The 369,846-nt window shown below is 43.1% G+C and carries 302 protein-coding genes, 7 tRNA genes, 1 other RNA gene, 1 pseudogene and 2 riboswitches; of the genes and pseudogenes, 150 read left to right on the forward strand and 161 right to left on the reverse strand.

Annotated elements, in window-relative coordinates; translation table 11 throughout:
- Positions 1 to 43: 43 nt before the first annotated feature.
- Positions 44 to 135: transfer RNA gene (locus FHS86_RS06200), tRNA-Ser, on the reverse strand.
- A gap of 113 nt (positions 136 to 248) precedes the next feature.
- Here FHS86_RS06200 and FHS86_RS06205 point away from each other — a divergent pair.
- Positions 249 to 959, forward strand: coding sequence for a hypothetical protein (locus FHS86_RS06205; protein WP_429412110.1), 711 nt, complete (start codon positions 249 to 251; stop codon positions 957 to 959).
- Between the two features lie 104 nt (positions 960 to 1,063).
- Here FHS86_RS06205 and FHS86_RS06210 read toward each other — a convergent pair whose 3' ends face one another.
- A complete protein-coding gene (locus FHS86_RS06210) occupies positions 1,064 to 1,594 on the reverse strand; it encodes a DUF7935 family protein (RefSeq protein ID WP_429412111.1) in 531 nt (176 codons plus the stop codon).
- A 170-nt stretch (positions 1,595 to 1,764) separates the two neighbouring features.
- Between FHS86_RS06210 and FHS86_RS06215 the strand changes: the two genes are divergently transcribed.
- Positions 1,765 to 3,057 carry an aminotransferase class I/II-fold pyridoxal phosphate-dependent enzyme gene (locus FHS86_RS06215; protein ID WP_429412112.1) on the forward strand — a complete coding sequence of 431 codons (1,293 nt, stop codon included), beginning with the start codon at positions 1,765 to 1,767 and terminating at the stop codon, positions 3,055 to 3,057.
- Positions 3,058 to 3,172: 115 nt separating this feature from the next.
- Here FHS86_RS06215 and FHS86_RS06220 read toward each other — a convergent pair whose 3' ends face one another.
- The 3 genes from FHS86_RS06220 to udk all read right to left on the reverse strand — a co-directional run bounded on the left by FHS86_RS06220 (position 3,173) and on the right by udk (position 6,141).
- On the reverse strand, positions 3,173 to 4,579 hold the full coding sequence (locus FHS86_RS06220) for a type III PLP-dependent enzyme domain-containing protein (protein ID WP_429412113.1): 1,407 nt from the start codon (positions 4,577 to 4,579) through the stop codon (positions 3,173 to 3,175).
- A gap of 189 nt (positions 4,580 to 4,768) precedes the next feature.
- Positions 4,769 to 5,491 carry a 3'-5' exonuclease gene (locus tag FHS86_RS06225; protein WP_429412114.1) on the reverse strand — a complete coding sequence of 241 codons (723 nt, stop codon included), beginning with the start codon at positions 5,489 to 5,491 and terminating at the stop codon, positions 4,769 to 4,771.
- A 35-nt stretch (positions 5,492 to 5,526) separates the two neighbouring features.
- The gene (gene udk / locus FHS86_RS06230) at positions 5,527 to 6,141 is read right to left on the reverse strand and encodes a uridine kinase (protein WP_429412115.1); all 615 of its coding nucleotides are present in this window, start codon (positions 6,139 to 6,141) and stop codon (positions 5,527 to 5,529) included.
- Positions 6,142 to 6,422: 281 nt separating this feature from the next.
- Between udk and FHS86_RS06235 the strand changes: the two genes are divergently transcribed.
- From FHS86_RS06235 to FHS86_RS06250, 4 genes are read left to right on the forward strand one after another with little or no spacing between them, the layout of a single operon-like run.
- A complete protein-coding gene (locus FHS86_RS06235; protein WP_429412116.1) occupies positions 6,423 to 7,352 on the forward strand; it encodes an ATP-binding cassette domain-containing protein in 930 nt (309 codons plus the stop codon).
- A 25-nt stretch (positions 7,353 to 7,377) separates the two neighbouring features.
- The gene (locus FHS86_RS06240) at positions 7,378 to 8,094 is read left to right on the forward strand and encodes an ABC transporter permease (protein WP_429412117.1); all 717 of its coding nucleotides are present in this window, start codon (positions 7,378 to 7,380) and stop codon (positions 8,092 to 8,094) included.
- Positions 8,095 to 8,111: 17 nt separating this feature from the next.
- Positions 8,112 to 9,626, forward strand: coding sequence for a GldG family protein (locus FHS86_RS06245; protein ID WP_429412118.1), 1,515 nt, complete (start codon positions 8,112 to 8,114; stop codon positions 9,624 to 9,626).
- A 14-nt stretch (positions 9,627 to 9,640) separates the two neighbouring features.
- Positions 9,641 to 10,564 (forward strand): DUF4340 domain-containing protein, encoded by a 924-nt coding sequence (locus FHS86_RS06250; RefSeq protein WP_429412119.1) that lies wholly within the window; start codon positions 9,641 to 9,643, stop codon positions 10,562 to 10,564.
- A 108-nt stretch (positions 10,565 to 10,672) separates the two neighbouring features.
- Here the strand turns inward: FHS86_RS06250 and FHS86_RS06255 are convergent, their stop codons facing one another.
- Genes FHS86_RS06255 through FHS86_RS06275 form a run of 5 tightly spaced genes read right to left on the reverse strand, consistent with a single transcriptional unit; the run spans position 10,673 to position 13,577 of the window.
- The gene (locus FHS86_RS06255; RefSeq protein WP_429412120.1) at positions 10,673 to 11,548 is read right to left on the reverse strand and encodes an ATP-binding protein; all 876 of its coding nucleotides are present in this window, start codon (positions 11,546 to 11,548) and stop codon (positions 10,673 to 10,675) included.
- A 10-nt stretch (positions 11,549 to 11,558) separates the two neighbouring features.
- On the reverse strand, positions 11,559 to 12,455 hold the full coding sequence (locus FHS86_RS06260) for a nucleotide-binding protein (protein WP_429412121.1): 897 nt from the start codon (positions 12,453 to 12,455) through the stop codon (positions 11,559 to 11,561).
- 2 nt (positions 12,456 to 12,457) lie between these two features.
- A complete protein-coding gene (locus FHS86_RS06265; RefSeq protein ID WP_429412122.1) occupies positions 12,458 to 12,796 on the reverse strand; it encodes a NifB/NifX family molybdenum-iron cluster-binding protein in 339 nt (112 codons plus the stop codon).
- A gap of 36 nt (positions 12,797 to 12,832) precedes the next feature.
- Complete coding sequence (locus tag FHS86_RS06270) at positions 12,833 to 13,150, reverse strand: NifB/NifX family molybdenum-iron cluster-binding protein (RefSeq protein ID WP_429412123.1); 318 nt, start codon at positions 13,148 to 13,150, stop codon at positions 12,833 to 12,835.
- 22 nt (positions 13,151 to 13,172) lie between these two features.
- The gene (locus FHS86_RS06275; RefSeq protein WP_429412124.1) at positions 13,173 to 13,577 is read right to left on the reverse strand and encodes a DUF134 domain-containing protein; all 405 of its coding nucleotides are present in this window, start codon (positions 13,575 to 13,577) and stop codon (positions 13,173 to 13,175) included.
- A 266-nt stretch (positions 13,578 to 13,843) separates the two neighbouring features.
- Between FHS86_RS06275 and FHS86_RS06280 the strand changes: the two genes are divergently transcribed.
- From FHS86_RS06280 to FHS86_RS06325, 10 genes are all read left to right on the forward strand, one after another.
- Positions 13,844 to 14,248: a DUF134 domain-containing protein gene (locus FHS86_RS06280; RefSeq protein ID WP_429412125.1), complete on the forward strand. Its 405-nt coding sequence runs from the start codon at positions 13,844 to 13,846 to the stop codon at positions 14,246 to 14,248.
- A 51-nt stretch (positions 14,249 to 14,299) separates the two neighbouring features.
- Positions 14,300 to 14,623 (forward strand): NifB/NifX family molybdenum-iron cluster-binding protein, encoded by a 324-nt coding sequence (locus FHS86_RS06285; RefSeq protein WP_429412126.1) that lies wholly within the window; start codon positions 14,300 to 14,302, stop codon positions 14,621 to 14,623.
- A gap of 55 nt (positions 14,624 to 14,678) precedes the next feature.
- On the forward strand, positions 14,679 to 16,373 hold the full coding sequence (locus tag FHS86_RS06290; RefSeq protein WP_429412127.1) for an FAD-dependent oxidoreductase: 1,695 nt from the start codon (positions 14,679 to 14,681) through the stop codon (positions 16,371 to 16,373).
- Between the two features lie 68 nt (positions 16,374 to 16,441).
- On the forward strand, positions 16,442 to 16,846 hold the full coding sequence (locus tag FHS86_RS06295) for an acyl-CoA thioesterase (protein ID WP_429412128.1): 405 nt from the start codon (positions 16,442 to 16,444) through the stop codon (positions 16,844 to 16,846).
- An 11-nt stretch (positions 16,847 to 16,857) separates the two neighbouring features.
- Entirely contained in the window at positions 16,858 to 17,580 is a 723-nt protein-coding gene (locus tag FHS86_RS06300) for a peroxiredoxin (protein ID WP_429412129.1), read from the forward strand.
- Between the two features lie 128 nt (positions 17,581 to 17,708).
- Positions 17,709 to 19,229 carry a sensor histidine kinase gene (locus tag FHS86_RS06305; RefSeq protein ID WP_429412130.1) on the forward strand — a complete coding sequence of 507 codons (1,521 nt, stop codon included), beginning with the start codon at positions 17,709 to 17,711 and terminating at the stop codon, positions 19,227 to 19,229.
- Between the two features lie 6 nt (positions 19,230 to 19,235).
- Positions 19,236 to 19,913, forward strand: coding sequence for a response regulator transcription factor (locus FHS86_RS06310; RefSeq protein WP_429412131.1), 678 nt, complete (start codon positions 19,236 to 19,238; stop codon positions 19,911 to 19,913).
- Positions 19,914 to 20,044: 131 nt separating this feature from the next.
- Positions 20,045 to 20,428, forward strand: a complete 384-nt coding sequence (locus FHS86_RS06315) for a hypothetical protein (RefSeq protein ID WP_429412132.1) — start codon at positions 20,045 to 20,047, stop codon at positions 20,426 to 20,428.
- Between the two features lie 83 nt (positions 20,429 to 20,511).
- Positions 20,512 to 21,558 (forward strand): beta galactosidase jelly roll domain-containing protein, encoded by a 1,047-nt coding sequence (locus tag FHS86_RS06320; RefSeq protein ID WP_429412133.1) that lies wholly within the window; start codon positions 20,512 to 20,514, stop codon positions 21,556 to 21,558.
- Positions 21,559 to 21,594: 36 nt separating this feature from the next.
- Entirely contained in the window at positions 21,595 to 22,539 is a 945-nt protein-coding gene (locus FHS86_RS06325) for a glycoside hydrolase (protein WP_429412134.1), read from the forward strand.
- A gap of 91 nt (positions 22,540 to 22,630) precedes the next feature.
- On the opposite strand, the gene FHS86_RS06330 is transcribed toward FHS86_RS06325, so the two are convergent.
- Entirely contained in the window at positions 22,631 to 23,203 is a 573-nt protein-coding gene (locus tag FHS86_RS06330; protein ID WP_429412135.1) for a thioredoxin family protein, read from the reverse strand.
- 203 nt (positions 23,204 to 23,406) lie between these two features.
- Here FHS86_RS06330 and FHS86_RS06335 point away from each other — a divergent pair, with 203 nt between their 5' ends.
- Entirely contained in the window at positions 23,407 to 24,027 is a 621-nt protein-coding gene (locus FHS86_RS06335; protein WP_429412136.1) for a hypothetical protein, read from the forward strand.
- A 55-nt stretch (positions 24,028 to 24,082) separates the two neighbouring features.
- On the opposite strand, the gene typA is transcribed toward FHS86_RS06335, so the two are convergent.
- The 3 genes from typA to FHS86_RS06350 all read right to left on the reverse strand — a co-directional run bounded on the left by typA (position 24,083) and on the right by FHS86_RS06350 (position 27,264).
- Positions 24,083 to 25,876 (reverse strand): translational GTPase TypA, encoded by a 1,794-nt coding sequence (gene typA, locus FHS86_RS06340; protein ID WP_429412137.1) that lies wholly within the window; start codon positions 25,874 to 25,876, stop codon positions 24,083 to 24,085.
- A gap of 126 nt (positions 25,877 to 26,002) precedes the next feature.
- Positions 26,003 to 26,620 (reverse strand): outer membrane beta-barrel protein, encoded by a 618-nt coding sequence (locus FHS86_RS06345; protein ID WP_429412138.1) that lies wholly within the window; start codon positions 26,618 to 26,620, stop codon positions 26,003 to 26,005.
- A 137-nt stretch (positions 26,621 to 26,757) separates the two neighbouring features.
- Positions 26,758 to 27,264 carry an RNA polymerase sigma factor gene (locus FHS86_RS06350; RefSeq protein WP_429412139.1) on the reverse strand — a complete coding sequence of 169 codons (507 nt, stop codon included), beginning with the start codon at positions 27,262 to 27,264 and terminating at the stop codon, positions 26,758 to 26,760.
- Between the two features lie 361 nt (positions 27,265 to 27,625).
- On the opposite strand from FHS86_RS06350, the gene FHS86_RS06355 reads away from it, so the two are divergent.
- Entirely contained in the window at positions 27,626 to 29,695 is a 2,070-nt protein-coding gene (locus FHS86_RS06355) for a TonB-dependent receptor plug domain-containing protein (protein WP_429412140.1), read from the forward strand.
- Between the two features lie 42 nt (positions 29,696 to 29,737).
- A complete protein-coding gene (locus FHS86_RS06360; protein ID WP_429412141.1) occupies positions 29,738 to 30,169 on the forward strand; it encodes a DUF5606 family protein in 432 nt (143 codons plus the stop codon).
- Between the two features lie 222 nt (positions 30,170 to 30,391).
- Here the strand turns inward: FHS86_RS06360 and FHS86_RS06365 are convergent.
- From FHS86_RS06365 to FHS86_RS06385, 5 genes are all read right to left on the reverse strand, one after another.
- Positions 30,392 to 30,468: transfer RNA gene (locus tag FHS86_RS06365), tRNA-Arg, on the reverse strand.
- A gap of 92 nt (positions 30,469 to 30,560) precedes the next feature.
- Positions 30,561 to 30,854: an MTH1187 family thiamine-binding protein gene (locus tag FHS86_RS06370; RefSeq protein ID WP_429412142.1), complete on the reverse strand. Its 294-nt coding sequence runs from the start codon at positions 30,852 to 30,854 to the stop codon at positions 30,561 to 30,563.
- Complete coding sequence (locus tag FHS86_RS06375) at positions 30,838 to 31,566, reverse strand: hypothetical protein (RefSeq protein WP_429412143.1); 729 nt, start codon at positions 31,564 to 31,566, stop codon at positions 30,838 to 30,840. Before FHS86_RS06375 ends, FHS86_RS06370 begins: the two co-directional genes overlap by 17 nt.
- 68 nt (positions 31,567 to 31,634) lie before the next feature.
- Entirely contained in the window at positions 31,635 to 32,285 is a 651-nt protein-coding gene (gene rpe, locus FHS86_RS06380) for a ribulose-phosphate 3-epimerase (protein ID WP_429412144.1), read from the reverse strand.
- Between the two features lie 95 nt (positions 32,286 to 32,380).
- On the reverse strand, positions 32,381 to 33,247 hold the full coding sequence (locus tag FHS86_RS06385) for a sigma-70 family RNA polymerase sigma factor (protein WP_429412145.1): 867 nt from the start codon (positions 33,245 to 33,247) through the stop codon (positions 32,381 to 32,383).
- A gap of 385 nt (positions 33,248 to 33,632) precedes the next feature.
- On the opposite strand from FHS86_RS06385, the gene FHS86_RS06390 reads away from it, so the two are divergent.
- Positions 33,633 to 34,886, forward strand: coding sequence for a dicarboxylate/amino acid:cation symporter (locus FHS86_RS06390; protein WP_429412146.1), 1,254 nt, complete (start codon positions 33,633 to 33,635; stop codon positions 34,884 to 34,886).
- Positions 34,887 to 34,941: 55 nt separating this feature from the next.
- On the opposite strand, the gene aroC is transcribed toward FHS86_RS06390, so the two are convergent.
- Together aroC and FHS86_RS06400 are read right to left on the reverse strand one after the other, a co-directional pair.
- Positions 34,942 to 36,015 (reverse strand): chorismate synthase, encoded by a 1,074-nt coding sequence (gene aroC, locus FHS86_RS06395; RefSeq protein WP_429412147.1) that lies wholly within the window; start codon positions 36,013 to 36,015, stop codon positions 34,942 to 34,944.
- A 22-nt stretch (positions 36,016 to 36,037) separates the two neighbouring features.
- Positions 36,038 to 36,622 carry an FKBP-type peptidyl-prolyl cis-trans isomerase gene (locus FHS86_RS06400; protein WP_429412148.1) on the reverse strand — a complete coding sequence of 195 codons (585 nt, stop codon included), beginning with the start codon at positions 36,620 to 36,622 and terminating at the stop codon, positions 36,038 to 36,040.
- 294 nt (positions 36,623 to 36,916) lie between these two features.
- Here FHS86_RS06400 and rho point away from each other — a divergent pair, with 294 nt between their 5' ends.
- The gene (gene rho / locus FHS86_RS06405) at positions 36,917 to 38,842 is read left to right on the forward strand and encodes a transcription termination factor Rho (RefSeq protein ID WP_429412149.1); all 1,926 of its coding nucleotides are present in this window, start codon (positions 36,917 to 36,919) and stop codon (positions 38,840 to 38,842) included.
- Positions 38,843 to 38,923: 81 nt separating this feature from the next.
- Here rho and FHS86_RS06410 read toward each other — a convergent pair whose 3' ends face one another.
- The 6 genes from FHS86_RS06410 to guaB form a co-directional block, all read right to left on the reverse strand.
- Entirely contained in the window at positions 38,924 to 40,495 is a 1,572-nt protein-coding gene (locus FHS86_RS06410) for an OstA-like protein (RefSeq protein ID WP_429412150.1), read from the reverse strand.
- 109 nt (positions 40,496 to 40,604) lie between these two features.
- A complete protein-coding gene (locus FHS86_RS06415) occupies positions 40,605 to 41,567 on the reverse strand; it encodes an AAA family ATPase (protein ID WP_429412151.1) in 963 nt (320 codons plus the stop codon).
- A gap of 33 nt (positions 41,568 to 41,600) precedes the next feature.
- A complete protein-coding gene (locus FHS86_RS06420; protein ID WP_429412152.1) occupies positions 41,601 to 42,950 on the reverse strand; it encodes a peptidylprolyl isomerase in 1,350 nt (449 codons plus the stop codon).
- Between the two features lie 10 nt (positions 42,951 to 42,960).
- Complete coding sequence (locus FHS86_RS06425; protein ID WP_429412153.1) at positions 42,961 to 43,818, reverse strand: hypothetical protein; 858 nt, start codon at positions 43,816 to 43,818, stop codon at positions 42,961 to 42,963.
- A gap of 59 nt (positions 43,819 to 43,877) precedes the next feature.
- Positions 43,878 to 45,818, reverse strand: coding sequence for a peptidylprolyl isomerase (locus FHS86_RS06430; RefSeq protein ID WP_429412154.1), 1,941 nt, complete (start codon positions 45,816 to 45,818; stop codon positions 43,878 to 43,880).
- Positions 45,819 to 45,931: 113 nt separating this feature from the next.
- A complete protein-coding gene (gene guaB, locus FHS86_RS06435; RefSeq protein WP_429412155.1) occupies positions 45,932 to 47,404 on the reverse strand; it encodes an IMP dehydrogenase in 1,473 nt (490 codons plus the stop codon).
- A gap of 152 nt (positions 47,405 to 47,556) precedes the next feature.
- Here guaB and FHS86_RS06440 point away from each other — a divergent pair, with 152 nt between their 5' ends.
- From FHS86_RS06440 to yaaA, 3 genes are read left to right on the forward strand one after another with little or no spacing between them, the layout of a single operon-like run.
- Complete coding sequence (locus FHS86_RS06440) at positions 47,557 to 49,470, forward strand: RecQ family ATP-dependent DNA helicase (RefSeq protein ID WP_429412156.1); 1,914 nt, start codon at positions 47,557 to 47,559, stop codon at positions 49,468 to 49,470.
- A 38-nt stretch (positions 49,471 to 49,508) separates the two neighbouring features.
- Positions 49,509 to 50,924, forward strand: a complete 1,416-nt coding sequence (gene rlmD / locus FHS86_RS06445; RefSeq protein WP_429412157.1) for a 23S rRNA (uracil(1939)-C(5))-methyltransferase RlmD — start codon at positions 49,509 to 49,511, stop codon at positions 50,922 to 50,924.
- A 21-nt stretch (positions 50,925 to 50,945) separates the two neighbouring features.
- Complete coding sequence (gene yaaA, locus FHS86_RS06450) at positions 50,946 to 51,719, forward strand: peroxide stress protein YaaA (RefSeq protein WP_429412158.1); 774 nt, start codon at positions 50,946 to 50,948, stop codon at positions 51,717 to 51,719.
- Between the two features lie 2 nt (positions 51,720 to 51,721).
- On the opposite strand, the gene FHS86_RS06455 is transcribed toward yaaA, so the two are convergent.
- Both FHS86_RS06455 and FHS86_RS06460 read right to left on the reverse strand, forming a co-directional pair.
- Complete coding sequence (locus FHS86_RS06455) at positions 51,722 to 52,786, reverse strand: MBL fold metallo-hydrolase (protein WP_429412159.1); 1,065 nt, start codon at positions 52,784 to 52,786, stop codon at positions 51,722 to 51,724.
- Positions 52,787 to 52,886: 100 nt separating this feature from the next.
- Complete coding sequence (locus FHS86_RS06460; protein ID WP_429412160.1) at positions 52,887 to 54,158, reverse strand: mechanosensitive ion channel family protein; 1,272 nt, start codon at positions 54,156 to 54,158, stop codon at positions 52,887 to 52,889.
- 126 nt (positions 54,159 to 54,284) lie between these two features.
- Here FHS86_RS06460 and FHS86_RS06465 point away from each other — a divergent pair, with 126 nt between their 5' ends.
- Positions 54,285 to 55,568 (forward strand): M64 family metallopeptidase, encoded by a 1,284-nt coding sequence (locus tag FHS86_RS06465; protein WP_429412161.1) that lies wholly within the window; start codon positions 54,285 to 54,287, stop codon positions 55,566 to 55,568.
- Here the strand turns inward: FHS86_RS06465 and FHS86_RS06470 are convergent.
- The 11 genes from FHS86_RS06470 to FHS86_RS06520 form a co-directional block, all read right to left on the reverse strand.
- The gene (locus FHS86_RS06470; protein WP_429412162.1) at positions 55,554 to 56,567 is read right to left on the reverse strand and encodes a ketopantoate reductase family protein; all 1,014 of its coding nucleotides are present in this window, start codon (positions 56,565 to 56,567) and stop codon (positions 55,554 to 55,556) included. The two genes, FHS86_RS06465 and FHS86_RS06470, sit on opposite strands and share 15 nt — an antisense overlap.
- An 18-nt stretch (positions 56,568 to 56,585) precedes the next feature.
- Positions 56,586 to 57,392, reverse strand: coding sequence for an exonuclease domain-containing protein (locus FHS86_RS06475; RefSeq protein WP_429412163.1), 807 nt, complete (start codon positions 57,390 to 57,392; stop codon positions 56,586 to 56,588).
- A gap of 74 nt (positions 57,393 to 57,466) precedes the next feature.
- A complete protein-coding gene (gene dnaN / locus FHS86_RS06480; RefSeq protein WP_429412164.1) occupies positions 57,467 to 58,597 on the reverse strand; it encodes a DNA polymerase III subunit beta in 1,131 nt (376 codons plus the stop codon).
- A 395-nt stretch (positions 58,598 to 58,992) separates the two neighbouring features.
- On the reverse strand, positions 58,993 to 61,422 hold the full coding sequence (gldG, locus tag FHS86_RS06485) for a gliding motility-associated ABC transporter substrate-binding protein GldG (RefSeq protein WP_429412165.1): 2,430 nt from the start codon (positions 61,420 to 61,422) through the stop codon (positions 58,993 to 58,995).
- Between the two features lie 9 nt (positions 61,423 to 61,431).
- Positions 61,432 to 62,556: a lipid-A-disaccharide synthase gene (gene lpxB, locus FHS86_RS06490; RefSeq protein WP_429412166.1), complete on the reverse strand. Its 1,125-nt coding sequence runs from the start codon at positions 62,554 to 62,556 to the stop codon at positions 61,432 to 61,434.
- Between the two features lie 5 nt (positions 62,557 to 62,561).
- Positions 62,562 to 62,864 carry a hypothetical protein gene (locus FHS86_RS06495; protein WP_429412167.1) on the reverse strand — a complete coding sequence of 101 codons (303 nt, stop codon included), beginning with the start codon at positions 62,862 to 62,864 and terminating at the stop codon, positions 62,562 to 62,564.
- Positions 62,861 to 63,616 carry a 5'/3'-nucleotidase SurE gene (gene surE, locus FHS86_RS06500; RefSeq protein ID WP_429412168.1) on the reverse strand — a complete coding sequence of 252 codons (756 nt, stop codon included), beginning with the start codon at positions 63,614 to 63,616 and terminating at the stop codon, positions 62,861 to 62,863. Before surE ends, FHS86_RS06495 begins: the two co-directional genes overlap by 4 nt.
- Before the next feature lie 188 nt (positions 63,617 to 63,804).
- Complete coding sequence (locus FHS86_RS06505; RefSeq protein ID WP_429412169.1) at positions 63,805 to 64,008, reverse strand: (2Fe-2S)-binding protein; 204 nt, start codon at positions 64,006 to 64,008, stop codon at positions 63,805 to 63,807.
- A 5-nt stretch (positions 64,009 to 64,013) separates the two neighbouring features.
- Positions 64,014 to 64,862, reverse strand: a complete 849-nt coding sequence (locus FHS86_RS06510; RefSeq protein WP_429412170.1) for an HD domain-containing protein — start codon at positions 64,860 to 64,862, stop codon at positions 64,014 to 64,016.
- A gap of 80 nt (positions 64,863 to 64,942) precedes the next feature.
- Positions 64,943 to 65,545, reverse strand: a complete 603-nt coding sequence (locus FHS86_RS06515) for an aminotransferase class IV (RefSeq protein ID WP_429412171.1) — start codon at positions 65,543 to 65,545, stop codon at positions 64,943 to 64,945.
- A complete protein-coding gene (locus FHS86_RS06520; RefSeq protein WP_429412172.1) occupies positions 65,529 to 66,500 on the reverse strand; it encodes an aminodeoxychorismate synthase component I in 972 nt (323 codons plus the stop codon). The genes FHS86_RS06515 and FHS86_RS06520 overlap by 17 nt, the downstream gene beginning before the upstream one ends.
- Before the next feature lie 114 nt (positions 66,501 to 66,614).
- On the opposite strand from FHS86_RS06520, the gene FHS86_RS06525 reads away from it, so the two are divergent.
- Positions 66,615 to 66,686: transfer RNA gene (locus tag FHS86_RS06525), tRNA-Arg, on the forward strand.
- A 247-nt stretch (positions 66,687 to 66,933) separates the two neighbouring features.
- Here the strand turns inward: FHS86_RS06525 and FHS86_RS06530 are convergent.
- The 5 genes from FHS86_RS06530 to FHS86_RS06550 all read right to left on the reverse strand — a co-directional run bounded on the left by FHS86_RS06530 (position 66,934) and on the right by FHS86_RS06550 (position 72,740).
- Entirely contained in the window at positions 66,934 to 67,584 is a 651-nt protein-coding gene (locus tag FHS86_RS06530) for a response regulator (protein ID WP_429412173.1), read from the reverse strand.
- Positions 67,585 to 67,594: 10 nt separating this feature from the next.
- Positions 67,595 to 69,427 carry a sensor histidine kinase gene (locus FHS86_RS06535; RefSeq protein ID WP_429412174.1) on the reverse strand — a complete coding sequence of 611 codons (1,833 nt, stop codon included), beginning with the start codon at positions 69,425 to 69,427 and terminating at the stop codon, positions 67,595 to 67,597.
- An 87-nt stretch (positions 69,428 to 69,514) separates the two neighbouring features.
- Positions 69,515 to 69,877 (reverse strand): hypothetical protein, encoded by a 363-nt coding sequence (locus FHS86_RS06540; RefSeq protein ID WP_429412175.1) that lies wholly within the window; start codon positions 69,875 to 69,877, stop codon positions 69,515 to 69,517.
- Positions 69,878 to 70,012: 135 nt separating this feature from the next.
- The gene (locus tag FHS86_RS06545) at positions 70,013 to 71,581 is read right to left on the reverse strand and encodes a T9SS type A sorting domain-containing protein (RefSeq protein WP_429412176.1); all 1,569 of its coding nucleotides are present in this window, start codon (positions 71,579 to 71,581) and stop codon (positions 70,013 to 70,015) included.
- A 43-nt stretch (positions 71,582 to 71,624) separates the two neighbouring features.
- Entirely contained in the window at positions 71,625 to 72,740 is a 1,116-nt protein-coding gene (locus tag FHS86_RS06550) for a hypothetical protein (protein ID WP_429412177.1), read from the reverse strand.
- A 359-nt stretch (positions 72,741 to 73,099) separates the two neighbouring features.
- Between FHS86_RS06550 and FHS86_RS06555 the strand changes: the two are divergent.
- Positions 73,100 to 73,231: pseudogene (locus FHS86_RS06555) on the forward strand (group II intron maturase-specific domain-containing protein); the annotation flags it as partial.
- Between the two features lie 254 nt (positions 73,232 to 73,485).
- On the opposite strand, the gene FHS86_RS06560 reads toward FHS86_RS06555, so the two are convergent.
- The 3 genes from FHS86_RS06560 to FHS86_RS06570 all read right to left on the reverse strand — a co-directional run bounded on the left by FHS86_RS06560 (position 73,486) and on the right by FHS86_RS06570 (position 76,719).
- On the reverse strand, positions 73,486 to 74,091 hold the full coding sequence (locus FHS86_RS06560) for a MarC family protein (protein ID WP_429412178.1): 606 nt from the start codon (positions 74,089 to 74,091) through the stop codon (positions 73,486 to 73,488).
- Between the two features lie 141 nt (positions 74,092 to 74,232).
- On the reverse strand, positions 74,233 to 75,915 hold the full coding sequence (gene ggt, locus FHS86_RS06565) for a gamma-glutamyltransferase (RefSeq protein WP_429412179.1): 1,683 nt from the start codon (positions 75,913 to 75,915) through the stop codon (positions 74,233 to 74,235).
- 75 nt (positions 75,916 to 75,990) lie between these two features.
- On the reverse strand, positions 75,991 to 76,719 hold the full coding sequence (locus tag FHS86_RS06570) for a transporter (protein WP_429412180.1): 729 nt from the start codon (positions 76,717 to 76,719) through the stop codon (positions 75,991 to 75,993).
- 108 nt (positions 76,720 to 76,827) lie between these two features.
- On the opposite strand from FHS86_RS06570, the gene ligA reads away from it, so the two are divergent.
- On the forward strand, positions 76,828 to 78,843 hold the full coding sequence (gene ligA / locus FHS86_RS06575; protein WP_429412181.1) for an NAD-dependent DNA ligase LigA: 2,016 nt from the start codon (positions 76,828 to 76,830) through the stop codon (positions 78,841 to 78,843).
- A 127-nt stretch (positions 78,844 to 78,970) separates the two neighbouring features.
- Positions 78,971 to 79,858 carry an alpha/beta hydrolase gene (locus tag FHS86_RS06580; protein WP_429412182.1) on the forward strand — a complete coding sequence of 296 codons (888 nt, stop codon included), beginning with the start codon at positions 78,971 to 78,973 and terminating at the stop codon, positions 79,856 to 79,858.
- 10 nt (positions 79,859 to 79,868) lie between these two features.
- On the opposite strand, the gene FHS86_RS06585 is transcribed toward FHS86_RS06580, so the two are convergent.
- The 3 genes from FHS86_RS06585 to FHS86_RS06595 form a co-directional block, all read right to left on the reverse strand.
- The gene (locus FHS86_RS06585; RefSeq protein WP_429412183.1) at positions 79,869 to 81,860 is read right to left on the reverse strand and encodes a peptidase U32 family protein; all 1,992 of its coding nucleotides are present in this window, start codon (positions 81,858 to 81,860) and stop codon (positions 79,869 to 79,871) included.
- Positions 81,861 to 81,888: 28 nt separating this feature from the next.
- Complete coding sequence (feoB, locus tag FHS86_RS06590; RefSeq protein ID WP_429412184.1) at positions 81,889 to 84,426, reverse strand: ferrous iron transport protein B; 2,538 nt, start codon at positions 84,424 to 84,426, stop codon at positions 81,889 to 81,891.
- A 107-nt stretch (positions 84,427 to 84,533) separates the two neighbouring features.
- On the reverse strand, positions 84,534 to 85,016 hold the full coding sequence (locus FHS86_RS06595) for a DUF456 domain-containing protein (protein WP_429412185.1): 483 nt from the start codon (positions 85,014 to 85,016) through the stop codon (positions 84,534 to 84,536).
- Positions 85,017 to 85,172: 156 nt separating this feature from the next.
- On the opposite strand from FHS86_RS06595, the gene FHS86_RS06600 reads away from it, so the two are divergent.
- The 5 genes from FHS86_RS06600 to FHS86_RS06620 are packed head-to-tail and all read left to right on the forward strand — an operon-like array spanning position 85,173 to position 95,092.
- Positions 85,173 to 86,879, forward strand: coding sequence for an alanine/glycine:cation symporter family protein (locus FHS86_RS06600; protein ID WP_429412186.1), 1,707 nt, complete (start codon positions 85,173 to 85,175; stop codon positions 86,877 to 86,879).
- 52 nt (positions 86,880 to 86,931) lie between these two features.
- Positions 86,932 to 89,226 carry a PAS domain-containing protein gene (locus FHS86_RS06605; protein WP_429412187.1) on the forward strand — a complete coding sequence of 765 codons (2,295 nt, stop codon included), beginning with the start codon at positions 86,932 to 86,934 and terminating at the stop codon, positions 89,224 to 89,226.
- A gap of 11 nt (positions 89,227 to 89,237) precedes the next feature.
- On the forward strand, positions 89,238 to 89,609 hold the full coding sequence (locus FHS86_RS06610; protein ID WP_429412188.1) for a response regulator: 372 nt from the start codon (positions 89,238 to 89,240) through the stop codon (positions 89,607 to 89,609).
- Positions 89,610 to 89,657: 48 nt separating this feature from the next.
- Complete coding sequence (locus FHS86_RS06615; RefSeq protein ID WP_429412189.1) at positions 89,658 to 92,159, forward strand: endonuclease MutS2; 2,502 nt, start codon at positions 89,658 to 89,660, stop codon at positions 92,157 to 92,159.
- A 2-nt stretch (positions 92,160 to 92,161) separates the two neighbouring features.
- Entirely contained in the window at positions 92,162 to 95,092 is a 2,931-nt protein-coding gene (locus tag FHS86_RS06620) for an FAD-binding and (Fe-S)-binding domain-containing protein (protein WP_429412190.1), read from the forward strand.
- A gap of 33 nt (positions 95,093 to 95,125) precedes the next feature.
- Here the strand turns inward: FHS86_RS06620 and pyk are convergent, their stop codons facing one another.
- Entirely contained in the window at positions 95,126 to 96,568 is a 1,443-nt protein-coding gene (gene pyk, locus FHS86_RS06625) for a pyruvate kinase (protein WP_429412191.1), read from the reverse strand.
- Positions 96,569 to 96,869: 301 nt separating this feature from the next.
- Between pyk and FHS86_RS06630 the strand changes: the two genes are divergently transcribed.
- Complete coding sequence (locus FHS86_RS06630) at positions 96,870 to 98,357, forward strand: CotH kinase family protein (protein WP_429412192.1); 1,488 nt, start codon at positions 96,870 to 96,872, stop codon at positions 98,355 to 98,357.
- Here FHS86_RS06630 and FHS86_RS06635 read toward each other — a convergent pair.
- The 5 genes from FHS86_RS06635 to FHS86_RS06655 are packed head-to-tail and all read right to left on the reverse strand — an operon-like array spanning position 98,347 to position 103,485.
- On the reverse strand, positions 98,347 to 98,922 hold the full coding sequence (locus FHS86_RS06635; protein WP_429412193.1) for a DJ-1 family glyoxalase III: 576 nt from the start codon (positions 98,920 to 98,922) through the stop codon (positions 98,347 to 98,349). The genes FHS86_RS06630 and FHS86_RS06635 overlap by 11 nt on opposite strands.
- 41 nt (positions 98,923 to 98,963) lie before the next feature.
- Positions 98,964 to 100,106: a lactonase family protein gene (locus FHS86_RS06640; protein ID WP_429412194.1), complete on the reverse strand. Its 1,143-nt coding sequence runs from the start codon at positions 100,104 to 100,106 to the stop codon at positions 98,964 to 98,966.
- Positions 100,107 to 100,128: 22 nt separating this feature from the next.
- Positions 100,129 to 101,337: an NAD(P)-dependent oxidoreductase gene (locus tag FHS86_RS06645; protein WP_429412195.1), complete on the reverse strand. Its 1,209-nt coding sequence runs from the start codon at positions 101,335 to 101,337 to the stop codon at positions 100,129 to 100,131.
- A gap of 27 nt (positions 101,338 to 101,364) precedes the next feature.
- Positions 101,365 to 102,552 (reverse strand): SpoIIE family protein phosphatase, encoded by a 1,188-nt coding sequence (locus tag FHS86_RS06650; RefSeq protein ID WP_429412196.1) that lies wholly within the window; start codon positions 102,550 to 102,552, stop codon positions 101,365 to 101,367.
- Positions 102,553 to 102,558: 6 nt separating this feature from the next.
- A complete protein-coding gene (locus FHS86_RS06655; RefSeq protein WP_429412197.1) occupies positions 102,559 to 103,485 on the reverse strand; it encodes a PAS domain-containing protein in 927 nt (308 codons plus the stop codon).
- A 319-nt stretch (positions 103,486 to 103,804) separates the two neighbouring features.
- Here FHS86_RS06655 and FHS86_RS06660 point away from each other — a divergent pair, with 319 nt between their 5' ends.
- The 10 genes from FHS86_RS06660 to nuoE are packed head-to-tail and all read left to right on the forward strand — an operon-like array spanning position 103,805 to position 112,173.
- Complete coding sequence (locus tag FHS86_RS06660) at positions 103,805 to 104,146, forward strand: DRTGG domain-containing protein (protein ID WP_429412198.1); 342 nt, start codon at positions 103,805 to 103,807, stop codon at positions 104,144 to 104,146.
- Between the two features lie 8 nt (positions 104,147 to 104,154).
- Positions 104,155 to 104,583, forward strand: coding sequence for an ATP-binding protein (locus tag FHS86_RS06665; RefSeq protein ID WP_429412199.1), 429 nt, complete (start codon positions 104,155 to 104,157; stop codon positions 104,581 to 104,583).
- A complete protein-coding gene (locus FHS86_RS06670) occupies positions 104,573 to 105,952 on the forward strand; it encodes a [Fe-Fe] hydrogenase large subunit C-terminal domain-containing protein (RefSeq protein WP_429412200.1) in 1,380 nt (459 codons plus the stop codon). Before FHS86_RS06665 ends, FHS86_RS06670 begins: the two co-directional genes overlap by 11 nt.
- Positions 105,939 to 106,277 (forward strand): DRTGG domain-containing protein, encoded by a 339-nt coding sequence (locus FHS86_RS06675; protein WP_429412201.1) that lies wholly within the window; start codon positions 105,939 to 105,941, stop codon positions 106,275 to 106,277. Before FHS86_RS06670 ends, FHS86_RS06675 begins: the two co-directional genes overlap by 14 nt.
- Positions 106,278 to 106,284: 7 nt before the next feature.
- A complete protein-coding gene (locus FHS86_RS06680; RefSeq protein WP_429412202.1) occupies positions 106,285 to 107,037 on the forward strand; it encodes a PHP domain-containing protein in 753 nt (250 codons plus the stop codon).
- A gap of 17 nt (positions 107,038 to 107,054) precedes the next feature.
- Positions 107,055 to 107,606: an ATP-binding protein gene (locus FHS86_RS06685; RefSeq protein ID WP_429412203.1), complete on the forward strand. Its 552-nt coding sequence runs from the start codon at positions 107,055 to 107,057 to the stop codon at positions 107,604 to 107,606.
- 47 nt (positions 107,607 to 107,653) lie between these two features.
- Positions 107,654 to 108,046 carry a (2Fe-2S) ferredoxin domain-containing protein gene (locus tag FHS86_RS06690; RefSeq protein ID WP_429412204.1) on the forward strand — a complete coding sequence of 131 codons (393 nt, stop codon included), beginning with the start codon at positions 107,654 to 107,656 and terminating at the stop codon, positions 108,044 to 108,046.
- A 23-nt stretch (positions 108,047 to 108,069) separates the two neighbouring features.
- The gene (locus FHS86_RS06695) at positions 108,070 to 109,863 is read left to right on the forward strand and encodes an NADH-ubiquinone oxidoreductase-F iron-sulfur binding region domain-containing protein (RefSeq protein ID WP_429412205.1); all 1,794 of its coding nucleotides are present in this window, start codon (positions 108,070 to 108,072) and stop codon (positions 109,861 to 109,863) included.
- Positions 109,864 to 109,887: 24 nt separating this feature from the next.
- A complete protein-coding gene (locus tag FHS86_RS06700; RefSeq protein WP_429412206.1) occupies positions 109,888 to 111,660 on the forward strand; it encodes an NADH-dependent [FeFe] hydrogenase, group A6 in 1,773 nt (590 codons plus the stop codon).
- Between the two features lie 18 nt (positions 111,661 to 111,678).
- On the forward strand, positions 111,679 to 112,173 hold the full coding sequence (gene nuoE / locus FHS86_RS06705) for an NADH-quinone oxidoreductase subunit NuoE (RefSeq protein ID WP_429412207.1): 495 nt from the start codon (positions 111,679 to 111,681) through the stop codon (positions 112,171 to 112,173).
- Between the two features lie 116 nt (positions 112,174 to 112,289).
- Here the strand turns inward: nuoE and FHS86_RS06710 are convergent, their stop codons facing one another.
- Both FHS86_RS06710 and FHS86_RS06715 read right to left on the reverse strand, forming a co-directional pair.
- Positions 112,290 to 112,568, reverse strand: coding sequence for a type II toxin-antitoxin system RelE/ParE family toxin (locus FHS86_RS06710; protein WP_429412208.1), 279 nt, complete (start codon positions 112,566 to 112,568; stop codon positions 112,290 to 112,292).
- Positions 112,568 to 112,786 carry an addiction module protein gene (locus FHS86_RS06715; RefSeq protein ID WP_429412209.1) on the reverse strand — a complete coding sequence of 73 codons (219 nt, stop codon included), beginning with the start codon at positions 112,784 to 112,786 and terminating at the stop codon, positions 112,568 to 112,570. The genes FHS86_RS06710 and FHS86_RS06715 overlap by 1 nt, the downstream gene beginning before the upstream one ends.
- Before the next feature lie 144 nt (positions 112,787 to 112,930).
- On the opposite strand from FHS86_RS06715, the gene FHS86_RS06720 reads away from it, so the two are divergent.
- Entirely contained in the window at positions 112,931 to 113,575 is a 645-nt protein-coding gene (locus FHS86_RS06720; RefSeq protein WP_429412210.1) for an SDR family oxidoreductase, read from the forward strand.
- 74 nt (positions 113,576 to 113,649) lie between these two features.
- Here FHS86_RS06720 and FHS86_RS06725 read toward each other — a convergent pair whose 3' ends face one another.
- Both FHS86_RS06725 and FHS86_RS06730 read right to left on the reverse strand, forming a co-directional pair.
- Positions 113,650 to 114,087 (reverse strand): DUF2147 domain-containing protein, encoded by a 438-nt coding sequence (locus FHS86_RS06725; RefSeq protein ID WP_429412211.1) that lies wholly within the window; start codon positions 114,085 to 114,087, stop codon positions 113,650 to 113,652.
- An 89-nt stretch (positions 114,088 to 114,176) separates the two neighbouring features.
- Positions 114,177 to 114,686 carry a TlpA family protein disulfide reductase gene (locus FHS86_RS06730; protein ID WP_429412212.1) on the reverse strand — a complete coding sequence of 170 codons (510 nt, stop codon included), beginning with the start codon at positions 114,684 to 114,686 and terminating at the stop codon, positions 114,177 to 114,179.
- An 82-nt stretch (positions 114,687 to 114,768) separates the two neighbouring features.
- On the opposite strand from FHS86_RS06730, the gene FHS86_RS06735 reads away from it, so the two are divergent.
- The 5 genes from FHS86_RS06735 (at position 114,769) to FHS86_RS06755 (ending at position 119,220) form a co-directional block, all read left to right on the forward strand.
- Complete coding sequence (locus FHS86_RS06735) at positions 114,769 to 116,226, forward strand: aminoacyl-histidine dipeptidase (RefSeq protein ID WP_429412213.1); 1,458 nt, start codon at positions 114,769 to 114,771, stop codon at positions 116,224 to 116,226.
- Positions 116,227 to 116,262: 36 nt separating this feature from the next.
- Positions 116,263 to 116,676, forward strand: coding sequence for a threonyl-tRNA synthetase editing domain-containing protein (locus tag FHS86_RS06740; RefSeq protein WP_429412214.1), 414 nt, complete (start codon positions 116,263 to 116,265; stop codon positions 116,674 to 116,676).
- Between the two features lie 129 nt (positions 116,677 to 116,805).
- Positions 116,806 to 117,444, forward strand: a complete 639-nt coding sequence (locus tag FHS86_RS06745; RefSeq protein WP_429412215.1) for a DUF5063 domain-containing protein — start codon at positions 116,806 to 116,808, stop codon at positions 117,442 to 117,444.
- Between the two features lie 11 nt (positions 117,445 to 117,455).
- Positions 117,456 to 118,037, forward strand: coding sequence for a 3'-5' exonuclease (locus FHS86_RS06750; protein WP_429412216.1), 582 nt, complete (start codon positions 117,456 to 117,458; stop codon positions 118,035 to 118,037).
- A complete protein-coding gene (locus FHS86_RS06755) occupies positions 118,030 to 119,220 on the forward strand; it encodes a class I SAM-dependent rRNA methyltransferase (protein ID WP_429412218.1) in 1,191 nt (396 codons plus the stop codon). The genes FHS86_RS06750 and FHS86_RS06755 overlap by 8 nt, the downstream gene beginning before the upstream one ends.
- Before the next feature lie 79 nt (positions 119,221 to 119,299).
- On the opposite strand, the gene FHS86_RS06760 is transcribed toward FHS86_RS06755, so the two are convergent.
- Both FHS86_RS06760 and FHS86_RS06765 read right to left on the reverse strand, forming a co-directional pair.
- Positions 119,300 to 121,075 (reverse strand): methyl-accepting chemotaxis protein, encoded by a 1,776-nt coding sequence (locus FHS86_RS06760; protein WP_429412219.1) that lies wholly within the window; start codon positions 121,073 to 121,075, stop codon positions 119,300 to 119,302.
- A 244-nt stretch (positions 121,076 to 121,319) separates the two neighbouring features.
- On the reverse strand, positions 121,320 to 123,143 hold the full coding sequence (locus FHS86_RS06765) for a methyl-accepting chemotaxis protein (RefSeq protein WP_429412220.1): 1,824 nt from the start codon (positions 123,141 to 123,143) through the stop codon (positions 121,320 to 121,322).
- Between the two features lie 285 nt (positions 123,144 to 123,428).
- On the opposite strand from FHS86_RS06765, the gene FHS86_RS06770 reads away from it, so the two are divergent.
- The 4 genes from FHS86_RS06770 to FHS86_RS06785 all read left to right on the forward strand — a co-directional run bounded on the left by FHS86_RS06770 (position 123,429) and on the right by FHS86_RS06785 (position 127,507).
- A complete protein-coding gene (locus FHS86_RS06770) occupies positions 123,429 to 124,433 on the forward strand; it encodes a sugar ABC transporter substrate-binding protein (protein ID WP_429412221.1) in 1,005 nt (334 codons plus the stop codon).
- A gap of 133 nt (positions 124,434 to 124,566) precedes the next feature.
- On the forward strand, positions 124,567 to 126,096 hold the full coding sequence (guaA, locus tag FHS86_RS06775; protein WP_429412222.1) for a glutamine-hydrolyzing GMP synthase: 1,530 nt from the start codon (positions 124,567 to 124,569) through the stop codon (positions 126,094 to 126,096).
- A 701-nt stretch (positions 126,097 to 126,797) separates the two neighbouring features.
- On the forward strand, positions 126,798 to 127,118 hold the full coding sequence (locus tag FHS86_RS06780) for a nucleotidyltransferase domain-containing protein (RefSeq protein WP_429412223.1): 321 nt from the start codon (positions 126,798 to 126,800) through the stop codon (positions 127,116 to 127,118).
- A complete protein-coding gene (locus FHS86_RS06785) occupies positions 127,115 to 127,507 on the forward strand; it encodes a HEPN domain-containing protein (RefSeq protein ID WP_429412224.1) in 393 nt (130 codons plus the stop codon). Before FHS86_RS06780 ends, FHS86_RS06785 begins: the two co-directional genes overlap by 4 nt.
- A 354-nt stretch (positions 127,508 to 127,861) precedes the next feature.
- On the opposite strand, the gene FHS86_RS06790 is transcribed toward FHS86_RS06785, so the two are convergent.
- From FHS86_RS06790 to FHS86_RS06835, 10 genes are all read right to left on the reverse strand, one after another.
- Positions 127,862 to 128,203, reverse strand: a complete 342-nt coding sequence (locus FHS86_RS06790) for a hypothetical protein (protein WP_429412225.1) — start codon at positions 128,201 to 128,203, stop codon at positions 127,862 to 127,864.
- 104 nt (positions 128,204 to 128,307) lie between these two features.
- The gene (locus FHS86_RS06795; RefSeq protein ID WP_429412226.1) at positions 128,308 to 128,919 is read right to left on the reverse strand and encodes a YbjQ family protein; all 612 of its coding nucleotides are present in this window, start codon (positions 128,917 to 128,919) and stop codon (positions 128,308 to 128,310) included.
- A gap of 155 nt (positions 128,920 to 129,074) precedes the next feature.
- Positions 129,075 to 129,410, reverse strand: a complete 336-nt coding sequence (locus FHS86_RS06800; RefSeq protein ID WP_429412227.1) for a helix-turn-helix domain-containing protein — start codon at positions 129,408 to 129,410, stop codon at positions 129,075 to 129,077.
- 123 nt (positions 129,411 to 129,533) lie between these two features.
- Positions 129,534 to 129,755 (reverse strand): hypothetical protein, encoded by a 222-nt coding sequence (locus FHS86_RS06805; protein WP_429412228.1) that lies wholly within the window; start codon positions 129,753 to 129,755, stop codon positions 129,534 to 129,536.
- A gap of 564 nt (positions 129,756 to 130,319) precedes the next feature.
- Positions 130,320 to 131,720 carry a DUF1593 domain-containing protein gene (locus FHS86_RS06810; RefSeq protein WP_429412229.1) on the reverse strand — a complete coding sequence of 467 codons (1,401 nt, stop codon included), beginning with the start codon at positions 131,718 to 131,720 and terminating at the stop codon, positions 130,320 to 130,322.
- A gap of 239 nt (positions 131,721 to 131,959) precedes the next feature.
- Positions 131,960 to 132,892, reverse strand: coding sequence for an NAD(P)-dependent alcohol dehydrogenase (locus FHS86_RS06815; RefSeq protein ID WP_429412230.1), 933 nt, complete (start codon positions 132,890 to 132,892; stop codon positions 131,960 to 131,962).
- A gap of 19 nt (positions 132,893 to 132,911) precedes the next feature.
- Positions 132,912 to 133,883, reverse strand: a complete 972-nt coding sequence (locus FHS86_RS06820; RefSeq protein ID WP_429412231.1) for an NAD(P)-dependent alcohol dehydrogenase — start codon at positions 133,881 to 133,883, stop codon at positions 132,912 to 132,914.
- Between the two features lies 1 nt (position 133,884).
- Positions 133,885 to 134,133, reverse strand: coding sequence for a helix-turn-helix transcriptional regulator (locus FHS86_RS06825; RefSeq protein ID WP_429412232.1), 249 nt, complete (start codon positions 134,131 to 134,133; stop codon positions 133,885 to 133,887).
- 1 nt (position 134,134) lies between these two features.
- Positions 134,135 to 135,292 carry a hypothetical protein gene (locus FHS86_RS06830; protein ID WP_429412233.1) on the reverse strand — a complete coding sequence of 386 codons (1,158 nt, stop codon included), beginning with the start codon at positions 135,290 to 135,292 and terminating at the stop codon, positions 134,135 to 134,137.
- Between the two features lie 101 nt (positions 135,293 to 135,393).
- Complete coding sequence (locus FHS86_RS06835) at positions 135,394 to 137,997, reverse strand: TonB-dependent receptor (protein ID WP_429412234.1); 2,604 nt, start codon at positions 137,995 to 137,997, stop codon at positions 135,394 to 135,396.
- A gap of 393 nt (positions 137,998 to 138,390) precedes the next feature.
- On the opposite strand from FHS86_RS06835, the gene FHS86_RS06840 reads away from it, so the two are divergent.
- Genes FHS86_RS06840 through pdxB form a run of 4 tightly spaced genes read left to right on the forward strand, consistent with a single transcriptional unit; the run spans position 138,391 to position 142,244 of the window.
- Positions 138,391 to 139,998, forward strand: a complete 1,608-nt coding sequence (locus tag FHS86_RS06840; protein ID WP_429412235.1) for a S41 family peptidase — start codon at positions 138,391 to 138,393, stop codon at positions 139,996 to 139,998.
- Positions 139,991 to 140,596: a nicotinamide riboside transporter PnuC gene (pnuC, locus tag FHS86_RS06845; RefSeq protein ID WP_429412236.1), complete on the forward strand. Its 606-nt coding sequence runs from the start codon at positions 139,991 to 139,993 to the stop codon at positions 140,594 to 140,596. Before FHS86_RS06840 ends, pnuC begins: the two co-directional genes overlap by 8 nt.
- Positions 140,593 to 141,123: an AAA family ATPase gene (locus FHS86_RS06850; RefSeq protein WP_429412237.1), complete on the forward strand. Its 531-nt coding sequence runs from the start codon at positions 140,593 to 140,595 to the stop codon at positions 141,121 to 141,123. Before pnuC ends, FHS86_RS06850 begins: the two co-directional genes overlap by 4 nt.
- Positions 141,120 to 142,244: a 4-phosphoerythronate dehydrogenase PdxB gene (gene pdxB, locus FHS86_RS06855; RefSeq protein ID WP_429412238.1), complete on the forward strand. Its 1,125-nt coding sequence runs from the start codon at positions 141,120 to 141,122 to the stop codon at positions 142,242 to 142,244. The genes FHS86_RS06850 and pdxB overlap by 4 nt, the downstream gene beginning before the upstream one ends.
- A gap of 82 nt (positions 142,245 to 142,326) precedes the next feature.
- Here pdxB and FHS86_RS06860 read toward each other — a convergent pair whose 3' ends face one another.
- The gene (locus tag FHS86_RS06860; protein WP_429412239.1) at positions 142,327 to 143,358 is read right to left on the reverse strand and encodes a uroporphyrinogen decarboxylase family protein; all 1,032 of its coding nucleotides are present in this window, start codon (positions 143,356 to 143,358) and stop codon (positions 142,327 to 142,329) included.
- Between the two features lie 244 nt (positions 143,359 to 143,602).
- Between FHS86_RS06860 and FHS86_RS06865 the strand changes: the two genes are divergently transcribed.
- The 8 genes from FHS86_RS06865 to FHS86_RS06900 all read left to right on the forward strand — a co-directional run bounded on the left by FHS86_RS06865 (position 143,603) and on the right by FHS86_RS06900 (position 152,076).
- Complete coding sequence (locus FHS86_RS06865; protein ID WP_429412240.1) at positions 143,603 to 144,508, forward strand: homocysteine S-methyltransferase family protein; 906 nt, start codon at positions 143,603 to 143,605, stop codon at positions 144,506 to 144,508.
- A gap of 11 nt (positions 144,509 to 144,519) precedes the next feature.
- Entirely contained in the window at positions 144,520 to 145,194 is a 675-nt protein-coding gene (locus tag FHS86_RS06870; protein ID WP_429412241.1) for a cobalamin B12-binding domain-containing protein, read from the forward strand.
- Positions 145,195 to 145,207: 13 nt separating this feature from the next.
- A complete protein-coding gene (locus FHS86_RS06875; RefSeq protein WP_429412242.1) occupies positions 145,208 to 145,915 on the forward strand; it encodes a vitamin B12 dependent-methionine synthase activation domain-containing protein in 708 nt (235 codons plus the stop codon).
- A gap of 288 nt (positions 145,916 to 146,203) precedes the next feature.
- The gene (locus FHS86_RS06880; protein ID WP_429412243.1) at positions 146,204 to 147,151 is read left to right on the forward strand and encodes an NAD(P)H-dependent flavin oxidoreductase; all 948 of its coding nucleotides are present in this window, start codon (positions 146,204 to 146,206) and stop codon (positions 147,149 to 147,151) included.
- A gap of 455 nt (positions 147,152 to 147,606) precedes the next feature.
- Positions 147,607 to 148,542: a cysteine synthase A gene (gene cysK, locus FHS86_RS06885; protein WP_429412244.1), complete on the forward strand. Its 936-nt coding sequence runs from the start codon at positions 147,607 to 147,609 to the stop codon at positions 148,540 to 148,542.
- On the forward strand, positions 148,529 to 149,470 hold the full coding sequence (epsC, locus tag FHS86_RS06890) for a serine O-acetyltransferase EpsC (protein ID WP_429412245.1): 942 nt from the start codon (positions 148,529 to 148,531) through the stop codon (positions 149,468 to 149,470). The genes cysK and epsC overlap by 14 nt, the downstream gene beginning before the upstream one ends.
- A 246-nt stretch (positions 149,471 to 149,716) precedes the next feature.
- A complete protein-coding gene (locus FHS86_RS06895) occupies positions 149,717 to 151,369 on the forward strand; it encodes a THUMP domain-containing class I SAM-dependent RNA methyltransferase (RefSeq protein ID WP_429412246.1) in 1,653 nt (550 codons plus the stop codon).
- 236 nt (positions 151,370 to 151,605) lie between these two features.
- Positions 151,606 to 152,076, forward strand: coding sequence for a hypothetical protein (locus tag FHS86_RS06900; protein WP_429412247.1), 471 nt, complete (start codon positions 151,606 to 151,608; stop codon positions 152,074 to 152,076).
- A gap of 84 nt (positions 152,077 to 152,160) precedes the next feature.
- Here FHS86_RS06900 and FHS86_RS06905 read toward each other — a convergent pair whose 3' ends face one another.
- From FHS86_RS06905 to FHS86_RS06920, 4 genes are all read right to left on the reverse strand, one after another.
- Positions 152,161 to 153,006, reverse strand: a complete 846-nt coding sequence (locus FHS86_RS06905; protein ID WP_429412248.1) for an enoyl-ACP reductase FabI — start codon at positions 153,004 to 153,006, stop codon at positions 152,161 to 152,163.
- Between the two features lie 293 nt (positions 153,007 to 153,299).
- Entirely contained in the window at positions 153,300 to 154,118 is an 819-nt protein-coding gene (kdsA, locus tag FHS86_RS06910; protein ID WP_429412249.1) for a 3-deoxy-8-phosphooctulonate synthase, read from the reverse strand.
- Positions 154,119 to 154,135: 17 nt separating this feature from the next.
- Positions 154,136 to 154,513, reverse strand: a complete 378-nt coding sequence (locus FHS86_RS06915) for a YccF domain-containing protein (protein ID WP_429412250.1) — start codon at positions 154,511 to 154,513, stop codon at positions 154,136 to 154,138.
- A 32-nt stretch (positions 154,514 to 154,545) separates the two neighbouring features.
- Positions 154,546 to 155,820 (reverse strand): replication-associated recombination protein A, encoded by a 1,275-nt coding sequence (locus FHS86_RS06920; protein ID WP_429412251.1) that lies wholly within the window; start codon positions 155,818 to 155,820, stop codon positions 154,546 to 154,548.
- A 199-nt stretch (positions 155,821 to 156,019) separates the two neighbouring features.
- On the opposite strand from FHS86_RS06920, the gene FHS86_RS06925 reads away from it, so the two are divergent.
- On the forward strand, positions 156,020 to 156,451 hold the full coding sequence (locus FHS86_RS06925; protein ID WP_429412252.1) for a DUF4395 domain-containing protein: 432 nt from the start codon (positions 156,020 to 156,022) through the stop codon (positions 156,449 to 156,451).
- Between the two features lie 75 nt (positions 156,452 to 156,526).
- On the opposite strand, the gene FHS86_RS06930 is transcribed toward FHS86_RS06925, so the two are convergent.
- Positions 156,527 to 158,443 carry a tetratricopeptide repeat protein gene (locus FHS86_RS06930; protein WP_429412253.1) on the reverse strand — a complete coding sequence of 639 codons (1,917 nt, stop codon included), beginning with the start codon at positions 158,441 to 158,443 and terminating at the stop codon, positions 156,527 to 156,529.
- Positions 158,444 to 158,776: 333 nt separating this feature from the next.
- On the opposite strand from FHS86_RS06930, the gene pta reads away from it, so the two are divergent.
- From pta to FHS86_RS06950, 4 genes are all read left to right on the forward strand, one after another.
- Positions 158,777 to 159,775, forward strand: coding sequence for a phosphate acetyltransferase (pta, locus tag FHS86_RS06935; protein ID WP_429412254.1), 999 nt, complete (start codon positions 158,777 to 158,779; stop codon positions 159,773 to 159,775).
- Positions 159,776 to 159,787: 12 nt separating this feature from the next.
- Complete coding sequence (locus tag FHS86_RS06940) at positions 159,788 to 160,765, forward strand: 3-hydroxyacyl-CoA dehydrogenase family protein (RefSeq protein WP_429412255.1); 978 nt, start codon at positions 159,788 to 159,790, stop codon at positions 160,763 to 160,765.
- 74 nt (positions 160,766 to 160,839) lie between these two features.
- Entirely contained in the window at positions 160,840 to 162,039 is a 1,200-nt protein-coding gene (locus tag FHS86_RS06945; protein ID WP_429412256.1) for an acetate/propionate family kinase, read from the forward strand.
- Between the two features lie 75 nt (positions 162,040 to 162,114).
- On the forward strand, positions 162,115 to 163,338 hold the full coding sequence (locus FHS86_RS06950) for an acetate/propionate family kinase (RefSeq protein WP_429412257.1): 1,224 nt from the start codon (positions 162,115 to 162,117) through the stop codon (positions 163,336 to 163,338).
- A 16-nt stretch (positions 163,339 to 163,354) separates the two neighbouring features.
- On the opposite strand, the gene FHS86_RS06955 is transcribed toward FHS86_RS06950, so the two are convergent.
- The 3 genes from FHS86_RS06955 to hydG are packed head-to-tail and all read right to left on the reverse strand — an operon-like array spanning position 163,355 to position 165,948.
- On the reverse strand, positions 163,355 to 164,029 hold the full coding sequence (locus FHS86_RS06955) for a GOLPH3/VPS74 family protein (RefSeq protein ID WP_429412258.1): 675 nt from the start codon (positions 164,027 to 164,029) through the stop codon (positions 163,355 to 163,357).
- A gap of 35 nt (positions 164,030 to 164,064) precedes the next feature.
- A complete protein-coding gene (locus tag FHS86_RS06960) occupies positions 164,065 to 164,412 on the reverse strand; it encodes a translation initiation factor (RefSeq protein WP_429412259.1) in 348 nt (115 codons plus the stop codon).
- 33 nt (positions 164,413 to 164,445) lie between these two features.
- On the reverse strand, positions 164,446 to 165,948 hold the full coding sequence (gene hydG / locus FHS86_RS06965) for a [FeFe] hydrogenase H-cluster radical SAM maturase HydG (RefSeq protein ID WP_429412260.1): 1,503 nt from the start codon (positions 165,946 to 165,948) through the stop codon (positions 164,446 to 164,448).
- Between the two features lie 511 nt (positions 165,949 to 166,459).
- On the opposite strand from hydG, the gene malQ reads away from it, so the two are divergent.
- Together malQ and FHS86_RS06975 are read left to right on the forward strand one after the other, a co-directional pair.
- Positions 166,460 to 167,977, forward strand: a complete 1,518-nt coding sequence (malQ, locus tag FHS86_RS06970) for a 4-alpha-glucanotransferase (RefSeq protein ID WP_429412261.1) — start codon at positions 166,460 to 166,462, stop codon at positions 167,975 to 167,977.
- On the forward strand, positions 167,952 to 168,878 hold the full coding sequence (locus tag FHS86_RS06975) for a PfkB family carbohydrate kinase (protein ID WP_429412262.1): 927 nt from the start codon (positions 167,952 to 167,954) through the stop codon (positions 168,876 to 168,878). Before malQ ends, FHS86_RS06975 begins: the two co-directional genes overlap by 26 nt.
- Here the strand turns inward: FHS86_RS06975 and FHS86_RS06980 are convergent.
- Positions 168,873 to 169,688, reverse strand: a complete 816-nt coding sequence (locus FHS86_RS06980) for an alpha/beta fold hydrolase (RefSeq protein ID WP_429412263.1) — start codon at positions 169,686 to 169,688, stop codon at positions 168,873 to 168,875. The two genes, FHS86_RS06975 and FHS86_RS06980, sit on opposite strands and share 6 nt — an antisense overlap.
- Position 169,689: 1 nt before the next feature.
- Positions 169,690 to 170,409 carry a pyridoxine 5'-phosphate synthase gene (locus FHS86_RS06985; RefSeq protein ID WP_429412264.1) on the reverse strand — a complete coding sequence of 240 codons (720 nt, stop codon included), beginning with the start codon at positions 170,407 to 170,409 and terminating at the stop codon, positions 169,690 to 169,692.
- A gap of 223 nt (positions 170,410 to 170,632) precedes the next feature.
- On the opposite strand from FHS86_RS06985, the gene FHS86_RS06990 reads away from it, so the two are divergent.
- The 8 genes from FHS86_RS06990 to murI all read left to right on the forward strand — a co-directional run bounded on the left by FHS86_RS06990 (position 170,633) and on the right by murI (position 178,557).
- Positions 170,633 to 171,298: a CBS domain-containing protein gene (locus tag FHS86_RS06990; protein ID WP_429412265.1), complete on the forward strand. Its 666-nt coding sequence runs from the start codon at positions 170,633 to 170,635 to the stop codon at positions 171,296 to 171,298.
- 13 nt (positions 171,299 to 171,311) lie between these two features.
- On the forward strand, positions 171,312 to 172,193 hold the full coding sequence (locus FHS86_RS06995; RefSeq protein WP_429412266.1) for an NAD kinase: 882 nt from the start codon (positions 171,312 to 171,314) through the stop codon (positions 172,191 to 172,193).
- Between the two features lie 173 nt (positions 172,194 to 172,366).
- A complete protein-coding gene (gene porG, locus FHS86_RS07000) occupies positions 172,367 to 173,044 on the forward strand; it encodes a type IX secretion system protein PorG (protein WP_429412267.1) in 678 nt (225 codons plus the stop codon).
- Between the two features lie 2 nt (positions 173,045 to 173,046).
- On the forward strand, positions 173,047 to 173,802 hold the full coding sequence (locus FHS86_RS07005) for an isoprenyl transferase (RefSeq protein ID WP_429412268.1): 756 nt from the start codon (positions 173,047 to 173,049) through the stop codon (positions 173,800 to 173,802).
- Positions 173,802 to 176,420, forward strand: a complete 2,619-nt coding sequence (gene bamA, locus FHS86_RS07010) for an outer membrane protein assembly factor BamA (RefSeq protein ID WP_429412269.1) — start codon at positions 173,802 to 173,804, stop codon at positions 176,418 to 176,420. The genes FHS86_RS07005 and bamA overlap by 1 nt, the downstream gene beginning before the upstream one ends.
- Before the next feature lie 53 nt (positions 176,421 to 176,473).
- The gene (locus FHS86_RS07015; RefSeq protein ID WP_429412270.1) at positions 176,474 to 176,989 is read left to right on the forward strand and encodes an OmpH/Skp family outer membrane protein; all 516 of its coding nucleotides are present in this window, start codon (positions 176,474 to 176,476) and stop codon (positions 176,987 to 176,989) included.
- 123 nt (positions 176,990 to 177,112) lie between these two features.
- Positions 177,113 to 177,625 (forward strand): OmpH/Skp family outer membrane protein, encoded by a 513-nt coding sequence (locus tag FHS86_RS07020; RefSeq protein ID WP_429412271.1) that lies wholly within the window; start codon positions 177,113 to 177,115, stop codon positions 177,623 to 177,625.
- A gap of 104 nt (positions 177,626 to 177,729) precedes the next feature.
- Entirely contained in the window at positions 177,730 to 178,557 is an 828-nt protein-coding gene (gene murI / locus FHS86_RS07025) for a glutamate racemase (protein ID WP_429412272.1), read from the forward strand.
- On the opposite strand, the gene FHS86_RS07030 is transcribed toward murI, so the two are convergent.
- Positions 178,552 to 179,103, reverse strand: coding sequence for an HD domain-containing protein (locus FHS86_RS07030; protein WP_429412273.1), 552 nt, complete (start codon positions 179,101 to 179,103; stop codon positions 178,552 to 178,554). The genes murI and FHS86_RS07030 overlap by 6 nt on opposite strands.
- Before the next feature lie 124 nt (positions 179,104 to 179,227).
- Positions 179,228 to 179,986 carry a triose-phosphate isomerase gene (gene tpiA / locus FHS86_RS07035; protein WP_429412274.1) on the reverse strand — a complete coding sequence of 253 codons (759 nt, stop codon included), beginning with the start codon at positions 179,984 to 179,986 and terminating at the stop codon, positions 179,228 to 179,230.
- Positions 179,987 to 180,114: 128 nt separating this feature from the next.
- Between tpiA and FHS86_RS07040 the strand changes: the two genes are divergently transcribed.
- The gene (locus FHS86_RS07040) at positions 180,115 to 180,282 is read left to right on the forward strand and encodes a hypothetical protein (RefSeq protein ID WP_429412275.1); all 168 of its coding nucleotides are present in this window, start codon (positions 180,115 to 180,117) and stop codon (positions 180,280 to 180,282) included.
- Between the two features lie 11 nt (positions 180,283 to 180,293).
- Positions 180,294 to 182,255: a glycoside hydrolase family 97 protein gene (locus tag FHS86_RS07045; RefSeq protein ID WP_429412276.1), complete on the forward strand. Its 1,962-nt coding sequence runs from the start codon at positions 180,294 to 180,296 to the stop codon at positions 182,253 to 182,255.
- Between the two features lie 113 nt (positions 182,256 to 182,368).
- Here the strand turns inward: FHS86_RS07045 and FHS86_RS07050 are convergent, their stop codons facing one another.
- The 7 genes from FHS86_RS07050 to FHS86_RS07080 all read right to left on the reverse strand — a co-directional run bounded on the left by FHS86_RS07050 (position 182,369) and on the right by FHS86_RS07080 (position 189,721).
- Positions 182,369 to 182,932 carry a DUF2179 domain-containing protein gene (locus FHS86_RS07050; protein ID WP_429412278.1) on the reverse strand — a complete coding sequence of 188 codons (564 nt, stop codon included), beginning with the start codon at positions 182,930 to 182,932 and terminating at the stop codon, positions 182,369 to 182,371.
- A gap of 79 nt (positions 182,933 to 183,011) precedes the next feature.
- A complete protein-coding gene (locus tag FHS86_RS07055; protein WP_429412280.1) occupies positions 183,012 to 183,248 on the reverse strand; it encodes a hypothetical protein in 237 nt (78 codons plus the stop codon).
- 13 nt (positions 183,249 to 183,261) lie between these two features.
- Positions 183,262 to 184,542, reverse strand: a complete 1,281-nt coding sequence (locus FHS86_RS07060; protein WP_429412281.1) for a Gfo/Idh/MocA family protein — start codon at positions 184,540 to 184,542, stop codon at positions 183,262 to 183,264.
- Between the two features lie 4 nt (positions 184,543 to 184,546).
- Positions 184,547 to 185,401: an FAD:protein FMN transferase gene (locus tag FHS86_RS07065; protein WP_429412282.1), complete on the reverse strand. Its 855-nt coding sequence runs from the start codon at positions 185,399 to 185,401 to the stop codon at positions 184,547 to 184,549.
- Positions 185,402 to 185,408: 7 nt separating this feature from the next.
- Entirely contained in the window at positions 185,409 to 186,758 is a 1,350-nt protein-coding gene (locus tag FHS86_RS07070; RefSeq protein WP_429412283.1) for a Gfo/Idh/MocA family protein, read from the reverse strand.
- 11 nt (positions 186,759 to 186,769) lie between these two features.
- Positions 186,770 to 188,143, reverse strand: a complete 1,374-nt coding sequence (locus FHS86_RS07075; protein ID WP_429412284.1) for a 3-keto-disaccharide hydrolase — start codon at positions 188,141 to 188,143, stop codon at positions 186,770 to 186,772.
- Between the two features lie 318 nt (positions 188,144 to 188,461).
- Positions 188,462 to 189,721, reverse strand: coding sequence for an aminotransferase class I/II-fold pyridoxal phosphate-dependent enzyme (locus tag FHS86_RS07080; protein ID WP_429412285.1), 1,260 nt, complete (start codon positions 189,719 to 189,721; stop codon positions 188,462 to 188,464).
- A 170-nt stretch (positions 189,722 to 189,891) separates the two neighbouring features.
- On the opposite strand from FHS86_RS07080, the gene FHS86_RS07085 reads away from it, so the two are divergent.
- The 9 genes from FHS86_RS07085 (at position 189,892) to FHS86_RS07125 (ending at position 197,203) form a co-directional block, all read left to right on the forward strand.
- Positions 189,892 to 190,707, forward strand: coding sequence for an outer membrane protein assembly factor BamD (locus FHS86_RS07085; RefSeq protein ID WP_429412286.1), 816 nt, complete (start codon positions 189,892 to 189,894; stop codon positions 190,705 to 190,707).
- Positions 190,708 to 190,777: 70 nt separating this feature from the next.
- Positions 190,778 to 191,116, forward strand: coding sequence for a DNA-directed RNA polymerase subunit omega (locus tag FHS86_RS07090; protein ID WP_429412287.1), 339 nt, complete (start codon positions 190,778 to 190,780; stop codon positions 191,114 to 191,116).
- Between the two features lie 9 nt (positions 191,117 to 191,125).
- A complete protein-coding gene (locus FHS86_RS07095) occupies positions 191,126 to 191,683 on the forward strand; it encodes a flavoprotein (RefSeq protein ID WP_429412288.1) in 558 nt (185 codons plus the stop codon).
- 44 nt (positions 191,684 to 191,727) lie between these two features.
- Positions 191,728 to 192,330 (forward strand): phosphopantothenoylcysteine decarboxylase domain-containing protein, encoded by a 603-nt coding sequence (locus tag FHS86_RS07100; RefSeq protein ID WP_429412421.1) that lies wholly within the window; start codon positions 191,728 to 191,730, stop codon positions 192,328 to 192,330.
- A gap of 44 nt (positions 192,331 to 192,374) precedes the next feature.
- Positions 192,375 to 193,292, forward strand: coding sequence for a type IX secretion system protein PorD (porD, locus tag FHS86_RS07105; protein WP_429412289.1), 918 nt, complete (start codon positions 192,375 to 192,377; stop codon positions 193,290 to 193,292).
- Between the two features lie 3 nt (positions 193,293 to 193,295).
- On the forward strand, positions 193,296 to 194,954 hold the full coding sequence (gene recN, locus FHS86_RS07110; RefSeq protein ID WP_429412290.1) for a DNA repair protein RecN: 1,659 nt from the start codon (positions 193,296 to 193,298) through the stop codon (positions 194,952 to 194,954).
- A gap of 143 nt (positions 194,955 to 195,097) precedes the next feature.
- Entirely contained in the window at positions 195,098 to 195,541 is a 444-nt protein-coding gene (locus FHS86_RS07115; RefSeq protein WP_429412291.1) for a hypothetical protein, read from the forward strand.
- Positions 195,542 to 195,633: 92 nt separating this feature from the next.
- Positions 195,634 to 196,494, forward strand: coding sequence for a hypothetical protein (locus tag FHS86_RS07120; RefSeq protein WP_429412292.1), 861 nt, complete (start codon positions 195,634 to 195,636; stop codon positions 196,492 to 196,494).
- 1 nt (position 196,495) lies between these two features.
- Positions 196,496 to 197,203 carry an SDR family NAD(P)-dependent oxidoreductase gene (locus FHS86_RS07125; protein ID WP_429412293.1) on the forward strand — a complete coding sequence of 236 codons (708 nt, stop codon included), beginning with the start codon at positions 196,496 to 196,498 and terminating at the stop codon, positions 197,201 to 197,203.
- An 18-nt stretch (positions 197,204 to 197,221) separates the two neighbouring features.
- Here the strand turns inward: FHS86_RS07125 and FHS86_RS07130 are convergent, their stop codons facing one another.
- The gene (locus FHS86_RS07130) at positions 197,222 to 198,112 is read right to left on the reverse strand and encodes a diacylglycerol/lipid kinase family protein (protein ID WP_429412294.1); all 891 of its coding nucleotides are present in this window, start codon (positions 198,110 to 198,112) and stop codon (positions 197,222 to 197,224) included.
- A 75-nt stretch (positions 198,113 to 198,187) separates the two neighbouring features.
- Between FHS86_RS07130 and FHS86_RS07135 the strand changes: the two genes are divergently transcribed.
- On the forward strand, positions 198,188 to 199,318 hold the full coding sequence (locus FHS86_RS07135; protein ID WP_429412295.1) for an App1 family protein: 1,131 nt from the start codon (positions 198,188 to 198,190) through the stop codon (positions 199,316 to 199,318).
- Between the two features lie 44 nt (positions 199,319 to 199,362).
- On the opposite strand, the gene FHS86_RS07140 is transcribed toward FHS86_RS07135, so the two are convergent.
- The 8 genes from FHS86_RS07140 to FHS86_RS07175 form a co-directional block, all read right to left on the reverse strand.
- Complete coding sequence (locus FHS86_RS07140) at positions 199,363 to 200,145, reverse strand: glycosyltransferase family 2 protein (protein WP_429412296.1); 783 nt, start codon at positions 200,143 to 200,145, stop codon at positions 199,363 to 199,365.
- A gap of 44 nt (positions 200,146 to 200,189) precedes the next feature.
- Positions 200,190 to 200,822 (reverse strand): superoxide dismutase, encoded by a 633-nt coding sequence (locus FHS86_RS07145; RefSeq protein ID WP_429412297.1) that lies wholly within the window; start codon positions 200,820 to 200,822, stop codon positions 200,190 to 200,192.
- Between the two features lie 253 nt (positions 200,823 to 201,075).
- Positions 201,076 to 203,433 carry an ATP-binding protein gene (locus FHS86_RS07150; RefSeq protein WP_429412299.1) on the reverse strand — a complete coding sequence of 786 codons (2,358 nt, stop codon included), beginning with the start codon at positions 203,431 to 203,433 and terminating at the stop codon, positions 201,076 to 201,078.
- A 21-nt stretch (positions 203,434 to 203,454) separates the two neighbouring features.
- Positions 203,455 to 204,333, reverse strand: coding sequence for an energy transducer TonB (locus tag FHS86_RS07155; protein ID WP_429412300.1), 879 nt, complete (start codon positions 204,331 to 204,333; stop codon positions 203,455 to 203,457).
- A 4-nt stretch (positions 204,334 to 204,337) separates the two neighbouring features.
- Positions 204,338 to 207,337, reverse strand: coding sequence for a hybrid sensor histidine kinase/response regulator (locus tag FHS86_RS07160; protein WP_429412301.1), 3,000 nt, complete (start codon positions 207,335 to 207,337; stop codon positions 204,338 to 204,340).
- A 33-nt stretch (positions 207,338 to 207,370) separates the two neighbouring features.
- On the reverse strand, positions 207,371 to 207,814 hold the full coding sequence (locus tag FHS86_RS07165; RefSeq protein ID WP_429412302.1) for a response regulator: 444 nt from the start codon (positions 207,812 to 207,814) through the stop codon (positions 207,371 to 207,373).
- An 88-nt stretch (positions 207,815 to 207,902) separates the two neighbouring features.
- A complete protein-coding gene (locus FHS86_RS07170) occupies positions 207,903 to 210,107 on the reverse strand; it encodes a transporter substrate-binding domain-containing protein (protein ID WP_429412303.1) in 2,205 nt (734 codons plus the stop codon).
- Positions 210,104 to 214,546: a PAS domain S-box protein gene (locus FHS86_RS07175; protein ID WP_429412305.1), complete on the reverse strand. Its 4,443-nt coding sequence runs from the start codon at positions 214,544 to 214,546 to the stop codon at positions 210,104 to 210,106. The genes FHS86_RS07170 and FHS86_RS07175 overlap by 4 nt, the downstream gene beginning before the upstream one ends.
- Before the next feature lie 180 nt (positions 214,547 to 214,726).
- Here FHS86_RS07175 and FHS86_RS07180 point away from each other — a divergent pair, with 180 nt between their 5' ends.
- Genes FHS86_RS07180 through FHS86_RS07190 form a run of 3 tightly spaced genes read left to right on the forward strand, consistent with a single transcriptional unit; the run spans position 214,727 to position 217,073 of the window.
- Positions 214,727 to 215,200, forward strand: a complete 474-nt coding sequence (locus tag FHS86_RS07180) for a LexA family protein (RefSeq protein WP_429412306.1) — start codon at positions 214,727 to 214,729, stop codon at positions 215,198 to 215,200.
- A complete protein-coding gene (locus FHS86_RS07185) occupies positions 215,200 to 216,537 on the forward strand; it encodes a Y-family DNA polymerase (protein WP_429412307.1) in 1,338 nt (445 codons plus the stop codon). Before FHS86_RS07180 ends, FHS86_RS07185 begins: the two co-directional genes overlap by 1 nt.
- Positions 216,492 to 217,073: an SOS response-associated peptidase gene (locus tag FHS86_RS07190; protein WP_429412308.1), complete on the forward strand. Its 582-nt coding sequence runs from the start codon at positions 216,492 to 216,494 to the stop codon at positions 217,071 to 217,073. Before FHS86_RS07185 ends, FHS86_RS07190 begins: the two co-directional genes overlap by 46 nt.
- Here the strand turns inward: FHS86_RS07190 and FHS86_RS07195 are convergent.
- The 5 genes from FHS86_RS07195 to FHS86_RS07215 form a co-directional block, all read right to left on the reverse strand.
- Positions 217,070 to 217,528, reverse strand: coding sequence for a DUF1801 domain-containing protein (locus tag FHS86_RS07195; RefSeq protein WP_429412309.1), 459 nt, complete (start codon positions 217,526 to 217,528; stop codon positions 217,070 to 217,072). The genes FHS86_RS07190 and FHS86_RS07195 overlap by 4 nt on opposite strands.
- A gap of 126 nt (positions 217,529 to 217,654) precedes the next feature.
- Positions 217,655 to 220,096, reverse strand: coding sequence for a GH36-type glycosyl hydrolase domain-containing protein (locus FHS86_RS07200; protein WP_429412310.1), 2,442 nt, complete (start codon positions 220,094 to 220,096; stop codon positions 217,655 to 217,657).
- 31 nt (positions 220,097 to 220,127) lie between these two features.
- Positions 220,128 to 221,741, reverse strand: coding sequence for an MFS transporter (locus tag FHS86_RS07205; RefSeq protein ID WP_429412311.1), 1,614 nt, complete (start codon positions 221,739 to 221,741; stop codon positions 220,128 to 220,130).
- 38 nt (positions 221,742 to 221,779) lie between these two features.
- Positions 221,780 to 222,514, reverse strand: a complete 735-nt coding sequence (locus tag FHS86_RS07210; protein ID WP_429412312.1) for an NUDIX hydrolase — start codon at positions 222,512 to 222,514, stop codon at positions 221,780 to 221,782.
- Positions 222,515 to 222,691: 177 nt separating this feature from the next.
- Positions 222,692 to 224,269: a peptide chain release factor 3 gene (locus FHS86_RS07215; protein ID WP_429412313.1), complete on the reverse strand. Its 1,578-nt coding sequence runs from the start codon at positions 224,267 to 224,269 to the stop codon at positions 222,692 to 222,694.
- Between the two features lie 201 nt (positions 224,270 to 224,470).
- On the opposite strand from FHS86_RS07215, the gene FHS86_RS07220 reads away from it, so the two are divergent.
- From FHS86_RS07220 to FHS86_RS07235, 4 genes are all read left to right on the forward strand, one after another.
- Positions 224,471 to 226,759, forward strand: coding sequence for a PAS domain-containing sensor histidine kinase (locus FHS86_RS07220; protein WP_429412314.1), 2,289 nt, complete (start codon positions 224,471 to 224,473; stop codon positions 226,757 to 226,759).
- A gap of 1 nt (position 226,760) precedes the next feature.
- Entirely contained in the window at positions 226,761 to 227,405 is a 645-nt protein-coding gene (locus FHS86_RS07225; RefSeq protein WP_429412315.1) for a response regulator transcription factor, read from the forward strand.
- A gap of 127 nt (positions 227,406 to 227,532) precedes the next feature.
- On the forward strand, positions 227,533 to 227,934 hold the full coding sequence (locus tag FHS86_RS07230; protein WP_429412316.1) for a response regulator: 402 nt from the start codon (positions 227,533 to 227,535) through the stop codon (positions 227,932 to 227,934).
- Between the two features lie 80 nt (positions 227,935 to 228,014).
- Positions 228,015 to 228,707 (forward strand): pseudouridine synthase, encoded by a 693-nt coding sequence (locus tag FHS86_RS07235; RefSeq protein ID WP_429412317.1) that lies wholly within the window; start codon positions 228,015 to 228,017, stop codon positions 228,705 to 228,707.
- 5 nt (positions 228,708 to 228,712) lie between these two features.
- On the opposite strand, the gene trmD is transcribed toward FHS86_RS07235, so the two are convergent.
- Positions 228,713 to 229,399: a tRNA (guanosine(37)-N1)-methyltransferase TrmD gene (gene trmD, locus FHS86_RS07240; protein ID WP_429412318.1), complete on the reverse strand. Its 687-nt coding sequence runs from the start codon at positions 229,397 to 229,399 to the stop codon at positions 228,713 to 228,715.
- Between the two features lie 234 nt (positions 229,400 to 229,633).
- Here trmD and FHS86_RS07245 point away from each other — a divergent pair, with 234 nt between their 5' ends.
- The 4 genes from FHS86_RS07245 (at position 229,634) to yidC (ending at position 236,161) form a co-directional block, all read left to right on the forward strand.
- Positions 229,634 to 230,065 carry an Hsp20/alpha crystallin family protein gene (locus tag FHS86_RS07245; protein WP_429412319.1) on the forward strand — a complete coding sequence of 144 codons (432 nt, stop codon included), beginning with the start codon at positions 229,634 to 229,636 and terminating at the stop codon, positions 230,063 to 230,065.
- 175 nt (positions 230,066 to 230,240) lie between these two features.
- A complete protein-coding gene (locus FHS86_RS07250) occupies positions 230,241 to 232,487 on the forward strand; it encodes a DUF349 domain-containing protein (RefSeq protein WP_429412320.1) in 2,247 nt (748 codons plus the stop codon).
- A 110-nt stretch (positions 232,488 to 232,597) separates the two neighbouring features.
- The gene (locus FHS86_RS07255) at positions 232,598 to 234,199 is read left to right on the forward strand and encodes a CTP synthase (protein WP_429412321.1); all 1,602 of its coding nucleotides are present in this window, start codon (positions 232,598 to 232,600) and stop codon (positions 234,197 to 234,199) included.
- A 33-nt stretch (positions 234,200 to 234,232) separates the two neighbouring features.
- Positions 234,233 to 236,161, forward strand: a complete 1,929-nt coding sequence (gene yidC / locus FHS86_RS07260; RefSeq protein ID WP_429412322.1) for a membrane protein insertase YidC — start codon at positions 234,233 to 234,235, stop codon at positions 236,159 to 236,161.
- A 70-nt stretch (positions 236,162 to 236,231) separates the two neighbouring features.
- On the opposite strand, the gene FHS86_RS07265 is transcribed toward yidC, so the two are convergent.
- Positions 236,232 to 236,621 carry a hypothetical protein gene (locus FHS86_RS07265; RefSeq protein WP_429412323.1) on the reverse strand — a complete coding sequence of 130 codons (390 nt, stop codon included), beginning with the start codon at positions 236,619 to 236,621 and terminating at the stop codon, positions 236,232 to 236,234.
- Positions 236,622 to 236,696: 75 nt separating this feature from the next.
- Positions 236,697 to 237,605: a DUF6807 family protein gene (locus FHS86_RS07270; RefSeq protein WP_429412324.1), complete on the reverse strand. Its 909-nt coding sequence runs from the start codon at positions 237,603 to 237,605 to the stop codon at positions 236,697 to 236,699.
- 229 nt (positions 237,606 to 237,834) lie between these two features.
- On the opposite strand from FHS86_RS07270, the gene trhO reads away from it, so the two are divergent.
- Together trhO and FHS86_RS07280 are read left to right on the forward strand one after the other, a co-directional pair.
- Positions 237,835 to 238,878: an oxygen-dependent tRNA uridine(34) hydroxylase TrhO gene (trhO, locus tag FHS86_RS07275; RefSeq protein ID WP_459112893.1), complete on the forward strand. Its 1,044-nt coding sequence runs from the start codon at positions 237,835 to 237,837 to the stop codon at positions 238,876 to 238,878.
- A gap of 15 nt (positions 238,879 to 238,893) precedes the next feature.
- On the forward strand, positions 238,894 to 239,895 hold the full coding sequence (locus tag FHS86_RS07280; protein ID WP_429412327.1) for a tRNA dihydrouridine synthase: 1,002 nt from the start codon (positions 238,894 to 238,896) through the stop codon (positions 239,893 to 239,895).
- Positions 239,896 to 240,081: 186 nt separating this feature from the next.
- On the opposite strand, the gene FHS86_RS07285 is transcribed toward FHS86_RS07280, so the two are convergent.
- Positions 240,082 to 243,567: a discoidin domain-containing protein gene (locus FHS86_RS07285; RefSeq protein WP_429412328.1), complete on the reverse strand. Its 3,486-nt coding sequence runs from the start codon at positions 243,565 to 243,567 to the stop codon at positions 240,082 to 240,084.
- Between the two features lie 17 nt (positions 243,568 to 243,584).
- Between FHS86_RS07285 and FHS86_RS07290 the strand changes: the two genes are divergently transcribed.
- Complete coding sequence (locus tag FHS86_RS07290; RefSeq protein WP_429412329.1) at positions 243,585 to 243,782, forward strand: hypothetical protein; 198 nt, start codon at positions 243,585 to 243,587, stop codon at positions 243,780 to 243,782.
- A 171-nt stretch (positions 243,783 to 243,953) separates the two neighbouring features.
- Here the strand turns inward: FHS86_RS07290 and FHS86_RS07295 are convergent, their stop codons facing one another.
- The 11 genes from FHS86_RS07295 to ruvX all read right to left on the reverse strand — a co-directional run bounded on the left by FHS86_RS07295 (position 243,954) and on the right by ruvX (position 257,169).
- Positions 243,954 to 245,027: a DUF5074 domain-containing protein gene (locus FHS86_RS07295; RefSeq protein WP_429412330.1), complete on the reverse strand. Its 1,074-nt coding sequence runs from the start codon at positions 245,025 to 245,027 to the stop codon at positions 243,954 to 243,956.
- A 13-nt stretch (positions 245,028 to 245,040) separates the two neighbouring features.
- Positions 245,041 to 246,975: a TonB-dependent receptor gene (locus FHS86_RS07300; protein ID WP_429412331.1), complete on the reverse strand. Its 1,935-nt coding sequence runs from the start codon at positions 246,973 to 246,975 to the stop codon at positions 245,041 to 245,043.
- 76 nt (positions 246,976 to 247,051) lie between these two features.
- Positions 247,052 to 247,281, reverse strand: a riboswitch (cobalamin riboswitch).
- A 105-nt stretch (positions 247,282 to 247,386) separates the two neighbouring features.
- Positions 247,387 to 248,202: an ABC transporter ATP-binding protein gene (locus tag FHS86_RS07305; RefSeq protein ID WP_429412332.1), complete on the reverse strand. Its 816-nt coding sequence runs from the start codon at positions 248,200 to 248,202 to the stop codon at positions 247,387 to 247,389.
- Positions 248,199 to 249,224, reverse strand: a complete 1,026-nt coding sequence (locus FHS86_RS07310) for a FecCD family ABC transporter permease (RefSeq protein WP_429412333.1) — start codon at positions 249,222 to 249,224, stop codon at positions 248,199 to 248,201. The genes FHS86_RS07305 and FHS86_RS07310 overlap by 4 nt, the downstream gene beginning before the upstream one ends.
- Positions 249,221 to 250,033 carry an ABC transporter substrate-binding protein gene (locus FHS86_RS07315; RefSeq protein ID WP_429412334.1) on the reverse strand — a complete coding sequence of 271 codons (813 nt, stop codon included), beginning with the start codon at positions 250,031 to 250,033 and terminating at the stop codon, positions 249,221 to 249,223. Before FHS86_RS07315 ends, FHS86_RS07310 begins: the two co-directional genes overlap by 4 nt.
- Positions 250,034 to 250,110: 77 nt before the next feature.
- Positions 250,111 to 250,372, reverse strand: a riboswitch (cobalamin riboswitch).
- Positions 250,373 to 250,443: 71 nt separating this feature from the next.
- Entirely contained in the window at positions 250,444 to 251,058 is a 615-nt protein-coding gene (locus FHS86_RS07320; RefSeq protein WP_429412335.1) for an L-threonylcarbamoyladenylate synthase, read from the reverse strand.
- Between the two features lie 41 nt (positions 251,059 to 251,099).
- A complete protein-coding gene (locus tag FHS86_RS07325; RefSeq protein ID WP_429412336.1) occupies positions 251,100 to 252,548 on the reverse strand; it encodes a TrkH family potassium uptake protein in 1,449 nt (482 codons plus the stop codon).
- Between the two features lie 3 nt (positions 252,549 to 252,551).
- On the reverse strand, positions 252,552 to 253,886 hold the full coding sequence (gene trkA, locus FHS86_RS07330) for a Trk system potassium transporter TrkA (RefSeq protein ID WP_429412337.1): 1,335 nt from the start codon (positions 253,884 to 253,886) through the stop codon (positions 252,552 to 252,554).
- A gap of 131 nt (positions 253,887 to 254,017) precedes the next feature.
- The gene (locus FHS86_RS07335; protein WP_429412338.1) at positions 254,018 to 256,072 is read right to left on the reverse strand and encodes a ComEC/Rec2 family competence protein; all 2,055 of its coding nucleotides are present in this window, start codon (positions 256,070 to 256,072) and stop codon (positions 254,018 to 254,020) included.
- A 115-nt stretch (positions 256,073 to 256,187) separates the two neighbouring features.
- Positions 256,188 to 256,742 carry a peptide deformylase gene (gene def, locus FHS86_RS07340; RefSeq protein ID WP_429412339.1) on the reverse strand — a complete coding sequence of 185 codons (555 nt, stop codon included), beginning with the start codon at positions 256,740 to 256,742 and terminating at the stop codon, positions 256,188 to 256,190.
- Position 256,743: 1 nt separating this feature from the next.
- Positions 256,744 to 257,169 (reverse strand): Holliday junction resolvase RuvX, encoded by a 426-nt coding sequence (ruvX, locus tag FHS86_RS07345; RefSeq protein WP_429412340.1) that lies wholly within the window; start codon positions 257,167 to 257,169, stop codon positions 256,744 to 256,746.
- 301 nt (positions 257,170 to 257,470) lie between these two features.
- On the opposite strand from ruvX, the gene FHS86_RS07350 reads away from it, so the two are divergent.
- From FHS86_RS07350 to FHS86_RS07360, 3 genes are all read left to right on the forward strand, one after another.
- Positions 257,471 to 259,387: a tetratricopeptide repeat-containing sensor histidine kinase gene (locus tag FHS86_RS07350; RefSeq protein ID WP_429412341.1), complete on the forward strand. Its 1,917-nt coding sequence runs from the start codon at positions 257,471 to 257,473 to the stop codon at positions 259,385 to 259,387.
- A gap of 11 nt (positions 259,388 to 259,398) precedes the next feature.
- On the forward strand, positions 259,399 to 260,148 hold the full coding sequence (locus tag FHS86_RS07355; protein ID WP_429412342.1) for a LytR/AlgR family response regulator transcription factor: 750 nt from the start codon (positions 259,399 to 259,401) through the stop codon (positions 260,146 to 260,148).
- 122 nt (positions 260,149 to 260,270) lie between these two features.
- Positions 260,271 to 260,624, forward strand: coding sequence for a LytTR family transcriptional regulator DNA-binding domain-containing protein (locus tag FHS86_RS07360; RefSeq protein WP_429412422.1), 354 nt, complete (start codon positions 260,271 to 260,273; stop codon positions 260,622 to 260,624).
- A 365-nt stretch (positions 260,625 to 260,989) separates the two neighbouring features.
- On the opposite strand, the gene FHS86_RS07365 is transcribed toward FHS86_RS07360, so the two are convergent.
- From FHS86_RS07365 to FHS86_RS07415, 11 genes are all read right to left on the reverse strand, one after another.
- A complete protein-coding gene (locus FHS86_RS07365) occupies positions 260,990 to 267,349 on the reverse strand; it encodes a PKD domain-containing protein (protein ID WP_429412343.1) in 6,360 nt (2,119 codons plus the stop codon).
- Between the two features lie 107 nt (positions 267,350 to 267,456).
- Positions 267,457 to 276,654 carry a leucine-rich repeat protein gene (locus tag FHS86_RS07370; RefSeq protein ID WP_429412344.1) on the reverse strand — a complete coding sequence of 3,066 codons (9,198 nt, stop codon included), beginning with the start codon at positions 276,652 to 276,654 and terminating at the stop codon, positions 267,457 to 267,459.
- A gap of 751 nt (positions 276,655 to 277,405) precedes the next feature.
- Positions 277,406 to 277,777, reverse strand: a complete 372-nt coding sequence (locus FHS86_RS07375) for a GxxExxY protein (RefSeq protein ID WP_429412345.1) — start codon at positions 277,775 to 277,777, stop codon at positions 277,406 to 277,408.
- A 168-nt stretch (positions 277,778 to 277,945) separates the two neighbouring features.
- Complete coding sequence (locus FHS86_RS07380) at positions 277,946 to 282,466, reverse strand: cohesin domain-containing protein (RefSeq protein ID WP_429412346.1); 4,521 nt, start codon at positions 282,464 to 282,466, stop codon at positions 277,946 to 277,948.
- 11 nt (positions 282,467 to 282,477) lie between these two features.
- On the reverse strand, positions 282,478 to 288,273 hold the full coding sequence (locus FHS86_RS07385) for a right-handed parallel beta-helix repeat-containing protein (RefSeq protein ID WP_429412347.1): 5,796 nt from the start codon (positions 288,271 to 288,273) through the stop codon (positions 282,478 to 282,480).
- Positions 288,274 to 288,793: 520 nt separating this feature from the next.
- Positions 288,794 to 289,666 carry a hypothetical protein gene (locus tag FHS86_RS07390; RefSeq protein WP_429412348.1) on the reverse strand — a complete coding sequence of 291 codons (873 nt, stop codon included), beginning with the start codon at positions 289,664 to 289,666 and terminating at the stop codon, positions 288,794 to 288,796.
- A 161-nt stretch (positions 289,667 to 289,827) separates the two neighbouring features.
- A complete protein-coding gene (locus FHS86_RS07395; protein ID WP_429412350.1) occupies positions 289,828 to 291,042 on the reverse strand; it encodes a metallophosphoesterase in 1,215 nt (404 codons plus the stop codon).
- Positions 291,043 to 291,106: 64 nt separating this feature from the next.
- On the reverse strand, positions 291,107 to 291,559 hold the full coding sequence (locus FHS86_RS07400) for a PaaI family thioesterase (protein ID WP_429412351.1): 453 nt from the start codon (positions 291,557 to 291,559) through the stop codon (positions 291,107 to 291,109).
- A 12-nt stretch (positions 291,560 to 291,571) separates the two neighbouring features.
- On the reverse strand, positions 291,572 to 292,606 hold the full coding sequence (selD, locus tag FHS86_RS07405) for a selenide, water dikinase SelD (RefSeq protein WP_429412352.1): 1,035 nt from the start codon (positions 292,604 to 292,606) through the stop codon (positions 291,572 to 291,574).
- 10 nt (positions 292,607 to 292,616) lie between these two features.
- Positions 292,617 to 293,681, reverse strand: coding sequence for a tRNA 2-selenouridine(34) synthase MnmH (gene mnmH, locus FHS86_RS07410; protein ID WP_429412354.1), 1,065 nt, complete (start codon positions 293,679 to 293,681; stop codon positions 292,617 to 292,619).
- Positions 293,682 to 293,748: 67 nt separating this feature from the next.
- Complete coding sequence (locus tag FHS86_RS07415) at positions 293,749 to 294,267, reverse strand: 3'-5' exonuclease (RefSeq protein ID WP_429412355.1); 519 nt, start codon at positions 294,265 to 294,267, stop codon at positions 293,749 to 293,751.
- A gap of 101 nt (positions 294,268 to 294,368) precedes the next feature.
- Here FHS86_RS07415 and FHS86_RS07420 point away from each other — a divergent pair, with 101 nt between their 5' ends.
- The 5 genes from FHS86_RS07420 to FHS86_RS07440 all read left to right on the forward strand — a co-directional run bounded on the left by FHS86_RS07420 (position 294,369) and on the right by FHS86_RS07440 (position 300,933).
- On the forward strand, positions 294,369 to 295,835 hold the full coding sequence (locus FHS86_RS07420; RefSeq protein ID WP_429412356.1) for an OmpA family protein: 1,467 nt from the start codon (positions 294,369 to 294,371) through the stop codon (positions 295,833 to 295,835).
- 99 nt (positions 295,836 to 295,934) lie between these two features.
- Positions 295,935 to 297,725, forward strand: a complete 1,791-nt coding sequence (argS, locus tag FHS86_RS07425) for an arginine--tRNA ligase (protein WP_429412357.1) — start codon at positions 295,935 to 295,937, stop codon at positions 297,723 to 297,725.
- 404 nt (positions 297,726 to 298,129) lie between these two features.
- Complete coding sequence (gene ffh, locus FHS86_RS07430) at positions 298,130 to 299,455, forward strand: signal recognition particle protein (RefSeq protein WP_429412358.1); 1,326 nt, start codon at positions 298,130 to 298,132, stop codon at positions 299,453 to 299,455.
- 20 nt (positions 299,456 to 299,475) lie between these two features.
- A complete protein-coding gene (gene folD, locus FHS86_RS07435) occupies positions 299,476 to 300,351 on the forward strand; it encodes a bifunctional methylenetetrahydrofolate dehydrogenase/methenyltetrahydrofolate cyclohydrolase FolD (RefSeq protein WP_429412359.1) in 876 nt (291 codons plus the stop codon).
- A 213-nt stretch (positions 300,352 to 300,564) separates the two neighbouring features.
- Positions 300,565 to 300,933, forward strand: coding sequence for a DUF3276 family protein (locus tag FHS86_RS07440; protein WP_429412360.1), 369 nt, complete (start codon positions 300,565 to 300,567; stop codon positions 300,931 to 300,933).
- Positions 300,934 to 300,961: 28 nt separating this feature from the next.
- Here the strand turns inward: FHS86_RS07440 and FHS86_RS07445 are convergent, their stop codons facing one another.
- The 9 genes from FHS86_RS07445 to FHS86_RS07485 form a co-directional block, all read right to left on the reverse strand.
- A complete protein-coding gene (locus FHS86_RS07445; protein ID WP_429412361.1) occupies positions 300,962 to 301,720 on the reverse strand; it encodes a TerB family tellurite resistance protein in 759 nt (252 codons plus the stop codon).
- A gap of 2 nt (positions 301,721 to 301,722) precedes the next feature.
- Positions 301,723 to 302,301: a dephospho-CoA kinase gene (gene coaE, locus FHS86_RS07450; protein ID WP_429412362.1), complete on the reverse strand. Its 579-nt coding sequence runs from the start codon at positions 302,299 to 302,301 to the stop codon at positions 301,723 to 301,725.
- Positions 302,294 to 303,295: a YbbR-like domain-containing protein gene (locus FHS86_RS07455; RefSeq protein ID WP_429412363.1), complete on the reverse strand. Its 1,002-nt coding sequence runs from the start codon at positions 303,293 to 303,295 to the stop codon at positions 302,294 to 302,296. Before FHS86_RS07455 ends, coaE begins: the two co-directional genes overlap by 8 nt.
- Before the next feature lie 95 nt (positions 303,296 to 303,390).
- Positions 303,391 to 303,711, reverse strand: coding sequence for a preprotein translocase subunit YajC (gene yajC, locus FHS86_RS07460; RefSeq protein WP_429412364.1), 321 nt, complete (start codon positions 303,709 to 303,711; stop codon positions 303,391 to 303,393).
- Between the two features lie 19 nt (positions 303,712 to 303,730).
- Complete coding sequence (locus FHS86_RS07465) at positions 303,731 to 304,153, reverse strand: DUF1573 domain-containing protein (protein ID WP_429412365.1); 423 nt, start codon at positions 304,151 to 304,153, stop codon at positions 303,731 to 303,733.
- Positions 304,146 to 305,099: a transcription antitermination factor NusB gene (gene nusB / locus FHS86_RS07470; RefSeq protein ID WP_429412366.1), complete on the reverse strand. Its 954-nt coding sequence runs from the start codon at positions 305,097 to 305,099 to the stop codon at positions 304,146 to 304,148. The genes FHS86_RS07465 and nusB overlap by 8 nt, the downstream gene beginning before the upstream one ends.
- 118 nt (positions 305,100 to 305,217) lie before the next feature.
- Positions 305,218 to 305,940, reverse strand: a complete 723-nt coding sequence (locus tag FHS86_RS07475) for a rhomboid family intramembrane serine protease (protein WP_429412367.1) — start codon at positions 305,938 to 305,940, stop codon at positions 305,218 to 305,220.
- Positions 305,937 to 306,962 (reverse strand): threonine aldolase family protein, encoded by a 1,026-nt coding sequence (locus tag FHS86_RS07480; protein ID WP_429412368.1) that lies wholly within the window; start codon positions 306,960 to 306,962, stop codon positions 305,937 to 305,939. Before FHS86_RS07480 ends, FHS86_RS07475 begins: the two co-directional genes overlap by 4 nt.
- Positions 306,963 to 307,143: 181 nt before the next feature.
- Positions 307,144 to 307,668: a glutathione peroxidase gene (locus FHS86_RS07485; protein WP_429412369.1), complete on the reverse strand. Its 525-nt coding sequence runs from the start codon at positions 307,666 to 307,668 to the stop codon at positions 307,144 to 307,146.
- Positions 307,669 to 307,837: 169 nt separating this feature from the next.
- Between FHS86_RS07485 and FHS86_RS07490 the strand changes: the two genes are divergently transcribed.
- The 16 genes from FHS86_RS07490 to FHS86_RS07565 all read left to right on the forward strand — a co-directional run bounded on the left by FHS86_RS07490 (position 307,838) and on the right by FHS86_RS07565 (position 326,224).
- Positions 307,838 to 308,941, forward strand: coding sequence for a DNA polymerase III subunit gamma/tau (locus FHS86_RS07490; RefSeq protein WP_429412370.1), 1,104 nt, complete (start codon positions 307,838 to 307,840; stop codon positions 308,939 to 308,941).
- A 158-nt stretch (positions 308,942 to 309,099) separates the two neighbouring features.
- Entirely contained in the window at positions 309,100 to 309,570 is a 471-nt protein-coding gene (locus FHS86_RS07495) for a hypothetical protein (protein WP_429412371.1), read from the forward strand.
- A 76-nt stretch (positions 309,571 to 309,646) separates the two neighbouring features.
- Positions 309,647 to 310,159, forward strand: a complete 513-nt coding sequence (locus FHS86_RS07500) for a ferritin (RefSeq protein WP_429412372.1) — start codon at positions 309,647 to 309,649, stop codon at positions 310,157 to 310,159.
- A 107-nt stretch (positions 310,160 to 310,266) separates the two neighbouring features.
- Positions 310,267 to 313,137: a TolB family protein gene (locus FHS86_RS07505; protein WP_429412373.1), complete on the forward strand. Its 2,871-nt coding sequence runs from the start codon at positions 310,267 to 310,269 to the stop codon at positions 313,135 to 313,137.
- Between the two features lie 58 nt (positions 313,138 to 313,195).
- The gene (locus tag FHS86_RS07510; protein WP_429412374.1) at positions 313,196 to 313,771 is read left to right on the forward strand and encodes a nitroreductase family protein; all 576 of its coding nucleotides are present in this window, start codon (positions 313,196 to 313,198) and stop codon (positions 313,769 to 313,771) included.
- 833 nt (positions 313,772 to 314,604) lie between these two features.
- Positions 314,605 to 315,057: a helix-turn-helix domain-containing protein gene (locus FHS86_RS07515; protein WP_429412375.1), complete on the forward strand. Its 453-nt coding sequence runs from the start codon at positions 314,605 to 314,607 to the stop codon at positions 315,055 to 315,057.
- Positions 315,058 to 315,163: 106 nt separating this feature from the next.
- Positions 315,164 to 315,940: a dihydroorotate dehydrogenase electron transfer subunit gene (locus FHS86_RS07520; RefSeq protein ID WP_429412376.1), complete on the forward strand. Its 777-nt coding sequence runs from the start codon at positions 315,164 to 315,166 to the stop codon at positions 315,938 to 315,940.
- Entirely contained in the window at positions 315,928 to 316,839 is a 912-nt protein-coding gene (locus tag FHS86_RS07525; RefSeq protein ID WP_429412377.1) for a dihydroorotate dehydrogenase, read from the forward strand. Before FHS86_RS07520 ends, FHS86_RS07525 begins: the two co-directional genes overlap by 13 nt.
- 72 nt (positions 316,840 to 316,911) lie before the next feature.
- Positions 316,912 to 318,189 carry a serine hydrolase domain-containing protein gene (locus FHS86_RS07530; RefSeq protein ID WP_429412378.1) on the forward strand — a complete coding sequence of 426 codons (1,278 nt, stop codon included), beginning with the start codon at positions 316,912 to 316,914 and terminating at the stop codon, positions 318,187 to 318,189.
- A 315-nt stretch (positions 318,190 to 318,504) separates the two neighbouring features.
- Positions 318,505 to 319,824, forward strand: coding sequence for a dihydrolipoamide acetyltransferase family protein (locus FHS86_RS07535; protein ID WP_429412379.1), 1,320 nt, complete (start codon positions 318,505 to 318,507; stop codon positions 319,822 to 319,824).
- A gap of 8 nt (positions 319,825 to 319,832) precedes the next feature.
- The gene (locus FHS86_RS07540) at positions 319,833 to 321,878 is read left to right on the forward strand and encodes an alpha-ketoacid dehydrogenase subunit alpha/beta (RefSeq protein WP_429412380.1); all 2,046 of its coding nucleotides are present in this window, start codon (positions 319,833 to 319,835) and stop codon (positions 321,876 to 321,878) included.
- 49 nt (positions 321,879 to 321,927) lie between these two features.
- Positions 321,928 to 322,434, forward strand: a complete 507-nt coding sequence (locus FHS86_RS07545; RefSeq protein ID WP_429412381.1) for a flavodoxin — start codon at positions 321,928 to 321,930, stop codon at positions 322,432 to 322,434.
- A gap of 161 nt (positions 322,435 to 322,595) precedes the next feature.
- A complete protein-coding gene (locus FHS86_RS07550) occupies positions 322,596 to 323,522 on the forward strand; it encodes a glucosaminidase domain-containing protein (protein WP_429412382.1) in 927 nt (308 codons plus the stop codon).
- 71 nt (positions 323,523 to 323,593) lie between these two features.
- Complete coding sequence (locus tag FHS86_RS07555; protein WP_429412383.1) at positions 323,594 to 324,085, forward strand: methylglyoxal synthase; 492 nt, start codon at positions 323,594 to 323,596, stop codon at positions 324,083 to 324,085.
- Positions 324,086 to 324,096: 11 nt separating this feature from the next.
- The gene (locus FHS86_RS07560) at positions 324,097 to 325,512 is read left to right on the forward strand and encodes a leucine-rich repeat domain-containing protein (RefSeq protein WP_429412384.1); all 1,416 of its coding nucleotides are present in this window, start codon (positions 324,097 to 324,099) and stop codon (positions 325,510 to 325,512) included.
- A gap of 238 nt (positions 325,513 to 325,750) precedes the next feature.
- Complete coding sequence (locus FHS86_RS07565; RefSeq protein ID WP_429412385.1) at positions 325,751 to 326,224, forward strand: superoxide dismutase [Ni]; 474 nt, start codon at positions 325,751 to 325,753, stop codon at positions 326,222 to 326,224.
- Positions 326,225 to 326,343: 119 nt separating this feature from the next.
- Here the strand turns inward: FHS86_RS07565 and FHS86_RS07570 are convergent, their stop codons facing one another.
- Together FHS86_RS07570 and gyrA are read right to left on the reverse strand one after the other, a co-directional pair.
- Positions 326,344 to 327,522: a tetratricopeptide repeat protein gene (locus tag FHS86_RS07570; protein ID WP_429412386.1), complete on the reverse strand. Its 1,179-nt coding sequence runs from the start codon at positions 327,520 to 327,522 to the stop codon at positions 326,344 to 326,346.
- Positions 327,523 to 327,588: 66 nt separating this feature from the next.
- Positions 327,589 to 330,102, reverse strand: a complete 2,514-nt coding sequence (gyrA, locus tag FHS86_RS07575) for a DNA gyrase subunit A (RefSeq protein ID WP_429412387.1) — start codon at positions 330,100 to 330,102, stop codon at positions 327,589 to 327,591.
- 207 nt (positions 330,103 to 330,309) lie between these two features.
- Between gyrA and FHS86_RS07580 the strand changes: the two genes are divergently transcribed.
- Positions 330,310 to 332,832, forward strand: a complete 2,523-nt coding sequence (locus FHS86_RS07580; protein WP_429412388.1) for an ATP-dependent Clp protease ATP-binding subunit — start codon at positions 330,310 to 330,312, stop codon at positions 332,830 to 332,832.
- 16 nt (positions 332,833 to 332,848) lie between these two features.
- On the opposite strand, the gene FHS86_RS07585 is transcribed toward FHS86_RS07580, so the two are convergent.
- From FHS86_RS07585 to FHS86_RS07600, 4 genes are all read right to left on the reverse strand, one after another.
- The gene (locus tag FHS86_RS07585) at positions 332,849 to 334,588 is read right to left on the reverse strand and encodes a PP2C family protein-serine/threonine phosphatase (RefSeq protein ID WP_429412389.1); all 1,740 of its coding nucleotides are present in this window, start codon (positions 334,586 to 334,588) and stop codon (positions 332,849 to 332,851) included.
- A 122-nt stretch (positions 334,589 to 334,710) separates the two neighbouring features.
- A complete protein-coding gene (locus tag FHS86_RS07590; RefSeq protein ID WP_429412390.1) occupies positions 334,711 to 335,574 on the reverse strand; it encodes a PfkB family carbohydrate kinase in 864 nt (287 codons plus the stop codon).
- Between the two features lie 75 nt (positions 335,575 to 335,649).
- On the reverse strand, positions 335,650 to 336,396 hold the full coding sequence (fabG, locus tag FHS86_RS07595; protein WP_429412391.1) for a 3-oxoacyl-[acyl-carrier-protein] reductase: 747 nt from the start codon (positions 336,394 to 336,396) through the stop codon (positions 335,650 to 335,652).
- A 131-nt stretch (positions 336,397 to 336,527) separates the two neighbouring features.
- On the reverse strand, positions 336,528 to 337,667 hold the full coding sequence (locus tag FHS86_RS07600; RefSeq protein WP_429412392.1) for a glycosyltransferase family 4 protein: 1,140 nt from the start codon (positions 337,665 to 337,667) through the stop codon (positions 336,528 to 336,530).
- A 133-nt stretch (positions 337,668 to 337,800) separates the two neighbouring features.
- On the opposite strand from FHS86_RS07600, the gene mnmE reads away from it, so the two are divergent.
- Complete coding sequence (mnmE, locus tag FHS86_RS07605; protein WP_429412393.1) at positions 337,801 to 339,195, forward strand: tRNA uridine-5-carboxymethylaminomethyl(34) synthesis GTPase MnmE; 1,395 nt, start codon at positions 337,801 to 337,803, stop codon at positions 339,193 to 339,195.
- 388 nt (positions 339,196 to 339,583) lie between these two features.
- Here mnmE and FHS86_RS07610 read toward each other — a convergent pair whose 3' ends face one another.
- Positions 339,584 to 340,423, reverse strand: coding sequence for a hypothetical protein (locus FHS86_RS07610; protein ID WP_429412394.1), 840 nt, complete (start codon positions 340,421 to 340,423; stop codon positions 339,584 to 339,586).
- 470 nt (positions 340,424 to 340,893) lie between these two features.
- Between FHS86_RS07610 and FHS86_RS07615 the strand changes: the two genes are divergently transcribed.
- The gene (locus FHS86_RS07615) at positions 340,894 to 341,748 is read left to right on the forward strand and encodes an ATP cone domain-containing protein (protein ID WP_429412395.1); all 855 of its coding nucleotides are present in this window, start codon (positions 340,894 to 340,896) and stop codon (positions 341,746 to 341,748) included.
- Positions 341,749 to 341,768: 20 nt separating this feature from the next.
- On the opposite strand, the gene FHS86_RS07620 is transcribed toward FHS86_RS07615, so the two are convergent.
- Together FHS86_RS07620 and FHS86_RS07625 are read right to left on the reverse strand one after the other, a co-directional pair.
- A complete protein-coding gene (locus tag FHS86_RS07620) occupies positions 341,769 to 343,058 on the reverse strand; it encodes a hypothetical protein (RefSeq protein ID WP_429412396.1) in 1,290 nt (429 codons plus the stop codon).
- Positions 343,059 to 343,123: 65 nt separating this feature from the next.
- Positions 343,124 to 343,714, reverse strand: coding sequence for an HAD family hydrolase (locus FHS86_RS07625; RefSeq protein WP_429412397.1), 591 nt, complete (start codon positions 343,712 to 343,714; stop codon positions 343,124 to 343,126).
- A gap of 216 nt (positions 343,715 to 343,930) precedes the next feature.
- Here FHS86_RS07625 and FHS86_RS07630 point away from each other — a divergent pair, with 216 nt between their 5' ends.
- The 4 genes from FHS86_RS07630 to FHS86_RS07645 all read left to right on the forward strand — a co-directional run bounded on the left by FHS86_RS07630 (position 343,931) and on the right by FHS86_RS07645 (position 351,683).
- Positions 343,931 to 347,389 (forward strand): T9SS type A sorting domain-containing protein, encoded by a 3,459-nt coding sequence (locus FHS86_RS07630; protein ID WP_429412398.1) that lies wholly within the window; start codon positions 343,931 to 343,933, stop codon positions 347,387 to 347,389.
- A 197-nt stretch (positions 347,390 to 347,586) separates the two neighbouring features.
- Positions 347,587 to 349,356, forward strand: a complete 1,770-nt coding sequence (locus FHS86_RS07635; RefSeq protein WP_429412399.1) for a M14 family zinc carboxypeptidase — start codon at positions 347,587 to 347,589, stop codon at positions 349,354 to 349,356.
- A 1-nt stretch (position 349,357) separates the two neighbouring features.
- Positions 349,358 to 351,061: a M14 family metallopeptidase gene (locus FHS86_RS07640; RefSeq protein WP_429412400.1), complete on the forward strand. Its 1,704-nt coding sequence runs from the start codon at positions 349,358 to 349,360 to the stop codon at positions 351,059 to 351,061.
- 40 nt (positions 351,062 to 351,101) lie between these two features.
- A complete protein-coding gene (locus tag FHS86_RS07645) occupies positions 351,102 to 351,683 on the forward strand; it encodes a hypothetical protein (RefSeq protein WP_429412401.1) in 582 nt (193 codons plus the stop codon).
- Positions 351,684 to 351,991: 308 nt separating this feature from the next.
- Here the strand turns inward: FHS86_RS07645 and acs are convergent, their stop codons facing one another.
- Positions 351,992 to 353,950 carry an acetate--CoA ligase gene (gene acs / locus FHS86_RS07650; RefSeq protein ID WP_429412402.1) on the reverse strand — a complete coding sequence of 653 codons (1,959 nt, stop codon included), beginning with the start codon at positions 353,948 to 353,950 and terminating at the stop codon, positions 351,992 to 351,994.
- A 261-nt stretch (positions 353,951 to 354,211) separates the two neighbouring features.
- Here acs and FHS86_RS07655 point away from each other — a divergent pair, with 261 nt between their 5' ends.
- The 9 genes from FHS86_RS07655 (at position 354,212) to FHS86_RS07695 (ending at position 363,363) form a co-directional block, all read left to right on the forward strand.
- Entirely contained in the window at positions 354,212 to 354,814 is a 603-nt protein-coding gene (locus tag FHS86_RS07655; protein ID WP_429412403.1) for a short chain dehydrogenase, read from the forward strand.
- 68 nt (positions 354,815 to 354,882) lie between these two features.
- The gene (locus tag FHS86_RS07660) at positions 354,883 to 357,261 is read left to right on the forward strand and encodes a heavy metal translocating P-type ATPase (protein WP_429412404.1); all 2,379 of its coding nucleotides are present in this window, start codon (positions 354,883 to 354,885) and stop codon (positions 357,259 to 357,261) included.
- A 260-nt stretch (positions 357,262 to 357,521) separates the two neighbouring features.
- On the forward strand, positions 357,522 to 357,713 hold the full coding sequence (gene ccoS / locus FHS86_RS07665) for a cbb3-type cytochrome oxidase assembly protein CcoS (RefSeq protein WP_429412405.1): 192 nt from the start codon (positions 357,522 to 357,524) through the stop codon (positions 357,711 to 357,713).
- Positions 357,714 to 357,725: 12 nt separating this feature from the next.
- On the forward strand, positions 357,726 to 359,891 hold the full coding sequence (gene ccoN / locus FHS86_RS07670; RefSeq protein WP_429412406.1) for a cytochrome-c oxidase, cbb3-type subunit I: 2,166 nt from the start codon (positions 357,726 to 357,728) through the stop codon (positions 359,889 to 359,891).
- A gap of 50 nt (positions 359,892 to 359,941) precedes the next feature.
- On the forward strand, positions 359,942 to 360,139 hold the full coding sequence (locus FHS86_RS07675) for a cbb3-type cytochrome c oxidase subunit 3 (protein WP_429412407.1): 198 nt from the start codon (positions 359,942 to 359,944) through the stop codon (positions 360,137 to 360,139).
- Between the two features lie 23 nt (positions 360,140 to 360,162).
- Complete coding sequence (locus tag FHS86_RS07680; RefSeq protein ID WP_429412408.1) at positions 360,163 to 360,792, forward strand: cytochrome c; 630 nt, start codon at positions 360,163 to 360,165, stop codon at positions 360,790 to 360,792.
- An 11-nt stretch (positions 360,793 to 360,803) separates the two neighbouring features.
- A complete protein-coding gene (gene ccoG / locus FHS86_RS07685; RefSeq protein ID WP_429412409.1) occupies positions 360,804 to 362,180 on the forward strand; it encodes a cytochrome c oxidase accessory protein CcoG in 1,377 nt (458 codons plus the stop codon).
- A 23-nt stretch (positions 362,181 to 362,203) separates the two neighbouring features.
- Positions 362,204 to 362,659, forward strand: a complete 456-nt coding sequence (locus tag FHS86_RS07690; RefSeq protein WP_429412410.1) for a FixH family protein — start codon at positions 362,204 to 362,206, stop codon at positions 362,657 to 362,659.
- Between the two features lie 2 nt (positions 362,660 to 362,661).
- Positions 362,662 to 363,363 carry a sulfite exporter TauE/SafE family protein gene (locus FHS86_RS07695; RefSeq protein WP_429412411.1) on the forward strand — a complete coding sequence of 234 codons (702 nt, stop codon included), beginning with the start codon at positions 362,662 to 362,664 and terminating at the stop codon, positions 363,361 to 363,363.
- A 5-nt stretch (positions 363,364 to 363,368) separates the two neighbouring features.
- Here FHS86_RS07695 and FHS86_RS07700 read toward each other — a convergent pair whose 3' ends face one another.
- The 7 genes from FHS86_RS07700 to ffs all read right to left on the reverse strand — a co-directional run bounded on the left by FHS86_RS07700 (position 363,369) and on the right by ffs (position 365,100).
- A complete protein-coding gene (locus FHS86_RS07700; RefSeq protein WP_429412412.1) occupies positions 363,369 to 363,737 on the reverse strand; it encodes a DMT family protein in 369 nt (122 codons plus the stop codon).
- Positions 363,738 to 363,842: 105 nt separating this feature from the next.
- The gene (locus tag FHS86_RS07705; RefSeq protein WP_429412413.1) at positions 363,843 to 364,373 is read right to left on the reverse strand and encodes a hypothetical protein; all 531 of its coding nucleotides are present in this window, start codon (positions 364,371 to 364,373) and stop codon (positions 363,843 to 363,845) included.
- Between the two features lie 132 nt (positions 364,374 to 364,505).
- Positions 364,506 to 364,579 (reverse strand) — tRNA-Thr (locus FHS86_RS07710).
- A gap of 16 nt (positions 364,580 to 364,595) precedes the next feature.
- Positions 364,596 to 364,668, reverse strand: a tRNA-Gly gene (locus FHS86_RS07715).
- A gap of 34 nt (positions 364,669 to 364,702) precedes the next feature.
- Positions 364,703 to 364,784, reverse strand: a tRNA-Tyr gene (locus tag FHS86_RS07720).
- Between the two features lie 141 nt (positions 364,785 to 364,925).
- A tRNA-Thr gene (locus tag FHS86_RS07725) sits at positions 364,926 to 364,999 on the reverse strand.
- Position 365,000: 1 nt separating this feature from the next.
- Positions 365,001 to 365,100: signal recognition particle sRNA small type (ffs, locus tag FHS86_RS07730), an RNA gene on the reverse strand.
- Between the two features lie 154 nt (positions 365,101 to 365,254).
- Between ffs and FHS86_RS07735 the strand changes: the two genes are divergently transcribed.
- Both FHS86_RS07735 and FHS86_RS07740 read left to right on the forward strand, forming a co-directional pair.
- Positions 365,255 to 365,812: a DUF4199 domain-containing protein gene (locus FHS86_RS07735; protein WP_429412414.1), complete on the forward strand. Its 558-nt coding sequence runs from the start codon at positions 365,255 to 365,257 to the stop codon at positions 365,810 to 365,812.
- 12 nt (positions 365,813 to 365,824) lie between these two features.
- Positions 365,825 to 366,781 (forward strand): glycosyltransferase family 2 protein, encoded by a 957-nt coding sequence (locus FHS86_RS07740; RefSeq protein ID WP_429412415.1) that lies wholly within the window; start codon positions 365,825 to 365,827, stop codon positions 366,779 to 366,781.
- A gap of 72 nt (positions 366,782 to 366,853) precedes the next feature.
- On the opposite strand, the gene FHS86_RS07745 is transcribed toward FHS86_RS07740, so the two are convergent.
- On the reverse strand, positions 366,854 to 368,134 hold the full coding sequence (locus tag FHS86_RS07745; RefSeq protein WP_429412416.1) for a M16 family metallopeptidase: 1,281 nt from the start codon (positions 368,132 to 368,134) through the stop codon (positions 366,854 to 366,856).
- The gene (locus FHS86_RS07750) at positions 368,131 to 369,372 is read right to left on the reverse strand and encodes a M16 family metallopeptidase (RefSeq protein WP_429412417.1); all 1,242 of its coding nucleotides are present in this window, start codon (positions 369,370 to 369,372) and stop codon (positions 368,131 to 368,133) included. The genes FHS86_RS07745 and FHS86_RS07750 overlap by 4 nt, the downstream gene beginning before the upstream one ends.
- Positions 369,373 to 369,846: the final 474 nt, after the last annotated feature.

Genomic DNA, 369,846 nt, shown 5'->3' on the forward strand with positions numbered 1-369,846 from the left:
TGATAACAAAAAAGCCCCGCAACAAGTTGCAAGGCTTTGGTTTTGGCGGAGAGCGAGGGATTCGAACCCCCGGACCCACATAAGCAGGTCAACAGATTTCGAGTCTGCCCCGTTCGACCACTCCGGCAGCTCTCCTTTGCGGCTGCAAATATAAAAAGTTTTTGCTTTTTTAATCATGTTGTACAATAGAAAAACTTTGAAGCCCCAAACTTTGTTATTATTTAAACCTGATTAAAATAACAATCATTATGGAACATTTAGACTACTATGAGTATTTTGGAACGCTTGAAAAACTGGAAGAATTTACCACTTTAACACAAAACATTATTCCTGGTTCACTGGTTTTTGAATCTCCGTCTCCTTTCTGGGGTTATTACAATGAATATCCCAGCGAATACCAGCCCATGTATATCTACCTCATTATCAATCGTACTTATGCCGTTTTTGATGTAACCCGCGCCTTTTACAAGGTATGCGATGAATTGGGCTACCAGCTCGATGCAGCCAAAGCCTTTGTTAAGTTCAACGATCGCTTTTATAATGCCCTGCGTATAAGGCATGTCGATGATTACAGTCAACTGAGAGCTATTCAGGAAGCCTTTGCACGTCATGGAATTGCTCCCTTAATGATCAACGATAAGCAGTCGAAAGTGAGTGTACAGGTTAGTTTGAAAAAGGTGTTTTGTTTGCATCCGCTTGGTGATGGACTTTATATCGATGCCAAAGAAAAAAATCATGCCTACATCGAAATTCCAGAGCGATTATCTTTCGACGATTTTGCCAACCTGACGCAGAAAGTGCGGAATAATTGGCTCGAAACCCGCTTCGATGCAGCTTTGGGATATTTTATGAAACACGACCGGGTGGTGGAGATTGTAAGGATTTATTCTGAAAAAATTGAACCACACGTTTTGAAGGGCATTCAAAAACTGTATCACGAAAAACTGATCAGGCCATAAGCATACACTTGTTTTAAAATAATGCAGCAGTTAGGAAAGTATTTTCTTTTCAAACTGCTGCTTTTTTTGTGACAAAAAATCAGTTAATCAGCGATGGTGAAATTTTACATGATTTCCCTGACTTCTTTTTGTAAAAAATTAAGCGCCAAAGTTAAAGGGTCGTCACTGGCCGAAGCATACGATTCGAGCAGGTCGGTGGCATATTCCATGTAAGGTGAATCGGGAGGATATTCGTCGGCTGTTGAGCTGATTAACTGCATGATGCTTTGTCGTGCTGCTCCAATCATCGACCAGCACTCAGCCGAAATGTAGATCTGTTGTGAGAGATTGTGTTCGTATTCTTCGCGAATATTTTCAAGCAGGGCCTGTTGTAGATCGCGGGTACTCATTCCACTTTTCGCTTTTCGCATGATCATCGACTCGGGTTTTATCCGCTCCATGAACAAGCTCAGCCGTTCGTAAGCCTGAAGTCGTATCGGAAGTGTTTCTTCGGAAAACTTAAGCAGTCGTTCCTGTTTTCGTTGTTTTTCAAACTGATCGAAGAAGGATTTGAGCATGTAATAAACAAAAAGAAAGACAATGATTAAGGGAAACAGCAGGGCGATCGATTGTTCTATAATTTTCGGCCAGTTCATATTATGGAGTGTTTTGGTTACAAATGTTAAAAAATCGATGAAAAATACTAGCAAAGTGTTACGCGGGAAACGGATTATTCTTTAATATTTAATATCTTGCACGCGTTCTGCAATATTAAACATTTTTTAGCTTTACTATAAACGATTAACGTACAAAAACCGAATTTGAAATGAATCCGCAAGCAGAAGAATTGAACAAAATTATCCAGGAAAAAAATCCGGTAGTATACGAACTCCTATCTGAAAGAGGTAAAAACATATTTTTCCCTAAAAAGGGAATTTTAGGTCAAACTGCCGATGCAAAAGGAACAAGAATCAATGCAACCATAGGAGCTGCCATCGAAGATGACAACAGCCCGATGCGCTTGCCAGCCATCGCCGACAAAATAGGTATTGATCCATCGCTGGCATTTCCTTATGCACCGAGCTATGGAAGGCCCGATATTCGTGCTAAGTGGAGAAGCATGATGTATGAAAAGAATCCCTCGATGAAGGACAAAGTAATTAGTCTGCCCGTGGTGACCAACGCGCTGACGCATGGTGTAAGCATGGCCGGCTACCTCTTCCTCGACGAAGGCGAAGAAGTAATTGTTCCCAGTCTTTTCTGGGGAAATTATAATCTCATCCTGAACCATGCTTATGGAGCCCGGTTAGGAACTTTTTCCATTTTTAATGAAGGAGCTTTCGATCTGGATGCTTTTAAAGCCAAATTGAACGAAGGAAGCATCGGTAAGAAAGTGGTGATTCTCAATTTCCCCAATAACCCTTCGGGCTATTCACCAACTTTTGAAGAGTACACCGGTATTATCGACATTATCAGAGAAGCCGCTGAAAAGGGAAATAAAATTGTGGCCATTACCGACGATGCCTATTTTGGTCTGGTGTACGAAGAAGGAATTGCCGGTGAAAGCATTTTTGCAGCCCTGAGCGACGTGCACGAAAATGTGCTGGCTGTAAAAGTGGACGGACCTACCAAAGAAGATTATGTGTGGGGTTTCAGGGTTGGCTTTGTAACCTTTGGTATCAAAAACGGCGATGCCGTACTTTATACTGCCCTCGAAGCCAAAACAGCGGGTGCTGTTCGCGGTAACATCTCCAATGCATCCAACTTATCACAATCGCTGTTACTTCAGGCCTTTGAAGATGAGGGGTATGCACAGCAGAAAAAGGACAAGCATCAAATTATGCAAACCCGTTACAATGCGGTTAAGGAGGCTTTGAAAGAAGACAAATACAAGGAATATTTTTCAGCCCTGCCATACAACTCGGGTTATTTTATGTGTGTGCAGCTGGCGGACGGAATTGATGGTGAGGCGGTTCGTCAGGTCTTGATCGAAAAGTTCAGCATCGGAATCATTAATCTGAACAATGTAATTCGGATTGCCTATTCGGCAGTTGCTGCATCGGATGTTAACGAACTCTTTGAAGGCATTTATGAGGCCTGTAAAATTGTAAAAGCGTAGTCTTTTTAGAATTCAGAATATTGAAGGCTGTCCGTTCAGGGCGGCCTTTTTAATGCATAAAAAACCCGCTTGCAATTCGAAAATCGCAAGCGGGTAAAAAAAATAAAAAAAAAGGCTACTTGTTGTAGCCAAGTATTTTGAACATTTCTTCAGCCGATTGTTCATTACGGTAAACATAGTCGAAGAAATTGCCTTTTTCATCCCTGTCGATGATGACATGCTTGGGCGACGGAATCAGACAATGCTTAATTCCACCGTAGCCGCTGATTGCATCCTGATAAGCTCCCGTGTGGAAGAAACCCAGGTAAAGCGGATCTTTTTCTTCGTCGGAGTACGAAGGAAGCAATACTTCCTGGTTAAAGTCCTCAGAGTTGTAATAGTCGGAATGATCGCAACTGATCCCTCCAATGTTTACCCGCTTGTATTCGTTGTCCCACTTGTTAATGGGCAACAGAATAAATTTCTCGTGAATCGACCAGGCATCGGGGATGGTGTTCATCAAACTGTTGTCGATAATGTACCAGCTCTCGGTGTCGTTTTGCTGCTTTTGTTCGAGCACCTTAAAAACGATGGCTCCACTTTCGCCCACCGTGTACTTACCAAATTCGGTGTAAATGTTGGGCTCCGGAATGTCTTCCTTGTCGCACGATTCCTTGATGTTTTTTACGATCTCGTCGATCATGTACTCATAGCTGTATTCGAAGCCAAGGTGGTTGCGAATGGGAAATCCGCCTCCCAGGTTGAAGTCAACCAATGTTTCGCATTGCTTCTTCAGTTCGATGTACAGGTTTAATGCGCGCTGGAATTCACCCCAGTAATAGAGGCTGTCCTTAATGCCTGAATCAACAAAAAAGTGCAGCATGCGCAATTCGACCTTCTTGTTGTCTTTGATGTTTTCATTGAAGAAATCGAGCATTTCGGTATGCCTGATTCCCAGTCGCGAAGTATAGTAGGCCGATTGTGGCTCTTCGTTAATGGCCATTCGCAGGCCAATTTTTATGGTTTGCCCGTTGGCCAGTTTTTCGATGCGTCGCAGCTCGTTGGTGCTGTCGAGTATGGTGATGGTGTGCTTAAAACCAATTTCCTGTAGATGAATGATCTTCCTGAGATAGTCATCGGTTTTATAGCCATTGTGAACAATGATTCTGTTTTTGTCAATCTTCTTTTCCTTGTAAAGACGCAGAATCAGGTCAATATCGAAGGAAGAAGAGGTTTCAAGATTTACATTGTTGTTTAATGCTTCGCTGATTACATGATAAAAGTGATTACACTTGGTGCAATAGCAATAATGGTACTTTCCCTGATAACCATATTTTTTCATTGAGCGTTTAAACAGGTTGCGCGCCTTTTTAATTTGATCACCTATCCTGGGCAGATAGATAAAACGAAAAGGTGTTCCGTATTTGTCGATCAGGTATTTGAGTGAGATCCCCTGGAAGGATAGGTAACCATCCCTTAAGTCAAAGCCTTCCTGAGGAAAATAATAGCTCTGTTCAATCAAATCAAAGTACGTATTCTTCATCTAAATCAGTGTTCTGTATATGTTTTTGTTTACCAATTATGTTTTTGCAAATAAACCATTTTTTTTAACAAAATAGAAAATGATTGGCACAATTCACAGCTTGCGTCCCTATTCGTTGTCCTAAATCGATGGCTTAAAGTATGTTTTCTGTATTATGGTGTTGGTTGATAGCTTGTTGTTGATTATATTTTAAGCGCTTTCAAAAGCTTCGGGTGGCAGTATTTGCCTGCCCTGGTAGCGAAGAAAAAGCTGTGCCAGGGCAAATACATCCTTTTCGCAATAACGGATGATGCGGTCGAGGTCGTTTTCCTTGTAAAATACATCGGCAACCTGACTTCCATCAATGTCATCCTTCGGTGTTGGAATTTCGAAGATGGCACAAAGTAAATCAAGCGAAGTGAAATGTTTGTAATCGCCAAATTTCCAAAGCTGAAGGGTATCTAATAGTATATCTTTTACTTCCCAGGGTTTGGCTCCGGCAATGTCAAGGATTTTTGGAATAGCAACTCCGTTAATGAGGCAACGGCGGGCAATGTATGGGTAATCAAATTCCTGCCCATTGTGGGCACAAAGTTTAACTCCGCCATGTTTCGAAAAATTATCGAGCATGTTGACGAAATCGTATAGCAATTTTTTTTCGTCGCTGCCTGCATACGATTTCACCCTGAAACGCGGTTCACCCTGCTTTTGATAAAGGGTTCCCACTGAGATACAGATAATTTTGCCAAACTCAGCATAAATTCCGGCTCTTTGATAAACATCCGATGCGTCCTGGCTTTCATCTCTGAAATGCAATGACTTTTTATCCCACAGCTTTTGCAGCTTTTCAGGTTGATCATCAAACGAAGGGAAAAGAGGTACTGTTTCTATATCGAGAAAAAGGATGCTTTCGATGTTAATGTGATTGAGCATGATGTTGGGTCGCTTTGTTTTCTGTCGAACCAAAGTTATAATTCGTTGAGTTGTTTTTCAATGAATTGCGTTAAAATATTAATAGCTACCTTGTTTTTTCCTCCCTGGGGTACAATAATATCGGCATAACGCTTACTGGGTTCAATGAACTGCAGGTGCATGGGGCGTACTGTTTCTTCATAACGGGTAAGGGTTTGATCAACTCCGCGCCCACGCTCAATAATGTCGCGTTTGATGACCCTCGAAAGGCGCAAGTCGGCTTCACAGTCAACAAACACTTTGATGTCCATCAGGGCCCGCAAATTGGCGGGGGAGAGGCAGAGTATTCCTTCAATAATTACCACATGACTGGGATGAACGGTAATGGTTTCTTCCGAGCGGGTGCATGTAAGATAGGAATATATCGGTTGCTGAACGGTCAGGCCCTTTTTGAGTTGTTTGATATGTTCGATCAGCAATTCAAATTCAATGGAATCGGGATGGTCAAAATTTATTTTCTGCCGTTCTTCAAGCGGCATGTTTTCATTGTCACGGTAGTAGGCATCCTGTGGAATGATGACTACATTTTTTTGATCTATTTTTCGGGTAATTTCCTTTACAACGGTTGTTTTACCCGATCCTGTTCCTCCTGCGATACCAATTACAATCATTATTTAAGCTTTTGTTCAAAAATAAAATATAATTCAATTGAGCCATTCATAATTCGTAATTTTTGTTCTGCTTCGCTTTTTTCAATTCTCAATGCCAAAGGTATTTCTTTGCTTTGATTGAATTCACTTCATCCTTATTCGTCATTATAATGTACAAGTTTAAATTGTTTAAGCCGACACATCTTTGTACTGTTAAATTTCTTTAAAAGTTGAATTTTCATTTTACAAAGAAAAGACTGATTTTATAAATTCGGCACTCGAAAATTTTAAGCTATTTGAAAATGGATATCAGAATAGAAAACTTGACCAAAAGTTATGGTTTACAAAAAGCTGTTGATTCATTATCATTTGAAGTAAAAACCGGTGAAATTCTTGGTTTTCTTGGACCCAACGGGGCCGGAAAAACCACGACCATGAAAATAATCACCTGTTATCTTACCCAGGACAGCGGCGATGTAAAAGTGGGAGGAAAGTCGGTTAGTGAATCACCCGAAGCAGTAAAAAACCACATTGGCTATTTACCCGAAAGCAACCCTTTGTATTATGAAATGCCGGTAATTGATTACCTGCGCTTTGTAGCCCGCTTGCAGGGAGTTCCCCGATCGATGGAAAAGCAGCGGATCATCGAAATGATCAATACCTGCGGACTGAAAGGCGAACAACACAAAAAAATCAGGGAATTATCGAAAGGGTATAAGCAAAGGGTTGGACTGGCTCAGGCCCTAATTCACGATCCCGAAGTGCTGATTCTGGATGAACCCACAACAGGACTCGATCCGAACCAGATTATTGAAATCAGGGAGCTGATTAAAAAAATCGGGAAGGAGAAAACAGTGATTCTCAGCTCACACATCCTGGCCGAGGTAGAAGCAACCTGCGACCGGATCATCATTATCAACAAGGGTAAAATCGTAGCCGACGGTACTTCGGAGCAACTTCGAAAACAGGCTCAGGGCGACGAATTGCTGAGGATTCGTATTGAAGGAGGCAGTCGCGACGAAACTTTTACTGCCCTTCAGGAGCTGCCTTCGGTGGCCATGCTCGATTTTGCCGCAGAGCATGGAAACCTGTTTGAGCTGCAAAGTAAACCCGGCAACCAGAGTGCCAAAGCGGTTTTTGACCTGTGTGCCGCACGCGGATGGTACATCGCTGAATTGACCCCGGTTGAAACCAAGCTGGAAGATGTATTCCGTGAAGTAACTGCAAATTAATGTAAAACTTAAAGATAGCTTTCATATGAATTCAATCTGGACTGTTACCAAAAGAGAATTGGCATCGTTCTTCGATTCGTTGCTGGCCTACATTATGATTGTTGCCTTTTTGGGCTTCAGCGGATTCTTTACCTGGATCAAGGGAGCCGATGTTTTCTATGTGAATCAGGCCAGTTTGCAAGCTTTTTTTGGCATTGCTTACTGGACCCTCTTTTTTTTCATCCCGGCACTTACCATGCGCATGATTGCCGAAGAGCGAAAAACCGGAACCATTGAAATGTTACTGACCAAGCCCATATCGGAATGGAACATTGTGAGCGGAAAGTTTCTGGCCACCTTGCTGCTGATTGTTGTGGCCCTCATCCTTACCCTCCCTTATTATTTCACAGTTGCAAGTTTGGGCGACATCGACCATGGAGCCGTTTGGCTGGGCTACCTTGGCCTGATACTGATGAGCGGAGCATACATCAGTATTGGCTTATTTACCAGCAGTGTCACCAACAATCAAATCGTTGCCTTTTTGCTCGCCCTTTTAATCGGCATCCTTTTCCATGTAATTTTTGATGTGCTGGCCGGAAGCCTGCCTGCTTTTTCAGGAGGCATTTTCCACTATCTGAGCATGAATACCCATTTTGAATCGATCAGCAGGGGAGTGCTCGACTCGAAAGATCTGGTGTATTTCTTTTCCATCATTTTCCTGGGACTGATGGGAGCCGAATCGGTATTGGTTAATCGTAAATAAGTTAAAGTTAAGCGACTATGAATAAAAGTAAACTTTTAATATATGTACTACTCACCACCGGAATCGTGGTGTTGGTCAATATACTTTCAGCGCGCTATTTCATTCGGGCCGACTTTACTTCGGATAAGCGCTATACCCTGAGTAAGGCCAGCCGTGAAATCGTTCGCGAACTGGACGATCCGGTAACGGTAACTGCTTATTTTACAAAAGATTTACCGCCCGCCATCGTGCAGGTGAAAAATGAGTTCAAAGACCTGCTTGTCGAATATGCGAACTTATCGAAAGGAAATGTGGTGTACGAATTTGTAAGCCCCAACGACGATCAGGAACTGGAGCAGGAACTGGCACAGAAAGGAATCGCCCCGCGCATTCTGAATGTAAGGGAAAAGGACCAGGCGGTACAAAAAACGGTCTACCTCTCGGCGGTGGTACAATATGGTGAAAAGGAGGAAGTGTTACCGCTGATTTTGCCGGGAACCGCCATGGAATATGACTTGTCGACTGCCATCAAAAAACTGGTGCTTGAAGACAAACCACTTATTGGCTTTATTCAGGGACATGGAGAGCCGGAACTCAATGAGATGGTTCAGGCACTTCAGTCCTTGCAGGTTTTAAACAATGTTGAAGCAGTTGAGCTGGCCGATACGGTTGAGCTGGCCCAATACAAAACCCTTGCTTTGATGGCTCCGTCGGACTCAATTTCGGAGGAAGAACTGAGAATGATTGATGCATATCTCGACAAGGGGGGAAACCTGTTTGTAGCCATGAACAGGGTCGATGGTGATTTATCCACTTCGATGGGAAGTGAGGTCAATACAGGGCTTGAAAGCTGGCTGGCCCAAAAAGGCATAGTGGTCGAGAATCAGTTTCTGATCGATAATTCGAGCAGCAATGTTACGGTGGTTCAACAGCAGGGACCATTCAAATTTCAAACACAGGTAAAATTTCCCTATTTGCCTATCCTTACGCACTTTGCCGATCATCCGGTGAGCAAAGGGCTTGAGACCGTCATCTTGCGCTTTGCCAGTCCTGTAAATTTTACCGGCGATTCGGCCATTATGGCCACTCCGCTGGCTTTTACCTCAAGTGTATCGGGGAAAGTCAGGCCACCCCTGTATTTCGATATTCAAAAACAATGGAGCCGTAACGACTTTTCTGAGTCTGAAATCCCAGTGGCCTATGCCTTTGAGGGTACTTTTTCGGAATATGCAAAGAACAGAATGGTAGTTATTGGTGATGGAGATTTTGCTATCAACGGTAGTGGACAACAGGCCCAACAGGTCAATCCCGACAATGTGAATCTGATGGTGAATGCCATTGACTGGCTCTCGGACGATACGGGGCTGATTGAATTGCGCACCAAAGGGGTTACGAGTCGTCCGCTCGATCAGATTGAAGACGGAAGGAAAACCTTCCTGAAATACCTTAATTTTCTCTTGCCTGTGCTTTTGATAATTCTTTACGGAATTCTAAGAGGCCAGCGAAACCGTAGTTTACGGATTAAACGGATGCAGGATAATTATGTGAACTAAAACATTGGAAAACGATGCGAAAGAAAATAAAAAATACAAGGCTGTTCGTTGTTTTTATGGTCTTACTCGTTTTGGTTGTTGTTCTTTTCAGCCGAAAAGAGGGATATCGTGAACGTTCGTTCGACCGGCAACTGATACAGGTCGAGACAGAAAATATCAGCAAAATAAGGCTTTATCCCAAAGTAATGAACGGTGAAAGCTTTGATATAGAAAATGAGAATGCTGGATGGAAACTGGTGAAGAACAAGCAAAGCTTCAAGGCAAATAACAGTCAGATTGAAGGCATGCTCAGTACCTTGAAGAACCTCGAAGCCAAAAGCATTGTGGCCAATAGCAAAGAACGATGGGAGCATTATGAAGTGAGTGATTCTCTGGCCAGCAGGGTTCAGCTTTTTGACGATAACAAAGTGGTAGCCGATTTGTACATTGGCAAGTTTCAGTTTGTCCAGCCCCGAGGCATGTTTTCCTATGTGAGGCCCGAAGGTAGCAAAGAAACCTACAAAGTGGAAGGTTTTTTAGGGAGTACCTTTAATAGAAAGCTGAATGATCTTCGAGACAAAACACTGATTGACGACCGTATTGCCAACTGGAAGCAATTGAGTTTTGATTATCCGGGTGATTCGTCGTTTGTATTGTCAAAAAGCAATGATATTTGGATGCTTGGTAATGTTCCGGCCGATTCGGCAGCAGTGGCCGCTTATATCAACAAATTAAAGGTGCAGAATGCTAACAGCATTTATGATGAAGCAGTGGAAGTGGCGGCTAATACCTATCGTCTTACCATTGAGAGAGAGAATTTGGAAGCTATTCAGTTGACAGTTAAAAGTGTGAATGGTGAAAAAGTGCTTTCAAGTTCAGAAAATGCAGGAGTTTGGTTCAATGATGATACTAAAATCGGAACTATTTTCGTTTCACAATCAACGTTTCGATCTAAATAGAGCGAACGCAATCAATCAATTCAGTAAAATGGGCCTCCGGGATGGAGGCCTTTTTTATGATGGGGCTACATATACCCAGGCCTTATGAATCATTTCTTGTCCTATTAATCAATTTTCAAGGATTGTTTGCAGTTGAGTCCAGATTAAGTTTAGTTCCCTGCTGATTGGTGCTTTGGGAGCAAATTCGATGATCGTCTGACGCTGCATCATGGCCTTGACCACTTCGCCTGCAAAAGGTAGTTTGCCCAGGTAGTTGATTCCTTCTTTTTGAAGAAAGTGTTCTATTTCGGAACTAATACTTTCGTTGATGTCGTATTTGTTGATAATGGCCGACAAGGGAATGTTAAAACCTTTCACCAGTTCAATTACCCTTTTGGCATCGTGAACACCCGAAAGCGATGGTTCAATTACCAGCAGCACATGGTCGCTCCCGGTAACCGACGAAATAGCCGTACAGCCGGTACCCGGAGGGCCATCGTTGATCAGGAGTTGAAAGCCCTCCTTTTGGGCCTGTTCTTTTGCTTTTTCACGCAACAAGGCGACCAGTTTTCCCGAGTTTTCCTCGCCCGGGGCCATCGTGGCATGAAACAAGGGGCCAAAACGCGTTGATGAAAGGTACCAGTTGTTTTTGGTACTCTGTTCGGTGGTGGCAGCACCTGTCGGACATACCTTTTCACAAAGGCGGCAACCTTCGCAGTGATAGGGATTTGCTTGATACTGATCACCATTGAATGCAATGGCATCGAAACGGCAATGTTCAGCGCAAATGCCACAACCATTACATAACTCAGGGTTGATTGAGGCGACCCATGCACCCTTAAATTGGTTTTTGTGTTGGATCACCGGATTGAAAATAAGATGCAAATCAGGCGCATCTACATCGTTGTCGCAATACACCACCTTGCCAGCAAGTGATGCCAGGGCTGCAGTGACTGAAGTTTTTCCTGTTCCTCCTTTACCGCTCAATATGGTAAGTTCTTTCATCGCTCCGCTTTTACTGGTGAAGTGTATTGCTGTTTTGTTGCTGGTAAACGTCAACTATTTTTTGGGTCAGCATGCTAAAAGTATTTTTTATTGAATCACTGCTCCCCGAGGTAAGCTGTCCTTTTGAGTATGCGTTGGCATAAGCACGGTCGAATGGGATCTTAGCCAGTAAATCAAGCTGGTTTTCGTTGATGAAATCAAGCGTTTCGTCCGAACCGTAACCGTACTTGTTGACGACAATGCCAAAAGGAAGATGAAGGTCGTTCAGCAAGCTTACCATCAGCTTCATGTCGTGAAGTCCAAAGGGCGTAGGTTCTGCAACCAGAACAACGTAGTCGGCATCGGCAACCGTTTCAACAACAGGACAACTGGTTCCGGGAGGGGCATCCATGATGGTAATGGCTTTTCCCTTTGGAGCCTGTTGCTTTGTTGCTTTGATCATAAAGGTTTGCATCGATGAGCCAATGTTGAGCCTGCCTTCGCTTAATCCGGCACCAAAAGGAGTTGAATAGTAATTGACGATACCAACCTCCTTGGGATGCTCGCTAATGGCATCGTATTGACAAGCAAGCAAGCATGCACCACACGAATGACACAGATCGGAGCTGATGCTTGCGTGATGAAGCGATTTTATCAGTGAAATAGCATTGAAGCTGCAGTATTCGACACAGCTTCCGCAGAAGGTACATTTCTCCTGATTAATGTGCGGAATCAACTGTTCCACCTTTTGAGTAGCGTTAAGCTGGGCATCCCTGAAGAACAGCACATCATTTGGGACCTCAACATCGCAGTCGACCAGCGTCACCTCCTGTTCCATCAATCTGCTTAAATAGTAATAGAGATTGATGGCGATGGTCGTTTTTCCTGTACCTCCTTTACCACTTGCTATTGCCAGTTTAAAGCTCATTGTTAATGATCGCAATAATTGGCAGTGAACGAAATGGTTTGATTAAAAAAACTTTCAACCAGCCTTCGTGCTTCAAGTTGGGGAGCGCCTACAAATACATTCACTCCATTTTGCTGAAAAAGGCTAATGGCCTTGTTGCCCATTCCGCCGGCAATGATGTCGGTCACTCCTTTTTCAGATAACCAGCGTGGCAGTAATCCTGGTTCATGAGGTGGCGCATCAAGCATGGTGGTTTCGACGATGGTTTTGTTTTCGGTGGTAAAGATCATAAAGTGCTGGCAGTGTCCAAAGTGGGCGTCCAGAACACCGTTACTTACCGGGATGGCAATTTTTTGTTTCATTGTAGTTGTTTTTTGAATTTGTTACATTGAATAATTTTAATTGTTTCGAAGCTTTTCAATCAAGGCCTCAATGCTTGGAGTCGCTTCACTTTCAATTAGCTGGATGTCGAATTGTTCAAGAATGGCCTTTGCTTTGGGGCCAAAATGACCCGAAATAACTTGTTGTACACCGAGTTCAACCACAAAAGTGGCGGTTTGATTGCCGGCACCACCCTGACTGTCGGCATAGTGGTTTTCGATGAATTCAGTGCTTTGCTTTTCGTGGTCGTATATGCAAAACCATTTTGCTCTGCCAAAGCGCTTATCCATAGGGAGATTGAGCTGATTTCCCGTTGAGCTGATTAATGTTTTCATTCTTGTATCCTTTTGTACTTGTTTAATTAATAATTGCTTCAATATGCTCACTTTTACATAGGGGGCAATTGTGATTTAGCTGTTTACCCGAAAGAGTGAAACGCGCATGACAGGAATTGCAGCTATACCAGCTTTTGTCAGTGAAACTATTCCCTGTTACACTCACTATTTCGCGTGTTTCGACCAGTGCCATGGCTATTTTGCGACGGGCTGCTTCGTATATTCTTGCAAAAGTAGGTCTTGAAATTCCCATTAATAAAGCAGCTTCCTGGTGATTCATCAGTTTGTAGTCGGCCAGTTTTATGGCTTCGTATTCCTCAAAGAGCAGTTCTACCGCAAGCTCGTTGTGTTTTCGACATCCGTAGGGACGGAAGCCCTTAAAACGGGGCGGAGCTGCAATTTTTCTCGGATTTTGATTTCGTGGCATTTTTTCTGCAAATATAATGAGAATATTCTCACTTGATTTAATGCTGCCTGAATATTTTTAAATGAGACTTGTTGTTAAGGCTGGTATTTTTCACAATTGAGTTGATATTGTTCACGAATTTACCACTATAATATGCTAATAATGAGTATATGTTATTGTCTTGTTTGCTGCTCACTCCGAATTTTTATATTTTATTCAATAAAAAAAGAGTGATATTTTTTGTTAGTGAACATATGTTCTATAAATTTGTAACTAATTGATCAAAGATGCCGCGACCACGACAAGTAAGCAAGGTGCAGATTCCACCTCGCGTAAGAGGTTTTATTCCGATAGGTTATTATAAAGATCAGTCGGATCCTGTTCAGTTAAATATTGAAGAATATGAGGTGATCAGGTTACTCGATTATGAAGGGCTTTCGCAGCTCGATGCATCGGTGTTGATGCAGGTTTCGAGACCAACTTTAACCCGTATTTATGAAAGAGCACGAAAGAAAATTGCAACAGCAATTACCGAGGCCCGTCAAATAACCCTTGAAGGAGGAAGTGCTGTTTTTAATGGCAACTGGTACGAATGTGAACGATGCAATTGCAAGTTCAATCAGGTAAAGGAAGAAGTTGTTTCTGCCTGTCCTTTATGCAACTCGCAAAGCATTCAGCACATTGTAGAATAAAAGTAGGGTGTACTCACCCATCAATTATTTGTAAACGTAAAATCAGTTGTTATGAAATTAGCCATTCCTGTAACGGGTACTCAGCTTGAAAATGGGCTTTCGTTGAAGTTTGCCCGTAGTAAATATTTCGCACTTATTGAAAAAGAAACGCATCAAATTGAATGGGTCGAAAACCCCTATTTTGATGAAGATAAAAAGGTTGGTGAGCATGTGTTCAGTTGGTTAACATCAGGCCTTGGGGTTGATACCCTGCTGGCTTTTGAGCTGGGACTGAAAGTACAGCAACTGGCATCAGCATCCAATTTACAGTTGATCATTATCAGTGAAAAGAAGCGAACCCTGAAACAACTACTCAGGTTAATGCAGCTTGAGTAAAAAACAAGTCTGTTTTGGGGTGTTGAATGTAGCAATTCCATAAAACCGAAAAAGCATGGACAAACCAAACAGAATTGTAGTCATTGGCGGTTCGGCAGCCGGCCCCAAGGCGGCATCCAAAGCCCGTCGTTTAGATGAATTTGCCGAAATAACCATTATTCAGAAAGATCCCGATCTTTCGATGGCATCGTGTGGTTACCCTTATTATGTGGGCGGTTTTTTCGATAATCGAAATCAGTTGTTAAGTACTCCCACCGGAGTCGTTCGCGACCAGAAGTTCTATCTCAAAGCCAAGGGTATAAAAGCCATGGTTAGCACGGAAGCTACGCGGATCAATAAAGCAAGTAAAGTGGTTGAAACCACCAATCTGCTTACCGGTGAGAAGCATCAGCTTCCTTACGATAAGCTGATTATTGCCACCGGTGCAAGTCCTAATATTCCACCAATCGAAGGGGTAAACTTAGAAGGTATTACCACCCTTCAGTCGATGCGTGATGCTGATTATCTGCGAAAAATACGCGATGAAAAAGAAATCCAAAAGGCCGTGGTGATTGGTGGCGGATTAATTGGTATCGAAACAGCCGAAGCGCTCAACCTTGCGGGTATTGAAATTACCATTGTTGAACTACTACCACAGCTGTTGACCTTCCTCGATTTTAATATGGCCAAACTGGTCGAAAACTATGTTCGCTCGAAAACCAACGTGATTACAGGAAACGGCGTTGCAAAATTTATTGGTGAAAACGGAAAGCTGAAGGCTGTTAAGCTGCAGAACGGAACTGAAATTCCATGTGAACTTGCAGTCATCGCAATTGGCGTAAAACCCAATGTAAAACTGGCAGCTGATGCCGGCATTGTAGTTGGCGAAACCGGTGGTATCAGGGTAAATGAATACATGCAGACTTCAGAAAAGGACATTTATGCAGTGGGCGACTGTATTGAAATTCCAAACCTGGTTACAGGGCAAAAAGTGTTGGCACCCTATGGTGACCTGGCTAACCTCGAAGGCCGTGTAGCAGGCGAAAATGCAGTTTTAGGAAATGTAGTGACCTTTAAAGGAACCATCCAGACTGGCATATGCAAGGTTTTTGATTACAATGTTGGCGCCACGGGCTTATCGGAAGACAGGGCTGAGAAACTCGGAATCAGGGTCGACAGTGTGATCAATGCAAGTCCTGATAAGCCAGGTTTTATGGAAGGAAAATTAATGGTAAGCAAACTGATTGTTAACGCCGACACTTGTCAGATTCTTGGTGCCCAGTGTATAGGGCCCGGAGATGTGAGCAAACAAATCGCCATTTGGGCCATGGCCATTCAGGCTAAAATGTGTATCGACGACATGATCAATGCCGATTTCCCGTATGCCCCGCCATTTTCACTGGCCATCGATCACAGCATTGCCACAGCCCATATCATGCAAAACAAACGAAAAGGTCGCTTTACTGGTATCAAGGCCAAAGAGCTGAAGGAAAAGATTGATCGCAAAGATAATTTTTTCCTGCTCGATTGTCGTGGTTACGATGAATTTGAGCTAATGCGCCTGGGTAAAGGTGAAACACTCATCCCGCTGGGGCAGCTTCGTGAACGCATGAACGAACTGCCACAAGACAAAAGTACCGAGATCATCGCTTTTTGCAAGATATCACTACGTGGATACGAAGCTGCTGTCGTGTTGCAAGCTTATGGTTATACCAATGTAAAAGTGCTTGAAGGTGGTTTGGCTGCCTGGCATTATAAAAGGGAAAAATAAAACAAATAAAGAGATTTCCTGTTCTTTTTTTAGCAAATAAAGCAGTTGATAATTAACAGCTAACAGCAATGTTAAAACATCGGTATACCGCGAAGGTAAATTATAGTGAAACCGATCAAATGGGCTTTGTGCATCATTCAAATTATGCCCGTTACTATGAGAATGCCCGTTGGGAAATGTTTCGGTCGATGGGAATTGATTATGCACAAATTGAAGAAGATGGCGTATTAATGCCTGTTGTGAAAATGGAAGCCCATTTTATTCAATCCTTGCATTACGACGAAGAATATGTGGTAGAAACACAGATCAAGCAACTTCCCCGTTCGGTACTTGAATTGGTTTACATTATCACTGCAGGTGAGCGGGGAATTGTACACAGGGCAAAAGTGACACTGGCTTTTATTAGTAAAACAACGAAAAAAGCCTGTCGACCGCCTGACCTTATCATACAAAAACTTAGTACTAACCTTTAAAATAACTCATCATGGAAGAAATGAATGAACAAAAAGTAGTTGCGATGCCTCGTATCGGCGAAGCTGCACCTGAATTTAAAGCTGTTACCACGCAGGGAGATATTCATTTTCCCAACGATTACAAAGGGCACTGGGTCATTCTGTTTAGCCATCCGGCCGACTTTACCCCGGTATGTACCTCCGAATTTATGACCTTTGCTACCATGGAGCAACAGTTTGCCGAAGCCAACTGTAAACTGGTGGGCTTATCGGTCGATGGTTTGTATAGTCACATTGCCTGGTTGCGTACCATTAAGGACAAAATCGAATACAAAGGAATGAAAGATGTTGAGGTGAAATTCCCGCTCATCGAAGACATTACCATGGAGGTTGCCACCAAATATGGAATGATTCAACCGGGTGAAAGCAATACCAAGGCAGTGAGAGCCGTATTCTTTATCGATCCCAAAGGAATTATCAGGGCGATTATCTATTATCCACTTAGTTTGGGCCGTAATTTCGACGAACTCTATCGTGCCCTGATTGCCATGAAGGCAGCCGATGAATTCAATGTAGCAACTCCTGCCGACTGGCGTCCGGGTGACGATGTAATTATTTCACCTGCCGGATCGTGCAATGCCGCTCAAAGCAGAATGGACGGCAAAGAAGAAGGATTGGAATGCAAAGACTGGTTCTTCTGCACTAAAAAGCTCGATAAGGAGAAAGTGTTAAAAGCTGTATTGAAGAAAAAATAGTTTCTTTTGTTTATAGATGTTACGGAGCCGCTCTTCTTTTATCCAGGAAGGGCGGTTCTTTTTGTGTTAGGCAGAATTTGGTTTTTATTTTACAAAATAGTCATAACTTTAAAGCCATATCTGAAACTATGAAACGCTTCATTCTTCAAATTACGGTGATACTGATGCTGGTTGCAGCATTGCCCATTACTTTTTTCTATATTAAGCAACTCTCTAACCTAAGTGAGAATGAAGAAATAGTGCAACGGATATTCGATCAGCAACTTGAAACGATACTTTTTACCATCAACCAAAACTCCGAAAATATTTTTGTTTCATGGCTCAATCAGGTCGATTTACCGCTTGACTACAAAAGTGAAATGATGCAACAGGTGGTTGCCCGTTTAATGCAAAACAACCTGGCCATCCAACAAATTTCGTTCTATGATAACGATGGTGAATCAGTACTCGAAGTTTACAGTCGTGAGCAGCAAATTGAACTTCCCAACCCGGGTTGGCAATTGTCAAATCAACTTCAGGAGTATATAAAACAGGATTATCAGCGAATTGAAAGTGTTGAACATGGTGAATTCATCACACTGTTTTTTATGATGAAATCGCTGACAAAGCCACTGCTGGGAGCAATCACCATTCAAACCAATACCTTTATTGACCGGCACCTGAGTCCTGAAATACAACAAATTTCGCAGGGGCGATTCAACATTGGAATCGCCAAAGGCCTTAGTGAGCAAAACAGCTTGAAAGCTGATTCATCGAAGTTAGAAAACGAAAATGTGCATGTAAGCCCCATGTGGTATTTACCCGGTTACCAAATCAGCATCAGTTTACAGAATGCTACCATCGACGACCTGGTAAGTTCGCGATCGAAACGCGACAATTACATTTTTGCTGCCATGGTAGCAGCCATATTATTTGCCATTACATTTGTAATTATGGCAATCAGAAGGGAAGTGAAGCTCGCTGAGCTGAAATCGGAGTTTGTCAGCAATGTATCGCATGAAATACGAACACCACTGGCACTCATCAGTATGTATGCCGAAACACTTCTACTCAATCGGGTGCGTAACGAGGACAAAAAAATTGAATATCTTAAGGTCATTCATCAGGAAACCGGCCGTTTAACGGCACTTGTCAATCGTATTTTGAATTTCTCCAAAATGCAAAACAACAAAAGGCTGTATCAAATGGATGAAGTGGAGATCAATCAGCTGATACGGGAAGTGTCGGAAAACTTTCAGGCCCATTTTCATGCTTCTCAGGTTTGTTGTGAACTGGAACTTGCCAGCAATGAGTTAAGTATTTCAGCCGACAGGGAAGCTGTTTCCGAATCGCTTATTAACTTAATCGACAATGCAATAAAATACAGCAAAGAGGATGAGCGGAAAATTATTGTCAGAACAAAAACAGATAAGGAATTCCTGAAAATTGAAGTGGAAGATAATGGCGTTGGAATAGCTCCATCGCACCAGAAGCAAATTTTTGATAAGTTTTACCGGGTAACCCAGGGTAATCTGGCACATAAAGCAAAAGGTTCAGGACTGGGACTCAATATTGTAAAACAGATTATGGAACATCATCAGGGAAAAATTACAGTGAAAAGCACAGTAGGACAGGGAAGTTGTTTTACTTTATGGTTCCCTCTAAAATAGACTAACATGACCCGAATTTTAATTGTAGAAGATGAGCCTGCCATGCTTGCCGGTTTGTGCGACAATCTCGAATTTGAAGGCTATCAGGTTGCAAGCGCCGAACGTGGCGATAAGGCCCTGGGCATGATTACATCAGAATCGTATGATCTCATACTACTCGATGTGATGTTACCACAGCTTTCGGGCTTTGATATTCTTAAGCAAATGCGCGCCAAAGCAATAGCGACACCCGTTATATTGCTTACTGCCAAAGGGGAAGAACTCGATAAGGTAAGAGGACTTGAACTGGGGGCTGACGATTACATCACCAAACCCTTCAGTCTGAGAGAACTTCTGGCCCGTATTAAAGCCATTCTGCGTCGTACATCAAGCGGAAAGGGGAATACGCACGAGGCCGTTGAGATCGGTCGCCTGTCGGTCGACTTTGCAGCCATGGAAGCCAGTGAGGCGGGCCAGCCGGTAAAGCTGTCGCACAAGGAGTTTGAAATCCTTCTCTTTCTTTATCAACATGCCAACCAGATTGTTACCCGCGAAAAGCTGCTCGATAGTATATGGGGCTACGATTATCAGCCTACCAGTCGTACAATCGATAATTTTATTTTGCGACTAAGGCAAAAAGTCGATACCGCTCAATCGAATCATATCGTAACGGTTCATGGTTTTGGCTATAAACTAGTTTTGTAAATGATGAAAGCTTTTTTACTTGTGACATTTTGTGACAACTTATGATACCATGTTACCGAAAACAAATTTTTGTGTGATAAGCAGGTAATAGTTTTGTATCGTATAAGTTGAACAATTAAAGTATTAAAGCCATGAAAACATTGAACACAATTTTATTAACAGCACTTTTCACCATCGCAAGCATGGTGGCTATGTCGAAAAACAATGAAGAACAAGTAAGTGAAGCAAAGAATGTAAAAGATCTGTCGTCAACCATTCAGCAGATGATCTGGGACGATTTTCACAGTGGTAACAATTTCTTTTATAAAAATGGAATCAATCGATTGAAAGAAAATGTTGAAATTAAATTTTTGGTAAGCGAAAACGGTGAACTGATTATTACTCACGTTAAATGTGATAACTGCGATGCCGGAACGTATGTTAAAAAAGTACTGAATCATGCTCAAATCAAAGCTCATGCTGATTTGAAGAATAAAAATTACAAATTACGTCTTAATCTCGACTATCGGACTTAGACTGATGAAAAGCAATTCCGGGTAGTTTGATCTCACTACCCGGTTTTTAAAAGTTCATTCAAGAATAAGAAAATAACAAAAGCATGAAAGCTCGTTTTACAATATTGATTTTGATTATGCTGGCAGCAACAACGGCCCGCCCGGCCGACTGGACGCGCATTGCCGACCTGAAAGGACTCTGGTCATTTAGTGTTGGCGATGACATGCAATGGGCCGATCCAGCTTACGATCACAGCAGTTGGGATCGTTTGTATGTACCGGCCTATTGGGAGGATTACTACGAAGGTTACAACGGCTACGGGTGGTACAGGCGTTCGTTCGACGTCCGTTCTTTGCCGGCCAATGGTCCTCTGGTAGTGATGCTGGGACAGATCGATGATGTGGACGAGGTTTATATCAACGGGGTTAAGGTTGGGCAAACGGGAGAATTTTTTCCTGCTTACACAACAGCTTACGATTTGAATCGGGTTTATTATTTACCCGAAGGCCTTTTAAAAGCCGAAAACAACCTCATCGCCGTAAGGGTTTTTGATGAAGGTGGTCCGGGTGGACTTATCAGGGGAAATAATATTGGAATTTTTTACGATAATGATTTTTCACTTTTGGAGTACGATTTGAGTGGTGAATGGAAGTTTACTACCTTACGTGAAAGAGGAATATTGAATGCCGGTTACGACGACAGTCACTGGGATCAAATTGCAGTGCCTGCCAACTGGGACAATCAGGGCTATGCCAATCACGATGGTTACGGCTGGTACCGGCATCGCTTTCAGTTGCCGGCTTCTTTAATCAACGAGGAATTGTACCTTGTATTGGGAAAAGTTGACGATTTTGACAAGGTGTATCTGAATGGTGATTTGATAGGACGTACAGAATATCTCGACGAATACAGCCGCTATTCAAAAGGTGCCGCCTGGCGCTTGTACCGGGTTTATCGCATCCCGCGCAATCAGTTAAAACGAGAGAATGTACTGGTGGTTGAGGTACGTGATGAACAATTGGGCGGAGGCATCTATGAGGGACCGGTTGGATTAATAAATACCCGTAATGCAAATATTATTCTTGAGCGCAATGTTGGTGATTTTTGGGATGATCCGGTTCGTGCCATTTTGCGCTATTTTGAATTCTAAAGAGAGGAAATGAAAATGCGTTTAAGCCATATCATAATGATTTTGTTTGTCATTTGCACCCAACCGACGCTGGCTGCTGAACATGAAATCAGCTTAAGGGGAAGCTGGAAGTTCTCAATTGGAGACAATGAAGCATGGGCCTTGCCGGGCTTCGATGATGCTTCATGGGATCTGATTGCAGTTCCTTCGCGATGGGAGGAACAAGGCTATCAAGGCTACAACGGTTTTGCCTGGTACCGCAAAACACTGATAATACCAGCATCTTTTTCAGGTCGTGAATTGTTCCTCGAGCTTGGTTTTATCGACGATGTCGATGAAGTATATTTCAATGGAATTAAGATAGGACAAACAGGTGCCTTTCCACCTCAATACGCCACGGCCTACAATGCCTTCAGAAAATATCAGATTCCTGTAACCCTGGTAAATCATGGAAAGACAAATGTAATTGCAGTACGTACCTACGATGCTCAGCTCGAAGGAGGAATTGTAAGTGGAACAATCAGGTTGCTGGCCGGTGAAGTAGCCGTAATTCCTGATATCGATCTGAGTGGAAACTGGAATTTCAACTTAGGCAGGGAAGTGCTTGCAAAAACCACAAGCATTGTGGTACCGGGTGCCTGGGAAGATCAGGGTTTCTATAACTATGACGGTTATGCCGTGTATTCACGAACAGTCAATGTTCCGGCGCACTTAGCTTCTCAAAAGCTGATCTTTTTGGCAGGCCGCATCGACGATGATGATCAGTTTTTTGTAAATGGAAAGTTGGTTGGTCAAACGGGTAATTTTGGTAGTGCTTTAAATTCCGACATGCACCGCGAATTCAGGAATTATTTCATACCCGACGACTTAATTCAACCCGGGAAAAACGTGCTGGTAATTAAAGTTCACGACCGTGGTCATGAAGGTGGAATTCTGGAAGGAAATATCGGTTTAATTACTCAGGAAAATTTTATCACTTATTGGAAAAAAAGGCGGCAATAGCAGTTGGAATGCCATTGCCCGCTTTCATACTCATCTTCTTAAATTAAAAGCATATTGCAATGCTTTCTTTCTTCATTAGTTTACAGTGTGTTTAAAAAGGGCTGACTCCTGCTTTCCATTTGATGTTACAACCCGATGCAGGAAATTGTTCCGAAGCAGTAGGTTGGCCCTTTAAAATGGCATCGAGCGCCTGACGCAGATCTTTACCGCTTACCGGCAGTTCGTTTTTCGGCCTCGAGTCGTCCAATTGTCCACGGTATACCAGTTTCAGTTCCTTATCGAAAACGAAAAAATCAGGTGTACAGGCAGCCTTAAAGGCTTTTGCAACCTGCTGTGTTTCATCGTATAGGTAGGGAAAATCGAAGCCAAAACTTTGTGCCTGTTCTTTCAGTTTCTCAGGTGCATCGTCAGGAAAGGCAGCTGCATCGTTGGCACTTATTCCGGCAAATACAATTCCTTTCTGTTGATATTCATGGCTGAGCGCGGCAATTTCTTCGTTGTAATGCTTTACATACGGACAGTGATTGCACATAAAGATAAATACTGTGGCTTTATCGGATTGCAGATCGTTCAGCGAAAACCATGCACCACTAACAACATCTCTGAGTTTGAATTCCGGCGCTTTTGTTCCGAGGGGCAGCATTGTTGAGAAGGTATGTACCATTTTTTTTAGTTTTCAGTTAATAGGTTGTTTTACTTACATTATAACGAAATTGACTGGTATCGGTTCATCAATTTTCTGATCATTACGGACTGCACTTTGCAACCCTTTCACTTCTAGTCTGTCTTTTTTTTGTAAATATTAAAGTGAAGTGAGTCCAAAATTGATAAGGTCAGGCACTATCACCAATAATTAAAAGAATCGCTATGAAAATGAAAAAACTTTGTTTAATTGTCACAATGCTAATGGTTTCAAGTCTCACATTCAGTCAGCAAACAGTAAGTATTGATGAGTTTTATGAAAACGATCAGGATGAGCAGATAGAAACTGTTTTCAGTACCATTAAGATCAAACGCATCAGTGGTTTTGGTGGTCCAAGCATGAGTTATTCGTCGCTGGGTGGCGAGTTTGCCATGATGATGGGAGGCGGAGGAGGAATTCTTATCAATAACTTCTTTGTTGGTGGTTATGGCGAGGGACTTTCGACTCACATTAATACCGCGACTGTGCGCAATCTGCAGTTTGGTCACGGTGGAATATGGATGGGGTATGAAATGGCTCCTGAAAGGATGATCCACCCTGTATTCAGTGTCCGAAGCGGGTGGGGAACAGCCAGCGGAGTTACTGAAAACTACTTACGTGTGAGCGATGCTGTGTTTGTTGTGGTTCCTGCAGTATCGGCCGAAGTGAATTTTACCCGTTTCTTTAAAATGAACATTGGGGCCGAGTACCGGCGTACTTTTGATGTAAACAGAATCGAAGGCATGTCGAACAATGACTTCTCGAATGTGGGAGTTTATATGAATTTCATTTTTGGATGGTTCTGATCGTTCAAGCAATACAAAAAAAAACTCCCGACAGAAAGCGGGAGTTTTTTTTGTATTATTTGCTTAAACGTTTTCGATCATGCTCTTTCAGGTAAATTTTTCTTAACCTGATTTTCTTTGGCGTAATCTCCACGTACTCATCGTTTTGAATGTATTCGAGTGCTTCTTCAAGACTAAAAACAATTGGTGGGGCCAGTTTGGTTTTATCGTCAGAACCCGAAGCACGCATGTTGGTGAGTTTCTTTGTTTTGGTAATGTTGATGGTCAGGTCATCTTCGCGGGTACTTTCGCCAATCACCTGTCCTTCATACACCTCGTCACCCGGTTTAACGAAGAATTTACCACGGTCCTGCAGCTTGTCTAAAGCATAGGCAATGGCTGTTCCGGTTTCGAGGCAAACCAGCGAGCCCTGGTTGCGTTTTTCGATTTCTCCCTTAAAAGGCTGGAATTCGATAAAACGGTGAGCCATGATGGCTTCGCCTGCTGTTGCGGTAAGCACATTGTTTCTTAAACCAATGATTCCTCTCGATGGAATATGAAAATCAAGTACTGTCCGTTCACCTTTGCGTTCCATGCTTAGCAATTCGCCTTTGCGACGGGTAACCAGCTCAATCACTTTTCCCGAGTAATCTTCGAGTACATCAACGGTTAATTCTTCAACCGGTTCATGCTTAACACCATCGATTACCTTGATAATAACCTGTGGTTGACCCACCTGCAATTCAAAGCCTTCGCGCCGCATGGTCTCGATTAAAACCGAAAGGTGAAGTACACCACGACCAAACACATTCCATGAGTCGGCACTGTTTGTTTCCTCAAGCCGAAGCGCTAAATTCCGTTCAAGTTCCTTTTGAAGTCGGTCGTAAATGTGTCGTGAAGTGACAAATTTTCCATCTTTCCCAAAGAAAGGAGAGTTGTTAATGGTGAACAACATGCTCATGGTGGGTTCATCGATGGCGATTGGAGGAAGCGGCTCGGGATTGTCAATGTCGGCAATGGTGTCACCAATGTCAAAATTATCGATTCCGACCAGCGCGCAGATATCACCGGCCTCGACTCTGTTTACCTTGGTACGGCCCAAACCGGTAAATACGTTCAGTTCTTTTATTTTGGTCCGAACAATTGACCCGTCGCGATGGCAAAGGCTTACCTGCTGATTTTCCTGCAAACTTCCGCGCTGCAAACGACCAACGGCAATCCGTCCGAGGTAAGGCGAGAAATCGATGGAAGTAATTAGTAACTGAGTATTTCCTTTTTCTACTTTGGGTTCAGGAATGTATTTGATAATGGCATCGAGTAATACGGTAATATTGTCGGTTCGCTCACTCCAGTTTTCAGCCATCCATCCCTCTTTAGCCGAACCATATACCGTTGGAAAGTTGAGCTGATCTTCGGAGGCATCGAGGTTAAACATCAGATCGAATACCATTTCGTGTACTTCTTCGGGCCTGCAATTGGGTTTATCCACTTTGTTGATAACAATGATGGGCTTCAAACCCAACTGGATTGCTTTTTGCAAAACAAAGCGGGTTTGAGGCATGGGGCCTTCAAAAGCATCGACCAGTAACAATACGCCATCGGCCATGTTGAGTACACGTTCTACTTCGCCTCCAAAATCGGCGTGTCCGGGTGTATCGATGATGTTTATTTTGGTGTCCTTATAATTAACCGAAACGTTTTTTGAAAGGATGGTGATGCCCCTTTCCTTTTCAAGGTCGTTACTGTCCATGATTAAGTCTCCGGGGCGTTCATGGTCCTTGAATAGTTTTCCGGCCAGTAACATCTTGTCTACCAGGGTTGTTTTGCCATGGTCGACGTGTGCAATAATTGCAACATTTCTGATTTGCATTTTCTTCCTTTTTAAGTCGCGCAAAAGTAATCGAATTAAACGATAAACGTGCAGAAAATCGACTTATGCGTTGTAGTCAAAGTTGAAACAACAATTTATTAACAAAGTTTGAAGTAGTCGTGCTTTTTAGAACAGTTTAATTCCGGCAGAGAGCAGATAAACGCGGTTTCTGGCTTCAAATGAACTTTCGGAAGAAAGGATGTTGGCGCTGTTTTCAATTCGAGCATCAAAAGTTATAAACCACACATCAATGCCGGCTCCCAGCTGCCAGCCCATGTAGGTGTCGTTGAGATGCTGAGGATCAAAATCTGAGATCTCCGATGCCAGTGAATTGGCGGTAACATACGAAAACACGGGTCCACCGTGCAGGCGGACATTGATCAGTTCACCATCGATTAGTTTGATACCAAGCAATAGCGGGACATCGATGGTTTCGTAATTAAATGTAGTGGAGGTCGGAATTTGGAATTCATTGTTGCTAACAGGAGTAATTAAGCCCCCCTTGGTATTGAAATAGGCTTCGGGTTGCACGTACAATCGGCCGGCATTCACTCTGACAAAAGCTCCAACCAGGTAATTGTTAATTTCTTCTTCATTGATATTTTCATTGAGTACATCATCTATGTCGGTAAGCATGCGTGAGCTGTTGGTACCAAACTTAATACCAATATTAACAGGGCCCTGACTCAATGCCATGGTCTGTATCATCAGAAATACTACCGAAATAATGAGAAACTTATTCATTGTGAACAGGTTTGTTAAAATCTGAATGAAATTGATGCATGTAAAATAAATAAAAATCGAGCTGTAAATCTACTTTTTGATCAATAAAAAAAGGCCATTGTAGATACAACAGCCTTTATAACGGTTTAATTGAATAATTATTTTACAAACTCTTTGAGTGTAGCAGTCAGTTTCTTACGGGTGAAGAAAATTCTGCTTTTAACAGTTCCCAGTGGCAGCCCCAGCTTCTCTGCTATTTCTTTGTACTTATAACCGTCGAGAAACATTTGAAAAGGAATCCGGTACTCATCGTCGAGCGATGAAATACTTTTTTCAATCTCGTTCGACGAATAAAACGAATCGGGCGAAGGATAAATCCTGTCCTTTGCAATTTTAAGATGAAATTCGCTGTTTGAACCATTCAAACTATTTCTCGATTTCGAAGCCTTGCGGTAATCATTGATGAAGGTATTCTTCATAATGGTGTACACCCAGGCTTTGAAATTGGTGTTCTCGGTAAACTTGTCCTGATAGGTCAGTGCCTTCAGGAAAGTTTCCTGCAACAAATCGTTCGCCTTATCAATATCCGATGTAAGGCTCAACGCGTAGTACTTAAGACTATCCTCTAAACTGAGTAATTTGTGATTAAATTGTAATTCTGACATAGTGACAAGGTTTTTGGGTAAAACTTCTGTTCAAATATAAAACAATTTAAGACAAAAAAGTCTTTAATAGATGAAAATTTTGTTAACAAGCACTAATTTTGATCCTTCATTATCGTTAAATATAGTCTAGTTAATATAGGCATTTATTTCGATGAAGTCAATCCCTCAATTGAATTGCTATTGAATATCAGTTAATTATTTGATGAAATTACCGAATGAATTGATCGATCCTGCTTGATAATGAGTGGATGCAGATTTTAGAATAAAAAAGTATTTATTTTGCAGAAGTTGTGAACAAATTCAGAAAAAGTTCAAATCTTGAATATATTTACGGCTCATTTTTTAATTAAAAAGCACAGAAATGAAACAAAAAGTGAATTTGAAAATCCCGCAGGTGGTTTTCCGACGGTGGGATAACAAGCGTTATGCTGTATTTAACAGTTTGCGCAAGGTCATTAAGATTGCATCATTGTCGGTTGCCTATCTTTTATTTGCCAATCAGGGAGTCGTTCAGGCCCAGGAAACTGACAGCTCTGAAGTAGCCCGTAATTACGATCTTGAATCGATCGATGTCACGGTTGATGCCTTGCCGGAAAGCTATTCGGCACTAAGCAGGGTAGTGGTTACCATCGATCGAAAGGAAATTGAGCGGGCGGCTGCGTCTTCCATCGACGAGTTACTGGAATATGCTTCAAACATCGACCTTCGCCAACGTGGCATCAATGGCATGCAATCCGACATCTCCATCCGCGGAGGTTCCTTCGACCAGGTGCTGATCCTTCTTAATGGCACCAACATTACCGACCCTCAAACAGGTCATCACAATCTCAATCTTCCTTTCAGTCTTTCTTCCATCGAGCGTATTGAAATCCTAAAAGGGCCCGGAGCCTGGAAATTCGGACCGGGAGCATTTAGTGGAGCAATCAACATTATTACCAAAACGCCCGAAGCGCCCTTTATAAAACTAGCACTTGAAGGGGGGCAGTACCGCTACCATGACGAACAACTGAGTGCTGCACTGCCAATAGGCAAAACCAGTCATTTGCTTACTGCCCAAAATTCAGCCAGTGATGGCTATACACAAAACACCGATTACCGTTCAAAAAACATTTATTATCGCGGAATGCTTGAATCAGGTGTGCATACAGCCGGGATACAGGCTGCTGTTACCGATAAAAAGTTTGGTGCCAACAGCTTTTATACTGCCCGTTTTCCCGATCAGTATGAAGAAACCCGGACCTGGTTTGCTTCAGCTGATTACCAAACGAAGTGGCAGCATCTTCAGCTCAACCCGGGTGTTTATTTCCGAAGAAACAACGATCGTTTTTTATTATTTCGCGAAAATCCTGAATTGTATGGCAACTATCATACTACCGATGTATGGGGTGGCAATGTGCTGGCCAATTATTTGCATGGAAGCAATGCCATTACAACCGTAGGACTTGCAATTCGTAATGAAAGCATATTTAGTAATAACCTGGGTGAAGAAAGTAAGGATCCACGGTTTAGTCCGGTTAACGATACCATTTTACTCGATAAGTCGCATCAGCGAAGTAACTATTCTGTTTTCGCAGGTCATAAGCAATATTTCAATCAGCTAATGATCAATGTAGGTATCAATCTAAGTTACAACAGCGACCTTAAAGGTCGTTGGTTTGTTTATCCTGGAATTGATGCAGCTTATCAGTTAAGTGAATCTTCAACCCTAACAGCTTCTGTAAATCGAACGATGCGAATGCCCACTTATACCGATCTTTATTATCATGGTCCCAATAATCAGGGGAATCCTGATTTGTTGCCCGAAGAGGCCAGTGGCTTTGATTTGGGCTACCGTTTTCAGCTGCCGGGATTGAAAGTGGCAGTGAGCGGTTTTCACACCAGGGGAAATAACATGATCGACTGGGTGCGCGAAGATGTCGATGCAATTTGGCGAACCGTTAATTATACCAGGCTGCTTACTTCGGGTATCGAGACTTCCCTAAATGCCAATTTTGAAAAACTGATTCATCCCGATCATTTTCTTCAGCAGTTGAATATCAGCTATACCTTTATTGAACAGTCAAAACCTGAAACAACACTGCTTTCGAATTATGCATTGAATTATTTGAGACATCGGGTCGATATCAATTTTAGTCATCGAATTTTTTCAAAACTGAGTGCCAAATGGCTATTGGTGTTTCAGGACCGCAATGGTCAGTTTGAACGAATAGAGGACGGAGTTTCGCTTGGCATGAGCAATTATGACCCATTTTTTACAAGCACGTTAAAAATTGAATGGAGACAGCCCGATTGGCATATTTATGCAATGCTGAATAATCTTTTTGATGTTCAGTACTTTGATTATGGAAATGTGCCACAGCCTGGTCGCTGGATAAAATTTGGATTTGCCAAAAAAATCGATTTTGACCAGAATCGTTTTCGCGGCAAATAAACATTTAATATCTTCGGCAAAAATTAAAAAAAAGCATCGGTTATGTTGAAAGATATTCTGGCCATTTCAGGTCAATCAGGATTGTACAAGGTGGTTTCAAAAGGGAGTAAGAACCTGATTGTAGAATCGCTGGATAACGGACGTCGTTTTCCTGCTCATTCTACCAATAAAATTATTTCGCTCGAGGATATTGCAATTTTTACGCAAAATGGTGAAGTGCCTTTGAGAGAAGTGTTTAAAAAAATTGCAGAGAAAGAAGATTTCAAAGCAGCTATTGATCCTAAATCATCGGGAGCAGTACTTAAAAAGTATTTTGAAACGATACTGCCCGACTATGATCAGGACAGGGTCTATGTTTCCGATATCAAAAAGGTACTGCAATGGTACAATGTGTTACAGCAAAGTGATATGCTTCAATTTGACGATGAAGAGCAAGAAAATGAAGCTTCGGACGAGCAACAGACCGAAAGCTAGCTGAAGGTATTATTGTAAGGGATGGAAACATCCAAATGAAGAGACAATGGGCTAGCTTATTGTCTCTTTTTTTATATTGAAAAATGAGCGAACGACTCCAATGAGTTTAGTAATTAATACTCCTGATCCATCCGTACCTTTGGGTCAACATTTTTTAGACGAAGAATTCTGAAGAAATGATGGTAAAAAAAAAGAACTACCATTGGTAGTTCTTTTCTCGAGTGGTGAACCTGAAGGGACTCGAACCCCTAACCTCCTGATCCGTAGTCAGGTGCTCTATCCAATTAAGCTACAGGTCCATTGCTTTAACGCGGTGCAAATATAATGAATCGGGTATTACCTGCAAATAAAAAAGTAAATAAATTTCAGGAAAAAATGCCTGAAAGCCGCACTATTGGTATTTTTCCATCTTGTCGTTGATGGTAACATCTTCATTTTTTTGACTTTGTATTTTTATGTAAGTCATCATTTTTTCTGTCCCATTTTCATAACAAATTTCGTGAACTTCCTGAACGACGCTCATTACTTCATCCCATGAACCTTCAATTACTGTTTCGAAAGGGCATACCTGGTATTTCAGGCCCGAGCGCTGAATGGCTTCGATTGCTTTATCAACGATGGAGTAGGGATGCGTACTTTGCGATTGGGGAAGTACCTGCAAGGCCAAATTAATCTTGTGTTTCATATTTCTTCAAAATGTTAAGTATTTCTTCGCTCGAAAACTTTTTGATATTGGTAATGATGGCATCATCTGATAAGAAATCGCCAAACTGATTGCATTCAAGCAATAAATCGTTAATCATGCTGCTTACATCGGCTTTTAACGGAATGAGCGCAATAGCGCTGGCAAATTTTTCATCAAAGCTGATTTCTTCCAATTCACCATTTATTTTATCCAGAAAAAAGTTAAGTTCCTTTTCAAGTACGGATTGTTGAATGTTTCCCACCTCATCGGATGTTTTGTAGGGAAATATAAGCATGTAGCGCAACTTGTCGACCTTGCCGCCCAACCCGGTTGAAATAAACACCTGTTGTTCGTCGAGCAGGGAACTTTGAATAATCATCCGGCTTTGCTGCAATGCCAGTGTTGCCCAGTCGCGCAGTTCGGGCAGGGGATTTTCCAGGTAGCTTTCGATGGCTCTGAATGCTTTAACGGAATCGACCATGGCCAGTTTCTGAAGCACTGTTTTACTTTCATCGATGTGCTGGTCATTTGATGATAAATAGGCAATAAGAAGATCGATTTCGTCGCCGGTGATATCGAACTGCAGGCTTTTCGACGACTCATAAAAGCTTTTCTGCACCTCCAGATCGACCGTTTCTTCCAGAATTTTATAATCTCCAGTGATGTTCTTTAGTACATCCTGTATGTTGTTATAGTTTAATTCGTTTGTCATAATTTATCCTTCCTGTTCAACTTAGCTGAATCGTAATAATGATTACTGATAGCAACAGAACAGTTGGTTTAAATGTTTTTAAGCGCGCTGATGCTTGCCATCGGATCTTCTGATTTGAAGATAAAATTACCGGCAACCAAAACGTTGGCACCTGCCTCAAAAAGCTTTTTGCCTGTTTCAAGGTTAACACCTCCGTCGACTTCAATCAGCGTGTTCAGTTGCTGTTCATCAATCATCTCCTTCAATTTTCGTACCTTTTTGTAAGTTGCTTCAATGAAGGTCTGACCACCAAAGCCCGGGTTAACCGACATCAGCAGCACCATGTCGAGTTCGGGAAGTATTTCTTCCAGTACAGCTACCGGTGTGTGCGGATTTAGGCAAACACTGGCCATGATACCAAGTTGCCTGATGGCTCCAATGGTTCGGTGCAAATGCTGACAGGTTTCATAATGAACTGTAATATTGTCAGCTCCTGCTTCTTTAAAGGGAAGCAGATAGGGGTCAGGATTGTTGATCATTAAATGCACATCAATTGGTTTCTTCGCCAATTGGTTAACTTGCTCCAGTATGGGGAGTCCAAAGGATATGTTGGGTACAAACACCCCGTCCATTACATCGTAATGAATCCATTCAGCTTCGCTTTGGTTAAGCATTTCAATGTCGTTGCCCAGTTGGAGGAAATTGGCTGATAATATCGATGGTGCTATGATGCGCTTCATTTGCTTCTTATTAATATTATTGGGTAACATTAAACAAAAATAATCTTTTTTGCCTGGATGAATAAAAAAAAGCTCCGTAAATGGAGCTTAATGTTTTATTCACCCAGATAGCTTTTTAATAGCTTGTTCCGGTAGTTATTTTTAAGCTTTTTAATGGCTTTTTCCTTTATTTGTCTTACTCTTTCGCGTGTAAGACCAAAAACTTCGCCAATTTCTTCGAGGGTGTGCGGTCGGGTACCGTTTAACCCGAAATAATAGCGAATGATTTCTCCCTCACGTTCACCCAATGTGGCCAGCGAGCGTTCAATTTCCTGTTGTAGCGAGTTGTTGAGCAATCCACGGTCAGGGCTCGGTGTTTCCATGTTGAGCAAAACATCGTACATATTATTTCCATCGTCATCTTTGAGTGGCGCATCCATTGACAGATGATGCCCCGATGCTTTCATCGCTTCTTCAATTACCTCGGGAGTTAATTCAAGAATTTCAGAAATTTCCTTGGTGGTAGGTTCACGCTGGAATTCCTGCTCCAATTGATTGAAGGTTTTATTGATTTTATTGATTGAACCAATTTTATTTAACGGAAGCCTTACAATACGCGCCTGCTCTGCCAGGGCCTGCAGGATGGATTGACGAATCCACCATACGGCGTAGGAAATGAATTTAAAGCCCCGGGTTTCATCAAAGCGTTGTGCTGCTTTAATCAAGCCCAGATTGCCTTCGTTGATCAGATCGGGAAGACTTAATCCCTGATTTTGGTATTGTTTGGCAACTGAAACAACAAAACGAAGGTTCGAATTGATTAATTGTTCGAATGCTGATCGGTCGCCTTTCTTGATTCGTTTGGCAAGTTCAACTTCTTTGTCAGGCGTGAGAAGATCAACCTTGCCAATTTCGTGCAGGTATTTATCCAATGATAAAGTTTCCCTGTTGGTAACCTGTTTTGTTATTTTAAGTTGCCTCATACTCCCTTGTTTTGCTTCCGAAAATAAATAAAAAATTATATTTAAAAGATTATTCCCTTAGATTTTTCACCCAGGCAGTGTTAGCCCTTATTTAATTGAACATATTGTTAGTTAAAAAGTTTCAATTATTTTCCGTATAATAGCACTGCCAATTAGTCGGTGATTCAATTTGTTGCGTTATATCATTCTGTAAATTAAGATGATAATGTTTTGACCTACATGGCTTGCTTTAACGGCAAATTATTTAGCACCGATTCATTTCGGATATGAAATCGATCATTTTTTTGCTGCAAATAATGTTTAAACAAATTGTTAATCACGATCAACTACCGAAGGCATATTGACGCAAGGCAGACTTTGTATTGAAAAATAAACAAAAAAGGGAATGAAGAAGATTGCATTACACTGGCAGATATTGATTGCTTTGGTTTTATCGGTTCCTTTGGGCCTTTATTTTGGCGAAGGCGGTATACTTGACTTGACAGGGATATTTGAGTTTAGCGGGACTTTGTTTTTAAATGCCCTGAAAATGATTGTTGTACCTCTCATTATCTCGGCAATTATTACCGGTGTGTCCAATATTTCATCTGAAAAGGGATTTGCCCGAATGGGGGCAAAAACTATGGTTTATTATCTAACAACCAGTACGATAGCTATTTTGACCGGGCTAATACTGGTCAATATTTTCACACCAGGCATCATTGATGGAAAGCCGGCGAAAGAGTTACTCGCATTGGCTCCCTTGTCGGCCGAACAGCTTACTTCGATTAGCGGTAAAGACCAGGGAGAAATTTACAAGGTATTTCTTCGCATGGTACCACCCAATATTTTTAAAGCTGCGAGTGAGGGACAAATGCTGGGACTCATTACCTTTAGTCTGATTTTTGGTTTTTTTATTCGTCGCCTGCTTGTTCAATACAGGGAAGTTCAACTCAATTTTTGGAATGGTGTGTACGATGTAATGCTCGACATTACCAATCTGATTATGAAAATTGCACCGCTTGGAGTGCTGGGGCTGGTAGCCAAAACAGTAAGTGAAACGGGTTTTGATGCCGTACTTCCTTTGTTGAAATTTGGAGGAATTGTGCTGATTGCTCTGTTATTTCATGTTGTGGTTTCTACGTCGGCAATCTTGTATGCAATCGGGAAGGTGAATCCGGCTGCTTACTTTAAGGTCATGTCGAAGGCTTTGTTAACAGCATTTTCAACCAGTTCATCGTCAGCTACCCTGCCCGAAACCATCGAAGGGGTGAGCCAGGCTGGTGTTTCTAAAAAAGTTTCAAGTTTTGTTTTACCCCTGGGGGCAACCATCAATATGGATGGAACAGCACTTTATGAGTGTGTTGCTGCTATATTTATTGCACAGGCCTATGGACTGGATATCAGTTTTGGAATGCAGTTAACCATTGTGATTGTGGCTTTGCTTACATCGATTGGAGTGGCCGGAATTCCATCAGCAAGCCTGGTTGCTATAGTAATCATACTGAAAGCCATTGGTTTGCCTGAAACAGCCATTGGGCTAATCCTGGTAGTAGATCGTCCGCTTGATATGATTCGCACAGCAGTAAATGTTTGGAGCGACAGCTGTGGTGCTGCTGTAATTGCAGCCAGTGAAGGAGAAAAACTAATGAGCCGCTAACATTACAAATAGCTATAAACAAAAAATCCCGGCTTTAATTGCCGGGATTTTTTATTTATAGTTTCGATAATTTACTCATTAAATAGTGGTCGGCCAACACCAGTGCTGCCATGCTTTCAACAATGGGAACGGCCCGGGGCAGTACACAGGGATCGTGTCGTCCTTTGGGGTTGATGGTGGTCGACTTTAATTCCTTGTCGATGGTTTGTTGTTCTTTCAGAAGGGTTGCTATGGGCTTGAAAGCTACTTTAAAGTAGATATCCTGTCCATTGGATATTCCACCCTGTATTCCACCTGAATTATTGGTGGCGGTTCTTACCACACCCTCTTCATTGATGAAAATATCGTTGTGTTCGCTTCCGCTAAGTTTTGTACCTTCGAAGCCCGATCCGTATTCAAAGCCTTTTACGGCGTTGATACCGAGCATGGCAAACCCCAGATCGGCATGCAGTTTATTAAAGACCGGTGCACCCCATCCTGTAGGTACACCTTTAATAACACAGGAAATGGTTCCGCCAACCGTGTCGTGATTTCTTCCGGCTTCTTCAATCCGTTCGATCATTTTTTCGGCTGTTGCTAAATCGGGACAACGAACAATGTTGCTCTCGGTGAGCGACAAATCAAGTTCGCTGTATTGTTTCTTCACTTCAATTTCGCCCACACTATGTACATAGGCATGGATAGAAATATTGAGTTGTTTCAGCAATTGCCTGGCAATGGCTCCAGCCGCTACTCTGGCAATGGTTTCGCGTGCCGAAGAACGACCTCCGCCTCTGTGATCGCGTACACCATATTTCTGCGCATAGGTATAATCGGCATGCGAAGGTCGGTATACATCTTTCAGATTATTGTAATCGTTCGAATGCTGATCCTTATTTTTAATGAAAAAACCAATGGGAGTTCCAGTGGTTTGTCCTTCGAAAATACCCGAATAAAACTCAACGGTATCGCTTTCCTTTCGCTGGGTGGTAATTTTTGACTGACCTGGTTTTCGGCGGTCTAGTTCATCCTGTACCAGTTTCGGATCGATGGTCAGACCCGCAGGGCAGCCATCGATGATTCCGCCAATGCCGGCACCGTGTGATTCACCGAAAGTTGTTAGTCTGAATATTTGTCCAAGAGTGTTCATAGCAGTTTAGATTCAAACCGGTTTAGCATCCACATCCTGAGCCGGAACCTGAACTGCAACCACAATCTGAACCTTCGGTAGAACAACTTTCCTCGCCCGAGCCACAACCTCCTGAACCACAGCCACAGCCCATCGATGGTGCCAGCTCTTCTTCAGTCGCTTCACGTACTTCGATGATGTTTCCGCTAAAGTAAAGATCCATTCCGGCAAGCGGGTGATTAAAGTCCATGGTTAAAGTATCAGCATCAACACTTTTAACGATACCATTCAGCCTTTGACCGTTTGATGTTTGCATTGGAACTTGTGCTCCAACAGCAAAGCGCTCTTCGTCAAATGATCCTTCTACTTCAAAAATATTTTTATCGAGTTCAACGATGGCGTTTTCATCAATTTCACCATAGGCATCACTGGCTTTGAGTTGCATTTCAAAATCTTCGCCTTGTTTTAGTCCGGCAAGGTTTGACTCAAACATTGGCAGCATGGTTCCAAGGCCAAATACAAATTTTAATGGTGCTGTTTCGGGGGTTTGTTCAATTACATCTCCGCTTTTACTTTCCTGCCTCAGTGTGTAACTGAGTGTTACCATTTTATTAATCGAAATAGTCATGTTTTTTATTTTACGTTAATGTCTGCAAAACTAAGCAATTTGATTGGTGTAACAATTATGCGTATCGAAGGTTTATGAAAATTAAATCTAAATTAATGTGATTTATTAGGAAATATTGGAACAAGAAGCAAAAATGAAGCATCTTTTTTGCTTATTAATTGTTATTAGTGTATTATTGCAATGGAATTTACAGAAAAGTTTGTTTAACACACACGACTACATTTCCTTAATTTTATCATTCAATCAAAACATTTTACACAATTCGCCGGCTCGACCGGCTGAAAATAATTTAATATGTACGATATTTTAGAACTCAACAAGAAGTTAGTTTCTGAACTTCGGGATATTGCCAAGGAACTTCAAATTAAACGTGTTGAGAAATTTAAAAAGCAAGATTTGATTTACAAAATTCTTGACACGCAGGCAATTCTTTCCTCAGAGGGAAAACTCAAAAGTGAGAAACCTGTCGCCAATAAGCCCAAAAAAGAACATCCTGCTCAAGAAAATAAAAAACCGGTAGTCTTTGAAAACAAGAAGACCGATGACGAGAGCAAAGCAAGACGCAAACGTACCCGCCTTACCAAGCTTCGCGATGAAAAGGTGAAGTACAATAAGGATGAGCGCAAAGCTGATTCGAAGGATGTCAAATCCGAGTCGAAGGTACAGGATCCTTTTAAAAAGGTGGAGAAACCTGCAGAACAGGCAAAACCAACAACAAGCGACAACAATGTTCGTCAGAGAGAAAATGCTCCTGTACACAAGCGTCCCGAAACCAATGAACAACAGGGACCGCGCAAACAACAAGTGATGGGCAATGCCAATTATCATTCTACCAGTGCGGCCAATCAAAATGGTAATGCAGAACAGAGTGCTTCGAAAGAAAACCGCAGCACTGAGCCCAAAGAAAACCGTAACGTAGAACAGAAGGAAAATCGCAACGGCGATCAGAAAGAAAATCGTAACTTCGAAGCAAAGGAGAAGCAATTTGATAATCGTCGTAACTTTCAGGACCGTAACGAGCGTCAAAACGATGTTGGTCTAAAGCGCAATTTCCGTCAGAATCAGCAAAATCAGGAAAAAACAATTTTCGATTTTGAAGGATTAATTACGAACTCCGGAGTACTTGAAATCATGCAGGATGGATACGGATTCCTGCGTTCGTCTGACTATAACTACCTCAATTCTCCTGACGATATTTATGTTTCACAATCACAAATTAAGCTTTTCGGTTTAAAAACCGGTGATACAGTAAATGGAACCATCAGACCTCCCAAGGAAGGAGAGAAGTATTTTCCGCTGATTAAAGTATTGGAAATTAACGGAAGAGCTCCTGAGTTTGTCCGTGACCGTGTTCCATTCGATCATCTGACACCGCTTTTCCCCGAAGAAAAATTCAATATTACCAAAGGGGACGGACGTGATTCACTTTCGACCCGTATTGTTGATTTGTTTGCACCAATTGGTAAGGGACAAAGGGGATTGATTGTTGCACAGCCAAAAACCGGTAAAACAGTATTGCTGAAAGAGATTGCGAATGCTATTGCTGCCAATCATCCCGAAGTGTACATGATTGTTTTACTGATTGACGAACGACCTGAAGAGGTTACCGACATGGCTCGCAGTGTGAATGCCGAAGTGGTTTCGTCGACCTTTGATGAGCCGGCCGAACGGCACGTTAAAGTGGCCAATATTGTACTTGAAAAGGCCAAGCGCCTTACCGAATGCGGACATGATGTAGTGATTCTGCTCGATTCGATTACCCGTCTGGCCCGTGCCTACAACACCGTACAGCCGGCCTCGGGTAAGGTATTATCGGGTGGAGTTGATGCCAACGCACTGCACAAACCCAAGCGTTTCTTTGGAGCCGCCCGTAACATTGAGGAAGGTGGATCGCTTACCATTCTGGCAACTGCTTTGACCGAAACAGGCTCCAAGATGGATGAGGTAATTTTTGAAGAATTTAAAGGTACCGGTAACATGGAACTTCAGCTCGACCGACGCTTATCCAACAAGCGTATTTTCCCTGCTGTCGATGTCACCCTTTCAAGTACCCGTCGCGAAGATTTGTTGCTGCATAAAAGTATGCTCGACAAAATCTGGATTCTGCGCAATTATCTGGCTGACATGAATGCCATCGAAGCAATGGACTTTTTACGTGACCGACTGGTGAAGACTGCTTCAAATGAAGAATTTATTATCTCAATGAACAGTGAAAGATAAGCTACAATTGTTTTACTACAGTTTACATAAAAGAAAATCCGCTCAATGGGCGGATTTTTTATTTTAAACGATCAATTTTTTCTATTTAAGATCTCTTTCATTCCATTGCTCATCGAGTTCCTTTTTTGTTTGTTGTATGTCGGGCAGTACCGTTTTGATTTCGGAGTCAGGTAATTCCTTAACTGCTGCCGAGTCGCTTCTAACCCCAAAAATATCGTAACGGCTTAGGGGGCGTTCAGCGGCACGCCAGTCAAATCCATCCAACCTGGTTTCCGAAGAAACAACTTCCATCAATGGATTCATTACTCCCACCGGAGAGCCAACAAAGGTAATCCGCCTGATTTGATTGTCGTTCAGATATAGAATGATGTTGCTGCTTTCTGCCTTGTTCAATCCAATGTAGTCTTTTTTATCGGCCGGATAATAAATTGATTGCCCGTTTCCATTAACATCAATTCGGAACAGCGATTGTCCCTTTATCAGCCCAAGCATATTCTTTCCCTTGATCTGATTGAATTTACTCGAATCAAGTTGTTGAATAATGAAAGAATTGTTTTTCATGTACACTTCGTTTGGAGGCGGAGTGTTGTTGATGAATTCAATGTAATCGGCAGTCATTTGGTTTTCGCCCGACCATAATACCGGATCGTTGTAGAGCTGAATAGTTGAATCGTTGGTATAGTAGGCCAGTGAGTCGGCTACACCCTGCATGTCGGAACGAAAAAAGCGTACATCGTGATAGCAAAGTAGAATTTTTGCATCAACAGCCGAGGTGTCGGGCATGGTATAGAGTGTATCGGCATGCAGGAAAAGCGAATCTTCTTCGTAATACTGTATCCATATTGCCGAATCGGTTACCATGGCATATTGTTCAAAATCATCGTATTCGGCCTTGTTTCCTGCAACGATCATGTTGTTGGCAAAATCGTTGATTACAACGCTGCCCAGCGCATCGCCTTCACCATTGTTGTCGTTGTAAAAAATATAATCGGCCTGTATTTGTGTGTCTCCTCTCCTGATGGTTGAATTGCGTTCGAGTTGGCTCTCGTTGGTACGGGTATTAAACCAGCCCAGGGTGGAATAAACAAAGGTACTGTCGCCAACAATGCGTGTAGGGCCTTCAAAATTTACAATTTCAGTTTCGGTATTGTAAATCATGGTGTCGGCGGTCATGGTATAGTTTTCGTTTTTTAACACCACATCGCGTGTAAAAAACAGCTCATTAATTTGTGTGTAATATCTTCCAATCTCGCTGGTAAGTGTGTTGGTGCTGTCGACAATGGTACCGCCGTAATTGTAGTAACCAATTTCTTCCTTCATGTCGAAATCGAGCGAATCGGTGGTTAGTGTGAGTGTTGGGTCTTCAAGAACAACATTATAGCGTGCTTTGGCCAATTCGGTATTGCCATCGTAGCGAATGTACCGGGCCCAAAGATTGAGTGTGTCGTTACTCAGGATGTGAACATTTCCAAAGGCATCCACCTGGTTGGTATTCGAATAAACCCAGGCACTGTCGCATTTCATTACAATATTTTTATGGGTCAGTCGTACATCACCAATCAGCCTGCGCGCATCCTTTACAATTTTTACATCGCTGAGCATGATATTGGCATTTTCGATTTGGATGGTTTTTTTTGATTTCTGTTGGGCCATCCCCTGAATTGTTATCAACAACAGGAGCCATGATAAAATAAGCCTGACCAGTAATGTCAGGCTTTTATGTGTGCGAATGTAAATTGTACCGTACAACATGCCGATTTTATTAAAGCAATTGTTCGATGATGCTTTCAACAGTCAGGTTTTCGGCTTCGGCCTTGTAATTTTTGATAATGCGATGTCGGAGCACCGATATAGCCACTGCTTTTACATCTTCAATATCGGGGGAGTACTTGCCATGCAGTGCTGCGTGGGTTTTTGCACCAATAACAAGGTATTGCGAAGCACGTGGTCCGGCACCCCATTTTAGATATTGTTTGCTTATAGCAGGGGCCAGTGGTGATTCGGCCCTGGTTTTAGAAGCCAGGGTAACTGCATATTTCAGTACGCTGTCGTTGATGGGTATTTTCCGTATCAGGTCCTGAAATTCAATTATTTCTGTTTTTGATAAAACCGTACTTAGTTCGGCTTTGTACGACGAGGTTGTATTTTTTACGATGGTTAACTCATCTTCGAATTGAGGATAGTCGAGCCAAAGTGAAAACATAAAACGGTCGAGCTGGGCTTCGGGAAGGGGATAGGTTCCTTCCTGTTCGATCGGGTTCTGGGTTGCCAGTACAAAAAATGGCTTGTCGAGCTTGAAATGATGCCCGGCCGAGGTTACTGAGCGCTCCTGCATGGCTTCGAGCAATGCCGACTGTGTTTTTGGAGGGGTACGGTTAATTTCGTCGGCCAGAATGATATTGGCAAACACCGGTCCTTTGATAAACTTAAACTCCTTGTTATGATCGAGAATTTCGGTTCCAATAATGTCGGATGGCATCAGGTCGGGAGTAAACTGAATACGATTGTAATCGAGACCCAATACTTTTGCAATGGTATTAACGAGCAGGGTTTTTGCCAGCCCGGGCACCCCAACAAGTAAACAGTGCCCCTGACTCAGAATGGAAATGAGCACCTGTCTGATAATTTCATCCTGGCCATAAACAGCCTTGCCTATCTCGCTGAGCAAGATGTCATGCTTTTTATTTAGCGCATCGATGGCTTCTTTATCTCCTGCGTATTTCATGTTTTAGCGGTTTTAATTTACCTTCAAAATTAATCATTTTATCCAGTTTTTAAACCTGAAATCACAATTGGCATAGGTGTCGTCGAGACGAATGTAGGTTTTAGCCTGTCTTTCAGAAATCCATTGCTGTATGGTTTCCTCCTGTTTTTTCTGCAGGTAGATTTCGCTTAACATGGGATAATCTTCTGAAACGCTTGCGGTATGGGCGTCAATTTTGTCGATCAGTTTTACCATCTGGATTACTTCGCGTTGTTTATCGTTGATGGTGATAAACGGATCGGAAATTTCACCAATCTTCATCTGAGTCAGTTTTTTTGAAGCATCGGGCGGGAGTGCCGATAGTTCAAATTTCGACGACATGGTCATTGGGTGTACTACAATTCCACCATTATTGCGAGAGGTTTTATCGTGCGAATAGCGCATGGCGGCCTGTTCGAAAGTGATTTCGTCTTTCCGGATGGCATTGGCCAGACTGTCCATGGTGGCAATGGCCTTTTCCTTGGTCTCAATGTCGATTTTGGGTTTCATAATGATGTGCCGGGCCCTGATTTTTTCCCCCCGTCGATCGATTAACTGAATGATGTGAAAGCCAAATTCACTTTCAACGACATTGGAAACCTGGCCTGCTTTAAGGTTGAAAGCAGCTGCAGAGAAGGCGGGATCCATGGTGGCTCTTCCGAAATATCCCAAATCGCCACCATTACTGGCACTTGGGCCTTCGGAATAAAGCACCGCAAACATGGCAAAGTTTTCTCCGTCTTCGACCCGTTTCTTAATTTTACGCAGTTCATCCTTTATTCTGATTTCTTCCTTCTCGCTGATCGAAGGAATTAAGCTAATCTGAGCATACTGATACTGTGTATTTACCCGGGGCTTTTCATCTTCAGGAAGATTACGGAAATGGTACCTCACTTCCGAAGGGGTTACCTTAACGTCCTGAATGATGGTGTTGCGCATCTGATTACTCAGAATTTCATTTCTTATTACGTCTTTCAGATCGGATTTTAGTTGGGCAATGGGCTTCTTAAAATAGTTTTCCACTTCTTTTTCGGAACCCAGGTGCTGAAGAAAATAATCAACCCGGAGATCGAGCTGCTGATTGATCTGATTATCGGTAACCACGATGTTGGTATCCAGTTCGGCCTCGGCAACCAGTAGTTTTTCAACCATCAAATCTTCGAGTATTTCACATTTCATATCACCTTCGGAGGTAATTCCCTGTGCCTGATTTTGCAAGTTAATGGCTTCAATTTCTGATTTCAGAATGATATTACTTCCAATAATAGCAACTATCTGGTCGATGTTTTTATCCTGCGAAAAAATGGGAAATGAAATAATGTTGAAAATGATCAATAAAGCAACAATTATTTTGCGGTTTTGCATGGTGGTTCTGTTATTTATTAAAGACCGTAAATTTATTGTATTTTAGGCCATTGTTGTACAAACTATCCTTAATTTCTCTTAAAAAATCTAATTTTTTGTTGTTAACGAGCAAGCTTTTAATTTGTGGACTTACAAATTCGATGGGTGCTGTTTCGCCACTGAGGTAATACGACTTGATAACAATAATGTGTTGTTCATTGTCCTTTTCAAATTCAATAGAAACATTCTTTTTGAGAAAAGCCTCAGGCTGCTCAATCGGATAGGCTATCTGATTAAGTAACTGGTGAAAATATATCCAGTTATTGTTGAAATTATCATACTTGCGTGCATGACGAAAAATGAAATCATCACGATCAGGGTCTGCATCTTCCGATATATCAAGCAATTTCCTTTTGTTGTTATTTGATATTTCTACTCCTTCGGGAAAAATAATATAATCTACCGTTACAATCGGATAGTTGAGCGTGAAAGTTTTCAAATGCTTGTTGTAATATTCTTCAATTTCGCTAAAAGCCAGATCGGCATCGACCAGCGCGCTTACCCGCTTGTTTTTATACTTGTGTATAATTAATTCCTGGCGGTACAATTCAAGTTCTTTTTGAATGTTCAGCTCATCAGGCTTAAGCACTCTTTCAGCCTCGGCAACCAAAAGTTGCTGTTTAATCCATTTATTAATGTAATCGTTAATGTAAGCCAGTGAGTCGTTTTTATCTACATTTTGCAAAGGATAATCTTTCACAAGCTCTGATTTTAACAGTACTTTACCTGCAGCCTGAGCTACGATTACATCGTTGGGCTTTTCTGTTTTTTGCATACACGCCGAAAGCACAGTAAGCAAGAGGAATACTATTGTAATCGCTTTGTTCATTTTTCTTTGCAGCCACTTTAATTTATAGATGGTCGGCTTGCTATTGTTATTTCCTTAAACTAGAGTGCCTTCACTTTTTTCAGCAGTCTTTTGTTTACTTTAACTGGATGCTGTTCTCTCAATTGCGCGATCCATGCTTCTTCGAGTAATTGTTGATAGTCAGAAATGTATAAACCGCGGGCTTCATCAAGTGTTTTCGCTTTACCCGCTTCAACAAGCATTCCATGGGTAAAAACCTTCTCCGCATCAGCCCTATCGGGTTGGGGAACATTGAAATGCAAAAAGTCGATCATTTCATTGTCTCCTTTTTCCCATTTGCCTGTTTCTATTTTAACACCCTCGGTACCGGCATTCTGTATTTCGTTTTTCAGGCTTTCCGCGGTGTTAAAGCCCTGATCGATAAGTTGCCTGCACTGGCTGGCTGCTTCAGCTGTTTCACATTCGATAAGCAAGCCATCGAAGTGCTTTTCCCAGAGATACGTTCCTTTGTTGTTCTGATAGTAGCTTTCAAGTCCGAGTGTGTCTTCAACAGCGCGGTCCCATACCTCATCCTGCATAATGGCAAAGAGTAGCATTCCATCGTGGTATTCTTCCATGATTTGTGCAAATTCAGGGTATTTAGCTTCTAGTTTGCTGTCTTCGTACTGTATCAGCACGTCATCGTTGTATTTCTTCAACTGGTCTTTAATTCGAAGTGCAGCGTAGGGTGCTTTGACTTTTTTTCCTGTCAGATAATCGATAAACGATTGCGTGGTAAAAACTGAGTCGCCTACCTTGTAAAGGGGAAGCCCGACCAGCACTTCGGGAAAGTAGTTGAGTGTCTGACCTGCTGTATCGAGGCTTTCGTTTAATTTGGCAAGGTTTTCAGCGTAGCTTTCATAGCCATAGTTTTCCTTCAGCTTGTTAATGAATAAAAGCTGGCTGTGTTTACTGCGCGCAGGGTCGGCTTTCACTTTTTGGGTGAGCTCCTCTTTGATATCTTCAAATTTTGGAGGCGGACGGCGGTCAATCATTTTAATGATGTGCCATCCGTAAGGAGTGCGAACAGGTGGTGCAATGCTTCCTGAATCTTCAAGAGCAAAAGCAGCTTCGACAAAGGGTTTAACACTGAAGGTTTCAGAAATCCACTGCATCTCGCCTCCATTATTTTTTGAGCCGCGGTCGTCGGAGTGCTTTGCTGCCAGTTCGGCAAAATCGGCACCATCGAGCAAGAGCTGATAAAGGCTGTCGGCTTCTTTTTTGTACTGTTGATCAATGGCCTCATTCACTTCATTGCGGTTGTTGAACATTTTCATGATGTGTGCAACCTTTACCTCTCCTTCATTTCTTTTGAGGTCATTCACCTGAATAATATGATACCCATACTGGGTGCGAACCGGCATGCTTATTTCACCAACGGGGGTATTGTAGGCTGTATTTTCAAATTCAGTAATCATGTTGAAGGCCTTGAAATAACCCAGATCGCCCATGTTGGTTTGGGCCGAAGGATCTTCAGAGAAGGCAACAGCCAGTTCGGCGAAGGTTTTCTCACCGCTAAGCGCCTGATTGCGAATATCGATGATTCGCTGGTAAATTTGCAGGGTGTCTTCAGGGCTGGCATTGGGAGCTACATTCAGGAGAATATGACTTGCTTTGACATGGTTGATGGTTCTGAAATAAGCCGTTTTAACCATTGAGTCGGTAAATGAAACATCGGTAAGATAAGGTTTGGCGAGTTCTTTACGGTAACCTTCCAGTTCATCGATGAAAGCCTGAATGGTATCGTATCCCTTGTTCTCGGCTTCAATTACCTTTAGTTTGTAGTTAACAAATAAATCGAGGTATTCTTTTGGCGATTTAACATCCCGTTCGTCGTTGAGTTGCGTATTGTTTTTTCGGTAAATGCGCTCATATTCATCGAGTGTAAATTGATGATCACTAATGGTTACAATTACATTTTTTCCGGCCAGCAGGGTAGTGGCCAATAACATAAACAGAAGAAATGATAAATAGCGTTTCATAATTTATATCGTTTGTTTGCCAGTGTAATTTAATATTAGAAGCAGGTTTATACGCTTAAAAAAAGGATCCGGAACTACCGGAACCTTTTTTAAACGAATAATATAGTTGATTATTATCGGCTACTGTAATTAGGAGCTTCACGGGTGATGGCCACATCATGCGGGTGGCTTTCGAGAACTCCGGCGGCAGTAATGCGTGTAAATTTAGCATGGTGCAGGGCATTGATGTCTTTAGCACCACAATAACCCATTCCTGCTCTTAAACCTCCAATAAGCTGGTAAAGTACTTCGTACAAGGTGCCTTTGTAAGGAACCCGGGCAGCAATGCCTTCGGGAACCAGTTTTTTAATGTCTTCTTCAACATCCTGAAAATAACGGTCCTTCGATCCGGCCTGCATGGCTTCGACCGATCCCATACCACGGTAGGCTTTGAATTTACGCCCCTGGAAGAGGATGGTTTCACCTGGTGATTCTTCAACACCTGCAAACAGGCTTCCGGCCATCACGGAACTGGCACCGGCAGCCAGTGCTTTAACAATGTCGCCCGAATAACGCAAGCCGCCATCGGCAATTACGGGTACACCTGAATCTTTAATGGCTTTCGAAACATTGTAAATGGCCGATAATTGCGGCATTCCCACACCGGCTATCACCCGGGTGGTGCAAATTGATCCCGGACCAATTCCTACTTTTACTGCATCGGCACCAGCGAGTACCAGGTCGGTAGCAGCTTCGGCCGTCGCAATATTTCCTACTACGAACTCTTTCTCGGGATATTTGGCTTTGGCTCTTTTCAACGTTTCGAGTACGTATTTCGAATGCCCGTGTGCCGTATCCATTACAATGGCATCAACATCGGCTTTAACCAGGGCATCGATGCGTTCCATGCTGTCGCCACTAATTCCTACAGCGGCTGCCACTCTCAGTCGTCCTTTCTTGTCCTTGCAGGCATTGGGCTTGTCTTTGGCCTTGGTGATGTCCTTGTAAGTGACCAGCCCGATCAGCTTATTGTTTTTATCCACTACGGGCAGCTTCTCAATTTTGTAATTCTGAAGGATGTCGGCAGCTTTTTCGAGGTCGGTCGATTCATTGGTGGTTACCAAATTTTCTTTGGTCATCACTTCTTCGATTTTTTTATCGAAATGTCGTTCGAATCGCAAATCTCTGTTGGTTACGATGCCTACCAGGTAGCCATCCTTATCGACAACCGGAATGCCTCCGATTTTATAGGTACTCATCATCCCGAGTACATCAGCCACGGTTTTATCTTTTTCAACAGTAATCGGATCGTAAATCATGCCGTTTTCTGCACGTTTTACAGTGGTTACCTGCTTTACCTGTTCATCGATACTCATGTTTTTGTGAATGACCCCGATACCGCCTTCACGGGCAATGGCTATTGCCAGTTTCGACTCAGTAACAGTATCCATGGCCGCTGAAACAATGGGGGTGTTCAGAACGATGTTACGGGTGAAAGTAGAAGTGAGCATCACATCGCGTGGAAGTACATCAGAGTAAGCTGGTACTAACAATACATCATCGAAGGTAAGTCCTTCGGTGATCACTTTGTCGGATAAGAATGACATATTATCGTTTTTTGTTAGAAATTTGTCTGCAAAGCTAAAAAAAATCAGTTAATATCGGGCGCAGAACAATTGATAAATGGCACTTACAGCTATTCCAAATTTTAAAAATTTAAAGTTTATTTTTGATGCAGTAATCTAAGTTGAATTAAACATTGAGCCAATACACCAAAATATTACAGCAGTACTGGGGCTATTCGACGTTCAGACCCCTTCAGGAAGAGATCATTGAATCGCTCGCCGAAGGAAAAGATACACTCGGATTAATGCCTACCGGAGGTGGAAAATCGATTACCTTTCAGGTGTACGCGCTCTCAACACCCGGTATGTGCCTGGTGATAACTCCGTTGATTGCCCTGATGAAAGATCAGGTGGAAAATCTTCGTCGGCGTGGTATTAAAGCACAGGCCATTTATTCGGGAATGAGCGCCGAAGAAATGAAGGTTGCTTTCGATAATGCCAGCTGGGGCGATTATAAGTTTCTTTACCTTTCGCCCGAACGCATCGCAACAGAGCGTTTCCGTGAGCGGCTCCGGAACATGAACATTAACCTGATCGCAGTGGATGAAGCTCATTGTATTTCGCAGTGGGGCTACGATTTCAGACCTTCGTACCTGAAAATTGCTGAACTAAGGGAGTTATTGCCCGATGTATGCTTGCTCGCACTTACGGCCACTGCCACCACCAGGGTGGTAAACGATATTCAGGAGAAGTTGCAGTTCAGGGAAAAGAACGTTCTTAAGAAAAGCTTCAAGCGCGATAATCTGATTTACAAAGTCCGGCACGAGGAAAATAAGTTGGGTTTTGTAGTTAAAACCCTGAAACAAGCCAAAGGAAGCGGCATTGTATATACCCGAAGCCGGAAAAAGACCAAAGAAATTGCTGAGATGCTGCAGCGCGAAGGGCTTCGCGTTACCTATTACCATGCTGGCTTGTCGGGCGATAGCCGAAGTGTGCGACAGGAAAAATGGCTGACAGGTGAAGCGCAGGTAATGGTGGCAACCAATGCTTTCGGAATGGGAATTGATAAACCCGATGTACGTTTTGTTTTGCATCTCGATGTACCCGACTCAGTTGAAGCTTATTTTCAGGAAGCGGGAAGAGCCGGGAGGGATGGAAAAAAGGCGGTGGCCATGCTGCTTTTTAACAATGCAGATAAGGTCAGGCTAAAAAAGGGAATTGGTGAGAAATTTCCACCAGCAGAACAAATCAAACGTATTTACGAGGCATTGTGCAATTATCTGCAATTGGCCGTTGGTTTTGGAAAACACATGAGCTACGATTTCAACCTGGTTGATTTTGCAAAAAAGTACAGATTTTCGCTGGTACACACTTTTAGTTCCCTAAAGATTCTTGAGCGGGATGGATACATGCAGCTAACCGATCAGTTAACGCGTCCATCAATGGTACATTTCAGGGTTAACCGCGATGATTTGTACCGTTTTCAGGTCTCCAACTCAAAATTCGATGCCTTCATTAAGTTGTTGCTCCGCTCGTATACCGGCATGTTTACCGAATATCGTCCCATCAATGAACAAGTACTTGCCAAACGATCGCTTACAAGTACTGAACTGGTTTATAAATATTTGAATGCGCTCGACTCACAAAAGATTATTCACTATGTTCCACAAAAGGATACGCCTTTTATTGTGTTTTTACGTGAGCGAATTGAAGCTTCAAAACTGGTGGTGTCAAAAGAAAATTACATGGAGCGAAAGCAGCAGTATGAGAAGCAGGTGGAGGCTGTTTTGAATTATGCCGAATCGACTTCGGTTTGCCGCAGCCAGCTTTTATTGCATTATTTTGATGAGAAAAACCCTGCACGCTGCGGTGAGTGCGATGTTTGCAATGCCATGAATAACCTGGGTTTGAGCAATACTGAATTTAGCCGTATTCAATCAGATATTGAAAACCTGCTGAAGAAGGATGCTCTTTTTCAACATGAATTATTTTTCCGTTTAAAAGGAAATGAAGAACATGTTCAGATGGTAATGCGCTGGCTTATGGATAATCAGGCAATTAAGCTGCGTATTGATGAAAAACTCGAATGGAAGGGACTGCTTAATTAACAAGAGAATTCATTACTTTTGCGCCTCAAAACAGAATTATGGGAAGAAGTAAGCGAAATAAAAAGCCAATTTACGAAGGTGTTGAAATTAGCGATATCGGTGCCGAAGGAAAAGCCATCGGAAAGGTCGACGATGTGGTATTGTTTGTAGCCCAGGCCATCCCCGGCGATGTGGTAGATGTGCAGGTAACGCGAAAACGTAAGCGCTACCGCGAGGGAAGGGTGATTTCGTACCGAAGCCTCTCACCCCAGCGGGTAGATGCTTTTTGTGAGCATTTTGGTGTTTGCGGAGGATGCAAATGGCAGAGTCTGCCGTATGATAAACAGTTGTATTACAAGCAAAAGCAGGTTGTTGATCAGCTGACAAGAATTGGCAAGGTGGAACTTCCTGAAATCACACCGATTTTAGGTTCAGAAAAGACCGTTTTTTATCGCAATAAACTTGAATTTACTTTTTCGAACAAGCGCTGGCTGACCTTCGAGGAAGTTGAAACAGAAGCTGAAATTGAAAACAACAATGCATTGGGATTTCATATTCCCGGCTTATTCGATAAGGTAATCGATATTAACAAGTGCTGGCTGCAGGGAGGCTTGTCGAACGAAATCAGAAATGCCGTCCGCAAACATGCACTCGAAAATTCACTTACCTTTTTTGACATCAAAGCACAAAGCGGTTTCCTGCGTAACCTGATTATCCGTACTTCAACTACCGGCGAGCTGATGGTGATCGTTTCGTTTTTTCACGAAAATACCGAACAGCGCGAAAAGTTGCTTCAGTCGCTGGCCGATCAGTTTCCGCAAATCACTTCACTGATGTACGTTATCAATCAGAAAGGCAACGATACCATACTCGATCAGGACATCCTTGTTTTCAAAGGGAATGATCATATTTTTGAAGAAATGGAAGGGCTGAAATTTAAGATAGGCCCCAAATCATTTTATCAGACCAATTCGGAGCAGGCCCATGAGTTGTACCGCCTGGCACGCGAATTCGCCGGATTAACCGGTAATGAGGTGGTTTACGACCTGTACACCGGCACCGGAACCATCGCTAACTTTGTTGCCCGTACTGCCCAAAAGGTGATTGGAATAGAGTATGTTCCCGAAGCCATTGAAGATGCAAAAGTTAATTCGTCCATTAACGGGATTGAAAATACTCACTTCTTTGCGGGCGACATGAAAGAGGTGCTTTCCGATCGCTTGCTTTCGGAACATGGCCAGCCCGATGTGATCATTACCGATCCTCCCAGAGCAGGGATGGATGCACGCGTAATAGAAACCATTCTGGCAGCTGCGCCCCAAAAAATTGTTTATGTGAGCTGCAATCCGGCCACTCAGGCACGCGACCTCGCCCTGCTCGATACTGCTTATAAGGTTAGCAGGGTACAGCCGGTTGATATGTTTCCTCATACCCATCATGTTGAAAATGTTGTTTTGCTGGAAAAGCGTCATTGAAAATCTTATAAAAAAGCAGAAATGTTAGCCATTTTATCACCGGCAAAAGATATGAAAGTACAAACTGGGATCGTTCATAACGATGTTGCTTTCACTATTCCTGAGTTTTTGCCCAAATCAGCGGCCCTGATCGCAGAGCTGAAAAAGTTGAACAAGGAAGCGCTTTCTGAACTGATGAAAATCAGTGAAAAACTGGCCAGCTTGAATTACGACCGCTACCGCAACTGGACCAGAGAGCACAGCACCGAAAATGCAAGCCGGGCCATTATGTCGTTTAAGGGCGAAGCTTATCGGGGTTTGAATGCTGTCGATTTCGACACTGATGATCTGCAGTATGCTCAATATGTTTTGCGTATCTTATCGGGCTTGTACGGAGTGATCAGACCACTCGACCTGATTCAGCCTTACCGCCTTGAAATGGGTACAAGGCATTCTTTTAAAGGTAAAAAGAATTTGTATGAGCTTTGGAAAACAACAATTTCCAAAGCCATCGACCAGGCGGTGGAAGCCTCACCGGGCGACAAGGTGCTGGTGAATGTGGCATCGAATGAATATGCTTCGGCCATTGATTTTAAAAGGCTGAAAAGCAGGGTGCTTACGCTTTCTTTTAACGAGGAAAAAAACGGTAAGGCCCAAACAGTGACGGTTTATGCCAAGAAAGCCCGGGGGATGCTCTGCCATTTTATGATAAAAAACAGATTGGAAAGCGTGGACGATCTGAAAGCTTTTGATTATGAAGGTTATTTTTTTGATCAGCAGCGTTCAAGCAATGATCACTTTGCTTTTATTCGCTAAGTTTATTCAATGTATTTCCAGATAATTGCAATGTTGCGTGCATGCATTTCTTCCACCTTCTTGTTTAAGCTCAGCACATTGCGGTATTGCTCGAAGAGCTCTTCAAATTGATCTTTTTGTTTGATTGCTTCAATAGGGACATTGGTGGCTTTGGCCTCGCTAACCACCTTTCTCACCAACTTGCAATAATCATTTACAAATTCAAGTGTTTCGCGCTGTAGCGGTCGCTTTCCGTGTGTTGTTAATATATGATCAATTTTATTTTGCTTTACAAGTAGTTTGTCCAGTGAGCGAATCCAATGGTCAATATCATTGGTTCTGTTTTGATAAAAACTGGGCATGTTCTCTTCACTGTAGGCTCCCAGGTGAAACAGGTTGCCTGTGCACAGCACCGCTTCATTGGGCAGGTAAACTGCAATGTCGGCGTCGCCGTGTCCCTTTCCCATGTAGGTGAGTTCAATCTTTTGATTACCGGCTGTGAGTGTGAGGCTGTCTTCAAAGGTTAAATCGGGGTAGCGGGCCTTGTAATTATTGATCAGGTCGCTTTCGTAAAAGCGGTACAGGTCAATGGCTTCGTTGATAGAGTCGGAAATAGCTCCCGAAATTTTGATGGTATCAAGCACATTGGTTTTGTGGTAAATTTTTTTGCGCAGAAACTCAACGGTTTGTCCCAAAAACAGATCATCGTAATCCTTAATTTCTCCGATGCTGTTGGTATGAGCTACGATGTTGTTCTGATCAAAAATGCAGTTCCCTCCCGAATGACATGAATGTCCGTGTGTGTTGATCACGTATACGAATGTTGAATCGTTGAAACGCCTGTGCACAGCCGATTTAATCAGTTGGGCATTGGCCGGTGAATTTTGGGTGTCGATCAACACGATTCCCTCGTCGGTTCGAAGTGCAACCGAATTGATGATGTCGTTGGGCCAGCCAAGGGTGTGCAGCTGCTTTTTATCCGGACTAATGGTGACCACGTTGGAGGTAATCTGCTTGAGCACTGTGTTTCGTGCCAGCAGTGCAGGTTGTATCAAAACCAATACAAAAAATACAATCAGGTATCTCATTCTCAATTTTCTCTCCTCTGCTTAATGAAATTGGCTTTGTAAATCTATAAAAAAAACTCAAGCGGCAAGCCCGTGCATTCACTTTGAGGTAAATTTCAGCTTATTCATGATTGAAATGTGCCGACAACTGGTTGATATCATTTCCCGATGGTGCCTGAAAAACCCTTAGCTCAAACTCAGGGAGTACAGCAAGAATATGGTCGAAAATATCGGCTTGTACTGCTTCGTAATTGGCCCAGCGTTTATCCTTACAGAAAACATAAATTTCAACAGGTAGTCCTTTGTCGGTGGGTTGAAGGTGACGAACCAGAAAAGTCATCTCGTTATTCACCATGGGGTGCTTGTGCAAATAAGCTTCAAGGTATTTACGGAAAACGCCAAGATTGGTTTGCCGTCGGCCATTGTAATGCTGCTCTGGCCTTACATTGAGTTGTTTGTTGAAGGCTTCAATTTCATCCTGTTTGCTGCTTACATAGTCCTTAATCAATACAAATTTTTTAAATTTTTCGAGCATCTCCTGCGAACAAAACTGAACACTGGTCATGTCGATGCTGATGGAGCGTTTGATACGCCGGCCTCCCGACTGTTCCATGCCTTTCCAGTTGACAAAGGACTCACTAATCAGTGAATAGGTTGGCAGATTGGAGATGGTTTTATCCCAATTTTCAACCTTTACCGTGGCAAGGTTAATTTCAATTACCGTTCCATCGGCACCGCGCGAAGGCATGTCGATCCAGTCGCCAATTTTTACCATATCGTTCATGCTGATCTGGATACTGGCAACAAAACCTAAAATGGAATCTTTGAAAACCAGTATCAGGATGGCAGCCATGGCTCCCAGGCCTGTAAACAGTTTACCAAGATCTTTGTCGAATACTATGGAAATAAAGGCAAGAAAGGAAACGAAGAAGATGAATATCTTTAAGAGCTGCACAAAACCGGCAATGGGGCGCTCTTTCGAAAAGGAAAAGCTCGAATTGTAAATTTCGTTCAGGGCACTCAGAAAAGCATTGATTGTATAAACCGCAGCAAACATATAGTACAGTTGTCCAATTTTTTCCAGTATGGTGGTGACTTCCTGGAAATAGGGAGAAGCAAAGGAAGCGGTTGAAAAAATGATAGTTGCCGGCACAAAATGAGCCACCCCATAAAAAAACTTGTGTTTGAGCAGTATGTCATCCCAGTCGGAGTTGGTGCGCCTGGCAATGCGATGTGCCACGCTTAACAGTATTTTTCGGGTAATGAATAACAATATAAGGGCACTGAGAAAAATAAGCAATCCAACAAGGGTGGTCGATACAATTTGTGAAAGCTTGATATTTTCTGTTATTTGAACCAGCCAGTTGTAAATTAGTTTGTTAAGTGCTTCCATGTTGTTTGTTTATCCCGATAAGCGTGTATAAAGGCCAAAATTGAAAATTTATTTACTATATGCCTCCTAAATATTCAATAATTTTTCTGATTTTTAAAGCTAAGTTCATTCAATCAGCAATATTTCATGAGATTTCCATTATTATTATTGTTCTTTTCACTTTGCTGCTCATCGGTACTTTTGTACGGGCAAAATAATTTCAGTAGCTATTTTACCGATGGTGCTATCCGCTATGATTTTGAGCTGGCAGGAAATGCCGACACTGTATTTGCTTATAAAGTGCAAAGTAAGAAACTTCCTTCGTGGGGTGGAAATCCGGCTGTTTTAATTGAAAGCCTCGATTATGGAACCTGTCGTTATTCGGTTTTTTCAGCTTTCAACAGTGAGCTTATTTTTCGAAAAGGATTTTCACCTTTATTTTGGGAATGGCAAAGTACAGCCGAGGCAAGGCATCGTATGCGTTCGTTTTACCATGCACTTTATTTTCCGGTACCTCTCAATGATGTGATTATCCGCATTGACACCCGTAAGGCTGATAATCAGTGGATGGAAATTTTTTCGGATACACTTAAACAGGACGACTATTTTATAATTGATGAGGAAATGAGGTCGGCTGCTATAGATACCCTTTTACATAGTGGAACTGCAGCTCAGAAAATCGACCTGATGATTTTAGCTGAAGGCTATCGTGCTGATGAAATGGAAAAATTCAGGACTGACGCACAGCGAATGACTGAATATCTGTTTAATTCAGAACCCTTCGGAAAACACCGTCAGCGTTTTAATGTGTATGCGATGAATACAGTTTCCCTCGAATCGGGAACCGATATCCCGGGCGAAAGGATTTACAGGAATACCGCGTTCAATTCACATTTTTATACTTTCGATTCTCCCCGATATTTAACCACCACCGATATGAAGCCGGTTTACGATGCACTCGACGGTGTTGGCTGGGATCATATTTATATTTTGGTGAATCACGAACGTTATGGGGGAGGTGGATTTTATAACTTTTTCAGTTTATGTTCATCCGACAATGAGCGTTCACCTTTTGTTTTTTGTCATGAATTTGGTCATTCGTTTGCCGGCCTTGGTGATGAATATTATACTTCGGCAACTTCCTACGAATCGTTTTATCAACTCACTGCTGAGCCCTGGGAACCCAATCTGACTACCCTGATTGATTTTGAAAGCAAGTGGAAAGAAATGCTTAGTAATGATACTCCTGTTCCTACACCACGCGAGGAAAGGTATAAGCAAGGGGTCGGTGTTTTTGAAGGAGGAGGTTATGTGGCCAGGGGGATTTACAGTCCGGTGATGAGTTGCTGGATGAAGGAACACACTGCAGGAGCTTTTTGCCCGGTTTGTCAGAAAGCCATTGAGAGGGTAATTCTGTTACAATCGGAATAGCGGATCATTCAGGTTATCGGGCGTTATGGGGCGATCGTGATTTTCGATTTCATGCACCAGTTGAACCAGGCGTTCGTTAACTGGCAGATTAAGCCCAATTTCCTTGCCTTTTTGAATAATGTAGCCGTTCAGATAGTCAATTTCAGTTTTTTCTCCCCGTTCAAGCGCCTGAAGCCCCGACGATTTAACTCTTCGGTACCTGATGCCAAAAAGCCGGATGAAAAGATGTTTGCGTACCCGATGGTACAGTGAGTTTCCCCTGATGAGACGACGGTAATCGAGCCGTCCGGCATATTCAGGTATTTCAATTTTCAAAGCATCGGCCGTTTGCAAAGCTTCATCGATAATTTTAATGAACAAATTCCGCATGTTTTTATCGGTAATCAGCGCCCCGATGCGAAGGCCCGATATGGCACCAATGGTGGTAACGCACGAGTTGATGATCAACTTGGAATACACATGGGCATTGATGTTGTCGACCACTCCGGTTGGTGTGATCATATTCAACATGTATTGCAGGTCGTCGAGCCTGGGATCGTCTTTTCCGTCGAGTTTGCCGATCACCATGGTTCCCCTCGATGTCATTTCGACAAGTCCCTCTGGTGTAAGTGTCACGCCAATACCCACCATGGCACCAACAATGCGATTGCTTCCGGCGATTCGTGCCAGCCGTTCCTGACAGTAGCCGTCCTGCAACGAAACAATGAGGCCATTAGGGCTCAGTTTACTGATAACATCGCGGGTTGGGGCTTCAATGTCAAAAGTTTTTGTGGCCAAAAAAACATATTGATAATTGCCCGGAGTGGCTTCTACACTTTCATAGGCAGGAAGAAACTGAATGTAACGTTTCTTCCTGATCTTGAAAATAATTCCATCCATGTTGATCTTCTCGGCCAGAAAACTGTTTTTACAGGCAAGGTCGACATCAAAGCCCTTTTGGGTAAGGATGCCTGCCATTAAACTGCCTACAGCTCCCGATCCGATTACCAGAATCTTCATGTGTTTTTCTATTTTCTCTTATTGGTTAAATGCCCTTAGTTTGATGGCAGTCAATACTTTTTTTGTGTAAAGTGGAAAGTCTCCGTTCATGATCCAGCCATAATAACCTGGCTGTTCTTTAAGAACAGTTTCAACCGGAATGCCTTTGTTTTTTCCAAAGTTAAACACTTCAACCCCTTTGTCGTTGAAAACAATACGACCCAGAAAGTCAACATTGCGGTCGTAGCTCGAGAATTCAGAAAGTTGCTGGATGTCGTTAACCACCGGAATCGATTTCTTTCCGTTGTTATCTTCATATTCTACTCCCTGATAAGCTTCCAATTGTGCCTTTAATACTTCGTAGGTGGCTTTGGTGTCGACCATGGCACTGTGAGCATCTTCAAGCGTTCTATTGCAATACAGCTTGTAGGCAGCGGTAAGGGTTCGTTTCTCCATTTTGTGGAAAATGGCCTGTACATCGACAAACTTGCGTTTTTTAAGATCAATGTCGATGCCCGAACGTAAAAATTCTTCGGCGAGCAAGGGAATGTCAAAACGGTTTGAGTTAAATCCGGCAAGGTCACAACCTTCGATGAAGTTGGCAATGTTTTTTGCTTCGCTTTTGAAGGTCGGTGCATCTTTCACATCATCGTCGTAAATGCCGTGAATTAATGATGACTTTTCGGGTATGGGCATTTCGGGGTTGATGCGCAGCAATTTTTCTTCTTCTGAACCATCGGGGTGTATTTTCAGCAAGGCTATTTCAACAATGCGGTCTGAGGCTATATTGATACCAGTAGTTTCGAGATCGAGAAAAACAATCGGATTCTTTAAATTCAGTTTCATTCTGTTTTATTTAATGCAAAAAGCGCTGAATCCACTTATGTTACAGCGCTTTTCGAATATTTTAAGGAAATGTGTTATGCGTTAATCATCATCGGCATCAGCAGCATGAGAATGTCTTCTTCTTCAAATTCATTCTCGGCTGGTAATAGGATGCCTGCACGGGTAGGATCGGATAACTCAACCTTTACTTCAGCTGATGATAAATTTGAGAGGATTTCAATTAAGAAAGACGATTTAAAACCAATTTCCATTTCATCACCTTCGTACACGCAATTGAGCCTTTCAACGGCCGAGATGGAGAAATCGACATCCTGTGCCGAAACGACCAGTTGATTGCCGGCTATTTTTAAGCGAACCAGATTACTCGCCTGATTTGAGAACACCGATACCCTGCGGAGGGTATTGTACAACTCAAGCCGGTCGATCTGCATTTTATTGGGGTTGTTGGTAGGTATCACCGAATTGTAACTGGGATACTTTCCTTCGACCAAACGACAAATAATGATGTAGTTGGTCAGTTTGAAGTAGGCATTTTTTTCGTCAAATTCGAGCTTCACATCAAAATCTTCCTTAGGAAGCAAATTCTTCAGCAAAGCCGCCGGTTTTTTAGGCAGAATGAACGACGATTCCATTTCGGCCTTTACATCGCTGCGTTTGTAACGTACCAGTTTGTGTGCATCCGATGCCACAAAGGTTACATCTTCGGGGGCAATTTCAACCAGAATGCCATTCATTACCGGACGTAATTCGTCGTCGGCTGTGGCAAATAGGGTTTTATGAATTCCGTTGAGCAAAATATCGTGGCTAATATCAACCGTGGTGGCATTGGCCGCATTAATTTGTGGCAACTCCGGATATTCTTCTCCATTTTGACCTACAATACTGAACTTACCATTTTCTGAAAAAATGTCGATGGCGCTGTTCTCATTGTTGATCTGAAAGGTGAGGGGTTGTTCGGGAAATTCTTTCAAAGTGTCGATCAACAGTTTTGCAGGTATGGCTATTTGGCCGTTTCCTTCAGTATTCTCGAGTTCTACCCAGGTAACCAGCGTTGATTCAAGATCGGAAGCTGTGATGGTCAATTTCTGCTCCTGTAGATTAAACAGAAAATTATCAAGAATGGGTAAGGTGCTTTTTGAACTGATCACCCTGCTGATTGCAGTCAAATGATTTAGTAATTCAGTACTTGAAACTACAAATTTCATAGGTATTATCTTTATTTAAAGGTCGTTTTCTACTTATTTTGTATTGTAACACAGCTTGTACGCAAAACATTTTTTTTGCTTTATCGAAACAATGTGCATCGTATCCTTAAAACTTTGTTTTACTGTCTTTAATGCAATAAATCAGTATTTTATGTTCTGTGCTCTGCTTGCAAAATTATATCAAATATACATGAAATTCATCTACTTCGTGAAGTAAGTGCCAAAGAATTATGATATTTTTTATCAAATGTTGTGTATAACTATTGTTTTACTTGCTGTCCGAAATTTTTAATCATTAAAAAATGAAGCTTTTACCATGACCATTTTTCTTCGGGCTCAGGCATCAAACTTTTTTATATACCGTGTCTGCAAGCCGTATTGAGAAGGAGTTTACATCATTTTGAATCAGCTGATCTTTGATTTCGTACTGTCTTTCCGTAACGATGTTTGCGATACATAGCGAACAAAACAGAGAAAAGTAAAATAAACAACTGAGGAAGCAAGGTATTAATGAGTTGCCATTTGATTTGTTCGTCGCGTAATTTTACTTTATCGAGCATGCGTAGTTTAACTACTTTCGACCTGATCTGCATCATACCGCTATCGTCGTTCAAATAATCAACACAGTTAACCAGAAAATCGCGGTTACCAAAGGTTTGACCAGAATACTGATCATAACCCAGCGGCAGAATCTGACGCTGGCCATTGCGTTCCCTAACTTTATTTTTGATCAGGTCGCCATCGCTGATAACAATCATTTTTGACGGCTTACTTTGGTCGATGGTGCTTTTAATGCCATATTCCGATGTCATCCGGTTTTTAAAGGCCGAGGTAAAGCTTCCTTCGAGCAGAATGCCTGTTGTAATATAGGCTTGATTAAAAAGTGCCTGGTCGGGCGGGTTGGTGGCACTCAGCAGGCTTACTTCCACGGGTGTTTGCACGCTTCGTGCATAGGCCGAAGTGGTGAGTATGGGCGTACCTTTAATTTCATTCCCAACAGGTTCAAGCGAGCTGGTAAATTCGAGCAGCACATTGTTGATGTTCCTGCTCAAGGGATGTGAAGCCACCGCTTGGGCGAGCGGGGCATAGTAAAACGGAGCCGGGGTAAAACTGCTTGCCTGACCCGGAGGAGCTGTGTTAATTGGATATTCAAGACAAAATGCGTCTTGTACCAGATCGGAATTGATACGTACACCGTAACGAAACAGCTGATCCCTGATGTTGAGGCCCTGTTCGAACGCAAGGGTTGACAAACCTACTGAAAGCGAATCGATGCTCACCGATACCGGATCGATGCACCACAACGTTTTGCCACCCCGCATAATGAATTGGTCGATGTGCAGTTTTTCTTCTTCGCTAAAAGGAAGTTCGGGTGCAGCAATGATCAGTGTTTTTACCGAATCGTCGGTGCTTAGCTCCCGGGCTGTGCGATCGACCAGCTCATAGTTTTCGCTGAGACTGTAACGGAGGTCTCCGGTTTCATAGCGACTGGCTCCAGCTTCCTTGTCGAGAAAGGCAATTCGTGGTTTTTCTTCGCGCTGAAGAATACGGATGGCACGGGCAAATTCATATTCGAGCAATTCAGTCGACTGGCGCAAATTCTCATCAGGACCCAGCATCGGATTATTTTTGAGCAGGTTCACAGCCAGTGCCCGCTTGCGGTTGGAAATGATTACGCCGGGAAAAATCTGTCGGGTTGACATCCCTTCGGTGGTTTTGTGTCCGAAGTTAACCGGCTGAATTCCTGCATTAATAAGTTCACCAATAATTTTGTTTCTTTCGTCATTCGATGAAATGCTGTAAACATCGGTAATCTGGTGAACAATGCGTACCGGTGCATAAGCGTTTAAGTCTTCAATTTTTTCAATAATGGCTTCCTGAAATCCTTTCATGGCTGCCGGCAGGTTTCCGCTAAGATACACTTCAATACCCAGTGGCTGATCCTGGTTTTGAAGTAATTGGCGTGTAGTTGAACTTAATGAATAACGTTTTTCCTGCGTCAGATCGATACGGAATATCCGGTATGACGCACCGCCAAGTACCATCAACAAGATGAGCGAATAAAGTATGAAAGCGTTTTTTTTAAGAAGTTTAGTAAGCGAATAGGTACTGATTTTAATCAAAGTGAAAAAGAGGAAAATTGTTGTAATCAGCACGAAATAAAACAGGTCGCGTGAATCGATTACTCCCCGGCTGATAGAAAGATAGTGCTGCTGAATACCTGAATTATACAGAAAATTCTGAACAGGAAGGAAGGGAATGGATGAAGCAGCAAAATCGAAACCCAGAAAAAACACAAAAGAACTTGCTGTTGCAAGCAGAAAAGAAATGACCTGATTGGCTGTGAGCGCCGAGGCAAAAAGTCCGATTCCAATGTATACCGAGGCCAGAAACAACAAGCCGATGAAAGAGCCCCAGGTTGCGCCGGTATCGATGTTACCCACCGGATTGCCCAGTTGATGTACCGAGAAGAAGTAGAGGAGTGTAGGGAGCAGCGATAAAACTACCAGCAGAAGGGCTGCAAGGAATTTACCTCCCACCAGTTGTCGCTGCGAAATAGGGCGGGTTAGAAGCAGCTCGATGGTTCCCATACGTTGTTCTTCGGCAAACATGCGCATGGTAATGGCAGGTATGAGGAAAAGATAAAGCCAGGGTGCCAGATCGAAAAAGGCTTTCAGTGAGGCACGCTGACCGTCGATCAGGTTGTAGTTTCCCGGAAACACCCAAAGGAATAAACTGGTTATCAGTAAAAAAAGTGCCACCACCAGGTAGCCCGTAATTGAGCCAAAAAAGGTGGAGAATTCTTTTCGGATGATGGTAAACATAGTTCTGCTTTATTTTTTCAACGATGCAACAATCTTCTTTGCTGCTTTAAGGGCTGCACCTTCCGATTGCAACTTTGCAATGAGCTGGTCATAGCCATCGATCATTTTTTGCCGATAGCTCTGCTTGTTTAATATTTTGCTCAACTCGGCCGAAATTTGCTCTTTATTAACCTGGCTTTGAAACAGTTCTTTAACCACTTCTTTTTCAGCCACCAGGTTAACCAGCGAAAAGAAGTCGGTTTTAAGAATCACGCTCCTGAAACGCTCCAATAACCAGCCCATGCCCATTTTGTAAATAACCACCTGAGGGATTTTTAAAAGGCCGGTTTCGAGGGTTGCTGTGCCCGATGTCACAATGGCCGCTTCGCTACAACGTAATAGTGAATAGGTTTGGTTAAATAAAACAGGGATTTCAGTTTTTAAAAGCTTACTGTAAAACTCAGCATCACGTCCAGGAGCTCCTGCAATAATGAATTGATATTCTTTAAATTGTTTGCTAACTTCCTCCATTACCGGGAGCAGCGCATTGATTTCGTCAGTGCGGCTGCCGGCCAGCAGGGCAATGGTTGCTTGATCAGGCAATTTATTCCTGGTAAAGAAAGCTTCTCTTTTCAATGTTTGCTGAAGTTCCTTATGGATCAGGTCCCAAACCGGATTTCCAACATAGGTAACAGGGTAATCGTATTTTTGATAAAAGGCTGTTTCAAAAGGGAATATGGTATACATCTGATCGACCCAGGCTTTGATTTTTTTTACCCTTTTGGTTTTCCAGGCCCACACCTTAGGTGAAATATACCAGGCTGTTTTTATGCCGTGTACTTTTGCAAAGCGGGCCATCCGCAGGTTAAATCCGGGATAGTCGATGAGTATCAGTACATCGGGTTTAAAATGAAGCAAATACTTTTCACAGCTTTTAAAATTTTTCTGAATGGCACGCAGGTTAAGCAATACCGGCAGTAAGCCCATGAAGGCCATTTCGCGATAGTGCTTTCGAAGTTTTCCTCCTTGCTCCTGCATCAGATCGCCCCCAAAGTATTCAAACTGAGCCTCGGGGTCTTGTGCTTTGAGTTGTTCCATCAAGGTGGCAGCATGCATGTCGCCCGAAGGTTCGCCGGCTATCAGAAAGTATTTCATTCGTTTTAATTAAAAATTCGGTATCCCATTACAGCAAAGGCAAAGAAAAAACATGCCATTACCACTCCGCGGGCTGTTTTCAGTTTTTTCCATTGAAGCAGGATGTAAAAAACCGGCAAGTCGGTTAAAACACACAAACTTAATATTTTAAACAGCAAGCGATAGTGATGCAGCGATGCAAGGTATTCGAAAAACGGTATTTCGCTGAATTTGAGCTGGTAATAAATATAAAAAGTAATAATTGGTACCAGCAATCCGAGTACGATACCAAGGTAAAGCCGATCGAATCCTGTTTTCTTCTTTTTCAAAACTTCCACTTTTTAAGATCGCTTAAGAACTCATGATTGGTCATGTCGATTTTTATGGGCACAATTGAGATCTTGTTGGTTTCGAGATAATGGTTGTCGGTGTCGGTCGATCCGTTATCCATGTTTTTATAAAAACCTGTAATCCAATAGTATGCTCTTTTCTGGGGATCCTGGCGTTTGTCGAATTCTTCAACCCAGCGACCATGTCCCTGGCGGCAAACCTCCACTCCGAGGGGCTGTCCCTTGGGAGCATTCACATTCAAACAGGTTCCTTTTGGCAATCCGTTGTTGAGCACATTCTGGATAATGCTGCGTACGAAGGGCAGCATGGGGCCAAAATCGGCATCGGGATGGTGATTGCTTAGCGAAAACCCAATGGATGGGATTTCGTGAATGCAACCTTCGATGGTGGCTCCCATGGTTCCCGAATAATGAACACTAACCGATGAATTGGCTCCGTGGTTAATGCCCGAAAGTATGAGGTCGGGCTTCTCGTCGAGCAACTGATCGAAGGCCAGCTTTACACAGTCGACCGGGGTTCCGGTACAACTATAGGCTTCGTAGCTGCTTTCCTTTGTGTAGGCTTTCAGGCGCAGGGGGACTTCTACAGTAATGGCATTCGACATTCCCGAACGTGCGGTGTGTGGCGCCACTACCACTACATCGCCAAATTCACGTGCTACTTTAATCAACTCGGCCAAACCTTTGGCATGTATGCCATCGTCGTTGCTTATTAAAATTTTTCTTCTCATTGATTCCGATATTTTGGCGGAGTACTGCCAGCAATAAATGCAATGGGAACTCCGCGTTGATTAGCCCGAAGGGTTCTGAAGACAGGTGAACTGTTTTCTTCTGACCTACGCCAAAACAAGCGCAAGCACATCGGGCTGTTTTAAGCAGCTAATGTAAGAAAAACTGCTTCAAAGTGAAACGTTGCCAGTTAAAACGGAAGCGTTAACTGGTCGTCGTTTTTTGTTGCTGCTTTGATCCTCTCCACCGTTCTTTCAAGAAGCGGAGCACATCTTCCACAGCGTGTTGCAGCCGAGGTATGCTGTTTTACTTCTTCGGGTGTTGCGTGAGGATGTTTTTTCAGAAAATCGACAATTTCCTGTTTGCTAACTTCGTTACATCTGCAAATGATCATCAAAACTAAATCAACTGGTTTTCGACATGGATTTTTGCCTTCCTGTAAATTTCAAATACCTGATCATTCTTTGGAAGTGTGTCGAATAACTGTTTAAGCAACTGTTTCTTATTGATAATGGAAAAGGTCTTTTTATAGTTCACGTCGAAAACGAAAGCCATTTGCAGCAATTTAAAATCGGTTATGGTTTTCATTGCTTTTTTATCGGGCAAACGACCTGTGAGTATCGCTTTTGCAATGGGTTTTGACACCTGTGTTGAATCGGCCAGTTCAAGTGAAAAAAAAGGATTACGCTTGCTGTTTTGCGACGAATACTCTTTTACGGCCAGTTTGAGAATGTCGATTTTGTCGGCATCGCGAATGATTTGACACAGTTGTAAAGCTGTTTCGCCCATGTTTTTGGGCATAGACAGCTTGTTATGATGCAAAACAGCCGTAGCAATAGCTGTCTGAAAATTTTCGGGCAAATCGCTTAACCATTGGTGTTTTTCGATCAATTCAACGGCCAGTTGGGCATGATCGACCGAAAGGTGATCATTAAAGGTCTGAAATTGCTTGAATTGTTCAAAGCGCCCAATGTCGTGCAGCAGCGCACTAAGCTGAGCCGCCTGCACCATGTCGCTGTCGAGTTCCAGGCTGCGGGTTAAAACTTCGGTGTACCCGATTACACTGTTGATATGCTCCCGCTTGAGTTGGTAATTCATTTGAATTACTTCATCATTGCTGCTAAAGCTCAACATGTAATCGAGAATGTTGTTGCAGATTTTGTTATAAATTTCGGTTGAAATGACTGCAAGCTGTTTGTCGTTTTCCATCATCTCTTTTATCATCTCTTGGTAGAATAGTTGCTTCAAAAATAGTGATTAATCCCGTTGTTTCAGCAGAAATTTATCAACAGGAAAGCGGTATGGCCTTTCAAAGCAAGCTTAAGCTATTAAAACAGAATTCCATCGGGAATCATAATTTCGGGTGCTCGTTCAAAGTCGATCATCGCATTAATCAGTTTAACCGATTTGAATCGGATAAGTTCTGAAAGTTCTATTTTTTGTTCTTCAATAAACCCTTCAGAAAGCAAAAATTCCCGCTGAGTTCCTTTCAGCAAGGGCGTATCGGGTGTGTACCATTTTTTACCATCGAAAAATAAAAGATTTGCGGCAAAGCTGTCAGTAACAACGCCGTTTTTGATAATGATCACATCATCGGCCGTTTCGCGCGCTGCAAAGGCCCAATCGAGCTGTGACCGCTCGACGGTTTTGTAGGTATAGCTGATTTGCTTCATGCTGACAATTTTCAGTTTTTCGACCGGGCGTTGCCGGTAGGGTGCTATTTCAAACGAAATTTCATTTCCCTTGCTAATAACGCGGCATTTGTACCTTTCATTGTTGATGCCGAAAGGAATTTGTATGACTTTTTCGAGCCGGATATAGTCAACAGCTCCAAAAAGCATTGCGCGCGCATGGTTGAAACGTTGGTTGTGCAGTTCGATGTGCTGCAGCTGCCGGTTCTCAATTCTGATCGATTCAAGCAGTTGGGACATAAATCTTATCGGTTAATTCTCGAAATTCATCATTAGCAATGCTTTGCGATGTAATTCCTCCACCACTACGGTAGTAGAGTGCTCCATTTTTCTTTTCAATATAGCGAATTAGTACACAACTGTCGAGTGTTTGCCCGTCAAAAACTCCTGCAATTCCTGTATAAAAGCCTCTGTCGGAGCCTTCGGCTTCCTTAATTATTTTTAAAGTCATGTCCTTGGGAGCACCCGAAACAGAGCCAGCCGGGAGCAAGTCACAAAGCAAGGTTCCCAAATGTTGATGAAAGTCGGGTGGCAATTGTCCACTGATTTCTGAACTTACCTGCAACAAATTCTTTCCGCTTGAAAAAATAGGGTCGATGTACCTGAAGCGTTCAACTTTAACCTGGCTGGCCACGCGACTCAGATCGTTTCGCAACAGATCGACGATGGTGGCATGCTCGGCCTGTTCTTTTTGATTGTTTAAAAGTTGTTGGGCTGCATTGGGCAGCGAGGCATCGATGGTGCCCTTCATGGGAAAAGTGGCTATGCGTTCCCCTTTAATTTGCACAAAACTTTCGGGTGAAAAAACGACGAAGTGCTCATCGAAAAGCAAACGATATTTTGCACGGGCGGCACTGAAAATGCTTTCCAAACCGGCATTGATCTCCAGCCGGCTCGGAAAAGTGAGATTGACCAGATAACTGTTGCCCCTTTGCAGGTGGTGCATGACCTTGCCAAAAGCGCTAAGGTAATGCTCATAAGCGGGTGGATTGCTGCGAATGCTGAATACAGTGTTTGAAAGCCGGTCTTCGGAAAAATTTTTAACTCCGTTAAAATCATAACGAATTCCTTTTTGAAACGCTGATTCGGGAGTTTCAACAATCCACGTTTTCATTTCAAAATCGATCATGAAGAAGAAAGGAGATCTTTTTGCTCCCAAAAGGTTCATGGTATTGATGGCTTCGTCGCGCTTCATGGTGCAAAATTAATGCTACAGCAGGAACACACGGCACAATTTTGAATAAAATAAGCCGAAGTACTTTTAAAACATTCGAAGTTTTATAAATTTGCAGGCCGAACAATCAGGCAGGGTCCCATAGTTCAATGGATAGAATTTAAGATTCCGGTTCTTAAGATCTGGGTTCGAATCCCGGTGGGATCACTAAAAGCCTTATAATAATTTTATTGTAAGGCTTTTTTATTTCTCGAAAATAGAAAGTCGACATTTAGTAAATCATAAGGCATTGTATTTCAATCGATCAACAATAATAAAGCTATATAGACTATTTAGAATCATAGAATTAGCACTCAGTTAAAAGCAGTTATAAAAACCAACACTAACTCTGTAAAATGGATTGCAAAAACAGCATAGTTAAATCATTTGATGACATTGTCTTAAAATTTTTATGCTATATAATCCTTTTCTTTTTTGCCAGTTCAATGGCTTCAATTTTGGAATGAACCTGTAATTTTTGATAGATGTTTTCGATGTGCCGACGCACCGTAGAAGGAGAAATGTGCAGGTTTTCGGCGATGGAAGTGTAGGGAAGCCCGGTTGACAATTGTTCCAACACCTCGACTTCACGGACTGAAAGCTGCACTGTTTCTTTACACTCATTCGTCTCAGAAGAGAAAGGAGAACGTAAAAGATTTAGGGTTTTTAGTGCGATGGATGGTGTCATTGCAGCGCCTCCATCCAGGGTTTGCACAATTGCCTTGTACAGCTCCGGCGATGAGGTGTCTTTCAGCAAATAGCCATCGGCTCCTGCCTGTATTGCTTTAAAAATATTTTCATCGTCGTCGAAAACCGTGAGCATAATAATTTTTATCTGTGGGTATTTTTGTTTAACCCGGGCAGTGACTTCAATGCCGTTTAGCGTTGGCATTTCAATGTCCATCAATATGAGTTTTATCCGCGCATCTAACGCCAGTTTCTCCATGCATTGCTGCCCGTCGTTGGCACTAAACGAAATGGAAAGGTCGTCGAAAAACGAAAGCTTTTCCTTTACACTATTTATCAAGAAGTTGTTGTCGTCTACAATCGCAATCCTTGTCTTCATTTCTCTTTTTTTAAGCAACGTTGAATGTAACACTTGTTCCATTACCGGGTTCTGAATTCAACGCCAGTTCGCTACTCAGTTCCAAAGCACGCTTTCGCATATTCAACAGTCCGTTGCCGGATTCCACATTTTTCTCCTGAAAACCTTTTCCATCATCTTCAATCCTGAAATGAACGGAATTTTCGTTCTTACTGATTTGAATGCGAATTTGCCCTGCTTCGGCGTATTTTAATGCATTATTGGTAGCTTCCTGAATGATACGAAAGATATTCAAACCCTGCAACGATGTAAATTTAGTGGCATCCGAAATGGCTTTGCCGGTTTCGAGCGAAATAGCAGCATTCGGGTAAGATTGTCTGGCTTTTTCAATAAAGTTTACAATTCGCGATTGCAAGTCGTTGATGGTAACGTCCGATTTGTTCATGGCCCAAACGGTATCGCGCAACTCCTGAATGGTGTCTTTGGCAAAGACTCCAATATTGTCCAGCCGCTTTGTCAGTTGTTCATTTTTATCCGACATGTAATATTTTATCGTGTCAATTGCCGAAACAATAAACGACAGTTGTGCCCCAATGTTATCGTGCAGGTCGCGCGATATGGCCAGTCGTTGTTCCTGCAACCTGTTCTGATTTTCAATTTTCTCCAAAGCCAGACTAAGTTCGTTGTCTTTTTGTTGTTTGATGTTTTTAAGCAACTGCTGTTTGTACAGCAAAAAGCCAATAAGCCCGATAATTATTGTCAGCGAAGCCAGACCGAAAATCCATTGGTTACGACTTTTCAGGCGAAGCTCGCTTTCTGCGATTTTCGTCCGTTGCAACAGGATAAGGTTTTCTTTTTCAGCGGCTTCGTATTTAGCGGTAATTTCTTCTACATCTTTTAGTTTCTGCGTATTGTACAAAATGTCGTTCAACACATTAAATGCTTTAAGGTTTTGATACGCTTTTTCATAATTTCCCAGCAATTCGTAGTTGCTCATTATTTGCTCGTAGTTGTACTTTTGAATGTCGGGGAAATTTATTTTTTGAGCTAGAGTGTTGCTTTTTTCAAAATATTCATTGGATTTATGCGGCTGACGGGTTTGTTTGTAATACTCCCCCAATGCTGTGTAATTCAGCATAATGGCAAAATCGTCGCCCAATTTTTCCCGAATATCAAGCGCTTGCTTCAGGTAATCTTCTGCTTTTTTATAGTCTTCAATCAGCAATTGGTTGTACCCCAGAAACTCCAGTGCATAGCCGATACCAACCGAGTCGTTTCGCTGTTGCTGGATGCGCAGGGATTTTTCAAAACGTTCGTTTGCTGTTTTATAATCTCCCTCGTCGCGGAAAACCACACCACTTTCATTGTTGATACGCGCAATTCCTTCGAGATTATTTTCTGCTTCATATAGTTTCAGCGCTTTATCATAAAACTCTAAAGCTCGTTCGGGTTGCCTTAATTTACGGTACAAGCGAGCAATGTCATCGTAAAGCAAACCTAGTTTCTCCCTGTTTTCGGTTGGTTCAAGCTCTTCCATCGCTTTGTAATAATAAACCGAAGCGCTGTCGATATTTCCTTTTTTACCATAAGCGCCTCCAATTGTGCGCAAAAAATCGCCTTTGTTTACTTTGTCGTTTTGCTGGTCGGCTAAGTTGTAGCCAAAGCGGGCCAGTTCAAGCGCTTCATCAAATTGGGTCATGTAAATTTCACGGATATTTTTCTGAAGCATTTCAATTTTCTCGGAATAATCATTCTGTTTTTGAACAGATTGCAGCACACTATCTACTCGTAAAGCCTTTTGAGCGAATGCATTCAATGAAAGCATTCCGACAACAATAAGCCATAAAATTCTTCTAAACTCCATTCTATTCATGCTTAGCAAACCACCGCTATTTACCAAATGGGAATAACGAGGTTGAAAAAGATTTCTGTAATTGTTTTATCGGCTTATTTAACGCCCGGAGGTGTTATTATGTTCAGTTTTCAGGAGGTTCAGCGTAGAATAAAACATCCGCTTAAAACGAATGATTAGCACTTCGGGAGCCTGCTCCGTTAATCCTTCCTGGATTTCAGCATCAGGAAACTGCTGTTCCATTTCCTGCAATCGCCTGTCGATGATGGCATTGATTTGCTTTTCAGCTTCGGTAATTTCGCTTGTCTTTTTTTGTAAAGCCAAACGGTTCTGCAATTCGGACTGCTGCTTGCTGTCGGGTTTATGAAGGTTGCCATACAAATTCAAAAACTTTCGCAACAAATAGGCCATTATCAACAGCAAGCCATTAATCAATGCAAATAATAAGATTAAAGCTATCATGCTAAATGGTTTTGTTCATCATTCAATCGCATTTGTTTGATGGTTGTAACAAATGCACAGCACCGAAGTACTGTACATTTGAGCATTAGTGTTTCCGTTTAAGGAGCAATTCTTAAAGTGTGCAATAAACTAAACCTATTGCTTCATAATTTTTTGGGTGAGGATTTTTCCATCCACTGTTTCGGCTTTCAGTAAATAAGTACCTGAGCTTAGAGAATTGACTTTGATTTGGCTGCTTTCGGAGCTTTGAATTAGTTTTTGGCCACTTAATGAATAGATTTGGATAGTTTTAAGTTGTTCTGAAAAAAAGACTACATCCGTTACCGGATTGGGATAAAAAGAAATTTGCAAATTTAAATGGCTCTCTATTCCGGTAGAAATTCCATCTAACTTAAACACCCATACATCGTCACCTTGCGGGGCGTCAACAATGTCTCCGTCTGTTGAATGAGCTTGTCCTGCAATTACAATCTGATTATCTGCTGATTGAATGATAGAAAACCCTTTCTCGCTTGATGTTCCCCCGAAGCATTTATTCAAAATAATATTACCGGAATAATCGAGTTTTACGAGCCAAATATCCTTCCCTCCGTGATTATCGGTTACATCATTATCGGCCGACTCAGTTGTTCCCACGATAAAAAATCCACTTCCATCTGAAGACGCCACTATCGAACGAACTTCATCTGTTTGGGAGCCACCCAGTGATTTCTCCCATTCCATGACTCCTTCGGCATTTAGTTTCACCACCCACCAGTCGCGTTTGCCAAAACTTTCGCTGATATCGCCATTGGCCGATTCTGTTTCGCCAGCAACAACATAACCGCCATCGTTGGTTTGAATAATACATTTGGCCTCATCCTTACCCGACCCGCCAATCACCGATTGCCATTCGATGTCTGCATTGCTGTTTATTTTGGCAATCCAAAAATCGGCATAGCCCATAAATCCATCGGGGTTCAGGGAGCCAATATCCCCATCGTTTGATAAGGTATAACCGGCAGTTATATAGCCGCCATCGCTGGTGGGGCTGATTGAAAATAGTGCATCGGTCCAGGAACCACCCATTGTTTTCTGCCATACCAAACCTCCTGAAGCACTCAGCTTTATCAGCCAGCCATCGCTCATTCCCTTATTGACCGCTATATCTCCGTCGGTTGAAGAAGTATAGCCAGCAAGAATAAATCCGCCATCGGTTTCCTGCAAAATTGAATGAGCTCCCTCGTGCATCGCACCGCCAAGCGATTTTTGCCACTGGATTTCACCATTCGCATCTATTTTAAAAACCCATAAATCCAGGTTTCCGCGATTCTCGGTTAAGTCTCCGTTATTCGATGTACTTTCTCCGGTAACTAAATATCCTCCATCTGAAGTTTGAATAATCTTTGAATTTGCCTCGGTAAAGGGTTCGCCCCCCGTTCCGCCATAGGCCTTCTGCCATTCAAGTGTTCCTGAATTATCCAATTTCAGCACCCAAATATCGCCGCCGCCATGATTGCCAGAAACATCGCCGTTGTTATTTGTGTCGGTATATCCGCTAACAACATAGCCACCATCAGATGTTTGCTGAATACAGTGCCCCCTATCAGATCCGTTTCCCCCATACGTTTTCGACCAATTTATTGTTGTTTGTGCCCCAAGGGCATTTCCGAAAAAGATTAGAGCGGATAAAATTACTGCCTTATGTATAATTCTTCGATTCATAGTTTTGTGTTATAATGTTGTTATTTGCTGAATTTTGCAGTTATTAAAAAAACTTGGATTTAAACTCACTCACGTGGTGTTTCAAAAATGTTGTTATAGCTTTTTCTACGCCATTTTCGTACTTGCCAGCGTCGGCCTTAATTAACGCGGTATTTTCTGCTGAAATATTTTCGGTGCGGTACAGTTTCCCGAAAGCGGTTTCGGTGCCAATGTAGTCTTGCCTGGTTTTTGCGTAAGATTCAACTTTCTCCCGGGCAACTACACCGGTAATTGCCAAATCTTTTTTAAGTACGCCGGTATAAGTTCCGAGCGGTGAACCACCGATTTTGTTTCTTCCGCCAACAAAATCGATAACAGTCCGAGCTGTTGCCGTTACTTCTTTCTTCTCCGATGCAGTAATACCCAGTTTGTCGGTGAACCTGTTTTGTCCGCTGGCCATTCTGCTGGTTAAAGCATCATAAGCACTCAGGCGCAAGTTGGTGTTGGCCGTAAGTTTTGCCCCGTTTCCCTGATAGGGTTTCTTAACATCTAAAAACAACACGTACATGTCGGCATTTACAATGGTAGCATCGTTCAAGTCGGCCGAAAGTTTCGAATAGCTTGCTACTTCATCAAGCCGGTCAGCCAGTCCAATAACACTTAACATACCAGCACGCTTAATTTTACCCGAGTTGCTAAAACCTTTTACAAAAAATGTGGTGTTCGATGGATACACCGTAATCACTCCCGGCGCTTCCGAGAGGCTCATTTCCATATTGTCGATACGCTCATAACCTTCGTAATAAGAAGTATTTGCCGCAGCATTGCCATTGAGTACGTTAAAGCCACTGGCTTCCAAATCGGCCACAAATTCCTTGTAAGCTTCGTCGGTAATTTGTTGCAAGGTTGCCGCCGAAATATCTAGCCCGACAGCTAATGAAGCTTTGGTATCGCCAGATAAAGCTCTGCCCTCAAAGCTACCTTTCGTGGAGGCGGTTCTTAAATTATACAGCTGAAAATTGACCGAAAAGCCGGCAATATAAACGTCTTTGGAAGGGAATTTTCTTGGCCCGTAAGCTCCCCGGTCTTCTTTTGGACTGAAATCACCTAAAGTTTGGGCGTTTACAAGTGTTGATAAGCCAGCAATAAACGCCATTGCAATAATAAACTTTGTTCTCATAATTTTCTTTTTTATTGATGATATGCAATTTACCGCGAAGTGCAGCGCAAGTGAATAGGGCAAATGCCCCATTTTTCAGAGAATTTTGGGTAAGGAAAATGAATTGTAAACGATTGGAAGATCACTTGGCTAATCTTGAGAGCATCGTCTCTTTTATAGAGGAAAAGCTCTTCTTGAGAGTCAATCGGGACAAGAGCCAGGTCGAACATGTGAGGGATGTTAAGTTCCTTGGCTACACTTTTTACTGCATTAAAGGAAAAGGGAGACTAAGGATATACCCCAAAAGTATAGAAAAGATGAAAGCTAAAATAAAAAGGCTGACATCGAGAAGCAACTGATGGGGCAACGAGCGCAGGAAGGAAGCATTAAGTCAATACATTAAGGGCTGGGTGCAATACTCCAAACTGGCCGATATGCAAAGTCTGCTAAAAGAGACCGATAAATGGTATCGCCGACGGCTACGAATGGTAATCTGGAAACAATGGAAACGGATTAAAACCAAAGTGGCCAACCTTATAAAGCTGGGTATAAATAAAAACAAAGCTTATGAGTGGGCGAACACAAGGAAAGGTTGCTGGCACATAGCAAAGATCTTTATCCTATCCAGAACTGTCACAAACCAGCGTTTGCGTAAGGCCGGATACGTTTTCTTACTGGATTATTACATAGCTGTAAGAGTTGAATATTATGGAACCGCCGTATTCGAGAACCGTACGTACGGTGGTGTGAGAGGTCGGAAAACAGCTTATTTTAATCCAAACAAATTAATGATTCCGTCGAGGATCATGTTGATGCCGATGGCTCCAATGAAGAAGCCATTGAGTCGCAGCAAAACTTCCATGTTTTTGTCGAAAGCAGTTTTGAACTTTCGGCCTTCAATTGAATCGCGCATTTTCTTCAGAAAAAAGATGGTCAGAAAATTGACAACAAAGATGATGACCAGGGATACCGATCCGATCAACATGCTGTGTTTTTGTGAGAGCAGAATGCTGAGCGACAGGGTACCTGCGCCTACCATAAAGGGCAAGGCGATTTCGGATGCCAGATCGTCGAGGTTTTCCTTGATCATAATCAGCGCCTTTTGGCCCTTCACAATGAAAAAATAGGCGTAGGAAAAAATGATGATGCCACCAAAAATGCGAAAAGCTTCAAAATCGATACGAAAAACCTGTTCGAAAATAACATCTCCAAAGAAAAAGAAAGTAAGACAGATGGTGAACGATATGGCCGAAGCTTTCAGTATGACGATCATAAAATCGCGATGCGACAAGTCTTTTCTGATGGGTTCAAGATACAGAAACAAGGCAAAGGGATTAAGCATGACCAGAATCTCGATTATCGATGATAACATGACAGAAGGAGCTTTAATGGTTTATTCTAAAACATTGCAGCCCCAAAATGAAGCTGAAAGGCAGTCAAATTTCGAAAAATAAATCAGCAATCAAAAGGAATTTTAGTCAATGTTGCTTCCAAAGCCTTATCGTACTAATGCTCAGTACCCCGCAGCCATACCATCTTTCCGTGATTCACTGGCTCCATAGTATACCTTTTCTTTTTCATCATACAGAATGGCCTGGTAACCTCCGTAGCCTCCCCGCGAGAAACTGATCTTGTGTCCACGGCCCATTAGCCCCCGAATGTTTTCGTAAGAGAAGCCGCTTTCGAGGTGCACTGTTCCGCCATCGCTCATTTTTTCACCCGTGGGCTGACTGCTTCCTTCATGCCTGATACGCGGAGCATCGCCTGCTTCCTGCAGGTTCATTCCAAAATCGATGAGGTTAACCACAATTTGTACGTGCCCCTGGGGTTGCATGGCACCTCCCATTAGTCCGAAGCTAATGTATGGCTTGCCTGCTTTGGTAATAAAGGCAGGTATAATGGTATGAAAGGGGCGTTTGTGGGGTTCATATACATTCATGTGGCCTTCGTCGAGGCTGAATAGTTCGCCTCTATCCTGCAAAATAAAACCCAGTTTTTCGGGTGTCATGCCCGAGCCCATGCCCCGGTAGTTGCTTTGTATCAACGAAACCATGTTGCCTTCACTGTCGGCCACCGTGAGATAAATGGTGTTGCCCTGTTCCAGTTCACCGGCGGGGTAGGAACGGGCTGCCTGTTTCGGATCGATCAGTTGATTTCGCTCGCGGGCATATTCTTTCGAAATGAGTTGTTCAACAGGTATTTCGTTGAAATCCATATCGGAATAGTATTTGGCGCGATCTTCAAAAGCCAGTTTTTTGGCTTCAATAAAAAGGTGCATGTATTCGTACGAACCAAAACCCATCGAAGCAAGGTCGTATTGCTCCAGTATATTAAGCATTTGCAGAACAGCCGTTCCCTGTCCGTTGGGCGGAAGTTCCCAAACATCGTAGCCCCGGTAGTTGGTCGAAACGGGTTCGACCCATTCCGAGCGATGATCTTCCATATCTTTCATTGTCAGGAAACCACCCTGTTGCTGCATGTAATCAACTATTTTATTGGCGATTTCACCCTTATAAAAAACATCGCGACCCTGTTGTGCGATCGTTTCCAGCGTGTTGGCCAGATAAGGATTTCTGAAAACTTCTCCTTTCCTGGGCGCCTTGCCATCGGGAAGAAAAATTTCTTCAAAACCGTCGTAGCGTTTTAAAAATTCACTGCGTTGCCAGTAATAGGCAATGAGCTCAGAAACGGGAAAACCTTCGCGGGCATAATCGATGGTGGGTTGAAGAATGGAAGTCATCGACAATTTTCCAAACCGTTTATGCAGTTCAAACCATCCGTCGACACAGCCGGGTACCGAAACAGGCAGAGGCCCGAGTGCAGGAATCTTTTCAAAACCATTCGTTTTAAAATAATCGAGCGTCAGCTCATAGGGCGATCGGCCACTGGCGTTTAATCCATAGAGCTTTTCGCTGCGGGCATCCCAGACGATGGCAAACAGGTCGCCACCAATTCCGTTCCCGGTGGGTTCCATCAGCCCCAGACAGGCATTGGCCGCAATGGCGGCATCGATGGCGTTTCCCCCATTTTTGAGAATGTCGATGGCCACCTGGGTTGCCAGTGGCTGACTGGTGCATGCCATACCATGGGAGGCAATTACTTCGGAACGGGTGGCAAAAGGCAAACCGCTTATGCGGTCCTGTGCATAGCTTGTTGTGGAGAGCACTGTTAGTACAATCAGAAAGTAAAATCTCATTTTTGTTTTAATAGGTTCACTGTAAATGTAGTGAAAGCATTTATTTTTTGCCAGCAAGGCACGAAGATGCTGATTTTAAAACAACAAAATAATTCCTGCTCCTGTAACAAAGGCAGGACTGTCTTCAAGCAGCCCGACACCCCCATAAAAATCGGCCTGGATTTTCGGAGTGAATAAATAGGTAATTCCAGCATTTAACCGGGCATCGCGCACTTCGCGGGCCGGCAGCAAAACGCCTTCGGTGAAGAAACCGGTGCGTTCATTAAGCGAAAAACCTGCCGACGCGGAGAGAATGCCCGATAAAAGCTGGTTTTGCCCATCGTATTCGGCTCCTGCATTCATTCCCAAAGCAACTTGTTCGGAAAGATCAAATTCGAGGGCTACAATCACACCCGGAACAAGGCTTATTTGTTGGTCGGTAAAGTCGCCGCTGGCCGAAAGCAGCACTGCCATTTCTACTCCGCTGCTTTCTTTCGACAACACATGTATCTTGCTTCCCAAATAAAAAGGCAAATGAAGATAGGTTTCATAAACACTGGTGCGCCCATCGAGACCAAAGCCCAGGCGCAATTCGGCCTGATCGATGATTCCCAGTCGGATGAGTGTGCTGTTCAGGCTGGTTTCGGCATAGCGTTGGTGGTAGGCGGTATGTTCAAATCCGGTTTCTATTTGAAGATGTCCTTTGGCTATTGTGTAAGCCGATTCGGTCATGTCGGGCCGGTCACCAATTAATTCTGCAGTTTGGGCTTTCAGTTGCAATTGAAGGATGGAAAATAAAAGAGTTAATATAAGGTAGCTTCTCATTTCAAATTTTGTTTTAGGTTTTAAAGTGTTAAAAATAGAATTTCTTTTATTTTTAACGGAAATAAGAACCCCGAATTGGGAAACTTGTTGAATAGAAAACAAAGAATAATGGAATTAGCCAATATTGAAAAAAAAATAAAAGCTCTTCGGGCTGAACTCGATCAGCACAATTATTTGTACTACGTTAAAGCACAGCCTGTAATCAGTGACTTTGAATTCGATCAACTGCTGAAACAGCTTGAAGCACTGGAAAAGGCTTATCCTCAGTTCGACGATCCCATGTCGCCTACAAAACGAGTTGGGAGCGACCTTACCGAAGCTTTTCAGCAGGTAAAACACCGCTATCCGGTATTGTCGCTAACGAATACCTACAACGAAGGTGAGTTGCGTGATTTTGACAGGCGCATTCGAAAGGAGAGCAATCTTGAGCCCGAATACGTATGTGAACTTAAGTTCGACGGGGTTTCGATCAGCCTTACTTATGAAAAGGGAGTATTGAAACATGCAGTAACCCGCGGCGACGGGGTGCAGGGCGACGACGTGACCAATAATGTAAAAACCATTCGGAGTATTCCCCTGCACCTGCGGGGTGAAGGATGGCCCGATGAATTGGAAATCAGGGGTGAAGTGTTGATGCCCTTCGAAGTTTTCAGACAGATTAACGAGGAGCGGGAGGCCAATGGCGAAGTACCGCTGGCTAATCCGCGAAACAGTACTTCGGGAACCATCAAAATGCAGGATTCATCGGTAGTGGCCAGGCGTCGGCTCGATGCATATTTTTACTATGTACCCGGCGAAATTAAATTGTCGGAAAGCCATTATAAAAACCTTGAACTGGCCGCTTCGTGGGGATTTAAAATATCGGAACAGACAAAGAAATGTGCCAACATCGATGAAGTGCTCGATTTTATTCATTTTTGGGATCAGGAGCGATCAAGATTGCCGGTGGCTACCGACGGGGTAGTGATTAAAGTCAATTCAATTGCGGTTCAGAATGATCTGGGTACAACCGCTAAATCGCCGCGATGGGCGGTGGCTTATAAGTTCAAGGCCGAGCAGGCTGAAACTACCTTGCTGTCAGTCGACTATCAGGTGGGACGTACCGGAGCGGTAACTCCGGTAGCCAACCTTGAAGCTGTTTTGCTGGCGGGAACCACCGTCAAAAGGGCTTCGTTGCACAATGCCGACATCATCGAAAAACTCGATCTGCACCTGAACGATGTAGTACTGGTGGAAAAAGGGGGAGAAATTATTCCCAAAATCGTGGGGGTGCGAAGTGAGCTCCGACATCCGCTTAATACAAAGGTTCAATTCATTAGCCATTGTCCTGAATGTGGTACCGAACTGAGACGCATTGAGGGCGAAGCAGCGCATTATTGTCCCAACGAAGCAGCCTGTCCGCCACAAATCAAAGGGAAAATTATTCATTTTATCAGCCGCAGGGCAATGGACATCGATGGTATGGGCGAAGAGACTGTTGAATTGTTTTATTCAAAGGGAATGATACATAAGCTGTCGGATCTGTATCAGTTGAATACCAACGAAATTGCACAGCTCGAAAGGCTGGGAGAGAAGTCGGCTCAAAGAATCATCGACGGACTTGAGGCATCAAAAAAAGTACCTTTCGAAAGGGTATTGTTTGCTCTGGGAATACGCTATGTTGGCGAAACCGTTGCCAAAATACTGGTGAGAGCATTCAAAAATATTGATAAATTAATGGCAGCAAGCTACGAGCAACTGATCGATGTGAACGAAATTGGCGGACGCATTGCCGAAAGTATACTCAATTTCTTCAAGGTAGAGGAAAACCGACTTTTAATAAATAACTTGCGTGCCATCGGTTTAAAGTTTGAACTTTCTGATGAAGAACTCGAAGGCACAAGTGATCAGCTGGCCGGTTTATCCATCATCATTTCGGGAACTTTTGAAAAGCATTCTCGCGATGAATTAAAAAAGATGATCGAAAAGCATGGAGGAAAAAATGTTGGATCGATTTCGAAGAAAACCAGTTACCTGCTGGCAGGTGCTAACATTGGACCGGCTAAACTTGAAAAGGCTGAAAAACTGGGCATTCCCATTATTTCGGAGGATGAGTTTATTGAGATGATTGCAGGTATAGGCTGAGGCTGAGGTTGAGAAAGTCATTGGTCATTAAGTTAAAAAATGGAAAGTTTAACAGAAGCATGGACAAGCCAGCAACCAGCAACAACCCTATAAGTAATAACATCTAAAAAAAACCAACCATACCATTATGAGAAAACTACTATTACTCAGTATCGCATTGCTCATTTCTTCCCTGTGTGCCACAGCTCAATTTAGTAGGGGAACTGTAAAGGAAAGTCTGACCATCGATAGTAAGATCCTTGGAAAGCAGGTTAATTACACCATTTATCTGCCCTTCGATTATGAAACATCGAACCGTAAGTATCCGGTTTGCTATTTATTGCATGGATACACCGATAACGACATGGGCTGGATGCAGTTTGGTGAGGCGCATCTGATTGCCGACGAACTGATTGCTCAGCGTGAGATTCCACCCATGATTATTGCCATGCCCGACGGTGGCGTTTCCTTCTACATCAATAATTTTGACAATTCTGTTCGTTATGAAGATTTTTTTATTCAGGAGTTCATTCCTTCTATTGAGCGTACTTATCGCATACGCTCAGAGCGACGTTTTCGAGCAATTGCCGGCTTGTCGATGGGAGGCTACGGAACATTGAATTACGCACTGAAATATCCCGAAATGTTTTCAGCTGCCGTGGCTTTTAGTGCAGCCATATTTTCGGAAGAAAGCATGATGAATACCGACGAACAAGGTTGGGAACGCATTAACAAACAAATCTTCGGACCTTATCGCGAGGGGCGTGAACGACTTAGCGAACATTACCGAAACAACAATGCTTTCGATATTACCCAAGCGAAAGGGAGAGATGCCTATCGTGGCTTGCGACTGATGCTCGATTGTGGTGACGATGACTTTTTAACCAACGATAATGCGCGTTTGCACATTCATTTGAATGAAATGGAAATTGCTCATGAATTTCGTATGCGCGACGGAGCCCACAACTGGACTTACTGGCGAACCGGGCTGCCCGATGCACTGCAATTTATAGGAGCAGGCTTTCACCAGTTTTAAGCCGCTTTGCCTATTTCAATTCTCTCTTAAAGTTGAAATTCGATGCAGACTGCAGTGATTGGGCCTGCAGCAAGTGCTTTTTAATCTGACCAGGCAGGTTTCGCGTCGGAGGCATTGTGCTCAGGTCGATCAGATAACGACTGAAACCATAGCGTTCGAGCTTGCTTTTGTATTGTAGCAATGAAACCGGCTTTTCAGGTACAACCATGGTAATGCCGTCGCGTACAATTTTCCGGAAGCGCTCACCGGTTTTATCTGAAAAATATTCCTCTGTTTCTGCTTTCACCGGCATGCGTGAATAAAAAAGGTGAGGGTAGAAATACACGGGAATGATCCCATCGCGGTCGCTTCCTTTCGACAGATTCACGATGTCGTTTTCCAAAGGAAAAATATGGGCTGTTGCGCCTTGTTCCTTCACCAGTTGAATGGCTGCGTCGTTAAACAGATAGATGTTCTCGTTACTTATGAAGCGTGCACCTTTGGGTAAAATGTTTATCTGCGATAAATGACTGATAGAAAAATTATTGATGCCCGAATTCTTCATCTTTTGCAATTGCTCTTTGTAAAAAGAAGTGGTTCCTTCAGGAATGAATTTGGGCAATTCAATCCACAGATGCTGTTTGTTTTTCTGAATAAAGGAAAGCCGGGGATTGAACTTCTCCCAGTCGTTTCGCGAAAGATTCAGTATAAGCTCATTAAAATCTTCCGGGCGCAGCAACTTTAGCCAGTCAGGGCTGTCAACCCTTAGGTAGACCGTGATTTTGTCACGATTGCTTTTTTTCTGCAAAATGGTATTCCGCAGTTGATTTAGTTTGCCTTGAGGGCAGCGATCGTTAATCTTAACTCCATCGGTTTTGACCTTCGCATGAAATTTCAATTTCAATCCGGCCAAATACACTTCATCGCCGGGTTGAATAGAGCGTTCGGAGGTAGTGAGGGTGTAGCGATTCTGCTTTCGCTCCAGCTGGCTTACATTAACAACGGTTTGCCGGTCGTCGGTCCTGTTACGGAATCTTAAGCGGCAGGAAGGATTAATTTCCAATTCACTTTCAAAAGTGACTGTTTCGTTTTCAAGCGAACTTACTGTTCCTAATAAAAGCCCGGTATTGGCCGATTGTGTGATGGCTTCGTTTACTTTTTTCCCCAGAAAATATTCTGTTTTTTCGCGTCCCAGATCATAGTTTAGCAGGGCTTTGGCTGTTTCCCTTTTTTTCGGATCATCCATGGCCTGCCGATAGGCTGTTCCCACCTGAAAAACATATTCAGCCGGTTTCATTCTGCCTTCCACCTTTAACGAATCGATGCCCAGTTGCTGAATATAGGGCAGCTGATCGATCAGTTGATTGTCTTTTAAGCTGAAAAAATAACTTTCTTCCTTGTGCTGGGTATAAATTCTGCGGCAAGGTTGGGTGCAAAGGCCGCGGTTGGCACCTGCTCCGCCCAGAAAACTGCTAAACAGGCACATGCCCGAAAAAGAATAGCAAAGGGCGCCATGGATGAATAGCTCAAGTTCGCATTGTTTTTTTGTGGCAATTTGTTCCAGTTCAGATCGGGTAAGTTCGCGTGCCAGTACGACTCTTTCAATGCCCATTTGTGCTGCGTGCGCTACGCCCGCCGAGTTATGATTGCCCATTTGTGTACTGGCATGCAATTCGAGTGAAGGGAAAAAGCGACGGGCGAGATAATACACGCCCCAGTCCTGTATGATAATGGCATCGGGTTTAATTTGCGAAAGAACAAACAAGGTATCAGCCAGCTTATTGATTTCACCATTTTTGATCACGGTGTTCAGGGTAATATAAACCTTCACTTTATTCTTTCGGGCAATTTTTATCATGGAGCCAAGCTGCCATGGCGAGAAATTACTGGCACGTGAACGCGCATTAAAAGAACGAAGGCCCAGATAAATGGCATCGGCTTTTGCTTCGAGGGCCGCATAAAAAGCTTCGATATTGCCAACCGGCAACAGCAGTTCCGTCTTCGATGTTTGTTTCTTTTGCATCGGTGTAAAAGTAGTTCAAAGCTTTAAATCAGAAAAACAGACCGGCAACTTTCGAAACAATAAAGGCCAGTATCCAGGCAAGGCTTGTAGCATAAGTAACGTTGAAAAGGGCCCATTTCCACTTTCCTGTTTCCTTTCGGATGGCAGCAATTACAGCGATACAGGGAATGTAAATCAATACAAAAACCAGCAGTGCCAGGGTGGTAGGCTGGGTGAAGATTTTCTGTCCCTCAAGTTTTCCGTTGTCGAAACGCTGATCCTGTATGGCTTCGCTGAGCGATTGCCCCTGGTCTCCAGAATAAAGGACGCCCATGGTGCTGATAACTATTTCTTTAGCAATCACACCCGACAAGAGGCTTACGCCAATTTTCCAGTCGAAGCCAATGGGGCGGATTACCGGTTCAATTGTTCGTCCCATACGTCCCAGGTATGAATTGTATTGTTGGTTCTGACTGATTTCAAACTCCATTTGATTGCGCACGCGGATCAGACTGTCGAGTTGTTGTTCCTGGTAGGATACAGGAACTTCTTCTTCGACCTGGGCCAGTTGGACGCTGATTTTCGAAAGTTGTTCCTTTTGTTGTTCAATGCTTTCGTTGGTTCTGGGAAAATAGCTTAGAAACCAAACGATGATGGAAGCCCAAAGAATCACACCTCCCATTTTTTTGAGGTATTCTCTGGCCTTGGTCCACATGTGGCGTAGGGTCGATTTCAACGTCGGAATACGATATGGGGGGAGTTCCATCACAAACGGAGCCTCTTTCGACCGGAACATGGTTTTCTTTAAAAGCAAGGCGGTTAATATCGAAACCAGAATCCCGGCCAGGTAAATCAGAAAAATTACAGTTCCGGCAGAGTCGGGAAAAATAGCGCCGGCAATGAGTATGTAAACCGGAAGGCGTGCGCTGCACGACATAAACGGAATAATCAGGATGGTTAAAAGGCGGTCACTGCGGTTTTCCAATGTGCGGGTCGACATAATGGCCGGCACATTGCAGCCAAAACCCATTATTAAGGGAATGAATGATTTTCCGTGCAGCCCAATCAGGTGCATCAGCTTGTCCATGATAAATGCTACCCGCGACATGTAGCCGGTATCTTCCATCAATGAAATAAAAAAGAAAAGAATCACAATGTTGGGAAGGAAAACCAAAACACCACCAACCCCTCCAAAAATGCCATCAACAATCAAATCTTTTGCAGGGCCTTCCTGCATGATGCTGCCAAATAGCTGTGCCAGCCAGCTCACTCCTGAATCGATCCAATCGGCCGGAAACTGCCCAAGGGAAAAGGTTCCCTGAAACATTATCCATAAAAACAGCAGAAAAATGGGGAATCCTGTATACTTTCCCGTTAATACCTGATCGATTCTTTGAGATGTTGATTTACTTTTCTGGGTTTTTTTGATCTTCAATGTTTCCTGAAGGGCACCGTTTATAAAGCCATAGCGGGCATTGGTAATCAGGGTTTGCGGATGTTCTTTCATAAGATGCTCCAAGCGATGCATCTCTTTTTTTGCAGTGGCAATTACCTGATTGGCATTTTCGAGGTATTGAATGTTTTCTTTGGTATGCTCATCGTCTTCGAGCAGGCGCAATGCAAAGTAGCGCGATGAGAATTCGCGAACATAATTGGCTGCCTTCCATATTTCTTTCTGAATGACGTTGATTGACTGTTCGAGTTCGGGGCCATAGTTGATATGGATGTGTCGTTGCACCGGTTCATTATTTTCGGCTACTTCGATGGTTTTGGCCATTAAGCGATCGCATCCGGTGCGTTTCGACCCGATGGTCCATACGGCGGGTATTCCGGTAATTTTTGCAAACTGATCAATGTCAAAACGATCTCCCTTTTTTTCCATCTCATCCTGCATGTTCAATGCAAGTATTACCTGGATGTCCATATCGATGAGCTGAGTGCTAAGGTAGAGGTTGCGTTCAAGATTTGTTGAATCTACCACGTTGATCACCACATCGGGATGAGCTTTCAGCAAATGATCACGAACAAAAAGCTCGTCGGGCGAATTGGGTGAAAGGGAATAGGTGCCGGGCAAGTCGGTTAAATGAATAAGGTAGCCATTCATTTTAATTTTTGCCTTTTTGGCGTCGACAGTTACACCGGAATAATTTCCCACATGTTCATTTCGGCCCGAAATGGCATTGAAAATCGATGTCTTACCTGAGTTGGGATTGCCCACAAAAACCACCTTTAATTCTTTGGGCGTATTCAGTACTTTTTTGATTTGTTTATTAAACGAAAGCGTACCATTGTATGAGGCATTTACCTCATCGACCGTTTCGGCCGGAACCACTTCGATTAATGCGGCCTCACTCCGTCGCAGTGAGATATGATAGCCCATGATTTCATACTCGATGGGATCGCGAAATGGTGCATTTTTAAGGACATGTATTACTTTTCCCCGCACGAAACCCATTTCGGAGATGCGTCGGCGAAAACTGCTGCGTCCGTTAACTTTTTTAACGATCACACTCTTTCCTGCTTCAATATCTCTTAGCGTATACAATTCAGTCCCCATTTGAAGCGCCAAAAATAGCAAAGATTTCACTTGCTCTAAACTTATCAAGACTTTTTATAAATAAGCAGATGAAAAATCATGCTTTTTCAAGTGTTTTTGACAAAATGTGAATAGTGAAATCGTAATTCAGTTAGCAGTTATCCAATCAATTCTTTGAAGAAATAAAAGGTAATCATGCCTGCGGTAACCAATTTAAGCAGCGTGCCTCCCAAAAAACCCACGAAGGCTCCAAAGCCCGAACGCAGTGCTGCATTTCCTTCTTTCCCATCCATCAGTTCACCAATAACAGCACCTGCAAAGGGACCGATAATAATTCCAAAGGGTGGAAACAAAAAAAGTCCCAGCACCAGACCGATCATGCTGCCCCAGATGGCCTTTTTGCTGCCTCCGTATTTCTTGGTCCCCCAAATGGGAATGACATTATCAAGCACCGTAACCACTATGGCAATGATGGCCCATACAATCAAAAATTGTGATGAAAATTGGTGTTTTTCAGTGAAATGCAATAGCAAAATCCCGACGTAAGAAATGGGAGGGCCCGGCAATACAGGTAAGATACATCCGGCAAGACCAATCAAAAGGAAAATGATTCCCAAAGTAATAAGTACAATATCAAGCATCGTTTTTTTTGGCTATAAATATAAGTTTTAGTTTTTAGGCGAATATAGTTTTTGAGAGCAAATTATCGGCGCTGTATGTGATTGCTTCGCCAGTGCTTATCAATTTTGGTAAAATATTGCTATTTTGTCGCTCCGCTAAATCTAATGACCAATTTTATGCAAATGTTTTCTGAATGGCTGAGTCGACTTGACTCCTTGATCGGTGGATCCCAGTGGTTTGTATTTCTGCTATTGGGAACCGGTTTGTTTTTCACGCTTTATTTACGTTTTCCACAGTTCCGATATTTTGGTCATGCCCTTAAAATAGTCAGGGGAAAATTCGATAAGGAAGGAGACCAGGGAGACACTTCCCATTTTCAGGCTTTAACCACTGCCTTGTCGGGAACTGTAGGTACAGGCAACATTGCCGGAGTTGCACTGGCCATTCATTTGGGCGGGCCGGCAGCACTTTTCTGGATGCTGGTCACCGCTTTTCTGGGGATGACTACCAAATTTGTTGAAGTTACCCTCTCGCATAAATACCGCGAAAAAGCCGAAGATGGGACCATCGCCGGCGGCCCCATGTTTTATATGAAACACAGACTGAATATTAAAACCCGCAAGGGGAAGCTGATAAAAACGGGTTACTGGATGGGAGCCTTGTTTGCTGTAGCTACCATCTTTTCTTCTTTCGGAACAGGTAGTTTACCTCAGATCAATTCTATTTCAAATTCTGCTTTTGCCACCTTCGGTATCAATAAAATTTTAACCGGTGCTGTGCTTTCTGTTTTATTGGGTTTTGTAATTATTGGAGGAATCAAGCGCATTGCGAAAGTAACGGCACGGCTGGTGCCCCTGATGGCTGTTGTTTACTTTGTAGGTGCATTTGCGGTCATTTTCTTCAATTATGAAAATATCGGGCCATCGATGCTGGCCATTGTTGAAGATGTTTTTTCAGGAACAGCAGCAACCGGCGGGTTTTTAGGTGCCGGTTTTGCCTTTGCCTTTAACCGGGGGGTTAACCGCGGACTGTTCTCAAACGAGGCTGGACAGGGTTCGGCTCCTATTGCACATGCCGCAGCAAGGGCGCACGAACCGGTTTCGGAAGGCATGGTTGCCTTGCTTGAACCATTTATCGATACCATCATCATTTGTACCGTAACCGGACTTACCCTGCTTTCATCGGGGGTGTGGACCGAAAAACTGGATAATCGCTTTCAGGATACCGATCTTTTAATATTTGAAGGCCATTACAGCGATGAAAGCGCCGACGATGTTAAAACCCTGAAAAACTATCTGATGAAGGGAACCGGTATTGAGCATTTTAATGGTCAGATGCAGGTGAGCGAAGGAAATATTGTTCAAGAGGGACTTACAGTTTTTCATGCTCGTTCAGTTGCCGAAAATGTAAAGGTTTACAATGGCGATCAAAGCCTTTTCACAGGGATGCTCGAAGTAAACAATGGCAAATTGCCTCAGGGCTATTATATGGAGGGAAAGTCGTTGATACACAGTGCGCCTCTGACAACCGAAGCTTTTGCCCGCAGCTGGTTTGGAAATTGGGGACGATACATTGTAACCATTGGCTTATTGCTTTTTGCCTTCTCTACCGCCATCAGCTGGTCGTATTACGGAGGGAGAGCTGTCACTTATCTATTTGGAATAAAGTACGTAATGATTTACAGGGTCATTTATGTGATTGGCTTTTTTCTGGCGGCTTTTGTCGATACTACCATCGTTTGGATTTTCTCTGGAATTACCATTGCCTTTATGACCATTCCCAACCTGTTTGGAATTTTAATTTTGCGTCGTGAAATGAAAAATGAAATTGATGGATTTTGGGGGGAATGGGATCAGCGTTTTCCAAAGAAGAAACTAAAATAGCAAGCGTTCTTTTATGAATTTATACTAATTTTGCACCCTAAAGTTAAGGCAAATGAAGTTCAGGCTTACACAGCTATTCGACAACGACGATTTTTACAAAAAACTACGGGTTTCCATAGCTAAAATTGCTACTGAAGTTGATGTGAAACAAGTGAATGCTTTGCTTTATTTCAACGGGGCGAATACCATCAGACGCGACATGGTCTTTCTGATCGATATGGCGCTGGTCAACGATTTCTTCGAGGAACTGCATCAGCTTTCAACCTGTAACTTCCTTATTTTTGTTTATTCCGAAGCCGACGAGCTGATGCATAATCAGCATGTCGAAAAATTAGCCGATCATTATTTACCACTAGGCTTTAATCAGGCAGAACTGTACGGGGCGCTAAGTCTGGCGCGAAAACTATTAAAAGGTCACGCCGAAACTATATTCCCCCGAAAGCTGGTCAATACTTCAGTCAGTGAAATAGAACAATTACTCAACAGCATTCATCAGCGGGTTTTCTGGAAAAATAGCAATGGACAATATGTAGGATGCAACGGGAGTTTTGCCGACGATTTTCAGGTAAACAGTGTTGACGACATCATTGGCAAAACCGACGATGATCTGTTGGAAGAGAAGAGCGCTATTGAGTTTTCTGCCTACGACCATCGAATTTTGGCAGGTGGCGATAAAATTGAAGGTTTTGAAAAGGAAATTGCTTTTAAAGATGGAAGTCGCAAATGGCTTCGTATAAGCAAGTATCCGCATAGGAAAGAGGGGGTGCTTATCGGACTGATTGGTCATTATGTTGTGGTGTCGCATGAAGAAAAAGCAAACGATCAGCAATTTACCAACGATCAGCTGCTCGATGCCCTGATGAATAATATTCCCGACACCATCTACTTCAAAGACGCCGAAAGCCGGTTTATAAAAGTTAATAAAGCCCAGGCCCATCTTATTGGAATTGAATCGGAAGAAGAAGCTGTTGGAAAAACCGATTTTGATTTTTTTAACCATGAAATGGCCCGTGAAAGCTTCGCAGCCGAACAACAAATTGTGTTCGACGGAACACCACAAAGTGCGCTTGAGAATGTTGGTACCAGCGATGGTACTTTCCGCTGGATGAATTCCATCAAGGCACCTGTTAAAAATCAACAGGGTAATGTGATAGGTCTTGTCGGGATTTCAAGGAATGTAGATGAACAAATAAAAATAGAACAGGAGCTCATTGATGAACGTGATCTGTTACAGTTGTTGATTGATCACATTCCTGCTCCAATTTTTCTGAAAAATGCAAATTTGGAGTTTACCCGGGTCAATAAAGCTTATGTTGAGTTAATGGGATTGAAACACCATGACGAAGTGCTTGGTAAGACCGATTTTGATTTTTATCCACCTGAATTGGCTGCACAATTTAAAAAATCGGAAGAAGAAATTTTTATATCAGGCATACCTCAGCTTGACCATCTGGAACAGCTTCATTTTAAGCATTTAGGTGAAAGGTGGATGTCGACCAGCAAGATGCCCATGGCGCATCATGGCGAAAAATACAAGGGAATCATTGGTATTTCGTACGATGTAAGTAAGCAGGTTAAAAACATCATGCAGTTGAAAGAGGCCTGGTCGAAAGCTGAAGTTGCCAGCAAAGCCAAAAGTGAATACCTGGCCGGGATGAGTCATGAAATACGCACTCCGCTTACCAGTGTAATTAACATGGCCGAAGTACTGATGATGTCCGATCTAAATAAAGACCAGCATAAATTTGCTCAGATCATCTATAATTCAGGGCATAACCTGCTAAAGCTGGTCAACGATCTACTCGACCTTTCAAAAATAGAAACCGGAAATGTTGAACTGGATCCTCATCCATTCTCTGTGAGGGGACTTGTCAATGAAGTGATCGACATGCTTGGCATGGCGGCTGAATCAAATGGGAACAGGATTACATCCAATGTGGATAAGCAGGTTCCTGATCAGCTAATTGGTGACGATTTCAGGTGTAAACAGGTACTGATCAATATCGCAGGAAATGCCATTAAGTTTACCAAAAATGGAAAAGTACACATCGAAGTAAAACGTGTTAGTGAAAGCACAAAACACAGCGAATTGTTTTTTAGTGTTAGTGACACTGGGATAGGTATTGCCCCTGAAGTGGTAAATAAAATTTTTGATACCTACGGACAAGCCGACCGAAGCATCGCCAAGAAATTTGGAGGTACCGGTTTAGGACTGTCAATCAGTAAGAAACTTGTAAATATGATGGGTGGCGACATCGAAGTTGAAAGTGAACCTGGTAAAGGAGCCCGCTTTTCTTTTAATATCAGCTTTGATAAAGCCAGCGTGAATGAGCACACCCTTTTATAAACCGATTGTAAATGAGTAAAAAATATAGATTTCTGATTGCCGACGATAATAGAGCCAATGTGAAAGTGGCTGAATTCATACTAAAACCGCTGTCAAGCATAACCGATGTGGCTGCTAACGGACAGGAGGCACTTGAAAAGTATATGGAAAATCGATACGATGTAATACTCATGGATGTGCAAATGCCGGTGATGAATGGTTATGAGGCTACACAGAAAATTCGCCATTTTGAAAAGGAACTGAATTTGGAGAAATCAGCAATCATCATTGCAACAACTGCAAACAATCAGCCCGAAGAAGTTGAAATGAGCAAACGATCAGGAATGAATGATTTGTTGGTAAAGCCTTTTACAGCAGCCGATATTCTGGCTGTGATTGATTAATGGTTGTTTTTACCATCTTTTTACTCATTATTTTGAAGAAAACTAAATATGACGGCAATATATCCCGTTAATTTTGAAGAAAAAATTGGATTTGACCGGATTCGTGAATTGCTTGCTGCCTATTGTCTCAGCCCGATGGGACAGGAGGAAGTGACTGATTTGCGTTTTATGAACGATTACAAGGCCATTAATCACCAAAGCGATCTGGTGAGCGAATTTCTTGTAATTATAAAAGAACACGATACCTTTCCAACCAGCCATTATTTTGACCTCCGGACAGCGCTGCAGAAAATACGAATCGAAGGTACTTTCCTTGAAACAAGCGAGTTGTTTAATCTGCGCCGTTCGCTCGAAACACTGCGGGGCATTGTGAATTTCTTCAATGGAGAAGATGCTGAAAAATTCCCGAATCTGAAAGCATTGACTGCCGATGTTCGGGTGTTTGGAGCTACCATCAAAGCCATCGATGCAATTTTGGATAAGCAGGGAAAAATAAAGGACAATGCGTCACCCGAATTGCACCAAATACGCAAACAAATTTTTGCCCTACAGGGAAGCATTCACAAGAAAATGCAACAAATTGTCCGTCAGCTTCAAAACGATGGAATTATCGATGCAGATACCACGGTTGCCATGCGAAACGGACGCCCGGTGGTTCCGGTTGTGGCGGCCAACAAGAACAAATTGAGTGGTATTATTCAGGATGAATCATCAACCGGGAAAACTGTTTTTGTGGAACCGGCGGCCATTGTCGAAATGAATAACCGCATACGTGAATTGGAAAATGCCGAAAAGCGGGAGATTGTTAAAATTCTGCTTGCATTTTCAAATGATTTACGCCCCGATGTTGATGAGTTGATGGCACTTTATGTATTCATGGGTAAGATCGATTTTATCAGGGCGAAAGCTTTGCTGGCACGTGAATTCGATTGTGTTAAACCGGATATTAAAAACGAACCGTTTTTCGATTGGCACCAGGCACGGCATCCTTTGCTGATGAAAGCCCTGGCGCGCGAAAAACGTGAAGTGGTTCCCCTGAAGCTGCGTCTTGACGAACCCAACCGGATTGTTTTAATCTCAGGACCCAATGCCGGTGGAAAATCGGTGTGTCTGAAAACAGTAGGAATCATTCAATACATGCTGCAATGTGGCTTATTGATTCCGATTTCCGAAGGTTCGAGGGTAGGGATCTTTCAGTCGATTTTTATTGATATTGGCGATGAGCAATCAATCGATAACGATTTAAGTACCTATTCATCGCATTTGATGAACATGAAGTTCTTTACCCGCAACTGCAATGATAAATCGTTGGTGCTGATCGATGAATTTGGTACCGGTACCGAACCCATGCTGGGAGGCGCCATTGCCGAAGCCGTGCTGAACCGCATGAATCAGCTCGGCACTTACGGGATTATTACAACTCATTACACCAACCTGAAACATTTTGGCTCGTCGAACAAAGGCATTGTTAATGCAGCGATGTTGTACGATTCAACCGAAATGCGACCGCTTTTTCAATTGCAGGTAGGAAAGCCCGGCAGTTCGTTTGCTTTTGAAATTGCCCGAAAAATTGGTCTTTCGGAGGATATTCTTCAGGAGGCAACCGAGAAGCTGGGAAAGGAACACATCGACTACGACAAAAACCTACGCGAAATTGTTCGCGATAAACAATACTGGGAAAGCAAGCGAAACCGGATCCGCAAGGTAGAGCGTTCGCTCGACACCTTGAGCGATGAGTACCGGAATGAGCTGGAAAACACACAAAAATTACGTAAGGAAATCCTCGCTGAAGCTAAAAACGAAGCCCGGAAAATTATCGACGATGCCAACCGGATGGTTGAAAACACCATTCGGGAAATCAAAGAAAGCCAGGCTGAAAAAGAACGTACTAAAGTAGTACGCAAAAAACTCAGTGAAACAAAGGAACAACTCAAAACAGTTGATCCTGATGACGAAGCGTTCATTGCCCGTAAAATTGAGCAATTGAAACAGCGGGAGCAAAAAAGGGGAAAAAAGACCAAAAAAGCAGAACAGCAGCAAACACAGACAAAGAAAAGTGCGGTTAAACCAAAGTTTCATCCTGGCGATAAGGTACGCCTGAAAGAAACAGGCAATGTGGGTGAAATCATTGATATTGACCGTCAGAAAGTGGTAGTGGCACTGGGAAATCTTGTGTCTACTGTTGTACTTGAACAGATAGAGCCAGTCAGCAACAATGAAGTGAAGAAGGCAGAAAAAGAAAGGCGCATGCAACCCAAAGCCGATTCGCTTCAGCGAACCAATCAGCTGATGGGCAAAAAGCTTGAATTTAAACCCGATATCGATGTACGCGGGCAGCGGGCCGATGAAGCCTTAGCTAATATTCAGGCTTTTATCGACGAAGCCATTATGGTGGGGGCCCCGCGTCTGCGTATCCTTCATGGAAAAGGCTTTGGCATACTGAAGGAAGTAATCCGAAATTATCTGAAATCGGAGCCTGTTGTATCGTCATTCAGAGATGAACATGTGCAATTTGGCGGAGCAGGTATCACCATTGTCGAACTTGATTAGTTATGTCGGAACAAACAGCATTGTATACTCATTTGAAAAAACTGGCCAGAGAACTCGAAGGAGAGTGCCGCTTTGACCAGCTTTACCGCATTCTTTATGCTACCGATGCTTCGGCTTATCGTGAATATCCTCAGGCCGTTGTACTTCCACGTAATGAAAGCGACATCAAAAAACTGCTTTCCTTTGCACGTGCACACAAAACTTCACTCATTCCGCGCGGAGCCGGTACTTCGCTGGCAGGTCAGGTAGTAGGAAAAGGAATCGTTGTTGATGTTTCAAAATACATGAACCGGATTCTTGAGTTCAACGCCGAAGAGCGTTGGGTAAGCGTGGAACCGGGAGTGGTGTTGTCTGAATTGAATCAGTATCTGAAACCTTATGGACTGATGTTCGGACCCGAGACCTCGACAGCCAACAGGTGTACCATGGGAGGGATGCTCGGAAACAATAGTTGCGGACTTCATTCGCTGGTACATGGAAGTGTTCGGGAACATATTATCGAAGTGGAGACCCTGTTAAGCGATGGTTCTAAAGTAACTTTTGGTGAATTAGATAAGGATAGTTTTGAGAAGAAATGTGCGCAGGATGATCTTGAAGGCAGAATTTATACGCAATTGGGTGAAATACTTGGAAACGCGCAAAACAGAAGCGAAATTGCTGCTCAGTATCCTCATCCTTCGGTACCTCGTCGCAACAACGGTTATGCCCTCGATTTGCTTGCTGCTGCGGCACCATTTCGTGAGGACGGAGAAAAGCTGAACCTGGCTAAATTACTAGCCGGTTCGGAAGGAACACTGGCTTTTACGCTTTCGATGAAACTCAATCTGGTAGAAGTGCCTCCGGCAGAAAAAGCGGTACTGTGTGTTCACTTCGACCGGCTCGAAGATGCCTTCCAGGCCAACCTGCTTGCTTTAAAATACCAGCCATCGGCCATCGAGCTGATGGATAAAACCATCATGGATCTTACCCGTGAGAACATCGGACAACAGCGTAACCGTTTCTTTATTTCCGGCGACCCGGAAGCTTTGCTGATCATCGAACTTTGGAGCGACAGTCGTGAAGAGATCATATCGCGTGCAGCCTCCATTGAAAAGACAATGAAGTCACAGGGTTATGGATACCATTTCCCGCTGATTTGGGGCAGTGACATCACACGGGTTTGGAATCTGCGAAAAGCAGGTCTGGGGGTTCTTTCCAATCTGCCAGGCGATGCCAAACCGGTTTCAGTGGTAGAGGATACCGCCCTGCCGGTAAAAAAACTTCCACTATTCTTAAAGGATTTTAAAAAATTGCTCGATGAACTGAAATTGAAAGCGGTTTATCATGCTCATATTGCTACCGGAGAGTTGCATTTGCGACCGGTACTCAATTTGAAGGAGCAGCACGATGTTGTACTTTTCCGCAAGATGGCCATTGAAACGGCCCGGCTGGTAAAAAAATACCGGGGTTCGTTAAGTGGTGAACATGGCGACGGACGACTACGGGGTGAATTTATTCCTTTCATGTTGGGAACCAGGGTGTATCAAATGTTGAAGGAAGTAAAAGCCTGCTGGGACCCCGATTACATTTTCAACCCCGGCAAAATTACCGATACACCACCGATGCACGACTGGCTGAGGTATGAACCAGGTGCTGAAACCCCTGAACTGAATCACTATTTCGATTATAAAACGACCCTGGGCATGGCGCGTGCCATCGAAAAATGCAATGGAAGTGCCGATTGCCGTAAATCGGAACTCAGCGGGGGAGTGATGTGTCCCAGTTTTATGGTCACCCGCGATGAATTGCATTCAACCCGCGGCCGGGCCAATATTCTGCGCGAATTGATTACCCGGCCTTCGGAGCTTCACTGGGCCGATCAGCATGAAGTAATGGATGCACTCGATTTGTGCCTTTCGTGCAAAGCCTGCAAAAGTGAATGTCCCTCGGGAGTCGATATGGCAAAGTTGAAGGCCGATTTTCTGCAAAATCATTACGATGGAAATCCGCTGCCTTTCAGATCGCGGCTGATTGCCTGGTTTCCTTTGTTGATGGAAATGGGCGTCAGTTTGAATCCACTGTCGAATGCAATTCTTTCTTTTCGGCCAATGGCGATGTTGATAAGCCGGCTCAGTCGTTTCACCACGAAACGACCTTTACCCCGTTTGTCGGCACATTCACTGCGAAAATGGAATAAACATCACCGGTCGGATGGTGGGCGTACCCGAAAAGTGTATCTTTTCAATGATGAATTTCTGAATGTAACGGATGCTGAAATTGGCATTAAAGCCATTCTTTTACTTGAAAAACTGGGATACGAAGTAGTAATTCCAAAACATACCTACAGTGGGCGTTCTTTTCTTTCAAAGGGACTGGTAAAGAAGGCGAGGAGCCTGGCACGAAAAAATGTAGAATTGCTGAAAGATATGATCAGCGAGGAAAGCCCCCTTCTTGGGATTGAACCATCGGCCATTCTATCGTTTCGTGATGAATATCCCGAACTGCTTTCGGGTGAGCTGAAAGCTGCTGCAAGCCAACTGGCCGAAAACTGTTTCATGTTTGATGAATTCATCATGAGAGAAGTTAAAAAGGGCCATATCAGCAGTGAACAGTTTACGCAGGATGTTTGTGAAATCAAGTTACACGGCCATTGTCATCAAAAGGCACTGGCCACTACGGCTGCTTCAGTGGGGATGTTGCAACTGCCTGTCAATTATAAGGTAAGCGAAATCCCTTCGGGCTGTTGTGGCATGGCCGGATCGTTTGGTTACGAAGCCGAACACTATGAGATCTCGATGAAAATTGGAGAATTGGTACTTTTCCCTGAAGTACGTAAAAGTACACCGGAAGTAATTATAGCAGCACCAGGTACCAGTTGTCGCGACCAAATAGAACATGGTACAGGTCGTAAGGCTTTGCACCCTGTCGAAATCCTGTACCATGCACTGAAATAATCGCTAAGGCCTGAAAGCCTGTCGATTATTTATTTAACGATCTTTTGGGCCAATCAGATCCATCAGATCTTCTTCTGCTTTTGGGCTAATGCCTGTTTTCACATCAATCACTTCGAGGAACGATGCCATTCCCCTGATGCCATAGCTGCTTCCAACAAATACAATTTTTTCTTCCTCGTTGATGGCTCCTTCCTTAACCAGGCTTTTCAAACAAGCCCTGATGGTTTTGTCACGATTCTTTTTAGGTTCAATCAGCGAAGCAAAAATACCGTACGAAAGTGCCAGTTCACGCATCACCCTTGGGCGGTAGCACTTGGCATATACCGGCATTTCACCTCTGAACGCGGCAATGTGTCGGGCATTGTGACCCGAAAGGGTATCGGTTACGATGGCAGAGGTATTCATGTCCTCAGCGGCTTTAATGGCAGTTGCACCAAGAAAATTTGAGGTGTTGAAGTTAATGGGTACTGAGATGTCGTTGCGCTTGTCTTTGTTCTTTTCAACTTCAATGGCCACTTTGTTCATTACCTTTACTGCCTCGACTCCGTATTTTCCATAGGCGGTTTCACCACTCAGCATGATGGCATCGCAACGATTGTATACCGCATTGGCAATGTCACTTACTTCAGCCCTTGTCGGACGCGGATGTTCAATCATGGTGTGAAGCATTTGGGTCGCCATAATGACTGGTCGTTTGCGTTCGATGCATTTCTTTATTAACATGCGGGCTACCGATGGAATTTTTTCTGCAGGAATTTCAATCCCCAAATCTCCGCGGGCAATCATTACACCATAGGTATGATCAAGAATTTCATCGATTTTATCAACACCTTCCTGATTTTCAATTTTAGCGATAATCTTTATAGGACTATTGTGTTCATCCAGAATCTGCTGAATGTCAATCAGGTCTTCCTTGTTGCGTACAAAGGAATGAGCAATGAATTCAATGTTGTTTTCAATGGCAAACAGAATGAAATCCCTGTCTTTTTCGGTGAGCGAAGGCAGCTTAATGCTTACTCCCGGAACATTGATACTCTTGCGGTTTTTAATTATACCATTGTTGGTTACCTCGGTATGTAAAAAATGTTCATCCTTGTCTTTTACTTCCAGTTCAATTTCACCGTCATCAATCAGTAAGCGGGCACCTACATGAACATCGCGAACAAAATTGGGATAATTAACATGTAAACAGTCTGTTTGCTTTAAATCACCGCTTACTTTAATTTTATCACCAAAAGTAACCTCTATCTCCTTTTCAAGCTGAATGGTTCTGACTTCGGGCCCTTTGGTGTCAATTAAAAGGGCAATTTTGTCGGACACAGCCCTTACATCATTCATTATCTTTGTTGCACCTTCACGGTTAATGTGCGCAGTATTCATACGCACCACATTCATTCCATTGTCATATAATTCCTTAATGTACTTGTAATCACTTTTCCAGTCGGAAATGGTTGCAACAATTTTTGTTTTCTTCATTTCAAAATTAATTTAATTGAACGAAAAGGCGTCCGTTGTTGATGTATAATAATTTGAATGTCAGTATTTTTGTTGTTGATATAATCGTTCTTTTCCTGAACAAACAATGAGTTCACCGCCTATTTCTGCTAAATTTACTGCACAAAATTAATTATTTGTGGATTCCTTTGTCTATTTACACCTTAAAATAAGATGAATTGCTTCTACTACTAATAAACTGTTAAATTTACTTTTTGTTAATGCACGATAAAAATGTTTCGTCAAAAAACGAAGTTCAGCTCTTGAATTACAATTAAATATGATGAACCGATTACTTAAAATTCCGATGTTTCTCCTTTTTGCCCTGTTCATTGTTGCAGGACTTGCAGCACAAAATATCAATCCGGATAACAATGAAATTTTTTCTGACCAGTTCATGAGTAGTATTCACCTTACGCTCTCCGAATCGGATAAGGATGCGCTGATTTACCCTGATGATCCGAATGCAGCTATTTATTATCCGGCCGAAATCAATATCGAAAACCGCTTAATTGACACGATCATCACTCCCGTTGGTGTGCGCATAAGAGGAAATACCTCAAGGGGTCACGTGAAGAAATCGTACAAGATTGATTTCAAGGAATATGGTGGTGAACAGTTTTTGAAATTGAAGAAGCTGAATTTAAAACCCAATACCAACGATCCGGCTTTGGTTCGCGAAGCCCTTACCTGGATGATGTACAGGAAAATGAATGTGCCGGCAGCCCGTGTTGGCTTTGTCGAACTGTATATGAATGATGAATACCGGGGAGTGTACCTGAATGTTGAAAACATCGACGATGAATTTGTCGACCGCCGTTTCGGCAATGAGTCGGGTAACCTTTATAAATGTAGCTGGGGTGCAACATTGGCTCCTGATAGCAAGGTTTATAATGATCGAATCTATGAGCTGAAAACCAACGAAACAATTAACGATCGTTCTGATTTGGAAAATCTTATTACCGCAATAGCTGCCATTGAAAATGATGGAGACACTGCCCTGATTGAGCGTTGTCTGGATGTAGATTCTTACCTGCGTCAACTGGCTGTTGAATCGATGACAGGGCATTGGGATGGCTATTCTTTCAACACCAACAATTACTATCTGTACAACATCGGGGGAGCCGGGCGTTTTGTTTTTATTCCCTATGATCTTGATAATACCTGGGGGATTGACTGGATTGGCCATGACTGGGGAATTGAAAGTATTATCTCGTGGTATTCTGAAGCACTGGAGGTGCCACTCACAAAAAATATACTGTCGGTACCAGCTTATTTTAATCGCTACCTCCTTTATGTTGAAGAATTAATGACCTGGTTGAATAACGATTACCTTGAACCTGTTTGGCAATACTGGAAAGAAATGTTGTTGGCTTCGGTTGTCAACGATGGTTTTTATTCACTGGCATTTGGCTACCAGTATGATGATTTTTCCGAAGCTTATACTCATGCTTTTGGAGGTCATGTTAAATATGGAATAGGATCTTACATCGACAAGCGCCTGCTCAATACGCAAAAACAGTTGCAGCATCTGGGGTTGAATAAAACGGAAACGAATCGTTTCGCTGTTTATCCTACTTTTTCAAACGGAGTGGAGCTGCATGTAAGGGGTTTAAACGATGCAAAAGCAATAAAGATTTACGACCTCAGTGGTAAGTCCATTCCTTTTCATGTTAATGAATCACAGCTCATTTTTTCACCAGCACTCGAGCCGGGCATCTATCTTGCAAGCAGTCAACAACAGGTGCTTCGTTTCATGGTCAGGCCTTAACCAAGTCGAGCGTGCCAAGGGGCACCTGCATTTTTTGGGCCAGCAAGCGGGCTTTTTCAAAACTATCGAAGCGTGCTACTATCTGAAGTGCAAAGGGGATGGCAATGCCCATGCCTTTTCCGGTAATAATGTTGCCATCGCTAACCAGGTAGTCGTCGACGATGTTGGCTCCATGCAGTTCTTTTTCGAAACCAGGAAAGCAGCAAGCCTTTTTACCTTCAAGCAACTTTTTGTGTCCCAGTACCAGTGGAGCAGCACAAATCGCTGCTAAAACTTTTCCTGCCTTGTTGAATTTGATCAGTTCGTTTGCCAGTCCGGTATGGGCATCAAGATTAGAAGCTCCCGGCATCCCGCCTGGAAGGAAAAGCAGGTCGAATTCATCATAGTGAGTTGCTTCGAATAGCTGATCGGCTGCTACAACAATGGCATGCGATCCGCTTACCTGTTGGCTGCCTGTTATTGAAACGGTCGTTACTTCGTAGCCTGCTCTTCGCCAAATATCTACCGGGGCAAGCGCCTCCACTTCCTCAAATCCGTTGGCCAGATGTACTGCAATTTTTTTCATATCGCTTAACTATGGAATTCACTTCAAAATTAAAAATCGAATTATGGTAGCATGGTAATGCACACAGGTTGTGACAAAGTAAGTGAGTTGCCTGTATAGTGCAATGCACCACTTTGCTCATCGATGCGGTAAATGCTAATGTTGTTGCTGTTACGGTTGGCAGCAAGTAAGTGTTTGCCCGACGGACTGACTGCAAAGTTGCGGGTCCAGTCGATGTTTTCCTTGCAAAATGCGGTCCGTTCAAGTTCCATATTTGTTTTGTCTACCTTAAAGGTAACAATGCTGTTGTGTCCTCGGTTCGAGGCAAATAGCCAGTTCCCGTTGGGGCTGTAATGAATGTCGGCGCCTTTGCTGAATTCCTTAAAATCGTTCGGCAGCGTAGGGTAGGTAGCCAATAGCACGGAGAAACAACCCGTTTTGTCGGGTGTGTAAACCGACACGGTATTACTCAGTTCGTTAATGACAGCCATGGCTTTTCCTGAAGGATGAAATGCCATGTGCCGTGGTCCGTGACCGGGTGCTGTAATGAGTTCGCGGTACAAGGTAAGCTGACCATCATTGATGGTGTAAACATATATTTTATCAGCGCCCAAATCGGCCGAGTAAATGTATTTTCCTTCAGGTCCGGGTACGATGGAGTGGGCATGAGGTCCTTCCTGCCGGTCGCTAACGGGGCCTGTGCCTTCATGTTGGTAAACTGAAGCTGCAGAACTTACTTTTCCATCCTTATTAATAGGGACAGCTATCACATTCCCGCTTACATAGTTGGCTGCCAGCACCACCTGGTTTTTATCGTCGAATGAAACATAACAGGGGCCTGAACCCTGAGTAGAAAAGGAATCAAGTGCCGTGAGATTACCATTTTCGGCGTTGATGCGATAAACCATTACCATTCCATTGCGTTGCCCGCTCTCGCTGACACTCAGCAGTAAATTGCCATCATGCCCAATCGATTGAAACGATGGATTTTTGAGTGCTGCACTTGTTTGCAAGCCGCTGATTTCGCCGCTTTCATCATCAAACGCTGCCTGATAAATACCATGGCTGCCCTCGCCCGTATAGGTGCCCAGGTAAAGGGTAGTTTTGTTGCTTTGATTGCTTTGTTCAGTCGTTGTGTTTTCCTGTTTGTTTTTTATTCCGCAGGCCGTTAAAACGACCAGCATGAGAAGGAAGCTTGCTTTCATGTGTTTATGTTTTCTTAAATTGTTAATTATCTGTATTTAAATAATTGTAAAGATAGGAAAATTGGGGGCTCAGCTTTCCATTTTTTAATAGCGTTCCTCTTTGAATGATGGCTGAAGGTGCTTTAGCAAGGAGCTCGGGGATGATGCTTTTTTTAAGTGCCTGAGAAAAAGCAAAAGAGGCATCGCGTGGCAAAGCATCGGGCAGATTGCCAATGGCCATTACAGTGAGGTGTTTGTCGGATGAAAAAGGTGGTTTTTCGCTTGCCAACTGAGGATCGAAGTCATAAAAAGGTGCTTCGTGCGTACTTTCCCTGATGGTACTTGCAATGGGACCATTTAGATCGCAGCTGATGTCGGCAATAATTTTTAAATGCTGGTTTAGATCGCGTAAATCTTCGATGCTTAGATAGGGAGGTGCACCTTGTTGCCAATAATGGGCAGCAATATAAACATCGGCAGCCCTGGCATAGTGTGCAAATATACTATGATATTCCTGTGGGTTTCTCTTGAAGTGGGTTTTGTCAAACGACAGCTTTTTATTGTGAACTAAGTAATGTTGATGTTTTAAACGGCAGAAAACCGGACAATCAAAAGTATCATTGGTAAATTGAAGGGGTTCCACTTCCCTGATTCCGCACATTTTCAACGTTTCAACAACACCGTTTGAAGAAAGTCCACGTCCGCTAATCAGTATTTTGATAGGACGAAGCCTGAGTGCAGCAATTTCATTGATCATCGATAAATAATTGCCAGCTTGCTTTGCCGTTGGTAGCTGAAATTGTCCGCTTCGAAGCCCCAGAGCCTGAAAAGCATAGTAGGTGCCCACAATGCCTGCCCAATATCCAAAAGCTGAAAGCCGTTTGCCTTTATCGTTTCGAAGGTATTCATAGTCGATTAATGTAATCTCGTTTTCAGCAAGTTGCCTCAGATAGGCTCCGCGACCTTGTTGTTGCTTGGCAACATGGGCAAAAAACAGATAGGTTTTTCCGGGAATGAGTTCCTGGGGCTCGATGGCTTTTACGCCCAGCAGAATGTCGCAGTCCGAAAGATCGTTGCTTACTTCAATGCGCTCTTCGCGGTATTGCTTGTCACTAAAGCAGCGCGAAGGCGAGGGCTGGATCTTGATTTGAAGTGAAGGGAATTGATCCATCAGTTGCCTGGCATGCAAAGGTGTAAGCGCTACGCGATGATCATGGTAACTGTTGGTTTCTTTAACGATTCCTATCTTCATATATCTCTGTCTTTCGATGCCACTTCACTATACGTATTCAACCAGTACTTTTTTAAAGAATTTTTGTTCGAGCAACTTCACAATTCTTTTCACAACTGTTTTCCTGATTTCGATTTCAACTGGCTGATCGGGGTCGTGATGAGCCCAGTTAATGCGGGTACCCACCAGTAGGTGGATGATGTCGTGCGATAGCAGCATTTTAACAATTTCTTCGGCGGGCGAATCATACAACCTTGTTTCACTGTTGTGATTTTCGAGCAGTTCTTCTACCTTTCCAATGGTAAGAATTCCTTCAGTAACCAGATCAAAACCTTCGAGTTGTGATACTGGCGGAAGGGTAGGGTCAGCATGGTGCAACAATGTTTTGATCTTGAGTTTCATTTCGCGTGAAATGATTTCGGCTGTTGTTCCTCCGCATATTATTTTTGGCCCTTTGAAATCCTTGATTCGCTGTATAAAACCGCTGTCCTTTACCTTGTAAAAAGGAGGTCCGGTAATGAGCATGGTTTCGCGTGGCTCTCTGAAATACACTACACCGCAACTGGTGTCATCTTTCAGATCGTAAGCATCGTTGGTAAGTGCCCGGTTGACTATTTTTCGGGTAAGCTTGGTTGCTGACAGTTTGGGCTGATTTTCAATTTGTTTTACGATGAAATCGAAGACCTGTTCGTTGCCCCATCCCATGTTGAATTTTAAGGTGCCAATGCCCGATTGACTTACACCGTCGGTGAAGAAAACGATGCGGTCTTCTTTCATGGCATAAAACTCCTGACAACGCAATATTTTACCACTGTTGCCGGCTCCTCCTACTTTCAGTTCATAAATCTTCGAGGGTCTGAAACGTTTGTTCCCCCGCAGAATGATCACCGGAGGATTGTCATAATTGATAATTTTGACCAATCCGTCTTTCTCAATTTCAATCACGGTAAAAGTGGCGTAGCTGGGCTTGTCTTCCGATGATGGTAAAACATCCATGATGATTTTGGCAGCTATTTCAGGTTTGGTGTGAAAACTCGAATAGTTCAAGGCCATGGTTGCAGTGAGTGTTGCCAGTACACTGGCCTTTATGCCATGTCCAATTCCGTCGCTCAGCACCAGTATTGTTCGACCTTCTTCAGAAAACTGACGCGTAATAAATACATCACCGCTTACTTCTTCCCCTTTGGGGCAAAGCTGCTGCATTTCAATTTCGGTATGGAACTGTGTCAGGCTCATTGTTTTTTATTCATTATCGTCGACATCGTATTTTTGCGATTCAATGATTGAATTCAGCAACTCTTCGGTTTGTGCTGCATTTTCTCCCAAAAGGAAAGCAATTTCCTGCACTGTTTTCATGTTTTTACGATTCACCTGTCGGGCCCTTTCAATAATTTCGGCCCGTTCAAGCATGGGAGCCGACAGGTCACGAATAATGGCTCCCGCGATTTTGTTGCGGTGGATGGTCATTACATTGATTGAAAAAAGACGGTTCTGAAACCTGATATCCCTTTCAAGCCGGCTTTCACCCGAATCGATAATCGAGCGGAACATATTTACAATTACTTCGGGGACCAGCATGTCGAGTTCGGCTCCGTGCAAACCCGGTATGGTTTCAAAAAGCTCTTCATTTTCTTCGCCAAACATGCGAGCAAAACCAATGTTGCTTTCAATAATTTTTAATTCTTCATCAACAATTACAATGCCTGCCCTGATTTTTTGAAGCATGGTTGCTGCAATTCGCTTTTCTTCCTCGGCCCTTTCCAGTTTGTTTTGGGCTTTCTTTCGCTCAGTGATGTCAATAATTGAACTTACGATACCGCTTATTTCAGTGCCGTTTCTCCGCATGGCTGCTTTGTTGATGATTACATCCCGCAGATCGCCATCGGCATATTTTAAGCGGGTTTCATAAAACTGATCGCTGCCATTGTTTAAAGTATCACTGTCTTTGAACAGTAAAACATCGGCCTGTTCGAATGGAAAAATATCAATCAGTTTTTTCCCAATAATTTCTGCCTTGCTGATACCTGCTATACGTGTAAAAGCCGTGTTGCATGCTTTAATGATGCCATCGGCCCTTTTACAAAAAATAGGAATGGGAAGTGAATCAACCACCTGGGCATACAATCCGCTTGTATCACTGTATTCTGTTTCCTCAATTTGCTTAGTCATTGTTGTAGTAATTGATCGATGGATGAAAAATAGTCAATTCCCGGCAATAATTGAAAATTGTTTACAATTTCGTGCAAGCTGAAACAGTCAGAAGTACTTCATATCGATTAATGTAGATATTACAATGTAATACATTGGCAAGATCATTTAAGCTGTTTTGGATTAATGTTATTTTTAATATGCATAATTACAGTTTGTTAGGCGATTTTTCCTGTTCTGTTTTCGTTTGTTTCTTTTCCTATTTAGACTATTAATAAATTGATTTTATTGGTTGAAAGAGTGTGCTATTAGCATTAATTTTGGCCCATCAAAATGAGCTATGAAGTTAACAGAGGTGATTGAGATTGTGAATGCAAGCGTTGTTGCAGGAAATCATACCAACAGGTTTGTAAAAAACGGATTTTGTTCCGACCTGATGAGTGATGTGCTCACCATCGATACAACGAATATGTTGCTAATTACCGGCATGGCCAATGTACAAACAATGCGTACCGCCGAAATGGCCGATGTACATTCAATTTTGCTGGTTCGCGGCAAAAAAGCAAGCCCCGAAATGATTGAGTTAGCCTGTGAGAACGGGATGGTGTTAATGGAAACCTCTATGTCGATGTATTTTACTGCCGGCAAACTGTTTGAAGCCGGATTGAAACCTGTTTATTAGAATCAGCAATGGCCTTAACCCTTAAATACAAAGTTGATGGAGGTGATTTCAGCAAAGCCGGATATGCCTCCAGCCAGGTAAAAAAGAATCTGAAGCAACTGAGTATTGATACCCGCTTAATTAAGAACATTGTTGTTGCACTTTACGAAGCAGAAGTGAACATTGTGGCCCATGCCCATCATGGTCAGATTACTGTCATCATCACAACGCTTGAAGTGAAAATGATTGTCAGCGATGAAGGACCGGGAATTGAGGATGTTGAGCAGGCCATGCAGGAAGGTTTTTCAACTGCCTCGGACAAGGTACGACAAATGGGCTTTGGTGCAGGAATGGGGCTTCCCAATATCAGGCGAAATGTCGACGAGCTATCAATCGATACATTGGTCGGAAAGGGAACCACTTTAACCATGATAAAAAAGATTGCCAATGCCAGCTAACGAAACATTTCATCATGCACTGATTGTCGACGAAGAAAAATGCATTTGTTGTACTCATTGTGTGAAAGTTTGTCCAACCGAAGCAATACGGATTGTCGACGGGAAGGTGGTGATTCGCGAAGAGCGTTGCGTTGACTGTGGTGAGTGTGTTCGTGCCTGTCCGCAGAAGGCCATTGGCATTGATCACGACGACCTGGAACTGATCAATCAGTACAAGTACCGTGTGGCACTATTCCCCTCTGTGTTTTTGGGCCAGTTCCCTGAAAGAATTACAGAAGATAAAGTATATGCTTCACTTTTAAAAATTGGTTTCACTCATGCCTACGAAGTAGAACAGCCCATCGGAGTACTCAAGGAATTGTTACGTAAAGAAATTAAAAGCAATGATGCTGAACTGCCGCTGATATCCTCGTTTTGTCCGGCTGTAGTGCGCATGATTCAGATTAAGTATCCTTCGCTTACCGAATACATTGCGCGGGTAAAAGCACCCCACGATCTGGCAGCCCATTTTGTTCTTGAAAAGCTGCACAGGCAAGGCATTGCTCCCGAAGAGGTGGGTTTATTTTATATCACTCCCTGTGTAGCCAAAATTGCAGCAGTAAAAACACCGGTAAGTGAAAAAAAATCGGTGATAACTGGTGTGGTTAGCCCAAAGTTGCTTTATAACAAGGTGATGGCTGTGGCCGATGATATTGAGCCGGTCGACAGTAGTGAGCTGCGCAGTGAACTGACCAAGGAAGGAATACAATGGAGTCTTACCCATGGTGAAACCTGGTGGCAAACACGAAAAACCATGGCTGTTGACGGAATTCATAACGTAATCAGGTTTTTGGAAAGACTCGAAAATGACGAAATAAAAGACATCGATTTTATTGAACTCAGGGCCTGTGACCGCAGTTGTGCAGCCGGGGTTTTATTGTCACAAAATCGTTTTCTCACGGTCGAACGACTGAAAAGAAGAGCCAGGCGCTATCCAAGTGCTGAGAAAAAAATACAGGCCTCGGGCAGTAATCAATATGCTCATCTTGAATTAAAGGTGGTATCGGAGGAAGTAAAGCCCCGGCCATTGCTTCGTTTTGGCACCGACATGGAAAAAGCAATGGTGAGAATGCAGCGCGCACGTAACATCATGTGTCACCTGCCGGGAATCGATTGCGGAGCCTGTGGCGCCCCAAGCTGCGTGGCACTGGCCGAGGACATGGCCAATGGTCAGGCCAAAATGAGTGATTGCATTTTTGTGCAGCAACTATGGCAAAAAGATCATAAAGTAAAGCCCGAAAAGGCCTTTGAAAGAATGGAAAAAAAGTGGGGCGATAAGCGTTTCGATCCCGATTGTACCAAAATAGGAGCAAAAAATGAAAATAACTGAATTGGCAGAAGAACTTCAACTGAAAGTTTTTACAGGTGAAGCTTTGCTTGAGAAAGAGATTAGTGGTGGATACGTATCCGACTTACTGAGCGATGTGATGGGGAATGCTGCTGAAGGCAATGTGTGGCTTACCCTGCAAAATCATCTGAATGTAGTGGCCATTGCTTCGCTGAAGGAGTTGGCCTGTGTTATTCTGGTGAAAGGCATAGCCCCTTCGGCCGAGGTAATCGACAAAGCCCGGAACGAAGAAGTGGTAATGCTTGGAAGCAATGAGAATACTTTCGAACTGGCGGGCAAAGTTTTCAGGCTGTTGAATAACGAATGATCAAACCATGAAAGCTTACAGGGCCGACCTACATATTCACACCTTACTCTCACCTTGCGGAAGCCTGGAGATGAGCCCGGTGAATATTGTCAGAGCTGCCCTTGATGCGCAACTCGATCTGATTGCCATTACCGATCACAACAGCACCCTGCAGGCTCCACTCATCATGGAATTGGGGAAGAAAAACGGACTGATGGTAATTGGCGGAGCCGAGGTGAATACCCTGGAAGAAGTACACTGCCTGTGTTTATTCGGAAGCACTGTGTTGCTATCTGAATTTCAGAAATTTTTGAGCAGGCATCTTATAAAAGTAGCCAACCGGCCTGATTCTTTTGGAGAACAGATAGTGGTTGACGAACAGGAAATGATCGTTGCTGAAGAACCCTGGTTGCTGATTAATGCACTCGATGTACCAATGCTCGAAGTTGAAACAGAAGTGCACCGTCTGGGCGGACTGTTTATTCCGGCCCATATCGATCGGCCTTTTAACGGGCTGTTTAGCCAGCTGGGTTTTTTGCCACCTTCGCTTAATGCCGATGCTTTTGAGTTGTCGGCCAATGCCAATTGCGAAGCATGGTTAAACAGTCAAAAATTGCCTCCAAATGCAGCCGTTCTGCAAAATTCAGATGCCCACCGGCCCGAACAGGTTGGAAAAGGAACGAGCCTGTTAAAAATGAAAGAACTGTCGTTTGCTGAATTGAAAATGGCTTTGAGAAAGCAATCGGGCAGGGATGTGAATTGGCGTACTCCAATAGCATGATAACACAGTAATAGCGAATGAAGGAACTGTCATTACATATACTCGACATCGTTCAGAACTCAATCAGGGCTCAATCTACCTGCATTCAGATTGTGGTTTCCGAAGATCTTCGGAACGATAGATATGTGATTGAGATAGAAGACAATGGAACAGGGGTCGATGAGGAGACGCTCCGGCAATTGGCTGATCCTTTTTACACAACCCGAAGTACCCGGAAAGTAGGTCTGGGGCTTTCATTGTTAAAACAAAATGCAGAACAAACCGGAGGCGAATTAGCGATTTCGTCGGAGAAAGGAAAAGGGACAAAATTGAAAGCAGTTTTTGCCCATGCAAACATCGATCGTCCCATAATGGGCGATATCGCTGGCACCATGATTTTGCTCATAGGTTCAAATCCTTCAATTCATTTTATTTATAAGCACCAAACAGCCCTGAGTACTTTTGAACTCGACAGCAAGGAATTAAAGGAAGAATTGGAAGGTGTTCCGCTTACCCATCCTGATATTCGTAAGGCGGTAGGTGAATTGATCAATGAAAATCTCGAAATGATAGAAGCACATATTAACTAGGCAACTGGTTGAAAAAAAATAAACCATTATAAAACCACTACTTGAGCATGAAAGTAAAATCATTGGCCGATTTAAAAAAAATCAAAGCCGAAGTTCAGGAGAAGATCAAACTTCGTGAACATGGTGAAAACGCCGATAAAATGGTACAGATCAAAGTGGCCATGGCTACTTGTGGCATTGCATCGGGAGCGAAGGACATCATGAATTTTCTGATCGATGAACTCGAATACAAAGGTGTCGATGCCATTGTAACACAAACGGGTTGCATGGGCTATTGCTATGCCGAACCAACCATCGAAGTGATTGTTCCCGGAAGCAATCCGGTAATTTATGGCTTTGTCGACAAAGCCAAGGCAAGCGAAATCATCGATGAACACATCATTAAGGGCCGTATGGTTGACGGAGTAATTCCGGTTACTTATAAAACAATCGACGAGTAGTTTTAACTGCAAACATTTTAAAGATGGCTGAAAACAAAATGCATATTCTGGTTTGCGGAGGAACAGGTTGTCGTGCTTCGCAATCGGAAGAAATTTCGAATCAATTAAAGGCTGAGTTGGAAAACAAGGGTTTATCCGACGAAGTCAACGTTGTCAACACAGGTTGTTTTGGTTTCTGTGAAAAGGGACCTGTTGTAAAGGTGGTACCCGACAATACCTTTTATACCGAAGTTCGCCCTTCGGATGCTAAGACCATTGTTGAGGAACACGTGCTGAAAGGCCGCCAGGTAAAGCGCCTCCTGTACAAAAACCCTAAAAACGATTATCAGGTAACTAATTCAAGCGGAATCGATTTTTACAAGAAACAAATTCGTATTGCCCTTCGGAATTGTGGTTTCATCAATCCCGAGAACATCGATGAATACATTGCCCGTGACGGTTATGCCGCTCTTGGACTCGCGCTGGGTGAAATGACGCCCGAAGCAGTGATTCAGATAATTAAAGATTCCGGACTTCGCGGTCGTGGCGGCGGCGGTTTTCCTACCGGTTTGAAGTGGGAAATTACCAGCAAGGAAAAAAACGATCAGAAATATGTGGTTTGCAATGCCGACGAGGGCGATCCGGGTGCCTTTATGGACCGTTCGATACTCGAAGGGGATCCGCATTCGGTAATTGAGGCCATGGCCATTTGCGGCTACTGTATTGGAGCCAGCAAAGGTTTGGTCTACATCAGGGCTGAATATCCGCTTGCCATCGATCGTCTGCTTACCGCGCTGGAACAGGCACGTGAATATGGATTGCTGGGTGACGACATCATGAGTTCAGGTTTCAATTTCGACATTGAGTTGCGTTATGGAGCGGGCGCCTTTGTTTGCGGTGAAGAAACAGCATTGATTCACTCCATGGAAGGCTTACGCGGAGAACCTACCTTTAAACCACCTTTCCCTTCGGTTTCGGGTTATCTGGGCAAACCCACCAATGTTAACAATGTTGAAACCTTCGCCAACATCCCGGTAATCATCAACAAGGGTGCTGCCTGGTTTAGCAGTATTGGTACCGAAAAATCGAAGGGCACCAAGGTATTTGCTCTTGCAGGCAAGGTAAACAATGTCGGGCTCATTGAAGTTCCCATGGGAATTACCCTGCGTGAAGTGATCTTCGATATCGGCGGTGGCATCAGAGGAGGAAAGAAATTTAAATCGGTTCAGACTGGCGGACCATCGGGTGGCTGTTTGACCGAAAAAGACCTTGATATACCCATCGATTACGACAACCTGATTGCGGCCGGTTCGATGATGGGATCGGGAGGAATGATTGTAATGGACGAGGACGACTGCATGGTTTCAATTGCCAAGTTCTATCTTGAATTTACGCTCGATGAATCGTGTGGAAAATGTACTCCCTGCAGAATTGGAAATAAGCGACTGCACGAAATACTCGATAAAATAACCAGGGGAAAAGGAACTGAAGAAGATCTTGAACGACTTAATCTGCTGAGTAATGTAATTAAGGACACTTCACTTTGTGGATTGGGGCAAACTTCACCCAACCCTGTATTATCGACGCTTTTGAATTTTCGCGATGAGTACGAGGCCCATGTCAAGGAAGGGAAATGTCCTGCCGGCCAGTGTAAAGATTTGCTGAAATACGAAATCGACGCTGAGCTGTGTACCGGATGTACGCTTTGTTTCCGGAACTGCCCGGTTGGTGCTATCTCTGGCGAGCGCAAAGCCCCTCATTACATCGACCAGTCGTTGTGTATTAAATGTGGCGTATGCTTCCAGAAGTGTAAATTTAAAGCAATCAGCATTGTTTAATCTGTTCCGAAAAGAAAGTACAAAATGAGCAATATCAAATTAAGCATCGACAATAAAGAAGTTGAAGTAGCAAAAGGAACTACGATTCTCGATGCTGCAAAAAAAGTTGGAATCCACATTCCAACCCTTTGCCACATGAAACTGCACGACATGGGGATTGAGAATAAGCCCGGTGGATGCAGGGTTTGTGTGGTTGAAGTGGAAGGTCGCCGTAACCTGGCACCAGCCTGTGTTACCGAAGCAGCCGACGGAATGAAAATCAACAGTCATTCCATTCGGGTTGTGAATGCACGCCGCACCGTTACCGAACTGATCATTTCAGATCATCCTTTTGAGTGCCTTACCTGTGCCAAATCGGGCGAGTGTGAACTTCAGGATCTGGCCCATCAGATGGGAATTCGTGAAATTCATTTCGAAGGCGAAAAATCGGTGTACCGCGAAGATACTTCGCCAGCCATTATTCGCGACATGGACAAATGCATCATGTGTCGCCGTTGCGAAATGATGTGCAACGAAGTACAGACGGTAGGCGTTTTGTCTGCCATTAATCGTGGATTTCAGGCGGTGGTTGCCCCGGCTTTTGAAGAAAACCTCGACCATTCGGTATGTACCTATTGCGGTCAGTGTGTTGCCGTTTGCCCTACCGGGGCCTTAACCGAGGTAGACCATACACCTGCTGTGATCAGGGCCCTTTCAGATCCCACAAAAACAGTAGTGGTTCAAACGGCACCTGCTGTTCGTGCCGCGTTGGGTGAAGAGTTTGGTTTTGAGGCCGGTACCCTGGTTACCGGAAAAATGACCGCTGCCTTGCGACGCCTGGGTTTCGATTTTATATTCGATACCGATTTTGCAGCCGACCTTACCATCATGGAGGAAGGAACCGAGTTGCTCGACCGGTTGACCCGCCATTTAAACGGTGATAAAAGTGTTCAATTACCCATCCTTACCTCATGCTGCCCGGCATGGGTTAAGTTTTTTGAACATCAATTTCCCGACATGATCGACATTCCCTCATCGGCCAAATCACCACAGCAAATGTTTGGTGCCATTGCCAAGACCTACTTTGCCGAAAAACAAAAAATTGACCGTAAAGACCTGGTGGTCGTATCAGTAATGCCCTGCCTGGCCAAGAAATACGAATGTGGTCGCGATGAGTTTGCCGTTGATGGCAACCCCGATGTCGATTTTGCGATTTCGACCCGTGAATTGGCTGCCTTGATCAAACTGAGTAATATCGACTTTCAGACACTCCCTGATGAAGACTTTGATCATCCACTGGGTGAATCAACCGGAGCAGGAGTAATCTTCGGTACCACCGGTGGTGTTATTGAAGCCGCTGTGCGCACAGCTTACGAACTGCATACGAAAAAACCTTTGCCACGGCTCGATTTTGATGAGCTGCGTGGCATGGAAGGAGTTCGTGAAGCCACCATCGACTTCGACGGGCTGCCCATTAGAATTGGTATTGCACACGGACTTGGAAATGCCCGTAAACTGCTTGAAGACATTCGCAGTGGCAAATCACAGTTTCATGCCATCGAAATTATGAGTTGTCCCGGTGGTTGTATTGGAGGTGGTGGTCAGCCCTATCACCATAGCAATTCCGAAATTCTGATTAAACGACAGCAGGCAATTTATAAGGAGGATGGAATGAAAACCCTGCGTAAATCGCACGAAAATCCATACATCATTAAATTGTACGAAGAGTTTCTTGGAAAGCCGATGAGCGACAAAGCACATCATTTGCTGCATACCAGCTATTTCGACCGTAGTACCATATTTGAACAGGAAGATTAATATAAAAAGCCAACAGTCATGCCAAAAGTAAAATTATCAGAATATGCCACCAGCGTGATCGGTGAAGTTTGCGCCCGGTTTCGTCACGATGAGAAAGAACTGATTAATGTCTTGCATCAGGTACAGCAAAAGCTGGGCTATCTTCCTGCCGAAGTTCAGGAACTGATTGCCAAAGAGCTAAATACTTCAACAGCCAAAGTATATGGTGTTGTAACCTTTTATTCCTTCTTTACCATGCTTCCCAAGGGTGAACATCCCATTTCGGTGTGCATGGGTACCGCCTGCTATGTACGCGGTGCCGAACAGGTACTCGACGAACTGAGACGACAATTGAGAATTGATGTGGGAGAAACGACCGGCGACGGAAAATTTTCGCTTAATGCCTTGCGTTGCGTGGGAGCCTGCGGACTGGCACCAGTGGTGTTGGTTGGTGAGAAGGTCCATGGACGTGTGGCACCAGGCGATGTGCGTAAAATTCTGTCGGAATACAAAGAGGGCTGTCTAACTCATTGACATGTAATCGATTTGACATAAAAAAACAGGCTGTTCTGAATGGAATAGCCTGTTTTTATAAGAGTATGATAATGTGAGCTGTGAGTGTGTTCATATTAAATATTATTGCGATTGATCTAAGTTTTAGGATTTCTACTTGTGTGGAGGATCGCCAGGATGTAAATTGTCTTCTCCCTCAGAATAAAAAAAATACCATACGGAAAGCGTTCTGTTAAGGCCCTTCGGATATTTTTATAAATTATTTGAAACTGTTGTGGACTTTGCTTAATAGAGATGATTTTTTTATCTAATGCCAATAAAAACTCACTTCCTAAGCCCGCTTTTTTGTTATTATACCAATTTGCAGCTTCAACAGCGTCTGATTCTGCATAAGAAGTTACTATTAGTTTATACATCAAAATTGGTCATTAATTCTCGTTTTTACTTCTTCCCAACTAGATCCTTCATCCTGATTTGAATCAAAGAGTTTTAGTCTATCATCTAACAATTGTTTTGTTTCTGGTGATAAACCAAGTTGCTGAGCATCGCTTGAAATACTGTCCCAAATTGCCTCAATAACAGCAATACGTTCTGGAATACTCAGCTTTAATATGTCTTTGATGATTTGTGTCATGAAACAAATTTAAAGATTTTTTTTTTACAAATAGTGAATGATTTAGACTCGCGGGAAACAAGCTGGCCATAGGAATGTCTAAAACTCCTGAACAATGATTCAGACGAGTGGTTACTCTTATAAAGGATCATTAAATTTTCAAGTATGAGTGAAAGAATCTTAATTATAGGCGCTAATGGGAAAGTAGGAAGATTAACTGCACAAAAGTTGAAAGATGACCTTCGTTTTGAACCTGTTGCGATGTTGCGGAAAAAAGAGCAAAAAGCTTTTTTCGATCAGCTCGGAATTGAAAGCGTCTTGGGCGATCTTTCGTCGGATGTCGATCGCCTGGCAAAATTGATGAAAGGTTTCGATGCCATTGTGTTTACTGCCGGCTCAGGTGGCCAAACCGGTTACGATCAAACGCTGGCCATCGACCTCGATGGTGCGGTGAAAACCTTTGAAGCTGCCGAAAAGGCCGGAGTACACCGTTATGTAATGGTGAGTGCCATTCATGCCGATAAGCGGGATGCCTGGGAGCAAAGTGGAATTAAACCCTATTACATTGCCAAACATTATGCCGACCGTTTGCTGAGAGCCAGTTCGCTGAAATATACAATTTTGCGCCCGGCCCGTCTGCTCGATGAAGCGGGAACAGGAAAAATAGCTGCCTCATTGCTTGGTGCCAAACTGCAAATACCACGCGAAGATGTTGCTTCGGTCATTGTTGAGGTATTGAAAAGTGATAGTTCGCAGCGAAAGATTTTTGACCTGGTGAGTGGTGATGTACTCATCGATCAGCTGCTTTAAAAGGCTGAGAAATCAAACAAACATAAAAAAGCCACAACATTTTTTGCTGTGGCTTTTCTTAACTATTTTTCCTGCTACTTTTCGCGTATCCAGGTTTGGGTGCGGTACAGAAAACCAATGTATCCCCGCACATTGAGTTTACTGTCATCCTCTTTATCGACCCAGATTTTAACATCGTAATATTTACCATTGTCAGGATCGAGTATGCCATCATCGCCAACCCACTGACCATCATCCAGTGTGAGTCCGTCAATGATTTGCATTCCTTTAATTTTTTTCCCTTTCAGATGATCCTTGCATTCGGTGCAAAGCGGATCGTAATTGGGATCTTCGTTGAACAGCTGTACAATGGTTCCATAGAGTTTCCCGCCCTTTTTGGTGATTTCAACGATCGATTTTACTTCGCCGGTACCATCGTCAATGGTTTTCCATTTACCAACAATATCACCGGCAGCATGGGCCGTTACCGTGGCCATAAGTGCAAGAACAACAATGATAAGCGCTTTTTTCATTCGTCTTTATTTTTAATTTCTATTTGATAAAGAAAACTTTTTCTTTTGATATATAAAACAAAATACGCTTTTACAGCGCAATTTTCTGCTTATTGCAGCATCTTTTCAAGAGCAGCAAGTAAATCATTAAATTTTTCTTCACTGAATCCCGTACTCATTTTAGAAATTGTTCCTTCTTTATTGATAAGATAAGTACGGGGAATGTTTTGTTTTGCAAAAAGAGAAAAGAGCTTCCTTTCGGTATCGGCAAGTACCGGAAAGGTATATTTATTCTGATTCATAAATTTTTTCAGCTCGGCAGCGCTGTGTTCACGTCCGATAACCAGCAGCCTGAATTGATCATTGCTTCCATGGCGCTCCCATATCTTTTGCTGCACATGGGGGAGTTCCTTAACACAGGCAGGGCACCAGGTGGCAAAAAAGACCATAACAACGGTTTTTCCTTTCAGACTTTGATCTGAAATAAGCTGGCCATCGATTGTTTCGAGCTTGAAAGCGGGAAGCTGATCTCCTTCATTCAGAAAGTCGATTGAATTGCTTTGTGCTGCCAGTAGCAACGAGAAGAACAGTAGCAAGCCTGTTAAAGTGATATTTCGCATCAGAATTAAAGTATTTATTGCTGAAGTTTGCAACTTCGTTATTTTTGTGAAAATAGAATTTATATCAATTAAATCATAAAGAATGGATCGCAAAATTAGTCACCTGCAACCCGAAGTGGTATGGAGCTACTTTGAAGACATTTGTCAGGTACCCCGCCCGTCGAAGAAAGAAGAAAAAATAATTGCCTTTCTGGAAGCTTTTGCCCGGGCAAATCGTCTTGATTTTAAAAAGGATGAAGCCGGCAATGTACTCATTAGTGCGCCTGCAAGTCCTGGTTTCGAAAAGCTGCCAACAGTGATACTGCAATCTCACCTCGACATGGTATGCGAGAAAAATAACGAGGTGACCCACAATTTCGACACCGATCCGATTCAGCCCTACATCGATGGTGAATGGGTAAAAGCCCGCGGTACAACGCTGGGAGCCGACTGTGGCATAGGCATAGCTGCTTCGATGGCGGTGCTCACCGATAAGGAAACAGAACATGGTCCGCTTGAATGCCTGTTTACTGTTGATGAAGAAACCGGTTTAACCGGAGCCTTTGCCCTTCAACCTGATTTTATGAGCGGAAAAATCCTGTTAAACCTCGATTCGGAAGACGAAGGGGAGCTGTTCATTGGTTGTGCCGGAGGAGTTGATACCATTGCTTCCATTGAACACAAAAGAGAAGCCGTTCCGAAAGGATACTTCCCGCTAAAGATTAAAGTCTCGGGTTTACTGGGAGGGCATTCGGGCGACGACATTCACAAGGGGCGAGGGAATGCGATCAAAGTGCTGGTGCGTTTTCTTTGGGAAGCAGCTCAGCAATATGGTATTCGTCTTGCGAGTATCGACGGGGGCAATCTGCGAAATGCCATTGCCCGCGAAGCCAGTGCAGTGCTTATGGTTCAAAACGGATACAAAGAGAACCTGATGGCAGCCTTCAATATCTTTGCCAACGATGTCAAAGAAGAACTGGCCATTAATGAACCTTCGCTTCGTATGGAGCTGGGCTCATGCGATCAGCCTGAAACAGTAATAGAAGAAAATGCTTCATCCCGCCTTATTAACGCACTTTATGCCTGTCCTCACGGGATTCACAGCATGAGTTACCGAATGCCCGGTCTGGTTGAAACATCTACTAACCTGGCTTCGGTGAAAATGAAAAATGAACACCAGATTGAAGTAACTACCAGTCAACGCAGCGATCGTGAGAGCGGGAAAAAAGACATTGCATCGATGGTGAGTGCTGTTTTTGAAATGGCCGGCGCTTCGGTGCGTCAAACCGACGGCTATCCCGGCTGGGCACCCAATCCCGAATCGAAGGTGCTCGATGTGACTGTGCGCAGCTACAAGGAACTTTTCGGTGAAGCGCCCATTGTTCGTTCCATCCATGCAGGACTCGAATGTGGTCTTTTTCTTGAAAAGTATCCCGGACTCGACATGGTCTCCTTTGGTCCTACCATTCTGGGAGCTCATTCGCCCGATGAACGCATCAACATTGAAACAGTTCAGAAATTCTGGGCGCACCTGCAATTGATATTGAAAAGCATTGAGTAAACAAGGTAAGCCATATTCTTTCAGAAACAAAAAAGCATGAAGGTACTGGTCATGTATACTTCGCGTTTTGCCTGGACACCACAGGTGAAAAATGTTGAAACAGTCGAAACAGTGAGCGATGGGGCCGTCGTTCACGATTGTATGGTCGCTTTTATACAGGTTGAAGCCGAAGATGAGGAAAAAGATCTGCTAAGCCGGGAAAAAAAACTGGTCAATCATTTGAAATGGACCCTGAGGAAGAATGAGTCACAGCGAATGGTGTTGCACTCCTTTGCTCATTTGTCGGAGTCGAAGGCTTCGTTGGAGTTTACCCGGCAGGTGTTTGAAAAGGCCGAAGAAAGACTTGGGAAGGCCGGCATCGAAACCTTTCAAACTCCGTTTGGATATTTTCTCGATCTCGACATTCAGGCTCCGGGTTTTTCTCTGGCCCGTATTTGGAAATCATTGTAGTTAAAGCTGATTCAGGATCTCGCATCAACGAATCGTAGGGACGGCGCTGCATTCACAGCTATTCTTTCCTGTTTTGCTTATTGGTTCCTAATTTTCTTGTATTTTTGTGCACTGGAAAAGAATAAAATTATGTCAGAAGCATCCTTTGATCAACTTGTTTACTCCAAAAATGTCATTGAATTTGTTACAGTGGCCAATGAATATTGTGCTTTTGTTGAGAATCATGCACGTTTGAACCGGGTTGAGTTTATTGAGAAAGCACAAAAAATATTTCCGCTGTTGTACCTTAAAGCAAGCCTCTTGCCTGCAATCGATAACGACGGGCTCGAAACACCCGAGAAATTTGTAACTGAAGTCGATTACAGCTTTTTGCTTAACCGTATCAGTGAAAAACTGGCTCAATACGACAGCTATCTCGAAGTATTTGATGCCAAACTGCAGTTTTCGGAAGGAGCCATTGAAGCCAGTATCGCTGAAAACGTATGCGACATCTATCAGGATTTGAAGGATTTCTTAATGGCATTTCGTATTGGTACTTCCGAGATCATGGCCGATGCGCTGTGGGAGTGTAACAATAATTTTAAGAACTACTGGGGGCAAAAACTGGTGAATGGGCTGAGGGCACTGCATCAGCTGCTTTATGGAGAAGAGGAGCTTGATGATGACCAACCTGAGCTATTCGGAGCAGATGATGAGATCGAAGAATCAAAAAATAGCGATGTAAGCTGGGTAAGCAAACATTTCGACAGTTATTCCGACGAAGACTGAAAAACAAATCAATGACGTATAAAGAAGAAATCAGCAAAGAAGAATTAGCTCAACTTCCTTTAAAGCAATTTGAAGGGACAATTCACATAATCAATAATCAGTACGAAGTAGAAGCAGCAGTTGAATACCTGAACCAGTTTGCATACCTGGGCTTTGATACCGAAACCAAACCTTCGTTTAAGAAAGGGCAGGTAAACAGGGTGGCGCTTTTGCAATTGTCTACAGCCGATACAACTTTTCTATTCAGGGTTATTAATTATAAATTGCCAAAATCGCTCATTCGCCTGCTGGCCAATCCTGATATTGTAAAAGCAGGGGCAGCCATAAGGGATGATATCAAAGCGCTGCAAATCAACCAGCCTTTTAAGCCGGCAGGCTTTGTCGAATTGCAGGACGAAGCACAAAAGCTGGGGATCAATAACTTTAGTCTGAAGAAAATGGCGGGCATTGTTTTGGGAATCAAAATATCGAAGGCTCAACAACTCTCCAATTGGGAAGCAGCCGAACTGAGCGAGGCTCAATTGCGTTATGCCGCTACCGATTCCTGGATTTCTTACATGATTTACGAAAATTTTAGCAAGCACAATGGATAAGCAGTATACAAAAGTTGTATTAAAATCGGGAAAAGATCAGTCGGCCAAACGTTTTCATCCCTGGATCTTTTCGGGAGCCATTAAGAAAAGCTATGGTGCTCTTAACGAGGGCGATGTGGTGGTGGTTTATTCCAACAAGGATGAATTTCTGGGCTTGGGCCATTACCAGATCGGATCCATCGCCGTGCGCATTTTCTCATTTGAGGAATGCGAGATTGATGAAGCATTCTGGAAGAAGAAACTTCAGGCAGCCTACGATATGCGAAAACGCATCGGGCTCACCTCATCGGCAGCTACCAATGTATACCGTTTGGTCCATGCCGAAGGAGACGGACTGCCAGGATTAATCATTGACTTCTACAATGGAACAGCCGTGATGCAAATGCATTCAATAGGGATGTACCAGATGCGCAATGAACTGGCTGCCTATCTGAAGGAAATAATGGGAGAGGAGCTGCTTGCTGTTTACGACAAAAGTGAAAAAACCATTCCGTTCAAAGCCGATATTCAGCCACACGACGGTTTCCTGCTGGGAAGCACTCAGCCGGGCGTTGTTTCAGAATATGGCAATTTGTTTAAGGTCGATTGGGAAGAAGGCCAGAAAACGGGTTTCTTCATCGATCAGCGTGAGAACCGCTATCTTTTGCAGCATTATGCCAAAGGACGCGACGTACTGAACATGTTTTGCTATACCGGCGGCTTTTCATTTTTTGCCATGAAGGGGGGTGCCAATAAAGTGCATTCGGTTGATGCTTCGGGCAGGGCCATCGATCTGACCCGTGAGAATGTAGCACTGAATTTTCCCGACGATCAGCGTCACGAAGCCATTGTGGCCGATGCATTCGATTATCTGAAAGACATCAAGGACCGGTACGATCTGATTGTGCTCGACCCGCCGGCTTTTGCCAAACACCGCGATGCCTTGTCGAGAGCCCTGCAGGGTTACAAACGCATCAATGCACGTGCTTTTGAGCAAATCAGGCCGGGTGGTATTGTATTTACCTTCAGCTGTTCGCAGGTAGTTAGTAAGGAGAAGTTCCGTGAAGCGGTATTCTCGGGTGCTGCCATTGCTGGTCGCAATGTAAGGGTATTGCATCAACTGACCCAGCCCGCCGATCATCCTGTCAGCATTTATCATCCCGAAGGTGAATACCTGAAGGGGCTGGTGTTGTACGTCGAATAGTACAGCAAAACAGCAGTTTCAAAAAAAAAATAACAGCATTGGCGAAGAAAGGCCGGCGGTATTCATTTACTGCCGGCTTTTAATTTTCCGAATTAAAATAGGCCACCAGCCTGATCAGCTCCTTCGCCTGTCTTTCCAATTCAGAAGCACTGGCTGCCATTTCCTGCGATGCGGCTGCATTTTCCTGACTAAAATCAAGCAGGTGCGATACCGCTTGTTTTACCTGTAGGGTATGTGTTTCCTGCTCGTTACTAAGCATGCTGATATCGCGGGCCAATAGTGAGGTGCTGTTGATGGGTTTGAGCAGTGAGTCGACTCCTTTGCTGATGGTGGCCGAAACATCCAGTTGTACTTCGGTGGTATTTTTGATGGTTTCGGCCGCTTCGCGACTGATTTGTGAGAGCCGCTTTATTTCGTCGGCAATTACTTTAAATCCTGATCCTTTATCTCCTGATCGGGCAGCTTCTACTGCCGCATTCAATGCCAGAATGGTGGTTTGATTGGCGATTGATTCGATCAGCGAAATTTTGTCACCGATGGCCTGACTGGTTTGCAACGAATGATCGGTCACTGCTTTCACCTGATTAATTTCAGATCGTACTCTTTCGGCATATTCATCGGCAGCACTTGCATTGGATGAATTCTTAGAAATCTTATTTCCAATAATTTCGATGGCATCCGATATTTGATCGACCGTTGAAGCCTGCGCGGTTGCGCCCGACGATAATTGATGAGCACTGTTGGTAAAGTGCTGACTGGCCAGTACCAGCTGATCGGCATTGTGATAAATTTCTGAAATGATGGAAGATAACTGGTCGGTCATGATGATTACCGATTGTAATACGCCGCTTGGTTTTTTGCGGTATCTTTTTTCAATTTTCAGCTTACCTTCAGCAGCTCGTTTTGCCAGGATGGCAACGGTTTCGGGTTCTCCACCCATCAGTTTGTACATTCCGCTGACAATGAAAGAAATGATGATCATGGCTGTCAGAGTGCAGCCAATAATGAAAATAAACAGCAACAATTTGGCACGTTGAATGTATTGCTCTGTTTTGTTCGAAATCAAAGCATTTACATGCTCGATGGCCTTGTTTAGTTCAAGCGAAGTATTGTTCAGTGTTTTTGTTAATCCTTTATCGAGCGATATTCCAATATTTTTGTCCCTTTCGAGTACCAGCAGGAACGATTGATGATATTCTTCAAGCAGCTTTAAAAGCTGTTCTTTTTTTCGCTTGGAAATTCCCGAGCCCTGAATGTAATCGCTGAAAGCCTGAAGTTCGTTTTCGAAGCGAATACGATAAGAAAGGTCTCTTCGGAGTAAATAGTCCTTCTCGTGTCTGCGCAGTGTGAGCATGTGCACACTCATGGGCTTGTTGACTGTTTTGGCAATCTCTTCTTCTACATTGTGAATGGCCGTTCTCATGATCCCCACAGTGCCCCAGTCTTTAAAACCCATTTCTTTGGTGCTTTTTGTATAGTTGTGAAATGACTGCCGATAACTTTCGAGCAGTGAACTGATCTGGCTGATCTTTTCTTTGCTGTTTATTTTATTGATGAACTGATTATTTAAGAGTTCATTACAGATGCTCTCCGAGTTGTTTATGGCATCATTGAAAGCAATGATGTGGATACTTCTTCCATTTTGAAAGAATTGCGGGTTGCGCAAATCCCATCGGATGAAATTGTTTTCATGCTGTTTCAGTTCAAGCGACAGGCTGTAAAGCTGGTGGACTTCCTTGTCGGTTTGGTTGAGTTTTCTGATGGAGTTGAATGACAGATGCGTATACCAGCCAATGGCAGTAAAGGTGAGTGCGATGACGGTAAAAAGCAGAAAAAAACGTGTTTTTAGTTTCATGGGTTAATATACCTGGTTAAGTCGGTGTAAAAATAAACCCGCATTATTTTATGAATACTAACTCGAAATTATCATAATGTAAAATGCCGTATCGATAAAATAATTCATTAACAATTTTATCATAAAAAACCGGTCATCCCGGCTTCGTTTTTAATCGTGAATTATGGCAATGTTAATAAAATGGAAATAAAAAAAGGAGCAGTTATTTGACCGCTCCTTTGATTATCTGAATGATGTTATTTACTTATTCATTGACTGTTGCCCCTTCTTCTTTGCCTACCTGAAAGAAGGAAATGGTTTTCTTCAACTTATCGGCCAACGATGAAAGATCGTGCGATGAGTTGGCCATGTTTTCGGAGCTGTAGGCATTTTGCTGGGCGATGTTGTTCAACTGTTGAATGGCATTGTTGATTTGGTTGATACCAGCTTCCTGTTCATTACTGGCCAGTTTGATGCCCTGAATCAGCTGGGCAGTTTTTTCAATTTCAGGAACAATGTTTTTGAGTTTAACACCTGCCTCATCGGAAGCTACAACGGTATCACGCGATACCTTGTTGATGATTTCGGCTGCTTCCTTACTGCTGTCGGCCAGGCGTTTTACCTCAGCGGCAACAACGGCAAAACCTCGTCCGTGCTCACCGGCACGAGCTGCTTCAACCGCCGCGTTGAGTGCCAAAATGTTGGTCTGGAAAGCCAGATCGCCAATGAAGCCAATGCGTTCGATAATGGCATTCAGTGATTTCGATGCCAGTTCGGTGGCCTTATTCCCATCGCGAATGCCATCGACCGAGGCCATGGCAATTTCTTCGGTGGTATTGGCATTTTCGGCATTTTGCAGGAAGTTGGCATGCAACTCTTCGATCGAACTTGAAATTTCTTCGGTGGTAGCTGCCTGATCGGTGGCTGTTTCACTCAGTTCGGTGGCATTCTTATTCATTTTCTGACTGGCCACAAAAATGTTCTCGATGCCCGACGAAATGTCTTCGACAATAAATTTCAATTGGTTGTTCATCCGGTTAAGGGCCGTCATCAACTCTCCAATTTCATCTTTCCGTGATACCTCGCGCTGACGATGCAATACACCATTGGAAATATTCTGCGCAATTTTAAGTCCTTCCTTAATTGATCGTGTGATCGAGGTAGAGATGGCATAACCCAGTGCAATACCGATAATCAGAATGATCACCATGATCATGTTCAGCGAGATGCGCGATTCGGATATGATGCTGTTGGTTTCTTCGGTCATTTCGGTGATCTGATCCACTCCAACATCGGCAAGTGCCATGATGTCGACCTTCATCAGATCTTCCAGTTCATTTCTTTTCAACTCAATGATCCGGGCCTTTTTATATCCTTCGATTAAATTTTCTGCAGCATTAAGGGCAGTACGCGCTTTCGAGGCGTTGGTTCCCGCGAGGCCACCAAGGTTGGCCCTGGCACGGTTCAGGTAACGGTTGGCTTCTTCCAGCTGATGGGGTTTACGTTCATTTACAGCATTTACAATAAGGTAGCCGGCAGCATTCAGGTTGTTTAAGGCCTCGCTTCCGGCCGCTGTACCCTGAAGACTCTTCAGGCTGGTGTTAAAAGTTACCAACAATTCATCGTTGGCCTTCACCTGCTCGTGATAGTTTTCGATATGACCGGTGAATTCACCAAGCGACGACCTGATTTCTTTAAGCTTTTCGGTATTCAAGCTTGAACTCTTTGCATTTTCGGAGATCGAAATCAGGGCATCCATCGAATGACTGAACTGCGTAATGTACTGATTGGCCCGGTTCAGGTAGTACTGATTTCTTACATGATCGTAGGCCTGAAGGTTGATCATGATTTCGCGCCAGTCCTTATCGGCACGTACCGATTCGTTGACCGAAGGAAGTGATTCCTGTGCCAGTGAACGCGTTTCATCCTGAATTTTCATCATACTAATGGTTGCAATCGCCCCAATAATTGCCGCCAGTAGTATAAGCAGTCCGAATCCGGATCCAATTTTAAAACCTATTTTAAGGTCATTCCATTTACGAAATCCAAACGAACGCTTCGACTTCTTGCTATTTTCCCTTTTTCCCATTATGATTAATCAGTTAGTTATCTTCAAAAAAAAACAATATCCAGGATTGGTCACTGTTGACAAACAGTACAAATCATTGGTTTGAATGATACATTTTACGGATGAGTACGAAAATAAAAAAAATTAGTTTAACAAGTTGAAAAAAGAGATTTATTTACCCCCGGGCCAAATTATTTCTTTGCAAACATGAAAAACTTGCAATTAAAATTATTTTTGTAAAACAATGTCTGTTTTACTGATACTATTTTCAACGGGGAACTGATTTTTCTAAATAACTTGTTAAAGATGAAAACTTACCGATTATTTGTTTTTGTATTATTCATTTTGGTGTTTTTCTCAGGCTGTAAGCAGGGAGGAGACATTACCATTGGTTTTTTAATGCCCGATGGGGAAGGATCGCGCTGGCCCATCGATCAAAGTTATGTTGAAGCAGCAGCACGACAACAGGGGGTTGAAATCGTTTCAAGGTTTGTTGAGAACGATGAAAACATGCAGCAAAAGCAAGCCACTGAATTGCTTGAACTGGGCGTAGATGTGCTAATTGTGGTTTCGGTAAATGCCAACACGGCAGCAGCCATTGTTCGTGATGCACACAACTACGATGTACCCGTTGTGGCCTACGACCGTTTGATCCGTAATTCGGATGTCGATTATTACGTAAGTTTTGAAGGAGCAAGTATCGGTAAGGTCATGCTCGATCATGCCATCTCAAAAGTACCAAAGGGTAATTATGTAATGCTTTGGGGCGACCCGGGCGACCTGAATGCGGTATTTATAAAAGAAGCCCAGGAAGAATACCTGAAACCCTTTGTCGATCGTGGCGATATTAACATTGTTTACAAAGGCTATGTCGATAACTGGACGGCCGAGAACGCCTACCATAAGATGTCGGAGATACTCGATTTTTCAGATCAAAAAATCGATGCAGTGGTTACCAGTTACGATGGTTTGGCAGTGGGTGCATTGGAGGCCATTCGTGAACATCCCGAACAGGATATCAAAGTGCTGACCGGCCAGGATGCTGAAATGCAGGCCATACAGGCACTCTTAAACGATGAAATGAGTCTGACTGTTTACAAGTCGATCAAAACCATTGCATCGGCCGCTGTTGATGTGGCGGTAAAACTGGCCCGAGGTGAAAAAATTGCCGTGGCCGAAAGTAAGGTGAACAACGGGAGGGTCGATGTTCCTTCCTTATTGCTTGATCCGGTGCCTGTTACAAAGAATACCATTCGTTCGACGGTGATTGCTGATGGCTATTATACCGAAGAAGAAGTATACGGAAACTGATTGTTTCTGCAGTATATTCACAATATGAGGATGTGACTTAATTGTTACATCCTTTTTTATTCCCTTTCATTTATTTTTTCATTGGCTGAATCGGTTTATCTTTGGCCCATCCAAAATTTTATCAGCAAGCATCATGCAGGAAAAAATCTTAATTCTTGATTTTGGTTCACAATACACTCAGCTCATCGGGCGCAGGGTGCGTGAGCTGAATGTTTATTGCGAAATTCACCCCTTTAATCATTTCCCCGAAATTGACGAAAGCGTTAAAGGGGTAATTCTGTCGGGAAGTCCTTATTCAGTGCGCGACGAGGAGGGACCTCGTATCGATCTGTCGGGCATAAAAGGCAAATATCCGGTGTTGGGTGTTTGTTACGGTGCCCAGTACATGGCCCACTTTTTCGGAGGTCATGTAGCACCATCGAACAGCCGCGAGTACGGCAGGGCCAACCTGAAGTACATCAATCACGAAAATGAACTTTTTACCGGCATGACGGCTGGCAGCCAGGTATGGATGTCGCATGGTGATACCATTGAAAAGCTGCCCGAGAATTATAGGGTAATTGCCAGTACCGACGATGTGGAAAATGCTGCCTATAAAATTGAAGGGGAAGCAAGTTATGCCATCCAGTTTCACCCCGAAGTATACCATACCACCGAAGGCAGTCAGCTGCTTTACAACTTTGTGGTGAACATTTGTCATTGTAAGCAAAACTGGACTCCAGCCTCGTTTATCGATTCAACCGTAAAGGAACTGCAAAGTGTTTTGGCCAACGACAAGGTGGTTTTAGGTTTGTCGGGCGGTGTGGATTCAACAGTGGCTGCTGTTTTGCTGCACCAGGCCATCGGAACCAGGCTGACCTGCATTTTTGTGGATAACGGCTTGCTGAGAAAGGATGAATTCGAGAATGTGCTGGAACAATACCACGGCATGGGACTGAATGTGATTGGTGTTGATGCCAAAAAGAAATTCTGGGACGATCTGGCCGGAATTACCGATCCTGAGCAGAAAAGAAAGGTCATTGGCCGCGACTTCATCGAAGTATTCGATGCCGAAGCGCATAAAATTACCGAAGTGAAATGGCTGGCCCAGGGAACCATTTATCCCGACGTGATCGAATCGGTATCGGTGAACGGCCCTTCGGCCACCATCAAGTCGCATCACAATGTGGGAGGGCTGCCCGAAAAAATGAATCTGAAAGTGGTTGAACCGCTTAAAGCCCTTTTTAAGGATGAAGTGCGAAGGGTAGGGCACGAGCTGGGAATTAGTCCCCGCTTACTGGGGCGTCATCCCTTCCCGGGCCCCGGACTTGGCATTCGCATACTTAGCGACATCACTCCCGAAAAGGTGCGTATACTGCAGGAAGCCGATGATATCTTTATTCGTGAACTGCGTCGCTGGAATCTGTACGACGATGTATGGCAGGCCGGCGCAATGCTCTTACCGGTTCAGTCGGTAGGAGTGATGGGCGATGAGCGAACTTACGAAAATGTACTTGCCCTTCGTGCGGTGGCTTCAACCGATGGCATGACTGCCGACTGGGTACATCTGCCTTATGATTTTCTGGCTAAAGTTTCGAACGAAATCATCAATAAAGTAAAAGGAATTAACCGCGTGGTGTACGACATCAGCTCGAAACCACCGGCAACCATCGAGTGGGAATAGAAAGACGCAAGACGCACGATAAAAGACACAAGACGCAAGACAAAAGACGCAAGACAAAAGACACAAGACAAAAGACTGCTTGCGGTGTATACTTCATCTGCCAAGGAGTCAGTTTTAGCTGTCCAGAAGTGCGCTTCATCTGCCAAGGAGTCAGTTTTGACTGCCAAGGAGTCCGATTCAACTGCCAAGGAGTCAGTTTTGACTGCCAAGGAGTCCGATTCAAGTGCCAAGAAGTCAGCTTTGTATCGTTAGAGGTCTGTTTTAAGTCGTCAGAGGTAGGGTGCAAGTGAATCATTGTTAGATTTGGCTTGTGTAATGTAATGTGTGAGTGAATCATTGTCATGTTTGGGTCGTGCAAAGTGGTGTGCGACTGAATCAATGTCATGTTTGGGTCGTGCAAGGTGGTTTCAGCGTATCAGGTATCAAGTATCAAGATGCGGCTTAATGAATAGTTTCCGGTTCTCAGGAAAAGCCGTCAGCGCTTTAAATTGCCGTCAGCTTCAGCTGACGGGCCAGTATTGCATAAACACTCGCGGGCTTTAGCCCGAACCCGGCTGAATGATGATGTTAACATTTCAGACAAGGATGCTTTGCACCAGTCTTTTGCCAGCCTTCTGTAAATTCGGAAGAGCGGGGGAACATTAACGCCAAGTGTCCTGACACAACGCTCACCGTTCATTCAAAATCACTATATTTGCTCTATGAGTAAAAAAGAACAAATACTACAGATGATTATTCAGGTTGTTGATAAAACAGCTCCTGACTCAGAGGTTTATTTGTATGGTTCCCAAGCCAGAGGAAATGCCAAACAGTTTTCTGACTGGGATTTACTTATTCTGCTAAATCAACCTAATATTCCTTTTGAATTTGAAACAAAATTCATGGATGAATTTTATGAGTTAGAACTTGAAACAGGAGAGGTTATTTCACCCTTGATTTATTCCAAAAATGAATGGGATTTGAAATACGCTATTACCCCTTTGTTTGAAAATATTAAAAAAGAAGGAGTCAAACTCAAATGACAGGAACGAAAGAAGATTTGATAAAATATAGAATTGCCAGAGCAAAGGATACCTTTGAAGATGCTCAGATTCTTGCCGAAAGAGAGAAATGGAATTCAACAATAAACCGACTCTATTATTCTGCATATTATGCTGTTATGGCTTTGTTGCTTGATTCTGATTTAAAACCCGCCACACATAACGGAGCAAAATCAAATTTTTCGGAGTACTTCATCAAAACAGGCAAGATGGAGAAAGAATTTGGTAAAATATATTCTCAGCTGTTTACGTGGAGACAGAAAGGTGATTATGATGATTTGTATGATTTCGATAAAAATAAAGTATTTCCATATTTCGAACCTGTCAATAGACTCATTTCTACGATCGAAGAAATGATTGAGGACATATAAAATTCTACACGCGATTATTCTGAAGAGAAAGGTTTGATTGAAAAGAAGGATTGAAAAACCTAAGTTTGGAAGCGCGGATTGTAAGCTCAGCTAAATCGCACTGGTGCTTTGAACTTTCTTTGTGCAAATCAGAAAGAGTGGGTTGATGAATGGCTCCCGTTTCCAGGGACAAGCTGTCAGCGCTTTGAATTGCCGACAGCTTCAGTTGCCGGGCCAGGATTGCACAAACGCTCCCGGGCTTTAGCCCGAACCCAGTTGAATGATGATGTCAGCTTTTAAGACAAGGATGCTTTGCACCAGTCTTTTGCCAGCCTTCTGTAAATTCGGAAGAGCGGGGCGGGAGTGCCTAAATCATTACTCATAATTTTTATTTATGAGCAATTGTAAAGATTCTGTTTTAATGATAAATCTTTCGATAATTCCTGTTTCATCGATTGTCAAACCTTTAATGTTTTTACCACATGTCTCGCAATAATTTGTGTCCTTGTCATTGGCATGACCAGATTGACAGATATATTTTTCTTTTGCTTTTCCAATAGTTTTTTTCACTGTTACAATGGTGCCGACATCCTTGAATTTTGTTAGTTGTGAAATAATATTTTGCATTTGAATTAGATCCTCTGAAGTATATATGCTTTTATCGATATCTAAACATTGTATGGCTAATGATTTAAGATTTTTATTTAATAATTTCAAAATGTTTGAACTTGAGAACAACATTCCATTTTTTATAATACCTAGAATAGCTTCTGATTCAGTTTCAATGTAATTGTATAGGATGTTAATTGCACTTATCTCATCTAAGTTTTAAAGTATTCTGAGATGTTTCCCATTAGTAGTTTCTCGTCTTTGTGAAAAACGGTTTCGCTACTTTTTGAATAGGAGATGTATGTGGTTAAAAGTTTATCTGAAATTTCGATTATTGGGGAATTAAATAAATATTCCCAGTCTTTCTCATTAGGGAGTTTGTCTTCTGTAACCTTTTTAATTATTAATCTCCTTGTTACTTCACTCTTTAAAGTTTCCGAAGTTATTGGTGCTTGAGAATCGGTTATGATTGAATTCGGATTTATCTCTTGAATGATCTTGACTGCGGTACCAAAAGCAGAAATCATGAACATTGATTTCCCTTTTCCAGAAATTTCATCAAAATCTATTTTTAATCCAATTATTGCATTTGCTCCCAGGTCGTTAGCTTTTGCTTTAAGTTTATCTAAGGCAGCTTTATAGATCCCTTGTAGCTTATTTTGATATGAACTCGATTTTCCTCCAAATAAATCCACAAATGAAGCTCCTAGATCTGAAAATATATTTGTACCTACCACAACATTAATGGAAATTAATTCAAGGTAGTTGATAATAGATGCTCCTTCAATTGAGTTCGTAGTCGTTACAATAATTTTATCTTTCATCCTTAATGATTTTTGTGCGCCTTCACCACTTCTAAGTAAACGAATTTTAAAGATATTTTAAAATATATTATGTAAATGGACGGATTTGATGAGTGAATGGATCGATATGAAGCGTGAAGTGGAATTTTAACGACGAAGGCCAACACAAAGGAAATTTAATCTATTTGTGTTAGATCTACTGTCTGATTGAGTAACTCAACATTGAAATTTACCTTGGCATTTAATGCTTTAAAAACCTTGATTATTGTTTCAAATCTGGCATCTGTTAAACTATTCTCGATCTTTGAAATCTGGGCTTTTTTTACTCCTACCAATTCGCCAAGTTGTTCCTGAGTTAAATTTCTCTCTTTTCTCGCTTGTTTGATTGCCTCTCCAATTAAATCAAGTCTGAGCTCATTTTCAAACTCATCCCGCTTGGGTGTGCCAATTTTTCCGATATACTTATCTGTAATTTCGTCTAAGCTATAAGATTTTAGTCCTTTGTCTTTCATTGTCTCTGTCTTTTAAGTTCAAAATATTGTTTCCGTATCCGTTCTGCCTTATCAATCTCGCGCTGTGGTACTTTTCCCGTTTTTTTGACAGATCCGTGTGTTGTTACCACAATCGTCTGCATTTCATCTGTCTTGTCCTAAAATTGCTAATAGTCTAGAATGTGTTTTGTTGAATATAGTTCGAAATACCCAAATATCTCCTTTAAGTTTTTTGAACAACTCTTTGTTTGTTGAAAATTTGGCTTTAGTGATGTTGTAGATAACTTTATCTCTTGATTTCATATCAAGTTTATCAAGAAAATCAGCTGCATCTTCTAATATTTCGATCTTAAATCTTTCGATCATTGTCTCATTCTTTAGTCAAAGATAAAAGTTTCTTTATTGGGAAACAAATCTAACTGTAAGGCTGCAAAAATAAACTTGGGGTTAACATGTTTGTATTCCTCACATTGTCGTCATTTTATATTCACCACCGTATTATGGGGAGCATACATTTCGTGAAGCGAAAATTTAACCACGAAGGCCAAAACAATGGAAATGAAGCAGAGCGGCTGGTGGTAGGAGACCTATTGTACCGGAACGGGTGGATGGCTGGTTCCGGAATAGTTAGCCTGGGGCGTGCAAGGTGGTATCAGCGTATCAGGTATCAAGTATCAAGATGCGGCTTAATGAATAGTTTCCGGTTCTCAGGAACAAGCTGCCAGCGCTTTGAATGGCCGTCAGCTTCAGCTGACGGGCTAGTATTGCATAAACACTCGCGGGCTTTAGCCCGAACCCGGCTGAATATTGATGTTAGCTTTTAAGACAAGGATGCTTTGCACCAGACTATTGCCAGTCTTCTGTAAACTCGGAAGAGCAGGGGATTAGTTCACAAGCAGTAAAGCCACTATTAATTTCTTTAATTCAGCTTTACTTTTTGGGTGCAATAATAATCCGTCGATAACTTGTTAGTGCTGGTTCTCCGCTGTCTTTTACTTCACAGATCACATGAATTGTTTTACCAGCCGAATCAGCGGGGAGCTTAAATGCAATTTTATCTGCATTCTCATTTTGAATCGTGAGCTCTCCCTTGTAAGTGCCTGCTTCTGGCATTATCCACCATTTAAATGTCAATTGGTCATTTTCCGGGTCGAAAGTTTTGGAGGCATCAAGCACAATTGTTTTACCTTGTTTCTTTTCGATAGGAAGCAAGTCAATACCTTCCTTTCCATTTAGAACAATTATTGGATTTCGATTTCCTTTACCTTCAGATGCCCAATCCATTCGGGCGGCAAAATTATTAAAGGTGGCAGAATAAAAATATGATTCATACTTATTGCAAAGCTCATAAGCTTTTCCATGATGATTCGTGTATGCAAAGGTGGAATCATCCGGGCCAATACCCCATTCAAAATAACCGCCCCAGCTAATCTGATTTGGAACAAGTGGATTACTTAATCCATTTGGCATTACATGAAGGAATGACGGGGTATCCCCTTCAACTCCAAACTTGTACTTTGGATAAATTTTTCCAAGATTTCCGTGATTTTGTATGTGGAGCGCATATTCATCCCAATTTTCCCTTCCTGTACCATTTTGATATTTCCATGCGCACTCATCCCACAGGAATAATAAGTCTTTTTCAAATTCTTTTCTCATCCATTGGTGAGAACTTATGTTGTAAGGAGTGCCACCCTTATATGACCTGTCCTGGTCGGTGATAGCGTAAGTCGGTATTTTATTCAGGAAAGCCTTTAAATCCTCTTTATTTCTTTCATTCTGAACCTGCCAAATAGCTTGCGCCAATGTATTTCCACCTCCCCAAAGCAGTATCCATAAGGGGCGGTCATCGTTTTCATCCGCTGATTTTATGATTAAATTACTACCATCGGAAATATTGTCTTTTCCGATTTCATCTATTCCTCTTTTTTTACTTCCAAATACGCTATGTTGCCTTAAATAATCCGGACTTGGCCAATATCCGATGGTCTGCTGAGATTCATCTTCGTGAAAGTCTGGCTGATTAGAACGTTTCATGAGATTTGGTAAATCCTTTTCATAGGCATCAATGGCATCATGGATTAATTGAAAAAAGTCATCACGGGTTTCCTCAAGGCTCCAACCGGTAGTATAAACTATTCCTTCAATTTCAAACATGTCAGCATGTACCAGAAGCCTTACCAGAGATTCACTATCATCAGTTTCCCATGTGGAAACATCGGTAAGCACAACAATACGAGGTTTTAAAGTTTCTTTGCTCTGATGTTGTTGAGCAAGTACCGGCATCATCATCAAGATGAATACTCCCAATATCCAATATCTAAAAATCATAACTCTTTATTTAGTAAAGTCAATAAATGTAATAAATATCCTTGTATGAGGGATGGATTGAAGAAAGATTGAAGAGATTGAATAGATTGAAAAAAAGATTGAAGGCGATTGATTAAGCCCGTCAATCATCATTCAATCCCTTTGGAATTAAGTACAAAGAGCCCGACTCACCGTCGTTTTCAACAGGGTGGGGCCAGGCACATCAAACGAATGCCTGCAAATTGGTCAACAGCACTTTATCACCACATCCGGATGGCCACTCCTCCTTTTTTATGTCCCAGTTGCACATAACGATGGGCGGCTACAATTTCCTCAATTGGATAGCTTCGGTCAAGTACCGGTTTTAGTACACCCTGTTCTGTAAGTTCGCGAACCCGATTGAGCCGGTGCGCGATTAACTTCAAATCACCATCGTCGATGGAGGCATAATTCTTTTTTGAAAGAAGCGCCTTCCGGCAGGCAACTTTTAATTTTGAAGTTTTAGAACGGCCAACAGCATCCAACATAAAATGGTATCGTGTTCCTTCGGGCAGGGTATTTTGTTTTGTATAATCCCAAACGATATCAGCGCCCAGTGATTTTACCAGTTCAAAATTTTGTTCACTGCAAATGGCACTTACTTCAGCTCCAAGGTGTTTTGCCAATTGCACTGCCAGTGTTCCTGAAGTACCTGATGCGCCATATATTGCCACCTTGTCACCTTTTTGAATGTTTCCTTTTTCGAGGTATTGCAGCGCCAATAAACCACCATAAGCCAGGGCTGTAGCTTCTTCGTAGCTAACATTTGAAGGCATTCGCGACAAGCAGCCATAAGTTGAATCGTTTTCTTTCATGCATTTGTATTCGGCATAGGCACCTAAACCAAATCCGCTTACACCATACACCTTGTCACCCGGCTTCAGTTGTTTTATTTCCTTTCCAACCGATTCGACCTTACCAGCCAATACCAGTCCCAGGATTGGTTTTCGTGGTTTTCTGATTCCAAGCATCATGCGCATCGGAATTTTGTACCGAAGGGGCAGTTCCGAACTGCGAACGAAAATATCACTGTTTGTTACTGCACTTGCATGTATTTTGATGCAAACCTCGTTCTCTTTTGGTGAAGGTTTATCTACATCGCCAAATTTCAGCACTTCAGGCTGACCATAAGCCGTACAAAGTACTGCTTTCATTTTTTGTGTTTTCACTTGATTAATTTATGATTTGAATGACCACATTGCCTCTTTTATGTCCGCTTTCGACATATTGATGTGCCTCAACAATGTTTTCCAGGTGATAGACTTTATCAATAACAGGGCGCATTTTCTTTTCTTCGAGCAACGGGGTGATGTAATTAAGCGCTTCTCTTTTATCTACCGACATGGCATAAATGAACTTTTTTCCTTTTCGCAAGGATGTTAGTACATTCAGGTACAGATTGGCCAATAAGCGGCCATTGGTTGCCAGATAAATTCCTCTTTTGGATAAAACAGGTTTGCATTCCGAATAAGAACTTTTTCCAACGGTATCGAAAATCACATCGTATGTTATGCCTTCCTGAGTAAAATCTTCATTGGTATAATCGATCACCCTTTTAGCACCTAAATTCTGAACCATCGCGATGTTTTTTGTACTGCAAACCCCGGTTACATTTGCACTCAGGTAATTTGACAGCTGAACTGCATACGACCCGATACTGCCCGAGGCACCAATGATAAGAACCCTTTGTCCTGCCCTGATTTTTGCCTTTTTAATCAAGAAAAAGTAGGCTGTAGTAGAACCATCGACAACTGATGCGGCCTCATTAAAACCTAAATTATCCGGCATCCTGACCAACGATGCTTTTTCGTTCATACAGATATATTCGGCATACGCTCCGGGTTTAAAACCGGTAAAACCATACACCTTTTTACCCACTTCAAAACGAGAAACATTTTTACCAAGAGCTTCAATCGTACCAGCCAGTTCTAAACCCAGTATTTGATATTTTCTGGCAGGCTTTGCAAAGCCGAGTACAACCCGGCTCATTAAGGTATCGCCCCTGCGCATCATTCCCTCGGCTGCTGTGGCTGTACTGGCATGTATCTTAATCAATACCTCATCTTTTTCAGGGACAGGCTTTTGTATCTCCTTTAGTTTTAATACATCCGGACCGCCATACGCGGTATAAACTACTGCCTTCATCTTAAATCTTTTTTTTCTTTGTCCAAACCGGATCGATTGCCGGATCGTATTGAAATACCTCGTTAAAGGGAGTTTTAAAAACATGAGCAATTCTGAAGGCCAGCTCCAGCGAGGGAGAATATTTGTCTTTTTCGATGGCCACAATTGTTTGTCGCGACACACTTACGGCATCGGCCAATTGCTGCTGGGTCATTTCATCGTTCATAAAGCGAAGTTTACGAATGTTGTTTGATATAAATTCCTTGGCCATGTTAAAATCCCCTTTTGTACATGATTATTTTGGCAAGTTCGGATGCCAGACTTGATACCAGGCCCGACAAGATAAAAGTTACCATCATTACCCAGGTTTGCATCCCAATAGCCTGCGATGCCATGGCCAGCAGAAATCCGGCAGTGAAAATCCAATGCGAAATGCGAACCGATCTTAACTCAATTAGTCTGTCTCTTTCATCCTCAACATCATTCAAATCTTCATTGGTTACCATCTTGTTAATAATGGCAAAAATGATGTGAACAACAATCATTGCAACAATTGCAACGGGAATAAAAAGCAGAAATGACTTGCCCCAGAATTGTAGATTGTTGATGAGTTCAGGTTCTGGTACTACCTGTCGTTGATAAACATAGATGGCATAAATGATCATTACCAGCATCGAACTGATTAAGGTGACCAGTGTTTGTTTTTCTTTACTGTGCATGGCTGTAAAATTTAATGTTAGTAACTTATTTTCGACACAAAGTAAAGTATATTTTTCTAAATGTAATGTATTTTGTACATTTTTTTTTGTTTTGAGACGATTATTTCGTTCCATCTCCCCATTCAGCAGCTTTGGAAAACAATGGAAGGCGATGGAAAGCGATGGAAGGCGATAGGAGGCAATAGAAAGCGATGGAAAGCGATGGAAAGCGATGGAAAGCGATAGAAGGCAATGGAAAGCGATAGAAGGCAATGGAAAGCGATAGGAGGCAATTGGAGGCAATGGAAAGCGATAGAAAGCAATGGAAAGCGATAGAAGGCGATTGGAGGCAATGGAAAGCGATGGAAGGCGATGGAAAGCAATGGAAAGCGATAGAAGGCGATGGAAGGCGATGGAAAGCGATAGGAGGCAATAGAAAGCGATAGAAGGCGATGGAAGGCGATAGGAGGCAATGGAAAGCGATAGAAGGCAATGGAAAGCGATAGAAAGCAATGGAAGGCGATGGAAAGCAATGGAAAGCGATGGAAAGCAATGGAAAGCGATGGAAGGCGATAGGAGGCGATGGAAAGCGATGGAAAGCGATAGAAGGCGATGGAAGGCGATGGAAAGCGATAGGAGGCAATAGAAAGCGATAGAAAACGATGGAAGGTGATAGGAGGCAATGGAAGGCAGTTGTTCTCTGCACTGATCGGTTTTTTCCTTAATGACCAATGACTTTTTTAATGACTTTTTCCATCTTGATTTTTCAGGCAAAAAAAAGGCCATCCGGTTAGGGACGGCCTTTTTAGCATGTTTTTATTTGTAAGATGATCCTAGAATTCGTAGGTCAGACCAAAGTTAAAGGTGGTACCGTTTCCGTAGAAATAGCCATAGTTGTCTTTGCGACTGATGTATTCGCTGTTCAACAGGTTATATACATTTCCACGAAGTTTCAGGGCACCGTTCTGGTTCGAAAGGAGGGTATATGAAACACCGGCATCGATGAGCATGTAGCCTTCGAGCTTTTCGGTTTCGTAGGTTTCGCCGCTAAGCGAAGCCAGGGCCATGTCTTCCACATCGACAAAACCATACAGGTTGTCGTAGTAATTCAGGTCGGCCCAAACGCGGAGGTTGCCAACACGGTACGAAGTTCCCAGTCCGGCTGACATTTGCGGCGCTTCGCCAACCCGGGTGCCGGTAATATCGATTTCAAATTCATCGACCACTTCGCTGTTGGCATTCTGGTCGAGGACTTCAACCGGGGTTTTTCCCGAATATTTCCAGTCGCCCACAGTGGCAAAACCACGTACTTTCCAGCTACTGGTGATGTAGGTACTAATTTCGAGCTCAAGCCCCTGATGATTTTGTCCGATATTGAACATGCGGATGCCGGCATCGGCAATGGTGTCGCCCGAAAGGGTTACATAGTCTTCGGCGCTTGATCCCAGGAAGCGGTTGGCCCATTTGGTTGAATAGGCGTTCAGATTCAATGTGGTTTTATCACCAAGTCTGGCTTCGTAACCCACTTCAATGCCGGTAATGTTTTCGTTCTCCACTTCTTTTGATCGTTTTTCGATCGATCCGTATTCGAAAATATTATCGAGGAAGGGCTGGCGTGAATATTGACCAAAGTTGGCAAATACAATGTGGTTTTCAACCAGTTCGAGTGATGCACCGCCTTTTATGTTGTAACCAATGCGGTTAAGTGTTTCCGACTGGGCATGATCGGCACTGAAGCGTTCTTCCTTTTTGTACGACTGGTTGGAAAGGGCTCCCTGGAAAAACAAGGAGAAGTTACCCAATGCATATTCTGCCTGGCCAAATACGCCCTGGTAGTTGATCCATTCGCTGTTGTCGTAGGCAATACGATCTTCTTCGGGAGCAAAATTGCTAAGTGCTGCCCATGGATTGGCGGCGTAAGTATTGCTAACAATGTAGTCGCCACTGGTATAGCGGCCATAGCTGTCTTCCCAGCCGTTCAGTCCCATCAGGTCGACCAGCTGACGAAAGTGGTCACCGTTGTAGAAGCGCAGGTCGGCCCCCACATTAAAGGTGAGGTTGTTTTGGGTATCGAACTGATAGTTGGTAACAGCACCGTACCATTTGTGGTTGTTGGCCGAAGCACGCAGGGCTGCTGCAGTTCCGTAGGTACCAATTTTACCATCAAGTGCTTCGTTGTTGGCTACTACCTGATCGTAGTCGATTTGTGCGTTTTCATCAAAAATGTTGTACTGACGGCTGCTTCCGTAAGGACCTGTACCCCCACCGCGTCCAAACGATGCGTAAACCACAGTTGAGAGGTTGGCTTTTTCATTGATTTGCCAGTCCCAGTTAAGGTTCATCACGGGTTTGTGGTAGTAGTTGCGTCTCCAGCTCATGTATTCACCATCCTTGTAACCCCAGTTGTTGTTGTATCTCAGACCGTGTTCTTCGTACAATTCTTTACTTTTCGAGAAGTTTTGGTCGTGCCATTGAGGAGCACCAAACAGAAGGAAGTTGAAATTGTGCTGATCGAGCGATTTACCAATTGAAAGGAAGTAGTTTTGTCCCTGACCTTTGGTTCCGTCGGCCCATTTGCGATCGCCCTGCCAGTGGTCGAGCAGCAGAGAAATACCCCAGCCGTTGTCCATTTTACCAGTATTGTATGCAAGCGTACCTTTCATGAAGAGGCCGTTACCTCCAACGAAACGAACCATACCACCTTTTTTAAGTTCGGTAGCTTTGGTAACGATGTTAACGGTTCCTCCAACCGATGAAATAGCCAGTTTGGATGAACCCAGACCACGCTGAATGTCGATTGCATTGGCTATGTCGGACATGCCGGCCCAGTTCGACCAGTACATGTTACCATCTTCCATGCCATTGATGGGCTGACCATTGAGGAGAAAGGCGGTGTTCGACTGGTCGAAACCTCGCAAAAACATCTGGCTGTCGCCAAAACCTCCGGCCTGATTGGCCACATATACGTTGGGTGTATTTTTCATCACTTCTGGAAACTCAACATTTCCTACTGCTTTCGACTGGATTTCAACCTTGCTTACCACAGACGAAGCGATGGGGGTAATGCGGTCTTTACTCAGGTCGATTACACCCGATCCAATAATGGCAATCCCTTCGATGGCCAGCGAGTTAGGAGCTAGGTAAACAGTTCCTAGGTTGGCTTTTTGGCTTAAGTCGAAAGAAATGTTTTGACTGTCGTAACCAAGGAACGATACCACAACGGTACCGGTATTGGCCGGAACGGTTAAAGTAAACTCGCCGTTGAAGTCGCTGATGGTTCCGTTGGTGGTACCCTGCAAGACGATGTTGGCGCCCGGGAGTACATCATTCGTTTCCGAATCGATAATTTTGCCATTGAGCTGCCCCTGGGCAAAACCTGCAAATGAAAGCAGTGTTAGCACTGCAATGAAAGCAATGCGGTTAATCATTTTTTTCATTTTCATCAATTTTTGTGAAATTTTGAAGTTTAATTATGAATTGATTTGGATTTAAGTTGTTGTATTGGTGCTGTTTGTTTTTCATTTTACTGATCTGTTAAAGTGCCTGCAAATAAGTAATTGTTTTCGAACACTACATTAACGCATTGTTACCGAATTGGAAAAAATTTGTCTGACGCTAATCCCTCCAAAGGTTCTTTTGGCAACACTTTATTTTACAACGATGACTAATTTAGTAAATATTGAATTAGCTCAATATGATAGTTAGTAGTTTGTTAATAAATAGGAATAACTCTGTAATTTGTGGCACTATTTGCTGTTTGGATTTGAATCTGCTGTGAATCCTTTTATCTTTGTTTGGCTTTATTCCACTGATTAATTAAATAAATATCCATGAAACTGTTTATAAAAAGCTTTCTGGCGATGACCTTGCTCCTGATGGGTTACAACGTGTCGGCACAGGATGTACAAAATCAATCGTTCAAGTTCAACCGGATGTTGCAACTGATAGATAATTACTATGTCGATTCGACCGACATGGAAAAGCTAACCGAGGCGGCCATTATTAATATGTTGAGTGAGCTCGATCCGCATTCGGTGTATATTTCGAAGGAAGAGGTTGAAAAGATGAACGAACCGCTGCAGGGCAGTTTCGATGGAATTGGTATATCATTCAGCATATTGCGTGACACCCTGATGGTTGTTCAAACCATCCCAGGTGGCCCTTCTGAAAAAGTAGGCCTGCAGGCCGGCGATCGTATTTTGTTCATCGACGATGAATTGGTGGCCGGCGTTGGTTTGACCAATCAAATGGTTTTCGATCGTTTGCGGGGTAAAAAGGGAACCCTGGTCAGCGTGAAAATAATGAGGAAGGATGAGAAAGGATTGCTTGAATTTGAAATTATCAGGGATAAGATTCCAATTTACAGTCTCGATGCTTCCTACATGTTAAATAAGCAAACCGGCTACATCAAGCTGAACCGCTTTTCGGCAACCACTACCCAGGAGTTTTTATCGGCCATCAGAGAACTGAAGAAAGAAAATGAGATGGAAAACCTGGTGCTCGATTTAAGAGGAAACGGGGGAGGTTATCTGAAATCGGCTTACGAAATCAGTGATCAGTTTCTCGATGCCAACAAGCTGATTGTATTTACCGAAGGCCTGAAAAATCCAAAGAAAGAATACAAAGCGACTTATAACGGTGAATTTCTGAAAGGGCGGGTGGTCGTTTTGATTGATGGCGGATCGGCTTCGGCCAGTGAAATTGTTTCGGGTGCTGTGCAGGACTGGGACCGGGGCATCATTATTGGCCGGCGTTCGTTCGGAAAAGGATTGGTACAACAGCCGTATTACCTGGGTGATGGTTCGATGGTTCGCCTAACCACTGCTTATTACTACACCCCGAGTGGCCGGTGCATACAAAAACCTTACGAAGCAGGCAGCGATGATTATCGAAACGATTATGCCGAGCGCCTGGCGCATGGAGAATTATTCAATAAGGACAGTATTGCCGTTAACGACTCACTCATTTATACCACGCTGATTTCGAAACGAAATGTATATGGCGGGGGCGGGGTGATCCCTGATGTATTTATTCCACTTGATACCTCGGCCAATTACGCATACTACAACCAGTTGTTGCGACGGAGTGTTGTGAATCAGTTCGTGATTGATTACGTCGATTCCCATCGCGATGAAATGAAAAAAACCTATACGACCTTTAAAGCCTTCAATGAACAATTCGAGATTGGAGATGATTTACTGGAAGCTTTATGGGAAGCAGGTGACAAGAAAGGCATTGAACGAAACGAAGCATCCATTGAATTTATTGGCAGCCATGCCAAACGTCATCTGAAGGCAATCATCGCCCGTGACCTGTGGAACTCGAGTGAGTATTACGAAGTTGTAAATGGTGATGATGATGAAATCATTAAGGCTTTGGAATTGTTGAATCAACCGGCCAAATACGAAGCCATACTTAAAGGCAGGGTTAATGAGTGATCAGGTACTACAATGGCTGGCCCTTCACTGGGTCGAAGTTGCAGGTACCCTTCTCGGAATAACTTATGTTTTTCTTTCAATCAGGCAAAACATCCTGACCTGGTTGCTGGGACTGCTGACTTCACTGCTTTATATTTATGTTTTCTTTAGTTCGAAATTTTATGCCGACATGGTACTCCAGGTTTACTATGTATGGGTAAGTATTTATGGCTGGATTTTATGGTCGAAGGGAAAGAAAACAGGGCATGGCCGCGAGGAGCTGCCCGTGACTTTGCTTAGTGTGAAAGAGGCCTGGCGCTTGTTGCTTGTTGCGCTCATCCTTTGGCTGGGCATCTTCGCGGTACTCAAATACTACACCGATTCGCCCGTTCCTTTTGGCGATGCTTTTACCACGGCTTTCAGCATTGTAGCCACCTGGATGCTTGCCCGTAAAATTCTTGAGCACTGGATTGTTTGGATCGTAGTCGATTTTGTTTCTCTCATACTCTATCTTTACAAAGGTTTGTATCCAACTTCGGTCATGTTTGTAATTTACACTGCTGCGGCCTGGTGGGGTTATGTTGAATGGAAACGAAGCAGGAAGAAACAAGCAGCATGAAAGCATCATTAAAAATAGTACTCACCGGTGCCGAATCAACCGGGAAAAGTACCCTGGCCGAAGGCCTGGCCCGGCACTTCAACAGCATTTGGATTCCTGAGCTGGCAAGAACCTACGTGCAACAACTCGACCATCATTACAGTTATGCCGATATTGAAAACATTGCACGCATGCAAATTCAGCAGGAAGCGGCCATCGGTACGAACAGCCCTTTTGTTTTTTTTGATACCTGGCTGCTGATTACCAAGGTGTGGTTCGATTTTGTTTATCAAAAACACCCGGTGTGGCTCGATCAGGCCATAGCGGAAAGTAACATCGATCATTTTTTGCTTTGTGATATTGACATGCCATGGATTGATGATCCACTCAGGGAAAATGGCGGAGAAAACCGTAAATTGCTGCATGAACGTTACCTTATGGAATTGGAGCATTACGGCTTCCACTACACGCTTGTAAGCGGAACCGATGAGACCCGTTTGGCGAATGCGATAAAAATTGTAGAACAAATAAAACAACTGAACAGATGAAATTTGTAATCGACGATAAGATACCCTATATCAAAGGCGCACTCGAAGCCTTTGGCGAAGTGCTTTATTTGCCAGGAAAGGCAACCACTTCTGAAGTGGTTCGCGATGCCGATGCCCTGATCACCCGTACTCGTACCCGTTGCAATGCCGGGCTGCTCGAAGGTTCTTCGGTGAAAATGATTGCCACAGCCACCATTGGATACGATCACATCGACACAGCTTATTGTGCCGAAAAAGGCATCGAATGGACCAATGCGCCCGGTTGTAACAGCTGGTCGGTGGCACAGTACATTATGGCGGCCTTGCATCACCTGGCACAAAGCAGAAGGCTGCCACTCGATGAATTCACACTGGGTGTGGTGGGAGCCGGCAATGTGGGGTCGAAAGTGGCCCGTCTGGCTGCCCTCATTGGCATGAAGGTGCTGGTGAACGATCCGCCTCGCCAGCGGAAAGAGGGCGACGATGGTTTTGTTTCGCTGGAAACAATTCAGGACGAAGCCGACATCATTACTTTTCATACACCGCTTAGCCGCGAAGGTGCCGATGCCACCTTTCATCTGGCCAATGCTGCTTTCTTTGAGGGATGTCGCAAAGGGCTGATTTTTATTAATTCATCGCGGGGCGAAGTGATGGATACGGCTGCAGTACTCAACAGCATTGAAAATGGCGTGATTTCGGAAGCCATTATCGATTGCTGGGAGAACGAGCCGGACATTGACCGCGTGTTGCTCGAAAAGGCTTTCATCGCAACACCTCATATTGCAGGCTATTCGAAAGACGGAAAGGCCAATGGTACCAGCATGAGCATTCAGGCCCTCAGCCGCAGGTTTAAGCTGGGGATCGATGACTGGCAATGTGAAAACGTAGAATTGCCTTCGGAAACGAATATTAAATTAAACGGTAAAAATAAAACGAAACAGGAAATCGTGAGTGAAGCCATCCTGGCCACTTATCCCATTTGGGAAGACAGTGAACGACTGAAACAGTCTCCCGAAACATTTGAGAAGCAAAGGGGCGATTATCCGCTAAGGCGTGAATTTCCGGTTTTTACGCTTGAATTTAGTGAGGTTGACGAAGCGCTTGCAAGGCTTTTAAGTCAGTTGGGTTTTCAGATCAGGTAATTTTTATCGGGCGTATCAACGCTGTTTTTGAAAGAAAAGCCACACAAAATAAGCAAGCACTTATGCTGTGTGGCTTTTTTGCTTATTGATAGTCTTTAACCGCCTGAAGCAGCGCGTTGATGTTTTCACTTCTGACTCCCGGAGGCATTCCTCCGCCGCACGAAACAATCAGCTTTGAATGATCGGTTACCGAAGCAAGCAGCTCTACCGTTTGCCGGTAAACTTCCTCGGGCGTGCAGGCTGCAAGCACATCGCGGGGAGGCAGGCTTCCGAGCACTACCAACTGATGATTGGTGGCTTCATGGATTTCGTCGATCGTGAGATCGAGTCCCGGGTTATACAGGTTTATGCCCATTGCAGGATAGTGTTTCACCGACATGCTGCAATCGGCATCGTTGTGGAAGAACTTGACCGGGCAGTCAACATCGTACAATTCTTTCAAATAAGGGAAGCCAAATTCAAGAAACTGATCTTCACCAATGAAGCCGACAATGTCGTCGAGCATCATGATTCCCTCTATGTCGCTGATTTTCTGGCGTTGTAAACGATGCCATTCTTTCAGAAAGTCGGTAATGATGCGCATCAGTCGATGTATTCTGTCGGGATCCATCATCATGGTAGTGAGCAATTCAGTAGTGCCCATCAGGAAGGATGCAATGTTGAGTGGTCCCCGCGAAACCGAGAAGCGGATTTTATGTCCTTTTTTTTCCAAAATTGTTCTGGAAAGCTTTAAACGGTTGAGCATAAAGGGCAACAAACCATCGGTTTGAGGATCGGGTGTTCGAAGTGTATCGATTGCTTCGGGTGCATGAATCACTTTGTCGGCAAAGGGAAATTCGTTGGGATAAAAAACCGAGCGGGCACCAAAGGCCGAAGGTTCGGTACACATCCCGTATTCGCTCCAGAAACCCGGTAAAAACATTACGTCGGGGAAGGAATCAATGGCTTTCAGGTTGGCTTTCAACCACTGCTCATCGCTCGAAAAATAATCGAGCAGGCTGATGCCGTACCAGTTGGGCAACCAGGGGCTGTCGATGATAAAGCCAGTTTGCAGACTGCCTGTGTAGGTTCCGCTGATGATGGCTTTTAAGTCGTTCCATTGTTGATCGGTCATAAGTTGATTTTGTTAGTTGATCGTGATTAAATTTTGGTCATTTGAAGATAAAACAAAATACAGGCGATTCATAACGAAAGTGCTTCAATTTCCCTGAAATACCAATACTTCCACTATTTTATTCAGCTTTTCCACCACAGGTGGACTTATTTTGGCTAATTTTCATTTATTTTGAAAACGTTTACATCGAAAACTTTTAGTTTTGTCGGTGTCGTTCGTAAAACTGTAAGCAAAATCGAAGCAAATGAGGACAACAATAGCTGAAAAAATCAGATCGGGACAAATTCTGGTATCCGACGGAGCGTGGGGAACCTTTCTGCATCAAAAAGGGCTGAAGCCCGGCGAATGTCCCGAAATGTGGAATCTCGACCATGAAGAGCAGGTGTATGAAATAGCCAGGAGTTACATTGATGCCGGTTCCGACATGATTGAAACCAACAGCTTTGGTGCTTCATCGTTTAAACTGTCGATGTTTGGAGTTGAAGACAAAGTGGAAGCAGTTAACCGGGCAGCGGCAGCTATTTCGCGCAAAGCAGCCGGCCCCGACAAGCATGTGCTGGGATCGATCGGGCCAACGGGCAAGATGCTGGTGATGGGCGATGTGAGCTACGAAGCATTGTATGAGGCCTTTGCCATTCAGGCGAAAGCCCTTGCCGACGGTGGAGCCGATGCCCTGGTCATTGAAACCATGACCGATTTGGATGAGGCCCGGGCAGCGGTGAGTGCAGCCCGCGATTATACCAGTTGTGAGATCATTTGTACCATGACCTTTGATGCGGGGCCCGATGGCACCTTTCACACCATGATGGGGGTTTCACCTGCCGATATGGTGGAAGCCATGACAGCTGCCGGTGCACACATCATTGGCGCCAACTGTGGAAACGGGATTGAAAACATGATTGCCATCGCAAAGGAAATACGAAGTACGGGAACTCAGCTTCCCCTGCTCATTCATGCCAATGCCGGAGCCCCCGTGTACCGCAATGGTGAAACACATTATTTGGAAAGTCCTGAACAAATGGCCGGCTGGGTCAATGAATTACTCGATGCGGGTGCCAATATTATTGGCGGATGTTGCGGCACAACTCCCGCACACATTCAACAAATTGTTCAAGCCGTTAACAACTACCAAGAAAAAAAAACCAGATAAGATTAATTGATATGCAAAACCAGGAAATTTTAAGCAAACTATCGGAATGTGTAGAGTTTGGAAAAGTAAACAAGGCAGCACCTTATCCACCGGCCATGAAGGATCAGGATGGAGCAGATGAACTGACCCGGCAGGCGCTCGACATGGGAATTGAACCCAATGTGATTTTGAACGAGGCACTGATTGCAGCCATGGACAAGGTGGGAGAGAAGTTTACTCAAAAGAAGATTTTTGTTCCTCAGATGCTGATTTCGGCCAAGGCCATGAATGCAGCCATGGAACATTTAAAACCATATTTCCAGTCGGGGCAGGTCAAACGAAAAGGAAAAATGATTATCGGTACCGTATCGGGCGATTTGCACGATATAGGCAAAAACCTGGTGGCGATGATTGTTGAAGGTGCCGGTTGGGAGATTGTTGATCTGGGGGTCGATGTAAATACAGCAAAGTTTCTCGATGCCATTGCAGCGCATCCGGGTGCTGTGGTTGGTCTTTCCGCCTTATTGACCACCACCATGGGCAATATGCAGAAAACGGTTGCCGAGATTCATGAAAAACATCCCGATGTGAAACTTCTGATCGGAGGTGCTCCTGTTAACGAAGATTTCTGCAATGAAATTGGGGCAAATGCCTATGCTGCCGGACCTCAGGAAGCGGTAAGTTATCTGAATTCCCTTGTGGCCTGATCAATTGCGAATGATGCAAAGCAGGAAAACGGAGCAATTCAGTTTCAGCGGTGCTGCCTTAAAAGTCGATCGTGAGCAAATTCTGAAAGGAATGGCCATGAAAGCTGCCGACAGTGATGACTATCTTGATCGGTTGATTGACCAGCTGATGATGGAATGCAAGCTGTTGGCTGAACCTGCCGGGTGGGTCCACTGGTACAAAAATCCGTTGATTGATGTTGTGAACCAGCGTATTGAAGTAGCAGGAGCTCAATTTTCAACGGCGAAGACCGTCAGTGGCATGTTGAAGAAAACAGAGCTGCTTGCGGTTTTTGCCGTAAGCATAGGGCATGAGGTTGAGCAGTTTTCAAAGGCTGCTTTTACCGAAGGCAATGCACTCGAGGGCCTGATTGTTGATCTGATTGGTTCAGAACTGGCTGAAGCAACGGCCGATTGCCTTCAGGCTGAAATTGAAAAAAGTGCTGCTGCTCTTGGCTTGCAATGCAGCATGCGTTTTAGTCCGGGCTACTGCAATTGGCCGGTAAGCGATCAGTCAAAATTGTTTGCACTTTTTGATGAGGGTAGCTGTTCCATCAGGCTCAACAATTCATCGTTGATGTCGCCGGTAAAATCGGTAAGTGGTTTTATAGGTGCTGGCAGTAAAATGAAGAAAGTAAATTACAAGTGCAGCCTGTGCAATGACCAACATTGCATAATGAGAAGGAGAAATTTGCACGCTTAAACAAGGGTGATTGAATCCTGTGTTAATCGCCTTCCTTTTGAGAATTTCGCTTCCTGTTTCGATCAATATTTCCACTTCGTAAAGCGTACTTTTTGCTTTATTTGCACTGTCCATGTTCAGGCAGTCCGTTTTTTGCTTGTTACAAAGTGGAAGTTTTTCATAGAAAATTTTAATTAGTTAGTGAAAGAGGCTGTTGTAATCCCTGCAACAGCCTTATTTTTTCTGATCATTCAACATTTAAGCAGGGTCTGTATTTCAATAATCAGGCATTCTTCTTTCCTTTGCATTATGGAAGCAATCAAAAAACTATTTGGAACAGAATACCCCGTTGTTGCGGGAGGAATGGTGTGGTGCAGTGGCTGGCGGCTGGCAAGTGCCGTGAGCAATGCCGGAGGACTTGGCTTAATTGGGGCCGGATCGATGCATCCGCCAACCTTGCTGGAGCATATCCGCAAGGCAAAAGCGGCGACTGATAAGCCCTTTGGCGTGAATGTGCCGCTACTGTATCCCGAGCAGGAAGCCATTATGGACATCATCGTAAGCGAAGGGGTAAAAATTGTGTTTACCTCGGCCGGGAGTCCCAAAAAATGGACTTCGTTTCTTCATGACCACGGTATCACTGTGGCCCACGTGGTTTCGAGTGCTGCTTTTGCTGAGAAAAGTGAAGCAGCGGGTGTCGATGCCATTGTGGCTGAAGGCTTTGAGGCCGGTGGTCATGAAGGAAGAGAAGAAACCACTACCATGGCGCTGATTCCATCGGTAAGGCGCGCTACATCGCTGCCCTTGCTGGCAGCAGGCGGCATTGGCAGCGGTGAGCAGATGTATGCAGCCATGGCGCTGGGTGCCGACGGGGTGCAAATTGGCTCACTCTTTGCCGCTTCGCAAGAGTCGTCGGCCCACGAAGCTTTTAAACAAAAGGTAATCGAAACCGGTGAAGGCGGAACCATGTTAACATTGAAACAGCTTGCCCCCGTGCGCTTAATCAGAAACCAATTTTTCGAAGAAGTGGAAAAGGCACAATTACGCGGTGCCAACGTTGATGAATTGCGCGAACTACTGGGCAAAGGACGTGCCCGCAAAGGAATTTTTGAAGGTGAACTCAATGAAGGCGAACTTGAAATTGGTCAGGTGGCCTCACTAATTAAGGAAATAAAACCGGTCAGCGAAATTATGCAGGGCCTGCTGGATGAATACCGTGCTGTTTATCGCCGAATGGCTTCGCTGGAGATCCAATAAGACGACTGCGTCATCAGTTATTCTGTGCCTCGATTTTTGCTTTAAACAGGGCATGGCAGTGCCCCGGGGCAGGGCGGAGGCGGAAAGCTGGTGCCTGGTGTTAAGTAGCCGAAGCAGCACAAAAGGAGCGACCAGAGGGAGCTCCCTTTGGTGCGTAGCGCAGGCAGTTAACACCAGGTAGCACTTGGAGGCGGAGACCGTAGCCCCCATAAAAAATGTAAAAAGTAAGTGAACAATTTGTTGTTATTTTGTTTTCTTAAGAAGTTTAGTTTGATAAATCCATTTTTTTATCGATTATTACGGTCACAATGAACAGCACTCACTTCCATATCATCTCAACTTTCTGCAACTGCTGTTGTTGTATGCCTTGTTGTTGCCGTTAAACGGCTCTGCACTCAGATTTTTTATTTCCTTGATTTTCGTTGTTTTTTATAAACCAATAGCTAGTTACTATTATGAGCAAAGTAAATGACATTTCACAATTGATTGGGAAAACGCCTTTGGTGCGTTTAAACCGACTTGCCGATGGGATTGATGCCCGGGTGTATGTAAAGCTTGAAAGTATGAACCCCGGTGGATCGGTAAAGGATCGTCTGGCTACCGCCATGATTGCTGCAGGCGAACAGCAGGGTAAGATCAATGCCGACACGGTGGTGATTGAGCCTACCAGTGGAAATACCGGAATTGGACTGGCCATGATTTGCGCAGTAAAAGGCTACCGGCTGATTTTGGTGATGCCCGAGAGCATGTCGCCCGAACGAAGGGCCATATTGAAAGCCTATGGAGCCGAATTGCACCTGACTCCTGCTGCCGGAGGAATGAAGGCGGCCATTGCCAAAGCCAATGAACTGGCCGGTGAAATGGGCAATGCCTTTATACCCATGCAGTTTGAGAACGAAGCCAATGTTGAATACCATCGTAAAACGACGGCCCCTGAGATTTGGGCTGATACCGAAGGTGCTGTGGATATTTTTATTGCAGGTGCCGGAACAGGCGGAACCATTACGGGAGTAGGCGAAGTGCTGAAGGAGAAAAAACCTTCACTGAAGGCGGTGGTTGTTGAGCCGGCCGATTCGCCGGTGCTTTCGGGCGGGAACCCCGGACCCCATAAAATTCAGGGCATTGGTGCAGGTTTCATTCCGAAAATTATGAACACCCAAATTATTGATGAGGTGTTTAAGGTAGAGAATGATACGGCCTTTGATTACGCCCGCAGGCTGGCGCTTGAAGAAGGTATTTTATCGGGCATGTCGTCGGGGGCCAATGTCTTTGCTGCCCTTGAAATTGCGAAACGACCCGAAAACAAAGGCAAAACCATCGTGACCATTGTTTGCGATACCGGCGAACGTTATCTAAGTACACCTTTATACAATACCGATGACAACAAATAATAAACAGGACATTCCCGAAATTTTACAACAGGCAGTAGAAGGCCTGTCGAATAAAGATTCGTATGGTTCGTTGTGTCATGAACACAAGGCAGGCGAGCCGATGCCATCGACAAAAAAGCTGGGAATACTGGTCAATAAAATCAGGGAAATTATTTTCCCTGGTTATTTTGGCAATACCACCCTGCATCCGAAGGCCATCAATTATTACATGGGGGTATACGTTGATGAGATTTTTGAGTTGCTGAGCGAGCAGATTCTGGCGGGTATGTGTTTTTCGTGCAGTGAACAAAAGATTCATGTCGATCGGATGGAGGAATACATTGCGCTCTCAAGGGAAAAGGCAGCTGGCTTTATTTCCTTTTTACCTGAACTGCGAGAAATTTTATCGACCGATGTTGAAGCTGCTTTTTTGGGCGATCCGGCAGCGCAGGGAAGAGGAGAAGTAATTTTTTGTTATCCGGCCATCAGGGCCATTTCGAGCTACCGCATTGCCCATAAACTGCTTCAGCTTGAAGTGCCGCTTATTCCGCGTATGATATCCGAGATGGCGCACTCCGAAACAGGCATCGACATACATCCACGGGCACAGATTGGCAATTACTTTACCATCGATCATGGTACCGGAACGGTTATTGGAGCAACCTGCATCATTGGCAACAATGTGAAGCTGTATCAGGGGGTGACACTGGGTGCCAAAAGTTTCCCGCTCGACGAAGCGGGAAACCCAATCAAAGGCATTCCAAGGCATCCGATTATCGAAGACAATGTAATTATTTATGCACAGGCCACCATTTTAGGGCGTATTACCATCGGGCACGATTCGGTGATTGGCGGAAACGTGTGGGTAACCAATAACCTGCCTCCTTATTCGAAAGTGGTACAAATGCGTGCACGAAGCGCCAACTTTGTTGATGGTGCAGGCATCTGAAAGTAACTAAATAAGATGAGGAATTGAATGGTGAAGCCCGTTTCAGGTGCTTCGTTGTAATGTTGGTTCATTTAACATTTACAGGCCTGACGAAGGGACTTATATCCTGTATCTTATCTTCTTTTTCCTTCTCTTTATTGGGCCTGGATATAAAATTTTGTGATTTTCAGTCCGATTAGGGGTTAATAATAGAAATATTTACAGATATTTGGGGCCTTAATTAGTGAGATTGAAACTGACGATTGAATGAGTTCTGAAAAATTTCAAATGCTGGCCAAAACCTTTCCGGGTCTGGAAGAGGTTTTAAAAGAAGAGTTACTGGAGCTGGGGGCTTCAGATGTGGAAACCGTGATAAGGGGGGTCAAGTTTACCGGTACGAAAGAGCTTTTGTACAAGGCCAACTTTTGCTGTCGCACTGCCCTGAGGGTGTTGCGGATAATAGGAGAATACAAGGTTAAAAATACGAATGACCTGTATCAAAGTGTCTATCAAATTGACTGGAGCGAAATATTCGACCTCTCGCAATCGTTTGCTATTAACAGCACGGTCAATTCAGAAGCTTTCAACAATTCGATGTTTGTGAGCCTGAAATCGAAGGATGCCATTGTTGATCAGTTCAGAAGCAAATTCAAAAAGCGTCCGTCGGTCAATGCCGATGATCCCGATATCCGTATCAATGTACATGCTTCGAGCGATACACTGACCGTTTCGCTCGACAGCTCAGGTGAGTCCTTACACAAACGCGGCTATCGTGTGGGGCAAAACGAAGCTTCGATGAGTGAGGTGCTGGCGGCCGGCATTCTGAAAATTGCAGGATGGAAAGGTCAGACCGATTTTTACGACACCATGTGCGGCTCGGGTACCATTCCGGTTGAAGCGGCACTCATTGCACGAAATATACCTCCGGGCATGTTTCGTCAGGAATTTGCCTTCGAAAAGTGGAAGGATTTTGACGCCGAGCTGCTTGAGGAAATCTATAATGCCGATTATGAGCGCGAGTTCGAACATAAAATCTATGCTTCAGATATTTCACCCATCAACATCAAGGTTTCGGAAAAGAACGCCAAAAGTGCGGGTGTTATAAAAGACATCGTATTTGCGGAGAAGGATTTTGCCCAGTTTGAGCCCGAAAGCAAGTCTGGCTTGCTCATTATCAATCCACCCTACGGTGAACGGATGCGTGAGCGCATGGTTGAACCTTTGTACATCATGATCGGAGATCAGCTCAAAAAGCATTTTTCGGGCTTTAAAGCCTGGGTGTTCAGCAGCTCTGAGGCCGGATTTAAAAACATAGGTCTGCGTCCTTCACAGAAAATAAAAATGTACAACGGTCCGCTCGAATGCAGTTTCCGCTTGTTTGAGTTGTACGAAGGATCGAAAAAAGCCAGTAAACAAGATTTCCAACAGCGTGGTTCCTATAAAGGAAGCAACGAAAGAGGAGATTTCAAACCGCGTCGCAGCGAAGGTGACTTCAAAGCCCGACGTAGTGAAGGTGACTATAAACCGCGTCGTAGCGAAGGAGACTATAAACCGCGTCGCAGTGAGGGTGAATTTAAACCCCGTCGTAGTGAAGGTGATTTCAAACCCCGACGCAGCGAGGGTGAATTTAAACCCCGTCGTAGCGAAGGAGACTATAAACCGCGTCGTAGTGAAGGTGATTTCAAACCCCGACGTGGCGAAGGAGACTTTAAACCTCGTCGCAGTGAGGGTGATTTCAAACCCCGTCGCAGCGAAGGTGATTTCAAACCTCGTCGCAGTGAAGGTGATTTTAAACCCCGACGAAGTGAAGGTGAATTCAAGCCTAAGCGCAGTGAAGGTGAACAAAAGTCGTCACAGGCTCCGCGTCGAAAACGCATAGAAAAGGGAAAACTCCCCGATAAGGATACAAACAATGAATAAACATAAAAAGAGGATTGCCAATTACGGCAGTCCTTTTTTTGTACTGCACTTCACCGGTTTTTGTGGTTGTTTAACCTGCGATAATGGTCGTTGGCCGACTCGCGGGTACTTTCGTGTAACTTTCATCGTTCTGAAACGACCTATACAGTGTAACATCCGACGAAACAGCAAGCAATAAACTGCTTGTTTCGGACGAACAATTTTAAAGCCATATAAACACTTAAACTTAAAAAGTCATGAAAAATGCAGTATTCGTTTTAACACTTGTAATGTTTGCCTTGTTTTCAAGCTCGGGAATGGCAAATACCGATCGGCTGGAAGGAAATACACTTTCCGATTTTGGTACCTATACCCTTACCGAATCGAGCAATGTTGTAGTAATCAACAATGTTGCCTATCGTGCCTGGGATTTGCAGTATTCAGGAAGCAGTGAAAAATTCCAGGTACTTTATTCCCCGGGAAGCGACAGTCAGTGTTGTTTCATGGTTCGCAACGATCATTTCGAAATTCAGTATGCCAAAAAGCCCGGAGGCGGCTTTGGTGTTGAACTGATCGATTCGGACAAGCGCAGCCTGAAAAAACGTGAAGTAATGAGCCTGGTCAATTATGATCAGTTTGTGAATCAAACAGTGCTTACATCGAAGGACAAGACCGTAGAAGAATACCTGGGGTTGGTAGCCTGCTTCATGCCGTTGCTTTTTGGATAAAACATTTCGCAAATTTTCTCGAAAGCAAAAGGGGATGCCATTGCAGCGTCCCCTTTTTACGTTCAATAGTTTTGCAAATTATACTTAATCGAACGGATGTTCCTGATCATAAATAAAGCTTTTGTTGTACTGCTGCATGGCTTGCAGGCTCATGCCCATGTTGGAAAAACCTCCGTCGTGGAAGAGATTCTGCATGGTAACTTTTTTGGTTAAATCGGAAAAAAGTGTCAGGCAGTAGTCGGCACATTCATCGGCAGTAGCATTGCCTAAGGGCGACATTCTCTCAGAAAAATCGAGCAGATGATCGAAGCCTTTCACACCTTGACCGGCGGTGGTGGGGGTAGGTGACTGAGAAATGGTGTTGATGCGTACATTCTTTTCACGGCCATAAATGTAGCCAAAGCTGCGGGCGATCGATTCGAGCAACGATTTGGCATCGGCCATGTCGTTGTAGCCATAGAAAGTTCTTTGTGCTGCCACATAACTCAGGGCAACGATCGATCCCCATTGGTTAATGGCATCGCGCTTACGTGCCGTTTGTATTACTTTGTGAAACGAAACAGCCGAAACATCGAGTGTTTTGTTCAGATAATTGTAATCGAGATCACTGTAATGACGCCCTTTGCGTACATTGGGCGACATGCCGATGGAGTGCAGAATGAAATCAAATTTGCCTCCAAAATGCTCCATGGCCTTGGTGATCAGCTGATCAATATCATCAACATTGGTCGCATCGGCAGGAATTACAATGGTATTCAGTTTTTCGGCCAACTGGTTGGTTTCTCCCATTCGCATGGCCATTGGTGTATTGGTCAGAACAATCTCGGCTCCTTGTTCTACTGCTTTTTCTGCAACTTTCCAGGCAATCGATAATTCGTTCAGGGCGCCAAAAATGATTCCCTTTTTGCCTTCAAGTAAATTACAACTCATGAATTTATTTTTTGGTTCTTACTGTACCGGTTTGACAGCCGGATTAAATGAGAACCCGAAAATAGAATCATGGTTTGATCCCGGGGCAATTTTTAACAGTTAAATTGGTGCGCGCTTAGTTGGGCTTTATCGTTTTTGTTCTTAAGTGTCACGTATTTAGTGTCTTGGCTGAATTAATGAAATATGTTGTAAAACATCGATTGTTCAACTTTAAAAGCCGCATTTTCGAAAATAAGCACCTGGATACTTTCTTTTTCTACCAGGTACTTTGGTGCACCGGCCCGTATTTATGACTAAAAATTATTGACAGCATCTTTCAGCTGAACCAGTCGGGTAAGCAGGTTTTCGAGCTGGTCGAGTGGCAACATGTTGGCGCCATCCGATTTGGCATTGGCCGGATCGGGATGGGTTTCGATAAAAATACCATCGGCTCCAACGGCAATGCCTGCACGTGCAATGGTCTCAATCAGCTGGGGCTGGCCGCCTGTAACTCCCGATGCCTGATTGGGCTGCTGGAGTGAATGGGTAATGTCGAGAATTACCGGGCACTTGTTTTGCTGCATTTCGGGAATGCCCCTGAAATCGACCACCAGGTCGTGGTAGCCAAAGGTATTGCCCCGCTCGGTAAGCATGACGTGTTGATTGCCTGACTCCCTGACTTTTTCGGCTGCAAATTTCATGGCTGCTGCCGACAGGAACTGTCCTTTTTTGATGTTGACCACTTTGCCTGTTTGGGCTGCTGCTTCGAGGAGGTCGGTCTGACGACACAGAAAAGCAGGAATCTGAAGCACATCGACAAATCGGGCAGCCAATGCAGCCTCGGCAGCACTGTGAATATCGGTGGTAACGGGCAGGTCGAACTTTTCGCTTATTCTTTTTAAAATGGATAAGGCTTTTTCGTCACCAATTCCTGTAAATGAATCCTTGCGCGAACGGTTGGCCTTACGATACGATCCTTTAAAAATGAAGGGAATCTGAAGCCTGTGGCTGATTTCGGCAATTTTTTCGGCAATAGCAAAGGCCATGGTTTCTCCTTCGATGGCACAGGGGCCGGCAATAAGCAACATTTTATCCTGTTGCCTGAATTTTAATCGGTCGATATCGGGTAACATAGTGAATCTTCGGTTATTTATCGTTTTTTATAAATCTCACGTCCAAAGGGGGTGAGCGAAAGAGATGCCAGTTTGAAATGTTGTTTTCCAAAGGGAATTCCAATGATGGTAATTGAGAGCAAAACGCCCAAAAGAATGTGGGTGAGGAAGATCCAGAAACCGCCAATGACAATCCAGATCAGGTTCATGATGGTGGCTAAACAGCCCGAAGAAGATTCCCTGGTGCGGGTGTCGTATCCAAAGGGCCAAAGGGCCAGTTCGGCCATTTTCAGGCTCTGAATACCGAAAGGAATTCCAACAATGGTAATCATCATCAGAATGCTTGAAATTACATATTCGATGGCAATGATAAAGCCGCCAAATACGATCCATAAAATATTTCCAAGAGTTGACATGTTGTTCGATTTAGTTATCGCTTACAATTTACTTATTCAAAACGTTTGCCCCACCAGTTTCTCAGCCTTTCGATCATCGAAAGTTCCTGCTGGTTTTGGGCCGCTTTCCAAATCCGATGGTTTTTGATCTGATCGGGTAAAAATTGCTGTTGTACAAAATTTCCGGGGTAGGCATGCGAGTATTTGTAGCCCTTGCCATAACCCAGTTCTTTCATTAGCCTGGTGGGCGCATTTCGAAGGTGCAGGGGAACCGGAAGATTACCAGTAGTTTGCACCAGCTGCAAGGCATCGCCAATGGCACTGTACGATGAATTGCTTTTGGGTGAGTTGGCCAGGTAAATGGCAACTTCCGACAGCACGATTCTACCTTCGGGCCATCCAATTTTATTGATGGCATCGAAGCCGGCATTGGCCAGCAAAAGCGCATTGGGGTTGGCCAGCCCGATGTCTTCGGCAGCCGATATCACCAGCCGGCGTGCGATAAACTTGGGATCTTCGCCCCCTTCGACCAGGCGTGCCAGCCAATAAACCGCTGCATCGGGATCGCTGCCGCGGATACTTTTTATAAAGGCTGAAATGATGTCGTAATGCATTTCGCCATTCTTATCGTAAGCTGCAGGATTTTGCTGCAGACTTGTACTTACCAGTTCGTTGGTAATGACCAGTTGTTCGTCGCCGGCATTGGCTGTGACCAGTTCGAGGATGTTGAGCAGTTTGCGCGCATCGCCTCCCGAATACCTGAAAAGCGACTCTTTTTCCCTGATTTCAATGTTCTTCGTTTTTAATACCTGGTCGTTGCTAAGTGCATGCTGTAGCAGTTTCTCCAGATCTTCCTTTTCGAGCGACTTCAACACATATACCTGACAGCGCGACAGAAGGGGAGTGATTACCTCGAACGAAGGATTCTCGGTGGTAGCTCCTACCAGGGTTATAACACCCTGTTCAACGGCACCCAACAATGAATCTTGCTGTGATTTACTGAAACGATGAATTTCGTCGATAAAGAGTATGGGATTGGGACGATTGAAAAATTGTTGTTTTTTGGCTTTCTCAATGGCATCGCGAACATCTTTTACCCCGGAGCTAACAGCGCTGAGCGTGTAAAAAGGACGGTCGAGATTGTTGGCAATAATTCGGGCAAGTGTTGTTTTACCAACCCCGGGCGGTCCCCATAATATGATGGAGCTAAGTGTGTTGCTTTCCATCATTTTACGCAGAATAGATCCCTTTCCAACCAAATGCTCCTGACCAATGTAATGATCAAGTGTTGTAGGGCGCAAACGTTCGGCTAATGGTTGATTTGACATAGTACAAAAATAAAAGAATTATCGGGAAATCGGCTGAAGACTGTGAAGGGGTGTAAGCTAAAGAGAAGGAAAAAGAAATCATTCTGCATTGTTCCGAAATTGTTAACAATGACACATTGGAGCCGGAAAATTGATGACTTATCTAAATCAGACAAAAATGTCTTTTATATTTGAGGCAGTAAATCAAAAACCAGTTATTATGCAAGCAGTTTGTCCAATTACCGATCAGCGAATCAACGAACAGGTTGCCCGTTTGAATGCCGTCGTCACTTTTGTTTTGGCAGTAAGTTTTATCATCTTCAATTTCTGGCCCGGCCTGCTTTTTCTGATGATCGATTTCATTATCAGAGGCTTTTTTGATGGTCGTTACAGCCCCCTGAGCAGCGTAAACAAGCAAATTGCAAAGCAGCTCAATTTAAAGGTAAAAATGATCAATGCCGGTCCTAAAATTTTTGCCGCTCAGGTAGGAGGTACTTTGAGTGCATTGGCTTTGCTGACTTCTTTACTTGATTGTAGTGTGTTTTGTATTGCCGCCGCGGGCATTCTGGCATTTTTCTCCTTGCTGGAAGCTGCATTTTCGTATTGTGTAGCCTGTCAGCTCTATCCTTTTTTCAGAAAAAGTGTGAATTAATTTTGAATCATTATCGTCTCCCTCGATATGCTATCCCAACTGAACACTATTGAATTGAGAGCCTTTCAAGGGCTTTCAATTACAATAGCGTTTAATTACATTGTAACTTTCTTCAATTCCCAATTCGCCCGCCTTACTTAAATCGCGTGCACCGCCTTCAATGTCGTTCAACAGTACCTTCACCAGCCCCCGGTTGTAATAGGCTTCGGCAAAATCATTTTCAATTTCGATGGCTTTTGAATATTCATCCATGGCCGCCAGGTATTGTTCATTTTTAATGAACAGGTTTCCGCGATTGAAGTAGCCAAACGGGAATTGCGGATTCATGTAAAGTACCACGGAATAATCAGTTAAAATGGCATCCATCGCTTCGTCGGGCAGGCTGTTTTTATTTTGGGGCTTCAGCTTTTGCATGCTTTGCAGCGATGTGTTGAGCGTCGATCCTGTTGCCACCTTTTCGATGGCTTCGATTAATTTGGTGCGGGTATTGGCCCGCATGAAATAGGCCAGCAGGTTGTGTTCATCAAGTTCGATTGCCCGGTCGAGATCGCTCAGGGCACCGTTGTAATTGCCGGTGAGCGACTTGAAAATCCCTCTGTAGAGATAGTTGTTGCTGATTCCTTTATTTTGCTCGATGCGCTGATCAAAAACCAAAACCTGATTCTGATAGTAGGCTTTTGCAGCTTCGGAACTCAAAGGTTGATTGCTTAAGGTTAAATAAGGCTGGTAGTTGAACGATGCATTCAGTTTTTCAATGAGCATGTTAAAATAACCAACCGTCTCATTATCGGCCGAAGTTCTGCTGATGGTTGCAATCTCAAAAAGAGGAAGCAGGGTGATCTGGATGTTCTGATTCTGCACTCTTCCCGGATCTTCTGCTTCTTGTCCCGGGATTTGACGGTTATCTTCAACCACCAGATTCGCTTTCATTTTTCTTTTTTGTAATTCAGCCAGATCGATTACAGGTGCTGCAGCTTCGTTTGAGCTGGTATCGGCAATAAATGCATTTGTGCTGCTGTCGGCAGGTGCAATGTTTGAAGCCTGTTGCTGCCATGCTTGCAATTGTTGTTTTCGGGCTTCTTCCTGTTCTTTGGCCGTTTGCCACGGGCGGCGTGCAAAACGGGGGTCGAGTAGTGAGGCGTAATCGTAATCCTGCTGATATCCATCCTTACCGGTCATTTCTCGTGCAATTCCCCGGTTAAAATAAGCACTGGCCATTTGATTGTTGATTTCGATGGCCTGGTTGTAGTCCATGATGGCAGCATCGTAGCTTTCGAGCTGTTGCTTTACCATTCCACGATTCAGGTAGGCATGTGCATTCCGGGGATCGAGGTAGATGGCCATGTCGAAATCACGCAGGGCTCCGGCAAATTCTTTTTGTTCAATCTTTATTAAACCGCGACTCATGTATCCCATGGCCGAATTGGGTCTGATGCGGATGAGCTGGTTACAATCGGCAATGGCGCTGTCCCATTCTTCGAGCAACTGATAAGCAATGCTTCTATTCAGGTGCGCATTGTAGTTTTTAGGTTTCAGTTCGATGGCCCTGCTATAATCTGCGATGGCACCTTCCAGGTCTCTCATGGCTGCCTTACAAATTCCACGGTTGTTATAAATATCGGCATTTTCACCATCGAGCTGCATGGCTTCCGAATAGTCGTTCATGGCTTTATCGTAAGCTCCCAGATTGTAATTTACAATACCACGGTACATGAGGGCTTCGGGGTAAAATGGCTTTATCTCGAGCGCTTTGTTCAGATCGGAAATGGCACCACGGTAATCTTCAAGATTCATTTTTGAAACCCCACGGTAAAAATAAGGCTCGGGCAAATGCGGTTGCATGCTTACAAGCATATTAAAGCTTTCGATAGCCCCCGTGTAATTACCAAAGTAGAGCCTGCTGCGACCGGTGTGTATTACATGGCTGGTATTAAGCTGGCCAATTCCTGACAGGGGCAACAATACAAGGAGTATAAGGAGCTTTTTCTTCATCGTCTTTTTCTAAAATGAACAAAAATAGCATTTTTCAGCAGCCGTGCCGGAAGTTTCACTTTTTTTAATATTCAGAAACGACAGCGCTGTCAACGATATACACCCGGGTGTTATTTATTTCCATTCAAAATAAGCAGCAGTTGTTCTGTTTTGAGTTGTAAGTGTTGGTTTTTCAGGAGGTTATTGTGGAGAATGAAAATATGGCCATGTTTCTCGTATTTTAAAACTTTGGAAAAAAAGCTTCGAAATGACGTTTTTCAACTAATTGAAATATGCAAAATGGTTACTTTTGTGCTTTGCTTGTTACATAGAAAGATTAGAAAAATAGATCATATGAAATTACTGGATCAGATTAAATCAAATGCATCCAAACTGAATAAAAGGATCGTTTTGCCCGAGGGGGAGGAAGCCCGTACTTTGCAGGCTGCAGAAATTATTTTAAAAGAAGGTATTGCCCGTTTAATTTTGCTGGGTGATCCCATTGTTATTAAGCAGAAAGCCAATGAGCTGGGCGTTGAGATTTCGGGAGCTGAATTGATTGATCCCCGCACCGATGAACGCAGGGATGCTTATGCTGACCTGATGGTAGAAATTCGTAAAAACAAGGGACTGAAGAAGGAGGAAGCACTTGCCTTGCTCAATGATCCCCTTTATTTTGGGCCATTAATGATTAAAAGTGGTGATGCTGACGGAGAACTTGCCGGAGCCATCAATGCCACCGGCGATGTATTGCGTCCTGCATTTCAATTTGTAAAAACTTTACCAGGCTGCAGCGTGGTATCGGGTGCTTTTTTGATGTTTGTCGATGAGCGCTTTGGTCACGACGGGGTGCTGGTTTTTGCCGATTGTGCTGTAATGCCAGATCCTGATGCCCAACAGCTGGCCGAAATTGCCGTTACTTCTGCTCAAACAGCAAAAGCCATCGTGGGGCTTGATCCCCGGGTGGCCATGCTTAGCTTCTCAACCATGGGAAGTGCGAAACATCCTTTGGTTGATAAAGTAGTGGAAGCAACGCAGTTGGCTAAAAAAATGGCTCCAGGCTTAAAGATTGATGGTGAAATGCAACTCGATGCAGCCATTATCAAGGAAGTGGGAGCGTTGAAGGCGCCGGAAAGTGAAGTGGCCGGTAAAGCCAATGTTTTGGTTTTTCCCGGACTTGAAGCAGGAAATATTGGATACAAACTGGTACAGCGTCTGGCCGGAGCCGAAGCCATTGGCCCCGTATTGCAGGGAATGGCTGCACCAATCAACGACCTTTCGAGAGGTTGCTCGGTTACCGATATTGTGAACATGGTTGCTGTTACCGCCAACCAGGCTGGTAGTACCTTTTAAATGGCAGGAAAGATGGGAGAAACTATTATAGAATCGATTGAAGATTTTGGCTTAAGTAAGAAGAAAAAATCTACCAAACTTTTTTCAAAAGTTGGCATAGTAGGCTGTGGAAATGATGGTCAATACATTGCGCGTGTATGCAGTTCGTATGGTATGGAGGTGATTTTCAGGGAAGCGTCGGAAGAAAAAATCAACGAATCATTAAAAAAGATCGAAGAGATTATCGACAGTCGAATCCGCAATTGGGGATCAACCGAATCGGAAAAGCGCGCAGTAATGTCGCGTATCAAAGGCACCCTGAGCCTTGAAGATTTTGCCGGATGTGATCTGGTAATCGAAACAGTACCTACGACCGGGAAGGGCCGTAGTTTTGAAGCCCGGAAACAGGTTTTTGAAGAGCTGGAAAAAATTGTTGATACTTCGACGATTATTGCAACCAATTCAACAACTGTAATTATCTCCGACTTGTCGGAAAATCTGGAACATAAGGAGCGTTGCATCAGTCTGCACTTCATGATCAATTCGGTCGACTCAAGAATTGTAGAAATTACCAAAGGCTTGTATACCGCTGGCTGGGCCTACGATAAGGTGAAGCAATTCATTAAAATGATCAAGCGCAAAGCCATTCCGGTCGAAGAATCGGTAGGGCTTATCAGTGTACGCATGTTTACCGTTTTATTGAACGAAGCCTGCGAGATGGTTCTTGAAGGAGTAGGATGTAAAGATGACATAGAGCAACTGATGCTTACCGGTTATGGTATGCGTCTGGGGCCTTTCAGTATTGCCGACATCATAGGGCTCGACCGTGTGTCGCGCTGGATGGAGAACCTGTTCAATGAGTTTGGTGATGCCCGTTACAAAACCAATCCAATGATCAAACGACTGATCAGGCAAAATCATTACGGACTAAGTTCAGGAAAAGGCTTTTTCGAATACGACGAAAATGGTGAACGTATTGTAAAAGCAAGTGCCGAACTTGTCGGTAAATAAGATGAATGAAGGAGCAGCTATCGTCTTGAAGCTGGTTCTACGCACATTGTTTATTAATGAATAACAACAAACGAATGAAAATATTGGTACTGAACTGTGGAAGTTCGTCGATTAAATTTCAATTTTTCAACATGACCGATCAATCGGTACTGGCCAAAGGCCTGGTTGAAAAAATTGGTCTCAACGGATCCCAGTTAAAGCTTAATAAGGAGAACGGTGATAAGGTGGTCTTTAATGGTGAAATTCTTGATCACAAAGCCGGGATTGAATTTGTGCTGGGGGTACTTACCAGCAAAAAGCACGGATGCATTGATAAGTTGTCCGAAATTTCGGCTGTAGGTCACCGGGTGGTACATGGGGGTGAAAGTTTCAGCAGCAGCGTACTGATCGATAACGAGGTCATTTCAGAAATGGAAAAATGCATTGAGCTGGCTCCCTTGCATAACCCGCCGAACCTGAAGGGGATTGAAGCCATTGAAGAATTGATTCCCGACGTAAAACAGGTGGGGGTTTTCGATACTGCCTTTCACCAAACCATGCCCGACTATGCTTACATGTACGGCATTCCTTACAGCCTCTACAAAAAATACGGTGTTCGCCGCTATGGTTTCCACGGAACCAGTCATCGCTATGTTAGCCAGCGAGCCTGCGAAATTCTGGGTGTCGACTTTCAGCAGCAAAAGATCATTACCTGCCATTTGGGTAACGGTGCTTCACTTGCTGCCATCGATAAGGGAAAATCGGTCGATACTTCCATGGGCTTCACCCCGCTCGAAGGCTTGTTGATGGGAACCCGTGCCGGCGACCTCGATATTGGTGCAGTTACTTTTTTAATGGAAAAGGAAAATATTGGTGTTGAATCGGCATCGGCGCTTTTTAACAAGCACAGCGGCATGTTGGGAATCACCAGCATTTCGTCGGATGCCCGCGACATTGAACTGGCGGCCGAAGAAGGAAATGAGCGGGCAATACTGGCCATGAAAATGTACGATTATCGCGTCAGAAAATACATTGGTGCCTATACTGCAGCAATGAATGGTTGTGATATTCTGGTATTTACAGGCGGTATTGGCGAAAATGCCGACATTACCCGCAAGGGAGTGTGTGAAGAGATGAACTGGCTTGGTTTCCATCTCGATCATAATAAAAACAATGGCTTACGTGGGAAGGAAGCCGTGATCAGTACCGACGATTCGAAGGTGAAAATCATGGTGGTACCTACCGATGAAGAATTAATGATAGCCCTCGATACACAAACCATTGTAGAAGGGTAAGATAACAGGGTGCATTTGGGTCAGCATTTTTAGGAATAGTTAGAAAACCGGTATAATAAAAATAAAAGGAACTATATGAAGGTATTAATTCTTAACTGTGGAAGCTCATCTATTAAGTATCAGTTGTTTCATGTTGATAATGACAACAAGGTACTTGCCAAGGGGCAGGTCGATCGGATCGGTAATAAAGGAAGTAATATTGAACAAAAAGTTGAAGGGAAAGATCCGATTGTAATTGAACGTGAAATAGCTGACCACATCGATGGAATTGACCTTATTTTAAAATTGCTGACCGATCGGCGGCATCAATCCATTGCATCATTGCAGGAAATTGATGCTGTTGGTCACCGCCTGGTACATGGTGGTGAGTATTTTTCGGATACCGTCATCATCAATGAAGAAGTAAAAGAAAAAATGGCCGAATTGATCGATCTTGCCCCCTTGCACAATCCGGCCAACCTTCAGGGAATAGAAGCCATGGAGCGTTTACTGCCTGGTAAGCCGCAGGTGGGCGTTTTTGATACGGCTTTTCATCAAACCATGCCCGAAAAGGCTTATTTATATGGAATTCCTTATAGTTTTTACAAGAAATACCACATTCGCCGTTATGGCTTTCACGGCACCAGCCATAAATATGTAGCTGAAAAAGCGTGCGAACTGCTGGGGTGGAATATCACCAAAAAGAAAATCATTACCTGTCATTTGGGGAATGGCGCTTCAATTACTGCAATCGATGGCGGACGTTCCATTGAAACTTCGATGGGATTTACACCCAATTATGGTTTGGTAATGGGAACCCGCAGTGGAGTGGTCGATCCGGGAATTATTGAATACCTGATGAAAAAAGAAAATCTTCCACTCAACGAAATAGTTCAGCTGCTGAATAAAAAGAGTGGAATGTACGGCATGTCCGATGGCTTGTCATCCGATATGCGCGACCTGGCCAATGAAATGCTGAAGGGAAACAAAGATGCCGAACGAGCCCTTAGTTCATACGCACACAGGGTAAAGCATTATATTGGTGCCTATGCAGCCGAATTGAACGGGCTCGACCTGGTGGTGATGACCGGAGGAATTGGTGAAAATAACTGGCTGGTTCGTGAACTGTGTCTCAACAAGATGGAGTTTCTGGGAATTACACTCAATAACGAATTAAACCGTAACCTCCGTGGGCAGGATATTAAAATTTGTACCGATTGTTCCAAAGTACAGGTAATGATTATACAAACCAACGAAGAGCTTGTAATTGCCCGCGAAACTGCCCGTATGGTGGCCAATGGACAGAAGGTTGGAAATTAATACACTTCATTCATAATCAAATACCGGAGGCTGTTCCCTTTGTGGCATGGGCGGCCATAATGGCCTGTTTAATACCGCTATGCAGCGCTTTTAGCTGATCGTAATTTTCGGAATACTGGTAGCCGTTTTTCAGCAAAAGTTTCATTTTCGATCGCATGATCCTTCGTTCATCGCGCATGTCGGATAAGGATCGGTACAAACGGCAAATGTGTATGAGCGACATAAAGAGCAGATCGTCGCTTACAGGTGGCTGATTTCGCAGTAAAATATTGCGGAAGTGCCGGATGGTTTCCATGCGTTCATCCCTTTTGGCCGGAAAATATCGTTTGTAGGGAATCAGCAGAAACTTCTTTCTGACCATGATCAGGTCTCCATTGTCGCTCAAAGTTTTTATCAGTTCCTTCTTGTAAAAACCACTTTTAAATGCCATCCGGCCCAGAAGTCCGGAAATGCTTATTTTTCCTTTTCGCTGCAGCAGGTCAATTATTTGATTAAAATAGGGATAGGAGCCGGGTGAAGCGTCAATCAATACTACTTTCTTGTTTTCAAAACGAATTTTTCCACAACGATAAAGGTCGGCCAGCATGGCGCCCAATAAGCCATAGCCAAATTCGCTACCATAGTTGAAATAGTATCCATTCTTCGGGTTGAGTGATAAGAGAAAAAAGTCACGACTCAGTTTCGGTTCCATATCGACGTATTGATTTACTTAAGCAATAAGTAAGCTTAGCTCCCTGAACGTTTCACTTTGTATCCTTCTTTTTTCAGAATTTCCATTATTTTTTCTCTGAAGTCGCCCTGAATAATTACTTCACCGTCCTTTGCCGAGCCACCAACTCCGCATTTCGATTTGAGTAATTTGGCCAGTGCTTTCAGGTCGTCGGACGATCCGACAAAGCCGGTAACCAGCGTAACTTTCTTCCCTTTTCGTTGCTTTTTATCGAGCAGCACCCGCAAGTCCTGCTTTTGCGGAGGCAAGGTTTCTTCGCTTTCTTCTTCAAAGTGTTGGTATTCATGATCAGGGTTGGTTGAGAAAACCACTCCCAGTCGTTCTTTCCAGTCGTTGTTGCTCATGGTGGCTTTGTTTTCTGATAAAATTTTTCGGTGTTAGATGTAAATATCTCTTTTTCCGCTTTTTATGAGTTCGTAGTTCCGCATGAAATCGTTGAATATTTTCCCATTGTTTTTCATGAAGAAGTCCTGATTTTTAATTTCCCCAATTTCCTGCTCAATCAGTTTTTCCCCAATTGCCTTGGTTTCGGGCGAGGCATAGTCGTCGAGGTATTCGCGGTAGGTGAGTACTGCGTTGAGCTTACAAAACTTTCCTTCCACACAGTGTTTCAGCATGCCCATGATGGTATCGCCGGTTCGTCCGCAACGATAGCCGGCTGTACAAAACGAGGAAATCATGCCCATTTCGCCTACTTCTTTAATGATGGAATCGAGACTACGTCCATCGCCAATGGTAAACTGCTCTGTATTGCGGTCTTCTGCCGGGTTGCATTCCTGGTATGCCCCAATTCCAATACGGGTCGATGCATCGGTTTGCGTGCAGCCCAATTTGATGATCTCACGTTTGATTTCGGGTTGTTCGCGTGCCGTAATAATTAAACCCGGGTAAGGTAAGGCCAGGCGAAGTACAGCAACAAGCTTTTTAAAATCGTCGTCGTTAACCAGGTATTTTGAGCTGGTGCTGAGCAGCGATCCTGAAGCGGGAGTAAGCCGGGGTACAGATACTGTGTGCGGGCCAACACCAAATTGTTTTTCCAGTTCGGCTGCGTGAGCAACCAAGCCAAGCACTTCAAAACGCCAGTCGTACAAACCAAACAAGGCACCAATGGCTACATCATCGATGCCAGCTTCCTGAGCCCGGTGCAGGGCATACAGGCGCCACTGATAATTGCCTTTTAGTGTTTTTGGAGGATGCACGGCCTCATAAGTTGCCTTATGATAGGTTTCCTGAAAAACCTGATAGGTGCCTATTCCGGCTTCCCTGAGTCGCTTCAGATCGGCGATGCTCATGGGAGCAGCATTGATATTCACTCTTCGTATCGAAGTGCTACGGCCACTCACCGGTGCTTTTCGCTCAACCGAATACACTGCTTTAATGGTCTCGACCATGTAATTGATGTCGCTTTGCGGATGTTCGCCATAAACCATGATCAGCCTTTTGTGGCCGGTGTCGAGTACCGATTCGGTTTCTTTTATAATTTCATCGCGGGTGAGGATTCTTCGTACTTCGCCTTTGTTTTCGGTTCTGAAACCACAGTAGGCACAATTGTTAACGCACAAGTTGGAACAATAAAGCGGCGCAAAAAATACAATCCTGTTGTCGTAAACTTTACGTTTTATTTCAAGCGCTGCTTCATTGATCTCATTCCATAAATCACTGCTCGTAACATGCATTAATTTAGCAGTTTCTTCAAGGCTAAGTGCTTCAATCGATTTTGCTTTGGCAATAATTGCCCTTACTTCGGCATCCGAAGGTGCTTTGCTGCTTTCAAGTACTTTGTGCAGGGCTTCTTCGTCGATAAAGTCATTACCATTGTCGAGATAAGCTAAATTTTCTTCAGGTTTGATGGCCTGTTTAATCCATTCTTTTGTTTGCATGGCTTTCGGTTTGATGGTGTAAAAGTACAGGAATAGAAAGACAGAAAAAACAACATTTGTTACAAATTAAACAAAGAGATGAAGAAAGTTGGAAATTGGATGAAAGAAAGAGGAATTATTTCATTAAAAGTCGTTTAGCTCAGAATAAAAACAAAAAAAAAGGATAGATAAAATACCTATCCCTTTAAACTAACTAATCTAACTAAACCTAACTAAACTAAACCTAACTATGAAAACTTATCTTTGTGATCTAAATCGTCTGTTTTAAAACAAATGAACTAAGCGTTCAATTGATGGGACAAATATATGTTGTACAGCATAAACTTATGTTACCTGAACATTAATTTTAGAAATAAATGTAAAAAAGACTTTTTTAAATGGGTTTAAAAAATGGCTTAAGGAGGAAATGATGCGTTTTAATCATGTTTTTTCGACTTTGTAAATTCTAATATTGTTTTTTTATGAAGCTTTTCAAATTGAAGTTTTTGAAGCCTCAAAAGTTAGTTAACCGATGAAGGAATCAAAAAGAAAGAGCGGGATCTTATTGCATATTAGTTCATTACCTTCCCGCTTTGGTGTTGGTGATTTAGGATCTGAGGCTTATCGCTTAATCAGGCAACTGGCTTCGCATGGCTTTTCGGTGTGGCAAATGTTGCCGCTTGGCCCCCACGGACCCGGCAACTCTCCTTATCAGGCATATTCTGCCTATGCAGGCAATATTATTTTTATAGCTCCTGACCTCTTGCTTGAATGGGGTATTTTAATGCCCGAAGATACAGCCTGGTCTGAATCCTTTTCAGAAAAGAAAGTTGAATACGATCAGGTGATGCGTTTTAAAAGTGCACTGATGAAAAAAGCCTGGGGACGTTTTCAGGCCCTGGACGACGGTCCGTTTCACGCCGAATTCCATCGTTTTATCGATGAACATAACTGGTGGTTACACGATTATGCTTTGTACAAAGTTTGCAGGAGCTATCATAACGACGAACCCTGGAACCAGTGGCCGGAGCAACTGGCGAAACGCGATGAAGCTGAACTGGAACGTTATGGAACAATGTTAGCTGATGACCTGATACAGGAAAAATTCATTCAGTTTATTTTCTTCAGACAATGGTTCAAATTAAAACAATATGCCGAAGCGCATCAGCTTGAATTGTTTGGCGATTTGCCCTTGTATGTGGCCCACGACAGCGCCGATGTGTGGGCCAACCAAAAGCACTTTTTGCTGGATGATCGGGGAGAGCCCTTGTTGAAAGGTGGCGTTCCGCCCGACTATTTTAGCGAAGACGGCCAGTTGTGGGGAAATCCGGTATACAATTGGGAGGAGCTGAAACAAACGCACTATCACTGGTGGATAGCCCGTTTGTATTTCAATTTTCATCTTTATCATTTACTACGAATCGATCACTTCAGAGGGCTTGAATCTTTCTGGGCCATACCAGCTGATGCCGACACTGCCCGTAACGGTGAGTGGATGAAGGCACATGGAGACGAGTTGCTGGCGATAATGAAAAAGCGCATGGGCGATTTGCCTATTGTTGCTGAGGATCTGGGCATTATTACACCAGCGGTCGAAGCACTTCGTCATCGCTACAATCTGCCGGGCATGAAAGTGTTGCAGTTTGCCTACGAATCGGATGAAAGCAATGAACATCTGCCTCATAACTTTCATGGCCGCAATGTTGTTTATACTGGTACACACGATAACTCGACACTGACTGGATGGTGGAAACAGTTGAACAATGCAGCAAAGCAGCGGGTTCGTCAATATGCACCTCATCCGAAAAAGTCGGTTCCCGACAGGTTGATAGAACTGGCATGGTCGTCGACAGCCGAAATTGCCATTGTACCCATGCAGGATCTGCTCAAACTCGATGCACAAGCCCGAATGAATATACCCGGGACTGCAACAGGAAACTGGACCTGGCGCTGCACAGGTAAACAACTTAAGCATGATGCATTTAAGCGCATGCAAAAAATGAATAAGCTTTATAACCGATACAATGAGTTCGATTTACACCGTAGGTGAAACCACCTTTGACATCGTATTCAGGGATGGGCAGCCAACCGGAGCATTTGTTGGCGGAAGTGTGCTAAATACTTCATTAACACTTGGCCGGCTGGGGCTCCCTGTAAGTTTTATTTCCCGAATGGGAAAGGATAAGATTGGCGATTTATCGTTGCGCTTTTTGAAGGAAAACGGAATTAACTGCGAATATATCAGCAGGTTTGATGGTAATTCACGACTGGCACTTGCCTTTCTCGATCAGGATAACAATGCCAGCTATCAGTTTTATAAGGCGGAAAAGGCACCTGCTCTTTTTTTTCCAGAGCCCCGGGTCAACGATATCATCACTTTTGGATCGACCAATGCGCTCAGAGACGAAGGCCGCAACAGCCTTTTACTTTTCCTTAATCAGGCACACGATAAAAATGCCTTAACTGTATACGATCCCAACATCAGAGAATTTGGACCACTTGAAATTATTGAAATCAGAAGAAAATTTGAGGAGAATATTTACTTATCGAAGGTACTAAAAGGATCAACCACCGATTTTGAACGCTTGTACGATACTTCGGATGTTGATGAGTTATTTAAAAAATTCAGGGATTTTGGTGTTGAAATACTAATTATCACTTCTGCTGAAATGCCGGTAAGCATCTGTACCAAAAACATCTCGTTAAGCATTCCTGTTGAACCGCTTCAAACGGTGAGCACGATTGGTGCCGGCGATAACTTTACCGCCGGATTGATTTATGGTTTTTATCACTATGGTATTCGGACGACAGACTTAAATCAGCTAAGTGAAAATACCTGGCGTAAAATTATTGGCTTTGCCCTGACCCTTTCTTCAGAGGTTTGCCGTTCCGAATCGAACTATATTTCAAAAGCCTTTGCACGCCAATTTGAGAAAATGATTGCTTTATAAGGTTGCCTTATTTAAAAAGTCAGCAACAAGGTCAGAAAACTCGTCAGGTTTTTCGGCATGGAGAAAATGACTGGTTCCTTCGAGCGTCACAATTTCAGCCTCGGGATACATCTTTTTTATAAGTTGTTCATCGTCAGGCTGAATGTAGCCCGACAACTCTCCTTTGATGAAAAGAACGGGATATTGCATGATGGGAATCTGGTCCGAATAATCGTCGATATCCACTCCCGAAATGATATGGTCTAACTCAGCCTTTAAAACCGGCACATTAATTTTCCACTCATAGTGCTTTTTACTTCGTTTCAGGTTTTTCAGTATGAACTGACGAATGTGCTTTTCAGGAAGCTTGTTTTTGAGTGCCTGATCAACTTCCCTGCGGGTATTGTACTTACTTAGCTCGAGTTCACTCAGCGTGATGAGAATTTTTTGATGAAAATCATACTGTATGGCCGATGCCGGATTTTTCAGATAGTTGCGCGGAGCGATGTCGGCTACAGTGAGCGACAGAATTTTTTCAGGGTAATCGGCGGCAAAAGCGATGGCGACTTTACCTCCCATGCTGTGCCCCAGTACATGAGCTTTTTCAATTTCAAGCTCGTGCATCAGCCAGGCCAGGTCGGTTAACATGTCATCGTAGCTATGACTGTTGTCGTGAGGAGAGGCACCATGGTTTCGATGATCGACCGTGATTACCCTGAACTTATCAGCAAGTTTTTTGGCAATCTGCATCCAGTTGTCCGACGACCCATATAAGCCATGAAGAATGATCAGGGCTTCTCCTTTTCCTTCTGTTCGATAAAACAAATTCATTTTAGTTAATCTTCAGGCAGTCGAGGTAAGCATGAATTGTTTTTTCCAGTCCCATGTAAAGTGCGTCAGCTATCAGGGCATGTCCGATGGAAACTTCTTCAATAAATGGAATATTCTGAATCAAGTATTTCAAATTATCGAGATTGAGATCGTGCCCTGCATTAATCTGCAAGCCTGCTTCGCGGGCTTTTTGTGCTGCGAGAACAAAAGGTCTGACCGCTTTTTCGGGTGAAAGCGGAAAGTTGCTGGCATAGGGCTCGGTGTACAATTCGACACGATCGGCTCCACAAACAGCAGCTCCTTCGATGTGTTCGGGATTTGTACCCGTAAAAACAGAGACCCTGATTCCTTTTGCATGAAATTGTTTGATGACGTCGGTGAGAAAACTGCGGTGTCTAATGGTGTCCCAGCCTGCATTCGAAGTAATGGCTTCGGGAGGATCGGGGACCAGAGTAACCTGCTCGGGAATTACTTCACAAACCAAATCGATAAACTGGCTTACAGGGTAGCCTTCTATGTTGAATTCGGTGCTTACCAAAGGACGTAGTTCTCTTACATCGTTGTAACGAATGTGTCGTTCGTCGGGGCGCGGATGCACGGTGATACCCTGCGCTCCAAAACGCTGACAGTTTACTGCCGACTCCACCACGTTGGGTATGTTGCCTCCACGGGCATTCCTGATGGTGGCAATTTTGTTGATATTTACACTTAAGCTGGTCATGCGATATAAATTTTGGCCTGCAATTTACAACTTTTTCATCTTATATTATTCATTTCCTTTTTGCAGGAAGAGCAATTGCCGGTATCGATGGCCAATGGTGACTCTGCTTTTATTCGAAGTATCATTTACAGTAAAAAAATCTTGATTAAATTCTTTCGGGGCTCATAAAAAAAATGTAGGTTGGCATTCGAAAACAGCGTATATTAACAATAAACAGTTTAAAGTGATAGCACGTGAACTCATATCGCCGGGGATTCCTTGTTTAACTTGTTCCGATACAGGCCAAAAAGCCATCAACATCATGGAATCGGTAAGGGTTTCACATTTGCCTTTGCTCAATGGAACTGAATATCTTGGATTGATATCCGACAAGGATGTATATGACCGTAATCTTGAACAGGGTGAACTGGGTGCGCAGAACATTCCGCTTGCCCGTCCTTATATCAAGGCCAATCAACACATATACGAGGTTGCGCGATTGATGCTCGATTTGCGTTTATCACTTATTCCGGTTCTGGAAATGAACAATGAATATGCGGGATCAATTACCATTCATGACCTATCATTACAATTAATCGATCTGGTGACTGTCAATGATCCGGGAGCAGTCATTGTGCTGGCACTTCACCCCAACGATTATTCTCTTTCGCAAATTGCCCAGATTGTCGAATCAAATAACGCCAAAATATTGAGTCTGTACACAAAAAGCCCTGAAAATTCAATCGAAATGGATGTAACCCTAAAGGTTAATCTAAGCGACATTTCATCAATTATTCAGACATTCGTGCGTTATGATTACAATATTAAGGCAGTTTATATGGACGCTTCGCTAATACATGACATGTACAGTGAGCGTTATGAGCTTTTTATGAAATATATGAATTTTTAAAAGCAGTTAATCCGTGAAAATTGCAGTCTATGCCAACGAAATGAAAGAAGAATATCTGTCTGTTTATGAGCGGATTTTTACTTTTTTCGATAAATATTCCATTGAATTACTACTTGCCGATAAAATACATCAGTTGTTGATTGATGAGTATCATTTACCAGTTCAGGATATTTCGCTTTTTGGAAAAAAACAGCCTCTTCCACCTGATGTCGATGTGATTCTATCGATTGGTGGCGATGGTACTTTTCTAAGTGCCGTAGCCTATGCCCTGGAACTGAATATTCCTGTTGCCGGAATCAATTGTGGCCGGCTGGGCTTTCTGGCCGATATTAACAGTGAAAATCTGGAAGAAGCACTTGGCGATTTGTTGCATGGTAATTACGAGCTCGAATATCGTTCCTTGCTGCAGGTGGTTGAGCCTCCCCATTTATTCACGGGGATTAATTATGCAATTAATGAACTGACAGTTCACAAGCTTGATAATTCATCGATGATTAAAATCGAAACATTGATTAATGGCGAATTTTTGGCAAACTATTGGGCCGATGGACTGATAATCAGTACGCCAACCGGATCAACAGCCTACTCGCTCAGTGTTGGAGGTCCCATTGTGATTCCCGATCTGGCGGGCTTAATCATTACCCCGATTGCCTCGCACAATCTTACTGTACGTCCGGTAGTTGTACCCGATGATGTTGAAATCGAGTTACACATCGAGGGACGGGGGAATCAGTTCCTGGTTTCATTCGATCATCGGTCGGAACCTTGCGACTTTTCTACTTCACTGAAAATTAAAAAAGCTCCGGTAAATGTTGCTGTGGTAAAACTTCCCGGGCAATCGTTTTATGCCACCCTGCGAAACAAATTAATGTGGGGAGCCGACCGGCGCAATTAAAAAAAAGCCAGGTAAAACAATTTTTGTTTCACCTTTCAGTTAATGATTTAGGCCCCTAAGGTTTTTACAATATTTATGTTATTTTTGCAGCACGCTGAAAGAGCTGAATTTGGGCTTATCCGGGATGTTGCTATTTTTCCGGATTTTTATTTTGTAAGAAAAAAGATTGCACAATGCCCGTAAAACTATTTGTAACCATACTGTTGTTTCTAAGCACTACAATTCATATAAAAGCCCAGCAACAAACCGCTGATTTTGGTCTGTTTGCAGGTGGAGCAACTCCCTTTAGCGACTATTCCAGCATTCAACCATTACAATCGCTTAATTTAAACATGGGACTTTTTTACCGTTACAATTTTAATTCAAGAATCAGCTTCCGTGTGTTGGGAATATATGGCAGGGTAGGAGCCACCGGTTACCTCGATGATAACACAACTGAACTATCATTTAATAAACCGGTATTCGATTTGGGCGCAGCTGTTGAAGTTAATTTTCTGGATTTCTTGCTGGGAGTTGAAAAAATGAATTTCAGTCCTTACCTTCTTTATGGAGCCGGAGTTTCCTTTTATTCTTCGGATGCATTTAATACCGTTATTACACCCAACATTGCATTGGGAGGCGGAATAAAATATGCCCTCACCAAGCGGTGGGGGATCGGGGCTGAAATTTCTACCCGAAAATTATTTAACGATGATTTGGATAACCTTAACAACCCATACAGTACAATATTTCTGGAAGATGTTAACGATAATTGGCACAATAATGATTGGGTAAATTATTTTGGTTTAACTTTGACCTATAAATTTTACTGGGGTAAAAAACCATGTCCTGCATACAATAGTATTAATTGAAAATGAGTTGCTTAGATAATATTGATAAAAACAGATCACCCAGGCATGTTGCCATCATTATGGATGGAAACGGACGATGGGCTGCAAAACGCGGTAATGAAAGAACCTTCGGACACGAGCATGGGGTAGAGGCTGTCAGGTCTTCAATCAGGGCTGCAGCAAAAGCAGGGGTTGACTACCTTACGCTTTATGCCTTTTCTACAGAAAACTGGAACCGGCCCAAATTTGAGGTCGATGCACTAATGGCCTTGCTGGTGAGCGTGATAAAAAACGAAACAGACGAACTAAATAAAAATAATGTCCAGCTCAAGGTAATTGGCGATCGGGATAGTTTACCCCGCAGAGTAAAAAAAGAATTGGATAAAATGATTAGCCATCTGTCTGCAAACACCGGATTAACAGTAGTTATGGCCCTTAGCTACAGTTCGCACTGGGAAATCATAAATGCTGTTAAATCGATTGCATCCGATGTTAAAAAAGAAAAAATATGCCCCGAAGATATTTCACGGGAACTCTTTGATAGCTATCTTGCCACCGCTGAAATTCCAGATCCGGAACTAATGATCAGAACCAGCGGTGAAAGCAGACTCAGTAATTTCTTATTGTGGCAGTTAGCCTATTCGGAGTTATATTTTACACCAAAGTTGTGGCCTGATTTTAAGGAAGAAGATTTTTATGAAGCAATCTGTGATTTTCAACAACGTGAACGCCGTTTTGGCAAAACAAGTGAGCAAATCAAAAAACCTAATTTGAAGTAATGGCGAAAAAACTTTCTTTTACAGCCCTTTTGGTGTTTATCTTTTTTCAAGTTTGGTCACAACTACCCGACAGTACCAGTTTCTCAATTTACTATTCCAGTCCTAAAGAATATACTGTTGGGGGAATTGAAGTTGTTGGGATTCGTTACCTCGACAAACAAATGTTGAAAGAGTATGCCGGCCTCGAAGTTGGCGATCAGATTACTGTACCCAGTGAACAAATAAGCGACATTATCAAGAAATTCTGGAAGCAGGGCCTTTTTTCCGATGTAAAGGTCAATGCGACCAAAGTAATCGACGATCAGATTTTCCTTGAAATTTATTTGAGAGAACGACCACGATTGTCGAAAGTCAATTATCATGGTGTTAAAAAATCGGAACTTGAAGACATTCAGGAACAGGTATTACTGCTCGAAGGCAGCCAGGTGGTCGATGCTCAGCTGATTAATGCCGAACGAATCATCACCGGTATTTTTAAGGAAAAAGGCTTTCTCGACACCGATGTTAACGTGGTTCAACGCGATGATCCCGAAAATGAAAACTCAATTATTCTCGATATTTATGTCGATAAAAAAGAGAAGGTAAAAGTTCAGGAAATTGTTTTTCACGGAGTAAGTCAGGTAGAAGAAAATAAACTGAACCGCGCCATGAAAAAAACCAACGACAAAAACTGGAGAAACTTCTTTCGGCCCAAAAAATTTCAGGAAGATCTTTATGCCGATGATAAGCAAAACCTGGTCAATAAATACAACGAGTTGGGTTTTCGCGATGCAATGATTACCAAAGACAGTATCTCGAAAGTGGAAGGTGAAAATGCAATCCGCATCGATTTATGGGTCGAAGAAGGAAATAAATACTTCATTCGCGACATCAACTGGGTTGGTAATACCATTTACCCTTCCGATTACCTGTCGGCCTATCTGGGAATTAAGGATGGTGATATTTACAACCAAAAACAACTCGATGAGCGGATTACTTCCGATAACGATGCGGTGAGTAATCTCTACCTCGATAACGGTTATCTCTTTTTCCAGCTCAACCCGATTGAAGTTAATATTGAAGAAGATTCGATCGATCTGGAAATGCGGATTTATGAAGGAAAACAGGCCACCATCGACCGCATTATAATCGAGGGAAATACCAAAACCCACGAAAATGTGGCCCGACGGGAACTGTATACACTGCCAGGCGATCTGTTCAGTAAAACGAAACTCATGCGTTCGTACCGCCAGCTGGCTCAGCTGGGGCATTTCGACCAGGAACGAATTGGCATCGACCCGATTCCCGATCAGGAAAACGGAACAGTGGATATTAAATATTCCCTCATCGAACGGGCCAACGACCAGATTGAACTCTCAGGAGGCTGGGGGATGGGTATGTTTGTCGGTTCAGTCGGTCTGCGTTTTACCAACTTCTCGGCACAAAATATGTTTAATAAGGAAGCCTGGCGGCCGCTGCCATCGGGCGATGGTCAAACTTTGAGCCTAAGAGCGCAAACCAATGGTAAGTTTTATCAACAATACAGTTTTACCTTTATGGAACCCTGGTTTGGTGGTAAAAAGCCTAATAATTTTTCACTCTCGCTTTATTATTCGAAACTAACCCGAAGCAATGCCAGCTATAACTATTACGGCGGTAGTCCTTACGGAAGTTATGGTTATTCACCTTATGGTTATGGCAGTTCCTATGGAGGTTATGGGTCTTACGGTGCCTACGGAAATTATGGCGGTTATACCGACTATACCGGTGCTGATGTGATTGCCTGGCAAATTACCTATGGTGCTTCGCTGGGTTATGGTTACCGGCTCGAATGGCCCGACGATTATTTCACCGTATACCACGAATTATCGCTACAGCACTATAACCTTAAGGAATGGATGTATTACTTTCTTACCGATGGTGATATTAATGATTTTAGTTTTAAGACTGCACTAAGCCGGAATTCAATCGATAACCCGCTCTATTCACGCCGGGGATCTTCTTTCAGTCTTTCACTTGAGGTAACTCCGCCTTATTCGCTGCTAAACGGAAAGGATTACAGTAATGTAGATATGAATAACAAAGAGCGTTACAACTATCTGGAATACCATAAGTGGATGTTTAACAGCAAGTGGTTCACCCCGCTCGACCGGCAGGAGAAACTTGTTTTGCACACCAAATACGAATTCGGTATGCTGGGTTACTTTAATAAAAACCGACGTTCACCACTCGAAGGCTTTAAAATGGGGGGCGACGGAATGTCGGGCTACGATATTTACGGATTGGACAACATTGCCCTGCGTGGATATAGTAATGGTAGTATCACCGCACGTGGAAGCGGTGGCAATGCAGCAAATATTTATTCCAAGGCAACCGTTGAGCTGCGTTACCCTATTACCCTCTCCGAATCGGCCCAAATTTATGCACTTGCCTTCCTGGAAGCAGGTAACAGCTGGTACGACTTCAACGAATTCAATATTTTCGATATGAAACGTTCGGCAGGGGCTGGAGTTCGATTCTGGCTGCCCATGTTTGGTCTGCTGGGAATCGACTGGGGTTACGGTTTCGACATGCCCAATGATGGCAATTCATCATCGGCTAAAAGCCAGTTCCACTTTGTGATTGGACAACAATTTTAAAAGATGGTACAATAGTTGTATTTCACCTGAAAGAAAAACTTAAAAACACGATTATGAAACGAGTAATCATCATTCTACTGGCAGTTATGGCCATCTCGGTGAGCACTTATGCGCAAAAATATGCTTTTGTCGATACCGAGTACATTCTTGAAAATATTCCGGCTTATCAGGCTGCACAGGAACAGCTTGATCAACTTTCAGTACAGTATCAGAAAGAATTGGAGACAGTACAGGCAGAACTTGAACAAATGTATAACGACTTCAGGGCCGAAGCCGTGTTGTTGTCTGACGATATGAAGCGCAAACGGGAAGATGTAATTGTTTCCAAAGAAAAGGAATACCGCGAATTACAACAGAAATACTTTGGTCGTGAAGGGGATCTCTTCAAAAAACGTCAGGGACTTGTGAAGCCTATACAGGATGATATTTATAATGCAATAAAAGACCTGGCAAGCGAAGGGAATTATGCCGTAATATTTGATAAAGCCGGTGGTTTGACGATGTTGTACACCGATCCGCGTTACAATTTAAGCGATCAGGTTCTCGAAAAGTTAGGCTACAACAACTAGTATCCCAACATAATTTCTATATTTGCGAATTGTGATTCCCAAAGCAGTAAGATCTTTATAGATAGCTGCCTGAAATTTAAAAAGATAATTATTGAAATACAGACAACTGAAAAATAAATACTAATGAAAAAAGTTTTTGTTCTTATAATGCTTTTAGTGGCCGGAACGGCTTCGATGCTTCATGCACAAACTCCTAAATTTGGTCATATCGATATGCAGCAACTGATTCAGGTGATGCCTGAGCGTCAGACAGCTCTTGAAACGCTTGAAAAGGAAGCCACAGAGCTCGAAAGCATGCTGGGTACCATGCAGGAGGAATTTCAGACCATGATCCAGGATTACACCCAGAAAAGTGAAACCATGTCGGATTTAGTACGTCAGGCCAAAGAAGAAGACATACAAATGAAACAGCAAAGAATTGAAACCTTCAGGGCTCAGGCCGATCAGCAATTGCAACAGAAACAGCAGGAGCTGATGGTTCCGATCTTTGAAAAGGCCGATGTTGCCATTTCAGAAGTTGCCAAGGAAAACGGACTGATTTATGTATTCGATATCAGTTCACGCGTTGTGCTGTACAAATCGAATCAAAGTGTTGATGTACTTCCACTCGTAAAGAAAAAAATGGGTATCGAATAATGCCCGCTTTCAGATATTTAAGAAGAGTCGCTTGCTTTTGCAGGCGACTCTTTTTAAATTCGCCTGTTCGTAAAACTGTTATTATCACGAAAGATTCCTGTTAATTGTTAAGAGCACATCCCATAGGTATTTTTGATTCAGGTTATGGAGGACTCACCATTCTGAGGCAGATCCGGCAAACCTTGCCACAATACGATTATATCTATCTGGGTGATAATGCACGCACACCCTATGGAACGCGTTCGTACGATGTGGTATATGAATATACCCTTGAAGCAGTAAAAAAATTGTTTTCGATGGGCTGTGAACTGGTAATTCTGGCATGCAATACGGCTTCGGCAAAAGCACTGCGGAGTATTCAGCAACGCGATCTGCCTTTAATTGATCCCGATAAAAGAGTATTGGGTGTAATACGTCCCTGTGTTGAAGAAGTACCATCGCTAAGTAAAAACGGACATGTTGGCGTACTGGGGACCAACGGAACTGTTTCGTCGCAATCGTACCTGATAGAGCTTGAAAAAATAGGCAGGGGAAAACTTGTTGTGAGCCAGGAAGCTTGTCCCATGTGGGTGCCCATTGTGGAAAACAATGAGATTGGAACTCCGGGGGCCGATTTTTTTATTGAAAAGAACATTCGTAATATCATGAAGTCTGATCCCTTGATCGATACACTGGTATTAGGATGCACCCACTATCCGCTACTCACCGACAGTATTAAGAAATATTTGGACGGGCAGATTACGATTGTCGATCAGGGGCCCATTGTAGCCCGAAAACTGGCCGATTATCTTAAACGTCATCCCGAAATGGAAGCACGCTGTTCAATGGATGGTAGCATCAGCTATTACACAAGCGAACAGGCATCCAATTTCAACGACAAGGCGAGCCTCTTTCTTAACGAACCGGTTAATGCTGTCAAATTGCATTTATAGCCCCAAATCGTCGCTGATTTGTTGCATGGCTTTAAGCGATAGTTCCACAAAGCGATCAAAAGGGATCCCCGCCAATTCACATTCCATGATATTCTCACGTTTTACCGAAGCTGCAAAAGCTTTCTGTTTCATTCGTTTGCTGATCGATTTCACTTTAACGCTTGCAAGTCGTTTGTCGGGATAAACAAGCGCGGTGGCTGTAATTAAACCAGTAATGGTTTCACCGGCTGCCAGTGCATGCTCAAATTTGTTGCTGCGGTCAAGTCCGCTAGCTTCTTCGTTGTGCATCACAATGGCCTGAATACTTTCCTCATCGATTTTGTTTTTAAGCAATTCACGGGTTTTCAAACCATGTTCCTTTGGATTTCCGGCGGTTATTTCAGCATCCAGATCGTGCAACAAGCCTGCAAGGCCCCATTGTTCTTCATTTTCATTCAGTTCGTTGGCCATGGCCCGCATCACCGCTTCCGATGCCAAGCTGTGCCTGAACATGTTTTCATTTTTAATGTATTGGCCCAATATTTCGAGCGCTTCGTTCCTTTGCATCATCGCGTATTTAAAAGCAAAGGCTGTTCGGAAAAAGAACAGCCTTTGGTAAGGTGAGTTAAGGATTTTATCTAAAAAAATTAACTAGTCGAATTTATGACTTTAAAATGGGTAATGCAACTTTTTAGTAGGCATTTATGATTTGGATAAAGTCATCGGCCTTCAGCGATGCCCCGCCAATTAATCCGCCATCAACATCAGGATTGGCAAACAATTCAGCAGCATTTTTGGGATTGCAGCTTCCACCATACAGCAGTGGAATTTCGTTGGCAACTTCCTGTCCATAGCGGGCAGCCATGGCATCACGTATGTCTTTGTGCATTTCCTGTGCCTGTTCAGTGCTGGCTGTTTTGCCGGTTCCAATGGCCCAGATCGGTTCGTAGGCTACAATTAACTTTTTAAATTCGTCGGCTTCGAGTTTAAAAATTGTTTCTTCAAGCTGTTTAATTACGTATGCTTTTTGTGTGCCGGCTTCACGAATTTCAAGTGGCTCACCACAGCAGTAAATAGGGGTGAGTTCGTTTTCGAGTGCCAGCGCCAGTTTCTTGTTCAGTGTTTCACTGGTTTCACCATAGTATTCACGACGTTCGCTGTGTCCAAGAATAACATATTCAGCTCCGGTTGATTTTACCATTGCAGCCGAAACTTCACCGGTAAATGCACCTTTTGCTTCTGCGGCACAATTCTGGGCCGAAACACCAATGCGCTCTGTGTTTACCGTATCGGCCACCTTGCTAAGGTGAGTAAATGGAGTTCCCAATACAACTACAACATCTGCTGCACCTTTTTGGGCAACAACATCGTTTACTGCTTTTGCCAATTCAAGCCCTTCATTCAGGGTGGTATTGCATTTCCAGTTTCCGGCAACAACTTTTTTCCTCATTTTCAATGTATTTTAATTCGATATTTAGATTTGATTTGAAGTGAGGCAAATTTATCAAATTTGAAGGAATTCGAAAGTAAAGTGCTTATTTTTACTCCTTCTTTAACAATGAAGTAATACTTTTAAACATGAATTTACGACGAATCAACAGCATCATTGCCGGCCTGCTTATCTTCGCTGGTTTTGGAATGATCCACAGTCCGGTACAAAGCACTGAAAAATTGGGAAGTATCTTTATTGGGATTGGTTCGCTTTATTTCATTGTTCTGATCGTTAAATCCTACCTTAAAAAATAAATACATTAACTATGAAACATTTTTCTATTTCGCTTACCATTTTGGTGCTTTTTACCGTTACGGCACTGGCGAAAAGCTATGAGCTTTCTTCGCCCGACAATGCGATTGCCGTCAACATCGATGTAAATGAAATCATTCGCTGGAATGTGACATTTAAGGGACAGCCGGCCATCGGCGAAACAGTGATCGCTTTAGATCTTTCGGACAAAAAAGTTGGTATAAACGATCAGGTTAAAAAGCAGCGTAGTGAGTTACTTCACGAACGTATTGAGCCTGTTGTTCCGCATAAGGATGCAATTATTGAGGCACAATACAGGCAACTGAGCTTATCGCTGGCATCGGGATACGATTTGTTGTTCAGGGTGTACAACGATGGGGTTGCTTATCGCTTTGTTAACCGAAGTAAAAAACCCAATGTGGTTTACAACGAAAAAATGCAACTTAATTTTCCTTCCGGGACTACTTCCCTGTTCCCTAAAGAAGAATCGATGTATTCGCATAACGAGCGTTTGTATCCTAAGGTTTTGCTCGATACATTAAGTAAGGCAGACTTTTGCAGCCTTCCGGTATATTTTGAAAGCGTAAAAGGTGTAAAAGTACTTTTTACCGAAACCGATTTGCATGATTATCCTTGCATGTATTTGCAGGGAAGTGAAGACGGAGTACTTGAAACACTTTTTCCCAAATATGTTCTCGAAGCGGTACCCAATGCCGATGGGGGTCCCGATCGCAATCAGATCATCACCAAAGAGGCTGAATATATTGCTCAGATTCAGGGAGGAAAGGAATTTCCGTGGCGCTTGTTTATTATCAGTGATGACGATCGCACCTTCGTTGAAAGTAATCTGGCATTTCAACTGGCAAGTCCGAATGTGCTGCAAGATACTGATTGGATCAAACCCGGAAAGGTGGCCTGGGACTGGTACAATGCCAACAACATTTATGGTGTCGACTTTAAATCGGGACTGAATACGGCAACTTATAAGTATTACATCGATTTTGCCGCCGACAACAACATCGAATATGTGATACTTGATGAAGGATGGACCAAATCGACCACCGAAATACTGGAGAATAATCCCGATATCGATGTGGCTGAACTGATTCGTTATGGAAAGGAAAAGGAGGTTGATATCATTTTGTGGGTTTTATGGAAACCGCTTGATGAAAATCTGGAAGAAATACTGGATACCTACCAGCAATGGGGTGCCAAGGGGATCAAGGTTGATTTTATGCAGCGCTCCGATCAATACATGGTCAATTCGTACGAGCGCATTGCCCGTGAAGCAGCAAAGCGTCGGCTGTTGGTCGATTTTCACGGTGCCTTTAAACCATCGGGTTTGCGCGGAAGGTATCCCAATGTGCTTAGCTACGAAGGGGTAAAAGGCAACGAAAACAACAAGTGGAGTACCGACATAACACCCGAGCATACTGTTACGATACCATTTATAAGAATGGCTGCGGGGCCAATGGATTTTACACCCGGTTCAATGATCAATACACACCCCGTCAACTACAGTGTTAGTTTCGAAAGGCCCATGAGCATGGGTACCCGATGTCATCAGCTTGCCATGTATGTGGTATACGAATCGCCCATTCAGATGCTGTGCGAGTCGCCTTCGACCTACCGACGGGAACAGGAAGCAGTCGATTTCATTACACAAATTCCCGTGGTGTGGGACGAAACCCAGGTACTCGAAGCCAAAGTGGCCGATTACCTGCTCATCGCACGCCGAAAAGGAAACACATGGTATGTGGGGGCCATGACCGATGCTACACCAAGAACGCTTGAGCTTGATCTTTCGTTTTTGGGGTCGGGAAATTATCATGCTGAAATTATGAAAGACGGAATCAATGCCGACCGCTTTGCTCAGGACTATGCCAAAGAAGAAAAACCAGTTGACCAGAACACCCAACTGAAAATACAAATGGCTTCTGGGGGTGGCTGGGCTGCCATCATCAGAGCAAACTAACTAAGATAAAAGAGAGCAGTCAGTATGCTTGTTTAATGACTGCTCTCTTTATTTCTTCCGTCTTTTTTTTCTCTCACTTACTCTTTTTTTCTCCTGTCTCCTGTCTTCTTCCCTTATTTTCCTTTTCTGATTCTTCGCCGTTTAATGGCGTAAATAGAATCGACTCCCCGGTTAACAAATTTCACGTCCTCGATGGAGTAGAAGGCATTGGGATTGTAGGTGCGGATCAAATCGATAACCAAAGCTACATCCGATCGGTTAACAATGCTGTACAAAATACTCACCTTGCCATTGGCTCCGTTGGCCTCGTGATGGGTAATTCCGTAACCGGCAGCTTTTAGCTTGGCAAGCAGGTCGGTGGCAGCTTTTGCCGTAATAACTTGTATTTTAACTACTCCCATGGCCATTTTTTCTTCAATAAATAAACCCAGGTAGTTTCCGGTAGCAAAACCGGCGGCATAGGCAACAATATTCACCCAGTTATCGAGGTTTTGCATGATTTTTCCGATAGCAATGATCCAAATTATTACTTCGACAAAACCCAAAAAAGGAGCCACTATTTTGTTTCCCTTCGAAACCATCACGATGCGGATGGTACCAATCGAAACATCGATGATTCTTGCAAAGAAGATCAGCAGCGGGACAACGATCAGGTTGAAATAATCAAAATTTTCCATTTTGCATTTTTTTTAGTTGAAACTAAAAACACAAATACCTTTATTCAGGCTACGAAAATACCTTTTGATTCTCTATTATTTATATGCTGGTGAATAAACGATTTAAAAAAAACACAATTCCTCTGATCAGAAGCTGTATCAGGTAGAAAACAAGTGCAATAACAAGAATATAACCTATTTGAGTATACAGCTCATTCCAGTTGGTTTCGAAATGAATGATGGCATATATATTCAGTCCGATAGAAACAATTAATGCCAGCAGAGCAATTATTAGTTCCCTTTTAATATGGTGATTTTGAATAACAATTGGTTTCATTCGTATCTTTCTTTTAAATGATAAATTCAGCAGGCATTTCAAGTTTTTTACCGGTTTCGATGGCGATCTCACCCAGCATGGTCCAGATGGATGAATTATAACCTTCGAGGGCAATTTTTTCAGGAGCACTACCTTGTCGAATAAATTGAATAAAAGCTTCGAGCTGCAGCCCTGTATCGGCAAAGTCGGTACCACTCAGAATTGAATTTCCCTTGTATTTTGAGGCGGTTTCGGGGGCCCAGCTGGCTCCTCCAATTGGAAGACTTTCGAAGAGACTGTTTTCAATGTTGTTAATCAGCTGTTCAATTCCTGGTATTTTAGGCGCGTCTTCTGAAAACTGACGGTTGGTTTCAAATTCAATGGTTCCCTTGTGACCTAAGATCTGCTCTTCGAGCCCGTGTTTTTTATTGCTGGTCATTGAGTCGTAGATAAACTGGGTACCATCGTCGTAGGTGTAAATGAGTGCAATGTTGTCGTCTACCTCGCGGCCATCGTTCCAAAAACGGATGCTGCCGGTACCCATTACCGAAACTGGATTTTTTTGAAGTGCCCAGTTGGCCACCTGAATCTGATGCGACATCAGCTCGGTAAGCAAGCCTGCAGAGTATTCCTTGTAAAGCCGCCAGTTAATTTTTCGTTCCAGCTGCTGATTGTTGCCGGGTAAGGGGCGTCGCCAGTTGTTGTTCCGGTGCCAATAGGCACGTATTTGCCCTATGGTGCCCAGTTCCCCGTCGTGTATCCGCTGCATTCCTTCGATGTAAACGGGATTAAATAAGCGCTGATGACCAATTTGCAATATCCGTCCCGTCGATCGATGAGTATCGTACATTCGTTTTGTTTCGTCGAGTGTGCGGGCCATGGCTTTTTCACAAAACACGTGAATTCCTGACTCAAGACAGTCGACTGTAATATGAGCATGCTCGTGCAGGGGGGTGGCAATGAGCACTGCATCGGGTTTTTCCTTGGCAATCAACTCGCGGTAATCGGTGTATGTTTTTGGAGTAAGACCTTTTGAATGGCACATTGCAGCCGATTGATCGAGATGAAGTTGGAAATTATCGCAAAGCGCAATCAATTCAATGTTCGTTTCATCAATCAACTCAAACAGGTGTCGCATCAACTGACTTCCACGGCTCCCGGTACCAATTACTGCAAGCCTTACCCGGTCGTTGGGCCCCTTTCCGGGTGAGGCATTGTTTGCAAAAGCACTTAGCCAGGGGCTTGCCGCCAGCGATACTGCCGATCCGGTCAGAGCCAGTTGTCGGATAAAGTCCCTACGATTTTGTATTCCCATATCTTTAAATAATATCGATTGTACATTCTTTAAACTGAGCTATAATAGCCGGGTGTTGTTTTTGGGGTGCTGCCAGCAAGGCGGTTGAAAGTACTTCGGCCTCGGTTGGCTCATTGTTAATAATTATCACCGTTTTTGAGGTATTTACTATCTCATTTTCCTGCGGGTTGAAGATGTGATTTTCAACCAGGTGACTTTGTTTTCTTTTAGAGGAGCTTACCGAAACTGCATGGTTGTTCAGCTGCCAGCTTTTTCCTGAATTCCCGTATGCTTCTGAAAGTGAAAACCGCCAGTAGCTTCCATGCGGATGGCTGCCACGGGTAAGCACAGCGCTGCCGCCAAAACTGATGAAGGCATTGTTTATACTGAAACTGTCGATACAAGTTGCAATGTCGTTGAGCGCCAGCCCCTTTCCCATGCCTCCAAAATCGAGTGAAACTGCAGGATCGGTAATGGTCACCGTTTGCATGGTTTTGTCAAGCAAAAGGGATTCGTGATAGGGGCGTGCCGGCTTATCAAATGCTTCCCTCCCGTGCTTTATTTCGTGGTAAGTGTTTCCCAGCCTGATGTCGAAATAGCCCTTCGTATCTGAGTGAAATTGTTGTGCCAGCTCAAGTGCCCTGAATAAGCCAGAGCTGATTTTGACTGCTTTGTTTTTGGGTGAATTGTTCAAATCAAAAACTTCAGCCTGCCGATGATAACGGCTCAAAATGAGCTCCCAGTGTTGCAGCACTCCTTGAATCTCGATGAAAGCGGCTTCACATATTTCGGAAGTACTTCCCCAGAAAATCACATCGAGTTGGGTATTCATCGCCATTAAAGAGCGATGAAAAAGCTTGATTTTGGCTGCGACACTCATTGTTGCCTTACAATTTAGGTTCCCAGCCTTTTTCGTATTCACGTTCCCATAACTTCATTGCTTTTTTGCTGTTTAGAATGCGTCCGGTATCGGGGTCACATTCAAGAACTTCATTGGTTCGGTAAGCAATGTTTGAAAGGTGACACATCAGGGTGCTGGTGGCTCCTTCCTCAATGGTTGAATTTTGTTTTTCTTTGCCTCTGATGGCATTAAAGAAGTTCTGAACATGCAGGGTCGACATATCGCCACCGCCTCCCAACTGGGTTCCGCCTTCCGATCCATCTGATTTGCGCTCGCGAATCAGTTTGCCGGAGCGATCAAATAAGCGATAGCCTTCCCGGTCGACCCATACCGTTCCTTCGCTACCGTAAATAATGGTTCCACGGCCTGCACCGTAGGTGGGGTGACTGTTGCGGCTTTTGCCGTCCCACTTAATTGTTTTTCCACCCGGGTATTTGAAGGTCGCATCCATGGTGTCGTACATGGTCCATCCATCGTCTTTCCAATGGTATTTATCAGCATCTACAATTACTTTTTCAGGATTATTGACCTGCAAGGCCCAACGGGCAATATCGTATTCATGGGTCGCATTGTTGCCGGTTTCGGCTGTTCCATGGTCCCATCCATACCAGTGCCAGTTATAATCCCAGGTGTCGTGCTGGTAGTTCTTACGGGGAGCAGGTCCCTGCCACAGCTCCCAGTCGAGTCCCTTAGGTACCGTAGCATCAACCGGATTAATCACCCTGCCACGGTTATTTGAATAGAAAGCTTGTGCCAGGTAGGCTTCACCAATGACGCCACGATGTATTTCGTTGATTATTTCGATGGTTAATGCCGACGATCGTTGCTGATTACCCATTTGAATCAGTTTGCCATAGCGTTCCTGCGATTTAACTAAAATTTCGCCTTCTTTTGGATTGTGACTACAAGGTTTTTCAACATACACATGTTTACCTGCTTCGTTGGCCAGCCATGTTCCCGGAGCATGCCAGTGATCTGGTGTGGCGTTTATCAACACATCGAGTTTTGGATCGCCAATCACCTTGAAAAAATTGCTTTCGAGTTGGGGCTGATAGTCGAGTCGTTTTCCAAAACTGGCAGCAGCCCTTGTCATCTGACTTTCCATTACATCGCAGAGGTAAAGCAATTCAACATTGCTCTCCTTGAGTGCGATGGGATCGATGAAAGCACCCAGCCGACGCCCTAATCCGGCAATGGCAACGGTTAGCCTGTCGTTGGCACCAATAATGCGGCCATAGCTTTTTGCACTGAGCATCATGCCACCAAGGCCAATACCAGCGGCAGTAAGCGAAGTATTTTTAATGAAATTCCTGCGTGATTGCTTATGATTTTTCATCGTTGTACAGTTTAGTCAAGTTTTTTGATTTTGATATTTTTAAAATTTACGGCATCGCCATGATCCTGTAAGAGCAGGTGGCCACTTTCGAAATCGCCGAAACCGGGCCATTGTGCATATTTACTGTAGGCTACCAATGCATGCCACATTTGGGTATTGCGTTCGTATTCAACTACTTTTATTCCATTCAGAAAATGTTGTACTTTGTTGCCATTCACTACTACGCGGGCCCTGTTCCACTGATCGAAGCCATTTACATATTTAGTATTAGGCAAGTGTGGATTGTGTTCGAGTCCATCGGCTTTGATTAAGTCGTATAATGAACCAAGTGTACGGTTTCCGTTAACACCGGCTTTGGCATCGGGGTGGTTTCGATCGTCGAGAATCTGAAATTCACAGCCGATGGCCGAGCCAGCTCCCTGATTCATTTCAGTATCGACAAAATATTTAATTCCGCTGTTGGCACCCTTGGTGAGTTGAAAATCGACTTCCAATACGAAATTTGTATAGCGATCGATGGTAACAATATCGCCACCATTGGCTGATTCTGCGCCTCCTGAAGGAAGAACGCTCAGTATGCCATTTTCAATTTTCCATCCATTTTCAGGAAAGTCTTTTAGTTTGGCACCGCGCCAGCCCTTGCTTGTCTTTCCATCCCATAAAAGTTCCCAGCCCGCTGCTTTTTCTTCCGGAGTAAGCTCATTCTTAAGATAGCTAAGCTGAGGGGCAGGGCTTTCAACCTTCATGAAATCGGCTGCATCCATTTCACTAAGGCGAATGTTTTTCCAGCGAATGGTTTTGCCCGCCAAATCGCTATTGTTTCCGATATTATGAACCTGTAGGGCAATAAAGCCTGATTCGGCTTCCTCTTCGACCAGATTGGCAGCAGGGACTCCATTCACCCAGGTCATAATGTGTTTTTCGAAGGCGATCACTTTAAAGGTATTCCATTCCCCTTTTTTGAAGGCTGTTTTTGCGGCTTCGTTGTATTCCAGGGGATAGCGCCAACCTTTACGGGCTTCATCGTAGATGCCTCCGGCCCAGCCTCTTTTACTGTCTTCGCATTCAATCTGCAAGCCATGTACGCGACCGTTCATGTAGTTTTCGCTGCTTTGGCTTCTGATTTGCACGCCGGAGTTGAGTCCTTCATCTATTTTCATCTCGTACTCAAGAATGAAGTTCTTATATTCCTTATTGGTACTCAGAAAGGTATTGGGTGTATTGGTTTTTGACACACCAACTATTTCATCGTTTTCGACGTAAAATTTGGCATCACCATTTAATATTTCCCAGCCATTCAGGTTTTTTCCATTGAATAAGAGCTGGCTGTTGGCGTTAAGCGAAACCATTGATAAAAAAAATAAAATCAGGGCAATTTGTTTCATAGTAAATTTGTTTTTGACAACCATTAGTGCATTAACTTGAACTAAATGGCTGATTATAAATAGGCAGTTATTTTTCTTTTATAGAAGCAATTTTTCTGTTGTTTAATGGGGGTTTAATATAATAATAACTTGCTAAAAAGCAGTGGTTTTTGAAGTGATATTTTAATGCCTGAGCTATTTGTGTTCAACTTTTATGCTGAGCACTTTAAATTATTTTTTTGTAGACAGGGTTTCAAATGAGTGGCGATGAAAAAAATAGAGGCAAACAAAAAGGGGCTCATGGCCCCTTTTTGATCATATTATGATAAAAAATCAATTTTATTGTTCAAATACGTTGGCAATTTGTGTGGTGCTGTATTTGCCTTCGTCGAGTTTCTTGCGTACTTCGGTGAACGCTTTGATGGTGTAGTCAACATCTTCGAGCGAGTGTACCGAGGTTGGAATCAGGCGGAGCAGCAATTCACCCTTAGGAATGACAGGATAAATAACGATGGAACAAAATACATTGTAGTTTTCACGCAAATCCATTACTACGTTGGTTGCTTCGGGAACGCCGCCCTTGAGATAAACAGGCGTAACAGGAGAGTTGGTGGCTCCCAGATCGAAGCCCTGATCTCTTAGTCCTTTTTGCAGATGGTTCACCACTTTCCAGAGGTTATCACGCAGCGATTTTTCGGTACGCAATAGTTCCAGTCGTTTCAAAGCACCAATTACCATGGGCATTGGAAGCGACTTGGCAAAGGTTTGAGAGCGCATATTGTATCTCAAAAAGTCGACTACGTCTTCGTCGCCGGCTACAAAGGCACCAATTCCGGCCATGGCTTTGGCAAAAGTTGAAAAGTAGATGTCGATTTTATCCTGAATGCCAAAATATTCACCTGTTCCGGCACCTGTTTCACCCATGGTTCCAAAGCCATGCGCATCGTCAACCAGAAAACGGAAGTTGTATTTTTCTTTCAGTGCTGCAATTTGGTCAAGCAGCCCCAGGTCGCCGGCCATGCCAAACACGCCTTCAGTGATAAGCAAAATTCCACCACCTGATTCAGCTACCCGTTTTTGAGCAAAGCCAAGCATTTTTTCACATTTTTCCATGTTGTTGTGCTGGAAAACAAAGCTTTTTCCTCCCTTGGCTTTATGGAGGAAAATGCCATCCATGATGCATGCATGACTTTCGGAGTCGTATACAATTACATCATTCCGGCCAACAATTGAGTCGATAATGGAAACCATTCCCTGGTATCCAAAATTGAGCAGAAATGAATCTTCCTTGCCAACAAATTTTGCCAGTTCGTGTTCCAGCTCTTCGTGTTTGCTGGTTTGCCCCGACATCATACGCGCACCCATCGGATATGCCATTCCATATTCAGCGGCTGCTTTGGCATCGGCCTCGCGTACTGCCGGATGGTTGGCCAGCCCCAGGTAATTATTCAAACTCCATGTAAGTACCTCCTTGCCCCTGAACTTCATTCGGGGTTGGATTTCTCCTTCTAATTTAGGAAACATGAAATATCCGTGAGCCTGCTTTTGGTATTGACCAAGGTCACCTTTGTTAGCTCTTAGTTTATCAAAAATATCCATTGCTTAGTTATTGATTAAACGTTGCAAATGTAAAATTTTTACAGGTGTTTACAAATAGTCCCAATTTTTAAAATTTTAACTATAAATAATTTCTCCCTGCTGCTTAAATCTTTATTTTGCGGCTTTCATTATTGAATATAAAAATCTATTTTTGCACAACATTTTTAGCTATGGATAAAAAGTGGTTTTTCTTATTGATTATTAGTCTGTTCCTGTTGTCGTGCAGCGAATTCAACAAAGTCGTGAAAAGTACCGATTATGAGTACAAGTATAAAAAGGCGCTGGAGTATTACGAAGCAGAAGACTTTACACATGCCAATTCACTCTTTCAGGATTTGGTTTATGTGTTCCGCGGAACTTCGAGGGGCGATGACCTTTATTACCACTATGCCCAAAGCCTGATTGGACAGAAAGATTACGTACTGTCAGGTCATTATTTCAAAAATATCATCGATCAGTATCCCAGGAGTGAGTTTGCCGAGGAGTCTCAATTCATGATCGGGTATTGTTATTATATGGATTCACCCACTGCCAAGCTCGATCAGCAGGTTAGCAGGCAGGCCATCGATGCATTGCAATTGTTTATTAATATCTATCCTTTTAGCGATAAAGTGGCCGAAGCCAATATCCTGATTGATGAGCTGAACGAAAAGATTGCCTACAAATCATATCTCAACGCCAAGCTTTATTTCGACATGGATTATTTTAAAGCTGCGGTTATTGCGCTTGACAATAGTCTGTCCGATTATCCCGATACGAAATACCGCGAAGAATTACGCTATCTGCTTTTCAAGTCGAAGTTTAACCTGGCCGACAACAGTGTGGAAAGCAAGAAGCGCGAGCGTTTGAACGATGCGCGTGATGAGTATTTTAATTTTGTTGATGAATTCCCTGAAAGCAAATATATACGGGAAGTACAGCGGGATTTTAAACAAATATCAGATGAATTGGGTTATGATGAAGATCTTTCATCGATTGATTCATAAAAATAGCTTATTTTTGCAGGGCTAAAATTATTGCAATAGTATTTAGAAAAAAGTTCAAGAAATATAAAGTATGGATTACAAAAAGACAAAAGCAGCAAACAACACCATTAGCCGTAACATTCAACAGCTAAGTAGTGAAACTGGCAACATGTATGAGACTGTGATGATTCTGTCGAAACGTTCGAATCAGATTGCCTCAGAGCTGAAGGAAGAACTCAATCAGAAATTGTCTGAATTTGCTTCGTACACCGATAACCTGGAGGAGATCTTTGAAAACCGTGAGCAGATCGAAATTTCAAAATTTTATGAACGCTTGCCAAAACCAACGTTGATTGCTACACAGGAGTTTATCGAAGGCAAAATTTATCATCGAAACCCATTGAAGGATAGTAGAAAAGGTAACTTTTAAATCCTTGTTGTGAGGTTAAAAGGAAAACATATTGTTCTTGGAATAACAGGGAGTATAGCTGCTTACAAGGCAGCTACTCTTTTAAGGGGCCTGGTGAAAGAAGGAGCCGAAGTACAGGTTGTAATTACCCCTTCGGGGAAGGAATTCATTACGCCGGTCACCTTGTCGGCTTTATCGAATAAACCCGTTGTGAGTGAATTTTTCGGAGCCAACGATGGCAGCTGGAACAGCCACGTCGACATTGGTTTGTGGGCCGATTTAATGATTATTGCCCCGGCAACCGCTTCATCTTTAGGTAAGATGGCCCATGGTATTGCCGACAATATGCTGATTACCACCTATATGTCGATGAAGTGTCCGGTAATGATTGCTCCGGCCATGGATCTTGACATGTATAAGCATCCGGCCAATCAAAAAAATATTGAAATACTGAAATCCTACCACAACATCATTATTGAACCCGACAGCGGAGAACTGGCAAGTGGCCTGGTAGGCAAAGGACGCATGCAGGAACCTGAGGCCCTGCTTGAAGAAGTTGTTCACTTTTTCAATAAAAAAAAAAGCTAAGCGGTAAAACTTTTCTGCTTACTGCCGGCCCCACCCACGAAAAAATTGATCCTGTTCGCTTTATAGGAAATTATTCATCGGGTAAAATGGGTTACTCTCTGGCTAACGAGCTGGCCAGCCGCGGAGCAAGGGTTTTACTTGTTTCCGGCCCGGTTGCACTTACGGTGAATCATCCCAACATTCAGTTAATTAAAGTAACATCGGCCCTCGAAATGCACCGCGAGGCTGTGAACTTATTTCCAGGCACCGATGGTGCGATCATGTGTGCCGCAGTGGCCGACTATAGGCCGTCGCAACAGTTCGGTCAAAAAATGAAACGCAAAAGTGACCAGTTGAAAATAGAGCTGATTCCCAATCCCGATATTGCTGCCAGTTTAGGAGAAATTAAAAAAGAAAAACAAGTACTTGTTGGTTTTGCGCTCGAAACCAACAATGAACTGGAAAACGCCTCGGCCAAACTGAAAAAAAAGCAGCTCGATTTCATTGTGTTAAACTCCCTTAATGATCCCGGAGCCGGCTTCCAATCGGCAAGCAACAAAATTACCATCATCGGTAAGGATAATAAAATGTACAATTTCGAGTTAAAATCAAAAGAAGAAGTTGCAAGCGACATTGTTGATCACATGGAAACGATCATCAGCTTGTAAATTCATCTGCTATTCTTATTTTTACTTTTGCAAAAGTTGTATTTATGAAGAAACTACTGATCGTAATGTTGCTTTTTCTGTCGATCGTTCCTGGTTTTGCGCAGGAATTGCGCTGCAATGTGAGCGTAAATGCCAGCAAAATTACAGGAGCGAACAAAAATATTTTCCGGACGATGCAGATGGATTTGTACGATTTTATGAATAACCGAAAATGGACCAATCATAATTATTCGAATACCGAACGCATTGAATGCAGTATCAACATTCAGCTGAATAAACAGATTTCGGCCGATGAATACGAAGGCATTATTACTGTTCAAAGCAAGCGAACTGCCTTTAATTCATCATACAAGACAACAGTGCTGAATATACGGGATGAAGGTTTCAGATGCAAATACCAGGAATACCAGGCCATTGAGTTTAGCGAAAATGCCAATAAAGATAACATGACCAGCATACTGGCCTATTATGCCTATGTTATTCTGGGTTTCGACTACGATAGCTATTCACCCAACGGAGGTAGCGAGTATTTTGAAAAGGCACGTAAAATTGTCAATGAGTCGCAGAATTTTCCCAATTCGTATCGTGGATGGAAAGCCTTTGAGTCGGATTACAACCGTTACTGGCTGGTAGAAAATGTACTCAATACAAGTTATTCATCGTTTAGGCAGTGCATGTACGACTATCACCGCAAGGGACTCGATGCCATGGCCGAAAGTGTGGAGTCGGGAAGGGCAGAGATTGCAGAATCACTCCGTTTGATACAACAGGTTTTCAGGGCCCGATCGCGTTTGTACATTACCCAGGTATTTTTCGATGCCAAGTCGAATGAGCTGGTCAATGTATTTTCGAATTCCTACCCCGATGAGCAGGACCGTGTTATTCAGATCCTATCGGAATGTGATCCTTCCAATGCATCGAAGTATGAAAACATCAAAAAGGAAGCTAAAAATCAACTATAACCCATGTTAAGTAAACTTTCTGTTCGCAATTACGCCATCATTAAAACCCTCGATGTTGATTTTGCTCCCGGATTCTGTGTAATTACAGGTGAGACGGGTGCAGGTAAATCGGTCATTATGGGGGCATTGGGACTGATACTCGGTCAGCGTGCCGACACATCGGTGCTCAACGATGAAGCGGGTAAGTGTGTGGTGGAAGGAAGATTTAAAGTAGCTGAAAATATACAGTTACGACGTTTTTTTGATGAGAATGATCTTGACTTTGATATTCCGGTGATTCTTCGCAGGGAAATAACACCTTCAGGTAAATCAAGGGCCTTTATCAATGATACTCCTGTGCAGTTAAATGTAATGAAAACCCTGGGAGTTCAACTGATCGACATTCATTCGCAACATGCCAATCTGGAACTTGGAAGTCATCATTTTCAACTCAATGTACTCGACTGGTTTGGAGGCCATCAGACTTTGCTTGATGAATACGGCATGCATTATAAAGTATGGCGACAGCTCGAGAAGCAGTATGCAAGCCTTGCAGAACAGGCAGCACAGTCGAAAGCCGACCTCGATTATTTTGAGTTTCAGTTTAAACAACTCGAGGAAGCTGTACTCATCGAAGATGAACAGGAAAAGCTTGAATCGGAGCAGGAGCTCCTGAGCCATGCCGAGGAAATAAAAACAGGCCTGAATCAGGTTTATCAATGGCTCGACGGAGAAGCGTTTGATGCTTTGTCGAGATTAAAAGAAGCGGCAGCCACCCTTCAAAAACTGTCGGCTTATCTTCCCGAAGCCGGTGAACTCCACCAACGGGTCGAAAGTCAGTACATCGAATTACGGGATGTCGCCGATGAATGCGAACTGCTTGCCGGAAAAAGTGAAGACGACCCGCAACGGCTCGAGATAATTACCGATCGGCTTAACCTGCTTTATTCGCTGCAACAAAAACACCGTGTTGATTCTGTGGCCGAATTAATTGGAATAAGAGATGATTTTGATTCAAAAATACAGGCAGCCGCATCGTACGATGAAGCGCTTGAAAAGCTGGAACAACAAATCAAAAAGCAGAAAGAACTGGTAACCAAAGCGGCTCTCGGGCTGCATCAGTCCCGCGAAAAATGCTTACCCGAACTCAATCAGGAGATAAGCAGCTATTTGCATCAGCTGGGCATGCCCAATGCACGGTTCGAGGTAATGCTTCGCAGCCTTTCTGAATTTGGTCCCAAAGGGAATAATGTGGTCGATTTTCTGTTTGCAGCCAATAAAGGAGGCCAACCCGAAGAAATCAACAAAGTGGCATCGGGCGGGGAACTTTCGCGCGTGATGCTGGCCATAAAAACAGTGGTGGCACGTTCGAAAGCACTTCCTGCAATAATTTTCGATGAAATTGACAGTGGTATTTCGGGTGAAATTGCTGCTAAAATGGGGCTTATTCTACATAAAATGGCCGCTTACATGCAGGTGATCAACATTACACACCTTCCACAAATTGCGGCAAAAGGCAGCCATCATTATCAGGTGTTTAAAAATGAAACCAGCACCGCTGTTGAAACCGGAATTAAACTTCTTAACGAAGTTGAAAGAGTAGAGGAGCTTGCCAAAATGCTGAGTGGTGAATTTCCTGATAAAGCGGCCTTTGAAAATGCGCGTTCGTTGATGAAGGCTTAAAACACGAAAAGGCTTTCTGCTTTTTTTTCTTCCGGATTCGAAATCTGTTTTTCATTCATATGATTAACATAAAATCTTCTTTTCCATTAAACTTTTTTCAAAAGTCAAGGTTATTCTAGTGTTTAATCTAAAAAAAGGAAAGAATGTTTTATCAGATTCTCAAACATGCCCACTCGGGGCTGCGCTGGTTGGTTTTATTATTTATTGTTAGCGCCATTGTCTCTGCCCTTGTAAAGCTTATGGGTAATAAAAAATACACCAGTGGTGACCGGAAACTGGGAGTGCTCTCCCTTGCCTTTACCCATACTCAGATTATCATCGGACTTGTACTTTATTTTATAAGCGGAAAAGTAGTTTTCAGTGCACAAAGCATGTCGAACGATCTGCTGCGTTTCTTTTTAGTCGAACACATTGGTATGATGCTGATTGCTGCGGCATTGATTACCATTGGATATGTTAAGGCTAAGAAAGCAAACCTGAACAGTGCAAAACTGAAACGTACCCTTATCTTTTTTGGAATTGGTTTGATTGTTATGTTGCTTGCCATTCCCTGGCCATGGCAATTATATGGAGCCTGGTGGTACTAAATTTTTGAAAAAATAAAACCAACATCTTCCGAGGCTGTTTAATTATTATACGGAGTTTGAAAAGTTGTTATTAACTTTAAAAACAGGAAACGATGAAAACACTGCTTGGAATTGTTCGAAACCCTCAGGAAGCTGAAAGTTTTATTGCTTATTGTGCAAGGCTTGCCCATGATCTGAATTTCGCTGTCAAACTAATTTATATTCAAACCTACGATAATTATCCCATGGGTGACCCGGGAGCTATTGGTGTTCCTGCTAATTATGCCTATCAGAATCACGAAGAGCTGAAACGTGATATTAGCGAGTTGCTCGATGCTAAAATAAAGGCTGTTGCAAAAGAACTTCCTTTTAAAGCAGATGTTGCTTATTCAATCGAAACCGGCGTATATTTTTCGATACTCGACGATTTACTGGAAGAGAAGAAAATCGATATGCTGGCGGTTGAAGGGCATGAGGAAGAAAGCTTTTGGTCGCAAACACCAGCCAATATGGAGTTGATTCGCAACCTGGCCTGTCCGGTGTGGGTGATTCCCAAAGGGATACCATACAGCCTGCCCAATAAGGTATTGTATGCTACCGATTACCACGAAGCCGATATTGCTACTTTTAAACGCTTGCACGAAATGTTGGGTGAAATGATGCTTTCATTAACTGCTTTGCATTTGTCAAAAACAGGTGGCTTTGAAGCGGATGTAAAAAAAGAAGGTTTTCAGGAGCTGGTGCGGCGTGAAAGTGGATTTGAACATGTCACGGTGAAGGCACTGACCAGGAGCCCGGAGTTAAAATTTGCAGAACAACTTAATCATTTTGCACTTGAAAACGAATGCAGCTTAATTGTTTTATTAAAAGAAAACAGAGGTTTCATCGACAGTATCTTTCATAAAAGTGAAACCAGGGGCATCATTAAAAAAGCACAAATACCCGTACTAATTTTTCATGAATTGAAGAAGTAATATGAAAGTCTTAATCACTGGAACCCATTCGGGGCTTGGTTTTGGATTAGCTCGATATTATCTGAAGCAGGGGGCTGAGGTGTACGGTATTAGCCGTAAGCAAAACCCAGAACTGGCAGACCATGCTTCTTTTCGTTATTTGTCGCTTGATTTAATTGAGCTCGGTCAAATCGAAGCATTGCTTCCTGCTTTCATTTCAGAACTTAAGTCACTTGATCTGGTCATTCTCAATGCCGGCAAACTCAATGAAATTAAAGACTTAAAAGATACCAGTATTGCTGAAATTAAGTCAGTGATGGATTTGAATGTGTGGAGCAATAAGGTACTGATTGACACATTGACCACCTACTGCAGCATTGGACAGGTGGTGGCAGTTTCGTCGGGAGCTTCGGTAAGCGGAGCACGGGGATGGAATGCTTATGCCCTTTCGAAGGCGACACTCAATATGTTGATCAATTTATATGCTGGTGAATTGGAAAACACTCATTTTTGTGCCCTGGCTCCTGGCCTGGTCGATACCGGAATGCAGGAATATATTGCAGGAATACAGGAAACTGAAAAGTATCCGGTACTCAAAAAATTGCAGACAGCCCGTGGTACCCAAAAAATGCCCGGTATTCATCAAGCGGCAGCGCTATTTGCCCGGGCTGTTACTGAAGTGCGTAACTACAAAAGTGGCAGTTTCCTCGACGTTCGTGAATTGAAATAAGCAATTTGCAGATGCAGCCTAGCAAACAATCCGAATGGCACCCGGCAGCAGTTTTAAGTTGATTTTTAAGGTGTCATTAACGATTTCACCATCAATTTGTATTACCTGAGGTTTTTTAAGCAGCAGTTCGGCCTCGCAGCTATGATATACCTTTACGTATTTCATGGTATGCAGACGACCCGCAAAGATGTTGTAGACAAAACGTACCACCGACCACCAGGGATAAGGCTTAATGACGATCACTTCGAATAATCCATCGTCGATTTTACCTTGAGGATTAATACGCGCTCCGGTTCCATAAGCCTGGGCATTGGCAATGACCACCATTTCGGCTTTTCTTTTTTTGTCAATTCCCTCCTTGGTCTTTATACGGAAGAGGAATGCCTCGTTTTTTGAAAACAGCTCTTTCAACAAATGCTTGGCATAACCACGTAATCCCTTTGATTGCTCTTCTTCGAAACGCTTAACAATGCGGGCATTGATGCCAATATCGCTTAAGTGCAAACAATAGCGCTCATTGATTTGTATGCAGTCAATCTGTCTTTCCTGCCCTTCAAGTATTCGTTTTAGTGCTTTTTCGGCATTGTTTGGTATATCGAGATTGTAGGCGAGCCCATTGGCCGACCCGGCGGGAATAATACCCAGTACTAGTTTTGTATTTAGCAGGAGGGGAGCAAGCATGTTGATGGTGCCATCGCCACCAACAGCAATAATCATTTGTGGTGAAGAGGTCTTGATCAATTGTTTTATTTCTTCCTGGTCATGCTTACCTTTGGTAAGATATATTTCAGGAATAAACTGAAAGCGATCGGCATATTTTTTTACCAGTTCCTCCAGGGTTGAAACGTTGGCTGAACCCGATTTTGGATTGATAACCAGTAAAATGTGCATTCCGTTTTTCTTATTCAAGCGTCTGTTTTTTTTTATATTTTCTTAAGCGTTCATCAAGTTATAAAAAAACGGCCATTAAAGTGCTTAGCGAATATGAAGTTTTTACGACCAGTATTTAAAAATTTAAGTCATCCCTTAACTCCTTTGCTTGTTTATTTGAAACAAAAAGCTGGCTGGCTTAAGGTGCCCGTCATTGTCCCTTATCACGGTTTTGGAAATGAAAGCGATGTTTACATAAAAGGCATGGTAATGGAGGACAAGGGGATACAAGAACCACACAATGGTCATCGCAAATGGCGCAATGTACTCTCGATGATCAAACGTTTTGCAAGTGATGAAATTGCAGGAGTAAAACTGAGTGCATGCTTCATGGGCATCACGCTCGAAGGCCAAACCGATGAGCAGGGGTATTTCTCCTTTCATTTTCATTTTGAAGCCCCCCTTGAAGCAATCAGAGAAAAACAATGGCACGAGGTTCATTTTAAATTGCTTGATGAACTTGTAGAGAATCAGCCTGAAATTAAGGCTACAGGTGAGGTTCGGATTATTCTCAATGACAATGAGCGAATTTTTGTTTCCGACATCGACGATACTGTGTTGATATCGCATTCAACTCAGATTTTGAGAAAGATGCGGCTTTTACTGATAAAGAATGCCCACACACGCCTGCCTTTTCCGGGGGTTTCATTGCTTTATAAAGCTTTCAAGGAAGGCGACGGACGAAGCAATAAGTATCCTTTTTTCTATGTTTCGAGCAGTGAGTGGAATTTGTATGACTTGCTCGATGATTTTTTTACCTTCAACAAAATTCCCAAAGGCGTTTTCATGCTTCGAAAACTGAATTACAGCATTTATAAATTCTGGAAATCAGGTGGTGGAAGTCATGAGCATAAATTTGAAAAAATTAAATTCCTGCTCGATTTTTATCCCAATCATGAATTTGTGCTTATTGGCGACAGTGGCCAGTGCGATCCGGTAATTTATAAGAGAATTGTTAGTGAATACCCCGACCGGGTAAGGCTGATCTACATACGAAAAGTAAAAAGAGGTCAGAAAACAGCAAAACTTCATCGCATTATTGAGCACGTTGGTCAACTCGATACCACCATGGTGCTTGCACCAAGCACAGCCGAAGTAGCGCAGCATGCAGCGGGAGAGCACTATATTGATGAGTCCTATCTTCGGCAGATTGATGATCTGCTTCGCGAAGCCGAAAAGCCCTAAGCAGAAATTCATACGGGCTACAAAGCACTTGTCCGGAAAAATGCCTACTTATCGTTGTTTTTCATCAAATCGTTCAGGTTTTTGTTAATGTCATCATAAATGGTCATGAACGATTCCTTGATCTTTTCACTTCGTTCTTCAAACGAATTTCCGATGCTTTTGATGAGCAGATTGTAGTTTTTCAGGAGGGTAATGGCCACTTCCTTGCTTTCCTTAAATAATTCGGCGGTGGCTTTTCCTGCTTCCATTTTGCTGTGCTTTACAGGGTTTGTGAGCCCTTCGAGCAAAAGGTATTTGATTTTTTTGCCATTGGCCTGAAAATACAAATTAATGTAGGTCTCAACACCAAAACGGATGTCTCTGATATCATCCAAAATCGGAAGCAGGTCTTTTTTAAACATGACTCTTTCACCGGTCAGGCTTTTGAAGGGATTGATCCGGTAATCGATAAAGGTATTCGAAGGAGTTCCCAGCACCATGTCTGCCTCCGGATGGTCAATTAAGACAGGATTTAGCAGTTGGTCGAAATGCTTTGCTTTGATACCTGTTATGTCGGCATCGAAGAACAGGATAATATCGTTCGAGGCGTTTTCGACTCCCTTAACCATTGCATAGCTTTTTCCTTTGTTTTCAATTAAATGAATGTATTTTACAGGCAATTCATTTCGTAGTTGCTCCATTATTTTATGTGTCTTGTCATCGGAGCCGTCGTTAACCACAATAATTTCACTTTCTGGATTGTGTTCATGACATTGCCGAACAACAGCTTCAAGGGTCTTTTCTTCGTTGTAGGCACAAATGATAATGCTTACGCTCTTTTTTTTCATTTTCTATCTTTTTGTCAGACATAGGGTCGCTGCATTCAGCGGGCTTAGGAACTCAGAAAAAGTTCTTCCACTTTTTTCCAGTTAACCAGCTTCCAGAATGCATCGATATAAAGGTGTTTGTTGTGCTGGAATTTAAGCAGGTAGGCATGTTCCCACAGGTCGAGGGTAAGAATGGGCACACCCTGTACCGGCGCAATATCCATGAGCGGATTGTCGTGATTGGCAGTAGTGGTAATGTCTAAACTTCCATTGGCAGCCTTGATTAGCCAGGTCCATCCTGAACCAGGCAATCGCTGTGCCGCTTCCGAAAACTGTGCAATCATTTTCTCAGTCGAACCAAATACTTTTTGAATCATCTTCGCAAATTGCCCTTTTCCTATGCTGACCGGATAGGGACTTAGAATTTTCCAGAACAAGGAGTGATTGTAAAATGCACCTCCATAAAAACGGACATCATCACTGTAATTCGAAATACGTGAAAAAATAGAAGCAGGTGTCTGATCTTCGAGTCCGGTATTGCGGATGCTTTCATTAAAGCGCTCCAGCATGCCTGCATGGTATTGTTCGTAGTGCATTTCAACTGTTTGAGCATCGAAATGTGGCTCAAGTGCATTGTAATCGAATCCTAAATCGGGCAGAATAAAAGCCATATCAAGTGTTTGATAAGTTGTACTCATGCATGTTGTGGAAAATGTAGACCGGAATCTATGCCACCAATGCAAAGCATATATCCCTGAAAATGTTGTGCCACAACAATTTCAATTTAATGTATGTACTTGTTTTACAGTTTCTTGTTATTGTGTGTTGTGGCTAAACTAATTGTTCCGATGTTGAATTAATGCCCTAAACGTGGCAGATTGTCCACAATTTATTTGTGAAGAAAGTAACTCAGGAAATGAGCAATCCAAGGCTGTTTTGTGGAACCGTAGTTTAAAGCGAGCTGACTTCTTTCTCCAGTATTTTAAGTAATTTATGAATTTCGATATTGGTTTGTTTGACCAGTTGGGGCAGTTGGTCGTAATTGGGGGCAATGAGTGTTTTTTCTTTAATTTGGGTCAGTAAGGGAACTAATTTGCTGACTTTAAGATGCCGGTACGAAGGGAGAATTTTGTGAGCCGTTTCACCCAGCTGAGTGTATTTTTTTTCGTTGACTAAACGTTCCATTTCTGCCACTGCCTGCCTCGAGTTTTCGATGAAGGTTGTCAGCATATTATGGATAAACTGTTGTTTCCCGTCGGCGATGCTTGTTAACTCCGATAAATCATAAGGAAGGTTTTCAGAAGAGAATGAGGGCAATGATTTTTTCTTCTTTTCTAATTTCTGTTCAGGTAATTCAACATGCAGCATCTCGCAAATTTTGTTAAACAGATTAATTTCTTTAAAGGGTTTAATAAGAAAATCGTTGATGCCGGCCTGCTGATAGGTTTTAAGTTCGTGACTCATCACAGCGGCAGTCACAGCAATGATTCGGGTTGACTGATTGTTTAGATCTTTGCGGAGGTAGCGGGCCACATCGATGCCACTGACTTCGGGCATGTGAATGTCAAGTAATATTACATCGAAGACTTTGTTGTTGAGCAATTCGATGGCTTTTTTTCCGCCATCGGCGACTTCTACCATGCAGTTAAATTTCTCAAGTATGGTTAAAGCAAGCAGTCGGTTAACACTGTCATCATCGACAAGCAATATTGTTTTATTACGCAATACTTCCGGATCAATTTGTACTGTTTTAAGCACGGAGAGGTCGCTCTTTTTTCCTTTCAGGAAGGGAAGTGTGAAGGTAAACGTACTTCCCGCAGCGGGTTCGCTTTCGACTGACAGCGTACCCTGTTGCAGTTCAATCAATTTTTTACAAATGGTTAATCCCAGTCCGGTTCCACCAAATCGTTTGGTGATGGTGGTGTCGGACTGCTTAAACTGGTCGAAAATGATGCTGAGATGTTCGGGCGCAATGCCAATGCCGGTGTCGCTGATTTCGAAGCTAATGCGAAGCCTGGTGCCATCGTCGTGTTGCAGCTTGCAGCGAAGTTCTACACCGCCTTCGCTGGTGAATTTTATCGCATTGCTGAGCATGTTAATCAAAATCTGACGCAGACGGAAGCTGTCGCCAATTATCACTTTGTTAATTTTCGGATCAATGGTAAAATTAAAGTCCAGCCCCTTTTCACGGGCCCGTGTTCCCAATGCATCAAAAACATATTCAACAACCTGAGTAAGCTTGAATGGAGTCTGATCGAAATTCATCTCCCTTGCTTCAATTTTTGAAAGAATAAGGAGATCGTTGATGAGCGACTGAAGATGTTGCGATGATTTATCGATGATTTTCACAAATTCGTGTTGCTGCAGATTCAATTCAGTTTGTGCTAATTGTTCGGCAAAACCAACAATGGCATTTAAAGGAGTACGTATTTCATGACTTACATGGGCCAGAAATTCACTTTTGGCCTGATTGGCCTTTTCAGCTTCTTCTTTGGCTTTTTTAAGCTTTCGCTGTGTACGCAGGTCGTTGGTGATGTTTTGTGTGATGGCAATTCCCGATTCGGTGTTTCCTGTTTTATTTTTTACAGGAAAGGCCCACATCCGGTAGTTGTAGTTGTTGTGAGAATAGCGTGCCGAAGCATCAATTCCTTTCAATGCTTCTTCAAAAACAGGCTTCCAAAGTCCGGCCAGTTTTTGATCGTTGAGTTGATCGAGCGTTTTGTTTTCGAAATAATTACTATCGATCCCGTTGTTTTTCATTTCACGTCCTTCGGCGATGATAAACCTTAACGACTGATCGAAAAGGAATAAATTAATTCCGGGAATGTTATTGGCCAGAATTTGATAAAGGTTGATGTCGTATTGAAGGGCTTGTTCATTTTTGAGGTATTCGGCCACATCCTTGCCCGAAATGACGACCCCGCTAATGGTTTCCCCGTGCATTACGGTCATAATTTTGGCTTCGATAATGTAATGTTTGCTTTGTGCAGTTTTTAATTCGTAACGGCGGGCCTGTGTGATTGATTTGTTGGCATTAAGTAGTTCAATAAAATCATTGCCGGCTTTTTGCTTATTCCCGCTGGTAATAAACTTTTCGAAAAAGTTTTTTCCATGAAGCGATTCAAAAGGCAGTCCTAAAAGTTTGCATCCCGTTTCATTTACTAAAACAATCTGACCACTTGTATCGAGTACCAGTACCAAAACTCCAATCAAATCGAAGCATTCACGGGCCATCAAAAATTCAATGCTGTTGCGGTCGTTTTGTGTTAATAGTTTGTTTATGAGTGAAATATTGGATGATATGTCCATTCCTGTTGTGCTTTTTGTTGCTTATTTACTTTCAAATTGAACAAGTCCGCTATAAAAATCGAAAAATTCAACCTGGTATTGATGATGAATAAAATTGATGGGGAAGGTTTGGAAGTAACGTACTTTTTCGCCATCCAAAAGAGCGGGTTCCCAGCTTTCGGGAAGCGTGCGAAAGGCATTGACAACAATTTCCTCCAGTTCGTTGCTTAGGGAATTCAGTACCCTGAAACCACCAATTTTTCCATCTTCAAACACAACGAAGCCAATTTCGAGCCTCCCGTTGATGCTTGTAAAATCGACCTTTTTTCTTTTTAATGCTGCAAGAAGGTGTTCATGAAGTCGCTCATTTCCTCCGGTGTATTTGGGGAATTGGTCAACAGAATAAAAGATATTGTTGAAGTAGGGAATCCCGTTTCCAAGCCAGTTCTTATTGCTTTGAAGTTCGTTGTGTTGGTAAAATTCAAGCGATTTTATTTTTCCGTTGGGATAATAAGTTTTGATGGTATCGTGCAGCAATAAGGGAATGTTGCTGATGGCGCTTCCTTCGCGTACCAGCTTTTCGTTGATCTGTTCCTTAAAATACCAGGTCCCGTCATTATTCCGTGTGTATTGCCTGATCAGTCTGATTTTATCCGTTCCTCTGCGAATCGTGATTTTAAAGGTTCCATCGTTTATTTGCTTCCATTTTTGGTTCATGCCTTCCAACCAACCGTCGGACGTGAAATTGCTTGTTTTGATTAGCAGGGTGTTGCTGTTTCGGTAAACGATTTCCTTTTTAATATAACGGCTGTTGTTTTTGGCTAATTCGCCATTGGCATTGAAGTAATAGGCGGTATCGTTTTGAGCCATTACGCCTGCCCCAATGAATAAAGAAAGCCAAAGTATTACGATTTGTTTCATGGCTTTAATTTGTAGGTTCAAACGGTAGTTCAATCCAAAAACAAGATCCCTCACCAGGAGCTGATTCTACCCAAATAGTACCACCGAGCATGTTGGTATAGGCTTTTGAGATTGACAGCCCCAGACCGGCTCCCTCGAACGACTTGGTTAGTTTATTATCGGCCTGTACAAAGCGTTCGAAAATTGCTTCGTGCCGTTCCTGTTCAATTCCGTCACCTGTGTCTTTCACATAAAACAAGATGCTGTTATTTCCTTTCCTGAATCCAAGTTCCACCCAGCCTTTGCTGGTGTATTTAATGGCATTTTTAATGAGGTTGATCAAAATGGCATTCAGTTTAAACTGGTCGGTATTCAGATGGGTATCTTGATTTTCTGGTTCGGAAATGTAACGTAGTTCAAGCCCCTTTTTGTTTGCTTCGGGTTGAAAAAAGTGATAGAGCGCATCGAGTTTTTCATGAATGCACACACTGGAATACTCCACCTCGACCGTTCCGGATTCAATGCGTGAAATGTCGACCAGGTCGTTGATGGTTTCGAGCATGCGCTGACCACTTTCTTCAATAATTTTGATGTATTGTTCTTTGGTAGCATCGTTCAGATGGGGTTCTTTAAGTAATTCGGCAAAACCCAGAATGCCGTTCATTGGTGTTCTGATTTCGTGACTCATATTGGCCAGAAAGGCCGATTTCAGACGATCACTTTCCTCCGCTTTCTCTTTAGCGCTCACCAGGTCTTCAATCATTTTTTTCTTCTCGGTAATGTCTTCACGAACCGATACGAAATGGGTAATTTTTTTCTGACTGTTAAAAATAGGGGAGATGACCGCATCTTCCCAGTAAAAGTTGCCATCCTTTCGTTTGTTGTGGAGTTCCCCCATCCAGTCGTTGCCCGAAAGCAAAGCCGACCACATGTTTTCATAGAATTGCTGGTTATGAAAACCTGACTTGAGAAAACGGGGATTTTTGCCTTTTACCTCATTCAACTCATAACCGGTTACTTTGGTGAAGGTTGGATTAACATATTCGATTTGTCCTTGTTTGTTAGTAATCAGCATAGTAACCGGGCTTTGTTCAACAGCCCGTTTGAGCAGTCTTAATTCCCGTTCACTCATTTTTTTCTCGGTAATATCGTGTATGATGGCATGAAGGTAGGCTTTGTTATTTACCTCCACCTTGCTACTGAAAACCTCAACATCGAATACTGTATTATCTGCTTTTTGGTGTTTGAGCTCAAGATTTAAAGAAGTATTGTCGTTAACATTGGTCAGAAGCTCTTCAATTCGTTTATCTGCAAACGGATCAAGGTCGCGAATATTCATTTGGGTAAGATGCTGCACCGGCCAGCCATACAAGGAGGCAGCCGCCTTATTGGCTTCGACAATAAAGCCATTTTCAGGGTCGATCATCATTTTTGCAGCGGAATGATTGTTAAAAAGTGATCTGAATTTCTCTTCGCTTTGGAGGAGTGCTTTTTGTTGTTCCTGACGTTCTGTAATGTCGCGTGCTACACAAAGAAGCACCCGCTTTCCCCTGAATATCATGGGGGTAGTACTCACCTCGACGGGAATATCAGTTCCACTTTTGGTGGTATGAAGCGTTTCGAAAACCTGTGTTTTATTTTCAGCTAGCTGATCCGTGTTGTAGTTAATGGTTTTTTTCAGGTTCACTTGTATAACGCTCTCGAATGCAGGTGAAAGTAATTCTTCCCGCGAATACTCCAGCATGTCGACAGCAGCCTGGTTTACATCGAGTAGATGTCCCTCATTGCTGATTATCCAAATGCTTTCGTTCATTCCATTGATGAGACCACGGTATTCCTGTTCCCTTAGGGTGAGTTCTGTCAGTACCTGCTTATACTGGGTAATATCGCGACAAGTGGCAATCATCATTTGTTCTTCGGGAAAAGGGTGTACATTCCAGGCAAGCCATTTTAGTGCACCATTTTTGCACAGATAGCGGTTTTCAAAACGAAAAACCTCATTTCCCTCAATGATCTTTTCCTGCATGTGTATCGCTTGTTCCTGGTCGTCGGGGTGTACAAATTCAACCCAGGGTTTTTCCATGAGTTCTTCACGTCTCCAGCCAAGTGTAAACTCCCAGGCTGGATTTAGCAGTTGGAAATAGCCCTTGAAATCGACCATGCAAAAAAGGTCGAGTGAGAAGTTGAAAATCCGGTCGCTTTGAAGTAGTTTTTGTTCATTTTGCTTTTGTTCGTGAATATCGCGTGCGATGCCTTCGATGGAGATAAGCTTTCCCTTTTCGTCGTAAACGGGGATGTTACGAATTTCGGTCCAGCGAATGGCCCCGTTCTTTTTGATCCATCGAAGGGTCAGCGGAGTTCGAATATCAATTTGATCGTTAAGCAGCTGTTCCTGAAGGTGTCTGTCGTCGGGGTGCACAATCGATGTGGTAAGCTGCGGATTCAGGTAAAATTCTTCGGGGGTGTAACCTGTGATTTTCAGTGCCGCATGATTTACATAGCCAAAATGTTTTTCCGGATACCGTTCGATGCGGAAGATCATGTCCTGAGCGTGTTCTGTGAGTCGGCGGAAACGCTCCTCGCTTGCTTTTAGCAGTGCTTCTGCTTTCTTCCTTTTTAGTTTGATTTCCTTTTGGTCCATGGCCTGTTTAATGGCCTGCCCCAAACGTTTCATCGATTCTTTGAGTATGTAGTCGACGGCTCCAGCCTTTAAACATTCAACGGCTGTTTCTTCGTCGATTGATCCGGTTACAACAATAAGAGGCAGGTCGGGAGCACTTTTCTGCACAATTTGAAGTGCTTCCATTCCCGAAAAGGAGGGCATGCGATAATCAGAAACAACCAGGTCGGGTTTAAAATTACGAAGCGCTTCTTCGAAGCCAAATCGATTGTCAGTGATCTCAAAAATGGCATTAGCAAATGATTTTTTTATTTCTCTTTGAACCAGTTCTGCATCATGTTTCGAGTCTTCTGCAAAAAGTATTTTAATTATTTCATTTTGATTCATACCAGATGAACTTGTCATTGATTTTACCTTGCTTGTCTGTTGTTTTTAATATCAGCTTGTTTGCTGATTGAGCAGGAGCCAGTAATAACCCAGGTTTCTGATGGCTTCAACAAATTTATCAAAATCGACAGGTTTTACAATATAGCTGTTAACGCCTAACTCGTAACTTTTTATAACATCCGATTCTTCTTTTGACGAGGTGAGCATGATTACCGGAATAATTTTCGTTTGCGGGTCACTTTTCAAAACCTTTAATACCTCCAGACCGTTGATTTTGGGAAGTTTCAGATCGAGTAGAATAATCTTTGGTCGGTTGATGTTGATCCTTTCTTCATATTTGCCTTTGGCAAACAGGAAGTCAAGGGCTTCTTCTCCGTCACCAACGACCATTACATTGTTGGTCAGCTTGTTTTTTTTCAGGGCTCTCAATGCCATTTCGGCATCCAGCGGATTGTCTTCAACAATCAGTATCTCAACTTCTTTTAAATTTTCCATAGTTTTTCATTGGGTTCACGGGTTTATCGTGTTACGATGTAGTAGTAAGTCAGTTATCATCCTTATTGTTCAGTACTTTAGTGCAATTTTAGGAAATATTACTGTTGCTTGGTAAAGAAAAGCTAAAAGTGGCCCCCTTGTTGGGCTGTGCCTTGGCCCAAACACGACCGCCATGCCGGTGAATAATGCGCTGTACAATGGCAAGTCCGACTCCGGTACCCTCAAATTCTTCGTCGCTGTGGAGGCGTTGAAAAACGCCAAATAACTTGTCGCCATATTTGGGATCGAACCCTGCGCCCTGATCGATTACATGAAAATGGTATTCGTCATCCTGTTTTTCAGCCTTAATTTCAATTTGTTTGTTTTCAGCATTTGCACTGTATTTTAGCGCGTTGCCTATCAGGTTTTGCCACACCTGCTTTATTTGTCCATAATCGCATTCAATCAGCGGCAGGGGATGAATGATCAATTGAAAGGCTGCTTTTTCTTTTTCTGTAGCAAGGTCATAAAAAGTATCGTTGGCAACGGCCTGCATATCAACTTTGGAGAAGCGCATTTCGGCTCTCGATATTCTTGACAGATTAAGCATGTCGGTGATAAGGCGATCCATTTTATTGGCATTATCGCGAATGATCGTCAAAAAACGTTGAGCTTCGGCATCGAGATCGGACGCATAATCTTCAAGCAGAAAACCCGAATAACCGTTAATTGCCCGTAAGGGAGCTCTCAGGTCGTGCGATACGGAATAGGTAAATGCATCCAGCTCTTTGTTTGACTGCTCCAACTTCTGTCTTTCGTCATTCATTTTTGAAGTAAGCTCATTCAGATCTTCGACCATGAAGAGCATGGCTTGCTGGCTTTTATTTAATTTTTCAATTTGCTTATTCAATTGTGCGGTGCGTTCTTCAACCTGCAATTCAAGCTGGTTTTTGAGTTGACGTAGCTCTTGTTCGGCTTTTTTTCGGTCCGAAATATCCCAAAAGGTGACCACGGCGCCAATGATAACACCCTCTTTACGAATGGGATAAGAGAAGTATTCTACCTCGAAACTGCTGTTGTCCGAACGCCAGAATATTTCTTCCGAATCATGGGTTCCTTCTCCTGTATTAACAGCCTGGTAAATTTTACACTTGCTTCGTTCACAGGGCCGGTCATCGGTACCTGTGTGGTGGATCAGCGCATGCATATCCCTGCCAATCAAATCATTTTCATTTTCAAAACGAAGATATTCAAGCGCCGATTTGTTGATGAAAGTACATTTGCCATGAATGTCGATACCATATATTCCTTCGGCCGTCGAATTGAGCAGAAGGTTGTTTTGTGCTTCTCTTTCCTCCAAAAGAATTTGTTTTTGTCGGAGTGTCTGCCAGGTGTTTTTGTGTTCGCGGGTCTCGGCTTTGAGATGGCGTGTGCGTCGTTTTACTTCACGACGAAGGGCAAAAATCCAAAATAGTGACAGCAGAATAATTAAAGGGACACTCACATACAAAACGATCTGAAAGATATCGCGTTTCGATAATTTTTCCTTGATGGTGGGACCAAACCATTTTGTGTGGATATTGGTAAATGTTCCATTCGCTATTACAATCGATAAACCTTCGTTCAGTAATTTAAGCAATGGCTGATTGCCCTTTTTTACTGCAAAACAAAATTGTACTCTGAAAGTAGGAAGTTCAATATCGAGTGGTGCAATGCTTTTCAACTTCAGGCGTTCAATAATTTTCAGACCGATTATGCGCTGGGTTATTACCGCATCGGCTTCGCCATTGGCTAGTTTTTCGAAGGCTTCGTCGAAGGTCGTGGTGGTGTAAATCGATGAACTGATGTTTTCCCGACGTACATAATATTCAGCATTATCTCCCCTCATTACATATACCTTTTTATTTTTAAGGTCGTTTAATGAGCTGATTGAACGGTCATCTTTTTTTACAAAAACAGCCCCGTTGAGTGTCAGATAAGGTATGGTAAAGTCATATTTTGCATTGCGTTCGGGGATACGGGCGACTATGGGGAGTGCATCAATTCTTCCTTCGGCCAATTGATCGTTGATGGACATCCAGGGACCTAACTTGAATTGGACTTTCATGCCCGCGGCACGAGCTGCTTCCCTGATCAGTTCAACAGCAAAACCTGTTGGCTGGTTGTTCTCGTCGAGCGAACAATAGGGCGGATAGTCGGGTTCGGTGCCTACAACGATGCTGTCGGGAATTGAAGGAAGTGCAGCTTCGGCATTTGACGAAAACAGCCATAAGCAGCCCAATAGTTGAATGATGATAATAAGTCTGCCTATCATGATTTTCCACCTTTAAGTTGTTTGATTTCATCGCGCAAGGCTTTGATCCGGAACTCCCTGTCAATGGTGGCATCGTGGAAGCGTTGAAGTTCCCTGACGCGTTCGTTGAGCTCTTTTGTCTTTTCTGCGACCTGTTCTTCAAGCTGTCCTTTTAATTTTCTCAAAGCCAGTTCTGCTTTCTTCTGTGCTGTTATATCATGTGTAATTCCATGAAAACCGGTTATGGTTCCATTTTCATCCCTGATTAAGGCAATATTCATACTAATCCATAATGTACCGCCTTTGTGATGATAGTGTTCCAACTGAAAACGGAGTGAACGGTTTTTATCGATTTCAGGAATTTCGTCGTTCTTTAATTCCCTGCTTATCATTTCTTCAAGAATTTTTACAGAAGAAGGAGGGAATCGTTCATCAAGCTTTAGTTGCATGTATTTGGCAGGAGAAATTCCAATTATTTTTTCAATTGCCGGACTGATGTAGTTTGTATTGAAGTGCACATCGGTGGTCCAGATGGCTTCCGATATATTTTCGGCCAGACTGCGGTATTTTTGTTCACTTTCGCGGATGGCATGCTCTGCTTTCACCCGTGCAGTGATTTCTTCAGTATAAAGCACTATGCCTCCGATTACTCCGGCACCTTTAAACCATGGACGGCATTCCCAGCGGGTCCAGATCATGCTGCCATCCGATTTTTGGATCATGTCGCGGTTTTTATGCAGCACCTCACCGGCAAGGGCCTGTTGGTGAATAGTTTTCCATTTGGACGGAATATTGGGAAAAATCTCGTAATGATTTTTCCCGATGATTTCAGCATCAGCAATTTGATGTTCATCGATGAAGCGCTGGCTTACAAAAACATAGTTCATGTTGCAGTCGAAAACGGCCACAGCACTGTTGGCATGCTCAATGATGTAGCGCATCAGTTCGTTTGTGTGGGCAAGTTGCTGCTGTATTTTTTGTTGTTTGGTAATATCTTTTACAAACGAGAACGACATGGTTTTGTCGTTAAAATGGAAGTAATTTATGGTGACCTCAACGGGGAAAATGGTTCCGTCTTTTTTACGATGCTCAGTGACCAGGGTCTTGCTTCCCAGCTTTCGTGTTTGTACACGATGGTCGCTGAATGTTTTTTTGTCAAAAGCAGGGGTGATATCAAAAAGTGATAAGTGAAGCAATTCCTCACGGGTATATCCTAAACTTTGAGCAGCATATTGGTTCGCATAAATAATTGATCCGTCTTCTTCTATCTGATAGATCCCTATTTGGGCATGATCGATGCCAAACTGTGTGGTTTTAAGTTGAAGTTCAGTTAGTTTGCGTTCGGTGATATCGGTATGCGTGCCAATAAAGCGCAAGGGATTTTGTTGTTTGTCACTTTCAATTACCTTTCCCCTGACTACGATCCATTTATATTGTTTGTTTTTACAGCGAATACGATGTTCAATTTGAAAAAGCGGTATTGCCGAAGGTTCATAGGATGAAAATCCCTTTAAGTATTTTTGGATGGCATCTAAAACCAAGGGTAAATCATCGGGGTGTACCCGTTCCTCCCATTCGGAAAAATGATCCCGAATTTCGTCGGGCGCATAGCCTAACATGCTTTTCCAGTGTTCAGAAAAGAAAATCTCGTTGGTTTTCAGGTTCCAGTCCCATAAGCCATCGCCAGCACTTTCGAGCGCATACTGCCAGCGCTGTTCACTCTCATGCAATGCATTTTCCGATTGAATACGAAGCGTTACATCCCTTAAGAAAACAAGCATGCTTTGTTGTCCTTCATAGTCGATGGGTTCACCCGAAATCTCGGCCCATACTAATTTCCCGTCCGGTCGAATAAACTGAATCACATCGAGTTTGCCATCGTCAACGCTGGAAGCTGGTCGCTCGAGCCACTTTCCAACTTCGCTTCGTTGATCGGAATGGATGGTGTCTTCAACCCTGGTACCAGTGAGCTGTTTTTGCTTTGCTATACCAAAAAAGTGGCAGGCTGAGGGATTGAGATAGCTGAATTTTTCCTTTTGAAGAATGAAAATGGGATCGGGGGCACCTTCTACGATGCTTCTGAAGCGTTGCTCGTTGGCCTCGAGTGCTTTTTCCTGAAGTTTTTTTTCCGTAATATCGTGGATCAACACATGCCTTGCCTTGCGTTTATTAAAGGTAAGTGAATGAGAGGAAATTTCGACTTCAATCAGTGAACCATCCTTCCTGATGTGTTGCCATGCTCCACTGATCTGATAGCCTTGCTGGGCATGTTTAAGATCTTCATCCAGTCTTTTTCTGTCTTTTTCGGGACGTATGTCCAAAATGGTCATTTGACTAAATTCTTCAGCTGAGTAAGCATATAGTTGAAGTGCCGCATTGTTTACAGCCAGGAAGGAGAGTGTTTCCAAATCGTAAATCCACATGGGATGTGGATTGTTTTCAAACATTAAGCGAAAGCCCTGTTCGCTTTCAATCAGCTTCTCCTGCATTTTGTATTCATTGCTTACATCACGAAAGACAAGTACAACTCCGCTAATTTTGCCATTTGCATCAAAAATAGGAGCACCAGAATCAGCTATCTGATATTCTTTTCCGTTTTTGGCAAGCAGTTTGGTGTGGTTGGCCAGTCCCACGATTTTACCGCTGTCGAGTACTTTTTTGACAGGATTCTCAACCTGTTCTCCCGTTAGGGCATTCACAATGTTGAAGACCTTGCTAAGTGCTTGTCCAAGTGCTTTTTTCTCCGGCCAGGCGGTGAGTTGCTCTGCAATGGGATTCATGCGTTCAATTCTGCCTTCAATATCGGTTGTGATTACCGCATCGCCTATCGAATGTAAAGTGGTTCTGAGTCTTTCCTCGCTCGCGAGCAGGTTTCGCTCCGCTGCTTTGCGCTGGGTTATTACTTCCATAGTGGCCATTATGCCGGTAATTCTCCCTTTCTGATCTCTGATAGGTGCCGTGTTCAGGCTTACTTCCAGTAATCTGCCATCTTTGGTCTGCCGAAGTAATTCCAATCCGGTGTATCCTCCGGATTCAACTACTTTTAGACGGTTTTGCATGTATTCTTCTTTTTTGTCGACAGGAATAATGGGCAGGAATCTTCCGACGGCCTCTTTAGCAGTCCATCCAAAGTTCAATTCAGCAGCTTTATTCCAGCTGAGTACGGTCCCTTCCATGTCGACACTGAAAATTGGAATGGGAGAGGAGTCTACGATGCTTTGTTGCAGTTGGTCGCTTGCCTGTTGCTGCCATTCGAGTTGCTTCAGCTGGGTGATATCCTGCACTGTGCCAAAAAGTTCAATTGCCTTGCCATGTGCCCGTTTAACAGTGATATTAGTCTGAACATGCATGGTGCTTCCATCTTTTTTGATAAGACGGTAAGTTCTTGGTTCAAAGTTGGTGTTATTCGATAGAATACATTCTTTGAGCCATTGGTTAACCCATTTGGCGTCGTCGGGATGATGGATGTTTTGGTTCACCTCATCGAAATTGATTGCTTCATCACCAGCGTAACCCAATAAGTGGTACATGGCCTTTGACCATCGTACCTTGCCACTTTCGATGTGCCAGGTAAAATCGCCCATGTGCGCCAGCTGTTGAGCATTAATTAGCAGTTGCCGACTATTGAGCAGATCCTGCTCAGTGTTCCTGCGTTCGATGAAATGACCAACAATTCCGGCAAGTGTATCAAGCAGCGTTCGTTCTTCTTTCATAAATGGCCCTTCGTCGAGCTTTGGATGCTGATGCTGGTAGCAGACTTCAATGGAACCGACAGGGTGGCCGCCTGCAACGATGAGCGACTGCTGCATCCATTCTGTATTGCTGAAATTTTCAGAAAAATATTGGTCTTCCCCAATTGAAATCCTTGCACAGGTCGATTCAGGGTATTGCCACGACGCCGGTATAATGCTGACAAGCTCTCTGGCCAGCTGAGCAAGGCTAATGCCTGGTAAATCAATCAGGCGATAGCATTGGTACAGGCAATTCAGTTCTTTGATTCGCTCAGTCAGCGCATGGTTCTGCTTTGCATTCAGTTCAGAAGAGGTAATTACGGCTTCTTCGGAGGTCATCCTGGCATTTTTGCGTAGCCGGCTGTTTTCGAGTAGTGTAATAATGTGTGGAACAAGTGTGTCTTCCCTTATTGGAAGCGACACAATGCTGATTTTATGCATTTTGTGAGCAGGTAGTACTTTGCTCAATGCATCAGCTGCTTCACTTAGCAGAAGAAGATTGCCATGCGCAGACAATATTTTATTGCTAACAGCTTCTGTAAGCAGCATTCCATCATCGGATGGCGCCATTTCGATAATTATAAGATCAACCTTTTTATCACCGGGTAAGATCAGATTGTCATAATCGGCTGCTGATGTAACAGAACAACCCGGAAAGTAGTTATTGCGCAATTGAAGGAGCTTTTCTTTCAATGCATCATTGGCTGAAATAACAACAATGTCTTGCATCTGAATACTTCTTTGTAATGGTAGAATATGCTTCCTCAATTTAGTAAAAATATGCCGTAAACAAATTTTTCATTCTTCTTAATCCTGGCTGGTGCCTGCATCATGATAAAAAAGATTGCAAGTCGCAATAAATAGCTAAATATATTAGTAATGCTTTAAAGTTGTGCTTATTTTTGTAGTATGATTGACAGGAAAAATTATCATAAGCCGGAAATGACGCCCAGGGGTGAAGCGATGCTTTTGCATGCTTGCCTATCTCCTGGCGAAGCGTTGTCGATTCCCCTGTTCGCCAATGGAATTAGCGCAGGATTTCCTTCACCGGCCAGCGATTTTATGGATGCGGCAATCGACCTGAACAAGGAGTTGATAAGCCATCCGGCAGCTACTTTTTTTGGAAGGGTGCGTGGCGATTCGATGAAGAATGCCGGAATCGACGATGGCGATCTTTTGGTAATCGATCGTAGCATTGAAGCCCGCGATGGAATGATTGCTGTTTGTTTTCTTGACGGTGAATTTGTGATGAAAAGGCTCCGTTTCACAAGCGATGCTTGTTGGTTGATGCCGGCCAATGAGCAGTACCAACCGCTTAAAGTGAACAATGACAATGAGTTTGTGATTTGGGGTATTGTAAAACATGTAATCAAGTCGTTTTGATGTATGCATTGGTTGATTGCAATAATTTTTATGCTTCGTGCGAACGGTTGTTTCGACCTGATTTACGAAGCAAGCCGGTAGTGGTGTTATCGAACAACGATGGCTGTGTGATTGCACGCAGCGATGAGGCCAAACAGCTGGGGATTCCAATGGGAGCACCTGCCTTCCGTTATCGGGCCTTGTTCAAAAAGCACCAGGTTGCAGTTTTTTCATCGAACTATGCCTTGTATGGCGATATGAGCAGGCGGGTAATGAGTGTACTTTCTTCGATGGTTCCGGGCATGGAAATATACAGCATCGATGAGGCTTTCCTCGTGCTCGATGGAATTCCGGTGAATACACTCGAAGATCTGGGCAGGAAAATCAAAATTCGCGTGCAGCGTGAAACAGGTATTCCAATAAGTGTAGGAATGGCTTCGAGTCAATCGCTTGCAAAGCTGGCCAATCGCATCGCCAAAAAATTTGCCGATCGTACGGGTGGCGTATACCTTATCGATGGGGATGAAAAACGAATCAAGGCACTTAAGTGGCTCGAAATTGGCGACGTGTGGGGAATAGGCGGCAGCTATGCCGGGCGACTGAGAGCCAGTGGTATAAATACCGCTTTTGATTTTACACTTCAGCCTGATAACTGGGTGAAAAAATACTTTTCAGTAGTTGGCCTTCGGCTGAAGCACGATCTGGAGGGAAAACCAACTGTGCAAACAGCGCAGGTAGCGGAGAAGAAAAACATTGCCACCACCCGTTCGTTCGAAAGGATGTATACCCGATTTGATGAACTGAAAGAGCGAATTGTAACCTTCGCCGTTAGCTGCGCCGAAAAACTCAGAGCCCAAAACAGTTGTTGCCGGAGCATGATGGTTTTTATTCACACCAACGGTTTCAGAGCCGATCTCGAACAGTATGCACAAAATATTGTGCTGGAATTGCCGGTGGCAAGCAATTCGGGCATCGAACTGGCCCGCTATGCAATAAATGGTCTTAAATGCCTTTTTAAAGAAGGCTATCAGTACAAGAAAGCCGGCGTAATTGTGATGGATCTGGTACCGGAGAACGAAGTACAGGGAAATCTGTTTTTTCAATCCAATCAAAAACATGTACTTTTGATGAAAAGCATCGACCGGGTGAATCAGCGCATGGGGCAGCAAAAAGTAAAACTGGCGAGTCAGGATTTGAACCGTACCTGGAAAATGAAGCAGGACTTGCTTTCACCCCGCTATACCACCCGGCTAAGTGAAATTATAAGCGTAAAAGCATCATGTGTTTCCACAGCCGACAAAGTAAAAACGCCATGGCCGCCGAACAGCGTTTTAACGCAGCAATCAACGATTTGCTGAAATTCAAACCTTCGGAGCATATCAATGGTTTTGCTTTTCCCGAAACAGCAGTGATCAGCGATCAGCAAGCCAATGTGATCGATCATTTTCAATGGGGCTTAATTCCTCATTGGGCCCGCGATGAGTCGGTCAGAAAATTCACCCTGAATGCACGCATTGAAACGCTGAAAGAAAAACCTTCGTTTCGCGATGCAGTGAATCAACGCTGCATGATATTGGCCGACGGTTTTTATGAATGGAAGTGGCTCGATAACAAAGGAAAAAGAAAACAACGTTATCTGATCACAGTGCCCGGTGATGAATTGTTTGCCTTTGCCGGGATCTGGTCGGAATGGACCAACCCGCAAAACGGACAAAAAGTGAAGGGATACAGCATTGTTACTACCGAAGCGCAGGGCATTATGCGCGAAATTCACAATTCAAAGTTGCGTATGCCGGTGATTCTTAGTAGGGAAAATGAACGGCAATGGCTCCAAAATGCACCAATCGACGATTTCAGAATTTCAACAGTTTCACTTAATGCAACAGCAGTTTAAGTGTTTTTGAGCGACTGTTCGTACACTTTAATCCATTCGTCTACCGACATTTTTTGGCACAATTGCCCCAGCAAATCAAAAGGAACATGTTCGGGTTTTTTAAAACGAAGGCAGCTTTTTCCCATATCGGGCTTCGTGTGTGTGAATTGGGAATAAGCTGCAAGAAACCAGTCCAGTAAGGCTTTGTTGGAATACAGGCCCATGTGATACAGTGCATAATGGTTTTTCTGTGCTGCAATACTTATAAAAGGTAGTGGAAGTTTTGGATTTACATGATAGCCCCTGGGATAGTTCCGGTGAGGAACCACCCATGAAATCATACCATAATTAATGACTTCGTCAAAGCCCTGGGGAAGGTTCTCTTGAATGATTTCTCTTAATGCCACCATTACTTCCCTGCGATCGGCGGGCAACTGATCGAGGTATTCTTCGGGCGTATTTGCTTTAATCTGCATCAGCTTTCAATTCAGGTGATTCATATTTAACATGAAGATTAAAGGAAAGTTTACACCATTTAGCAATGATTAAGACATAAAAAGACGCCCGCTTACCACGGGCGTCTTTTTTTATATGTGCTTATTTTATTCTCCAAGTTCAACCAGTACGGTGTGGTCTTGCCCATCATTGAAAGCTGGAATAAGCCTACTGTTGTAGGGTACTCCGTCGACCACCACTGATTTTACACCGCTGCTTACTCCTTGTTTATTTTCGACCCTGATGTGGTAGTTTGCATTGCGGAATTTGCGTTTTACTTCATAAGACGGCCAGCTTTTGGGGATGCACGGATCGATCTTCAAACCATCGTATTCAGGTTGAATACCCAGGATTGACTGGCTGATAGCAAAGAAATTCCATGCTGCGGTTCCGGTAAGCCATGAATTTTTTGCTTCACCGGGCTTAAAGGCATCTTTCCCCGCGATCATCTGTGAATAAACATAGGGTTCGGTTTTGTGCAGCTCGCTGATTTCTTCGAGGTACGACGGGCATATTTTGCGGAAATATTCCCATGCCTGATCACCACGGCCGATCTTGGTTTCGCCAATCATGATCCATGGATTGTTGTGACAGAAAATACCGGCATTTTCCTTGTAGCCCTGCGGATAACTCGAAATTTCGCCATATTCGATGTAATACTTTGTAAAAGGTGGGTGGTTCAATACAATGCCGTATTCGCAATCGAGATGTTCTTTCACTGAATCGAGTGCTTTTTCGAGCATGCCTTCTTCCTTTCCAATTTCGGCCATGCTGCACCAGCCGTTCGATTCGATAAAGATTTTTCCTTCTTCGTTTTCCTTGCTTCCGATTTTATTTCCATAAAAATCGTAAGCACGAAGGAACCAATCACCATCCCATCCGTGTTTTTTTACGGCTGTTTTCATTGCATCAACATGTTGTTGTGCACGTTCAGCTTCTCCGGTTTTTCCCAGTTTGTTGCACAATGCGACATATTCCTGTCCGTAAACCACAAAAAGTCCGGCGATCATCAGCGATTCTGCTTTTGACCCCTCGGTTTTATTTTCGGTGGTTTGAAACGATTCGTTGGGGTCGTTCGAAAAACAATTGAGGTTCAGACAGTCATTCCAGTCAGCACGGCCTATTAGTGGCAGCCCATGAGGTCCGAGGTTGTTTATCACATGGTCGAACGATACGGTAAGGTGGTCGAAAAGCGGGCGGGCTAAGCTCATATCGTTGTCGAAGGGCACTTGCTCGTCGAGTAAGCTGAAATCACCGGTTTCTTTAATGTAACTTACTGTTCCGAGAATAAGCCAAAGGGGATCGTCGTTAAAGCCGCCGCCAATGTCGTTGTTACCGCGCTTGGTAAGTGGCTGGTACTGGTGGTAGCAGCCTCCGTCGGGAAACTGTGTGGAGGCAATGTCGATGATGCGTTCGCGGGCACGTTCGGGAATCTGGTGAACAAAACCGATCAGATCCTGATTCGAATCGCGGAAACCCATACCACGTCCAATGCCACTTTCGAAGAAGGAAGCAGAGCGGGAAAAATTGAAGGTGATCATGCATTGGTACTGGTTCCAGATGTTAACCATCCGGTCGAGCTTTTCCTGGCCTGTTTTAATTGTATAGACACTTAAAAGCTGGTCCCAGTAAGTCCGTAATTCAGCCAGGGCATCATCTGCTTTTTCAACTGTATCGAAACGCCCAATGGTTTCTTTTGCCTTTGTTTTGTTGATAACATTTTTTGCTTCCCATTTCTCGTCTTCATCGTTTTCGACATAGCCTAAAACGAAAACAAAATCTTTCGATTCGCCGGGTTTCAGCTCAACTTCGATGTAATGTGAAGCGATGGGCGACCAGCCGTGTGCTTCGCTCATCCGGGGTTTGCCTTCAAGTACGGCATCGGGTTCGTGAAAGCCGTTGTACAGCCCGAAAAACGATTCCCGATCGGTATCGTAACCATCGATGGCCGTGTTTACGGAATAATAGGCAAAATGATTGCGTCTTTCCTTGTATTCTGTTTTGTGGTATAATACCGAACCTTCAATTTCGACTTCGCCGGTTGAAAAATTACGCTGAAAATTTTCCATGTCGCTGGCTGCATTCCAGAGTGCCCATTCGGCAAACGAGAATAGCTTCACTTTTTTTGTTTTGCCGGTAGTATTCGAAAGGGTCACTTTCTGTATTTCGGCCCAGGTTTTTAAGGGAACAAAAAATACAATTTTTGCATTCAATCCGTCTTTTTCGCCTTCGATACTGGTGTAGTTCATCCCATGCCGGCACTCGTATTTGTCGAGCGGTGTTTTCATGGGCTTCCAGCCCGGCGACCAAACGGTTTCCTCATCTTTTATGTAGAAATAACGTCCGCCTGCATCGGTTGGGACGTTGTTGTAGCGGTAACGGGTGAGGCGCCTGAATTTGGCATCTTTGTAAAATGAATAGCCACCGGCAGTGTTCGAAATGAGCGAAAAGAAATCTTCATTCCCAAGGTAATTAATCCAGGGATAGGGTGTTTGTGGATTGGTAATTACATACTCCCTGTTTTTGTCGTCAAAGTAACCAAATTTCATTTTTAGGTATTTTTATGTTGTTTTTTGCGTGTTATTCTATTTCCAATGCTCTGCGTCGATTTAGTTCGATGGTGATTTCATCGAGTTTATCCTGATCGAGCGGATAAAACCACATAAGAACAGCGGCAAGCATGGCAATAATAGTGGGTATCCAGCTCATGAGCATGATAATTCCAGGAATGGCCTGTTGGATGGCTGCCTGATTTTGACCGTCGTAACTGAAGGCTGCCAGCACAAAACCTATGATTGCTCCGGCAATACCACCTCCAAATTTTGTGGCAAATGAACCAGCAGAATATATTAATCCGGTTGCACGGCGTCCATTTTTGAATTCAGAATAATCGGCTGCATCGCCCAGCATGGCAAAGAAAAGGGTGGGGAAGATGGCTGCTCCAAATTCGGAAATGATACCAATGGCAAAAATGCTTAAGGTATTCTCTGGTCCGCAAAATACAAAAAGGGCATTAACGAGTCCCGAGAAGATCAGGGCATATATGAAAAGCTTTCGCTTGCCCAACCGTTTGCCCAGCCATGCAGTGGCCATGGCGCCGGCAATCGAAGCCACCATTAAAGCCACCAGGTAGGAACCTGCCAGTAGTTGATTATGCAGGTAGTGGGTGAAATAGATGACTACTATGCCTTGTTTTATCGAGTTGTAAATGTTGAACAATAATCCGATTAGCAGCAAGATAATCCATGGTTTGTTTTTGATAAGGTCTTTCAGGTCTTTAGCCAAATTCGATTGCTGTGCTCTGGGTGGTTTAACACGCTCTCTGGTGGTGTAAAAAGTGACCATGAGTGCAAGTGCCAATACAATCGACATCAGATAAATGGATTTGCTGTAGCCCTGTTTCTGGTCGACAATAAAAATATTGCCCTGGTTGATTTCAGGTTCACCTTCAACAATGAAAGTATAATCCTGGTTGGCTTCCATCGAAAAGCTTTTGCCTTTTGTTGGTATGTTCAGGCTGTCGGGAAGGCTGGCATCGGACCATACAAAAGTGGCCACTTCGTCTTTTGTTTTAATATTTACATTCTCAACATCTTTGCTTGTCGAAACGGTTACTTCGAAGCGCTGGTCAGCCTGTTTTGCAATCTCAATACTGGGGTTAATGTTTCCAAAATGAGCCACCAATACAAGCAAAGCCCCCTGTACCAGCATTCCACCGGCAAAAGCACCAACCATGCGGTATGCCCCCAGGCTGGTTCGCTCTTTATCATCGCCGGTCATTACAGCCATTAAGGCTCCGTAAGGGATGTTGTTGGCGGTATACACCAGCGTAAAAATGATGTAGGTGGTGTAGGCATAAATTATTTTGCCGGTCTGACTCATGTCGGGGCTGGTAAAAAGCAGAGAAAGCATTCCTGCCAGTGGAATGGCTGTCCATAAAATCCAGGGGCGGAATTTTCCATAGCGGGTATTGGTACGATCGCCGATAATGCCCATAACGATGTCGCTGATGCCATCGCTTGAACGGGCGATTAGCATAAGCAAGCCTACAGCTGCCGGATTAATACCGAATACGTCGGTGTAGAAAACAAAGAGAAAAGTGGCTACTCCCCGCCAGGCAATGTTGGCTGCGCCATCACCAAGGGCATAGCCAATTTTTTCGCTGAGTTTTAGTTTTGTGTTGGTTAGGTTCATAAGCTATAAATGTGTTAGATATAAGCGGTATGATTTAGTTAAATTGAAAAATCAAAGCGGTCAGTTAATGTATTTTCATATATTCCACGATCGAAGCTAAAGAGTCGGGCTGGTTTATGCCGCACTCCCTGTTGTTTTTCATCAAGTGGAACAATGTATTTCATTTGCAGCACTTTTTTGCGGAAGTTGCGCCTGTCGTAGGTGGTTCCCAACACTTCTTCGTACAAGCGCTGGAGTTGCGAGATGGTGAATTTTTCAGGCAAAAGTTCAAAGCCGATAGGTTCTGATCGAAGTTTAGCCCGAAGTTTTTCGAGTGCTTTTTCGAGTATTTCGCGGTGATCGAAGCCCATTTCGGGCAGCTCGTTCACGGGGAACCATTGTACATTGCGCTCTTTTAGCGATAAACTGACACTGGTGTTATCGATCAGGGAATAATAAGCTACCGTAACAATTCTGCGACTGAATCCTTCCAACTGATGGTTGAGCCATAGCTGATCTTTCTCAGAATTCACCCTGTCGATAGCACCAAAGGCATAAAACTGTTCAAGATAGATGTTGTCGAGGCCCGATAACTTTTTTAGTATCCGGGCTGCAGCTGTGTCAAAATTTTCATCTTCGTAGATGTGATAACCTGTTAAGGTCCAGTCGTCGATCAGTGTTTTTCCGCTTTGGGGGTCATCGAGCTTCCGTTCAACCAAAAGTACGGTTAACTGTTTGAAGTCGAAGCCAAAAATAACACAGTCGACAGAAATGTTGGGTACGATGTTTGACATTTTCGTTTTTCTTTAGTGTGTAGTTTATACACAAAGCAAATATAGGAAAAAGCAATATCGTATGTTGGGTTTATTGTAAATAAAAACTGGTTAAAATGACTATCAAATGATTTAATTATCGTTTGACTTCGGTCATTTTAACCAGTTTGAAGAAAATAACAGTGGTATTTTCGTGGTTTAGAACTCGGAAGTGAAATGGAAGTGAATGTCTTCAAAGTCTTGTTGTGCCATTTGAAGAATGAATTGTGAATCAGCCATGAACACATTTCTTCCTCGTTTGTCACTGGCCATTCGCTGAACTTTGCGTTTACGGAATTCTTCAATGCTTTTTGGGTTCTCGCTTTCAATCCAGCAGGCTTTGTACATTTGGATGGGCTCGAAACGACATTTGGCACCGTATTCATGTTCAAGCCTGTATTGGATTACTTCGAACTGCAACTGCCCCACGCAGCCAATAATTTTACGGCCGTTTAACTGGCTGGTAAATAACTGGGCCACCCCTTCGTCCATGAGCTGATCGATACCTTTTTCGAGTTGTTTCGTTTTCATGGGGTCAGCATTTTCGATGTAGCGGAACATCTCGGGAGAGAAGCTTGGCAAACCTTCAAAATGCAGGGCCTCGCCTTCGGTAAGTGTATCGCCAATAATGAAATTTCCCGTGTCGGGAACCCCAACAATGTCACCGGGATAGGCTTCATCGATGGTTTCTTTTTTAGAAGCCATAAAAGCAGTAGGTGCTGAAATTCGGAAGTTTTTGTTTAAACGGGTATGTTGATAAACCTTGTTGCGTTCAAATCTTCCGGAGCATACCTTTACAAAGGCGATACGGCTGCGGTGATTGGGGTCAATGTTGGCATGGATTTTAAAAACAAAGCCTGAAAATGCTTCTTCGTAGGGATCAACAACCCTTTCGCGGGCTTTTCTTGCACGGGGAGTCGGTGCAATTTTTAGAAAGCTGTCGAGCAATTCCTGAACTCCGAAATTGTAGAGAGCACTTCCAAAAAATACTGGGGCCAGATTACCGGCCAGGTATTCATTGACATCGAATTCGGGATAGACGCCCTCGATGAGTTCAACTTCTTCTCGCAAAGTAGCTGCATCGCTTGCACCAATCCATCGATCGAGTTCCTTATCGTTAAGATGGTCGAAGGCAATGTTCTTTTCTATTTTCTGAACATTGGGATTAAAAAGCTGCAAACTCGAATTGTGGAGGTTGTAAACACCTTTAAAATCGGGACCGCTGTTAATGGGCCAGGTTAGCGGACGTGTGGCAATCTGGAGTTGTTTTTCAATTTCTTCGAGCAGAAAAAAAGTGTCTTCCGAAGGCCGGTCCATTTTATTGATGAAAACAATTACCGGCGTTTTTCGCATACGGCAAACGTTCATCAGTTTTTCTGTTTGTGGTTCAACACCTTTGGCCGCATCAATAACAATAATCACACTGTCGACGGCAGTAAGTGTTCTGAAGGTATCTTCCTGAAAGTCCTGGTGACCGGGTGTGTCAAGAATGTTTACTTTATAGTCATTGTATTCAAAGCCCATTACCGAAGTAGCAACCGAAATACCACGCTGCCTTTCAATTTCCATAAAGTCGGAGGTGGCTGTTTTCTTAATTTTATTACTTTTCACAGCACCGGCTTCCCTGATTGCACCGCCAAAAAGGAGCAATTTTTCGGTTAGCGTTGTTTTTCCTGCATCGGGATGACTTACAATGCCAAAGGTCTTTCTTCTTTCTATTTCGCTTTTAAAACTCATGCATTTTTTCGTTTAAGAGCGCAAAAATAAGGCTTCCATTTGAATAATACCGTGTATTAAGGAACAAAGCAGAAAAATGTTTGCAGTCCACCGTCATTTGTTTGCTTTTTTGTTATGGTAGAAATAGTGTAATTTCAAACGATTTTCAGAGCTTAGTAAAAATGGTTAAATTTCTCACATGAATAAAATGGCAGAGACCCTATGATCCGTAAGCAAATTTTATCTTCCATTTCAAGCATCAAAAACCGGATTGTCAATTTTTTGATCACTTTTTATGCATTGATTGGTGTTCCCCTTTTGTTTATCGCCTATTCGCGGTTTGCTTCCACGGGCATGTACCTTGCATTCTTTATGGAAGCTTTTTTGGTTTTCATCATTATTATACTGATGATTTTCAGAAAACAGGTGAGTTTCATGGTTAAGGCGGTTTTTTTATCTGTTGTTTTGCTTGGGCTTGGAGTTGTGAGCCTTTTTTTTCAGGGAATGTTTTCTTCAGGCATTCTCTTCCTTATCTTATTTATTGTTTTTTCCACCCTGTTTTTAGGAAAAAAATATGGCTATTTAGCACTTGCTTTTGTATTCCTGATCATGTTGTCCAATGGTCTCTTAAATGCTTTGGGGATTTATGAATTTCCGCTTGAAAAAATAATTTTGTTAACTCAAATGGACCAGTGGATTACCAAAGGAGTAATTTTGCTGGTTGCCAGTTATAGCATCGTTTTGATTATTACCCGTTTTGAACTTGCCTATACCAGCCTGCTTGAACAGTCGAAAAACAGTGAGTCGGGATATCGCTTGCTTTTTGAACAGTCGAGTGAAGGCATCGTAATTCTGGATAAAAAGGGTCAAATAGAATTGGTAAATGAAAAATTCAGAGAAATTTCGGGTTATAAGAATGAAGCGATCAAAGGGCTTCTTTTTAACAAGCTGTTAGAAGGAGATTTTGCAGAAAGGGTGACAACGTTCGATCGTATTAAAGAAGGAAAGGTGGTTGATTTGGAGCTGGCTATAATTACCGTTGACGGAAAAAAAAGACAGATTGTCATCAGGGCCAGCCGTCTGCCCGATGGTCGCTATCATGCACTGATCAGAGATGTGGCTGAACAACAGAAATACGAAAAGGTAATTGAAGAAGAAAGGCAATTCGGACAGGCACTGATTGAGACCATGCCGGGTATTTTCTATGTTTTCGAAAATTACGACAAGTTGGTAAGATGGAACGATAGTCTTAAATACATTAGTGGCTATACTTCGGAAGAGCTTGCTCAAATCCATCCAAATACACTTTTTAGAACCGGCGAATACGATAGTGTACAGAATAACATGTTGGGAAATCAACAGGAACAATCGGCCTATTTCAGAGCCGATTTGTTAACCAAGCAGGGGCAAATCATTTCACTTTATAATTCTGCGATACAATACGAGCGCGAAGGGAAAATTTACCTGATGGGCATGGGGTATGACATATCTGAATTGCTTTTAGCTCAAAAGGCGCTTAAAAATAGTGAAGAGAATTTTCGAAACATATACAACAATACCAGTGATGCTGTTTTCATTTTTAATCACAGCATGAAAGTACTTTCGGCCAACGAAACTTTTTTTGCACTAACCGGCTTAAGTCCAGATGATCTGGAAACACTGAACATATTTGATTTTATCTTCGATCAAAATGCCTTAAAAAAAGTGGCTCATGAAGTAACAAAACTTGGAAACAGCAGGGTAGTGGTAGCCGAATACAATGTTCGCGATGTTTATGGCCGCCGTTTTCCCATAGAAGTTCGAAGCCGAAAAATTACTTACGAAGGTCAACCAGCCATTGTAACCGCTTTTAACGATATCAGCGAACGAAAAAGTCTCGAAAAACAGGTTTACACTGTTTCGGTTAAAGCCGAGGAAGATGAACGCGGACGCATTGCAAAAGATTTGCACGACGGACTGGGGCCCTTGTTGTCGACTTGTAAAATCTACCTTCACAGTATAAAAAATGCACATTATTCTGAAAAAGAATCACGATCGTACAATAAGCTTTCCGAATTAATCAACGAGTCGCTAACAGGTGTGAAAGAGATCTCCAACAATTTGAGTCCCCATGTTTTACGGAATTTTGGGCTGGTTCATGCACTAAAAAGTTTTATCGATAAATACTCTGCTTACAATGAAATTGAAATTGACCAAAATTTTGAAACCATCCGACGCTACAATGAAATTATCGAAATAACGCTTTATCGTATAGCTACCGAATTGCTAAACAATACATTAAAACATTCGGGTGCTTCTAAAATTGAAATAGGACTCTTTGAAAAAGCCCAAAAGTTGCATTTTTATTATGCCGATAATGGGGTTGGATTCAATTATAAGAATGTATTGGAACACAAGTCGGGCTTAGGATTGTTAAACATTAAATCAAGAATAAATTCTATAGGCGGTTTTATTACCTATACCACCCAGCCAGGTGAAGGTGTTAAAGTAAAAATTGAAACAAACATTTAAAATGATAAACATAGCCATTGTTGAAGATCATACCCTTTTCAGGGAAGGGTTGAAAGTATTGCTCGAAAACAATAAGGATTATCGGGTTGTTGCTGAATTTGCCAACGGGCGCGAATTTATTGAATCCCTTTTTGACTATCCTATCGACCTGGTATTGATCGATATTGAAATGCCCTTTATGAATGGCATAGAAGCTACTGCTGAAGCCAAAATGAAATTACCGGCATTGAAGTTCATCGCCCTGTCGATGTACAGCGATCAAAAATACTATTATGAAATGATCAGGGCCGGGGCATCCGGATTTGTGCTGAAAGAAGCCACTTCCGATGAACTTGAAAAGGCCATCAACGATGTGTTGAACGATCAGAGTTACTTCTCACCTAAATTATTGCAGCAGGTGATAATGCAAATTCCTGAACTGGAAGGCAGGCAAAAGACCATCAATAAACTCAAAATAACAGAGCGTGAACTCGATGTGCTTAAACTGCTTTGCCAGGGAATGACCAACTTCGAAATTTCGGAACACCTTTTTTTGAGTCCTAAAACAATTGAAACACACAAAACCCGCTTGCTGAAAAAAACGGGGGTTAAAAACAGTACCAGCCTGATCTTGTTTGCACTGAAAAACAAACTGGTAGAATTTTAAGCCTTTTTGCTTGTGAGGGCTTCAGGGTTTTCCCTTATGCAGTGTAAGGTTTTTGCAGACTAATTTTCAGTATTTGTCCTGTTACATTGCCATTGCGTTCAATTAACTTTGTAGGAAATTATTGTTAATGAAGAATAAAATACGTGTAGTATTGGTTGATGACAACGAGGCTTTTCTGGAAGGCCTCTGTGCCCTGTTTGAAAGTGAAGATCAATTTGAGGTGCTGGCCAGCTTTACTTCAGGGGAGGCGCTTCTAAAATACAATAAACTCAATAATATTGATCTCTTGTTACTCGACGTGGAAATGCCGGGCTTGAATGGAATTCAAACTGCACGACTCATCAATTTCGATTATTCCAGAATCAAAATTGTGGCCATCACCATGTATCAGGACAAGGTCTATCTCACTCAATTAATTGAAGCTGGTTTTCTGGGTTTTGTTAATAAAACGGATGTTTCCGACGAGTTGTTTGAAACTATTTACAAGATCATGAACGGCGAATTGTGCTTTCCTGAAAGTATTCTTTAATTTTCCAGGATAAAATTTACCGGACCTGTATTACCCTTAATTCAAATGCTGTTGTCCTTCTTAAGTACTAATATTGATCAATGAAGCTGGAGCTTGTTTACCGCGATGAACACATGGTGGCCATCAATAAGCCACATGGACTGCTGGTGCACCGAAGTAAACTGGCTGCCGATGCCAGCGAGTTTGCAGTGCAGCTGTTGCGCGACCAGCTGGGCCAACGGGTAACGCCCGTTCATCGACTCGACCGAAAAACAGCTGGCGTGTTGTTGTTTGCTCTTAACGACGATGTAAATCGAAAACTGAATGCCATGTTCGATCATGGTGAAATTCATAAAACCTACCTTGCACTGGTCAGGGGTTACACCGATAAGGAAGCAACAGTTAATTATCCCCTGCGCAAGGAAAACGGTCAGCTACAAGAGGCAATTACCCGTTACCAAAGCCTTGAATATACTGAAGTAAGCATTCCTCTGGGGAAACATTCAACACAGCGTTATACCTTGGTGGAAGTAAATCCGCTTACAGGCAGGATGCACCAAATAAGAAAGCATTTTAATCATCTGCGTCATCCCATAATTGGCGATCGTCCTCATGGATGCAATAAACAAAATCGCCTGTTCAAAGAAAAATGGAACATGAACACCATGTTGTTACACGCATCAAAAATACAACTGCAACATCCGCTTAGTGGAAAAGATCTTGTTATTGAAGCTGCAATGCATGATGAATTCATGAGAACATTAAAACTACTGCAGTTTTCGTTCGGTCAATAAATCACTTATTGTTCATCGTCGGCAAGCAGGTCGGGACGTACCCGGCGTGTGAGTTCCAGTGCCTGCTCTTCACGCCACTCGTTAATACGTGCTTCATTGCCCGAAAGTAAAATATCGGGAACTTTCCATCCATTGTGATTTGCCGGCCGCGTATAAACCGGTGGGCTTAGTAAGCCATCCTGATGTGAGTCGGAAAGGGCCGATGTTTCATCAGAAAGAACTCCCGGAATTAGTCTGACGATGCTGTCGACCAGAATAGCAGCTGCTAGTTCGCCGCCCGTTAGCACATAATCACCTATTGATACTTCACGTGTTATGTAGTGATCTCTGATTCGCTGATCGACCCCCTTGTAATGGCCACACAAAATCATGATGTTTTCAGCCATCGACATCCGGTTGGCATCACTTTGCTTCCAAACCGGCGCATCAGGAGTCATGTAAATTATTTCATCATAGCTGCGTTCAGTCTTTAGCTTTAAAATCAGCTCTTCGATGGGCTGTATGAGCATGACCATTCCGGCTCCTCCACCAAATGCATAATCATCAACCGAGCGGTGCCTGTCTTTCGAATAATCTCTGATGTTATGCAGATAGATATTGCTATATCCCTTGTCAACAGCACGTTTTACCATCGAGTGGGAAAAAGGGCTTTCCAGTATTTCGGGAAAGATCGTCAATATATCAATTCTCATGCTTCCTGTTTTGTTGCAAAACTAGAATCATTGCTTCAATTTTTTCTCACTATTTGGAAAAATACACAAAATCGGAAATTGTGGCACTGCAATTTTAGTAAACCGGAAATTATGACAGGTTGTTTTTGTGTGTTTCGGACAAATTGGTCTGAATAGTGGCACTGGAATAAAAGTTGAATACAGGATCGACAACAAACAAATTTTAGAAGAAAATTAAAATAAGGAGGATTTATAATGAACTTAGTTAGATTTCAACACCCGGCTTATCGTAATAACCTTGATCAGTTATTCAGTCATTTGTTAAGCAATAATGCTGCAAAAACGCCGACTTCGGCAAAATGCTTCCGTCCGGCAGTAAACATAGCTGAGAGTGAAAAGGATTATCAGCTCGAGTTTTCAGTGCCAGGTTACAAAAAAGAGCATTTTTCAATCAAAAGTCACGAAGGACAGTTGAGCGTTAAAGCAGAACCCGAAAGCACAAATGAAACGCTTAACTATAATCGGAGGGAGTTTGCTGTCAAGCCGTTTGAACGCAGCTTTATACTGCCCGATTCGGTGAACGAAGAGGACATTTCGGCAAATTACAGCAATGGGATATTACGCATAGTAATTCCCAAACTGGAAGTAGAAAACAAGACGCACGACCGACAAATAGCCATCAATTAAGCGGGGCAATCATCAGAAAGCGCCATCAGTCAGCCGACAGATGGCGCTTTGATGTGTGACAGAAGTCATTAAAATATATTTTAAAAAATTTGAGTATTATTATTTAATAGCTACTTTCGTAACCTTCAGATAATGTATATCTCTGAAAGTGCGATGAATACTCAAATTTTTTGAAATGGAACCTAAAGACAAAGTGCACTCAACTCCTCATGATGAGGAGAAAAGTTCAGCTCAACAGGCTGAAAATGCTGAAAAAAATGAGCTTAATGACGCAACTGAAGCTATTCAGTCTGCCGATGTATTAGATGAAACGGCCTTGCCCGAAAACGAATCAACTGATGAAAAGGGTGAAAATACAGAATCGCCCCTGTCAAGCAATGAACAGTCTGCAACGCAAGCTGAAGAGGAGGCAGATCAGGTAAAAGAAAAAGCCGCTTCAGACGAAGACGAAACAGTAAAACAAGCAGAAAACGTAAGTGCTGAATCAGTTGATGAAAAAACGATCGAAGTAGTAGAAGAGCCAGGCAACGAAGTGGCTTTAGAAACTCCTGTCGTTGCTGCTGATGAAAAGGCAGAGGAACAAAGTGAGGAAAAAACGCTTGCATCGGAAGAAGAGCCAGAAGAAGAAAGCAATAAAACGATCGAAAACCCGAATGCTGAAAGTAAAGATGCAGAGAAGGTTGAAAAATCGGGCATTGATTACAATAAAATGACGGAAGTCGAATTGATTAATGCCTTCAGGGAGCTGCTCGAAAAGAACGATTATCAGGCCATTCAGTCCGATGTAGATGCCATCAGAAGCAGTTTCTATAAGAAGCACAAAATAAAGGTTCAGGAGCAAAGAAAAAAGTTTCTTGAAGCTGGCGGTTTTGATGAAGAATTCAAGGCCGAAGCCGATCCCTACGAAAAGGATTTGAAGGATTTAATGGGCCAGTTTCGACAATTGAGAGCGCAACACAACAAAAATCTGGAAAAAGTCAAGGAAGAAAATCTCAAAATAAAATACCAAATAATTGAGGAAATAAAGGATCTGATAAACCGAAAAGAATCGATTAACAAAACATTTCAGGATTTTAAAGTTTTACAGCAACGGTGGCGCGATATTGGACTGGTACCTCAGGCCAATGTCAAAGATCTTTGGGAAAATTACCATCATCATGTTGAGAATTTTTATGACTACATAAAAATCAACAAAGAATTACGCGATCTCGACCTGAAAAAGAACATGGAAGAGAAAATCGGTCTTTGTGAGAAAGCCGAAGCACTGTTGCTTGAACCATCGGTTATCAAAGCTTTTAATAGCTTGCAAAAATTGCACGATGCCTGGCGGGAAGTTGGTCCGGCACCCAACGATAAGCAGGAAGAAGTCTGGGAGCGGTTCAGAGATGCTACCAACATCATCAATAAAAAACACCAGGACTATTTTGAAAATCGTAAGAAAAATCAAAAGAAAAACCTTGAAACAAAAATAACTATTTGTGAAAAGGTAGAAGATTTTATTCAACAGGACTTCCAACACCACAAGATTTGGGAAGAAAAATCGCAGGAGATCATTGAGATGCAAAAACTATGGAGAACCATAGGTTATGCCCCAAAAAAAGAGAACAGTGCAGTTTATGAGCGTTTTCGTAAAGCCTGCGACGATTTTTTTGATAAAAAACGTGAATTTTATTCAAAGCACAAAGAAATACAAAGCAACAACTTGCAGTTAAAAATCGATCTTTGTGTTCAGGCTGAGGCACTTAAAGAAAGTACCGATTGGAAGAAAACAGGTGAAGAATACGTTGCCATTCAGAAAAGATGGAAGGAAATCGGACCAGTACCCCGTAAACACGCTGATATGGTATGGAAACGATTCCGTTCGGCTTGTGATTACTTCTTCAAGAAAAAGTCAGCTTTTTATAAAACGATCGATGTAACTCAGGCTGAAAATCTGAAAAAGAAGAATGAATTAATCAAAGAAATAGCAGCTTTTAAAGCAACAGGTGATGAAGCAGCCGACTTTGAACAATTAAAGGCCTTTCAGAATCGTTGGATGGAAATCGGACATGTTCCATTTAAGGAAAAAAACAGTGTGCAGCAGCGATACCGCGAAGCGATTAATAAACAATTTGATCAGCTCAGAGTGGATGATCGTGATCGTAATCTACTGAAATACAAAAACAAAGTGTCTGGTTTGACTTCTAGTTCACGCGGACAAAACAAGGTATATGCCGAACGCGATAAGAATGCGAATAAGCTGAAACAACTGGAAAGTGATCTTCTTACCCTTCAGAATAACATCGGTTTTTTTGCCAATTCTAAAAATGCAGAAGGACTTATTAAGGATGTGAATCGCAAAATTGAGCAAATCGAAGAGCAAATTGAGTACCTTAAGGATAAAATAAGGATCGTTGATGAAATGGAGGACGATGAAGCTTAAATAATACAGACGGTCTGAAAAAATTTTCAGACCGTTTCTTTTCATTTTTAGATTCATCCTTTTTATACTTATCTTTGCACTTTCATTTTCAAACCTAAAAAAATAATAGTTTGTCAACGAAGTATATTTTTGTAACCGGTGGTGTAACTTCCTCACTTGGCAAAGGAATTCTGATTGCATCGCTAGCAAAGCTTTTACAGGCACGAGGTTACTCCGTGACCATTCAAAAGCTCGACCCCTACATCAATGTCGATCCCGGAACGCTAAATCCCTATGAACATGGCGAATGCTATGTGACCGACGATGGGGCAGAAACCGATCTTGATTTGGGGCATTACGAACGTTTTCTAAATAAACCGACCTCGCAGGCCAACAATGTAACCACTGGTCGAATATATCAATCGGTAATAAACAAGGAACGTCGTGGTGATTATCTTGGTAAAACCGTACAAATTATTCCGCACATTACCGATGAAATCAAAAGAAACATCAAGTTTCTGGGCCGAAAAGGCAATTTTGATTTTGTACTGACTGAAATTGGTGGAACGGTAGGCGATATGGAATCGCTGCCCTACATCGAAGCGGTTCGCCAGATTAAATGGGAGATGGGCAAATCGGCCATGGTCATTCATCTTACTTTGGTTCCCTTCCTGAATGCTTCAGGCGAGTTGAAAACCAAACCAACACAACACTCTGTTAAGGCTTTACTCGAAAATGGAGTTCAACCCGATGTATTGGTTTTACGTACAGAACACAATCTGAGCGAAAGTATCCGCAAAAAAGTGGCCTTGTTCTGCAATGTCGATGCCGATGCCGTAGTGCAATCGATTGATGTACCTACCATTTACGAAGTTCCCATTAAAATGAAGGCGGAAAAACTCGACCTTACCGTATTGAAAAAATTTGGTATGTCGCCGGGTAAAGAACCTGCATTGGATGCCTGGAATTCATTTCTTAAGAAACACAAAAACCCGAAGCATAAAGTAAAAATTGCCCTGGTTGGTAAATATGTTGAATTGCCCGATGCCTACAAATCGATTGCCGAATCGTTTGTACATGCCGGTGCTGTGAATGAAACCAAGGTCGATCTCGTTTATGTACATTCCGAAGAAGTGAATCGTCACAACGTCGAGGAAGTTTTAAAGGATTATGATGGAATTCTTGTAGCACCCGGTTTTGGTCATCGCGGTATCAGGGGAAAAATTGAAGCGACACGATTTGCACGTGAAAACAATGTACCTTTTCTGGGCATCTGCCTGGGGATGCAAATTGCCGTAATCGAATTCGCCCGCAACGTGCTGGGCTTTACCGGTGCCGATTCAACCGAAATGAACGAAGTAACCAAGTATCCGGTCATCGACCTGATGGAAGCCCAAAAAGGAATTACCAACATGGGCGGAACCATGCGACTTGGTGCCTTTGCCTGTAAGGTGAAAAAAGGCAGTAAACTATACGAAGCCTATCAATCGGAACAAATTCATGAGCGTCATCGCCACCGTTATGAATTCAACGATAAGTATTTGAATGATTTTGAATCGAATGGATTCATGGCTGTGGGTACCAATCCTGATACAGGTTTGGTTGAATCGATGGAGCTTAGCAAGCACAAGTGGTTCATCGGTGTTCAGTATCATCCTGAATACAGCAGTACAGTTTTAAATCCAAGCCCCTTGTTTGCAGCCTTTGTAAAAGCCTGCATGCCAGGAGAGTAAAAAACATCCTCTAACACAAGAAATAAACATTCAATGGATAGAAATACAACAATAGGTTTGGTGCTGATTTTTGCAGTATTGGTAGTATTCAGCTATATCAACAAACCCTCACAGGAAGAAATTGAAGCAGCCCGGCAGCGACGTGACTCAATTGAGCTGGTACAACGCCAGCAGGCAAGAGATCTGGAAGCCCGGCAAAACAGTATCACACCCGTTCAAGCTGCCGATAATCCGCAGTTGATCGACAGTAGCAGTCTTTCTACTGAAATGAGCAATCTTTACGGCGATTTTGGCCATGCTGCCATGGGAAGCGAAAAAGAGATAGTTCTTGAAAACAACCTGCTGCGCCTGGTGCTTTCAACAAAAGGTGGAAGTGTAAAAAGTGTTGAACTGAAAAACTACAAACGACACGATTCTACTGATTTGTATTTGATTGAAGAAGGCAAATCGACGCACAATCTTTCCTTCTTCGCACAAAACCGCAACATCAAAACCGATGATTTGTTTTTCGAACTGATCTCAGGTAAAGAAAATGTCAGTGTTTCTGGTTCCGAAGTACCTGTAGGAAGAGAAGGTCGCCAAAAATTCAATGAGGAAAATCCGGGGAGTTCCGATCAGGTAATTCTGCGACTGCATGCAGGTTCCGATCGCTACATCGATTACATTTACACCATCACCCACAACTCTTACCAGGTCGATTATCAGATCAGGGTGCATGGTTTAAACAATGTAATCAATACCAATACCGGTTACCTGAGCCTGAATTTCAATTTTGAAGTTCCACGGCAGGAACGCTTTTCGAAATACGGTGAAGACCGTTATACCGGAATCTATTACAAATTCAAGGACGACGAAATCGACAATTTGAATATGAACAAGAGTGATGAGGAAACACTCAATACTCCTGTAAAATGGATTGGCTACAAACAGCTATTCTTCTCAACAGCCCTGATTGCCGATAATGCTTTCGACAATGCCGTAGTTGCATCAGAAAAATATGGAGAAGAAAACCCTTATCTGGCTTACTTTAAGTCTGACATTGGGCTTGATTTCGATCCTCGCGGTGAGAACAATTACGATATGGCATTCTATTTTGGTCCTAACCACTATCAAACCCTGAAAGAACAGGGCTTCGATATGGAAAAACTGATCAACCTGGGATGGCCGGTTGTGCGCGAAGTAAATAAATACATGATTATTCCAGTATTTAACTTCCTGCGTAGCCGTATCGCCAATTTTGGAATTATTATCCTCATTTTGACGATAATGATTCGGGTTGTCGTTTTTCCCTTCACCTACAAATCGTATGTTTCGCAGGCCAAAATGCGGGCACTGAAACCCGAAATGGACGAACTGAGTAAAAAGTATCCGGCCGATAAAGCCATGGAGAAACAACAGGCAGTTATGGCTTTGTATAAGAAAGTAGGGGTTAATCCAATGGGCGGTTGTTTGCCCATGTTGTTTCAGTTCCCTTTCCTTATTGCCATGTTTTATTTCTTCCCGGGTTCGATTGAATTGCGCCAGGAAAGTTTCCTTTGGGCACATGACCTTTCAACCTACGACTCCATAATCAACCTGCCATTCACAATTCCGTTCGGATTTGGTGACCATGTGAGTCTGTTTACACTGTTAATGACCATCACCACCATTATTCAAACCCGTTTGACAAGCCAGACACAGGATACCAGCGCCATGCCGGGAATGAAGTACATGCTCTATTTTATGCCTGTATTTTTCATGTTCATTCTGAACTCGTATTCTTCAGGCCTTAGCTACTATTATTTCCTCGCCAACGTATTCACCATTGGTCAAACCTATATTATCCGTCAAACCATCGACGAGGACAAGGTAAGGGCGCAATTGATGGCCAATAAGAAAAAGCCGGCAAAAAAGAAATCAGGATTCCAAAAACGACTTGAAGACCTTGCCAAACAGCAGGAAGCTGCAAAGCGTAAGAAGTAAGATAATTATGAACAATATAAGAAAGGCAGCAACATTTATTTGTTTCTGCCTTTTTTGAGTTCAGAAGCTTTCAACTGATGGCAAGCCGTGCTGTTAAAATACCCATCACGATGGCCAGCGGTCCAAAAATCCATTGTTCAGCAATGGTTTGTCCAGTGAAATTGGCGTAGGTATTAAAAACGAAATAAAGTACCATGGCCCATAACAAAATATTGGCTACTTTTCCTTTCATCCCATTACGCAGGTAACGTAGTTTTATCAGCACTACCATCATGAAAGAAATGGTAAACACAATGGCTATCAGTTCGAGTGGCAGAATGTTTTCCTTGTCGATTTGCCCTCCCCAAACCATGTCATAAGGCAGAATCCCTGCAATGATAGTGATATGAAAAACAACAAGTAGTGCGAATAATACCAGTAAGGTATTTCCTGCCTGGTATGCTGAAATAATTTTCTTCACTTGATCGAATTTTAGTTAAAAGGTAAATTAATGCTTTACTTCTGTAAGAAATGAAAATACAAGCAATTTGTTTAATTATTGAAGAACATCACTCATTATTCGCTGAATGTGTTTGTGCTTCAGCTTCCCGTTGTGAATTAATAATGAATAACGCAAGACCGTTGCTTCGTTAACGGCGATTTCAACCGGTGTGCGTCCGGGCCAGGCACAGTTTTGCATGCTTCCCGTCTGTCGTAAAATCCATTGAGCATCATCGGGATGAGCGGGATGGACAATAATGGTTATTCCGTTTTTCATGACTGGATTCACGATGTTGATCCAGCGACCGGCATCAAGCGCATTGGTTTGCGGACTGACTGCCTCATCGTTAAAAGCAGTAAACCGGGTGAGTTCGTCAGTTTTTATGCGCAGTGAAAAGCCACCATAACCCTTGGCATCGTCGGAGCCTCCCAGCAGTAGATTGTTTTCCAGAGCACTGAGCGCTATGGTGAAATCGAGCCGTTGATACCTGCCTTCCCTAGGATGAATTTCAACTTTTGTATGTTCACGCATGATGGGATCATCGGGTGCACTTAGGGTATACCAAAATGAAGAATAACTGAAAACACCGTTGCTGCCATTCATATTGAACTCAAGCTGATCGATTTGCTGGCTAAAGTTGTCGATGTCCCAGCCATCGCATATTTTCTTGCCATCAATCAGAATCTGATGCCAGGCCCAAAAAATCCCGCGATGATGAGGATGATCGGCCGGGAAATCTTCAGTAATGATCCGGCCTTTCAGGTCATAAACCGGGTGAAAATAATTATTGCGTGAATAGTTGGCAAGTGAGTCGTTTATTTCGCGTTGGAAAAAGAAGATTTTTCGTTGGTTTTCATAAACCCAATATCCTCCATCCTGTTTTTTCAAATGAATTTTTTGAGCAAACGAAGCCGGCAGTATAAGCGACAAAAGAATTACAAACAAACAAATTCGATAAAACATGGTATTGATCAGTTAGGTGAAGTGTAAAAATAAGCAACACTTTCAAGAAAACATAGTGGGCAATAAAAAGTAATTTGATTTTAAGCAAGAGGCAATAAACTGCCTGCTTTTTCTTGTTTTTGATTCAACCAAAGGCGCCTTTTACTGTTTATAGCATTTTAAAACCTGGTAATTTCTCAACATGTTTTTATACAACCGTATCAGTAAAGAAGATTTGAAAAAGCGCTTAATGGATGAAACTTTTAAGCGGAAAACCATCTCGTTGTACCGTTATTTTTATCTCGATGATCCCCGGCAATTCAGGGATGAAATATACAAAGCCTGGGATGAGCTGAACTGTTTTGGCCGCATCTATGTGGCACGCGAAGGAATCAATGCCCAAATGAGTGTTCCGGAGCAAAATTGGGAGCTTTATCTTTCCTCCCTGAACAATTGGGAAATATTCAGAGATATTCCCATTAAAACAGCCATCGAAGACGATGGAAAATCGTTCTATAAGCTAACCATCAAGGTACGCCCAAAACTGGTTGCCGACGGACTGATGGACGAAGAATACGATGTTACCAATGTAGGAAAACACCTCGATGCCTTCGATTTTCATCGCCTGGTAGATGAAGGCAAAGCCATTGTGGTGGACATGCGCAACCATTATGAAAGCGAAGTAGGGCATTTTAAGGGGGCGCTATGTCCCGATGCCGACACTTTCAGGGAGGAGATTCGATTGGTAGAAAAGGAACTGGAAACAAAAAAAGATCATAAAATTCTGCTTTATTGTACGGGAGGAATTCGCTGCGAGAAGGCCAGCGCCTATCTTCGTGAAAAAGGATTCAGCGATGTGAACCAGTTACATGGGGGGATCATTGAATATGCCCAACAGATTAAGAAAGCTGGTTTAAAGTCGAATTTCATAGGCAAAAATTTTGTTTTCGATGAGCGGTTGGGAGAGCGAATCAGTGAAGACGTGATTGCGCGTTGTCATCAGTGCGGGGCTCCTGCTGATACTCATACCAATTGTAATAACGACGATTGCCACCTGTTGTTCATCCAGTGCGAACGGTGCTCAATAGAATACGAGGGCTGTTGTTCGGAAGCATGTGTGACCATCAAAAATTCAAGCGAAGAAGTTCGTTTGGTATATCGTAAGAAAATGCATGAGCAGTATTCCGGTTCAAAAATCTTCCGCAGTCGTCTGCGCCCCGATCTTCAAAAGATCAGAAAAACAGAGCATGAGCCTTTAGCACACGAGCGCTCGCTTAATGAGAATGCAAACTGAGTAATTTAAAAGTAAATGTCGAATTTCTGGAAGGAAATGAAGGCCCCGCTTTTTGCGCTGGCTCCCATGGAAGATGTTACCGATACCGTTTTTCGCGAAATTGTGATGCGTGTTAGTGATCCCGGGCGCCTGCATGTAATTTATACCGAATTTACCAATGTCGACGGGATGAATCATCCTGTTGGACGTGAAAGAGTGGGTGAGCGTCTGATTGTCAATGATTCGGAAAAACACTTGCTTCGAAAGCTGAATATCAAACTGGTAGCTCAGGTATGGGGCAAGGATCCCGAAATATTTAACAAAATTGTAAAAGAGATTTCGGATAGTGGAGAATTCGATGGCATCGATATAAACATGGGCTGTCCGGTTCGGAATGTGGTCAAAAATGGTTGTTGCTCTGCCTTGATTGGAACACCGAAACTGGCACAGGAAATAATGTTGGCCAGCAAGGAAGCCAGCTCATTACCCGTAAGTGTGAAAACCCGCATTGGCCTTGGCAAGCCGGTAAGCGAAGAATGGATTGGAGCTTTGGCAACAACCCATCCTGCCGCCATTATTCTTCATGGTCGTACTCAGAAACAACAGTCGGATGGACAGGCCGACTGGAATCAGATTGCACTGGGGGCCAGAATAGCAAAACAGGTCGATCCGGAAATATCGTTTTTGGGAAATGGCGACGTGATGAGCTACAGCGAAGGACTTGAAAAGACCAGCAAATATGGTCTCGACGGGGTGATGATTGGTCGTGGTATTTTCTCCAATCCATGGTTTTTTGCCAACAACGACCTTGAACAACGTTCGGAATCTGAGCGTATCGACCTTTTGCTTCAACACACCAAACTGTATCATGAAACCTGGGGTGGAACAAAGAACTTCAATATTCTGAAACGCTTTTTCAAAATATACATTTCCGGTTTTCAGGATGCCTCGGTATTAAGGCATCAACTAATGCAAACCAAGCAATTCGAAGAGGTGGTAAGTGTAATCGATCAATTTCAAAATCGGACAATTCAATGAATGAATTATTAAATGTAGAACATCAGTCTCCCAATTATTCCCAGATGTAATTCAGTTGCTGTTCGAGCACTTGTGTAAATTCTGCATAACTATCAGGTGAACTCCAATTCAAAATAAGTTTGCTTCTTTTTCATAAAAAACCAGGCTCCTGTAGTCAGAAGCCTGGTTTTATTAGCTTAGAAAGTATTACTTTTTGATTATTTTCCTTGAGAAGTGAAGCTTTTCACCGCTTATTTCCACAATATACAGTCCTGCCGGGAGCTCCTGGGTTTCGATACGAACCTGGCCTTGCATTTCTGACAGTTTTTGTGAAATAACAATCCGTCCATTCTGATCACTTACATTCAGACTTAGATTTTCCTTATTTCCTGGTAGTTGTAACGTGAAATGGTCAGTGAACGGGTTGGGATAAAGATTCCAGTTGAATTCCTGCTCGCCGACACCTACTTTCAATGGGGTGGTCGCTTCGACGATCTCGCTGGGCTCGCTTGCTCCGCCCTGATTATAAGCTCTTACACGGTAGGTGTAAGTGCTTGAATCGGCCAGGCCGGTATGGATGTAGCCCGTTTTATTTCTTTGAATCGTATCGATGCTTACAAAGATATCATCGATCTGTTGCTCTATGATAAAGCCTGATTCATTGTCCGAATTATCGGTCCAGCGCAACATGATGGTAGAGTCGTTCAAGCTGCTGGCACTTACCCCGATTGGCTTTTCGGGAAGCGGAACCTGGTTGAGCAAAGCCAGTTCGGCCATGCTGGTATAAATACTTCCGTTTATTTCGCTAAGCGCGGTAAATTTAACGTAGCGTCCTGTTGCCAACTGGTCAAAAATTACTTCTTTCCAGCCTGCGCCTGAAGGTAAAGTACCTTTGGCAACCGGATTTCCCCAGCTGTTGTAATCGTTCGATACATGCATCTCGTAGGCAGCCACCTGTCCGTTGGTGTTTCCGTCCTGACGGGGCAGGTACCTGAATCCGGCCACGGAGCTTTCACTTCCCAGATCGATGCTCAGGTAATGCGGATGACCGGGTTTGTTATTCTGCCATTCGGTATGCCAGAAAGTAGCCGTATTGTTATCGATGGCATAACGTGCAGGAGCATGCTCACCGTTCACTTCTTCGCTGCTAAAATCAACAATGCTCCAGTTTGTCGGATTTAGCATTCCTTCTTCAGGAAGGGTCACATAAACCAGATTGGATGCAAAGGAGAGCGTTTCATCACTGAAAGCTTTCACTCGATAATAGCAGGTTTGGCTGTATTTTACGTCGGTGTCGGTAAAAGAAGTTTCGCCGGCTGCAAGGCTTGCAATTCGAACAAAATCAACATCGCTGGCTCTTTCGACATAAAATCCCTGATGATCGCCTGCAGGATTGTTCCACTTAAGGACAACATGGTTGTTGTTATTTAACGATAAGCTCAGTCCGTCGGGGGAGCTAAGCGGATTGAACTGCTGATCGATATAGAAGTCATGAATTCCGCTGCCATAGGTAGCAAAACGTACGCAATTTTTCTTTTTAATGAACTGCACATCGGTAAAGTCGACACTTGGGATGGGATTGTCGTTCATTTGATACCACTGATCATTTTCGACTGAGAAGACCCATGCACCACCGTATCCACAGGCTGCAAAAATAAATTTTTCGTCGGGCGACAAAGCAATGTCGCGAATTCGGTAGATTTTAAGCCCTTTGTTTTTAATTGTAAAAGTTTTTCCGGCGTTTTCCGAAATCAGCAAATAGTTTCCGACTCCTGCATAGTACACCTTGTTGGTATCGATTTCGGATGCCTTGATTACAATTTGGTTTTTATGATAGTTATAGCTCTGATCGTTGGCTTTGGGGGTTAAGCCAATGTAAGCCGATTTGGTCCAGGTTTGACCTGCATCCTTCGAATAAAAGAAGAGACCGTTAGTAAGCGTGGCATACCAGAGCTTGCGGTTCAGTTCAGAATAGGAAAATCCACCCAGTTCACCGCCAAATTTGGCTTTAAAGTCGAAGGGGTGCGATGTTTTGCTAATGGAGTTGGAAGCAGCATCGTAGCTAAAAATCTGCAAGTTGTTTCCATAAGCAGCATAGATGGCATCTTCGGCAGGGTTGGGCGATGCAATGATCGGTGCAGCCCACCAGTTGCCCAGTCCGTCGTAAACCGCTTCTCCCGACTTACCACCGGCGAAATTAAAGCGGTGCTTGATGCGGCCATAGTAAAACCAGCTCCAAACCGATGTTTCGTGATTGGCCAGGGCAACGCGCAATACATCGGTGCCATCAATGTCTTTTGTATTGACCGTATTGGCCGAATCGATATAGGCTGTAGTTCCCCGATCCTGGTTGGCAAGGTACATCGAAGAAAAGTTTTCACTGCTAATGGCATCGTAATGCATGGCATACGAGGCACCATTGTTGCACCAGGTGTACGAATTTTTATCTTCGGGAGTTTTTGAAATGTAACAGCCAAAATCGAGGCCGGCCAATGTAATGAAACTTCCGTCTTTCGTGGGATAGCTGCGCATATGCTGCAAGTCCCAGCCCAACTTATGATCGAAGCCGGTCCAGCTGGCTCCATAGTTGGTCGACAGTTTCATGTCCTCAAATCCGCTGATAAGTACATTGGGCTTGTCGCTTCCCATTATTTCGAAAGGCCGGTCGCGTCCACTGTTCTTTTGAACCCATGTTTGCCCCTTATCGTTCGAATAATAAACAGTATAATCGGGGTTGATTGTTGAAAGGTAGAAATGATAGTTTCCATCTATCCAGCTTCCGGCAACATTCGATAAATTGGTTCCGGCCACTGTCGACGAAGAGCTGCCTGTTTTATTGAAATCACCTGCTTCGGCAGCATATTCATAAATATCGATCTTTTTAGTGTTTTTTCCCCACACCCACATAAACACTTCATCGCGTCTGTAGGGTTTGATAATGCGTACGTCGTAGGTAGCAATGGGGAAGGAGAGCACCGATTTCTTATAACTTTTGCCATAATCATCCGAAACATAAAGGTGATGATAATTGGCATCGTAGGTATGAAGAATAACTTGCTTTTCGTTGCCTTTGTTGATCACATAAGCCTGATTTGACCAGCTGCGGCTTACTTTGGCTCCGGTGGCTATTTCCCAGTTTCGGCCTTCATCGTCGGAATACTCCATGCGATTGGCTTCATCGTGGCTGCGTATCAATCTAAAGGTAGAATCGGGAAGATGTAGTCCGGCAAAAATAGGATTGGCTGAACCATTGTCGGGAGGATTAAGCTGAATTTTGTGGTTGAGCAGGGTCCATTTTACCTCATGGGCATAGTCTAAGCGGTACAAATGACCGGCATAACTAACCACATAAAAAACATTTTGCAGTGAATCGTAGGCCGAGTTGTCGACTCGATAACCATGCCAGCCTGTTAGCAGTTCTTTTTGTTTCCAGGTTCCACTGACCCGGCCATTGGCGTAGGTGCTTTTTCCATCATCGGCAGCTTGCGATTTCAACTGAGGATCATCCTGACGGCTCAAAACGTAATCGAGAAACATGGCTTTTTCCTCACCCGATAACACCGGATCGTCGGGACGTTCTTCGTTTTCGGCTTCAAAATCTTCCTTTGTATTATTCAATAAAAAGAATGTGCTTATGCCAAAAAACAAAATTGCCATCAATGCTGCAAATTGCCATTTTTTCGTCCTGCTCATGTAAAATGTTTTTAACTATGAAGCATCAAAATTACACGATTTGGCTTCCTTATAATATAAAAAAACCGACATTCAATGCCCTGTTTTCGATTAAGCCTTGGGTGAAGACTTTTTCTGACAGCATTCACCCAAAAAAGACAAGCTGTTATGTTGCTATTTACGAGCTGATTGCAGCTTGCAGTACGGGCAGCAGCATGAATACAGTGAAGCAGTAACAGACAGGAGCAGGGTAAGGAAACTGAATAATTTTAATCTAAAAAGAAGAGCATTACACTTCCAAAACTTATGGCAGAGATCGGGGTGGTAATGCTCTCTTTTTTTCAAAGGGGATTATTTAAATTGAATAATGATTACTATGCACAAAAATTATAAAACGGTAATAGCCCTTATTCCTGAAAAAGTACCCAGTAGGGATTGATGCCACAAATCAGGTCTTTCACAAAGCTTCCGTTTTCATTATAAATTTTCACTATACCTGCTTCGCTTGTACCGGGTGAAGTAAGAATGTAGATGTCGTTGTTAACAGGATTGCTGACAACCGCATTGGCACCGGTCAGGTTTTCGGCAAAGCTGTTAAATTCTTTTGAGGCGACATCGAAATTATAAACAACTCCGCTTTGACCCCATGAGGCCTGCAACACATAAATGTGAGAAGCATCGTTGTTGATCGAAATAACCTGGCTGTAGCTGGTTGAGATGCCTTCGAGCGGGTAAATATTCTCAAGTTCGTTGGTGCTGGTGTTGATGTAGCCGAGTCCGGTTTGTTCCGAGGGGTCGGTCCAAGTGCTCAAAAGGGTTACATACAAATTATTGTCAGCATCTTTTACAAAGTAGGAGGAGACAGCCGGGGTTGCAATGTATTCAATTGCTTTGTCGGCAGTGCTGATTACGGCAATGCTGTCGATGTAATTCATTGCAACAAAGACTTTTCCATTGGCAATCTCCATGCCTTCGGGACCGCCAGGCAAAGGAATTGTTTCTTCAACCTTGTTGGTTTTGATGTTAAACTTTGCAATGTACGAATCGGGCATTTTACTCCAATCGGGTGTTTCACCCAAACACGAAATGTAGAGATAATCGCCATCGGCAACGGCATAGCGCGGATTGGCGATCCCGTCGGTCACTCCGTTCAGGTGCTGCTGAAATAGTGGATTTACAGTTATCAGCTGGTCTTTAACATTGCCAATCATATAAATACTATCCTTGTAAGTAAGTGCATACTGAACACTCGATACCAGTTCGAGATCGTTTTGTTGCTGGTAATAATTGTTGATCAGCTCACCGCTTTCGTAGTTGTACTTTGTGATACTGGAGCCTTCGTGGTTGTAGTTTCCATAATTGATAATGTAAGCTCCCTTGATTTTTTCGCTTGGGAACAGATCCGGATCATCTTCGTTACACGAAGGAAACAGCACACTAACAGCCACAAAGAGGGCAAGGTAATAAAAAAGATTTTTCATAATGAATTGAATATTAAGGGTTATTTGAATGTAACGAAATGGATAAGCCAAGCCTGAAACTCCGGCCGGGCATGGCATAGTACTTTTCATTCTGATAGCTCACATTAAACAGATTGTGAACGGTAAATGAGACGGTGAAGCTTTGCTGCCTGTATTCATTTTTAAGTGCAAGTCCGCAATTTGTTAAAAAATAAGCCGGTAGTTTAGATCCGACGTAATTGGTGTAACGGCTTCCTGTAAAAGTACCATCGATGTTGGCCGAGAGGGAATGGTATTTTAATGCGTAATAGAAATTGGCCATGTGCATCGGGTTGTAAATCAACTGATGATTGATGGTAGCACCTTCAATGATGCTTTCTGCAGCCCGGGTGGGGTTCAGGGTGTAATTCAGGTTGAAATCGGTATGGAAATCACCCAGTTGATAATGGCTTGCTCCATGTATTTCAATTCCTTTGCTGATAACGCGCTGTACATTTTGGGCCTGCCAAACACCAAAATTTCTCCATTCAATCCAGTTGTTTATGTCCATGTAAAAGGCATTCCATGTGAAGGTTGAATGATTTTCTCCATTGGAATGATGGTATTTTATTCCGGCTTCGATGCTGATTCCTTCTTCCGGCAAAAGATCAGGATTTCCCTGGTCGGCCCAGAAACGGTCGTTCAGGGTGGGGATGCGATGACTTCTGGCAAGGGCTGCACTGAACTGCAACATGCGTGAGTCACTCGAAATCAGCGTATATTCAGCTCCCAACGACGGAGTAAATGGTACTTTAAAATTGCTCACAAACATCTGCCTTAAGTTGATGGTTGTTTTTAAAACCCTGATGGGTTGATAGAAGAAGGAAGAATAAAAATCGAGGTGCTGTTCCTGTTTGATGTTGTTAGCCGAAAAGGCATAAACATCGGGAACAATGTACTTGTATTTCAGGCCGGCCTTGTATTCCAGTTTGTGGTTGATATTTTGTTTGGCACTGGCTTCAACAATGAAACGGTCGGTAATAATTTGTTGCGCATCAATGCTGTCGTATTCCTGAAAATCATGAACATACCCTGAACCAATGGTGTAGGCAATTTTGTTGTTCTCGTTTTTATAACTGGTCCAAATTCTGATGTGCTCGCTTAACATGGCATCTGATGGTGCATCATCCAGATTGTTTTTCATATTGGGTTGAATTTCATACCAGTTTTTTTCTAGCCAGAAAGTCGACTTGAAGTATTCATTGGGTGTAAACTGGTAGTTGATTTCCTGCATGAGTCCCATATTATTAATCTTTGCTCCCTTTTGAATATCCTCGAAAGGCTCCCGGTTTTCAACATCACCGGTGTAAGGGTTCAGAAAGGGAAAGTCATTTTCTTTGCGGTAGGAGTATAGTTTGCTTACCGATTCCAGCTTTCCGTTCCCCAGAAAGAGTTTTGCACCGTACAATTTTTCGCCAAAGGAGCCGGTGATGTTTTTCATATCAAGCCCAAAACCGTCGGTCCATTTGTTTTGCTGCCCCAGGTAAATGGCTCCTCCGATCGATCCTGAGCCGTTCAGCGTCGATGAGCTGCCCATCTGTATTTCGAGCTGGTCGAAAAGAAAGGACGAGATGGAGGATAAGTTGGATTGTCCCAGCGTAAGCGAGTTAATATTGATTCCACCAAAATTTACCGAGGTATGATTGGGAGATGTGCCGCGTATGCGAATGGTCGACAGGCCGCCGGCCGTACTTTTCAGATACACAGGTGTAAGCCGCATCAGCAGTTGGTCGATGTTGCTTTCCTGGGTGCTTTCAATCTGTACTTTTGAAATCTGATCAAATTTGGCACCAGGCTGGTATTTCCTGTAATCGCTGTACAGAGTAATCTCATCCAGATGGATGGTGTCGCTTACCGATGGAACCGGTTCTTCGGCCAGTGCATCAACTGTCAGTAAAACAGTGATCAATGTGTAAATAAAAAGTCTCATTCTTTATAAAAAATGAGCTAGGGGCGTTGTGAAAATTATTCGATAGTTTTCACCAGCTTTAGTCCCGAAGCTAAGGTTAACAAATAAGCATCTGGCAGGTCTTCTGGCTCACCTTACTTTTCGAGGCCTTCCCCTTCTTTATTGCTCTTGCAATGTTGAAGAGTGGCAGCTTGATTCGAAAAGCTTCCCGTTTATAATACGGGATACAGGCTTACAGCTGCGGGTACAGCTCCGGATTCTAACCGGATTCCCATTTTAATCCAATCTGAGAAGTATCAGACCAGAACCAAAATCACGACAAAGATAGAAAGAAAAGATGATGATTGACCCGGAGTTAATAAAATGTTGAAAGATCGGCTGTCTTAATTGTATGTTCCTGAAAAACAAGCTACTGCATTTTATTTTTGTAGGCTAGCGTGCATCCTGTCGATCGACGTTCTTCATCATCCGGTCGGAAACCAGAAAAACAACGGGCTTTTTCGACACCGGATTTTCGCGTGTAATTACCACGGTATCGTAAACGTCTTCGATGATCTGGTAATTCAGCACTTCGGCAGGCCGTCCTTTAGCCCGTAACTGACCATCTTTCATCATAAGCAGGTAATCACAGTATTCTCCGGCAAGATTCAGATCGTGGATGATAATGAGTACGCTTAATCCGAGTTCTTTGTTCAGGCGCTGAATCAGGTTGAGTATCTGTACCTGGTGCGTAATATCCAGGTGAGAGGTGGGTTCGTCGAGCAGGAGCAAATCAGGCTCCTGGGTAAGGGCACGGGCAATGGCTGCCAGTTGCTGTTCTCCGCCGCTGAGCTCCATCATCGATTTGTCTTTCAGGCGATCGACATGGGTTAATTGCATGTATTTTTCGGCAATGGCGATGTCGTTTTGAGTTTCGAAGAACTGAAAATTGCTTCGATAGGGAAGACGTCCCATCATCACATAGTCATAAACACTAATATCGGTTTGTTCGGTAAACTGTGAAACCACGGCCACCTGTCTTGCTCTTTCACGGATTGGCATTTGCGACAGTTGTTTTCCCTTTAGGGTTAATTCCCCTTCTTTTATTTTCAGATCGCCGGTAAGCGCCCTGAAGAGCGTGGTTTTGCCCGATCCGTTGGGCCCGATAATCCCTGCAAAAACACCACGCTGCAATTCAAAGCTGATGGTTTTCAGATTGAATTTCTCGTAACCGCATACGAGCTGGTTCAGTTTCAGATAGGCACTCATAAGTGATTCAATTTGTTTTTTAATCCGGCCCTTGCCAGTATGGTGATAAACACAAGTCCGCCTGCCATTCCGGTGATCACACCAATCGGGAGTTCGTTGGGAGCAATAATGGTTCGCGCAATAATGTCACTGATCATTAAGAACAAACTTCCGCCTAAAAATGAACCTATCAGCAGGATGCGATAGTCGGAACCAATGATCATTCTGATCAGATGCGGAATGACCAGTCCGACAAAGCCTATAATTCCGGCAACAGCCACACAGATGCCGGTTAGGAGCGAGGCCACCACAAAAAGGATCCGGATGCTTACGGTGGTGTGAATTCCCAGGTGCCTGGCTTTTTCCTGGCCAAGTCGCAAGGCATTCAATGGCCGGGCAAAAAAGTAGCTGATTAGCAAACCTGAAAGCGAAGCCCAAACCATGGCCTTTATGAGGAAGGTATTCGACTCTTCGAGTGAGCCCATCATCCAGAATACAATGTTCTGGAGATTGTCGCTGGTGCTGATCGACATGAGGAACATCATCGATGACGATGCTACAAAACTCACCATTACGCCAATGAGCAGCATTCTGTTAATGTCAATGGCACCCCGGCGAATACTTAAAAAGTAAACAGCAAAAATTGAAAGCACCGAAGCGCTAAAGCCGGCCAGAGGAAGCATGAAGGTGCCGATGCTGTATTGCAGTCCCAGAACAATGACCAATGCCACACCCAGCGCAGCTCCTCCCGAAATTCCAAGGGTGTAGGGTTCGACCAATGGATTACGGTAGATGCCCTGCAAAATGGCTCCGGTAAGACTTAAAGCCCCTCCGATGGCAAAGGCAAGCAACATGCGCGGCAGACGAATGTGGGCAATTACGGCATAATGGATTCCTTCTTTCGAAGCCACAATCTGAGGCAGATCTTTTAAGGAAATATCAAATTCTCCTGAAAGAATGGAGATCAATGCCGCCGCCAGCACCAGTAATATCAATAGTAGTGTGAAAAGCGACCACTTCAGGTATTTTTGTTGGATGGTCATTGCTGCATCAATTTTACCATTTCTTCAAGGGTTTCAACAAAGGTAACAGGAGTAGGAGTACAGGCCTTTTCAGCATCGATCACAAAAATTTTTTGATGAACAACGGCATTCATCTGGCTGAACTGCATCCAGGTGTTTTTCTCTTCATCGGCAACAAGCCCCATTGAAGTAATAAAAATAACATCAGGATTACTCAGCAGCACACTCTCGCGGGTCATGGTGCCATGTTTTAAATTACTGGCAATATTGCTGGTGCCGGTAAGCTTGAAATAATCGCTCATGAAGGTATTATCGACCACCGTAAAGATGGGTTGTGCTCCAATCTGAAAAAACATTTTTGTATTGCTGTTGCCAGGTTTTTGACTGAGTTCGCTAACTTTTTTGCTGGTTTCATCAACAATTTCACGGGCCAGAGCTTCATTCCCAACCAGTTTTCCCAGATGAATGAACTGCTCACAAATTTCGTTGAACGATACGGGTGTGGGAAATACTTCAACCTTCATTCCCATTTTTTGAAGCAGTTCGATGGTTTCGGGCGGTGTGATGATGGTAGCCAGTATGAGATCGGGTTCGAGGCTCAGTGTTTTTTCAATATTTACATCGATGGCAGTTGCCACTACTTCGACACCATCGGCTAATGCTTCGTTACAATAACTGGTACATCCGGCCATCTGACTGCCGGCTTCGAGGTAATACAGGTTTTTTGTGAGCGATTGGGCAAGTGATACAATTCTGACTGGTTTTTGTGCCTGCAATATTGAGCCAAGCAGGAGCAAGGCAGTCAGAATCATCGGTAATTTGCGATGCATAGTAAGTGTTTTACCGGGTATTTTGAGCATCTGGAATCCGATTAACGGAATCACGAAACTTTTTTCCCGAAGTTCGTATTGGTATGTTTTTACTGGCAGGTCTTCTGGCTCGTCATACTGCTGATGCCTTCCCATTGCTGTTACCTGATCTTCGATTTTCAGAAAGTAACAACAAACAGTGGCCTGGTATTTTCAGCAATTGTTCCGTAAATAACTACGGAAATTGACTTACAGCTGCGGGTACAGCTCCGGATTATCCTTTTTCACAAGAGCACCGGATTCCCATATTAAGGCTGACTGCCGTAGGCAATCAAATCCACCAGATGTGCAAAGATATAAAAGCAGCCGATAAGCACGGGTATCTTTTATAGGAAAAACCTGTTTCAAATGATAAATTGCCGGGTTGTTGTTTAGTAGAGCAGCTCTCCTTTACCCTGTCGGGTAATTACAGGCTCGTCGGCAGTACAGTCGATGATGGTGGATACCCGGTTGTCGCCAAAACCACCATCGATGACCAGATCGACCTGGTCTTTAAATTCTTCATGTATCAATTCAGGATCGGTTAAGAAGGCTTCAATTTTGTCGGAACTATGCAGCGAAGTGGCGAAGATTGGGTTTCCGAGCTCTTTAACGAGCGTTCGGGCAATGTTGTTGTCGGGAACTCTGATTCCAACGGTTTTCTTTTTACCCTTAAAATAGCGCGGAACGTTGTTGTTGGCATTCAGAATAAAGGTAAATGGACCCGGCAAATTGCGGCGCATCAGTTTGAAGATGTTGTTGGGAATCGGACGCGTATAATCCGACAATTCACTTAAATCGTAACTGACAAAGGAAAAATGCGATTTTTCAACTTTAATCCCCTTCAAACGGGCTACCTGCTCTACTGCCTTCTGATTCATAATATCGCAGCCGATACTGTAAACTGTATCGGTGGGATAGATGATTACACCACCATTGCGGAGTGTTTCAACAGCCTGATCAATTCTTCGCTGATCGGGATTTTCTTCGTATAGCTTTATCAGCATCGGTTTTTATTTTGCTTGCTGTTAAAGATAGGGCTTCTTTTTTATCGTTTCCAAAAAGCGGGTGAGAAAATGACAAGGATGGTAAACAATTCAAGCCTTCCCAGCAACATCAGAAAAGAAAGAAACCATTTTGCTGCTACCGGTAAATGGGAAAATGAAGCCGAGGGTCCTACCGATCCCAACCCTGGGCCAATGTTCCCAAGCGAGGTTGCAACTGCACCAATGGCGGTTTCAAAATCGGGAACGAAAGCCATAAGAATAAGACTGCTGATAAAAAAGACACCTATGTAGAAAAAGAAAAAAGCCAGCACATTGGTGATGATTTGCTGATTAACCGATCGCTTGTTGAAACGTACCGGAATTATGGCGTTGGGATGGATCAGTCTGCGTAGTTCGTAATAACTGTTTTTGAGCAGCAATACAATCCGCATAATTTTGATTCCACCCCCAGTCGATCCGGTGGAACCACCGGTAAAAAAAAGCAAGAGGATGATAGCGGTTAAAAAGGGAGTCCAAAGCAAATAATCGGCGGTGGCATATCCGGTAGTAGTAATAATCGACACTACCTGGAAGAGTGAGGTTCTGAAAGTTTCTTCCAGACCCAGATTGCTGGTGATCAGAAGTCCGGCAGCAATAATAAATGTGAATACAAGGATGAAAAGTAAATAAAATTTGAACTCTTCATTTTTAAACATCTTTTTAGGCTTTCCGGTAAAAGCAAAATATGAAAGTGAGAAGTTGGTTCCGGCCAGTATCATGAAAAAAGTGATCACATAGTGAATAAATGGTGAATCCCAGTGAGCAATACTGGCTTGTTTGGTTGAATAGCCTCCCGTTGCCATGGTTGTGAACGAATGGCAAATGGCATCAAAAACACTCATGCCTCCAAGGGTTAGGAGTATGGCTTCGGCAACGGTAAAAATAAGATAAACGTTCCAGAGAATTTTAGCCGTGTCTTTAATTTTTGGATTGAGCTTATCGGTAGTAATACCAGGCGATTCAGCAGCAAAAAGCGACATGCCGCCAATGCCAAAGATGGGCAATATGGCCAGGGATAATACGACAATCCCCATGCCTCCAAGCCATTGGGTGAGACTTCGCCAAAAAAGGATGCCATGGGGTAAGGCTTCAATATTATCGAGTATGGAAGAACCAGTGGTGGTAAAGCCCGACATGGTTTCAAAAAAAGCATTGTGGTATTCAGGAATTGCGTGACTGAACAAATAGGGTAAACTACCAAAAAGTGAAAAGAAAAGCCATACGGTACTTACAATGATGTAGCCTTCCCGCTTGCCAATTTTTTTTTCAGCATGACGGGTTGAAAAAATCAGCACGATACCACAACTTAAGGTAATAGCGGCCGAATAGATAAAAGCATTCAGATCGCCTTCTTTGTAAATGAGGGCAACGATCATTGACAATAACATGAAAAGGCTTTCACCCAGCAAAAGAAACCCCAGTGAGCGGAGTATGATTTTGTAGTTCAGCATGTGCTATTTGAAAAAAGTATCAATTTTCTTAATGGCATCGGGCAGGGCAAATACAACTACCTTGTCTCCTTCCCTGATTTGTGTCTCTCCTGTTGCAATAAAACCATTATCATCACGCACGATGCCACCGATGTTTGCATTTTCAGGAAAATTAAGGTCCTTAATAAGCCGTGTGGTAACCTTTGAGCCTGCATGGGCAATTAACTCTACTGCTTCGGCTTCGGTAGCAGTGAGGCATTTAATGCTCGAAATTTCAGAATTCATGGAATATCGATAGATGAAACTGGCTGCAATGTATTTTTTATTGATTACGCTTCCAATTCCCACCTGTTCGGCCAGACTGATGAAGTCGATGTTTTCAATTTCGGCGACTGTTCTTTTTACGCCCATCTTTTTAGCCAGCTGGCAGGTAAGAATATTTGTTTCAGAGTTTCCTGTAACGGCCACAAAGGCATCCATCTTTTCTATTCCTTCTTCTTTCAGCAATTCAAGGTTACGACCGTCACCATTAATTACCAGCACATTACTAAAGCGATCGGCAATTTTCTGACAACGCTCTTTGTTTTGCTCTATAATTTTAATATTGAACTGATCTTTAAGTTTTTCGGCTGTTTTCTGGGCAATACGACTTCCACCCATAAACATGATGTTTTTTACCCCAAAAAGCTGTTTCCCCGCCTTGTCGTAAAGCTCCTGCATCGCACCACGGGTTGTGACAAAATATACAATGTCTTCGGGTAAAATGAAATCCTTTCCCTTGGGAATAATGGTATTTTCGTTTCGGGTGATGGCTACTGCCCTGAAGCCATTTGTAGTTTTTGCAATGTCGGCAAGTGACTGGTTAACGATGCTCGCATTTTCCCTGATTTTGATTCCAAAGAGCATTAGTTTGCCACCCGAGAATTCATGCATCACCCTGGCGCCGGGTTGTTTAACCGATGCAATTATTTCTTTTGCAGCCAGTGTTTCGGGATAAATTAGTTCGTCGACACCAAGGGCATTGAATTTGGGTTTGTTGATTTTTTTCAGGTATTCGGCATTGTTGATACGGGCGAGTGTTTTACCGGCTCCAAGATCTTTGGCAAGTATACAGGCTAAAACATTGCGCGACTCGTAAGGAGTTACTGCAATAAAGAGATCGGCTTTTGAAATACCACATTCTTTCAGATCGTCGATTGAATTAGCAGCACCATTAACGGTTAGCAAATCAACCTGACTGGCAATTCTTTCTAACTTTTCCTGGTCATCATCGAGTAACACAATGTCGTGACTTTCCTTGCTTAACATCTTGGCAAGATGAGTACCAACTTCACCGGCACCGGCAATAACTACTTTCATATGTCAAAGTCTTTGTTTTTTGCATTGCAGCAAAACTGATTTTATCGCAGCTATTTATAAACTGCGGGGCAAAGTAAATTATAAAGATCACTAATGTCCAAATAATCTAATCTGTTTTTTGCCGCTTTTAATCAATTTAAAAAGGATATGGCTTTTATTGCCTGCCTTTCTTCAATAATTATTGCGCCAAAAGTGTTGACATCGAACAGTTTTTGTCCGATGCTGTCAGATTTGACGGACGATGTTAAGTTACTGTTTTTAATGGTCCTTATTCTGATTTTTTCAGAATTTTTGACCAATACCTTTCCTTCGTCAGCCAGCCAGATTGCATCTTTTTCTACTGCTTCGGTTTCCGCTTGCTGCCCGCTTTCGCTTACTTCAATTCTGATATTCTTAAAAAAAAGAATTGAATTGTACGAAGTAGCGAAGTCAGGATCTGTTTGATTGTCAGTAAGTGATACCGGTTTATAAGTGCTGAAATAGCCGCTTGAATTTTCAAGGAGTACTTGTTGATAGCTGCTAATTGAATCGGAATCACAGTAATAAAAATGATCTCTGCCATGAATGAGGCTCATCAACTGTCCATCGTAGGTCTGATAAACAATGATCATCGATTGCCGCATGTGTTTTATGAGTTTTACATTCAATAGGAAAAGCAAAAGGACAGACGCAATTAATACAGGCTGCAGGCGAATCAGCCTACGGCCCTGCATCGCAGAAGCAATGGCAATTATCAGCAGAAATAGTGAAACCAGTGTGAATTGGTCAATCCAAATGTTGGTGATTAAAGCTGCCGGTAATTGCTCAATCCATTCTATTCCTTTAATCATGATGCTTGTTTCAACTTTAAGCAGAAATGCGAATAGTAAATGTAGAGGTGGTACGATTGAAGCAATGAAGAAGGCAAATGCACTGTAAATAATAACACCAGCCAGGGGGATAACCAGTAAATTGGTAAGAAGGAAATAGACTGGAAACTGGTGAAAATAATAGATCGACAGCGCAAAGGTTCCAACTTGTGCAGCCAGTGAAACGGCACTTAACTCCCACAAATATCGAAGTACTGCCTGCTTAATCTTAAAAAGTGATACAATTTTAGGCTGAAAGAAAACGATGGCCGTAACAGCAGCATAGGACAGCTGAAAACCAACTTCGTAAATAATCAACGGATTGATTAATATTAATACAAAGGCAGACAAGGCAAGCGTATTGTAGATATTGGTTTTTCGATGCAGGTTCTCACCAATCACTACAAAGGAGAACATTACAGAAGCCCTCATTACCGAAGGTGACAAGCCAGCCATGAATGCATAAGACCATAGCAGCAACAAGGTAATAAGGCATTTCGGCAAACGTCCTTTGCGAAAGCGCTCAAGCGGCTTCAAAAACAGGGTAATAACCCAGTAAATAATTCCTACATGCAAACCCGAAACCGCCAGTACGTGCATGGCACCGCTGGCCGCAAACGAAGTCCTGGTTGCCTGATCGAGCGAACTTTTCTCCCCCAGGGTAAGCGCAGCCAGAACAGCAAACGAGGGCCCCTCAATCGAAGCATTGCGATACATCGCCAGCAGGTGATTGCGCCGCATTAAAGCGTAGGTGCTGATGGTATGACTACTACGCGGGAGCATGTCCGCTTTTTTAACATAGGCCTGGTATCTGATGCCTCGTCGGTACATGAAGCGCTGATAATCAAAGCTGCCGGGGTTGATTTGCTTTGTAATTGGATAGAGCCGGCCCCAAAAGGCGAGTAGGTCTCCGGGCTTACTTCGTTGGTTGATCGAACTGTCGGAAAGAAAAAGCACGATGCGCTCATCGAGTGGGATAATGGTATCTTTTCCAAACGACAACAACTGTAGCCGATACCTTATCCGCTGGTCATCCGACAGGTCTTTTTCTTCGATTCTGCCTGTATAAAATCCACTTTCAGGCAGTTTTTCATCAAACAGCTTTTCGTGATGCAGTTGATTATAAAAGGCACCGGCAAAAATCAGGACCAGCAGAAATACGAAACGATATATGCTGGCATACCATGAAGAATATAGCGATCCAAAGTTTTTGACAATGAGTAGTAAAAGTACGGCCGCGATCAGCAGGAACATAAAAAGATCAGCGCCGGAATCATGCACAATCCCCGTCAATACAACACCCGTTGCTAAAGCAGTCGTGTAAGCAACAAAGGGCATCTTGCCTGATATGAAGCCGTTGGGGGCCATAGCAGTGGCAAGTTACATAAAAATCGTTTTACCTTATAAAGAGAATTGAAAAATATGCCATTGGTAAGTCTGATCAACTTCGTGTTTATTTGGGGCTTACTATCCGATAATGTGCTTTTGCTTTGCCCTTGGCAATGGCAGCCAGCTTGCCTTTCAGTAATTTTCTCCGCAGAGGCGAAATGTAATCGATAAACATTTTACCTTCAAGGTGATCGTATTCATGCAAAATAACCCGGGCTGCAAAACCACCATAGGTTTCGGTATGCTCGTTCCAGTTTTCGTCGAAATAACGAATAGTGACCTGTTCTTCGCGCGTTACATTTTCCCTGATATTCGGAAGGCTAAGGCATCCTTCCTCCATTTCCCAGGGAGTACCCTGCTTGTCAAGTATCACCGGATTGATAAATATTTTTTTAAAGTCTTTCAGTTCAGGTTCCTCGTCGGCAGCAGGAGAGGCATCAATGATAAATAAGCGTAGCGATCTGCCAATTTGAGGGGCGGCCAATCCGACTCCATCGGCATTGTACATTGTTTCAAACATGTTTGCGATCAACTCATTCAATCCCGGTTCATCCTTTTCAATTGCTTTGGCTACTTTCCTTAAAAGCGAATCACCATAAACAGTTACTGGTAAAATCATCTTACTTATTTAAATTTCTTTGTTGTTCAAGGTACGATTGCAAAATCAGTGTTGCACTAACAGCATCGACTGTCTCTTTGTTCTGCCTTGCCTTCCTTTTCAATCCGGCATCAATCATCGTCTGAAAGGCAATTTTTGAAGTGAAACGTTCATCAGCCAGCTCCAGTTGAAGCCCTGGATATCTTTTTTGAAACTGTTTCAGAAAAGGGTTGATGTAACGTATCGACTCCGATGCCTCATTTTGCATCGTCTTCGGGTATCCAACCACAACACAATCGACCTTTTCCTTTGCGAAATAGTTATCCAGAAAATCAAAAATATCGTGTGCCCTGACCGTTGTAAGTTTACTTGCAATGATCTGCAGTGGATCGGTAACGGCTATTCCAACACGTTTGCGACCATAATCGATGGCTAATACTCGTCCCATATTTATTTGGCTGCAAAGATATAAAACTGTTCTGAATGCGAAACAACTGCTTTTTAAAGTACTTCAGGTTTTTATTTGTACTGAGAATAAATTACTGGACACCATCGTTGTTCACGTTTGTTTACATAACTTTATGTTTTCTAAAATGGACTAGCAATGTTCTAACCGATAACTACTCCCGGGACTAATTTGTGCTGTAACAGTACCCAATTCGTGCATTTGTTTTTTTGAAAAGCTTGAGAATTAGAATAAAATGATATAACACGATGATTAAGCACTTATGCAATGGTCCTTCAACATAGTGAAAAGAATAAGCGGGATGCTGGTGTTTCTTTTTTATTCCTGCTTTCTTCATGCAGCCAGCACTGTCGATAGTTTGCTGATCGCTGCACAAAACAGTGAAGGGGATGAGCTGGCTGCTGTACTGATCAGTTTAGCCGATCAGACACTTTACAATGCAGCACCACAATCGCTCAATTACGCCGAGCAGGCCTGGCAAGTGGCCAATGAAACAAAAAATGATTCATTAAAATATGCAGCTCTAAAATTAATGGGCTATGCCAACGGCTATCTGGGACGTTATGATATTTCGCTTCAAAATATGAACGAAGGCTTAGGTTACTATGAAAGAACACACGATTCGATCAAAATTGCCGAAGCTTTAAGCGACATTGGCTGGCTGCTACAAGCCCTTTCGTCGGATGAAGAAAATATCATGGAATACAATCTGCGTGCCTTGCGCATCAGAGAAGCGCTTGGAGATGAAAAGGGAATTGCCTATTCGCTGAACAACATCGGAGCATTGTACTGGCAATGGGAGCAGTTCGACCAGGCAATTGAATATTTTCTTCAAGCCTTACCCTATTTTGAAAAATTAAATGCGACGGAAGAGCAAGCAACCATTTATGGAAATATTGGCGCCTGGTATATTGAAACGAAACAAGAGGAGCTGGCTAAAAACTATTTGCAGGAAGCACTGGTAAAATACCGTTCAATTCAGCATAAACTGGGAGAGGGACTGATATTAACCAGCCTGGGACGCCTGTTTCTTCAAAAAAACCAAGAGGACAGTGCCCTTATCTACTTTTTACAAGCAAAAGAAATAAGGGAAAAAATTGCTGACCGCGAAGGTTTGGTCGCAAGTTTTTATCATCTGGGTGTGATCAGCTTAAGGCAAAACAGCTTGGAAACCGCAACTGGCTATTTCGATCGAAGTCTGCAAATTGCCGATAGCATTGGCTTGAAACATAAAATGATTGATATTTATCAACGTTTATCCGAAGTTGCGCTTGCCGAAGCCGATTACCTGAAGGCCTATCATTTTTTAAAGGAAAGTAAGGAACTGAACGACTCGGTTTTCAGTGCCGAAAAACACCGTCAGCTTGAAGAAATAAGGGCACAGTATGATTCTGAAAAAAAGGAAGCCGAAAATGTGCAGTTACTGTTTGAAAATGAAAACCAAAAACTGATTTTGCAACGAAACCGTTTTATATTTTATCTGGTAGTTGCTGTTATTTTGCTGGTACTATTGTTTATGTACCTTCAATTTAAGCGGCGAAGGGCCGAGGATCAGCTTCAGGTAGTCGAAAATGAACAGAAACTGCTAAGATCGCAAATGAACCCGCACTTTATTTTCAATGCGGTAACAGCCATTCAAAACTACATACTGAGTCACTCTGCCAGGGAGGCCATCAATTATCTGGGAGGTTTTGCAGCGCTAATGCGTCAAATTATTGATGGATCATCGAAGGAATTAATCGATCTGGAGAGCGAAAAACAATTGATTGAAAACTATCTCCGACTGCAGCAACTACGCTATCCCGGAAAATTTACAAGTCGCATCATCATTGATGAACAACTGGTTCCCGATGAGGTAAAAATACCACCAATGCTGAGCCAGCCCTTTATCGAGAACGCTATTGAACATGGCTTTAAATCAATTGATTATGAGGGGAAAATAGAAATCAGCTACCTGCTGAAGGGCAAAAATCTGCATATTGCTATAAGTGATAACGGAAGTGGCATAAAAGAGAATAACGATCAGAAAGCGCTTCATCATAAGGGTTTTGCCATCGAAGCCACCAAAGCCCGGTTGAAGAATCTTTCAAAAAAAATGAAAGGCAGTTACCAGCTCAAAGTAAGCAATCTTAACGATATTTCGCCTGAACAGCATGGTACCCTGATCGAATTTAGCATTCCATATTTACACAATCATTAAGTAAGCACACCATGATCAAAACCGTGATTATTGACGACGAAAAACCGGTACAGGAGCTCCTCACAAAGCTTTTAGCATCATTCTGCCCCGATGTTCAGACAGCCGGAACAGCCGGCACTTTAAAAGAGGCACTTGCATTAATCAGAACGACCCAACCCGATCTGGTGCTGCTCGATATCAACCTGCCTGACGGTGATGGTTTCCAACTCATCGAAAAACTGGGCAAGCAGTTGCCAAAAATAATTTTCATTACTGCTTACGACGATTATGCCATTAGGGCATTTAAATTCAGCGCAATTGATTATGTCCTTAAACCCATCCAGATCGACGAATTACTATCAGCCATCGATAAATACCGCAATATACATGAACAGGAAGAGCTGACACGAAAGTTGAAAGTGCTCATTCGAAATATGAATAGTGATACGGCAGAAGAAAAAAAGATTGTGCTAAAAACCCAGGAGAGTATCCACATAGTAAAAGTTGGAGAAATTATTCGTTGTGTTGCCGATCATAACTATACTGAATTCTATTTAAGTAATAATAGAAAGCTGCTGGTGTCGAGAACATTGAAAGAGTTTGATGACTTGCTTGCACCCTATGATTTTTTTCGTTCGCATCAGTCTCACCTCATCAACGTCAACTGCATTGTTCGTTTTGATAAAGCCGATGGAGGAGAGTTGGTTATGTCTGACAAAAGCCGTGTTCCGGTATCGAAACGTAAAAGAGAAGAATTATTGAATGTATTCAATCAGTTATAAAATCAAATTTTCATTTAATCAGCTATTTCAGCATGTAAATGCTCCCGCTTGCTCATCAGGCAGCAAGCAACTTTTTTCTTTGTTTATATTCGATTTCTAATTGACAAAGAGCCTGCGCAGTGATGATTAATAAGGAAAGAAGAAGAGGAAAATCAAAAGTTACGCTTAGCACCAACGATGCCATTTATGTTTTCGATGAAAAGGAAATTGTTTGTTGCAAAGGAAATATTTTTTCGAGCGAAATTTACCAATTGAACGGCAATGTTGTGAGGGTGAATATGCCACTCGATCAGATTGAAGCAGTGATAAATGGTGAAGCTTTTTGGCGTGTGGGGGAAAACGATCTTATCAATCTCAACTATTTGATCAATGTAAGTGGAGATGGCGATCAGTCGGTTTTAATGGTGAATCAGTATTCAATTCCGATACCGGAACACCGCAAAACCATGTTGCTCGAAGCACTTTCAAAACTATAGTCATAGCCGGGGAACAACGATGGCATCTGTTATTAATGTGTTTTAAACGGGTGAAATACATGACAATTGCGATTAGTATATTTTCCAATGCTGTCGTTCCCCGGCTTTTGAAAAATTCAGGAAAAGAAATCAGCCAGTCTGAACGAAATAAAATGTTTCCCAAAAAGTGTGAAGATGAATGAGGAGTGAACAATTAAACCCTGGGTAAAGATTGTTTCAGGGTATAAATGTTAAACTGGGAAGTTGATTAAGCAAAAGGGCCGTCCACACGACGACCCTTTTTTAAAAACACTTCTCTGCAATAGTACTCCAAAAATACTTAAAGCTTAAAGGAAGATAAATCAATACATTCTCCTCTGAATTAATTACTTATTTATAATGAGTATTTTTTCACGCTGGATCTTATGGTTTGATTTAACTTCAATAAAATAGATTCCTTCGTTGAAATCAGACAAGTCAAGAACCCACTCATTCATCCCTGGCTCCATCAATTGATCTAGCAGCTTTCTTCCATTCAGACCATAAAGCGTTATTTCAACCAGTTGTACCTCATGGTTGAGCAGTTTCAGTGTGAGTGGTTCATTTACCGGATTGGGGTAAATCTGAACAAGGGGTTGAGCCAGTTGCTGGTAAGTCTCCCATCCTGTATTCGAAAGCACATTGATTACCACTTCATCGGGCTCCGATTCAATGCTTCCATCGCTGACTACAAGAGTGAAAATAAGTGCTGAATCGCTGTTTACATCTGGAGCCGTGAAAGTGGGCTGCGCATCGGTAGCCGAACTAAGTACAATGCCATCGGGGGCGGTCCATAAATAGCTTAACTGATCGTTGTCGGGATCGGAAGAAGCTGTACCGTCCAAAGTAACTTCTGTACCTTCTTTCACTTCCTGGTCGGCACCGGCATTGGCAACAGGAGCCTGGTTCACTACCACATTGCTTACGGTAATTACCACTTCATCGGCCTGCGAATCGTCCGTTCCATCGTTGACCACCAGTGTAAAGGTAAAGTCAGTGTTGACGTCCACTTCGGGAGCGGTAAAGGTGGGCTGTGCTGCATCGTTTGCGCTAAGTGTAATACCGTCGGGAGCTGTCCATAAATAACTAAGGGCGTCGCCATCGGGATCGTTTGAAGCGCTTCCATCGAGGGTCACTGTACTTCCTTCATCCACCTGCTGGTCGGAACCCGCATTGGCCACAGGAGCCTGGTTCACTACTACATTGTTTACAGTGATTACCACTTCGTCGGCCTGCGAATCAACTGTTCCGTCATTAACCACCAGTGTAAAGGTAAAGTCAGTGTTGACGTCCACTTCGGGAGCGGTGAAGCTTGGCTGTGCTACATTGTTTGCACTGAGTGTAATGCCTGCAGGAGCGGTCCACAAATAGGTGAGTGCGTCGCCATCGGGATCGCTTGAAGCGCTTCCATCGAGAGTCACTGTACTTCCTTCATCCACCTGCTGGTCGGAACCCGCATTGGCCACAGGAGCCTGGTTCACTACTACATTGTTTACAGTGATTACCACTTCATCGGCCTGCGAATCGTCTGTTCCGTCGTTGACCATCAGTGTAAAGGTAAAGTCAGTGTTGACGTCCACTTCGGGAGCGGTGAAGCTTGGCTGTGCTACATTGTTTGCACTAAGTGTAATGCCTGCAGGAGCGGTCCACAAATAGGTGAGTGCATCACCATCGGGATCGTTTGAAGCGCTTCCATCGAGGGTCACTGTACTTCCTTCATCCACCTGCTGGTCGGAACCCGCATTGGCTACAGGAGCCTGGTTTACTACCACATTGCTTACGCTGATCACCACTTCATCGGCCTGCGAATCAACTGTTCCGTCGTTGACCATCAGTGTAAAGGTAAAGTCAGTATTGGCTTCCACTTCGGGTGCAGTGAAGCTTGGCTGTGCTACATCAGCTGCACTGAGTGTAATGCCTGCAGGAGCGGTCCACAAATAGGTGAGTTCATCGCCATCAAGATCGCTTGAAGCGCTTCCGTCGAGGATCACTGTACTTCCTTCATCCACCTGCTGGTCGGTGCCGGCATTGGCAACAGGAGCCTGGTTTACTGCTGCTACATTGCTTACGGTAATGATCACCTCGTCAACATGCGAATCATCCGTTCCGTCGTTAACGATCAATGTAAATATAAAGTCGGTGTCAGCATCCACTGCAGGGGCCGTAAAGCTAGGTTGTGCCACGTTGGTAGCACTAAGTGTGACTCCTGCAGGATAAACCCACAGGTAAGTGATTTCATCACCATCGGGATCGCCTGAAGCACTTCCGTCGAGGGTCACTGTACTTCCTTCATCCACCTGCTGGTCGGCACCGGCATTGGCCACAGGAGCCTGATTTTCTGCAATATTACTGACTGTTATTACTATCTCATCTACCTGTGAATCTGCGCTTCCATCGTTAACAATCAATGTGAAAGTAAAGTCAGTAGCGGTTTCCACTTCAGGAGCAGTGAAAGTAGCTTGTGCAACATCGGTTGCACTGAGGGTGATTTCAGCAGGTGCGGTCCATAAATAGGTGAGGACATCACCATCGGGATCGCTTGAAGCACTTCCGTCGAGGGTTACTGTACTTCCTTCGTTCACTTGCTGATCGGCGCCGGCATCGGCCACAGGTAACTGATTCACCTTGTTGAGTACAGTTATAAGAACGGTGTCGGATTCTGAATCCAATTTGCCGTCATTTACAGTTAAAACCAAAACAAAGATGCTGTCGCTTTCTACCTCAGGAGCGGTAAATGTAGGCTGTGCCGAATTATTGGCACTCAGTGTAATGCCTGCAGAAGCTGTCCACAGATAGGTGATGTTGTCATTATCGGGATCGTTTGAAGCGCTTCCATCGAGTGTTACAGTACTTCCTTCGTCAAGCTGCTGGTCATTTCCGGCATTGGCTACCGGAGGATGATTCACTTCTACCTGTTTTACCAATACCTTGCAAGTATCAGCCTGTGAATCAACAGTTCCGTCATTAACAACGAGGATGAATTCGAAGTAGCTGTCTGAAGCAACTTCAGGAGCTGCAAATGAAGGCTGAGCCTCGCTTGCTGAACTTAGTGTAATTCCTTCGGGTGCATACCATGCATAAGTCAGCTCGTTCTGATTCAGGTCACTTGAAGCACTTCCATCCAGATTGACCGTGCTTCCTTCGTTTACTTCCTGATCGGGACCGGCGTTGGCTACCGGAGCATCGTTTATCGGAGTAACTGTGATGCTTACCTGATCTTCGGCCGATGAAACCTTACCATCGTTCACAAAAAGTGTGAAAGTGAAGGTCGTAGCTACATCCACATCGGGTGTGGTAAAGGTAGGCTGAACTACATGTACATCGCTCAGGGTAATTGAAGCAGGGCCTGACCAGTTATAAATAAGCTGGTCGCCATCGGGGTCGGAAGAGAAGGTACCATCGAGTGCGAAATAGATGCCTTCTTCAATCGACATGTCATCGCCTGCATTGGCAACCGGCGGACGGTTGGTGAGCTTTACAGTTACTATGACCTCGTCGGCCAGTGAAAAATCAACACCGTCACTTACATACAATTCGAAAGTGTAGTCGGTATCTTCAGTAACTTCGGGAGCAGTGAATTCGGGTTGAGCCGCAGTATGATCGTTAAGGGTTATGCCTTGTGGTGCAATCCATTCATAAGTAATAGGATCACCGTCGGGGTCGTACGATGCAGTACCATCGAGTGCAATTACCGAATTTTCATCGCCTGAAAGGTCTACTCCTGCATTGGCAAGCGGCGCCTGATTGAGCAAACGAACCGTTATCACCACTTCGTCGGCCTGAGAATACAACTGACCATCGTAAACCATCAGTGAAAAGGTGAAGTCGGTATCGGCTGTAACATCAGGTGTCAGAAAGCTTGGCTGAGCTTCGGTGAGTGAACTCAGGGTAATTCCCTGCGGAGCGATCCATTCATAGGTGATGGCATCGTCGTCGGGATCATACGAAGCACTTGCGTCTAAAGCTACCGTAAAGTTTTTATTCACTGAACGATCGGGACCGGCATTAGCAACTGGTGCTTTATTTACATGGATTACCGTAATCACAACTTCATCGGCTACTGACTGATCGGTACCGTCGCTAACCACCAGGCTAATCGTGAAATCGGTATCACTGCTGACTTCAGGAGCAACAAATGAAGGCTGTGCAGCGCTTGCATCATCCAGAACGATGCCATCGGGAGCAGTCCATGCATAGCTTAATTGCTCCATATCGGCATCGCTTGATGCAGTTCCGTCAAGTTGTACGGTCGATCCTTCGTTCATTTGCTGATCAGGACCTGCATCAGCCAGGGGAACCTTATTAACGTGTTTCACAGTAATAACTACTTCGTCGGCACTTGAAGGTGCTTTGCCATCGTCGACCACCAGGGTAAATGTGAAATCAGTATCTGCACTTACCTCGGGGGCTGTGAAGCCAGGTTGTGCAACATCGATGGCAGAAAGTGTTATTCCTTGTGGTGCCGACCACTGGAAGTTAAGTGTTTCATTGTCGCCGTCGCTTGATGCACTTCCATCGAGTGCAAGCGTTTCGCCTTCATTCACCGTTTGGTCAGGACCGGCATCGGCAACAGGAATTTTATTGACCTGTTTTACCGTGATAAGCACTTCATCGGGCTGTGAAGCATCTGTGCCATCGTTTACAATCAGTGAGAAGGTAAAGTCGGTATCAGCACTTACTTCGGGTGCCGTAAAAGTGGGCTGTGCAACATCTGTCGCACTCAGGGTGATACCCGCGGGAGCTGTCCACAGGTAGCTAAGGGGGTCTCCGTCGGGATCAGACGATCCAGTGGCATCAAGTGTTACTTCGGCGCCTTCATTCATCTGCTGGTCGGCCCCTGCATCAGCAAGGGGCAGCTGGTTAATTTTTTTTACGGTAACAATTACTTCATCCAAATCAGAATCGGCAGTACCATCGTTTACCTTCAAAGTAAAGGTGAAATTAGTATCCGTTGTTACATCCGGAGTAGAAAATTCGGGTGAAGCGATGGTTGTCGAACTGAGCGTTATGCCGTCAGGGGCTGTCCACACATAGGTCAAAGCATCGCCATCGCCATCAGCCGAGGCTGATCCGTCGAGGTATACGATTTCACCTTCATCGACTTCCTGATCCGGCCCTGCATTGGCCTCTGGTATTTTGTTTACATGCTTCACTGTTACAACAAGCTCATCAACAGGAGACTGCTCAAGGCCATCGCTAACAGTGAGTGAAAAGGTATACTGCGTATTTGTTGTTACTTCGGGTGCTGTAAAGCTGGGCTGTGCCACATCGGTGGCACTGAGGGTTATGCCGCTTGGGGCAGTCCAGGTGTACGTCAGCTGATCACCGTCGGGATCGGACGAAGCCGTTCCGTCGAGTGTAACCGTACTTCCTTCGTTCACTTCCTGATCAGCACCGGCATTGGCCATCGGTGGTTTGTTAAGCTGCTTCACTTTTACCGTGATCTGATCGGCTGTTGAATTCAGACTTCCATCGCTCACAACAAGGGTGAACAGGTAATCGGTGGTAGCACTTACCTCCGGTGCCGTAAAAGTAGGCTGTGCCACATCGGTGGCACTGAGGGTAATGCCTGTCGGTGCTGTCCATTGGTAGGAGAGTACATCGCCGTCGGGATCGCTCGAAGCGCTGCCATCGAGTGTAACGATGCTGTTTTCGATAATCAGCTGATCGCTTCCGGCGTTGGCTGTCGGTGCTTTATTGATGTGCCTTACGGTTATGGTAACTACATCAAGTGAAAGTTCATTGCCATCGCTTACCACCAATTCAAAAGCTAAGGTTGTATTGGTATTGACATCGGGTGCAGTGAAGGTTGGCTGAGCCACATCGTTGGCACTTAGGGTAATTCCCTGTGGTGCTGTCCACTGGTAGGTCAGCGCTTCTCCGTCAGGATCGTACGATTCGGAACCGTCAAGCGTAACAGTAGTTTCTTCATTGACTTCCTGATCGGGACCGGCATCGGCTACTGGTGGTTGATTCAAATGGCTAATGGTAATTGTTACTTCATCGGCTGTTGAATTCAGTTCACCATCATTCACTATCAGGCTGAAGACATAGTCTGTTGTGGTACTCTGCTCAGGTGCCGTAAAAGTTGGCTGAGCCACATTGCTTGCACTGAGGGTAATGCCTGCGGGTGCAGTCCATTGATAGCTGAGAGCATCGCCGTCGGGATCGCTCGAGGCGCTACCATCGAGTGTTACCACGCTGTTTTCGACAATGGTCTGATCAGGACCGGCATTGGCTGTCGGAGCCCGGTTGTCCATGGTGGCCGAGATTTTTACAATGGCTGTTTCACCAACTGCGTAGGGAAGAGGAGAGATGGTTTCACCGGTTTGTCCATTAATAAATTCAAGTGTAACATCACTATATTCCTGATTCTCGCTGGCATCCCAAATGCGAAGTGAAATGGGGTTTCCCGGTGTGTAACCGTTACCCGTTCCTTCATCTTTTGAAGGGTTAACCTGTTGGTAAGAGTCAAATACACCAAAAATGATTGGCTGACTTAATACCAAAACACCAGCGCAAATATCGCCATCGAAGGCAGCAATTTCATCGCCTGCCTCCAGATCTTCAGTACCAAGTTTTGCAGAAACAACATAAATATTCATGTGATCGGTTCCATTCCCAATAAAGGCAGGAACAAAATGAGTTTGTGCCATGAGAGGCAATACAAACACTAATAAAATTAGAAGAAGATAAAGCTTTTTCATTTGTTTAAATTTTTATGTTTAGTTTATTAATTTTCTCTTTGTAATTAAGCTTTTTAGAAAAAGGAGTTGTTGAGGCTAGCTACTTCAGCAACTCCTTTTATTTATTTTTAGCGGTTCATCGAAATTACTTTAATGACTTTTTCATTTACTCTGATAAAATAGGTTCCATCCTGTAATCTGCTTCCGTTTTCATCAGTTCCATTCCATTCGATGGTGTGTAATCCACTCACTTTTCCACTGAACAATTCGTTGCGTTTCCTACCAATCATATCAAGCACTTCCACTTTAATGTATTCGTTTTCTTTTGTCCTAAGCAAAATGGAAACATGCTGATCGAATGGATTTGGGTAACACGAAACTGAAATTGAATGATCATCAGTATTCAGTGCATTATAGATGTTAGAAAGATCAACGCTGGCAATCATTGATTCACCTTTGGCAAAAAGGCTGGTCCCCTTAAGCAGATCAAAGCTGATTTCTGCTTCTTTTCCCTTGCGGAAAATACTTAAGTGAATCGAATTACCTTGAGAATAACCATTGGGCTTTTGAGCAAGTCCATCATTCATTGAAGCAGGAATGCTGATGTAATCTTCCTTAATTTGGGCCGCTCCGATTTTTGCAGATCCAACACACAAGGGGCCATCAAAAATTCCTATTTCGTCACCCTCCATAATTCCGCTTTCGGCAAGATGAACCAGGTTAATGTTCATGTGATCGGTACCGTTCCCAATGTACACTGGTTTGAAATAGTCAGAGGCCAACAGTTCGGGTACAACAACGGACGATTTTGATAAGTCATTGTTCAACACCAATTCACAGGCTGTGCTTACGTTAATTTTGTAACCCTTGCCGGGAACAAAATCACCAATGTTGTTTTTCCAGCCGCCCAGGAAGGAACCCAGGTCTTCGATGGATAAACCGGTTTCATTCATTGCTTTTTTCAGCTTACCAGCATCAATGAGGGCTTGAACAACCGCTTTTCCATCCTGATTACCCGATGCAGGAAAGGATATGATGTTCCACCCTGCATTGAGCGGAATGCTTAATGGTATTGATACGGGTGCACCTTCAAGCGATATGGCACAATTCTCAGTCACATTCACCTTGTAGCCTTCAGTTTGTAACAAATCGCCTATGTTGTTTTTCCATCCTCCCAGGAAAGATCCCAGATCTTCGAGCGAATTTCCTGTTTCGTCCATTACTTTTCTCAGTTTTCCCTGATCGATTAGTGTTTGAAGAAGCACTTTAATATCAGCCTGTTCAGGATTTACCATGGAAGAAATAATGTTCCAGCCCGAATTGAGAGGAATGTTCTGGGTAATATTTGAAGAGGCTTCAATTTCGATGACAGCTGTTCCATTAATTTCATATTTACCATCGGTAACCCAGCCAGGCATGTCGGTTCGATAATTTACCGAAACGGTGGTGTATTCTTTCGCATTGCTTCGCTTATATAACTTATAAACGATGTCGTTTCCGGCAGTATAACCATTTCCGCTTCCATCGTCGGCCGAAGCCACCATGCTAAAGATATTGGATGAACTGGCTGTACTGGTCAAAACACCGGCACCTACACATAAATCTCCATCAAAGAGACCTATTTCATCACCGGCAACCAGGTCAATACCATCAATTTTAGCTGTTACTACATTGAAATTCATGTGGTCGGTACCGTTGCCTTCCCACACGGTGTGGAAATGTTGCTGAGTAGTCTGCAGGGCGTTCAGGTTCAAAACCGAAATTCCACCGGCATAGGTTCCTACCCATAAATAGCCTTTTGAATCGGCATAAACAGCATACACTTCATGGCTGGTTGCAGCAGCTAGTCCGTCGGCTGGTACAAAATGGTGCTCAAAGTCTGAACCATTGAATGAAACTACATCATGATTTCCTCCAAACCACACATTGCCCCAGGGGTCTTCGCTTATGTCGTTGCAGTACATATTAACACCCACGTCCTCAGGAGCAAACTGTTGCCAGTTGCTTCCATCGTAAGAATAGAAAGTGCCGTTAGTTGCTGTAAACCACGTTTTTCCGCTGGTGTCGAGAAAGATTTCACTAATTATATAACCATTGCCTGGTATTACAAAGTCGGACCAGCTGGTTCCATTGTACATCTTAACAAAGGGAGTGCCTGTCTCTGAATCATAGCAGGAGACAAAAATATTTCCATTTATATCACTTCCAATGCTTTGAATATTGGTGCCAAAATCAACTTCGGTACTCAGGAAGTAGGTCCATGTTGAGCCGTTAAACATGGCAATTCCCTGTGCCTGATAAGCACCAAACCAAAGTCTTCCCTGTGCATCTTCATGAATACACTCTTCGAAAACATGGGGTTGCGGGTAGTAGGTAAAATTGCTGCCATCAAACATGGTAATGGTATTAACTTCGGCTCCTGCCAGCCAGATATTTCCCTGGCTGTCGTTTAAAATGGCCCAGCTGTAGTTTTCATTGAGTCCTTCATTGGTCGTGAGCTTTTCCCAGCTTGTACCATTGTAACGTGATGCTCCATAAAAGCAGGTTGACCAAATGTTTCCATTTTTATCTTCGGCAAGGGCAAATGAAATATCGGAGATCATGCCATCGCATGAGTTGTAGGTAGTCCAGTTTTCAGCATCCTGGTAGTCGCCGAATACATTGAAATACATTAGTTTGCCATTGTCGTCTTCGTCAATGTCAGTTATTTCCACGCGGCATTCAATTTTATACCGCCGATGGTAATTATTGGTGTAAAAATTGACATTGCCTGAAAACTGATGGGTGAGGGTATCACCCACATTGATGCTTGTTGTAATGGTTTCGCGGCCCATTTCCACATCATCAATAAGATAAACTACCACCAGATCAGAAACAGTTGTCTGGCCTTTGTTTACAAGCCTTATTTCAATCGGATATTCATAATTGCTAGCACAATGATGCGTGGCATTAGGCATCCGAACCGGTGAGCTGATGCTTAACAGTTCGATGCTGGTCGGACTATTTACCTTGATTAATTGCTCTTTAACTGTTGTATGACTTACGGTGCCATTATTAACGGTAAGGGTAACCGTATAGACCCCTTCCGACTGGTAAATGTGTGAAGGATGCTGTTCTGTTGATGAGCCTCCGTCGCCAAAGTCCCAGGCCCATGCAGTAGGATTACCCGCTGATTGATCGGTGAAGTTGATGCTAGTGCCCGGAGTTGTTTCCCTGACGGAGCTTTCAAACGAAGCAAACAGATTCGAAGAAAGGAAGTTCTGGGCTTTCTGCGAGACTTCGCCTTGCAACATGACCCCGCTGTAAATATTGTATTCATGAATTTTACCCAGCCAGGTGGGATCGTTGGCATATCCTCCCTTGCATAACCATGCATGGTTGTTACTCAGATTGGGAATGCTATTGTCTGCCGACAGTTGAGCTTCACCATGCATTTGTCCGTCGATATAGAATTTAATACCAGTGACTTCGATGGTGGTCACAACGTGGTGTAGGGCGGCTGACTCCAGCTCGGGACCAAAAACACCGCTTTCACTTGCCCAGGGCTCATTGTCATTTAAGCAAGAAATGGCAGTACGACCGTTATCATCACCTCGGGCAATTGACTGGAATATTCCATTGTATGCCATTTGGTTTAAGGTATCACCAAAATAAGCCAGCATCGTGTACCCGTCGTTGCGCATTTCACCTGTTTCAACATAGGCCTCGAAGGTGATGGCATCATAGGTGTTGATGGCAATATCGGCAGCAGGTAATTCAATGTAATCACTGCCTTGATTGTTGGCCGAATAAATACCGTTATCAATCGTTCCACCAGCTACCGTTCCATGGGCCCCACCTACAACATCTGCTGCAGTTCCATCCTCAAAGGTATAGGAATGCTGCAATACCAAGGGATCTTTGGCAGAGAAACGGTAATATCCTGTATAGGCATTAAATTGAATCAGATAAGTGCCTGCAGGTACCTGAATGTTGGGGCCGTCCTGGAAGGAAAATCCTTCAGGAAACTGATGTCCGCCCCAATTTACCGACCAGTCGTTATTTGATCGGAATTTTACCTCCGTGTTTTCGTTGAACTGATAGCTTACACTTAACTCGTAAGGATTACTTCCTGTGGCAGTTAAGGGAACATCTGCCGAAGCACCCCAGCCGTTGAATAAGCCCACCAAACCAACACCCTGGCATGGAATCGAATTCAGGGTTTTAAATGTCAGATTGTCGAAAAATAGAAGTGGAACACCATTTGCCGTATTGGCGTACATGTTCAAACAGCCCAGCTGATTCATTCCAGCATTTCCATCGACTAGTTTGCTCCATTGCCACCACCTGATCACATTATCGTTGATATATAAAGTGGCATGGTCATTATCAATGTCGAATTCGAGTCTTACATCAAACCAAACGTTATGGAAATAACTAAAAGGATGCTGCTGTCCGTCAATCAGTATGTATGCATCATTCACATTAAAGAAGCATTCCAATCCCAATTCACCACCGGGTGCATCGTCATGTTCAACATGGAAATAGCCTGTATTTCCTTCGGGAATATATACTTTAAACGCCAGTTCATACCTGCCGGAAGTGCGGTTGCCCATGGGGAAGAGCAAACCGGTAGTTCCTTCAACTTTTACCGAGTTGGGCTGACTGTAAGCTTGATCTGAAGTGATGAGTCCGTCATAGCTTCCGCCATGAATCCCGTTCCAGGTGGTCCAGGCATCATCAACTACCGCGAGGTAATCGCCCACAGAGTATTCATCAAATCCACCGGGGACAAGTGCCGGCACATCATCGCCAACAAAGTACAGCCGGTAGATTTTAGTCGTCACGCCGTCGGCAGCTGTAACAAGCAGGCGGTCGTCGGTGGCCAGAACACCCAGCGAGCGCGGATAGCCATCCTTGTCGATTACCTGCATGGCTGCTCCCTGAGAAGGAAGCAAATTGTTCAGGAAGGCTTCTACTGCAACTCCTTTTTCAATGAATTTGATCAGTGCTCCGGACTGATCGACTCCATAAATAGCAGAAGTCACAAATACATCCTCGTTACTCTGAGGTAACAGTTGATAAACGATTGTATTAATCCGGTCTTCAGCCACTACTTCAAAGTAGATGTCGTGGTTTACTTTCAGATCGGTGGTCGTTTCATTATCATTTCGTATTTGAAGCGGAACAGGTTCATTGTTTCCATTGAGCACTGTCAAAGTTGCACCCGCAGGCACATTTACGTTGTTGAGCACATTTCGGATGGTGGTTTCATAGTCGAAGCCGGTAATATGAACAGAAGTGTCTCCAAATACAATATTGTACATTGTTGAAGTAAGAATTGAATTGGTGCTCAGTCCGGTATCGTCTACTTCAATAAAATATTTTGTAGTATTCTTTCCATTGGCCGAAACTACCAACAGGGCATCGTTGTTTTGCAACAGGCTTTCTCCACTAAGAAGGCTTTCGTCGGCTGCACTTAGAACACTTAATTGCTGAGTCGGATCATGTTTGATGATCTGATCAAGGAAGGCATTCACTGTGGTTCCGGTTTTCACAATCCGGATGCTTTCGTTCATTGAATAGCCTTCGCTTACAATGTAAGTGTATGAACTGACTGTTGAACGGTAGATGGTACTGGCATCCATGTCGTGGTAGCCAATGCCATCGGAATTCATCACGTTGTTTAATGGCCAGCTGTATCCTTCATTTTGCCAATAGGAGCTGTTGGTATATTTCCATTCGGAAGTACCGGGCGCACCTGTTCCAAATGAAGCTCCGGGAATTGTGTTTCCATTTTGGATTTCTGCCAATCGTTTAAAACCTGAATTCTGATCGGTCGATTGGCCATCAATCATTCCCCAATTCTCACCATTTGCTCTTCCAAAAACGTCGATTAAAGCTATGTCTGCCGGATTGATTAAAGCTTTCGTACCGTTCAAAACTGAGTCGTTCAGGATTTTATAGAGATAGTAAGTTTCATTGGTCCAGCCATAAGCAACATATTGATTATCCGGCATATTATAACCCCAGGGGGTATGTCCGGCAAGGAAATTCACATCCACCTCGTTGTAGCGCGGATGGGGTTGTCCGTTCGCCATGTTTTGATTGCATTTAGCCAAAACAAAGACATCGCCCGGTTGTACCAGTGGATTGACCAGTTGATCGGGATACAAAATACCTGGATTTGTATCCCATTCTTCCTGATTTTCTGTCCAAATGTATCCGGGAACATATCTTTTATAGCGGTAATCGAAGGTCGAAGGCAAGGCGCTTTCCAAAACAGCATTGAATGGATCGGCAAATACTGTTCTTACTACCATATATCGACTTAAATCGAGGGGCTGATTTCCAGGATTGTAAATCTCAATGAAGCTGTTGGCCCAGTCTTCCCTGCATACTATTTGTGAGAAGAAAGGTTCGCTGGTATTGGGCTGAAGGTCTTCGGGAGCTTTTTCCTTTACAAAAATCACCTTGTAAACTCTTGTATCCGTACCATTTTCAGCAGTAACAGTAAAGGTGGTGGTACGATCGGCTTCTGTTCCATGTAGGTTTTTAGCCCGGTTAATAACGAGCGAGGCATTTACATTGCTTGTTTTTGCTACAAGGGCCGGAACTACATTCACTTCGGAAGGTACCGTTAGCAGGTAGGAAAACTTAGTATTCACAAAGCCGGGGATCACATCTTTGTCCCAGCCATTCTGGTTGTAAAGTCCCTGTGGAATATCGGGCCAGCTGATACTTGCCAGTTCGGCATTGTCGTTGGCCTGATAGCTGTTTACTTTGATGTAATAGTCTTTTAAAGCACCATTTTCGGCTGTAACCCGTAACAGATCGCCATCCATCAGGTCGCTGCGTGGTGTTCCGTTCTTCCAAACCATTTCCCAGCCTGCGTTGGCTGGTTTCTCAAGATATTTAAACAAGGTATCGACTCGCGTGGCAAAGGGAATGCCAATGCTTCCCAGGGTAATGCTGTCCATGCCTGTTTCATGGCGTGTTACTTCGAATACCTCACCCAATCCGCTATTGATCGAAGTGGGGAAGGAGCCGTTTTTATTCGAACGGAATTTGGGAAGCACAATATTGTCGCTGGCCACAGGCGGGGCGACCACGATGTCGAAGCTTCTGCTTTGCCTTTCATTGCCACAGGCATACAAGGTAAAGCGGTCGCCGGTACGTGCCGAAGCAAAAGCCTTGTCTAAATCGCTGTCGGACAGCTGGTAGTGCCATGCAATGCCGGGTGCTTTATCGATGGCTCTTGCAAAGTCGTCGTTGTTACGAATGCCCCAGGGAGCGGTGATGGTATTGGTATTCCAGTCGATTTGCAGCACCGAAGAGCTGATGCTTTGTTCATTGAGCTCATAGTTTCCATGATTGCCGGCTGTCCAGAACAGGGCTCTTTCGGGTTCGAAATTGGTGAATAAGTGGGGCAGTACGATCCATTCAGAGTTTTCGGGTGTGCTTCCCCTGCCATTGGCAAAATCGAGGTTGCCTGTTTTTACACTGTATTTTCGAACCAGGGTGGTCCATTTCGTTGCATCGGTATAGCCGGCAACATCATAGGGAATAGCATTGTTGCGTCCTTCTGGACCATCAAATACACCACCTACCTGATCAATCACTTTCGATAAGGTATCATTGATATGATGGCGCAGATACAAACAAGAACGTCCGTCCCAACTGTCGAAAACGTTATGATTGGGAGTGATCTCATCTGTAGGATCATTGTTAGCTGATTCTGGAAAATGAATTTTTAAGTCGGCCAGTGTCCAGAATTCTTCTTTCGTTTTGCGGCGGTAATTAATGTAGTTATTGGGATCGCGCTGGTAGTTTTCTTCAACATAGTCGTAAACCGAAGCTATCAGATAGCTTTCGCCCGGTTGAAGCACAACAGCAGGTAGACGCATTTTGTGATCTTCAGCTGCATTGTACGGGTCGGTCCATGGGGTTATATTGCCAACTTCAATGGAAGACAGATCAATGGCCAGATTGTCCATGTTGGTTAATTCAATATAGGCCTGGTCGGCAGCATCATAACGTGCTTCAGAAATAATCAACTGTAATACTTTTCCCTGCTGTGTTACATTGATGTATTGTGAAGGATAACCATCGGCAGCAATTTCGATTTGAGCCGTTCGTTCATTTTCATCCGTGTTGGCATCAATGCTGATCTCGCTTGTTCCATCTCCACTGGGCGAAACAGGATAGAAAGTTACCCAGCTGTCGGGGCACGAGGCGGTCCATGCCACATTGGCATCGATGTACACAAAGACTGAATTCTGAAGGTGATTGACTTCAAACTGCTTCGTTTCAACATAGAAACCACTGGTAGCTTCAACGATATTATCAAAATCCTGCCACTGGTTGGCGGCCTGGTAAGCTGCCTTTGTACCAAAAGGTACATTTAAATTGCATACAGATAAATTAATTCCATCAAAGACTCCTGAAGAATTTGATAAATCAACTGGAATACCACCTATTACATTTATGTTAATTAAATTCTGACAATAATAGAATGCCTGATTACCAATGGATTTTACACTGGATGGAATTTCAATATCACTTAATCCTGCACAACTTGAGATGGCTCCTTGTGCAATCGTGTTTAAGTTGGAAGGCAAAGTTAGCGATGTTATTTGACTGCAGCCTGCAAATGCATCTGCTTCCAAAGTTGAAACAGATTCAGGTATCACATAAGAACCTGAGATGTTACCTGGAAACTTGATTAAGACTGTTAGTTCTTTGTTAAAAAGAATGCCATCCTGAGATGCAAAATAATTGTTATTCACAGCTACCTGAAAGCTGCAATTGGTTCGGGAAAATGCACCAGTTTCTATTAGCTCAAGCCCGTCGTGAATGTTAACTGATAATAAGGAACTACAATATGCAAATGCGTGATGACCAATAGATTGCAATGATTGAGGTAAGTTAATGGCTTCCAGATTATTGCAGTAATTAAACGCCTGATGGCCAATCGTATTTATAGTTTCAGATAAAACAACATTTTTGAGAGTTGACTTTTCAAAAAAGGCAATAAATGGTACTTCATTTGCCGGATAATAAAAATTTCCATACAAAGGACCGGCAGTGCCGTCTTCTCCCTCATAGGCTGCGATGCTTACTCCACTAATATCCAAATCAGCAAGCAAAAGCATCTCATCGCGCATGCATTTAAAGTCGCGGGCATCGATGGTGCCGCTTAAGGTAAGATCGGTAACGGTGTTTTTTTCGTCTGAAGTGAGCAGGGTCGTAAGTTCACCTGCGTTGAGTGTTAGATTTTTTACCAGCTGGGCTTGTGCAAACAACACAAAGCCAAGCAGACCGAGTAGAAGTATAATTTTTTTCATCTGTTTTAGTTGTTACGTTAGTTATATAGTAAAAGGAATAAGATAGTATGCTGATGTATTTAAACATCAGCTAAATATGACCTGGTGTAGTGCAGTTAAATTGCTTAAAACTGCATGAAATTATCTCTTGTTTTTATACATACAGGGTGGACCACAATAGCCTAAACAGACATGGAAGTAGAACATTAAAAATGGGGCAGGAGCTATTAAACACAAAGGTTTATCCTGCTTTCCTGTAAAAAGGATAGCTTTCATTTTGTCGTTTATTGGGTGTTATTTGCATGCTGCAAAATTATTTTACGTATCGCAATGTTAATGACGGCTTGATTGCTTACCACCTGCATTCCGTTCATTATTGTAAAACAAGTTATGAAAGCTATTGCAGAATAGTAATGGTTTTAAGCAGATTATACCCACTTGTGGGCATCTTTATACCCACCGGCCTCGCAGATTTCATAAAATTTTAAACATTTTAACTTCGTATACCTTGCGGACAACCCTGTTTCTGGTGCAATGCCACGTTCAATGTGCTAAATAGAACCCGGCTTGTTGTAAAACACGACGTTTACTATAAAACCTTAAGGAGTATTCTCATCTTACCCGAGTGAGTAATACTATCTTACCCGAGTGAGTAATTCTTTCTTACTCGAGTGAGTAATTCTTTCTTACGCGTTGGGGTAATTTCATTGTAACCTGCCTGCAAACCGCTCTCAGCCAATTCAACAAGGCAGCTATTCATGTCGTAAGATTGTTATTTTATGTATCTCTTTAATCCGTCTTTTAGTCGGGTGACATAAAAATTAATCAGTAAGCCAATTTTTTTATTGGCAAACTTCATATAGGTCAGTATTTGTGCTTCGTGAACCGGGCTGAAAGCTTCGACTGTTTTAAGTTCAATCACAACTGTATCTTCAACTAAAATATCAATCCGGTATCCGCAATCCAGTTTTATCTCTTTGTAAACGACTGGAACGGGCTTTTGACGCTCGAAACGTAGCCCGGCAATTTTCAGCTCGTAACACAAACATTCTTCGTAAGCAGATTCAAGCAAGCCCGGGCCAAGTTGCTTATGCACCTCGATGGCACAGCCTATTATTATCTCGCTTATCTTATTTATTTCCATGACTGTATTTTTTCCTCTGTGGCCCTCTGTGTTCTTCTCTGTGGTTCTCTGTGAAATAAAAAAAAGCTACACAGAGGGCCACAGAGAACCACGGAGGGTATTTCTCTTGCTGATCCTTTCCTGTTAAATCCTTATTAAACAGGATACGTGTTATTCCTTTTCTTCTGCCTATTTCAGTATAATTTTTACAGTCTTTTCATTGATCTGGCAAAAATAGAAACCTTGTTTCACACTGTTCCCTTCCATATTGTCGCCCGTCCATTGCAGCTGAAGCTCACCTGCCGCCATGCCATCGTAGAGCGTATTAACCAACCTCCCCAGTGCATCATATACCGCCACTCTTACTTGCATTCGTTTAGTTGTTTTTAAATCGATATTAACAATCTGGGATGAAGGAACAGGATAACACTTGATGGTAAGCACGTTTTCATCCATTCGGAGAATGCCAGATTTGTTTTTTGCACTGGCTATAAGGGTTTCACCGTGTTCAAAGCAGGTCGTGGTATTGTTGAGCGCTGCAAAGTCAAGGACTGATTCCAGGTCGTTGCGATACAGCCTGATTGCTATCGGATTGCCATCACAATATCCATTTGGCAGTGAACTTAATCCATCGTTCCTCGATACCGGAATACTGAGGTAGTTTCTTGTCATTTGCCCATTGCCAATAGTTGCAGATCCTACGCATGTTTCGCCATCGAAAACCCCGATCTGGTCGCCCGCATTAAAGCCATTTTCTGCTAATTCAACCAGGTAAATATTCATGTGATCGGTACCGTTGCCCTCAAAAGCCGGCCTGAAATAAGCCGATGCCAACCTTTCGGGCACCACAAGGGCCGATTTCGACAGGTCGTTGCTAATGGTGAGTTCACAAGCGGCGCTTACATTCACCTTGTAGCCTTTGCCGGGTTCAAGGTCGCCGATGCTGTTGTTCCAACCTCCGAGAAAGCTGCCAAGGTCTTCGATTGATTGTCCGGTTTCGTCCATCACTTTCCTGAGCTTTCCCTGATCAATAAGCGACTGAACCACTGCCTTGCCATCCTGATTACCCGAAGTGGGGAAGGAGATAATGTTCCAGCCTGCATTCAGCAGAATCACAAAAGGCATTTCAAGCGGTGCACCTTCCATTTGCAATTCACAATTGGCAGTCACATTCACTTTATAACCATCGGTGTTCAGCAGGTCACCAATGTTGTTGTTCCATCCTCCCAGGAAACTGCCCAGATCTTCGATCGATTTACCGCTTTCGTTCATCACCTTGCGCAGCTTGCCGCTATCGATCAAAGGTTGGAAAATGTTCTTCAGGTTCAGGTCGGATGGGATCACCGTTGACGAGATAATGTTCCAACCGGTATTAAGTGCAATGTGATGGGTAATGGAAGCAAAGCTGGCTTGTATGCTATGGTTTTGTGTTACATTCTCGAAAAGGTATTCATCAACAGCACCTATACTTTGGCCATTAACAAGTACATCGGTAATATAATAGCCATCGTTTGGGGTAATTACAAAACCTTGTTCGGAACCAGATGTTACTTCCACTTCTCCAGAAGGTTCAATCATACCATTATTGCCAGCTGTAGCAGTGATGATGAAAAAACCAGCATCACTACCTTGTGTAGTTACCGTAATCGGGCCAGCCCAGTCACTTAAAATATCCTGACTACAGCGGGCACGAACATAAAAATCGTAGCTTGTATTTGCTGATAGTCCCTCAACCTGGTGGGTTCTTTGGCTTAGCTGCCCTATTAATGTACCACCACTCTCAGGATTAAAATTCTGAGCACCATAGAGTAAATCCCAACTATTCTCGGCACCCTGAGATATCCACTGTAGATCAATTGTAGAAGATGTTACCTTGAAGGCTGACAAATTTGAAGGTGTTGAGCAGCTCCCCAACACAACAACATCTACTTGATCGTAAGCACTACAATTGTTTCCTGCAGTTACGGTTAAGGTATAGGTAGTGTTGACTTCGGGCGATGCTATTGGACCGGAAATACCCGGATTGTCAAGGCTCGTTTCGGGTGTCCAGTTGTAAACGAATGGTTCCACGCCACCTTCTGCCAGGCCTTCCAACTGTACCGATTCGTCTTTGTTAATAGTAACATCTGTTCCTGCATTCACCCGAAGAGGATTCGCAACAACAGATATATTGCCATTGTTAAAAAAAGCAGTAATGAGATTGCCTTGTATATCACTGTATTCACAGCTTTCCTGACTCTGGGTATCCCAGGTAAGGCTTGTGCTGACACCCGGTTGTGCTTTAAACCTGTAGGTAAGCAATTGACCGGAACCAATATTTGCAGCCTGTAGTGACGCCCAGCTCATAATTACCTTGTTTTCAGATTGGTTCACAACAAGATAGCCGGAATTAAGCTCACTGTGCTGAGAATGATATCCATCGAAGGAAAGCTTGCTTTGGTCAAAGCTCAAGGTCAGTGATATACCCCCCACATTGTTACAATTGGTAACCATTATGGGTACATCGATGTTTGTTGTGCAGGAGTTTACAATCGGGCTTAATGCTGTGTTTATGGCCGCAGCAGTTACCGTAAGTGTAGCTGCCGTAGAATAGGTAACTGGTTCGCAGGCACCAGTAACGCGACAACGGTATTGAAAAGCATTCAGGTTGGTGTTTGCCGGGTTGATGGTCATCGTTTTAGTAGTCACACCACTATAAGGGTAAGTGGTTGACAAATCTGTCCAGTTTTGCCCACCATCGCTGCTCACTTGCCAAAGATAAGTGAGTGATGTGCCGCTGGCACCTACAGCAAAGCTTACGCTGCCTCCATCGTGTATTGATTTGTTCTGCGGGTCAGCCGTGATCGCCGTTGTGAGGTTTACCGTGACACTGCCATTGATGAAATCGGTAAAAATAACTGTTCCTTCTGCATTGGTATATTCGCATTGGCCTTGCGTTTGTGTATCCCAAACCAGATTGGATGTTCCCGATGCACCATCAAACAACAACTCTACGAGTAAATCATTTCCTATTGTTACCTCTTCGGTATTGTACCAGGTGAGATAAACTTTCCCCCCTATAGCATTGGCCACAAAATTGTCGTTGGCCAAATTGCTGTTAAGGGATTGGTAGCCCTTGAAGGTCAGGAGCACATCGTTGTAAGTGAAGCTTATCGACATACTTGAAACGCCAACAAAGCGTTCTACATTCACGGGCATTACAAGGGTATTTTCCGGGCATTCAGCAATTGCTTTTAACCGCGTTGTAATTTTTGGCAAAACCGTTAAAAGCACTGCTTCCGACACCAACTCAGGATTACAAGTACCTGTGATTACGCAACGGTAATAATTCCCGCTCAATGTAAGGTTGGAATTGTTAAGCGTAAGCGTAGTTGTTGTTGCACCCGCATAGAACTCACCATTGTTAATATCTGCAAAGGTTTGACCGTTATCGGTACTTACTTGCCAGCGGTATTTTATATCGGTAGCCTGCGCCTCAACACCAAAGGTGGTATTTGTCATCTCTGCAATGGTACGGGCAGTGGGCTGTTTGCTAATTGTTGGAGGCAATAAAACATTAAATGATTTGTTTTGGAACACACTTATAATTTTTTGCCCATCCAAGAGAACATACTCGCATTGGCCGGTAATATCGGAATTCCAGTTCAGGTTAACCGTGCCTGTTGCCCTTTCAAAAAGAAGTTCCACCAATTGCTTATTTGTGCCAAAGCTCTTCGCTGTGGTCGAAGCCCAGCTCATATAGAGGGTGCCATTTTCGGCATTAAGCACAAATTCCCCTTCCTGCAATGCAGGGTTAAGCCCCCTGTAACCAGTGTAGGTAATCAAGTCAGGGTTGTAATTGAACGACAGGGAAAAGGCTGCAACATTGTTGAACTCTTCTGTCATTACAGGAATTGGCACTTCACCCGGGCAGATGCTCGAAATGTCGAAGAAGGTGACCAAAGGCTTTACAACAGTAAGCAAAGCAGGTTCGGTTGACAGAACGGACGGGCATGTGCCGGATAATTCACAGCGGTACAAATACCCATTGTATGCTATGGGAACATTGCTAATGATAAGTGTGTGTGTGCTTACTCCAGAGAAACCATCCCCGTTTGAAAGCATTTGCCAATTTAGCCCGTTATCGACACTCTGATACCAGCTGTAAGCCAGGTTAGTGCCGGTAGCATTTACTGTAAAACTGATATTCTGATCTTCAAGAACCAATTTATCAAGCGGTTGAATATTGATTTGTGGTGCACTCTGAATATCGGCTTGTCCATTGATAAATGTAGCCGGCATTGTAGTTCCGTTAATATGCCCATATTCGCAGTTGCCAGGAGTTTGGGTATCCCAGTTCAATGTGCTTAAACCGGGACCAGCCAAAAACCTGAGTTGCATAAGGGTGCCTTCACCTATATTGGCACCTGATTGTTTTGTCCATACAATGATAACGGAACCAGCATTTGCATTCACAATGAGCATGCCACCCGACAATTCGGAATGGGCATTCTCATACCCTTTATAGCTGAGCAATTGATCGTTGTAGTTCAATACCAGCGATATTGCTCCTACCTGGTTAAAATTGGTGACATCTATTGGCACCAATATTTCCGAAGGGCAGGATGTAAGCGATCGGGCTGTCGTCTCTATAGTCTGTGCATGTAGTATTGCAGGCCATAAAAATTGCAAAACCAAGAGCAACAATAGGTATTTTAATCGTTTCTTCATTGGTTAAAGACTTAAAATGAAATGACCATTTTGCTCACATGTTCCTGCATAGCAACACCATTAAAAATGGTAGTTTTCAATTGATATACCCCGGGTTTAAGTTTTGAAGCATCCAAAAGTAAATTGTGCTCACCTTCAGTCATATCAGTATGGAACAAACGCATTTGGCACTGTCCTGTAATATTATAAACCTCTACCTTAACATTTGCATCTTCGCTAAGGCTAAAACTTAGATTAGCTTTGCCCTTAGTGGGATTGGGGTAAAGCTTGTAGTTTGCCAAACCTGCATATTCATGAATGCCTGTTTTGGCGGTAAGCATTTCTGGTGCTTTCAACACAACACCATGGGCCGGCTGGCCGCTATGTTCAGCAAGCTCGCTGTTGGGATAAATTTCCAGTTGAATGTTGCCATAAAGGTTTTTGAGATCAAGGGCTTTCATTTTCAAATTGACCAGCAAAGCACCATCTTCCAATTGCAGATGATTAAGGTCGCACCATGCGATTTTTACCAGGCCATGCTGGGCAGCATAATAGTGGTTGTTTGAACCATCGCTAAACTCAACGGCTTCGAGTTCCAAAAACTCATCAGGATAAATAAAAGCAAGCGAAACGGCACCCACATTCATACCTGTTTCAATTGTCACGGGCAAATCGAAAGAGCTAAAAGAGCTGATAGGAAGCACACCTTCCGGCACAAGCGAAATCAGCATGCCAGTGCCATCATTCCCGGTCTTACCCGACACTTCTGATGAGCTTGCCGAGAGTGATCCCCCTTTTAAGTGAGCAGCTGGGGTGACTCCACCCCCTGTAGGCAGGTATGATATATTCACATCGCCGAAACAAAGCGTTTTAAGGTTTTGGGTGCAGGCTTCCTCTTCAAAATATATGTCGTCAACATGATACACATAATCGCCTGTCGGAAAATCATTAATCAGGCCAGCAAAGCGTTTCATCACAAACAAGGCATCGGTGGCATTTACGCTTTGACTATAGTTGACATTAGCAGCAGCATAAGGAATGCCGGAAAGTATGCTGACTTTGGCAAAATGATTGAGAATAGCCAGGGCATCGGTGGCATTAACTCCTCCCCATGGATCAGATGGTACAATATCGAGCTGATAGCTGCCCGATGGAAACTGGCCAAAAGCATAAACTCCTGCATCGTTGGTGGCCGTTGTAGCAATCTCGTTACCATCAAAATCCTTGATGACCATTGCAGCATTTATCATTGGCGAATTGGCATCGTTGGAATAACCAAGCGTGCCACTTAAAGTCATGCTTTCATCATTTGATATTGGTATATGGGCAAATGGTGTAAAAACCACCTGTCCTTTTGTGTTGTTGTCCGATTTGTCGAACACTTTCAGGGCTACAAAGGTTGAATCCATGGTGCCCCAGTAGTTGTAACGGGCATTGATATTATTAACGCTGTTGTTATAAACATCAAAACCCACATTGTTGTAGAAATTGCAGGAAAAAAGCGGGTTGTCACCTATCACCGGGTTACTTGTTCCGTCTAATAAGATGCCATTCGCTCCATTGTTCACGATTGAGCTTTTTTGTAAAGTAATACTTGTATTGCTTAGAACAAGCCCATCCTGTAAGGCATTCCGAATGATACTTGACTCAATAAACGGCTGATTAGTACTTGACGAACGAATATTGTACAAATTACCTTTTTCAACGACACAATGTTTCATCGTAGATTCATTACTTGCTCCACCGCTACGGTCGAAATAAATACCTTCCCATCCACCAACTTCACCGTTATAAGCTGTTAAAGTAATTGGGTTATCAGCTGAGCCATTTGCCAACAAGCTGCTGCCATAACTTGTACCAGAACCTTTAAACTCCAGGCGTTTACCTGGCTCAAAAGCAAGTGTCACCCCAGGGTTAAGCGTAAGCGAGCGAATCCCTTGATATTCATAATCAACAATGATATTATCCAGCACATGATAAGGTACACCATCGTGTAAGAAGGAAATACTTTTATAGATCGTTCCTCCCGGAAATGCAATGTAATCGGGCTTATTATCGCTGTAGGTATTGCCCGATATATATGGGCTGCAATCCCAATTAGTGAAAAAGATAGGATATCTTCCATTATTCACAATATCGCTATTGGTGATGGAAGGATTTGCAGTAGTGAGACTGAAACCATCTTGTGCTGCCAGTCGGACAATGCTGTTTTCGATTGTCGGCTGATTGGTCTGGTTGATACGAATATTGTAATTATTCCCCTTTTCAACGACACAATGTTTCATAGAGGATTCGTTACCCCATCCGCCGCTTCGGTCGAAATAAATACCTTCCCAACCTCCAACTTCGCCATTGAAAGCAGTAAACTTAATGGTACTATCGGCAGTACCCTGTGCATGGAGGCTGCTACCATAACTTGTTCCTGAACCTTTTAACTCTAGTCGTTTCCCTAGATCAAAAGCAAGTGTCACTCCGGGATTAAGCTTAAGTGTACGTATCCCTTGATATTCATATTCAACAATGATATTATCCAGCACATGGTAAGGTACTCCATCGTTTAAAATGGTGAAGCTAGAAGTATAGGTTCCACCTGAAAGTGCTATATAATTGGGATTATTGCCAGTGTAAGTATTTCCTGAAATATTCGGGTTGCAACGCCAGTCGGTATTGTTTATCGGATAGGCACCATTATTGATAATTTGTGTATTGAAAATACTTGGGGATGAATTGAAAAGTCTGATGCCATCTCCCGCTGCCAGTTGAATAGTCGAATTGTCAATATTTGGTTCTGTATTGTTTTCACTGTATATGTTGTATTCATTCCCTTTTTCAACGATGCAATGGTTCATGATCGATGAATTACCATAGCTACTGCTACGATATTCGAAAAGAATTCCATTCCAACCTCCTGATTCACCATTATATGCCGTAAAAGTGATTGGCAGTTGAGGTGTACCCTCCGCAATTAGGCTACTGCCACCATATCCAATGAGCAAACCTTTTTCAGGGGCAAAGTGCAAACTCACGCCAGCTTCAATTGTGAATAAGCGCTGGTCAGACCAATTACCATGTAAGTTAATGTCATTTTGGACCCAATATGGTGCACCATCGAAATAAACTGTTCGGTCAGCAGTGTAGATGCCGCCCGACAATACAATAAAATCGGGATTGTTGCCGGTGTAGGTGTTCAACTTATTTACCGGGCTTGACAACCAGTCAGTCAGATAAAGCGGATAACGCCCATTGTTAAGGAAGTTGCAATTTTCGATGTAGCCAAAACTGTTCAGGTATTTTGCGCCATCGAGCAGTGCCAATTGAATGGTGCTGTTTTTAATATGAACACTGGTGGTATTATCTGCATAATAGTTGTATTCATTTCCTTTCTCGATGGTTACATAATCCAATACCGAAGGGCCTGCTTGATTCTGGTCACTTCGGGGTTGAAAATAAATACCTTCCCAACCGCCAATATTTCCATCCCACGAGGTGAAAGTGATGGTGCTATCGGCAGTGCCTATCGCATACAGCTCTCCACCAGCCCAAATGGGACTTTCAACACCTACCTGAATCCTGGCTCCAACAACAGCCTTTATGTTGTTACCGGGCTCGATGGTCAGCCTGATGGCGGGGTTGTTGCCAATATTTACACTACCCAGCAAAATATAATCGTACGATATGGAGTTCCACACTTTGCTCGAAGTGGTTACGTTTCCACCATCGATTACAATGCCGTTATAGGTATTGCCGGTTAAAACAGGTAAGCCATTGGGCTCATGGAAAGTAAAGTTGGGCGAAGGATACCTTATTGCATACAGGTTGTTCGATATGCTTGTACTGTGGTAGGTTGGCACCGAGGCCGTTGATGTTAAATGCACTCCAGCCACTGTATTATTATCAATCGAAGAGTTTAGCAGGGTAGGATTCGAATTTTCGAGATACAATCCATTTTCAGCATTTTTGGAAATGGTACAATCTTCCAGATTAATGTGGGAGTTGTTTAGCCTAATTCCATTACCAGAGGAATTTCGGAGGGTTGAATTCTTTAGCAAAGGTTCATTTGAGCCGCTACAATATAAGTTCGCGTTGTTGGTACCATGGCCGCCATTGGCAATTACCGTGTAATGGAACTGTGATGAAACCCCTTCGTCGCTGTTTGTGTGATAATAGATTCCTCCCCATAAGCCATCGGTATTTGTGTAACCAAGGAACTTAACAGAATCAGCAACAGTTCCCTGGCAAATGATGTTGGCTTGCTCAACATGCATTACTACACCCGGTAAGAAAAGAATTTCGGTTCCGGCCTCAAAAGTGTGTGTGCCGGCGGTAAAAACGATGTCGGCTGTTGCCCAATAAGGGCTCATGGCTTTGGTGAAAGTTGGGATGTGATTCAGGTTTCCTGCCAGTTGGCTACCTAAAGTAAAGAGCCTCATTTCGTCAAAACTGCCGTTGGCCATTCCTGTGCTTGTAAAGTTGACTTTATATTGCAGGTACTGCTTGTCTTCGTTCACTTCAATTGGGCTGGTTGCAGAATAAGCTGTCCATGGCCCCCAGTTTTCGCCGGCAACTGCCGTGCGGTATGCAATGTTTACGGTAGTTCCTTCGGGGGTGGTTTTGTCAAATGTCAATTCAGTTATCTGTCTGTTGGCACCCAATTCGTAAAAGGGGTTGGAGACGAAAAGACCATTTTTTTCATATTGAAGCGATAGGCCCAGGTTTGCATAGCGTGTATTGTGAATGGGTGATCCCGAATTATTTACACCACCACAATAGCCTATTTGTCCATTTGAAGAAAAAGCTGCACCGTCACGGGTATAATCATACATTACATTTGCTGCCAAATTCCAGCTCATTGGAGCAGAATTGATATCGGCATAATATACCGTATTGTTCAAAGTTCCGTTTGTTTCGCCTGCCAGCACGGTAATCAGGCCATTCATCACTACCGATGAGTGGTTGCTAACTGTTACAGGCAAATTTGTTTCGCTAGTCCAAGCAGACAACTCGCCCGAAACATCTGATACCGCAGAATAAACCGTTGAGACCTTTTCACCACCAATGGTAAAGCCTCCAAGAACAAAGACTTTTTCGCCCTGTACCACCATGGTATGTCCAGTTAAAGCTACCGGCAAATCCGTTGTATTTGAAAATTCGGTGAGTGTGTTGTCAGGAAGAATTTGTGCACAATAAACATTGTTGCATGCATCTGTACCGCTAACATTTTCAGCTCCACCTGCTACATAAATAAAGCCATTGCTGTAAACCGCAGTATGTCCCCTTAAGCTTGTCGGCAGTGTAACGTCGAGCGTTTGCCAGTCACTCAGTGAACCATCGGTGTTAATTGTTGCATAATGAATGGCGTTGAATACTTCGGTATCGTTACGGCCACCCAGCACATAAATAGCATTTGTGCCTATAACCATTGCATGATCCCTAAGCCCCTGGGGTAATTGGCTTAATAAGGTATATCCCCCTATTCCTCCAGCTTGCAATACTGCATGATAAACCGAATTCGAATAGTTTAGGCCGTTAAAACCGCCAGTAACATAAACAAAACGATTGTTCCATGTTGCTGTTTTATGCCCCATAAGGGTTTGGGGCAATACGGTGGTGGTTAACCATTGCCCAACTCCGTTAGCCTGAAATGGCAAGCTAACTGAATTGTTGGTTACAACCAGGTCGTTGTAGCTGCCTTTGTAGAAGTCGGCGTTGGTTGTTTGCGGAAACTGTACCTGAGCAGATACTGTTGCCAATGTTATTATGATTAGGATTACTAATCCTGAAAGCACTTTTCCTGAGAAAGAAAAGATTGCTTTGTTTTTCGTTTTCATAATTTATTCTTTTAGTGGCTTTTTATTATGTTTTATTGAAGTTATGGCATTAAAACAAAACCTGAATATGGTTTCATTTTAGCTGTTTTTTTACTTTAGTTGCATCGTAGAATGTTTAAGATAGTATGTTGATGTATTTACACCTCAGCCAGATATGACATGGTGTAATACTGTTGTTCATTTAAAACTGCATGGAGCTACAGCTTCTTTTTTATAAACGACGGGTGGACCGCAAAAGCCGAAGCAGATCTGGAAGTAGAAAAATAAAAATGGGGCATAAGCCTTTACACAGGATGAATTATCCCGTTTTCCTGCAAAAAGGGTAGCTTTCATTTTGTCGTTTGTTGAATGTCATTTGCATCGTGCAAATTATTTTACGTATCGCAATGTTAATGACGGATTTAATTGCTTACCACCTGCATTCCGTTCATTATTGTATAACAAGTTAAGAAAGCTATTTCAGAATAGTAATGGTTTTGAGTCGATTATACCCATTTATGGGGATCTTTATACCCACCGGCTATTGATTGAACCACCCGATTTTGTCGAGGTAGTCAATCACGTCGTGCATGCAGTTGAAGGTGATGTGAGGAAAAGCAATTCGGGCTTTATCGATGATGCCGCGATGATGCTGGCTGTCGGAAATGTATTTCTTGATGGTATTTCGCGGATATTTTAATGCTTCTGAACAGTTGACGGTATTGGCACCAACGTGCTCATGATAGAACTTTAGGATCTCAGTCTGCGCAGCAAGTAATTGAAAGGGTTGTATGGCAAAACGAAATTTCCTGAGCTGTTGATTCCATTCGGGATGGTAATGCTTGTTGTAGTATACTTCAAAGCTAATATCAACCAATTCATGCTCATGAAAATGATTTTCGATGGTGAAGGTATTGATGTGTGAAAGCAGTTGATTCTGCTGATTCAGTGCCAGGGGTTTTGTTTCGCGCACAACCCAAAAGCTTTCTCCATTGTACAAATGCATTGGGAAACGGGCACAGAAAGCCAGTAAACGCACATCATGCTTGTCTTTGATGGAATGGTAAAAAAGATAGGCGGCTTTGCTCCAGAACAGAAATTCACGTAAATAGTGTGCCGAATGGTATTGGTCTCCAATAAAAGCATACAAATCACCAAGCTTAAAATCTCCCTTTAAACTGAAATACTCTTCAAGCTTTTGCGAAAATACTAAGTGACCCTGAACACTTTCAACAACAAAAAACTGACGGGGGAGGTGAGGAGACTTGTCCGAAGCATACGATTCAACATACTTCAGAACCTGATTCACTTCAGCTTGATTGCTGATTTGATCGAGCGGATTCAACTGATTGATGTGGCTAACAAAATCATGCGCATCATTCATCAACAGTTCCATTTGCCGGGGATCGTTCATGGTCTGGGTTTTTTGTTCAATTTAAGAAATAGGAACCAAAAACTCAAGTACTAACTACTGATAAACAATGTTTTATGCTGGCAATTACCTCATATTATACAAATATAAATACTACATTGATTAACGATATGATAATTTGAAAGTATGATTTAGTGATGTGGCTATTGGCTGCGCAACTCAATAAGGGTTATTTCGGGCCAGATCCCCACACGTCCGGGATAGCCGATACTTCCAAAGCCGCGGTTAACGTACAAATGCTTATTCCCTTCACTAAAAAGCCCGGCCCACTCGGGGTAGCGGTATTTTACGGGGCTCCATTTGAATTGCCCCAGCTCGATGCCAAACTGCATGCCGTGGGTATGCCCGCTGAGGGTTAAATCGGCTTTCCCGCTGTCAACCACCTGTTCGCGCCAATGACTGGGATCGTGCGAGAGCAGTACTACAAAATCGTTCGAAGTCAATCCATCGAGGGCTTTTTGAAGATCGCCGTGCTGGGGAAAAGGTGGTTTACCCCAGTTTTCAACCCCGGCCAGATAAATGGTATCACCACCACGTGCCAGGGCAAGGTGTTCATTCTTCATTTGCCTGAAACCCATTTCATGCTGAATATCACGCAAGAACTGTACATTTTGATTCTTTTCATCAGGCGTTTTCCAGTCCACATAGTCGCCATAATCGTGATTGCCCATTACACTGAATTTACCGTAAGGAGCCTTCAATCCTGCTAACATTTCAACATAAGGCACTGCTTCTTCGGCACGATTGTTCACCATGTCGCCTGAAAACAAGATCAAATCGGGCTTTTGCTGCATCAGCAGGTCAAAGCCTTTTTGTACCCTTTGTTGTTGATCGAAAGTTCCCAAATGCAGGTCCGAAATATGAGCTATGGTGAAGCCATCGAAGCTTTCGGGAATTTTTTCAGAATGTATGAGCTGATGATGAAGCCTGAACTGATAACGGCCAAACCAAACACCATAATTAACCAGTACGAAGGTTAGAAAGGCAATTCCCAGTGCTAAGGAACCTGAAACAAAACTGCGTGTAATCATTTGTGCCGGTCTGAATTGAACAGCCGATTGAAAGAGCCATAAAAAGCCCCGTAAAATGTCTTCGGTGAAAAAGATGGCTGTCATTAGCAGGTTAGCCATGATAAGCGAAAAGGCCATTCCAAAAAGCAGATTTTGCAAAAGACCGGTTCCCTCAGGCTGTCTCATTCCTGTCATCATCATGATTAAGCCGGCAACAATAAGCACTGCTGATACGATACTGGTCAGTTGAAAGAATCCTGAGCCACTGAACAAAGATGCTCTCAGCCCCAAATAAGCATAGAGTTGGATGGCTATGATGAATAAAATGAAAAGTATTATAGCAAGCATTCGCACAAATTTCAGTTTTAATTAGAATGAAGTAAACAGTTTCAGTTAAAATAAGTTGAAAAAATCAACGAACGATCAGCTGGTTAGTCGTAGCCTGTGCCATGAGCTTGTTTTTCAGGTTAAAAGCTTTGGCGCTTAAGAACAGGGTCGTGCGTGAGTGACCTGTAACTTCCGTTTCGATGTAAAAAGGTTCGTCAAGTGGCACCGGGCGCAGGTACTGTACATTCATATCGATGCTTACAATCGGTTTTTTACAGGTAGCCACGCCCAGGGGACCAAAGGTGTCGTCGAAACAGGCAGCAATAATTCCTCCCTGTACAGTGCCCTGCGGATTGGAAAAATGGCGCGGAACCCTGAAACCGGTAAGTAACTTTCGTGCAGGTTCATAATTGATGAACTCGCCTCCCAAAGTGGCAAACGAAGGAGGAGGCAATTGGTAGGGCATGCCCTCGGGCAGTTTTACCGCCTGAAGTGCTTCGTTTAGCTTTGCTACATTTTCGATGTTGATGCTGTACATAGGCACAGTGATTTATACAACGGTAATTAAATGCTTACTCTGCTCTAGTAATTCCCCCAAACAAGCCACATGTAGTTGATGAGCTCTCAGGAGCTGTTCCACTTCTTCTTTGCTGTTTTTTTCAACAGCGATCAGTAATCCGCCACTGGTTTGCGGGTCACACAGAATGAATTTGTCACTGTCATTTTTCAATACAACATGCTCACCATAACTGGCCCAGTTTCGGTGAGTTCCTCCGGGCACACAATTCATTTCGAGGTAAGCCTTTACCTGCGGAAATACCGGTATTTTACCGAGTTCGATAGTGGCCGAAAGCTTACTGCCTTCACACATTTCGACCAAATGGCCCAGCAAACCAAAGCCGGTTACATCGGTCAATGCTTTTACCCCTTCGATTTTAGCCAGTTCACTGCCAACCTTATTGAGTCGGATCATTGATTCAGGTGCCAGCGAAGCATCTTCTTTCTTCAATTTTCCCTGTTTCTGAGCGGTAGTGAGTACACCAACACCAAGCGGCTTGGTCAGGTACAATAAATTGCCTTCGGTGGCCGTGTCGTTTCGCTTGAGCTGATCAATGGCCACACGTCCGGTAACAGCCAGACCGAAAATGGGTTCGGGGCTGTCGATGCTGTGTCCGCCAGCCAGTGGAATCCCAGCGTCGCGGCAACAGGTTCTGCCGCCCTCAAGCACCTGTTGGGCAATTTCGGGTGCCAGCTTATCGATTGGCCAGCCAAGAATGGCAATGGCCATCAACGGGGTACCGCCCATGGCATAAATATCACTGATGGCATTGGTAGCAGCAATTTGCCCGAAGGTAAAGGGATCGTCGACGATGGGCATGAAGAAATCGGTGGTGCTGATGATGGCTGTTCCGTCATTCAGATCAAAAACTGCAGCATCGTCGCGACTGTCGTTGCCTACCAACAACCTGCTGATGTCGGATTGTTCAATGTTGGTTTTAAGAATGGTACTCAGTACCGAAGGTGAAATTTTGCAGCCACAACCTGCGCCATGACTGTATTGTGTGAGTTTGATAGAATCTTCCATGAAATATTATTTAACTGTTTTGACTTTGATCAAGTTCAGAAGCTGTTTCAGCCTTAATCTGTGATTTGGCAAACTGAAGCAGTAAAGCAGCATTTCTTGCCGCATTGGTGTCACGAAGCGGGAGTTTCAGTTTGGGCGAATTCCTCATGTTCATCCCTTTCGTGTAACTTTTGTCGTAGTAATGCAGGGTGATAAAAGCTACCTGGTCAAACTGATTTTGTTCGAGTAAGTTAAGTGCTTCATTTACATTTTGTCCTCCCAGGCGTTTCGAAATGCGTTGAATGGATGCTGCCAGTTTTTCCTTATCACAGGCAGCATAATCTTCTACCAGGTGCTTAACCCTTTCTTCCCTGGGAATATCAATAAAGTACAATGTCGAAGTTCTAATTTGACGGAACAAAGGCATGGGTAATTTTACTGCACCAATGTTGTGACTTTCATCCTCGATCCATATTGGAGCGTTCAGGTCAAGTTGCCTCCAGACTTCATACAGCTGGTTTTCAAACTGCTCGACGGTAGGTTGTTCAGCCTGACCAATGCCTCCGAAAGCCGATCCTTTGTGATGGGCAAGTCCTTCGAGATCGATGACCTGATGTCCGGCCTTTTTCAATTCGTAGAGGATGGGGGTTTTCCCACTTCCGGTATAGCCACCCAATACCATGAGTTCCGCTTTCTGTTCAAAAGCATTGAGCACATGGTTGCGGTAAGCTTTGTAACCTCCTGTAGCTATCTTCACTTCACCGAAACCATTGTCGCTTAGATGCTGTGCAAACGATCGGCTGCGCATGCCTCCGCGCCAGCAATGAACAACAACTTTGCCGTCGGGTGCAAGGTTTTTGGCGCAATCAATAAAATGCTGAAGTTTGGGAGTCACATACTGATAACCCGCTTTGATGGCCGCTTCTTTCGATTGCTGCTTGTATACAGTCCCCACATGTGCTCTTTCCTCGTTTGAGAAAAGCGGAACATTATGGGTTCCGGGAATGTGTCCTTTTTCGTATTCTCCCGGCGATCTGACATCGATCACAGGCCAATTCAGTTCAAAAACATCTGCTATGTTGATTTCTGAAATCATGGGGCAAAAGTAGTCCAATTGTTGAAAAAACTGTATCTGTCCTAAAAAGATTAAACACCAGACAAAATCAAAACAAGGTATTGTTTTGAAGACTGTGTTGCTTCAAAATGCGGCCAAACAGCTCGACCGTTGCCAATGCATCGCCCGAAGCCCTGTGACGGCCGTTGATTGCGATGCCCAGTTCACTGCATAGTTTACCCAATGAATAGGAGCGGTGTCCCGGAAGATATTTCCGGCTTAGCTGCACTGTACATAATTTTTGCCGTTTAAACTCGAAGCCCAGCTCATTGAATTCCTTGCGGATAAAATTATAGTCGAAATTAACATTGTGCGCCACAAAAATGCGGTTCGTAGTAATTTCTACAATTTGCCTGGCCACTTCATAAAACTTTGGGGCATCGGCCACCATCCGGTTGTCGATGCCGGTAATTTCGGTAATGTAGGGCGGAATGTAACATTCAGGATTAATTAGCGTTACCATCGAGTCGATGATCTTTTCGCCATCAAAAACATAAATGGCAATTTCGGTAATTTTTCCTGTTTTATTGCTTCCGCTGGTGGTTTCTATGTCGGTTATGGCGTACATCGCCACAAAAATAGGAATATTTTGGAAAGCAAATTTTGATAAATGAAGTGGATTAATCGTAAAGTATTATATTTGTTTCTGTGGCTGCGACTGCTGAACAAATGATTAAGAAAATCTTTAAAATAGTTTTGTTGCTTTTACTGGTTGGGGGACCGGTTCTTTTTGGTAAAGCACAGGAAAAGGATATTAAATGGGCCATCAAGCCATCCTATTCCCTGTTGCAGTACCATGGTGAACTCGGAAATCAGTTTTTCAGCATTGAGAATCGCAGCGATGGGGCGTCACTGGCCTTTTCGCGTTATTTGGATGCTTCTTTTGATGTACAGTTGGGCATCGATTATTATCATCTCAATCTGAAAGGTTTGATCGATGGTGTAAACTATGATGCCTCGGGGCATCTTTTCTCTCCCGGCTTTTTATTCACCTATAAATTTTACAACGGAAAGCTCCTGTCCGAGAACAGTCGCTTTAAACCATATGCCGGAGCAGGTTTTTCATTCATGCTTGGAGAAAGCAGCGGAACCAGTCACCAATTGGGTGGAGCGCCCTTTTCTCATTTTATCGATGAAATTTCGTTGAATGTTGTTGCCGGAATTAAAAGCGATCTAAGCCGCCGAATTGCTGTTTTTGCAGAAATAGACGGTGTATTCGCAACTACCGAAGAAATTGATGGTGCCGTTTGGGATCGTAAGAACGACCGTTTTGGCGGTGCCCGCATCGGTTTTTACATTAAACTGGGGGGTGAGGAAGACGACGATAACGACGGTGTGCCAAACAGTGAGGATGAATGTCCCGATACGCCACCGGGTGTGAAGGTCGATGAAAAAGGATGCCCGCTCGATACCGACAATGACGGAATTCCCGACTTTCAGGATGATTGTCCCGACGAACCCGGCCTGCCTGAATACAATGGCTGTCCCGATACCGATGGCGACGGTATCATCGATAAAGAAGACGACTGCCCTGAATTGCCGGGAATTCCTGAATACAATGGATGCCCCGACAGCGATGGCGACGGGGTGATCGATCCCGATGACCTGTGTCCCGATACTCAGCCGGGCGTGGTGGTGGATGAATACGGTTGTCCAATTGACAGCGACGGCGACGGCCTGACCGACGATGTAGACCAGTGCCCCGATGAATATGGCCCGATGGAGTACATGGGCTGTCCCGAACCACCTGATGTGGGCTGGCCACCAATGGAGAAAGAAACAACGCCCGAGATTTACTTCGAAACCGATGAATATGAATTGGGTCCCGAAGCAGAGGAAGAAATGAATGTACTGGTAAAATACCTCTTTGAGAACCCAATGATGAATATTCGTTTGTATGGTTTTGCCGACCCGCGGGGAACCAAGGAATACAATGCGGTTTTATCGGCACGCAGGGTGGAGGCCGTTAAGAAATACCTGATGCGCAAAGGAGTTCCCGAAAACCGGATCATGGTGAAAGCACTGGGTGAAATTCAGGAGGTTAAAACTGCCGAGGGAGAAGAAAATCAGTCGATCGATCAGAAATACCGCAAGGCCCGTAAGGTGCAGTTTGAAACTTTCTTCTTTATGCGTTAAGCTGCATGAATTCTTTATTAAGAACAGCATAGCTGACTTCAGGGAAGTAACAAATTGTTGCATTTGATTATCTTTGCAGCGCATTTTAAAAATTGTATTATGAATATCGATTTGCTGATCAGAGAAGAAGTGGCGAAAGCCTTGTCAACATTATACGGCGAACCTTTCGATGCCGATAAAATTCAAACCCAGATGACGCGTAAAGAATTTGAAGGCGACCTTACCGTGGTAGTCTTTCCTTTTACACGTATATCGAAAAAAGGACCTGAACAAACAGCAAACGATATCGGAAGCTACCTTACCGAAAATGTTTCCGAAATTAATCGTTTCAATGTGGTAAAAGGCTTTTTAAATCTCGTCATTTCATCGGCCTACTGGACGACCATCCTCGACGGCGCTGCCAGCAATGAAGATTATGGCTACGAACTCACAGATGAAAATTCGCCGCTTTATATGGTCGAATATTCGTCGCCGAACACCAACAAACCACTGCACCTGGGACATATTCGTAACAATTTGCTTGGCTATTCGATTTCGAGCATACTCAATGCCAATGGGAAAAAGGTAGTTAAAACCAATATCGTAAACGACCGGGGCATACACATCTGCAAATCGATGTATGCCTGGATGCAGTCGGGAAAAAACGAAACGCCTGATAGTACAGGCAAAAAAGGCGATCACCTGGTTGGTGATTACTATGTGCAGTTCGATCAGCTTTACAAAAAAGAAGTTGCCGGCCTGGTAGCCGGCGGAATGGATCAAAAGGAAGCCGAAGCCGAAGCCCCCTCGATGAAGGGAGCACGTGAGATGTTACTTAAATGGGAAGCCAACGATCCTGAAATCCGCTCTCTTTGGGCAAAAATGAACCAATGGGTTTATACCGGCTTCGATGTAACTTATAAGAATCTTGGCGTTGACTTTGATAAAATTTACTACGAATCGGATACCTACACCGTGGGCCGCGATGAAGTTTTAAGGGGCCTAAAAGAAGGCATTTTCGAACGCCATGACGACGGATCGGTTTGGGCCAACCTCGAAGCGGAAGGTCTCGACCAGAAAATCCTGCTACGCTCCGATGGTACTTCGGTTTACATGACCCAGGACATTGGAACCGCCAAGTTACGATACGAGGACTACAACATCGACAAAATGGTGTATGTAGTTGGAAATGAACAAAACTACCATTTCCAGGTATTGTCCATTCTCCTCGACAAACTGGGATTTGAGTGGGGTAGTAGCCTGTACCATTTTTCATACGGAATGGTAGAGTTGCCACAAGGAAAAATGAAATCGCGCGAAGGTACCGTTGTCGATGCCGATGATCTGATGGCAGGCATGATCGACGTTGCCCGTAAAACATCGGAAGAGCTTGGAAAGCTGGATGAATACGACGAAACTGAAAAACAGGAAATCTACCGTAAAATTGCCATGGGTGCTTTAAAGTATTTCATTTTAAAAGTCGATCCAAAAAAGACCATGCTTTTCAACCCTGAAGAGTCAATTGATTTCAATGGAAATACAGGGCCCTTTATACAATATACTTATGCACGTATTCAAAGTGTGCTGCGAAAAGCAGTCGATGAAGGAATAGAATGGAAAAACAGTCAATACGAAATTGAACCAGAACAAAAAGAATTGGAGCTGATCAAGAAAATAAGCAACTTCTCAGATGTGGTGAGCGAAGCAGCTTCCAATTTTAGCCCCGCCATCATTGCCAATTATTGTTACGATCTGGTAAAGGAATTCAATCAGTTTTATCACGATTACAGCATCATGAAGGAAAGCGATGAAGCTAAACGTTGCTTCAGGCTAAAACTGGCTGAAACCACTGCCAAAGTGATTCGCAACGGTATGGGACTGCTCGGAATTGAATGTCCTGAAAGAATGTAAAAAAAAGGAGGCTGGGTAAGGCCTCCTTTTTACACAATTGCGATACGTGAAAAGGGTTTGTCTTTATGGAAAAGACTTTTAATGGCGTTTACTTGAGCCGAAGAAGGGAAATAAATGCTCAACATAAACAGACTCACAGGGTCGAGTCAAATGTAGTGTCACTAGTATATTCCGAAAAAGGTAAAAAGGTTACCCTCTTTTTGAAAAAAAATTCAAATTATTTTCAAATTATTTTTTATAATATTGATATTGTGCTTGTTACAAATGAAGAAAAATCGCCTTTTTTTTCACCCAGCTTAACATAAAGTATTTTTTCAAGCCAAATTCCAAATCACCGATGAGGAAGACCTCTAAACCATCGGTTTTTTTTTATTTTTGCAGCACTGTAATAAAAAGTAAACAGCATGTTTGAAAATCTGAACGACCGACTTGAACGCTCTTTTAAAATACTTAAAGGGCATGGAAAGATCACCGAAATTAATATTGCCGAATCGTTAAAAGAGGTTCGCAGGGCCTTACTCGATGCCGACGTCAACTTTAAAATTGCTAAAACCTTTACCGATACGGTCAAGGATAAAGCCCTTGGTCAGGACGTACTGACTGCCGTTAAGCCCGGCCAGATGATGGTGAAAATCGTTCACGATGAACTGGCTGAACTGATGGGCTCAAAATCGGTTGACATCAACCTGAAAGGAAATCCTGCCGTGATTTTAATTGCAGGCTTACAGGGTTCAGGTAAGACCACTTTCAGCGGTAAACTTTCAAAATTACTAAAGGAAAAAAGAGGCAAGAACCCTTTGCTGGTTGCAGGCGACGTTTATCGTCCGGCAGCCATCGATCAGCTAAAAGTACTTGGTGAGCAAATCGGAGTTCCGGTGTATACCGAAGAAGGCAATCTCGATCCGGTGGGCATTGCCAATGCAGCCATTCAGCATGCGAAAAAGGCAGGTCACGACCTGGTTATTGTCGATACGGCCGGTCGTTTGGCTGTCGATGAGCAAATGATGAACGAAATTGCAGCGGTCAAAAAGGCAATCGATCCCGAAGAAATTTTGTTCGTGGTTGATTCAATGACCGGTCAGGACGCTGTGAATACTGCCAAAGAATTTAACGACCGACTCAATTTCGACGGAGTTGTATTGACCAAGCTCGATGGTGATACCCGGGGTGGAGCAGCACTTTCGATTCGCTCGGTGGTAAATAAGCCCATCAAATACATTGGAACCGGCGAGAAACTCGATGCCCTTGATGTTTTTCACCCCGAACGGATGGCCGACCGCATATTGGGTATGGGGGATGTGGTTTCGCTGGTTGAGAAAGCACAGGAGCAGTTTGATGCGGAAGAAGCCAAACGACTTCAAAAGAAACTGGCCAAAGATCAGTTCAACTTTAACGACTTCTTGAAACAGATCAATCAGGTGAAAAAAATGGGTAACCTGAAAGATCTGGCCGGAATGATCCCTGGCATGGGCAAAGCGCTCAAGGACGTCGATATTGACGATGATGCCTTTAAGCACATCGAAGCCATCATTTATTCGATGACACCCGATGAACGCGAAGATCCTTCGCTTATGAATGGTACCCGCAGAAAACGCATTGCTGAGGGATCAGGAACCACCGTTCAGGAAGTAAACCGACTTTTGAAGCAATTTACAGAAACCCGCAAAATGATGAAAATGGTTGCCCAGGGTAAGCGTATTGGAAACCTGAATCAGGGAGCCCGACGATAATCATCTTAAAATAAATAACTATGAACCTCATCGACGGTAAAAAGATCGCTGCAGAAATAAAAGCAGAAATAGCCGAACAAGTAAAAGAATTAATAGCCAGGGGAGGAAAAACCCCCCATCTGGCCGCCATTTTGGTTGGACATGATGGTGGTAGCGAAACCTATGTGGCGTTCAAGATAAAAGACTGTGAATCGGTTGGTTTTAAATCGTCACTGGTACGTTATGAAGATGATGTAAGCGAAGAAGAACTGCTCGCCAAGGTCGACGAACTGAACAATGATCCTGATGTAGATGGCTTTATTGTCCAGCTTCCGTTACCAGCACATATTTCAGAACAAAAGGTGATTGAAGCCATCGACCCTAAAAAGGATGTGGATGGATTTCATCCCATTAACGTGGGACGCATGGTAATTGGGATGCCTTCATTTGTGTCGGCAACTCCCGATGGAATTGTTGAATTGCTTAAACGGTATCAGATTGAAACTTCAGGTAAGAATTGTGTGGTGGTTGGACGCAGCAACATTGTAGGTCGGCCAATGAGCGTGCTCATGTCGCAAAAAGCAATGAATACTACGGTTACAGTTGCCCATAGCCGAACTAAAAATCTAAAAGAGGTATGTGCTTCGGCTGATATCCTGATTGCTGCCCTCGGATCGCCTGAATTCATTAAAGGCGACATGGTGAAGGAAGGAGCAGTGGTAATTGACGTAGGTACCACCAGAGTACCATCGAACGAAACCAAAAGCGGTTTCAGACTAAAAGGGGATGTGTTGTTTGAAGAAGTAGCCGAAAAATGCTCTTACATTACTCCGGTTCCGGGAGGAGTGGGACCAATGACCCGGGTTTCCTTATTGAAAAACACCTTGTTGGCAGCTACTAAGGCCATATACAAATAAACATTGGCTGCTCAACTAAAAAATCATTAAAACATTTATCTTAAAACGATATAAGGCTGATACTGTTAAGTGTCGGCCTTTTTGACACCTTATCTTTTTGTGAATCAGAAAAAGTGTATTGAACAATATGTGTTTCATAACCTGTTTACGCCCCCGTTTTTAACAAAAAAAATTTCTATATTTGAAATCTATGCTAATACTAACTATGAAATTATGAGCCTGGAAAATAAAGAAACGCGAGAGACGAAAGGTTTTAATGGAAGCAGATTTAGAGAAGAAGTACATTCGAAGGCAGTGAGAGCTGGCAAAAGAACTTATTTTTTCGACGTAAAAGCAACCCGAAGGAATGAATATTACCTGACCATTACCGAGAGTAAAAAACGCACTGACTCCAACGGTAATTCTTTCTACGAAAAGCATAAAATATTTTTGTACAAAGAAGATTTTGAGAAATTTGCCGATGGATTGAATGACATCATCGAATACATTGCTGAAAACCAGCCGATGATGACAGAGTTGGAAGAACCGGAAGAAATTACCGCTGAATATTCCAATGTTGAATTTGAAGACTTAGCCCGATAAAAAGAAAATCCCGCTTCAGCGGGATTTTTTATGCAATATTTCGTTGTTTCCTGATTTCTTCGTAAGCTTCGTTTACTTTCTGAAATTTTTCTTTGGCGGCTTTCTGAAAGTCTTCACCCAGATAACTCACTTTGTCGGGGTGGTATTTCATCGCCATTTTTCGATACGCTTTTTTCACTTCCTCGTCGCTGGCCTTTGGATCAATTTCGAGTATTTTGTAGGCTCCCTCACTGTCTTTTATGAACATCGACTTGATCGATTCATAATCCTTGCTACTGATTCCCAGATTTACCGAAATATGGGCAATGAGTTTGAGTTCTTCAGCATGAACAGCTCCGTCGGCCATGGCAATTCCAAACAGGAAATGCAACAACTGCAAACGTGATGAGTGATCCATGTTGCGCTGTATCTGATGACATACATCGGTCACTGGTATTTGTTGCTGCAGTAAATCGCGCAGCATTTTTATGGCTTCGTTGGCCGAGGCCTCACCAAAGTTTCTGACAAAAAAAGCTTTCACATAGTCAAGCTCCGATTTCATGGTCTTTCCGTCGGCTTTCATCACGGCAGCAACCAAAACCAGTAAACTCATGGCATAGCCACCGGTGGTGGTTTGCCTTCGTGCATACGGATCGCCATAAGTTTGAGAACGCTGATAAGGATTCTTGATGCCTGTGCGCTCTCCCGCATCAAAAGCCGATCCAATTACAAAACCAATAATTGCTCCGATAGGACCTCCGGCAAATGCGCCCAATCCTGCGCCAATCCATTTTCCAAATTTTGCCATAGTTAGCGTAATTTTTGATGTATTTTAATGATTTGAGGTAATAACAAGGTGTCACCGTCATTCACAATAACAAAGTGTGATTTTTCGGTTTTATATTCATCCGGAAGCTGATTTTTCATTCGTTCCATCACTTTTTGCCGATCAACTTGATCGCGCTCCATCACCCTTTTCAGTTTTACCTCCAAAGGAGCAGTAACTGCAATGATGAAATCGAAAGATGTTTCCTGATGATTTTCAAACAATATGGCGACTTCCTGAATAACATAGGGTGCCATCTGTTGCTTGGCCCATTTTTGAAATGCTTCCCGCACTGCAGGATGAACCAGTGCATTCATTTGTTTCAGCAGGCTGGGATTGTTGAATATTTTTTGAGCTACCAATGCACGTTCGAGTATTCCCTTTGCTGAGTAACTTTCATTTCCAAGCAATTTTTTAATCCCGCTTATGATCTTTTTATCGGTGTGCATAAGCTGTTTTGCCGCTTCGTCGGCATTAAATACAGGAATGCCAAGTTGCTTAAAAACTTCACAAACAGTAGTTTTTCCCGAACCTATTCCACCGGTAACTGCTACCTTAATCATTGTCTGACTCAATAATGTATTCTACTTCCTGAGGATGAAAACTGAGCGATTTCACGTAGTTGGGAGCTCTGAGTACGCTTACTGGCAGCTTATCGATGTTGTTTTTTGTATCTGCAAAATCGACACCAGTCATAAAACTCGAGGCGGTAAGATTCTCGTACTGATCGAAAGCTACGATGCATTTAACCTGTACCTGACCGGGGAAGGTTACCAAATTCAGGCTGTCGGGGACGTTGAGTTGCGAAACAGTTACCTTAGCAATGTACTCGGTATAAAGCGATACCGGAATTTCGACCACGACGCGTCGGGGGCTAATTTCAAGAGCTTCAATCGGATCGATTGAAACATTGCGTTTTACCGTTGAATTCAGTAATCTGAAGCGCTGATGTTTTGCATTAACATGTGTAAGGGTATCGACCCGGCTTTTGGGCCCGCTAACCAACACACTGTCGGGAATAAAGCGAATAGAATCTCTTAAAAAAAACTGGTTTTCGAAGTCGAGATCAAACTGATGCTTTACCGGTTTTTTTTGACTTACTACCTGGTCAAAAACAAAAGTAAGGGTGTCGGGACTAAGGTCGAGAATACTAATCTCAGAACTAACCTGTTTCGAAATCTGATCAATGTACCTGTCGGAAATAACATTGAAAGATGAAGCTTCCGATTTCCCCATCATGTTATTGGTAAATTGTTTGACGTTAAAATTGACGGGAGTGATTGTCAATTTTATTTTATGACGGAGTAAAGTAAAACCACTAGCTTCCATTTTTACTTTAACCGATGAAGGAGGGGCTTGTACAAGTACTTTATTTGCAGGAAGATTGGTGTACTGAACCGGCATCGAAACGGTTGTTTCATATCGGTCTCCAAGTGCATTAACCAACCATAGTATGCTGGCAATCATTAAGGAGATGGCAAAAATTACCGGCCTGTTATCTTTTTTAAGATTCAGCTGGATAAAATACTGCTTTATGTTGTGATACCAATCTTTCAACACTGCGTTTTTGCTTAAAAGCGAAAATAGGATGCAGAATAATGCAACATTCAATTTCAAAAGTGAAAAAAAAGAAGGGGAGCCCTTCTTTTTCTTTATTTCTGAGCTTGTTGCAGATCGCTTGGATCTTTTATAATGCTGTTTTTGTCAACAGTTAATTTGGTGTTTTCATCAACCTGTAAAATAACTGCATTATCCTTTAATCCGGCAACTTTACCATAAATGCCGCCATTGGTAATTACTTTATCGCCTTTTTGGATCGATTCGCGGAATTTACGTAATTCCTTTTGTCTCTTAGCCTGTGGCCTGATCATGAATACCCAGAAAATCACCAAAATGGCGATAAGGGGTAAAAACATGCCCAGCGGATTCGATTCTGCGCCTTCGGCTGGCTGAGCCATTAAAATGTAGTTCATGTAATTCATATTGTATTCCTTAATTAAAAAGTTGATTATTTACCTTTGCTCCTACAAAAATTTCATGGCGTCCGGGAAGCCCATTGCTGTATACAATTATTGGTTTTAAAACCTTTCCCCATTCGCCTGCCGAGTTAAATACAATTTGCAAATATTCCTGCTCGCCCCGAAGAAGTTTTACTTCGGGCCAATGTGCCTCTATGCATGCACATCCGGCATCAATCGAATCGATGCTTAAAATTCCGCTGCCCAAATTACTTACTTTAAATGAATAGTAAAGAATCTCGCCACTTTCGATTTCTCCAAAATTATGTATTTCTGGCTGAACAGCAAACTTTGGAATCCCTTCTTCCGATTTTTTTATCTGAACCTGTTGTTGCCCCTGATATTTACATCCCACAACAAACAGAAGCAAACAGACTATTTGCAGGTACTTATTCATTTTCGCCTATCAATCCTCTTCCTGCTTTCTGTATCTGACCACGGTCTTTCAGTGTTTTCAGAATCTTATCCAGAATTCCATTGATGAAAGTCCGGCTCTTGGCAGTGCTGTAATACCTTGCCAGGTCGATGTATTCGTTGAGCGATACTTTGGTTGGAATGGAGGGGAAGTAGAGGAATTCGCACAGGGCCATTTCCATAATGAGCACGTCGATAAATGCAACGCGCTCGAGGTCCCAGTTACGTAAATGTTCTTTGATGATTGCGCGGTGTTCCTCACTGCTTAGGATGGCTTTTCTTAAAAGCTTCTTTGTGAAATCGATGTCTTCTTCATCTTTAAAAAGCGGCATCAGACTTTTAAATTCAGGCGTCGACAATTTGAATTTACGCAATGTTTTCAGAATCATGCTGATTACAAACTCAATGTCATCGTTCCAATAAATGCTTTCTTCTTCAAGCAATTGATAAATGTCTTCCGAATTTATTACCAATTCAACAAAAAAGAATTCTACCAGTTTACGGTCTTCCGAAATCGAATTTTCGGTATTCGACATGTATTCCTGATAAAAATCTGATTCAATAAGTTGATTGTACAGCTTTTTGATTAACTCCGGATGGTCATTCCAACTTAACTTTGCCTTTTCGTTGTAATCCTGAAGCGGAATGTTTTCGGCAACTTTAGTTAAAATACTGTTTTTAATTAATTTGGTGTTTGGATTTAAATCCTCAGCGGTAGGAATTTGTTTGTGACGCTTGATTTCAATTCGATCAGCGGCATACTGTTGAAGATCGACCAATAGCTGAAGCAATAAATGGTACAAATCGTAGGAGCGGTTAATGCTGTGAAAAAGCTCCTTTTCAGCCTGTTTAATCGTCTGATCGGGTGATGAATGGAATGCATAAAGTGCCTGCATTGCCTTGATCCTGATGATTCTTCTGCTTATCATTTAAAAGAACTGATTTAATTTTTGCACAAAAATAGTCTTTTTTGCCAACCCACAACGATTGAAAACCTTCAAGATCGATAAAAATAACACAGGTTTGTTATTAAATTATTCAGCGTTTTCAATTATCATGTCGCTCACTTTGTTCATCATTTAAAGGATACACCTGATTTTCAATGTCCAATTCATCCTGATTTTCTTCCAGTTCATCTTCCCATTCAAATTTCTTGCGGGGAGGCCCATGCCTGAAATAAAGTGATGCAAGCACAACTCCCGACACAGCCCCCATTAAATGACCATCCCACGAAATGTGTTCTTCGATGGGAAATAAACCCCAGAAAAGACTTCCATACAGAAAGATTACAATTAACGAAATGGTTAAGAGCCTTACATCCTGTCTGAAAATACCCGAAAATAAAAGAAACGCAGCCAAACCGTAAACAATTCCGCTGGCCCCTATGTGCCACACCTCGCGCCCTCCAAGCCATAATAAAACTCCCGAAAGCAAATAATTGACAATGAAAATGCGCAGCGCCATTTTACGATAAAAATAGAATAGGGCCGTGGCCAATACCAAAAATGAAGTTGAATTTCCGATAAGATGCTGCCAGTCGCCATGAATTAAAGGTGAAGCAATGATTCCTGTCAGTCCTTTGGCATGTCGCGGAAACATTCCGTATTCAACAAAACTGACATCAAGGGCCAGCTCGGCAAATTTTACCAGCCACATGAGCAACAACATCAAAAGGGGGATAAAAAGACTGTAACGAAAAATCTTTTTATCCAGCTTGCTTTGCTCAGCCGACTGGGGCTCGGGATAATATCTGAAGGTTAAGCGACTCATTTCAACAGTTGCCCGAGTGTATGGCAAAAATTGTTGATATCCTCTTCGGTCGTATCGAAAGAAGTCATCCAGCGCACTTCGTGTGTATTTTCATTCCAGGGATAAAAGAAATAGTGTTTCTGCAGTTCATCGCGAATATCATCGTCGATGATGGCAAATATCCCGTTGGCTTCGGTCTTTTGCGTAATTTTCACTCCGAGGGCTGAAACTTTTTCAGCCAGCAATGCTGCCATGCGGTTGGCATGTGTTGCATTTTTCTTCCACAGTTCATTTTCAAAATAGGCAATAAACTGGGCCGAAACAAAACGCATTTTTGAAAATAACTGAGCCGATTGTTTTCTGAAATATTTGGCATTTTGCGACAATGCAGGATTGAAAAATACGACAGCTTCGCCCATCAACAGGCCATTTTTTGTTCCGCCAAACGAAAGTACGTCAATTCCGGCATCGCGCGTAAAGGCACTAAAAGGAAGATCGAGGGCTACTGCAGCATTGGCAATTCTTGCTCCGTCCATGTGCACATACATATTGTGCTGATGAGCCAGTTTTGTAATTGCTTTTATTTCATCGACGGTGTAAAGGGTACCCAGTTCGCTTACCTGCGAAATAGAGATGATTTTAGGCTGTGCATGATGCTCAAAATCGAAGCCATGAAGGTGGGGTCGTATTAATTCGGGACTGAGTTTTCCATCATTTGTTTCAATCGGAATCAGCTTACAGCCCGAAATTTTTTCAGGAGCTCCACATTCGTCCACCATAATATGAGCGGTCGACGGACAAATGACAGAATGAAAAGAGTGGGTGAGTGTATTGATTGACAGCGTGTTGGCTCCTGTGCCGTTAAACACAAAATAAACATCGATGTCCTCACCAAATTGCTGCTTAAATAATTCAATGGCTTTTTCTGTGTAGCGATCAGTGCCATAACCACTTACATGACCACTATTAACCATTTGAAGTGAATTCAGTACATCGGGATGAACACCCGAATTGTTGTCGCTTGCAAAACCTCTTTTATTCATATCTTTTACAGTTTGTTATTCGTTGCTTTGTTAATAAAAATCGGCAGTAGGAACAAGCCGGGATTTATTATTGACGTAAAAAAATGGTACAGGCAAAGATAGTTTTTTGCTGTACCATTTATAAATATTGTTCCGTAAAGTACGATCAACAAAGTGTTGTCTTTGGCAGTAACTTTCGGTTTTATTCTTCTATCCAGCTGATGATTTTCTCGTCAAAGGGCTTTGTTTTGGGTGAAACAAAACCAACCAGCCGGCCTTCTTCATCAATCATGAATTTTTGAAAATTCCATTGAATCTCTGTATCTGCTTCACTTGTTAGCCACTGGTACAAGGGATGAATATCGTCGCCCTTTACCGATATCTTCGACATCATCGGGAAAGTTACGCCATAATTCTTCTGACAAAATTCAGCGATTTCCTCATCGGTGCCGGGTTCCTGCTTCATAAAGTTATTGGCAGGAAAACCGATGATCACAAAATTATCGTCCCTGTATTGCTGGTAAAGTTTTTCAAGATCCTCGTACTGAGGAGTTAATCCGCATTTTGAAGCGGTATTAACAATTAGTACCTTTTTTCCTTTCAACTGTGCCAGGTCGTATACATTTCCTTCAATGTCGTTTACCTTAAATGAATGCAAATTGTTTCCGGCCCGGGCTCCCAGTGTAAAAGCAAGAAAAGCGGCCAGAATGAAAATTATCGATCTCATTGTTTTTTATTTTTAGATTAAAGCTAATAAACCCGTTCATTGCCCCGATTGTTTACATTCAACCAGAGATTGCATCGGCGATAGCCGACAAATGTTAATAAGTTCATCAATAAGCAAGGCTGATTTTAATGAGCTTATTTCTATATTTGAACCCAAATTGTATGCTTCGATGAACGAATTTATAGTTTCTGCGCGTAAATATCGCCCTTCGACTTTTTCAAGCGTTGTTGGGCAACAGTCGATTACAGCGACTTTAAAAAATGCCATCCGTAATCAGCACATGGCACATGCTTACCTGTTTTGCGGTCCTCGCGGGGTTGGCAAAACAACCTGTGCACGTATTTATGCCAAAACCATCAACTGTCAAAACATTACTGCCGATCATGAGCCTTGCAATCAGTGTGAATCGTGCCAGGCATTTAATGAAAACCGTTCATACAACATACACGAACTCGATGCTGCATCGAACAATTCGGTCGATGACATCCGCAACCTGATCGATCAGGTAAGGGTTCCCCCGCAATTGGGGCATTACAGTGTTTACATCATCGACGAGGTACACATGTTGTCGTCATCGGCATTTAATGCTTTTCTGAAAACCCTTGAAGAGCCGCCAAAGCACGCCATTTTCATTCTGGCTACCACCGAAAAGCACAAAATACTGCCAACCATTTTATCACGCTGTCAGATCTTTGATTTCAACCGCATCAAAATTGCCGACATATCGTCTCATTTGCTCGAAGTGGCCGGCAAGGAAGAAGTTGAAATAGACGAGGCCGGGGTAAATGTAATTGCACATAAAGCCGATGGAGCCATGCGTGATGCGCTTTCGGTCTTCGATCAGATTGTCAGCTTTTCGGGAAAGAAAATTACTTATCAGGATGTGATCAGCAACCTGAATGTACTTGATTATGATTACTATTTCAAACTGACTGATTATTTCCTCAAAGGGCAGGTTCCTGAAATCCTGACCACTTTTGGTGAAATTCTGGATTATGGTTTCGATGGACATCATTTCATTTCAGGCTTAAGCACCCATTTCCGCGACTTGCTGGTTTGTAAAGATCCGTCGACTTATCGATTGCTAGAAGTGGGAGGTGAAATACAGGAAAAATACAAAGTACAAGCTACATCGTGTGAACATGAGTTCTTAATTGAAGCACTTGATCAGGCCAATGCTTGTGATCTGAATTATAAAGCCAGTCAGAACAAGCGACTTCTGGTTGAACTGACCCTGATTAAAATTGCACAAATCACTCAAAAAAAAAAGTAAGTTCAGCTAAGAACAACAAGGTACTCGATCCGATTTTTAATGCAGTTGTTTCCACCAATCCGGCAGTTAATCAAACGAAAGTAGCCAGTACTGCAAAAAGTGCAGCACCAAATGGAATTGCCCGTACGCCAAGTATTCAACGTAAAAAAGCCGGAGAATTGCGCACCCCGTCGATTTCTGGTGCCTTATCGGGTAAAACCGGTGATGGCGAGACTGAAGTCAAACCGCTTGCGCAAAAACAGTTCAAGGAAGAAGAAGTAGAAACAAATACCCCATTTTCGGAAAAAGAACTCCTTGAAGTGTGGCCTGCCATAGCCGAAAAATATTCCGATCAGTTACATCTGTACAATACACTCGTGAATAAACCGGTATTGCGCGAAAACTATGTCGTGCAAATAAATGTTGAAAACTCAGTGCAACAAGACAAGCTGCGTTTGCTCAAACCAGAAATAATGGGCTACCTGCGGCGCTTGTTAAAAAACTCGCTGATCGATGTGCGCATTCAGCTTCTTAAATCATCGAATGAAAAGAAAATATTAACCGATGAACAGAAAATGAAAGCCATGATCCAGAAAAATCCGGCACTTGCTCTGTTGAAAAACAGGTTTAACCTCGATTTTAATGGTTAATTAAAGATAAAAGTGCTTGAAATATGAAGTCAAATTATTAAATTGAACAGCAATTTTAACCATAAAAAGAAAAGTGATGTTAAAAGAAAAAATGGAAAAAGCGCTTAATGAGCAAATCAATAAGGAGCTGTATTCTTCTTACTTATACCTATCGATGAGTGCCTATGCTCAAACCCTGGGACTTCCGGGTGTTGCCAACTGGATGAAAATTCAGGCAAAAGAAGAACTAACACATGCCAACAAGTTTTTCGACTATGTGCATGAACGAAATGCCAGGGTATTGCTTCAACCCATTGCCGGCGTCGATACCGAATTTGGAACAGTGATCAACCTGTTTGAAAGGGTACTTGAGCATGAGCAAATGGTGACAGAATCCATCAACAAGCTGATGGACATTTCGATTGAGCTGAGCGACCATGCTACCCGAAGCATGCTGCACTGGTTTGTTGATGAGCAAGTTGAAGAGGAAGCCAATGTTCAGGAAATCATTGATAACCTGAAAATGGTTGAAGGCAAAGGTCAGGGCTTGTTTATGATCGACAAGGATCTTGGTGCAAGAGTATTTGTTGATGAAACACAAAATGCATAATCTGCTCTATATGAGATGATCTTAAAAAGCGATCGCTAACTGATCGCTTTTTTTATTGAAAAATCAGGCGCTATCGCCATTATCTGAGCAAAGCGAACCGCAAAACAATGAAGCAACTAATACTCCTTTTGTGTTTTCTACTGACAGCTTCAGTACTAAATGCCCAGTATTTCAATAACGGGCAAAACAGTGCTGGCATAAAATGGAAACGAATAGAAAGCCTTCATTTTGAGGTAATTTTCCCTGAAGGATTTGAAGAAAAAGCAAAAGCCATCGCAGGGATGATGGAAAAATCGTACGATTATGCCACCGTTACCCTGAAACAAAAGCCTAAAAAAATATCGGTCATACTGCACACCGAAACGGTTAAATCGAATGCTTTTCTGGGTTGGGCTCCCAGCCGGATCGAAATGTTTACCACTCCGCATCCGGAAATTTATTCGCAGGACTGGCTTGAACAATTGGCCATTCATGAATTCAGACACATGGTGCAAATAAGTAAAATTGAGTCGGAAATGCCCCGTGTACTCCGTTTTCTTTTTGGCGAACAGGCAGCAGCACTGATCACCGCTGCTTATCTGCCTTTCTGGTTCATCGAGGGCGATGCTGTGGCCATCGAAACAGGGCTTAGCAACAGTGGAAGGGGACGATTTCCGGCTTTTCATCGTGAATTGAAAGCTCAGTTGGTTGAAAACAATCCATTCTCCTACAGTAAAGCTTATCTTGGATCGTACAAGGATCATGTTCCCAACCACTATCAAATGGGCTATTTTATGACTGCCACGCCCCGCATGCTCTACAACAAGCCGGTTTGGGATGAAGTAGTTCATCATGTGGCAGCCCATCCGTTCAGCTTTGTTGCTTTTAACCAGGGTTTGAAAAAATCGCTTGGCTTGAATAAAACAGAACTCTACGATACCGTTTTTAATTACCTCGAACAACGTTGGAGAGAAGAAGATAAGTATAAATTTTCCACTGCTTATCAGCTTCTATCGCCAAAACAAGAGGCCTATACCAATTATCGTTACGGATATCCACTCGGCAATAAAAAATATCTTGCTCTTCGCTCATCATTGAATGACATCGACCGTTTCGTAGTATTGGATTCAATCGGTCGTGAAGAAAAGTTGTTTACTCCGGGTTCTGCATTCAAGGCTTCAATATCGCAGCAGGATGAGCTGCTGATCTGGAGTGAAAGACTGGCTCACCCGCGCTGGCACCACAACGACCGCTCCTTGTTGCGAATATTTAATATTAATACACGTAAGAATGAAAATCGCAGGTACGATTTCACGCTGTTTAGTCCTGTGTTATCGCCTGATAAAGAATACATTGCAGCGGTAAAGGTTGCCCGTTATCAATTCTCGCTCATCGTCATCGATCGTGGAAGTGGCAAAATTGTAAAGGAGCTGAAAACGAAAGAGAACGACTTCTTTATTAACCCTTCATGGAGTCCCGATGGGAAAGTGTTGTACACAGTGGCCATGCGCGAAAACAAGAAGTCCATTCGAAAAGTCGATTTGGAAACCGGGCGTTTTAATGTTGTTTTTCCATACAATAATCAGGAAATTGCCTATCCCATCGCATGGAACAATGGGCTTGCATTTGTTGCAGGCTACAGTGGTGTCGATGACTTGTATTTCCTGGATGAAAATAAACAATTGTTCAGGCTTGTTGCTTCACGCTTTGGACTCAGCAATCCTGCAATCATTAAAAATGAACTGGTTTTTAGTACCTATACTGCCAAAGGCTATCAGCTGGCTGGTATTCCGGTCGATTCACTGCAATTTAAGTTTGTTAACATCGATAGCATACCATTTAATTATCCGATTGCAAACACGCTGGCACGTCAGGAGCCCGGGGTAATTGATTTTTCTATCGATGATGGAATCAGCTATCAGTCAGAAAAATACAACAAAACTGCCAGATTGTTTAAATTTCACAGTTGGGCTCCGGTTTCAATCGATCCGTACCATTACAGGCTTTATCCCGGAATTTCGGTAATGAGTCAAAACATGCTCAGTACCACGGAATTTACTGCAGGGTACCGTTACTTTAACAATTCGAAACGAGGAGAATATTATCTCAATCTCAAATACATGGGCTGGTACCCCGTACTGAATGTTGGCATTGATCACGGACCTCGGGAAACAAGCTACTTGCAGCTCAATCAGTATGTCAATTCCAATCATGAGGTAGTTCGCACCGATACCATTTCTAAGTCTTTCCGATGGAAAAACAGCGATGTCAATCTTCACGTTTATTTGCCTTTGAATTTGAGCCGTGGACGGTTCTTTTCAAAAATTCAACCACGGCTCAGATACAATCTTTCGTCGGTTAAAGCCAATGATGATGCTCCGGCAAGTTGGACCGATGGCAGTTATCATGCGATGGAAGCCGGACTTTATTTCTACCACATCATGCATCAGTCTCAACAGGACCTGCTTCCTAATCTGGGTTTCATTTTTGATGGTGCTTTTATTCGTTCACTTGGAGGAATTGCCGGCAACAGTTCGATGTATGCGTTGGCAGCCACCACCTATTTGCCCGGCTTGCATAATAATCACGGTTTGTCGCTCTATGCTGGCTATCAGCAGAGAAGCAGGTCAGAATATGCATTTTCCGATCGCATCAGAGTGGCCCGTGGGCATCTTCATGTGAGCAACGACAAGCTTTATACCATAAGTGCTGAATACCAGCTTCCCCTGTTTTATCCCGACTGGCAGCTGGGTCATCTTGCTTACTTCAAGCGTTTTAATATGAGTGTCTTTTACGACCAGACACACTACAGTCAGCTCCAAAATAGTGATACTGGTGCGGACTATGGCGGGATACTTCAATCGTCCGGAATTGATCTCAGTACCAACATGCACCTCCTGGGTTTTATTGCACCTGTTGAACTGGGAATTCGTTCGGCCTATTTGTTCGACAACTCGTTTCACTTCGATTTTCTTTTCAATATTCAATTTACCTTTTAAACATAAACCATCGTTCGAATTGTCTGTTTTAATAGTTTAACCCAAAAACTTAAAACAGATGTTACAAAACGAAATTAATAAGCACATTAGTGATCGCTACAGTCCAAGGGCTTATGCCAACACGGCCCTTAGTGAGGCAACAATAACCAGCTTGTTTGAGGCAGCACGATGGGCAGCTTCGGCCCGTAACAATCAACCGTGGCGCTTTATTTATGCTGTTAGAGAAGATAGCGGGCGCTGGAATAAACTTTTTGATTGTTTAAGTGAATCGAATCAGAAATGGGTCGCTAATGCACCCTTTCTAATGTTGGCACTGGTTCAAAAAACCGATCCCAATACGAATAAAAATCGTTCGCACGTCGATTATCAGCTTGGTCTGGCCATGGGAAACTTCACTTTACAGGCCATGAGCATGGGAATTTATTTGAGAAATATGGGAGGTTATGATCCTGAAAAGGCGATCGAAAATTTTCAGATTCCTGAAATCTATGAACCAGTTGTAATGGTGGCAGCCGGTTATCCCGATAAAAACGAAATCTTCGATGAAGATCTGAAAGTTCCAGTAGGCGAAGAGAGAAAACGCAGACCTCTCAATGAACTGATTTATGACGGCGATTGGGAGCTTTTACGTTAAAATGTATTTTTTAAATAGGTTTTGTCAGTCGTAATCGTCGATTAACATACTGACAGGATAGTAGTTAATAGTCGAAATGTGCGATTTTCAGGTCTTGAGAATCGCACATTTTTTGTTTTCTGCGTCCAGTGTAATGAAAAATCAAATCTGATGGTTTAATACTGCTTTACTTTGAATAAGTTCTTGGTCTGGCAAAGAACTTCAAATCTGTTGGAGTGGAAGATGAATTTCATCTTATCGTTATTCAGCAATGTTTTGAAAAGAAGCATTCGATTGAAAAAATGAAATTGAACATTGTCACTAAAATCAATATAGAAATGTAAATAGCGCAGTGTAGCATGATAAGTTACATTTGTGATTCACCTATGTAATTTACTTTCTGGGCGATTATTTACATAAAACAACTGATAACACTTTACAATTCTACACTAAAGACAATACTAAAACCAGTCATTATATAAAAGCACTTTAAAGGCATCAAATAACTAATAACCAGTGATAAAAGCGTGTTATTTGTAATAATTGTTTAACTGATTTGTTGTTTTTGTGTACAATTGTCAACAATGGCGCTTATTTCGGTATAATAAAAGACTATAGCACTCTATTCCAGATATTTTATGGTGATTACATCAAATATTACTTCACGTGGTCTAATTTGGCTTAAGTGACAATGAAACAATGATTTGATTTATATGCGGCCCAATGTCCCTGTTACATCTGTACATTCCAGATAGTTTACATTTCTGTTTTCTTGTTTACAATATTTCAACTACATTTGTAACATGTTGATTGTCGGGAATTGTTTAGAAATGTAAAACCTTCATAAGTACTGTATGCGTGAGCGAATACTGGAATTCATAGAGGCCGAGCAAATAAGTGCTGCCGAGTTTGCTGATAAAATAGGTGTACAACGATCAAGTGTCTCCCATGTATTAAATGGAAGAAATAATCCCGGGTTTGCCTTTATTCAAAAAATACTTGAAGCATATCCCTCCATTAATTCGAGATGGTTGTTGACCGGGTCGGGTAAAATTTACGATAAATCACCGCATGAGTCCGAAAACAAAGCCATTGAACAAGATTTGTTTTCAACAGTTGCAAGCACTCAGCCAGTAAATGAACAGCCGGCAGGTAAACCACCGCAAACCATTGATAACACTGTACATGAACAGTATCAACCTGAACCTGCCAACGAGCCGCTTAAGGCGGAGCAGGACAAAGAGGTGGTAAGGGTGTTGATATTTTATAACGACCACACTTTCGAAGATTTTCGTCCTGCAAAATAATTGTAGTATCTTTGCCGCAATTAAAAATAAACGAATACAGGTAAGCAGCTGGAAGTAGATAAGCAGCTCATTTTATTCCTGTTGCATCAATAAACAATATTTGCGGATGAAGAAAAAAGTTGGTGATTTGCTGGTAACAGAAAATGTACAGCTCAATCACGACAATTATCTGATAACTCTTCAAACTGAAGAAGCTCTTGAACCCATACGACCAGGACAATTTGTAAACATCAGGGTTAAAGATGCCTCGACAACTTTCCTGCGCCGGCCATTTTCGGTTCATGATGTTGATTACAGCAACAATTCCTTTTCTATTTTGGTAAAGACCGTAGGTGAAGGTAGCTTTCATCTAAGCAGGGCAAAAGCCGGTGAACGACTTGATGTGCTGTTTCCACTTGGAAATGGATTTTCAAGTCCTCAAAAGGGCGAAACCATTTTATTAATTGGGGGAGGCGTTGGAATTGCTCCCATGATGCAAATGGCAAGGGAGTCGAAAGAAATTGGTGCCAAAGTCATTATACTACTGGGAGCCCGTTCAGCTGAAGATCATATTCTTCTCGACGAATTCTCAAAACATGGCGAACTCTTATTAACCAGCAACGATGGTTCGCTGGGAATTCCGGGCTTTGTAACCGACCATCCAATACTCAATCAATCAAAGCATATTGACCGTATTTATTGCTGTGGACCCGATCCAATGATGCAGGCTGTAGCTAAAAAAGCAAAACAACTGAACATCGATTGCGAAGTTTCACTTGAAAATATGATGGCTTGTGGTTATGGTGTATGTCTTTGTTGCGTTACAAAGACTAAAACCGGCAATCAATGCGTTTGTACCGAAGGTCCCGTGTTCAATATAAATGATCTTGAATGGCAGATTTAAAAGTTAATATTGGAAAGTTGGTGTTAAAAAACCCGGTGATGTCGGCATCAGGAACCTTTGGAAATGGTGTTGAATTCGACGACTTTATCAATGTAAGCGATCTGGGAGGAATTTTGCTAAAAGGTACCACCCTGCATCACCGCGAAGGAAATGACTATCCACGTATGGCCGAAACTCCATCGGGAATGCTGAATGCTGTAGGCCTGCAAAACAAAGGAGCAGACTACTTTTGCAAGCACATTTATCCTCATGTTGCTAAATACGACACCAATGTAATTGTTAATGTAAATGGCTCAACTGTTGAAGAGTACATCGAATTAACCGAGCGAATCAATGAACTGGATAAGATTGCTGCCATTGAATTAAATATTTCTTGTCCGAATGTAAAAGAAGGCGGAATGGCCTTTGGAACCAGTTGCCCCATGGCTGAACAGGTTACCAGGGCCGTGCGAAAAGTGTATGATAAAACGCTCATCGTTAAGCTTTCACCCAATGTCACCAATATTGCCGACATCGCATTAGCGGTTGAATCAGAAGGGGCCGACAGTGTGTCGCTGGTAAATACCTTTTTAGGAATGGCGATTAATGCCGAAAAAAGAACACCGGTACTTTCTACTGTTACAGGCGGACTTTCGGGACCAGCCATTAAACCCATTGCATTACGCATGGTATGGCAGGTAGCGCAAGCTGTTAAAGTACCTGTAATAGGGATGGGGGGAATCATGAATGCAACCGATGCCATTGAATTTATGCTGGCAGGTGCTTCTGCTGTTCAGATTGGTACTGCCAATTTTATTAATCCCCACATCAGCATTGAAATTATTCAGGGTATTGAGCAATACCTGACAAGGCATAAAATGAATTCAGTTAGCGAAATAATCGGCGGTTTACAATTGTAATCAGCCCTCATTGTCAGTATTTTAATGAAGAGATTGACCATAAAATCTTTCGTACTTTTAATTAGCATGCTTGTGTACACGCCATTTTCACATGAGCGGGTAAGTAGTATGGGTTTTTTTACTCCGGAAGAACTGGTAAAACCTATCAACCAACGAATCAGTAACGAGAAAAGCGAATTTAACGACAGTCCGTACATCGACCGTCAAATTGAACGCTTTATGGAACGATCGGCACTGAAAGGTGTATCCCTGGCAATAGTACAAGACGAGCAGCTGGTCTTTACCCGGGCTTATGGATTTGCCAATGAAGAACAGAATATTGAAGCTTCACCAGAACATCTCTTTCGCCTGGCCAGTGTATCCAAACTAATTACAGCGGTGGCCATTATGAAACTTGTTGAAGAAGGGCGGCTCAGCCTCGATGACAAGGTATTCGGGCCAGAAGGAATTTTCAACGATGATCAATATTTAAACATTAAGGATGCCAATCTGAAAAAAATAAAAATACTCCACCTGTTGAATCATACTTCCGGCTGGACACAACGTTACGGCGATCCGGCCTTTCATCCACTCGACATTGCCCGTAAAGTTGGTCATGAACCACCTGCTACCATCGACAGCTATCTGCAATTTGTTATTAAACGACGCTTAATGTATCCACCGGGCACCATGTACAGCTATTCAAACATTGCCTACATGTTTTTGGGGGCAATTATTGAACGCGTAAGTGGAATGCCTTATGAAGATTACGTAAAATTTCAGCTGCTTTTTCCAAATGGAATTTACGATATGCACCTGGCACACAACACCGAGCAAGCACATTTCCCTAATGAAGTCAGATATTATGAACAGGAGGGATCGCTAAAAATACCAGCCTGCGATGGCAGTAAGGCCCTGCTCGCCAAATCAAACGGCGGAAATGATGTACGTCTGCTTGGAGCAGCCGGAGCCTGGCTTGCATCGGCCCCGGAGCTGGCAAGATTCATCACCCTGATTGATGGTTTCGACAAGGTACCTGACATGCTGAAAAAAGAAAGCATCGCGCAAATGACAGGTGCCCTTGGAAAACCAATAGGATGGGGGGAAAGCGTTAGTGGATATTGGTATCGGACCGGCAGCTTTGCAGGTACTACCGCCATGATACACCGGCGGAATGACGGCTTGATATGGATTTTCCTTAGCAATACAAGCAACTGGCAGGGACCCGGTTTTTACGATGACATTAACCGGACAATGCGCAGAATACTAAAAAAAGTTGATTCATGGCCTGAACAGGATTTGTTCAATTATTTTGATCCTGAAGCCATTAGCTATGTACCTTTTAACATCAACCAATTGCCTGTAAATTAGAAGGTGCTTTCTTTTGCTTTATTAAAATCTACTTCATTTTTACCCTCGACGACGTACATTGGTCAGACAATCCATCTTATACGTCTAATAAACAACACCTTAAGCTAATAACATCAGCGCCGCTGTTTTTTTTGCTATCCAGAGATGGCAATTTACTGTTTTTGCCCTGTATTTTTCAAGTATTTTATTGGTTTTTACGCTGAAATTTAGCCTGCAAATATCTGTAATTTAAAATGATAAATACTATTTCATTTTTTTTAAAACATTCCCTAACGATTGCTGTTAATATGTTAAGAATTTTAAATGAAATAGAACATGTCTGAATTTAAAGTACTCATGCCCAAAATGGGTGAAAGTGTGCAGGAAGCAACCATAACGAAGTGGTTCGTCAAAGAAGGCGACAAGGTCGAAGAAGAAGATCTGCTTTTTGAGATAGCCACAGAAAAGGTTGATTCGGAAATTCCATCACCGGTCGATGGTGTTGTGTCCAAAATATTGTTCGATGTTGATGCAGTTGTTCCTGTTGGGGAGCTGGTTGCATTAATTAAAACTGAAGATGAAGGCGAAGAGGAAGTAGAAGCGACCAACAACACAAGCGGGGAAAAAGAAAACACGGAATCAACTGAAAAGAATGAACATAAGGCATCTGATCAGGATCAAACTGACAAACTAAAAGGTGCTACCCGTTTCTATTCGCCATTGGTACGTTCAATTGCTAAGGAAGAAAACATCTCAATGGATGAACTTGAAAGCATTGAAGGTAGCGGGGCTAATGGAAGAGTTCAAAAAAAGGATCTTCTTGCATATCTCGAGAATAATAATCAGCCTGAAAAAGAAAAAGCTGATAAGAAGGAAACCGCCAGTAAGGCTGAAAAAGAAGAAAGTAGTTCAAAACCGGCTGCTAAGGCTCCTGTTTCAATTGGTGCCGAAGACCAGATTGTCGAAATGGACCGTGTACGCAAACTGATTGCCGATCACATGGTTAATTCTGCACAAACGGCTCCTCATGTAACTTCGGTTGTCGAAGCTGATGTTACCAACCTTGTACTGTGGCGTCAGAAAGCCAAAGATGAATTCCAGAAGAAATACGGGCAAAAACTCACTTTTATGCCGGTATTTACCGAAGCGGTTGCAACTGCTCTCCGTGAATTTCCAATGGTGAATGCCTCGGTCGATGGAGATAAAATGATTCTTCGCGGAAAAGTGAATGTTGGAATTGCCGTAGCCAAGCCCGATGGAAATCTCATTGTTCCTGTGATCAGGGATGCTGACCAAAAAAATCTGGTGGGCCTTACTTCATCACTCAACGATCTGGCCGACCGTGCGCGTAACAACAAACTTTCGCCCGACGAAATAAGCGGTGGAACCTTTAGTATAACCAACTTTGGTTCTTTCAGAAACATCATTGGTACGCCAATTATTAATCAGCCACAGGTAGCTATTCTGGCAACAGGTAGCATTGAGAAAAAACCAGCTGTTTTGGAAACACCAACCGGCGATGCCATCGTGGTACGACACAAAATGTTTCTTTCGCTATCGTACGATCACCGAATCGTTGACGGAGCGCTGGGTGGAGCTTTCCTCCGCAGGATTGCCGACCTTCTTGAAGAATTTGATATCAACCGAAAAATTTAAAACAAACCATGAGTAGTATTTATCCGAAAAAGTACACAATAAAGAACGTAGATAAGGAAACGCTTCAGAAATGGTACACTACACTGGTTGTTGGACGACGACTCGATGAAAGAGCTCCCAACTACCTTAAACAGGCCATTGGTTGGTCGTATCATGCTCCGTATGCCGGTCACGATGGAATTCAGTTTGCCATAGGTCAGCATTTCGATAAGGAAACCGACCATTTTTTCCCTTATTATCGTGATATGATGAGTTGTTTTTCAGCAGGACTTACTGCCGAAGAAATCATTCTTAACGGAATTTCTAAAGCCACCGATGTGGCTGGAGGAGGCCGCCACATGTCGAATCACTTTGCCAAACCCGAATGGAACATTCACAATGTTTCATCGTGTACCGGTAACCACGACCTGCATGCGGTAGGAGTAGCCCGTGCCATGAAATACTATGGCCATAAGGGAATTTCGATCACCTCACACGGTGAGTCTGCCACTTCCGAAGGCTATGTATACGAGGCAATCAATGGCGCTTCGCGTGAAAAACTTCCGGTTCTTTTTGTTTTGCAGGACAATGGATACGGTATTTCGGTACCCAAACACATGCAAACAGCAACCCGAAAAGTAGCCAATAACTTTGCTAGTTTTAAAAACCTGCGCATCATTCATTGTAACGGAAAAGATATTTTCGACTCAATGAACGCCATGGCAGAAGCTAAAAAGCACATACTGGAAAAAGGCGAGCCCGTTATACTTCAGGCCAACTGTGTTCGTATCGAATCCCATTCAAACTCCGACCGGCACGAACTTTACCGCACCGAACACGAACGGAATTATGTGCGCGAATACGATCCGCTCGAAAAATTCCGGCGTATGCTGTTAAGGTATGAACGTTTTACCGAAGAAGAGCTGACAGCGATCGAAGAAAATGCAAAAGCCGTCGTAAAGGATGCCCATAAAAAAGCAATGAAGGCTCCCGATCCCGATCCGGAAACCATCTTCGATTTTGTGATGCCCGAGCCTTACAAAGCTGAAAAATACCCTGAAGGACTGCACAATTACCAGGGTGATAAAAAGAAACTGGTAGAAGCAATCAATGAGACGCTGAAACAGGAATTCCGTGAAAATCCTGACACTTTTATCTGGGGACAGGATGTTGCCAATAAGGACAAAGGAGGTGCATTTAATGTAACCAAGGGAATGCAGAAGGAATTTGGTGAGAAAAGAGTGTTCAGTGCCCCCATAGCCGAAGATTACATTGTTGGTACAGCCAATGGCATGAGCCGCTTCAGCGATAAAATCAAACTGGTAATCGAAGGCGCCGAATTTGCCGATTATTTCTGGCCAGCCATGGAGCAGTATGTCGACTCAAGTCATGATTACTGGCGCTCAAATGGTCAGTTTGTACCCAATATGACCATCCGTCTGGCTTCGGGAGGATACATCGGTGGGGGACTTTACCACTCACAAAACATCGAAGGAGCACTTGCAACCATTCCCGGTGTGCGGATTGTTTACCCAACTTTTGCCGACGATGCAGCCGGATTGCTTCGTACTGCAATGCGATCAAAAGGAATGACCGTGTTTATGGAACCCAAAGCACTGTACAATGCACCACAGGCGGCCGCTCCGGTACCCGACGATTTCGAAGTACCTTTTGGAAAAGCCAGAATCCGCCGCGAAGGAAATGACCTAACGTTGGTAACCTATGGAAATACGCTCATTCACAGCCTTGCAGCAGCTGAAAAGCTTGCCAGCGAAGGCATCGAGGTAGAAGTGATCGACCTGCGTTCGCTCATTCCGCTCGACAAGGAAAGCATTCTTGAATCAGTGAAAAAAACCAACAAGGCACTGGTTGTTCACGAAGACAAAGTGTTCGCCGGTTTTGGGTCCGAAATCACTTCAATCATTATGGAAGAAGCCTTTGAATACCTCGATGGTCCGGTAAAACGTGTTGGATCGCCCTATACACCCGTTGGCTTTAACCCAATATTTGAGAAAGCAATATTACCCAACACTGAAAAAATAATTCAGGCTGTTAAAGATTTATTAGCATACTAAAATTTAACATGGGTTTACCCCCTGTTGATTAATATAAAGAAAACCGGAAATGAAGAAAATCGGAATTTTTTACAGTTTTAATGCCAATAAAACCAACCAAATTGGCAAGAAGATACTCGAAGCATTTGGCGATGCCGATATCGAAGCAGTAAATGCTGAAGATGTTACCGAAGCATTGTTCACAAAATACGACAATATGATAATTGGCGTGCCTACCTGGTTTGATGGAGAATTACCCAATTACTGGGATGAATTTGTTCCGGCACTGGAAGACATCAGTCTCAAAGGTAAAAAAGCAGCCGTTTATGGATTGGGTGATCAGAAAGGATACCCTGAGAATTTCAACGACGGAGTCGGTATTTTTGCCGAGATACTTGAAAATCAAGGTGCTGAAATTGTTGGCTTCACTTCGCGTGAAGGCTACACCTACGAAAGTTCAAGAGCTGAACGAGGCGATCAGTTTTGCGGACTCTGCATCGACCAGGAAAATCAGGCACGTATGACTAAAAAAAGAATTGAAAACTGGATTGAACAACTCAAAAAAGAATTTTCATAAACTTTTGATATTTAGATAAATATAAAAGGCTGCCTGAGGGTAGCCTTTTATTGTTTTTATACTTCACTTTTGTGCACAGGCTTAAATTATCGGCTGTTGATCCTTACAGGGCTTGTTTAATCATATTTTTTATCTTTGCCAAAGCAAGAAAAACATTCTAAGTGAAGAAAACTGATATAACCTTTTTTTTTCTGTCTTCCGCGGTCATCATGATTGCATTGCTCTCAGGAATAAAACAAGCGGCACAGCTTGAAATCGTTCAAATTCGTTTAGACAGCATTCAAGAAATTATTCCGGTCGAAGATTCACTGGTTATTCCGGTTTTATACGACACCTTGCTTATTGACAGAATGGCCACCGTTAGTGAAAGAAAAAAACAATTCATCGACCAGGTACTTCCGGCCATTTTGATTGTGCGCTTTCAAATGGAAAATAAGGGCAAACATATTGAGCGCCTTATTAATAAAATCGAAAGGAATGAAGCGCTAAATGACAAAGAAAGCAGATTTGCTGACAGCCTGATGACACGTTTCAGAGCCGACTCCTATGAAAACCTGCTGGTACGCCTGAAACCACATCCAACAAGTTTGGTACTGGCTCAGGCTGCAGTTGAGTCGGGGTGGGGACAGTCACGCTTTGCCATCGAAGGTAATAATCTCTTTGGTGTGTGGACCAGCAGCTGCGATAAAAATGTGATTAAATCACGCTACGATCGTGATGATCAGCAAATCTTTCTGAAACGATACAACAATGTTGCCGAATCGATCGATCATTATTTTTTAACGATTGGAAGACACAATGCTTACCGCAAATTCAGACAGGAGCGCTTCAAAGAGGCTGATGTTATTCAACTTATCGAGGCCCTTGATCGTTATTCTGAAAATGGAGAAGTTTATACTTTGTTATTAAAAAAGGTAATTGACTGGAATCAGCTTGAAAAATATGACAACTACTCAATTGATCCTGAATACATAACAAGCCAAACTTTGTTAAATTATTACTTTGAAAAAGTAATACAATATGGTCACGCCTTTATTGAAAAAGACACTACCAACTTCATTTGTAATGAAGTTGTAACAGAGAATTAAAACCTGTTCATAAAGCTTTCGTAACTTTACAGGGTTTTAATGAAATAAATAGTCCATAGCAAATAAGTATGATGAACAAGAAGAAAACCATTGCCTTGGTTGCCCACGACAACCGGAAAGCCGATATGGTGGAATGGGTGGGGTACAACTGGAAAGAACTCGCACCTCACAACCTGGTCTGTACCGGAACAACGGGATCGATGATTGAACAGGTTTTGCATTTAAAATGTGATGAGTTCAACGTGATTCCTCCGCTTGTGAGCAAGTTAAAATCAGGGCCATTGGGAGGAGACCAGCAGCTGGGTGCACTCATCTCGGAGCAAAAAGTTGATATGCTGATCTTTTTTTGGGATCCAATGCAACCCCAACCTCACGATGTAGATGTAAAGGCACTTTTAAGAATTTCGGCCTTGTACAATATACCAACAGCAACCAATCGCTCCACTGCTGATTTTGTAATCTCAAGCCCATTGTTTCATAAAAATTATCAACCCATTATAAAAGATTATTCGGCTTACATCATGAGAAAAATTAATGATGAGAAGCAATATTCAGACCAATAGATTCTAAAATTATGCATAAGAAAATCCTTCACATTAGTGCACTACTGCTTTTGTTTTTAATGTTTTCCTGTACAAGTACAAAGCAACTGACACTTAAAACAGCAGCTGAACTTTCAGAAGAAACAATTTTCACCTCATTGGCCGAAGCCAGGGCCAATCCGAATGCGGTGGTAGTTTTAAAACTCGAAAACGATGACCTGACAAGCATACCTAAAGAATTGTACCGTTTCAAGAATCTTCAGGTACTACACCTTGGATATAACCAGCTAAGTACTTTGCCTGATGAATTATTCAAAATTGAAAAGCTTCAGCAACTTTACCTGAGTAATAACAACTTTAATCGTATTCCAAAAGGAGTTGCATTTGCCAAACAACTTGAAGTACTTGATTTTAATTACAATAAACTAAGTGTTGTCGATCCTGTTTTGTACAATTGCACTCAACTTAAAACATTAAAGTTGGCTGAAAATCAACTAGTAAGTCTGCCTGATAGTATTTCGAAGCTAAAACACCTGATCTACCTCGATTTGTTCTCCAATCAAATTGAAAGCTTACCTCATGATTTGGTGAACTTATCCCAACTTGAACACCTTGATGTAGATTGGAATCAATTGGAAGCATTGCCGGTCGCTTTCGGGCAACTTGCTAATCTAGAGGAGTTTAAAGCTTCAAAAAACAAATTAAAAACACTTTCGGACGACTTTGGCCAGCTTAGCAAACTGAAAGTACTTTCAATTAATGATAACCAACTGGAGCATTTGCCTGATAATTTTGGAAAACTTACTTTAATTGAGCATTTGAACCTGTCAAACAATCAATTACAGCAATTGCCAGAATCAATAGGAGAGATGCACCAGTTAATCAGCATCAATCTTTCGCTTAATCAACTCAGACAGCTTGTTGATTTATCCGGACTGGAATTGCTTGAGCGTTTGAATTTACGTCAGAATAAATTAAGCATAATCAATGCATCTTATATCGATGCACCGCTGCTCGAAGAAGTGAATCTGAGTATGAATACAATTGTAAAGTTTACAAATGTATTTACAAATGGAAACATTAAAACAATTGATCTTGAGATGAATAGTTTAAATATTCTTCCTGGTCAGTTTACAAAATTGAATAAATTAATCAAGTTAAATCTGGCTCAAAATCAGTTAAATGAAATGAGTGAAGTGATACTGGGAATGAATGCACTTGAAGAGATTTTACTCGAAGGAAACAAGATTGATCTTTTTGACAAGGATTTGAAAAGTCATCCAACACTTAGAAAAATTGATTTGAAAAATAACCAGGTAAAGCTTTTACCATTGGGCTATGCCGAAATCCCCAATCTTGAAATGATTGATTTGCGTAACAATCCAATTTATAGTTGGCATATAAAGCAATTAAAAAGTGCCTTTAAGGCAGGTACACTTCAATTATGAGGTAAAAATATCATTAATAAACCATCAAATTTGCAGTTGGTCAATAAGTTAGCAGCTGGTTTTTTTGATTTTAACTCGCTGAGAATTCAATATTTTTCGGAACTCGACCAGAAATACAGGAATGTCGCAATAATAAGCAGCAAATAAATCGTAAGATCTTGTAAACATAAGAATTGTTTGTTTGTTTTTTGAGTTAGAGATAAGAAACATATCAGTAAACATCAAAAAAGCAAACATAATGAAAACAAGAATCTTATTTAGTTTTTTAATGATAGCATCGTTTTTGACTGTCAGCAATACCGCAAAGGCGCATTGTGAAATACCCTGTGGAATTTATGGCGATTCACTGCGCATTGAAATGATTGCAGAACACATAACAACGATTGAAAAGTCGATGAATCAGATCATGATATTATCGGCCGAAGAAAGCGTAAATTACAATCAGCTGGTTCGTTGGGTTTCTAACAAAGAACAACATGCGAATGAAATACAGCAAATTGTAAGTCAGTATTTTCTTCATCAACGATTACCAATAACAGATCCTGCCAATAATCATGCTTATGCCAGTTATATCAAACGTCTTGAGTTACTGCATCACATGTTGGTGTATTCAATGAAGGCAAAGCAAACAACCGATTTGGAATATATTCAGCTCATGCGTGAAACGCTACAAGAATTTTCAGATTCGTATTTCCATACTCACGAGCATTAAATGAATTAAAGGTACAGTTTTGCTGTACCTTTTAATTTACCCAAAAAGTCTTATAATGCATATTATGTTAAATAGGATATATAAAAAGAAACCGTGAATTTCTCCACGGCTTTCTTAGATTACTTATTAATGCTCTGAATTTTTTTATTGATCTCTTCGTATTTATCATTCATTTGCAAGCGATAATAAATCAAGCGAAGCGATTCCAGAATTGCAATTTCACTTGAATCGATTGAATAAGCGCTTTCAATAAATGGTAAGGCTTCTTTCAGGTGATTCTTGCCTTCTGCAATTTTCTCGTCATATTCTTTGGTTGCACTTGGAGGCAGCTGACTGGCTTCGTTCAGTTTATTAACACCACGGTTGTAGAAAATTACCCCCAGGTTGTAGTAAGGTGTAAACTGTGTGCTGTCCATTTCAATTGCTTCTTTGTACACTCCGATTGCATCTTCCTGTTTTCCAAGTTTCTCAAGTGTTGCACCTTTGGCTGTATAATACGATACATTTTTAGGATTTTGAGAAATGGCTTTATCCAGGTAGTTAATCGCATCGTTGGCATTGCCTTGTCCGATATAATAATTGATTAACTCTACAATAAGTGTCTCACTTTCGGGATATTTCTCAAAGCCTTCCTGCAGTATATTGATCGACTTCAGGGTATCGCCCAAAGATTGATATGCCTGGAATGCAAAGTGATAGCTGGGTGCGCCATTGTAGTCGTTATCGGCCGACTTTTTAAAGTATTTAATAGCATTCTCCCAATCCTCTGCTTTAAAAGCTGCCAAACCGGCATTGTAAATAATGGCTGTATCAATCACTTCTTCACTGCTTTCCTTCATAATTGAAATGTTTGAGATTTCCATGAATTTCTCAAAACACTTCATTGCAGTGGCATACTGCTCATTTTCATAAGTTTTGATGGCATAATTTGAAAGATCGGTTTGAAGAAAAGTCAAATCAACCACAAGTGCCTTTGAATAACGATCTTTGTCATCGTACTTCAAAGCTGTTTTGAAAGCTTCAAGTGCCTCAAAAAGAGGTTCATCTACCAGTCCGCTAATATCTTTACGGTAAATTTCCATAAGGATTTCACCTTTTACCTCATACGAGCGAGGCCAGTCGATTGCTTTTTCTGCCCTTGAATTCTCAACGGTATCCAATGCAAATTGAATCGTCTCCCAGGCTTTTTCGATCTCACCGGCTTCCTTATAGCTCAATGCACTGGTTACCTTTCCTTTTTGAGCAAAGGTCGTCGTGGCGATGATCAGCAATAACAGTAATGTTCCTAATTTTTTCATAATGTGTTCATCTTGTTTTTTTGCAAAAATAATCTTCCAATATAATTATTATACATTCATTTCAATTTATTCTGCAGTAGGTTCCGAATTAATTTCGCCTGCCTCTTCCCCACCATTGTCATCCAGTGATTCTTCGACATCGTTGTTTTTACTAACTCTGGCAACCGATGCAATGGTATCGCTGTCTCTCAGGTTGATCAAACGCACTCCCTGAGCTGCGCGTCCCATTAGGCGTACACTATTTACTGCCATTCTGATGGTGATTCCCTTTTCGGTGATGATCATTAAATCATCGTCGTCGGTAACACTTTTAATAGCGACTAAAGCTCCGGTTTTTTCGGTTACATTAATGGTTTTAACTCCCTTTCCGCCGCGGTTAGTGACCCGGTAATCTTCAATTCTGGAACGTTTTCCATATCCGTTTTCAGAAACCACCATTACGTCTTCTGATTCATTTTCAACACAAATCATGCCAACCACCTCATCGCTCTCACTCAGGGAGATACCCCGAACGCCTGAAGCGGTACGTCCAATCGCCCTTACTATGTTCTCATTAAAGCGGATTGCTTTTCCTGTACGAACAGCCAGCATAATTTCGTGGCTTCCACTGGTGAGGCGTGCTTCCAGCAACTGGTCGCCATCACGCACGGTGATTGCATTCACCCCATTCTGACGCGGACGGGAATATGCCTCCAACGAGGTCTTCTTAATCACTCCCCGCTTGGTACACATAATAATGAAGTTATTATTAATGTATTCAGCATCATCAAGTGTTTTCACATTGATAAAGGCCATCACCTTATCGTCCTGCTCAATATTAAGCAGATTTTGAATTGCTCGTCCTTTTGAAGAACGTGAACCTTCAGGAATTTGGTACACCTTCTGCCAGAAACACTTGCCTTTTTTGGTAAACAACAACAGCGTGTTGTGCATGGTGGCAACAAACATGTGTTCAAGGAAATCTTCATCGCGTGTGCTTCCACCTTTTGAACCAACACCTCCCCTGCTTTGAGTTCTGAATTCACTTAAGGGAGTACGTTTAATATACCCTAAATGAGAAATGGTGATCAGCATTTCTTCATCGGCATAAAAGTCTTCGGGATTGAACTCTTCGGCATTGGGTACAATCTCTGTCCGTCGGCCTTCAGGATACGAAGCTTTTACATCATTGAGTTCCTGCTTGATGATGTCCATTCTCATCCATTCATTTTCAAGGATACTTTTCAGGTGTTCAATTGTTTTTTGTAACTCTTCATATTCTGCACGAAGTTTTTCCTGTTCCAGACCGGTAAGCTGACGCAGACGCATTTCGACAATGGCACGAGCCTGTATTTCTGTCAGCTCGAAAGTTTCCATCAGGCGTGTACGTGCTTCATCAGCATTGGATGATGCCCTGATGATTCGGATTACTTCATCGATGTTGTCGCTTGCAATGATCAGACCTTCGAGAATATGTGCCCGTTTTTCAGCTTGTTCAAGTTCGTACCTGGTACGACGGGTTACCACATCGTGGCGGTGTTCAACAAAGTGATAAATCAGTTGTTTCAGGTTAAGCAACTTTGGCCGTCCTTTAACCAGGGCAATGTTATTCACACTGAACGACGATTGCAATAATGTGTACTTATAAAGTTTATTTAGTACAACGTTTGAAATTTCATCCTTTTTGATGTCAACAACAATGCGCATTCCATTGCGGTCCGATTCATCGTTAACATTCGAAATTCCTTCAATTTTTTTCTCATTTACAAGTTCAGCAATTTTTATAATTAGCTCGGCTTTGTTAACCTGGTAGGGAATCTCGGTGATAATGATTTTTTCACGGCCATTTGGGGTCGTTTCAATGTGGGCTTTTCCACGAAGTACAATACGCCCCTTACCTGTTTCGAAGGCATCGCGAACACCCTGATATCCATAAATGATACCACCGGTTGGAAAATCGGGAGCCTTAATAATATCAATCAACTCGTCCATTTCTATATCGTGATTATCGATATAGGAAATAATGGCATCGATGGTATCAACCAGATTATGTGGTGGCATGTTGGTGGCCATTCCCACAGCTATCCCCGACGTTCCGTTCACCAAAAGATTCGGAATTCTGGTTGGAAGTACCGAAGGTTCAGTTAACGACTCATCAAAGTTGGGCGTGAAATCAACCGTATTTTTGTCGAGATCGGCCAGCGTTTCCTCTGCAATTTTTGCCATGCGGGCTTCGGTATAACGCATTGCTGCAGGGCTGTCACCATCGATCGAGCCAAAGTTTCCCTGGCCATCAACCAAAGGATAGCGCAATGACCACTGTTGCGCCATACGCACCATGGTCATGTAAACCGACGAATCACCATGCGGGTGATACTTACCTAGTACCTCACCCACAATTCTGGCCGACTTTTTATAGGATTTATTTGAAGTAACACCTAACTCGTTCATCCCGAATAAAACCCTACGGTGAACTGGCTTAAAACCATCTCTAACATCGGGTAATGCACGCGACACGATCACCGACATGGAATAGTCGATGTAGGCCGATTTCATCTGCTCTTCAATGTTAATCTTTATAATTCTTTCATTTTCAGACATGTAAAATTCCTTTCTTTAAGTCTCAAAAAAACGGTTAAAAATACAAAAATACCATTATTTACAAGGGAAAGCGCATAACATAAATCTAAAAAATTAACATAGCCTTACATTCTTTCAACAATAATGGATTTCGTCTGTCTTATAAATTAAATCTGTTAGGAAAATATGTATATTAGCTTCGATAATTTGACAAAATTGGGTAATTATATGGATTCTAAATTTTCACCAAAAATAAAAGATGTATTGAGTTATAGTCGAGAAGAGGCGATTCGGATGGGGAATGACTATATCGGACTGGAACATATCCTGCTGGGTATATTGCGTGACGGTGAAGGAGTTGCCATCGACTTACTAAATACCATGGGAGTAGATCTTTTCGATTTGAAAAAAGAAATTGAAAAGGAGATCAAAGAAGACAAGGCACTTGAGCCGGGAGCATCGATCCAGTTGTTAAAAGCAGCTGAAAAGTCGTTGAAACTGGTTTATCTTGAGGCCCGTTCAATGGGTGGGAGCACCATCAACACCGGTCACCTGCTGCTTACACTGCTGAAGGATGAGTCATCGTTGATAGCAAGTGTTTTAAATGATTTTAATGTAAGTTATTACATGGTAAAATCACAGCTTGAAACTTACAATCATCAAAAGCCTATTGAATCAAAATCGGATTTTCCGGGTGATTCAGATGATGATTCGTCAGACTTCTTTCAGCAAAAACCACCTCAGGGAACAAACCAACCCACAGGCGGTTCGAAATCAGAAACTCCTGTGCTCGATAATTTTGGCATCGACATTACACAGGCGGCTGAAGAAGGCAGCCTCGACCCAATTGTTGGTCGCGACAAGGAAATTGAACGACTGGCCCAAATCCTCAGCCGACGGAAGAAGAACAATCCGATATTGATTGGTGAACCGGGAGTTGGTAAATCGGCCATTGCCGAAGGACTTGCCATTCGTATCATTGAAAAAAAGGTTTCAAGAGTATTGTTCGACAAACGCGTGGTCGCTCTCGATCTGGCATCGATTGTAGCTGGCACTAAATACCGCGGACAGTTTGAGGAACGCATGAAAGCCATTCTGAACGAGCTGGCCAAGGTTAACAATGTCATTTTGTTTATCGACGAAATTCACACCATCGTAGGAGCAGGTGGAGCAACCGGATCGCTCGATGCAGCCAATATGCTGAAACCGGCCCTGGCCCGTGGTGATATCCAGTGTATTGGTGCCACCACGCTCGATGAATACCGTCAGAATATTGAAAAGGATGGAGCGCTTGAGCGTCGTTTTCAAAAGGTAATGGTCGATCCTACTTCGGTTGATGAAACTATTCAGATTTTAAACAATATTAAAAGTCGTTACGAAGACCATCACAACGTGGTTTATACCGATGAAGCCATTGCGGCCTGTGTTAACCTTACCGCACGGTACATCACCGATCGTCATTTGCCCGACAAAGCCATTGATGCACTTGACGAAGCAGGATCGAGGGTTCACATTGCCAACATCAATGTTCCCGAAACCATTGTAAAGCTGGAAGAGAAAATTGAACATACACGGGAAGAGAAAATTCAGGCTGTGAAGAGTCAAAATTTTGAATTGGCTGCTTCGTTCCGCGACAAAGAGAAAAATCTTATCCAGTTACTTGAACGAGAAAAGGAAGACTGGGAGCGAGAATTAATCAACCATCGAGAAAGAGTTGATGATGATAAAGTTGCCGAAGTGGTGGCCATGATGTCGGGAATACCGGTACAACGGGTAGCTCAGGCTGAAAGCAAGAAGCTTTTACACATGACCAGCGATCTGAAAGGAACTGTTGTTGGTCAGGATGCAGCCATCGAAAAGATTGTCCGCGCTATTCAACGCAACAGGGCCGGACTTAAAGACCCCAATAAACCGATTGGTACTTTTGTTTTTCTTGGACCAACCGGAGTTGGTAAAACCCAACTTGCCAAAGTGCTGGCCCAATATCTATTCGATTCACATGATGCCTTAATCAGGGTTGACATGAGTGAATACATGGAGAAATTTGCTGTCTCAAGACTCGTGGGTGCTCCTCCGGGATATGTGGGATACGAAGAAGGCGGACAATTGACCGAAAAAGTGCGACGAAAGCCCTATTCGGTTGTTTTGCTCGATGAAATTGAAAAGGCACATCCCGATGTATTTCACCTCCTGCTTCAGGTAATGGATGAAGGCCGTTTAACCGACAGCCTTGGACGACGGATAGACTTCAAGAATACCATTATAATTATGACTTCGAACATCGGCTCACGTCAGCTGAGTGATTTTGGTCGTGGAGTAGGTTTTACCACCCCTGCCGACACCAACGATGCCGATCATTCGGGCCATGTTATCCAGAAAGCATTAAAGAAAGCCTTTGCTCCCGAATTCCTGAATCGTATCGATGATGTGGTGATGTTTAACCCGCTAACCGAAGCAGATATCAATAAAATTATTGATATTGAATTGAAAGGATTGTTCTCGAGAGTAAAAAGCCTTAACTACAATCTCAAAATCTCGACAGCGGCAAAAACTTTCATTGCCAAAAAGGGTTTCGATCCGCAATATGGCGCCCGTCCGTTGAAACGGGCCATTCAAAAAATCCTTGAGGATGAAATGGCCGAAGTGATTTTAAAATCAGACCTTCAGGAAGGTGATACCATTTCGATTGGTTACGATTCGAAAAATGAAAAAGTGCGTATGCGTGTAATTTCACAAAAGAAGGAAGCCTGATTTTTAGATCAATAGTTTACACCGACCCCATGGAATTGTATCGAAGGACCAGCAAGGTCAGATCATCCATGGGGTCCTTGTTTCCCCTGAAACTGTCTACACTCGACTTAAGCCGTTCGCATAAGGGTTCCGGCTCAAGAAACCAGGCTCCCATCAAGTTGTATTTCAAAACATCCATCGAGTAATTCATGCCATTTTCATCGATGGTGTCAATTACTCCATCGGTATAAAACAGGAGTTGATCTCCCGGATGAAGAACTATCTCTGCCTGTTTATATTCCCGCCTGGCATAAATACCCAATGGAATTCCATGCACCTCAGATAATTCATCAATTTTACCTTCATTTCGTATAACAAGAGGTTGATTGTGAGCGCAATTACAATAACTCAGCGCGCCGGTACGCATATCAATTATTGCCAGTATCATGGTCACAAACAAATCGCTGATATTTTCTTCAACCAGTTTCTCATTTAATTTGGCCGCAATCGCTGCCACCCGGCTCTCTTTTTGTGCCACCGAGCGTAACAAGGTCTGCGTATATATCATGAACAAAGCAGCTGCAATTCCTTTTCCCGATATATCACCAACAGCAAACAACAAACGATTGTCATCAAGCATAAAATAATCGTACAGGTCTCCACCAATGTGATAAGCCGATTCAGAAAGAGCACTTATTGATATCTCGGGATGTTGTTCCAGCTTTGGTAAGCTGCGAGGCAAAATGTTCCGCTGCAGGCTTTTGGCTATTTTCAGGTCATTCTCAAACTTCAAACTTTCTTTATTCGTTTTCTCAAGATTCTTTACATAAAACGATAATTGATTCTGCAACAGGTCAATACTTCGCTTTATTAACATGGGCTCACTGACCTTCGATTTCGGATTTAAACCAATATACTTACTACTGCGCAACGATTGAATGATATCGGAATAAGGCCGGGTATAGCGATTATTTGTCCGGATCATGCTAAAACCAACCACAACCAGAATAAAAGCTGTTATGAGTAGAATGATTGCGGGATAACGCCTTAAGTACTCAATAAAGAAACGGTTGGTATGATTGACCAGAAGATATAGATCCAGTTCAGGCAGGTAGCGAATGGCAGCATCGAAATGCTGTGATTTACTTTCGCTTTGAATTGCTACCTTCAGTTTTTCCTTGTTTTTTTCAACAGAGTTAGCCAACGACGTTTCACTAACAAGCTGATGCCCAACAAATATTTCATCATCTGATTCAACAATCTGTCCGGTAGCACTACAAAGAATATAGAAAAAAGGTGGTGTTATTAAGCTTTTTTTGAGTACAACACCCACAGTGGAAGGCTTAAGTACAATCTGCATTTGCTTTTCAAAACTTAAACGACAGATGTATACCGACGAAAATGTATTGTTGCTACCTGAACGAAATATCCATTCCCGTTCACTACCAGTAAGTTCAAAATTTGTGTCGGAAGAATGAACAATATTAACCGAATCGATTATTTGAATTAGTAACACACTTTCCAGCAGCTTAGCATCGATTTCATTGTTCTTTTCATAACAAGAAATCAGCAATTGTGCATTGTTTTCAACTATATTAATTGAATTGAGGATGATGGTTTCAAGTGATTCAGCTTTTTGATTTGCCTGTTTGTTAATATTTTGGTCAATGACCACACGCAAAAAGAAAAAGTGAAGTATCAACAGGGTAATGGTGGTGCCCGTCAGATACAGCAAATGTGCTGTATTCAGTTGATTGGATAATTTTTTAAATCTCACCGGCCTGACTGTTGTTATTGTTGGTTTTGTAAAATGAAACGAAGGCCAATTTACAAAAAAGGGATTTGAAAAGAAACCAAACTCATTAGTTTCACCGACAGGCAATTTCGTTATTTTAAATATCACTGCTGCTTTAGCGCTGAAGCAACATTCATCCAGCTACGGGTGCCTTTATAACAACTTGAAAAAGAAGCTACTTCAGCCGCCTTGCTTAAAGCCTGCTTAAAATCTACATTGGTATCTGAGAACCAACAAAACGCACCATGTAATACATCGCCGGCCCCTAATGAATCGATGGCGTCAACTTTCTCAACAGCTATTTCGCCTTCAGTGCTGACGATGCTCTCCCCTCCTCTTGAAACAGCAACAAGCTGAACTCCTTTATTCAAGGTAAAAGAAAAGGCATCGTCGATGTTTGAACAAGCCGGAGGCATAAAATTGGCTGAACAAATAGCAATATTAACATAAGGTAAGAGTTCGCTAAGTTGCGGCTTCCAGCTTCCTCCATCCAGAATTACAGGTATCTTTTTTTGTTGAGCCTGCTGGCAGAGCGGCAGCGCTATTTCGGGATAGAAGCCGTCAATCATAATAAATTCGTAAGACCCTACATCGATCCGGGGTATTTTGTACTGAAAATGATCCAGTTCAGGATGATGGGTAATAATGGTCCGCTCACTGTTGGTGATGTTTGTTACTACCGTAGCCAATACAGGATCAAAATTTTGTTTATCAGCAACATCGATCACTTTAACCTGCTGTTGTTTAAAATCGGAAAACAGCAGATCGCTCAGGGCATTTTTTCCAATACAACTTACAAAATGCGCTTCACCACCTAAAAATGAAAAAGCAATGGCTGCATTGGCTGCCGGTCCGCCAGCAGCCAGTACCGGAGCTCCGGTTTTCATTTTAGCGTTTGGCTCGGGCCAGGTTTCAACAAAATACTGAATATCAACAGTGGTTAAACCAATAAACAATCCTTTTTTCATCGTTTAATAAAAAGTGTAAACATAAAAAACCCCGCCAAAAATAGCGGGGATCTGTTTATAAACAAAATAAGATTTTTAAGTATTCATGGCTCCACATACATTAATAACCTGGCCACTTACATACGAAGAAAGGTCAGAAGCAAGGAAGGCTGCTACTTTGGCCACTTCTTCCGGCTCACCCCCACGTTTTAGTGGAATGGATGCTTCCCAGGCTTTACGCGCTTCCTCGGGGATTTTCCCTGTCATTTCGGTAATAATAAAGCCGGGGGCAATGGCATTCGAACGGATCCCTCTTGAACCCAACTCCCTGGCAATCGATTTGGTGAAACCAATTATTCCGGCTTTCGACGCTGAATAATTCGACTGACCTGCATTTCCACTAACACCTACCACTGAACTGAGATTAATAATTGAGCCTGAACGTTGTTTTAACATCACTTTTTGTGCCGCTTTGGTGAAATTAAACACCGATTTCAAATTTACATTAATTACGGCATCCCATTGCTCTTCGCTCATACGCATCAACAGTGTGTCTTTGGTAATACCGGCATTATTTACCAATACGTCGACAACACCAAAATCAGCAACAATCTGATCTACTACTTTCTGAGTGTCTTCAAAATTGCTTGCATCTGAAGCGTAACCTTTGGATTTCACACCCAGCGCTGCTATCTCAGCCTCGGTGTTTTTCATATTTTCATCTTCAAAAAGGTCGGTAAATGCAATATTACAACCTTCCTGAGCAAAGAAAAGTGCAATCGCTTTTCCAATTCCACGCGATGCTCCGGTTATAATTGCTGTTTTTCCGTCTAATAAATTCATGATTCTTATGTTTAAAGTGTTATATCTATTCTGAAGTACCGTAATTGTACCTGACCAGGCATCAATATCAGTGGCTAAGCATTATTCAATAGGTTTTTTGATACGCGAACAAATGTAACAAACTTGCAGAATTATTCAATTTTTGCCACCTGCGAATAGATTTTCATTAACTCGGCGCTTGTATTTTTAAGGTGAAATTTTTGTGCGTGTTCGTATCCAAGCTGTTGCATTTCAGCATATAAATCATTGTGCGTCATCAAATGCGTTATTGCTTTCGAAATTTCTTCCGAATTATTCGGATCGACATAATATGCGCCCTTCCCTCCCGCCTCAGGAAAACAACCCGTATTGGAAGTAATTACCGGTAATCGACTAAACTGTGCTTCGATTATGGGAATCCCAAAACCTTCGAACAACGAAGGCCATATCATCAGTTTTGCCCCTTGCAATAGCATGGGCATGTGTTCCGAAGCAATATAATCGACGAATATTACCTTGTCGGCAATATTCAGGCGGTTTATTTTTTGCAATAGATCCAGCTTGTATTTGTTTGGTTTTGCCACAATTACCAAAGGAAGTTGAAGGTTGACTTGAAGCATGGCCACCGCTTCAAGAATGCGTCCAATATTTTTGTGGCGTACCAAAGCCCCGACAAACAGGAAATACTCAGCCGGCAGATCATAATGTTGCTTTACATCAGCGATGGCGAAATCACTGGCCTGTTGATAGAAAGCCGGAGAACACGACTGATAGCACACCTCTATCTTCTCGGCCGGCACCTGTAGAAAGCCGATCAGATCGTTACGGGTTTGCTCACTTACAGCAATGATACGGTGAGCATGTTTACAACTAAACTTAATTTTTGCAAGATAAATCTGAATGTCAATCCACTTGAAATATTGTGGAAAACGAAGAAACAACAAATCATGAATAGTCACCACATAACGGGTGTTATTGTTCATTCGCAAAGGAAGCTCATGGCTCAAACCATGATGCAAATCGATCTTATATTCTCTTATCGCTTTGCTCATTCCCCAGCTACGCCAAAGAGCCTGCCCGACCGAAGAAGTAATACGGGGTTCAATCATCACAGTTGAATCATTACAAGTATTCATCCATGATGCCCCCACTCCTGTTTTTGGTTTTTTGCCAAACAGGAAATACTGATTTTCAGGATAATACTCTAATAATCCATCAATCAATATTCGAGAATAATTACCCAGTCCCCGGGTATTGTGAAATGCTCTTTTAGCATCAAAACCGATACGCATTCTGGCCTTTGTTTTATGCAGCTAAGCCAGTTACAAGCATCGGCATGAATTAAACAGCCAAACAGTAACGGCACAGCAGTGGTAAAGCTTTTTTATAAGCATCAATGATAACGAAATATTGTATTTTTGCAAAATGATTGATCAACAAACCATCTGTGCCATCAGCACTGCGCAGGGAATGGGAGCCATTGCCGTGCTGCGATTATCAGGTTTCAAAGCAATAGAAATAGTCGAACGTGTATTTCATCCGGTCAAAGAAGGAAAAAAGCTTTCCGAACAAAAGGGAAATACCCTGCACTTTGGCCGCATTGTAAATAATGATCAGGTGATCGACGAGGTGATTGTTTCGCTGTTCAGGGCTCCCCGCTCGTTTACCGGTGAAGATTCGGTTGAAATAGCCTGTCATGGTTCGGTTTATATACAACAAAACATTCTTCAACTGCTTCTTGACAACGGAGCCCGGCTTGCCCGTCCGGGTGAATTTACCCAACGTGCATTTCTGAATGGAAAAATGGACCTTGCACAGGCAGAAGCTGTTGCCGATTTGATTGCAGCCTCGTCGAAGGCCGCCCATCATGTTGCCCTGAAACAAATGCGGGGTGGCATCTCATCTGAGATAAAAAATTTACGCAATGAGCTTTTAACCTTTACTACACTGGTAGAACTTGAACTGGATTTTAGTGAAGAAGACGTAGAATTTGCCAACCGGGAACAATTGCTACTACTCAGCCAAAAAATAAACCAGCTTATTAGCCAACTGGCCAACTCTTTCCAGTATGGGAATGCAATAAAAAACGGCATTCCTGTGGCCATTATCGGCGATACGAATGTAGGAAAATCGACGCTGTTAAACGCGCTTCTTAACGAAGAACGCGCCATCGTATCCGACATTGCCGGCACCACACGTGATGTTATCGAGGATGTAATGATTATTGAAGGAATTCAGTTTCGCTTTATTGATACTGCAGGAATCCGAACGACCATCGACACAATTGAAAACCTGGGTATCGAGCGCACCTATCAGAAAATAGAACAGGCAAGCGTTGTACTCACCATGATTGATGCTTCACGGTCGTTCAACGAAATAGTCATGTTTCTGACCAGCATGAGCGAAAAACTGCACAAGAAACAAACAGCTTTGGTGATCAATAAAACCGACATGGCAAGCCCCGAAGCCATTGATGAATTACAAAGCATGGGGCGTGAAATGGAGTTTCCAACACTGCTTATATCAGCAAAAAAGCGCGAAAACATCGATCATTTGCTGGATTATCTGGTAGCAGCCGTTGATACACAGGGCTATTCTGAAAGCGATGTGATTGTTACCAACCTGAGGCATTATGAATCACTGCAACATGCCAATCGTGCTATTGAGCGGGTTATCGAAGCTATTCCACTGGGAACCTCAGGCGATTTACTCTCGCAGGACATACGCGAATGTCTATACTATCTTGGTGAAATAACAGGTGAAATATCTACAGATGAGATACTTGGAAATATTTTTAAAAACTTTTGTATCGGGAAGTGAGTGAGACCCGTTTTTCAGGAGCGAAGCGAACTGAAAAACGCTGGTCGAACTCATCCCGGTAAGCGAAGCGATACCGGGATCGTTGTCAATTGCAGCTCAATCAGCAGGAGCGAAGCGAACTGAAACGAGCAGGGTAAAATTCAAATTGAAAAAAACACCATTGCGAGTTCCACAATGGGCAGACAATCAATTAGAAATATAGACTTTGGATCCCAAATACTGTTATAATGATTAATAGAAATCCATTGTGAAAAACGCTGGTCGAACTCATCCCGGTAAGCGAAGCGATACCAGGATCGTTGTCAATTGCAGCTCAATCAGCAGGAGCGAAGCGAACTGAAACGAGCAGGGTAAAATTTAAATTGAAAAAAACACCATTGCGAGTTCCCTATGCGATTGACAGCCCCGGAAGATCAATATGGTATATGCTCCACCCTCCATATTTACTTGGCTTCAGTTTGAAGCATCCATCTCCCTGAAAATCATATTTTGTACCACTATTATTATCTAAACCCACATAATGAATTGAAAAACTGATAAGCGCATCGCTTTTTTCCTTATTGATGTTAAATAACTTTTCATGATAGCTTACAATTTCAAAAGAATCGAAAGTATCGAGAAAATTGTTCACACTACATACAACCTTCTCCTTATCAATACTTTTATTGTCTGAATCTTTATACTCATCCAAATCAATGTACAACATATCGTAGCCCTCACCTCCAAAATCTTGCATTTTCTTCATGGTCATACTAAAAAAGTAGTCAATGGCCTGTTCTATATCGATACCGGCATTGGGATGAAACTCTTCATAAATAAAACAACTGGTCATTCCGGGTATTCGCATATCATCCATTTCATAAACAAACAATTCTTCAGTGATAAAACGGTACAATTCTCGATCTTCTACCTTACACAAAGTATCAAGTGAGATATTGTATTGATTTAACAGCTTGCAAACATACTCCAGTTCACGTACTATTTCCTGGTCCGATAATTCGGCAAGCTTCTTAAAATATGGCTTCTCAATGTATTCCCAAACAGTGATGCGTTGTACATTTTCATACTGCTGTTCGAAGGCTTCGACATAATCAAGCCACTCTTTTTCAATTTCAGGTGGCAATTCACTGGCTTTCCCAAAATGAGCACCATACTTTTCGGCAAGCTCTTTCTTTTTTAGCTCGTTACTAATTATTTTATCGTAACGATCGTTTTCCTTCTTTTCCATTTGTTGTAGTTTTAAATTCGCCAAAGGGGTGCGTATTATATAAAATGATTACTATTTACAACAATAAAACGATTATACTCATTTTTAAATAACTAAATTGCAAACAAATATGTTTGAAAATCATAGAAATTCAATTTATTGGTGAAAGACTTTAAGGAAGCGCAATGCGCATGACTTAAACGGAACACCATTTTCCTGCCCTCAATAATTGCTATGTTGCTTTCTTTTATTCGCCTGTCAAATCCCCAAAAAGTTTTCTGGTATCAAAAGTGTTGCTGTGAAAACCAGAAAACATATGAAATAAAATTATCTTTGAAAGATGCTTCTTTACTCAATAAACGGGGCAAAGAGCTATTTTTTCTCATTTAACAATAATCTGTTTGCAGACAGGCCTGATTTTTCAACGGATCGGGAGAGTTAAAGCTAAAAAATCGATTTGTCAGACAAACACTATTTTAATATTGATGTACATGAAAGATCTTTCAAGGCAGATCATGGTAACCAAAGCTTCAGGTGAGAAGCAGGTATTCTCTCCTGAAAAGCTGACAGGCTCACTTGAACGGGCAGGAGCTGATCCAGAAATTGTAGAGCAGATCGTTGATGACATTCAATCAACTATATCCAATGGAATTTCAACTCAGAAGATCTACAAAAGAGCTTTTGCTCTTTTACAATCCCAAAAGTACAGCACGGCTTCGCGTTACAAATTAAAAAATGCAATCATGGAACTGGGAGATACCGGCTTTCCGTTTGAACATCTGATAAGCCGGGTAATGGAAGCTCAGGGTTATGAAACACAAACAGGAATTGTTGTTCAGGGACGTTGTGTTAGCCATGAAGTAGACGTTATTGCAACCAACAACAAGAAGCAAATATTAATCGAATGTAAATATGCCCGTGATGCCGGAAAACCAGTTAGTGTACGTGTTCCCTTGTACATACGTTCTCGCGTGGAAGACATAGTATTAAAGCGCGAAAAGGAAGCTGAATTTAAAGACTTTCAATTTACAGGCTCGATTGCTACCAATACCCGCTTTACAAGCGATGCCATTGCTTATGGCGAATGTGTCGGACTCAAACTTCTGGCCTGGGATTATCCCAAAGGAAATAGCCTTAAAGAAATTATTGACCGTGAAAAGATTTATCCTATAACGGTATTAAATGAATTGAGTGATGAAAATAAGCAGAAGCTAATGAACAAAGGCATCGTAATTTGTCGTCAGCTTACATCCAATCCCGATGTTTTAAATTCTCTTCAGTTGTCTGAAATTAAATACAAGGCAATTCTGAAAGAGATTGAAACACTCATTGCCAATGGGCTTTAAGTCTTATTTTTTAAAATTATTTAGAACATATACAGCATTACAAAAACCATTCGTTTATTAACAGCCAGATGGTGTTCGTTGTACAATCCATTATTTAAATTTATTTTACCCAAGCCATAGTTAGCCAAAGTTCCTTCAAATTCCAACATTAAGCGCAGCTTAGAAACGTTATAGGCTATATGTGGTGCAAATCGATGATATTGTTGAACATTGGTAAAAAAACCTGCGCTTAGTGCTTCTCCTCCTCCTGTATCAGCCAATGAATGGCTTGTACCTAAGTTTTTCCCACTACCGGCAAAAAGGCCAAATTGCCAATTTATACCGTAAACAAGGTTGATGTATGCTACAATATTGTTGTAATTGGTATAACTTTCAGCTCCGGTGGCCTGTTCAATAGCACGTACGCCATATCCACCCGGCAGCAATAAATGTTTAAGGTTTTGACCCAAAATTCCTTTTATCTGTACTTTCAGATTCTCTGTTTTATACTGAAAATAAGCATTGTATGAAAAACTGTTAAGCATGCTTTCTGACTTGAAAAGCTGTTGGTAGGGCGATTCAAATGTCATTTTGGGTTTGGTGCGGTTGTACGACATCCCCCCACCCCAAACCAACTGGTTTTTACGGTATTCCAAACCCGTTGCCAACTCGGGAAGAACGCCATTGCGTTTGGCTTGATTGGCAGTTGATTGATGAGATGAATTTAACGCTGGTGAAGTGTATTGAAGTTGATAAAGCGCCGCAGCCAGCCAATTGAATGATCCGGAGTGATAAGTGAAGCAGATTTGTGGTGCACGGTTAAATGGTTGAAATGGAGCTCCGGTATTCAAAGAAGCCACGGTGGGGAAAATATCGCCGCCCCAGAAAGGATGCCAGTCCTGACCCAATAACAGACTGGCAGATTTCCAGTTAAATTGTGTAAAAGCTTTCCGAATTCTCAATAGCGAAGGTTCACTTCCAATTATCCCTCCAAAATCAACTTCGATATTCGCATTTGTTGCAGCTCCCAATAGTTCAGGACCGCTAACAGTTAACCCCATCCGGGTGGCAATGGCTGTCATGTTAGCACTCCACTGCTCATTAATATCGTCCCCTTTGGCATCGATTCCGTTAAAAACGGGCAATAAATAAATTTGCTCATGTGCTCCGTCTATGCCTTTGTAACTATCAAGAAACAAGTCGTTGCGAATAAATCCATAGAATTTCAGGTGTTCATTTTCTGCATGAACACAGGATGGTATGAAAAGAAGATTAGAAATGAAAAGAAAAAAGATTCTTCTCAGTCCATAAAAACTGGCCTGCTTGGTCATGGTTTTGTTTAAATTTTGGTATTAAAAATACTGTTGGTCAGACAGATAAATATGAAATAATTGATTTAAAGATATTTTCTAACATCAATTACTTTCATTCCGGCAGCAATGGCAGCCTGTATTCCGGGATCGGCATCTTCGAACACCAAACAGTCCCGGGGATCAATATTTAGCTTTCGTGCACATTCGAGGAAGGTATCAGGTGCCGGTTTGCCATTTTCAACATCATCGCAGGTAACTACAGCATCAACTTTATCAATCGCCCCAATTACCTCAAGGGTTCGACCGGCAATTCTTCGGTCACCACCTGTTCCACATGCAATAGGCAATTTTCCGTGATATCGAAGCAATACATCAAATACAACTTCAAGCGGTTGTGCCTGATCGATGGTTTTATAATACTCTTCTTCCTTTTCAATCGCAACCTTCTCAGGTATAAAATTTTCTGGTTGATATCGTTCTTTTAGCATCTTCATTTGTGGGCCAACAGGTACACCGGCAAATGACAGAAACAAATCGTGGCTAAACGGAATTCCGTATTTTCCCAATACTTTTTGAAAGGCTTTGAAATGGGCCGGCATCGTATCTGCCAAGGTTCCGTCAATATCAAAAATAAGTGCTTTCACTTCAGGATCAATTGAAATTTGCTTCTTCATCTACGTTCATTTTAATTCGGGGCAATAATAATCAATTTAGCATCAATTTAGAATCAGGCAAAGATTAAGGATTAATTAAGTTTAAATATGAACTGATTTGACAATTAGTTTTTAAAGCAAACTGAAAGAATGATACATTGAAATTTATTGAAGAAAGAAAAACTATGACTATATTTAACCGAACGACTATTTAATCACCTATTAAAATTAACAATTATGAGAATTTTAACTTTTACACTTTTACTAAGTTTAATCACTGCAATGTCGATGTTTGCTGATGTTCGTGAATGGAACATCAGTACAGATGCTTTCAATGCATTGGGTGATATAACAGAAACGACCACCATCGACGGTTTGACAATCTATGCTACTGCCGACAAGAGCGTGACAGTTGATGCCAACAACAAGTCGATCGATGGTATGGATTTTACTTCCCGTTTAAAACTGGGAGGATCGGGAAGCCTTGACGGCAGCACTCCTGTGGCCAGGGTTGTCGGTTTTGAAGTAAGTGGTAATGCTACCATTACCATTGCAGCCATGTCGTCGAGCAGCAGCTCCGACAGAGAACTGGTTATTTTAAGTGCTGAAGGTGATACCATTGATATCTTTCCGGCACTCGGTGAAAGTATCAGTCTCCAATCTTATGAATATACAGGAGGAGCTACATCGATTAATCTCTTCTCTAAATCGAGCGGTATCAACATATACTATTTAAAGGTAGAAACCCACGAAATACCACAAACTACGGAACAAGAATGGAACATCAGTACTGACGCCTTTAATGCCCTGGGAGATATTACTGAAACTGCAGTTATTGAAGGGCTTACAATTTATGCCAACGCCGATAAAAAAGTAACGGTTGATGCCAACAACAAGTCAGTTGAAGGCATGGATTTCACTCACCGTCTGAAGTTAGGTGGATCGGGAAGTATGGAAGAAGGAGTTCCTGTTGCACGCGTGGTAGGTTTCGATGTACCCGGAAATACAACCATTACTGTTGCAGCCATGTCGTCGAGCAGCAGCTCCGACAGGGAACTCGTCATCTTAACGGCCGAAGGAGATACCATTGATATTTTCCCGGCTCTTGGTGAAAGTATCAGTATGGCAAGCTACGAATACACTGGTGGGGCCACATCCATTTATCTCTTCTCAAAATCAAGTGGCATTAATATTTACTATATCAAAGCAATTTCTACTGTTGCCGAAGAAGAAGAGTTGGTTTTGAAGCATTCCTATACTTTTGAAGATGGAACAGCTGCCGATGTTGTTGGTGGAGCCAACGGCACGTTGATTGGCGGAGCTGCAATCAGCGGTGGCGCATTACAGACAACAACAAATGGAGACTACCTTGAACTCCCTGCTGCTGATATAGCCATTAATACTTATAGCTCGGCAAGCTTTGAAACCTACATCACAGTTGGTGACAATACACCTCAAAACGCTATGATCATATATCTTGGAGGATCAGCAAATGGTTTAGGTGGTGATGGACTTTTCTTTGCTCCCAATCACTGGAACGGACCTGCTTCACGTGCAGCAATTTCGTGTGGCAACCTCACTGAACCATGGTCAGTTGAAAGTGCTGTGACAGCTGACCCGCTAACTGAAGCAGGAAGCAAGCACCATGTTGTTGTCACCATCGACGGAACCACCCTTTCGCTTTACATTGATGGCGAACTTAAAGGAACAAACGAACTTACTGAAAATAATAGTCTTTCTGCACTCAGTAACGATTTTGCCTGGCTTGCTCGTGGTGGATACGCCAACGATGCTACCTGGCTGGGAACAGTTAATGAATTCAACATCTACAGCGGTGTGATGGACGAAAATACCATCAGCGAAAATGCTGATTTATTCCTGCTGGGCGACCCCATGGTGATTTTCGATCCGGAAACAGCCGTTGCTGACTCACTACCCGAAGGGATGAGCATTGTCGACATCGAAGGGAAAAAATACCTGCAGGTAATACTAGCCGGATGGCAATCGAGCTTCGCTCTCGATGTGCCATTTGATTTGACATCGGAAATGACTCATTTTACTGCTGAAGCAAAATATGCAGTTGGAACTTCAGGCTTTGCTGTAAACCAAATTAATACTTTCCTGAAACTCGTCGATAACTCAAGTGACGGCTGGGCGGAATTAGGTGTTGGTGCAGCCGGAAGCAGCAGTGCTTTCAAAATGTATAAAATGCCAACAAAGGCAGCAGGTACTGTAACACACATGCAGGTAGCCGGACAGGAAACCCAGGGCTGGAATGCAGTATCGGGTGATACACTGTGGATTGGTCAGGTGAAAGCATTTATCGAAATTCCTGTTGATCCCAATGTGATTGTTGATCCTGCTACCTTTGAAGGTGATTTGGCCAGTGGATGGGAAATTGTAAGCATAGATGGCAACAAATATTTCAAGGTAACCCTTAATGCATGGGATAGCTGGATGAATGTACCAGAGTATACCTTCCCCGAGGGAACAACGGGTTTCAAAGCCCATGTTAAATACGAAGAAGGGACTTCGGGTAAAGCAGTTGATGCTGTCAATACCTTCATGAAATTTTCTGATCCAAACTGGACCGAACTGGGTTCAGGTGCTCAGGCTGCTTCGGCCGATTTCGTTGAGCAAAAAATTGAACTGACCAGCACCAATGGAAAAGCAAGAGTGCTCCAGGTAGCTGCCCAGGAAATTGAAGGCGGTGGTGCCGTTACAGGCGGCATCCTCTACATAGGTAAAGTAGAAGTGATTTTCGACAACTTTGGTCCTAATCCTACTCCTGTCACCTTTATCGTTGACGATACAGCCGACAAGACTTACAGTGGTTTTGTACTGAAAGGAAGCTGGAAAAGTGCAAGTGGTGAGTACGATTCAGAATGGGACGGCGGAGTTGTTCAGTCTTCATTCTACGACGATGGCACCAACGGTGACCAAACAGCAGGCGACCACATTTGGTCGGTAACCATCGATCTGGTATCCGACGGTGGAAGCAACACATGGAAATGGGGCTTCGAAGATCTTGATGGTAACTGGATGCCATCAGCCGACATTGAATTTACAGTGGCCGATGAAAATGCGGTAAGTACTTCATACACCATACCTAAAATGCCGGAAGAAAAAGCCGATGTTACCTTTATCATTGACGATTCAGCTGGCAAAACTTACAGCGGATTTATGCTGAAAGGCAGCTGGAAAGGTGCAACCGGAGTCTATGATGCCGACTGGGACGGTGGTGTTGAACATACCGCTTTCTATGACGATGGTACCAATGGCGACGAAACTGCAGGAGACAACATTTGGTCAGTAACCCTGCAGCTGGTTCCCGATGATGGTGTCAACAACTGGGAATGGGGCTTCAACGACAGCGAAGGAAACTGGATTCCCGAAAGCAATATTCAGTTCAATGTAGTGGATACTACACCTGTTACCACTTCGTACACCACTGTGGGCTTTGACGATTATAGCAACAGTCTCCGCCTTTACCCCAACCCTGCCAACAACTTGTTAAACATTGCAGGTGTTGAAATTGAAACAGTTGAAGTTTTCAATTTAAGCGGTTCACGTATGCTGGTAAAGCAAAATTCAGCTTCATCAATCGATGTTTCAAACCTTAATAAGGGAGCTTACCTGATCAAAGTGACCAGTACCAACGGACAAACATTGATCAATAAATTCAATAAACAGTAAAAATACTGCACTTATAATTTGATTAATAATATTCGAAAACGAGGTTGCCAAGGCAGCCTCGTTTTTTACTTTTATGAAGTATCGGCTTCAACCTTACATTGTTTTTTTCTGAATTGCATCACCTTATTACCTCCTATACGATTAAGTTTTAGGCTTTTTTTCTACTTTTAGGAAGCTTATTCTTAAATTTAAAAATCGTGCAAGGACCAACACACCATCTGCAAAAAATTATTGCTTTCTTCTTTGCTGTGACCATGGTAATTAACACCAGTGCACAAAGTGAAAGTTCTCAGCTGACAAAGCGTTTAAGTGAACTCACAGCAAGTGATACCCGGCTAAGCATTGAAACACTAACACAAACAGCGGGAAAGCGGCCGATGCAATTAATTAAAATCGGAGACTTTGCTCCGGGTGAACCTGCCATCTTCGTTGCAGCCAACCTGTCTGGAAATCTTCCACTGAATACCGAAGGAGCTTTATGGTTTGCCCGCTACCTGCTTGAATCCGACAAACTGGATCCAAGGATCAATTGGTACCTGCTTCCCACTGCAAATCCTGATGCTTATGAAAGGTTTTATGCCGAAACGAAATGGGATTATCCAGGAAATGATACTCCGGTAAATAACGACAACGATCACCTTATAAATGAAGATGCTCCGGAAGATCTTAACAAGGACGGCATAATCAGCAGCATGCTGGTACCTCACCCTTTGGGGACACTTGTTCGCGACAGCAGTGATTCGCGACTGCTTAGAACAGCTGCGGCAGAAAAAGGCGAAAAAGGACTTTACCGTTTGTACACCGAAGGAATCGACAACGACAACGATGGCCAATACAACGAAGATCCCGAAGGGGGGGTCAATATCAACCGAAATTTCACCTATGGTTTTGAGTCCTTTGTGCCTGAAAACGGTAAGTGGAACGGCTCGGAAAATGAAAGCAGGGCGCTATTGAAATTCTTCAGCGAACATCCCGAAATTGCAATGGTAGTAGTGTTGGGCGAAACCAGCAACCTCATGTTTCCACCCGACGAAAAGAGCATCAGCAATGGCAATGAAAAATTGAAAGTCCCCTCCTACTATGCCCGCCGCATTGGTGTCGATGAGAAAAAAATGTATACCCTTGATGAACTGTCGGCTGAAATTGCTGCTAACATGAGTGATGTTGCCATGGGCCAGCGCATATTAAAGGCAGTAAAAAACCAGAAAGCCCCGACACAATATGAAAAGGAAGATGCAGCATTGCATCAGTACCTTTCGCTTGAATACAAATCATGGTTGAAACAGCAGGAACTTCCTGTAAAGGTGATGAAAACGCCCGAATGGGGACCCGGCAGTTTCGAAAAAACAGCTTATTTTCAATATGGTCTGCCGGTGTTTTCGATGAATTTAAATCCGCTGCCACTTTTTGACGAAAAAGCACCCGATAAAACCGATTCATTGTCTATTCAAAAACTAAAACTGCAATGGGCCGATTCGCTTGCATACGAACTATTTATTAATTGGGAAAGCCATCTGCACCCTCAGTTGGGCGAGGTACTGATTGGAGGATGGAAACCCTATGCTCTTCAACAAATACCTGCTGATTCATCCGATTTGCTATTTGAAAAGCAACTTCCATTTATTGTACAGCTGGCTCAAAAATTACCGGTACTGAATCTGAATGTGGAAACAAAGGAAGTAGGAGGCAAAATGATCAGAATTAATGCTTATGTGAGCAATTCAGGTAAAATTTCGTTCCCCACAGCCATGGGTGAACGCAATGAATACCCTGCACCGGCAATTTTAAGCCTCACGGGTGATTTTGAGTTGCTCGAAGGAAAAACGCGCACTCCTGTTGGTAAAGTAGATGCCGGTTCATCCAATGAATTCATTTTTCTTGTTAGAAAGAAATCATCAAAAGCGATTGAACTCAAACTCGAAGGCAAAAATGTATTGTTTGAACAAGCTTCCCTAAAAATTGATTAAGATGAAACGAACATATTTACTGTTATTCTTATTTCTCCCGCTGTTTAATGCATATTCGGCTGAAGAAACCGTTCAATATCCGCTGCGTTTCGACCGTTACTACACTTATGAAGAAGTAAATGAAGCGCTCGAAGTACTGAACAAAAAACATCCCTCGCTGACAAAACTTGAAAAGGTAGGGCTAAGCGACGAAGGACGTGCGATTTACGCGCTCACCATTAATAATCCCGCAACGGGTAAGGCAGAAGATAAGCCAGGCATCTATGTTGATGGAAACATCCATGGAAACGAAATTCAGGCAGGAGAAGTCTGTCTTTATCTGGCCAATTATCTGCTTACCAAATATGAAAGCAACCAACAAATCAGCCAGTTACTCGATCGTGTAACCTTTTATATTCTGCCTGTTGTGAACGTCGATGGGCGTTGGCATTTCTTCAACGATGCCAATACTCCCAGCACCAATCGGAGCATCAGGCGACAACAGGATGACGACAAGGACGGTTTGTTCGATGAAGATGCTTATGATGATCTCGATGGAGATGGGAACATCTGCCAGATGCGCATCAAAGATCCTGATGGTTTGTACAAAACCAGTGACGAAGATGCACGCCTGCTGCAGCGCATCGAACCCGGAGAAAAGGGTGAATGGACACTCCTGGGCTATGAGGGAATCGACAACGATGGTGATGGTCGCTTTAATGAAGATGCCGAAGGCTATCTCGATCCCAACCGAAACTGGCCTTTTGGCTGGTACCCCGATTTTATTCAGTCGGGCGCTGGCGAATACCCCTTGTCGGGGACCGGACTGCATGCCGTCGCCAACTACATCGAAGCGCGTAAAAACATCCTGATGGTGTGGGCTTTCCACAACAGTGGAGGCATGTTTTTGCGTGGACCGAGCGCCAGCGATCTTGTGGTGCCGCAAGCCGACATTAAAGTTTACGATTTACTGGGGAAAAACGCTGAAAAAATGGTGCCCGGCTATAAGTACATGCCCTCGTATGAACTTTATCCAACCCATGGCGACTTTGGTGAGTTTACCTACAACTTAATGGGTGCTTACACCTTTGTTGGCGAACTGTTTCAGGTTGAAAGTGAAACTTTCAATAAAGAAGGAAAAGCGGAAACTGATCGTGAAAAACGGGAAAGTGAACGCATCAGTTTTAATGATTACCTGGCTCATGGCGAATTGTACAAACCCTGGACTGCCTACGAGCATCCTGTTTACGGAAGCATCGAAATAGGCGGTTGGGTAAAAATGAGCAGCCGTCTGCCCCACCCGTATATGCTCCCCGATTTGGTGCATCGCAATGCAGCTGCCGTAATTTATTCAGCCATGCAGCTTCCCGAGGTGGAAATGGAATTGATCGACCAGCAACGGATGTCGGGAAACATACATAAAATAAGGGTCAGGCTGCGTAACACCAAAGGCATTTCAAGCATGAGCATGCACAGTTGGCAAAAAAAGTTGTACACGCCCGATCAGCTCATTGTTGAAGGTGCCGATGTTCTGGCCGGTGGTAAAATTGAGAACCTGTACACCAATCAGGTACTTTATAAGGAATATCTGCCTCATATTCAGTTCACCCGAATCGATGGTTTTTCGAAAGTGGAATACGAATTCATTGTCGAAGGAAAAGGTGAAATAAACATTCGCTTTATCTCGGTAAAAGCTGGTAGTCAGCAATTAAAAGTAAATCTTTAACAAAGTAATATTGATATACAAACCCACAAACATTACAACTATGTTTCGAACCGAAGTAATAAAAACTAAAAATCTGAGAAAAACAGGATTCTATAAAGCTTTCAATGCTTTTTCAATTGTTTTTCTGCTTTTCATTATTCTACTTACCCTGAATATTTTCGGGGAAGATACCTTGATTGGCAAACTTGATAGTGAAGAATACAACAACATAGTACAGCCAGTTGTATTGGGAGTTGCCCTGCTTATTTTACTCACTTCGAGCTACATGCGCAATGCAGCCAAAAATGCCAGCCGACTTGGAACCCTTGAAATAGACCAGGATAAAATCGTTTATCTGGTACAGGATGAAATACAGGAAACCTTTGGGCTCGAAGGTATCGAACGCATCGAATTTGAATTCTTTTCAACAAGAATGAGGGGAAATCCCATTGGAGGCATGAATTATTTTACTTTGTTTCCGAAAAACGGTGAAAGCAAAACCTACGAACTGGTAATTGCCAATTCAATGGTCAAAGCCGAATTTGGTGAATTGCTTGAGAAGATCAATCAAAAAGTACCGGTAGAAGTCACTTATTCCTATTTTCTGAAAAAACTGTTCAAGGACAGTGATTTTAAATGGTGATTCTGCCTGCTGTTTTCATAAGAAAATATTTTATCATGAATTGATCGGGCTTTCAATATAATGCTTAAATTGTTTTGGTTTTCAATGCGACAAAGGTCGCTATATCCAACTTAAAATGTTTAGCCATGACAAAGGAGAAAAGTATCAACAAAGGTCCTGAAAAGAAAGCACCGCTTAAAACAATGAAAGAGCGGAAAGCAGACAAAAGAAAAGCAAAAAACGAAAAGAAGTACGATTAGTTTTAAAATGACAGGATCAAAGAAAAACCGGCTGCAAATATTTTATGGCCGGTTTTTTTTTGTTTGATATTATCTCGAGATAAGGTTCTTGCGCAGTTCAATCAATTGCTCCACAATTCCGGGATCGGCGAGTGTTGAGATATCACCAAAATCATCGGTATCGCCGGCAGCAATTTTTCTCAGAATACGTCGCATAATCTTTCCCGAACGGGTTTTGGGCAAAGCAGGTGCTATCAGTATATGATCGGGAGTAGCAATTGCCCCAATATGATGACGTACTTCATTGCGTAATTCACCCTTCACCTCACCGTTGCCATCGTATCCTTCCTTCAGAATAACATAGGCAAAAATGCCTTCTCCCTTTATTTCGTGTGGGAAACCAACCACTGCTGCTTCAGAGCAGAACGGATGGGTAACCAGTGCACTTTCAACTTCGGCCGAACCAAGGCGATGCCCCGAAACATTAAGAATGTCATCAACCCTGCCGGTTATCCAGTAGTAGCCATCCCGATCGCGACGTGCTCCGTCGCCGGTTAGGTAATAGCCCTTGAATTGTTTCAGATAGGTATCGAAGAAGCGCTGATGGTCGCCCTGAATGGTGCGCGCCATTCCCGGCCATGGGCGTTTAATCGCCAGTAAACCGCTTACATCGTTGCCTTCGATTTCTTCACCTTCGGGCGAAAGCAGCACGGGCTCAACACCGAAGAAAGGCAGTGTGGCCGATCCGGGTTTGGCCGGCGTGGCTCCGGGTAAAGGCGATATCATAATACCTCCTGTTTCAGTTTGCCACCAGGTATCGACAATGGAGCACCGCCCCTCGCCCACCACCTGGTAATACCATCGCCAGGTATCGGGATTAATAGGTTCGCCCACAGTTCCCAGCACTCTCAGACTGGAACGATCGTATTTCTTAACAAAATCGTCCCCATCACGCTGAATGGCCCTGATGGCAGTTGGTGCAGTGTAAAACTGATTAATCTTCAATCGTTCAACCATTTCCCAATACCTGCCCGAATTAGGATAGGTGGGAATGCTTTCAAAAAGCACGGTGGTTGCACCATTCAGCAAGGGGCCATAAACCACATACGAATGGCCGGTAATCCAGCCAATATCAGCAACACAGGCATAAACCTCGCCAGGCTGGTAATCAAAAACATGCTGATGGGTTAATGCGGTGTAGAGTAAATACCCGGCCGTAGTGTGCATCAGTCCTTTGGGCTTTCCGGTGCTACCCGATGTATAAAGCAGAAAAAGAGTGTCTTCCGCATCGACATGTTCGATGGGACAATAAGGACGTTCGGCAGCCATGGCTTCGTCCATCCAGATGTCACGCGGTGCATAAAAGGGAACCTTGTTGCCGGTTCGTCGTGCAACCAGCACGTGCTTTACCGTGGGGCAAGCAAGTACAGCTTCATCTACCAGTCGTTTCAATTGGATAATTTTTCGGCCACGAACCCCCTGATCGGCAGTAATAACCATCTTACAACGGGCATCATTGATGCGGTCGCGCAGGGCTTCGGCACTAAAACCCGCAAAAATCACCGAATGGACAGCACCAATGCGAGCACAGGCCAGCATGGCATACACCGCTTCGGGAATCATGGGCATGTAAATTGCCACCCTGTCTCCTTTTCGGATTTCGCGATGGCGCAATACATTGGCCAAACGCGATACTTCGCGCTGCAACTGGCGATAAGTGATGTACTGCTCATTACCCGGTTCGTCTGCTTCCCAAATAAGCGCAACTTTATCACCGTTTTCAGTCACATGCCGGTCGACACAGTTCTCACAGGCATTGAGTTTTCCTCCGGGAAACCAGGTAATGGCCCCCTGAGCAAAATCACTGTCGTTTACCATTTGATAATGATGTTGCCAGCTAAGCAGTTCTTTGGCCCTGGCATCCCAATAAGCAGTATTGTTCGTAATACTTTCGGTGTACTGCTCCAGATAAGCATCGAACGACGCAAACAGCGAGGCTTCATATTGCTCGGGATCAGGAACATACAAATCGTTCTCCATTTCAGGCATAGTAGTTTATTTAGTTAATAATCGATTAGTTCTGTTTCTTCATTTCGATACGATTGCAGGTAAGTGACTTATGGTTCAACAATAAAAGATATTTAGATCTGTTTTTGTTCAGTAAAAACGAAGGATCTAAACTATTTTTATCCCACTTTGTTAGAAAATAATTGCTTAATGAAGTCACCAAAACTTGAAACCGACTCTGTTTCCGGCATAATAAGCGACAAAGTGCATTTTAAAAATATTTAAATATTTAAAATACTTATAATGAGAATATTGATTGTAGGTGCAAGCGGCACCATTGGAAAAAGCGTTTACGAAAATTTGAAACAAAAGCATGAGCTGATAACAGCATCGCGAAACTCAGGAACTTATAAGGTTGACATTTCATCGGCTGCATCTATAAAAAGCCTTTTCGAAGCAAGCGGCCACCTCGATGCCATCGTTAATTGTGCAGGTGCTGTGAAATGGAACGATTTGAGTCAGATGACAGAAGATGATTTTTACGTAGGTATAAAAAGTAAAATGATGGGTCAGGTCAACCTGGTTCAGATCGGAAAAGAGTATCTGAATCCTGAAGGTTCAATTACACTGACTACCGGTATTTTGGCCGACGATCCGGTAAGACATACCGCAGGAGCTGCGCTTGTAAACGGAGCCATCAATAGTTTTGTTATAGCGGCAGCACGAGAACTTAAAAACGGAATCCGTATCAATGTAGTAGCTCCGGGAGTGGTTGAAGATGCCTCGGACAAAACAAAAAGTCTTTTCCCTGGTCAGGAACCAGTTAGCATGAAAAAAGTTGTCAATGCATACATCCGAAGTATTGAAGGCAATGTAAGCGGCGAAATCATTAAAATTTATCAGTGACCGGGGCTTTGCACTTTTTAAAAATCGTACTTTCAACCTTTGATTAGAAACCGAATTTTAGCTGAACCTTGAAAGAAAAGTGTATACACTGTGGAAATGAGGCCCTGCAGGTGGTTTATCACCATGACAAGCCCTTTTGTTGTGAAGGATGCGTGATGGTGTATAAAATACTTAACGACCGGCAACTTTACGATTATTATGAGATCCAGGATGCGCCCGGCATCAAAGACAATTCACCTGCCGAAAGTTACGAATACCTCGATGAAGAAAGTATCAAGTTATCGGTACTTGAGTTTCGCGATGAATCGATTTGTAAGATCAATCTGTACATTCCGGCCATTCACTGCAGTTCGTGCATCTGGCTGCTAGAGCACCTGGAACGCCTTCATTCGGGCATCCTCTCTTCGATGGTCAACTTCAACCGTAAAAAACTGACTGTAAGTTACGACGAGCGCAAAATTAAACTCAGCCAACTGATGCAACTGCTGGCTTCGATTCATTATAAAGCTTATATTCCAAAGGAAAAGAAGCATATTGAAAAGAGTGAAAGCAGAAAATTGCTCATCAAACTGGGAATAGCCGGCTTTGCCTTTGGCAATGTAATGTTGCTGAGTTTCCCCGAATACCTTTCGTCCGACATTGTGCTCAATGAAGCATTGGTAAATTCATTTGGCTGGATCAGCATTGCACTTTCGCTGCCGGTAATGTTTTATGCGGCCTCCGATTATTTCATGTCGGCCTGGAAAAACCTGCGTAAGCTGATTGTCAGCATCGATCTGCCCATTGCTATTGGGATCATCGCCATTTTTGCACGCAGTTTGTTCGAAATAATCAGCAAAAGCGGTGCAGGTTATCTTGATTCACTTACCGGGCTTGTTTTCTTTTTACTGATCGGAAAATGGTATCAGGCCAAAACCTACGATGCGCTCAATTTCGAAAACGATTACACTTCGTACTTCCCGCTCGGAGTTTACAAGGTCGATGGTGAGCAAGAATACATTGTTCCTGTTGACCAGTTGGAGGAAGGCGATTTGATAAGAATTAAAAACGGTGAGATCATCCCGGCCGATTCGCTTTTGATGAGCCCGGCCACTTCGGTCGATTACAGTTTTATAACCGGTGAATCGGTACCTGTAAGTAAAAAGGAACAAGAATTGATTTACGCAGGAGGAAGAATTATCGGCCAGTCTGTACTATTAAAAGTGAGTCGCACGGTTGAAGCCGGCTATCTGGCTTCGATGTGGAAGGAACATGGAAAAAATCAAAGCAGTGTTTTATCGGGTACCCTCGATACGGTAAGCCGATATTTTACCATCATTGTTTTGCTCATTGCAACACTAACTGCAGTTTACTGGGCTTTGAACGATCCTTCTAAAGTTATTTTTGCCTTCACTTCGGTATTAATCGTTGCTTGTCCGTGTGCCCTGGCACTTTCGATACCTTTTGCATTCGGGCACGGTCGCACTTTTATGGGCAAAAAAGGCTTCTACCTGAAAAAAGCCGAAATCATCGAACAACTTCATCAAAGTGACACCATCGTTTTTGATAAAACAGGAACACTGACCGATCCCAATGCCTTCGAGCTTGAATTCAGTCCCGTTTCAGAAAAGCTTCCCGACTGGCGATTGGTTCGAAGCGTTTCCATGCAATCGAACCATCCACTGAGCAGGGCGGTCAGTGCCCATCTCTATGGTGCCGAAAGTTTGCCTTCAAGCAATTTCAGTGAAGAAACGGGTAAAGGCCTACAGGCCCTTTGTATGGGGAAAAAGGTAGTGCTGGGGTCAGCCGCTTACCTTGGAATTGAACAAAGCGGATCAGACAACAGCACGCAGGTCCATTTAAAAATTGACCATGAATATCTGGGTTATTTCAGTATAAAAAACCATTATCGTCGGGGCTGGCAGCAGCTACTGGAAGATCTTGGAAAGAACTACGAACTTCATCTGCTTTCGGGTGATAATGACCAGGAAAGAAGTGTATTGAATCGCTTCATTCCTGAAAAAAATCTGCATTTTAATCAATCTCCCAGAGATAAGCTGAATTACATCAAAATGCTACAGGAGAAAAAGCGAAAGGTACTCATGGCAGGCGACGGACTCAACGATTCGGGAGCACTCAAACAGAGCAATACCGGCATTTCGGTGGCCGATAACATCTATCTGTTTGCCCCTTCGAGTGATGGCATCATCAATGCTTCTTCGTTGCGCTATCTTCCGGCCATGCTAAAATTCAGCCACAGCAACATGAAGGTGGTTTATGCCAGCTTTGTACTTTCCTTTCTCTATAACATCGTAGGAATTTATTATGCATCATCAGGACAGTTGTCTCCGATTATTGCAGCCATTTTAATGCCCCTGAGTTCGATCACTGTCGTGGCATTTACCAGCCTGAGCACCATGTATCTGGGGCGAAAAACAATCAAAAAACTTCAGCATACAAGCCACTAAAATGCTAGTCATCTATTGTTTGATTTCATCAGCTTAAAATGAACTGATTCATTGTGGCCTGATCGCGGAACAGCCAATAAAATCAGAAAAAAAATAGTCATCACATTATAAATAAGCAGTTGAAATTTTATTTATCTCCGCTCTAAATAAGGAAAACCATCAACCTTTATCAATTTATTATGTTTCCTTTTTTTAGAAAATTATATGCAACAATTTCAGTAGAGTAAAAAGTTCCTATTTTTAAAAATTCAAACAGGGCAATGAGTGTAATTTTCGTACTTATCTTAATCAGTTTGCTGGTAGCTATTGCTTTTCTGACTGCATTTATCTGGGCAGTCAGATCGGGTCAATACGACGATGATTATACCCCTTCGGTTCGAATGCTGTTCGATGACAAAAAAGAAAAAGAAAAAGACAAAAACAAAAAAGATCAAGACGATAAACCTAATTAATGAAGCAGAAAAATGAGCCAGGAGACCTTTTTCTATGACAACAAAATTGTGAAGTATTTTGCCTACGCTACCATTATCTGGGGACTGGTAGGCATGCTGGCCGGATTACTGGCCGCCTTGCAGCTGGCCATGCCGGCACTCAACTTCAACATCGAGTACACTACTTTTGGGCGGGTACGTCCGGTACATACCAATGCAGCCATTTTTGCCTTTGTTGGCAATGGCATCTTTATGGGCGCCTACTACTCGATGCAACGACTGTTAAAAACACCCATGTACAGTAAGAAGCTGAGCTATTTTCATTTTTGGGGCTGGCAGCTCATTATTGTTCTGGCAGCCGTTACCCTTTTGCTTGGTTTTACTACCGGTAAAGAATATGCCGAACTCGAGTGGCCCATCGACATCATGATTGCAGTTGTTTGGCTGGCCTTTGGATGGAACATGTTTGGCACCATCGCCAAACGAAGGGTAAAACACATGTATGTAGCCATTTGGTTTTACATTGCAACCTTTGTTACCGTAACGGTGCTGCATGTTGTTAATTCAGTTGAAATACCTGTCACGCTATTAAAAAGTTATCCGGTATATGCCGGGGTACAGGATGCCCTTGTGCAATGGTGGTACGGACACAATGCCGTGGCATTTTTCCTGACAACGCCTTATCTGGGGCTGATGTATTACTTTGTTCCTAAAGCTGCCAATCGTCCCGTATATTCTTACCGTTTATCGATACTGCACTTTTGGTCGCTCATATTTATATACATTTGGGCCGGACCTCACCATTTGCTTTATACTTCGTTACCCAACTGGGCCCAATCGTTGGGAACCGTTTTTTCCATTATGCTCCTTGCTCCGTCGTGGGGTGGAATGATTAACGGGCTGCTTACCCTGCGGGGAGCCTGGGATAAGGTACGCGACAGTGTGGTATTAAAATTCTTTGTGGTTGCAATTACCGCCTATGGAATGTCGACCTTCGAAGGTCCCATGCTTTCACTGAAAAATGTAAACGCCATCAGTCACTTTACCGACTGGACGGTAGCCCATGTTCATATTGGCACCCTGGGCTGGAACGGATTCCTTACCTTTGGTGCACTCTACTGGCTCATCCCCCGTCTGTTTAAACGGGAAATCTTTTCTCAGAAACAGGCCAATGCTCATTTCTGGATTGGAACCCTTGGAATTTTATTCTATGCCATCCCCATGTACTGGGCAGGTTTTACCCAAAGTTTAATGTGGAAAGAATTTACTGAAGAAGGTTTTCTGCGTTATCCCAACTTTCTCGAAACCGTAACGCAAATTCGCCCGATGTATTACATCAGAGCCTTTGGCGGCCTGCTTTATCTTACCGGTGTAATCATTATGGTCTGGAACCTTTTCAAAACCATTCAACTGGGCAGCTTTGAAAATGAAGAAGAAGCATCGGCTCCGGCGATTGAACTTCACGAAAAAAAGTTACAAAGCGAAACGGCCCATCATTTTCTTGAACGACGTCCGGTTCGTTTGCTGATAATTGCGCTGGTTGTGGTACTGATTGGTGGTTTGGTAGAGATCATTCCAACTTTCCTTGTCAAATCGAATGTTCCTTCAATCGCCAGTGTAAAGCCCTACACGCCACTTGAACTGGTTGGCAGAGACATCTACCTGCGCGAAGGTTGTTATAACTGTCATTCGCAAATGATCCGTCCGTTCAGGTCGGAAACCGAACGTTACGGCGAATATTCGAAAGCTGGCGAATTTGTTTACGATCATCCTTTCCAATGGGGATCGAAACGCACCGGCCCCGATTTGGCGCGCATCGGGAGCATGACTACCAAAAATTACAAACCCGACCTGTGGCACTTTAATCACATGTTGGATCCTCAGAGTTTAAATCCGGAATCAATCATGCCCAAATATCCCTGGCTCATCACCGACGATATGAGAATCGATGATTTGCAGGCCAAAATAAGGGCGATGCAAAAATTGGGCGTTCCCTATGCCGATGGTTATGAACAAAGAGCTTTCGACGACCTGCATCAGCAAGCTCAAAAAATTGCCGATGGCCTGATTGCACAGGGAGCTGAGGTTACAAGCGAAAAGGAAATCATTGCCCTGATAGCTTATTTGCAGCGACTGGGAACCGACATTAGTAAGCCGGCAGTGAATACCGGGGCCGAAGCAGCCCAATCAGAGCAGTAAAATTAAAACAGGTGACATTACCAAAGTAGTAGTTAAAATCAGTACAGCTTATGAAACTTGTCAGCCATTATTTTGAATCGGTAAGCGGAATTGAGATTTATCCCATCATTTCATTTCTGATCTTTTTCTTCTTTTTCCTGGTGGTAGGTTTAATGGTGATCCGCATGGATAAAAACGACATCGAAGAATTGTCGAATTTACCGCTCGATGATGATCCTGGCTCCAGCTTGCCTGAACAAAAATCGTAACAACCTTTTCATGAACAAAAACAATGGAAACAAATCAACACAACAATAACAAGCCAGCAGAATTTGATCCTGTAACCAACGACCAATTTGTGAAAGACCACGAATTTGACGGCATACGGGAATTGGATAATGATCCGCCTTCGTGGCTCAATATTTTATTCATCATTTCGGTACTATTTGCCTACACTTATCTTGTCAATTATCACTGGTTTAAAGCTGGCGATTTACAGGAAGAAGAATACAGAAAGGAAATGGCAGCACTTATTGAAGAAGAAGCTGAAGAAGCTGAAGAAACTGACGAAGCAAGCCCGGCTGAAAATACCGAACCCCTTGTATTTCCGCTAACTGATGCCCGACGCTTATCCGATGGAGAAAAAATCTATCAAAACAACTGTGCTGTATGCCATCTGGCCGAAGGTCAGGGGCTTGTTGGCCCCAATTTAACCGATGATTACTGGATACACGGAGGTACCTACGATGAAGTAAAAGCAATTATTGTGAATGGTGTCATATCAAAGGGAATGATTGCATGGAAAAATCAGCTTTCACCAAAGCAGATCGACAATGTTACCAGCTACCTGTTCACCTTACGTGGCACCAATCCGCCCAATCAGAAAGCACCCGAGGGAACCTTGTTTCAACCTGAAAATTAAACAGGTAAGCCATGGAGCAAAACAACAAAAAGGATTCATTCCGCGACCGCATTTCAACGCAAACTGAAAGTGGACGAAGGGCATGGGTTTTTGTTAACCCGCCCAAAGGAACACTTCATTTCTATCGGTCGCTGGTAGCAGCCATTTTACTGCTTTTCTTTTTTGTTGCTCCATTCATCAGGGTAAATGATGCTCCTTTCCTGCTTTTCGATGTAATACACCGTAAGTTTATCTTGTTTGGAAAGGTCTTCTGGCCTCAGGATTTTCATCTGCTGGTTATTGCCATGATTACCTTTCTGGTTGCGCTGGTGCTTTTTACCGTCGTGTATGGCCGTATTTGGTGCGGTTGGGCCTGCCCGCAAACCATCTTTCTCGAAATGCTTTACCGCAAGGTCGAATTTTTAATTGATGGAAATGCCCGGGAACAACGCAGACTGGCACAAAGCGACTGGAACTTTGAAAAACTTTGGAAGAGAAGTCTGAAACATAGCATTTTCATCCTGTTATCGATCATCATCAGTCATACCCTGCTTAGCTATTTTGTGGGCAGCGATCAGGTAATTGAAATGGTACGCAGGGGCCCGTCGGAGAATTGGGGCACCTTTGCATTGATGCTCTTGTTTTCATTTGTATTCTATTTTCTATACAGCATGTTCCGCGAGCAGGTATGTTCCATCATCTGCCCATACGGACGCTTGCAGGGGGTGCTGCTCGATTCCAACTCGCTGCTTGTAGCTTACGACTACATGCGTGGTGAACCACGCGGAAAACTGAGCAAAACAGTCGGCAATTGCATCGACTGTAAAAAATGTGTCAATGTTTGTCCGGCCAATATCGACATTCGAAACGGCACCCAGCTCGAGTGTGTCAACTGCACGGCCTGTATCGATGCATGCAATTCGGTGATGACCCGCATTAAGAAACCCAAAGGACTGATCAGGTTCGCCACTGAAAATGAAATTAAAAATGGAAAGAAGTTCAAGATAAACACCCGCATAATCGCTTATTCATTCGTTCTGCTGGCACTATTGGCAATACTCACCACCCTTTTTGTTACCGGAAAGCAAACCGAGACCAGCCTGTTACGAACCACGGGGTCGCTATATCAGGAACAGGAAAATGGTGATATTCTGAATATTTACAACCTGAAAATCATCAACAAATCGGGAAAAGATTTATCGTTTGAAGTAAGATTATTATCGCATGAAGCAAAACTGCAACAAATTGGTAAAAAAGATAGCATTGCCAGCAATCAGTTGCTTGAGGATGTAATTTTGCTGAGCATCAGCCGGGATCAACTGAAGCCGGGCAGCAATCCAATTCGTTTTGGTATTTTTGTAAACGAACGACTTACAGAAGAAGTAAAAACCACCTTTCTGGCACCCTGAATCAGAAAGTTAAATAATAAACCATGAAGCAATTCAACTGGGGACACGGCATCCTGCTGGCCATCATTCTGTCGGTATTGGGCATTTTAACCATGGTATTCCTTTCGTTTAACGAAAGAATTGACTTGGTTAGCGAAGACTATTATCCCAGGGAGCTGGTCTACGAAGAACAAATCGAAAAAATGAGAAATACGGCCGCTTTACCAACACCGATCAGGGTTTCGCTGAATGAATCGATACAAATTGTTTTCCCCGAATTTTTTAAGCATCAACATGAGCAATTAAAAGGAGAAGTATGGTTCTACCGTGCCTCCGATCGTTTTGCCGATTTCAGGGACAGCATCCTGCTCGACAGCACTTTGCAACTCTCCTACCCGCTTGAGCAGTTCATCGAAGGAAAGTATGACCTGTTTATTGACTATAGCGACGACAAAAAACACTATTTACACAAGGAAACCATCATGATTAACAATAACTGACCATGTTTATTTTCGAAGGATTTATGATTGGACTGCTTGGCAGCCTGCATTGTGTGGGCATGTGCGGTCCGCTGGCTCTTGCATTGCCACTCGCTCAAAAAACCGGATTTAAAAAAGTAGCCGGTGCCCTGCTTTACAATCTTGGACGTGCAAGCACCTATGCGGCCATGGGACTTCTACTTGGCTTACTGGGCCTGGGTGCAAAATTGTATGGCATTCAGCAATGGGTTTCCATCGTTACGGGAAGCATCATGATTCTTTCGGTTTTACTGGCACCTGTTGCAAATTTCAAGGCCTTTTTTCAGCGTTTAAGTTTTAAGAACAGCTCGTGGATACAGCAGGGAATTTCGAAACGCCTGCGCAATCCCAAACTGCACACGCTCTATATCATTGGTCTGCTTAATGGCCTCCTTCCCTGCGGGCTGGTGTACATTGCCATTTCGGGAGCACTGGTCAGCCCGTCGCTGCTCAACAGCGTATTGTTTATGTTCCTTTTTGGGCTGGGAACCCTTCCGATGCTGTTTGTAATCTCCTATTTTGGCGGTTTAATAAAGGGGAAGTATCTCTCCCGGATTCAGCGTCTCATTCCGGTGTTCATTGTTTTACTCGGTCTACTGTTCATCGTTCGCGGGCTCAACCTTGGAATTCCCTATCTGAGCCCGAAATTTAACAGCGAAAAGCAGGAAATGAATTGTTGCCATTAAAAGACTTATTTCTTAAAAATAAAATAAACAGCCAGGACCAGAAACACAAAGCCAATTAAATGATTCAACCTAAATGTTTCGGTTTTAAAGAAAACCAACGAAAAGACAGTAAATACCAGCAAGGTGATTACTTCCTGAATTACTTTCAATTCGACCAATGAGAACGGACCACCGTTTTGACTAAAGCCTATGCGGTTGGCCGGAACCTGAAAAATATATTCAAAAAAGGCAATTCCCCAACTTATTGCGATAATTCCCAATAAAGGAAGGCTGTCGAACCACTTCAACTCTTTAAATTTCAAATGACCATACCATGCGAAGGTCATGAAGGTATTGGACAAGACCAATAATCCGATTGTATAGACTGTCTTCATTCATCATAAAAAAACGTTGCAATTTTACCGATAAAAAACAGAAGACAATACGTCAATCAAAAAAAAAATATCATTTGTAAGATCAACCATTATCACTTATACATCTCAAAAGTTGATGGCTAGCCTTACACCATAGGTTTGTACTTTACAATCATTCACATTTTGCAGGCTGAAATCGGGCTTTAAGTGCATGGACAAGCGCAAGTCCTGATAAGCTAAATTCTTAACCCTTGCAACTTTAGCTACGTCGTAGATACTCCATAAATGAATGAACGTGGTTCCCAGTAAACCAGAAAGTATCAATGCCCTGCTGCCCCTGGGTACATCTCCAGTTTCGTAATGAACACTCATTGACATTACAAAACCCGTCAAAACAACCCCGGTACAAAGCATTTCACTTCCAAAAACCAGGGCACCCCGTAATGGTTCACCTACATAGAAATAGCCGGCCGAAGGGAAAATATAATTCGCCAATCCTGCTGCCAGCGGTGAATAGCGTTCATGAACGATTATTTCGCGGTAGTTATTCAGCGTAATATCCTTTTTACAATCACGGTAGTGCAAGCGTTGTCCGAAAGCGCCAACCGTAAACATTAACAGACAGGCTAACAGGAAAAACATATTCAATCTTTTCATTCTCACGAAGTATGATTAATAGATATTCATAACCCATGTAAAAGTACATTAAATAGCTGTTTATCTTAATAATATTTAAGGAAGAAAGTGAATATTGAAGAAAAAAAAAGGAACCTTTTGGTTCCAACTAAGAGCCGAATGTCAGATTCGAACTGACGACCCCGAGATTACAAATCACGTGCTCTGGCCAACTGAGCTAATTCGGCAAAATTTCGATAAATGAGCGGGAGACGGGGCTCAAACCCGCGACCCTTAGCTTGGAAGGCTAATGCTCTATCAACTGAGCTACTCCCGCATGGGAGCCAGAGCACCATGGTGCTCTGGCTGAGTGGGAAGAGCAGGATTCGAACCTACGAAGGCTGAGCCAACAGATTTACAGTCTGCCCCGTTTGACCGCTTCGGTATCTTCCCTTTTTCAATATGTTATGAACTTTTTTGAATTTAACGAAAGCTGAACCAACAGATTTATCCCGATTTGATCGGGACTCCGTTTGACTCCCGATCAAATCGGGATCGGTATCTTCCCATTAAATATTTAGAACTTAAAAAAAGAGCCGAATGTCAGATTCGAACTGACGACCCCGAGATTACAAATCACGTGCTCTGGCCAACTGAGCTAATTCGGCAGGTGGGTAAGCTACCTGTGTCGCACCGCTACGACCGCCTATCCTTGCTGCCTTCCGGCCCTGGGGAGTTTCAGCAGGAGCTGGTCGCACAGGACTTACCCGGCGACAAAAGTAGAAAATTTTGTAATACCACAAAATATTTTTTCATTCGAAATAAAAATTCTTTCCCTGCCGCGATTTCAGGCTGCTTCGAACACTTTTATTAACAGTAAAAAAGGGTATATTTGCCTAAATCATTAACCAAAAAACATGATCATGGAAACAAATAAGAGCCTGTTCTGGAACAAGGCCATGCTGTGGGGATTCATTACAGCCCTTGGCATCATGATAGTTACCTCTGCCTATTATGCCACCGACAACTACTTTGCAAGTTCCCGCTCGTGGGTTGAATTAGCCGTTTATATAGCCGGCATTGTTTTATGTGCACTAAGTTTTAAAGCAACACTTGCCGACAGCGACGAATTCCCCTATGCAAGGGCCCTGGGCCTGGGAGTCGCTACGCTGTTTTTTGCTTCCTTAATTATCGCCCTCTTTACCTTCGTGTTTTTCAAGTACATCGATCCGGGTATGATTGACGAAATTCTGTTGAATACCGAAGAAGTAGCGCTTTCGAAAGGTGTACCAGAGGAGATGATCGAGCAACAAATAGCAATGCAGGAGAAATTTACACAACCTGCCATACTGGCTGCTTCTACTATTTTTGCCACTGTTTTATATGGCTTAATTATTTCACTGCTTACTTCCATTTTCCTCAAAAAGAAAAGTGCAGGGGGTTATAATTCAGCCATGAACGAAATTAAAGACGAAGAATAAGCGCGCCGGAATATGGATTTATCAATTGTTATTCCTCTGTTGAACGAAGAAGAGTCGTTACCCGAACTGAGCGCCTGGATTGTGCGTGTGATGGAAGCACACCAACTGAGCTATGAAGTGATTTTTATCGACGATGGCAGCAGAGATCATTCCTGGGAAACCATTTGCCGGCTGGCCGAAGAAAATCCGAACATCCAGGGCATCAGTTTTCAGCGTAACTATGGAAAATCAGCAGCCCTGCACGTAGGCTTTCGTAAGGCCGTGGGCGACATTGTGGTAACTATGGATGCCGACCTTCAGGACAATCCGGAAGAAATCCCTGAAATGATGCGCATGATCAGGGAAGACGGATACGACCTGGTTTCGGGATGGAAAAAAATAAGACACGATCCGGTGCTTTCGAAAAATCTTCCAAGTAAGTTTTACAACTGGACCGTTCGAAGAATGACGCATATTAAGCTGCATGATATGAACTGCGGTTTAAAGGCCTATAAAAAACAGGTCATAAAAAGCATCGAAGTGTATGGCGACATGCATCGTTTTATTCCCGTGCTGGCGAAATGGGCAGGTTTTAAAAAGATAGGCGAAAAGGTGGTGAAACACCAGGAAAGGAAATACGGAGAAACCAAATTCGGGCTCGAACGTTTTATTCGCGGACCACTCGATTTGATTTCTGTTATGTTCATTTCGCGCTTTGCCAAACGCCCCATGCATTTCTTTGGCGTGTTTGGTTCACTCATGTTTATTCTGGGTTTTTTTGCAGCGCTCTGGGTCGGAATTCAAAAGATTTATGCCCTTAAAAATCATATCGCGGCACGACTGGTTACCGACAACCCTTATTTCTACATCGCATTAACCGCCATGATCATTGGTTCGCTCTTTTTTCTGGCCGGTTTTATAGCCGATCTGGTTTCACGCAATGCAGCCGACCGCAACCAATATCAAATTGGTGACACAACATTGAAGTAAAAACGATTTTTTCTTCAACACAAAAGGTGCTTAATGGCACCTTTTTTTCTATAATGCAAAGTAATAGCCTGACTACATTTTTCCGGCCACCACTTCGTACATGTCTTCATGCTGCAGGTATTGCACCGCCAGCTGCTGAATACGTTCAGGGGTAATCAGCTGTATTTCGCTGATTAATTGCTCATAATGATCGTACCATAAACCAGCTTCCAGCAGCGTTCTTAAACTGGCCGACATGGCAAATACCCCGTCGAAACTACGTAAATTTTCACCCAGCAAATAGTTCTTTACCACTTCCAGCTCTTCTTTATCTACTGCCTCCTGTTGCAATCGTTGAATCACCTGATAAATCGATTGCAGGGCCGGTGCAGTCACCTCCACTCCCACTTCACTTGAAATAGAAAGATAAGCAGCATTTGGCAAGGTTAAAATATAGGATCCTATACCATAGGTATAGCCTTTCTCTTCGCGCAATTCGGTCATCAGCCTCGATCCGAAATACCCGCCCAAAAGCGTACTTAAAATTGTGAGTCCGTGAAAATCGTGATGCTCCCGGTTAGGCAGCAAACAGCCAATTCGAACAGCCGATTGCAATGCGTCGCCTTTAATAAGCAGGTGCTGTTTCTCACCTGCCGGTGCTAATTCAAACTGCTGATTGTAAACGGGCTCACCCGAGGTCCAGTTATTCCCTCCCAGATAACGTTCAACAGCTTTCTTTTCCTCAGCGCCATAGCGCCCTGCTACAATGATTCGACAATTCGAAGCACAATAATGTTTCCGGTGAAAATCCTGTAAAACATGGCTGTTGATCGCATTGAAATCTTCAATCTTATTGGTGTTGGCATAAGGATGATCTTCACCAAAAAGCACCTGGGAAAAGCGCTTCTGAGCCATGGTTTTCACCTTGTTGTTTTCAACAATAAATTGTTGTTTCTTTTTAATTAGCTGTGCTGAAACCTCTTTTTCGGGAAATATGGGATGCATGATTACATCGGCCGTTACCCTGAGAATTTCATCAAGGTACTTATTCAGCGTCAATACGGTCACATTACCAAATTGCTGGTCGGCACTTAATTGCAGATAGGCACCTCTGAAATCGAATGCTTCGGCAATTTGTTGAGCGCTATAATGCTTACTGCCTTGATTCATAAAAGCGTTGGCAAGGCCGGCGACCAGGTTTTCCGACTGATACCATGTTCCGGCATCAAAAATCATATCGATTTTCACCAACTCCTGACTCCCTGCATTGATTCCCCAAACCTTGATGCCATTGCTTAAGACCCATTCTTCGGGCATCAAATAGTCGAAGGTTGCTATCCCTTTTATTTCAGGGGCTATGTTTCGCTTTATCATGCTTTCCTTTTATGATAATAGATGGTTGAACAATTGCTATCGACAAATAAACGGCGGGCAACCGCATTCAGCTGTTCGGCATTAACAGCACGGTACATTTCATTCTGACGGTTGATGAGCCCGGCATCGCCCAGTAATTCATAAGCCGCCAGTGCCATTGCCTTATTCAAATAGGAAATTTCGGAATAGAGAAGATTGGCCTCTACCTTGTTAATCACCTTCTGCAATTCATTCCGATCGATCAATTCGTTCTTAAGTATTTCAAGTTCTTCACGAATGGCCGCTTCTGCTTTTTCCATGCTCATCCCGTCAATTAACTTTCCACCAATGGTTAGCAAACCCGGATCGGCATCGCCGGTGATAAAAGCATCCAGCTCGCCGAAAATTCCCTGTTCAATTACCAGCTTACGGTACAGTCTTGAAGAATGACCATTGGAAAGGATATCCGAAATCAGGTCGGCTGTATGATAGTCGGGCCCCAACTTTCCATCCATATGAAAGGACATAAACAAGGCATCGTAGGGCACATCGCGTTCGACATGCTTTTCACGGCAGGCTGTCTGAGTGGGTTCAACGGGAAGCCTGCGCTCAGGCACCTCACGATGAGGGATGGCTCCAAACCATTTTTCTGCCAGACCAAACACCTGCTCAGCATCGACATGACCGGTCACAGAAAGCACTGCATTATTGGGTGCATAATGTTTAAAGAAGAAATCTTTTACATCGTTAAGTGTGGCATTTTCGATGTGCGCAGGCGATTTACCAATGGTGGCCCAACGATAGGGATGTACTTTATACGCCAGTTCTTTAATCAGCAGATATAAATCACCATAGGGTTGATTCAGGTAATTTTGTTTGAACTCTTCGATTACCACATTGCGCTGTACGGCAAGGCTTTTTTCGCTGAAAGCCAGTTCAAGCATGCGATCGGACTCGAGCCAAAAACCTGTTTCGAGGTTATTGGCCGGCACTGTAAGATAATAGTTGGTCAGATCGCTGGTGGTAAAAGCATTGTTTTCGCCCCCCACTTTCTGAAGCGGCGTATCGTAATCGGGAATGTGCTTCGACCCGCCAAACATCAAATGTTCAAACAAATGGGCAAAACCTGTTTTCTCCGGATTTTCATCACGCGAACCCACATCATAAGCTACATTGACTGCAGCCATGGGAGTCGATTGATCTACATGAACAAGCACTTTGAGTCCGTTTGCTAAACGCTTTTTATGAAATTCGATCATTGTTAAAAAATTGAACCGCAAATGTAGTGCTTTTAGCCCGACCGGCAAATGCCTGTGACTTAATATGCGGGGCTCGACGACAGAACGAAGGATCGCAAAGAAGCTGCCAAAAAATTCGACCGTGAATAGCCATGTTTGGATGAATTGAAAGGTCGAAAGCTGAACTAGTTGCCTGTTCCCGGCTTCCAATTCTTTTTTTTACGCTTACAAGGCTTGTTGACCGCTGTAAAAGCTTTTTTTCACTACAACAAACCTTGTTGAAGCCGAAAAAACGTTTTGACAGCCATTACAAGACTTGTTGACAGCGAAAAAACGTTTTTACAGCCATTACAAAATTTGTTGAAGGCAAAAAAAATGTTTTTACAGTCATTACAAGACTTGTTGAAGCCGAAAAAACGTTTTGACAGCCATTACAAGACTTGTTGACAGCGAAAAAACGTTTTTACAGCCATTACAAAATTTGTTGAAGGCAAA

It is taken from the genome of Roseimarinus sediminis (assembly GCF_050433125.1).
GTDB lineage: Bacteria > Bacteroidota > Bacteroidia > Bacteroidales > Prolixibacteraceae > Roseimarinus > Roseimarinus sediminis.

What these genes read in the sequence shown, in the direction of transcription:
- FHS86_RS06205 (WP_429412110.1), top strand. Translation starts at nt 249, where the DNA reads ATGGAACATTTAGACTACTATGAGTATTTTGGAACGCTTGAAAAACTG.
- FHS86_RS06210 (WP_429412111.1), bottom strand. Translation starts at nt 1,594, where the DNA reads ATGAACTGGCCGAAAATTATAGAACAATCGATCGCCCTGCTGTTTCCC.
- FHS86_RS06215 (WP_429412112.1), top strand. Translation starts at nt 1,765, where the DNA reads ATGAATCCGCAAGCAGAAGAATTGAACAAAATTATCCAGGAAAAAAAT.
- FHS86_RS06220 (WP_429412113.1), bottom strand. Translation starts at nt 4,579, where the DNA reads ATGAAGAATACGTACTTTGATTTGATTGAACAGAGCTATTATTTTCCT.
- FHS86_RS06225 (WP_429412114.1), bottom strand. Translation starts at nt 5,491, where the DNA reads ATGCTCAATCACATTAACATCGAAAGCATCCTTTTTCTCGATATAGAA.
- udk (WP_429412115.1), bottom strand. Translation starts at nt 6,141, where the DNA reads ATGATTGTAATTGGTATCGCAGGAGGAACAGGATCGGGTAAAACAACC.
- FHS86_RS06235 (WP_429412116.1), top strand. Translation starts at nt 6,423, where the DNA reads ATGGATATCAGAATAGAAAACTTGACCAAAAGTTATGGTTTACAAAAA.
- FHS86_RS06240 (WP_429412117.1), top strand. Translation starts at nt 7,378, where the DNA reads ATGAATTCAATCTGGACTGTTACCAAAAGAGAATTGGCATCGTTCTTC.
- FHS86_RS06245 (WP_429412118.1), top strand. Translation starts at nt 8,112, where the DNA reads ATGAATAAAAGTAAACTTTTAATATATGTACTACTCACCACCGGAATC.
- FHS86_RS06250 (WP_429412119.1), top strand. Translation starts at nt 9,641, where the DNA reads ATGCGAAAGAAAATAAAAAATACAAGGCTGTTCGTTGTTTTTATGGTC.
- FHS86_RS06255 (WP_429412120.1), bottom strand. Translation starts at nt 11,548, where the DNA reads ATGAAAGAACTTACCATATTGAGCGGTAAAGGAGGAACAGGAAAAACT.
- FHS86_RS06260 (WP_429412121.1), bottom strand. Translation starts at nt 12,455, where the DNA reads ATGAGCTTTAAACTGGCAATAGCAAGTGGTAAAGGAGGTACAGGAAAA.
- FHS86_RS06265 (WP_429412122.1), bottom strand. Translation starts at nt 12,796, where the DNA reads ATGAAACAAAAAATTGCCATCCCGGTAAGTAACGGTGTTCTGGACGCC.
- FHS86_RS06270 (WP_429412123.1), bottom strand. Translation starts at nt 13,150, where the DNA reads ATGAAAACATTAATCAGCTCAACGGGAAATCAGCTCAATCTCCCTATG.
- FHS86_RS06275 (WP_429412124.1), bottom strand. Translation starts at nt 13,577, where the DNA reads ATGCCACGAAATCAAAATCCGAGAAAAATTGCAGCTCCGCCCCGTTTT.
- FHS86_RS06280 (WP_429412125.1), top strand. Translation starts at nt 13,844, where the DNA reads ATGCCGCGACCACGACAAGTAAGCAAGGTGCAGATTCCACCTCGCGTA.
- FHS86_RS06285 (WP_429412126.1), top strand. Translation starts at nt 14,300, where the DNA reads ATGAAATTAGCCATTCCTGTAACGGGTACTCAGCTTGAAAATGGGCTT.
- FHS86_RS06290 (WP_429412127.1), top strand. Translation starts at nt 14,679, where the DNA reads ATGGACAAACCAAACAGAATTGTAGTCATTGGCGGTTCGGCAGCCGGC.
- FHS86_RS06295 (WP_429412128.1), top strand. Translation starts at nt 16,442, where the DNA reads ATGTTAAAACATCGGTATACCGCGAAGGTAAATTATAGTGAAACCGAT.
- FHS86_RS06300 (WP_429412129.1), top strand. Translation starts at nt 16,858, where the DNA reads ATGGAAGAAATGAATGAACAAAAAGTAGTTGCGATGCCTCGTATCGGC.
- FHS86_RS06305 (WP_429412130.1), top strand. Translation starts at nt 17,709, where the DNA reads ATGAAACGCTTCATTCTTCAAATTACGGTGATACTGATGCTGGTTGCA.
- FHS86_RS06310 (WP_429412131.1), top strand. Translation starts at nt 19,236, where the DNA reads ATGACCCGAATTTTAATTGTAGAAGATGAGCCTGCCATGCTTGCCGGT.
- FHS86_RS06315 (WP_429412132.1), top strand. Translation starts at nt 20,045, where the DNA reads ATGAAAACATTGAACACAATTTTATTAACAGCACTTTTCACCATCGCA.
- FHS86_RS06320 (WP_429412133.1), top strand. Translation starts at nt 20,512, where the DNA reads ATGAAAGCTCGTTTTACAATATTGATTTTGATTATGCTGGCAGCAACA.
- FHS86_RS06325 (WP_429412134.1), top strand. Translation starts at nt 21,595, where the DNA reads ATGATTTTGTTTGTCATTTGCACCCAACCGACGCTGGCTGCTGAACAT.
- FHS86_RS06330 (WP_429412135.1), bottom strand. Translation starts at nt 23,203, where the DNA reads ATGGTACATACCTTCTCAACAATGCTGCCCCTCGGAACAAAAGCGCCG.
- FHS86_RS06335 (WP_429412136.1), top strand. Translation starts at nt 23,407, where the DNA reads ATGAAAATGAAAAAACTTTGTTTAATTGTCACAATGCTAATGGTTTCA.
- typA (WP_429412137.1), bottom strand. Translation starts at nt 25,876, where the DNA reads ATGCAAATCAGAAATGTTGCAATTATTGCACACGTCGACCATGGCAAA.
- FHS86_RS06345 (WP_429412138.1), bottom strand. Translation starts at nt 26,620, where the DNA reads ATGAATAAGTTTCTCATTATTTCGGTAGTATTTCTGATGATACAGACC.
- FHS86_RS06350 (WP_429412139.1), bottom strand. Translation starts at nt 27,264, where the DNA reads ATGTCAGAATTACAATTTAATCACAAATTACTCAGTTTAGAGGATAGT.
- FHS86_RS06355 (WP_429412140.1), top strand. Translation starts at nt 27,626, where the DNA reads ATGAAACAAAAAGTGAATTTGAAAATCCCGCAGGTGGTTTTCCGACGG.
- FHS86_RS06360 (WP_429412141.1), top strand. Translation starts at nt 29,738, where the DNA reads ATGTTGAAAGATATTCTGGCCATTTCAGGTCAATCAGGATTGTACAAG.
- FHS86_RS06370 (WP_429412142.1), bottom strand. Translation starts at nt 30,854, where the DNA reads ATGAAACACAAGATTAATTTGGCCTTGCAGGTACTTCCCCAATCGCAA.
- FHS86_RS06375 (WP_429412143.1), bottom strand. Translation starts at nt 31,566, where the DNA reads ATGACAAACGAATTAAACTATAACAACATACAGGATGTACTAAAGAAC.
- rpe (WP_429412144.1), bottom strand. Translation starts at nt 32,285, where the DNA reads ATGAAGCGCATCATAGCACCATCGATATTATCAGCCAATTTCCTCCAA.
- FHS86_RS06385 (WP_429412145.1), bottom strand. Translation starts at nt 33,247, where the DNA reads ATGAGGCAACTTAAAATAACAAAACAGGTTACCAACAGGGAAACTTTA.
- FHS86_RS06390 (WP_429412146.1), top strand. Translation starts at nt 33,633, where the DNA reads ATGAAGAAGATTGCATTACACTGGCAGATATTGATTGCTTTGGTTTTA.
- aroC (WP_429412147.1), bottom strand. Translation starts at nt 36,015, where the DNA reads ATGAACACTCTTGGACAAATATTCAGACTAACAACTTTCGGTGAATCA.
- FHS86_RS06400 (WP_429412148.1), bottom strand. Translation starts at nt 36,622, where the DNA reads ATGACTATTTCGATTAATAAAATGGTAACACTCAGTTACACACTGAGG.
- rho (WP_429412149.1), top strand. Translation starts at nt 36,917, where the DNA reads ATGTACGATATTTTAGAACTCAACAAGAAGTTAGTTTCTGAACTTCGG.
- FHS86_RS06410 (WP_429412150.1), bottom strand. Translation starts at nt 40,495, where the DNA reads ATGGCCCAACAGAAATCAAAAAAAACCATCCAAATCGAAAATGCCAAT.
- FHS86_RS06415 (WP_429412151.1), bottom strand. Translation starts at nt 41,567, where the DNA reads ATGAAATACGCAGGAGATAAAGAAGCCATCGATGCGCTAAATAAAAAG.
- FHS86_RS06420 (WP_429412152.1), bottom strand. Translation starts at nt 42,950, where the DNA reads ATGCAAAACCGCAAAATAATTGTTGCTTTATTGATCATTTTCAACATT.
- FHS86_RS06425 (WP_429412153.1), bottom strand. Translation starts at nt 43,818, where the DNA reads ATGAACAAAGCGATTACAATAGTATTCCTCTTGCTTACTGTGCTTTCG.
- FHS86_RS06430 (WP_429412154.1), bottom strand. Translation starts at nt 45,818, where the DNA reads ATGAAACGCTATTTATCATTTCTTCTGTTTATGTTATTGGCCACTACC.
- guaB (WP_429412155.1), bottom strand. Translation starts at nt 47,404, where the DNA reads ATGTCATTCTTATCCGACAAAGTGATCACCGAAGGACTTACCTTCGAT.
- rlmD (WP_429412157.1), top strand. Translation starts at nt 49,509, where the DNA reads ATGGGAAGAAGTAAGCGAAATAAAAAGCCAATTTACGAAGGTGTTGAA.
- yaaA (WP_429412158.1), top strand. Translation starts at nt 50,946, where the DNA reads ATGTTAGCCATTTTATCACCGGCAAAAGATATGAAAGTACAAACTGGG.
- FHS86_RS06455 (WP_429412159.1), bottom strand. Translation starts at nt 52,786, where the DNA reads ATGAGATACCTGATTGTATTTTTTGTATTGGTTTTGATACAACCTGCA.
- FHS86_RS06460 (WP_429412160.1), bottom strand. Translation starts at nt 54,158, where the DNA reads ATGGAAGCACTTAACAAACTAATTTACAACTGGCTGGTTCAAATAACA.
- FHS86_RS06465 (WP_429412161.1), top strand. Translation starts at nt 54,285, where the DNA reads ATGAGATTTCCATTATTATTATTGTTCTTTTCACTTTGCTGCTCATCG.
- FHS86_RS06470 (WP_429412162.1), bottom strand. Translation starts at nt 56,567, where the DNA reads ATGAAGATTCTGGTAATCGGATCGGGAGCTGTAGGCAGTTTAATGGCA.
- FHS86_RS06475 (WP_429412163.1), bottom strand. Translation starts at nt 57,392, where the DNA reads ATGAAACTGAATTTAAAGAATCCGATTGTTTTTCTCGATCTCGAAACT.
- dnaN (WP_429412164.1), bottom strand. Translation starts at nt 58,597, where the DNA reads ATGAAATTTGTAGTTTCAAGTACTGAATTACTAAATCATTTGACTGCA.
- gldG (WP_429412165.1), bottom strand. Translation starts at nt 61,422, where the DNA reads ATGTTTACCATCATCCGAAAAGAATTCTCCACCTTTTTTGGCTCAATT.
- lpxB (WP_429412166.1), bottom strand. Translation starts at nt 62,556, where the DNA reads ATGAAATACTTTCTGATAGCCGGCGAACCTTCGGGCGACATGCATGCT.
- surE (WP_429412168.1), bottom strand. Translation starts at nt 63,616, where the DNA reads ATGAGAAGAAAAATTTTAATAAGCAACGACGATGGCATACATGCCAAA.
- FHS86_RS06505 (WP_429412169.1), bottom strand. Translation starts at nt 64,008, where the DNA reads ATGATCATTTGCAGATGTAACGAAGTTAGCAAACAGGAAATTGTCGAT.
- FHS86_RS06515 (WP_429412171.1), bottom strand. Translation starts at nt 65,545, where the DNA reads ATGTCCCAACTGCTTGAATCGATCAGAATTGAGAACCGGCAGCTGCAG.
- FHS86_RS06520 (WP_429412172.1), bottom strand. Translation starts at nt 66,500, where the DNA reads ATGAAGCGCGACGAAGCCATCAATACCATGAACCTTTTGGGAGCAAAA.
- FHS86_RS06530 (WP_429412173.1), bottom strand. Translation starts at nt 67,584, where the DNA reads ATGAAGACAAGGATTGCGATTGTAGACGACAACAACTTCTTGATAAAT.
- FHS86_RS06535 (WP_429412174.1), bottom strand. Translation starts at nt 69,427, where the DNA reads ATGGAGTTTAGAAGAATTTTATGGCTTATTGTTGTCGGAATGCTTTCA.
- FHS86_RS06540 (WP_429412175.1), bottom strand. Translation starts at nt 69,877, where the DNA reads ATGATAGCTTTAATCTTATTATTTGCATTGATTAATGGCTTGCTGTTG.
- FHS86_RS06545 (WP_429412176.1), bottom strand. Translation starts at nt 71,581, where the DNA reads ATGAATCGAAGAATTATACATAAGGCAGTAATTTTATCCGCTCTAATC.
- FHS86_RS06550 (WP_429412177.1), bottom strand. Translation starts at nt 72,740, where the DNA reads ATGAGAACAAAGTTTATTATTGCAATGGCGTTTATTGCTGGCTTATCA.
- FHS86_RS06560 (WP_429412178.1), bottom strand. Translation starts at nt 74,091, where the DNA reads ATGTTATCATCGATAATCGAGATTCTGGTCATGCTTAATCCCTTTGCC.
- ggt (WP_429412179.1), bottom strand. Translation starts at nt 75,915, where the DNA reads ATGAGATTTTACTTTCTGATTGTACTAACAGTGCTCTCCACAACAAGC.
- FHS86_RS06570 (WP_429412180.1), bottom strand. Translation starts at nt 76,719, where the DNA reads ATGAGAAGCTACCTTATATTAACTCTTTTATTTTCCATCCTTCAATTG.
- ligA (WP_429412181.1), top strand. Translation starts at nt 76,828, where the DNA reads ATGGAATTAGCCAATATTGAAAAAAAAATAAAAGCTCTTCGGGCTGAA.
- FHS86_RS06580 (WP_429412182.1), top strand. Translation starts at nt 78,971, where the DNA reads ATGAGAAAACTACTATTACTCAGTATCGCATTGCTCATTTCTTCCCTG.
- FHS86_RS06585 (WP_429412183.1), bottom strand. Translation starts at nt 81,860, where the DNA reads ATGCAAAAGAAACAAACATCGAAGACGGAACTGCTGTTGCCGGTTGGC.
- FHS86_RS06595 (WP_429412185.1), bottom strand. Translation starts at nt 85,016, where the DNA reads ATGCTTGATATTGTACTTATTACTTTGGGAATCATTTTCCTTTTGATT.
- FHS86_RS06600 (WP_429412186.1), top strand. Translation starts at nt 85,173, where the DNA reads ATGCAAATGTTTTCTGAATGGCTGAGTCGACTTGACTCCTTGATCGGT.
- FHS86_RS06605 (WP_429412187.1), top strand. Translation starts at nt 86,932, where the DNA reads ATGAAGTTCAGGCTTACACAGCTATTCGACAACGACGATTTTTACAAA.
- FHS86_RS06610 (WP_429412188.1), top strand. Translation starts at nt 89,238, where the DNA reads ATGAGTAAAAAATATAGATTTCTGATTGCCGACGATAATAGAGCCAAT.
- FHS86_RS06615 (WP_429412189.1), top strand. Translation starts at nt 89,658, where the DNA reads ATGACGGCAATATATCCCGTTAATTTTGAAGAAAAAATTGGATTTGAC.
- FHS86_RS06620 (WP_429412190.1), top strand. Translation starts at nt 92,162, where the DNA reads ATGTCGGAACAAACAGCATTGTATACTCATTTGAAAAAACTGGCCAGA.
- pyk (WP_429412191.1), bottom strand. Translation starts at nt 96,568, where the DNA reads ATGAAGAAAACAAAAATTGTTGCAACCATTTCCGACTGGAAAAGTGAT.
- FHS86_RS06630 (WP_429412192.1), top strand. Translation starts at nt 96,870, where the DNA reads ATGAACCGATTACTTAAAATTCCGATGTTTCTCCTTTTTGCCCTGTTC.
- FHS86_RS06635 (WP_429412193.1), bottom strand. Translation starts at nt 98,922, where the DNA reads ATGAAAAAAATTGCAGTACATCTGGCCAACGGATTTGAGGAAGTGGAG.
- FHS86_RS06640 (WP_429412194.1), bottom strand. Translation starts at nt 100,106, where the DNA reads ATGAAAGCAAGCTTCCTTCTCATGCTGGTCGTTTTAACGGCCTGCGGA.
- FHS86_RS06645 (WP_429412195.1), bottom strand. Translation starts at nt 101,337, where the DNA reads ATGAAGATAGGAATCGTTAAAGAAACCAACAGTTACCATGATCATCGC.
- FHS86_RS06650 (WP_429412196.1), bottom strand. Translation starts at nt 102,552, where the DNA reads ATGAGCCTGACACAGTTCCATACCGAAATTGAAATGCAGCAGCTTTGC.
- FHS86_RS06655 (WP_429412197.1), bottom strand. Translation starts at nt 103,485, where the DNA reads ATGACTAAGCAAATTGAGGAAACAGAATACAGTGATACAAGCGGATTG.
- FHS86_RS06660 (WP_429412198.1), top strand. Translation starts at nt 103,805, where the DNA reads ATGAAGTTAACAGAGGTGATTGAGATTGTGAATGCAAGCGTTGTTGCA.
- FHS86_RS06665 (WP_429412199.1), top strand. Translation starts at nt 104,155, where the DNA reads ATGGCCTTAACCCTTAAATACAAAGTTGATGGAGGTGATTTCAGCAAA.
- FHS86_RS06670 (WP_429412200.1), top strand. Translation starts at nt 104,573, where the DNA reads ATGCCAGCTAACGAAACATTTCATCATGCACTGATTGTCGACGAAGAA.
- FHS86_RS06675 (WP_429412201.1), top strand. Translation starts at nt 105,939, where the DNA reads ATGAAAATAACTGAATTGGCAGAAGAACTTCAACTGAAAGTTTTTACA.
- FHS86_RS06680 (WP_429412202.1), top strand. Translation starts at nt 106,285, where the DNA reads ATGAAAGCTTACAGGGCCGACCTACATATTCACACCTTACTCTCACCT.
- FHS86_RS06685 (WP_429412203.1), top strand. Translation starts at nt 107,055, where the DNA reads ATGAAGGAACTGTCATTACATATACTCGACATCGTTCAGAACTCAATC.
- FHS86_RS06690 (WP_429412204.1), top strand. Translation starts at nt 107,654, where the DNA reads ATGAAAGTAAAATCATTGGCCGATTTAAAAAAAATCAAAGCCGAAGTT.
- FHS86_RS06695 (WP_429412205.1), top strand. Translation starts at nt 108,070, where the DNA reads ATGGCTGAAAACAAAATGCATATTCTGGTTTGCGGAGGAACAGGTTGT.
- FHS86_RS06700 (WP_429412206.1), top strand. Translation starts at nt 109,888, where the DNA reads ATGAGCAATATCAAATTAAGCATCGACAATAAAGAAGTTGAAGTAGCA.
- nuoE (WP_429412207.1), top strand. Translation starts at nt 111,679, where the DNA reads ATGCCAAAAGTAAAATTATCAGAATATGCCACCAGCGTGATCGGTGAA.
- FHS86_RS06710 (WP_429412208.1), bottom strand. Translation starts at nt 112,568, where the DNA reads ATGTATAAACTAATAGTAACTTCTTATGCAGAATCAGACGCTGTTGAA.
- FHS86_RS06715 (WP_429412209.1), bottom strand. Translation starts at nt 112,786, where the DNA reads ATGACACAAATCATCAAAGACATATTAAAGCTGAGTATTCCAGAACGT.
- FHS86_RS06720 (WP_429412210.1), top strand. Translation starts at nt 112,931, where the DNA reads ATGAGTGAAAGAATCTTAATTATAGGCGCTAATGGGAAAGTAGGAAGA.
- FHS86_RS06725 (WP_429412211.1), bottom strand. Translation starts at nt 114,087, where the DNA reads ATGAAAAAAGCGCTTATCATTGTTGTTCTTGCACTTATGGCCACGGTA.
- FHS86_RS06730 (WP_429412212.1), bottom strand. Translation starts at nt 114,686, where the DNA reads ATGCGAAATATCACTTTAACAGGCTTGCTACTGTTCTTCTCGTTGCTA.
- FHS86_RS06735 (WP_429412213.1), top strand. Translation starts at nt 114,769, where the DNA reads ATGGATCGCAAAATTAGTCACCTGCAACCCGAAGTGGTATGGAGCTAC.
- FHS86_RS06740 (WP_429412214.1), top strand. Translation starts at nt 116,263, where the DNA reads ATGAAGGTACTGGTCATGTATACTTCGCGTTTTGCCTGGACACCACAG.
- FHS86_RS06745 (WP_429412215.1), top strand. Translation starts at nt 116,806, where the DNA reads ATGTCAGAAGCATCCTTTGATCAACTTGTTTACTCCAAAAATGTCATT.
- FHS86_RS06750 (WP_429412216.1), top strand. Translation starts at nt 117,456, where the DNA reads ATGACGTATAAAGAAGAAATCAGCAAAGAAGAATTAGCTCAACTTCCT.
- FHS86_RS06755 (WP_429412218.1), top strand. Translation starts at nt 118,030, where the DNA reads ATGGATAAGCAGTATACAAAAGTTGTATTAAAATCGGGAAAAGATCAG.
- FHS86_RS06760 (WP_429412219.1), bottom strand. Translation starts at nt 121,075, where the DNA reads ATGAAACTAAAAACACGTTTTTTTCTGCTTTTTACCGTCATCGCACTC.
- FHS86_RS06765 (WP_429412220.1), bottom strand. Translation starts at nt 123,143, where the DNA reads ATGGGAAAAAGGGAAAATAGCAAGAAGTCGAAGCGTTCGTTTGGATTT.
- FHS86_RS06770 (WP_429412221.1), top strand. Translation starts at nt 123,429, where the DNA reads ATGAAAACTTACCGATTATTTGTTTTTGTATTATTCATTTTGGTGTTT.
- guaA (WP_429412222.1), top strand. Translation starts at nt 124,567, where the DNA reads ATGCAGGAAAAAATCTTAATTCTTGATTTTGGTTCACAATACACTCAG.
- FHS86_RS06780 (WP_429412223.1), top strand. Translation starts at nt 126,798, where the DNA reads ATGAGTAAAAAAGAACAAATACTACAGATGATTATTCAGGTTGTTGAT.
- FHS86_RS06785 (WP_429412224.1), top strand. Translation starts at nt 127,115, where the DNA reads ATGACAGGAACGAAAGAAGATTTGATAAAATATAGAATTGCCAGAGCA.
- FHS86_RS06795 (WP_429412226.1), bottom strand. Translation starts at nt 128,919, where the DNA reads ATGAAAGATAAAATTATTGTAACGACTACGAACTCAATTGAAGGAGCA.
- FHS86_RS06800 (WP_429412227.1), bottom strand. Translation starts at nt 129,410, where the DNA reads ATGAAAGACAAAGGACTAAAATCTTATAGCTTAGACGAAATTACAGAT.
- FHS86_RS06805 (WP_429412228.1), bottom strand. Translation starts at nt 129,755, where the DNA reads ATGATCGAAAGATTTAAGATCGAAATATTAGAAGATGCAGCTGATTTT.
- FHS86_RS06810 (WP_429412229.1), bottom strand. Translation starts at nt 131,720, where the DNA reads ATGATTTTTAGATATTGGATATTGGGAGTATTCATCTTGATGATGATG.
- FHS86_RS06815 (WP_429412230.1), bottom strand. Translation starts at nt 132,892, where the DNA reads ATGAAAGCAGTACTTTGTACGGCTTATGGTCAGCCTGAAGTGCTGAAA.
- FHS86_RS06820 (WP_429412231.1), bottom strand. Translation starts at nt 133,883, where the DNA reads ATGAAGGCAGTAGTTTATACCGCGTATGGCGGTCCGGATGTATTAAAA.
- FHS86_RS06825 (WP_429412232.1), bottom strand. Translation starts at nt 134,133, where the DNA reads ATGGCCAAGGAATTTATATCAAACAACATTCGTAAACTTCGCTTTATG.
- FHS86_RS06835 (WP_429412234.1), bottom strand. Translation starts at nt 137,997, where the DNA reads ATGAAAAAAATGATTAACCGCATTGCTTTCATTGCAGTGCTAACACTG.
- FHS86_RS06840 (WP_429412235.1), top strand. Translation starts at nt 138,391, where the DNA reads ATGAAACTGTTTATAAAAAGCTTTCTGGCGATGACCTTGCTCCTGATG.
- pnuC (WP_429412236.1), top strand. Translation starts at nt 139,991, where the DNA reads ATGAGTGATCAGGTACTACAATGGCTGGCCCTTCACTGGGTCGAAGTT.
- FHS86_RS06850 (WP_429412237.1), top strand. Translation starts at nt 140,593, where the DNA reads ATGAAAGCATCATTAAAAATAGTACTCACCGGTGCCGAATCAACCGGG.
- pdxB (WP_429412238.1), top strand. Translation starts at nt 141,120, where the DNA reads ATGAAATTTGTAATCGACGATAAGATACCCTATATCAAAGGCGCACTC.
- FHS86_RS06860 (WP_429412239.1), bottom strand. Translation starts at nt 143,358, where the DNA reads ATGACCGATCAACAATGGAACGACTTAAAAGCCATCATCAGCGGAACC.
- FHS86_RS06865 (WP_429412240.1), top strand. Translation starts at nt 143,603, where the DNA reads ATGAGGACAACAATAGCTGAAAAAATCAGATCGGGACAAATTCTGGTA.
- FHS86_RS06870 (WP_429412241.1), top strand. Translation starts at nt 144,520, where the DNA reads ATGCAAAACCAGGAAATTTTAAGCAAACTATCGGAATGTGTAGAGTTT.
- FHS86_RS06875 (WP_429412242.1), top strand. Translation starts at nt 145,208, where the DNA reads ATGCAAAGCAGGAAAACGGAGCAATTCAGTTTCAGCGGTGCTGCCTTA.
- FHS86_RS06880 (WP_429412243.1), top strand. Translation starts at nt 146,204, where the DNA reads ATGGAAGCAATCAAAAAACTATTTGGAACAGAATACCCCGTTGTTGCG.
- cysK (WP_429412244.1), top strand. Translation starts at nt 147,607, where the DNA reads ATGAGCAAAGTAAATGACATTTCACAATTGATTGGGAAAACGCCTTTG.
- epsC (WP_429412245.1), top strand. Translation starts at nt 148,529, where the DNA reads ATGACAACAAATAATAAACAGGACATTCCCGAAATTTTACAACAGGCA.
- FHS86_RS06895 (WP_429412246.1), top strand. Translation starts at nt 149,717, where the DNA reads ATGAGTTCTGAAAAATTTCAAATGCTGGCCAAAACCTTTCCGGGTCTG.
- FHS86_RS06900 (WP_429412247.1), top strand. Translation starts at nt 151,606, where the DNA reads ATGAAAAATGCAGTATTCGTTTTAACACTTGTAATGTTTGCCTTGTTT.
- FHS86_RS06905 (WP_429412248.1), bottom strand. Translation starts at nt 153,006, where the DNA reads ATGAGTTGTAATTTACTTGAAGGCAAAAAGGGAATCATTTTTGGCGCC.
- kdsA (WP_429412249.1), bottom strand. Translation starts at nt 154,118, where the DNA reads ATGTTACCCGATATCGACCGATTAAAATTCAGGCAACAGGATAAAATG.
- FHS86_RS06915 (WP_429412250.1), bottom strand. Translation starts at nt 154,513, where the DNA reads ATGTCAACTCTTGGAAATATTTTATGGATCGTATTTGGCGGCTTTATC.
- FHS86_RS06920 (WP_429412251.1), bottom strand. Translation starts at nt 155,820, where the DNA reads ATGTCAAATCAACCATTAGCCGAACGTTTGCGCCCTACAACACTTGAT.
- FHS86_RS06925 (WP_429412252.1), top strand. Translation starts at nt 156,020, where the DNA reads ATGCAAGCAGTTTGTCCAATTACCGATCAGCGAATCAACGAACAGGTT.
- FHS86_RS06930 (WP_429412253.1), bottom strand. Translation starts at nt 158,443, where the DNA reads ATGAAGAAAAAGCTCCTTATACTCCTTGTATTGTTGCCCCTGTCAGGA.
- pta (WP_429412254.1), top strand. Translation starts at nt 158,777, where the DNA reads ATGAAATTACTGGATCAGATTAAATCAAATGCATCCAAACTGAATAAA.
- FHS86_RS06940 (WP_429412255.1), top strand. Translation starts at nt 159,788, where the DNA reads ATGGGAGAAACTATTATAGAATCGATTGAAGATTTTGGCTTAAGTAAG.
- FHS86_RS06945 (WP_429412256.1), top strand. Translation starts at nt 160,840, where the DNA reads ATGAAAATATTGGTACTGAACTGTGGAAGTTCGTCGATTAAATTTCAA.
- FHS86_RS06950 (WP_429412257.1), top strand. Translation starts at nt 162,115, where the DNA reads ATGAAGGTATTAATTCTTAACTGTGGAAGCTCATCTATTAAGTATCAG.
- FHS86_RS06955 (WP_429412258.1), bottom strand. Translation starts at nt 164,029, where the DNA reads ATGGAACCGAAACTGAGTCGTGACTTTTTTCTCTTATCACTCAACCCG.
- FHS86_RS06960 (WP_429412259.1), bottom strand. Translation starts at nt 164,412, where the DNA reads ATGAGCAACAACGACTGGAAAGAACGACTGGGAGTGGTTTTCTCAACC.
- hydG (WP_429412260.1), bottom strand. Translation starts at nt 165,948, where the DNA reads ATGCAAACAAAAGAATGGATTAAACAGGCCATCAAACCTGAAGAAAAT.
- malQ (WP_429412261.1), top strand. Translation starts at nt 166,460, where the DNA reads ATGAAGGAATCAAAAAGAAAGAGCGGGATCTTATTGCATATTAGTTCA.
- FHS86_RS06975 (WP_429412262.1), top strand. Translation starts at nt 167,952, where the DNA reads ATGAGTTCGATTTACACCGTAGGTGAAACCACCTTTGACATCGTATTC.
- FHS86_RS06980 (WP_429412263.1), bottom strand. Translation starts at nt 169,688, where the DNA reads ATGAATTTGTTTTATCGAACAGAAGGAAAAGGAGAAGCCCTGATCATT.
- FHS86_RS06985 (WP_429412264.1), bottom strand. Translation starts at nt 170,409, where the DNA reads ATGACCAGCTTAAGTGTAAATATCAACAAAATTGCCACCATCAGGAAT.
- porG (WP_429412267.1), top strand. Translation starts at nt 172,367, where the DNA reads ATGCCCGTAAAACTATTTGTAACCATACTGTTGTTTCTAAGCACTACA.
- FHS86_RS07005 (WP_429412268.1), top strand. Translation starts at nt 173,047, where the DNA reads ATGAGTTGCTTAGATAATATTGATAAAAACAGATCACCCAGGCATGTT.
- bamA (WP_429412269.1), top strand. Translation starts at nt 173,802, where the DNA reads ATGGCGAAAAAACTTTCTTTTACAGCCCTTTTGGTGTTTATCTTTTTT.
- FHS86_RS07015 (WP_429412270.1), top strand. Translation starts at nt 176,474, where the DNA reads ATGAAACGAGTAATCATCATTCTACTGGCAGTTATGGCCATCTCGGTG.
- FHS86_RS07020 (WP_429412271.1), top strand. Translation starts at nt 177,113, where the DNA reads ATGAAAAAAGTTTTTGTTCTTATAATGCTTTTAGTGGCCGGAACGGCT.
- FHS86_RS07030 (WP_429412273.1), bottom strand. Translation starts at nt 179,103, where the DNA reads ATGCAAAGGAACGAAGCGCTCGAAATATTGGGCCAATACATTAAAAAT.
- tpiA (WP_429412274.1), bottom strand. Translation starts at nt 179,986, where the DNA reads ATGAGGAAAAAAGTTGTTGCCGGAAACTGGAAATGCAATACCACCCTG.
- FHS86_RS07040 (WP_429412275.1), top strand. Translation starts at nt 180,115, where the DNA reads ATGAATTTACGACGAATCAACAGCATCATTGCCGGCCTGCTTATCTTC.
- FHS86_RS07045 (WP_429412276.1), top strand. Translation starts at nt 180,294, where the DNA reads ATGAAACATTTTTCTATTTCGCTTACCATTTTGGTGCTTTTTACCGTT.
- FHS86_RS07050 (WP_429412278.1), bottom strand. Translation starts at nt 182,932, where the DNA reads ATGGAAAATTTTGATTATTTCAACCTGATCGTTGTCCCGCTGCTGATC.
- FHS86_RS07055 (WP_429412280.1), bottom strand. Translation starts at nt 183,248, where the DNA reads ATGAAACCAATTGTTATTCAAAATCACCATATTAAAAGGGAACTAATA.
- FHS86_RS07060 (WP_429412281.1), bottom strand. Translation starts at nt 184,542, where the DNA reads ATGGGAATACAAAATCGTAGGGACTTTATCCGACAACTGGCTCTGACC.
- FHS86_RS07065 (WP_429412282.1), bottom strand. Translation starts at nt 185,401, where the DNA reads ATGAGTGTCGCAGCCAAAATCAAGCTTTTTCATCGCTCTTTAATGGCG.
- FHS86_RS07070 (WP_429412283.1), bottom strand. Translation starts at nt 186,758, where the DNA reads ATGAAAAATCATAAGCAATCACGCAGGAATTTCATTAAAAATACTTCG.
- FHS86_RS07075 (WP_429412284.1), bottom strand. Translation starts at nt 188,143, where the DNA reads ATGAAACAAATTGCCCTGATTTTATTTTTTTTATCAATGGTTTCGCTT.
- FHS86_RS07080 (WP_429412285.1), bottom strand. Translation starts at nt 189,721, where the DNA reads ATGGATATTTTTGATAAACTAAGAGCTAACAAAGGTGACCTTGGTCAA.
- FHS86_RS07085 (WP_429412286.1), top strand. Translation starts at nt 189,892, where the DNA reads ATGGATAAAAAGTGGTTTTTCTTATTGATTATTAGTCTGTTCCTGTTG.
- FHS86_RS07090 (WP_429412287.1), top strand. Translation starts at nt 190,778, where the DNA reads ATGGATTACAAAAAGACAAAAGCAGCAAACAACACCATTAGCCGTAAC.
- porD (WP_429412289.1), top strand. Translation starts at nt 192,375, where the DNA reads ATGAAGAAACTACTGATCGTAATGTTGCTTTTTCTGTCGATCGTTCCT.
- recN (WP_429412290.1), top strand. Translation starts at nt 193,296, where the DNA reads ATGTTAAGTAAACTTTCTGTTCGCAATTACGCCATCATTAAAACCCTC.
- FHS86_RS07115 (WP_429412291.1), top strand. Translation starts at nt 195,098, where the DNA reads ATGTTTTATCAGATTCTCAAACATGCCCACTCGGGGCTGCGCTGGTTG.
- FHS86_RS07120 (WP_429412292.1), top strand. Translation starts at nt 195,634, where the DNA reads ATGAAAACACTGCTTGGAATTGTTCGAAACCCTCAGGAAGCTGAAAGT.
- FHS86_RS07125 (WP_429412293.1), top strand. Translation starts at nt 196,496, where the DNA reads ATGAAAGTCTTAATCACTGGAACCCATTCGGGGCTTGGTTTTGGATTA.
- FHS86_RS07135 (WP_429412295.1), top strand. Translation starts at nt 198,188, where the DNA reads ATGAAGTTTTTACGACCAGTATTTAAAAATTTAAGTCATCCCTTAACT.
- FHS86_RS07140 (WP_429412296.1), bottom strand. Translation starts at nt 200,145, where the DNA reads ATGAAAAAAAAGAGCGTAAGCATTATCATTTGTGCCTACAACGAAGAA.
- FHS86_RS07145 (WP_429412297.1), bottom strand. Translation starts at nt 200,822, where the DNA reads ATGAGTACAACTTATCAAACACTTGATATGGCTTTTATTCTGCCCGAT.
- FHS86_RS07150 (WP_429412299.1), bottom strand. Translation starts at nt 203,433, where the DNA reads ATGGACATATCATCCAATATTTCACTCATAAACAAACTATTAACACAA.
- FHS86_RS07155 (WP_429412300.1), bottom strand. Translation starts at nt 204,333, where the DNA reads ATGAAACAAATCGTAATACTTTGGCTTTCTTTATTCATTGGGGCAGGC.
- FHS86_RS07160 (WP_429412301.1), bottom strand. Translation starts at nt 207,337, where the DNA reads ATGACAAGTTCATCTGGTATGAATCAAAATGAAATAATTAAAATACTT.
- FHS86_RS07165 (WP_429412302.1), bottom strand. Translation starts at nt 207,814, where the DNA reads ATGGAAAATTTAAAAGAAGTTGAGATACTGATTGTTGAAGACAATCCG.
- FHS86_RS07170 (WP_429412303.1), bottom strand. Translation starts at nt 210,107, where the DNA reads ATGATAGGCAGACTTATTATCATCATTCAACTATTGGGCTGCTTATGG.
- FHS86_RS07175 (WP_429412305.1), bottom strand. Translation starts at nt 214,546, where the DNA reads ATGCAAGACATTGTTGTTATTTCAGCCAATGATGCATTGAAAGAAAAG.
- FHS86_RS07180 (WP_429412306.1), top strand. Translation starts at nt 214,727, where the DNA reads ATGATTGACAGGAAAAATTATCATAAGCCGGAAATGACGCCCAGGGGT.
- FHS86_RS07185 (WP_429412307.1), top strand. Translation starts at nt 215,200, where the DNA reads ATGTATGCATTGGTTGATTGCAATAATTTTTATGCTTCGTGCGAACGG.
- FHS86_RS07190 (WP_429412308.1), top strand. Translation starts at nt 216,492, where the DNA reads ATGGCCGCCGAACAGCGTTTTAACGCAGCAATCAACGATTTGCTGAAA.
- FHS86_RS07195 (WP_429412309.1), bottom strand. Translation starts at nt 217,528, where the DNA reads ATGCAGATTAAAGCAAATACGCCCGAAGAATACCTCGATCAGTTGCCC.
- FHS86_RS07200 (WP_429412310.1), bottom strand. Translation starts at nt 220,096, where the DNA reads ATGAAATTTGGTTACTTTGACGACAAAAACAGGGAGTATGTAATTACC.
- FHS86_RS07205 (WP_429412311.1), bottom strand. Translation starts at nt 221,741, where the DNA reads ATGAACCTAACCAACACAAAACTAAAACTCAGCGAAAAAATTGGCTAT.
- FHS86_RS07210 (WP_429412312.1), bottom strand. Translation starts at nt 222,514, where the DNA reads ATGTCAAACATCGTACCCAACATTTCTGTCGACTGTGTTATTTTTGGC.
- FHS86_RS07215 (WP_429412313.1), bottom strand. Translation starts at nt 224,269, where the DNA reads ATGAGTTTTAAAAGCGAAATAGAAAGAAGAAAGACCTTTGGCATTGTA.
- FHS86_RS07220 (WP_429412314.1), top strand. Translation starts at nt 224,471, where the DNA reads ATGATCCGTAAGCAAATTTTATCTTCCATTTCAAGCATCAAAAACCGG.
- FHS86_RS07225 (WP_429412315.1), top strand. Translation starts at nt 226,761, where the DNA reads ATGATAAACATAGCCATTGTTGAAGATCATACCCTTTTCAGGGAAGGG.
- FHS86_RS07230 (WP_429412316.1), top strand. Translation starts at nt 227,533, where the DNA reads ATGAAGAATAAAATACGTGTAGTATTGGTTGATGACAACGAGGCTTTT.
- FHS86_RS07235 (WP_429412317.1), top strand. Translation starts at nt 228,015, where the DNA reads ATGAAGCTGGAGCTTGTTTACCGCGATGAACACATGGTGGCCATCAAT.
- trmD (WP_429412318.1), bottom strand. Translation starts at nt 229,399, where the DNA reads ATGAGAATTGATATATTGACGATCTTTCCCGAAATACTGGAAAGCCCT.
- FHS86_RS07245 (WP_429412319.1), top strand. Translation starts at nt 229,634, where the DNA reads ATGAACTTAGTTAGATTTCAACACCCGGCTTATCGTAATAACCTTGAT.
- FHS86_RS07250 (WP_429412320.1), top strand. Translation starts at nt 230,241, where the DNA reads ATGGAACCTAAAGACAAAGTGCACTCAACTCCTCATGATGAGGAGAAA.
- yidC (WP_429412322.1), top strand. Translation starts at nt 234,233, where the DNA reads ATGGATAGAAATACAACAATAGGTTTGGTGCTGATTTTTGCAGTATTG.
- FHS86_RS07270 (WP_429412324.1), bottom strand. Translation starts at nt 237,605, where the DNA reads ATGTTTTATCGAATTTGTTTGTTTGTAATTCTTTTGTCGCTTATACTG.
- trhO (WP_459112893.1), top strand. Translation starts at nt 237,835, where the DNA reads ATGGATGAAACTTTTAAGCGGAAAACCATCTCGTTGTACCGTTATTTT.
- FHS86_RS07280 (WP_429412327.1), top strand. Translation starts at nt 238,894, where the DNA reads ATGTCGAATTTCTGGAAGGAAATGAAGGCCCCGCTTTTTGCGCTGGCT.
- FHS86_RS07285 (WP_429412328.1), bottom strand. Translation starts at nt 243,567, where the DNA reads ATGAGCAGGACGAAAAAATGGCAATTTGCAGCATTGATGGCAATTTTG.
- FHS86_RS07290 (WP_429412329.1), top strand. Translation starts at nt 243,585, where the DNA reads ATGAAGCATCAAAATTACACGATTTGGCTTCCTTATAATATAAAAAAA.
- FHS86_RS07295 (WP_429412330.1), bottom strand. Translation starts at nt 245,027, where the DNA reads ATGAAAAATCTTTTTTATTACCTTGCCCTCTTTGTGGCTGTTAGTGTG.
- FHS86_RS07300 (WP_429412331.1), bottom strand. Translation starts at nt 246,975, where the DNA reads ATGAGACTTTTTATTTACACATTGATCACTGTTTTACTGACAGTTGAT.
- FHS86_RS07305 (WP_429412332.1), bottom strand. Translation starts at nt 248,202, where the DNA reads ATGAGTGCCTATCTGAAACTGAACCAGCTCGTATGCGGTTACGAGAAA.
- FHS86_RS07310 (WP_429412333.1), bottom strand. Translation starts at nt 249,224, where the DNA reads ATGACCATCCAACAAAAATACCTGAAGTGGTCGCTTTTCACACTACTA.
- FHS86_RS07315 (WP_429412334.1), bottom strand. Translation starts at nt 250,033, where the DNA reads ATGCATCGCAAATTACCGATGATTCTGACTGCCTTGCTCCTGCTTGGC.
- FHS86_RS07320 (WP_429412335.1), bottom strand. Translation starts at nt 251,058, where the DNA reads ATGCTGATAAAGCTATACGAAGAAAATCCCGATCAGCGAAGAATTGAT.
- FHS86_RS07325 (WP_429412336.1), bottom strand. Translation starts at nt 252,548, where the DNA reads ATGCTGAACTACAAAATCATACTCCGCTCACTGGGGTTTCTTTTGCTG.
- trkA (WP_429412337.1), bottom strand. Translation starts at nt 253,886, where the DNA reads ATGAAAGTAGTTATTGCCGGTGCCGGTGAAGTTGGTACTCATCTTGCC.
- FHS86_RS07335 (WP_429412338.1), bottom strand. Translation starts at nt 256,072, where the DNA reads ATGCCCTTTGTTGCTTACACGACTGCTTTAGCAACGGGTGTTGTATTG.
- def (WP_429412339.1), bottom strand. Translation starts at nt 256,742, where the DNA reads ATGATTTTACCAGTAACTGTTTATGGTGATTCGCTTTTAAGGAAAGTA.
- ruvX (WP_429412340.1), bottom strand. Translation starts at nt 257,169, where the DNA reads ATGGGACGAGTATTAGCCATCGATTATGGTCGCAAACGTGTTGGAATA.
- FHS86_RS07355 (WP_429412342.1), top strand. Translation starts at nt 259,399, where the DNA reads ATGATCAAAACCGTGATTATTGACGACGAAAAACCGGTACAGGAGCTC.
- FHS86_RS07360 (WP_429412422.1), top strand. Translation starts at nt 260,271, where the DNA reads ATGATTAATAAGGAAAGAAGAAGAGGAAAATCAAAAGTTACGCTTAGC.
- FHS86_RS07365 (WP_429412343.1), bottom strand. Translation starts at nt 267,349, where the DNA reads ATGAAAAAGCTTTATCTTCTTCTAATTTTATTAGTGTTTGTATTGCCT.
- FHS86_RS07370 (WP_429412344.1), bottom strand. Translation starts at nt 276,654, where the DNA reads ATGAAAAAAATTATACTTCTACTCGGTCTGCTTGGCTTTGTGTTGTTT.
- FHS86_RS07375 (WP_429412345.1), bottom strand. Translation starts at nt 277,777, where the DNA reads ATGGAAATAAATAAGATAAGCGAGATAATAATAGGCTGTGCCATCGAG.
- FHS86_RS07380 (WP_429412346.1), bottom strand. Translation starts at nt 282,466, where the DNA reads ATGAAGAAACGATTAAAATACCTATTGTTGCTCTTGGTTTTGCAATTT.
- FHS86_RS07385 (WP_429412347.1), bottom strand. Translation starts at nt 288,273, where the DNA reads ATGAAAACGAAAAACAAAGCAATCTTTTCTTTCTCAGGAAAAGTGCTT.
- FHS86_RS07390 (WP_429412348.1), bottom strand. Translation starts at nt 289,666, where the DNA reads ATGAACGATCCCCGGCAAATGGAACTGTTGATGAATGATGCGCATGAT.
- FHS86_RS07395 (WP_429412350.1), bottom strand. Translation starts at nt 291,042, where the DNA reads ATGCTTGCTATAATACTTTTCATTTTATTCATCATAGCCATCCAACTC.
- FHS86_RS07400 (WP_429412351.1), bottom strand. Translation starts at nt 291,559, where the DNA reads ATGTACAGCATCAACATCGAAAATGTAGCAAAGCTAAACGAAGCACTT.
- selD (WP_429412352.1), bottom strand. Translation starts at nt 292,606, where the DNA reads ATGGAAGATTCTATCAAACTCACACAATACAGTCATGGCGCAGGTTGT.
- mnmH (WP_429412354.1), bottom strand. Translation starts at nt 293,681, where the DNA reads ATGATTTCAGAAATCAACATAGCAGATGTTTTTGAACTGAATTGGCCT.
- FHS86_RS07415 (WP_429412355.1), bottom strand. Translation starts at nt 294,267, where the DNA reads ATGTACGCCATAACCGACATAGAAACCACCAGCGGAAGCAATAAAACA.
- FHS86_RS07420 (WP_429412356.1), top strand. Translation starts at nt 294,369, where the DNA reads ATGATTAAGAAAATCTTTAAAATAGTTTTGTTGCTTTTACTGGTTGGG.
- argS (WP_429412357.1), top strand. Translation starts at nt 295,935, where the DNA reads ATGAATATCGATTTGCTGATCAGAGAAGAAGTGGCGAAAGCCTTGTCA.
- ffh (WP_429412358.1), top strand. Translation starts at nt 298,130, where the DNA reads ATGTTTGAAAATCTGAACGACCGACTTGAACGCTCTTTTAAAATACTT.
- folD (WP_429412359.1), top strand. Translation starts at nt 299,476, where the DNA reads ATGAACCTCATCGACGGTAAAAAGATCGCTGCAGAAATAAAAGCAGAA.
- FHS86_RS07440 (WP_429412360.1), top strand. Translation starts at nt 300,565, where the DNA reads ATGAGCCTGGAAAATAAAGAAACGCGAGAGACGAAAGGTTTTAATGGA.
- FHS86_RS07445 (WP_429412361.1), bottom strand. Translation starts at nt 301,720, where the DNA reads ATGGCAAAATTTGGAAAATGGATTGGCGCAGGATTGGGCGCATTTGCC.
- coaE (WP_429412362.1), bottom strand. Translation starts at nt 302,301, where the DNA reads ATGATTAAGGTAGCAGTTACCGGTGGAATAGGTTCGGGAAAAACTACT.
- yajC (WP_429412364.1), bottom strand. Translation starts at nt 303,711, where the DNA reads ATGAACTACATTTTAATGGCTCAGCCAGCCGAAGGCGCAGAATCGAAT.
- FHS86_RS07465 (WP_429412365.1), bottom strand. Translation starts at nt 304,153, where the DNA reads ATGAATAAGTACCTGCAAATAGTCTGTTTGCTTCTGTTTGTTGTGGGA.
- nusB (WP_429412366.1), bottom strand. Translation starts at nt 305,099, where the DNA reads ATGATAAGCAGAAGAATCATCAGGATCAAGGCAATGCAGGCACTTTAT.
- FHS86_RS07475 (WP_429412367.1), bottom strand. Translation starts at nt 305,940, where the DNA reads ATGAGTCGCTTAACCTTCAGATATTATCCCGAGCCCCAGTCGGCTGAG.
- FHS86_RS07480 (WP_429412368.1), bottom strand. Translation starts at nt 306,962, where the DNA reads ATGAATAAAAGAGGTTTTGCAAGCGACAACAATTCGGGTGTTCATCCC.
- FHS86_RS07485 (WP_429412369.1), bottom strand. Translation starts at nt 307,668, where the DNA reads ATGAGATCGATAATTTTCATTCTGGCCGCTTTTCTTGCTTTTACACTG.
- FHS86_RS07490 (WP_429412370.1), top strand. Translation starts at nt 307,838, where the DNA reads ATGAACGAATTTATAGTTTCTGCGCGTAAATATCGCCCTTCGACTTTT.
- FHS86_RS07500 (WP_429412372.1), top strand. Translation starts at nt 309,647, where the DNA reads ATGTTAAAAGAAAAAATGGAAAAAGCGCTTAATGAGCAAATCAATAAG.
- FHS86_RS07505 (WP_429412373.1), top strand. Translation starts at nt 310,267, where the DNA reads ATGAAGCAACTAATACTCCTTTTGTGTTTTCTACTGACAGCTTCAGTA.
- FHS86_RS07510 (WP_429412374.1), top strand. Translation starts at nt 313,196, where the DNA reads ATGTTACAAAACGAAATTAATAAGCACATTAGTGATCGCTACAGTCCA.
- FHS86_RS07515 (WP_429412375.1), top strand. Translation starts at nt 314,605, where the DNA reads ATGCGTGAGCGAATACTGGAATTCATAGAGGCCGAGCAAATAAGTGCT.
- FHS86_RS07520 (WP_429412376.1), top strand. Translation starts at nt 315,164, where the DNA reads ATGAAGAAAAAAGTTGGTGATTTGCTGGTAACAGAAAATGTACAGCTC.
- FHS86_RS07525 (WP_429412377.1), top strand. Translation starts at nt 315,928, where the DNA reads ATGGCAGATTTAAAAGTTAATATTGGAAAGTTGGTGTTAAAAAACCCG.
- FHS86_RS07535 (WP_429412379.1), top strand. Translation starts at nt 318,505, where the DNA reads ATGTCTGAATTTAAAGTACTCATGCCCAAAATGGGTGAAAGTGTGCAG.
- FHS86_RS07540 (WP_429412380.1), top strand. Translation starts at nt 319,833, where the DNA reads ATGAGTAGTATTTATCCGAAAAAGTACACAATAAAGAACGTAGATAAG.
- FHS86_RS07545 (WP_429412381.1), top strand. Translation starts at nt 321,928, where the DNA reads ATGAAGAAAATCGGAATTTTTTACAGTTTTAATGCCAATAAAACCAAC.
- FHS86_RS07555 (WP_429412383.1), top strand. Translation starts at nt 323,594, where the DNA reads ATGAACAAGAAGAAAACCATTGCCTTGGTTGCCCACGACAACCGGAAA.
- FHS86_RS07560 (WP_429412384.1), top strand. Translation starts at nt 324,097, where the DNA reads ATGCATAAGAAAATCCTTCACATTAGTGCACTACTGCTTTTGTTTTTA.
- FHS86_RS07565 (WP_429412385.1), top strand. Translation starts at nt 325,751, where the DNA reads ATGAAAACAAGAATCTTATTTAGTTTTTTAATGATAGCATCGTTTTTG.
- FHS86_RS07570 (WP_429412386.1), bottom strand. Translation starts at nt 327,522, where the DNA reads ATGAAAAAATTAGGAACATTACTGTTATTGCTGATCATCGCCACGACG.
- gyrA (WP_429412387.1), bottom strand. Translation starts at nt 330,102, where the DNA reads ATGTCTGAAAATGAAAGAATTATAAAGATTAACATTGAAGAGCAGATG.
- FHS86_RS07580 (WP_429412388.1), top strand. Translation starts at nt 330,310, where the DNA reads ATGGATTCTAAATTTTCACCAAAAATAAAAGATGTATTGAGTTATAGT.
- FHS86_RS07590 (WP_429412390.1), bottom strand. Translation starts at nt 335,574, where the DNA reads ATGAAAAAAGGATTGTTTATTGGTTTAACCACTGTTGATATTCAGTAT.
- fabG (WP_429412391.1), bottom strand. Translation starts at nt 336,396, where the DNA reads ATGAATTTATTAGACGGAAAAACAGCAATTATAACCGGAGCATCGCGT.
- FHS86_RS07600 (WP_429412392.1), bottom strand. Translation starts at nt 337,667, where the DNA reads ATGCGTATCGGTTTTGATGCTAAAAGAGCATTTCACAATACCCGGGGA.
- mnmE (WP_429412393.1), top strand. Translation starts at nt 337,801, where the DNA reads ATGATTGATCAACAAACCATCTGTGCCATCAGCACTGCGCAGGGAATG.
- FHS86_RS07610 (WP_429412394.1), bottom strand. Translation starts at nt 340,423, where the DNA reads ATGGAAAAGAAGGAAAACGATCGTTACGATAAAATAATTAGTAACGAG.
- FHS86_RS07615 (WP_429412395.1), top strand. Translation starts at nt 340,894, where the DNA reads ATGAAAGATCTTTCAAGGCAGATCATGGTAACCAAAGCTTCAGGTGAG.
- FHS86_RS07620 (WP_429412396.1), bottom strand. Translation starts at nt 343,058, where the DNA reads ATGACCAAGCAGGCCAGTTTTTATGGACTGAGAAGAATCTTTTTTCTT.
- FHS86_RS07625 (WP_429412397.1), bottom strand. Translation starts at nt 343,714, where the DNA reads ATGAAGAAGCAAATTTCAATTGATCCTGAAGTGAAAGCACTTATTTTT.
- FHS86_RS07630 (WP_429412398.1), top strand. Translation starts at nt 343,931, where the DNA reads ATGAGAATTTTAACTTTTACACTTTTACTAAGTTTAATCACTGCAATG.
- FHS86_RS07640 (WP_429412400.1), top strand. Translation starts at nt 349,358, where the DNA reads ATGAAACGAACATATTTACTGTTATTCTTATTTCTCCCGCTGTTTAAT.
- FHS86_RS07645 (WP_429412401.1), top strand. Translation starts at nt 351,102, where the DNA reads ATGTTTCGAACCGAAGTAATAAAAACTAAAAATCTGAGAAAAACAGGA.
- acs (WP_429412402.1), bottom strand. Translation starts at nt 353,950, where the DNA reads ATGCCTGAAATGGAGAACGATTTGTATGTTCCTGATCCCGAGCAATAT.
- FHS86_RS07655 (WP_429412403.1), top strand. Translation starts at nt 354,212, where the DNA reads ATGAGAATATTGATTGTAGGTGCAAGCGGCACCATTGGAAAAAGCGTT.
- ccoS (WP_429412405.1), top strand. Translation starts at nt 357,522, where the DNA reads ATGAGTGTAATTTTCGTACTTATCTTAATCAGTTTGCTGGTAGCTATT.
- ccoN (WP_429412406.1), top strand. Translation starts at nt 357,726, where the DNA reads ATGAGCCAGGAGACCTTTTTCTATGACAACAAAATTGTGAAGTATTTT.
- FHS86_RS07675 (WP_429412407.1), top strand. Translation starts at nt 359,942, where the DNA reads ATGAAACTTGTCAGCCATTATTTTGAATCGGTAAGCGGAATTGAGATT.
- FHS86_RS07680 (WP_429412408.1), top strand. Translation starts at nt 360,163, where the DNA reads ATGGAAACAAATCAACACAACAATAACAAGCCAGCAGAATTTGATCCT.
- ccoG (WP_429412409.1), top strand. Translation starts at nt 360,804, where the DNA reads ATGGAGCAAAACAACAAAAAGGATTCATTCCGCGACCGCATTTCAACG.
- FHS86_RS07690 (WP_429412410.1), top strand. Translation starts at nt 362,204, where the DNA reads ATGAAGCAATTCAACTGGGGACACGGCATCCTGCTGGCCATCATTCTG.
- FHS86_RS07695 (WP_429412411.1), top strand. Translation starts at nt 362,662, where the DNA reads ATGTTTATTTTCGAAGGATTTATGATTGGACTGCTTGGCAGCCTGCAT.
- FHS86_RS07700 (WP_429412412.1), bottom strand. Translation starts at nt 363,737, where the DNA reads ATGAAGACAGTCTATACAATCGGATTATTGGTCTTGTCCAATACCTTC.
- FHS86_RS07705 (WP_429412413.1), bottom strand. Translation starts at nt 364,373, where the DNA reads ATGAAAAGATTGAATATGTTTTTCCTGTTAGCCTGTCTGTTAATGTTT.
- FHS86_RS07735 (WP_429412414.1), top strand. Translation starts at nt 365,255, where the DNA reads ATGGAAACAAATAAGAGCCTGTTCTGGAACAAGGCCATGCTGTGGGGA.
- FHS86_RS07740 (WP_429412415.1), top strand. Translation starts at nt 365,825, where the DNA reads ATGGATTTATCAATTGTTATTCCTCTGTTGAACGAAGAAGAGTCGTTA.
- FHS86_RS07745 (WP_429412416.1), bottom strand. Translation starts at nt 368,134, where the DNA reads ATGATAAAGCGAAACATAGCCCCTGAAATAAAAGGGATAGCAACCTTC.
- FHS86_RS07750 (WP_429412417.1), bottom strand. Translation starts at nt 369,372, where the DNA reads ATGATCGAATTTCATAAAAAGCGTTTAGCAAACGGACTCAAAGTGCTT.